General features: G+C 59.3%; 382 protein-coding genes, 9 tRNA genes, 1 other RNA gene, 2 pseudogenes and 2 riboswitches (2 of these 396 running past the window's edge). Of the genes and pseudogenes, 154 read left to right on the forward strand and 240 right to left on the reverse strand.

The features are described from left to right. Together lysA and argS are read right to left on the reverse strand one after the other, a co-directional pair. Positions 1-55, reverse strand: the start of a protein-coding gene (gene lysA, locus ACFSYH_RS04320; RefSeq protein WP_377465344.1) for a diaminopimelate decarboxylase. The gene continues 1,358 nt to the left of window position 1, outside the view; only the first 55 of its 1,413 coding nucleotides appear in the window; its start codon is at positions 53-55; its stop codon lies off the left edge, out of view. After that, positions 55-1,734 carry an arginine--tRNA ligase gene (gene argS, locus ACFSYH_RS04325; RefSeq protein WP_377465345.1) on the reverse strand — a complete coding sequence of 560 codons (1,680 nt, stop codon included), beginning with the start codon at positions 1,732-1,734 and terminating at the stop codon, positions 55-57. The genes lysA and argS overlap by 1 nt, the downstream gene beginning before the upstream one ends. Positions 1,735-1,960: 226 nt before the next feature. Between argS and ACFSYH_RS04330 the strand changes: the two genes are divergently transcribed. The 4 genes from ACFSYH_RS04330 to ACFSYH_RS04345 all read left to right on the forward strand — a co-directional run bounded on the left by ACFSYH_RS04330 (position 1,961) and on the right by ACFSYH_RS04345 (position 5,475). Further along, on the forward strand, positions 1,961-2,656 hold the full coding sequence (locus ACFSYH_RS04330) for a FadR/GntR family transcriptional regulator (RefSeq protein ID WP_377465346.1): 696 nt from the start codon (positions 1,961-1,963) through the stop codon (positions 2,654-2,656). 25 nt (positions 2,657-2,681) lie between these two features. Then, a tRNA-Arg gene (locus ACFSYH_RS04335) sits at positions 2,682-2,757 on the forward strand. A 343-nt stretch (positions 2,758-3,100) separates the two neighbouring features. Continuing rightward, positions 3,101-4,336, forward strand: a complete 1,236-nt coding sequence (locus ACFSYH_RS04340) for a CDP-glycerol glycerophosphotransferase family protein (RefSeq protein ID WP_377465347.1) — start codon at positions 3,101-3,103, stop codon at positions 4,334-4,336. Further along, positions 4,333-5,475 (forward strand): CDP-glycerol glycerophosphotransferase family protein, encoded by a 1,143-nt coding sequence (locus tag ACFSYH_RS04345; protein WP_377465348.1) that lies wholly within the window; start codon positions 4,333-4,335, stop codon positions 5,473-5,475. Before ACFSYH_RS04340 ends, ACFSYH_RS04345 begins: the two co-directional genes overlap by 4 nt. 311 nt (positions 5,476-5,786) lie before the next feature. On the opposite strand, the gene pnuC is transcribed toward ACFSYH_RS04345, so the two are convergent. Further along, positions 5,787-6,455 carry a nicotinamide riboside transporter PnuC gene (pnuC, locus tag ACFSYH_RS04350; RefSeq protein ID WP_377465349.1) on the reverse strand — a complete coding sequence of 223 codons (669 nt, stop codon included), beginning with the start codon at positions 6,453-6,455 and terminating at the stop codon, positions 5,787-5,789. 100 nt (positions 6,456-6,555) lie between these two features. Then, a riboswitch (FMN riboswitch) is annotated at positions 6,556-6,691 on the reverse strand. A 294-nt stretch (positions 6,692-6,985) separates the two neighbouring features. Between pnuC and adhE the strand changes: the two genes are divergently transcribed. Continuing rightward, positions 6,986-9,766 (forward strand): bifunctional acetaldehyde-CoA/alcohol dehydrogenase, encoded by a 2,781-nt coding sequence (adhE, locus tag ACFSYH_RS04355; RefSeq protein ID WP_377465350.1) that lies wholly within the window; start codon positions 6,986-6,988, stop codon positions 9,764-9,766. Between the two features lie 485 nt (positions 9,767-10,251). On the opposite strand, the gene ACFSYH_RS04360 is transcribed toward adhE, so the two are convergent. The 3 genes from ACFSYH_RS04360 to ACFSYH_RS04370 form a co-directional block, all read right to left on the reverse strand. After that, complete coding sequence (locus ACFSYH_RS04360; RefSeq protein WP_377465351.1) at positions 10,252-12,003, reverse strand: D-alanyl-D-alanine carboxypeptidase family protein; 1,752 nt, start codon at positions 12,001-12,003, stop codon at positions 10,252-10,254. A 419-nt stretch (positions 12,004-12,422) separates the two neighbouring features. Further along, on the reverse strand, positions 12,423-13,454 hold the full coding sequence (locus tag ACFSYH_RS04365) for a hemolysin family protein (RefSeq protein WP_377465353.1): 1,032 nt from the start codon (positions 13,452-13,454) through the stop codon (positions 12,423-12,425). Continuing rightward, entirely contained in the window at positions 13,451-14,914 is a 1,464-nt protein-coding gene (locus ACFSYH_RS04370; protein ID WP_377465354.1) for a hemolysin family protein, read from the reverse strand. The genes ACFSYH_RS04365 and ACFSYH_RS04370 overlap by 4 nt, the downstream gene beginning before the upstream one ends. Positions 14,915-15,098: 184 nt before the next feature. Here ACFSYH_RS04370 and ACFSYH_RS04375 point away from each other — a divergent pair, with 184 nt between their 5' ends. The 6 genes from ACFSYH_RS04375 to ACFSYH_RS04400 all read left to right on the forward strand — a co-directional run bounded on the left by ACFSYH_RS04375 (position 15,099) and on the right by ACFSYH_RS04400 (position 24,032). Further along, on the forward strand, positions 15,099-15,824 hold the full coding sequence (locus ACFSYH_RS04375; protein ID WP_377465355.1) for a response regulator transcription factor: 726 nt from the start codon (positions 15,099-15,101) through the stop codon (positions 15,822-15,824). A 2-nt stretch (positions 15,825-15,826) separates the two neighbouring features. Beyond that, complete coding sequence (locus ACFSYH_RS04380) at positions 15,827-16,927, forward strand: sensor histidine kinase (RefSeq protein ID WP_377465357.1); 1,101 nt, start codon at positions 15,827-15,829, stop codon at positions 16,925-16,927. A 41-nt stretch (positions 16,928-16,968) separates the two neighbouring features. After that, positions 16,969-17,973 (forward strand): ABC transporter ATP-binding protein, encoded by a 1,005-nt coding sequence (locus ACFSYH_RS04385; RefSeq protein WP_377465358.1) that lies wholly within the window; start codon positions 16,969-16,971, stop codon positions 17,971-17,973. Further along, complete coding sequence (locus ACFSYH_RS04390) at positions 17,970-18,773, forward strand: ABC transporter permease (protein ID WP_377465360.1); 804 nt, start codon at positions 17,970-17,972, stop codon at positions 18,771-18,773. The genes ACFSYH_RS04385 and ACFSYH_RS04390 overlap by 4 nt, the downstream gene beginning before the upstream one ends. A gap of 778 nt (positions 18,774-19,551) precedes the next feature. After that, positions 19,552-23,355 (forward strand): multifunctional oxoglutarate decarboxylase/oxoglutarate dehydrogenase thiamine pyrophosphate-binding subunit/dihydrolipoyllysine-residue succinyltransferase subunit, encoded by a 3,804-nt coding sequence (locus ACFSYH_RS04395; protein WP_377465361.1) that lies wholly within the window; start codon positions 19,552-19,554, stop codon positions 23,353-23,355. Between the two features lie 74 nt (positions 23,356-23,429). Further along, complete coding sequence (locus ACFSYH_RS04400) at positions 23,430-24,032, forward strand: GDSL-type esterase/lipase family protein (RefSeq protein WP_377465362.1); 603 nt, start codon at positions 23,430-23,432, stop codon at positions 24,030-24,032. Positions 24,033-24,392: 360 nt separating this feature from the next. On the opposite strand, the gene ACFSYH_RS04405 is transcribed toward ACFSYH_RS04400, so the two are convergent. Next, positions 24,393-25,478 carry a type IV pilus twitching motility protein PilT gene (locus ACFSYH_RS04405; protein ID WP_377465364.1) on the reverse strand — a complete coding sequence of 362 codons (1,086 nt, stop codon included), beginning with the start codon at positions 25,476-25,478 and terminating at the stop codon, positions 24,393-24,395. A gap of 314 nt (positions 25,479-25,792) precedes the next feature. On the opposite strand from ACFSYH_RS04405, the gene ACFSYH_RS04410 reads away from it, so the two are divergent. Beyond that, a complete protein-coding gene (locus tag ACFSYH_RS04410; RefSeq protein ID WP_377466089.1) occupies positions 25,793-25,867 on the forward strand; it encodes a 50S ribosomal protein bL37 in 75 nt (24 codons plus the stop codon). A gap of 65 nt (positions 25,868-25,932) precedes the next feature. Here ACFSYH_RS04410 and rsrA read toward each other — a convergent pair whose 3' ends face one another. Both rsrA and ACFSYH_RS04420 read right to left on the reverse strand, forming a co-directional pair. Next, positions 25,933-26,226, reverse strand: coding sequence for a mycothiol system anti-sigma-R factor (gene rsrA / locus ACFSYH_RS04415; RefSeq protein ID WP_377465365.1), 294 nt, complete (start codon positions 26,224-26,226; stop codon positions 25,933-25,935). Continuing rightward, a complete protein-coding gene (locus ACFSYH_RS04420) occupies positions 26,223-27,119 on the reverse strand; it encodes a sigma-70 family RNA polymerase sigma factor (protein ID WP_377465366.1) in 897 nt (298 codons plus the stop codon). Before ACFSYH_RS04420 ends, rsrA begins: the two co-directional genes overlap by 4 nt. Positions 27,120-27,354: 235 nt before the next feature. Here ACFSYH_RS04420 and ACFSYH_RS04425 point away from each other — a divergent pair, with 235 nt between their 5' ends. The 4 genes from ACFSYH_RS04425 (at position 27,355) to hisN (ending at position 31,401) form a co-directional block, all read left to right on the forward strand. Further along, on the forward strand, positions 27,355-27,819 hold the full coding sequence (locus ACFSYH_RS04425) for a DoxX family protein (RefSeq protein WP_377465368.1): 465 nt from the start codon (positions 27,355-27,357) through the stop codon (positions 27,817-27,819). Positions 27,820-28,061: 242 nt separating this feature from the next. Beyond that, positions 28,062-29,384: a 3-phosphoshikimate 1-carboxyvinyltransferase gene (aroA, locus tag ACFSYH_RS04430; protein ID WP_377465369.1), complete on the forward strand. Its 1,323-nt coding sequence runs from the start codon at positions 28,062-28,064 to the stop codon at positions 29,382-29,384. Between the two features lie 73 nt (positions 29,385-29,457). Further along, positions 29,458-30,546: a ribosome small subunit-dependent GTPase A gene (rsgA, locus tag ACFSYH_RS04435; RefSeq protein WP_377465370.1), complete on the forward strand. Its 1,089-nt coding sequence runs from the start codon at positions 29,458-29,460 to the stop codon at positions 30,544-30,546. 60 nt (positions 30,547-30,606) lie between these two features. Continuing rightward, positions 30,607-31,401, forward strand: a complete 795-nt coding sequence (gene hisN / locus ACFSYH_RS04440) for a histidinol-phosphatase (RefSeq protein WP_377465371.1) — start codon at positions 30,607-30,609, stop codon at positions 31,399-31,401. Between the two features lie 93 nt (positions 31,402-31,494). Here the strand turns inward: hisN and ACFSYH_RS04445 are convergent, their stop codons facing one another. The 3 genes from ACFSYH_RS04445 to ACFSYH_RS04455 all read right to left on the reverse strand — a co-directional run bounded on the left by ACFSYH_RS04445 (position 31,495) and on the right by ACFSYH_RS04455 (position 34,554). Continuing rightward, on the reverse strand, positions 31,495-31,971 hold the full coding sequence (locus ACFSYH_RS04445) for a DUF6912 family protein (protein WP_377465372.1): 477 nt from the start codon (positions 31,969-31,971) through the stop codon (positions 31,495-31,497). A gap of 61 nt (positions 31,972-32,032) precedes the next feature. Continuing rightward, complete coding sequence (locus ACFSYH_RS04450; protein ID WP_377465374.1) at positions 32,033-33,931, reverse strand: AAA family ATPase; 1,899 nt, start codon at positions 33,929-33,931, stop codon at positions 32,033-32,035. Further along, positions 33,928-34,554 carry a hypothetical protein gene (locus ACFSYH_RS04455; protein ID WP_377465375.1) on the reverse strand — a complete coding sequence of 209 codons (627 nt, stop codon included), beginning with the start codon at positions 34,552-34,554 and terminating at the stop codon, positions 33,928-33,930. The genes ACFSYH_RS04450 and ACFSYH_RS04455 overlap by 4 nt, the downstream gene beginning before the upstream one ends. 178 nt (positions 34,555-34,732) lie before the next feature. Here ACFSYH_RS04455 and ACFSYH_RS04460 point away from each other — a divergent pair, with 178 nt between their 5' ends. Beyond that, on the forward strand, positions 34,733-34,942 hold the full coding sequence (locus ACFSYH_RS04460) for a helix-turn-helix domain-containing protein (protein WP_377465376.1): 210 nt from the start codon (positions 34,733-34,735) through the stop codon (positions 34,940-34,942). 15 nt (positions 34,943-34,957) lie between these two features. Here ACFSYH_RS04460 and ACFSYH_RS04465 read toward each other — a convergent pair whose 3' ends face one another. After that, a complete protein-coding gene (locus tag ACFSYH_RS04465) occupies positions 34,958-35,557 on the reverse strand; it encodes a hypothetical protein (RefSeq protein WP_377465377.1) in 600 nt (199 codons plus the stop codon). A 142-nt stretch (positions 35,558-35,699) separates the two neighbouring features. Between ACFSYH_RS04465 and ACFSYH_RS04470 the strand changes: the two genes are divergently transcribed. After that, positions 35,700-36,827 carry a LysM peptidoglycan-binding domain-containing protein gene (locus ACFSYH_RS04470; RefSeq protein WP_377465379.1) on the forward strand — a complete coding sequence of 376 codons (1,128 nt, stop codon included), beginning with the start codon at positions 35,700-35,702 and terminating at the stop codon, positions 36,825-36,827. A gap of 33 nt (positions 36,828-36,860) precedes the next feature. Continuing rightward, complete coding sequence (locus tag ACFSYH_RS04475; protein WP_377465380.1) at positions 36,861-37,352, forward strand: Rv3235 family protein; 492 nt, start codon at positions 36,861-36,863, stop codon at positions 37,350-37,352. Positions 37,353-37,450: 98 nt separating this feature from the next. Here ACFSYH_RS04475 and secA read toward each other — a convergent pair whose 3' ends face one another. From secA to mtrA, 6 genes are all read right to left on the reverse strand, one after another. After that, positions 37,451-40,156: a preprotein translocase subunit SecA gene (gene secA / locus ACFSYH_RS04480; RefSeq protein WP_377465381.1), complete on the reverse strand. Its 2,706-nt coding sequence runs from the start codon at positions 40,154-40,156 to the stop codon at positions 37,451-37,453. A 439-nt stretch (positions 40,157-40,595) separates the two neighbouring features. Next, the gene (hpf, locus tag ACFSYH_RS04485) at positions 40,596-41,249 is read right to left on the reverse strand and encodes a ribosome hibernation-promoting factor, HPF/YfiA family (protein ID WP_377465382.1); all 654 of its coding nucleotides are present in this window, start codon (positions 41,247-41,249) and stop codon (positions 40,596-40,598) included. 186 nt (positions 41,250-41,435) lie between these two features. Continuing rightward, on the reverse strand, positions 41,436-42,203 hold the full coding sequence (locus ACFSYH_RS04490) for a ComF family protein (protein ID WP_377465383.1): 768 nt from the start codon (positions 42,201-42,203) through the stop codon (positions 41,436-41,438). Positions 42,204-42,401: 198 nt separating this feature from the next. Further along, positions 42,402-44,357 (reverse strand): LpqB family beta-propeller domain-containing protein, encoded by a 1,956-nt coding sequence (locus ACFSYH_RS04495; RefSeq protein ID WP_377465385.1) that lies wholly within the window; start codon positions 44,355-44,357, stop codon positions 42,402-42,404. After that, positions 44,350-46,080: an MtrAB system histidine kinase MtrB gene (gene mtrB / locus ACFSYH_RS04500; protein WP_377465386.1), complete on the reverse strand. Its 1,731-nt coding sequence runs from the start codon at positions 46,078-46,080 to the stop codon at positions 44,350-44,352. The genes ACFSYH_RS04495 and mtrB overlap by 8 nt, the downstream gene beginning before the upstream one ends. Continuing rightward, a complete protein-coding gene (gene mtrA, locus ACFSYH_RS04505; protein WP_377465388.1) occupies positions 46,077-46,760 on the reverse strand; it encodes an MtrAB system response regulator MtrA in 684 nt (227 codons plus the stop codon). The genes mtrB and mtrA overlap by 4 nt, the downstream gene beginning before the upstream one ends. A 178-nt stretch (positions 46,761-46,938) precedes the next feature. On the opposite strand from mtrA, the gene ACFSYH_RS04510 reads away from it, so the two are divergent. The 7 genes from ACFSYH_RS04510 to ACFSYH_RS04540 are packed head-to-tail and all read left to right on the forward strand — an operon-like array spanning position 46,939 to position 53,993. Continuing rightward, positions 46,939-48,324 carry a glycerophosphoryl diester phosphodiesterase membrane domain-containing protein gene (locus tag ACFSYH_RS04510; RefSeq protein ID WP_377465389.1) on the forward strand — a complete coding sequence of 462 codons (1,386 nt, stop codon included), beginning with the start codon at positions 46,939-46,941 and terminating at the stop codon, positions 48,322-48,324. A gap of 2 nt (positions 48,325-48,326) precedes the next feature. After that, the gene (locus tag ACFSYH_RS04515) at positions 48,327-48,992 is read left to right on the forward strand and encodes a DUF4129 domain-containing protein (RefSeq protein WP_377465390.1); all 666 of its coding nucleotides are present in this window, start codon (positions 48,327-48,329) and stop codon (positions 48,990-48,992) included. Next, on the forward strand, positions 48,989-50,224 hold the full coding sequence (locus tag ACFSYH_RS04520; RefSeq protein WP_377465392.1) for a DUF4350 domain-containing protein: 1,236 nt from the start codon (positions 48,989-48,991) through the stop codon (positions 50,222-50,224). Before ACFSYH_RS04515 ends, ACFSYH_RS04520 begins: the two co-directional genes overlap by 4 nt. Then, complete coding sequence (locus tag ACFSYH_RS04525; RefSeq protein WP_377465393.1) at positions 50,221-51,423, forward strand: AAA family ATPase; 1,203 nt, start codon at positions 50,221-50,223, stop codon at positions 51,421-51,423. The genes ACFSYH_RS04520 and ACFSYH_RS04525 overlap by 4 nt, the downstream gene beginning before the upstream one ends. A gap of 42 nt (positions 51,424-51,465) precedes the next feature. Further along, entirely contained in the window at positions 51,466-52,758 is a 1,293-nt protein-coding gene (locus tag ACFSYH_RS04530) for a DUF58 domain-containing protein (protein WP_377465395.1), read from the forward strand. Beyond that, positions 52,755-52,949 (forward strand): hypothetical protein, encoded by a 195-nt coding sequence (locus ACFSYH_RS04535; protein ID WP_377465396.1) that lies wholly within the window; start codon positions 52,755-52,757, stop codon positions 52,947-52,949. The genes ACFSYH_RS04530 and ACFSYH_RS04535 overlap by 4 nt, the downstream gene beginning before the upstream one ends. A 21-nt stretch (positions 52,950-52,970) precedes the next feature. Further along, positions 52,971-53,993: an acyltransferase family protein gene (locus ACFSYH_RS04540; protein ID WP_377465397.1), complete on the forward strand. Its 1,023-nt coding sequence runs from the start codon at positions 52,971-52,973 to the stop codon at positions 53,991-53,993. A 13-nt stretch (positions 53,994-54,006) separates the two neighbouring features. Here ACFSYH_RS04540 and ACFSYH_RS04545 read toward each other — a convergent pair whose 3' ends face one another. After that, positions 54,007-54,993: a stage II sporulation protein M gene (locus ACFSYH_RS04545; RefSeq protein ID WP_377465399.1), complete on the reverse strand. Its 987-nt coding sequence runs from the start codon at positions 54,991-54,993 to the stop codon at positions 54,007-54,009. A 100-nt stretch (positions 54,994-55,093) separates the two neighbouring features. On the opposite strand from ACFSYH_RS04545, the gene ACFSYH_RS04550 reads away from it, so the two are divergent. From ACFSYH_RS04550 to ACFSYH_RS04570, 5 genes are all read left to right on the forward strand, one after another. After that, positions 55,094-55,909, forward strand: a complete 816-nt coding sequence (locus ACFSYH_RS04550) for an RDD family protein (RefSeq protein WP_377465401.1) — start codon at positions 55,094-55,096, stop codon at positions 55,907-55,909. 87 nt (positions 55,910-55,996) lie between these two features. Continuing rightward, positions 55,997-58,795, forward strand: a complete 2,799-nt coding sequence (locus ACFSYH_RS04555; RefSeq protein WP_377465402.1) for a SpoIID/LytB domain-containing protein — start codon at positions 55,997-55,999, stop codon at positions 58,793-58,795. Between the two features lie 158 nt (positions 58,796-58,953). After that, complete coding sequence (locus ACFSYH_RS04560) at positions 58,954-60,840, forward strand: hypothetical protein (protein ID WP_377465403.1); 1,887 nt, start codon at positions 58,954-58,956, stop codon at positions 60,838-60,840. 105 nt (positions 60,841-60,945) lie between these two features. Next, a complete protein-coding gene (locus ACFSYH_RS04565) occupies positions 60,946-62,391 on the forward strand; it encodes an SDR family NAD(P)-dependent oxidoreductase (protein WP_377465404.1) in 1,446 nt (481 codons plus the stop codon). Between the two features lie 107 nt (positions 62,392-62,498). Beyond that, on the forward strand, positions 62,499-64,151 hold the full coding sequence (locus tag ACFSYH_RS04570) for a CDP-glycerol glycerophosphotransferase family protein (RefSeq protein ID WP_377465406.1): 1,653 nt from the start codon (positions 62,499-62,501) through the stop codon (positions 64,149-64,151). Here ACFSYH_RS04570 and ACFSYH_RS04575 read toward each other — a convergent pair. Genes ACFSYH_RS04575 through ACFSYH_RS04585 form a run of 3 tightly spaced genes read right to left on the reverse strand, consistent with a single transcriptional unit; the run spans position 64,144 to position 67,560 of the window. Continuing rightward, positions 64,144-65,868: a CDP-glycerol glycerophosphotransferase family protein gene (locus ACFSYH_RS04575; protein ID WP_377465407.1), complete on the reverse strand. Its 1,725-nt coding sequence runs from the start codon at positions 65,866-65,868 to the stop codon at positions 64,144-64,146. The two genes, ACFSYH_RS04570 and ACFSYH_RS04575, sit on opposite strands and share 8 nt — an antisense overlap. After that, complete coding sequence (locus ACFSYH_RS04580) at positions 65,865-66,761, reverse strand: ABC transporter ATP-binding protein (protein ID WP_377465408.1); 897 nt, start codon at positions 66,759-66,761, stop codon at positions 65,865-65,867. Before ACFSYH_RS04580 ends, ACFSYH_RS04575 begins: the two co-directional genes overlap by 4 nt. After that, on the reverse strand, positions 66,748-67,560 hold the full coding sequence (locus ACFSYH_RS04585; RefSeq protein ID WP_377465409.1) for an ABC transporter permease: 813 nt from the start codon (positions 67,558-67,560) through the stop codon (positions 66,748-66,750). Before ACFSYH_RS04585 ends, ACFSYH_RS04580 begins: the two co-directional genes overlap by 14 nt. A 338-nt stretch (positions 67,561-67,898) precedes the next feature. Here ACFSYH_RS04585 and ACFSYH_RS04590 point away from each other — a divergent pair, with 338 nt between their 5' ends. Together ACFSYH_RS04590 and ACFSYH_RS04595 are read left to right on the forward strand one after the other, a co-directional pair. Next, complete coding sequence (locus ACFSYH_RS04590) at positions 67,899-71,402, forward strand: bifunctional glycosyltransferase/CDP-glycerol:glycerophosphate glycerophosphotransferase (protein WP_377465410.1); 3,504 nt, start codon at positions 67,899-67,901, stop codon at positions 71,400-71,402. 10 nt (positions 71,403-71,412) lie between these two features. Further along, a complete protein-coding gene (locus ACFSYH_RS04595) occupies positions 71,413-73,323 on the forward strand; it encodes a capsular polysaccharide synthesis protein (protein WP_377465411.1) in 1,911 nt (636 codons plus the stop codon). Positions 73,324-73,693: 370 nt separating this feature from the next. Here ACFSYH_RS04595 and ACFSYH_RS04600 read toward each other — a convergent pair whose 3' ends face one another. The 13 genes and pseudogenes from ACFSYH_RS04600 to ACFSYH_RS04660 all read right to left on the reverse strand — a co-directional run bounded on the left by ACFSYH_RS04600 (position 73,694) and on the right by ACFSYH_RS04660 (position 87,462). Next, positions 73,694-74,104: a hypothetical protein gene (locus ACFSYH_RS04600; protein WP_377465412.1), complete on the reverse strand. Its 411-nt coding sequence runs from the start codon at positions 74,102-74,104 to the stop codon at positions 73,694-73,696. A 189-nt stretch (positions 74,105-74,293) separates the two neighbouring features. Further along, positions 74,294-75,637, reverse strand: coding sequence for a CHAP domain-containing protein (locus ACFSYH_RS04605; RefSeq protein ID WP_377465413.1), 1,344 nt, complete (start codon positions 75,635-75,637; stop codon positions 74,294-74,296). Positions 75,638-75,955: 318 nt separating this feature from the next. Further along, positions 75,956-76,150, reverse strand: coding sequence for a Trm112 family protein (locus ACFSYH_RS04610; protein WP_377465415.1), 195 nt, complete (start codon positions 76,148-76,150; stop codon positions 75,956-75,958). 20 nt (positions 76,151-76,170) lie between these two features. Then, positions 76,171-77,655, reverse strand: coding sequence for a phosphomannomutase/phosphoglucomutase (locus ACFSYH_RS04615; RefSeq protein WP_377465416.1), 1,485 nt, complete (start codon positions 77,653-77,655; stop codon positions 76,171-76,173). A 46-nt stretch (positions 77,656-77,701) separates the two neighbouring features. Then, on the reverse strand, positions 77,702-77,962 hold the full coding sequence (locus ACFSYH_RS04620) for a HepT-like ribonuclease domain-containing protein (protein WP_377465417.1): 261 nt from the start codon (positions 77,960-77,962) through the stop codon (positions 77,702-77,704). 81 nt (positions 77,963-78,043) lie between these two features. Then, entirely contained in the window at positions 78,044-78,346 is a 303-nt protein-coding gene (locus tag ACFSYH_RS04625) for a nucleotidyltransferase family protein (protein WP_377465418.1), read from the reverse strand. A gap of 560 nt (positions 78,347-78,906) precedes the next feature. Continuing rightward, a pseudogene (locus ACFSYH_RS04630) lies at positions 78,907-79,098 on the reverse strand (DUF3499 domain-containing protein); the annotation flags it as partial. Between the two features lie 174 nt (positions 79,099-79,272). Next, positions 79,273-79,689, reverse strand: coding sequence for a metallopeptidase family protein (locus tag ACFSYH_RS04635; protein ID WP_377465419.1), 417 nt, complete (start codon positions 79,687-79,689; stop codon positions 79,273-79,275). A 281-nt stretch (positions 79,690-79,970) separates the two neighbouring features. Further along, positions 79,971-80,543, reverse strand: coding sequence for a PIN domain-containing protein (locus tag ACFSYH_RS04640; protein ID WP_377465420.1), 573 nt, complete (start codon positions 80,541-80,543; stop codon positions 79,971-79,973). 53 nt (positions 80,544-80,596) lie between these two features. Next, positions 80,597-81,034 (reverse strand): helix-turn-helix domain-containing protein, encoded by a 438-nt coding sequence (locus tag ACFSYH_RS04645; RefSeq protein ID WP_377465421.1) that lies wholly within the window; start codon positions 81,032-81,034, stop codon positions 80,597-80,599. Positions 81,035-81,182: 148 nt separating this feature from the next. Further along, positions 81,183-83,165: a DUF5719 family protein gene (locus ACFSYH_RS04650; protein ID WP_377465423.1), complete on the reverse strand. Its 1,983-nt coding sequence runs from the start codon at positions 83,163-83,165 to the stop codon at positions 81,183-81,185. Next, a complete protein-coding gene (locus tag ACFSYH_RS04655) occupies positions 83,162-86,680 on the reverse strand; it encodes a glycosyltransferase (RefSeq protein WP_377465424.1) in 3,519 nt (1,172 codons plus the stop codon). The genes ACFSYH_RS04650 and ACFSYH_RS04655 overlap by 4 nt, the downstream gene beginning before the upstream one ends. Before the next feature lie 446 nt (positions 86,681-87,126). Continuing rightward, positions 87,127-87,462, reverse strand: coding sequence for a WhiB family transcriptional regulator (locus ACFSYH_RS04660; protein ID WP_377465425.1), 336 nt, complete (start codon positions 87,460-87,462; stop codon positions 87,127-87,129). Between the two features lie 316 nt (positions 87,463-87,778). On the opposite strand from ACFSYH_RS04660, the gene ACFSYH_RS04665 reads away from it, so the two are divergent. Next, positions 87,779-88,531 carry a TIGR03089 family protein gene (locus ACFSYH_RS04665; protein ID WP_377465428.1) on the forward strand — a complete coding sequence of 251 codons (753 nt, stop codon included), beginning with the start codon at positions 87,779-87,781 and terminating at the stop codon, positions 88,529-88,531. Between the two features lie 128 nt (positions 88,532-88,659). On the opposite strand, the gene rfbB is transcribed toward ACFSYH_RS04665, so the two are convergent. Beyond that, positions 88,660-89,670, reverse strand: coding sequence for a dTDP-glucose 4,6-dehydratase (rfbB, locus tag ACFSYH_RS04670; RefSeq protein ID WP_377465429.1), 1,011 nt, complete (start codon positions 89,668-89,670; stop codon positions 88,660-88,662). A 203-nt stretch (positions 89,671-89,873) separates the two neighbouring features. Here rfbB and ACFSYH_RS04675 point away from each other — a divergent pair, with 203 nt between their 5' ends. Further along, positions 89,874-91,073 (forward strand): LCP family protein, encoded by a 1,200-nt coding sequence (locus ACFSYH_RS04675; protein ID WP_377465430.1) that lies wholly within the window; start codon positions 89,874-89,876, stop codon positions 91,071-91,073. 28 nt (positions 91,074-91,101) lie between these two features. Beyond that, entirely contained in the window at positions 91,102-92,649 is a 1,548-nt protein-coding gene (locus ACFSYH_RS04680; protein ID WP_377465432.1) for an LCP family protein, read from the forward strand. Positions 92,650-92,797: 148 nt separating this feature from the next. Here ACFSYH_RS04680 and purE read toward each other — a convergent pair whose 3' ends face one another. Both purE and ACFSYH_RS04690 read right to left on the reverse strand, forming a co-directional pair. Beyond that, the gene (gene purE, locus ACFSYH_RS04685; RefSeq protein WP_377465433.1) at positions 92,798-93,322 is read right to left on the reverse strand and encodes a 5-(carboxyamino)imidazole ribonucleotide mutase; all 525 of its coding nucleotides are present in this window, start codon (positions 93,320-93,322) and stop codon (positions 92,798-92,800) included. Between the two features lie 199 nt (positions 93,323-93,521). Continuing rightward, positions 93,522-94,691, reverse strand: a complete 1,170-nt coding sequence (locus ACFSYH_RS04690; protein WP_377465434.1) for a 5-(carboxyamino)imidazole ribonucleotide synthase — start codon at positions 94,689-94,691, stop codon at positions 93,522-93,524. A gap of 65 nt (positions 94,692-94,756) precedes the next feature. Here ACFSYH_RS04690 and ACFSYH_RS04695 point away from each other — a divergent pair, with 65 nt between their 5' ends. After that, entirely contained in the window at positions 94,757-95,272 is a 516-nt protein-coding gene (locus ACFSYH_RS04695) for a GtrA family protein (RefSeq protein ID WP_377465436.1), read from the forward strand. 2 nt (positions 95,273-95,274) lie between these two features. Here the strand turns inward: ACFSYH_RS04695 and ACFSYH_RS04700 are convergent, their stop codons facing one another. Beyond that, positions 95,275-96,588, reverse strand: a complete 1,314-nt coding sequence (locus tag ACFSYH_RS04700) for an ATP-binding protein (RefSeq protein ID WP_377465438.1) — start codon at positions 96,586-96,588, stop codon at positions 95,275-95,277. A 76-nt stretch (positions 96,589-96,664) separates the two neighbouring features. Further along, positions 96,665-97,348 (reverse strand): response regulator transcription factor, encoded by a 684-nt coding sequence (locus tag ACFSYH_RS04705; protein WP_377465439.1) that lies wholly within the window; start codon positions 97,346-97,348, stop codon positions 96,665-96,667. A gap of 137 nt (positions 97,349-97,485) precedes the next feature. Between ACFSYH_RS04705 and ACFSYH_RS04710 the strand changes: the two genes are divergently transcribed. Further along, on the forward strand, positions 97,486-98,733 hold the full coding sequence (locus ACFSYH_RS04710; RefSeq protein WP_377465441.1) for a sensor histidine kinase: 1,248 nt from the start codon (positions 97,486-97,488) through the stop codon (positions 98,731-98,733). 192 nt (positions 98,734-98,925) lie between these two features. Here the strand turns inward: ACFSYH_RS04710 and ACFSYH_RS04715 are convergent, their stop codons facing one another. Beyond that, complete coding sequence (locus tag ACFSYH_RS04715; RefSeq protein WP_377465442.1) at positions 98,926-99,072, reverse strand: hypothetical protein; 147 nt, start codon at positions 99,070-99,072, stop codon at positions 98,926-98,928. A gap of 68 nt (positions 99,073-99,140) precedes the next feature. Between ACFSYH_RS04715 and ACFSYH_RS04720 the strand changes: the two genes are divergently transcribed. From ACFSYH_RS04720 to ACFSYH_RS04735, 4 genes are all read left to right on the forward strand, one after another. Continuing rightward, complete coding sequence (locus tag ACFSYH_RS04720) at positions 99,141-99,848, forward strand: response regulator (protein WP_377465444.1); 708 nt, start codon at positions 99,141-99,143, stop codon at positions 99,846-99,848. Between the two features lie 269 nt (positions 99,849-100,117). Then, the gene (locus ACFSYH_RS04725; RefSeq protein ID WP_377465445.1) at positions 100,118-100,939 is read left to right on the forward strand and encodes an ABC transporter ATP-binding protein; all 822 of its coding nucleotides are present in this window, start codon (positions 100,118-100,120) and stop codon (positions 100,937-100,939) included. 30 nt (positions 100,940-100,969) lie between these two features. Next, a complete protein-coding gene (locus tag ACFSYH_RS04730; RefSeq protein ID WP_377465446.1) occupies positions 100,970-103,567 on the forward strand; it encodes an ABC transporter permease in 2,598 nt (865 codons plus the stop codon). 342 nt (positions 103,568-103,909) lie between these two features. Further along, positions 103,910-107,608 (forward strand): FtsK/SpoIIIE domain-containing protein, encoded by a 3,699-nt coding sequence (locus ACFSYH_RS04735; RefSeq protein WP_377465449.1) that lies wholly within the window; start codon positions 103,910-103,912, stop codon positions 107,606-107,608. On the opposite strand, the gene ACFSYH_RS04740 is transcribed toward ACFSYH_RS04735, so the two are convergent. Further along, the gene (locus tag ACFSYH_RS04740) at positions 107,605-108,093 is read right to left on the reverse strand and encodes a hypothetical protein (RefSeq protein WP_377465452.1); all 489 of its coding nucleotides are present in this window, start codon (positions 108,091-108,093) and stop codon (positions 107,605-107,607) included. The two genes, ACFSYH_RS04735 and ACFSYH_RS04740, sit on opposite strands and share 4 nt — an antisense overlap. Positions 108,094-108,507: 414 nt before the next feature. Between ACFSYH_RS04740 and ACFSYH_RS04745 the strand changes: the two genes are divergently transcribed. Further along, positions 108,508-108,756 (forward strand): WhiB family transcriptional regulator, encoded by a 249-nt coding sequence (locus ACFSYH_RS04745; RefSeq protein ID WP_377465454.1) that lies wholly within the window; start codon positions 108,508-108,510, stop codon positions 108,754-108,756. Between the two features lie 224 nt (positions 108,757-108,980). On the opposite strand, the gene ACFSYH_RS04750 is transcribed toward ACFSYH_RS04745, so the two are convergent. The 8 genes from ACFSYH_RS04750 to ACFSYH_RS04785 form a co-directional block, all read right to left on the reverse strand. Next, entirely contained in the window at positions 108,981-109,352 is a 372-nt protein-coding gene (locus tag ACFSYH_RS04750) for a fluoride efflux transporter FluC (protein WP_377465455.1), read from the reverse strand. Next, on the reverse strand, positions 109,349-109,837 hold the full coding sequence (locus ACFSYH_RS04755) for a fluoride efflux transporter FluC (RefSeq protein ID WP_377466091.1): 489 nt from the start codon (positions 109,835-109,837) through the stop codon (positions 109,349-109,351). Before ACFSYH_RS04755 ends, ACFSYH_RS04750 begins: the two co-directional genes overlap by 4 nt. Before the next feature lie 106 nt (positions 109,838-109,943). Beyond that, on the reverse strand, positions 109,944-111,011 hold the full coding sequence (locus ACFSYH_RS04760; protein WP_377465456.1) for a LacI family DNA-binding transcriptional regulator: 1,068 nt from the start codon (positions 111,009-111,011) through the stop codon (positions 109,944-109,946). A gap of 31 nt (positions 111,012-111,042) precedes the next feature. Further along, positions 111,043-112,503 (reverse strand): GH1 family beta-glucosidase, encoded by a 1,461-nt coding sequence (locus ACFSYH_RS04765; RefSeq protein WP_377465458.1) that lies wholly within the window; start codon positions 112,501-112,503, stop codon positions 111,043-111,045. Then, the gene (locus ACFSYH_RS04770) at positions 112,500-113,420 is read right to left on the reverse strand and encodes a carbohydrate ABC transporter permease (RefSeq protein ID WP_377465459.1); all 921 of its coding nucleotides are present in this window, start codon (positions 113,418-113,420) and stop codon (positions 112,500-112,502) included. Before ACFSYH_RS04770 ends, ACFSYH_RS04765 begins: the two co-directional genes overlap by 4 nt. Beyond that, entirely contained in the window at positions 113,417-114,433 is a 1,017-nt protein-coding gene (locus tag ACFSYH_RS04775) for a carbohydrate ABC transporter permease (RefSeq protein WP_377465461.1), read from the reverse strand. The genes ACFSYH_RS04770 and ACFSYH_RS04775 overlap by 4 nt, the downstream gene beginning before the upstream one ends. A 216-nt stretch (positions 114,434-114,649) precedes the next feature. After that, positions 114,650-115,990: an ABC transporter substrate-binding protein gene (locus tag ACFSYH_RS04780; protein ID WP_377465462.1), complete on the reverse strand. Its 1,341-nt coding sequence runs from the start codon at positions 115,988-115,990 to the stop codon at positions 114,650-114,652. 317 nt (positions 115,991-116,307) lie between these two features. Continuing rightward, the gene (locus ACFSYH_RS04785) at positions 116,308-116,811 is read right to left on the reverse strand and encodes a DUF2505 domain-containing protein (protein WP_377465463.1); all 504 of its coding nucleotides are present in this window, start codon (positions 116,809-116,811) and stop codon (positions 116,308-116,310) included. Positions 116,812-117,310: 499 nt separating this feature from the next. Here ACFSYH_RS04785 and ACFSYH_RS04790 point away from each other — a divergent pair, with 499 nt between their 5' ends. Next, on the forward strand, positions 117,311-118,780 hold the full coding sequence (locus ACFSYH_RS04790; RefSeq protein WP_377465464.1) for a sensor histidine kinase: 1,470 nt from the start codon (positions 117,311-117,313) through the stop codon (positions 118,778-118,780). A 126-nt stretch (positions 118,781-118,906) separates the two neighbouring features. Here ACFSYH_RS04790 and hemQ read toward each other — a convergent pair whose 3' ends face one another. From hemQ to ACFSYH_RS04805, 3 genes are all read right to left on the reverse strand, one after another. Beyond that, positions 118,907-119,635 (reverse strand): hydrogen peroxide-dependent heme synthase, encoded by a 729-nt coding sequence (hemQ, locus tag ACFSYH_RS04795; protein WP_377465465.1) that lies wholly within the window; start codon positions 119,633-119,635, stop codon positions 118,907-118,909. 99 nt (positions 119,636-119,734) lie between these two features. Further along, positions 119,735-120,892 carry a ferrochelatase gene (locus ACFSYH_RS04800; protein ID WP_377465467.1) on the reverse strand — a complete coding sequence of 386 codons (1,158 nt, stop codon included), beginning with the start codon at positions 120,890-120,892 and terminating at the stop codon, positions 119,735-119,737. Positions 120,893-121,001: 109 nt separating this feature from the next. Beyond that, on the reverse strand, positions 121,002-121,763 hold the full coding sequence (locus ACFSYH_RS04805) for an isoprenyl transferase (protein WP_377465468.1): 762 nt from the start codon (positions 121,761-121,763) through the stop codon (positions 121,002-121,004). Between the two features lie 260 nt (positions 121,764-122,023). On the opposite strand from ACFSYH_RS04805, the gene trhA reads away from it, so the two are divergent. After that, positions 122,024-122,782 (forward strand): PAQR family membrane homeostasis protein TrhA, encoded by a 759-nt coding sequence (trhA, locus tag ACFSYH_RS04810; RefSeq protein ID WP_377465469.1) that lies wholly within the window; start codon positions 122,024-122,026, stop codon positions 122,780-122,782. Between the two features lie 376 nt (positions 122,783-123,158). Here the strand turns inward: trhA and ACFSYH_RS04815 are convergent, their stop codons facing one another. Continuing rightward, a complete protein-coding gene (locus tag ACFSYH_RS04815; RefSeq protein WP_377465470.1) occupies positions 123,159-123,488 on the reverse strand; it encodes a hypothetical protein in 330 nt (109 codons plus the stop codon). After that, entirely contained in the window at positions 123,485-124,354 is an 870-nt protein-coding gene (gene mca / locus ACFSYH_RS04820) for a mycothiol conjugate amidase Mca (protein WP_377466092.1), read from the reverse strand. The genes ACFSYH_RS04815 and mca overlap by 4 nt, the downstream gene beginning before the upstream one ends. A 192-nt stretch (positions 124,355-124,546) precedes the next feature. On the opposite strand from mca, the gene ACFSYH_RS04825 reads away from it, so the two are divergent. Continuing rightward, complete coding sequence (locus tag ACFSYH_RS04825; protein WP_377465472.1) at positions 124,547-124,996, forward strand: DUF4307 domain-containing protein; 450 nt, start codon at positions 124,547-124,549, stop codon at positions 124,994-124,996. 363 nt (positions 124,997-125,359) lie between these two features. Next, the gene (gene greA / locus ACFSYH_RS04830) at positions 125,360-125,842 is read left to right on the forward strand and encodes a transcription elongation factor GreA (RefSeq protein WP_377465475.1); all 483 of its coding nucleotides are present in this window, start codon (positions 125,360-125,362) and stop codon (positions 125,840-125,842) included. Positions 125,843-125,908: 66 nt separating this feature from the next. Here the strand turns inward: greA and ACFSYH_RS04835 are convergent, their stop codons facing one another. Both ACFSYH_RS04835 and ACFSYH_RS04840 read right to left on the reverse strand, forming a co-directional pair. Continuing rightward, positions 125,909-126,535: a redox-sensing transcriptional repressor Rex gene (locus tag ACFSYH_RS04835; protein ID WP_377465476.1), complete on the reverse strand. Its 627-nt coding sequence runs from the start codon at positions 126,533-126,535 to the stop codon at positions 125,909-125,911. Positions 126,536-126,561: 26 nt separating this feature from the next. Further along, positions 126,562-126,837 (reverse strand): glutaredoxin family protein, encoded by a 276-nt coding sequence (locus ACFSYH_RS04840; protein ID WP_377465477.1) that lies wholly within the window; start codon positions 126,835-126,837, stop codon positions 126,562-126,564. 36 nt (positions 126,838-126,873) lie between these two features. Here ACFSYH_RS04840 and ACFSYH_RS04845 point away from each other — a divergent pair, with 36 nt between their 5' ends. Then, positions 126,874-127,755, forward strand: coding sequence for an HAD family hydrolase (locus ACFSYH_RS04845; protein ID WP_377465478.1), 882 nt, complete (start codon positions 126,874-126,876; stop codon positions 127,753-127,755). Positions 127,756-127,977: 222 nt separating this feature from the next. On the opposite strand, the gene ACFSYH_RS04850 is transcribed toward ACFSYH_RS04845, so the two are convergent. Then, positions 127,978-128,076: a 30S ribosomal protein bS22 gene (locus ACFSYH_RS04850; RefSeq protein ID WP_003792170.1), complete on the reverse strand. Its 99-nt coding sequence runs from the start codon at positions 128,074-128,076 to the stop codon at positions 127,978-127,980. A gap of 200 nt (positions 128,077-128,276) precedes the next feature. After that, positions 128,277-129,464, reverse strand: a complete 1,188-nt coding sequence (locus tag ACFSYH_RS04855) for an acetoin utilization protein AcuC (protein WP_377465479.1) — start codon at positions 129,462-129,464, stop codon at positions 128,277-128,279. A 358-nt stretch (positions 129,465-129,822) separates the two neighbouring features. Here ACFSYH_RS04855 and ACFSYH_RS04860 point away from each other — a divergent pair, with 358 nt between their 5' ends. Beyond that, positions 129,823-131,199, forward strand: coding sequence for a TrkH family potassium uptake protein (locus tag ACFSYH_RS04860; protein WP_377465480.1), 1,377 nt, complete (start codon positions 129,823-129,825; stop codon positions 131,197-131,199). 79 nt (positions 131,200-131,278) lie between these two features. After that, positions 131,279-131,962, forward strand: coding sequence for a potassium channel family protein (locus ACFSYH_RS04865; protein ID WP_377466093.1), 684 nt, complete (start codon positions 131,279-131,281; stop codon positions 131,960-131,962). Between the two features lie 570 nt (positions 131,963-132,532). On the opposite strand, the gene mmsB is transcribed toward ACFSYH_RS04865, so the two are convergent. From mmsB to ACFSYH_RS04890, 5 genes are all read right to left on the reverse strand, one after another. Continuing rightward, entirely contained in the window at positions 132,533-133,711 is a 1,179-nt protein-coding gene (gene mmsB, locus ACFSYH_RS04870) for a multiple monosaccharide ABC transporter permease (protein ID WP_377465481.1), read from the reverse strand. Between the two features lie 5 nt (positions 133,712-133,716). Next, the gene (gene mmsA / locus ACFSYH_RS04875; RefSeq protein ID WP_377465482.1) at positions 133,717-135,243 is read right to left on the reverse strand and encodes a multiple monosaccharide ABC transporter ATP-binding protein; all 1,527 of its coding nucleotides are present in this window, start codon (positions 135,241-135,243) and stop codon (positions 133,717-133,719) included. A gap of 227 nt (positions 135,244-135,470) precedes the next feature. Next, on the reverse strand, positions 135,471-136,643 hold the full coding sequence (gene chvE, locus ACFSYH_RS04880; RefSeq protein ID WP_377465483.1) for a multiple monosaccharide ABC transporter substrate-binding protein: 1,173 nt from the start codon (positions 136,641-136,643) through the stop codon (positions 135,471-135,473). Positions 136,644-137,097: 454 nt separating this feature from the next. Beyond that, complete coding sequence (chvE, locus tag ACFSYH_RS04885; protein ID WP_377465484.1) at positions 137,098-138,258, reverse strand: multiple monosaccharide ABC transporter substrate-binding protein; 1,161 nt, start codon at positions 138,256-138,258, stop codon at positions 137,098-137,100. Between the two features lie 330 nt (positions 138,259-138,588). Next, positions 138,589-140,148 carry an alpha-N-arabinofuranosidase gene (locus tag ACFSYH_RS04890; protein WP_377465485.1) on the reverse strand — a complete coding sequence of 520 codons (1,560 nt, stop codon included), beginning with the start codon at positions 140,146-140,148 and terminating at the stop codon, positions 138,589-138,591. 257 nt (positions 140,149-140,405) lie between these two features. Between ACFSYH_RS04890 and ACFSYH_RS04895 the strand changes: the two genes are divergently transcribed. The 4 genes from ACFSYH_RS04895 to ACFSYH_RS04910 all read left to right on the forward strand — a co-directional run bounded on the left by ACFSYH_RS04895 (position 140,406) and on the right by ACFSYH_RS04910 (position 147,176). Continuing rightward, on the forward strand, positions 140,406-142,991 hold the full coding sequence (locus ACFSYH_RS04895) for a beta-L-arabinofuranosidase domain-containing protein (protein ID WP_377465486.1): 2,586 nt from the start codon (positions 140,406-140,408) through the stop codon (positions 142,989-142,991). Positions 142,992-143,075: 84 nt separating this feature from the next. After that, positions 143,076-143,402: an EF-Tu/IF-2/RF-3 family GTPase gene (locus ACFSYH_RS04900; protein WP_377465488.1), complete on the forward strand. Its 327-nt coding sequence runs from the start codon at positions 143,076-143,078 to the stop codon at positions 143,400-143,402. 2 nt (positions 143,403-143,404) lie between these two features. Continuing rightward, a complete protein-coding gene (locus ACFSYH_RS04905; protein ID WP_377465489.1) occupies positions 143,405-144,433 on the forward strand; it encodes a LacI family DNA-binding transcriptional regulator in 1,029 nt (342 codons plus the stop codon). A 349-nt stretch (positions 144,434-144,782) separates the two neighbouring features. Further along, complete coding sequence (locus ACFSYH_RS04910; RefSeq protein ID WP_377465490.1) at positions 144,783-147,176, forward strand: LamG-like jellyroll fold domain-containing protein; 2,394 nt, start codon at positions 144,783-144,785, stop codon at positions 147,174-147,176. Positions 147,177-147,369: 193 nt separating this feature from the next. Here the strand turns inward: ACFSYH_RS04910 and ACFSYH_RS04915 are convergent, their stop codons facing one another. From ACFSYH_RS04915 to ACFSYH_RS04925, 3 genes are read right to left on the reverse strand one after another with little or no spacing between them, the layout of a single operon-like run. After that, positions 147,370-148,491, reverse strand: coding sequence for an arabinan endo-1,5-alpha-L-arabinosidase (locus ACFSYH_RS04915; RefSeq protein ID WP_377465492.1), 1,122 nt, complete (start codon positions 148,489-148,491; stop codon positions 147,370-147,372). Next, positions 148,478-149,998: an arabinosylfuranosidase ArfA gene (gene arfA / locus ACFSYH_RS04920; protein WP_377465493.1), complete on the reverse strand. Its 1,521-nt coding sequence runs from the start codon at positions 149,996-149,998 to the stop codon at positions 148,478-148,480. The genes ACFSYH_RS04915 and arfA (ACFSYH_RS04920) overlap by 14 nt, the downstream gene beginning before the upstream one ends. Then, positions 149,995-151,326 (reverse strand): glycoside hydrolase family 27 protein, encoded by a 1,332-nt coding sequence (locus tag ACFSYH_RS04925; protein ID WP_377465495.1) that lies wholly within the window; start codon positions 151,324-151,326, stop codon positions 149,995-149,997. The genes arfA (ACFSYH_RS04920) and ACFSYH_RS04925 overlap by 4 nt, the downstream gene beginning before the upstream one ends. Before the next feature lie 363 nt (positions 151,327-151,689). Between ACFSYH_RS04925 and ACFSYH_RS04930 the strand changes: the two genes are divergently transcribed. The 5 genes from ACFSYH_RS04930 (at position 151,690) to ACFSYH_RS04950 (ending at position 157,428) form a co-directional block, all read left to right on the forward strand. Beyond that, positions 151,690-153,042: an ABC transporter substrate-binding protein gene (locus ACFSYH_RS04930; RefSeq protein WP_377465497.1), complete on the forward strand. Its 1,353-nt coding sequence runs from the start codon at positions 151,690-151,692 to the stop codon at positions 153,040-153,042. Positions 153,043-153,181: 139 nt separating this feature from the next. Then, positions 153,182-154,141 carry a carbohydrate ABC transporter permease gene (locus tag ACFSYH_RS04935; RefSeq protein WP_377465498.1) on the forward strand — a complete coding sequence of 320 codons (960 nt, stop codon included), beginning with the start codon at positions 153,182-153,184 and terminating at the stop codon, positions 154,139-154,141. A 12-nt stretch (positions 154,142-154,153) separates the two neighbouring features. Continuing rightward, positions 154,154-155,065, forward strand: a complete 912-nt coding sequence (locus tag ACFSYH_RS04940) for a carbohydrate ABC transporter permease (RefSeq protein ID WP_377465499.1) — start codon at positions 154,154-154,156, stop codon at positions 155,063-155,065. A gap of 226 nt (positions 155,066-155,291) precedes the next feature. After that, the gene (locus ACFSYH_RS04945) at positions 155,292-156,647 is read left to right on the forward strand and encodes an arabinan endo-1,5-alpha-L-arabinosidase (protein ID WP_377465500.1); all 1,356 of its coding nucleotides are present in this window, start codon (positions 155,292-155,294) and stop codon (positions 156,645-156,647) included. A gap of 58 nt (positions 156,648-156,705) precedes the next feature. Further along, positions 156,706-157,428 (forward strand): YesL family protein, encoded by a 723-nt coding sequence (locus tag ACFSYH_RS04950; protein ID WP_377465501.1) that lies wholly within the window; start codon positions 156,706-156,708, stop codon positions 157,426-157,428. A gap of 108 nt (positions 157,429-157,536) precedes the next feature. Here ACFSYH_RS04950 and ACFSYH_RS04955 read toward each other — a convergent pair whose 3' ends face one another. From ACFSYH_RS04955 to ACFSYH_RS04985, 7 genes are all read right to left on the reverse strand, one after another. Next, complete coding sequence (locus tag ACFSYH_RS04955; protein WP_377465502.1) at positions 157,537-158,550, reverse strand: LacI family DNA-binding transcriptional regulator; 1,014 nt, start codon at positions 158,548-158,550, stop codon at positions 157,537-157,539. 248 nt (positions 158,551-158,798) lie between these two features. After that, positions 158,799-160,061 (reverse strand): glycoside hydrolase family 43 protein, encoded by a 1,263-nt coding sequence (locus ACFSYH_RS04960; protein WP_377465503.1) that lies wholly within the window; start codon positions 160,059-160,061, stop codon positions 158,799-158,801. A gap of 470 nt (positions 160,062-160,531) precedes the next feature. Then, entirely contained in the window at positions 160,532-162,040 is a 1,509-nt protein-coding gene (araA, locus tag ACFSYH_RS04965) for an L-arabinose isomerase (protein ID WP_377465504.1), read from the reverse strand. Positions 162,041-162,198: 158 nt separating this feature from the next. After that, entirely contained in the window at positions 162,199-162,936 is a 738-nt protein-coding gene (locus tag ACFSYH_RS04970) for an L-ribulose-5-phosphate 4-epimerase (RefSeq protein WP_377465506.1), read from the reverse strand. A gap of 94 nt (positions 162,937-163,030) precedes the next feature. Further along, positions 163,031-164,659, reverse strand: coding sequence for a xylulokinase (locus tag ACFSYH_RS04975; RefSeq protein ID WP_377465507.1), 1,629 nt, complete (start codon positions 164,657-164,659; stop codon positions 163,031-163,033). A gap of 344 nt (positions 164,660-165,003) precedes the next feature. Beyond that, on the reverse strand, positions 165,004-166,020 hold the full coding sequence (locus ACFSYH_RS04980; protein ID WP_377465509.1) for a LacI family DNA-binding transcriptional regulator: 1,017 nt from the start codon (positions 166,018-166,020) through the stop codon (positions 165,004-165,006). A gap of 12 nt (positions 166,021-166,032) precedes the next feature. Next, positions 166,033-166,785, reverse strand: coding sequence for a hypothetical protein (locus tag ACFSYH_RS04985; protein WP_377465510.1), 753 nt, complete (start codon positions 166,783-166,785; stop codon positions 166,033-166,035). Positions 166,786-167,151: 366 nt separating this feature from the next. On the opposite strand from ACFSYH_RS04985, the gene radA reads away from it, so the two are divergent. Beyond that, positions 167,152-168,528 (forward strand): DNA repair protein RadA, encoded by a 1,377-nt coding sequence (gene radA / locus ACFSYH_RS04990; RefSeq protein ID WP_377465511.1) that lies wholly within the window; start codon positions 167,152-167,154, stop codon positions 168,526-168,528. A 106-nt stretch (positions 168,529-168,634) separates the two neighbouring features. Beyond that, the gene (gene disA / locus ACFSYH_RS04995) at positions 168,635-169,720 is read left to right on the forward strand and encodes a DNA integrity scanning diadenylate cyclase DisA (RefSeq protein WP_377465513.1); all 1,086 of its coding nucleotides are present in this window, start codon (positions 168,635-168,637) and stop codon (positions 169,718-169,720) included. Positions 169,721-169,747: 27 nt separating this feature from the next. Here the strand turns inward: disA and ACFSYH_RS05000 are convergent, their stop codons facing one another. Next, a complete protein-coding gene (locus tag ACFSYH_RS05000; RefSeq protein ID WP_377465515.1) occupies positions 169,748-170,425 on the reverse strand; it encodes a hypothetical protein in 678 nt (225 codons plus the stop codon). Between the two features lie 471 nt (positions 170,426-170,896). Here ACFSYH_RS05000 and ACFSYH_RS05005 point away from each other — a divergent pair, with 471 nt between their 5' ends. Beyond that, complete coding sequence (locus ACFSYH_RS05005; protein ID WP_377465518.1) at positions 170,897-171,802, forward strand: A/G-specific adenine glycosylase; 906 nt, start codon at positions 170,897-170,899, stop codon at positions 171,800-171,802. An 18-nt stretch (positions 171,803-171,820) separates the two neighbouring features. Here ACFSYH_RS05005 and ACFSYH_RS05010 read toward each other — a convergent pair whose 3' ends face one another. After that, positions 171,821-172,339 (reverse strand): amino-acid N-acetyltransferase, encoded by a 519-nt coding sequence (locus tag ACFSYH_RS05010; RefSeq protein ID WP_377465519.1) that lies wholly within the window; start codon positions 172,337-172,339, stop codon positions 171,821-171,823. A gap of 239 nt (positions 172,340-172,578) precedes the next feature. Further along, on the reverse strand, positions 172,579-173,532 hold the full coding sequence (locus ACFSYH_RS05015) for a sugar-binding transcriptional regulator (protein ID WP_377465522.1): 954 nt from the start codon (positions 173,530-173,532) through the stop codon (positions 172,579-172,581). A 103-nt stretch (positions 173,533-173,635) separates the two neighbouring features. Here ACFSYH_RS05015 and ACFSYH_RS05020 point away from each other — a divergent pair, with 103 nt between their 5' ends. The 3 genes from ACFSYH_RS05020 to glpK all read left to right on the forward strand — a co-directional run bounded on the left by ACFSYH_RS05020 (position 173,636) and on the right by glpK (position 178,082). Then, complete coding sequence (locus ACFSYH_RS05020; RefSeq protein WP_377465523.1) at positions 173,636-175,384, forward strand: glycerol-3-phosphate dehydrogenase/oxidase; 1,749 nt, start codon at positions 173,636-173,638, stop codon at positions 175,382-175,384. A gap of 226 nt (positions 175,385-175,610) precedes the next feature. Beyond that, the gene (locus ACFSYH_RS05025; protein WP_377465526.1) at positions 175,611-176,354 is read left to right on the forward strand and encodes an MIP/aquaporin family protein; all 744 of its coding nucleotides are present in this window, start codon (positions 175,611-175,613) and stop codon (positions 176,352-176,354) included. 210 nt (positions 176,355-176,564) lie between these two features. Beyond that, complete coding sequence (glpK, locus tag ACFSYH_RS05030; protein ID WP_377465528.1) at positions 176,565-178,082, forward strand: glycerol kinase GlpK; 1,518 nt, start codon at positions 176,565-176,567, stop codon at positions 178,080-178,082. Positions 178,083-178,249: 167 nt separating this feature from the next. Here the strand turns inward: glpK and arfA (ACFSYH_RS05035) are convergent, their stop codons facing one another. The 5 genes from arfA (ACFSYH_RS05035) to ACFSYH_RS05055 form a co-directional block, all read right to left on the reverse strand. After that, entirely contained in the window at positions 178,250-179,761 is a 1,512-nt protein-coding gene (gene arfA, locus ACFSYH_RS05035) for an arabinosylfuranosidase ArfA (RefSeq protein WP_377465530.1), read from the reverse strand. Positions 179,762-179,949: 188 nt separating this feature from the next. Beyond that, the gene (locus tag ACFSYH_RS05040) at positions 179,950-181,299 is read right to left on the reverse strand and encodes an ABC transporter substrate-binding protein (RefSeq protein ID WP_377465533.1); all 1,350 of its coding nucleotides are present in this window, start codon (positions 181,297-181,299) and stop codon (positions 179,950-179,952) included. Positions 181,300-181,361: 62 nt separating this feature from the next. Beyond that, positions 181,362-182,228 carry a carbohydrate ABC transporter permease gene (locus tag ACFSYH_RS05045; protein ID WP_377465535.1) on the reverse strand — a complete coding sequence of 289 codons (867 nt, stop codon included), beginning with the start codon at positions 182,226-182,228 and terminating at the stop codon, positions 181,362-181,364. Beyond that, positions 182,225-183,118, reverse strand: coding sequence for a carbohydrate ABC transporter permease (locus ACFSYH_RS05050; RefSeq protein WP_377466094.1), 894 nt, complete (start codon positions 183,116-183,118; stop codon positions 182,225-182,227). The genes ACFSYH_RS05045 and ACFSYH_RS05050 overlap by 4 nt, the downstream gene beginning before the upstream one ends. Positions 183,119-183,262: 144 nt before the next feature. Beyond that, the gene (locus tag ACFSYH_RS05055) at positions 183,263-184,738 is read right to left on the reverse strand and encodes a LacI family DNA-binding transcriptional regulator (RefSeq protein WP_377465537.1); all 1,476 of its coding nucleotides are present in this window, start codon (positions 184,736-184,738) and stop codon (positions 183,263-183,265) included. 332 nt (positions 184,739-185,070) lie between these two features. Between ACFSYH_RS05055 and ACFSYH_RS05060 the strand changes: the two genes are divergently transcribed. From ACFSYH_RS05060 to ACFSYH_RS05075, 4 genes are all read left to right on the forward strand, one after another. Continuing rightward, entirely contained in the window at positions 185,071-185,799 is a 729-nt protein-coding gene (locus ACFSYH_RS05060; RefSeq protein ID WP_377465539.1) for an MIP/aquaporin family protein, read from the forward strand. 83 nt (positions 185,800-185,882) lie between these two features. Continuing rightward, entirely contained in the window at positions 185,883-187,631 is a 1,749-nt protein-coding gene (locus ACFSYH_RS05065) for a bifunctional 3'-5' exonuclease/DNA polymerase (protein WP_377465541.1), read from the forward strand. A 65-nt stretch (positions 187,632-187,696) separates the two neighbouring features. Next, positions 187,697-188,362 (forward strand): NAD(P)H-binding protein, encoded by a 666-nt coding sequence (locus tag ACFSYH_RS05070; RefSeq protein WP_377465543.1) that lies wholly within the window; start codon positions 187,697-187,699, stop codon positions 188,360-188,362. A gap of 52 nt (positions 188,363-188,414) precedes the next feature. Further along, positions 188,415-188,906 carry a tRNA (cytidine(34)-2'-O)-methyltransferase gene (locus ACFSYH_RS05075; RefSeq protein ID WP_377466095.1) on the forward strand — a complete coding sequence of 164 codons (492 nt, stop codon included), beginning with the start codon at positions 188,415-188,417 and terminating at the stop codon, positions 188,904-188,906. Positions 188,907-189,420: 514 nt separating this feature from the next. Here ACFSYH_RS05075 and ACFSYH_RS05080 read toward each other — a convergent pair. Both ACFSYH_RS05080 and xylA read right to left on the reverse strand, forming a co-directional pair. Beyond that, positions 189,421-190,860 carry a xylulokinase gene (locus ACFSYH_RS05080; RefSeq protein ID WP_377465545.1) on the reverse strand — a complete coding sequence of 480 codons (1,440 nt, stop codon included), beginning with the start codon at positions 190,858-190,860 and terminating at the stop codon, positions 189,421-189,423. A gap of 4 nt (positions 190,861-190,864) precedes the next feature. Next, positions 190,865-192,043 carry a xylose isomerase gene (xylA, locus tag ACFSYH_RS05085; RefSeq protein WP_377465546.1) on the reverse strand — a complete coding sequence of 393 codons (1,179 nt, stop codon included), beginning with the start codon at positions 192,041-192,043 and terminating at the stop codon, positions 190,865-190,867. Positions 192,044-192,117: 74 nt separating this feature from the next. On the opposite strand from xylA, the gene ACFSYH_RS05090 reads away from it, so the two are divergent. The 3 genes from ACFSYH_RS05090 (at position 192,118) to mgrA (ending at position 196,755) form a co-directional block, all read left to right on the forward strand. Continuing rightward, the gene (locus tag ACFSYH_RS05090; protein WP_377465547.1) at positions 192,118-193,353 is read left to right on the forward strand and encodes an ROK family protein; all 1,236 of its coding nucleotides are present in this window, start codon (positions 192,118-192,120) and stop codon (positions 193,351-193,353) included. Positions 193,354-193,523: 170 nt separating this feature from the next. Then, entirely contained in the window at positions 193,524-195,290 is a 1,767-nt protein-coding gene (locus ACFSYH_RS05095) for a hypothetical protein (protein WP_377465548.1), read from the forward strand. 418 nt (positions 195,291-195,708) lie between these two features. Then, entirely contained in the window at positions 195,709-196,755 is a 1,047-nt protein-coding gene (gene mgrA, locus ACFSYH_RS05100; protein WP_377465550.1) for an L-glyceraldehyde 3-phosphate reductase, read from the forward strand. A 69-nt stretch (positions 196,756-196,824) separates the two neighbouring features. Here mgrA and ACFSYH_RS05105 read toward each other — a convergent pair whose 3' ends face one another. From ACFSYH_RS05105 to ACFSYH_RS05145, 9 genes are all read right to left on the reverse strand, one after another. After that, entirely contained in the window at positions 196,825-199,191 is a 2,367-nt protein-coding gene (locus tag ACFSYH_RS05105; protein WP_377465551.1) for a transglutaminase family protein, read from the reverse strand. Continuing rightward, positions 199,188-200,378: a DUF58 domain-containing protein gene (locus tag ACFSYH_RS05110; protein WP_377465553.1), complete on the reverse strand. Its 1,191-nt coding sequence runs from the start codon at positions 200,376-200,378 to the stop codon at positions 199,188-199,190. Before ACFSYH_RS05110 ends, ACFSYH_RS05105 begins: the two co-directional genes overlap by 4 nt. 60 nt (positions 200,379-200,438) lie before the next feature. After that, a complete protein-coding gene (locus ACFSYH_RS05115) occupies positions 200,439-201,443 on the reverse strand; it encodes an AAA family ATPase (RefSeq protein WP_377465555.1) in 1,005 nt (334 codons plus the stop codon). 114 nt (positions 201,444-201,557) lie between these two features. Further along, the gene (locus tag ACFSYH_RS05120) at positions 201,558-207,791 is read right to left on the reverse strand and encodes an Ig-like domain-containing protein (RefSeq protein WP_377465556.1); all 6,234 of its coding nucleotides are present in this window, start codon (positions 207,789-207,791) and stop codon (positions 201,558-201,560) included. Beyond that, the gene (locus ACFSYH_RS05125; protein WP_377465557.1) at positions 207,791-209,506 is read right to left on the reverse strand and encodes a serine/threonine-protein kinase; all 1,716 of its coding nucleotides are present in this window, start codon (positions 209,504-209,506) and stop codon (positions 207,791-207,793) included. Before ACFSYH_RS05125 ends, ACFSYH_RS05120 begins: the two co-directional genes overlap by 1 nt. Next, positions 209,507-210,931: an FHA domain-containing protein gene (locus ACFSYH_RS05130; protein ID WP_377465558.1), complete on the reverse strand. Its 1,425-nt coding sequence runs from the start codon at positions 210,929-210,931 to the stop codon at positions 209,507-209,509. 3 nt (positions 210,932-210,934) lie between these two features. Further along, positions 210,935-211,771 carry a PP2C family protein-serine/threonine phosphatase gene (locus ACFSYH_RS05135; RefSeq protein ID WP_377465559.1) on the reverse strand — a complete coding sequence of 279 codons (837 nt, stop codon included), beginning with the start codon at positions 211,769-211,771 and terminating at the stop codon, positions 210,935-210,937. A 28-nt stretch (positions 211,772-211,799) separates the two neighbouring features. Continuing rightward, positions 211,800-212,177, reverse strand: a complete 378-nt coding sequence (locus ACFSYH_RS05140; RefSeq protein WP_377465560.1) for an FHA domain-containing protein — start codon at positions 212,175-212,177, stop codon at positions 211,800-211,802. A gap of 281 nt (positions 212,178-212,458) precedes the next feature. Beyond that, entirely contained in the window at positions 212,459-213,187 is a 729-nt protein-coding gene (locus ACFSYH_RS05145; protein WP_377465561.1) for a FadR/GntR family transcriptional regulator, read from the reverse strand. Between the two features lie 269 nt (positions 213,188-213,456). On the opposite strand from ACFSYH_RS05145, the gene ACFSYH_RS05150 reads away from it, so the two are divergent. The 6 genes from ACFSYH_RS05150 (at position 213,457) to ACFSYH_RS05175 (ending at position 219,458) form a co-directional block, all read left to right on the forward strand. Beyond that, on the forward strand, positions 213,457-214,263 hold the full coding sequence (locus tag ACFSYH_RS05150; protein WP_377465562.1) for a (Fe-S)-binding protein: 807 nt from the start codon (positions 213,457-213,459) through the stop codon (positions 214,261-214,263). Continuing rightward, a complete protein-coding gene (locus ACFSYH_RS05155; protein ID WP_377465565.1) occupies positions 214,260-215,912 on the forward strand; it encodes a LutB/LldF family L-lactate oxidation iron-sulfur protein in 1,653 nt (550 codons plus the stop codon). The genes ACFSYH_RS05150 and ACFSYH_RS05155 overlap by 4 nt, the downstream gene beginning before the upstream one ends. Further along, complete coding sequence (locus ACFSYH_RS05160) at positions 215,905-216,564, forward strand: LutC/YkgG family protein (RefSeq protein WP_377465566.1); 660 nt, start codon at positions 215,905-215,907, stop codon at positions 216,562-216,564. Before ACFSYH_RS05155 ends, ACFSYH_RS05160 begins: the two co-directional genes overlap by 8 nt. Before the next feature lie 171 nt (positions 216,565-216,735). Beyond that, positions 216,736-217,848 carry an SPFH domain-containing protein gene (locus ACFSYH_RS05165; protein WP_377465568.1) on the forward strand — a complete coding sequence of 371 codons (1,113 nt, stop codon included), beginning with the start codon at positions 216,736-216,738 and terminating at the stop codon, positions 217,846-217,848. Positions 217,849-218,112: 264 nt separating this feature from the next. Continuing rightward, entirely contained in the window at positions 218,113-219,069 is a 957-nt protein-coding gene (locus ACFSYH_RS05170; RefSeq protein WP_377465569.1) for a cation diffusion facilitator family transporter, read from the forward strand. After that, positions 219,069-219,458 (forward strand): ArsR/SmtB family transcription factor, encoded by a 390-nt coding sequence (locus ACFSYH_RS05175; protein WP_377465571.1) that lies wholly within the window; start codon positions 219,069-219,071, stop codon positions 219,456-219,458. The genes ACFSYH_RS05170 and ACFSYH_RS05175 overlap by 1 nt, the downstream gene beginning before the upstream one ends. A 179-nt stretch (positions 219,459-219,637) precedes the next feature. Here the strand turns inward: ACFSYH_RS05175 and ACFSYH_RS05180 are convergent, their stop codons facing one another. Continuing rightward, the gene (locus ACFSYH_RS05180; protein ID WP_377465572.1) at positions 219,638-219,769 is read right to left on the reverse strand and encodes a hypothetical protein; all 132 of its coding nucleotides are present in this window, start codon (positions 219,767-219,769) and stop codon (positions 219,638-219,640) included. Continuing rightward, positions 219,766-220,095: a hypothetical protein gene (locus ACFSYH_RS05185; RefSeq protein ID WP_377465573.1), complete on the reverse strand. Its 330-nt coding sequence runs from the start codon at positions 220,093-220,095 to the stop codon at positions 219,766-219,768. Before ACFSYH_RS05185 ends, ACFSYH_RS05180 begins: the two co-directional genes overlap by 4 nt. 465 nt (positions 220,096-220,560) lie before the next feature. On the opposite strand from ACFSYH_RS05185, the gene ACFSYH_RS05190 reads away from it, so the two are divergent. After that, a complete protein-coding gene (locus ACFSYH_RS05190) occupies positions 220,561-221,697 on the forward strand; it encodes a glycerol dehydrogenase (protein WP_377465574.1) in 1,137 nt (378 codons plus the stop codon). 277 nt (positions 221,698-221,974) lie between these two features. Beyond that, positions 221,975-222,583 carry a uridine kinase family protein gene (locus ACFSYH_RS05195; RefSeq protein WP_377465575.1) on the forward strand — a complete coding sequence of 203 codons (609 nt, stop codon included), beginning with the start codon at positions 221,975-221,977 and terminating at the stop codon, positions 222,581-222,583. A 182-nt stretch (positions 222,584-222,765) separates the two neighbouring features. Here the strand turns inward: ACFSYH_RS05195 and ACFSYH_RS05200 are convergent, their stop codons facing one another. After that, positions 222,766-225,285 carry an ATP-dependent Clp protease ATP-binding subunit gene (locus ACFSYH_RS05200; RefSeq protein WP_377465576.1) on the reverse strand — a complete coding sequence of 840 codons (2,520 nt, stop codon included), beginning with the start codon at positions 225,283-225,285 and terminating at the stop codon, positions 222,766-222,768. Between the two features lie 282 nt (positions 225,286-225,567). Between ACFSYH_RS05200 and ACFSYH_RS05205 the strand changes: the two genes are divergently transcribed. The 3 genes from ACFSYH_RS05205 (at position 225,568) to ACFSYH_RS05215 (ending at position 227,243) form a co-directional block, all read left to right on the forward strand. After that, complete coding sequence (locus ACFSYH_RS05205; RefSeq protein ID WP_377465577.1) at positions 225,568-226,188, forward strand: hypothetical protein; 621 nt, start codon at positions 225,568-225,570, stop codon at positions 226,186-226,188. Next, the gene (locus ACFSYH_RS05210) at positions 226,188-226,427 is read left to right on the forward strand and encodes a helix-turn-helix domain-containing protein (protein WP_377465578.1); all 240 of its coding nucleotides are present in this window, start codon (positions 226,188-226,190) and stop codon (positions 226,425-226,427) included. The genes ACFSYH_RS05205 and ACFSYH_RS05210 overlap by 1 nt, the downstream gene beginning before the upstream one ends. A gap of 207 nt (positions 226,428-226,634) precedes the next feature. Continuing rightward, the gene (locus ACFSYH_RS05215) at positions 226,635-227,243 is read left to right on the forward strand and encodes a hypothetical protein (protein ID WP_377465579.1); all 609 of its coding nucleotides are present in this window, start codon (positions 226,635-226,637) and stop codon (positions 227,241-227,243) included. A 194-nt stretch (positions 227,244-227,437) separates the two neighbouring features. Here ACFSYH_RS05215 and ACFSYH_RS05220 read toward each other — a convergent pair whose 3' ends face one another. The 3 genes from ACFSYH_RS05220 to ACFSYH_RS05230 are packed head-to-tail and all read right to left on the reverse strand — an operon-like array spanning position 227,438 to position 229,452. Further along, complete coding sequence (locus ACFSYH_RS05220; RefSeq protein ID WP_377465580.1) at positions 227,438-228,643, reverse strand: glycosyltransferase family 4 protein; 1,206 nt, start codon at positions 228,641-228,643, stop codon at positions 227,438-227,440. Positions 228,644-228,698: 55 nt separating this feature from the next. Further along, entirely contained in the window at positions 228,699-229,124 is a 426-nt protein-coding gene (gene dtd, locus ACFSYH_RS05225; RefSeq protein WP_377465581.1) for a D-aminoacyl-tRNA deacylase, read from the reverse strand. Position 229,125: 1 nt separating this feature from the next. Further along, positions 229,126-229,452 (reverse strand): DUF2516 family protein, encoded by a 327-nt coding sequence (locus tag ACFSYH_RS05230; protein WP_377465582.1) that lies wholly within the window; start codon positions 229,450-229,452, stop codon positions 229,126-229,128. Positions 229,453-229,664: 212 nt separating this feature from the next. Between ACFSYH_RS05230 and ACFSYH_RS05235 the strand changes: the two genes are divergently transcribed. Further along, a complete protein-coding gene (locus ACFSYH_RS05235) occupies positions 229,665-231,836 on the forward strand; it encodes an alpha-galactosidase (protein WP_377465583.1) in 2,172 nt (723 codons plus the stop codon). Positions 231,837-232,000: 164 nt separating this feature from the next. Here the strand turns inward: ACFSYH_RS05235 and ACFSYH_RS05240 are convergent, their stop codons facing one another. From ACFSYH_RS05240 to ACFSYH_RS05250, 3 genes are read right to left on the reverse strand one after another with little or no spacing between them, the layout of a single operon-like run. Then, the gene (locus ACFSYH_RS05240) at positions 232,001-233,113 is read right to left on the reverse strand and encodes an FUSC family protein (protein WP_377465584.1); all 1,113 of its coding nucleotides are present in this window, start codon (positions 233,111-233,113) and stop codon (positions 232,001-232,003) included. Next, on the reverse strand, positions 233,114-234,271 hold the full coding sequence (gene ygfZ / locus ACFSYH_RS05245) for a CAF17-like 4Fe-4S cluster assembly/insertion protein YgfZ (protein WP_377465585.1): 1,158 nt from the start codon (positions 234,269-234,271) through the stop codon (positions 233,114-233,116). It abuts the gene before it with no gap. Between the two features lies 1 nt (position 234,272). Beyond that, positions 234,273-234,914, reverse strand: a complete 642-nt coding sequence (locus tag ACFSYH_RS05250; protein WP_377465586.1) for an FABP family protein — start codon at positions 234,912-234,914, stop codon at positions 234,273-234,275. Between the two features lie 218 nt (positions 234,915-235,132). Between ACFSYH_RS05250 and ACFSYH_RS05255 the strand changes: the two genes are divergently transcribed. Next, positions 235,133-235,495 (forward strand): DsrE family protein, encoded by a 363-nt coding sequence (locus ACFSYH_RS05255; RefSeq protein ID WP_377465587.1) that lies wholly within the window; start codon positions 235,133-235,135, stop codon positions 235,493-235,495. Positions 235,496-235,626: 131 nt separating this feature from the next. On the opposite strand, the gene ACFSYH_RS05260 is transcribed toward ACFSYH_RS05255, so the two are convergent. Further along, the gene (locus ACFSYH_RS05260; RefSeq protein WP_377465588.1) at positions 235,627-236,358 is read right to left on the reverse strand and encodes a hypothetical protein; all 732 of its coding nucleotides are present in this window, start codon (positions 236,356-236,358) and stop codon (positions 235,627-235,629) included. A 178-nt stretch (positions 236,359-236,536) separates the two neighbouring features. Here ACFSYH_RS05260 and ACFSYH_RS05265 point away from each other — a divergent pair, with 178 nt between their 5' ends. Together ACFSYH_RS05265 and ACFSYH_RS05270 are read left to right on the forward strand one after the other, a co-directional pair. Further along, positions 236,537-237,310, forward strand: a complete 774-nt coding sequence (locus ACFSYH_RS05265; RefSeq protein WP_377465589.1) for a winged helix-turn-helix transcriptional regulator — start codon at positions 236,537-236,539, stop codon at positions 237,308-237,310. Positions 237,311-237,436: 126 nt separating this feature from the next. Beyond that, positions 237,437-238,351, forward strand: coding sequence for an alpha/beta fold hydrolase (locus ACFSYH_RS05270; protein ID WP_377465590.1), 915 nt, complete (start codon positions 237,437-237,439; stop codon positions 238,349-238,351). A gap of 101 nt (positions 238,352-238,452) precedes the next feature. Here ACFSYH_RS05270 and nth read toward each other — a convergent pair whose 3' ends face one another. After that, the gene (nth, locus tag ACFSYH_RS05275) at positions 238,453-239,154 is read right to left on the reverse strand and encodes an endonuclease III (RefSeq protein WP_377465591.1); all 702 of its coding nucleotides are present in this window, start codon (positions 239,152-239,154) and stop codon (positions 238,453-238,455) included. 183 nt (positions 239,155-239,337) lie between these two features. Here nth and ACFSYH_RS05280 point away from each other — a divergent pair, with 183 nt between their 5' ends. Further along, a complete protein-coding gene (locus ACFSYH_RS05280) occupies positions 239,338-239,724 on the forward strand; it encodes a hypothetical protein (RefSeq protein WP_377465592.1) in 387 nt (128 codons plus the stop codon). 161 nt (positions 239,725-239,885) lie between these two features. Continuing rightward, positions 239,886-240,521 carry a Crp/Fnr family transcriptional regulator gene (locus tag ACFSYH_RS05285; RefSeq protein WP_377466096.1) on the forward strand — a complete coding sequence of 212 codons (636 nt, stop codon included), beginning with the start codon at positions 239,886-239,888 and terminating at the stop codon, positions 240,519-240,521. Between the two features lie 88 nt (positions 240,522-240,609). On the opposite strand, the gene ACFSYH_RS05290 is transcribed toward ACFSYH_RS05285, so the two are convergent. Continuing rightward, positions 240,610-241,068, reverse strand: a complete 459-nt coding sequence (locus tag ACFSYH_RS05290; protein ID WP_377465594.1) for a RidA family protein — start codon at positions 241,066-241,068, stop codon at positions 240,610-240,612. Between the two features lie 5 nt (positions 241,069-241,073). Further along, positions 241,074-241,235 carry a hypothetical protein gene (locus ACFSYH_RS05295; RefSeq protein WP_377465595.1) on the reverse strand — a complete coding sequence of 54 codons (162 nt, stop codon included), beginning with the start codon at positions 241,233-241,235 and terminating at the stop codon, positions 241,074-241,076. Positions 241,236-241,463: 228 nt separating this feature from the next. Between ACFSYH_RS05295 and ACFSYH_RS05300 the strand changes: the two genes are divergently transcribed. The 5 genes from ACFSYH_RS05300 to ACFSYH_RS05320 all read left to right on the forward strand — a co-directional run bounded on the left by ACFSYH_RS05300 (position 241,464) and on the right by ACFSYH_RS05320 (position 245,526). Then, positions 241,464-243,749, forward strand: coding sequence for a transglycosylase domain-containing protein (locus tag ACFSYH_RS05300; protein WP_377465596.1), 2,286 nt, complete (start codon positions 241,464-241,466; stop codon positions 243,747-243,749). A gap of 12 nt (positions 243,750-243,761) precedes the next feature. Further along, positions 243,762-244,697 carry a metallophosphoesterase gene (locus tag ACFSYH_RS05305; RefSeq protein ID WP_377465597.1) on the forward strand — a complete coding sequence of 312 codons (936 nt, stop codon included), beginning with the start codon at positions 243,762-243,764 and terminating at the stop codon, positions 244,695-244,697. 156 nt (positions 244,698-244,853) lie between these two features. Next, positions 244,854-244,927: transfer RNA gene (locus ACFSYH_RS05310), tRNA-Pro, on the forward strand. Positions 244,928-245,165: 238 nt separating this feature from the next. Beyond that, positions 245,166-245,348, forward strand: coding sequence for a hypothetical protein (locus tag ACFSYH_RS05315; protein WP_377465599.1), 183 nt, complete (start codon positions 245,166-245,168; stop codon positions 245,346-245,348). Between the two features lie 101 nt (positions 245,349-245,449). After that, a tRNA-Pro gene (locus tag ACFSYH_RS05320) sits at positions 245,450-245,526 on the forward strand. 270 nt (positions 245,527-245,796) lie between these two features. Here ACFSYH_RS05320 and ACFSYH_RS05325 read toward each other — a convergent pair. The 4 genes from ACFSYH_RS05325 to ACFSYH_RS05340 all read right to left on the reverse strand — a co-directional run bounded on the left by ACFSYH_RS05325 (position 245,797) and on the right by ACFSYH_RS05340 (position 251,025). Next, positions 245,797-246,336 (reverse strand): hypothetical protein, encoded by a 540-nt coding sequence (locus ACFSYH_RS05325; RefSeq protein ID WP_377465600.1) that lies wholly within the window; start codon positions 246,334-246,336, stop codon positions 245,797-245,799. Positions 246,337-246,946: 610 nt separating this feature from the next. Beyond that, a complete protein-coding gene (locus ACFSYH_RS05330) occupies positions 246,947-248,023 on the reverse strand; it encodes a 3-deoxy-7-phosphoheptulonate synthase (RefSeq protein ID WP_377465601.1) in 1,077 nt (358 codons plus the stop codon). 491 nt (positions 248,024-248,514) lie between these two features. Beyond that, positions 248,515-249,642, reverse strand: coding sequence for an aspartate-semialdehyde dehydrogenase (locus ACFSYH_RS05335; protein WP_377465602.1), 1,128 nt, complete (start codon positions 249,640-249,642; stop codon positions 248,515-248,517). Between the two features lie 72 nt (positions 249,643-249,714). Next, positions 249,715-251,025, reverse strand: a complete 1,311-nt coding sequence (locus tag ACFSYH_RS05340) for an aspartate kinase (protein ID WP_377465604.1) — start codon at positions 251,023-251,025, stop codon at positions 249,715-249,717. 590 nt (positions 251,026-251,615) lie between these two features. Between ACFSYH_RS05340 and ACFSYH_RS05345 the strand changes: the two genes are divergently transcribed. Next, the gene (locus tag ACFSYH_RS05345; RefSeq protein ID WP_377465606.1) at positions 251,616-252,695 is read left to right on the forward strand and encodes an ABC transporter ATP-binding protein; all 1,080 of its coding nucleotides are present in this window, start codon (positions 251,616-251,618) and stop codon (positions 252,693-252,695) included. A gap of 1 nt (position 252,696) precedes the next feature. Next, positions 252,697-253,845 (forward strand): ABC transporter permease, encoded by a 1,149-nt coding sequence (locus tag ACFSYH_RS05350; RefSeq protein WP_377465608.1) that lies wholly within the window; start codon positions 252,697-252,699, stop codon positions 253,843-253,845. Positions 253,846-253,970: 125 nt separating this feature from the next. On the opposite strand, the gene ACFSYH_RS05355 is transcribed toward ACFSYH_RS05350, so the two are convergent. From ACFSYH_RS05355 to ACFSYH_RS05380, 6 genes are all read right to left on the reverse strand, one after another. Then, a complete protein-coding gene (locus ACFSYH_RS05355) occupies positions 253,971-254,597 on the reverse strand; it encodes a DUF5063 domain-containing protein (protein WP_377465609.1) in 627 nt (208 codons plus the stop codon). A gap of 22 nt (positions 254,598-254,619) precedes the next feature. Next, positions 254,620-255,216, reverse strand: a complete 597-nt coding sequence (gene recR, locus ACFSYH_RS05360; RefSeq protein ID WP_377465611.1) for a recombination mediator RecR — start codon at positions 255,214-255,216, stop codon at positions 254,620-254,622. Positions 255,217-255,322: 106 nt separating this feature from the next. Beyond that, complete coding sequence (locus ACFSYH_RS05365; RefSeq protein WP_377465613.1) at positions 255,323-258,643, reverse strand: DNA polymerase III subunit gamma and tau; 3,321 nt, start codon at positions 258,641-258,643, stop codon at positions 255,323-255,325. A 350-nt stretch (positions 258,644-258,993) separates the two neighbouring features. Continuing rightward, positions 258,994-259,686, reverse strand: a complete 693-nt coding sequence (locus tag ACFSYH_RS05370) for a methionine ABC transporter permease (RefSeq protein ID WP_377465614.1) — start codon at positions 259,684-259,686, stop codon at positions 258,994-258,996. Further along, positions 259,683-260,891 (reverse strand): methionine ABC transporter ATP-binding protein, encoded by a 1,209-nt coding sequence (locus ACFSYH_RS05375; protein WP_377465616.1) that lies wholly within the window; start codon positions 260,889-260,891, stop codon positions 259,683-259,685. The genes ACFSYH_RS05370 and ACFSYH_RS05375 overlap by 4 nt, the downstream gene beginning before the upstream one ends. Positions 260,892-261,039: 148 nt before the next feature. After that, a complete protein-coding gene (locus ACFSYH_RS05380) occupies positions 261,040-261,963 on the reverse strand; it encodes a MetQ/NlpA family ABC transporter substrate-binding protein (RefSeq protein ID WP_377465617.1) in 924 nt (307 codons plus the stop codon). Between the two features lie 782 nt (positions 261,964-262,745). On the opposite strand from ACFSYH_RS05380, the gene ACFSYH_RS05385 reads away from it, so the two are divergent. Continuing rightward, complete coding sequence (locus ACFSYH_RS05385) at positions 262,746-264,386, forward strand: methyl-accepting chemotaxis protein (protein ID WP_377465618.1); 1,641 nt, start codon at positions 262,746-262,748, stop codon at positions 264,384-264,386. A gap of 3 nt (positions 264,387-264,389) precedes the next feature. Here ACFSYH_RS05385 and ACFSYH_RS05390 read toward each other — a convergent pair whose 3' ends face one another. Further along, the gene (locus ACFSYH_RS05390; protein WP_377465619.1) at positions 264,390-265,808 is read right to left on the reverse strand and encodes a dihydrolipoyl dehydrogenase family protein; all 1,419 of its coding nucleotides are present in this window, start codon (positions 265,806-265,808) and stop codon (positions 264,390-264,392) included. A gap of 264 nt (positions 265,809-266,072) precedes the next feature. Between ACFSYH_RS05390 and ACFSYH_RS05395 the strand changes: the two genes are divergently transcribed. From ACFSYH_RS05395 to ACFSYH_RS05410, 4 genes are read left to right on the forward strand one after another with little or no spacing between them, the layout of a single operon-like run. After that, entirely contained in the window at positions 266,073-266,894 is an 822-nt protein-coding gene (locus tag ACFSYH_RS05395) for an ABC transporter ATP-binding protein (protein ID WP_377465620.1), read from the forward strand. 1 nt (position 266,895) lies between these two features. After that, positions 266,896-267,576, forward strand: a complete 681-nt coding sequence (locus tag ACFSYH_RS05400; protein WP_377466097.1) for an ABC transporter permease — start codon at positions 266,896-266,898, stop codon at positions 267,574-267,576. Beyond that, positions 267,573-268,307 (forward strand): ABC transporter permease, encoded by a 735-nt coding sequence (locus ACFSYH_RS05405; protein WP_377465623.1) that lies wholly within the window; start codon positions 267,573-267,575, stop codon positions 268,305-268,307. Before ACFSYH_RS05400 ends, ACFSYH_RS05405 begins: the two co-directional genes overlap by 4 nt. Positions 268,308-268,317: 10 nt before the next feature. Next, positions 268,318-269,223 (forward strand): ABC transporter substrate-binding protein, encoded by a 906-nt coding sequence (locus tag ACFSYH_RS05410; RefSeq protein WP_377465624.1) that lies wholly within the window; start codon positions 268,318-268,320, stop codon positions 269,221-269,223. A gap of 7 nt (positions 269,224-269,230) precedes the next feature. On the opposite strand, the gene ACFSYH_RS05415 is transcribed toward ACFSYH_RS05410, so the two are convergent. Both ACFSYH_RS05415 and ACFSYH_RS05420 read right to left on the reverse strand, forming a co-directional pair. Continuing rightward, positions 269,231-270,430, reverse strand: a complete 1,200-nt coding sequence (locus ACFSYH_RS05415) for a hypothetical protein (RefSeq protein WP_377465625.1) — start codon at positions 270,428-270,430, stop codon at positions 269,231-269,233. Further along, complete coding sequence (locus ACFSYH_RS05420) at positions 270,423-271,073, reverse strand: ABC transporter ATP-binding protein (RefSeq protein WP_377465627.1); 651 nt, start codon at positions 271,071-271,073, stop codon at positions 270,423-270,425. Before ACFSYH_RS05420 ends, ACFSYH_RS05415 begins: the two co-directional genes overlap by 8 nt. Positions 271,074-271,312: 239 nt before the next feature. Here ACFSYH_RS05420 and ACFSYH_RS05425 point away from each other — a divergent pair, with 239 nt between their 5' ends. From ACFSYH_RS05425 to ACFSYH_RS05445, 5 genes are read left to right on the forward strand one after another with little or no spacing between them, the layout of a single operon-like run. Beyond that, positions 271,313-272,377: an iron-siderophore ABC transporter substrate-binding protein gene (locus ACFSYH_RS05425; RefSeq protein ID WP_377465628.1), complete on the forward strand. Its 1,065-nt coding sequence runs from the start codon at positions 271,313-271,315 to the stop codon at positions 272,375-272,377. After that, positions 272,374-273,423, forward strand: a complete 1,050-nt coding sequence (locus ACFSYH_RS05430) for a FecCD family ABC transporter permease (protein WP_377465630.1) — start codon at positions 272,374-272,376, stop codon at positions 273,421-273,423. Before ACFSYH_RS05425 ends, ACFSYH_RS05430 begins: the two co-directional genes overlap by 4 nt. Then, entirely contained in the window at positions 273,420-274,496 is a 1,077-nt protein-coding gene (locus ACFSYH_RS05435; RefSeq protein WP_377465631.1) for a FecCD family ABC transporter permease, read from the forward strand. Before ACFSYH_RS05430 ends, ACFSYH_RS05435 begins: the two co-directional genes overlap by 4 nt. After that, positions 274,493-275,371 carry an ABC transporter ATP-binding protein gene (locus ACFSYH_RS05440; RefSeq protein ID WP_377465632.1) on the forward strand — a complete coding sequence of 293 codons (879 nt, stop codon included), beginning with the start codon at positions 274,493-274,495 and terminating at the stop codon, positions 275,369-275,371. The genes ACFSYH_RS05435 and ACFSYH_RS05440 overlap by 4 nt, the downstream gene beginning before the upstream one ends. Continuing rightward, the gene (locus ACFSYH_RS05445) at positions 275,361-276,281 is read left to right on the forward strand and encodes a siderophore-interacting protein (RefSeq protein ID WP_377465633.1); all 921 of its coding nucleotides are present in this window, start codon (positions 275,361-275,363) and stop codon (positions 276,279-276,281) included. Before ACFSYH_RS05440 ends, ACFSYH_RS05445 begins: the two co-directional genes overlap by 11 nt. A gap of 33 nt (positions 276,282-276,314) precedes the next feature. Here the strand turns inward: ACFSYH_RS05445 and ffs are convergent. After that, positions 276,315-276,410: signal recognition particle sRNA small type (ffs, locus tag ACFSYH_RS05450), an RNA gene on the reverse strand. A 205-nt stretch (positions 276,411-276,615) separates the two neighbouring features. On the opposite strand from ffs, the gene ACFSYH_RS05455 reads away from it, so the two are divergent. Continuing rightward, positions 276,616-276,703 (forward strand) — tRNA-Ser (locus ACFSYH_RS05455). Positions 276,704-276,892: 189 nt separating this feature from the next. On the opposite strand, the gene ACFSYH_RS05460 is transcribed toward ACFSYH_RS05455, so the two are convergent. Continuing rightward, positions 276,893-277,615 carry a GNAT family N-acetyltransferase gene (locus tag ACFSYH_RS05460; protein WP_377465635.1) on the reverse strand — a complete coding sequence of 241 codons (723 nt, stop codon included), beginning with the start codon at positions 277,613-277,615 and terminating at the stop codon, positions 276,893-276,895. Between the two features lie 516 nt (positions 277,616-278,131). Here ACFSYH_RS05460 and ACFSYH_RS05465 point away from each other — a divergent pair. Both ACFSYH_RS05465 and ACFSYH_RS05470 read left to right on the forward strand, forming a co-directional pair. Then, positions 278,132-278,431 (forward strand): type II toxin-antitoxin system VapB family antitoxin, encoded by a 300-nt coding sequence (locus ACFSYH_RS05465; protein WP_377465638.1) that lies wholly within the window; start codon positions 278,132-278,134, stop codon positions 278,429-278,431. Positions 278,432-278,716: 285 nt separating this feature from the next. After that, the gene (locus ACFSYH_RS05470; protein ID WP_377465640.1) at positions 278,717-279,403 is read left to right on the forward strand and encodes a LytR C-terminal domain-containing protein; all 687 of its coding nucleotides are present in this window, start codon (positions 278,717-278,719) and stop codon (positions 279,401-279,403) included. A gap of 106 nt (positions 279,404-279,509) precedes the next feature. Here ACFSYH_RS05470 and ACFSYH_RS05475 read toward each other — a convergent pair whose 3' ends face one another. From ACFSYH_RS05475 to rlmN, 9 genes are all read right to left on the reverse strand, one after another. Next, on the reverse strand, positions 279,510-280,895 hold the full coding sequence (locus ACFSYH_RS05475) for a uracil-xanthine permease family protein (RefSeq protein ID WP_377465642.1): 1,386 nt from the start codon (positions 280,893-280,895) through the stop codon (positions 279,510-279,512). 176 nt (positions 280,896-281,071) lie between these two features. Then, on the reverse strand, positions 281,072-283,048 hold the full coding sequence (locus ACFSYH_RS05480; RefSeq protein WP_377465645.1) for a glycosyl hydrolase: 1,977 nt from the start codon (positions 283,046-283,048) through the stop codon (positions 281,072-281,074). A gap of 133 nt (positions 283,049-283,181) precedes the next feature. Then, positions 283,182-284,099: an LLM class F420-dependent oxidoreductase gene (locus ACFSYH_RS05485; protein WP_377465647.1), complete on the reverse strand. Its 918-nt coding sequence runs from the start codon at positions 284,097-284,099 to the stop codon at positions 283,182-283,184. Positions 284,100-284,115: 16 nt separating this feature from the next. Further along, entirely contained in the window at positions 284,116-285,381 is a 1,266-nt protein-coding gene (locus ACFSYH_RS05490) for a hypothetical protein (RefSeq protein ID WP_377465649.1), read from the reverse strand. Between the two features lie 94 nt (positions 285,382-285,475). Next, positions 285,476-286,330, reverse strand: a complete 855-nt coding sequence (locus ACFSYH_RS05495; RefSeq protein WP_377465650.1) for a hypothetical protein — start codon at positions 286,328-286,330, stop codon at positions 285,476-285,478. Positions 286,331-286,670: 340 nt separating this feature from the next. Continuing rightward, positions 286,671-288,161, reverse strand: coding sequence for a M15 family metallopeptidase (locus ACFSYH_RS05500; RefSeq protein ID WP_377465651.1), 1,491 nt, complete (start codon positions 288,159-288,161; stop codon positions 286,671-286,673). Between the two features lie 609 nt (positions 288,162-288,770). Beyond that, positions 288,771-290,426, reverse strand: a complete 1,656-nt coding sequence (locus ACFSYH_RS05505; RefSeq protein ID WP_377465653.1) for an MDR family MFS transporter — start codon at positions 290,424-290,426, stop codon at positions 288,771-288,773. Continuing rightward, positions 290,423-291,043 carry a TetR/AcrR family transcriptional regulator gene (locus ACFSYH_RS05510; RefSeq protein WP_377465655.1) on the reverse strand — a complete coding sequence of 207 codons (621 nt, stop codon included), beginning with the start codon at positions 291,041-291,043 and terminating at the stop codon, positions 290,423-290,425. Before ACFSYH_RS05510 ends, ACFSYH_RS05505 begins: the two co-directional genes overlap by 4 nt. A 142-nt stretch (positions 291,044-291,185) precedes the next feature. Beyond that, positions 291,186-292,724 (reverse strand): 23S rRNA (adenine(2503)-C(2))-methyltransferase RlmN, encoded by a 1,539-nt coding sequence (gene rlmN / locus ACFSYH_RS05515; protein WP_377465656.1) that lies wholly within the window; start codon positions 292,722-292,724, stop codon positions 291,186-291,188. A gap of 357 nt (positions 292,725-293,081) precedes the next feature. On the opposite strand from rlmN, the gene ACFSYH_RS05520 reads away from it, so the two are divergent. Both ACFSYH_RS05520 and ACFSYH_RS05525 read left to right on the forward strand, forming a co-directional pair. Beyond that, entirely contained in the window at positions 293,082-293,765 is a 684-nt protein-coding gene (locus tag ACFSYH_RS05520; RefSeq protein WP_377465657.1) for a TetR/AcrR family transcriptional regulator, read from the forward strand. Positions 293,766-293,905: 140 nt separating this feature from the next. After that, positions 293,906-295,576 (forward strand): MDR family MFS transporter, encoded by a 1,671-nt coding sequence (locus ACFSYH_RS05525; protein WP_377465660.1) that lies wholly within the window; start codon positions 293,906-293,908, stop codon positions 295,574-295,576. A 120-nt stretch (positions 295,577-295,696) separates the two neighbouring features. Here the strand turns inward: ACFSYH_RS05525 and ACFSYH_RS05530 are convergent, their stop codons facing one another. Beyond that, complete coding sequence (locus ACFSYH_RS05530) at positions 295,697-297,397, reverse strand: endonuclease/exonuclease/phosphatase family protein (protein ID WP_377465662.1); 1,701 nt, start codon at positions 297,395-297,397, stop codon at positions 295,697-295,699. 117 nt (positions 297,398-297,514) lie between these two features. Next, positions 297,515-300,784, reverse strand: coding sequence for an ATP-binding cassette domain-containing protein (locus ACFSYH_RS05535; protein WP_377465663.1), 3,270 nt, complete (start codon positions 300,782-300,784; stop codon positions 297,515-297,517). Positions 300,785-301,176: 392 nt separating this feature from the next. Between ACFSYH_RS05535 and ACFSYH_RS05540 the strand changes: the two genes are divergently transcribed. Further along, the gene (locus ACFSYH_RS05540; protein WP_377465664.1) at positions 301,177-302,043 is read left to right on the forward strand and encodes a hypothetical protein; all 867 of its coding nucleotides are present in this window, start codon (positions 301,177-301,179) and stop codon (positions 302,041-302,043) included. 47 nt (positions 302,044-302,090) lie between these two features. Here the strand turns inward: ACFSYH_RS05540 and ACFSYH_RS05545 are convergent, their stop codons facing one another. After that, positions 302,091-302,432, reverse strand: a complete 342-nt coding sequence (locus ACFSYH_RS05545) for a rhomboid family intramembrane serine protease (protein ID WP_377465666.1) — start codon at positions 302,430-302,432, stop codon at positions 302,091-302,093. 13 nt (positions 302,433-302,445) lie between these two features. After that, entirely contained in the window at positions 302,446-302,811 is a 366-nt protein-coding gene (locus ACFSYH_RS05550; RefSeq protein ID WP_377465668.1) for a YidH family protein, read from the reverse strand. 268 nt (positions 302,812-303,079) lie between these two features. On the opposite strand from ACFSYH_RS05550, the gene ACFSYH_RS05555 reads away from it, so the two are divergent. The 3 genes from ACFSYH_RS05555 (at position 303,080) to ACFSYH_RS05565 (ending at position 305,145) form a co-directional block, all read left to right on the forward strand. Beyond that, a complete protein-coding gene (locus ACFSYH_RS05555; protein ID WP_377465669.1) occupies positions 303,080-303,868 on the forward strand; it encodes an ABC transporter ATP-binding protein in 789 nt (262 codons plus the stop codon). A gap of 334 nt (positions 303,869-304,202) precedes the next feature. Beyond that, complete coding sequence (locus ACFSYH_RS05560; RefSeq protein WP_377465671.1) at positions 304,203-304,643, forward strand: hypothetical protein; 441 nt, start codon at positions 304,203-304,205, stop codon at positions 304,641-304,643. A gap of 100 nt (positions 304,644-304,743) precedes the next feature. Then, positions 304,744-305,145, forward strand: coding sequence for a hypothetical protein (locus tag ACFSYH_RS05565; protein WP_377465672.1), 402 nt, complete (start codon positions 304,744-304,746; stop codon positions 305,143-305,145). Positions 305,146-305,218: 73 nt separating this feature from the next. On the opposite strand, the gene ACFSYH_RS05570 is transcribed toward ACFSYH_RS05565, so the two are convergent. The 8 genes from ACFSYH_RS05570 to ACFSYH_RS05605 form a co-directional block, all read right to left on the reverse strand. Next, positions 305,219-306,169 (reverse strand): glycosyl hydrolase family 32, encoded by a 951-nt coding sequence (locus ACFSYH_RS05570; protein ID WP_377465674.1) that lies wholly within the window; start codon positions 306,167-306,169, stop codon positions 305,219-305,221. 2 nt (positions 306,170-306,171) lie between these two features. Beyond that, entirely contained in the window at positions 306,172-307,098 is a 927-nt protein-coding gene (locus ACFSYH_RS05575) for a carbohydrate ABC transporter permease (protein ID WP_377465675.1), read from the reverse strand. Between the two features lies 1 nt (position 307,099). Next, positions 307,100-308,053, reverse strand: coding sequence for a carbohydrate ABC transporter permease (locus tag ACFSYH_RS05580; RefSeq protein WP_377465676.1), 954 nt, complete (start codon positions 308,051-308,053; stop codon positions 307,100-307,102). Positions 308,054-308,105: 52 nt separating this feature from the next. Next, entirely contained in the window at positions 308,106-309,398 is a 1,293-nt protein-coding gene (locus ACFSYH_RS05585) for a sugar ABC transporter substrate-binding protein (RefSeq protein ID WP_377465677.1), read from the reverse strand. 70 nt (positions 309,399-309,468) lie between these two features. Continuing rightward, positions 309,469-310,491, reverse strand: coding sequence for a LacI family DNA-binding transcriptional regulator (locus ACFSYH_RS05590; RefSeq protein ID WP_377465679.1), 1,023 nt, complete (start codon positions 310,489-310,491; stop codon positions 309,469-309,471). Between the two features lie 415 nt (positions 310,492-310,906). Then, positions 310,907-312,562 (reverse strand): glucose-6-phosphate isomerase, encoded by a 1,656-nt coding sequence (gene pgi / locus ACFSYH_RS05595; protein WP_377465680.1) that lies wholly within the window; start codon positions 312,560-312,562, stop codon positions 310,907-310,909. Positions 312,563-312,797: 235 nt separating this feature from the next. Further along, positions 312,798-313,709 carry a DUF1295 domain-containing protein gene (locus ACFSYH_RS05600; RefSeq protein ID WP_377465681.1) on the reverse strand — a complete coding sequence of 304 codons (912 nt, stop codon included), beginning with the start codon at positions 313,707-313,709 and terminating at the stop codon, positions 312,798-312,800. Further along, positions 313,706-315,550, reverse strand: a complete 1,845-nt coding sequence (locus tag ACFSYH_RS05605) for an AMP-dependent synthetase/ligase (RefSeq protein ID WP_377465682.1) — start codon at positions 315,548-315,550, stop codon at positions 313,706-313,708. Before ACFSYH_RS05605 ends, ACFSYH_RS05600 begins: the two co-directional genes overlap by 4 nt. Before the next feature lie 501 nt (positions 315,551-316,051). Between ACFSYH_RS05605 and ACFSYH_RS05610 the strand changes: the two genes are divergently transcribed. Next, positions 316,052-317,674 carry a methyl-accepting chemotaxis protein gene (locus ACFSYH_RS05610; RefSeq protein ID WP_377465683.1) on the forward strand — a complete coding sequence of 541 codons (1,623 nt, stop codon included), beginning with the start codon at positions 316,052-316,054 and terminating at the stop codon, positions 317,672-317,674. Positions 317,675-317,743: 69 nt separating this feature from the next. On the opposite strand, the gene ACFSYH_RS05615 is transcribed toward ACFSYH_RS05610, so the two are convergent. From ACFSYH_RS05615 to ACFSYH_RS05640, 6 genes are all read right to left on the reverse strand, one after another. After that, positions 317,744-318,625, reverse strand: a complete 882-nt coding sequence (locus tag ACFSYH_RS05615; protein WP_377465684.1) for a glycine betaine ABC transporter substrate-binding protein — start codon at positions 318,623-318,625, stop codon at positions 317,744-317,746. Positions 318,626-318,825: 200 nt separating this feature from the next. Beyond that, entirely contained in the window at positions 318,826-319,692 is an 867-nt protein-coding gene (locus ACFSYH_RS05620; RefSeq protein WP_377465685.1) for an ABC transporter permease, read from the reverse strand. Further along, complete coding sequence (locus ACFSYH_RS05625; RefSeq protein ID WP_377465687.1) at positions 319,689-321,032, reverse strand: quaternary amine ABC transporter ATP-binding protein; 1,344 nt, start codon at positions 321,030-321,032, stop codon at positions 319,689-319,691. The genes ACFSYH_RS05620 and ACFSYH_RS05625 overlap by 4 nt, the downstream gene beginning before the upstream one ends. After that, positions 321,013-321,141, reverse strand: coding sequence for a hypothetical protein (locus ACFSYH_RS05630; protein WP_377465689.1), 129 nt, complete (start codon positions 321,139-321,141; stop codon positions 321,013-321,015). Before ACFSYH_RS05630 ends, ACFSYH_RS05625 begins: the two co-directional genes overlap by 20 nt. A gap of 830 nt (positions 321,142-321,971) precedes the next feature. Then, the gene (locus ACFSYH_RS05635) at positions 321,972-323,315 is read right to left on the reverse strand and encodes a glycosyl hydrolase family 18 protein (protein ID WP_377465691.1); all 1,344 of its coding nucleotides are present in this window, start codon (positions 323,313-323,315) and stop codon (positions 321,972-321,974) included. Between the two features lie 434 nt (positions 323,316-323,749). Further along, positions 323,750-324,376 (reverse strand): hypothetical protein, encoded by a 627-nt coding sequence (locus ACFSYH_RS05640; protein ID WP_377465693.1) that lies wholly within the window; start codon positions 324,374-324,376, stop codon positions 323,750-323,752. A gap of 266 nt (positions 324,377-324,642) precedes the next feature. On the opposite strand from ACFSYH_RS05640, the gene ACFSYH_RS05645 reads away from it, so the two are divergent. Both ACFSYH_RS05645 and ACFSYH_RS05650 read left to right on the forward strand, forming a co-directional pair. Further along, positions 324,643-325,317 carry an HAD family hydrolase gene (locus ACFSYH_RS05645; protein WP_377465695.1) on the forward strand — a complete coding sequence of 225 codons (675 nt, stop codon included), beginning with the start codon at positions 324,643-324,645 and terminating at the stop codon, positions 325,315-325,317. Positions 325,318-325,409: 92 nt separating this feature from the next. Then, entirely contained in the window at positions 325,410-325,877 is a 468-nt protein-coding gene (locus tag ACFSYH_RS05650) for a hypothetical protein (RefSeq protein ID WP_377465697.1), read from the forward strand. A 245-nt stretch (positions 325,878-326,122) separates the two neighbouring features. Here ACFSYH_RS05650 and ACFSYH_RS05655 read toward each other — a convergent pair whose 3' ends face one another. The 4 genes from ACFSYH_RS05655 to ACFSYH_RS05670 all read right to left on the reverse strand — a co-directional run bounded on the left by ACFSYH_RS05655 (position 326,123) and on the right by ACFSYH_RS05670 (position 328,208). Further along, entirely contained in the window at positions 326,123-326,314 is a 192-nt protein-coding gene (locus ACFSYH_RS05655) for a helix-turn-helix transcriptional regulator (RefSeq protein WP_377465698.1), read from the reverse strand. Positions 326,315-326,317: 3 nt separating this feature from the next. Next, complete coding sequence (locus ACFSYH_RS05660; RefSeq protein WP_377465700.1) at positions 326,318-326,806, reverse strand: hypothetical protein; 489 nt, start codon at positions 326,804-326,806, stop codon at positions 326,318-326,320. A gap of 657 nt (positions 326,807-327,463) precedes the next feature. After that, positions 327,464-327,553: transfer RNA gene (locus tag ACFSYH_RS05665), tRNA-Ser, on the reverse strand. A 154-nt stretch (positions 327,554-327,707) separates the two neighbouring features. Then, the gene (locus ACFSYH_RS05670) at positions 327,708-328,208 is read right to left on the reverse strand and encodes a nucleoside deaminase (RefSeq protein ID WP_377465701.1); all 501 of its coding nucleotides are present in this window, start codon (positions 328,206-328,208) and stop codon (positions 327,708-327,710) included. Between the two features lie 108 nt (positions 328,209-328,316). Between ACFSYH_RS05670 and upp the strand changes: the two genes are divergently transcribed. Together upp and ACFSYH_RS05680 are read left to right on the forward strand one after the other, a co-directional pair. Then, entirely contained in the window at positions 328,317-328,955 is a 639-nt protein-coding gene (gene upp / locus ACFSYH_RS05675; RefSeq protein ID WP_377465702.1) for a uracil phosphoribosyltransferase, read from the forward strand. A gap of 414 nt (positions 328,956-329,369) precedes the next feature. Then, complete coding sequence (locus ACFSYH_RS05680) at positions 329,370-330,089, forward strand: winged helix-turn-helix domain-containing protein (protein WP_377465703.1); 720 nt, start codon at positions 329,370-329,372, stop codon at positions 330,087-330,089. Positions 330,090-330,196: 107 nt separating this feature from the next. Here ACFSYH_RS05680 and ACFSYH_RS05685 read toward each other — a convergent pair whose 3' ends face one another. The 11 genes and pseudogenes from ACFSYH_RS05685 to ACFSYH_RS05735 form a co-directional block, all read right to left on the reverse strand. Next, the gene (locus tag ACFSYH_RS05685) at positions 330,197-331,477 is read right to left on the reverse strand and encodes a pectate lyase (RefSeq protein ID WP_377465704.1); all 1,281 of its coding nucleotides are present in this window, start codon (positions 331,475-331,477) and stop codon (positions 330,197-330,199) included. A gap of 293 nt (positions 331,478-331,770) precedes the next feature. After that, positions 331,771-332,073: a DUF1540 domain-containing protein gene (locus tag ACFSYH_RS05690; RefSeq protein WP_377465705.1), complete on the reverse strand. Its 303-nt coding sequence runs from the start codon at positions 332,071-332,073 to the stop codon at positions 331,771-331,773. A gap of 549 nt (positions 332,074-332,622) precedes the next feature. Further along, positions 332,623-333,027 (reverse strand): annotated as a pseudogene (locus ACFSYH_RS05695) (heat shock protein transcriptional repressor HspR); the annotation flags it as partial. A gap of 6 nt (positions 333,028-333,033) precedes the next feature. Next, complete coding sequence (locus tag ACFSYH_RS05700) at positions 333,034-334,005, reverse strand: DnaJ C-terminal domain-containing protein (RefSeq protein ID WP_377465706.1); 972 nt, start codon at positions 334,003-334,005, stop codon at positions 333,034-333,036. A 244-nt stretch (positions 334,006-334,249) separates the two neighbouring features. Next, positions 334,250-334,795: a nucleotide exchange factor GrpE gene (gene grpE / locus ACFSYH_RS05705; protein WP_377465708.1), complete on the reverse strand. Its 546-nt coding sequence runs from the start codon at positions 334,793-334,795 to the stop codon at positions 334,250-334,252. After that, positions 334,792-336,642 (reverse strand): molecular chaperone DnaK, encoded by a 1,851-nt coding sequence (dnaK, locus tag ACFSYH_RS05710; protein WP_377465709.1) that lies wholly within the window; start codon positions 336,640-336,642, stop codon positions 334,792-334,794. Before dnaK ends, grpE begins: the two co-directional genes overlap by 4 nt. A 442-nt stretch (positions 336,643-337,084) precedes the next feature. Next, complete coding sequence (locus ACFSYH_RS05715; protein ID WP_377465710.1) at positions 337,085-338,938, reverse strand: Ig-like domain-containing protein; 1,854 nt, start codon at positions 338,936-338,938, stop codon at positions 337,085-337,087. Between the two features lie 164 nt (positions 338,939-339,102). Beyond that, positions 339,103-339,615, reverse strand: a complete 513-nt coding sequence (locus ACFSYH_RS05720; RefSeq protein ID WP_377465711.1) for a MarR family winged helix-turn-helix transcriptional regulator — start codon at positions 339,613-339,615, stop codon at positions 339,103-339,105. Then, a complete protein-coding gene (locus tag ACFSYH_RS05725) occupies positions 339,600-340,085 on the reverse strand; it encodes a pyrimidine dimer DNA glycosylase/endonuclease V (RefSeq protein WP_377465712.1) in 486 nt (161 codons plus the stop codon). The genes ACFSYH_RS05720 and ACFSYH_RS05725 overlap by 16 nt, the downstream gene beginning before the upstream one ends. A gap of 7 nt (positions 340,086-340,092) precedes the next feature. Further along, a complete protein-coding gene (locus ACFSYH_RS05730) occupies positions 340,093-342,285 on the reverse strand; it encodes an MMPL family transporter (RefSeq protein WP_377465713.1) in 2,193 nt (730 codons plus the stop codon). 101 nt (positions 342,286-342,386) lie between these two features. Further along, the gene (locus ACFSYH_RS05735; RefSeq protein ID WP_377465715.1) at positions 342,387-342,815 is read right to left on the reverse strand and encodes an organic hydroperoxide resistance protein; all 429 of its coding nucleotides are present in this window, start codon (positions 342,813-342,815) and stop codon (positions 342,387-342,389) included. A 142-nt stretch (positions 342,816-342,957) separates the two neighbouring features. Here ACFSYH_RS05735 and ACFSYH_RS05740 point away from each other — a divergent pair, with 142 nt between their 5' ends. The 4 genes from ACFSYH_RS05740 to ACFSYH_RS05755 all read left to right on the forward strand — a co-directional run bounded on the left by ACFSYH_RS05740 (position 342,958) and on the right by ACFSYH_RS05755 (position 347,495). Further along, positions 342,958-344,301, forward strand: coding sequence for a heparan-alpha-glucosaminide N-acetyltransferase domain-containing protein (locus ACFSYH_RS05740; RefSeq protein ID WP_377465717.1), 1,344 nt, complete (start codon positions 342,958-342,960; stop codon positions 344,299-344,301). Positions 344,302-344,499: 198 nt separating this feature from the next. After that, on the forward strand, positions 344,500-344,760 hold the full coding sequence (locus tag ACFSYH_RS05745; RefSeq protein WP_377465718.1) for a GlsB/YeaQ/YmgE family stress response membrane protein: 261 nt from the start codon (positions 344,500-344,502) through the stop codon (positions 344,758-344,760). A gap of 300 nt (positions 344,761-345,060) precedes the next feature. Next, a complete protein-coding gene (locus tag ACFSYH_RS05750) occupies positions 345,061-346,068 on the forward strand; it encodes a bile acid:sodium symporter family protein (protein ID WP_377465719.1) in 1,008 nt (335 codons plus the stop codon). Positions 346,069-346,373: 305 nt separating this feature from the next. Further along, positions 346,374-347,495, forward strand: a complete 1,122-nt coding sequence (locus ACFSYH_RS05755; protein WP_377465720.1) for an acyltransferase family protein — start codon at positions 346,374-346,376, stop codon at positions 347,493-347,495. Positions 347,496-347,574: 79 nt separating this feature from the next. On the opposite strand, the gene ACFSYH_RS05760 is transcribed toward ACFSYH_RS05755, so the two are convergent. Then, positions 347,575-348,822 (reverse strand): polysaccharide pyruvyl transferase family protein, encoded by a 1,248-nt coding sequence (locus ACFSYH_RS05760; protein WP_377465721.1) that lies wholly within the window; start codon positions 348,820-348,822, stop codon positions 347,575-347,577. Between the two features lie 252 nt (positions 348,823-349,074). Here ACFSYH_RS05760 and ACFSYH_RS05765 point away from each other — a divergent pair, with 252 nt between their 5' ends. Beyond that, the gene (locus ACFSYH_RS05765; protein WP_377465722.1) at positions 349,075-350,154 is read left to right on the forward strand and encodes a GNAT family N-acetyltransferase; all 1,080 of its coding nucleotides are present in this window, start codon (positions 349,075-349,077) and stop codon (positions 350,152-350,154) included. Between the two features lie 113 nt (positions 350,155-350,267). Here the strand turns inward: ACFSYH_RS05765 and ACFSYH_RS05770 are convergent, their stop codons facing one another. The 3 genes from ACFSYH_RS05770 to ACFSYH_RS05780 are packed head-to-tail and all read right to left on the reverse strand — an operon-like array spanning position 350,268 to position 354,068. Further along, on the reverse strand, positions 350,268-351,299 hold the full coding sequence (locus ACFSYH_RS05770; RefSeq protein ID WP_377465723.1) for an ABC transporter ATP-binding protein: 1,032 nt from the start codon (positions 351,297-351,299) through the stop codon (positions 350,268-350,270). Continuing rightward, positions 351,299-353,032: an ABC transporter permease gene (locus tag ACFSYH_RS05775; protein WP_377465724.1), complete on the reverse strand. Its 1,734-nt coding sequence runs from the start codon at positions 353,030-353,032 to the stop codon at positions 351,299-351,301. The genes ACFSYH_RS05770 and ACFSYH_RS05775 overlap by 1 nt, the downstream gene beginning before the upstream one ends. Further along, positions 353,013-354,068: a thiamine ABC transporter substrate-binding protein gene (locus ACFSYH_RS05780; RefSeq protein ID WP_377465725.1), complete on the reverse strand. Its 1,056-nt coding sequence runs from the start codon at positions 354,066-354,068 to the stop codon at positions 353,013-353,015. The genes ACFSYH_RS05775 and ACFSYH_RS05780 overlap by 20 nt, the downstream gene beginning before the upstream one ends. Before the next feature lie 75 nt (positions 354,069-354,143). Continuing rightward, a riboswitch (TPP riboswitch) is annotated at positions 354,144-354,245 on the reverse strand. Between the two features lie 176 nt (positions 354,246-354,421). Between ACFSYH_RS05780 and ACFSYH_RS05785 the strand changes: the two genes are divergently transcribed. After that, on the forward strand, positions 354,422-354,685 hold the full coding sequence (locus ACFSYH_RS05785; RefSeq protein WP_377465726.1) for a DUF4235 domain-containing protein: 264 nt from the start codon (positions 354,422-354,424) through the stop codon (positions 354,683-354,685). A gap of 110 nt (positions 354,686-354,795) precedes the next feature. Here the strand turns inward: ACFSYH_RS05785 and ACFSYH_RS05790 are convergent, their stop codons facing one another. After that, positions 354,796-356,844: a beta-galactosidase gene (locus tag ACFSYH_RS05790; RefSeq protein WP_377465728.1), complete on the reverse strand. Its 2,049-nt coding sequence runs from the start codon at positions 356,842-356,844 to the stop codon at positions 354,796-354,798. A 480-nt stretch (positions 356,845-357,324) separates the two neighbouring features. Here ACFSYH_RS05790 and ACFSYH_RS05795 point away from each other — a divergent pair, with 480 nt between their 5' ends. The 6 genes from ACFSYH_RS05795 to ACFSYH_RS05820 all read left to right on the forward strand — a co-directional run bounded on the left by ACFSYH_RS05795 (position 357,325) and on the right by ACFSYH_RS05820 (position 363,643). Continuing rightward, positions 357,325-358,332: a LacI family DNA-binding transcriptional regulator gene (locus ACFSYH_RS05795; protein WP_377466098.1), complete on the forward strand. Its 1,008-nt coding sequence runs from the start codon at positions 357,325-357,327 to the stop codon at positions 358,330-358,332. A gap of 50 nt (positions 358,333-358,382) precedes the next feature. Further along, positions 358,383-359,462: a nuclease-related domain-containing protein gene (locus ACFSYH_RS05800; RefSeq protein WP_377465729.1), complete on the forward strand. Its 1,080-nt coding sequence runs from the start codon at positions 358,383-358,385 to the stop codon at positions 359,460-359,462. Positions 359,463-359,802: 340 nt separating this feature from the next. Further along, the gene (locus ACFSYH_RS05805; RefSeq protein WP_377465732.1) at positions 359,803-361,320 is read left to right on the forward strand and encodes a hypothetical protein; all 1,518 of its coding nucleotides are present in this window, start codon (positions 359,803-359,805) and stop codon (positions 361,318-361,320) included. 105 nt (positions 361,321-361,425) lie between these two features. Beyond that, entirely contained in the window at positions 361,426-362,142 is a 717-nt protein-coding gene (locus tag ACFSYH_RS05810) for a DsbA family oxidoreductase (protein ID WP_377466099.1), read from the forward strand. 646 nt (positions 362,143-362,788) lie between these two features. Further along, positions 362,789-362,992, forward strand: a complete 204-nt coding sequence (locus tag ACFSYH_RS05815; RefSeq protein ID WP_377465734.1) for a cold-shock protein — start codon at positions 362,789-362,791, stop codon at positions 362,990-362,992. Positions 362,993-363,262: 270 nt separating this feature from the next. Next, the gene (locus ACFSYH_RS05820; protein WP_377465735.1) at positions 363,263-363,643 is read left to right on the forward strand and encodes a hypothetical protein; all 381 of its coding nucleotides are present in this window, start codon (positions 363,263-363,265) and stop codon (positions 363,641-363,643) included. An 82-nt stretch (positions 363,644-363,725) separates the two neighbouring features. Here ACFSYH_RS05820 and ACFSYH_RS05825 read toward each other — a convergent pair whose 3' ends face one another. From ACFSYH_RS05825 to ACFSYH_RS05835, 3 genes are all read right to left on the reverse strand, one after another. Beyond that, complete coding sequence (locus ACFSYH_RS05825) at positions 363,726-364,841, reverse strand: DUF2510 domain-containing protein (RefSeq protein ID WP_377465738.1); 1,116 nt, start codon at positions 364,839-364,841, stop codon at positions 363,726-363,728. Between the two features lie 167 nt (positions 364,842-365,008). Next, positions 365,009-365,131 carry a hypothetical protein gene (locus tag ACFSYH_RS05830; protein WP_377465739.1) on the reverse strand — a complete coding sequence of 41 codons (123 nt, stop codon included), beginning with the start codon at positions 365,129-365,131 and terminating at the stop codon, positions 365,009-365,011. 48 nt (positions 365,132-365,179) lie between these two features. Next, on the reverse strand, positions 365,180-366,517 hold the full coding sequence (locus ACFSYH_RS05835; protein ID WP_377465740.1) for an MFS transporter: 1,338 nt from the start codon (positions 366,515-366,517) through the stop codon (positions 365,180-365,182). Positions 366,518-366,789: 272 nt separating this feature from the next. Between ACFSYH_RS05835 and ACFSYH_RS05840 the strand changes: the two genes are divergently transcribed. From ACFSYH_RS05840 to ACFSYH_RS05870, 7 genes are all read left to right on the forward strand, one after another. Continuing rightward, entirely contained in the window at positions 366,790-367,419 is a 630-nt protein-coding gene (locus ACFSYH_RS05840) for a GNAT family N-acetyltransferase (protein ID WP_377465742.1), read from the forward strand. Between the two features lie 274 nt (positions 367,420-367,693). Next, a complete protein-coding gene (locus ACFSYH_RS05845; protein WP_377465743.1) occupies positions 367,694-367,897 on the forward strand; it encodes a cold-shock protein in 204 nt (67 codons plus the stop codon). A gap of 388 nt (positions 367,898-368,285) precedes the next feature. Beyond that, positions 368,286-368,504 carry a hypothetical protein gene (locus ACFSYH_RS05850; protein WP_377465744.1) on the forward strand — a complete coding sequence of 73 codons (219 nt, stop codon included), beginning with the start codon at positions 368,286-368,288 and terminating at the stop codon, positions 368,502-368,504. A gap of 244 nt (positions 368,505-368,748) precedes the next feature. Continuing rightward, entirely contained in the window at positions 368,749-369,219 is a 471-nt protein-coding gene (locus tag ACFSYH_RS05855) for a hypothetical protein (RefSeq protein ID WP_377465745.1), read from the forward strand. A gap of 63 nt (positions 369,220-369,282) precedes the next feature. Next, positions 369,283-371,319 carry a sigma-70 family RNA polymerase sigma factor gene (locus ACFSYH_RS05860; RefSeq protein WP_377465746.1) on the forward strand — a complete coding sequence of 679 codons (2,037 nt, stop codon included), beginning with the start codon at positions 369,283-369,285 and terminating at the stop codon, positions 371,317-371,319. Between the two features lie 137 nt (positions 371,320-371,456). Next, positions 371,457-372,398, forward strand: coding sequence for a glycoside hydrolase family 6 protein (locus ACFSYH_RS05865; RefSeq protein ID WP_377465747.1), 942 nt, complete (start codon positions 371,457-371,459; stop codon positions 372,396-372,398). Between the two features lie 361 nt (positions 372,399-372,759). Next, entirely contained in the window at positions 372,760-373,635 is an 876-nt protein-coding gene (locus ACFSYH_RS05870; protein ID WP_377465749.1) for a tyrosine-type recombinase/integrase, read from the forward strand. A 50-nt stretch (positions 373,636-373,685) separates the two neighbouring features. On the opposite strand, the gene ACFSYH_RS05875 is transcribed toward ACFSYH_RS05870, so the two are convergent. The 23 genes from ACFSYH_RS05875 to ACFSYH_RS05985 all read right to left on the reverse strand — a co-directional run bounded on the left by ACFSYH_RS05875 (position 373,686) and on the right by ACFSYH_RS05985 (position 389,388). Beyond that, complete coding sequence (locus ACFSYH_RS05875) at positions 373,686-373,901, reverse strand: hypothetical protein (protein WP_377465752.1); 216 nt, start codon at positions 373,899-373,901, stop codon at positions 373,686-373,688. Then, positions 373,898-374,071 carry a hypothetical protein gene (locus ACFSYH_RS05880; protein ID WP_377465753.1) on the reverse strand — a complete coding sequence of 58 codons (174 nt, stop codon included), beginning with the start codon at positions 374,069-374,071 and terminating at the stop codon, positions 373,898-373,900. The genes ACFSYH_RS05875 and ACFSYH_RS05880 overlap by 4 nt, the downstream gene beginning before the upstream one ends. Positions 374,072-374,079: 8 nt before the next feature. Then, positions 374,080-374,892, reverse strand: coding sequence for a hypothetical protein (locus ACFSYH_RS05885; RefSeq protein ID WP_377465754.1), 813 nt, complete (start codon positions 374,890-374,892; stop codon positions 374,080-374,082). A 17-nt stretch (positions 374,893-374,909) separates the two neighbouring features. Further along, positions 374,910-375,371 (reverse strand): hypothetical protein, encoded by a 462-nt coding sequence (locus ACFSYH_RS05890; RefSeq protein ID WP_377465756.1) that lies wholly within the window; start codon positions 375,369-375,371, stop codon positions 374,910-374,912. Next, positions 375,364-377,376: a hypothetical protein gene (locus ACFSYH_RS05895; protein WP_377465759.1), complete on the reverse strand. Its 2,013-nt coding sequence runs from the start codon at positions 377,374-377,376 to the stop codon at positions 375,364-375,366. The genes ACFSYH_RS05890 and ACFSYH_RS05895 overlap by 8 nt, the downstream gene beginning before the upstream one ends. After that, on the reverse strand, positions 377,373-380,285 hold the full coding sequence (locus ACFSYH_RS05900) for a phage tail protein (RefSeq protein WP_377465760.1): 2,913 nt from the start codon (positions 380,283-380,285) through the stop codon (positions 377,373-377,375). Before ACFSYH_RS05900 ends, ACFSYH_RS05895 begins: the two co-directional genes overlap by 4 nt. Before the next feature lie 58 nt (positions 380,286-380,343). Then, a complete protein-coding gene (locus ACFSYH_RS05905; protein WP_377465761.1) occupies positions 380,344-380,727 on the reverse strand; it encodes a hypothetical protein in 384 nt (127 codons plus the stop codon). Beyond that, a complete protein-coding gene (locus ACFSYH_RS05910) occupies positions 380,724-381,125 on the reverse strand; it encodes a hypothetical protein (protein WP_377465762.1) in 402 nt (133 codons plus the stop codon). The genes ACFSYH_RS05905 and ACFSYH_RS05910 overlap by 4 nt, the downstream gene beginning before the upstream one ends. After that, on the reverse strand, positions 381,125-381,553 hold the full coding sequence (locus ACFSYH_RS05915; RefSeq protein ID WP_377465764.1) for a hypothetical protein: 429 nt from the start codon (positions 381,551-381,553) through the stop codon (positions 381,125-381,127). The genes ACFSYH_RS05910 and ACFSYH_RS05915 overlap by 1 nt, the downstream gene beginning before the upstream one ends. Positions 381,554-381,568: 15 nt before the next feature. After that, complete coding sequence (locus ACFSYH_RS05920; RefSeq protein WP_377465765.1) at positions 381,569-381,946, reverse strand: hypothetical protein; 378 nt, start codon at positions 381,944-381,946, stop codon at positions 381,569-381,571. Then, positions 381,946-382,251 (reverse strand): hypothetical protein, encoded by a 306-nt coding sequence (locus tag ACFSYH_RS05925; protein WP_377465766.1) that lies wholly within the window; start codon positions 382,249-382,251, stop codon positions 381,946-381,948. Before ACFSYH_RS05925 ends, ACFSYH_RS05920 begins: the two co-directional genes overlap by 1 nt. Then, positions 382,251-383,852: a phage major capsid protein gene (locus tag ACFSYH_RS05930; RefSeq protein WP_377465768.1), complete on the reverse strand. Its 1,602-nt coding sequence runs from the start codon at positions 383,850-383,852 to the stop codon at positions 382,251-382,253. The genes ACFSYH_RS05925 and ACFSYH_RS05930 overlap by 1 nt, the downstream gene beginning before the upstream one ends. After that, positions 383,833-384,957: a phage portal protein gene (locus ACFSYH_RS05935; RefSeq protein ID WP_377465770.1), complete on the reverse strand. Its 1,125-nt coding sequence runs from the start codon at positions 384,955-384,957 to the stop codon at positions 383,833-383,835. Before ACFSYH_RS05935 ends, ACFSYH_RS05930 begins: the two co-directional genes overlap by 20 nt. A gap of 48 nt (positions 384,958-385,005) precedes the next feature. Continuing rightward, on the reverse strand, positions 385,006-386,436 hold the full coding sequence (locus ACFSYH_RS05940; protein WP_377465773.1) for a hypothetical protein: 1,431 nt from the start codon (positions 386,434-386,436) through the stop codon (positions 385,006-385,008). Further along, complete coding sequence (locus tag ACFSYH_RS05945) at positions 386,433-386,747, reverse strand: hypothetical protein (RefSeq protein ID WP_377465775.1); 315 nt, start codon at positions 386,745-386,747, stop codon at positions 386,433-386,435. The genes ACFSYH_RS05940 and ACFSYH_RS05945 overlap by 4 nt, the downstream gene beginning before the upstream one ends. Positions 386,748-386,845: 98 nt before the next feature. Further along, a complete protein-coding gene (locus tag ACFSYH_RS05950) occupies positions 386,846-387,154 on the reverse strand; it encodes an HNH endonuclease (RefSeq protein ID WP_377465777.1) in 309 nt (102 codons plus the stop codon). Continuing rightward, complete coding sequence (locus ACFSYH_RS05955) at positions 387,151-387,354, reverse strand: hypothetical protein (protein WP_377465778.1); 204 nt, start codon at positions 387,352-387,354, stop codon at positions 387,151-387,153. Before ACFSYH_RS05955 ends, ACFSYH_RS05950 begins: the two co-directional genes overlap by 4 nt. Before the next feature lie 5 nt (positions 387,355-387,359). Continuing rightward, complete coding sequence (locus ACFSYH_RS05960; RefSeq protein WP_377465779.1) at positions 387,360-387,644, reverse strand: hypothetical protein; 285 nt, start codon at positions 387,642-387,644, stop codon at positions 387,360-387,362. A 450-nt stretch (positions 387,645-388,094) separates the two neighbouring features. Next, positions 388,095-388,343, reverse strand: coding sequence for a hypothetical protein (locus ACFSYH_RS05965; RefSeq protein WP_377465780.1), 249 nt, complete (start codon positions 388,341-388,343; stop codon positions 388,095-388,097). Then, positions 388,340-388,546 carry a hypothetical protein gene (locus tag ACFSYH_RS05970; protein ID WP_377465781.1) on the reverse strand — a complete coding sequence of 69 codons (207 nt, stop codon included), beginning with the start codon at positions 388,544-388,546 and terminating at the stop codon, positions 388,340-388,342. Before ACFSYH_RS05970 ends, ACFSYH_RS05965 begins: the two co-directional genes overlap by 4 nt. Further along, complete coding sequence (locus tag ACFSYH_RS05975; protein WP_377465783.1) at positions 388,543-388,944, reverse strand: hypothetical protein; 402 nt, start codon at positions 388,942-388,944, stop codon at positions 388,543-388,545. The genes ACFSYH_RS05970 and ACFSYH_RS05975 overlap by 4 nt, the downstream gene beginning before the upstream one ends. 20 nt (positions 388,945-388,964) lie before the next feature. Further along, a complete protein-coding gene (locus tag ACFSYH_RS05980; RefSeq protein WP_377465784.1) occupies positions 388,965-389,198 on the reverse strand; it encodes a hypothetical protein in 234 nt (77 codons plus the stop codon). Continuing rightward, a complete protein-coding gene (locus ACFSYH_RS05985; RefSeq protein ID WP_377465786.1) occupies positions 389,191-389,388 on the reverse strand; it encodes a helix-turn-helix domain-containing protein in 198 nt (65 codons plus the stop codon). The genes ACFSYH_RS05980 and ACFSYH_RS05985 overlap by 8 nt, the downstream gene beginning before the upstream one ends. A gap of 133 nt (positions 389,389-389,521) precedes the next feature. Between ACFSYH_RS05985 and ACFSYH_RS05990 the strand changes: the two genes are divergently transcribed. After that, positions 389,522-389,839, forward strand: coding sequence for a helix-turn-helix domain-containing protein (locus ACFSYH_RS05990; protein WP_377465787.1), 318 nt, complete (start codon positions 389,522-389,524; stop codon positions 389,837-389,839). Here the strand turns inward: ACFSYH_RS05990 and ACFSYH_RS05995 are convergent. The 8 genes from ACFSYH_RS05995 to ACFSYH_RS06030 all read right to left on the reverse strand — a co-directional run bounded on the left by ACFSYH_RS05995 (position 389,805) and on the right by ACFSYH_RS06030 (position 397,652). Next, a tRNA-Arg gene (locus ACFSYH_RS05995) sits at positions 389,805-389,877 on the reverse strand. The two genes, ACFSYH_RS05990 and ACFSYH_RS05995, sit on opposite strands and share 35 nt — an antisense overlap. Before the next feature lie 52 nt (positions 389,878-389,929). Further along, on the reverse strand, positions 389,930-390,265 hold the full coding sequence (locus tag ACFSYH_RS06000; protein ID WP_377465788.1) for a hypothetical protein: 336 nt from the start codon (positions 390,263-390,265) through the stop codon (positions 389,930-389,932). A gap of 113 nt (positions 390,266-390,378) precedes the next feature. After that, positions 390,379-391,071, reverse strand: coding sequence for a DedA family protein (locus tag ACFSYH_RS06005; protein ID WP_377465790.1), 693 nt, complete (start codon positions 391,069-391,071; stop codon positions 390,379-390,381). A gap of 337 nt (positions 391,072-391,408) precedes the next feature. After that, a complete protein-coding gene (locus tag ACFSYH_RS06010; RefSeq protein WP_377465792.1) occupies positions 391,409-392,437 on the reverse strand; it encodes an ABC transporter permease in 1,029 nt (342 codons plus the stop codon). A gap of 27 nt (positions 392,438-392,464) precedes the next feature. Next, entirely contained in the window at positions 392,465-393,475 is a 1,011-nt protein-coding gene (locus ACFSYH_RS06015) for an ABC transporter permease (RefSeq protein ID WP_377465794.1), read from the reverse strand. Beyond that, positions 393,472-395,031 (reverse strand): sugar ABC transporter ATP-binding protein, encoded by a 1,560-nt coding sequence (locus ACFSYH_RS06020; protein WP_377465796.1) that lies wholly within the window; start codon positions 395,029-395,031, stop codon positions 393,472-393,474. Before ACFSYH_RS06020 ends, ACFSYH_RS06015 begins: the two co-directional genes overlap by 4 nt. A gap of 74 nt (positions 395,032-395,105) precedes the next feature. Further along, on the reverse strand, positions 395,106-396,107 hold the full coding sequence (locus ACFSYH_RS06025) for an ABC transporter substrate-binding protein (protein WP_377465798.1): 1,002 nt from the start codon (positions 396,105-396,107) through the stop codon (positions 395,106-395,108). Positions 396,108-396,149: 42 nt separating this feature from the next. After that, complete coding sequence (locus ACFSYH_RS06030) at positions 396,150-397,652, reverse strand: alpha-N-arabinofuranosidase (RefSeq protein ID WP_377465800.1); 1,503 nt, start codon at positions 397,650-397,652, stop codon at positions 396,150-396,152. A gap of 391 nt (positions 397,653-398,043) precedes the next feature. On the opposite strand from ACFSYH_RS06030, the gene ACFSYH_RS06035 reads away from it, so the two are divergent. After that, a complete protein-coding gene (locus ACFSYH_RS06035; protein WP_377465802.1) occupies positions 398,044-399,024 on the forward strand; it encodes a LacI family DNA-binding transcriptional regulator in 981 nt (326 codons plus the stop codon). 649 nt (positions 399,025-399,673) lie between these two features. After that, positions 399,674-400,726, forward strand: coding sequence for a hypothetical protein (locus ACFSYH_RS06040; RefSeq protein ID WP_377465804.1), 1,053 nt, complete (start codon positions 399,674-399,676; stop codon positions 400,724-400,726). A 132-nt stretch (positions 400,727-400,858) separates the two neighbouring features. Here ACFSYH_RS06040 and ACFSYH_RS06045 read toward each other — a convergent pair. Then, positions 400,859-400,931: transfer RNA gene (locus ACFSYH_RS06045), tRNA-Arg, on the reverse strand. Positions 400,932-401,180: 249 nt separating this feature from the next. On the opposite strand from ACFSYH_RS06045, the gene ACFSYH_RS06050 reads away from it, so the two are divergent. Both ACFSYH_RS06050 and ACFSYH_RS06055 read left to right on the forward strand, forming a co-directional pair. After that, positions 401,181-401,960, forward strand: coding sequence for an ABC transporter ATP-binding protein (locus ACFSYH_RS06050; protein ID WP_377465806.1), 780 nt, complete (start codon positions 401,181-401,183; stop codon positions 401,958-401,960). Beyond that, on the forward strand, positions 401,957-403,294 hold the full coding sequence (locus ACFSYH_RS06055) for a hypothetical protein (protein ID WP_377465808.1): 1,338 nt from the start codon (positions 401,957-401,959) through the stop codon (positions 403,292-403,294). Before ACFSYH_RS06050 ends, ACFSYH_RS06055 begins: the two co-directional genes overlap by 4 nt. A 263-nt stretch (positions 403,295-403,557) precedes the next feature. On the opposite strand, the gene ACFSYH_RS06060 is transcribed toward ACFSYH_RS06055, so the two are convergent. Together ACFSYH_RS06060 and ACFSYH_RS06065 are read right to left on the reverse strand one after the other, a co-directional pair. Beyond that, positions 403,558-406,338, reverse strand: coding sequence for a tetratricopeptide repeat protein (locus tag ACFSYH_RS06060; protein ID WP_377465810.1), 2,781 nt, complete (start codon positions 406,336-406,338; stop codon positions 403,558-403,560). Positions 406,339-406,340: 2 nt separating this feature from the next. Next, on the reverse strand, positions 406,341-408,215 hold the full coding sequence (locus tag ACFSYH_RS06065; RefSeq protein ID WP_377465812.1) for an HSP90 family protein: 1,875 nt from the start codon (positions 408,213-408,215) through the stop codon (positions 406,341-406,343). 476 nt (positions 408,216-408,691) lie between these two features. Between ACFSYH_RS06065 and ACFSYH_RS06070 the strand changes: the two genes are divergently transcribed. Together ACFSYH_RS06070 and ACFSYH_RS06075 are read left to right on the forward strand one after the other, a co-directional pair. Next, positions 408,692-410,296: a cation:proton antiporter gene (locus tag ACFSYH_RS06070; RefSeq protein WP_377465813.1), complete on the forward strand. Its 1,605-nt coding sequence runs from the start codon at positions 408,692-408,694 to the stop codon at positions 410,294-410,296. A 195-nt stretch (positions 410,297-410,491) separates the two neighbouring features. Then, a complete protein-coding gene (locus ACFSYH_RS06075; protein ID WP_377465815.1) occupies positions 410,492-412,090 on the forward strand; it encodes a methyl-accepting chemotaxis protein in 1,599 nt (532 codons plus the stop codon). 84 nt (positions 412,091-412,174) lie between these two features. Here ACFSYH_RS06075 and ACFSYH_RS06080 read toward each other — a convergent pair whose 3' ends face one another. The 4 genes from ACFSYH_RS06080 to ACFSYH_RS06095 all read right to left on the reverse strand — a co-directional run bounded on the left by ACFSYH_RS06080 (position 412,175) and on the right by ACFSYH_RS06095 (position 418,339). Beyond that, complete coding sequence (locus ACFSYH_RS06080; protein ID WP_377465817.1) at positions 412,175-415,177, reverse strand: glycoside hydrolase family 2 TIM barrel-domain containing protein; 3,003 nt, start codon at positions 415,175-415,177, stop codon at positions 412,175-412,177. Next, positions 415,174-415,983, reverse strand: coding sequence for a carbohydrate ABC transporter permease (locus tag ACFSYH_RS06085; protein ID WP_377465818.1), 810 nt, complete (start codon positions 415,981-415,983; stop codon positions 415,174-415,176). Before ACFSYH_RS06085 ends, ACFSYH_RS06080 begins: the two co-directional genes overlap by 4 nt. After that, positions 415,976-416,920: a carbohydrate ABC transporter permease gene (locus ACFSYH_RS06090; protein ID WP_377465819.1), complete on the reverse strand. Its 945-nt coding sequence runs from the start codon at positions 416,918-416,920 to the stop codon at positions 415,976-415,978. The genes ACFSYH_RS06085 and ACFSYH_RS06090 overlap by 8 nt, the downstream gene beginning before the upstream one ends. A 108-nt stretch (positions 416,921-417,028) precedes the next feature. Next, positions 417,029-418,339: an ABC transporter substrate-binding protein gene (locus ACFSYH_RS06095; RefSeq protein ID WP_377465820.1), complete on the reverse strand. Its 1,311-nt coding sequence runs from the start codon at positions 418,337-418,339 to the stop codon at positions 417,029-417,031. Between the two features lie 321 nt (positions 418,340-418,660). On the opposite strand from ACFSYH_RS06095, the gene ACFSYH_RS06100 reads away from it, so the two are divergent. Further along, the gene (locus ACFSYH_RS06100; RefSeq protein ID WP_377465821.1) at positions 418,661-419,686 is read left to right on the forward strand and encodes a LacI family DNA-binding transcriptional regulator; all 1,026 of its coding nucleotides are present in this window, start codon (positions 418,661-418,663) and stop codon (positions 419,684-419,686) included. 306 nt (positions 419,687-419,992) lie between these two features. Here ACFSYH_RS06100 and kduI read toward each other — a convergent pair whose 3' ends face one another. The 9 genes from kduI to ACFSYH_RS06145 form a co-directional block, all read right to left on the reverse strand. Beyond that, entirely contained in the window at positions 419,993-420,835 is an 843-nt protein-coding gene (gene kduI, locus ACFSYH_RS06105; RefSeq protein ID WP_377465823.1) for a 5-dehydro-4-deoxy-D-glucuronate isomerase, read from the reverse strand. A gap of 31 nt (positions 420,836-420,866) precedes the next feature. After that, positions 420,867-421,631 (reverse strand): 2-dehydro-3-deoxy-D-gluconate 5-dehydrogenase KduD, encoded by a 765-nt coding sequence (gene kduD / locus ACFSYH_RS06110; RefSeq protein ID WP_377465824.1) that lies wholly within the window; start codon positions 421,629-421,631, stop codon positions 420,867-420,869. Further along, complete coding sequence (locus tag ACFSYH_RS06115; RefSeq protein WP_377465826.1) at positions 421,628-422,503, reverse strand: fumarylacetoacetate hydrolase family protein; 876 nt, start codon at positions 422,501-422,503, stop codon at positions 421,628-421,630. Before ACFSYH_RS06115 ends, kduD begins: the two co-directional genes overlap by 4 nt. Next, positions 422,500-423,681: a glycoside hydrolase family 88 protein gene (locus ACFSYH_RS06120; RefSeq protein WP_377465828.1), complete on the reverse strand. Its 1,182-nt coding sequence runs from the start codon at positions 423,679-423,681 to the stop codon at positions 422,500-422,502. The genes ACFSYH_RS06115 and ACFSYH_RS06120 overlap by 4 nt, the downstream gene beginning before the upstream one ends. Positions 423,682-423,711: 30 nt before the next feature. Next, positions 423,712-424,380 (reverse strand): DUF624 domain-containing protein, encoded by a 669-nt coding sequence (locus tag ACFSYH_RS06125; protein WP_377465829.1) that lies wholly within the window; start codon positions 424,378-424,380, stop codon positions 423,712-423,714. A 4-nt stretch (positions 424,381-424,384) separates the two neighbouring features. Next, a complete protein-coding gene (locus ACFSYH_RS06130) occupies positions 424,385-425,308 on the reverse strand; it encodes a carbohydrate ABC transporter permease (protein WP_449301327.1) in 924 nt (307 codons plus the stop codon). Further along, positions 425,308-426,255 (reverse strand): carbohydrate ABC transporter permease, encoded by a 948-nt coding sequence (locus ACFSYH_RS06135; protein ID WP_377465830.1) that lies wholly within the window; start codon positions 426,253-426,255, stop codon positions 425,308-425,310. Before ACFSYH_RS06135 ends, ACFSYH_RS06130 begins: the two co-directional genes overlap by 1 nt. 90 nt (positions 426,256-426,345) lie before the next feature. Further along, entirely contained in the window at positions 426,346-427,653 is a 1,308-nt protein-coding gene (locus ACFSYH_RS06140) for an ABC transporter substrate-binding protein (RefSeq protein ID WP_377465832.1), read from the reverse strand. A gap of 61 nt (positions 427,654-427,714) precedes the next feature. Beyond that, positions 427,715-429,673, reverse strand: a complete 1,959-nt coding sequence (locus ACFSYH_RS06145; RefSeq protein WP_377465833.1) for a DUF2264 domain-containing protein — start codon at positions 429,671-429,673, stop codon at positions 427,715-427,717. A 193-nt stretch (positions 429,674-429,866) separates the two neighbouring features. On the opposite strand from ACFSYH_RS06145, the gene ACFSYH_RS06150 reads away from it, so the two are divergent. After that, positions 429,867-431,768, forward strand: coding sequence for a heparinase II/III domain-containing protein (locus ACFSYH_RS06150; protein WP_377465835.1), 1,902 nt, complete (start codon positions 429,867-429,869; stop codon positions 431,766-431,768). Next, entirely contained in the window at positions 431,765-432,874 is a 1,110-nt protein-coding gene (locus ACFSYH_RS06155) for a substrate-binding domain-containing protein (protein ID WP_377465837.1), read from the forward strand. Before ACFSYH_RS06150 ends, ACFSYH_RS06155 begins: the two co-directional genes overlap by 4 nt. Positions 432,875-433,314: 440 nt before the next feature. On the opposite strand, the gene ACFSYH_RS06160 is transcribed toward ACFSYH_RS06155, so the two are convergent. Then, entirely contained in the window at positions 433,315-433,557 is a 243-nt protein-coding gene (locus tag ACFSYH_RS06160) for a helix-turn-helix domain-containing protein (RefSeq protein ID WP_377465838.1), read from the reverse strand. A 226-nt stretch (positions 433,558-433,783) separates the two neighbouring features. On the opposite strand from ACFSYH_RS06160, the gene ACFSYH_RS06165 reads away from it, so the two are divergent. Then, a complete protein-coding gene (locus ACFSYH_RS06165; protein ID WP_377465839.1) occupies positions 433,784-434,347 on the forward strand; it encodes a hypothetical protein in 564 nt (187 codons plus the stop codon). Between the two features lie 21 nt (positions 434,348-434,368). After that, complete coding sequence (locus ACFSYH_RS06170; protein ID WP_377465840.1) at positions 434,369-434,836, forward strand: PPOX class F420-dependent oxidoreductase; 468 nt, start codon at positions 434,369-434,371, stop codon at positions 434,834-434,836. A gap of 166 nt (positions 434,837-435,002) precedes the next feature. Here the strand turns inward: ACFSYH_RS06170 and ACFSYH_RS06175 are convergent, their stop codons facing one another. From ACFSYH_RS06175 to ACFSYH_RS06210, 8 genes are all read right to left on the reverse strand, one after another. Beyond that, the gene (locus ACFSYH_RS06175) at positions 435,003-435,479 is read right to left on the reverse strand and encodes a hypothetical protein (protein WP_377465841.1); all 477 of its coding nucleotides are present in this window, start codon (positions 435,477-435,479) and stop codon (positions 435,003-435,005) included. A gap of 11 nt (positions 435,480-435,490) precedes the next feature. Further along, positions 435,491-436,840 (reverse strand): serine hydrolase, encoded by a 1,350-nt coding sequence (locus tag ACFSYH_RS06180; RefSeq protein WP_377465842.1) that lies wholly within the window; start codon positions 436,838-436,840, stop codon positions 435,491-435,493. Positions 436,841-437,231: 391 nt separating this feature from the next. Then, a tRNA-Ser gene (locus ACFSYH_RS06185) sits at positions 437,232-437,321 on the reverse strand. Between the two features lie 161 nt (positions 437,322-437,482). Beyond that, positions 437,483-438,787 (reverse strand): threonine/serine exporter family protein, encoded by a 1,305-nt coding sequence (locus ACFSYH_RS06190; RefSeq protein WP_377465843.1) that lies wholly within the window; start codon positions 438,785-438,787, stop codon positions 437,483-437,485. 391 nt (positions 438,788-439,178) lie between these two features. Continuing rightward, positions 439,179-439,589: an MmcQ/YjbR family DNA-binding protein gene (locus tag ACFSYH_RS06195; protein WP_377465844.1), complete on the reverse strand. Its 411-nt coding sequence runs from the start codon at positions 439,587-439,589 to the stop codon at positions 439,179-439,181. 1 nt (position 439,590) lies between these two features. Continuing rightward, positions 439,591-439,746, reverse strand: coding sequence for a hypothetical protein (locus ACFSYH_RS06200; protein ID WP_377465845.1), 156 nt, complete (start codon positions 439,744-439,746; stop codon positions 439,591-439,593). A gap of 1 nt (position 439,747) precedes the next feature. Beyond that, positions 439,748-440,494 carry a class E sortase gene (locus ACFSYH_RS06205; protein ID WP_377465847.1) on the reverse strand — a complete coding sequence of 249 codons (747 nt, stop codon included), beginning with the start codon at positions 440,492-440,494 and terminating at the stop codon, positions 439,748-439,750. A 563-nt stretch (positions 440,495-441,057) separates the two neighbouring features. Further along, positions 441,058-441,624 (reverse strand): hypothetical protein, encoded by a 567-nt coding sequence (locus ACFSYH_RS06210; protein ID WP_377465848.1) that lies wholly within the window; start codon positions 441,622-441,624, stop codon positions 441,058-441,060. Positions 441,625-441,954: 330 nt separating this feature from the next. On the opposite strand from ACFSYH_RS06210, the gene ACFSYH_RS06215 reads away from it, so the two are divergent. Then, a complete protein-coding gene (locus tag ACFSYH_RS06215) occupies positions 441,955-442,548 on the forward strand; it encodes a 50S ribosomal protein L25/general stress protein Ctc (protein ID WP_377465850.1) in 594 nt (197 codons plus the stop codon). Positions 442,549-442,606: 58 nt separating this feature from the next. Here the strand turns inward: ACFSYH_RS06215 and ACFSYH_RS06220 are convergent. The 11 genes from ACFSYH_RS06220 to serS all read right to left on the reverse strand — a co-directional run bounded on the left by ACFSYH_RS06220 (position 442,607) and on the right by serS (position 456,365). Continuing rightward, positions 442,607-442,692: transfer RNA gene (locus ACFSYH_RS06220), tRNA-Ser, on the reverse strand. 137 nt (positions 442,693-442,829) lie between these two features. Then, complete coding sequence (locus tag ACFSYH_RS06225) at positions 442,830-443,432, reverse strand: GTP-binding protein (RefSeq protein WP_377465851.1); 603 nt, start codon at positions 443,430-443,432, stop codon at positions 442,830-442,832. After that, positions 443,413-443,814, reverse strand: a complete 402-nt coding sequence (locus tag ACFSYH_RS06230; RefSeq protein WP_377465853.1) for a DUF742 domain-containing protein — start codon at positions 443,812-443,814, stop codon at positions 443,413-443,415. The genes ACFSYH_RS06225 and ACFSYH_RS06230 overlap by 20 nt, the downstream gene beginning before the upstream one ends. 9 nt (positions 443,815-443,823) lie before the next feature. Beyond that, entirely contained in the window at positions 443,824-444,273 is a 450-nt protein-coding gene (locus ACFSYH_RS06235) for a roadblock/LC7 domain-containing protein (RefSeq protein WP_449301328.1), read from the reverse strand. 35 nt (positions 444,274-444,308) lie between these two features. Beyond that, positions 444,309-448,559, reverse strand: coding sequence for an ATP-binding protein (locus ACFSYH_RS06240; protein ID WP_377465855.1), 4,251 nt, complete (start codon positions 448,557-448,559; stop codon positions 444,309-444,311). Between the two features lie 792 nt (positions 448,560-449,351). After that, complete coding sequence (locus ACFSYH_RS06245; protein WP_377465856.1) at positions 449,352-450,296, reverse strand: carbohydrate ABC transporter permease; 945 nt, start codon at positions 450,294-450,296, stop codon at positions 449,352-449,354. Next, a complete protein-coding gene (locus ACFSYH_RS06250) occupies positions 450,293-451,252 on the reverse strand; it encodes a carbohydrate ABC transporter permease (RefSeq protein WP_377466102.1) in 960 nt (319 codons plus the stop codon). Before ACFSYH_RS06250 ends, ACFSYH_RS06245 begins: the two co-directional genes overlap by 4 nt. Positions 451,253-451,473: 221 nt before the next feature. Further along, positions 451,474-452,862: an ABC transporter substrate-binding protein gene (locus tag ACFSYH_RS06255; protein WP_377465857.1), complete on the reverse strand. Its 1,389-nt coding sequence runs from the start codon at positions 452,860-452,862 to the stop codon at positions 451,474-451,476. Between the two features lie 241 nt (positions 452,863-453,103). Continuing rightward, positions 453,104-454,123 (reverse strand): LacI family DNA-binding transcriptional regulator, encoded by a 1,020-nt coding sequence (locus ACFSYH_RS06260; RefSeq protein ID WP_377465858.1) that lies wholly within the window; start codon positions 454,121-454,123, stop codon positions 453,104-453,106. A gap of 147 nt (positions 454,124-454,270) precedes the next feature. Then, positions 454,271-455,086 (reverse strand): HAD family hydrolase, encoded by an 816-nt coding sequence (locus ACFSYH_RS06265; RefSeq protein WP_377465859.1) that lies wholly within the window; start codon positions 455,084-455,086, stop codon positions 454,271-454,273. Beyond that, positions 455,079-456,365, reverse strand: a complete 1,287-nt coding sequence (gene serS, locus ACFSYH_RS06270) for a serine--tRNA ligase (RefSeq protein WP_377465861.1) — start codon at positions 456,363-456,365, stop codon at positions 455,079-455,081. Before serS ends, ACFSYH_RS06265 begins: the two co-directional genes overlap by 8 nt. A 56-nt stretch (positions 456,366-456,421) precedes the next feature. Here serS and ACFSYH_RS06275 point away from each other — a divergent pair, with 56 nt between their 5' ends. Further along, entirely contained in the window at positions 456,422-457,630 is a 1,209-nt protein-coding gene (locus ACFSYH_RS06275) for a diacylglycerol/lipid kinase family protein (RefSeq protein WP_377465863.1), read from the forward strand. A gap of 246 nt (positions 457,631-457,876) precedes the next feature. After that, positions 457,877-460,312, forward strand: coding sequence for a hypothetical protein (locus ACFSYH_RS06280; protein WP_377465865.1), 2,436 nt, complete (start codon positions 457,877-457,879; stop codon positions 460,310-460,312). Positions 460,313-460,474: 162 nt separating this feature from the next. Here the strand turns inward: ACFSYH_RS06280 and ACFSYH_RS06285 are convergent, their stop codons facing one another. After that, a protein-coding gene (locus ACFSYH_RS06285; RefSeq protein WP_377465867.1) for a S9 family peptidase crosses the window boundary here: on the reverse strand, positions 460,475-461,373 show its 3' portion. Its footprint extends 1,189 nt past the window's final position; only the last 899 of its 2,088 coding nucleotides appear in the window; its start codon lies off the right edge, out of view — the gene reads right to left on this strand; the stop codon is at positions 460,475-460,477.

Raw genomic sequence — 461,373 nt, forward strand, 5'->3', positions numbered from 1 at the left:
ACGGACCGGGCTTCAGGATTTCAGCAGGGTCTACCTGCGGGGAAACGGTTCCCATCACATACGCTCCGGAGCTGAGACGCCAAGTAGGTTCAATGCGTTGGCGAGGACTTGACGGGTGGCGTCGTTGAGCCACAACCGGGTGCGGTGGGTGTCGGTCACTTCACCATCGCCGATTGGGGTCACACGGCATTCGGAGTACCACTTGTGGTAGCTACCCGCGAGCGCCTCCGCATACCGAGCAACGCGGTGTGGCTCGCGCAGTTCTGCAGCCTGAGCCACCACGCGCGGGAACTCGGTCAACTGACCGATCAACGCGGATTCGGTTGCATGAGTCAGGGTCTCTGGGGCGAATGCGTCCTCGCGGCGCACTCCGGCCGCCTGTGCGTTACGAGCAACGTTTGCGGTACGGGCGTGAGCGTACTGCACGTAAAAGACCGGGTTCTCGTTGGTCTGCGCGGCGAGCAGGTCAAGGTCGATGTCGATCGACTGGTCCACGGAGGAACGCACGAGCGCGTACCGTGCCGCGTCAACGCCCACAGCCTCGACGAGGTCCTCAAGCGTGACCACGGTTCCGGCACGCTTCGACATACGCACCGGTTCGCCATCCTTGACCAGGTTCACCATCTGACCGATCAGGATCTCGAGGTTCTTGTGTGGCTCGTCTCCGAACGCGGCGCATACTGCTTGAAGGCGCCCGATGTAGCCGTGGTGGTCGGCGCCGAGCATCATGACGACCTCGTTGAAGCCGCGCTCGCGCTTGTCCAGGTAGTAGGCGATGTCACCGGCAATGTAGGCGGCGTCGCCGTCGGACTTGATGACCACGCGGTCCTTGTCGTCCCCGAACGTGGTGGTGCGCAGCCACTTGGCGCCGTCCTGCTCGAACATGTGTCCGGCGGCCTCAAGGCGAGCGATGGCACGCTCCACGGCGCCCGTGGTGTACAGGTCGTTCTCGTGGAAGTACACGTCGAAGTCCACGCCGAACTCGTGCAGCGACTTGCGGATCTCCGCGAACATCAGGTCCACGCCCTTGGCGCGGAAGTATTCCTGACGGTCAGCCTCATCGAGCGTCAATGGATCCGGGTCGCCCACTTCCTTCGCACCGGCGAGCACAGCGTCCGCGATGTCTTGGATGTACTGTCCGCCGTAGCCGTCTTCCGGTGCGTCTTGTCCCAGTGCACGGGCAACGAGCGAGCGCGCAAAGCGGTCGATCTGGGCACCGTGGTCGTTGAAGTAGTACTCCCGGCACACCTGCGCGCCGGTCGCTTCCATGACGCGGGCCAACGAGTCGCCAACAGCAGCCCACCGGGTACCGCCGATGTGGATCGGTCCGGTCGGATTCGCCGAGACGAACTCCAGGTTGATCTTCTTGCCGGCACCGGTCTCGGAGCGGCCGTAGTCCTGGCCAGCCTCAACGATGGTCTTTGCGAGTTCACCAGCCGCTGCGGCGTCAAGCGTGATGTTCAAGAAGCCTGGTCCGGCGACCTCAACCTTGGCGACTCCAGCGGTCGAGCCCAGACGGTTCGCCAATTCCTGAGCGAGGGCGCGCGGGTTGGTGCCGCCCTTCTTGGCAAGTTGAAGAGCGATGTTGGTTGCCCAGTCACCGTGTTCGCGCTGACGAGGTCGCTCAACGTGCACCTGCTCTGGCAGGTCTGAGACGGACAGGGCCAGGGCACCGTCTTCGATCGATGAGATCAGTGCATTACGGATTGCTTCAATAAGCTCTACAGGAGTCACCCGAGAATAATATCCGGTTCTGGCACCGCGGTTACGATGGTTTTCGTCATATAGTGGTACCTGTTACGGACAAAGTAGTGCAGCGGAGGGCAGGGGCCTCGCGAAGTAAACCCCTACCTCAGCGAAACGGATGCAGTTCGTGGCCAATAGGTATATAGGGAATTTATCCCACCCGTGTACGGCTCAATGGTGCGCTGCACAAACACACAAAGGTAGTGACTCACCCATGTCAGATCGTTCCAATCTGATCGAGCAGGCGACCGCGCAATTGCGTGCCCGCATCCGCTCAGGTCAATGGAAAGTGGGCGAACGCATCCCCACGGAACCCCACCTCGTAGAGCTTCTGGGGGTCGGGCGCAACACAGTGCGCGAGGCCGTTCAGTCTCTTGTCCATGCAGGCCTCCTCACTCGCCGCCAGGGTTCTGGCACCTACGTGCGCTCCACCTCCGAGGTATCGGTGGCGCTTGGCCGCCAGTTCGAGGATGCTCACTACATCCACATCCTCGAGGTGCGTCGTTCCCTTGAGGTCGAGGCCGCTCGGCTTGCTGCCCGTAACCGCACCGAGCAGGATATCGCCCTACTGCGCGAGGTCAACCGGACCCGTCAAGAGGCATTCAACGCCGGTGAGGTCGACCAGATGGTTGCAGCCGACATCACACTGCACAACGCGATCGCTGCCGTATCGAAGAATCCCGTGCTACAGCAACTGTACGAGAGCCTGACCGCCGCCGTTGGCGCCTCGATTCGCCGCAACGTGGAGAAGATCCTACGCAACCACATCAACGACGATCACGACGACCTCATCGAGGCGATCATCATTGGCGATGAGTTCCTTGCGATGGAGGAAATGGGCTCCTACCTCTCGCACTACATTGAGAGTCGCACCACATCGCCTACCTCGCGTGCCACAACCCGCGTGTAATCCTGATAAGATTACGAGCGGTTTCGCCCTCGTAGCTCAGGGGATAGAGCGTCTGCCTCCGGAGCAGAAGGCCGTAGGTTCGAATCCTATCGAGGGCACCACCCATGAAACGCCTCGCAGCCACTCGCTGCGGGGCGTTTTCCGTGCGCCCAGACCCGTCCCACGCGTCGGCGGCTAGCGCTCGAACTCAGCCTTTTACCTACGGGCTCAGCCCCCTGCAGGATGAGTTCGTAGGATTTTGGTTGAGTTCGATGGAGGACGGCTTGCGGCTAGCGGTTGGTCGGCCAGATTGACGACGAGCTATCTTGTTCGCCCCATCCGCCCAGAGCCAGCCGGGCTGGGTCGCACGGCGCGTACGTGACTGCCCGTATCGTCGCCCATCAGAAAGCACCGCCAGATACACAGGCTTAGGAAACACCACTCTGCGCAACGTAAACTGATCGGATGCAACGTAACTGGTCGGTAAAGTCTGTGCTGCAAACCCTGCGGCAGAGCTTCTACATCGTGGGCTACAAGCTCGCTCGACTTTTCATCGCTCCACGTGACGGGCTCGTGCTGTTCCTCTCGGACTCGAATGCGGAACTCGTCAACAATCAAAAGCCACTGGCCGACGAACTCACCGCGCGCGGATACGATGTCCGCACTGTTCTGCGCCCTTCACTACGCACCAAACGCTCGCTGAGGGACCATTTCCGCCTGTGCCAGTTGATGGCGCGGGCCAAGGTCATCGTCGTTGATGACTTCTACCCCATGATCTACCAGATCAAGTTGCGTCCAGGGACACAACTCCTGCAGATCTGGCACGCATCGGGCGCATTCAAAACCATGGGTTTCAGCCGCGCCGGTAAACCTGGCGGCCCCATCACCGGCTCCAAGACCCACAAGAACTACACGGCAGCAATCGTCTCCTCCCCTGCGGTACGCGCAAACTATGCCGAGGCGTTCGGAATCGATGTGTCGAAGGTGCACGCAACGGGCATTCCGCGCACAGACGTGTTCTTCAACCATTCCGAGGTTGCGGGTGCCGCCAAGGATATCCGGAACAAGCTGGCTATCCCGGAAGACAGGAAACTCGCGTTGTTCGCGCCGACCTTCCGCGGCAATGGCCAGGTCACGGCTCATTACCCCACCGAATGGATCGACTGGAAGGAACTCGCCACCCAACTCGGGGACGAGTACGTGATCGGGTACAAGCCCCACCCGTTCGTATCCTCTGTTCCCGCTGAGGTCTCAAGTTCCGACGTCTTCCGCGACCTGAGCGCTCTACGCGACACCAATCGCGTGCTCATGGCGACGGACCTACTCATCACCGATTACTCATCGATCATCTTTGACTATGCGCTACTCGACCGACCGACCGTGTTCTTCTGCCCTGATCTCGAGGAATACATCAGTTCGCGGGACTTCTACTATCCGTACGAGCGCTACGCCTTCGGGCCAATCGCACGCACAACCTCCGAACTCATCGAAGGAGTGCGCGAGGCCCGTGGCGACACCCAGGAACTACACGATTTTGTCGAGTTCTTCTGCGGTTCCTGCGACGGCCAGTCAACAGCCCGAGTCATCGACGAGTTGATTGCGCCGTTCGCTGGAATCCCCGGCCAGCACCGCCGACGCGAGACTGAGCGAGAACACCACACTGGCAGCCACCCGCACGCTGCGCACGGCGGGCATGCATGATCGGCACCATCAAACGGGGTTTCGCTCTGGCGGTCAAAGTGTTTTTGCAGGTGTGCTATTCCCCCATACGCCTACTGCCTGCGCGCAAACAGATCACGTTCATCTCACGCCAACAGGACACCCCCTCGCTTGATTTCGAGTTGTTTGCCCAGGAGTTCACCAGGCGTCACCCAGATTGGACGGTTGAGTTCCTGTGCTACGAGTTCCACTCGTCATTGGCCAAGAAACTCGGATACTTCGGGCACGTGTTCACTCAGATGCGGCACATCTCCCGGTCCCGCCTAGTCGTCCTGGACACGTACTGCATTCCGGTGTCGGTGCTGCGGCATAAGGACTCGCTGCGGGTCATCCAGATGTGGCACGCGCTTGGGTCGCTCAAAAAGTTCGGGTACTCGATCCTCGACGTTGGTGAGGGATCGTCCTCCGACATTGCCCGAATCATGCACATGCACGCCAACTATGACGCCGTTGTGGCGAGTTCACGTGCGAGCACGCCCGCCTTCGCCGAGGCATTCAACGTACCTGAGGCAGTGGTCCACCCAATTCCTCTCCCACGAGTCGATGCACTACGCGATACCGAGCGGCGCGATCACACCCGCACGATGCTGCTTGAGCAGTATCCGGAACTTGCAGGCAAGAAGAACGTGCTGTTTGCTCCCACGTTCAAGAAGGGCCAGGTGTTCGCGGCCGATGCCCTGCACGCATACTTCGCACGCCACGGCTATAACCTGATTGCCAAGCCTCATCCAGTTGCCTTGAGCGACACCGACGTCATCGCTCGACGCTACGCAGACCACTCTTCATTTGATTTCCTCTCAGTGGCCGACTATCTCGTCACCGATTACTCATCGATCATGTTTGAGGCTGGGATTGCCGATATCCCGGTTCTGATCTTTGCCCCTGATCTTGGCGAATACCTTGAGGAACGCGACTTCTATATCGACTTCGCGGCGGAGGTGCCCTTCCCCATCGCAACTGGTTTTGAGGGGCTGGTGGATAACCTCAAGCAGTTGGACCGGGAGCCCGCTGAGTTCCAGGATTTCATTGGCCGCTACGTTGAGTTGCCGCAGGACCGCAGGTGCACGGAAGCGATAGCGGATCTCGCCGATTCCCTGCTCGATCAGCCCGTTGTGGATTAGCGACGAGCCTTCACGTTCCAGCAGTCTCTTATGCCCCACCAGCACCACACGCTCCACTCCTGACGCGAACTCAGGGTTTTACCCACGAACCCAGTCCGCTCCGAGCTGAGTTCGTGGGTAAAACCCTGAGTTCGATTCTGAAGATGGATGCTACACAGAGATGGGTCACGAAAGAAAACCAGCCGGGCTGGGTCGCGCGGTTGCGGGGTCAAGATGAGGGATCGTCGGAAATCTGTACCAGGTACCAAAACAAAACCGCCCGGTTGCATTCCTACCAGAGGATGCAACCGGGCGGATGGTCAGATGGAAGACTACGCAGCCGGCTCTTCCACGAGAGCCGCACGCCGCTGCGCACGCCACCAGACGAAGAACCCAACCAGGGTGAACACGCCGTAGAACACATACATGAAGCCCGTGGCGTAGTATCCGGCGGAGAACAGCAGCGGCACACCAACGATGTCAACCGCAACCCAGATCAGCCAAAACTCGGTCCACCCCTTGGCCATCCCGTAGGTGGCGAGCAGCGAACCCATGAAGATCCACGCATCCGCCCAGACCGGTTCATACGATCCGAGCGCGCGGAACAGTGGTGTCAGAGCGAGCGTGCCGACGGCCATGACAAGGATGAGTCCGAGACGAGTTCCGTTTGAGGCCCAGCGGGGAACGATGGCCGTACCGTCGGCCTCCTCTCGAGACTGCTTCCAGCGGTACCAGCCGTAGATCGACACGCAGATGAACATGATCTGTCGACCTGCCTGCCCGAGCATCGCCGTGTGGTCAGCCCCGTTGAACAGGGTGCCCATGAAAACGGTGAACAGCAGGGCGTTACCCATGATTCCGATTGGCCAGGCCCAGACTTTACGGCGCATGCCACCGAGTGCTGAGGCTAAACCGAATACGTTTCCAATGATTTCGCGCCACATCATCTGCTGATCGCCGATGGTTAAGGTCGCGTGATAGAGCGTGTCAAAGACGTCCAAATTCTCCTCCTTCCGAACTAGAAAATGCACTGTCGGGGAGGACGGGCGTGACTCGTGTGCGGGCATCACTAAACGGACACCACACACGGCACGGCCGCGAAAAGTGCTTCTCCCATCCAGACTTTGACTGTCGGTGCTGGAATTTCACCAGCTCAGCCGCACACAGTCGAAGTGACTGCGAGCAGGTCGCGGACTATAACCGCCGGTTCGGAATTTCACCGACCCCGGAGCACATGCGAGCGTCAAGACGCTGCGCCTCAATGATAACCGTCGTCGACCCGTGTTTGTTCCCGCCTTCAAGGTGCGGACGAATGTAACGCATAGGGCACGAGAATGAGGCTTCTGACGGGATTAAAGTGACTCAAGACCTATGTGGTCAGACCACAATGCAATAGTCCTACGTTTGGGCTGTTCACAGCATTTTGAACAACCTTAAATTCATGGGACGTTTGACACAGGATTTGATGGAAACTCAACTATACGATGGAGGTGTTCACAGGGAAAGAAAACCAAAGGCAAGAGAGGCACCCATGTCTGCCGCAGCTGAAAACCAGCCCACCGAGGTCCAGCACGAGATCGACCAACTCGTAGCCAAAGGCCAGGAAGCACTGCGCGAGTACCTCGCATTCGATCAAGAGACGATCGACTACATCGTCAAGAAGGCATCCGTTGCCGCACTCTCCGTCCACGGCGAACTCGCCGTCCAAGCAGTCGCAGAAACCGGACGCGGAGTCTTCGAAGACAAGGCCGTGAAGAACATCTTCGCGTGCGAACACGTCACCAACTCCATGCTCTCGCTCAAGACCGTCGGCATCATCGGCCGCGACGAGCTCACCGGAATCACCGAGATCGCCGAACCAGTCGGCGTCATCTGTGGTGTCACCCCGGTCACCAACCCAACGTCCACCACGATCTTCAAGGCGCTCATCGCCATCAAGACTCGTAACCCCATCGTCTTCGGGTTCCACCCAAGCGCTCAGCAGTCGTCCGTTGCAGCAGCACGCGCAGTGTATGAAGCAGCAGTCGCAGCAGGCGCCCCGGAGAACTGTGTGCAGTGGGTCGAACACCCATCGCTTCAGGCAACCAGTGCACTCATGAACCACCCAGGCGTTGCTCTCATCCTCGCAACCGGTGGTAACGCCATGGTTCGCGCAGCCTACTCATGCGGAAAACCAGCGCTGGGTGTTGGTGCCGGAAACGTGCCAGCCTTCATCGAGAAGTCCGCAAAGCTCAAGCGTGCAGTCAACGACGTCGTGCTTTCCAAGGCCTTCGACAACGGCATGATCTGTGCGTCCGAACAGGCAGTCATCCTCGAGGCACCCATCTACGATGAGGCACTCGAAGAGTTCAAAAACCTCCACGCCTACGTGGCGACCCCCGCCGAGAAGACGATGCTCGAGGAGTTCATCTTCGGCGTCAAAGCCGAGGGGGCCAACTGCGGTGAGGCGAAGCTCAACGCAGCCGTCGTCGGCCAGAGCGCCGTATGGATCGCAGAGCAGGCAGGGTTCAGCGTCCCAGATGACACCAACATCATCCTCGCCGAGGTCTCCAGCGTCGGTGTCGAGGAGCCCCTGACCCGCGAGAAGCTCTGTCCAGTCCTTGCCGTGCTACGCGCAGAAGATGCCGAGCAGGGCATCAAGCTCTCCGAGCAGATGGTTGAATTCGACGGACTGGGTCACTCCGGTGCGATCCACTCCGAGGACAAGGCGATCATCGAGGAATTCGGTTCCCGTGTGAAGGCCGTCCGCATCATCACCAACGCACCATCCTCGCTCGGTGGTATCGGTGACATCTACAACGCGTTCATCCCATCCCTGACCCTGGGCTGTGGCTCCTACGGACACAACTCGGTCTCCAACAACGTATCGGCCGTCAACCTCGTGAACATCAAGCGCATCGGTCGCCGCAACAACAACCTGCAGTGGTTCAAGGTTCCGGCGAAGACCTACTTCGAGCCCAACGCCATCCGCTACCTCGCTGACATGCGCGGCATCAACCGCGTCACCATTGTCACCGATGCAACGATGACCAAACTCGGGTTCGTGGACAAGATCCTCGATGTCCTCAACCGCCGCCCCGGTAACCGCATCGCGCTGCAGATCATCGATGATGTCATGCCTGAGCCAACCGTTGAGTTCGTGAAAAAGGGCGCACGCCTCATGCAGGAGTTCAGGCCGGACACGATCATCGCGCTAGGTGGTGGTTCCCCAATGGACGCTGCCAAGGTCATGTGGCTGCTATACGAGCACCCAGAGATCGAGTTCTCGGACATGAAGGAAAAGTTCTTCGACGTGCGCAAGCGTGCATTCAAGTTCCCTGACCTCGGCGTTCTCGCATCGCTCGTGTGCATCCCCACCACGTCGGGAACAGGTTCGGAGATGACCCCATTCGCGGTCATCTCGGACCCAGAGGCCAACAAGAAGTACCCACTTGCGGACTACGCACTGACCCCAACGGTTGCGATCGTTGACCCAGCGCTGACCTCCATGATGCCGGACTTCCTCGTTGCAGACTCCGGATTCGACGCACTGACCCACGCTACCGAAGCATTTGTTTCCGTGTACGCGTCCGACTTCACCGATGGTCTGTGCCTCCACGCGATCAAGTTGATCTTCGAGAACATCGTCGCCTCCGTCAAGGGTGGCCCCGGCTCGCAGGACCCCAAGGTTGTCAAGGCGCGCGAGAAGATGCACAACGCTTCCACCCTCGCCGGTATGGCGTTCGGTAACTCGTTCCTCGGTATCGTGCACGCCATGGCGCACGTCACCGGTTCGTCCTTCCACCTGGTTCACGGTCGCACCAACGCCACGTACCTGCCACACGTGATTCGCTACAACGGAACCGTGCCGACCAAGTTGACCTCGTGGCCAAAGTACGAGCACTATGTCGCACCGGAACGCTTCCAGGAGATCGCGAAGCACCTGGGCCTGCCAGCATCCACTCCGCAGGAGGGCGTCGAGTCCTACGCGAAGGCAGTTGAAGAGCTGCGCGCAGCGGTTGGCATCCCGGCTTCGTTCCAGGCGCAGGGCGTCAACGAGGAGGAGTTCATCTCCCGCCTCGACGAGTTGGCCATGGGTGCTTACGAGGACCAGTGTGCTCCAGCCAACCCACGTATGCCGATGATCGATGACATGAAGATGATCATGGAGGCGGCATACTACGGCACCTCGTTCACCGAGGTGAAGGCTCAGCGCAAGGCTGCCGCTCTCGCTTCGATCGAGTCAGCCAAGAAGGCCGCGTCCTCCGAGGACGTCGAGGCTCCTGCTGAGGTCGAGACGGAACCTGCTGGCCGCTCACGCCGCAAGAAGTAGGTTTCAGACAACTGAGAGGAGGGCCTGATCCACGTGGATCAGGCCCTCCTCTTTGCTGTGGCGGATGGCTCTTAGAGCCTTGCGGTACTGGTGGTGGGTAGTTTGATCGCCAGGTCAACTGGTTTCTGATCGTAACGCTCACCTGGTACACAAGCCGGTGGGCTATTTTTGGTCCGGGTGCATAGTTTTTAACTATGCACCCGGACCAAAACAGACCCATCGACTCGTTGGGAGATTCCACTCAAGGACGAATTCCACTTAACGACGAGTGGGCTGGGACCGCAGGATTATCTGCGGTCCCAGCCCACTCGTCGTTAAATAAGCCCTACAGCGCCAAACCGGTGCACGAAACCTCCTCAACTGGTCCGCGTAAGGCGGATCGATGGAGGGCTTAAACGTTTCGATCAGGCGCTTCGCCTGATCTATCACACTGGTCGGTAACTACGGCACGGCACCTGGTTGGCAATCGGCCTACGCCATCCGGCTCAGTAACCGGCGGCCTTCATGCCCTTCTCGTATTCCCAGTGCCACGGCTCATAGGTGCGCGATGCCCAGTCTGGGAGAACCCACCCAAACTTTGGAGCATTCTCGTGCATCCATTCCCATTTAACGGGCGCCTGGTAACTGGAGGGGCACAGGTCCACAGCGAACCCAAAGCCGTGCGGGGAGAGCCCCGGTGAGGCAGCGTAACTCCCGCGGGAACGTTTCACAGAGTACTGGTCAGCGAGACTGCGGTAACCACTCACAAGACACATGTCGTGTCCGAATCGAGCGTTGAACGCGTTGTTCAGTTCCGTCAGCGCAACTGCTGCCTCGGGATTCAGGTTGTATCCCATGACCTTGCACAGTTTGTCCTGCGGGATATTGCCGTTGTCCAAGACGTACCCAACCGAAGGATCACAGTTGTCGAGGGAACTACGTTCCCCGGCACGGCTTGCGGCGAGGACTGCACGTTCCTCCTCGGTGACCGGCAAGGCGATCGAACTTGGCACGGTTTCTCCGCCGCCCACATCGTTGAGGACGGCGAGCGTGCTTGGCCCCTTGAGCGCTGCGAGGTCAACCCCCTCGCCGGCTGTAAAGTTCTCAAACCCGATTCCCGTGCCACCCGTCAGTAGCGGAACGCCCACGGTTGCAAGGCTCAGAGTCGAGAGGACAGCAGCACGTGGAATCCACCGATTGCGAGGGCCGTGCCCCGAACCGTGCGAAACCGGGTGTGTGCCACGGGAAAGCGCACCAACTCGCGTTGCTGGCTTGAGGCCCTGGGTTGATGCGCCATAGATCTCGCGGGCAAACGGGTCCTCGTCTACGGCAGTTGGTTCAAGCCCGAACGCCTCGCCCGCGAAACCATGCGTCTCCTCGAGTGAGTCGGAAGGTGATGGAATAACAATCGAGGTGCCGGGAACCACATCGACTCGAGGAACGTCACCGGTGCGGTGAATATCGCACACGGGGGCTTGGGAGTCAACGGGTTCTTCTGCGCGAGCATGCAGAACGAGTGGTTCGGGGCCGCGTGGGGCATCGGGGCGTCCCGCTGCTTCGACCCTACGCTCAACCTGAGCGACAACAGCGTTGACCTCCGCCAGAATCGACTGTAGGTAGTCGTCTGCGGGCTCCGGGCTTGCTGGGGATACGACCGGAGCCGGGGGAACAGAGGCCACGGGTTGAACAACCGCCACAGGTGCCGCAACCACTGGCGATGGGACTGCTGGCAACTCGGCGAGAACATCGACTGACTGTTGTTCGTGCGTGGTCTCGGCTGCCTCGTGTTGAAGTGCACGCAACTGGGCGCGGGTCAGTCCGCCCGCCTCGCGTGGTTTGACCGATTGTCGACTGAGAGCATCGCGTACAACTGATGCCGGAGCGTTGACCTGTCGGGGAGCCGACTGTGGAGTTTCGCTCTGCACGGGTTCCGCTGCCCCAGTGCGGCGGGCTTCGACCGGGCTGCTCCCGGAATTAAACTGCGCGAGTTCTGCGATTCCGCGCGATAGCCGCATGTCGCGCCTGGTCAGCGGAGCGGATGAAGCCGGTGGTGGAACAGGTGCGACTGCGGCGCGAGTCTGGGTGATGGAGGCCGGAGTATGAGCGGAGACCTCACGCAACGCACGGCGCGTCATCGCGGGCGCAGGAGGCGCGGCGACGGATGTGGCGTGAGCGGAGTCGACGAAGGCGTCAGCCGCCACACGACGCGAACGCCGGGTGGGCAGCGACGAACTTACGTCCGTTCGCTCGTTCTCCACGTGTTCTCCCTTAAGGACTCCGTCAGATGCGACGCAACGAGCATGGTTCATCTCGCAGATGTCGCAGGGTAACTGACACTGACCCGGCTAGGTTTCCTTGGCGGAGGAATAGACCCAACCAGCACGATGCCACCTGAATACCTCAAGAAGCATATCCAAGTTAAAGGCGTAAACCAACCCTTCCAACTCAAAAATACTAATGGGTGAAATGCCCCATCCGATAAGCCCTAATACCTCACCGCACGTCAAGCCATAGACAGCCCGCGGGCAACCACATGATGTCCGCCGAGTGTGTCGTAGGTAACATCTCCATGAACCCTGGCGGCCAGAGCCACAAGGTTTCTGACGTAAGCCTTGCCCATGCCACTCGGGCCCGGTGCAGGATGAGCCACAGGACCTGCGGTCAGCCGGTCAGTCCATCAACGCTGCATTGCGTCACGGACCTCGCCGATGAGTTCCTCAAGAATGTCCTCGAGGAAGATGACGCCCACGAGTGTCCCGCTCTCCATGACCCGCGAGAGGTGGGCTCCCGAATGCTGCATGGCTATGAGCACATCTTCGACCTCGTCACCCACGCGGCTCACCGCGAGGGAGCGATAACGGAATCGCTCAACGGGTGCATCGCGCAGTGCCTCCCCCGCGTACAGCACGTCTTTGAGGTGGATGTAGCCGATCACCTCTTGGCCGCCGGACACAATCGGGAATCTGCTGAATCCAGTTCGCGCCACGAGATGTTCCACCTCGGCGGGCGTGAACCCGGGTTCGAGAACAGTGAGATCGGCGGGCCGGATCATGACATCGCCCGCGCTCTTCTCAGAGAACTCAAGTGCGCCGGACAGCAGACCCTGATCGTCGGAGATGACCCCCTGGGCCTGCGAGTGCTCCACAATGAACTGCACTTCCTCGGCGGTGTACGAGGAAGCCACCTCATCCTTGGGTTCAATTCCAGACCAGCGTACAAAGTGGTTGGCGAACCAGTTGAGCATGTAGATCAGAGGCTTGACCAGCCGCGCGAACCACACGAGTGGTGGCCCAAACAGCAGCACGGAACGGTCGGGGTGCGAGACCGACATGTTCTTGGGAACCATCTCCCCGATCACTACGTGCAGGTACACAACGATAACGAGTGCGATCACAAAGGCGAAGGGGTGCACGAAGGCATGCGGTACACCCATCGAGTCAAGCAGCGGTTCGATAGAACGGGCTATCGCAGGCTCGGCCACTGACCCCAGTCCGACAGAGCAGACTGTCACACCGACCTGGCAGGCAGCAAGCATGAGGGACACATGCTCCATCGCCGAGATCACGGTTTTGGCGCGTACGTTCCCCGCGGCGGCCAGGGGTTCCATCGCGCTGCGGCGTGCGGACAGGATAGCGAATTCCGCACCCACGAAGAACGCGTTCCCTGCAAGGAGCAGCACACCGATGGCGAGGGCCAGCTCAACGCTCATCGCCGCACCTCCCCTCGGATGGAACGAGACGCGGCAACGCCGTTCTCCAATCGCAGGCGTACCCGTTCGACTCGGCGCCCATCCATCGCCTCGACCCGCAGGGCGGCAACCCCCGCGGTCTCATGAGACCCGGTCCGCGAGGCTGGAACTCGCACGACGCTGCCCACAACAGGCACTTGTCCGAGTTCGGCCATGATAAGCCCACCCAGGGTTTCGTAGTCGTCCGACTGCGGCACCATGATGCCGGTGCGCTCGGTCAGTTCATCTGGGCGGAGCAGACCCGGCAAACCCCAGGTTCCGTCGTTGGCGAGCAGCACACCGGAGCGGCGAGCATCGTGCTCGTCGGCCACATCGCCCACAAGCTCCTCGATGACGTCCTCAAGGGTCACGATTCCGGCGGTTCCCCCGTATTCATCGACCACCACGGCCATCTGCTGCCCAAACCCACGCAACTCAACGAGCAGCGCACCCAGGGTGACGGTTTCAGGGACCTGTGGGGCCTCGTCGACAATGGCCATCGCGGGCACCGTCGCACGCTTGTCATACGGCACGGAGACGGCACGGCGCAGGTGAACGAATCCGAGGATGTCGTCGCGCGATTCGCCGATGACCGGGAAGCGGGAGTGGCCGGTATCCCGCGCAAAGTCGATGACGTCCTGCGCAGCACTCTCCTTGGAGAGCACCTGCATGCGCATGCGATCCGTCATGACGTCAGCGGCGGTGAGCTCCTCGAAGTCGACTGCGTTGGTGATGAGTTGCGCAACGGACACGTCAAGGGTGCCCTGTTCCGCGGAACGCTGCACCAGAAAAGCCAGTTCACGCGGAGAGCGCGCGCTCGACAACTCTTCCTTGGGTTCAATGCCCATACGCCGCAGGATTGCGTTCGCGCTGCCGTTCAACACGGAGATGATGGGCTTCGCGGCGATCGTGAACACGCGTTGGATGGGTGCGACCAGACGTGCCGTGCCAAGCGGCGCGCTCAGCGCGAAGTTCTTGGGCACTAGTTCACCGAACAGCATCGAGAACAGGTTGACCACGATAAACGCAATCGCTCCCGCTATCACACCGGAGAACGCAGCCGTTGCGGGCGAGGCGCCAAACGCGTCGGAAAGCAGCCGCGCAAGCGCCGGCTGCGCGGTGTAACCCAGCAGAATCGTCGTCAATGTGATGCCCACCTGGGACGACGACAACTCGGTGGACAGGTGCTTGAGGCTGTTGCGTAGGATGCGGGTACGCCAGTCGGCCTTCTTTCTCATTGCCGACGAGCCGGTGACGTCTCGCGTACTGGTTACGGTCCCAGCGGCGCCAGCTCCCCTTGAGCCGGGACTGTCTTCCTCCGCATCGTCGTCGTCCCCGAGAGTCGCGGAGTCGATTGTGACGAGCGAGAACTCAGTCGCGACAAAAACCGCGGTGCCTGCTGTCAGCAGAACACCAAAGATTACGTTGAACCAATCGCCCACGTTGGGACAGCCCTCCTCAGGGGTCTATGGCGCGCTATGCGGTCCATCCGGCATGGAGCACGCCGGGACGAACACTCAATTTTACGACGATTCACCAACTCCACCCATCTTTATCCGTACTTTCACAGATTGTTTTCAGTGATTGCCGAGCGTAAAGGTAGGAAGATGTGCCAAAGTTTGAGGTATGACTATTGGCAATCAATCAACCGACGCTTCGGGACTTGGTGCAACAATCCTGATTATCGAGGACGAACCTGCGATCGCAACCGCAATCGCCCAGCGCCTCACCTCCGAGGGCTGGCGCACCGAGGTAGCCCGCGACGGCTTGAGCGGTGTCGACGCGGCCGCCCGGGTTCGACCTGATGCAGTCGTGTTGGACGTGATGCTTCCGGGGATCGACGGACTTGAGGTATGCCGCCGCATCCAGGCCGACCATCCCGTCCCCGTGCTGATGCTGACCGCTCGCGATGATGAAACCGACATGCTGATCGGGTTGGGTGTCGGCGCAGACGATTACATGACCAAACCGTTCTCCATGCGTGAGCTCGTAGCCCGACTCAAGGCCCTGCTCCGCCGCGTTGACCGCGCCGCCCAGGCATCACAGGCCCCGGAGTCCGAGGCCCTCATCACCGTTGGTGACGTTGTGATCGACCGTGCTCAGCGCCGCGTACACCGCGCCGGCGAGGAGATCCACCTCACCCCCACCGAGTTTGAACTGCTCATCATGCTGGCCAGTTCGCCCAAGACCGTGCAGACCCGTGAGCATCTCCTTGCCGAGGTCTGGGACTGGGTGGACGCGAGCGGCACCCGCACCGTCGATTCGCACATCAAGGCTCTGCGCCGCAAGCTTGGATCGGATCTGATCCGCACCGTGCACGGCGTCGGCTACGCTTTCGAGCCACCACAGTAATCGTGCCCGCGCCCGACCCGCACCGTTTAGGCTCTCGCATTCCATCGCTTCCGGATGTTCGGCCACTCGACCGCGCACGGTCGATGAAGGTCAAGCTCTCGGCCGTGGTGGTCGTGTCGGTGACCCTGTCCGCGCTGATCACCTGGGTCGGGCTACGCAACGGCCTTGGCCCCACCAAGACGTTTCCCATGGCGATCATCCTGTCGCTCGCGCTGACGCTACCGCTGTCGCGCGGAATGACCTCTCCCCTGCGTGATATGACGGCGGCGGTGCAGGCGATGGCCTCAGGCGACTATACCCAGCGCGTGCGCGCGACCTCCCGCGATGAGGTCGGCCAGTTGGCATCGGCCTTCAATTCAATGACCGAGGAGATCGCACAGGCCGACCAGATCAGGCGAGACGTCATTGCCAACGTGTCGCATGAGTTACGCACCCCGGTTGCGGCCCTGCACGCGCAGCTCGAGAACCTTGTGGACGGGGTGGTCGATCCCTCCCCCGCAACCTTGAACACAGCGCTCATCCAGACCGAGCGCCTATCGCGGTTGATCTCCTATCTGCTGGATCTGTCGCGGCTGGAGGCTGGTGCCGCCTCGCTGCACGTAGCCGAGATAGACCTCATAGAGTTCCTCGACGACGCGGTGGGTGCCCTCACCATGCTCGATGCGGGTAAGAACATCGATTTCGTCGTGGACGTAGAACCCGAAGACCTCACGATCACGTCTGATCCGGAACGGCTGCGCCAGATCGTGACGAACCTAGTCCAGAACTCGATCCGCCACTCCCCCTACGGTGGAAAGGTTGCGGTCGTGGCGCGTGAGGAGGGTGAGGAGATCGTTCTTGAGTTCACGGATGACGGCCCCGGCATCTCCAAGGAAGATCGCGAACGCATCTTTCAACGTTTCACACGTGGTGGCACCAATAATTTCACGGTGAATCACCCGACTTCTGGCGGCACGGGCATCGGCTTGGCCATCGTACGCTGGGCCGTGGATCTGCACGGCGGAACCGTGTGCGCGCTCGACTCCGTACACGGCGCTCGTATCGAGGTGCGTCTTCCCCGAGTCTTCGTGCCACCCGTGCCGGATGACGATCAGATCACATAATAAACTTGTTCTAGTGATTCTATAACTATAGAGTTGATGTCATGACCACTAGCGCACCCATAATCTTTGACTCCCTGTCTAAGAGCTTTGGAACCAAACGCGCCGTTGACAATCTCTCGTTCACCGTCCAACCCGGACGTGTCACCGGCTTCCTTGGTCCCAACGGTTCAGGCAAAACCACAACCCTACGCATGCTCTTGGGGCTGACCCGCCCCACCTCGGGCACCGCACGAATCGGCAGCAAGCACTACACCGAACTAGCCGACCCGCTGACCGTGGTTGGTGCGGCACTCGAGGCCTCGAGTTTCCACCCTGGGCGCACAGCCCGCGACCACCTGCGCGCCTATGCACCTCTCGCGGGCGCCAGCAACAAGCGCGTGGACGAACTCTTGGAACTCGTTGACCTGAAGGAGGCGAAAAACCAACGAGTCGGCGGCTATTCCCTTGGGATGCGTCAACGTCTCGCCCTCGCCACCGCACTGCTCGGCAACCCGCGCTACCTGATCCTCGATGAGCCCGCGAACGGACTCGACCCCATGGGCATTCGCTGGCTGCGCGACTTCCTCCGCCAACTCGCTGCCGACGGGGTGACGGTTCTCGTATCGAGCCACATCCTCTCCGAGGTCCAGCAGAGCGTGGATGACGTGATCATCATCGCCAACGGTCAGTTGCGATACGCCAACCCCATCAGCGAACTCCACACGGCAGCCCGCCCGAAGACCCGCGTTGTCACCCCCAACGGGGATGCCTTTGCACAACTCGCTCGCACCAACCACTGGGTGTTCGAGTACGCCAACGGTGCTTTTGACGTGTCGGATCTACGGACGGCCGCCGTTGGAACGGCAGCCTTCAGTTCTGGCATTGAACTGCACGAACTGTCCGACCGCACCGAATCGCTTGAGGACTTCTTCTTCCGTTTGACCAGCCCACTGCCTGCCGCACCACCGGTAGGCGCTCCAGTGGTTCCCGCAGATCTCGCCCCTCCCTCCGGTGACCCTTCAGCCGAAAACACCCCAGCACAGGACAACGGAGGTACCCAGCGATGATCAACCTGCTGAAGTCCGAATACCGCAAGTTCGTTTCAACCCGCATGTGGTGGGTGCTACTGCTCGTCATGGTCGGCTACATGGCCATGAACGCGAGCGCCTTCGCCTTCATGTTCGCTTTCGGCGATGCGGTCTCCACCGGCGATCCCGACATGGTCATGGACCCAACCCTGGCACCGCAAAGCGTCTACACGGTGGCGGCGTCGATGGGATACATCTTCCCTGCACTCATCGGTGTCATGTCCATCGCTGGAGAGTTCCGGCACAAGACCATCACGCCAACCATCATCGCGACTCCCAATCGCACCAAGCTCCTGACCGCCAAACTGATCTCGGGAGTTCCGCTCGGCATCCTGTACGGCGCGGTGGGAACCTTCGCATGCGTTGGTTTCGGTGCGCTTATCCTGTCGCTCGGCGATGTGTCACCGCAACTCGACACCAGCTATGCCTGGGGAATCATCGGCCGATCCGTGCTGACGTTGACCCTGTGGCTCATCTTCGGTGTCGCCTTGGGCTCGGTACTGACCAATCAGGTTGCGGCTGTGGTGATCCTGATCGCCTTCACACAGCTCATTGAGCCCATCTTGCGCATGCTGCTCCCCAACTGGACCATCACCGAGGGCGCTGCCCGGTTCCTGCCCGGTGCAGTTGGAGACGCGATCGCGGGCGGCAGCATATACGACGCAATGAGCGGTGCCACTCCGCTGCCCATCGCCTCGGCCATCGCCGTGATGCTCGCGTACATCGTGGTGCTTGCGGCGATTGGTCGCGTGTCCACACTCCGCAGCGATATCAGTTAACCTCCTCCCGCACAACCCGCGAGAGCGCCCGCCCCTGCTGAGGGCCGGGCGCTCTTGTGTATTCGCCTGTTCAACAGGGGATGGATCGTGCACTCGCAACGCCCTGTGCCTGTCGAGAGGACCCAAACCAGTACTCACAGACGTGAGGGGACGGATATTCGTACCCTCGCATGGTGCGGGCGCAGCGCGGGCTGGGAGTCGGTAGGATCGTCGGCAATCGGTGGGAAACCAGATTGGCGACGATCTGTCGGCGTCCGCACACCAGTTGCGCTGGGAGATGGGTCGAGCGGGGAAGGCGGCAGATTCGTCGGCACGTGCGCTCTGTTCATTGGGGCAAAAAATGGTCCAGATACACAGCTTTTATACGTGCATTCGGCTTGTTTTGGCCCCACCGACTGCGGGACACAGGAACGCAAATCTTTGGGGAGTGGGATGTTTTCCACTCGCCATCGCACAGGTGGAAGTTTTCCCCTAGCGGCGACCAGCCCAACCCACCCTCAAGTTCGCTGAAAGCGAACAAGCGCCCCTTGGTAAACGAAACCTGAGACCCACGGCACAATCCATACCTCGCCTAGGGCAAAACCGGGGTTAATTTACCCCGTGGCAAACCCACTATTGCCAACGTTTTACCACCCGCCAACCCCCAGAGCGGCAGGTCAAACCAGCCGATGTCCACATGCACTTCCGCAGTCACATCCATGGGTCTTTTGGCCCTAATCTTGTAGGGATAGCCGTCACATACTGGCGGGCAATCTAGGCGAAAGTGGGCGATCCCTCAGTGTCCTCAAAGGCTGATTCAACGACGATCGGCAATCACGGCGGCGAATTTGGCGCAAACGAATGGCTCGTGGAAGAGCTATACAGCCAATACCTCGCCGACAAAAGCTCTGTTGATCCCGCATGGGCGGAGTTCTTCGAAGACTTCACACCCACAACGGAGCAGACCCCCTCGCAACCAAGCGAACCGGAAACTGCCCCCGCACCACCCACGCTGCCAACCATCTCCACCACAACTGCTTCTGAGGCTCCAACCGTGACCAGCACCCCGCAAACACCGGCCACTACCAGCGCAGCGCCGTCCGCTTCCCACCCGATTCCACAATCGGTCAACCCAGCAGACCGCCCCGTCGCAACCGCACAACCAGCAACCGCTCCATACGCGCACGAGGGTCAACGTCGCGCAGAGCAGATCATCGAGAACGAGCCGGACAACGTTGAGACCCTCCGCGGTCCAGCGGCTCGCCTGATCAAGAACATGGACGCCAGCCTTGAGGTGCCTACCGCAACCTCGGTTCGCGCCATTCCAGCCAAGCTCATGGTGGACAACCGCATCGTCATCAACAACCACCTCGTGCGCACCCGCGGCGGCAAGGTGTCGTTCACGCACATCATCGGCTACGCGCTCGTGGAGGCACTGCGCGAGATGCCGTCAATGAACGCGTCCTACTCAATCGTTGACGGCAAGCCCACCCTGACCAGCCCGGCACACGTCAACCTTGGTCTGGCAATCGACATTCAAAAGCCAGACGGCACTCGTCAACTCCTCGTACCGGCAATCAAGAACGCCGACACGATGGACTTCGCAGAGTTCGTCGCAGCCTACGAGGGCGTTGTGCGCAAAGCTCGCAACGGAAAACTCGGGGTCGAGGACTTCCAGGGCGTGACCGTCTCGCTCACCAACCCTGGAACCATCGGAACCGTGCACTCCGTACCGCGCCTCATGAAGGGCCAGGGCGCAATCATCGGTGTCGGAGCGATGGACTACCCCGCGGAGTTCTCCGGGGCGTCCAGCGAACAACTGGCGCGCATGGGTATCTCCAAGGTGTTGACGCTCACCTCAACCTATGACCACCGCATCATCCAGGGTGCGCAGTCCGGCGATTTCCTGCGCCTGATCCACAACAAGCTTCTCGGCCTCGATGACTTCTACGACCGTCTGTTCATCGCGTTGCGAGTACCCTACGAGCCAGTTCGCTGGGTCCAGGACAACACCGTTGACGCGGAGGACGAGGCCGAGAAGCCAGCGCGCATCGCCGAACTCATCCATGCATACCGCTCCCGCGGACACTTCATGGCCGAGACGGACCCGCTGTCCTACCGTCAGCGCAAGCATGCAGACCTCGACGTGCAGACTCACGGCCTGACCCTATGGGACCTCGACCGCACCTTCCCGACCCGCGGGTTCGGCGGCAAATCCAAGATGAAGCTCCGCGACATCCTTGGGCTGCTGCGTGACGCCTACTGCCGCACCATCGGTGTCGAGTACATGCACATCGCAGACCGCACCCAGCGCAAGTGGCTCCAGGCCAAGCTTGAGGCCCCATATGAGCGCACGCCACACGACGAGCAGTTGCGGATCCTGCGCCGCCTCAACGCCGCGGAGGCGTTCGAGACCTTCCTGCAAACCAAGTTCGTGGGCCAAAAGCGCTTCTCGCTTGAAGGTTCCGAATCCATCATCCCGCTGCTTGATGAAATCCTGACCGGCGCCGCAGAGTCCGGGCTCGATGAGGTATCGATCGGCATGGCACACCGCGGCCGCCTCAACGTGCTCGCCAACATCGCTGGCAAGAGCTACAGCCAGATCTTCCAGGAGTTCGAGGGCAACCTCGACCCACGCACCTACCAAGGTTCCGGCGACGTGAAGTACCACCTCGGAACCGAGGGTACGTTCACCGCAGAGTCGGGTGAGACCACCAAGGTGTCCCTCGCGGCCAACCCATCCCACCTTGAGGCCGTGGACCCGGTTCTCGAGGGAATCGTCCGAGCCAAGCAAGACCGCATCGACCTCGGAGGCGACGGATTCTCCGTCCTGCCAATCCTGGTTCACGGCGACGCTGCGTTCGCGGGACAGGGTGTGGTCATGGAGGTTCTCAACCTCTCCCGCCTGCGCGGATACAACACCGGTGGCACGATCCACGTGATCATCAACAACCAGATCGGCTTCACAACGGCCCCAGCGAACTCCCGTTCGACGTTCTACTCGACGGACGTCGCCAAGGGCTACCAGGTGCCGATCTTCCACGTGAACGGCGATGACCCCGAAGCCGTTGTGCGGGTAGCTCGCCTCGCGTTCGAGTACCGCGAGGAATTCAACCAGGACGTCATCATCGACATGATCTCCTACCGTCGCCGCGGCCACAACGAGGGCGACGACCCGTCGATGACCCAGCCACTCATGTACAACCTCATCGAGAACATGCGCTCGGTCCGCAAGCTGTACACCGAGACGCTCGTGGCTCGTGGAGACATCTCGCTTGAGACCGCCGAGGAAGTACTTCAGGACTACCAGGCCCAACTTGAACGCGTGTTCACCGAGACACGTTCGGATGACTTCCAGCCTTCGACCGAGACCGACCAGATTCATGGTCTGGAACGCCCCGAGTCCCAGCGCGAGGATGCCGGAACCATGGTGGGTTGGCAGACCGCCGTGCCGCAGTCCATGCTCGACCGCATCGGTGAGGCCCATCTGCATGCCCCCGCAGGCTTCACCGTGCACCCGAAGTTGCAGCAGCTCATGGAACGCCGCAACAAGATGGTCAAGGAAGGCGGAATCGACTGGGGCTTCGCGGAGATCCTCGCGTTTGGAACCCTGGTCATGGAGGGCACACCCGTCCGCCTCGCGGGCCAGGACTCCCGCCGTGGAACCTTCGTGCAGCGTCACGCCGTGCTCCACGACCGCAACACGGGAGCCGAGTGGACTCCTCTGCTGTACCTGTCTGCGGACCAGGCAAAGTTCTGGGTCTATGACTCCTCCCTGTCCGAGTACGCCTGCCTTGGCTTCGAGTACGGTTACTCCGTTGAGCGCCCAGACGCACTCGTGCTGTGGGAGGCCCAGTTCGGTGACTTCGTCAACGGCGCGCAGACGGTGATCGACGAGTTCATTTCCTCCGCTGAGCAGAAGTGGTCGCAGAACTCCTCCGTGGTCATGCTCCTGCCGCATGGCTACGAGGGTCAGGGGCCGGACCACTCCTCCGCCCGCATTGAGCGCTTCCTGCAGTTGTGCGCGGAAGACAACCTGACGATCGCACATCCAAGCTCCCCGGCGAACTACTTCCACCTACTGCGCCGTCAGGCCTACGACCGTCCGCGCCGCCCACTCGTGGTGATGACGCCGAAGTCGATGCTCCGCCTACGCGCTGCGGCCTCTTCGCCGCAGGAGTTCACCTCGGGAACGTTCCGCGAGGTCATCGGCGACGCCACTGCCCAGTCTCGCGTGGCTCAGGGGGGCACGGTTGACCGCGTGGTCCTGACCGCTGGGAAGGTCTACTACGACCTTCTCGCACAGGCGCAGAAGAACAACGATGAGCGCATCGCGTTTGTCCGCCTTGAGCAGCTTTACCCGCTCAAGACCGATCAGATCCGCGAGGCACTCGCACCGTTCGACGACGCCGAGGTCGTGTGGGTCCAGGACGAACCTGAGAACCAGGGTGCCTGGCCGTTCCTCGCTCTGAACCTCCCCGAACAGCTCGGACGCAAGATCAGTGTCGTAGCACGGCCAGCCTCCGCATCGCCGGCTGTTGGTACGGCTAAGATTCACAAACAGGAGCAAACAAGCCTGATCGAGCGCGCGCTTGCCCGCTAGTAGTTTTCGCTAGAACTTGGGCCGCTACGGACGGATGTTCCGTGGCGGCCCAACGTTTTTTATGAGGAGTTTTCGTGTCTGCATCTGACGTGCGTATCTGTGCGATTGGTGACGAACTCACCGCAGGCATCGGCGATCCCCGCGCTCTCGGGTGGATCGGACGCGTTGTCGCACGCACCCGCTCCCCACGCCCGCCGCAGTTGTTCAACCTGTCTGTCCCCTATGAGACGACCTCTGGCCTGTCGGCCCGCTGGGAAGACGAGTTCAACCGTCGCGTCACCTCGAACGCGGATGTGGATCACCGGCTCATCATCGGTTTGTCGCACAACGACATCACAGCGGAACTATCGCTGGCTCGTTCCCGCCTGAATCTCGCGAACGTCCTCGACGTGGCCTCTGAGCGCCGGATTCCAACGCTCGTGGTGGGGCCACCGCCGACCGTTCCGGCGTTGTCGAACGCGCTGGCCGAGTTGTCCGCAGCCTATGCCGATGTGGCCCAGCGTCGCCGCGTACCGTATGTGGACACGTTCACGCCGCTCGTGAGCCACGAGCAGTGGAACGCCGATCTTGGGGTCTCTCCCGGTGCTTACCCTGGGCAGGCTGGCTATGGCCTCATGGCGTGGCTGGTGCTGCACACTGGTTGGCACACCTGGCTCGGTTTGCCCGAGGACGAGTAGTTCACTTTCCGACGAGTCGGACGCCTTCCGGCCTCGGCTCACCTTGGCTTCTCCCCAATCCCGTTGAGAGTGACGAAAAGTGCACTCTCAGTGTCTGAGAGTGCACTTTTCGTCACTCTCAAACCAGTGGCGCTGTTGCGAGTGCGCAAGCTATTGCTCACACCGCCATTCCCGACTGACATGGTGATTTTCCGGTAACAATACCTAAGAAAAACAACCCTAATCCCGGAAAATCACCATGTGGGTCGCGCCCAGCCTAGGTCCCACGCCCCAGCATCCAGACAACGAAGGCCGGAACCCTGATGGGTCCCGGCCGAATCGTCGTCAATCAGAAAGAAGCCCCTCAACGGGCGAACGCGGCTACTGGATGATGCCCGCCGCACGGAGTTGGACTGTGAGGTCCTGCGGTGCCGTCGATGCCGTGATCGCAGTCTCATAGGTCACGACACCGTCACGTACCAGGTCAAACAGGTGCTGGTCGAAGGTCTGCATGCGGTAGTACTCACCCTCGGAGATCAGATCGGTGATCGGCGGGTTGTCCCCAGGGTTGATGATCGATTCCGCGGTGCGGCCGGTGTTGATCATGACCTCGGCCACGGCGCAACGTCCCTTGCCATTCGAGCGCGTGACCAGACGCTGCGACACGATACCGCGCAGGGACTGTGCCAGAGCCATACGAATCTGGGTCTGTTCGTGGCTTGGGAAGAAGTCGACGATACGGTTGATCGTTTCCTCAGCGTCGATTGTGTGCAAGGTGGAGAGCACCATGTGTCCGGTCTCACCTGCCTGGAGCGCTGCACGCACGGTTTCAGCGTCACGCATCTCACCGACCAAGATGACATCTGGGTCCTGACGCATTGCCGCACGCAATGCGGTGTTGAAGTCTGCGGTGTCGTGACGCACCTCACGCTGCGAGATGATCGCCTTCTTGTCCGAGTGGAGTACCTCGATGGGGTCCTCAATCGTGACGATGTTGACCTCACGCTTCTCGTTGATGAGGTCAACCATCGCGGCCAGGGTCGTGGTCTTACCGGAACCGGTTGGGCCAGTGACCAGTACGAGTCCACGCGGTTCGAGTGCAAGGTCGCCCAGAACGCTGGGCAGCCCCAGTTGTTCGAGGGTCTGCGCGTTCTCCGCAACCCGCCTGAACACCATCGACACGGTGCCGCGGGCCAGATAGGCGTTCGCGCGGAAACGCCCGACGCCGTCGAGTTGGTATGCAAAGTCCGCTTCGTGGGTGGCTTCAAAGCTAGGGCCAAGGTTGGCTGGCAGCACCTCTTCGAGCATGTTGAGGGTGTCATCGGCGGTCAGCGGCGGCACCTGGAGGCGGCGGAGGCGGCCATCAACACGGACTCGCGGGGCAGAACCAACCTTGACGTGCAGGTCAGAGCCGCCGTTCGAAGCCAGGGCATGCAAAAAGGGGATTACAGACTGTAGTTGCGTCACATCGAAGGTATCGGCGCGCAGATCACGAAACTTTATATTTTCGCTTCCCGACGATACCTCTGGTTGGTCCCGCATCTCACATGGCGGGGTGCGTGGCTGTGCACGCGAGAGATGCGAACGGGAGTGTGATCTGATGCGATCGGTTTTTACCGGTGGTGCGATGTGTGGAAAAATAGGGAGCGGGCGTGTGCTCAAGCACGCGCGATTCATGTTTACCTCAAACTGGACGCTTGTTCTTTGCTGCGTAGTGCGCGGTTGAGAGCCTGAGGTTCTTTTGACCTGGGTGGGCATGCCTGACATTGAAGGAGATCACCATGAGCAAGCGCGGACGTAAGCGTCGTAGCCGTGCCGGTAAGGGCGCAAACCACGGCAAGCGTCCAAACGCATGAGTCGTTTGGACTAAGCACAAGGGCCGCAACGAATCTGAAAATGATTCGTTGCGGCCCTTGTCGTTTTAGCCCTCGGTGATGGTCACCTGCGTGAACTGCGCCCGAATTCGCACCCTCAGGTCCTCTGGAGCCCGTTCACTGCAGGACCGTTTGAGAGCGGCCTTGATGAGTTCGTCGATTGAGAGCTCAGCGAGGCACGGCGAACACTCGGCCACGTGTGCACGGACACGGGCCGTGTCCTCCTCGGTCATCTCCGAGTCAAGGTACTCGAAGATGTGCTCCACGACGGACTCGCAGGCTTCTTTGTCGAGCTCGTATCCCATGTCCTTGCTGCAATCTTGTGTAGGTTTCTCGGTCATGATGCTTGCTCCGGTGAGGTCGGGGCATCCACTGCGTCCACGACACTGCGAGCGCTCTTCGCTGAACTCTTGCGTGCTGTGCGTGCGGAGGAGGTTTCCCCTGTTCCAAATCCCATGCCCGCGGCGTAGTCGCGTAGGAGTTCACGCAATTGTGCGCGGCCACGGTGTAGCCGAGACATGACGGTTCCGATGGGGCTGCCCATGATCTCGGCGATCTCCTTGTACGGGAATCCCTCGACATCGGCGAGATAGACGGCGATGCGGCGGTCCTCGGGGAGTTCCTGGAGGGCGCGCTTGATGTCCGAGTCTGGGAGCCGTTCGAGGGCTTCAGCCTCGGCTGATTTCAGTCCGGTCGATGTGTGTGAGGCCGCGCGTGCAATCTGCCAGTCCTCGATTTCCTCGGAGTTGGATTGCTTCGGCTCACGCTGCTTCTTGCGGTAACTGTTGATGTAGGTGTTTGTGAGGATGCGGTACAGCCAGGCCTTGAGATTGGTGTCTGGCCGGTACTGGTGGAACGCCGCGAATGCTTTGGCGAAGGTTTCCTGAAGCAGGTCCTCTGCATCCGAGGGGTTCCTGGTCATGCGTAGTGCGGCAGCGTACATCTGATCGAGGTATCCAAGCGCATCCCGTTCGAAGCGGGCGGCGCGTTGTTCGGCGCTCTCCGATTCGGGGGCACGGTCGGTGTCCTCGCCAATGTCATCGGCAAGTATCTGGTCCGCGATTGCCTCCGCATTCTCAGAGGTGATCACGTCCGATTCTGGGTGTGGGGTCGGGTTCGACTCATGAGTGGTCATCACTGTAGAGCCTATGTCGAGGGTCGCTGGGTTGACCAGTTGAATCGCTCCTGTGCCTCGGTCCATAACGTTTGCTGTCACGCACGGTCCAACACTCATGTGCGCATTTTCATTCCCAGGGAACACTCGTAAACGCTCCCTACGTTTGTAGGTGCCCTTAGCTTCGCTCACGCGCACTGTGAGTGAAGCTAAGGAGCACTTACAACCTGAGATTTTGCGTGCGGGTACGCGCGGATAACCGAGCGGTGAATGCCCTCGCCGGTTATGGTGAGTAGAGGAATGTGACCGTATCGATGTGGGTAGCGCGTGGCACCCACAGTTTGGGGTTTTTTCAATGTTGCGTCGGATTGCTCGCCCGCTGCTCGCGTCGTGGTTTGTATACGACGGCTATGACGCGCTCCGTCATCCAGAGTCGCACGTCGAGATGGCTCGTGAGCCGGTCACGAAGATCGCCGCGGTTGCAGGCCAGGAAGTGCCATCGGACACGCAGATCAAGCGCATCGTACAGGCTCAGGGTGCCGCCACGATTTTCTTGGGGCTGTCGCTCGCTTTCTCGAAGACCCCGCGCACAGCCGGTCTGCTCCTCGCGCTCTCCACCACGCCGCATGCCATTGCAACCGCACCCGTCAGCAAGGCGGAGTTGTCGCGTTCGGAGCGGATGAGGCCATTCATCGCCAAGGTTGGCGCTGTGGGTGCTGCACTTCTGGTTGCCGCTGACACGGCCGGTAAGCCGTCCATGCGATACCGGGTTGCGAAGGCTCGTGCAGATCGGGCTGAGGCGCGTTCGCACGAAAAGTGATCGCCTGACCTGGCTCGCGTACTTTCGTGGCGAGTGGGGAAAAACCCACTCACGGCGTCATGTGGACGCAGATTGCCGACGAGCCTGCTGGTTCTGTCCGCATCCCCTGCCCCGGCGTGGCTGGGACAGGGGCGGTCCTCTTGTGTGGCCAGATCGTCGCCAAGTAGTACACAGATGCACGCCAGGGTGCTGGGAAGTGAGACCCAGCGTCTTGTCTTGCGGAAACCTTCTAGACTTGGGGCATGACTTCGATCTCGCCAACCTCTGTTTCACCGTTGTGGGACGCACCGTCGCGCCCTGCCAATGCCCGCTTGGATGCAACCGTGTCCGTTCCCGGCTCCAAGTCGCTGACCAACCGCTTCCTTGTGCTCGCAGCTCTGGCCGATGGACCGAGTGTGCTCCGCGGGACGCTGCTGTCCCGTGACTCCGAACTCATGATCGCGGCCCTGCGACAGTTGGGGGCCTCGATTGAGCCAGGTGAGCAGGCGGGTGAGTTCCACATCTCCCCGATCGTTCAGGGAACTGATGTCGGCGAGGTGCACATCGACTGCGGGCTGGCAGGGACGGTGATGCGGTTCTTACCCGCCGTTGCAGCGCTCGTGCGCGGACACATCGTGATTGATGGGGATGAGGGTGCACGGGTACGCCCGATGAAGCCGATTCTGGACGGCTTGCGCGATCTCGGTGTGGAGATCGAGGACCTGTCAAATGGCTTCCTTCCCTTTGCGATGAACGCCACAGGAATGGTTCCGGGTGGCAGCATCACGGTCGATGCCTCGGGTTCGAGCCAGTTCGTGTCTGGTCTGCTGCTTGCCGCGAGCCGCTTTGAGAAGGGCGTGGAACTGCACCACGTGGGCGCGAAGTTGCCCTCGCTGCCCCACATCGACATGACCGTCGACGTGCTGGGCGCAGCAGGTGTCTCGGTTGAACAGCCGGACAACGTGACCTGGACAGTCGCCCCGGCAGCAGTCACCGCGCGCGATGTTCACGTCGAGCCGGATCTCTCCAACGCCACCCCGTTCATGGCTGCGGCACTCGTGTGCGGTGGCACGGTGCGGATTCCCGCCTGGCCCTCATCGACGACTCAGCCCGGTGGTCTGGCACCGGAGATCTTCGAACGCATGGGGGCGCAGGTGAACCTCGTGGACGGCGTACTCTCGATCACGGGCACGGGACGGGTTCGTGGCCTTGGACATCTCGACCTCTCCCCCGCAGGTGAACTGGCCCCCACCTTTGCGGCGCTTGCCGCCCTCGGCGATGCCACCACCGAGATCACCGGAATCGCACACCTGCGTGGTCATGAAACCGACCGCCTTGCAGCGCTGTCCGCCGAGATCAACGGCCTGGGTGGCTCCGTCACCGAGACCCCGGACGGCCTGATCATCAGCCCGGCACCACTGCATGGTGGGACGTTCCGCACCTACCACGACCACCGAATGGCCACGGCCGGAGCAATCCTCGGGTTGGCTGTACCCGGCATCGCCGTGGAGAACATCGCCACCACGGCAAAGACCCTTCCAGGGTTCGACCTCATGTGGCAGGACATGCTCGCGCAGTTGGCGTAGTAGTGTGGTGAGGGTACGCGGCGAGGTAGCCCGTGCCCTCACCCCTACAACCAACGGAATGCCTTTCAGTTCTATGACGCCACGCTTTCTTGACGAGTCGGATTTCTCCTCCCGCCCAGGGAAACGCGGTTCACGTCCGCGTACCAAGACCCGCCCCGAGCACAAGAACGCCGTCCAGGGTTTCGTCACTGGCGTGGATCGCGGTCGTTACACAATCCTCGTGGACGAGGACGGTCCCGACGAACGCATCGTGATCGCGATGAAGGCCAAGGAACTGAACCGCGACCGAATCGTGTGCGGGGATCGCGTGGACATGGTGGGCGATGTTTCCGGCGATGAGGGTACGCTCGCGCGAATCGTGCGTATCACCGAACGCGACACCGTCCTGCGGCGCACGGCGGACGACACCGATCCGTACGAGCGCATCATCGTGGCAAACGCCGATCAACTCGTCATCGTGACTGCGCTTGCCAACCCGGAACCACGCACCCGCATGATCGACCGCTGCGTGGTTGCCGCCTACGACGCCGGCATGGATGCGATCCTGTGCCTCACCAAAGCCGACCTCGCCTCCCCCGACTATCTACGCGACCTCTACGAACCGGTGGGTGTACGCGTGGTCGTCACTGAACAGACCGATGATCTAGACCTCGACGGAGTCACCGGGGTGCGCGATGAACTCGTGGGCAAGGTGTCCGTGTTCGTCGGTCACTCAGGTGTCGGAAAGTCCACGCTCGTCAACGCCCTCGTCCCTGACGCCGACCGCGCCACCGGCCGGGTGAACGACGTGACCGGACGCGGCCGCCACACCTCAACGTCAGCCGTGGCGCTCCGCCTTCCCAAACACGCAGACCCTGCAACCGGCGAGGTCCACGCAGGCTGGGTCATCGACACCCCGGGGGTCCGCTCATTCGGGCTCGCCCACATCGATCCTGACCGCGTACTCGCCGCCTTCGAAGACCTCGAGACCCTCATCGAGGATTGCCCACGAGGGTGCACCCACCTCGCGAGCGCACCCGACTGCGCACTCGACGACTGGCTCGAAGCCGCCCACGCCGGAACGGTGGAGGAAGACGAACGCGAGGTCTCGTCGAAAATCAAACGCATCGAGTCGATGCGTCGCCTCCTCGACTCGCGCAGCGACGGGCCAAGCGGCGCATAAACCCGTGCAGGTCATGAGAAACACGCCCGCAAACCAGCCAAAACACGCTATGTTTAAGGCATGACTTCCTCGGTTTACGATGACGACCTGCGATTCGCACTCACCCTTGCGGACCAAGTTGACCGCATCACGATGTCACGGTTCAAGGCAATAGACCTCAAGGTCGAATCCAAGCCGGACACCACCCCCGTATCGGACGCAGACCGCACAGCCGAAGAGGTCATCCGCGGACAGATCTCGCGCATGCGCTCGCGCGACGCAATCGTCGGCGAGGAGTACGGAACCACCGGCCACTCCTCACGCCGCTGGATCATCGACCCCATCGACGGCACCAAGAACTTCGTACGTGGAGTCCCAGTCTGGGCGACGCTGATCGCGCTTGCCGAGGGAGATGAGGTGGTTGTTGGCGTCGTTTCCGCACCCGCGCTCAACCGCCGCTGGTGGGCCGCCAAGGGCACTGGAGCCTGGACTGGACGATCGTTGTCCCAGGCCACGCGCCTGCATGTCTCAGGGGTCTCGTCGCTTGAGGATGCCTCGCTCTCCTATTCTTCTCTGGGAGGATGGGGCAAGTTGGGACTGCGCGAGCAGTTCCTGTCCCTGACCGATGACGTCTGGCGCACCCGCGCCTACGGCGATTTCTGGTCCTACATGCTCGTGGCCGAGGGCGCCGTCGACGCTGCGATGGAACCCGAGCTTGAACTCTACGACATGGCCGCACTCGTCCCCATCGTGACCGAGGCCGGAGGCACGTTCACCTCCGTTGACGGGTCTGCTCAGGGTCCGTGGGGCGGCAACGCCATTGCGAGCAACGGCGTGTTGCATGAGGAGATCTTGGAACGCCTGCGCACCGAATAACGCGAGGCGAGGGCTTGAGCCCTGCTTAGCGACGATAGTGCGGGTTGACACGGTGGCACCGCCACGAGTGGGTCGCGGTTCTGGCTGCGCGGACTAGCGCGAAATCATCCCCAATTCGGACACGTCATACCAGAGCAGGTCACGCTCGCCCAGTGCGATGATCGCTTCCTCCTTGCCTTCGAGCACGCCCTGAATGTCGCCTGCAGCTTCAGGTTCGTCAACATGCACGCACACGATCTTGGTTGGCCCAAGATCCTGAGTGATGTCAACCGCAGAGAGTGCCTCGTCCGGTGTGGCCTCAACGACCGTGACAGCCGAGTCTGGGACGTCAACTGAGATGATCAAGCGTGTCCACTGCTCATCGGGGGCGGCAGCGATAAGCATGAGCGAGTCATCTGCCGCAGCCATGAACGCGCCGTACTCGACCTCTTCGATGTCCGTGATGTCTTCGGCCGCATACTGCCGCACCAAGGCTGCGGTGGCGGTGTGGGCGCGACGTGGGGTCAGGTTGATCTTGTTGCCTTTGACCCCGTCGAGTTCGCTGAGGGTGGCTGGTACATACAGGCGCATGTTCTAAGTGTGCCATCTGAGGCCCGATAATCTTCAACGATGCGCAGCAAGAACGGTCAGCTCAGGCCGTACGGTGCGTCACAAACCCGGCGCTGATCATAGCCGCCAGAGATTCCAATGCTGAGGGCAGGTCGCCCTTGGTACGGTCCTCGGTGACGGCTTTGCCCCATTCGAGAGCGCTGTGCGCGATGTTCTGGTCACTCGCGATGAAGTACGGCGCGTCCTCATCAGCGAACCGTCGCAGTGCTTTGACGATCTGGCTACGCCGATCCTTTCCCGTGACCCTCAGTGGTGCCTGGTTCACCACTACGAGGTAAGGACGGTCAGGGTGGCGCTCTTTGAACTGCGAGATCGCATCGATGAGTCGTTTGATTCCCACGGGGTCGGCTTTCCCCACGATCAGCACGAGATCCGCGTATTCAAGCGTCGTCAGTGTGGCTGCATTGCGCTGTGGCGCATGGGAGTCAAATGCGATGCTCTTGTCTTGGTCGAGTGGCGGCGCACAGTCCACGATTGTCCAGGGAGCATCGTGTTTCACCTGTTCGTAGACTGCTTCGAGCGCATAGTGCGCTATCTCGTCCCAACGATCGGGACGCGGCAACCCGGTCAGGAGCGTCAAGTTCTCGGCAACGTTCATTGCGCTGTCCGCAAGGGTCGCCGTATCGAGGGTGCCCTGATTGGCGTGCCGGCACGCCAGCGCCAGGCCCGACGACTCTTCGAGCAGACCCAACCCCTGTGCGAGCGATGGGGCGTAGGTGTCGGCATCCACGAGGATCGTGTGCTCACCCGTGTATCTCTTGGCGTCGCTGCGTCGGCTGCCGAGCAAGCGGCTCCGCCGCTTTGCAGCACCCTGTGTCTGCCTCATGTTCATTGCCGACGAGCCGGTTGCCTCGGTCCTCTGTGTCACGCCTCGTGAGAGCGCGTAGGCGAGACCTGCGGCTATTGTGCTACGTCCCGGCGCTCCGTGTCCGCTCCACACCGCGATGATCTTGCCATGATGGCCGGGGCGGCCTTCCGGTGCTGACGGCTCCGGTGCGAATGCCGCGGGCTGACTGGGGGGCGGTAGCGGAACGTCGGGGGTTCCGCTTTTCAGGCCAGAGGGTGCGAATGTCTCCTGCGCTGAAGTTAGGCCGTCCTGTACACCGCGATCCGGTGCGAAGCCCTGCGGCAGGGAGTCTGGCAGTCTGGTGGGCAGGATGCCAAGGCTTTCGCGCCTCAGCACGTCTGCTGTCTCCTCAATCAGTTGCTGCGCGGCATAGGACCAGTCTGCGAGCGCCTGGTCATGGTCAGATGGTTGAGGGTCCTCTGGCGAGCTGGTTGCGTTTGCCGGGCTGTCTCCACTGCGTGCGTGCGAAACCTCGTCGCGTCGGACCGTGAGTTCTATGTCATCAGCCTCTTGGTCGTGGACACTCTCATCTGCACCATGAGATGTGTCGCTGCCGTTGGTGGCCTGCCCAGAACTGCTCTCTGGCTGGCTGGCGTCGGCGCGCAGGACATCGCTAGTGGTTGCTCCTGAGATTCCAAGGGCAGCCGCGGTGCCTGCGTTGTTCCGAGCACCGGCCTCTGCCACTATCTGAGCCAGCTTCTCGTCAATGTCGGTGGGACTGACGGACACCGTGATTCCCAATGCCCTCAGCCGTTCGCACGAGAACTGATCGTCTGGGTCGTTCAGAGCAACTATCTCGACCCCCTGTACCCGCAGAAGCGACACGAGTTCCCGGTCAAAGCCAGGGAGATCAGCACCGACAACCGCGACAGTTCCGATTCCCGCCTGTGCCACGCCCAGGAGTTCGGCCGTGTCAGCGCAGCGGCGTACGAGGGCTATGCCCTCGGTGTGGGTCAGGATCTGAGCGATCCGTCCTTCGATGGCACCTTGAACCGCGGTCACCACGGACACGACGGCACGCGGATACTCCGAGAAGCCCGAGGATCGCGCTCTGCGCGCTTGGTCCCAACTCACGATTCATCCTTCGGGTAGCTGAGGAGCGATAACGTCATGTCGCCCATACTCGCGGCGACCACGTCGCTGACCTGTTCAGCGGGCACAACCACGTGTACGGTCTGTCCCGAGGAAGCGCTGAACCCCTGGTCGGTTGCAGGTAGTTGGGCCACCACGAGATCCGTTGCCACGAGCGTTGGTGCGGGAGCATCGCCGCTTGCCGCCACCCTGGGCGCGGCCCATAGTTCCACGGTCGCTCCGACTGTCACGTTGCGTGGCAGGACGGTGCTCGTAGAGATCGCGATCACGCGGGTTGCATAGGCTTGATCGTGCACGAGTGATCCGATGGGCACAAACTGCCCCTCACCGACCGTCGTGGTGGCGATGTAGTTATGGTCTGCGTCGAGTGGGACGCTTACGTACTGAGAGCCTTGCGCCGCAAGGTTCACCTCAACGGGGCGCAGATGCTCTTGGGTGACAGCCTGTCCCGCCACTATTGGCTGTGCGGCGACGTAGGCGACCGATAGGTCCTTGGCATTATCGACGGCCCATACACCGAGCCACACCGAAAGCGCCACGAGTAAGATCCCAACCACAAGCCGTGGGTCTTTGACCGTTGGGCGTCGCAGACGTGTGGCACTCACGTTTTGGCTTGGCCTGTGTTGCAGCATTACTCGTTCTATCTGTGTTTTTGTACGCGCTGATGCGCGGTGAACTGCTCATAACTAACGTGTACTGGTCTCTTGCCGAGGACACAGTAAAATCCAATCGAAGTCTGTGGATAATGACTATGGGCCGGGCTATCCATGAAACAATGCCGGTATGGCACCTCGTTTTCTTACCCTCGCGGACGTGAGCGAAATCCTGAACGTTTCTTCCACCCAGGCCTATGCCCTGGTGCGTTCCGGGGAGTTGCCTGCAATCCAGGTTGGCGGTCGCGGTCAATGGCGCGTTGAGGCCAGTGAACTGGAAGCTTACATCCAGCGCGGATACAAGCTCACGCAGGAGAAGGTTCAGTCCGGGCAGTTGTAGACCCGCCATGCGCTGTTAGAGCAGCACGATTTTCGTGATTCTCGCGGCGGACACCGTCACGACCACTGGAGCTTGAGTGTGGGGAGTTCTCTCGACCTCCGTGTGCACGTCTAGGTGATCGGTTCCGACTGCCACGATCATTCCCAACACCTCGATCGGTCCCGCGGACAGGGCTATCCGCTCGCGGTCGCTCTGAATCGCTCGGAGCACTTGCTCAAGCGACCACTCACGGCTGCGTTTACGCAGCGCGGCGAGCGCACTGTGGCGCTCGTCTTCTTCCATTTCCGACGAGCCCTCACTGTGTTCCTGCACGACCGGTTTACGTGAGAGGTTACGGAACGTCACGACTGCCTGCGCGGGTATCAGCGTCCTCTGGCCAGAGATGGTGAGGAGTAACCATTCGGGTTCGACAGCGACGAGTTGTCCGTCCACAAGTTCCCCGGTCTCCAGGGTGAGCACAAGCCTGGACCCAAGGTGTCCGCGCATCCGGTCCACGAGCGTAATGTTGCGCGTTTCCGCTTGTGAGACCTCATAGGCAGTGGCGCGGCGGTCTACTGATTCCTCGCTGCTCTGTTCTGCTTCCAACTGGGCGAAGAGTCTTTCCCAGCGGTCCATCGGCGCTCCCCTGTTTGACGTGTTGACCCACATTCCATCACATAGTTCTCCACATCCCATAGACAGCGCGAGGAAAATCAGGTTAGATCGAACTTGGTCAAACATCATCAAACCGCATCAAACGATATTAAAAGAGAGAAAAATGCCGTATTCGACCTTGAAGACCTCGGTCCTTGCTGTTGTCTGCTCCGCGCTCGCGCTGCTGCTCGGTTCTCACGTTGCAGCCCGCCTCACCACAGATGCATTCGGCTCGGCCCTCGTGTACGACCAGGTGGGTTCAGTGGTCATCATTGCGGTTCTAACTGCCGGGTGCGCGGCCGCCGCCTGGTGGGCGCTCTCAGCTTGGATACTACTCGCCCTCATGCTGCCCGTGGCATCGCGGGAGCGTCGCGAACACTGGGCACGCTCAGTCAAGGTATTCGTGCCACGGGCCATGCGCCCGATCATCGTGGCCGGGACCGGGGTTGGCATGGTTCTTGGTTCGCTACCGGCCGCCGCTGTCGAGGAGGTGCCCACACCCCCGGTTGCTTCGCAGAGTTTCACCCTCACAATGTCCGCACCGGTTTCTGGGAAAGAGGCATCTACTCCGGCCCTAGAACCGTCAGATGACACAGCGGCCATATCACGTGATGCAACCGCAGGGAAGGAAACTGTCGAGCGAGACGATGACACTGTTGCAGTGGATGATCATTCCACGAGTGCTCCACAACCCGAGCCAGAGCAGCCCGAAGAACCTGTTGACGTTCTGGCCCCTACACCCAAGTTCTCCCTGACCTTCAACGAGCCGTCACAGCAGAAACAACCACATTCAACCGCATCTGAGTCACAGAAAGCGTCCAGTTCCCAAGAAGGATCCAGCTCACCTACCAGCGTGCCCGCAAAAGCAGCGGAAGCCACGGAACCCAGTGCGGAGCCGCAGGAAACATCGGCGACCTCACCGTCCACCCAGAACAGCGAACAGATTCCCTCGCCGCAGGCCGTGCGCGCCACCACTCAGACAGGCGACACCTTCATCAAACCCGCCATCCCCGAAACGAAAGAAGCAGCAGGCAGGAAGGGGCTCGTCGGCAATAAGTCACCAGAGCAGGCCGCCCACTACACAGTGAAGGCAGGTGATTCCCTCTGGAAAATAGCCGCGGACCAACTACCCACACATGCCTCCAACCGTGATGTCGCTCAACGCTGGCAGGAGATCTTCGAGCTCAACCGTGAGGCACTCGGAGATGATCCCAACCTCATCCACCCTGGCACGACTCTGGCCCTCAACTGACCACAGCCCGCACGCAGACCATCGAGGAACACCATGATCACTACACTTGCACCGCACGTCCCAACGCCCACCGAACCCTCCAACATTGATCTCGATCTCGTGCACGACCCCGACGAAATGCGTCTCCGGTTGGGGCGAGCAGTGGAACTTCCCGACCCAACCGCCGTATGCTGCGCGGTTGCCCATGCGGCAGTCGAGGCACTTCACGGGGCACGACCGGTGCAGCAGTTGGCCCGCCTTGTGTCGCCTCATGTGTACGAACAGTTGGCTCAACGAGCGCGGGTTCAGCAGCAGGTCGATCGCGTCAACGGCGTCACGCCTCGGGCTAAAGTCGGGAACGCGGACGCTACGAGGACACGGCCCCGCGCATCGACACGGATCGTCACCGCGCGTGTCCTTCGGGTCTCACCGATCGCCGCCGAGGCCTCAATCGTTCTACAGGATGGGCCGCGGGCTCGTGCCGCCGCGCTGCGGGTTGAGGAGTTTCGGGGACGCTGGCGTGTCAGCGCCCTCCAGATCGGATAATCCACTCCATCTTCCCAACCAACATGGCGAAAGCCCCGCCGGACATCTGTCTGACGGGGCTTTCGCAACGGTCTATCCTGAGTGCTGAGAACCGTGTGTTAACGCTTACGCTTGGCAGCCTTCGCCGCCGCACGGCGCTCCTCACGGTTGGTAGGCGCCGACGACGCAGTTGCCTCATCGCCCTCACTGTCAGAGGATGAGTAGTTGAGACGCTGCGGGGTCTTAGGTGCGTCAAGCCCCTTGGCAACGAGAACTTCCTGTTCCTCGTCTGGGGTTCCATCACCGTCCACGTCGACTTCCTGCTTCTCGACCTTGACCTGCAGGTTGTAGAGGAAGCCAGCGGCCTCTTCCTTAACGTTTGCAAGCATGGCCTGGAACAGGTCGTAGCCTTCGCGCTGGTACTCGATGAGTGGGTCACGCTGTGCCATGGCACGCAGACCGATACCTTCCTTGAGGTAGTCCATCTCGTACAGGTGCTCCCGCCACTTACGGTCGAGCACGCTCATGACCACGCGACGTTCGAGTTCGCGCAGGTTCTCAGCGCCAAGTTCCTCTTCACGGCGCTCGTATGCGAGACGAGCATCGGACAGGATCTCCTCGAGCAGAACCTCGGACTTGAGATTCTGACGCCCACCGACGCTCTCCTCAAGTTCCTCAACCGTGATCGAGACCGGGAAGATCGCCTTCAGCGACGTCCACAGGGCGTCAAGATCCCACTCGGTCTGATCGTTGGCCAGGGTTGCGGAGTTCACGTAGTCGGTGATGACGTCCGTGATGAAGTGTTGGATCTGATCCGCCATGTCTTCGCCTTCAAGCACGCGACGGCGCTCCTCGTAGACGACGGCACGCTGACGGGACAGGACATCATCGTATTTGAGGACGTTCTTGCGGATCTCAAGGTTACGGCCCTCGACCTGGCTCTGCGCGGAGGCGATACCACGGGTGACCATCTTGGATTCGAGCGGCACGTCGTCGGGGAAACCGGCGCGGTGCATCATCGACTCAGCGAGACCTGAGCCGAACAGACGCATCAGTTCGTCTTCCATAGACAGATAGAAGCGGGATTCACCGGGGTCACCCTGACGTCCGGAACGACCACGCAACTGGTTGTCGATACGGCGGGACTCGTGGCGTTCGGTTCCGAGTACGTACAGGCCACCGAGCTCGACGACCTCTTCGTGTTCGTCCTTCACGGACTGGCGGGCAGACTCGACGGCGCCTGGCCATGCGGCCTCGTACTCTTCAGGCGTTTCAACCGGGTCGAGTCCCTGAGCCTTGAGGAGGTCTTGTGCGAGGAACTCGGCGTTACCACCGAGCATGATGTCGGTACCACGACCGGCCATGTTGGTGGCAACGGTGACCGCACCCTTCCGACCAGCCATCGCAACGATGTTTGCTTCGCGGGCGTGCTGCTTGGCGTTCAGGACCTCGTGGGGAACGCCCTGCTTCTTCAGCATCGAGGACAGCAACTCGGACTTCTCAACCGAGGTGGTACCCACGAGAACCGGCTGGCCCTTGGCATGACGCTTGACGATGTCATCGACAACGGCGTTGAACTTGCCCAGTTCGTTCTTGTAGATCAGGTCTGGCTGATCAATACGTGCCACCGAGCGGTGGGTTGGAATGGGCACGACGTTCAACTTGTAGGTGCCGTTGAACTCGGCGGCCTCGGTCTCAGCGGTACCGGTCATACCGGCGAGCTTCTCGTACAGACGGAAGTAGTTCTGGAGCGTGATCGTGGCGAGGGTCTGGTTCTCGGCCTTGATCGCGACGCCTTCCTTGGCCTCGATGGCCTGGTGCATGCCCTCGTTGTAGCGACGGCCGGCGAGGATACGTCCGGTGTGCTCGTCAACGATGAGTACTTCGCCCTTGAGGACAACGTAGTCCTTGTCGCGCTTGAACAGTTCCTTTGCCTTGATGGCGTTGTTCAGGAATCCGATCAGCGGCGTGTTGAGCGACTCGTACAGGTTCTCGATGCCGAGGTAGTCCTCCACCTTAGCGATGCCGGGCTCCAGGACACCGATGGTGCGCTTCTTCTCGTCGACCTCATAGTCGGTGCCAGCGTCGAGGCGGCGCACGATCTTGGCGAATTCGACGTACCACTTGTTGACGTCACCGTCGGCCGGGCCTGAGATAATCAGCGGGGTGCGCGCTTCATCGATCAGGATCGAGTCAACCTCATCGACAATCGCGTAGTTGTGTCCACGTTGCACGAGGTCTTCCATAGCCCACGTCATGTTGTCGCGGAGGTAGTCGAAACCGAACTCGTTGTTGGTTCCATACGTGATGTCCGCAGCGTACTGTTCGCGGCGCTCTTCCGGGGTCTGGTTCGCGAGGATGCAACCGGTGGTCAGGCCGAGGAAGCGGAACACGCGGCCCATGAGTTCACTCTGGTATTCGGCGAGGTAGTCGTTGACGGTCACCACGTGAACGCCCTTGCCGGACAGTGCGTTGAGATACGCGGGAAGGGTGACCACGAGGGTCTTACCCTCACCGGTCTTCATTTCGGCGATGTTGCCGAGGTGGAGTGCTGCACCACCCATGATCTGGACGTCATAGTGACGCTGTCCGAGGGTACGGGTCGATGCCTCACGCACGACCGCGAATGCCTGCGGCAGCAGTTCGTCGAGAGAGGTTCCCGCTGCCACGTCTTCCTTGAAGCGCGCAGTCTCCTCGCGCAGTTCTTCGTCGGTGAATGCCTGGTAGTGCTCTTCAAGTGCATTGACCTGCTGAACGATTCCGTTCAGTTTTTTGAGAATCTTGCCTTCGCCGAATCGAAGAATCTTCTCGAGGATGTTAGCCACGCGGAACTCCCATGTGAGCGCTTTACGCCCCGCTTTCGAATATGAGCGGGTTATTCAACACTCCATCGTATTAGGTTTTTTCAGTGTTCGGTGACAATCCTGTGCGCCCTGAGAGTAATTCCGCACCTTGCTGCAGATGGTACGGCAGATTTCCGACGAGTCGGTGGTCCCAAGAACCTCCCACCCTGGGTGCACTGCACGTAAGCAGTTGTGCCAGCCCTGCCAACTCGTCGCCAAGGGCTCATGGAGCATGCCGCTGAACTCAACCATTTATGCACGAGATCTGCCTGATTACGGCTGAGTTCGGGCATAAATGGTTGAGTTCGATTCGTACGTCGCCCACCACAGACAACACGCAAAAGTGGCTGCCCCTCCCGGTACAAGGGGGCAGCCACTTGAAAGCCTCACTCGGCTAGTTCATTGAACGAATCGGTTACGGTCAGTCACCGCTCTTTGGTTCGCAGTCGCAGGTGGTGTCAAGCGCGATCACACCGTAGGTCCAGCCGTGGCGACGGTACGCGACCGATGGACGCCCGGAGTCAGAGTCGACGAACAGGAAGAAGTCGTGACCGACCATCTCCATTTCATCGATGGCGTTGGCCAAGGTCATCGAGTCTGCCGTGTGCAGTTTCTGTCGGATCGTGACCGGCGAGTCGCCCAGTTGGACCTCGACCGCTTCACCTGGCTTTTCAGGGTGCGGTATGGATTCTTCGACGTTAGGGGCGGATACTTCCAGCGCAAGCGCTTCAACGTCGACGGGCGGAACGTTGTTGCGCTGCGGACTGCGCCTCTTGGCGTGTCTGCGCTCGTGGGCTCGACGGAGTCTTTCCTGAAGTTTGTCGAGCGCTAGGTCAAGAGCCCCATATCGATCGTCTGCTGCGGCTTCTGCGCGGACCACGGGTCCCTTGTCGCGGACGGTGATCTCCACCCGTTCCTTGATGTTCGCTAGCCTCGGGTTGTTCTCGTGGGTGACTTCCACGTCGACGCGACGCACGGTTGGTGAATACTGCTCAATCTTTGCGAGCTTGTCTTCAGCGTGGCGGCGGAAACGGTCTGCTACTTCGGTGTGGCGACCAACAACTACGATCTCCATTTAAGCCTCCTGGCATTCGGGGCGCTCTCGCGCCAAAGCGTGATATTGGGGCGTTCATTCATCTGTGCGAACGCGGTGTCTACCACCTCCCTGCCGTGCTTGGGAATTGAACTTAAGGTTACATCTCAAACGTGCTCTGGGTCACTTTAGTTTGGGTGTTTTGGTGGTCAATTCGCCCAATTCTGCTCACGGCTTAGCCTTCGGCGTGGCGACAAGCGCGAAGCCAGCGACCAAGGTCCCCTGTGCTGGGTGAAGAACTCTAGCGGCTTCTGCGATTGTGGCTCCCGTGGTGACCACATCGTCGGCAAGGATTATGACGTCTGTTGTACGCACTGCGGCACGTAACTGGTCCGTGGCTCGTATTTTGCCGCGAATATTTTTACGACGAGTCTGTCGCCCAAGCCCTGACTGGTCATCTTTGCCTGCCCTCACCTTGAGTCCGCCAGGCATGACCTGCACGGCGTCTGGGGCGTTGACTCCACGTCTCAGCCCTTGGGTGAGGCCATCCGCGATGACCTCTGCCGGCACGAAACCGCGCTCCCTCGTCGCTGTGCGGCTTGATGGCATCGGCACGACGATCACACGTGGTGAACGCTCGGTGAACCGAAGGCGCTGGACAAGGTTCTGGCCAGCTATCTCCGCGAGCGCGCGGATAGGCTCGCTCGCGTCTTCGCGTCCGTGGTCTTTCCACCTGGCGATCACGTTGCGGTTGGACCCCTCGTAGAGGGTTGCATGGTAGATGGGGAAATCAGTGTCGGGGATGGCCGCGATTCGTGGGGCCATACGCATCAGACAGCCATCGCACAGGACGGTGTCCGGTGCATCGCATCCCACACACGTAAGCGGGACGATCAGTCGTAGCCATTCACGCACCACCAACGCAATCAGACGTAGCGTGTGGCGCACGGTCTGCGCTGTCCGGTGTCCGCCCTGAGTGGTGAATGTTTCCTGCACGCCGCAACCTTAGCGGGCTTCGGCTTCCCTCATACTCGCTGGGTCGAAAATGTTCCAGGTGCGCAAGTTTTACATATGCACCTGGACGAAAAACGCCCCATCGAGTTTTCAGAAGAACGATGGCTGGACACTGCGCCAGAGTGAGCCGACGGCCTGACCAGGGTGTCGTCGCTCATCTGAGGCCAAAAGCAGCAACCGCTAACCGGGATATGTGGGGAACCACGCATCGAGCGATTCCTCAGACCACGAAGCACCGGAGGAGCCACGCGTACGGATCACGCCCTGATCGCTGCCCAGGATCACGGCCCGTGGACCGCGCGCGGCGGTGAGGGTGTGGGTGTTCTCGGCCGGGGCTATGACCTCGCTTGGCCCAGAGATCGACACGCCAAACAGTGATTCCGCCTCATTGTTTGCGGTGTGCCCGATGACCCAGAGAGTGGATTCGTCCTGCCAGGCAACGGCGTTCGCCCCGGTGATCTGTCCGCCCACGGTGACTGGGTCCCCGAGCGAGAGCGGTGCGTTCATCGCGTCGCGGACGATACCGGCCACCTCGATGTGCGCGATTCCGTTTGCGGATGACACCACGGCAACCCGGGTGCCGTCAGGGCTGACGCGGAGCGAGTGCACTTCGCGTCCGGCAAGCCAGGGCACCACGACCGTGGTCTGCAGTGTGCCATAACTTGAGCTCAGCATGAGTTCACCCGTCTCGAGGCTCTGCCGCTGTTCTCCACTCCACACCCAGGTGAATCGGTCCACGCTCGGTGCGATGAGAGCGTTTCCGGAGAGGATCACGCTGGTCACGGTGGGCTCCTGCGAGGTCTCGGGGGTCGTGGCTTCTCCTGATTCCCCATCCGTTGGATCGTTGTCGTTGCTGGCAGAGCCAGCGTCCTCCGACTCGTTCTCCGGTGTGTCCGCCGATTCGCCGTCAGCATCTCCGGTTCCCGGAGTTCCAATGGCCGGACTCATGTTCGCGGCGAGCGGGAGCCTGCGAATCTCGCTGAGTCCGTTGCGGAACACCCCGGCGACCACACTCTCGGGGATGGCGAGCGCCGTGACGTCGTAGCCGGTGAACGGAGCGATTTCAGTGACTGGTTCCAGTTCCCTACCGCGCAGTCGCATGAGGATGTCGTCGTGCAGCACATACGGGTCCGAGGCGTTCCCGGTTGCCCGATTCGGGTCTCGCATGATGCTGTCGTTGTACGTGATGTTCATGTCTATGGACTCAGCCTGAATGGTGACTGTGTTCACGCCGGGGATGCGCTTGAGGGTCGTCTGGACTTGAGCGGCCAGGTTGGCTCGTTCCGAAGGATTGGCGTTGAGCACGTTTCTGGACAGGTTCACCGTGACGTTTGCCCCGGTGCGGACTGCTGAGACGAGTCTCGTGCCATCGGGGACCGCTGTTCGCACGGAATCGCGCAGCCACGGGGATGGTCCTTCGATGAGTGCGCGAAGGGCCTGGCTCTCCGCGAGTGCGGAGACGACCCAGCGAGTGTCGGGGACGAGGAACTGCGCGTTGGGCGACAGGAAGTAGAGCGGCACGGCCCGGTAGTTGTTTTGGAACAGGGTGTGGGACATGACGAGTCCGTCGCGCAATCCGGATATCCGCCATTGCCCTTGGGAGTTTCGTAGCAGTTCAAAGCTGGCCTCAAGGCGGGCATCGGCGAGGGACTCGGTATAGGTGCCCTGGACATCGACTGTTCCGAGGGATTTTGCGCTTGCGACGACGTCGATACGGATGGCGCCTTCGAGGTCGATCTCGGGAACGATTGCAGGTTCCTCGGGTGCGCTGCTGTCTATGTACCCGAGGTCGATATCTCCCTGGTAGACGGTGGTGTCGGTGTTCGGGTCCCAGCTACGGGCGGCGGCCACGGTGAGGTATTCGCGGGCGACGGTGAAGTTGTCGGTGAGTCCCGCAGCCTGGGCGGAGATAAATCCGTTGACTATCTCGCGCGGGCTTGCATCCTGGAGCGGGCCGGGTGCCCCGAAGTAGATGTTTCCGGGGTCGGACACGGACAGGTCCTGGCTGTGAATCTCGGAGGTCACCGGGATCTGGGCGCAGTTCGCGCACAGCGCGATCACGAGGATCGCTGTGAGCACAGCGCGCAGTCTTGCTGTGGTGTGACGTGCTTGACGACGATTCGGCTGGTTAGTCATCGAACGCCCCCGTGGTCTGTGGTGCGGTGGGGATGGCTGCCGAGTCTTGATCGAAACTTGGCAGGACTGCTGGCCCGTGATCCTCGTGGTCGTAGTAGACGGGTTCAGTTGTATCGGGAGTCTCACGGGATGGTTCGAGTTCAACGGGCGACTCAACGAGCGTGATTCCCGCACGTACGGGCAGTGTGAGGCGGAAGTTTGAACCGAATCCGGGGCGTGCCCAGACCTCGAGCCAGCCGCCGTGGAGGTGGGCGTCCTCTTTCGCGATGGACAGGCCGAGCCCGGTGCCGCCGGTTGTGCGGGCGCGGGCTGGATCTGCGCGCCAGAATCGGTCGAACACGCGAGTGACCTGTTCGCGGTCCATACCGATGCCATGATCGCGGACGGACACAGCCACGGCGGTCTCGCTTGCGCGAACGGTGACGTGCACCGGGTTTCCCTCGGCGTGTTCAACTGCGTTGACAAGGAGGTTGCGCAGGATGCGCTCGACCCGCACGGAGTCGAAGTCTGCCTTGGTGCGGACCTCGGGAAGATCGGCGGAAACCCAGACTCCCTTCTTCTCGGCGAGCGGCATGACGTTGTCTATTGCCGTGATCACGAGTTCGTTGAGGTCTCGGGCCTCTGCGGACAGGACCGCCGCTCCGGCATCAAACCTGGATATCTCCAGGAGGTCGGCGAGCAGATCTTCGAAGCGGTCGATCTGGGTGTGCAGGAGTTCTGCGGATCGTTTGACGACGGGAGCGAATTCCTCGCGGTTCTCGTAGATCATCTCGGAGGCCATACGCACCGTCGTGAGCGGTGTGCGCAGTTCATGCGACACGTCTGAGACGAACCGACGCTGCACTTTGGAGAGTTCCGCGAGTTGGTCGATCTGGACTCCGAGAGAGGATGCCATCTCGTTGAACGACATGGCGAGTCGGGCCACCTCGTCTTCGCCGAGCACCGCGAGACGTTCGTCGAGATGCCCGTCTGCGATGCGCTCTGCCACCGCGGAGGCCTGCTGAACCGGGATGACGACCTGTCTGGTCACCGTGAAGGTGAGCGCGCCCAGGATCGCGACCAGCGCGATTCCGGCGAGTCCTACGATCCCTTGCAGATAGCGCAGGGTCTGCTCCTGAGCTGCGAGCGAGTAGAGGAAGTAGACCTCGAACTTGCCTCCGACCGGCATCTCCACGGTCGACCCAACCACGATGCCGGGCGATGTGCCGTCTGCCTCACGGATCTCCACAAACCGGTAGTGCTGCTGATTGCTACCGCGCACGTTCGTTTCGCGGAGGGCACGATCGATCAACCCAGCGTGTTCCTGAGCGGTCGAGTGATCGAGTAGGAACATCGAGGTATCTGAGTTCAGGGCCTTCCACAGGTAGACGTCGCGTCCCGAGGTTCCGCCCTGTTGGAGTGCCGGGATGATGTCGGTGAGGGTCTGCTGGACCTGAACCTGGGTGGTTGCCGCCGACGCATTCATGGTGGCCTGCGCCTGAGAGACGGACCGGGCTGTTTCCTCAAGGATCTCGGTGACACGCTGTTCCACGAGTCCATTGCGGATGTAGGAGGACAGGAAGGTGGTGAGCAGCACGAGCGAGATGACGCCGATCGAGATGGCGGCGAACATGACGCGAAATTGCAGCGACGTCCGAAATGGCCGGGTGACGGCCCGCCAAGCTCGCACGAGGGCAAACGCGGCGGGCACCTCGGGCTTGAACGTCGAGCTGGCAGAACTCATCCCTTGCGTACGCCTGCTTTGTATCCCACGCCACGTACAGTCAGTACGATCTCAGGGTTCTCGGGGTCGTGTTCGATCTTGGATCGCAGGCGCTGGACGTGCACGTTCACGAGCCTGGTGTCTGCTGCGTGGCGGTAGCCCCACACCTTCTCCAGCAGCACGTCACGGGTCAGCACCTGCCACGGGGCACGTGCGAGTGCCACAAGCAGATCGAACTCGAGTGGTGTCAGAGAGATGAGCACTCCATCACGGGTCACCTTGTGTCCGGTCACGTCGATTTCGAGGTCCCCGATGTGCAGCACCTCCGGTGCCGGCTCATCGATGCGGCGCAGTCGGGCGCGGATGCGTGCAACGAGTTCCTTGGGTTTGAAGGGCTTGGGAACGTAGTCGTCTGCGCCTGCTTCGAGTCCGGCGACAACGTCCACGGTGTCGCTCTTGGCGGTGAGCATGATGATGGGCACGCCCGACTCGGCACGGATTTCGCGGCATACCTGGGTGCCGTCCTTACCGGGCAGCATCAGGTCAAGCAGCACCAAGTCGGGCTTGGCCTCTTGGAATACGGAGAACGCCTTGTCTCCGTGCGCGCAGAACGATACGTCGTAGCCTTCCGATTCGAGAACGATCCCGATCATCTCAGCCAGGGCGGTGTCGTCGTCTACTACCAGCACTCGTTGGGTCATGTCGATATCTTGCCACTTAATGTGGACAAATAATAAGACGCGCACCGAGAGCACTCATACTTAAAGTGGATTGCTCATGGCTTATAGCCAAGTAAAGTCTGTTATGGACAACTCAGCCCCGTCCGTCTGGTGACGGTCTTTGGGGTGTGGGCGTACGCGATAGGAAGGGTTTTCTGCGATGGCAACTGAGAACAACGGCGACGGAACTGAGATTAACGACGATTCAGCGGTTTCCAGTTCCGGGTCCACTTCCAGCGGCTTTGCAGCGCCTTCCGGCGCTGGCCAGGCAGGCACACAGGGTTCTGGCGCTCAAGGCGCACCTCAGTATGGTCAGCCGGCACCTCAATACGGGCAGTATGCCCCACCAAGCAGCGGCGCTCCTGCACAGGGTGGACCAGCCTATGGCCAGCCCGCTCCCCCGTCAGGCGCCCCGACTCCGCAATACGGTCAACCCGCTCCACAGTATGGGCAGCAGACACCACAGTATGGCCAACCCCAATACGGGCAGACGCCTCAATACGGTGCCCCGCAGGGCGCTCCCGGCCCACAATATGGTGCGCCACCGCAGGGCGGTTCGCCGTATGGCCCACCTCCAACCGGTTTCCAGAACTTCAACGCATCGTTCAAGCCGGGCATCATTCCATTGCGCCCGCTGAGCCTGGGCGAGATCTATGATGGTGCGTTCGGTGCCATCCGCAAGGCCCCGGGTACCCTTCTCGGCCTGACAAGTTTGATCGTGGGATTCTTTGTCGCGCTCGCCGTGATCGTCGGCTACGTGATCGCTCCGTGGCTCACCTCAACCTCGCTCGGCAACGAGTTCAACTATGTCCTGCGGGAGCTCGATACGGTCTACGGCGGAGGGGCGGCCAACACCCTCAGCATTGCGATGCTCATCAGCCTGGTTGTACCTATCGCCACGATCTTTGCAACCGCGGTGGTCGTGGTGGCGGTGGGCAACCTCGTGGTGTCCTCCAAGGTTTCGGCCAGCGAAACCTGGATGAGGGTGTCCAAGCGGTTGGGTGGCATCATCGGCGTGTCCATCATGGTGTCGGTGGTTCCCGGCATCGTGTACTTCGGTGTCTTCGTTCTGCTGATCTTCATGATGTCTGCGTTCGATTTCGCGGGTGGCGCGGTACTGCTTGGCGTGGTCGGCATGATCGCCGCAACCATCTACTTCCTCTACCTGCAGATGCGCTGGATCTTCGCGGCAGCAGTGCTTGTGCTTGAGGAACGCAAGGTCATCGACTCGATGAAGCGTTCGTTCCAGGTCTCCAAGGGGTCATTCTGGCGAATCGTGGGGTACTACCTGCTGACCAACATCATCTTGAGCCTTGCCGTTGGAATGGTGTCCGGCGTCATCGAGGTCATCGCAACGGCGGCGCTGGGACTCGATACCCTGCTGGTCACCTGGTACGGTCTGATCGTGTACGCACTGATCCAGACCCTGACCATGACCGTTACAGTGGGTGCGCTCTCCGCGGTTGTTACGCTGCTGTACGTGGACATCCGTATGCGCCGTGAGGGGTTGGACATCGAGTTGATCGCTGCGGCCCAAAAGCAATGAGTGTGTCAGCCACTGTCGTCTCGACTCTCATGCGCTTGGAACCTCCGTTGGAGCCAAGTGCTGATGAGGCACGGAATCTACTGCAGTCCGAGCTGTCCAACCCGATCTATCAGCCTGCCTCGGAACCCTGGTACCTGCGTATCCTGAACCGCATCATGGAGTTCCTCGACTCGCTTGCTGGCACGCGAATGTCCACGGGCACGCTGTTGTGGATCTTCCTCGCGGTCGTGGTGTTCCTGGTCGTCGTATTCATCGTTGCCGGGCCGATCAGGCGGGCACGTAAGACCCGTAAGGACAACACCCTGTTCAGCGTGGACGTCATCACTGCGTCCGAATATCGTGAACGTGCCCAGCGCGCCGCGGCGCTCGGAAACTTCTCGCAGGCAGCGGTCGAGTTGTATCGTGCCTGTGTGAGACGGGCCGAGGAAACGGTCGTGATCAGCGAGCATCCTGGACGCACCGCACACGAGGCCGCAACAAGCATCAGCGCGGCCATTCCATCGCTCGAGTCCGATGTCCTATGGGCCGCAGTCGTCTTCGACCTGGTCGAATACGGTGATGGTAGCGCCACCGCGCAGGATGTCGCCCGGCTTGAGGACCTGTACACGCAACTCGAACACTCCTCGCGGACCTCCTCCGAGGTTGCCCTCGAGGTGGTCGGTTCATGAGCGTCACCCAGGTCATCCCGCGTTCGACGATCGCCGAACGCCGCAAACAGTTGATGCGTTCTCTGCGCTGGCCGCTCGTCATCCTGGGTGGCATCACCATCGTGGCGGTCCTGGTCGCCCTCGCAGCGCCAAGCCGATCCGACATCCGGTTCGCCCCGAACAACCCCGACCCCGAGGGCGGTATGGCCGTCGCAGAGGTTCTGGGGAACCTCGGTGTCGATGTCACCTTCACGCAGTCGATCACCGAGGCTGAGTCTCTCGCCCACGACGGTGCAACCCTCCTGATCGCCAACGACCCATACCTAGAGGGTCAGGCGTACGGGAACGTGCTCCAACGGTACCGAAACGTCGTGCTCGCATCACCGCAGTGGGACCTTGTCGATCTCGTCGCACTCCAGTCGGAACAGCCCCTGACCATGGCTGGAACTGTGGGCAGCGGTGAGAACACGGCCGAGTGCTCGCTCTCCTCCGCGAGCACTGCGGGAACGATCACCAGTTTCGGTGGCGGGTTCGAGTTGTACGAGGAATACGACTACGACGCCTTTGAAAACGACCCGGACTATGTTCCGGCAGACCCGTACGAGGATCTGCCCGAGGGCGCTGCGTTCTGCTTCCCCGATGGCTGGGGCTACCACCTCGTACAGTTGCCGCTGGGGAATGACCGCCAGATCACGCTGTTTGACGATTCCGCAGCCTGGTCAAATGCCAGGATCACAGCGGAGGGCAACGCGGCACTCGCACTGCATCTGCTTGGCCACAGTGATTCTCTTGTGTGGCTCCTGCCTCTTGAGGACGCGCCGACCTACACGGGAACCGACAGTCCCACGTTGCCTCCTGGTTTCGAACTGGCAGCCTTCGTCGCCCTGGTCGTTGCCGTGTTCCTTGCCCTGTGGCAGGGACGTCGCTTCGGTCCCGTCATCACTGAGAATCTTCCCGTTGTGGTCAAGGCGTCGGAAACGTCGCTCGGACGCGCTCGACTCTACCGATCCGTGGGTGCCCGCGGACGCGCAGCGGCAGCGCTACGTGCCGGAACCGCAACGCGACTCGCGGCGCGGCTGGGAATCTCCAGTTCGTCGCACAGCGAACCACTCATCGCCGCGATCGCACATGCATCGCGTACACCTGAACCTGAAATCCGTGAGCTGCTCTTTGGGGCCGCTCCCATGAACGACCTTGAACTGACCGCCCTGGCTGGGCGTCTCACCGCATTGGAAAGCGAGATCAACGCATGACCGAGCCAACCGTTCCTACCCCAGAGCCGCTGCCCACCCCGCAGGATGCGGCACCGACGACTCCCGCACCTGTGCTGCCCAGCGTGTCGGCGCCGACAACGCCCAGTGCGCCGGTACCCACACAGCCGAGTACGCCAGCCGCACACGCGTCCGCGCCGGTTCCGTCGGAGGCAGCACCGGTACCGCCCACGCAGCCCACGTCTACCACACCGGCTGCCAGCGAGTCTGCGCCAGTGCCGGGCCGTCGCGCCCGCGGCCCACACGACGCATTCGCCGCCGTACGCGATGAGGTTGCCAAGGCTGTTGTGGGGCAGGAATCAGCAGTGACGTCACTGTTGATCGCGCTGTTGTGCCGCGGACACGTACTCCTTGAGGGTGTTCCCGGTGTTGCCAAGACGTTGCTCGTTCGCTCGCTCGCGACCGCACTTGAGGTCGACACCAAGCGCGTGCAGTTCACACCGGACCTGATGCCAGCCGACATCACCGGATCGCTCATGTACTCGGTCAAGTCTGAGGAGTTCTCCTTCAAGGCTGGTCCAGTGTTCACCAACCTGCTGCTCGCTGACGAGATCAACCGCACCCCGCCAAAAACCCAGGCTGCGCTGCTTGAGGCCATGGAAGAGCGCCAGGTTACGGTCGACGGCGTAGGGCACAAGCTGCCGGAACCGTTCATGGTGATCGCCACCCAGAACCCGGTCGAGTACTCGGGCACCTACGAACTCCCTGAGGCGCAGCTCGACCGTTTCCTCCTCAAGGTTGAACTGCCGTTGCCGGAGCGCGACGTAGAACTTGAGGTGCTCGCACGGCATTCGCGTGGCTTCGACCCACGCAACCTTGGTGGAGCCGGACTCAAAGCGGTGGCGACGATCTCCGACCTTGACGCGGCGCGTGAGCAGGTTGCCGCGGTGCAGGTTGCCCCCGAGGTACTCGCATACATCGTGGACATCGTGCGTGCGACCCGTCAGTCGCCTTCGCTTGCGATGGGTGCGTCTCCACGTGGTGCGACCGCCCTGCTGTCAACGGCACGGGCGTGGGCGTGGTTGTCGGGCCGCCAATTCGTGACTCCAGACGACGTCAAGGCTCTTGCCCCTGCAACGCTCGCACACCGTGTGTCGCTGCGGTCGGAGGCCGAGATCGAGGGCATCACCGCACATTCGGTGTTGACGACCGTACTCAACTCGGTTCCAGTACCCCGCTGAGGTTCAGGTGATCCGCTACCCAAGTGAAACGGGGTTTCTAGTATGGCGTTGAGTTGGCGACCAGCCGCTCTCATGGCGTTTGGGCTTGTGCCCGTGCTGATCACGCAGGCGCCGCTCATGGTGCTGCTGTGGGCTGCGCTCGTGGTGGTCGTGTGCGTTGTGGATCTGATGCTCGCCGCGCGTCCGCGCTCCCTGCAGATCAGTCGTAATCTGCCACTTCAGGTGCGTCTCAGCCAGACGGTCGAGTCGGAGTTGATCATCCGTAACACCGATGATCGTCAGGCACGCGGCCGGGTCAGGGACGGCTGGGAGCCATCGGCAGGAGCCGAGGGCGTTGAGGCTCCGGTATCACTTGCACCGGGTGCCGCCATGCGGATGAAGGTCCGTCTGACTCCGACACGTCGCGGTGAACGCCGCTCGCTGTTTGTGACGGTCCGGCTGTTCGGGCCGTTGGGGTTTGCGGCACGTCAGTACACGTTCGATGGTTCCGCTTCCGTACGGGTGCTCCCGGAGTTCAAGGCCCGTAAGCATCTGCCCTCTCGGATCGCCCGCCTGCGCGAACTCGATGGCGAGTCTGCGGTGCAGATTCGCAGTGCGGGAACCGAGTTCGATTCGCTGCGCACATATGTCGAGGGCGATGACGTACGTTCGATCGACTGGCGCGCAACAGCTCGTTCGCAGGAGGTGACGCTGCGGACGTGGCGTCCGGAACGGGATCGACGCGTGTACGTCATCATGGATACGTCGCGCACCTCTGCGCCACGTATTGGCGACGAGCCGCGTTTGGACACCTTCATCGAGTCGGCGTTGTTGCTGGGTGCTTTGTGCTCGAAGGCTGGCGACAAGGTTGAGTTCATTGCATTTGACCGTGTGGTGCGGGCGCGGACCGCTCCGCAGTCCGCTGACACCGCGATCCGCGAGCTTGGCACTGCCATGTCGGGTGTTGAGTCCGTTCTTGTGGAGACTGACTGGGATGCTCTCTCAGCGCTCATCCGTAGCCGTGCAAAACAGCGTTCGCTGGTCGTTTTTCTGTCCAACGCCTCGCTCGCACAGGCTGATATTGGCGCCTTGACCGCGCTGAGCGCGCTCGCTCGGGATCATCTTGTGATCAAAGCCTCGGTGACAGACCCCGAAGTTACGTTAATGTCTACATACCGGGAAAATTCGGTTGCGGTCTACGATGCGGCTGCCGCGGAGAAGACCCTTTTCGACGAGTCGGCTGGTGCCTCGCTCCTGTCACGCTCCGGCGTGGTTGTGTTGAGCGAGCTACCCGAGGACCTCCCACCGAAGCTCTCGGACAAGTACATTGAACTGAAGGCAGCAGGACGGCTATGAGCACCAAGAAGAACCACGACAACCGCACGACGACCCAGGCGACTGGGCAGAAGCGCGCCGCCGCGCCACAGAAGGAAGAACTCAGCGCCGGGGGCCGTCAGCAGCGATTCGCTAAGATCGTCGCCATTGCAGTGGTGGCGGGACTGGTTCTCTCGATGGTTGTCCCAGCGGTTGTGGGAATATTCGCCTAAGCCTTCATCTGTGTTGGCTTCATGACTGACAAGACGTATTACCACCGGCTTGATGCATTCAAGTTCATCGCAGTCCTCATGGTTGTGGCGATCCACGCAACCACGTACATCCATCTGTCCGATCACGCCAACTTCTGGAATTACGGCTGGTACCGGCATTTCTTTGAGATAGCCGTACCGTTTTTCCTGTTTGCATCCGGTTTTCTGCTCGGCAACAAGGGCACCGCAAAACTCCTGTCCTATGCCAAGAAGATCTTCGTGCTGTATCTGGCCGCGAGCGCCGTGTACCTGGTGTTCGCCTTGATCAAGATCCTCACGGACCGAATCTTCCTCGATACCGCTATCTCCGAGTCCCTGGTCGAGGTCTTCTCGCAGTGGACCCCAGCCTCGTTGTTTCGCGGTGACATGCTTCAAGGTCACCTTTGGTATCTGGCGGCCACCTGCTGGGCTGTCCTGCTGCTTGTGCTCATTCGCCGGTTCACCTCCGATCACCGCGTGGTTCTGGGCATCGCTACGGGCCTCTATGCGCTGACGCTCTCTGGCCTGCTTCCACTTGAGGTGTTGGTCATCAATGGTGGCTTCCCCAAGGCGTTGTTCTACATCGCGTTAGGGATAGCCGTGTTCAACAGCAAACCACCACGTAACCTGTGGATTCTCGGGGCCGGGCTTGTGTCCCTCACCGTGTTTGCTGCCATGCGCTATTCGGGCATGGGCCCGCTGATGGAGATACCACTTGCGTTGGCCACGCTGTGTATCGGGATATACGCGACCGATCCGGTTACGCGTGAGACGCGACTGTCTGGACTTGGGAAGTACGCACTCAGCATCTACGTGTTACACATACTCTTCCTGCGCATCATCGACTGCATCCTCCTATACGCTCCAATCGATGCGGAACGCATACGCTGGCACGCGGCTTATCCGATTGCGATCACCGCCATCGCCACACTCGGGTCAATCGCACTGCACAACCTATTCACACAGCGCCTACTGGCCCCTACCCAGCGCTTTGTGGATCGGCTCTTGCCCAGCACGACTCGCTAGCGAGACACCCGGATCAGGCGTATACCTGCTGGTATCCGCGCAACTCCTCATCTTGATCGCCGATGTAGCCATCACGGTAGGCACGTCCACCGAGGATGTACACGTACGCCCAGAAGAGCGCCAACACGAAAGCCCCAATCAGGATCTTGACCCACCACAGCAGATTGGAACCTGTCACCCAGCCCTCGACGACCCCTGATAACAGCAGGGCAAGCACCATCCCGATTCCCACCATGACAAGGGAACGGCCTTCCTCCGCGAGCGCCACGGCGCGCGGTCGTCGCCCGGGTTTGACCAGCACCCAGAAGAGTTTCAGACCCACTCCGCCGGCCATGAACACCGCGGTGAGCTCGAGGAACCCGTGTGGCAGGATCAGCGTGTAGAACTGCTCGGCCTCACCGTAGTAGGTCATCATCCCGGCGATTTGGCCAACTGAAACGGCATTCATCAACAGGACATAGACCGGCCAGATACCCGTGATTCCAAACGCGATGAGTTGTAGCGCTATCCATCCGTTGTTGGTGAAAACGCGGGTGGCAAAGTCGAAACCAGGTGCGTAGTACTCGGCGAACTGATAGTTCACGTAGTCGAGACGCTGTTCCTCGGATCCCATGGAACGCAGGCCCTCAGGCGTGGTTGCGACCCACACCCCGAACGCAATCGCGATCAACACGCATACGAGCGTGACACCGTGAGTCCACCAGCGGCTCCGATACATGGCCGCAGGCAGATCAACCACGAAGAACTTCTTCAGGCTCAAGAAAGTAGAAGATCTCGCGCCAACGATCTTGCTCCGAGCCTGAGCCAAAAGCACTGACAACTCTTGGATGCGGGCGGGGTCCGGCGTGGTTGACCGCAGCATGGACAGATGCGTTGCAGTTGAGTTGTAGAGGGAGATAAGCTCGTCGGCTTCTGCGCCCGTAAGCCGTCTTTGCTTCGTCAACTGGGCGAGACGGGTCCACTGGTGCTGATGTGCTTGCGAAAAGGCGTCGAAATCCACTCCCCTACTCTCCCATATCAAGGTAGGCTTCAACAGTAGATTTCCATACCGTGGCCACGATAAGTAGCCGTTATGGAACTAACCAAGCGAGGGAGTGTGAATGTCAGAGCAGTACGTCATCGGTGAGGGTGTCATCCTCGACGCCCGTCCGGCGTCCTTCATGACACGAATCCTCGGATACCTGCTCGACGCCCTCGTCTACGGGATTGTCCTATTTGGAGGGATACTAGTCATGGAAAACGCTGGCTGGCTTCTCTACGGCTACGAAACCCAGTCAGTTATCCTCCTGCTCGTTTTTGCTTTCGTGCTGCTCCCCACGATCATCGAGACGCTGTCGCGCGGACGCTCTCTGGGCAAGTTGGCAACCGGCGTGCGGGTCGTTCGGGATGACGGTGGCCCCATCTCAGCGCGTCACGCATTTATCCGCGCCATCGTTGGCGTCGGTGAACTCTGGCTGACGCTCGGTACTGTCGCGCTGGTTGTGTCCTTCACGAATGATCGCGCAAAGCGATGTGGCGATCTCCTCGCCGGCACCTACGTAATCCGGATTCGCTCCAAAAAGGCCAGGTTGGACCAACTCATGGTGCCGCCACCGCTCGTGAACTGGATTTCCAACGCCGAAATCTCAAAGTTCCCGGACGGGCTTGGACTCTCCGCACGACAGTTCCTGGAACGCCGCTGGAACATGACACCGCAGTCTCGTGCCACGATGGCGCTCACCTTCTACAATCAACTCTCCGTTCACGTGGCGCCTCAGCCTCCGTTCAACGTGCCACCCGAGGAATACATCACCGCGGTCATCGCTGAACGTTCCAGGCGCGAATCAGTTCTTGAACAGCAACGCCTCTCGCGCGCCCAGTTAATCCAACAGCGGATGAACACGCTGCCATTCGGCATCCGCGGCAGCGAGTACTGAGACTTTAGAGTTTTCAGCGCTCAACGAAATCCAAACTTTTCTCCACGATTTCACCCACAGCGTGATAGACCTTGGCATACTGGATTAATGCGTTACCCCAAAATCCTCTCCGTATTCTTCACGTTCGTGCTCGCGTTGACGGGAATAACCGTCGCGCAAGCGGCCCCTGCGGAGGCGGCATCGGTAACGCAAGTGCCAGGCGCGGGCGCATCTGTGCCCGCCAAGGCCGCGACCGCTTTGGCAACGACGCAGGCTAACGCGGGTGTCGTCGCCAATCAGAAAAACACAGGGTTTGTCATCGCGGCAGGCAAGCAGAGCATCACGAGCGGTGAACGGGTCACCTTCTCGGTTCGCAACTTCACAAACGCGGGTAAAGCCCGCACCGGAAAAGTGCAGTTGCAGTACTACCGGTCCGGAAAATGGCAGACAGCGAAGACGCTGACGCTCAAGGATGGCCGCACCTCTCACACCCGCGCGGTGAAAAACAGCCTCCAGTGGCGTTACCGCTACCCTGCAACCGGAGCAGTCACCAAAACAGTCACGGTAACAGTCAAAGGCTCCGTGCTCCGTAGCACCACATCCGCTACCAAAAAGACGAACATCTCACTCACCGCGTCACGGACATCCCGTCTTGCAACGCAGAGTTCCAAGCTGACAGCAAAGTACTACCGGGCCGGGAAACTGCAGAAGAAGGGCAACCTGTACCTCCAGTACAAGAGTGGCAGCCGCTGGATCACGGTCAGCACCATGAAGATCAACAGCAAGGGTGTAGCCACCACAACGGTCAAACCAGCCGTAAACCGCACCTATCGCGTCGTGAACTCGAACCGCAAGGTGGTCAGCCCTGCACGGAAAGTAACCCTTAAGTCCGGGTTCACGATCACCCCCAACAAAACATCCACGACCAAGGGCAAGGGCGTCCGTTTCACCGCAGAGTATTACGCCAACGGCAAGCCACGCACAGGTAAGGTGCAGTTGCAGTTCCACAAGAACGGAAAGTGGAACACCCGCAAGACCCTCACTCTGAAGAACGGCAAGGTCGCCTACACCACCAAGCCCAGCACGACATTGAAGTGGCGCTTCTACCACCCTGGACTCAAAAAGGGAACCAAGAGCGTCAAGGTCTCGGTCAAGCCGCAGTTGACGCTTGCTACCAGCAAGACAAAACTTACCTCCGGCGCCTCTGCGAAACTCACGGTCAAGATGACTCGCAACGGCACAAACGTCAAGAGCGAGGCCGTTTCACTCCAGACCCAAGAAAACGGTAAGTGGACGACGTTGCAGTCCGTCACCGTGAAAAAGGGAACCGCCTCAGTGACAGTGAAGCCCACCGCGACCACCAAGTATCGCGTGCTTGCCAAGGGCAACGTGAAGAGTGCCGTGCGCACGGTTCAGGTGACCAACGGTGGGAACAATACGCCTGCAAACGGTAAGGCCTTCTGGGTGAACACCAGTGTGGGGCTCAACCTGCGCACAGGAGCAGGAACCAACTTCGCCACAATCGGCTCGCAACTGCAATACGGCGAGAAAGTCACCACCATTTCCAGCGAGGCCATAAAAAACGGTTCTCTCACCTGGGTGAACATCAGGACCTCTGACGGTCGTGTCGGGTGGGTCGCAGACATGTACCTGTCAGCAACCGACCCAACAACCGGTAAGAACAAGAGTTTCACCATCACAGGCTCGGGCTACGGTCACGGTATTGGCATGTCCCAGTACGGCGCCTATGAGATGGCTCGTCAAGGCAACAATGTCACAAAGATTCTCACCTACTACTACACAGGCACAACGGTGAGCAGCCAGACCATTCCCGCCGGCCTGCGGGACGTCAAGATCCAGGTACTCGGACCAGAAACGTTTGGGTTTAACTCCTCCTACGGCGACAAGTTCACAACGCGCACTCTGACCTTCGCAGACACCAGCGGCGGCTTGAACGCCACCTGGCGTCTGCGGGGTTCGGACAACTCGTTTGTGTCTGCCAACGGAAGCCAGCACCTGCCCGCATCGTACAAACTACGGATCACGGTTTCCGGCACCGATGTGAAATCCGAGGTGCTCGCAGCAAACAACCAGGTTCTTGCCACGCTCACCGACTCGATGGTTCGCGTATATCCAAGTGCCACCGGTGTCGTCACCGTCCCCGGGGCCAACGGAAGGTACAACAACGGCAGCCTTGAGATCAGCGTCATCAGCAAGGTACTCAACGTCTCGAACAAGTTGAAACTCAACACCGAGTATCTATATGGAATCGCTGAGATGCCATCGAGTTGGGGCAGCAACGGTGGCGGTGCAGCACTCGAAGCGCAGGCCATCGCAGCACGCACCTACGCACTCAACACCGCACGCACCAGTGCTGCGGCCATCGCCAAGTGCAACTGCAACCTCGTGGATGACATTCGCCACCAGAACTTCACGGGCTGGCGCAAGCAGGGCGAAGGCACCAACCAGCAGTGGGGCAATATCTGGAAGGACGCAGTCGATCGCACTGTAAACAGCGCAACAAGCGGCCAGGTGGTCAAGCACAACGGCGCCTACATCTCTACCTACTACTTCTCATCCTCGGGTGGAAAGACCGCAAACTCCCAGGATGTGTGGGCTGCGACTTTGCCGTACCTCAAGGCAAAAGACGACAAATACTCACTCAACGCCCCCGGGAACAGCAAGAAGAGTTGGACCAAGACGATCACACAGGCAACGGCACGTAAGGCGTTCCCTTCGCTCCCAGATGTCGACAAGCTTGAGGTCACGGCCAAATACTCAAGCGGACAGGTCAAGACCATGCGGGCCACGTCCTCCGACGGCAAGACGCAGACCCTGACCAAGAAGGCCGATCAGTGGCGTTCGACGTTCGGCACTGATGCGGCGTGGTTCACGTCGATTAAGTGACTGCTCGCACAGGTCGTGCTGACGTAGTGTGTGGATAGTGTAGGGCTTCCGCGGCTGGGGACTCCACCTCAAGGAGTTGTCCAGTGCGGGGCCCTATACTGATACGGTCTTACCCTCTTTCCCGGATTCGGGACCATCTTCTGGCTGGGAGCCACTGCATGCTTCGTCGCGCACGGTCGTTTTTGTCGCGCTTTAATCCTCTTGAGTTCCTCTTCAGCGCAATCCTGTTCGGCTCATTGGCTCTCGCTACGGCAGCGCTGCTTATCCCCTCCCCGGTTCTGGCGTTCACTGCCGCGGTGGCGTGGTTTGTCTCGGAGTACATGCTCCGCAAGGTTGGCTCATTCTCGGTCAGTCTCTTCCGCAAGGCTGCCTTCGGTTTCGGGGCGCGTCTGCTCGCGGTGTTGCTCCTTGTTTTGGGCACGGTTGATTCTCGTGTGACCGGCGGCGAGTGGACGTTCTATGTGGTGATAGCCCTGGCGATCTTCGCTCTTCACTCGTTCACCACGCTGGCGTTGACGTCGGTGAACGCAGTGATCCGGGACCGAGTGTTGACTCAGAATATTGGCTTGGCTCCGCGTGAGGCTCTTCCGTCGTACACGGTCTTGGTCCGTAAGAGCGAGGTACTGCGGTCAGGACCGGTTGTCGTGGTGTTCTCCTTGAGTGCGCTGTTGCTCCCTGGAGACTGGGGCATGTCCGTTGCCTCGATGGCCTTTATGTACCAGTTGTTGCTCCTGTTCCTAGCAGTGTGGTCAACCAACGCTGCGGTCATGGGTAAACGCGCTCCGTTGGATGTTGATGCTTTGAACCGTGCGGTCGAACAGTACGCACCAACAGTTGTGTTCTATTTCTCCGGCGATGCGGCCTCGACCTACCAGGTCAACGTGTGGTTGACGAGTTTGGAGCGACTGCAGGAATCCGGTGTGAGAACCTTGATCGTGCTGCGCGAGCGTGTGGTCTTCGATCGAATGTCCACGACATCGCTACCGGTGATTTGCGTGCCGAGCGCTGAGGACCTGCTGGCCTTGCAGTTCTCAACAGTGCGGGTATCGCTGTATGCGGCGAATGTCGGCAAGAATATTCACTTCCTGCGTCTGCCACATATCAAGTCGGTGTTCGTGGGCCATGGCGACAGCGACAAGAACGCCTCATTCAACCCATACTCCAAGGTGTATTCGCAGATCTGGGTAGCTGGGCACGCGGGTGCTGAACGGTATGAGCGCGCCGACATCGGCATCGACCCTGGGTCGATCCGGGAGGTTGGTCGCCCACAGGTCCAGGACCTGTTGGAACACGCTGCTCGCCCATCACGCGAGGTCACCACGATTCTTTATGCTCCAACGTGGGAGGGCTGGAACGAACTTCAGAACTACTGTTCGGTCGAGACCATCGGCTTGGACTTGGTACGCGCTGTGCTGAGTTCCGAGAGGCCTATGCGTTTGATCTACCGACCACACCCGTATATTGGACGGCGCTCTGACACGGCCAAGGCCGCCCACAAGGAGATTCTCCGGCTTATCGACGAGTCGAACAGGTTGGGCGCGCAGGGCACCTCGATCCCGGATTGGGTTCGCGGTGAACCAGCGCACAGCGCTCTTGAGGACTTGCGCACGATCATGCAGGCTGACGTTGACTATCTTGAGGCGCTCCCTACTCAAGCGCACGTCGTCTCTCAGGGCAACAACAGTCTGTCACTGTGGGGAGCCATGAAAGCATGCGACGCGATGGTCTCAGACATCTCAAGCGTCATCACCGATTTCTTGGCAACGGACAAACTGCTTGGCGTAGCCAACCCACGAGCACAGGACGTGGCGGACTTCCGCAGGGAGTTCCCATCCTCGCAGGGCGGTATCGTGCTGGGGAGCAACCCCGCAGACATCGCGGACTTCCTGAACGTGGCGACGGGTGAGTTGGAGGACCCAACGCGGCAGGATCGTCGCCAATCCCAACTGCACCTACTGGGATCGCTTGAATACTCCAGCTTCACCGATGCAGTGCAGCGACTCACCGACACCGCAAACCTGAGGGCTTCACGTCAAGGTCACTAGCGCGTGACCCGCCAGCCCTGAAAAGGCAAGGTATTGTTAACTTGGTCCGTGTGCGTACAAGGGTTCAGCGCATGGAAGCCAATTTCATCGAAAGGTAGCAAGACTGTGCGAACTGTAGGAGTCATCCTTGGCGGAGGCGTCGGTGCACGTCTGGGCCTCGACGTTCCAAAGCAGATGGTCAAGATCGCCGGCAAGACGATCCTCGAACACACTGTCGTGGCGTTTAACTCCAGCCCTGAGATTGACGAACTGATCGTGATGATCACACCAGGCTGGTCCGAGCACGTGGCAACCCTGCTCGGCAACAAGTACGAGAAGTTGACCCTCATCCTTGAGGGAGGCGCAACCCGCAACGAAACAACGAGCCGCGTTCTGGATGCGCTCGGAGACGACGAGTGCAAGGTGGTCCTGCACGACGCTGTGCGACCGCTACTCGATGAGCGCATCATCAAGGACTGCGTTGACGCCCTGGACGAGTTTGGGGCGGTTGACGTGGTCATTCCATCGGCCGACACGATCGTTGAGGTCGACGAGAACGAGGTCATCACCCAGATCCCCAACCGTGAGCGTCTACGCCGCGGTCAGACCCCACAGGCATTCAAGGCATCCGTGCTCAAGCGTGCCTACGAGCTCGCGTGGCAGGATCCCGCGTTCAAGGCAACCGATGACTGCGGCGTCGTGCTGAAGTACCTCCCCGAGGTGTCCATCAAGACCGTCGCAGGCGCCGAACACAACATGAAGGTCACGCACCCTGTGGACCTGTTCATCGCCGACAAGTTGTTCCAGTTGGCCTCTGTGGGAACTCAGGGCCATCCTTCCGCTGAGGAACGTGCGTCCGCGCTCAAAGACAAGACGATCGTGGTGCTTGGCGGCTCCTACGGTATCGGTGCCGAGATCTGCCAGCTCGCTTCCGCGGCCGGCGCAAATGTTGTCGCACATGGTCGCTCCACTACCGGTCTGCATGTCCAGGACCCAGTTGCCATTGACAAGGCGTTCCGCGAGACATTCGAAAAGTACGGATCAATCGATGCGGTTGTGCTTACCGCTGGCGTACTGCGAATGGGCCGCCTGGCCGACACCTCTGAGGAACACATCCTCGAGGCGTTCGGCGTGAACTATCTGGCGCCTGTACATGTGGCAAAGGCCGCCTACAAGTACCTAGTTGAGTCCAAGGGCCACCTTCTGTACTTCACCTCATCCTCCTACACGCGTGGACGTGAAAACTACTCCCTGTATTCCTCAACCAAGGCAGCAGTGGTTAATCTGACCCAGGCGCTCTCAGAGGAATGGGCACCACAGGAGATCAAGGTCAACGTCATCAACCCTGAGCGTACGGCTACGCCAATGCGCACCCAGGCGTTCGGTGAGGAACCCGCGGGCACCCTGTTGTCCGCCACCTCGGTTGCCGAGACCTCGCTCGACGTTCTCACCTCAGACATCACTGGCCTTGTCATTGATGTCCGCAAGGAACAGAAGAACGCACGTTCAGCAGGCGACGCCATCAACGTGGCACTCGCGAACTCAGACGTGGATGTCAGCACCGCGAACTGAGCTGGTTACGCGTTTACGTTTGAGAACAGGAACTGCCGTTGGTCGCAGCAGACGAAGAACAGACAGTATGGGCTGACAGGGCCAGCTTAGGAATAAAGTTCGCAGGTATGGCGGGTATCCGGCCACTGACAATGTCCGCCATATCAGCGGTCATTGCCGCGTGGGCCTATTTTGGGATGCCCCACGCACCCATTGTCGTCGCTCTCGCTGTTCTGGGGATCGTTGCACAGTTTCCACACCATATTTGGCGATTACTCAAGTCCCCGCGCCTGAGTCTGTTTGCTTCCGGGTCACCCGCGGGAACGTTCATCGTCCCGCGGGCGATCCTGGCCTTTGCCGGATATCTGGTAGCCCAGTCGAGCACCCTTGAAGTGCTCTGGCTCATCGGCTTCTACTTTGTACTAGGTGCCGAACTCACCATCCGGGCACTTGCGGACCGTGTGGTTCCTGTTGCCCGTAATCTGCCCGGATACAGGCTGCGGGACTCGCTCGTGTTGGATCCAGCGTGGGCGTATCTGATTTCCAGCCTCGCGCTATTGCTGTGGCCTCTGCGTGACTCGTTCCCTTGGCTACATGCAGGAACGACCGTCATGCTGGCTGTTGCGGGTCTGTTGACTGTTTTTCTGATTGCCGACGCCTCACGCCTGATTCTGCGTCGGCGGGCTACCAGCACCCAACTGCAGGCGGCGCTCAATGCCTACGAGCCACGGTTTCTGCTGCATTGGCAGGCTCCGAAGGGCACGAGTTATCAGGTGTCCATGTGGCTCCCCTATCTTGAGCAAACAGGCCACCCATACTTCATTCTGCTGCGGAGCCCCGAAAACTTCGATGAGATCGCACGACTCACGAATCGTCCTATCCTGCTACGCGAGTCTCTGAGCACCCTGGACGATGTCATGGTGCCTTCGCTGCATGCCGCGCTGTACGTCAACACAGCAACGGTCAACAACCACATGGTGCGCTACCGCGAGGTAACCCATATTCAACTCAACCACGGGGACAGCGACAAAGCACCAAGTTACAACCCTTCGTTCAGGGCATTTGACCGTAATTTTGTGGCTGGCCAGGCGGCAATCGATCGTTTCGCCGCGAACGGTATCTCCACGACGAGCGATTTCTTTGAGATTGTTGGCCGTCCACAGGTCGCATCCGTGCAGTTGCCGGTCTCCCCCATCTCGGCTGTCTCTCAACCCACGGTTCTCTATGCGCCTACCTGGCAGGGTTTCTATCAGGACACTGACTATTCGTCCCTGGAGTTCGCTGAGGCTATCGTCCAGACCCTGTTGTTTGAGGGATATCGCGTGATCTTCCGGCCGCACCCCTACTCGCGGAAAAACCAGAAACATCGTCCGTTGATAGAACGCGTGAACGCTATCCTTGCCGCTGATCCTCGCGATCATGTGTACGGGCGTGCCGCGACTGAGGCTGAGATCTTTGATCTGTTCAACGAAAGCGATCTGCTCATTGCCGATCTCTCATCCGTTGTCTCCGACTACCTCGCCAGCACCAAGCCGATCGTACTCGTACGGCGCGAGACATCGGAGGACGTGTCTCGCACCCTGGGTTCGGCGTGCTACGAGCTTGATGTGGCTTCAGGAACCCTCGACAAGACAGCCTTCGCAGGACTCCTTAGCACCATTCGTGCTGATGATCCGCTTTCAGGCCGTCGTACCGATGTGAGTGCCTACTACCTCTCGGATGTACCGGCGGAAGGCCATGCCCAGCTATTCGTGGACACTCTTGATAAATACCTCAGCTAAGGTATTTCTCGCATATCTCAGTGAAACGACTTGAGTACCCTTCACCAACAAAATCCCCTAGGTAGTGGATCTTGAATTCCTGTCTACGTCCGCTCAGCGGATCGCTGTCGAGCAGGTCGTCGTAGACACTGGGAATGTTCGAGCCGTCCTGTACGATCACGTATCCCGCACGTGCAACGGGGTTCTCCGTGTAAAAGGCTTCGATATCCTCAAACCCCATAGCGACGACGGCAAACGGCTTTCCCGAGTACAGATAATCTGGCACGACAGACGAGACATCCGAGATTAGAGCATCGGATGCATTGAAACAATCGAAGATTGTCATTTCGGTTTCAGCTACTGCGCCGTGAAGGTGCTGACCGCCCTTTAGGTTCTCAGCAACCAGCAACTTCTCAATCTCATCACAGGCCGCACGTAACACAGCATTCTTACGAGCGTGAGGGTGCGGGCGGAACAGTACTCGGTGTCCCCGTTCGACCAATTGCTGCACAATGTGAGGTCCTATAGGAAGCGATGAGACCGCTGAGTCAGCCATGAATCCAGCCCAGGTAGGCGCGTACAGCACTGTCTTTGGAGCACCGTCACTGGTCTCAACGTCCACGATCTCGATGCCTTCGATCTGTGGGCGGCCCACGATCTCAAAGAAGTTGGGGGCCGTCTCAATCCCACGGCTAGAGTAGCGCTCAACCGCTGCTGGTCCAGCAACGAAGTTCCGATCATACATGCGCATGACCGGGTTGTAACTCGGTGGCTTGTCTGAGTCACCGTGGTTCAGTTGGATATGTGTAATGCCAAGGAACCGGGCAAAGTGCGCATTACGGATTGCGTTGTTCGCATAGAACGTGACTTTAAGACTCGGTACAATCACATCATCGAGTTGTGCCATGGCAGATCGCACCAAAATCGGAGTTTTGGTAATAGCCGCTAGCGTCTCTAGGTTTGTAGCGTTACGCAGGATAATACAGAAATTGCGTCCCAGGCGTTCGAGGTATGGGAGCCACATGGCCGCTTGAAAGACTGTGTCTGCGGGTGCGTCCCAGTAGAAATAGAACTCTGGAGCATACTGCTCCAACCTGTCATGCAACTGCGCTTCAAATCGTTGCTTGCTACGCATACGAGCAACTGCCCTCAGCATCATGGCGATCTGCATTCCCAAGCTCAGAAGAGCGAAGGAACCTGCCAGGTAACCGAAGGTCATGTTTACGGAAGTTGCAAGAGCGGCTGCGATAGCCAGTACATTCAAGAGATATACGTGCAAACTCAGATTGAGCCGTTGGGGCAGTTCAGGATGCCACGGGATATTCGCAAAGGTGGGGCCTGCCTTGCGACGGAACGGAGACGTCACTGCCTCAAGGACAACCGCAGTCACCACTAGGACGAGCAGAACGATTTCTCCCGGTCCCAACTGTGCGCCATCCGCGACAGCCACGAGTACCGCGCCAAGGCCGATGATTCGATTCGAATATCCAGAACCAAGAACCGAAACATCGTCTTTAGCTGTAACGACAGTTTTCAGACCCCGGATTCGGATGCGTCGAACGTGTCCGCGAGTCACAAACTCGAAGGTCGCAACAATGAGCCAGCAAAGGGCGACGACACCAGCATTCGTGTCCGAGATCAGCAGCACGACGATAAGAACCAGTGCGGCGAGATTTCCTACGAGTGCGTATCCTCCAACCGTTCCTAGGAACCGGCTGATTTGCTTTGCATATGTCATGCCGAGGATGCTCTCCGTGCTGCCCTGATCTCTTCACGCCGTACGGTGAGTTCCTTGACGTGTTTCCGGTACTCGTTCGTGACTGTCTCTGGATCTCCGTCCATAACAATTTGACCTTGATCTAGCCAGATCACACGCGTACACATTGCTCTGATGGACGCGGTTGAGTGGGCGACGACAAATACTGTGCCTGCTTCACCACGTATCTCATCGATGCGCTGTCGTGAGCGCTCACGGAATCCTGCATCGCCAGTTGCAAGGGCCTCGTCGATCATGAGCACATCAGGAGTCGCTGCTGTTGAGATAGCGAATCGCAGGCGCGCCCCCATACCAGCGGAATACGTTTTCATCGGCAAGTAGACCGCATCACCGAGCCCTGAGAAGTCAACGATTTCATCGAATCTCTCGTCGACCTCCTTTCGCGACAATCCGAGTGCGAGTCCACCGATCATGACGTTACGTTCACCGGTGAGTTCTTTCATCAGCACCGCGCTGACGCCAAGCAGTGAAGGGATACCGGAAACATAGATCTCGCCCTGACTTGGAGCGAGGAGACCCGCGATTGCCTTCAGAAGTGTGGATTTTCCAGAACCGTTGGTTCCGATGAGTCCGATTGATTCGCCGTGGTGCGCTGTGAAACTCACTCCGCGAATTGCCTTTACTTCGGTGTGTCCACCTGTGAGCGAGCGGCCTTTCCGAAGAATCTTCTTCAGAAGGTTGTCATTCGTGGGGGCGGAGGCCCGGGTCCGTGAGCCAACGACGTGGTAGGTAACGTGAAGGTCGTTAACGATTACGGAGGGGTCTCCGATCACCTGCGCCGTGGGCGGGTGATCGGGGAGGTCTTCGAGGTCTGCCTCGTAGTCGAACTCTTCCTCTAGGTCATTCGCGGCCATAACGCGCCTCATCTCGCCAGAAAACTATAAACCCGATGATAAATACCGCGACAGCCCACCCCGCGCCTTCAAGCCAGAGAGACCAATCGAGAGGTATAGCGGATTCGTCAAGAGCCGCTTGCCGAGCAAGATTCAGGTAAACGGCAACGGGCTGATGCTCCATAATCGTACGTAGGAGATCGTGACCGACAAAGTGCCCGATCGCGAAGATAACTCCTGAGGCGTACATGCCCACTCGCAAGATGAACGGCAGAAGTTTTATTAGGTCGGGCACACGGGAAGCGAACTTCGCAAGAATGAATCCCACACCTGCCGAGAATAGGGCAAGCAAGAGTGTTGCTGGAATCAGCAAGAGCCATCGTTCAGGATGTAGTTCGCCGTCCAACTGTTGGGTTGCGATGGATGTCTGCGCGATGATCATCATCACGACGTAGCCCGGGGCTAAGACAATGAGATCTTTGAGCACAACTGACAACGGTAATAGGATCCTAGGGAAGTGCAGCGACTGAACGAGCTTGATGTTCGACTGGATTGAACGTGCCGACTCGGTCACTGTTGAGGAGAAGAAACCGTATACGAAGGTTCCAACCACGATGTATCCAATGACGTTGTCCATACCAGCCCGGGTGCGCAGCAGAATCCCGAAGATCAATACATAGACAAGCGAGTTCAGAAGCGGCGTAAGGATCGTCCAGACTTGCCCAAGGTAGGAGTTCTGGTTCTCTGCCTGAGCTTTTGACGAGGCAAGAACGGTTAGAAACTCCCGCCGTTTGAAGACATCTCGCAGATAAGTCTTCAACGGAGGTCGTATCCCCATGGGCGTCAAACCGTACTCAGCCGCAATTCTCGAAGAGCGGGACTCTAGTGCTGAAATTTGAGTTCCTTCAACAGGATCGTTGGTGAGACCCAAAGAAACCCTGTTGTGTCTCACCCTGACCCACCGATTATACGCCGAGCGGAAGCTGTCATCAGCATCAGGTGTCTGCCGTTTGGTACGATTACGTCGTTCCATGACCCCAGACCTGAAGGTGTATCTACATGGTTTCGCCAAAACCCCGTCCACTCTGGAGAAGAGTCGGCTCCGCAGTCAAAAAGCGCCTACGCTCAGTTAAGTCTCCAGATACGAGTACGCGCCATATGGGCACGGCTAAACAGACCTCAGCTTCGCCCACCACCACAGGGCATCGTGCTTTGCTCTCTATCGTTATTCCAGCCTTCAATATCGAAGAATACATAGGCGAGGCACTTAGTAGCCTCCAACAACAGAGTTATTCTTCGTTCGAGGCTATTGTCGTTGATGACGGTTCGACCGATTCGACACGCATAATTGCCGAAGAATTTGCACAAAAAGATCCACGCTTTAAGATAATTCAAACCCCAAATCTAGGTCCAGGTGCAGCACGGAATTCCGGAATTGCTGCCGCCTCAGGGAAATACCTCACTTTTTTTGATGGCGATGATTTGATTGAGCCGAAAGGCTACGAAAATGTCATTGACACCTTGGAGTTCACAGATTCTGATTTCGCTGTATCTAGTTACCAAATTTTCAAAGAAGGCAAAATCCTGCCACCTGGTCGCTGGATTAGACAGGCACATTCAAAGAATATGCTTCGTCAGAAACTGGAAGATTATCCAAGAATTTTAGTTAACGCCGTTCAATGGAGCAAAGTTTATCGGAAATCGTTTTGGGACAAAGCGCAATTGCGCTACCCCGAAGGAGTTCTTTACGAAGACCAACTTCCCTCAGTGTTATCTTACATCAAGGCAACGAGTTTCGACATTCTAGAAGCGCCTCTCGTTAGGTGGCGCCGCCGCGCTACCGGCACATCGATCATGCAGCAAAGTGCTGACCCTAAAAATCTTGAGGATCGTTTTAACGCCGCCATCAGCGTCCTTGAAGAACTCATTGCTCACGGACACACTAGTGTTGCCATCGAGCGCGCCTTCCAGTATTTAGCAAATAGCACGTTCACTCTGCAGTATATTAACGATGGCGACAAGCGCTACTGGGAGGTCCTAGTCGACCATCTTCCCAAAATTTGGAAGATGGTTCCCCTTAAACGTCTCAAGAATGAACTCAATTCACGCGACAAGGTACTTTATCACCTTATTCTCACTGACCAGTACGATTTGGCATTGCGCTTTTTTGACGAAGACGGTTGGGACATTCATGATTCGCGCCCAGTGCTAATAGATGGCCAGAACTACGTCAAGCTTCCGCTATTCGACGAAGCTCCTCATAAGGTACCACTCTGGGCTTACATTCCGTCTCCTCGAGAAGTTCGCCCATTCGTTCACATTGAGCAAATTTCCTTATCAGCCGATAATAAAATGGAACTAAGGGGGACAGCTTTCTTCTCAAATATCCCTTCAAACGAAATTTATCCAGAAGTTGAAGTACTTTTTGAGTCTCAATCAGCAGTTGGCTTGACACGCTTCCCTGCTAAGCAGGTTGGCTCTGAAGAAGCTACCTACCGTAGTAGCCACCGTCGTGAAACTTACCAAAACACAGGCTTCCACACAATCATCGATCTTATCGATCTTTCGGAGTCATTAAACACCCTTGCCAACAATCGTGGAAAAGCCTTCTTGGATTTTGCAGTCAGGCAAGGAGATTACTACGCTATCTTGCCCAGCGTGTCTGCAACACAGCAGTCGAGTGTAAGTTTTAGCCGCACAGTCGAAATTGATGGCATGTTGTTCACTATTCGATTCAACAGTGAACGACTGACGATAGAGCCACTTCGACCTGCTCAAGTTGTTTCATCGATCGTTGTGGAAAACGACTCGTTGCTTCTGCACTTTGCGGGTAAAATGACATCTAGAGAAAAACTGTATGCAGTACTATCTGATGACACCGAGAGAGAAATTAGCCGAGCATTGGTTCAAACCAACTCGCACGGAACACCTGTTTTGGCAGTTTTTCCCCGCATAGATTGGGGTGCACTCCAGTCGAATTTCATTCAATTTCATGTTGAACGATCAGGTAAACAATTTGCAATGTTTGCCGTACAAAGTGTTCTCACGGATCAGCCGGTTGTTAGAGATTTGGCTTTTTACCGCAATGCAAAAGGTCATTTACGCGCAGGTGCATCCAGCCACCACCGTTTCGTTACCTCGGTTACGACACGGGAAGCCTGTGAGATTGTGATTAGTTTCTCAACGCCGCTTGATCGAACCTTTGAAATCATGTTAGAGGGAAAAACTACGCAGATTAAGGGAGTCGTCACTGCAGATGGTGATGCGTCCTTTACGCTAGAGAACTCACCATTTGATGGCTTCGCTCCAGTTTCATTCGCGCGAGATGCGTACTGGCTTCGACTCAAAGGGCCTGATGGAAAAAATGTCAGGCCTTTGCTACACGAAACTGCTCAAACACTAATTGCACAACCATTCAGGCTTCAGCGCAGCACATTTGATATACGCTATGATTTCGGCACTGATGAGGCACGAATCCGCTTGCATTCAACGCTAGGTTCACAACGCAGTTCAGCTCAGACCCAGAACCTACGTGATCAGTACAAGCAATCGTTCCCAAAAATTGAGCGTAGAGTCTATCTTCAATGTATGAAAGGCGACCAGGTCAGCGACACTCAATTAGAAATGGCTCGCTATTTCCAACAAAACCACCCGGAATACGAAGTCATCTGGGGCCTTGAGGATGACCTCTGGCCAGTACCAGTTCATCAAGGACGCGTAATTATCGACTCACGTGAGTATTACGACGTTATCGCTTCCGCACAAATACTCTGTTTCAATCACGAGTTGGCTCCCTATATTGAGAATAAACCCGGGCAAACGATCATCCAGACTTATCACGGCCATCCATTCAAGATGATGGGTGAGCCACGTTGGGAGATGCTCAACTTCCCAAAGCGAAAACGTCAACACGGCCTGGACTGGCGTCAAACTTGGGATATTCTACTTTCCCCCTCTCCAGATGCTACTCGTATGCTCACGGAAGCTTTCCCAGTACGTGCGAAAATTCTTGAAGTTGGCCATCCACGTAACGATTCACTTGTACAGCACACGGATGCTGTCCGAACTGAAGTTCGCACAGCGCTTGGGCTTAAAGACGACGAATACGCGGTGCTCTACGCACCTACTTGGCGAGATTATTCAGCGGAGTCGCCTTGGTATTCTCCCATGACTAATTTTGTCGAGCCTAACTGGTTAGCTTCCAAGCTCGGACCCAAAGTAAAGGTACTGTTACGCGGTCATCCGTCGCACAGCCGCTACTCTGACGAAAGAACCAGAGCTTCACAAGTCATTGACGTAACTGATTACCCATTCGTCAATGACTTGATCATCGCATCTGATCTTGGCGTATTCGATTACTCGTCTATTCGGTTCGACTACTCAGTTACAAAGAAACCCATGGTATTCTTTACCCCGGACGAAAAGGAGTATTTTGCCTACATGCCTCCCCTCGTCCCCTACAACGAGACAACTCCGGGTCCGGTTGTCGAAAATAAAGATGAACTTGTACTTGCCATCCGCGAGTACATTAACGGTAAATCCCCATTGACTGCCGATTATCTTTCCTTCATAAAAAGATTTAACCCAATGGACGACGGAAAAGCCACACATCGCTTTGTTGAAGGTATTCTTGACCACGTTCGACAGCGGTCAAATGACTAGGAGTTTCGGAATGGGCAGAACAACAATAAATCTCTTTCCAAAATTCTCAGTGGAAACACCAGTTGCTTTTGGGACCCAAGCTGAAAGTCTCACGCACGAAGACGTTCTCGTCATCCAACATTCTGCCCAATCAAGGGTAGAAATTCAGCAACTTGCGACCGGTTCGACTGCGATCCTTCTTTCTGGCACGTCACAAGCACGAGATGTTCACTTTACAATTGGCGGCCGTGACGAGCCAGCCGGACTACGCAACGGAATGAAGCCTGGTCACACATACTCGGTAAGCACCCGAGTGCGCATCGCTGAGCCCCTACCTGAGCCCCTAGACTACGATCACTGCAAGATCATTGTGGGCATTGAGCAGAAAGGTAAGAAAATATGGAACTACAGCCGTTCAAAGTCTGCCTTGAACACACCTGGGTTTCACACAATCACCTTGACCTTTACAATCCCCCAAGATGCAACACGCGCATGGATTAGGTTCGCGGGTGGAAACACCGCGGGCGAGGGAACACTGACATGGGATTTGTTTCAGTTAACTGAAACAAATTCGCCACAACACTATTTCAATGATGATCAGCACGATTTTAATATTTATCAGTTCGGTTGGACTGAAATAAACGGTCGTGTTCACGCCCACCGCACTTGCCAGTTCCCTGATATTGATACGAGACAAAAATCTCTACTAGATGTGTTTTCTTTCGCATCAACTTTGTTGGAAAATAGCGACATAGAAAACTTTGATCTTCTACTCGCAAGAATCGCAGACCTCGGGAATGAGGACGCTTTGCATGCACTGCAGTCCCTGTCTTCACTAAAGGAGGAACGATTCGAAGATTCGCTAAAAATAATTTCCAAAAACAAGTATCTTAACCGCAGTTCCACGCTCTTACGTGCGAAAATTCAAAGTCAATTGAAATTGCGCAAATGGGAAGGAGCAATCAATGATCTTCAAACGCTCATCCAACGTTTCGAAGCGCGGCCGGACGATTTTTATAGATATGCGTATGCTAAGGACCGTAAGAATGAATTCGGCGCTGCAACTTCTCTTATTCGTGCCGGTTTATCACTCGATATAGATGGATTCAATGGAATCGCTATGTCACAAATCGACCCAAAGGTTTTTTTTGCTCGAAGAATTTGCGTTGATTTTGTGAGAGATAACCTTTCAGCAATACAAGAGACTGCACGATATTACATTAGACAGCAGTCAAGCCAAAAAACAGGACCGGGTCCAATCTTCATGTACTGGGGACAAGGCCAAGATCAAGCTCCCCCTGTCGTAAAAGCCTGCTTTAATCGAGTACAACAGTTGAACCCTGCAAGACAGATTGTTTTTCTTGACGAGAACACGCTACCACTTTACGTTCCGTTGAACGATCACGTCCGCGCACTCAAAACCTCGAACCGTACCCATTTCTCTGACTGGCTACGACTAGAACTTCTTGGCCGTTGGGGAGGCACTTGGTACGATGCAACTGCGTTTCCTACATTGCCTCAGGATGAAATTGAAACTCTCGTCAATTTCAGCAGTTTTTTTGCGTTTGAGTTCGGGCGTCAGAGGATATCATCCTGGTACCTGATCGCGGATCGGTCGAGTTATCTTCTTCAAGCTTGGCGGGCTGCCATGAACATATGGTGGGAGTCTGAAGGCTACTTGCCCGAATATTTCCACGTTCATCATCTTTTCGAAACCATAACCGAGATTGATCTCGATGCTCACAAGGAATATACTCATTTCATGAAATTCGATTCCCGAAAGGCTATCTCATTTCAGCGCACTTTCTTCGCAGATGCTAAGAAAAATGATATTCCAACTATGCTTAGTTCTTCACCTGTCCACAAACTTCGCTATCAATATGATCATGCTGCACTACATCCAGATCACGTGCTCAGCACTTTTCTTCGTGAGTACCTTTAGGCTTGCACACTAGACATGCTATCGACACATTAACGTAACTCTTCTTTCATGGGCATCTTGGCGATCTAGCAGTTTTAAGATTTCAACTCGGCTGCTGCCTTATGTTATTGCATGCTCATGGTTTTGAGTTTATTTTCTTGTCACCTTCCCATACCGGCAGCAAATGAGGAAAATTTGGTAGTTACTTGCATCCCTTAGGATTAGGGTGAGCAAATATCTATAGCATTAGCCAGTGCAGATATCCCCTCGGAGAACTTGGTGCGCATCGCTTAATTCACTACGCTTTGAACGCTACTTCAAATGACTCATGCTGCTCTCAGTTCTGATTACACCTACGCATTCTCATCATGACTCTTGAAACTTTACGGTTTTACTTACACACCTGTAGTTTCGAGATCAATAGCACTAGGTCACCAATGCTGTAGCTGCATTTCGCGTCGCTTACTGGAACACCGTAGGTGCCGGTGGCTCCTCCGGCCTTGCGGTACAGGGTGTTGATCTTGCCTCGTACGATCCAAGTGTTGACGCTGCTGCCCTTGGAAACCTCAACGACCGTTGCGCTCTTGTAGTTCTGAAACCTTACCGACTTCGCGCTGCTCGAGGCTGACTTCGTTGCCTTCGCGCTGAGTTTCTTGGTGGCCTTGAGTGGTTTCCCCAACTCGTTCTTGGCGACCTTGACCCGCTGGGCAAGTGTCCGGTTGGTCTTGCTGACCGTCACCTTCATCGTCTTGGAGAGCACGGCAGCCTGGTCAAGTATGACATAGGGGCATTCTGCGAACATGGCACACCATGACGAGGTTGTTACTATAACGGCTACTCTAACATCAACGTTAGAGTAGCCATTACAGTAACGTCCAAGCAGCGCACAGACCGCATGATCTAGCGGAAAGTATCTACATTCCCGCCACTCAAGCCTTGTTAGAGTAGACCAAATTTCAACAGATTTTAGATCTATTCATTTCCTTCGTCTCTAAGCACCCCAGTTAGGCGTTCCGAAGTACATCACGCGACTCACGTGGCGCTTCCCCTTGGAGACACCACGATGCCCGGCAGGGAACGAACTCGCGGTGTTCCCCTCGATGGTGGTCACCCAACCATCCTTCACGGCAATCACATACGCGATATGCGTTGCTCGGCCATAGCCTCGGGAGTCGATGAACGCGAGGTCACCAACCTTCGGTGAGTTTTTGCTTGTCTTCCAGTTCTTCTTAACCCAACTCTCTTGGCTGGGAATCCGGTAGATCGGAGGAATCACGCTTCTGTTGCCGGAGGCGTCGGCGGCCCAGAACACGAACATGGCGCACCAGGCGTGAGTACGCCCGGACCATTTGTTGTACCTGGTGTGTTGCACGCTGGCGTCACCGCTGTACTTCTTGCGATACCCCACCTGAGACTGTGCGGCTGCGGCAATTTCGCCCTTGATGCCGCGGATCTTCACGCCGGTCGCGGCTTTCTTGTAGTTCGAGGAGTAGATTGTGCCCTTCGTGAACTGTTGCACGCAACCGCTCTCTAGCAGTCCGCATTTCGCGTCGCTTACTGGAACGCCGTAGGTGCCGGTGGCTCCTCCGGCCTTGCGGTACAGGGTGTTGATCTTGCCTCGTACGATCCAAGTGTTGACGCTGCTGCCCTTGGAAACCTCAACGACCGTTGCGCTCTTGTAGTTCTGAAACCTTACCGACTTCGCGCTGCTTGAGGCTGACTTCGTTGCCTTCGCGCTGAGTTTCTTGGTGGCCTTGAGAGGTTTCCCCAACTCGTTCTTGGCGACCTTAACCCGCTGGGCAAGTGTCCGGTCGGTCTTGCTGACCGTCACCTTCATCGTCTTGGAGAGCACGGCAGCCTTGCCGCTGGCCGGGGTGATCGCGATCCGGTAGTCTCCACTGGATTTGGCTCGCCAGTACAGCGTGGCCTTGCCTTTGGAATCGGTGGTCTGGTTTCCGAGGGTCTTCCATTTCTTGGAGGAGTTAGCCCGGTATTGAAGGCGTGCGTTCTTTTTTCCCAACGGCGTGCCACTGGCAGCCCGCCCATTGACGACGATCCGTATGGACTCCCCTGCCCTCACCTTGAGAGAGGTGTGCTTTACTGTGACGCGCGCTGTGCGCGCTGTCTGGACCGTTGCGCGTGGACCACCGTTACCCACGACCCGAAGTGTCGTTGTGGAGCCAACAGTGCTGTTCGTCGCCAATAAAGCGCTCGTACCCGATCCTGCTCGCTGGGTTCGTGGCCCGTCAGCCTGGGCGGCTGGTGCCACAACGAGCGTGGATGCTGCAAGTAGGGCTGTCAGCACAGTGCCTTGGATTTTTCGATTCAATGTCACCCCTCCTCTGCGCAATAATATGACGATCTCTCCAGACAATTCTCACTAAACCGGGCAAATATCTCGTTGCGTCATACGGCGACGGTCGTGTGCGAACTTGGCGATGTCATATACATCGGCAGGTGACGGGATGGATTGAGCACCATGGTGTCCGGCACTCCATGGTGCCTACAACCCATCCTTCAGTGGGAGTGTCTCTGTGCCTCATGCAGGAGATTGGCCAACGGGTGGAACCTCTCCACACACGAGTGTGGCCCATGTCGAGATTATCCAGACATGGGCCACATCAGGTGTTGATCCTCGTGGTGGAGGGGTGGCTCAGAGCGGACGAGCCTCGCCCTCAAGGAGCACTGGAATACCCTCGCGGATCGGGTATGCGAGCGGACGTTCCGTGCTTGTGGAGTGAAGTTCAGGTTCCCCGTTTGGGCCGGTGCCTTCCACGAGTTCCGCTCCGGTCACCGGGCAGCGAAGGGCTTCGCGGATCCAGGCGTCGAGGTTATGGGTGTTGGTCATGTCGCGTTCCTTTGTATTAGCTATTCACCACGGACTAGGCCGAGCACATCGTCACGGACCTTTTCCATCATGTCTTCGTCGGCGGCCTCGACGTTCAGGCGCAGCAGCGGCTCTGTGTTGGAGGCGCGAAGGTTGAACCACCACTGTGGGTGGGAGTGCCAGTGCGAGATCGTCAGGCCGTCCAGTTCATCGACCTCAACGTCCCCTGCGCCCTTTTCCTCGACGTACGCCTGGATGACGCGCTGACGGGCCGCGTCAACGTCCTCGATCGTGGAATTGATTTCGCCCGAGGCCACGTATGGCTCGTACATGTCCGCAATGGCTGACAATGGATGTTCTTGTTCCCCCAGCGCTGCAAGGACGTGCATTGCTGCAAGCATCCCCGTGTCTGCGAAGAAGAAGTCCCGGAAGTAGTAGTGCGCCGAGTGTTCGCCGCCGAACACAGCATCATGTTCAGCCATCTGCGCTTTGATGAACGAGTGGCCCACACGCGTCCGCACCGTCTTCGCGCCTGCTCCCTGCATGAAGTCAGGCACAGCTCGCGAGGTGATGAGGTTGTGGATGATCGTGACCTCGCGTCCTTCGGCCTTTTCCTTCGCGATCTCCCGTAGCCCCACGAGACCCGTGATCGCGGATGGGCTTACCGGATTGCCCTGCTCGTCCACCACAAAGCAGCGGTCGGCGTCGCCGTCAAAGGCCAGACCGATGTCAGCACCGTGTTCGACCACGGCCTTTTGCAGGTCCACAAGGTTCTTGGGGTCGAGCGGGTTGGCCTCATGGTTGGGGAAGGTACCGTCGAGCTCGAAGTACAGCGGAACGATCTCCAGTGGAAGTTCAGGCAGGTTTGCCGCTGTTCCAAGCACTGCGGGAGCCGTGTAACCACCCATGCCGTTTCCAGCGTCCACAACCACCTTGAGTGGGCGGATATCCGACAGGTCGACGAGGTTGCGCAGGAACTTCGCATATTCGCTCAGAGTCGATCGCTGCGTCTCGGAACCCAACTGAGTCGCTGGACCTGGCAATCCGTGCCCAAGATACTGCTGAGCGAGTTCCTTGATCCGGGTGAGCCCCGTGTCCTGGCCAACTGGTCGGGCGCCCGCACGACACAGTTTGATGCCGTTGTACTCGGCTGGGTTGTGGCTCGCGGTGAACATGGCGCCCGGAACGTCGTAGGTGCCTGACGCGTGATAGAGCCCATCAGTCGAGCACAAGCCAATGTTGATGACGTCAATACCGGCGTCGGTCAGACCGGACACGAACGCTGCAACGAGCTCGGGCCCGGAATCGCGCATGTCATGGCCGACAACAACCCGTGGGCGCCCTGCGGCCTTGGTGACATCAGAAGGGGTGGCGTCCCCTGCCTCCCCGGCATCCGGAATCACGATCACCGTTGCGAACGCCGCGCCGATTGCGCGAGCAACGGTAGGGCTAAACGGCTCGGGGACGATCCCCCGCACGTCATACGACTTGATAAGAGACGACAGGTCAACAGGCGCAAAAGTCATGGGTCAAGCCTACCCCGCTCACATCCTCGCTTATGGCACTAACTGCCTACTGCCCGCCCTCAAGTTCCCGCTCAAGCGCGATCAGAACGACAATAAGATCCGGCACATGCAACTGGACTGTGTCCCAAACCATTATGGGATTAACAGTCCCGTATTCATGTGCCAGCACGTTTCTCATACCAACAGCTTGATTCAGTCCAGCAATGTTTTCCGCGAGGTCAGGGAAGAATCGTCTCAGTTTCCCTAACGCCTCACCCACGATCTCCAATTTACGTTCAACGCCCGCCTGCAAAAGATCATCTCGCAAAAAAAGTCACGGCTAGCATCAGCAGCAAAACCAGCGGCAGCTTCTGCGGCTGTTCTCGCATCCCAAATATATTTTCTGGCATCACGCTGCATACAGGTCAAGACTCCCAGCCATAACTGTCGCTAGAAAATATGGGTTCCTGATGTGGTCCTCAAAAACTAGGTCAACGGAACGATCCACGATTTCTTCTAGTTCGCTCTTAAGCCCAAAGTAGGCTTCCGCAAGATCCGCGACCTCGTGGAAAGTCACTAAAAAATCCACATCACTGTGCTCAGGATCGAAATCTCCGGCAACGCTCGCACCAAACACTTTTAGTGTCCTCACACCATGACGGACGCACGCGTCAGCGAGACGGTCACGGTCCATTTCGATTGCAACGGGCATGACTAAATTCTACCCGGATTACGCATACGAACACAGAGTCAGACACCTATCCAGCAGACTCAGGAATCGTCGCGCAGCATCCGTAAATGACCGCGGCGCGCCACCTCACCCTTTTGCACCGGCTCAGGATCAGCGGCATGACGCGGACGCGCCAGACTCTCAGGTGGAATGAATCCCTCTGGGACCGCAGTGCCCGCCGAGCGTTTGCCAGCGAGATACCCAACACCAGCCCCCACACCCGCGGCGCCCACGGGAGAGGCTGCCGTAACGCCGACAGTCGCTCCAACCGGGGCAGCAGGGTCGTCGTGGCGAACGACGTCGGCAATCGCCGCCCAGTCGTCGTCTGGCTCAGTCAGAGGCTTCGAGATCTCAAGTTTCCGCTGCTCGAACTCATCGAGTGCGGGAGCGCCCTGATCGAGCATCTCCTGCTCTTTGGCTCGTACTTCCGCAAGTTGGCGACGCGTGAGTGTGTCATTCAACCCGGGCACGGACCCAGTGGAGGTGGAAGCGGAACCCGCCGGATCGTCGTAAATCCCCTGAATCGCATCTCCCGGAACCGCAACCCGCACGACCTCCCAGCCACGCGGCGCAGTCAGGCGGCTTGCGTGCGCCTGGCACAGGTCATAACTGTGCGGCTCGGCGGCCACCGCAAGTGGGCCGAGAACCGCCGTCGAATCCGAGTACACGTAGGTCAAAGTCGCTACGGCCTCGCGCGCGCAGGCGGTGCGGGAACATTGACGGAAGGAACTCACAGCCAAAAATGTACTCCGAATCTTCACAAGGTTCCGCACCACACGCCGTGCGAGCCTGTGAAGCCTGTCCCATAATGCGGTTTATGTGGCCTGACAGCCACATTTTCATTGGCGACGAGCCGTCCCGATTGTCCCCGGCTTACTTTCCAGCACGGCGGGGTGGGAGGGGTTGAGCTATGACTGATAGTCACCATCGATCTCGTGCGGAGCCTTACTCAACATGAACGCGATATTGTCCACGATGACGTCCCTGATGATCGCCGCAAGTTCCTCACGCCCCTCAGCGCGAGCTTCGACTGGACGACGATAGATCACGATTCTGCTCGCTTGTCCGCTAACAGCGGGGAAGTAACGGCCCAGCGTGATCCCGCCACGCTCCCATGGCGAAGGATCCGAGGGTGGCACCTCTTCCACCGCGAACTCGGTTCCACGTAGTTCTCTACCCCACGTCATCTCAAGACGAGCCACGTAGGTGACGACGGCCTCGTCGAAGAGTTCCTTGCGCGTGCGATACGACGGATGAAACGGCGGATACTTCAGGCCACGGATACCGCGGCCACGGCGATCCCGTCTCGTTCGAGTGACAGTCATGCCTGACCGCGCCATGACCTCGGCGAAGTCTGCTGGGCTTACTGAAGTTGCGGATAGGCTGTCCCGGAAACTCCGCGGTGCACGGAAAGCCGGCCGATCAATCCCACGGCCTGTAGTGCCATCATCACGGATCGGTGGAGGGGTGCTTGGCCGGTGTGGACCACTGCCCGGAACGTCGGGAGACGAGGAAAACGCCATACCCCAAGCCTAGAACACGCAGCCGGCTGGCGGGGCTATTGTAGCTACCGAGTCCGCGCACCCGGAGCTAACACTGGCAGTGTCTAGTAATCGCCTCGAAGTGCAGCACGACACAAAGCCTCGTGCACTTTCACTGCGAACCTTGGACAATGTGCATCTCTCAACGCTTGGTCTAGAGGTTTTCCATTGCGGTCTGCCCAATACCTAGCCTGTTCGACTATGACCTGATGAAGCGCTTCAGGGGAACTAGATGCGATGAGCAGGAATAACTCATCGGCGGTGATGATCTCAAGTGCAGCACTGTCATCCGCAAAATCGGAGGGATGATTGTTTGTTAGCAACATATCTGCGCGCGTCTTCACTGCCGCTGCATAGACGTGATAATCCTTCGGATCGCGGCCCGTGAACGAGACATCCTCATCGAAGTCAGTGATGACCTCGTCAAGGACAACCCTCAAGTGGCCAAGAAAACCCTGTAGTTTCTGTCCAGACAGCGTAGGGCGCCTCTCTCGCCATGCTTTTGCGACCTCAATCAACACATCTTCCGAGGTGTGAGTCTGGAACATTCCCGGGCAAGCGTCACGCAGGAGAAAAAGCCAATCACGCAAGGTCTTCGACACTAAAATGTTGGCATCAACAAATATGCGCTGCTTCATCAGTACATCCTATGTGCTGATCTGCAAAAACAGTGCAATCTGCCATCTATTTCTCAGATGTCGAACTCCTCGTCGTCCTGACGCATGGTTTCAAAAGCTACACGCTGTGCTTGACTTCTGGCATGGCAGAAAGCCATCACATCGTCGCGATTGAATCGGGTATGGCTCCCCACCTTGAACGCTGGCACTCGCCCTTCGGACACCCACTTCATGAGAGTAGGGCGGGAGATTCCAATAATCCTTGCCGCAGTTGTGGAGGAAAGTTCGCTAGGAATCGAATTTATCCGGACACTGCCTTCCCGGGCCAAAGTTTGCAGGGTGGAACCCAACAATCTCTGCACAGAGTCGGGTAACTCCACAACATTCGATTGCTCGTCAAGAAACACGAAACGCCCGCGTCCAACCGGCGTAGCTTTAAGGGTCTCTCTCGCGTCAGTTAGCGTGTCACCATCAACACTAATTTGACTACCAACTGTCATGGCCGCTGCCATCTCTTCCTCCGCCTAATTCACCGAAGCAATAGTGCAACTATTGCTTCGCACCAACACCGTGGTGGTTACACTTGTAAGTGCAACTTGCACTTACAAGTGTAACCACCACGGAAAGTTGGTGGCAATAGTTTTATTCGGGATTTAACGTTTATTGGAGTTGCTGAGTCCTTGCCACCCACATGTCGGTCGGTTCTTGCCCCACCGCGACCGGTGCCAGGTGGCTCACCGCTCCCGACAATCCAGGTGAGTTCAGAGCAACAGACCAGTTGACGTGAGAGTCTTCCCCCTCGATGACCGCGACGGCAGCCACGTTCCCAAAGTCGGAAAGATCCACGGTGGTTGACTGTCCAGGTGCAAGGAGCACATCACGGGTACCGACCACCTGGCCATTCGTGCCGTATCCGACAACCGTGGCTGAGATGTTCGGCACCCAGCGTTCAAGCCGTGCCGCTGATTCCTCTGAGAGTTCCTCGTCAGTGGACTCACCTTGGTTCTCCGGCGCATCGAGACCAGAGGCTTCGCTCTCCAACGCTGAGTACACAAGCGGGATGTCCGTCAGCACAGCGCCAAGTGCCTCGACACCTTCAACCTTGGGTACACCGAGGATGGACACCGTTCCCCTCACTCCTGCTGGAATGGCGACCGCACCAGACCCAGAAGATTGCTCCAACTCCCCTGCGAACTGATCTTGGCCGAGTTCAAGCGCAGCGAAGCGTTCCGCGACCGTGTACTCCGGGTTGGACAACGCAGGCGTGGAACTCACCCAGGCAATGTCCTTCGGCGTACCGAGCAGTGGTTGATCGGGGGACTCGGAGCCACGCAACACCGACGCCGCACCGGCAAGCAGTGGAACATCCGCCTCAACGATCACCGAGTACACTCCCGCAGGAACCCCACCGAGTTCGACGTCTTGAACGCTGCCGGCGACCAGTTCGATCTCTTCGGCCCCGAACAGGACGATGTTGCCGTCAGGGCCAAGCAGATAGAGGCGCGCTGAGCCAATGACTTCAGAGTCCACCGATGCGGCGTCTTCCTCGCTCTGTTCCGCAAGGTTCACGGGTTCGCTGAAGTCGGGAACCACAAGCCGGACGAATGAGGCATCGTCGGATTCGACCCCAACGCCCGACGTTTGAATTCCGGTGATGCTCTGAACCCGCGATGGAGCAGCAGATCCCGTCACGTAGTCGATACCACCGGGCGTGATCCCGTCCAACTGCCCCTGCTGAAGATATGCGGTGACGAGTGCGCCTTGGGCCTGGACGTGCACTGCCATGCGTCGTTGTTCGGGTGCCACAGCCTCAAGCAACGCAGACACCTGCGCTCCACCGGGCACGATATAGGTGTCTGACCCTGCGAGTTCCACGCGACCGGAGGGACCCCACAGAGTGATGGTCACTGTGGCGGGCGTCAAGGATGGGTTTTGGATGACCAGCATGCTCGAGTTACCGACCGAGGTCGATCCGCCAACGAGCCAGTGCTCGCTCGCAGCCGCACCACAGGAGGCTGCGGCGATTCCGCGTTGGTCGCCACCGCTTTGGCTTTCAAGGAACGAGGCCGCAGTCAACGTCCCGCCAACGGGGTCCCACACCGCTCTATCGGCAGTTGTGGCGTAAAGCGCACCGGTCGATTCCGAGATCCGGGTGATTGCGGCACGGCTATTGGTGGCTTCGCTGGCCACCAGTGCCCCACCTGGTCCAGGGGTTTGTGGTGCGGGAGGAGTGGTCACACCAGCCCCGACTGACCCTGAGTTCAGTTCATTGTCCGCGTCCGCATCGCTCACCCGCGGAACCGGAAGTTGCCCATAGCCAACGCTTCCCTCCCCACCGATCAGGGCCGCGGCAAAGTTGTGAGCGATGGTGACTGGCTGGTCGTCGATTCCGTCGACTCCGACCCCTGAGTTGCCCTGAACCGATCCATCGGCCGCGAAACCCTGCGGGCACACGAGCGATACCGCTGGTGCTGCAACGGTTATCCCGGTACCGGTGGCACGTGCTCCAGCGTTGTCGACGAATCCGTGTGTGCCGAACACGCCCAGTGTCCCGACACACGCGACGGCGGTCAGTCCGGACAGTGCACGAAGGAAACGTGTCGATCTCTTGTCAGTGTGTGCGATCTGTTCGCTGGTTTTCACGCCCATCTCTGGGTTCCCCTCCGTCGTACGGGAATCGCGAGCGCACCGAACGCCACGAGCACAACGCTTTGCAGCACGAGCCACGCGATACGCGATGACCGTTCGTATGCGATCTTCAGTTGTCCGCCCTCGCCCTCGGGAATGACGAATGCCTGCATGCCGTTGACCTGTGCACTGGTGAGGGTTCGTCCACCAAGGGTTGCGCTCCAACCTGGTGCAGCATTCTCAGCGAGCACGATGGTGCGCTCAGCGCCCGCCTCGATTCGGGTGCGGACGGCGAGCCGTCCGGCAGACAACGTCTCCGGGTCGCGCAACGCCCCGTCCTCGCCCCGCACGTAGGTGGTCGCCCAGGCTGGTTCGCCTGCGATCACCACGGTGGTGGTCTCGAGTTCGATTGGCGACGATCCCTCACCTGACGTTGTTCCCTCGCCTTCGTCGGCGGTTGGGTTGGCCGGTGTAGAGCCGTCTGGACCTGGTTCCGATTCGACTGCCTGGCTCGCGGCGCGTTCCTGCGCGATGGCGTTGCGTGCGCTCACGGAGGAGACCTCGCCGTAGGCACGTTCGGCTTCGAGCACGCGTGGATCAACGCGCCAGACGGTTCCGGTCTCGTTCTCGGTAATGCGTTGCAGTCCTGCAACGGTGTCGAGACGCGCGATCAGTTGCGCGTACTCGTCGCTGTCTCCCGGCGGCACGAGCACCGCACCGATGCCCATGGACGCGAGTTGGTACGCGGAGGCGCTGTGCCCCTCCTGCTCAAGTCCGCGCGCAAGGTGTGCAACCAACCCGGCGATGTCGTCGGGACGCCCGGTCAGGTAGGCGACGTCCACGACGGTGGACGTTTCCATGAGCTGCGTCCCGTCACCGTGCATGAGCTGATAGGAGATCCGGCCAACCCCCGATGGCTGGATGCCGAGCACGCGAGCTTGGCGCCCGGAGGTCTGCATCTGCTGGGCCACGGCGGGCACGAGTGCACGGTCAATTGCCTTGAGGTTCGATGCCGGTGCCGCAGCACCGCTCGTCGACTCGTGGGCGATGTCGCGGTCGTTGCCCCACACCGCGAGCGTCCCGACGGGCAGCACGAAGACAGCGAGCGTTGCAAGGCCAAGCGATACCTGCCTCCAACCAAACGAACGGGTCAGGGCTGCCGCCGCCACCTCGTCGGAAGCCAGGAGACAGGCGGCAAGCAAACCGAACGTCATGAGCGATACCCCGGAGCCGGACCATCCGGTGATGGCTCCACTCTCACCGGAGGCGACCACGATTACGGAGCTTGCAAGCGAGGTCACAAGCCCCAGTAGTGCGATCCACCAGGCCAGACGGATCTGCCCCGCACGCGGGCCACGGCGCGCAAGAGACACCAGCGCTCCGATCAGCAGTGCCCCACCCAGTACATATGGCTGGATCGCTGTCACCGCCTGCGCCAGCCCGCTGTCGAGTGACACGTCCATCACCGCTGATGGCACACCGAGCAGGCGCTGCCACGGCAGGGACGGTTCATAGGCAAAGGCGGCGCCTGGATCGGCAAACAACACTCGCCAGCCACCGACCTCACGGTTCACAAAGCCACGGAACAGCACCGGTCCAAGGACTGCGAGCGCTGGGATGGGCACGAACAGCAGGGCACGGGCTCGACCGAAGAGGCCCGCGAGTCCGAAGACGATGAGTCCTGGCAGCAGCAGTACGGGAACCGCCGCGACAATGACCGCAAAGATGAGAGCTGCCCCACCGATGGCAGCCAGCGAACGGCGCGGCTGCGTGGCGGGGGTTTCGGCGACGACACCGGCGGCGACGAGTTGTTCTTCTTGACGTTGTTCGTGGCGGAACCTCAGCGCCCCACGGGCATCGCGCTTGTTGAGGCCCAGTCCTCGCATGACGGTGAGGGCAAGCCAGGGCAACGCGGAGTGGGCGACGACCGCTCCCATGCGTCCTTGTTCAAGGGCGAAGAGCATGGTTGGGGCCGCAGCCCAGATGAGCGCGGTCCAGGCGCGGGCAGTCACCGAGCGGGAGATCGCTCCTGCGGCGAACCAGGCACCCATCGCGCTGGCAAGCAGTGCCCCGATCATCACGAGATTCGCGGCAAGCTGCATGTTGCCTAACGTGAGCACCATAACCGGTGCGAGGGTTGCAAGCAGTGGGTCGGACGGTGCAGAGGCGCCGAGACCATCGCGAATCCAACCGCTGCTCCAGTGCTGCCACAGCTCCGGCCAACCACCCTGCGCGGGGAGCATCGCACCGCCCACGAGTCGGTCGTCTCCGGTCACAGCCCCCATGAGGTCATGCAGCGCGTACAGGGTCGCGGCAACCATGATGAAGGTGACGATCCCGAGCACTGCAATGCGTTTGCGTGCCAGTGCGCGGAACTCGCGGCGATCGAGATCGCTCGGGCCGTAGAGCCGCTTGCGCAGAGCAGTACGTGCGAGGCGTCGGTTGCGGCGGGCGTTCCTGATCTCAGCGGTTGAGGCCATGAGTGGTACGAGCACCTCGGCCGACACCTTCTTGGTTCGCACGATCTTGGACCGCAACCGGATGACGGCCGGGAGTTTCGCGGCAAGCCAGAACGGTGCAAGCAGTTCCTGCACGGCGAGGCGCGGAGCCTTGGTGAGCAACCGGTACAGCATACGCAGCGGTGCGACAACAATCGCCGCGATGAGGATGAGGGGGAAGAGAACAATCGAGTAGTTGGTTGCGCCAAAGAGCATCGAACTGGTCAGGCGCGCCCAAAACGATCTCGCCGCAGGCTCCTCATCGAGCACCGTTGGCCGTGGGGTTTGGGTCAGTTCCTCGTGCTCCCGGATGTTCATGTAGTCCGCTTGCGCGTGTTCGACAACAGCCTGCGCCTCGATGATGATGCGGTGCCCAGCGAGCCGCGCACGACGGCAGAAGTCGAGGGAGTCGCCGTATTTGCCGAAGGCGGGCTCGGTGCCCTTGAGTTCGAGCCAGGCCGCGGATGACACGAGTGCCCCGTTGAGCGATACCGCATACACGTCGTCGCGGGAGTCGTGTTGCCCTTGGTCGAATTCCTGGCTTTCGATCCCGGTGAACCAGGTGCCGGCTCGGGAGGTGGAGTAGCCGACGTTGATGAGTTCCTTGCCCTCACCGAGCTTGCGCTGTTTGGCCCCGACAATCGAGAGGCTTGAGGTGTGTTCGACGGGCTTGAGCTGGGCGGCGAGGGCACCGGGGTGTGCAACGGCATCATCGTGCAGGAGCCACAGCCACTGCTCGTGCAGATCTATCGAGTTCAGTCCGGTTGAGACCGCAGAACCGAACGTGCGGGCACGCGGGGCGTGCACTATCTGCACGTCTATCCCAGCCTCGTTGAGCACTGCTACGTCCAAGACCTCAATGTCTCCACGCGCGCTGACATCCACGAGGGCGACTCTGTGTGGTGCGACCTCCTGCTCGGCAATCGACCTGAGCACGCCAGGCAGGTAGGGCGTCCGCCCAACGGATACGACAACCCCGAGCACCTGGGGTGCCAGTGTTCGGGTGTTTTCGTGTTCGGTGTGCGTGGCCAACGCTGTACCTTCCTGCGATGTGCTGTGTCTGGTTGGAGAGTACGTACCTGAGGGGTTCGACTAACCTAGGGAAACCGCAAAGACGCTCCAACTTGGGCGGCCAAAGCATGGCCTCATCAATACTGCCCCACCAACCTTGGAATCGGGTGCTTCACCCACGGTGCGCCGCCATCCCTTCCTCCCCGCTCGCAGCGATGGGCTAAAAAGAGACCGGATACCCACACAAAACCCACGCACCCGGACGAAAATGCGCCCATCGACTTAAGCAGTCGTTCCTCCCTAACCCGCGGGAGCGACAAGATCTGCCAAAGACAGTAGGCGGCCTGCCCCTAAGAGCCGACCGCCTACCGTAAGTCGTGTTTAATGCGCACATCCACGCTGCGTGAACTACGCAGGCGTGCAAGTACCTAACATGCACCCCAAACGGGTACTCCCCCAAAAAATCGTTAGACTGCCCGGCGCTTGAGCTTGCGACGCTCACGTTCCGAGAGGCCTCCCCAGATTCCGAACCGCTCATCATTGGCCAGAGCGTATTCGAGGCATTCAGCACGAACTTCGCACGCGACGCAGACCTTCTTGGCTTCACGAGTGGAGCCGCCCTTTTCCGGGAAGAAGGCCTCTGGGTCGGTTTGTGCGCAAAGTGCGCGTTCCTGCCAGCCGAGGATCGATTCGTCTTCGCCGCCACCGATGAGCGACAAGACTGATGGGACCGCGCGCGCTGACTCCGATGCTCGATTGGCATCGCTCGGAAATGGTCCGTCAGCGTTGAGCAGGTTCCACATACTGTCATCCTCCACTGCTGTTGCTATTGGCTGTCTCGAAACAACCATACGCAAAATTACACGCGTGTCATCTTCGCTAGTCAAGCCGGAATGTGGTATTCGCCCCGGAATAGCGGGTGAAATCCTCGATCCTTCGCACATCGGCTCCTCGGCATCCACCTGCACAATCGTCTCGACGCCTTGAGATGTGAGCGTTCATCTCACATAAATTTCACTAATGTGACGCAGACTACTGTGTTGCGTGGGACGTGTACCACATTTCCATCATGGTCATCGACATCAACTGGTGAGACTTTAACCCTTTACACTGAAAAACATGACTTCAGGCGCTAATTTCTTGCAGGCCACGCTCTCCTCGATGCTTCAGGACCCCGGCCATCCGCGACTCACCTGGTACGGAGGCGACTTTGAGCGCATCGAATTATCGGGGGCAGTCCTTGGCAACTGGGTGAACAAGACCACGAATCTGCTGTGCGAGGAGTTCGACTGCGAGCCTGGCCGCACGCTTCTCGTTGATCTGCCACCGCACTGGCGTTTGCTGACCTGGTCGCTGGCCGTGTTGCGCGCAGGTGGCCGCCTGACCCTTGAACCGACCCGCGAACCCGACGTGATCATCACCGACACGCCCGACACGTTCAGCGACGCCCGCGAACTCATCGTGGTGACGCTTGCTGCCCTTGCCCGCCGTTATCCGGGTGAACTTCCACCGGGTGCAGTGGACGCTGCGGGGGCGGTCATGACGTATGGCGATTCGCTCGGATTCGTTCCGCCCACCGATGTATCCCAGTGTGCGGTCACAACCACGGACGGGCACATCACGTACGCGCAGTTGCCTGACTGGGTGCGTTCCGCAACCGAGGACACCGGTGATCGCACTCTGCTGCGGGTTGCCTCGGACTCGGTTGAGTCACGTGTCAGCGTGTTGCAACACGCCGTGGGCGTGTGGAGCCATGGTGGTTCGGTCGTTCTGTTTGGTCCTGAGATGACGGGCGAGATTGCCGACGACTCGGCTCGTCTGCAGCGCATCATCGAGTCCGAGAAGATCACCACGGTCATCGACATCCCCTGATGTTTGGGGCACTCTCAGCACTCATCCCTCGCTGAGAGTTACCGAATGTGCACTCTCAGTGTTTGAGAGTGCACATTCGGTAACTCTCAAAACGCTGAGGAATTTGCGAGTTCGGCGGTTGAGGCTCATCACTGACCGCGGGCCAGATAACGGCCCTCGGTCGCCTGCTTCAGCGGCATCCACCAGCCCTGCTGGGAGTCGTACCAATGCACGAGACGCTCCAACTCGTCGTAAATCAGGCGCGATGTTGCCCGCCACCCAAGTTCGCCCTCAGTGTCAGACGGATCGATCGCGTACCGCAGATCGTGCCCAGCCCGATCCGCGACCTGAAGCAGATCGGTGCGCGGGCGCCCAAAAATATCAAGCAGGGTGTGGACAACCTCGAGGTTGCTGAACTCGCTGCGCGCGCCCAACAGATAGGTCTGCCCCATCGCACCGCCCGTCAGCGCTGCCCACACGCCAGCCGAGTGGTCATCCACGTGAATCCAGTCGCGCACATTGCGGCCCGAGCCATAGATGCGCGGCGGGCGCCCCTCAAGCAGTTCGGTGATCTGGCGGGGAATGAACTTCTCCACATGCTGGAACGGGCCGTAGTTATTGGAGCAGATCGAGATCGTCGCGTTCACGCCGTAAGACCTCACCCAGGCGCGCACCAAGTGATCCGCAGACGCCTTCGACGACGAATAGGGGCTCGACGGACGATACGGGCTGAGCCGAGTGAACGGGGGATCGTTCAGCGTGAGATCGCCAAACACCTCATCGGTCGAGACGTGGTGGAAGCGAACGCTGTGAGCGCGCACCGCCTCAAGCAGAACACCGGTGCCACGCACGTTCACGTCGACGAACTCCAGCGGACGGTCAAGAGACAGATCATTGTGGGATTCGGCCGCGAAGTGCACCACCGCATCGTGCACGCGCACAAGATCGTGCACCAGTTCGGCATCCCGGATATCGCCGCGCACCACGCGCACCGAGCCGCCCTGATCAGTCAACCAGCCGTCAACCTCGAGGTTCCTGCCCTGCGCGGCGTATGTGTACGCATCCAGAACCGTGATGACGACCTCAGGTTGGAACTGCCGGACCCACCGCACAAAGTTAGTGCCAATGAAGCCAGCCCCACCGGTTACCAAGAGCCGCACGATTCCTCCGAAGGGTTCTACACATACGTTTCACACACAGGTCGCTCACGTAGGGTCTGTGCACGACCGATACGACTAAAGGACCTTTTTCTGCGTCAAACCCCACAAAATGGGCGACGCAAGAGCCGTATACACAAGATTTACACGGCTTTCCCCCTACCTATGCGGGCAAATACCGCATGTTCATTCTAGGATTTAATACCGTGACCAAAAAGAAGACCAGCCGCAAAAGCGTCGAATTCGTACGTTCGTCCCCCGCGCACGCGCGCACGCACCATGGGCCGCGCCTCGCACGTATCATCTCCCTCGCTCTCGTGGCGGTTCTGGGATTCGGCGGTTCGGTCGCTTTCGCAATCCAGTGGCGCGTTAACTCCTCGCTGACGCAGATCGACACCAAGAAGTACGTGTCGACCCCTCAGATCCCCAAAGATCCACGCGCTGGCGAATCCCTGAACATCCTGGTCATGGGCACAGACTCCCGTGCTGGGGCCGGAGCCGACCTCGTTGGAGACCACGTCGGCGGTGAACGCTCAGACACCACCATGATCGTGCACGTCTCCTCCGACCGCTCCCGCGTCGAGGTGGTCTCGATCCCCCGTGACTCCATGGTGTACCTCCCCGCCTGCCAGGTCGGCGAGGGCAAGACCGTGCCCGCCCAGCAGCGCGGCATGTTCAACAACGCCTTCGCACGCGGATGGGACTACGGCGGCGACTACGTGTTCGCCGCCGCCTGCACCGTGGAAACCGTGCAATGGAACACCGGGCTCATCATCGATCACACGGTCATCGTGAACTTTGAGGGCTTCGTGGGCATGGTCAATGCCCTGGGCGGCGTCGACATCGACATCCCCGAGGACGTCACCTCCAAGAAGGCTGGCAACCTCAAGCTCTCCGCTGGCGAGCAGACCCTTGACGGCGAGACCGCCCTGCAACTCGTCCGCGCCCGCACCGGGTCCGGGTGGGGCCTGAACATCGGCTCCGACCTCAAGCGAATCGAACGCCAGCAGGCAGTCCTCGAGGCAACGTTGCAGACAGCCCTGTCCAAGAACCTGCTCACAGACATCAACAAACTCACGAGTTTCGTGACCGCATCGCTCGAATCCCTGACCGTGGACAGCGAACTTGGCGCGGATGACATCATCGCCCTGGCCTGGTCGCTCAAGAGCATCAGCCAGGACAACGTCAAGTTCTATTCAACCCCGGTCGGTGAGGACCCCACTGACAAGAACCGAGTGGTCTGGCTTGACGCGGCGAATGACTACTGGGAACGTCTCAAGGTGGACGATCCCATCGAGGATGAGCCAGACGAGACAACCGAGTGCGAACCGACAGATGATGCCGAAGACGGCACCGAACCCGACGAGTGCGTGAGCACCGAACCGTCCGAGTCCACCACACCATAAGCATCATCCCTACCGATTGGTTTGACTCATGGCTAGCCACAACGACCCGCAGAGCAGGCAAGGTGGAGGATCGCTTCCTCCACCGAGTTTCACGCCCTCTTCCGGGCGTCCAGGCCGACCGCAGCGCACCCGTGCAATCGAGGTTGGTTCACCTGAGACAGGACCTCAACAGGCTCGTGCACCCAGGCCCAGCGATGAGCCACCCACGATAACCGACTCACAGAAGATCGTGAAGATCCGCCGGGGAAACACCGGCGAGACGCCTGCAGCGGTTTCTCCCCCACCCTCTGTTTCCCGTGTCTCCGCCTCCTCGCACCCGCCTTCGGCACCAGGTGCAGAACCGTCAGGGCCACAGGGCACATCGGTCCTGCCGCAGTCCTTCGCCCCGAAGAACAGCCGCGAGATGCCTTCCCGGTCAGTGACCGGGACTCCACGCCGCGTCAGTGGCACCCCACTCCAGGCCTCAGGCAGCCCTGAAGCCGCCCCTGCCTATACGCCCCGAGGCAACGGTTCCAGTCAGTCAGCGACGCTTGGGGTTGCCCCCGTCCACGCGCCGAGTGGCCCACGTTCTTCGAGTGGTTCCAGATCTGGTGGACCAGGACGGCCCCACGGCACCACACCCTCGGTACCAACCAGGAAGAAGCGCAAGAAGCGCATCTTCACGACCGTGGCACTCCTACTTCTGGCGGCGATGATTGCCTGGCCGATCGGGCTCCTCATGTGGGCCAACTCCAAACTCAACCATGTCGACGCACTGTCTGGCGCGTCCAACACGGGTGGCACCACCTACCTGATCGCAGGCTCCGACTCGCGCGGCGAGGACAGCGACTCCCACATCCAGGGAGCACGCGCCGACACGATCATGCTGCTGCACGTGCCCGAGTCCGGGCCAAACGCCCTGATTTCATTGCCGCGCGACATTTACGTGCCCATCCCCGGACACAACTCAAACAAGATCAACGCGGCCTTCTCCTTCGGCGGTGCTCCACTGCTCGTTGAAACCGTTGAGAACCTCACCAACCTGACCGTCGACCACTACGTTGAGATTGGCTTCAGTGGGGTTGAGGGGATTGTCGATGCCGTTGGCGGCGTTGAGCTCTGCCTCGACTACTCCGTGAAGGACAAGGAGAGCAAACTTGACTGGGAGGAAGGCTGCCACGAGGCAGACGGAGAGACTGCCCTGGCTTTCGCTCGTATGCGTAAAAAGGATCCACTCGGTGACATTGGGCGTGCCGAACGTCAGCGCCAGGTCGTCTCAGCAGTGGCCAAGAAGCTTCAGTCCCCCGGCGACCTGATCAACCCGAACACGCAGCGCAAGCTCGTGGACGCGGGAACCGGTGCGCTCGTGGTCAGCGAGGGAACCGGATTCGTCGACCTCGGCAAGATGGCCCTCGCCTTCCGCAAGGCCAACTCCGATGGTGGCGTCACAGGAACCCCGCCGATCGTTTCGCTCAACTATCGCCCGGGCGGTGTCGGTTCGGCCGTGCAACTCGACGAGGCTGGTACGGAACAGTTCTTCAAGGATGTCGCTGCGGGCACGCTCGAACCAGGCGAATACAACAGTCTGCGCGACTAGGCCCGCGCCATATTCACGCTCGGAACCCCTGAACTCCCACATCTTGGGTCTTGGGCCCAACACGTTGCCCACCCGTTTTACGACGAAACCACCCGTTATGTGCGGGTGGTTTCGTCGAATTCTGGGTGGATAGCGGTCTGAAAAGCGTTCAGTCCCCTTGCTCGTAGGCCGCGCGCAGGCGCTCGCCCTTGGCGTGCGCGACCTCGGCCAACTGCTGCTGGAAGGCGAGCATCTTCTCGCGGAGCGCAGCAGACTCGTCGTCAAGGCCGGACGCCAGAATCCGCGCGGCAAGCAATCCGGCGTTACGTGCCCCACCGATCGACACCGTCGCGACCGGGACGCCTGCTGGCATCTGCACGATGGAGAGCAGCGAATCCATGCCGTCGAGGTACTTGAGCGGAACCGGCACACCGATCACAGGAAGCGGCGTCACAGCTGCGAGCATGCCCGGTAGGTGGGCGGCCCCACCGGCACCGGCGATGATCACGCGGATGCCGCGTTCGTGGGCGGTGCGGCCGTACTCGATCATCTCGACCGGCATCCGGTGCGCCGACACAACGTCCACCTCAACGGCGACTCCGAATTCCGTGAGTGCCTTCGCGGCCTCCTCCATGACGTTCCAGTCGGAATCCGAGCCCATCACAATGCCGACAACCGGCGCTTTTCCTGACATGTCTCTCCTGTTGGTTGCTGATGTCCGACTTCTGGTTTCTGATGTCCGACGATACGATCAGTCAATCTCTCGGCGGCGGCCCGTAAATGGCCGGGTTTCCGCGCAGGCAGTCCGCGCCCCGTCCGCCACGAGTGGAAGAACCCCACTCGCGAGCGCGCAGGTGGGATTTTCCCACTCGCGGTGAAGGCGTGTGGCAGGTCTAGTCTTGGTCGCGTACGAGCGCGGCCGCGCCACGGGCGGCCGCGAGAACCTGCTCGAGGTCACTGCCGCTGACGTTGACGTGTCCAAGCTTGCGTCCGGGACGCGGTTCCTTGCCGTACAGGTTCACCTTAGCGTTCGGGTACTGAGCCAGCACCTGCGGCAGCGCATCGGTGAGGGTTTCACGATTGGATCCGAGAATGTTAGCCATGACGGTCCACGGTGCGAGCGGCGCGGTGTCGCCGAGTGGCAGGTCGAGAACCGCCCGAAGATGCTGCTCGAACTGACTGGTCACGGAGCCGGTGATGGTCCAGTGGCCGGAGTTGTGCGGCCGCATCGCGAGTTCGTTGATGAAGATGTTGGTTTCACCGGAGTCCGATCTGGTCTCGAACATCTCGACGGCAAGGACGCCGGTCACGTCCAGTCCATGAGCGACTTTAAGCGCCACCTCGCGGGCACGATCCGCTTCGTCCTGCGTAAGATTCGGCGCGGGAGCGATAACCTGCGCGCACACGCCGTTCTCCTGGATCGACTCGACCACGGGCCACGTCACCGCATCGCCTGCGGGACGACGCGCGACGAGAACAGCCAATTCACGCGAGAACGGAACCTTCTCCTCCACGAGCAACGCTGGGCCGCCGGCCTCCACGCCGTCAAACCAGTCGTTGACTTCCTCCGGAGACGACACGACGCGAACACCCTTGCCGTCGTAACCTCCCCGGGAGGTCTTCACCACGACATCCGGGCCGTGCTGGGCAATGAACTCGTGGAGCTGGGTCGTGGCTGTTGCAGTGTCGCGGTCAAGGGCGCGCCACGCCGGGCAGGGCAACCCCATGTCGGTGAGACGCTCGCGCATGATGATCTTGTCCTGCGCTTGGAGCAGTGCATCAGGGTGGGGCTGAACTGACACGCCCTGGGAGATCAGTTCGCGCAGGAAATCTCCGGGCACGTGCTCGTGCTCAAACGTCAACACGTTTGCACCGGTCACGAGCGACTTAATCGTTTCAGTATCGCTCGCTTTCCCAACCGGTGAGTCCACAACGACCTGAGCCGCACTTGAACCGTCACTCTCAACCAAGACCCGAAGAGTCACGCCCAACTCTGCCGCGGGAGGAGCCATCATCCGCGCAAGTTGTCCGCCGCCAATTACCGAAACAATAGGAGTAGCCACGGTGTCTAAGGGTAGTCGAATAGCTCCGCTGCCTAAACTCGTGTCCATCGCGATACCCTTTGATGGTGACTACATCGCAGAGCTCAAGCACTCAGGAGCTCGCCCCACAGCGCCTCTCCATCAGCGCGCGGCTCGCTGCACGGTTCGTGGAGCTACTCAAGTTTGGGATCGTAGGTGGCACCGGGTTCATCGTTGACATTGGCCTGTTCAATCTGTTGCAGCACGGCCCATTCGCCGTGCTCGCAGGCAAGCCTGTCACCGCCAAGATCCTTTCGGTTGCCGTCGCGATGATCGTCACGTGGATCGGAAACCGACTGTGGACCTTCGCCGATCAGCGCACGCGCACCAAGGTCCGCGAGTTTGTGGGATTCGTGGTGGTCAACATCGGCGGAATGGCTATCGCGGTGCTGTGCCTGTGGATCTCCCGCTACGTCTTGGGGTTCGATTCCCCACTCGCGGACAATATCTCAGCCAACGTGATTGGGCTGGTGTTGGGCATGATCTTCCGCTACCTGGCGTACAAGTACCTCGTGTTCACGGGCGACAAGCCGCCACTAGACCCGCGCTCAACCCACCTCTAACGCTACCGCTTGTGTACCTTGACCACGTTTCCGTGCGGCAACACCGCATTTGCGTCCAGGGTGCGTGGAACGCCCGTCAGGTACAGCGTGAACTGAGCTGGACGCGGACGGGACAGTTCAAGGCGCGCGCCATCCGCCGCTGCGAGGTCTCGCGCCAACGGCAGTCCAAGGCCAGTCCCCTTACCCGAGGTCACGCCACGCTCAAAGATACGCGGAACGAGTTCCTCGGGGACCCCAGCTCCCTCATCAGACACCTGGACCACGACACCGCCGCGTGGACCGTGCAACTTCGCGGACACCACGGTCTCCCCGTCACCATGCTTGAGGGAGTTCTCAATCAGTGTGGCAAGTACCTGAGCAAGAGAACCCGGCGTTGCGAGCACTGCGAGAGATTCGCTCGCATCAACCCGCAACTTGCGCCCAGCCTTGGCAAAGACAGTTTCCCATTCCTCTTCCTGCTGCTGCAGGACCTCGTCGAGGTTGACGGCCTCAGTCGTTCCACCCTCGGCGCGGCGAGAACGAGCAAGCAGATCGTCCACGGTGGACACCAGGCGCTCGATCTGCTCAAGCGAGATTCGAGCCTCCTCCTGCACCTCCGGCTTGTCATCCGACAGCATCGAGATCTCCTCGATGCGCATCATCAAGGCGGTCAACGGCGTGCGTAACTGGTGCGAGGCGTCCGAGGCGAACTGGCGTTCGGCGGCAATACGCAACGCAAGTCGATCAGCGGAACGAGCCAACTCGTCGGCAACCAGGTCAATCTCCTCGACCCCCGATTCCTCGACATGCGGGCGCACCTGCCCCGAACCCAACTGCTCCGCTGACGCGGCAAGATACACGAGCGGCGCCGACAACCTGTTTGCCTGCCACACAGCCACGGAGATTCCTGCGCCGAACGCAACGAACGCTGCAGCGACTACCAGCATGACCACCTGATAGGACCGGGCCGCAACCTCCCAGTAGGACACCTCCACGGTCACCATCGCGTTCGAGGCTGACCATCTGACTGCAGACAATGTACGACCGTCGATGGGTTCGCCGGCGCTGCCCATCTGACCATCGGGCATGACAACCCGGACATGCGCGGCGGGACGATCCCCACCTGCCGCAACCCGGTCAAGGATCGACTGTTCCAGTCCCGTGCCGCTGGCAATGCGGTTGTCGACAGATCGTTCCAGAGACGCCGCCCTGTCCACGATGGCCCGCTGCTCGTTGTTGAACACGTAGTAGCCGCCGAAGAAGGCGAGTGGAAAGCCGAGCAGAATAACCGCTACGGCCACAGCCGACACGGTAGCGATGATCAATTTGCGGCGCACAAGAACCGTCCTCTAGGCCGTACAGATATGACAAAGCGGGGACCGGTTCGCATGGAACCGGTCCCCGCCGCGAAGATCAGTTGCTTCCGGCTTCGAACCGGAAACCCAGACCGCGAACCGTGGTGATGTACCGCGGGTTGTTCGCGTCATCGTCGAGCTTGCGACGTAGCCACGACACGTGCATGTCCAAGGTCTTGGTCGAACCGATCGGCTCGGAACCCCACACTTCGCGCATCAGCGAATCGCGGTTTACCACCGAACCCGCAGAAGCAATCAGCACGCGCAGCAACTCGAATTCCTTGGTGGTCAGATGCAGTTCACGGCCAGCTTGGAACGCGCGGTGTGCTGCAACGTCCACACGAACATCCTGCGCGGTGATTTCCTCGGCCTCGGTTGGGTCGCCGTGCGTGCGCCGAAGCAACGCGCGGACACGGGCAAGCAACTCCGCCAGCCGAAATGGCTTGGTCACATAGTCATCTGCTCCGGCATCGAGACCCACCACAAGGTCCACCTCGTCGGCGCGTGCGGTCAGCACCAACACCGGGGTGGTCAGGCCCTTTTGCCGGATTGCTCGCGCAACCTCCAAACCGTCCATGTCAGGAAGTCCAAGGTCGAGCACAACAAGGTCAGCAGCGGATGCGTTATCAATGGCACCCTGTCCTGTTCCCTGGACATTGACGTTGTAGCCCTCGCGCGTCAATGCGCGAGCGAGCGGCTCAGCAATCGCCGGGTCGTCTTCAGCCAAAAGTACTTGGGTCATAGTGGCTATATTAGGTCATGAATCGGAATTTAGACTCCCTTTAATACCTAAAACCATCCGTGAGTTTGATGACCTTGAGTTGAAACCATCCTCACGTGTGACGCTCTATCACCTGCGATCACCGTAATCTTGTGTCTATGAACGTCTTCGAGCGATTCGGGCTGTGGTCCGAGGAGAATGCCGCACGCCTTGATCAGGTACTCGCGAGCCTGGTGGCGCTGGTCGTATGTCCATTTGTGCTCGTGACACATCAGAACATGGAATGGTTCTTCGGCCTGGATATCTCCGGGCTGTGGTCCGCCGTGTTCGCGGCATTGCTGATCTTTCCTCTGGTTTGGCGGCGCACGCAGCCGGTTCGTTCCGCGGTCCTCGTGTACTCGGCTGCTCTCGTACACATGCTGATCGGCCCTTCCGCGATCATGCCCGCTGACCTGATGGTTCTCGTGGCGCTCTACTCGGTCACGATTTATGGACCGCGCTGGGCAAGCAGGGTTGCCCTCATCTCGTCATTCGCCGGGACGGCTCTGTTTGGGTACCTGGTCGCTCGGGAGGCTGGCGGCAAGCTCGCACCTGCGCTTTTCATAACCTTTACCCTTGGATTGCTGTTCCTTACCGTGTGGGCGTTTGCGAACATGCGCCGCGCTCGAATCTGGTCGATGCAAACGCTGCGCGACAAGAATCGCATGCTTGAGATCGAACGGGAACAGCAGGTTCAGCTTGGGGCGGCTGCGGAACGTGCCCGTATCGCTCGGGAGATGCATGACATTGTGGCCCATTCCCTGTCCGTGATGATCGCTCAGGCCGATGGTGGTCGGTATGCGGCGAAGGCCTCGCCCGAGTTCGCGGAGAAGGCTCTGAGCACGATCGCGGACACTGGTCGCGCGGCCCTTGCGGATATGCGCAGATTGCTCGGGGTGTTGCGGAACGACGTGTCCGAGGAGGACATTGACACGCTCGCTCCCCAGCCGGCTTCCGGGGACATTGAATCTCTGGTTGATCAGGTACGTAGTTCCGGTGTCCGAGTGTCGCTCGTGCGCATGGGCACCCCTCGCGCGCTTCCGCCCGGGGCTGGGCTGACGTTGTATCGCATCTGCCAGGAGTCGCTGACCAATATCTTGAAGCATGCCGGCCCCGATCCGACGGTCACGATCGTCTTGGCGTGGGGCAAGTCTAGCCTGCGTCTTGAGGTGGAGGACGACGGCCGTGGTGCTGCGTCCGCTGCCGCGAGCGACGGTCAGGGTATGGGTTTGCTTGGCATGAAGGAGCGTGCGGCCCTGTTTGGCGGCAATGTCAAGGCTGGCCCGAAGCCCGGTGGCGGGTATCGCGTCGAATTGGAACTGCCTCTGCCCGAGGTCCCGGATGAGGAACCGCCCGCTCCCGTATGAGTCAGTCCCCCACTCGCACCATTCTGGTCTCTTGAAAAGCACGCAAACGAGTACTCTCAACGGTCGAGAGCCTGCTGGACTGATGACCCGTATGGTGTTTTCCGGAATTAAGGTTGTTTTTCTTGCGTATTGTTACCGGAAAATCACCATGTTGCCTGCGTACGGCACCGTATCTGGGTAAATTGGCGACGATCAGATGAGCTCCAGCACCAGCCCACCACCCAGCCTCGCCACGCGCAGTGTGCTGCGCGGCAGCGAGAGTGCGCTGGAAGGTGGGCAGATCGCCGTGAGCGCGGCAGGCTCGTCGCCAATCAGCAACAATGTGCGGCGGGAGAACACCCGCCGCTCCTCGGCGTGGATAATGGAACCAGACCTGCACGCTGTGACACCTAACCCCTAGGAAAACAATGACCGCCGAAATCTCGTCCCCCATCCGCGTTGCAATCATTGATGACCAGCAACTTCTTCGCGCGGGTTTCAAGATGGTGATTGACTCGCAGCCGGACCTCGAGGTTGTCGTGGAGGCAGGCGACGGCGACACGGCGTGGGATGAGTTGCACGACTCAGACGTAGACATTGTGCTCATGGACATCCGCATGCCAGGCACGGACGGACTGGCCGTGACCGCCAAACTCACCGAGCACTGGGAGAAGAACCGCTCAGAGTCCTCGCCGAAGATCATCATCCTCACCACATTCGACATCGACGAATACGCTCTCGAGGCCATCCGTGCCGGGGCCTCCGGCTTCCTACTCAAGGACGCGCCACCCGAAGAGATGCTCAACGCGATCCGTGTGGTGCACTCCGGGGATGCGGTCATTGCGCCATCCACGACCAAACGTCTCCTCGAACACCTGATCACCCCGCAGCAGGCGGACGACAGGACTCCGAGCCCGCAGGCCGAGAAACTCGCGCAGCTCACCGACCGCGAGAGGGACGTGATCCTGCTGATCGCCAGGGGCATGAGCAACACGGAGATCGCTCAGGAACTGTTCGTCGCCGAGGCAACCGTCAAAACCCACGTGGGCAGGATCCTGCACAAACTCGATGCCCGCGACCGCGTCCAGATCGTCGTCACGGCCTATGAGAACGGCCTGGTGACCCCAGGCGAGTAGCGCGGTTCCGGTATGGACTGCCAGGCCCATCGCCCCGTCCTACCCAGCAGCACCAGGGGCCTTGTGCGAGGCTCCCCTAGGTGACTCGTTGCACAAGTCATCCCTCAGGATGACGCGAGCACCCGCCCACGTAGTCAACAGGACGGACAAAAGGGCAATCACTTTCCATCCCTGCGCACGACGCGCCCCTGAAGCGGATGTTCATAGAGTGGAGTTATCGTTGCTCGCTGTTTGAGCAACCCAACGTTCCATACGCTTCAGGAGACCTCATGACTATCCCCGCAACCGGGTACAACCAGGCCCCCAACGTGTCTGCCGCGCCAATCGCGGTGTCAGCACGTAGCCTGTCCAAGCACTACGGCCACGGCGCCTCGACTGTCCGGGCACTCGACAGTGTAGACATCGACTTCGCCCAGGGACACTTCACCGCAATCATGGGCCCCTCCGGTTCGGGTAAGTCCACGCTGATGCACCTGCTTGCAGGGCTCGACACCGCGACCTCGGGCACGGCGTTCATCGGTCGCCAGGACGTCACGGCAATGACCGATGACCAGTTGACCCAGTTGCGTCGCAACAACGTGGGATTCGTGTTTCAGTCCTTCAACCTGCTGCCGATGTTCACGGCCGAGCAGAACATCCTGCTCCCACTGACCTTGGCGGGCAAGAAGATCAACAAGGACGACCGTGACTGGCTGACACGCCTGGCCACCACGCTGGGCATCTCGGAACGGTTGAACCACCGTCCCTCCGAGATGTCGGGCGGTCAGCAGCAGCGCGTGGCAATCGCTCGTGCCCTGATCACCAAACCGGACGTGGTGTTCGCAGACGAGCCCACCGGTAACCTCGACTCACGTTCGGGTGCTGAGGTTCTGTCCTTCCTGCGCCAGTCCGTGCGTGAACTTGGACGCACCATCATCATGGTCACCCACGATCCAACGGCTGCATCGTACGCGGACCGCGTGGTACTGCTCGCTGACGGCAAGATCGCCGGTCACATCGACAGTCCAACCCCTGAAGCTGTGCTCGCAGGCCTTGACGCCCTGCGCAACTTCGATGCCACCATTGACCCACGATCCACCGAGACGGCCTGACATTTCATGCTTCGCATAACACTGCACCAGATGCGGCAGAATATTGGCCGCCTCATTGCGGCGGGTGTCGCAATCTTCATCGGTACAACGTTCATCACGGCCACTCTTCTCGCCGGAGAAGTGCTCGTTAAATCGACTGAAAAGTCCATGACGGCCTCATTCGCAGATGCCGACCTCGTGGTGAGCGCCAGTTCCGATCAAAACGGTAGTTACGTCTACAACCCCATTGGCGTGGATCTCGTCCGAGATGTCGCAGCCGTGAATGGGGTTTCAGATGTAGCCGTCGGAGAAGGCCCCTACGTAGAGGCCACCTCCGATGGAAAGTCTGAGTACCTCCCGCTACTCACCTATGCCAAGGACAAAAACCTTCAATCGTATGAAATATCTGATGGGAAAGCTCCCAACAGCGACTCAGAGGTAGTTCTTCCACTCAAGGTTGCCGAACGCCTCAAGTTAAGCATCGGAGACAGCATCTCCCTCGACATGCTTAGCCAGTACGGCGAGGAAGGGACAGCAGTTGCCTTCACAATCACGGGATTCTCAAAGGACGTCAGCGGCGGTTTCGCAAGTTCCGGCGGCGCGGTTGTTGTATCCCTCGACGGTGCGGAAAAACTATCCGATCATCCGGTTAACACCGACGGGTTCCAGGCCCAGTCCATTCTGCTCAATGTAGAAGACAACATTCAGAAGGACCCGGCAGCGTTCGATAAACTACGTGCGGAAATCTCAAAGATCATCGGAGAGCGCACCGTCCAAACAACCTCAGAGGCGGCACAGGACCGGATCGAGTCGATCTCGGGAGAAGCGCAGATACTAACCTACATGGTGCTGTCGTTCGCGGCACTGGCGTTGCTGGTTGCCTCGCTGGTCATCTCCAACACCTTCCAGGTGCTGGTTGCCCAGCGCACCAAGACGCTCGCTTTGCTGCGATGTGTGGGCGCTTCGAAGAAGCAGATCAAGAACTCAGTCATCGTCGAGGCACTCATCCTCGGCTTCGCCTCCTCGATCGCGGGCATCCTCGGCGGGATTCTCCTAGTCCAGGGCGTGCTGTGGGTAGTCGCCGCCATGGATCTCTCTCCTGCGGTTCCGACCTCGGTCACTATTCCTGTGGCTGCCATCTGGCTGCCGGTAGTCGCCGGAGTGCTCACCACTCTGCTTGCATCATTTGTCCCAGCACGGATCGCGACACAGGTCGCGCCGCTGGCTGCACTCCGTCCGATCGAGGGTACCTCCGAGGTCCGTCGCACGGGCATCGTGCGGCTGATCTTCGCCGGAATCTTCGTGGCGATTGGCACAGCACTATTCGTCTACGCGTTCTCTATCTATAAGAGCGACATGGAACTGGCGCTGGGTGTTGGTGTCCTCGGTGGTGCGCTCTCCTTCCTGGGTCTCGTCATGTCTGCGGTTCTGTGGGTGCCAGGTGTCGTGGCGGCGGTGGGTTCTGTCTTCGCGAAGTTCGGCGCACCCGCACGGCTTGCCACGGCCAACATCGGCCGTAACCCGCGCCGTACCGCCTCGACCTCGACCGCACTGTTTATCGGGGTCACCCTCGTTGCAATGCTTTCAGTCGGAGCGTCTACGGCTCGCACCACGATGAATCAGGAACTCGACAAGCAGTTCCCACTTGACGTTGCCATCACGTTGCGCGGCGAGACAGATCTCTCCGACAGCACTCTGACAGCAATCCGTCAGGTCAAGGGCGTGGACGTTGCCCAGAGCGTTGAACAGATTGCGGTACCAATTGTCGTAGGGGACCAGGAATGGGTGAGCGGTGGCACCACCTACCGGTTCGATGAGTCAGTGAACTCCGCATTGCGTGACACAAGCGCAGTCGAGAAACTCACTGATGACACGGTTCTTGTCTCCACCTGGTATGCGTCAGAACCCGGCACGGAGATTAACTTTGTCGATCCATCTGCGTTGGAGAGCTTTGACTCCAACGACGTACCCCAGGAGTCCCCGCTGTGGAACACTCGGGTGACCCTCAAGAGCGCAGGTACGACAGGGCTTGAGGGTTCAGCGGTCACTCAGAAGACATTTGACGAACTGAAGAGCAAGTTCCAACTCACCGATGCCGATGTGGAATCCCGTTTGGTTCTGGTGAAGGTATCCGATCCGTCCAACGCAATGGACACGGTTGATGCCTTGCGGGACCTCCTCGGCGAGGACAATGTCGAGATCTCCGGTGCCGTCATGGAACGTGACATGTTCCAGAAGGTCATCGACGTGATGCTGCTGGTCCTGGTTGGCCTGCTCGGTGTCGCCGTGCTGATCGCGCTGGTCGGTGTCGCGAACACACTTTCGTTGTCCGTGATCGAACGACGCCGTGAGAGCGCAACCCTCCGTGCAGTCGGTATGAGCAGGCGTCAGCTGCGGGCTTCGCTGGCAATCGAAGGCATGCTGATCGCTGGTATCGGCGCTCTGGTGGGCGTGCTGCTGGGCACGCTGTACGCCTGGCTTGGCAGTAAGTTGCTGCTCGGTGCGTTCACCACAGTGGTGTTCACGGTTCGTTGGGCGGACATTGCCGCCATCTTCGCGGTGGCACTTGCAGCAGGTTTGATCGCCTCGATCGTTCCGGGCCGCAGCGCCGCGAGGACCTCACCGGTTGCCGCATTGGCTGTCGAATAGGGTCTTGATCCCTCATTGAGATTGGCGACGAGTCGGCTGGTTCGCAGGAAAACCTGCGAACCGGCTGGCTCATTTTTGTTGTATTGAACCCCTGCCCCACACCGTACCCCTTTAAGTCGGTGGGGCCTTTTTGTTCCGGGTGCGCAACTATTGTGGGTGCAGGCGGATCAAAAAAGCCCCATCGACATGCACGAGGTGTGGCGGAGGCCGCCACAGTCATGTGGTGTTGTGGTTGGGGTACGTGTTTCCACAGGTACGGATCACCACTGTGTACGTGCACGTGGACGAGCCGCTGTGGACGTTTTCCAAGCTGCCCCGTAGACATCGGGCAGTGTTGTGCGCGTGAGTGACGATGTGACGTTTGAAGTGGTGCCCTTCGGCACGTACTGTGCGCGGCGAGGTGCTAGTGCGCCTGAACTGGTGCGGTCTCTTACCGAGCACCTTCAGATTCCACACCTTGGCCTCGGCGCCTTCCGGGTGGGCGAGCAGGCGCTGCGGGACTCCGACTCTGTCGGCTCATGGCCGCTGGTGCACGGCGCCACCCTAACATTCTCCTCATCCGCACAGCCGGATGCCGCGGCATTGGCCCTGACCAAACATGCGTTGCGCGTTGACACCTCTGAACTCGTGCCGGTCCTAGACATTCCGGGGATTCGGTCAGGTTCCGGGGCGATGAACAACACCTCACGAGTTCGAGCGAGCATTCGGGTTGCCTATCTGGTTACGAGGACCCCCACCCCTGCACGATTCGCCTGGCTCCGGTGGTTCTTGGCCGTAGCGCACGCCATTGAATCTGTATGGCTCACGATCAGGCTCTACGCGGGTGGCATCAGGTTTCGTGATGGGATCACCCTTCACCGCGTCGGCCACGGGGTACGGGCACGGTCGGTGACACATGTCGGAGCTGCGAACAAGAAGGTCACACAGGCAACTGAGCGTTACGAACTGCGAGCACCCCTCAACCCCACCGCAGTTGACCGAGCGTTGGCGGCGCTTGCCACGTCCCTGCCCGAGGAATCTTCTTCCTCGAAGATCGGGCTGCTCCTGTCTGCGCTCGTTCCCTTCACCATGAGTGTTGTTCTTGCGGTTGTGATGCGCCAACCGTATTTCCTGTTGTTTGCGCTCACCGGGCCAGTCCTGGCCCTGGTTCATCTGGTTTCTCGCAGACGGGTTGTTCCGGGGCAGGTCGAGATACGGGCTCTTCCTGCATGGGTCCAACGAGGGTTGCATGGGCAGTGCGTTGAAGCGCTCACGACTCTGCTGCAACTCGCGGTGCAGGGCACGGTGACACTGACACAGTGGCCATTGCTTGGCCTCTCCCCTGCCAGTAGTCGTCGCCTGGCAACACCGCATTTAGGGGACCACGCCTTTGCTGTGGACCTGTCCATTCGGTTGTTGTCGTTGGCGAGCGGCGGATCATCGGCAGGCAACGCGTCAACACGTGGAAGCACTCGAATAGGGCTTGTCCAGGCTGCGGACACGACACCGGACATGCGGGACGGAGTCGTGCCTACCGTGCACGTGGTGACCTCCCGCCCACAGGTGATTTACGGTTCATGGTTGCGTTGGCTTGCCCCACTCCTGAGGATTCACGAGTCGTCTCAAACGGTGCCCGACGATCCGCACCACGTCATGCTCCACGTGGACTCCATACCCGATCTGAGAGGGCTTTCAGGAATCAGCGACAGTGGGATACTCGACCGGTGGGCACGGGCGTTGACTGCTTACCTCACTGTGGGGTCGGCAACAGCCGGACTTCCCCGCGTTGCCCCATTTACTCAGGTGTGGAATCCACGCACCGGAGCACCACCCTGGCGTGCCGAGGTTGAAGACTCGCTCGTGATTCCCGTGGGTGTCAGGGCACAGGGACCGTTCACGATCGATCTCGTGGCTGATGGTCCGCACATGCTCGTGGCGGGAACCACAGGGGCGGGCAAGTCGGAGTTCCTGCAGTCTCTTATCGTCGCGACGGCGACAACCTACAGCGCACACGATGTTAACTTCATGCTGATCGACTACAAGGGCGGTGCCGGGCTGGGACGCTGCCATCGACTGCCCCACTCCTGCGGCATGGTCACAGACCTCGATCCAGGCGAGACGTCCCGTGCCCTCGCGGGCCTGCGCGCCGAGCTCAAACGTAGGGAACTAAGATTCCGCGAGCTGGGGGTCGGCGACATCACCGAATTCAACCGCACCGTTTCACGCGTGGATCGTATTGCTCGGATAGTTGTGGTCGTGGACGAGTTTCGTGCACTTTCAGAGGAACATCCTGAGTTCCTCACCAAACTCATTCGACTTGCGGCGCAGGGCAGGTCATTGGGCATTCACCTCATTCTTGCCACGCAACGTCCAGCAGGAGCAGTGGGACCTGAACTTCGCGCGAACATCAACCTGCGCATCAGCCTCCGGGTGGCAGACGAACAGGACTCCCTCGATGTTCTCGGGGTCAAGGACGGTGCGTACCTTCCGGTTGAGGTGCCTGGACGGTTTCTCGCTCGGACCGGTGGTGCGCGGCCCACGCAGGCTCAGGCGTTCTACCTCGACGCGGCACCGCCGCTGCCGCAGCATCTGGTCACGTTACCCGGCGCACGAGGCCCTGATACTCCGACCGCCGATGTGCCAGACGTCATCGGTGCCCTCATCTCAGCACATGATGCGCGCTTCGGCATCCGGGCAACACGGTTCTGGAGCCCTGGACTTCCCAGCGTCTTCACGGGACAGCAGGACACCGAGGTCCTCCATGAGGCACAGGTCGTCGCCTTGGGAGCACCAGAAGACTCAACCGGCCATCAGGCCCTGACCTGGGAGCCCACGCTCGGGCATCTCGCTGTTGTCGGCCCCTCACTGCGAGGCCGTACCTCCTCCCTGCTATCGCTTGCTCAGTGCAGTCCTGCAGGCACCCGCATTCACTGGGTCGGGCCGGTCACCGATCACAACCAGGTGAAACGGGCATTGACCAGCGCATCGGCGTATCTCGTGAACCTGGTCGATTCCTCGAACCCGTATATGGTTCACGCCCTGATTCAGATCATCTCTTCAACCCGTGCAACCCCAGGTCCTGCGCAAAGCAGAACTCTGCTCGTCATTGACGACCTCAATGCCCTACGCACCACCCTCGAGACGTATGACAGAGGATCAGGGATGGAACTCGTCGAAAATCTGCTAAAAATTGGGCCTGCTCAGGGTATCGCCTGCGCGGTGAGCACGGCACGCCCGATCACGGGCGGTTTGCAGTCCTTGTTTGGACAGCGGCTGATCCTCGCAAGTGGGAACGTGGACACCGACGCGACAAACGCCGTGCCTCGCGAGTTGCTCCCACTGCCATCACATCGTGGGCGCGCCGTATGGTCTACCCCGAACGGTACGGTGGTGTGTCAGATTCGCGCCCCTCATCTGGCAACGCAGGCCGCGCAGTGCGACAGCGAGAACCATGACGAACAGCGGATCTGGTCGCTCGCCGATGTACCAGCATCACCGACTCCCGGCATTCTCACCGGGCCGCGGCCAAGTGCCTTCGATCCGACCACGGTGAATGCGATGATCGTTGCTGGTGCGCGCCGCAGTGGACGAAGCACCGCCCTTGATGCGCTCGCCACGAACTGGGCTGGAACACCGTACGGTTCTCGCCATATTGCAGGCAGAGGCCACCACGTGGGCAGTGACCTTGAGGATCTGATCGGTGTGTTGGAGACAGGCACCCCGAAGATCGCATTGATACAGATCGATGACCTTGATGTCGTCGAGGCTACACACGGGCACCTTGTTCAGCGACTGCTCGATCTGGCGCTCGGCGCGGAAATCACGGTACATGGATCGTGCACCACAGCCGCGCTGCACCAAAGTTATCGAGGCGCGCTGGCGACACTGCGCGAATACGAGAACGTGCTCCTGCTGTGCCCAGACCCCGCCAAAGACCGTGAACTTCTAGGGACATCCATCGTGCTTGCCGTCGACCCGCGCCCTCATCCCGGCAAAGCCGTCCTCATGCTCGCAGGCCACATATCGGCGGCACGAGTTGACTATGGGAAAGGTGAGTCTTAATCCTCGCCTGAGGCAGGTTCACGGAAGCTGATGTGCTCCACAACCGGTGGGAGCACAAACAAGACGATCGTTGCAATACCCACCGCAATCAGGGAAACGCCCAGCGGGTACATTGCCGCCTGGACACAACTGATGCCAATGAGCGCAACAAAGATCTGCAGGGTGATGGCGGGGCCGCGTACCCACGGCTGCTGCTGCCCAACCCCGCGCGTCAGGGCGAAGATGAACCAGGCAAGAAGCAGAGAACACACGATCAACGCGACCGTCACGCCCACATACTCGATCTGCCCCGTGATCAGGTCGATGACGCCGATAACCGCGTACGCGAGCGCCGCAAGCGATTGCATGGCAAGTGCCACGAGCAACACCCATACCGCGCCCGGACGCCGACGCCACAACCATGCGCCCCGCGTACTCGGACCGCTGGAGGGTACCGGGTCGGAGGAAGACGAGGGATCTTCGGAGATCGGCGGGGTGTTGGTCATGAAAACAGTCCTTAGCGCGCGGGTTTATCGCTCTCCATTGTAGGGAGTGAATCTGAGGGTTCGGGCCTTTCAGCGGGGAGGGAAGCATCCCCTAAATGCCCCTCTTGCCACGACGGCAAAGAGCCCGCAAGGGTGCGTCCACATTCTGACACGAGGGGTGCGGATACACCCGTTGAACGGTTGCGTCAAGAGTTAACGGGAGCCGTTTTGGCTGAAAACCCGCCGTTTTACTGCGACTTATACCACCTTTTGTTCTTGTGACAAAAACCTCACGCGTAAACGAAAAGAAATACTCCCCTAACCCTTGTGAAGCACTGCCGTAAAAGACGAAACTAGTGATTACGTGTTTCCCGTGTATCTGGATCATTCCCCTGAGAAGAACACTCGAATGATCCCAACAAACTAGGAGTTGCAATGGATTGGCGTCACCGCGCCGCGTGCCTCGAAGAAGACCCAGAGCTGTTTTTCCCAATCGGGAACACTGGGCCAGCGCTCCTTCAAATCGAAGAGGCAAAAGCCGTTTGCCGTCGTTGCGAAGTTGTCGACACCTGCCTGAAGTGGGCAATCGAATCCGGTCAGGATGCTGGAGTCTGGGGCGGCTTGTCTGAGGATGAGCGTCGCGCTCTCAAGCGCCGCACCGCACGCGCCCGTCGCGCACACTGAACCGCGACCACATAACGTAAGGCTGAGGCGAGACCCATCAGGTCTCGCCTCAGCCTTTTGTTCGTTTTCAGGCCCTGGAAGCTGAAGCCTCTCCGAGGGGCTCGCCCTTACAAGCCAGGCTCGCTCCTACAACCCGTATGGTGATTTTCCGGGAATGAGGTGGTTCTTCTTGGTTGGTGATTCCGGAAAACTACCATGGTGGGTGCTCAGTGGCTTGCGTACACTCAGGCGATCAGTGCGTAACCCGCCCACAACAGAAGCGTGCCACACACAATGTTGAGCGCCGAGATCCCCACAACCCGCGCCCACCGTCGTTCCCCGATCATGTCCCACAGCTCAAGGGCAAACGACGAGTAGGTGGAGAGACCGCCACAGAACCCCACGATCATCAGCGCCCGCCATGCCTCTGCATCCGGTGCTGCTAGACCTCCAATCGCAAGCCCCACCACGAAACAGGCCACAAGGTTGGAGATCAGGGTTCCCCGAGCATCGTTCGGGCGTTCTCGACCTGCAAAGACCCTCGCTTCAACCCCCGAGAGCACGAAGCGCAGCAGTGCGCCCACACCACCGCCGAGCGCGGCCAACAGCCACGTCATTGCCTCTCCCGCTTTTCATCGAGGGCTCCAGAGTTCACGGTATCCACGTTGTGTGAGCGGGTTACGACAGCTCCGTTTGTGATATGTGCGTGGCGACGAGTCTGATCGCGTCTGCCCACGGCTTGTCCCAGGCCCGCCCCAAGTACGCACGCGACCAAGGTGAGTGCCAGATAGCCGAGGCCAGTCAACAGATGGCTTTCACCTGCAAGTCGATCAACCAGAACGATATAGGTGGAAAACGAGGTGAAACCGCCGAGCACACCTGTTGCGAGTAACGCGTGGCGATGCGGGTGCATCCTCTTGTTCACATGGTGCACAGTGATCGCACCGATGATGAAGCAGCCCGACAGATTGATCGCAAACAGTGACAGCGGCTCGGAAAGGTTACGATTCGGCCAGATCAGGGCCGCAAGTTCTTGAATTCCATACCGAGAGACCGCCCCCAGAGCACCGCCGATAAACACGCTCATGGAGCGCATCAACATATCGTTCACGAACACCCACTCTACTCCTAGCGCGTCACACGTTTGTGATTCCTTACGCAGACGGATAGGGAAGGCGCACAGACCTCACCAGGCCCTGAAGTGCGGTTCAGGAGGAGCGTCGCTCCACGAGCTTGGCGGGAAGCACAGTGGTGTTTCCTGTCCGTACGACTCCATCAAGATCAAGCCCACCGTAACGGTCCTCTTCGCTGATGTACCCGAGTTGATAGAGCAACTCGAAGGTAGCCCACCTGGTCATGTCCGAAACAGGGTTGATCACGGTGGTCAGCGGTGGCTCAGTGGTCTCGGCAACACCAAGATTGTCATAGCCAACAATCGCGATGTCCTCGGGAACCCTGCGCCCATGATGTTCCAGCACCCGCAACGCCCCGCTGGCCATGAGGTCAGAGCCTGCGAAAACGGCATCGATTGTTGGGTCCTCAGCAAGAATCCGCTCCATCGCGTAGGCGCCAATCGCGCTCGTGAACTCGCCGCCGTGCATGGGCCCAGGCGCGAGCCCAGCCGCCTCAAGAGCCTGCCGCCAGCCCGTCGCGCGGTCTTCCCCAGCAGTCATATCTGTTGGTCCGGCAATGTGTGCGATATTCCTACGTCCCTGTGCGATGAGGTGTTCGGTTGCAAGACGCCCGCCACCCAGGTTGTTGGTGTCCACGACATTCAACTCTTTGAGTGGCAAGAACGGTCGACCCACAAAGACCGCTGGCGTGCGAGACTGCACAATCAGGTTCTCGAGTTGATCCTCGTGGTGGTGCGAGACCACAACCGCGCCATCAATATGGGCGTTGCCCAGATACTTACCGATCCTCGACAACGATTCACCCGGCTGAGCCATCAACAGGACAAGTTGGACGTCGGTCTCTTTGAGAGCGAGATTCATTCCACGGATGACATACGAAAAGAACGGGTCGGACAAAACCCGAATGTCTGGTTCGGGAACAATCAATCCGATCGACTCCGAACGCCGGGTCACCAGCGAGCGCGCCGCGCGGTTGGGGGTGTATCCCAACCGCGCGATCGCGTCATCGACTGCTGCCTGTGCCTCCGGTGAGACCCGCGATCCCCCATTGATCGCGCGAGAAGCAGTAGACCGAGAGACGCCAGCGGCGGCGGCTACCTCTTCCAGCGTGGGGGTGTGCTTGATCATCGGGGACTCTTTCATCTGTGGCTCCTCGTGAAAGGAGCCGGTTGCGTTAGTTCGCGTTTCGCGCAGGAATCGTGTTGGTGCCTGCGATCTGTCCGTACCACTTGCCCGACGATTTCACGACGCGCGCCTGGGTCTCGTAGTTGACTCGGATAATACCGAATCGCTTGTGGTATCCCCAAGCCCACTCGTAGTTGTCGAGCAATGACCACGCGAAGTAGCCGTGCACTGGAACGCCCTGCTGAACAGCGTCATACGTGGCCCGCAGGTGTAGGTCGTAGAAGTCCAGACGGTTCTGGTCGTCCACGTTGTCGAACTCATCGGCAACATCGTCAAATGCACAACCGTTCTCGGTGATGTACAGCTTGACACCTGGCTCGGATGTGTATTTGTCGTGCAGGCGTACAAGCAGACGAGTAAGACCTTCCGGCTGGATCTCCCAGTCCTGGTCCGTCACAGGAAGGCCGCGTGGGTGCACGTAGACACCGTCCGCAGCAGGGTATGGCGAACGTGTCTCACGAGTGACCACCGCATCGGTGGTGAGCGTCGTTGCCGGTGGGGTCTTCGAGACGGCCTCACCATGGTAATAGTTGACACCCAGCGCATCAATCGGCGTGGAGATGGTCTCAAGGTCGCCGTCGTGGATAAGTGCCTCGAAGCCCTCACGCAAACCCACCTCGCCAAGGTCCTCAAGCAGGTCAACCGGGTAGGCACCCTTGAAGATCGGATCGGCGAAAACTCGGTTGAACTGGGCGTCGATGCGTCGAGCTGCGTCCACATCCTCTGGGTTGTTCGGGTCAACCGGGTCTGGAACGGTGAAGTTCAGCGTGATGCCGAGTTCCGCATCCGGGGCGGCCTTGCGCAGTTCCTGAACCGCAAGACCATGGCCAAGCAGCAGGTGGTGCGCTGCGGCAAGCCCATCCTCGGGTGACGTGCGGCCTGGTGCATGTACGCCTGCCGTGTAGCTCAAGAACGATGAGCACCATGGTTCGTTCAGGGTGGTCCATACTTTCACACGGTCGCCCAGGGCATCGTGCATCGTCATCGCGTACTCAGTGAACAGGTGCGCGGTGTCGCGGTTGGTCCAGCCGCCCTTCTCCTCCAGGGCCTGCGGCAGATCCCAGTGGTAGAGGGTCAACCACGGCAGGATGTCAGCTTCAAGCAGTGAGTCCACGAGCCGCGAATAATAGTCCAGCCCCTTCTGGTTGATTCCGGCCTTGCCGCTCACACCGTCCGGGCGCACACGAGCCCACGAGGTCGAGAACCGGTAGGCACCGATGTTCAGCGACCTCATCAGGTCCACGTCTTGGCTGTAGCGGTGGTACTGGTCGCACGCGACATCACCGTTGTGTGCATCGGTGACCGCCCCAGGAATTCGAGCGAAGTGGTCCCAGATCGAGTCCCGACGACCATCCTCGTGCGCGGCTCCCTCAACCTGGTAGGCAGCGGTCGCAGCCCCCCACAGGAACCCGTCCGGGAGCTTGATGGTTTCATTTTGTGGTGTGGTCATCCCTTAACAGCTCCTGCCATGATTCCCGCGACGAGTTGACGTCCGGCAACGAAGAATAGAACGAGCAGCGGCGCGGTCGAGATCGCCACGCCCGCCATGATTAGAGAGTAATCGTTCTGGTAACCAGACTGCAGAAGTTTGGTTACCATCGGCAGCGTCGGGTTCTGCTGGTTCAGGATGATGAATGGCCAGAAATAGTTAACCCATGAGCCAATGAACGTGAACAAGGCAAGCATCGCAGCCGCAGGGCGAGCCGCCGGGACCGCGACATGCCAAAATGTCCTGATCATTGAGGCACCATCAACACGCGCAGCCTCAACCAGTTCGTAGGGAAGCGCATTCTCCAAATACTGGGTCATCCAGAACACGCCGAAGGCTGTGACCAAACCGGGAACGATTACTGCGGTGATACTGCCGGCCCAGCCGATCTTCGTCATGACGATGAACAGAGGCACGACACCCAACTGGACGGGCACTGCCATCGTGGCGATGACGAAAACGAGAAGCGGCCCACGACCACGGAAGTTCAACTTCGCAAACGAGTAACCGGCCAGCGTCGAGAACACCACAACCGATACGGATTGGATGACCGCGATGATGAGTGAGTTGGTGAGACCTTTGATCACAGGAATCGAACCGTCGAAGACTCGGGCCATGTTATCCCAAAGGTTTCCCTGCGGAAGAATGCTCGGAATCACTGACTTTGAGATCGTCACCTGGTCCGAGGATGCAAGCAGCACCACGTAGTACAGGGGGAAGATCGAGATCGCGATCACGAGGCCCAAGATGAGGTACGTTACCCATCCGGGGCGCCGGTTAGCTCCGCCCACTCCTGCTGAGCCACGTCTCCGGCCAGCCCACTTCGCTGCGCTCTTTCCTGAAGTCTGCGCGATAACGGGAAGTGACGCGTTCTTCATTTTCCGGCCTTCCTGCTCTTCTTTTTGGACTTCTTGACTTTCGGTGCACCTGATGTGGAGATTTTTGAAGTAATGACGAAGTTCAGAATTCCGAACGCGACGATAACAAGGAACAGGAGCCACGCCACAGCCGCGGCCCGACCAAAGTTGAGTTGGTTACCCCAACCAAGCTCATGGATGTACATCGTGAGCGTCAGCCATTGTTTATCGCCACCACCGGTTCCTTGCGCGTCGAAGGCCCGTGCTTCATCAAATATTTGCAGACCACCGATTGTGGAGGTGATGACTACGAAAATGATGGTTGCGCGCAGTTGCGGGATAGTAACCGAGAAGAACTGCCTCAAACGCCCAGCACCATCGATGATTGCTGCCTCGTAGAGCTCGCCCGGAATCGCCTGCATTGCCGCGAGGAAGATGAGTGTGTTGTAGCCAGTCCACCTGAAGTTGACCATCGTCGCGATTGCCATATGCGATGGCAGTACCTCTGAGTGCCAGCGAATGGGTTCGAATCCTAGGAGATCAATCAGGCCGTTAGCCAGCCCATACTGGTCTGCAAATATCCGTCCGAAAATCATTCCAACAGCAATTGGAGCAACGATATACGGCAGCAGTACGCCCATGCGCCAGAAAGTCTTAGCCCGGATGTTTGCATTGAGGACAGCAGCGATAATGATCGCGGCGATCACCTGTGGAACTGATGACAGGAGGAAGATCGAGAAGGTGTTCCTGAAGGCCTTCCAGAACGAGGTCTGTCCGAGAACATCGCTGAAGTTCTGTAGTCCCACGAAGTCGCCCTGGCCGCCAAGGGTGTGCCACTGGTGTAGCGAGATATATCCCGTGTAAAGAAGTGGAAAGAGGCCGGTGATGGCGAACAGAATGAAGAACGGGGAGATATATAGGTACGGCGAGACCTTGACGTCCCAGCGGCTCAACTTCTGGCTGAACGCGATTCGGGTTGGCCTCCGATCAAGTTTTGTTCCTTGATCATTGCGTGGTGGTGACTGCACAGTCATGGGCTTCCTCTGCGGGTGCTGTAAAGCAGGGATTAAGGGGCAGAAATTAGGTGCGCTCATAGGAGCGCCGGGCAACCGGAGTTGTCTCGGTTGCCCGGCGCATTGTCTAGTTACTCCTTATGCCAACGCATCCGTCAACGGCGATTAAGGAGCTCGTCAATCGAGATCGAAGGTCGATGGAGAATCTAGCCGCATTCGATGATGCGGACCGCGGCTTTAGAGACCCAAGTCCTTGTAACCGCTGATGGCCTTGTCCCACGATGAACCTGCGTCGTCGGTCTTCTCAACGTCGACTCGCTTGAATGCCTCAGTGATGAGCTGGTTGATCTTGAAGTAGTTGGCGCCCTTGTAGGCGAGCTTGCTGCCATCGATGTTCTGGGCACGTGCCGAGAAGATCTGTCCAACAGGTGCGCCGCTCATGAAGTCGTTTGTCGTGTCCAATACCTCTTGTGCTGACAGAACCTCAACCTGGCTTGGGAAGGCACCGGAGTTGGTGAAGGCCTTTACCTGGATCTCAGGGGAGGTCAGCCACGCTGCGAGCTTCTTGGCTTCCTCGACGTTTGCGCCTTCCGAAGGCACGGTCAGGAACGATCCGCCCCAGTTTGCACCGCCGTTGGGGAATACATCTGCGACGTCCCATCCTTCAACGCCACCGGAACGCTCCTGGATTGCACCAGTCATCCAGGCTGGGCACAGCATCGTGGCGAAACCGTCGTTCTGGAAGGCTGCGTCCCAGTCTGGGCTCCACTGGTCAAGGCCTGCGGAGAGGTTGGTCGAGGCGGCAAGTACCGTGTTGTAGGCGTCCTTGATTGCGGTGTTGGACTCGAGGTCCTTTGGCGTTCCGTCTGCCTTATTCTCGTAAGGTTCAGCGATCTGCGCAACGACACCCTGCCAGATTGCTCCGGCTGAGTCGAACCATGGAACGTCTGACTTAGCGGCGAACTCTTCTCCCGCTGCGAAGTAGGTCTCCCAGGTCGCGTTTTCGCCACCGATCATTTCGGCGACGGCCTCACGTGAGCCGTCCAAGCCCGCTGCGTCGAACAGGTCGGAACGGTAGCAGATCGCCTGTGGGCCGATGTCGGTGCCGTAGCCGATGAGCGTTCCGTCAGCGGTACGGCCCTGGGCTTCCTTCCAGTCCAACCAGCGTCCTTCGATTCCCTCGACACCGCTCAGGTCAGCGAACTTGTCCTTGACCATCTCAAGCTCTGGCATCCAGTCGATCTCGATAGCTTCGATGTCAGCAAGTCCGGTGCCGCCTGCAGCCATCTTAGTGGTGAGGTTGAGACGCGCGTCGTCCGACTTTGCAGCGATCGTGTGCTCGATCTTGACGTTCGGGTTCACCTTTGCATACTCGGCGAGCAGTTCGTCCGTGTATCCAAAGTTGTTGAAGGTTGCGACGGTCAGGGTGACCTGCTCGCCGCCACCGGACGATGTCGTTCCAGTAGAAGTTGGGTCGGTCTCTGTAGTGTCACCGGAACATGCGGTCAGGCCCAGTGCGAAAACTGATGCACCGGCGATAACCGCAGCAGCGCGGCGCGAACGGGTAGTACGGATCATGAGGGGACTCCTTTGTCAACGTCACGGGATGTCCGTGCGCTTAGCGGATGAAGTTCAAATCGTTCGGGGAAGCGATCTGTCTCCCACGTGATGCGCGCTCCCATCAATCCCATCTTCGGGACTTTCTTGGCAGCGCTCCCACGCGATAAATGAATCATGGGTGGGAGCGTTCCCACATGTCAAGCGTCGGGATTAGTTGCGCGATAAAAATAACGGTTGCTATCAATGAAACTGCAGGCAGGAGTGTGTGGGAGCGTTCCCACCGTGATGCAATTGTAATCTTTTCGTTACATTGCATAGGATGAATCTGGGACCGATCAGCCTTGAGCAAGCCACTCGTTGACAAGCTTTGAGTGAGACGCCAAAACCTGCTCGACGACCTGGCCCACGGCCTTCTCGATCGTGGCACCGAACAGCGGGATCGAGGCGTTGACCTCGCCCTCGTAACGCAGCACCGATTGACCGGACTCCTCAGCGATGGTTGAGCGTCCCGCGATCCGCACAGGGGCACCCACAATCTCAATGTCAAAAGTTCCGTGACGGGTGGTGGCACCTTCTGGGATCGACTCAGCCCACGCCTCCGTCTGACGAAGCTCAATTTCCGACCCCACGAACGATCGGAAATTGGCCGGAATCAGATCACTTGTGGCCGCTCGACGCACGACAAGCGTGATGGCACCTGAGTCAAGCTGCTCAACATCGGTGCTCACAAGACGCATGCCGGCTCGCTCAGTGGCAAAGGCGATGAACTCCGGGTCCGCAAGGGCACCAAGCACCTGCTGCGGGGTACCGTTGGCGTGAATCTGGGCTGTCAGTTCCATGGAATGCTCCTTGAGATCGTCCAAGGCTGGACGGGTAACACGTCATCGCTGCTCCAAGAGCCGCACGGTCGGCTCCAACCGTGCGCTGGGCGTTCTACCCTAAGCCTAGTCGACGCCATGCCCGTCCACTACCTCAAGCGTCCCTCCCCCAACCGCGAGTGGGACATTTCCCACTCTTGTGCACAGGTGACACCCACATGCTCACAGGTCGTTCGGAGACTCTCAAATGAGTGGGGACGTTACAAGCACCAGTCCCGATTTCCGACGAGTCGGCCAGTTCCAGCACCGTTCCACTCCCCCTGACCACCAGCCCAGACCCAGCGCTGCCTCATTCCAGCCATCTCGTCGGCAATCTGTGTGGGTAACCAGAGGGTGCGCTCACGCATCCACCGCCAATGGGGCGCAAACTGTCCGAATGCACATACTCGGGCAGCGCATGTGGACGCGATCAGCCCCATCGGACCACGGCCCAAGCCGATGTGTCGCGTAGGCTTGATATGTGTCAACTCTCAGCGACCTCGTCGAACGCTACGGATACCTTGAACCCGCCCAGGTCGAATGGCTGCACCTGCTGGTGGGTGACTGGCAGTTCATCTCGGACCTCGCCTTTGCGGATCTCGTGCTGTGGCTCCCCACGGAAGACGGCAACTTCGTATGCCTCGCGCAGTGCCGTCCCTCAACCGGGGCGACGGTCCACTACGAGGACATCGTGGGCTCCCTCGCTCCCGACAACGTACGCCCGCAACTCGAAAAAGCACTGGTTGACGAGCAGATTCAGGCTTCCCGCGAACCACGCTGGTTCGGCGCCTTCGCGGTGCGCGAGGAGGCGGTTCCGGTCAACTGCAACGGTCATACGATCGCAGTTGTGGCACGTCAAACCAACCTCGGGTCGGGTCGCACGCCATCACGCCTCGAGATCAACTACGTCGAGGCCGCCGACGATCTGATGAGCATGATCGCCGTAGGCGAGTTCCCCTCCCCCGACTCGGCAACCGGTTCCCGCCGTGGCGCGCCCCGCGTTGGTGACGGTCTCCTACGCCTGAACGCTGCGGGAGAGGTGTTGTACGCATCTCCGAACGCGCTCTCGTGCTTCCACCGCCTTGGGGTCCTCGGGCCGCTGGTTGGACAATCGCTTGTCGAGGTCACCGCCGACCTGGTGGAGCACAAGGTTCCCGTGGACGAGTCCATGCCACTCGTGTTGATGGGGCGTGCACCGTGGCGCACCGACATCGAGTCCAGCGGCGTGTGCCTGTCCGTGCGGGCCGTACCGCTGTACGAGAACCACGAACGCATCGGCGCCGTCCTGATGTGCCGCGACGCCTCCGAGCTACGCCGCCGCGAGCGCGAGCTCATCACCAAGGACGCAACGATCCGTGAGATCCACCACCGGGTCAAGAACAACCTTCAAACAGTCTCGGCCCTACTGCGGCTTCAGGCAAGGCGGATGACGGTCCCCGAGGCCCGGGAGGCTCTTGAGGAGGCCCAGCGCCGGGTCGCCACGATCGCACTCGTACACGACTCGCTCTCGCAGAACCTCGACGAGGAGGTCGAGTTCGATGAGATGGTGGGCCGGGCGCTGCGTCTGGCCGCGGACGTTGCCTCGGCAGACACGTCGGTGCGCACGATTCAACGTGGTTCGTTCGGCCTCATCCCAGCGAAGGAGGCAACCCCCCTCGCCCTCGTGCTCACCGAACTGGTGACCAATGCCGTGGAACACGGGTTGGCCCCATCCGGCGGGGGTACCGTTGAGATCCGTGCTGAACGTTCAGGGCGCCGGGTCAAGGTGTGGGTCGAGGATGATGGCACCGGTATCCCCGAGGGTAGCCCGCCATCGACCGGCCTGGGCACGAGCATCGTACGCACCCTTGTGACCAACGAACTCCTCGGGTCCATCGAGTGGAGCAACCGTCCCGAGGGCGGCACCTCGGTCCAGATCGTGTTGGACCTCCACTCAGCGACAGATTACTGATCTCGCGCACGCGCATAGACCGCAAAAACAGCAAAACCCTGGATTCCCCACTCATGGGAATCCAGGGTTTTCTGTCACCTACACGGTTCTATCCGCTCTCTGCCTACTCGCCGCCGTCCGTTCAGGTCACGCGTTGTAGTCAGAGAGCGGCTGCTTAGCGGCCCACTCGTACAGGTCAGTGCGTGGTCCGGTGTAGAACGGCACCTCTTCGCGCACGTGACGGCGAGCCTCGGTGGCACGCAGGTCGCGCATCAGGTCGACAATCCGGTGTAGTTCTCCAGCCTCAAATGCGAGCAGCCACTCATAGTCACCGAGGGCGAATGCGGCAACGGTGTTGGCCCGCACATCGCCATAGTCACGCGCGGCAAGCCCATGCTCGCGCAGCATTGCGCTACGCTCCTCAGCGGGCAGCACGTACCAGTCATACGAGCGCACGAACGGGTACACGCACAAGTACCTGCCCGGTTCCTCATCGGCCATGAATGCGGGAATGTGTCCGCGGTTGAACTCGGCGGGACGGTGCATGCCCACGTTCGACCACATCGGATCGAGGCAACTGCCAAGTTCACTCTGACGGAACCGCTGGTAGGCACCCTGCACTGCCTCCACGGAGGAGCCGTGCCACCACACCATGAGGTCGGCGTCGGCGCGCAGACCAGACAGGTCGTACCAGCCGCGCACGGTCAACTCCGTGTCCACCCCCCGGTCCACTCCCCCGACTGCCTTGAGCGCTTGACGCACCATGTCATTGCGCTCAGCGTCATCGAGCGGCAGGGTGTTGGCGGTCTGGAACACCGACCACATTGTGTAACGGATGGTTTGGTTGACCTGTTCGGCGATCTCGGAGTGATCCATTTTTCCCCTCAAGCGTGTGTTTTCGTGCCTTCAACCTACCCGGTCGGCGGCGGTGTTGGGTTGCTGTCTTGTGTGGTCGAGAACTTGCCTGGTTAAGACCTATTGGCCCGCGACGGTTGGGATGCCCGTTGACTGGCCTGCACGTTGCAGGCAGCAGTTGGCCGGGCACGTGTGGTGTAGCGCTGGCACCTGCGTGGTCGCCGCGGGTTCGACGTGCTCACCCCGTGCGATCACAGCACGTTCAAGCAACAGGTCCACGAGCCCTGCCACGAACTGCGGGCGGGTGCCCACGGTGTCCGCGCGCACGGCATTGAGTTCGAGCTTCTCGCAGGTTGCGAGCGCCTCGGTGTCGAGGTCGTAGGCGACTTCCATATGATCCGAGATGAAGCCGATGGGTGCGATGACCACGTCGGTCACGCCCTGATCGGCGAGTTCCTCAAGGTGGTCGTTGATATCTGGTTCGAGCCACGGTTGGTGCGGCGGTCCGGAACGCGAGCAGTAGGACAGCGACCAGTCGAGTTCTCGTCCGGTCTGCGCCGCGATTCGCGAAATCAATTCCTCCGCGAGCGCAAGGTGTTGTTCGGAGTAGCTGGCTGGGTGGTGCAGGGCTGAGCCCTGCTCCATTGCGTCCGGGACCGAGTGGGTCACGAACGCGAGGTGGGTGCGGGGTTGTTCGCTTGTCGACGAGCCCTCAAGTTCAAGGATTGCCTCCGTCACAGCGTGGTACGTCGCATCCACAAACCCAGGGTGGTTGAAGTACGGGCGCACCTTGTCGAACTCGATGCCCTGCGGAGTGAGGTTTCCATCGGCGTCGATGTCAACTCGTTCGCGTTGCACGAGCGCCATATCCTCGCGGTATTGGCGGCATCCGGAGTACGAACCGTAGGCGGAGGTCACGAGCATGACTGCGCGCTTGGCTCCGAGTTCTGCGAGTTGGTCGAGGGCGTCGGTTGTGTATGGTTCCCAGTTGCGGTTTCCCCACACGATCGGGGTGGTGATTCCGCGGCGGTCCAGTTCCGTTTCGAGCGCGGCCTTCAGTGCGAGATTCTGCTCGTTGATCGGGCTTTTCCCGCCGAATCCGTAGTAGTGCTCGCCGACCTCTTCGAGCCGGGAGTCCGGGATTCCCTTTCCGACCGTCACATTGCGGAGAAATGGGACGACGTCTTCAGGTTTGTTCGGGCCGCCAAACGAGTACAGCAGGATGGCGTCGTAGGGGGACAGCGTTGGTTCAAGGGGCGCTGGTTGATCAGTAGACACCCCTGTATCGTGTCACCGGAACCTGAAAAAACACGCCCAATAGTCAGCAAAATGGAGGGTGTTTTGTGTGAGGTTTAAACGACGCTTCGTCATAAACCTCACACCGAGACTACTTGCCGAGGCGGCGCTCCCGAAGCGAGAAGGCGCGTAGAGCACGTAGGTAATCGACTCGTCGAAAATCAGGCCAATAGGCCTCGCAGAAGTAGTACTCGGACTGAGCCGACTGCCACAGCAAGAACCCGCCGAGCCGCTGCTCGCCGGACGTGCGAATCATCAGTTCGGGATCTGGCTGGCCCTTGGTGTACAGGTGATCGGAAATACTCTCAACCGTGACCTGGTCAATCGCGCCATCAAAACTCAAACCCTGCGATTTGAAGTCCACGAGCATCGAGCGAACCGCATCAGCAATCTCGTGGCGACCGCCATACCCAACCGCAACGTTGACCTGGAGGCCCTCAACGTTCTCCGTGGCGGCCTGCTGCTCAAGCAGCGACTGCGCCAGCCACTCGGGCAGTAGATCCAACGTACCCACAGCGCGCAGGCGCCACCGTCCAGCCGCGGCAAGCTGCTTGACGGCAGAATCGATGATCTTCAACAGCGGCTCAAGTTCGTGCGGCTCGCGGCGCAGATTATCGGTGGACAGCATCCACAGTGTCACGACCTCGATGCCGAGTTCCTCGCTCCAGCCCAGAAAGTCGCTGATTTTGTCTGCTCCGCGCTGGTGTCCTGCCGCAGCGGGTTCACCAAACGACTTGGCCCAGCGCCGGTTGCCGTCCAGGATCACACCCACGTGACGAGGCATCGACTCCGTGGGCAGCATACGCGCAATGCGGCGCTCATAAATCCCATAGAGGAAATGAGGAAGCATCAATGTGGGGCCTTTCCGGCTAGTGGAACTTCTTAAAGGTAGCGGACGTTAGGCCCCGAGACATCGTTTTCGCCATTCATAGGCGAAAAAGTTCGACGAATCTTTACAGAAATCACAACTTACGGTTCCGTAAGTTACGGTAGCGTAGGTTATGATTTCCCAGTAGAAAAGTTCCATATCCAGCGTACGACGCACCCCACTCACGCGTCCTACACTAGACAGACCGGCGCACAGCGCCCACCCGACGACCCCTCGGAGACACCGTGGCAACCAAAGGCCAGCAGACAGACAACGAATCCCCCAACCGCAACGTGGTTGCAGCCGTATCCGATTCCGTTGAAAAGGCTGCGGCCAAGGCATCAGCGCAAGTCGCTGGGGCATTCAACGCGGTCAAACCCAAACTACGCGGCTGGATTCACGCTGGTACATTCCCACTCGCCCTGGCAGCGGGAATCGTGTTGATCGTTCTCGCCCCACCAACAGCACCAAAGGTCGCCTCGGTGGTGTTCGCGATCTCCTCCTGGCTTTTGTTCGGCACCTCGGCGGTGTACCACCGCGGGAACTGGTCCCCTCGAGTCAACGCAGGACTACGACGCTGGGACCACTCCAACATCTTCCTCATCATCGCGGGAACCTACACCCCACTCGCAGTCACACTGCTCGACAAACCCACGGCCACGATGCTGCTGTGGATTGTCTGGGGCGGCGCGCTCGCCGGTCTTGCTGCCCGCATCTTCTGGCTTGGAGCACCCCGCTGGCTGTACGTCCCCATCTACATTGCACTCGGATGGGTTGCCGTGTGGTTCCTGCCAGAGTTCTGGCGTAACGGCGGACCAGCAATCGTATGGCTAGTCGCCGCGGGTGGTATCGCCTACACCGTAGGAGCCGCAGTCTATGGGTTCAAGCGCCCCAACCCCAGCCCTAAATGGTTCGGGTTCCACGAAATCTTCCACACCTTCACCGTGATCGGGTTCATCTGCCACTTCGTGGCGGTCATGATCGCCGTACTCACGCACGGCTAAGCATCGGCTCACACAAAGCACTCACCGATGCACTTCCTCTAGGAAGTTGCAAACCAATAGCGGCTTCACAAACCTATTCACGCTTCACCCTACACACGCCGAAACAGGGATAGTTGATTAATCAATCGCTGGAACCGTTGTGCCCCACGCGGTTAGCCCACGTCATCCCGGCCAAAACAATAGCCGCCGCGCTTAAACTACCTATCCACCACTGGTTAGTGACGACATGAACGAGGGCACCAAGCAGCATTCCAACGATCACAGCGAACGATCTTATTCGTGAAGCAGGCATCGCGCACAGCCCTTCCCAATAGTCTTGTCAACTGGAACTAGCATTAGACGTAGTCTTCTTCAGAAGGTGGTTACGCGTCACCAACTACTGAGTCTTTTGTGGAGGCTCCTCCACGCCGTGGCTACGGAGCCTTGGTCCCTCACCGTCGAACGTGGCGGTCACCCTCTGCTGTGCGCCGCCCCTGTATTTCACGCTTCGCAGACGACGGCTCATGAACACGAGCAGCAACACGAGAGTGACGGCCACTCCGAAAGTCACCAAAAAGCCCTGGAGTCCCGGGGAGACATCGTATTCGGTCAGGTCCGAACGCAACTGGTCCTCCGGTCGGGGCACTCCGGCAGTTTCGGTCGCGGTCGGCTCAGGTGAGGTCTCAGTCTCAAACACGAGGACCCCATTAACAAGTGCGGCGTTCATGATCCTTCACTTACGTTGTTGGTCGCGATACCCGCGAACAGATCGGTTTCTGGCAGTTGCGTCTCCACGCGAGACACGCCAAGTTCGTACTCCTCAAACGGCCACACCTGTGCTTCGAGTTCCCGAGGGACGGCAAAGAAGAATCCGTTCGGGTCAATCTGCGTGGCGTGAGCCCGCAAGGCATCGTCGCGCTGTGAGAAGTATTGCGCACAGTGAATCTGTGTGGTCACGGGCCGTTCCGGCAGTTCGCGTGCTTCGCGCGCCTCAACCCACGAGCCATAGGGCGACTCGAGTCCGGCGGCGACCATCGCCTGGTGCAGAGTCGAGATACGCGCAAGCGAGAAATCGTGGTTGTAATAGAGCTTGGCCACTTCCCACGGCTCGCCCGCACCCTCGTACGCAGACGCGTCACCAGCCTTATCGAAAGCCTCCTTCGCCACCACATGGGTCATGATGTGGTCTGGATGCGGGTATCCCCCACTCGGGTCATAGGCAGTCATGACGTGAGGTTTGAACTCGCGGACAACCTCAACGAGCGCACGCGCCGTCACCTCCAACGGCTGCAACGCGAAACAACCATCCGGCAGCGGCGGAAGCGGGTCGCCCTCGGGCAACCCCGAGTCCACGAAGCCCAACCAGTGGTGCCGCACGCCAAGCGCGGCAGCGGCTGCACGCATCTCGCCCTCGCGGACCTCGCGCATGGGTTCAAGCTCGGGAATGTCCCTGCCATAGTGCGGGTTAAGGACGCTTCCCCGCTCGCCACCCGTGCAACTCACCACGAGCACCTCGTAGCCAAGCGCCGCATACTTCGCAGTCGTCGCAGCACCCTTGCTCGACTCGTCGTCGGGGTGTGCGTGCACGGCCATGAGCCGCAGCGGCTCGGGTGCGGGCGATGTTGGCGAACTGCTCAACTCGTAAACCTCCTATGATTGTGTGGTGTGTGCACATACTTTCGCGGTTAACGCGTGCAAACGACCCACTCACACGAGGGTAGTCGATAAAATGCGTTAGCGGCCCATAGTTCGCAAACAAATAGATCACCCTTACGAAAGGCTCCCGTGAGCAACGAGTACTACACCGACGAGTACGAGGAAGAAGAGGAAATCATCCTCGCCTCGGCTCCTCCAGCCGGACGTTCGGGCACCCTGACCCCCGGTGGCCGCAAGTTTGCCATCACGCTTGGAGCGCTCGCAATCCTGCTCGCGGTTGTCTACATCGCGTGGAGCGTGTGGACCGTACCCACGATCCGCGGCAAAGACGTCGGCTTCAAGATCATCGATGCCGAGGTCACGGAATTCACGTTCGATGTGGCAAAGCCACAGAACATGACCGTCATCTGTTCGATCGACGCACTCAACCAAAGCCACGCACAGGTTGGCACCCGAGACGTCGTGATCGGTCCCGCAGATCGGTTCGAGCAGCGTTTCACAGTAGAGATCCGCACCACCGAACTCCCCGTCTCAGCGACAGTCCAGACGTGTTTCGCGGCTGAGCAACCAGACCAGTAGCGCCAACCTGTCACAGGTCTGCGGAGCATCGTCGACGGACCGCAAAACGAACACGATAAGCCTAGAGACTCGGCAATACACACTAGTTTTGCTACACTTGATCCTTTAGCAACCACCTAGTGCTGCTCGAAAACAAAAGACGCCCGCGTGCGATGTCATTCACCCCACCGGCTCTATACGAGAACTGTCACCGAACTTCTGTCCGGTGACACTTTCACGAAGAGGACCCTACACGTTCGCTTCGAAGAGTTGGAAGTTGGATACCCGTACGAGGGCTCATTGCTTTTATTCGAGGAGTTTCCAGTAACACGTGCCCACCCGGGCGCGACCGGACTAACGTCCTATTCAAGGAAGGAGCGACCTGTGACCACGTCAACCGTCACTTGGCTCACTCAGGAGGCCCACGACCGTCTCCAGGCTGAACTCGAACACCTCAGCGGGCCCGCTCGCCAAGAGATTACGGACCGTATCGCTGCCGCACGCGACGAGGGAGACCTCAAGGAGAACGGCGGCTATCACGCTGCCCGCGAAGAGCAGGCCAAGAACGAGGCTCGCATCCGCGAACTCACCGAGAAACTCCGCAATGTCCGCATCGGTACCCCAGCTGACGACGGTGTTGTTGAGGCTGGAATGATCGTGACCGCCGAGATGTTCGGCGATGAGATGGTGTTTCTCCTGGGCTCGCGCGAGATTGGGGAGACCACTGACCTCGATGTTTACTCCGAGCAGTCGCCTCTCGGCGCCGCCATCTCGGGCAAGAAGGTCGGCGACTCCGCCTCTTACACTGCGCCGAACGGCAAGGAGATCACCGTCAAGATCAAGGATGCCAAGCCATATCAGGGCTGAGTTCTTGTTGTGATTGACGACGAAACGGGTCGGCCCCAGCGATGGGTCCGACCCGTTCTTGTTGCGTTACGCACCGTTGCGCGCGTGAAGCGCAAGCATCTGCAACTCAACGCCCAGATCAATCGATCGCACCTCAACGGTTGAGGGCACCTGCAAGACCACGGGCGAGAAGTTCAGTATCTCCTTTGCGCCGCCGCGCACCACAGTATCCGCGACCTGCTGCGCCGAGCTTCCCGGCGTCGCAATCACCGCGATGCTCACCTCGTTGGCCGAGATGAACTCCTCAAGTTGGTCATCGTGTAGCACCGAGATACCGGCGATCTCCTGCCCGACCCGGCCCTCCGCCACATCGAAGATGCCAGCGAGATCGAGACCGCCTCGTCGGAAAGCAGAAGACGCGGCCAATGCCTGACCCAGGTTTCCCGCACCAACGATCACAAACCTGACCAACTCGGCGCTGCCCAGCGCCTGCCGGAACTCAACGCGCAGAGCAGCCAGATCGTACCCGGCCCCACGCACCCCGCTGCTCGCGCCAAGCAGCGACATATCCTTGCGGAACTGGGCGGAACTCACCCCGGCACGCGAAGCCAACTGGGCCGACGACGCGAAGTCGACCCCATGCGACACGAGCGAGTCGATGACCCGCAGATACGCTGGCAGGCGCTCCATCGTGGACAACGGAACCTTCTTCACACCGCCCCCTTATCGTGCAGCAAGCATCATGAGGCGAGGGCACGGCGTAAGCGCGCCTCGTCGATCCGCCAAAAACCCTGCTGCACCCCGTCAACCTCGACCACGGGAACGTAGTCCGAGAAACGGGCGATGAGGTCTGCATCCTGATCAATGTCCACAACCTCGTAGGCGACGTTCAACTCGGCACCTATCCGGGCGACGATCTCCAGGGCATCTACGCACAGATGGCATCCCTGGCGTGAATACACGACAACGCGGGAGCGACCGTCCGACGTCGAAAAAGAGTGATCTGGATGGCTCATGACGAATATCTTACGCGGTGACACTAGAATGGAAGGGTGACTGAGGAAATGACAGGCAGCAGCGAAAGCACTGACGCCTCGCTGACCGGAACAACCTTAGCGCCTGCCGTAAGCAAACCGAGTTTGTTGAGCCCTTCAGCCGCGCCTCAAGGGGCGAGTGTCGCCGCGTTCTTCGACGTGGACAACACAATCATCCGCGGTGCATCGTCATTCCACCTGGCCAAAGCGCTGTATCGACGTGGGTTCTTCGGCACCCGGGATATCCTCGCCTTTGCTGTCAAACAGGGTCGTTACCTACTCTTCGGGGAAAATGACGGCGACATCGCCGACGTTCGTTCGCGTGCGCTTGGACTCATGAAGGGCCACTCCGTCGCCGAGGTGATCGCAGTCGGTGAAGAGGTGTACGACCAGGTTCTCGCCAACCGTATCTATGAGGGCACCAAGCGCCTACTCGATCAGCACCTCAGCGCCGGACACCAGGTCTGGCTCATCACCGCGACTCCCGCCGAGGCAGGAGAACTCATCGCCCGGCGTTTGGGCGCCACGGGAGCGTTGTGCACCCGCGTCGAGTCCGTGGATGGGTTCTACACCGGGCGGCTCGAAGGCGAGATGATGCACGGGAAGTCCAAAGCCACCTCGGCCGGCGCCCTGGCCGAGTCGCACGGGATCGATCTGACCGAGTCCTTCGCCTACGGGGACTCCACCAATGACATCCCACTGCTCAACCTCGTGGGCAATCCCTGCGCGATCAACCCCGACTCGCGCATGCGCAAGCACGCGCAGACGGTTGGCTGGCCCATTCGCGATTTCAGGGGCAAGCGCCGGGTCGCCCGGCGTAGCCTCACCACCGCGAGCATGACCGGCGGGCTATGGGTTGCTGTCCTCGTGATCAAACGGCTGCTCTCCCGTTCGAAATAGCCGCGCCCCTTAACGGCTCAACGAGAACGCAGTTTCGTGCACTCTGCCTCAACAAAACCGCGCCCCTGCTCTCACAGACCAAACGAGAGCACACCCGCTGGACGTGACCCGGCTCGTCGGCAATAGAAAATGGCATCTCAAGCCAGCTGCGGCAGACGCCACCTGAAAACAACTCAGGCCCGATCCTTAAAAGGATCGAGCCTGATGAAAAAGACTTGAGTGTCACTTCTTGTTGCGACGCTGGTGACGCGTCTTACGAAGCAGCTTGCGGTGCTTCTTCTTCGCCATACGCTTGCGGCGCTTCTTAATGACGGAGCCCATGGTGGTTCCTCACTTTTTGTTGATCTTAACTACGCGTGGAAAAGTCCATTCCCTAGCGTACCTGCTTTTGGGCAATGACTCGAACTCACACGAGCCTGCCGCATCGGACAGCAGAGCCATAAACGGCTTGATCTCGCGCTTTTGCTTTTCAGACCAGTGAACAAACGCACGGTTTTTAGTGACCGACAGGCGAATGTGCGCTAAATCTCGTAAGTCATGTCGAGTCCGAGACGCGGATAGATCGCCGACCGCGTGGCCCGAATCGCGCGATCCACCTCGTTTTCGGGGTTGTACCCGGAATGCCACGGCTTGAAAGTTGCGGATCCGTGGCAGTCGCCGAGCGTCTCGGGCGGAGTGTGGTCTAGGTATTCGTGGATGTACTCGCGCCAGGTCTCGGGAGCTGTGATCTCGCAGCCCAGTTCGTTGTGCGTGACCACACCGATGACGTGCGTCCACGCAACGGGAACGACATCCACAACTGAATATCCACCGCCCCCAAGAGCAAGCCAGCGCCCACCCGCGTACTGGTGGGCGAGTTCGTGCACGAGTTGGGCGGCCTGACGCTGCGCGTCGATCGATACGCGTAGATCCGACATGGTGTCGGAGAAGTGAGCGTCACAGCCGTGTTGAGACACGATGAAGTCAGGTCGAAAGGCATCCACAATGTCCGGGAGCACGGCGTGGAGTGCACGAAGCCACCCCGAGGAATCGGTGCGGGCGGGCAGTGGCAGGTTCACCGCAGTGCCCTCAGCTCCAGGGCCACCGATCTCCGTGACAAAACCGGTTCCCGGGAACAGCGATGTCCCCGACTGGTGGATCGAGAACGTCAACACGTTCGGGTCGTCCCAGAACGCGCGTTCGACTCCGTCACCGTGGTGCGCGTCGAGGTCGATGTACATGACCCGATGGGCGCCCTCGCGTTGGAGTACCCGGATCGCAACAGCCGCGTCGTTGTACACGCAAAACCCCGCAGCACCGTCGGGCATGGCATGGTGCATCCCGCCCGCCAGGTTGAGCCCGTGTTCGGCCTCACCGCGCCATACCGCCAGCGCCGTGTCTATGGAGCACTGCACCATGCGTGCGGCGGCATCATGCATTCCTGGGAAACTGGGGTTGTCCTCGGTGCCGAGGCCGCGGTTCTCGTTGGGTTCATCGTGGTCGGCTGCGCGGCGCACGGCCGCAATGTACTCGGGGCTATGCACGAGGGCGAGTATGTCATCATTGGCCACGCTCGAGGTGAGGATCTGCAGGTCATCCCGCTCCAGCAGCCCCAGGTCCTGCGCCAGACGCATCGTCAGGTCTAGGCGCACGGGCGACATGGGGTGTCCGAAACCGAAGTTATAGTTCAGCAGGTCCTTCGACCACGAGAGGCTCGCTTGGAACGGCATACCTCACCATATCCCGCTCTACGTCACATTTAAAAAACGTGGCCGGGTACTGGGATTGGCTCAGTCTGGTGAGGTGCCTCCCTGTTCGATGGGCTGAAATTGGTCCGGGTGCGCACACATTGTATGCGCACCCGGACCAATTTCAGCCCATCGACTTTAGGGACGTGAAAAGGCCAGACCATACTCAGGCCGAAACGCTGGGCGGTGCGGTGACACGGGGAACCAGCCGACTCGTCGCCAATCACTCATCTGTGAACAGACGGGCGCGCCTATCTTTGCAAACGGCGCATGGGACCGGTGCGCGGGAGTAGCATTTAGGTGGTTCAACACGCTGTCGAGTCAGAAAGAGGAGGGGCCGATGGCTTCGCTGATGATGACTCGCCTGTGGGCTGGGCGTGAGTTTGTGGACAGGATCGCGCGTCAATCCCCGGCCAGGCTCGCACTGACTGTTTTCGCAGGCGTGATCCTCGTCTTCACGGCCCTGCTGAGCCTTCCAGCGGCCACGGCGAGCGGGGAACGGGCACCGTTCATCGATGCCCTGTTCACTGCCACCTCAGCGGTGTGCGTGACGGGTCTGACCACCGTTCCCACGGGCGTGTACTGGTCCTCCTTTGGCCAAGCCATCATCCTCGTGGGCATCAAGGTGGGTGGCCTCGGCGTGATGACGCTCGCCTCGATCCTCGGTCTCGCTGTGACACGACGGCTCGGGCTGACGGCGCGCCTGCTCACCGCCTCGGAGACCAAGACAACGCGACTCGGTGAGGTGGGTTCCCTCATCCGCGTGGTCATCATCACCTCGACCTCCCTGGAACTCGCGATTGCCACGCTCCTGCTCCCCCGCTTCCTGTATCTCAACGAGACAATCGGCGAGGCTGCCTGGCATTCGGCGTTCTACGCGGTTTCCGCATTCAACAACGCAGGCTTCGTACCGACCGCCCACGGACTCGTGCCACATGGTTCAGACTGGATGCTTCTCGTCCCGATCATGCTCGGCATGTTTGTCGGCGCACTCGGCTTCCCGGTGATCTTGAATGTTGCCCGCCGACGCTCAAAGTTCTCCCGATGGTCTTTGCACGCGAAACTCACCGTGGTCACATCGAGCATTCTGGTCCTCGTGGCCTGGACCTGGTACCTGATCGCCGAGTGGACGAACCCGCTCACCCTCGGGCCGCTGGGGTGGGGGCAGAAGCTGCTGTCGAGCGCGTTCCTTGCGTTCATGCCCCGTTCCGGCGGCTTTTCCACGATGGACCCATCAGGCCTGCATGAGGCATCGTGGCTGATAACCGATGCGCTGATGTTTGTCGGTGGCGGTTCCGCGTCGACGGCTGGCGGCATCAAGGTATCCACCTTGGCGGTGCTCATGCTCGCCATCGTCGCTGAGGCGCGCGGCGATCAGGATGTCGACACGTTTGGTCGACGTATCCCCCGCGATTCCCTGAGACAGGCCGTTGCCGTCACCTTTGTGGGAGCCACCATCGTGCTGGTGTCGTGTCTGATTCTCCTTGAGATCACGGGCCTGACACTGGACGTGGTGTTGTTTGAGGTCATCTCGGCGTTCGGCACGGTGGGACTCTCCACCGGCATCACGAGTGAGATCCCGACCTCTGGCCAATATGTGCTGGTTGCACTGATGTTTGTGGGTCGTGTGGGTACGATGACGTTGGGTGCTGCGTTGGCTCTGCGAAGCCGCCGCCGCGTAATCCGACTCCCCGAGGAGAGGCCGATCATTGGCTAGTAACGACATACAGGATTTCTCTCGCCGCGAGCGTCTGTTGGACGCCCGGTCCGCTTTCGCGAACCGTGCTGCGGCTGGCATAGCCGCTTCACGACGAGGCGGTGAGAAGGCTACATCCGATGCGGGTGTTTTGGTGATTGGGTTGGGCCGCTTTGGGGCTGCCATTGCCTTGACGCTCGACCGGCTGGGGCAGGATGTCTTGGCTGTTGAGAAGAATCCAACGCTTGTGGCCCACTTCTCGGATCGGCTGCCTATCGTTGAGGCTGACGCGACGAATCCTGATGCACTGGAGCAACTTGGGGTCCGGGACTTCTCCGTTGCCGTTGTGGGTGTTGGCACAGCCCTTGAGTCCTCCGTACTCGTGACCGGCAACCTGGTCGATGTGGGCACCCCTCAGATCTGGGCGAAGGCCATCTCCGCCGAGCACGGGCGTATCCTTCAGCGTATCGGCGCGCACCACGTGGTGTTCCCCGAGTTTGACGCCGGCTCCCGCGTTGCGCACCTGGTGTCGGGCAAGTTGATGGACTACATCGAGGTTGAGGACGGTTTCACGATCGTGAAGATGCGTCCGCCCCGAGAGACTCAGGGTTTCACGATTGCCCAGTCTCGCGTACGCGAGAAATATGGCGTGACGATCATCGGTGTGAAGTCCCCGGGCATGGACTTTGTCTATGCAGATCCCGAGACTCGTATCTCGGCGAACGATCTGATTATCGTGTCGGGCCACTCGGAGTTGCTCGAGCGTTTCGCGGCACGCCCGTAGGGTCGGTCAGGCCCCGACGAAGTCGTGGAACTGGACGATCCGCAGGAGAAGAAGCGGCACGCAACACAGCCGCACGTCCGTAGTGGGGTCCGCTCCAGTCCTCCTTCCCGATCGATGGGTTGAAATTGGTCCGGGTGCGCAATTTTTGTATGCGCACCCGGACCAATTTCAGCCCATCGACTGTAGGGACACGAAGATGACAGACCACACCCTGGCCAAAACGCTGGGTGGTGCAGCGACACGAGAACCAGCCGAGTCATCGCGGATCTAGTGAGTGCAGGGACCGTGAGTTGAAAGAAATACTGCCAACTCGTCGCCAATCTGTGTTCCCACGTCCAAACCAACATGGTGATTTTCCGGAGTCAACGCCTAAGAAAAAAGACCCTAATCCCGGGAAAACACCATACGGAATAACCTCGAACACCCGCGCCAGTGGAACCTGCCCGCTCACCCACTTGCACGTGAAGAGAAAACAATTGCGTGGGAGGCAGGCCTCCGCGCACAGACGGCAACGGGTGGTCCGCCTTTTGGCGGACCACCCGTTTACTCCCACAGGGCGCTAACTACTGATCAGCGGGTACCTGCGCGACGCTTGTTGTAGACGTCGAAGGCCACTGCGAGAAGCAGGATCAGACCCTTGACGATCTGCTGGTAAGACTGGTCAACACCGAGGATCGACATACCGTTCGACATGACGGCCATGATCAGGCCACCGACCATGGCGCCAGCGACAGTACCGATACCACCGGTCACTGCCGCACCACCGATGAAGCAGGCAGCGATCGCATCGAGCTCGAACATGTTACCTGCGGCTGGCTGAGCCGAACCGGAACGGGACGAGAACACGACGCCGGCGATACCGGCCAGGAACGACATGTTCACGAAGATCATGAAGTTGACCTTCTTGACCTTCACACCGGACAACTGAGCCGCAGCGAGGTTTCCACCGATTGCGTACACGTGGCGACCGAACACGGTGCGCTTCGTGATGACCGCGTACAGCACGATCAGGGTTCCAAGGATGATCAGAACAATTGGCAGACCACGGTCGTTGGCGATCTTCCACGCGAACGCCATGATCACGATACCGACGACAAGAATCTTCGCAATGAACAGCGGCATCGACTCGACGGTCTGGTGGTAGGCGAGGCGTCCCTGGCGTGCACGCCACTGCATCACCGCAAACGCCACAACTAGGGCAGCGAAAACGAACAGTGTAAATGCATCGTAGCCATCGCCACCGAACAGACCGTTCAAGAAGCCACCGGCGATCTTCTTATACGTCGGGTCGTTGACTGAGGTCGAGGTGTTTGACAATACAACGAGGGTCGCACCACGGAAGATGAGCATTCCGGCGAGAGTCGTGATAAATGCCGGGATACCGACGAAAGCAACCCAGAATCCGTGCCAAGCACCAATCAATGCACCAACAAGTAGAGCAACAAGAGCCGCTAGGTACCACGGAGCGTTGTAGTCAAACATCAGGGTCACGGACACAGCGCCCGTCAATGCGACCACTGATCCCACAGACAGGTCAATGTGCCCCGCGATAATCACGATGACCATACCAATCGCAAGGATCAGAATGTACGAGTACTGCATTACAAGGTTGGTGAGGTTCTGCGGGTCGAGCAGAACACCGTTTGTGATGATTGAGAACAAAACGACAATGGCGACGAACGCGATGTAAATGCCGCTCTGTCTCAGGTTTCGCGTAACTAGGCTTACGAGCCCACTAGTTTCAGACATCGTTGTCAGTCCTTCACCTTTGTCATGAGTTCCATCAGGTTTTCTTGGGTTGCATCCTTGCGGTCCACGCAGCCCGTGATATTCCCTGCAGACAGCGTGTAAATGCGATCGCAGATACCGAGGAGTTCGGGAAGTTCGGAAGAAATCACCAGAACACCCTTACCCTGGTCTGCAAGCTGGTTGATGATCGTGTAGATCTCGTACTTTGCACCAACGTCGATACCACGGGTTGGTTCATCCAAAATCAGGACGTCTGGGTCCGTGTACATCCACTTCGCCAAGACAACCTTCTGTTGGTTACCACCGGAAAGCTTCCCTACCAGCGCGTGTACGTCTGGGGTCTTGGTACGAAGCTGCTTACGGTAGTCCTCCGCGACCTTCAATTCCTCGTTCTCGTTCACCATTCCAGCCTTGGAAAGCTTACCGAGTGCAGCAGAGGTCGTGTTGGTCTTGATGTCCTGGATCAGGTTGAGGCCGTAGTGCTTGCGGTCCTCGGACACGTACGCCAAACCGGCGTTAATGGCATCGGTCACGTTCTTGAGCGTGACTTCCTTGCCCTTGACGCGGACCTCACCGCTGATCTTCGAACCGTAGGAACGGCCAAACACGGACATCGCGAGTTCTGTGCGTCCAGCGCCCATCAGGCCAGCGATACCAACAATCTCACCGGATCGAACATGCAATTCAGCGTTGTTCACAACGGTGCGGTCCTGTTGGGTTGGGTGGTGCACGTTCCAGTCCTTGACCGCGAAGATCTCTTCACCGATCTTCGGTTCGTGGTCTGGATAGCGGTTGTCGAGCGAGCGACCCACCATTCCGCGAATAATGCGATCCTGAGTCAGATCGGGCCCGATCTCAAGGGTCTCGATGGTCTTACCGTCACGAATAATCGTGGTGGAGTCCGCGATCTCCTCAATCTCGTTGAGCTTGTGGGAGATCATGATGGAGGTGATGCCCTGGCCTTTGAGGTGACGCAACAGGTCAAGCAGGTGCGCAGAGTCCTGGTCATTCAGGGCCGCCGTAGGCTCGTCAAGGATCAGGAGCTTGACCTTCTTTGACAGTGCCTTGGCGATTTCGATGAGTTGCTGCTTACCAACACCGAGTTGGTTGACTGGCGTGACGGGGTTTTCATCCAGGCCTACGCGAGCCAGCAGTTTTGCGGCTTCAGCGTTGGTCTTGTTCCAGTCGATGACGCCCTTGGACCGCTGCTCGTTGCCAAGGAAGATGTTCTCTGCAACAGAGAGGTAAGGGATGAGCGCCAACTCCTGGTGGATGATGACGATGCCTCGGTCTTCCGAATCGTTGATCGATCCGAACTTTTCAACCTGGCCATCAAAATAGATGTCGCCCGTGTAGCTTCCGTGTGGGTAAACGCCGGACAGCACCTTCATCAAGGTGGACTTTCCTGCACCGTTCTCACCACAGATCGCGTGAATCTCTCCACGCTTCACGTTAAGCGTCACGTCCTCCAGCGCTTTCACGCCGGGAAAGGTCTTGGTGATGGAGCGCATCTCGAGGATGTTGTCGCTCATGCTGCCTGTCCCTCCTTCATCTGGTAGGTCAGCTGGTTATCCAAGTGTGTGACTTGAGTTTGCTGTGTTCACCTGCGTATGACATCCCGACTTCTTGCCGGATCCATGCCCTTGGCTTTCGCATTGTGGCAGGCTGGTACGCGAGTGAATGCGGTGGGGCGAAGCGCTGGTAACGCCTCGCCCCACCGAGATGAACAACGTTAGGGCTGCTCACCGCTGTTTAGCGGTCAGTTACCGCCCTTGTCGATCTGTTCCTGGGTGTAGTAGCCGGAGTCAACGAGGAGTTCCTTGATGTTGTCCGCGTAGACGATGTCCGACTCGAGGAGGAAGGACGGAACTACCTTGACCTCGTTGTCGTAGGTCGTGGTGTCGTTGGGGGTTGGGGTGCCGCCCTCCAAGAAGGTGACAGCTGCATCGACAGACTGGGCTGCGAGCTTACGGGTGTCCTTGAAGATGGTTGCGAACTGCACGCCGTCCTGGATCAACTTGACCGATGCTGCCTCTGCGTCCTGTCCGGAAACGATTGGCATTGCGTCGTCAGCGTAGCCCTTGTTCGACAGAGCCGTGATGATACCGCGGGAGATTCCGTCGAATGGAGAGAGAACGCCGTCAACCGTGGTGCCGTCGTTGTAGTTTGCGGTGAGCAGGTTGTCCATACGCTTCTGAGCCTCTTCCTGGCTCCAACGCTGGGTTGCAACCTGTCCGAAGTCGGTCTGGCCGGACTTCACAACGAGGGTTCCGTTGTCGATGTATGGCTTGAGGGTGTCCCATGCACCATCGAAGAAGAAGGTCGCGTTGTTGTCGTCTGGTGAACCAGCGAACAGTTCGATGTTGAATGGACCGGTTGCATCGCCGTCGGAGCCGTCAACGTTCTTCAGGCCGAGACCCACGAGAAGCGAGGTAGCCTGCTGGATACCAACGTTGTAGTTGTCGAAGGTGACGTAGAAGTCAACGTGCTCGGAACCGTTGATGAGACGGTCATAGGCGATGACTGGGATGTTCTGCGCTGCAGCGTTCTCCAGTTGGGTTGCGAGAGCCTTACCGTCGATCGAGGCGATGATGAGTGCGTCAACCCCCTTGGTGATCATCTGGTCGATCTGTTCCTGCTGACGTGGGATGTCGTCACCGGCGAACTGGATGTCAACGCTGAAACCAGCGTCCTTGAGGCCCTGCTCGACTGCAGCGCCGTCAGCGATCCAGCGCTCCGAGGTCTGCGTTGGCATTGCGACACCAACGGTCTTGCCCTCGCCGGCTGCACCGGTGTTGTCGCCTGAGCTAGTGGTGTTGTTGTCAGTTGGGCTGGTGGTGTTGTCGCCGCCAGCGCCTTCGCCGCCACATGCTGCGAGCGAGAAAGTCAGAGCTACAGTTGCAGCGATTGCTGCAAACTTCTTGCTGATCATGCTCTCCTCCTTGAGAACCAAAGTGTTTTGTTCGGTTAGTTGGGGAAGAACTCATCCACCACTGGACCGTTCTCCTCCCTGAGACTCCTCTACTGTGCACCCCCGTCGGGCATTGCGTCAACTTCTTGAACTCAATAAGCGGTTACAGTTCGATAACACCGTGTTTTCACCTCGTATGATCGGTCTTGCATTCAGCCCGACCCTCCGCATGGCGCAGCACATTCGCCATGTAAGACCCTAACAAACCGCAGAAAATGGCGGCCATGTAGCAAGAAACCTGCGAGGTGCCATTGAATTCAACAATTCCTCCCATGAGTACATGTCGTAAATTCAACTTGTGAGCCGCATCACCGAAAATGCGGGTGGGGCTGACGGAAAACCATCAGCCCCACCACTTTGAAAGCAACCTCGGGTGACCCTCACACAAGTGCTGCCGCCTGTTCGATCCTGCGCTCTAGCCTGCCGATCCGCTCTCGATCTGTTCCTGGGTGTAGTACCCGGAGTCAACCAACAGGCTTGTCAGCGATTCCTTGGTCACGATGTCCGACTCAAGCAGGTAGGACGGAACCACGACTTCACCGTTGTCGTAGGTCTCCGTGTCGTTTGCCTCGGGCTCACGGCCTTCAAGCAGGTCTTGCGCCACTACGATCGATTGCGCGGCAAGCTTTCGAGTGTCCTTGAAGATGGTCGAGTACTGCCATCCTTCGTGAATGAACTTCGCCGAGGCGGCCTCCGCGTCCTGTCCAGTCACCACTGGGATGTCATCGAGGGTGTAACCAGAGTTCTGCAGTGACGTGATCGCACCGCGCCCGAGAGCGTCGTTGGACGCGAGGATGCCGTGCACCTTGTCACTGCCCCGGTAGTTGGCCGTCACGAGGTCATCCATACGAGCCTGCGCCCGAGCCTGATCCCAGCCCTGAGTCGCCACCTGGTTAAAGGAGGTTTGGCCCGACTTCACCACAATCGTGCCGCTGTCGAGATACGGCTGAAGCACGCTGATCGCGCCATTGAAGAAGAATTGAGCATTGTTGTCGTCCGGTGAGCCTGCGAAGAACTCGACGTTGAATGGCCCTGTCTCACCGGTTTCGTTGCCGTCTGCGTCAAGGATTCCAAGCCCTTGGAGTAGCGAGGTTCCCTGCTGCACGCCAACGTTTCCATTGTCGAACGTGACATAGAAGTCAACGTTTGGGTTTCCCGTGAGCAGCCGGTCGTATGCAACCACGGGGATGCCAGCGGATTCGGCGGCATCGAGCTGGGTGCTCAGCGATGCACCGTCAATCGACGCGATGATCAGGACGTCCACGCCCTTGGTGATCATCTGGTCGATCTGCTCTTGCTGGGTTGGGATGTCGTTGCCACCGTATTGCAGTTCGACCTCGTATCCCAGTTCGGTAAGGCCCTCTTTGACGGCGTTGCCGTCGTTGATCCAGCGTTGGAGGGTTTGTTCTGGCATGGCGACTCCGACGACCTTGCCTTCACCGCTGGTGTTTTCCGACGAGTTGGTCGTGTTGCCCGATTGGGTTTCGTTGGTTGCTCCCCCGGCCCCTTCACCACCGCAGGCGGCGAGCGATAGGGCCATGATTGAGGCGAGCGCGAGTGCACGTGTTTTCTTCATGTCGACTCCTCGTTGAGTTTTGATGATCGTGCGCACCGCTGCGCTGCGGTGCGAGTGTGTTCACTAGGTAACCATCAGCATTGAGTTAAGTCAATTGATTAAACAAATAAATGTTTAATCATCGAACATAAATTCACGGGTTGTGTCTCCTAGTCACTCGACGTTTTCCACGGCGACCTGCACGCACGCCTGGGTGCTCATCGGAAGCCGCGGAATTCCAACGATTTGGTAACGGTCCATCACTCACACGCTCCTTTTAGACGCGAGAGTCCCCGGCTCCGCACTCGCAACAATCACGTGCACAGGACCGGGGACTCGTACGGGAACTAATCAGTTGAGGGCGAGCGATACGGTCGCAAACGAGTGCGCCGGCAACTCCACGCGCAGCACCACGCCTGATCCAGCGGTCCCCTCCACAACAGAGACACCAGCCGCGAAGTCCCGCGGAGCAACTGCGTCTGGCACAACCGGGCTGTTGTGGTCGTTCGCCGAGTCGGAGGTCAAGATCCTCGCCTCGCCCACCTCCCAGGACCGGCCACGCAGGTCGAGTTCAACCACTCGAGACTCATCAAGCGACACGTTGGACAGCGAGATCAGCGCGCTATCCCCTTCGGTTGACACCGTTGCCGACGCGGTGACCACATTGAACCGCTTGTCCGCAGCCTCTAGCCGCTCCCGGGCACCCTTGAACTCAACATCGACGGCCTGCTGATCATGGTGGCCCTTGTTCATCTCGAACACGTGATAGGTCGGCGTGAGCACCAGGGCGCCGCTTTCCTCATCGGTCAGGATCATGGCCTGCAGCACGTTGACTGTCTGTGCGATATTGGCCATGACCAGGCGCTTCGAGTGCTTGTTGAAGATGTCAAAGTGGGTTGAGGCGACAAGCGCATCGCGCATCGTGTTCTGCTGATACAGGAACCCAGGGTTGGTGCCCTCCTCGACCTGCCACCAGGTGCCCCACTCGTCGAGCACGAGGCCGATGGTGCCGCATGGGTCGTAGTGATCCATGATCGTGGAGTGCCTGGTCAACAGGGTGTCGATGTGTTGGGAGTTCGCCATGGTGCGGTAGTACTCGTCATCGCTGAACCCGAGCGCCTTACCCTTGTTCTCCCATTCGCGGGTCATCGTGTAGTAGTGCAGTGAGATCGCCTGATATGGGCTTTGCACACCCATCGAATTACACGACACGCAGCCCACGGACTTCATGAGGGTTTCAGTCCAGTGGAAGTCATCCACGTTTGGTCCACCCGCGATTCGGTAGAGTTTGTTGTCGCCCTGATCACGCAGGTAGGTCGAGTATTGGCGGGCGAGGTCCGCGTAGGCCTCGGCGCGCATGTTTCCGCCACAGCCCCAGTTCTCGTTGCCCACGCCCCAGAACTTAACCTTCCACGGTTCTTCGCGTCCGTTGGCTCGGCGTAGTTCGACCATTGGCGAGTCACCGTCACGGGTCAGGTATTCCGCCCATTCGCTCATTTCCCGCACGGTTCCGGACCCGACGTTTCCTGCGATGTACGGTTCGGCCTCGAGTAGGTCGCACAGGTCCATGAACTCGTGGGTACCGAAGTGATTGTTCTCAACAACGTTGCCCCAGTGGGTGTTGACCATCTTGGGACGTTGTTCGCGTGGTCCGATTCCGTCGCGCCAGTGGTACTCGTCCGCGAAGCACCCGCCTGGCCAGCGCAGGTTTGGGATGTTCAGGTTCTTCAGGGCGTCCACGACGTCTTGGCGGATGCCGCGCGTGTTGGGGATCTCGGAATCCTCGCCGACCCAGAACCCTCCGTAGATACAGCGTCCGAGGTGCTCGGCGAAGTGCCCATACAGGTGACGTGAGACGGTTCGTTGTGGCAGGTCAAGGTTGATGACCGCGCTTGTTGGCTGCGTTGACATGGCGCTTCCTTCTTGGGTTCGGGCGGATGAGGCTTTCCGACGATTCGGCAAATTTGCCTGCCGGGCCACTTCCGGTTGATACGATGTGTAAATCGATTTACAACGATAGAGTAAATCGATTTACAATGTCTAGTACCCTCTGGTTGGGAACTACATCCGCTCACGCTCCGGTAGCAGCCCACTGCGTGAAGCCGCTACCCTCCACGCCGCTGCTTTGTCCCCAACCCGTCCATTCCGCCGTATGCCGAGGAACCCACATGCGCCCGCTCTCTCCAGGTTCAATCCGCCTGACCACAGGACCGTTCGCCCAGGCCCAAGAACTGGGCGCGCACTACATCCTCAGCTTGGATCCTGACCGACTACTCGCCCCCTACCGGCGCGAGGCAGGCCTGCCCTCCCCCACTAACTCATACGGCAACTGGGAAAACTCCGGACTCGACGGACACACGCTTGGTCATGTCCTCTCCACAGCCGCCCACCTACACGCCGCAACGGGATCGCAGGACGGGAGCAGACTCGTCGCCAATCTGGTGCAGGGCATCAAAGAGGCCCAAGACCACCTCGGAACCGGATATGTGGGCGGCATTCCACAGGGGTCGCAACTGTGGGAGCGCGTTGCGAGCGGCGCGGTCGAGCCGGACTCATTCGGGCTGAACGGTGCCTGGGTTCCCTGGTACAACCTGCACAAACTATTTGCGGGCCTGATCGACGCGCACCAACTCACCGCGAGCACCGAGGCGCTTGAAGTGGTCACAAAGTTAGCCGATTGGTGGCTGACGATTGCGCGGCAGATGTCGGACGACACGCACGAGGCCATGTTGCGCACGGAGTTCGGTGCGATGAATGCCGCGTTCGCGGACCTGTTTGAGTTGACCGGCACCGAAGGATATCTGTGGTTGGCGTACCGGTTCACGGACCAGTCGCTGTTCGGCCCGCTGAGTTCGGGCGAGCACGTGCTGCCCGGCAAGCACGCGAACACGCAGATCGCGAAGGCATACGGTTATGCACGGGTAGCAGCAGTGGCCGAGGATTCAGGGTACTGGACGGCTGCAGCCAATCTGTGGAAACAGGTCACCACCCGCCACACCTATATCTTTGGCGGCAACTCGGTGCGCGAACATTTCACCGAGAGCCTCAGCGCGGGATTCGACTCCGAGCAGGGCCCAGAAACCTGCAACACGTACAACCTGCTTCGCCTCACGCACGAACTGTTGGCGGCACCCGAGTCGATCCTGAGCAGTTGCGAGGTCACGCGCGATGACTTGCTCGACTTCTACGAGCGGGCCCTGTTCAACCACGTCCTGTCATCGCAGCACCCTGAAACAGGTGGGCTGGTGTACTTCACGCCTGTTCGCCCGGACCAGTATCGCGTGTATTCGCAGGCCCAGCAGTGTTTCTGGTGTTGCGTGGGCACGGGCATGGAAAACCACACTCGTTACCCCGAGCTCATCGGCGCGAATGACAACGACACCCTGTTCGTGAACTTCGGGATCGCCGCCACCATCGATTGGGCAGAGCGCGGTCTATCCGTCGAAGTGCTCGACACGGTCACGAGCGCCTCCGAACTCGCGGTTCGGCTAGTCGCGGCCCCGTCCGAGCCGGTGTCGATCGCGGTGCGCCTGCCATGGTGGTCGCGCCGCAACAATCGAACCTCGTGGAGCGTGCACACCCGCGTATTCGAGCCGGGTGAGGTCCTGCGCTTCCCGCTTGCCAAGCGCGTCACCGCGCATATCATTGCCGACGATCCGGCCAGTGGCGTTCAGTGGGTTGCCTTCCAGCGTGGCCCGCTCGCACTGGCTGCGGCGACCAGTGCTAGCGAGTTGACTGGGCTCGTGGCGGATGACTCTCGGATGGGACATGTAGCGCAAGGGCCGATACGTCCGTTGGCGGGTGTGCCCGTGGTTGTGGCCGATGGACCACTACTCCCGGATGTGTCCGCAGGTGGCCTACTGGCGAACCTGTTGCCCATGGGTGCGCAGCCATTGGGCGTGCTGGACGAGGCCAAGGTGGTGTTTGAGGATGACGTTGACGAGGCCCGTGCCGATCCCACCCTGCACGCAGCACTCGATGCCTTGGCACCGCGTCCAGGCGAACCAACGGTCGCGCTCAAGATCGTATCGGCCTCGAACGAGCACACTTCCGTGGCCCTTGCACCCCTTTATCAGGTACACGACACGCGATACACAATGTACTTCCCGGTCACCTCAGTCCCTGAACCGTCTCCGGTAAAAACTGACGAATCCGAGGAGGGACACCAGCCTGATCCACGCAAGTTTGAGGCTGCCGCCGAGGTGCGCACCGCGCTCGCCCGACTCGATGCCCGCAATGAACAGTTGGACACCGGACTGCTGGACTTCGTTGCCGCTGGCGAACAGCAGCCCGAATCCGACCACCACTTCAGCGGGTTGGATTCTCTCGCCCAGGTCGAGGATGGACATCGTTGGCGCGACGCAACCGGCTGGTTCTCCTACCGGCTACGTGCCACCGCGCATGATGAAGGTGCCGAACTCACAGATGACACCGAACACGCTACCGGCGCGCACGTTCTCGATGACGGCGATGGCGATCAACCCGCAGCACTCACCCTGACAATCGTGGCCTCGCAGCAACTGAGCCCCAGCCGCGCCGCGATCCTCATTGACGGCGTTCCTGTCGGAGACATCGAGCTATCCGCACGCACGCTGGCCAGTGAGCCACCGCAAGATTTCCGGTTCCCCATCAAACAGGCTTCCACCACCAAGCCGGGCACCCACCTTGTGGTGACGATCCGGGCGGAAGTCGCAGAATCGTCGGAAATCGGCGCACTCACGCCACGCATCCACCACGTGCGACTACGCGCATAACGGACCGATATTCTTGAGTTCACCCCACCACAACACCATTCGGAGGACACAATGGGATGGTTTCACCGCCGCAAGGACGTCCCCATGCTGCAACCGATGCAGCCATTCACCTTTCAGGTTGAGGACATCTTCACGATCACGGGGCGTGGAACGGTCTTTACCGGTCGAGTCGAGACTGGCACAGCGCAGGTGGGGCAAAGGATCAACCTCAACATATCCGGTGAGACCTTCCCAGCCGTCATCACGGGAATTGAGCGGTTCAGAAAACGAAGTTCCACTGCAGGCGCCGGTGATTCCGTGGGGATCCTGGTCAAACAACTCGACAGGATCGCGCTCAGCCGTATACACGGTGATGACGCGCGTCACGGGACGCCCTCCGATTCTCGTGACGTCACGATCACATCCGCGTAGCAATGAGCCAAACACCACGTAACCCCGTAACCATCAGCGATGTCGCCCGTGCTGCCGGGGTCTCCACCGCGTCCGTGTCCTCCGTGATCAACGGACGTTCGCGGGTTTCGGCTGCGACCACCGCGCGCATCAACGCCGCAATCGAGGAACTCGGCTACCAGATCAACCCCACCGCCCGGATGTTGCGCTCGGGACGCACGGGAGCAATCGGACTCGTGGTTCCCGAGTTGAACCGCCCCTATTTTGGGCAACTCGCAACGCATCTCGCGGACGAACTCGCCGCAACCGGTCGACATCTGGTCGTCCAACGATCCGGTGGCAGTCGAGAGCAGGAACTCGCAGCCGCATCATTCGCGCGCCTACGCATGTACGACGGTGTCATCTTCTCCGTGGTTGATCTTGACGCGCAGGAGTTGGAACGACTCGGGTTCTCCACGCCCGTGGTGCTGATCGGCGAGCGCTCCGCCGAACACCGATTCGACCACGTGGCGATGGACAACGTCGGCGGTTCCGCGCAGGCCACCCGGCATCTGCTTGAACGTGGCGCCCGGCGGATCGTGCTGCTCGGTGGAGACGTACACTCGGGGATCGACATGACTCAACTGCGCACCCGCGGATACACCTCGGCTCTGGCTGAGCGAGGGCTGGCGGTCGATGTGGATCTGGTTGTCCCACTGGGCGTGTTTGATCTGGAAGCAGGACGGTCAACGGTGCACTCGCTGGTTGAGCGTGGCGTGGAGTTCGATGCGGTGTTTGCGGTAACGGATGTGGTGGCTCTCGGCGCGCTGCGAGGTCTTGCCGAGCGGGGTCTACGGGCACCACAGGATGTGCAGGTCATCGGGTTCGACAACATCACCGAGGCCGCATATTCAACGCCTGCCCTGACAACGGTTGATCCGAACAAGCGTGACATCGCGCGAACCGCTTTGGCACTACTCGATGAACGGCTCAACCCTGGCACAGCAGAGATCGCGCCGCGGGAAATCACCGTTGACGCTTCACTCGTGGTGCGGGAGTCGACCCTGCCCTAGTGTCCCCCGCCGCAGCGAAGCGGACACCGTCAGTGCCTCCCCACTCAACGATGCTGGACGGAGAGGCGCTGCGCTAACTGGAGTTATCGTCGGTAATCTTCCCACTGCTCCAATCCCGCTCCAGTGCTCCCCTACTCCGCCACACCCTGCTCGATGGGTCCAAATTGGTCCGGGCGCACACACTTTTTGTATGCACCCGGACCAAAACCAGCCCACTGAGAAACGGTGGACCCTCCTGACAATGGGTAGTTCTACATCGTTGCAGAAATGATCTACATCGTTGTAGATTCGACTTGGGTCACTCATCGTTGAGTTCCCACATCTGTCCAACGACGAACAGGAATGGCACATGCCCAACCACACCACCAAGCGTGCGGTCGCAGCCCTCACCGCGGGAATGCTGGGAATCAGCGCATTGCTCGTAGGGTCAGCCGCACAGGCAAAACCGAAAGATCCAACGCCCAGGAAACCAACGTTCACGAACGTCACGGTCCACGACCCATCAGTGGTCACGTCCGGGAAAGATGTCTGGGTCTTCGGATCGCACGGCGCCTCCGCGCACACCCGCGACCTCATGAACTGGACCCAACACACGGTCGACCTCAGCCAAGACCGAGACAACACACTGTTTGACGACATCTACACCGAACTCAAGGAAACCTTCGACTGGGCTCAAACCGACACACTCTGGGCCTCCGACGTCATCCAACTCAAGGATGGCCGCTACGCAATGTACTACAACGCATGCAAGGGAGACTCCCCACGATCCGCGCTAGGACTCGCCATCGCAGACAGCGTTGACGGCCCCTACAAGGATCAGGGCATCCTGCTCAAGTCGGGTATGTGGGACGAGGAATCCGAGAACCCAGGCGAGATCTACGACGCCAACATCCACCCCAACGCCGTGGACCCAGACGCGTTCTTTGACGCCAAGGGCAACCTGTGGATGGTGTACGGCTCCTACTCGGGCGGAATCTTCATCCTCCAGATGGACAAGAACACCGGGCTGCCGCTACCTGACCAAGGCTACGGCAAACACCTGATCGGTGGAAACCACTCCCGCATCGAAGCGCCGGCGATCCAGTACAACAAGCAGACCGGCTACTACTACATGTACGTCTCGTTCGGCGGCTTGGACGCGAACGGCGGATACAACATGCGCGTGGCCCGTTCCAAGAAGCCGGATGGCCCGTACGTGGACGCCCAGGGCAACGACATGGCCAACGTGAAGTCCAACCGCAGCCTGCCACTGTTCGATGACGCCTCCATCGAACCCTACGGCGTCAAGATGATGGGTTCGCACCTGTTCACGCGCGAACTCGGCGACCCTGCCTCGGGAACCGAAAGCACCTCCGGCATCGGCTACCAGTCACCGGGACACAACACGTGGTACCAGGACCCAAAGACCGGCAAGACGTTCCTGATCTTCCACGCCCGCTTCCCCGACACCGGAGAGATGCACCAGGTTCGGGTCCAGCAGATCTGGTTCAACAAGGATGGCTGGCCAGTCCTTTCGCCGATGCAGTATGCGGGAGAGACCAACCGCACATTCAAACGCAAAGAGGTCGAGGGCACCTGGCAGGTCATCAACATGGGCAAGGACATCAACTCCACCGCCAAACTCTCCGAAGAGATCACACTGACCAAGAACGGCAAGATCACCGGAGCGTACTCGGGCAAGTGGAAACTCACGAGCCACAACTACGCCGAACTCCAGATCGGAAAGAACACCTACAAAGGTGTGTTCATGCCGATCTGGGACCCGCAGTACCAGAAGTGGTCGGTTGGGTTCAGTGCCGTGAGCAAGCAGGGCGAGACCATCATGGGTCGCTCCTACCAGACCATGAGCCAGAAGGAAGCGGTCAAGGCCGTCACGAAAGCCATCGATCTGGGCAACATTCAGGCCGTGACCGGAAACCTCACTCTCCCCACCTCGGGCACTCACGGAACCACGATCACCTGGAAGACCTCCGACTCCGCAGTCGTCACGGACACCGGTGTCACCACCCGTCCCGGCGTGGGCGAAAGCCCTCGTCGTGCGACGTTGACTGCCACGATTCGCAACGGCAAGCACACCGAGAAGCGCACCTTCAAGATCACGGTGCTGCCACGTGAGGCGGCTCAGCTCGGCGCGCAGTGGACCTTCGACGGCGACCTGGTGGAGGCCACTGGAACCTACGCTGATGCCACCCCAAGTGGCGCCAAGATTGACCTGGCCGGTAACCCGGCACAGTACGTGAGCGATGGAGTCAGCGGGCAGGCGCTCTACCTTGACGGTAATTCCGGTGTACGTCTACCGGACGGACTGATCCACAGTGACACCTATTCAGTCAGCCTGTGGCTGCGCCCGGAGGCGCTCACCTCTTACACGACCGCTTTCTTTGGCGCGGCAACGTCTGAGAGTTGGGTGAGCCTCGTGCCGCGTGGTCATGACGGGGTGAACGGCAATGCGATGGTGTGGTCCGGGACGGCCTGGTATGACGCCGGAACCGGGGTCAACCTGCCGGTTGGCGAGTGGAGCCATGTCGCGTTTGTGAATGATCGCGGCACGCTTTCGGTCTACGTGGATGGTGTGCTCGCCTTCGAGGGCACCGGTTTCCCCAACGTGTTCACCACAGAAAACGGGATGTTCACGCTGGGTGTGAACTGGTGGGACACCGCATTCAAGGGTTCGATTGATGAGCTCACGGTGTGGACCTCGGCGCTGACCGCGCAGGATGTGGCGCAGTTGGGGGCACGGTAGCGCAGCGCCTCGGCTCTGCAGGACTTTGGCCCTCCCGACAGAGCCAACGCCCCACCCAATGGGTCAAAAAAGGTCCGGGTGCACACACAAAGTGTGTGCACCCGGACAAAAAACAGCCCACCGAGGAAAACCCTCAGGGAGATGGCAACCTAAGCAGGTCGCTCAGCCCTATTCAGGCAAGGCAGCAGCATCTCTACTCGGGCAGTTCCTCTTCGGTCCACGCGACGGGCCAGCCGTCCTCGGTCCACGCGAGTTCACGCAGGCCGAGCTGGAACAGCCCCTGCTTGTCCTTGTCGTAGAAGTGGTAGGCGACAACGGCCGTCCCCGTGTCATCAGAGCCGGAACCAGACCCACCCGACACAGCCGCACTCTGCCCACCTGGGCCAACGCGCGCATCCACGGTCTTGAGCAACTGGGTGCCGCCATCTTCGAGGAGAGAGACTCCGTCGGCGTCGATGTACGGCCCGGTGACGTTCTCAGAACGTCCAACGGCCATGTTGTACGTGGACACCGAACCCTGGCAGCACGAGTCGCGCGAGAAGAACAGGTAATAGTACTCGCCGTGGCGCAGGATATATCCGGCCTCTATCGAGTTGGGCGGGTATCCGCGGTCGGCCACAAGAACGGGTTCGATTCCGGAGGCGGTCAGCGGATCGTCTGTCACGTCTGCCATGCCGGGGAGTTTGCCGGAGGGCCATTCGAGCGGAACCAGGTGCAGCCCACCCCAGAACGATCCGAACACCATCCACGGGTCGCCGTTCTCGTCCTCTACGATACCGGGGTCGATTGCGTTGAAGTTCCGTCCGCCGTTTGAGCGCAGCACTTCGCCGTGATCCACCCAGCGGTAGTCGGGCGAGTCCACGTCGAGGGTGGTGTTGGTGTATAGCCCGATGAGCGAGGTGTTGGACCCGAACGTCGAGGCCGAGTAGTACATGTAGTACGTGCCGTCGTGTTCGTAGACCTCGGGTGCCCAGAAGTTGTCTACGCCCTCGATGATGGACCTGGCCCAGTAGGGTTCGTCGGTGTTCTTCCAGGCTGCGCCGATGTACTCCCAGGTTTTCCCGTGGTCGGTTGAGCGACGCACCTGCGGAGAACCGAGGCCGATTGAGCCGTTTCCGGTGGAGTACACGTACCAGGTGTCGTCGTCGGTTTCGGGTGTTCCGGCGTCATCGATGATGAGCGCGGGGTCATGCACGTCCACCGAGCCGGTCGCGGGAATGTCCGTTGCGGCGGTTGGGCCGCTCGCGCATCCCGCGAGCAGGCTCGCGCACAGGCTGGTGGCGGCGAGTAGCGCGAGTGGTTTAGCCGAGCGCAATGTGACTCCAGGAGATTGCAGGAAGATTGACGACGATCTGGTCGCCTTCGATCCGGGCCGTCGCGTTGGGTTGTGGGGCAACTGAGGTGTCGTCGTCTGCAGTGGCCTGCCAGGTGTGGTCGTCGTGGTGGAGGGTGACGGCGCTGAGCAGCGTCGGCAGTGTTCCGTCTGTGCCGCCTGCCAGGTCACGCACTGGAACCCGCAGTTCGTGGGCATTTTCTGGGTCGCGGTTGACCACGAAGATGTTGGTCTTCGAGGTCTCGGCATCATAGGTCGCGACTGCGTCGATTGCGCTGACCTCGCCGAACTTCTCGGTGGTCACGGTTGGTGCGGTGATCCCGACGCGTAGGACCTCGCCGCTCGCGTGGGCTGCGGTGAGTGCGAAAGGGTGGAAGGTGGTCTGCTTGTAGGCGCGGCCACCCTTTTCGGTCATGATCGGCGCGATCACGTTGACGAGTTGCGCAAGCGATGCCGAGGCCACTCGGTCGGTGTGCCGTAGCAGCGAGATGAGGCAGTTGCCCACGACCACGGCGTCGGCGACGTTGTAGTGGTCTTCGAGCAGTACGGGCGCAACCGGCCAGTCGTCTCCGGTGGGCGGGACGGATTCGGCGCGGTCCATGTACCAGACGTTCCACTCGTCGAACGAGATGTTGATGCGTTTGGTGTGCTTTCCGGCGGCGCGCACGTAGTCGGCGGTCGCCGCGACCGAGTCGATGAAGTGGTCCATGTTCACGGCGCTGGCTAGGAACGATGCGAGGTCGCCGTCCTTTTCCCAGTAGTACACGTGGGCGGAGACGAGGTCCACGAACTCGTAGGCCTCCTTGAGCACGGTTGCCTCCCAACTGCCGAAGGTGGGCATTTCGGAGGACGACGATCCGCACACGACCAGTTCGATGTTCGGGTCGATCATGCGCATTGCGCGGGCGGTCTCGGTGGCGAGGCGCGCGTACTCCTCGGCGGTTTTGTGCCCGATCTGCCAGGGTCCATCCATCTCGTTGCCGAGACACCACATCTTGATGCGGTAGGGCTCTTCTCGCCCGTTGGCGCGGCGCAGGTCGGAGAAGTGGGTTCCACTTGGCACGTTGCAGTATTCGAGCAGGTCGAGGGCTTCTTGTACGCCGCGGGTGCCGAGGTTGACGGCCATCATCGGTTCGACGCCGGTCTTTTCGCACCACTTCATGTATTCGTCGATGCCCACATGGTTGGGGTCGGACGAGTGCCAGGCGAGGTCGAGGCGGGTGGGCCGGTTTTCCTTGGGCCCGATTCCGTCTTCCCAGCGGTACCCGGACACGAAGTTGCCGCCTGGATAGCGGATCGAGGTTGCACCGAGTTCTTTGGTCAGTTCGATGACGTCGGTGCGAAATCCGTCCTCGTCGGCGCGTGGGTGGTCGGGTTCGTAGATGCCCTCGTACACGCAGCGTCCGAGGTGTTCCACGAATGCGCCGAAGGTGCGGCGCCGCACCGGTCCGATGGTAAAGGCCGGGTTGATGGTGAGTGTCGCGGTCATGGCGTGTCCGTTTCTTGTGGTTCTAGTTCGAGGTGCACGACTCCGTGCGCTGGGATGGTGATGTTCAGGTGCGGATATGGGTGGTGTTCATTGCCGACGATTCGGCTGGTTTGGCCCGTCCACACATTGGTTGCGTGGGTGGCTGGCCCGAGCTCGGGTGCGAGGTCGGCGAGGTCGATGGTCCAGTTGCGTTCGGTGTCGCTGAGGTTAAAGGCGGCAACGTAGTGAGTCTGGCCCGTGGTGAGCGGCGGCGCGTGCCAGACTCGGATGTCGGGTTCGCCGTGGATTTGGCGAGCGGGTGCGGCGTTGCGGTACATAGTGAGCAGGCGCGGGTTGGTGAGTAGTTCGATGGTTTCGGGCTCGCTCGATGGCAGGTCGCCGCCCATCATGAGTGGGGACTTGGCGAGCGTCCACAGGGACATGAGCGTGCGCTGTTCGGTGAGCGTCAGCCGGGTTTCGCGGGGCTCACCGCGTTCGGCCCGCAACCCGATCTTGCCGAGCGGGAGCATGTCCGCATCGGCCCAAGCCCCTTCCCTTTGGTGGGGTGCCCATTGCACAAGGCGGTCGAACTGGTCGCGCACGTCTTCCCAGCGGTCCCACAGGTCATCGGAGATCCGCCACATGGTGGCGTGTTCGGCCAGGAAATCGCGTCGGTTCAGTGAGACGTTGGTTCCCGGGGAAAGGCTGAGCGTGATGTTTCGTCCGCTGCGCTCGATTGCCCGCGCGTAGCCTTCAATCGCCTGTTCGTGGAATGGGAACAGCATGTCGTCGATTTTGATGAAGTCGATCCCCCACTGCGCGAACAGCGCGATCTGGGAATCGTAGTAGGCCTGAGCACCGGGATGCTCGTGGTTGAGCCCGTAGTTGTCAGAGTTCCACGGACACACCGATGAGGTATCCGCTATGTCGCGGGCCCGGTAGTCGGTTCCGAAGACGGTGGTGTTGGCCTCTACCGCGCGCCGTGGGATGCCGCGCATCAGGTGAATACCGAACTTCAGGCCGAGTTCGTGCACGCGTGCCGCGAGCGCCGTAAAGCCCGTGTTGTTTCCGCCCGGCTCAACCGCGGAAGGGAACCTGGCTGGAACGGGTAACTGTCGGCCAAACTCGTCGAAGACAACCTGCGCGTTGTCGTTGTACCCACCGGCGCGTGCGCCGGGTTCGTACCACTGGATGTCGACCACGATCGTGTCCCAGCCGTGTGGCAGGAGGTGGGTGGCCATGAAGGTGGCGTTGTCGAGAACCTCGTCCTCGGTCACAGTGGTGCCGTAACAGTCCCAGGAATTCCAGCCCATGGGCGGTGTGAGTGTTTGGGGGGTGTCGCGTGCCATGTGGTGCCTCGAGCTCCTTTGCTTGGATGGCCATTTCAGCGGGTGACTGACGCACGGTGGTACGCGCGTTTCCTCACTCACGTATCTACAACGATGTAAATGTGATTATTGCGCCGTTTGGTGGAGTTCGTCAACCCCGATTCAACCCATGATTGATGCCTGGAGGTTTCATTTCTCTATCGATGTAAAAAATATCCGCGAAACCTCTTGACCGACCCGGCACAGTCGTGCAAAAGTTTTCTTCATCGATGTAGAAATCGAATCGATGAGGATTCTGCGTTGAGCCGCATAGAGTTAATCAGAACTCGCTCACCACGAGCACCCAGCGGAGCAGCGTACCCCACTTACATGAGAGGATCCGTGATGAAGAAGTCACGTTTCATTACAGCAGCGTCAGGCGTGCTCGCAGCGACGCTACTACTCACCGCTTGTGGCGGAGGCGGTGACACTGAAGCCGACAACGGTGAGAAGTCTCTGACCTTTATGTTCCGTGGCGGCGAGGACGAAAAGGCTGCGTATCAAGCAGCCATTGACAAGTACACCGAAGCCACCGGCGTCAAGGTTGAGGTCATCCCCACCACTGCCGATGAGTATGCAACTAAACTCAAAGCAGCAATCGCTGGACGTCAAGTCCCAGATGTGTTCTATGTGGAGCCTGGGGCAGTTCAGGACTTCGTCAACTCTGGTGTTGTCATGGACCTCACCGAGTACATCGAAAAGTCAGAGGTCATCAACCTCGACGACATCTGGGCCTACGGCGTCGACTCGTATCGGTACGATGGAAGCGTCCAAGGCCAAGGCTCGATCTATGCACTGCCAAAGGACATCGGCCCCTTCTCCTTCGGATACAACAAAACGATGTTCGAGGAAGCTGGCATTCCACTCCCAGACAAGGACACCCCTTACACTTGGGATGAATTCCTCGAGGTCTCCAAGCAACTGACTAAGGACAACAACGGCGACGGCAAACTCGACCAGTGGGGCACCGGCCTCAACGTGAACTGGAACCTCCAGCCATTCGTATGGTCCAACGGAGGCGACTGGATCTCCGAAGACGGCAAAACCGTGACCGTGGACACACCAGAATTCGCGGAGGCGCTCCAGTTCTTTGCTGACCTCGACATCAAGCACGGTGTGACTCCATCCATCGCCGAAGCGCAGACTCTCGACACCTACCAGCGCTGGATGAAGGGCGAAATCGGATTCTTCCCAATCGCTCCTTGGGACCTGTCCACCTACCGTCAGCTCGACTTCGAGTGGGACCTGATCCCTTACCCAGCGGGCAAGACCGGTGAGACCGCAACGTGGACCGGAACACTCGGTATCGCGGCATCCGCAACCACCAAGCACCCGCAAGAAGCAGTAGACCTAGTCGCCTACCTCACGGCTGACGCTGACACTCAAAAAACCCTCGTGGACGCCGGCATCCAGATTCCAAACCTGATCTCCGTGGCAGACACCTGGGTAGCAGAAAACGACCAAGCGCCAGCAAACCTCCAAGAATTCTTGGACATTGCTAAGGACTACGGTCGTGCCCTGCCTGCCAACAAGACCTACTCCGCTGAATGGTACGACGAGCTCTACACCAACATTCAGCCTGTGCTCGACGGCAAGGTCACGGCTGCCGATTACCTCAAAGAAGCGCAGCCCAAGATGCAGGCTTTCCTTGATCAAGCAAACGAACGCGCTGCGCAGGCTGCCGCCGCAAACCAGTGATCAATAATCACTCGTCCGCGTCTAAGCGTTCGGTTGTATAACGCCTCCAGACACGGAACAGCTTTACGGTGGACCCGCATACTTTACGGTTCGTGGGTCCACCGCTCATTACATTACTTCCCTTGATATGGAGACAGGAATGGCCGCTGTAGACGTCGCCCCCACTCCTCAGAAATCCAAGCCCGCGAAACGTAAACGCAGCGCGTCGGACGGTGCTTCCCGTGCTCTGCATGCACACGAACGCCGAGTAGGTCTCGCGTTTATCGCGGTGCCCGTCCTCGGCTTCCTGTTGTTCACGGTGTATCCGTTCGCATACTCGATGTATGCCTCACTAACGCGCTGGAACGGTATCTCGGAAATGCGGTTCATTGGCTTGGACAACTACGTCCGGATGATCCAAGACCCGTACTTCCATAAAGCAATGTTCAACACCGCCTATCTGATGATCGGCATCCCCATCGGCCTAGTGCTGTCCTTACTCTTAGCTCTGGCTATGAATAGGAAGATGCGAGGTTTGACCATCTTTCGAACGCTGTACTACATACCGGTGGTTTCTTCGCTCGCTGCTATTGCCATTATGTGGCAGTGGGCCTATAACGGTGACTTCGGTTTGGTCAACCAGGTTCTTGATCTGTTCGGAATCGACGGGCCAAACTGGTTGCAAAACACTGCAACCGTCAAAATCGCCATCATGATCATGACGATTTGGAAGGGCCTCGGCTACTCGATGTTGCTGTACTTAGCAGCCATCCAATCTGTGCCTGCGTCCCTGTACGAGGCCGCAGCGCTCGATGGAGCAAACGCTTTCCAGAAGTTCCGCGCCATCACCATCCCGATGGTCAAGCCTGTAACATTCTTCCTCGTTGTTACCTCAATCATTGGCGGAGCTCAGGTCTTCATCGAGGTCAACATTATGACTCCCGAGGGTGGACCCGAGTTCAGCTCGGCCACGATCGTGTGGTACATCTGGCGCCAAGCCTTCAATTACTCCGATATGGGCTACGCCTCAGCAATGGCAATCACCCTCGGATTGCTCGTATTCATTGTCACGGCGATTCAGTTCCGTATGAATGCCCGCAACAATTTCTCGGTAGAGTAAGGGACCACCACCATGACTGCACCTACCGCACCTATTCCAGCAGCAGCCCTTCCGTCGAAGCGCAGCCGCATCCCCTCCACAGCGAGTGCCTCAAGCCGGTACAAAATCGGCAATGTCATCGTAACGATCGTTCTCAGCCTCGGCGCGATCATCATGGTCGGACCTTTACTGTGGATGATCTCAACATCGTTGAAAACTAAAGACGCGGTCTTCGCCCTACCACCCGAGTGGATTCCCGATGTTTTCGTCTGGGAGAACTACATCCGCGTGTGGACCGCCGGGCCGTTGCTTTCCGGTATCAAGAACTCCCTGATCGTTGCGGGCACCGTCACGATCGTTGGGACGTTTTTCTCCGCTCTCGCCGCCTACGCTTTCGCGAAGTTGCGAGTTCCAGGACGTAACAAGTTCTTCCTCCTGCTGCTCTCTGGCCTGATGATCCCGTACCCAGCCATTATGATTCCGCAGTTTGTCATGTTCTCCCAAATCGGCTGGGTGAACACATTGTGGCCGCTCATCGTGCCCGGTCTTTTCGGAAACATCATGATGATCTTCTTCCTGCGCCAATATCTGACTTCAGTCCCAGATTCGATGTTAGAGGCCGCAAAGATTGATGGCACCGGGTACTTCCGTACCTTCTTGACCATGATCTTCCCGCTCATCAAACCCGCTGTCGCGGCGCAGTTCATCCTGTGGTTCATGGCGATCTGGAATGACTTCCTCGCTCCGATCATTTACCTGAATTCACCGGAAAAACAAACACTCCAAATTGTTATCGCGAGCATGAAAACCACTTATGCGATCCAGACGGACTATCCGCTCATCATGACGGCCTCGGTGATCGCATTGATTCCGGTTCTGACCATCTTCGCGGTGTTCCAGAAGCAGATCATCGAGTCAATCGCGCTGACCGGTTCCAAGGGCTGACCAACCCGTCCGTTGAGAGTTACCAATCGTGCACCCACAGTGCGTGCGAGTGCACTTTTGGTAACTCTCAACGAGATATCCACCGTGCGAGTGCTCACGCAGCAGCCATTCACGCCAGTGGGTCCGGTGCTCCATCAGCACACCGCCGGCGAACCAACCTACTTTGTCAGTCCGACTCCGGTGTGCCCCCGATCCGTCCTTACCCCGTTCCCTCTGAGGAATCACCATGCACTCCTACGCGCCCGTAGACCTCACCCCCACCACGGCAGACCCCACAACCTGGGGACTGCGCAACGCCCACGACCCCACCGTCGTCCAAGCCCCGGACGGCACGTACGTCATGTATTGCACCGATGCCTACGCCTCCGGTCCAGCGCCCGCAGGGGTGCACATGCGCACCTCTGCGGATCTGATCACCTGGGAATGGGCGGGAACCGCCTTCGAGGGAGTTCCCACCGAGGCGAAGGAATGGACCGGTGCGCCCGGACTCTGGGCCACCGAGGTCGTCAGATGGTCCACCGCTGGCGCCACTGACAGATGGCTCATGTACTATTCGGCCTCAACGTTTGGGTCACGCACCTCCGCCATCGGACTGGCCAGTGCACCCCACCCGCTCGGACCTTGGGAACCCGGCCCACTCGTCGTCAAGTCCCTGCACTCTGCCACCGCTGACCACCCGGAGACCACGCAGAACGCAATCGACGCGGCAATCTCCTGGGACGGGGCAGGTATCCCGTGGCTCACCTACGGCTCGTTCTTCTCGGGGCTGTACACGATTGAACTCGACCCGGTTACAGGGGAACCGGCCACGCCCGGAGACTTGGGAACACGTATAGCCAGCCGACCACGCTCGGTCGAGGGTGCGCTGGAAGGCGCATATATCGTCGCCAAGCCGGATGGCAACCACGAACGGCATGTCGGGTTCTTCTCCTATGACTCGCTCGTGAACACGTACGACGTGCGCGTCGCCCATGCCCCACGGGTCACTGGCCCATACACGGACCGCGAGGGTGCCCCGATGATAGCGTCCGAGCTCGACGGCGCTGCGCTGACCGAGTACCCCGACTGGCATGGCACACTCGTGCTCGCGGGCCACCATTTTGACGGCCAGGAACCGCTCATCGCGCCCGGCCACAACTCGGTGTTGTCCACCCTGGACGGCGACTTCATGGTCCATCACGTGCGGTTTGGCAACGCGATCGGCGAGCACAGCGCACAGATCCGCCGCATGTTCTGGCTCGATTCGGGCTGGCCGGTCGTCTCCCCGATGACCTACCGCGGCGAACCCGGCGACTTCGACCAGGACCTCGCCTGCTCCGCGGCATCGGGTACGTGGCAGGTCGTGGACTTCCGCGACGTGCCCGATCTGCTCCCTGCGGCACACGACCGCGAGGCACCCTGCACTCGCTCTCGCATATTGGAGTGCGCTGAGTCCCTGACCGAGTTCGGCCTGGTCGAGGGTGCCGTGTTCGACGTGGTACTGCCGTTTACCGACGGCGACGCGACCGTGTCCGCATTCTCGGGGTACGCTCAAGATGGCGTGAGCGGCAAGCTCACGGCCGTGTTCGGCCTCAAGGTATAAAGAGCGCAGGGCACGGCGCTCGAAACGCGGGCACAGCACCGCTACGAAAGGCAGCAGCATGAACTCGGGATGGACCGGCAAGGTGATGGAGTTCCTCACCTATGCCACCCAGATTGTGGTCCTGAACTTCCTGTGGATCATGGGTACGCTCGCGGGCGGGGTGATCCTCGGAATCGCGCCCGCAACGCGAGCGCTCGGCCGCCTCACGACCGCGCTGTTCCTGGGCGAACCCAGCACGTCGCTCTGGCGGGATTTCTGGTCGACCTGGCGCACCCATTTTTGGGTGACCAACAAATATGCCTGGCCGTTCACGGTCCTGTTCCTGCTCGCAGGCGCGGACCTGTACGCATTCCGCGTTGCGGCGCTCAACGGCTGGTCCGGCACCGGGCTGCTGCTCGCGCCGTTCCTGATCGTCACGGCGGCCTGCGTGGTCGCGTACGCATACCTGCACGCGTCGTTCTTGCGTTTTGATGATTCGGTAGTGGCGACGATACGGTTCGCTTTCGCCTCTCCCCTCGCCTTCCTGCCTACAACCGCTGCGATACTACTGGTGAACCTGGCCTTCGTGATGCTCACGTGGCAGGTGCCGCTCGTTGTCGTGCTGATTGGGTTCTCTGTTCCGATCGGGTTCTCGGTCGTCCTTGCGGGGCACGCCCATGATCGAGCCTACGGTGGCGGGTTCCTTGAGGGTGATGCGCTCCTGGCGCAGGCTCACGAGAGTTGGACCAAGCGTTCCGCCGAGCGGGCAGCGTACGCTGACCGGATGCGCAATCTGAAGTAGCGCACCTGACTCCCGCGCAGGCCCCGCCCACACAACGAAGGCCGGGACCCTGATGGGTCCCGGCCTTATCGTCGGCAATCAGTATCTTCACCGCACCCATCTAGGCTGCTAAGACGCGCGCGTGGACTCACGCAGCGAGAGCTTGTAGTCCGCGACCACACGGCGCGGCTCAATCTCCTGCTTGGGGTTGTCGATGTGCTCCTTGAGCAGGTTGACAGCGGTCTGCGCGATCTGAAGCCTCCCTGGCTCAACCGAGGACAGCGCAGGGAAGGAGAAACGGGCCTCCTCGACATCGTCGAACCCGATCACCTTGACGTCCTGTGGGATCGATTTACCAGATACCTGCAGAGCGTAGAGCACACCGAGTGCCATGGCGTCGTTCAGGGCGAACACCGCATCGAACTCAACGCCGTCCGCAATCATGTCAAAGATCGCCTGAGCACCCGTGGAACGGTGCCACAGACCGGCCTCGCGGATGAGTTGCGGGTCTACCGGCAGGTCGTGCTCGCGCAGCGCCTCAAGGTAGCCCTCGGTACGCAACTGAGCGGAACCGATGACTTCGCCCTCGTGTGCACCCACCACCGCGATGCGACGGCAACCTACCTCGATCAGGTGGGAGGTTGCGGCCTTCGCAGCCTCGACATTGCGCATCGTGACGTGGTCGGTCGAGGCATTGAATACACGCTCGCCGAGCAGAACCAGCGGATAGTTGACGTCGAACTCCGCGACGTCGTCCGGACCAAGTTCAAGCGGCGAGAAGATCAAGCCGTCAGTGAGGTTGCGTCGAAATCCGTGCAACGCGGCCTTCTCTCGCTCACGGTTCGAGCCGGTCTGCTCGATCAGCACCGTGAGCCCCACGGTCTCTGCGTATTCAATGACTGAGTCGGCAAGCTCCGCAAAGTACGGCAGGCTCAGCTCAGGAACCGCCAATCCGATCATTCCGGTCTTACCCGAACGCAGCGATCGGGCTGAGACGTTCATCTGGTAGTCCAACTCGGCGATGGCCGCGAGGACCTTCTCCTTGGTGGATTCGCGGATATACGGATACCCATTGACAACATTGCTGACGGTTTTCACCGACACTCCGGCACGGCGAGCGACGTCCTGCATTGTTGCGCTCATCGGAGCTCCTTCATCATTGCACCACCGAGGTGGTGGGGCGTCCGTTCGTGGGTTCGGGTATCCGTCCTGCGACACCTGGTAAACCCACACGTCACGGCCACCGTGTTGTATTCGCTGGGCACCCACGCAAGGGCTGAGGCAAAACGGTTACCCCAATTGTGCCTGCCCAGGTTGAAGGTGGCAAACATACGCGACCTCCCCTGGACACTGTTCACCCAGTCGAAACGCAGCGCCGCGCACCACTTCCCCTATGCGATTGACCATTCCCGTACGGGAACTCGCACGACCGCCCCGCGCCGCAGCACCGGCTCGAGTTCAATGTCCTGGCCACTGAGGCTCAGCACACGGAACAGCGAGCGGCTCACGGACAGGTTGTCGGCGTTTGCTTCCGCCTCAGTGACGACCTGAGTTGCCAGCGAGGTATCGGGGGCACGCCAGGTTTCTCCGATCACATCTGCTCCGGTTGCCGCCTGTGGCACTGAAACAGCCGTGATGGCCAACAGTTGTCCGTGTTCGTTGGATAGCCGGACGGGAACGTCGCCATCGCCAACCGGATATCCGAACACGGGAGTCCCGTCACCGCGGAAGAAGAACGGCTGAACCCGTCCGTGCCGATTGTGGTCGAACAGTGGGTTGCCCACGATGTCGCGGTAACTGCGAGCGTGGTACACGATCACATCTCGGCCCTGTTCATCCGTGGTGAATGAGTTGTGGCCCGGACCGTAAGCCTGGGTCAGATCGCTCGAGACGAAGACAGGCTCAGGACTCTTAGCCCAACTGTCCGTGGAGAGCAGGTCTGCATCCTCGCTCGCGGTGAGCAGGCCCATGCAGTAGTGGTGGTCGGTTGCACTGGCGGAGTAGGTGATGAAGATTCGTCCGTTGCGCTTGAGCACAGCAGCGCCCTCATTCACGCGGTAGCCGACGTTTTCCCAATCGCGCTCTGGGCTTGTGAGCAGTACTGGGTCGCCTTCGAGCGTGAACGGATCAGCCATCTTCGAGATGTAGAGGTCCGAGTTGATGACCACGCCGTCCGGCAGACCAGGCTCCTGGATAGGACGCTGCGCCCAGACGTAGTAGAGGTCACCGCGGTGTTCGAACGCGGTTGCATCGAGTGAGAACTCGTCCCACTGCGTACGGATCCGCACGGGATCGCCCCAGGTTGCGGTGCGTGGGTCCTCGCCAACGCCCTCAAGGACGTACATGCGGATGCGGAACGGCTTGTCGGCATGTCCCGCGGTGAAGTAGAAGTACCACCTGCCGTTGATCTTGTGCAGTTCCGGCGCCCAGATGTTCCCGCCCATCTCGCCCACGTCCGGGCGAGTCCAGATGATTGTCTCCTCGGCGCAGTGCAATCCTTCGAGGGTGTCGGCACCGCGCAACACGATCCGATCGTATTCGGGGTACGAGCCGGTGAAGTAATAGGTGTCGCCGTCCTTGAGCACCCATGGATCAGCCCGCTTTTCGACGAGCGGGTTACGCGCAGTGGTCGCCGTTACGTATGTGGTTTCCATGGTTGTGTATCTCCTCGCACACCAATCTCTACATCGATGTAGTATCAGTGTCGTTAAAAGGCGCTCACCGCAGCGAGCGCCCATTGACAAGTCCTGTTACATTTTTACATCGTTGTAGATACTTTTGACAAGGGCCTTGGAACACCAAATCTCACACCGCCCTCTCCTGGGCGGAAAATCTCTCCTCTCGCCAGTTTCACTACCCTGCTTCGTGCCCCGGTTCCTCGCCCTCACCCTCGATGGGCCAAAGACAGTCCGGGTACGCATATTTTGTCCACACCCCGGACCAAAAACAGCCCACCGAGACACGTGAGGCGCGCTGGAAGGCACCGACTCGTCGCCAATCAGGACACAAAAAACGGCCCGGGTCACTCACGTGAGTAAACCCGGGCCGTGATCGTCTCCCCCGGAGACGTCCCTAGAAGGTCCCCCGACCACTAGGAAGACTGTCGGCTAACGCCGAGGTCACGTTAGAACCCCTGAGCCAGACGGTAGTACGACTGGTTCCAACGAATCTCATCAGCATACTGGCGGATGTTGGTGTTTTCATCGATGACAAGCAGTTCGGTTTGCGCCATCCGCGCGAAATCGGTCCACGCCTCAAGCCCTACCTGCGAGGACATGCAGGTGTGGTGTGCAGCACCAGACATGAGCCACGCCTCAGCAGACACCGCAAACGATGGCTCCGGCTTCCACACGGCACGCGCAACCGGGAGGTTTGGCAACGCCGCGGTTGGCTCCACGTTGTTGACCTTGTTCACCACAAGGCGGAAACGCTCACGCATGTCCGACATCGCGACAACAACCGCAGGCCCAACGTCGGCGGTGAACACCAGACGGACAGGGTCTTCCTTTCCGCCGATGCCCAGCGGGTGGATCTCCAACGTCGGCTTCGTCGTGGTCAGCGAAGGACACACCTCAAGCATGTGCGCGCCAAGGATGAGTTCATTACCTGGAGTCAGATCGTAGGTGTAGTCCTCCATGAGCGATGCGCCGCCTGGCAGACCATAACCCATGACCTTGGCCACGCGGATCAACACGGCGGTCTTCCAGTCGCCCTCAGCGCCAAAGCCGTAGCCATCGGCCATGAGTCGCTGGACAGCCAAACCTGGAAGTTGACGCAGGTCGCCGAGGTCCTCAAAGTTGGTGGTAAACGCCGTAAAGTCACCAGCTTCAAGGAAGGACCGCAACCCAAGCTCGATCGCAGCACCGTAGCGCAGCGACTCGTGGCGCTCCCCACCCCTACGAAGTTCCGGAACAACCTCGTAAAGGTCCTCGTACTCAGCCACGAGCGCATCGACTGCCTCGTCGCTGACCGCATTGACAGCGTCGTTTAGCTCATTGACGGACCAGGTGTTGACCGAGACGCCGAGTGAGATCTCGGCTTCGGTCTTGTCGCCCTCGGTGACAGCGACGTAGCGCATGTTGTCGCCGAACCGGGCAAGCTTCATATTCTGCGCGGCATTCCAGCCGGCGGCCGCACGAGCCCACGTACCGATCTGAGCGGTCACGTCAGGGTTCGATGCGTGGCCGACCACGGTCTTACGTGGCACGTTCAGGCGGGTTTGGATGTAGGCGTATTCGCGGTCACCGTGAGCAGCCTGGTTCAGGTTCATGAAATCCATGTCGATCGAGTCCCATGGAAGTTCAACATTCGCCTGAGTGTGCAGGTGCAGCAGAGGGGTACGCAGGGCGTCAAGCCCACGAATCCACATCTTCGCCGGTGAGAACGTGTGCATCCAGGTGATCAGACCGATGCAGTTCACGTTGGCGTTGGCCTCGAGGATGAGTTCCTTGATCGAGTCCGAGTCCTTCAAGACCGGCTTCCACACAACTTTGACCGGAACATCGCTCGCACCATCGATGAGTGCCGCGATCTCCTTGGACTGGTCCGCAACCTGGATCAGGGTTTCCTCGCCGTAGAGGCCCTGCGATCCGGTCAGAAACCAAATCTCTTTTCCTTCAAATGGGTTCTTCATGTTCTTCCTTGGGGTGTTTTGTTGCGTACCGCCGGAAGCGGTGCGAGTGAGTGGACGAAGTGATTACTGGCTCTACTCTCGGGCCAGAATCTACGTTTGCTTCACCTCCGCCGAGTTCGTGCTCTGCAACAAACTCAACTTCGGCTCAGCTGCCTTGACTACTGGCCGTACACGTTCTGGTAGCGCGCGTAGAGCGAGTCGATGTCCTTCTGCGCGATTCGGGTTGGCTCACCGAGCTGGCGCGAGATGTGCACGGTGCGTGCCACCTCCTCAACCATGACCGCTGCCTTGACCGCGTCCTTCGCATCCTTGCCGATTGTGAACGGGCCGTGATTACGCATCAGCACCGCGCGCGAACGCGACTCGCGCAGGGTGTCCACGATGCCCTGACCGATCGAATCGTCGCCAATGAGCGCGAACGGGCCGACTGGGATGTCGCCGCCAAACTCGTCGGCCATCATCGTCAGCACGCACGGGATCGGCTCAGCGCGGGCCGCCCAGGCGGTCGCGTAGGTCGAGTGGGTGTGCACCACGCCGTAAACATGAGGCATGTTGCGGTACACGTAGGCGTGAGCCGCGGTATCCGAGCTGGGCAGGCGGTCGCCGTCCACGAGGTTCCCGTCGAGGTCGCACACAACCATTTTCTCTGGCGAGAGTTCATCGTAGGTCACTCCCGAGGGCTTGATCACGAGCAGGTCCGCGCTTGTGAGCCGCTGCGACACGTTGCCCGCAGTCCACACCACGAGTTCCCATTTGGGCAGTTCCGCGTGGAGGTCGGAAACGATCTTGCGTACGGCCGCGACCTCGTCGCGAACCTCTTGGCTGTAGCCGTCGAGGCCGATGGCCTCGCCGATTCCGCGAGCCTTCTTTGCGTCAGTTCCTTCATTGCTGAACATGTGTGTCCTTCTGGTTTTGCTTTCCGACGAGCCTGCCAGCAGGTGATTCGATCCACTGTGGCAGGTTGAGGGGCTGGGTGGGGGAATCGAACGTTCAGAGCACCTCGGTTGCGGCGCGCTCGACGGCGAGACCGGCGTGATACTGGTCGAGATACTGCGCGAATCCGGCGACGTCCTGTTCATCGGGAGCGACTGTGGAGACGTTCGCGTCCGCGAATACGCGCTCATTGAGATACTCAGGAAGCGATGCCTTCGAGCCATTGGCGCGGGCACGAGCGTAGTCGGCGAGAACGGCAATGCCCCATGCTCCTCCTTCGCTCGCGGTGTCTCCAACGGAGACCGGTGCGTTGATCGCGGCAGCCAGCAGGCGCTGAGCCACCCCTGCGGTGCGGAACACGCCACCGTGGGCGAACATGTCGTCGATGGCCACGCCTTCACCTGCAAGCACGCGCATGCCGAGCGCGAGGGTGCCGAAAGCGCCGTAGATCTGGGTACGGGCGAAGTTCGCGAGGTTCAGGGTCGAGTCCGGGGTGCGCACGAACAGTGGGCGCCCCTGATCCAGACCGGTGATCGGCTCACCGGCGAGGTAGTTGTAGGCAAGGAGCCCACCACCGTTTGCCTCGCCGTCGAGCGCCGCGCGGAAGAACGCACCAAACACCTCATCCGATGTTGCACTCACGCCGAGCGCGGTTGCGAACTGGCCGAACACTGTGGCCCATGCATTGAGTTCGCTCGCTCCGTTGTTGCAGTGCACCATTGCGACCAGGTCGCCCGAAGGCGTGGTCACGAGGTCGAGTTCGTGATGGCGGGTCTTGAGCGCGTGTTCCAGAACGACCATCGCGAAGATCGAGGTTCCCGCGGAGACGTTTCCGGTGCGTGGCGCGACCGCATTGGTTGCGACCATTCCCGTACCGGCATCCCCTTCTGGTGGACACAGGAGGATACCTGATTGAAGCGCTCCCGTGGGGTCCAGCCAGGCGGCTCCGCTCTCAGTGAGAGAGCCTGCATCCTCACCTGCCACAAGCACCTTCGGAAGCAGGTCAACAAGTTTTGGGCTCTCGTGGCGAGTGGCCACGCGCTCGTCCACACGGGAGAGCAGCCGGGCATCGTAATCGCGGGCCTCTGGGTCCACCGGGAACATACCCGATGCATCGCCGACACCGAGGACCTTCTCGCCCGTGAGCTTCCAGTGCACGTATCCGGCAAGCGTGGTCAGGAACGCGATCTGGGAGACGTGCGGTTCGTTGTCGAGGATCGCCTGATACCAGTGCGCAACGGACCAGCGCAGCGGGATGTTGTAGTCCAGGAGTTCGCTCAGTTCCTCGGCAGCGGCACCGGTGTTGGTGTTGCGCCAGGTGCGGAACGGGGTCAGGAGGTTGCCGGATGCGTCGAAGGCCAGGTATCCGTGCATCATGGCGGAGATGCCAATTCCGCCGTAGGTTGTTGGGCGCACGCCATAGGTCGCCTCGACATCGGCGACCAACTTGGCATAGCTGTCCTGCATGCCAGCCTCGACAGCCTCAAGCGAGTAGGTCCACAGCTTGTCCTGGTAGACGTTCTCCCAATCGTGGGAACCGCTCGCAAGCGGGCTCCCATCCGGACCGATGAGGCAGGCTTTGATTCGAGTCGAGCCGAGTTCGATTCCAAGGGTGGTGTTCCCGGACTCGATGTCCTTACGGATTGCCTCGATCGTGGCAGACTCGTTGGTGACGGCCTGGGTCATGAGTTCTCCATCTGTCGCTGCCACTGCATTGTGGCTGAGGGGCCATTTTGTTAGCGTTCACATGATTTGTCTGAACGTCAGCGAATATGCGCTTTTAATGAATGTTAACGTTCACAACCCGCGAACGCAAGAGGACTACGACCAGATCAATGAGATAGTGCCGTTACCACTCGATACCGATCCACATCGCACGTCAACCTTCTCCGTGCCGATGGGGCGAGAATCGTCCGAAGACACACATCGAATAGGCGCACCCGGGCCAAATAAGACCCATCGTTGGAGATATCTCCATTGAACTCGGCCCACCCATGTGCGGGTTTGGGGAAAGATCGAATCGACCCTCGCTAAGTATTCACACGCGGCGGTGCGGTACTCTCACGCACGACCAGTTGCGGGGCGATGACCCGATCAGCCACGCTCCGACCCTCGATCACGCTCAACAGCGTCTCCATGATGGCCGCGCCGAGAGTCGCAAACCGGTGGTGCACCGTGGTAAGTGGTGGAATGAAGTTCGAGGCCCCGGGAACGTCGTCGACACCGACCACGCTCACGTCCTGCGGAACTCGCAGTCCCCTCTCCGCGAGCGCCCTGATCAATCCGAGCGCGATCATGTCGTTGGCAGCGAATACAGCGGTGGGCGCGCCAGCCCTGATCAGTTCGGCCCCTACGGCATATCCGCGTTCCGAACTCCAGTCACCCTGAATGAGCGGGACGGGGTTGATCCCAAGAACCGAGCATTCGTTCTTCCAGCCATCAAGTCGTGCCCGTGCATCCGACCAATCCAATGGACCGGAGATGTGTGCGATCTCGGTATGCCCGAGTTCAGCCAGGTGACGTACGGCGAGCCGCGCGCCCGCCTCCTGGTCAAGGTTCACCGAGAGCATTCCCGTTGGAACGGTGTCCGGCTGAGCCACAGCAACGACCGGCACGGGAGCATCGAACACATGCAGGGCCTCAACGACCTCCTGCTGCTGGGCGATGACGACGATGCCTTCAACGCCCTGTGCCAGCAGGTGATCAAGGAGTTCGCTCATGCGATGCGCATTGGCACGTTTGATGGTTGCGAGCGAGAGGAAGAAGCCAGCCTCACGGGCGGCCTCCTCTATGGCCACCATGGCGCGCTGCGGCCCGAACAGGGCGTTCCCACTCGTGATCAGGCCGATTGTTCCAGATCGCTGCGTGACCAGTGCCCGGGCGGCGAGGTTGCGGCGATATCCGAGTTCCTCGATCGCATGCAGCACGCGGTCGCGGGTTTCGGGGCGCACGTTCCCGTGGTCGTTGAGAACCCGAGAGACGGTCTGGTGTGAGACTCCGGCAAGACGAGCCACATCGTTCATGCCAGGTCGGCGTTGAGTGACCATGGAATCGTTGCGCTACAGACCGTAAGCGTTGTAGAAGTTCTCGATCTCGTCTGCGGGCGCATATGCCTCGAACAGCGCGGTGCCGTTGGTCCACAGGGCGCGTGCAGTGCCCGCCGGAAGCGTCTGGTCGCCGTGAGCCGGAGGCAGGACCCCACCCGTCTCGTCGACAGTGATGACAAAGTCGCCGACACTCGTACCATCTGACTCGACGACACCGGCTGAGATCGTCGTTGTGTCAGGGGCAAGGCGCGAGTCATATGCCGTCGCGGCGTTCTCCACCGACTTGAACTGGGCTGCGAGCACCTCCACTTCCACGCTTGCGTCCCCCGCCGGACCCGAGTAGTTGAGCACATAGGACTCAAGTGCTCCCTCGACAGGCCAGTCGGTGACCTCGGTCAAACTCGTCAGTGCAAACTGGTTGGCCGTTCCTGGGAGGGCTGCGGCGAACTCGGTGACCTCGCCGCGGTCAACCGGGTCTTGCGTTGGCGTAGGCGCATCCGCTGTGACCGTCACGGTTGGGTTGTGAGTGGGAGCCTCACTCGTGTCGGCATCTCCGCGGACAACCCCGATGATGCCGTCGATGATGAAGTAGAGGGCTACCAGAATCGCTCCCGCCCAGATGAGTTTGCGAGCGTTACTGGGGATTCCCACCGGCTTGTCGGTGGTTTCCGCATCGGTTGCGTCAACTTCGCCGGTGGGCTCAGGCTGCTGCGGGGTTACCTCGTTGTCGGGGGTGCTGTTGGCTCCAGTGTCGTCCTGGCTCACGTGGTATCTCCTTGTGCGGCTGGGTGTCGCGGACGGTTTTATCTGTCTATCGTAGTCGGCACCGCCCTTGAGAGTTACCAAAAGTGCACTCGCAGTGTGTGAGAGTGCGGTTTGGCGCACTCTCAAAGTGAGAAGCAGTTTGAGAGTGCAGTCCCAGACGCCCCCTCTTCCGCACGAGTGAGATTGGCGACGACCCTGCCGCGCTGGCAGGCGCGGTCGCGCTGGGAAGATGAGGGCTCGTCGGCACCCTACCCCTCTGGTAACCGAACTCAGCGATGCGCTGAGAGTGTGGGCTCGTCGGCCGCTCCCCCTTCACCGCGTGGCCCAAGTTTAAGAGTGTCAGAGGGACCGCGTAAGTTTGTGGACATGGCAACAGCAACGAAATCCTCGAAGGCCCGCCCCGCATTCAGATGCACCGAATGCGGCTGGACCACCGCCAAATGGGTGGGTCGGTGTGGCGAATGCCAGGAATGGGGCACCGTCACAGAGGGTGGGGCCGCGACCACCGGCCCAAAGACCACTGCGGCCAACCCATCCAAGAATCCCGCACGCCCAATCGCGGAGATCAGCGTTGACACCGCACGGGCCGTGCCCACAGGCATCAGCGAGTTCGACCGGGTGCTAGGCGGAGGGCTCGTCCCGGGAGCCGTCGTCCTGCTGGCCGGTGAGCCAGGCGTGGGAAAGTCGACGCTACTGCTCGACGTCGCCGCCACAACCGCTCGTTCGGGCCGCAAGGTGCTCTACATAACCGGGGAGGAGTCCGCCGGTCAGGTGCGGTTACGTGCGGAACGAATTGGAGCACTCGATGAGAACCTGCTGCTCGCCGCGGAGACAGACCTGGGCCTTACCCTTGGGCACGTTGAAGCAGCACAACCCGACCTGTTGATCGTGGACTCGGTGCAGACCATCGCCTCCACGGAGGTGGAGGGCAGCCCAGGCGGGGTCGGTCAGGTCCGCGAGGTTGCCGCGGCACTCATTGCGGTGGCCAAGGAGAACAACCTACCGGTCATCTTGGTCGGCCACGTCACCAAGGACGGCAGTGTCGCTGGTCCGCGCACACTTGAACACCTGGTCGATGTGGTGTGTCAGTTTGAGGGAGACCGTCACTCGCGCCTGCGTATGGTTCGCGCCGCAAAGAATCGGTTCGGACCGACCGATGAGGTGGGCTGCTTTGAACTGGGCGAGCAGGGAATCGTGGGACTTGCCGACCCGTCTGGCCTGTTCCTCTCCCACATCAACATGCTCGTCCCCGGAACCTGCGTGACAGTCACCGTTGAGGGTCGCCGTCCGCTTGCTCTGGAGGTTCAGGCGCTCGTCGTGCCCAGCCCGCTTGCCAACCCGCGCCGGACGACAAGCGGCGTGGACTCGTCGCGACTCGCAATGATCCTGGCTGTTGCGCACCGACACCTCGGAGCGCGCCTGATGGAGACCGACGTGTACGTGTCCACGATCGGTGGCGCCAAGATCACCGAGCCAGCAGCCGACATCGCGTTGCTGCTTGCCATCGTGAGTGCCCTCGAGGACACTGCACTCCCCGTGGGTACCATCGCGCTGGGCGAAGTCGGCCTGGCCGGTGAGCTACGACCCGTCACAGGCCTGACGCAACGTCTCAACGAGGCCGCACGGCTCGGTTTCAGGCGCGCAATCATTCCGGCCACGGCCGTGGTCGATGCTCCGCAGGGAATGCAACTCCTCAAAGCACAGTCCGTGGCGGATGCGGTGAACCTCGTCCGTGGCAGTTGACCTAACCTCCAGGCATCGCGCAAACAGCGTCCACTCGCGCATCACACAGTGAGACACGGGCTTAAGGGAGGGAGTTTTCTTGGCGTTACGCCGTAACATTCTAGATGTGGCGCACACCTCAGCAACCCCAGAAGAACTTTTGCACGAAACCCTGGCGGCCGTAGCCCCGGGCACCGAACTTCGCGATGGACTCGAACGAATCCTCCGTGGCCGTACAGGTGCGCTCATCGTACTGGGCTACGACTCGGTTGTGGAGGCCATCTCCACGGGTGGGTTCGAACTCGATGTCGAGTTCTCAGCGACCCGCCTGCGCGAACTGTGCAAGATGGATGGCGCAGTGGTGATGGACAGTTACACGGGCCGAATTCGTAGGGCCGCCGTGCAACTCCTCCCCGACCCGACCATCGAGACCTCCGAGTCTGGCACGCGCCACCGCACCGCCGAACGCGTCGCAAAACAAACCGGCCTGCCGGTCATCTCGGTGTCCCAGTCCATGCACATCATCGCGCTCTACATCGACTCGAAGCGCCACGTGCTTGAGGACCCAGACACGATCATCGGTCGCGCCAACCAGGCAATCGCGACGCTGGAACGCTACCGCTCCCGCCTCGACGAGGTATCCGGCACGTTGTCTGCACTTGAGATCGAGGACTTGGTGACAGTGCGCGATGTGTGCACGGTGGTGCAGCGTCTCGAGATGGTCGCCCGAATTTCCGACGAGGTGGCCTCGTATGTGGTCGAACTCGGCACCGAGGGGCGCCTGCTTGCGCTGCAACACGATGAGTTGATTGGCGCGATCGGCTCCGACCGCGAACTGGTGTTGCGTGACTACGTCGACACGATGCGCAAGGGCCACTCCGTGCCTGAGACCTTGGCGGCGCTATCGAGCCTGAGTTCGACGGATCTGCTGGACTTGAGCCAGATCGGACGCATCCTTGGACTTCCTGGCGGAGGCGATGCCCTCGACGCGGCTGTCGCCCCGCACGGTTATCGCATGATGGCTCGCATCCCTCGTCTACCGGGGGCCATCGTCGACCGTCTCGTCCTGCACTTCGGTGGGCTACAGAGACTGCTTGCCGCGACGATCGAGGACCTCATGGCCGTTGACGGTGTGGGCGAGCAGCGCGCCCGTGCGGTTCGCGAGGGTCTCTCCCGCTTGGCCGAGTCAAGCATCCTCGAACGCTACGTCTGATCCTCGCGCCGTACCGGCTGCCACCTACTACTTGAGTTGGAACACGAGTTCCTTCGATTCGGCTTCCTTGTACTTGGCGACCGCACGATAGGTTCCCGGCCTCACACTCGGCAGATCGGAATCACATGATTCGTTGGATCGGATGCCGTTCCATGAGAGCGCCGCGCTGGTTTTGGCTTTGGGGTCCATGTAGAGCGGTTTGGTGCCGGAGTCATCGCAGTCGTCAGAAGACCAGATCCGATCGCTCCCCGAATAGATCGTGACCACGGTGGTTGCCGGTGACACGTCGACTACGCAGGGAGTGTCGGATTCGTTGGTGACATCGAGGCTGAGCGGCATGGCGGCACCGGCATCGACAGAGTTCCGCTCCGAGGTGAGTGCGATGCTGATCGCGGTTCCATCGCAGGCTTTGGGGCTGGCTCCGTCGTCCCCCTTGGGTTCTTCGCTGTCTACCTGGCTGGAGTTGGTCTGGCCGTCGTCGGCGGTTTCGGTGTCATCCGTGCGGAACAGGCCGACGACGAATTTCACGGCGAATACGATGACTGCTATAAGCGCCACGACGATAAGGAGCGCGACGGCTCGGCGGATCCAGTACACGTACTGCGGTGTGGGGGCAGGCGCTCGGCGTGAGGCACGGGGCTGTCCTGGGTCGCGGTCGTGCGAGGGGGTGCGCGGTTCGCGGTCGGATTCGTGTGGCCCGTTCATGCTTCAAGGGTAGGCGGTTCTTGCCGGTTAGGTGTGTTTTCCACGCCGATAAGCCTGCGTTCTGGTAGTGTGTTCGCCTTTTCCTCGCTGCCCTTCAGTTGGGCGTCCAGTCATTCACTTCTGACATTTCGCAGGAACTGCGCCGCACCTCCACCGGTGAACCTTGCAGGGTCACCGTGTCGTCCCGATACGGCGAGGAGGAGATCCAGTGTTTGCGCAGAGACTTCAGACCCCTCACCCCATGTACTTCCGCCGTCGCTCCGTCCGCACGATGTCCCACACATCTGCTGTTGCAGAGTTTCACGGTCGCTACCTTGTGGTTGTCGTTTGCCTGTCGTCTGATACGGAAACTGTAGTTCACGGCACGCGCTGAATGACCCTCTTTCCTCATTCAGTTGCGAGCTCGTTCCCTCATCCGGGGTGTGGTGGTCGAGCGTGGTCGTTAGTTTTGTACAATGCGGTGTGCCCGCCGTGAAGTTTGTTCCCCCACGTGTTCCTCCTGCCACTGTCAGTGAGGTTCAGGTCTTGGTGGCTGACTGGTTCCGGCGCGAGCAGCGTCCCCTCCCCTGGCGGGAACCTGCGACGAGCGCCTGGGCGGTCTTGCTGAGCGAGGTCATGTCCCAGCAGACTCCGGTCGCACGAGTCGCGCCGATTTGGGCGCGCTGGCTTGAGTTGTGGCCGACACCTGCGGATCTGGCGCAGGCACCAACCGCGCAGGTCTTGCGCGAGTGGTCGTCGCTTGGCTATCCCCGCCGCGCATTGCGACTGCAGGAGTGCGCGGCCGCGATTGTAGAGCGGCACGACGGCGTTGTTCCCCAGATTTACGACGATCTGGTTGAGTTACCTGGGATAGGCGACTACACGGCGGCTGCAGTTGTGGCGTTTGCCCACGGCAGGCGTTCCACGGTCGTGGACACGAACGTGCGCCGGGTGTTGGCGCGAGTGTTCAGCGGTACGGCGCTTCCACCTCCAACATATTCAGCTGCTGAACGGGCTTTCGCCCGTGCGATCACTCCCGAACTGGATGAACAGGCCGCTGCATGGGCTGCCGGTTCGATGGAACTCGGTGCCGTGGTGTGCACGGCACGCACGGCCTACTGCGAGGCATGTCCGATATCTGCGTTGTGCGCATGGAGGTTGGCGGGCTTCCCCGAGGATGAGCACGCGCAGGTACGCACGACCCAGAAGTTCACGGGCACTGATCGTCAGGTGCGCGGCAAGGTCATGAAGGTACTGCGTGACGCGCATGGGCCAGTGTTGCGTTCGCAAATTGATCTGGTGTGGCCCGATCAGGCACAGTTGGACCGGTGCGTGGCGTCCCTGATTGAGGATGGACTGGCAGAGCAGGACGGCGAGGCCTACTCGCTGCCGCAGTAGCCTCCCAAACCGGCGATCCTATAGTTCGAGGAGCATCCGCGAGTTGCCGAGCGTGTTGGGTTTGACCCTGGCAAGGTCGAGGAACTCTGCCACGCCGTCGTCGTGTGAACGCAGAAGTTCCGCGTAGACATCCACTCCCACGGGGGTGCCCTCAATCTGCCTGAAGCCGTGTTTCTCGAAGAACTCGGTTTCAAAGGTCAGGCAGAACACGTGCCGAAGTTCAAGCGTTCGGGCTCGATTGAGCAGTTCAGCCACGATGGCGTGCCCGATCCCCTTACCGAGGTGCTCTCGAGAGACCGCAAGGGTGCGGATCTCGGCCAGTTCCTCCCACATCACGTGGAGTGCGCCGCAGCCGTAGAGTTCGCGAGGGTTGTCTGGGTTACAGGCAACCACGAACTCCTGGACCGATTCGTAGTAGGTCACCGCCTCTTTGGCGATGAGTATCCGTCGAGCCGCATACGGTTCCACGAGGTCGCGGATTCCTGGCACGTCTTTGGGGAGTGCCGGACGGATCAGATATGACTGCGCTGTTTCCACACCTCGAATGTACGCCTGTGGATGGCAACTTGAGGTCGGTGACCACAATATGTCCGACTACATCACCTCCCATCGTGAACTACAGGGCATGAACTACAAGGACACTCACGCCGGTCTGTGGGTTTTGTCGCCGAACTGTGGCTCCGCATCCCACAGTTCGGCGACAAAACCCACAGACCGGCGAAAGACTCTAAGCACGGAATAGAGCGCTGGCTGAAGGAAAGTAACAAACCCAGCCATCAGTCAGCCTCAACCATGAAGGTTGTGGCCGTGACCTCGTCGATGATCAGGTCGGTGATGACTCCCGCCCGAAGTGCCGCGCGCAGCGGCACGATCTTGTTGTCACCGGACACGACGCACACTCGGCGCGGTATCTGGCGCAACTGCAACGGGGATGGACCGGTTGCGCGCTTGTTCAGGGGTATGTCCGCGTATGTTCCGTCCTCGCGGAGGAAAACGGTGCACACGTCACCGACGACCTCCTCCGTGTCGAGCACCTGGATGTCCTCAGGCTCAAGGTATCCGGCAGAGTACACGTGTGAGGGCAGGCCTCCGGTGAGGGATCCGACCGAGAACAGAGCGATGTTGGCTGACCTCTGGACTTCGAGGACGCGTTTGATGGAGCGTTCCTGCCACATTGCGTTTCGGGTCTCCTCGTAGTCGAAGAATGCCGGAACCGGAAAGTAGACCGCGTGCGCATCGAATGCGTCAGCGAACGATGCGATGAGATCCCCCGCGTAGGAGACACCCGAGGTTCGGGTGTTTGCAGCACCATTGAGCTGGACCACCACCCCGCCCTGCGTCGGTTTCCGCGGTAGATGCTTGGCCACCGCGGAGAGGGTCGTACCCCATGCAATTGCCAAGATCATCTCCGACTGGAACCAGGTTGTCACCAATTTCGCGCACATGATTGCAACCTGTTCGGCCCGAGCCTCGTCCGAGCGGGCCTCGACGATGGGCACGACGAACGCCTCAACCCCCCACCGCTCGCGGAAGTGCTGCCTGATTCCCGGTGCACGAGATTGCGTTGGCCGCAGGGTGATCTCGACCAGTCCAGAATCGCGAGCCTCTTTAATCATGCGGGAAATCGTTGACCTCGACGTGCCCATGTGACGTGCGATGGTCTCCATCTTTACGTCCTGTAGGTAGTACATTGAGGCAACTCGGAGAATATCTTGGTCGCGGTATGCCATGAGACCAGTTTTGCACATATGTGCAGTGGAGTTGCGCAATCGTTCGTTTAGGTGGAAGTTTTGTGTAAACGATTCAGATCACCGTTCCACCGGAAGGACAACGATGTCTGCGAGTAGCACCAACGCCACTCTGTCACCACAGTCTCGTGAGCGTTCACTCGAGGCCATGCGCGCCACCAGCAAGGAGAACCCACTCGACGTCTTGGTGATCGGTGGCGGTGTCACCGGAGCCGGAATCGTACTTGACGCAGTGACCCGCGGACTCGACACCGCAATCGTCGAGGCTCAGGACTGGGCCTCAGGCACCTCAAGCCGCTCATCGAAACTGATCCACGGTGGATTGCGCTACCTGCAGATGCTCGACTTCTCGCTGGTTCACGAGGCATTGACCGAGCGTGACCTCCTGCTCAACAAACTCGCACCGCACCTCGCAAAGCCGGTACCGTTCCTGTTCCCGCTCATCAAACAGTACGAGCGTCCATACATCGGCGCGGGCATCATGCTGTATGACATCCTTGCATCGCTCGCACCGGGTAAGCGCGCCATGCCGTTCCACAAGCACTATTCGCGTAAGGGCATGAAGAAGAAGTTCCCCTCGTTCCGCGACGACGCGGCTGTGGGCGCGATCGAGTACTGGGACGGAACCATCGATGACGCTCGCCTCGTTTTGACCCTTGTTCGCACTGCAGCGAGCTACGGAGCGCATGCGGCAAGCCGCACCCAGGTCATCGAACTCACCAAGTCTGGAGCCGGTCGAGTCAACGGCGCCGTCCTCAAAGATCTCGAAACGGGAGAGACCTTCACCGTCCATGCAAAGCACGTCATCAACTCGACGGGTGTATGGACTGAAGAGACCGAAGACCTTGCGGGTGGCAAGGGCGGCCTCAAGGTACTCGCATCAAAGGGTATCCACATCGTCGTACCTCGCGATCGCATCAAAGGCACCTCAGGACTGATTCTGCAAACAGAGAAGTCCGTACTGTTCGTCATCCCGTGGTCCCGTTACTGGATCATCGGAACCACCGACACTCCATGGAAGCAGGATTTCCAGCACCCGGTGGCCACGAAGGCGGACATCGACTACGTGCTCGAACACGCCAACGCGGTACTCGCCGATCCGCTGACCCCCGATGACATCATCGGAACCTATGCGGGTCTGCGACCTCTCCTACAGCCAGAGATGAAGGAGGGAACCTCCTCCGCAAAGGTCTCACGCGAACACACCGTCGCAGCACCTGCCCCAGGCTTCACCGTGATCGCCGGTGGAAAACTGACAACCTACCGGGTCATGGCCGAGGACGCAGTGGACTTCGCTCTCGGTGCGGAAGCCCAGGGCAGGCCTTCCGTCACCAACAACATTCCACTCCTTGGAGCGGTCGGGCTGGCTGCGATGGCGAACCAGACCCGCTCCTACCAAAAGAAGTTTGGCTGGTCCAAGCAGATGATCGATCACCTGCTGCACCGCTACGGCTCGATGATCAACGAGATTGTGGCGATCTGCAACGACGATCCATCAATGGCCCAGCCAGTCGCAGGCGCGGAAGCGTACCTGCGCGCCGAGATCCACTATGCGGTGACCCGTGAGGGTGTCCTTCACCTTGAGGACATCCTGCTCCACCGCACGAGGATCAACTATGAGTTTGCTGACCGTGGCCTCGGGGCACTGGAGGATATCGCATCCATCGCAGCCGCCGCTTTGGGCTGGGACAAGAAAACCACGGACAGTGAAATCGCTTCCTACAAGGCCCGCGCAGCGGCCGAGGAAGCAGCGGAGAACGAACCGGATGACACATCCGCAGAGAAGGTTCGTCTCGAAGCAGCTGACCTCTCCCCCATGGAGAAGCTCAGTTAGGAACGAGGACGTGGAACGGAACGTGGGGATCTCGCGTAGCAGACCCCTACCGAAGTGAAACGACCGCAGGTTCTTAACCAGGAAAAACAGTTAACGGAGCAATTCAGCAAGACTTCCCGCTGAATGATCTCGCAACCGCGAGAGTGTAACTCCCAGGGCCGCATCCGCGCAGTAGCGTGGGCGCACCCGCAGGCCCCAATGACAACGAAGTCAGAGAGTAGGAAAAATGGACGCAGTAACCCTAGGAGACATCTTTCTCCTGGAAACGCTCGGCACCATGGTGCTCATCATCCTTGGTGGCGGTGTCGTGGCAAACCAAGTTCTCGCCAAGACCAAGGGAAACAGCACTGGCTGGGTTCTCATCACGTTTGGTTGGGGATTTGCAGTGTTCTCGGGTGTGTACGTGGCATTCGCCTCGGGTGCGCACCTGAACCCAGCGGTCACCATCGGTTTGGCAATGACCAGGGATGAATTCCTTCCTGGTGTTGCTGTGAACGCAGCAAGCATCGGAACCTACTTCGCCGCAGAACTCCTTGGCGCCTTCCTCGGTGCAGTCATCGTTTACCTGACGTACAAGCAGCACTTCGATAAGACCGACGATGCAGGCCTCAAGCTTGCAGTGTTCGCGACCGGACCAGAGATCCGTAACCCACTGTGGAACACCGTGACTGAGGTCGTCGGTACCTTCGTGCTCGTTCTCTGGGTCCTCGTATCGGGTCACACCGAGTCGGGCCTTGGCCCACTGGGTGTTGCACTTGTTGTGGTCGCGATCGGTATGTCCCTCGGTGGTCCAACCGGTTACGCCATCAACCCAGCACGTGACCTCGGTCCACGTATTGCTCACGCTCTCCTCCCGATCAAGGGCAAGGGTTCGAGTGACTGGGGCTACTCGTGGGTCCCAATCGTTGGCCCAATCCTCGGTGGTATTCTCGCCGCGGTTGTCGCTTCAGGTTTCGACATCGTCGCCTAATCTGAACTCACTTTTCAGATTTTCGACGAGTCCCACGGTTTCTTTGAAAAACCTCAGTAACGCTCGACTCAACCACTGAGCATGGTGGTGCGGCACCAGCCGCACCACCCACCACCTTGGCGTAGGGAAAGGCTGGAAGAGGTCATCTCGTCGCCAATCAACTCTCACCACAGCAACACACCCCTCACGACCCCTTAGGAAGTCAAAGACATGTCAAAGAAGTATGTCCTCGCGATCGACCAGGGAACCACCTCATCGCGTGCAATTCTGTTCACTCATGAAGGCACCATCCACTCGGTGGGCCAACTCGAACACGACCAGATCTTCCCTCAGGCAGGCTGGGTTGAGCACAACCCAGACCAGATCTGGAACAACGTACGCGAGGTCGTCGGCCTGGCGCTGACCCGTGGAAACGCAACCTACGAAGACGTTGCGGCAGTCGGTATCACCAACCAGCGCGAAACCGCGGTGGTGTGGGACAAGACCACCGGTAAGCCCGTCTACAACGCAATCGTCTGGCAGGACACCCGCACCCAGAAGATCGTGGACACGATCGCCGGCGATGAGGGTGCCGACCGCTACAAGAAGGTCACCGGTCTGCCGCTCGCCACCTATTTCTCGGGTCCAAAGGTTCGCTGGATCCTTGAGAACGTTGAGGGTGCCCGTGAGGCAGCAGAACGCGGCGACCTGCTCTTCGGAACCACCGACACCTGGGTTCTGTGGAACATGACCGGTGGCACCGAGGGCGGCGTCCACGTCACTGACGTCACCAACGCTTCGCGTACGCTCCTCATGAACATCGAGACCCTTGAGTGGGACGACGCAATGTGCGAGGCCATCGGCGTGCCCCGATCGATGCTCCCAGAGATCAAGTCGTCCTCCGAGGTCTACGGTCACGGACGCAAGGGCGGCCTCGTTCCCGGTGTGCCCATCTCCGGTATCCTTGGCGACCAGCAGGCTGCGACCTTCGGTCAAGCGTGCTTCGAGAAGGGAACCGCGAAGAACACCTACGGAACCGGTAACTTCATGCTCATGAACACCGGAACCGAGCCAATCCACTCCGAGAACGGCCTGCTCACCACCGTGTGCTACAAGATCGGTGACGCTCCAGCAGTGTACGCACTTGAGGGTTCGATCGCTGTGACCGGTTCGCTGATCCAGTGGCTGCGCGACAACCTTGGCCTGTTCGAGGACGCCAAGGACGTTGAATACCTTGCACACAAGGTAGACGACAACGGTGGCGCGTACATCGTTCCTGCGTTCTCCGGCCTGTTCGCTCCACACTGGCGTCCAGACGCACGCGGTGCGCTTGTTGGTTTGACCCGTTACGTCAACAAGAACCACATCGCTCGTGCTGCTCTTGAGGCTGTTGCGTTCCAGACCCGCGAGGTCGTTGACGCGATGAACGCCGACTCCGGCGTGGAGTTGACCGAACTCAAGGTTGACGGCGGCATGGTCGCCAACGAACTGCTCATGCAGTTCCAGGCTGACCAGCTTGGCGTTGAGGTCATCCGTCCGCAGGTCGCCGAGACCACGGCTCTCGGTGCGGCATACGCTGCTGGTATCGCTGTCGGTTTCTGGAACGGCGAGGACGATGTCCGCAACAACTGGGCAGAGGACAAGCGCTGGTCGCCTGCGGACAGTGAGGACGAGCGTGCTCGCCAGTACCGCAACTGGAAGAAGGCCGTCTCGAAGACTCTCGACTGGGTTGACGGCGACGTGAAGTAGTTTTCGTTTCGCACCGTGCTGCGGTGGCGTGAGTCTTGGCTTTCACTGTTCGCCAACTGGTAAGAGACTGTGCGCCGGGTTACCCGCTGGTCGGTTGAAACGTAATGCAGGGGCGGCTCCCATCTCATCCGAGATGGGAGCCGCCCCTGGTTTTACCCGATCCTTTGTTATATCTTCGCTAGGCGAATCACCGACCATGACACCGCAGGCAAGTGCGCATCGAGTTGTCCGTTGCTCAGAGCGACACTTTCGTTCACGGCCGGCACTACAGAGGTGTCGTCTTCCGGCGAAGCTTTCCAGTACGGATCATCGTTGAAGTAGGTCAAGGCCTCAACGATTTCGAGGTCACCAAACCCACTAAGGTTCAGTTCCAGGGAGGCTGAATCGTCGATGGAACGATTGACAGCGAACACCACGACTTCGCCAGTCGATTCATTGTGGGTGGCCACTGCGGTCAGTGCATCGACCTCGCCGTGGCGTTCAGTGTGAATCTTTGGCGACTTCAGCGCTACTTGAAGAACTTCACCCTGAGCATGCTTAGCTGTCAAAGCAAAGGGATGGAATGTGGTCTGTTTCCACGTCTTTCCGCCAGGTACTGTCATGATCGGCGCAATCACGTTAACCAACTGCGCTAGGGATGCTGAATGTACTCGGTCGGTGTGCCGTAGTAACGTGATCAGCAAGTCTCCTACTACAACGGCGTCGGCAACGTTGTAGTGGTCTTCCAGTAACGCTGGGGCGATCGGCCAGTCATCACCCGTTGGAGGCTGTGATGGGGTTGCTTTCTGATACCACACGTTCCATTCGTCGAATGAAATGTTGATCCGCTTTTTGTGTTTGCCGGCTGCACGTGCTGCATCGGCAGTGGCAACCACTGATTCAATGAAGTTGCTCATCTTGTGCCCAGAAGCTAGGAAGGACGCTAGATCATCGTTGTCTTCGTAGTAGTACTCGTGCGCTGAGATGTAGTCGACCTGCTCATAGGCTTCGCTGAGGACCGTGTACTCCCAAGAACCAAACGTTGTCATATCGGAGGTTGACGACCCGCATGCAACGAGTTCCAAGTCAGGGTTGACTTGACGCATCGCACGCGCTGTCTCTGTTGCGATACGAGCGTACTCTTCAGCTGTTTTGTGCCCGGTCTGCCATGGGCCGTCCATTTCATTTCCGAGACACCACATCTTGATCCGATAGGGGTCTTCGGCACCATTCTTGCGGCGCTCATCGGACCAGCTGGTTCCCCCTGGAATGTTGCAGTAATCCAGAATGTCAATTGCCTCAGCAACACCACGCGTACCCAAGTTGATCGCCATCATGGGTTCAACGTCAGCTTTTTTACACCAACGCATAAACTCATCAAGCCCAAATTCGTTTGGTTCGGTGGAGTGCCACGCAAGGTCGAGGCGCCGTGGCCGGTCCTCTTTTGGTCCAATGCTGTCTTCCCAACGGAAACCTGACACGAAGTTTCCGCCCGGATAACGGACCGTGGAGACACCCAATTCTTTAACGAGTTCCATAACGTCTGCCCGAAAACCGTCTTGGTCGGCTGAGGGGTGCGTCGGGTCATAAATACCTGTGTAGACGCATCGGCCCAGATGTTCGATGAAGGAACCGAATGTGCGGCGCCGTACTGGTCCGACAATGAACGCTGGATCGACGGTCGCGCGAGCGGTAGTCATTTCTGATACTCCCAATTCAAGATCTATGCTCAACACCGAACATGATGAGCAATGGATGATCGACAACAAAACTAGTGAGTTGTCGTTGTGTGCATATGGCCTGCCTGCAGGCGGCATTCCACGCGCGCCTGCAGGCGGTCCTGTGAGCTACATAGCAACCACAAGGCGTTGCAACTTCAGGACAGTCTTTACTGTCCAAGCTCGTTTCTAAGGTCGGTCGCTGCCTGCTTAAGGGCTTCTTCGACTGGAGTTCCCGACTCAAAAATGTTGTTCAAAGTCTCTGTCGTCAAAGTGTTGTTCACTGACGGGAAGTTCGGGCTGGTTCCCGACACGAGAAGACCAATCGAGTCACTCACTGCGTTGAACGCGTCGAAAGGGTTGGTCTTGAAGTACTTAATAGTTTCGTTTTCTGGGTCCCGGATGATCGACTCATCTGTCCACATAGATGTGTTCAGTGGATCGAAGCCCAGAGTCTTCCAAATCTCGATGTTTCCTTCTTTAGACAACTTTGCGAAAGCAATGAACTCAGAGGCTAGTTCCGTGTTGCTTCCTGCTGATGGCACTGCAGTTCCTGTTCCGCCACCGCCAACTGTTTTAGAGACCGCCCCTTCAACTACCGGGGCAGGAGCTACTGCAACCTTTCCTGCAAGTTCAGGCATGTAGGCAGTGAAACGCGACATGAACCATGAAGGCATAACCATCGCGGCGAAGTCACCATTGTTGATTGAACCATAGGCTTCTTCGGTGTCTGGCTGTCCGCCAGGAGGGACGTCAGCAGCACCGGAATCCTGCAGGTCTTTGAGGATGTCGAATGCTTTGATGACCTCGGGCGAATCCACGGTGACGTTGCCGTCAGAATCTAGGTAGTCTCCCCCCAACTGCGCGAGCAGCAGGTTGGATTGCCAAGCTGCTGAAGTGTCAACGGTTGCGAAGGTCTTGCCCGTCTCTTCCTTGTACTTGACACCTGCCGCCTTGTAGTCGTCCCACGTCTCAATGGTGGAATAATCGATTCCAGCGGCTTCGAGCAGTTCGGTGTTGTAGTAGGCAACTGTTGTTCCCACGTGGAAATCCAAACCATACAGTGCCCCGTTTTTGGAGTAGAGATCCAAACGGGACTTCACTAAGTCCTGAACATACGGTGCTGCTGCAGCTGTGAGATCTTCGAGTGCAGGCTCACCCTTTGTGAAGTTTGGGAATTTGGAAACCTCGATGTCCACGAGGTCTGGAAGTCCCGTGCCCGAGTTGAGCGCGAGTTGCAACTTGTTGTGCATGTCGTCGTAAGGCATGACATTGATTTCCACCTTGACCTGACGGTCTGGGTTGGCCTCGTTCCAGTAGCCCGCCATGGTCTCGTAGTACTGACCGTGCAGTTCCACGAAGGTCCACAGGCTCAGTGTGGTGGCGGTGTCACTTGCTTTTTGGTCAACCGTGGAGGTGTACTCCTTGGTCGGTTCAGTCTGGCTTGGCTGAGTGCAGGCTGCGGTCAGTGCAACTGCTGCCGCTGCTGAGACAGCAGCCAGCTTTCGGGTCCACGTCATGGTGTTTCTCCTTTGATACTCACTGTGTGAACTGATGGGACAGGGTTTTGAACAGCAGGAAATTATCCCTTAACTGCTCCAGCGGTCATTCCTTCGATAAAGAATCTTTGGAACGCCAAGAACAAAAGCAGAATTGGTATGAGCGAAAAGAACGCGCCAACGATTAGGAGTGAATAATTGTTCCCGTAAGGGGTCATTAAAGTATTCAAACCTATTGGCAGAGTATACTTTTCTGGCGAACGTAGAACCAAGAGCGGCCATAGAAAGTTGTTCCAACTCGCCATACCATTCAAAATGGCCATTGCAGCCATTGCGGGCTTTAAAAGCGGCATAATCAGACGGAAGAATATACCGAATTCAGTGACACCATCCACACGACCGGCTTCAAGAATTTCCTGAGGAAGCCCAATCATAAACTGTCGGAAGAAAAAGATGGTACTGGCTTGCGCCAAGAACGGGAGCAAAATCGCCGCATAGTTGTCAGCCATACCCATAGCATTTACTTGGACATACAGAGGAAGCATGAGCATTTCGAACGGGATGGTCATGAGGACCAACACCAAAATGAACATGACAGACTTGAACTTAAAGTTGTACATCGCAAACCCGTAGGCAACGAATGAACTAATCAGAAGGGTTCCAGCAACTTGAATTGCAGTCAAAATCAGTGAGTTAGCGAACCACCGGAAATAGGGCCCCGAATCGGTAAACAACATGACGTAGTTGTTCAGATGCGCTGCATTGGGATCCAGTCCGAGGTTGAGTCCGTGACGGATGAGCATGTCGCCATCTTGGAAAGTACCTACCAGCATGGCCCAGAAAGGGACGAGAGCAAGAGCGGAGACAATCGCAAATGATACAAATAGTCCGATTCGTGCTGCGCGCGATCCGTTACGCACTTTGTTTTCTTCTGTTCCTATGCTTTTCATCGGGCTTCCTTTCGGAACAATCCGCTCAGCGCGAGTTGAGTCAGGTTAATCGTGAGAATCACCACAAGTAGGACTACACCGACAGCGGACGCGTATCCGAGGTCATTATCTTCCACACCTTTTCGATACAGGTAGCCGACAATGGTCAAACCAATGTTCTGGGGAGACTTGTTTCCTCCGTAGAGCATAAAACTTTCAAGGAACATAGCCATACCGCCGTAGACAGATATGGTTACGACATAGATAATCGTTGGCTTAAGTTGCGGTAGTGTCACGTAGATGAATTGCTGCCAGCGCGTTGCGCCGTCAATCCGCGCTGCCTCGTAGTACTCGATAGCGATTGATTGCAACCCGGCTAGGAAGTACATCATATTCACACCAGTCCACCGCCACAGAGCAACTATTAGCAATGCGGCAAGACCAGTCAGGTCGTTCTTTAGCCATTTAACCGGATCTACACCAAATACGCCGATAATTTGGTTCATTAGCGCGGTGCTGGACTCTGAGAACATCAGTCGGAACACGATACCCGCAACGACAACACTTGTGAGCGCGGGGATAAACATTGCCGACTTGAAAATGGCCTTGATTTTTGGTGAGCCGATTTTGGAGTTAACAAGTACGGCAAGCACCAAGGGGATCGGAATGAGCAGAAGTAGTGTGAGTGCGGTGTAGCGAAGAGAGTTCCCCATCGCGAGCCAAAAGAGCCTGTCACCGAAGAGCCTCGTGTAGTTGTCGAGACCTATGTTCTCAACTTGATTGGGCAAGATATTTTGCCCACTCATGATGATTGATCGCCCCAAGGGGAACGCCCAGAAAACCCCAAAAGTGATAATAAACGGCAAGATAAATAGGTACGGGGCTGCTTTTTGCGAATACAGCAGTCTCATCACATCAACTCCTCGTTGAGCATGCGTTGATACATCGTTGTAACGAGAAATTACAACGATAGACACAGTAAGCACAAGGGCAGAGGTAAACGTTTACCAAAATGTGATCTATCGCATAGGCGACCTTGGCCTTGAGCTTTCAGCTCAGATGCGCTTTGAAGATTCGCGTTCCACCACGGAAAACTGGGCCACTATATGCTCGGGTTCACGCGCTCTACCTGCGATTTTGCTGACTAGGAGATCAACTGCGCGCGCTGCGATCTCATCTCGCCCTGGATCAACGCTGCTCAACGGCGGATCTGAGTAGCGAGCGTCGTCAATGTCATCAAACCCGATAACTGCGACATCTTCTGGCACCCTCAGACCTCGCTTGCGTAGCGCAGGAAGTGCACCCAAAGCCAAAGCATCATTCATGGCGAATACACCGTCGACCGGAACGCCGGAGTCAAGAACCTGATTCATTGCGGTAAGCCCTGTGGAGCGAACCCACCGTCCAGCTGTACCCAGGAGTCTGGGATCAAAAGGCAGGCCAGCCGCTTTCAGTCCTTGGCAATAGCCTTCGAACCTTAATCTCGCAGAGCTCATGATGTCGTTCTCGTGGTAGCCAAGCAGCGCAATATGTTGGCACCCCTTTGCCGCCAACAGTTCCGTTGCCTTTTTCGATGCCTCCACATTTGCCATGGTCACATGGTCATATCGTGGATCGAAGATACGTTCCCCTAGTAAAACCAGTGGATAGTCGACATCCAGTTCCGGGTGAAATCTTGGGTCTAGGGCAACAGGAGAAAACAAGACGCCGTCTGTGAATCGGCGACGCGGGCTGGAGAGCACCTCGACCTCATGCTCACCAAGAGAACCAGTTTGTTCAATCAAGAGGGTGAGATTTTGTGCTTCAGCGGCTTTGAGCACGGAGTCAGCGAGCTCAGCGAAATAGGGAACTCTGAGTTCCGGCAAGATCAATCCGATCATTCCTGTGCGGCCCCGGCGCAGGCTGCGTGCCGTCATATTTAGTTGATAGCCGAGCTCGCTGATCGCTTTTTGCACTCTCGCCCGCGTATGCGAACTCACCTTGTTACTGCCGTTGACAACATTCGAGACGGTCTTGATTGAAACACCTGAGCGTTCTGCAACATCTCGCATGGTTGCAGGGGCGCCGCCGCTATCAATCGCATTGGAAAACAGTGAGGTGGGATAAAATCCAGTTTCATCAGACACATCTATGCGAACAACACTCGCTTCAGCAGGCTGCTCTGCATTGTCCGCATCGGGTTCCTGTGTCAGTTGCGCTGCTGCTTGGGACACTTCTTTGTGTCGCCCATCCCGGATTGCAACTATCGGCGAGTCTTCGCCGAGCGTAGCGCAAGAGCTCACAAACCAAGCGCGAAGCACTTGCTGATCGCAGTGTGTTATCAAACTTGTATACACGCGATGCGCGAACCGCAAATTCCGTTCGGGTTCAGGACGCATGGTTGCCCCGGGTTTCGCCCAGCGGAACGGAGCCTTTGGATCTTTCATCCCCGACATCTGTACAACCAGCGCAGGCCCGAACGCTTCGTTCAAGGTGGCAACAACTTGATGAATCGGCGCTAGCGTATCGCTCGTTTTGGTGATGTTCTTCACAACTGGCTCCATGTCACTATGATGCTACTCCTGTCAAGAAAAAACAAACCGAAAACAAACCGAAAACAAACAGGCTTGAGCTATAACTGGTGTTCACCGGAGCGCCCATACTCGGCTGCGTAGGAACCTGTTTACCTTGTTGGACGAACTTAGGCACGAGCACTTGACTCTTGGGCACTGCACTGGGCCGTTTGGCGCAAAAAGCTGCACTGGATCCGAGTACCTTTGATGAATAGTCATCAACTTCCCCACTACGCCCACAGTGGACCGTAGCCCACTGTGAACCCAACTCTCGTTTTCAGTTCTTGACCTAACCCGATATGGATAACCCTATGCACGACCTGACGCCCTGGCAGGTGTTCTTCTCCGAGTTCCTCGGCACAACTGTTCTTCTAGCCATAGGGACCTCCGTGGGAGCAAATGGCACGTTGCGACACACGAAAGGTTTTAACGCGGGATGGGTTGGAACGGTATTTGGATGGGGATTTGCAGTATTCACCGCTGCTCACGTTGCGTACAAGACCGGCGCTCATCTCAATCCAGCGGTCACTCTCGGTTTAGCCCTGCACGGGTCTGAATTTGCACCGGGAATCCCAGTAAACGTCAGTAACGCAACGCTCTACCTTTCGGGCCAACTCTTGGGCGCTTTTGTTGGCTGTTGGGTAACTTATCTGGCGTATCAGCCACATTTTGCCTTGGTTTCTCGTGAAAAGTCGCTCGGTATTTTCGCAACCACCCCGCAAATCCGTCGTCCGTGGTGGAACCTTGTGACCGAAATCATCGCAACTACTGTATTGGTGTTGTGGCTCCTAGTCGCCAATTACACGACATCTGGGCTAGGACCTCTAGCCGTTGCCGTAGTAATTATCGCCATCGGTTTAGGTTTTGGTGGACCCACCGGGTTCGCCATCAACCCGGCCCGTGATCTAGGGGCACGTCTCGCTCACGCAGTTCTTCCGTTGAAAAACAAAGGATCTAGCGAATGGGATTATGCGTGGATTCCCATCGTAGGACCATTTTGTGGCGCAGCCTTCGGTGCCCTGCTGGCTTCTATGCTGTGATCTGGCAACGGTATCCCCTCACACAGAATTACGATGCACCGGTACCCTAGTTCGATGTCAGAGGTGCACTGCACAATGTAGATATGCAGTATGTGGTGGTGGAGTTACCGGACGGCTCAGTGAGGTCGATCCGGGTGTCCGTGCTTGCCACCGGCGAGCTAGAGATTGGCGACGAAACCCACGTTCCAGCCGATTCTTTCGCGCAGTGGGTGTCCGAGTTGGAACGTGAGTGCACGCCACGGTGGATCTGGGCGGACACCTCTATCATCTATACCCGGCTGCTACGCGAAGGTGTGCGCATCGAACGCGCTCACGACCTGCGTCTTGCCCGAGCGATCCTGCGCAATAACCGATGGACTAACCGTTCTCCCTTCTCTCCCCTGGAGGATTCCGAGCGCCAGGAGGCAGACTCGTGGAATTGCCCTCCGCCCGAGATTTCTGATGCGCTATTTGACACCTCCCCGGCGATTCTCGGCGATCCGATCGCGGAGTATCGCCGACAGATGCGTGTACTGGGTTCTGCCAGCCCTGAACGTCGAGGGCGCCTCACCTATCTCTTGGCTGCCGAGTCCGCAGGTGGTCTGATTGCTGCGGAGATGACTCACGCGGGGGTTCCCTGGGATGTGGGGATACACGACTCGTTGCTGTCTCAGGCGCTCGGACCACGTCCGGCCTTCGGGATACGCCCGGTCAAGTTGGAGCGCCTCGCTGAGCAGATCCGCGAGTCGCTGGATTCCCCGCATCTCAACCCCGACTCCCCCAAGGATCTGCTCAGGGCGCTCAACAGCGCGGGGCTGGATGTGAAGTCGACGGCGAAGTGGGAGATCAGAGACCTCAGACATCCCGTGGTGCCCGTGCTGCTTGAGTACAAGAAACTGCATCGCATGATGACCGCGAACGGTTGGACGTGGATGGATGAGTGGATCAGGGAGGGGCGGTTCAGACCGGTCTATGTTCCCGGTGGTGTGGTGACGGGTCGTTGGGGTGCTGACGGTGGTGGCGCTCTGCAACTCCCGCACTTCGTACGCCCGGCTGCCGTTGCCGATCCTGGGTGGACGTTCGTGATCGCGGACGCCGCTCAGTTGGAGCCACGGATTCTGGCTGCGATGTCCGGTGATCTCGCAATGGCCTCGGCCGGACGTGGGCATGACATGTATCAGGGAATCGCCGATGCGGGCGTGGTGGAGTCGCGGGAGCACGCGAAGTACGGAATGCTCGGCGCGATGTACGGCGGAACCACGGGGGTGAGCGCTCAGGTGCTTCCCAAGTTCAAGATCGCGTTCCCTCGGGCCATGGATCTTGTGGAGGGTGCCGCACGTGCGGGTGAACAGGGTGGAACTGTTCACACTTGGCTCGGGCGCACGTCGTTGCCCGGACATTTTGGCAACACGGTCGAGGGGGATGACGCCGAGTTCTCACAGGACCGTCGAACGCGGGCTCGCTCGTACGGACGTTTCACCCGGAACTTCATCTGTCAAGGGACAGCGGCTGAATGGGCGCTGTTGTGGATGGCGGGCGTACGCCAGCGTCTCCGCAAGATGACGCTGGAAACCAGCCCCCGCGTCGCCAATCCTGACGCCCTCGGCTCCATCGCAGAGGGCGATACCACTGCGGGACCGTTCCGCCCTGACCCTGTGACAGTGGGACCGCACCTCGCGTTCTTCCTGCATGATGAGATCCTCATCCACACTCCTGAGGGTATTGCCGAGCAGGTTGCTCAGGCCGTGCATGATGCGGCACGAGAGGCGGGGCATACGCTCTTTGGCCAGACCGATGTCGAGTTTCCGGTGTCAGCCACGATCAGCCGCACCTATGCCAATCCGAAATCGTGATTTGGGGGTGAGGGTGAGGTCCTGTCGGACAAGAAAGGTGCAACGGCAACTGATACGGTCGAGAGATGAGTTCAATCGCGGTGGTGGGCGGACACGGAAAAATCGCCCTGAAACTCCATCCTCTGCTTGTCGAGGCTGGACACACACCCATTGCCCTGGTTAGGTCCGAGGACTACCGCGAGGAGCTTGAGCGACTGGGCGCAACCATGCGCGTCCTCGACATCGAGAACGCAACGCTCCAAGACTTTGAGTATGCCCTCAAGGGCGTGGATGTCGTGGTGTTCAGTGCTGGCGGCGGACCAGATGGAAGTATCGAACGCAAGCGGACCGTTGATCTGGAAGGATCGCTGTCCTCGCAGATGGCGGCCTCAAATCTTGGCATTCAACGTTTCATCCAGGTCTCGGCAATACGTGTCGATGAACCAACGCCTGAGGACTCAAGCGCCGTGTGGGAAGCCTACGTCGATGCGAAGGCGCAGGCGGACAAGGCCTTGCGCGCATCCGGCCTCAAGTGGACCATCCTTCGTCCCGGGCAGCTCACGGACAAGGAACCGACCGGATCCATCGAACTCGGCGGACAGGTGGATACAGGCCCCATCACCCGCGGCGATGTCGCGGCGGTGATCGCCGCAGCCATCGATAACGACGCCACCATCGGCAGGCAGTGGGAACTTGTCAATGGCTCGGTGCCGATTGTGCAGGCCATCGCGGAGGCGACCGCCCCGCGCTAGGAAGGGTGGATAATGGTGGATTGTGAGTACGCAACCACCGTTTGAACCCCCCATCGCCCGCAAGCCCGGAGCATCCGGTGTTCCCCACATCGTGTTCCACGAGCCACGCATCGCAGGCAACACAGGAAATGCCATCCGGCTCGCGGCCATCACGGGAGCCCGGCTGCACTTGGTGGAACCTCTTGGATTCGATCTCTCCGAGCCCAAGCTCAAACGTGCGGGGTTGGACTACCACGATCTTGCGGTCATGGATGTGCACAGGAACTTCGATGTTCTCGTTGACCTGTACCCTACCTCTCGGGTCTTTGCGTTCACGACCCGGTCCACAACCAGTTTCACAGACGTGGCCTATGAGCCAACAGATCTGCTCGTGTTCGGTCCTGAACCAACCGGCCTCGATGAAGCGGTGCTAAACCACCCTCGTATTACCGCTGAGTTGCGCATCCCGATGCTGCCGTCCCTCAGATCACTCAACCTCACGAATGCGGCATCCATTGCCGTCTATGAGGCCTGGCGTCAAAACGGTTTCGCTGAGGCAGTCTAGTCGCAGGTAAATATGACTTAATCCTGCGATTTGGTGGGCGAGAACAGCGAGTGAGAAGATGAGACGCAACAACAATGTTGTGTCCGGCATCACTTTTTGCGATTCCCGCTACTGCGGACAGTTGCATGAGTTGACTGCACCCTTCGGATGAAGGAGTTCTTAGATGGTTCTCTCAGTCCTGGTGCGCCTCGTGGCTGCACCTTTCCGATTAGAGCGGCTTATTCGTGGAACAGACACCGAGCACGCGCACGCAGCCGCTCCGCCACTGACTCTTTCCACCGTGCCGCGTGCCTGTTGCATCAAGCATGAAACCGGCTCCAACTAACACGTAGGGTCCGAAGCAGTTGATCTGCTTCGGACCCTTTTACGTTTTCTGGATTGACGCAAAGACGCGTGGGATAGCTCAGTGCCGTCGGTGGGGCGATTTTGGCCCGGGCACACGGTTTTTACATGTGCCTGTGGACCAATCTGGCCCCACCGATTGTGGCCCATCACCTGTCAGTGCGTCAGAACTCTACAGCTTGTCCCTGGCCGCAGCGTATTGCTCCCGCACAACCGGAGTAGGTTCAGCCTCAAACACCTGCGCTCCAGCCAATGGCCACGCAGGCGGTTCGGAGCCTCCCAGCAGGGTCCATGCGGCTTGGCGTGCCGCACCATCCGCCACATACTCCCCGGCAGCCGGTACCGTGACGGGAAGCCCGAACACTGCGGGCGCGAGTGCACGGGTCGCGGGTGACTGCGCCCCTCCCCCGATGAGGAGCAGTCGTTTCACCTCCACACCGAGTTCACGCAGAGCATCGATGCCGTCGGCGAGCGAGCACAACAGCGCTTCAACTGCTGCGCGGGCAATGTTCGCCGGGGTTGTGTTCTCGAGCCTCATCCCGTGCAGCGCTCCGGTCGCATCTGGCCGGTTGGGCGTACGCTCCCCCTCAAAGTAGGGAATAAGCACGAGCCCGCCAGCGCCCGGCTGTGCGGACAGTGCCAACTGAGCCAGTTCGTCGTAACTCACACCCAAGATGCGGCGTGCCACATCCAAGATGCGTGAGGCGTTGATCGTGCACACGAGTGGCAGGAAATCACCGGTTGCCGCAGCAAACCCGGCCACGTTTCCCGTCACATCACACACCTGGCGCGCGGAAACGGCCGACACCACACCGGACGTTCCCACCGACAGGACGATATCGCCTGCGGCTGCGCCCAACCCGAAGGCAGCGGCTGCGTTATCTCCGGCCCCCGGTCCCACAACGATCCCATCCGGGGTTGTTCCAGCGCTTTCGCGCGGGCCCAGGATGCGGGGGAGCACGATCCGCTCAAACGTGCCCGGTCCCGCAGCCAACTCAAACAGCTCTCGCTCATAGAAGCCGGTCACAGAGTTGAAGTAGGCCGTCCCCGATGCGTCGGAGCGATCCGTTGCAAGGGCAGACAGATCGCGGGCTGCACCCGGTTCTCCCCCGGCCCCGATGATCTGCCACATGAGCCAGTCGTGTGGCAGTGCGATGGCAGCGACGCGGGCCATGTTCTCGGGTTCGTTGTCGCGCAGCCACCGCACCTTGGACGCGGTGAAGGATGCCACCGGCACCACGCCGATCTCCGAGGCGTAGGCCTGCGCTCCATCACCATCGCGGGCATCTCCGAGGTCCGCAATCAGGTCAAGCGCCGCACCGGCGGAACGGGTGTCGTTCCACAGCAGTGCATCGCGGATGACCTCGCCGTTCTCATCGAGTGCGACGAGTCCGTGCTGTTGCCCGCCAACCGCGATTGCTTCGACTCCGTCGAGTCCACCAGCCGCTGCGACGGCTTCCTGGTAGGCCTGCCACCAGAACCGGGGATGGACCGAGGTTCCGTCGGGGTGCTTCGCGGAACCGGAGCGAACGAGCGCTCCGGTCTCCGCATCGCGGATGACCACCTTGCACGACTGCGTGGACGAGTCGACGCCAGCGACAAGACGTGCCATGGACTCAGCCGATCAGGTGCTTGAGAGCAAGCTGGTTGAGGCGCACAAAACCGAAGGAACGCTGTGCGGCCGCGTCGGCGTCGTAGTCTTCGAACGATGCGGTGTCAGCGAGCAGGTCAGCGACGGTTTCACCGGCAGCCAGGGTTGGTGTTGCCAACTCGAACAGGCCAGCCTGTTCCATTGCGGCCTTGACCTCTGGGTCTTCGCGGTAGGCCTTTGCCTTGGCGGCAAGCAGGGAGTAGGTTTCCATGTTTGCACGAGCCGAGTCCCAGACCCCTTCGACGGTTTCGGTGCGCGATGGCTTGTAGTCGAAGTGCCTTGGACCGGTGTAGCGTGGCGCGTTCGGGGATGCCGGGAAGCCGTTCTCCACAAGATCAACGGTGAAGAAGGCGGAGAGCAGGTCGCCGTGACCGAACACGAGGTCCTGGTCGAACTTGATGGAACGCTGACCGTTGAGGTCGATGTGGAAGAGCTTGTCTGCCCACAGGGCCTGTGCGAGGCCGTGGGTGTAGTTCAGGCCCGCCATCTGCTCGTGGCCGGTCTCTGGGTTCAGGCCGACGATGTCGCCGTGCTCGAGTTCCGCGATGAAACCGAGCGCGTGACCGACGGTTGGCAGGAAGATGTCACCGCGAGGTTCGTTTGGCTTTGGCTCAAGGGCGATCTTGATGTCGTAGCCCTTCTCCTTGATGTAGCCTGCGATGAGGTCAACGCCCTCCCTGTAGCGCTCAAGCGCTGCGTGCAGGTCCTTGGCGCCGTCGTATTCGGAGCCCTCGCGTCCACCCCACATCACGAAGGTCTTGGCTCCGAGTTCTGCGGTGAGGTCAACGTTGCGCAGGACCTTGCGCAGTGCGAAGCGGCGTACGGAGCGGTCGTTTGAGGTTACGCCACCGTCCTTGAATACGGGGTGGGAGAAGAGGTTGGTGGTCACCATCTCGATGGTGAGTCCGGTTTCCTCGGCTGCATCCTTGACCTGACCGAGGAGTTTCGCGCGAGTTGCGTCGTCGGAGCCGAATGGCACGACGTCGTCGTCGTGGAAGGTGAACCCCCAAGCGCCGAGTTCGGCTAGTTTGCGGACGTCGTCTGCGGGATTGCGGTGTGCACGGCTCGCTGAACCGAACTGGTCCTGGCCAGTCCAGCCAGTCGTCCACAGGCCAAAGGAAAAGTTGATGTCTTGCTGAGCCATGTCGGAGTCTCCTCGTCGAGAGTCAATTTGTTGTACGGTTAAACTTATACATGGTTTTCGGTAAGGTCAACACCATGACTGTCAGCAATGCATCAGGGCAACACACCCTACGTGAACGCAACCTCGCACTTGTAGCCCAAGAGATCTTCACGTCCGATGCACCCATCTCCCGCGCGACCGTCTCGGCACGCACCGGCCTTACCCGCGCAACCGTATCGTCGCTAGTCGACCTGCTTGTCGATTCCCAACTGGTCGCAGAACTGCCACCAGTGGTTTCAAAGAAAGCCGGACGCCCAGCAGTCCCCCTCGTCCCCGCCACCGGAACGTTCTTCGGAATCGGACTGGAGGTCAATGTGCACTACCTAGGCGGCACGATCGTCGATCTGAGCGGCACAGAGCACGGCCAGATAATCGTGGAGGGTGATTTTCAGGGATCCAATCCCGACGAGGTAATGAATCAACTGGCGGAGATAGCCGTCTCACTTGTCAGAACGGCCACGAAATCCGTCCTCACCCCCGGACGCAGTCGCCCAGTCATCGCGGGCGTCAATATCGCGCTGCCAGGCCTTATCGACCCAAACAGGTCCATCCTTCGCGTCGCGCCGAATCTCGGCTGGCATGACCTCAACCCCGTCAACACCGGGCCCATCAGTGAAGCCCTGTACCTTCGCACAGGCCACAACGTCACAATTGGGATCGGCAACGAGGCGAACTTCGGTGGCCTTGCCCAGGTCGCACTCGCAAACCTGACCACCTTCCTCTACGTCTCCGCCGAAGTCGGTATCGGTTCCGCGATCGTGCAGGACAGCGCCGTCTTCCTCGGGAGACGCGGTTGGAGCGGCGAACTCGGCCACCTGACAATCGACCCCTCCGGCCCCGAGTGCAGTTGCGGTTCACGAGGCTGCCTTGAGCAGTACGCTGGCCTCCTGGCGATCCTGCGCAACGCGGGCCTTGACGACGACACCCCGGCCACCACCCTTGTCACGCGCGTGCAGGATGGTGACGCAGCGGCAATCGCCGCCGTTGAAACGGCGGGCGAGGCCCTCGGGCGAGCGCTGGCCGATTACGTGAACCTGATCGACATCCACATGATCGTTCTCGGCGGCTTCTTCCACCCCCTGGCTGATCTGTTGATCCCGATCGTCACCAAGAGCCTGGTGACACACGTCGTTGCCGCCCCCTGGGCCCAGTTCAATGTCCTGCCCGCCCCCGTCGGTGTTTCTTCCGCGATGATCGGCGCGGCCACCAGCGTCATGCGGGCGGTGTACCTCAACCCCGCTCCCTGGCTTGAGGAGGCTCGGGGATACTGACCCGCCTCGCTCAACACGTACGAGTCACCAGTAGAATGTAAGCCATTTGAAGGTTACAAACCCTGTGATTGCGTGAGCCCTTGATTCCCCATGTTTCCCGCCGCCTGGCGGTCTGCCGTGCACTGAGCACCATCCTTCTCGCCATCTTTGCAGTTGGGATCATACCACCCGTGTGGGCTACCGCGAGCCTCGACGATGAGCCGGAACCACGGCTCAGGATCTCGGCACAGGCACGCGCCGATGGACGCACAAGTGTCACCGAGGAGTTCGTGTGGGACACCCAAGCCAGCGCGGGCACCTTCACCCGCGCCCTGCCGCTGTTTGTGCCCCGCGCTGAGGCCAGTTGGCGAAAGTTCGAATACACCAACTTCGTGGCCACGAGCCCTGATGCCCAGTTGACCCTCACGGTCGCAGACGATGCCCATCAGCTTCTCGCGACCATCGGTGTTCCCCCGGCAGACGAATCCACCGGTGAGGCGACCTCACTGCCGCAATACGTCACAGTGGAGTTCTCCTACGTCGTGACCGGTGCGACCAGCGCCGGTTCGCCTTACGGATCAGACCCGAACGAGTTCTACTGGGCACCTCTCGCCTCAGGTGGTGGAGAGTTCAACGCCCTCACTTTCGCCCTCACTGCAGGCAACCCCGCGACCGTGCTGCGCTGCGCCGTGCATCGTGATGACGGGTCGCTTCTCGGCTGGTCCTCCGATCCCGGCCCAGATGACACTCCAGAACCTGACGTTGGCCAGCCGGAGGCAACCTGCCGGGCGAACCCGCGGAGCGGTGTGGTTCGCGGTTCAGACCTTTCTGTGCATTCAACCGTGATCGTGCGCGGCGAGTTCCCCCAGGGCACAATCCACACCGATTCCTCAATATCCGTTGTTGAACCTGACATCGATCAAGATGCAGAGAACAGCGGAACCTCCACGGATGAGTTCGACCCCACCTGGTCCGAGAACATCGACTTCGGCCTCGATAGCGGGATGGGTCTCGCGCTGCCGGCCTTTGCACTGGTCGCCGTCGGCGTGATTGCCACGCTGTTTGCATACTTCACTCGTGAGCGCCCAGACCTCTCGTTCCCCAACCTCGGTTCCACGGATGCCGAGGCCGCATCCGCACAAGCCCCCGAGCTATTACGGACAGATTCGTCCACCACATCAGGGTCACGCGGCACAACCGCCAGCAAGAAGGCCTGGCTCACCGCTGGCGCCACCCCGGTGTCCAAAACACTCAACGTTCCCGCCACCACGGCGATACCCGCTGGACTTCCCATTGCCTTCGTTGGTCCGATCCTGAGCCTTGAGGTCAATTGGCTCGATCTTTCCGCAGTGCTCAGCAGCCTTGCCCAGCGCGATCACGTGCGCGTCACCCTCCACTCGTCGAACGAGAAGGAACCACCACAGCGTGGCACGGACTCGTGGACCTTCGAACGTTTCAACAGCGATTCGGAATCCGACCTGACATCCGTGGAAACCGCACTGCTCGATGACATCTTCGGTAAGGCGACCACACTCGAGGCACATTCACTGCACTCGGCATGCGCACCAAAACTCCTTGAGGTGCTCTCGCTCATAGGGCAGGAGATCCACGCCCAGGGGCTCACGCTTTCGCCGGTAGATCACGCAACGGCCCGCAAGGCGCGCCGAGTTCAGCGCACGCCGGTTGGCCGAGCCTACGCTGAACAGGTGGCAGGGCTCAAGCGCAGCTTTGAACAGCTTGAGGAAGACGGCCTCTCCGCATTTGCAGGCGAACCGACACCGGATGTGTTCCTCCGCTACCTGCCGTATGCCATTGCCGTCGGACAGGCGCACGAATGGGGCCGTGCATTTGATCGCGCGGGCATTCCATTTGCGTCTCCCGCATGGTTCTCGCAGCGGACAGCCCGGGTGGATACATTCGAGCAGTTTGCACTACGCTGGCAGGCTGCTGTCGTCTGACACGGTTCGTGGAACGCTGCGGAGTTGGCCCAACCAGGTCATCACGTTCCTGTGTGGGCCAATTCCACCGCTTAAGAAGGCGCCGAGGCTCGCCATTGAACCTCAGGCATCTCTACCATAGTCACCGCTGACGCCGAGAGCCCCCAATTGTTGATCACAGTTCAACAACGTTTCCCAGTGCTCCGACGAGAGTGCACTCGGATGCCCTCTTTCCCCTTGAGAGTGTGCAGATATTCACTCGCAAGCACTGCGAGTGAATATCTGCACACTCTCAAGTGATTGGGCGTATTGCGAGTGAGGTCTGAGCCGCTTAGCGACGAGTCGGCTGGGTCGGTAGGAGTTCTCCCGGCCCAGCCGACTCGTCGACAATGGACCTGCGTAACCGCACACAGGCGGGACCATGCGCCACAATGGAGGAATGAACACCTACCACGCACATGCGGACCGCTACACCTCCATGCCCTACCGGCGCACGGGCCGCAGCGGCCTCGACCTCCCGGCACTGTCGCTGGGGCTCTGGCACAACTTCGGACACACAACACCATTCGACACCCAGCGCGCAGTGCTACGCCGTGCGTTCGACCTCGGTGTCACCCACTTCGACCTCGCCAACAACTACGGTCCGCCCTACGGCAGCGCTGAGGAGAACTTCGGCCGCCATCTCGCAGCCGATTTCCGGACGTACCGCGATGAGATGGTCATCTCGTCGAAGGCCGGATACGACATGTGGCCCGGTCCGTACGGTGACGGCGGCTCGCGCAAGTATCTCCTGTCCTCACTCGACCAGTCGCTCACCCGCTTGGGCCTCGACTACGTCGATATCTTCTACTCGCATCGCTTCGATCCCATGACCCCGCTCGAGGAGACGATGGGGGCTCTGCACACGGCCGTGGCCTCCGGTAAGGCACTGTATGTGGGCGTTTCAAACTACACCCCGGCGCAAACCCGCCGTGCCGCCGAGATCCTCGCGGAACTGGGTACACCGCTACTGATCCACCAGCCCAGTTACTCGATGTTCAATCGTCATGTCGAGCTCCCCGACGCTGGCCAGTCCTCCGGTGAACAGACAGGGCAGTCGCTGCTGGAAACCGTCAACGAACTCGGTATCGGCATGATCTGTTTCTCACCGCTGTCTCAGGGACTGCTCACCAATCGCTACCTTGACGGTTCGGTTCCATCCGGCTCACGCGCCTCGGTGGGGCACTTCCTCACACCTGAGAAGATTTCAGACACCTACCTGTCACGTGCGCGTGGACTCAACGAGATCGCGGCAGCGCGGGGTCAGAGCCTTGCGCAACTCGCACTGAGTTGGATTCTTCGCGACGAGCGGGTCACCTCAGTGCTCGTCGGCGCGTCCTCGGTCGCACAGCTTGAGGACACCGCGGGTGCTCTGCGAGCACCCGCGTTGAGCCAGACGGAACTTGAGGCAATCGAGGAATTCGCCATCGACGGCACTGTCCGCTGAGCGAACGTCTACAGGTCGAGGGAGGACAACCCCTGCAGGGGTTGTCCTCCCTCTCTTCATCGAGTCAGCCTAGGGAGCGTGACTCCATTGGCGTTGCTCGACAGACTTCTGCTGCCCTGGCGTGGTGCTCTGCTCAAATAGTTCCGCCGTTAACTTCGCCGCCTCGGCGTCGGCCTTCCGCTGTGCTTTACGCGCTCTCAGGGATGCTGGCGACACCTTGGCGAACACGCGTCTACGCCACGACACGGAACGTGCGAGCGCCCGACGGCTTTCCTCGACCTGAAGCCAGTACTGCTCACTGTCGACCGCACTCCACTCTCCGTGCGAGAAGTGAGCCCGATCAGCCGTGTCCGCGAGTCGACGCATCGGCACCTGCGGCTGGCTTGTCTCGATGAAGCGTGCTGCCTCTCGACGAGTCAGATCCTTCTCGGGACGGATACCCAGATCAAAGGCGTCGTCAAGAGTTTCCTGCCAGCCGCCGATGACGCTTAACTGTCCGGGAGCATGCTTGCGCCGTCCTCTGCGCCGGGCTTTCAACGCGATCACGATGAGCGGTCCAGCGAGCAACAGGATGAGCGGGATACCAACCACCGCAGTGATCCGGACTATCGCGAACCAGTCGTATGACTCGTCTATCGGGTCCTCTTGAGCATCGATTTCGGTATCCTCGGTGTTCACGGCCGGTGGCGTAGCCGGTGGCCGGGGATCTGGCGGCAACTGAACAGCCTCGGGCTCTGGTTCAGGGTCCTTTTCCTGTTGAGATGCGTTTGGGGTCTGCGAAGATGGGGGGGTCGGGAAGTACTGGACCCATCCATACTCGTTGTAATAGATCTCAACCCATGCGCTCAGGTCAGCACCCGTGAATGTGACGTCTGAAGCTCCCTCTTCAGGAATGAACCCAACCACAACGCGTGCGGGCACACCCTGCGACCGGGCAAGCAGAGCCATCGCCGACGCATACTGCTCGGCGTCGCCCACCATGAGTTCAGCGGAGAACAGATCGTCCATGCGGTCGGCTCCGTGGCCAGACAGGGACGGATACCCACCGGTTGCCTCCCCATGACTGAAATACCCGCGAGTCTGGAAATACTCCTCGTATTTGCGAATGACGAGCGGCACGTTGGCGCCCTCCCGTCCAATCGCGATTGCCTCCTGAGCGATGATGTCTGGGATGTTGGCAACGTCTGCGAGCGCGATCTTTCCCACCCCGGTCTCGCCCAGTTCCTCATCGGTCGGTGTCGCCGGGAGCACCCCCTGAAGCCGGTACGAGGTACCAGGACGGAGACCGCCGATCGTCACGGCAGCACCGGTTGCGTCGTTGAAGCGGAAGTCGGTGACGCTTCCCGAGTCAAAATCGACTGCGGAGAGGTAACCGATCGTCGGTGTCCACACGCCGTCCAGTTCCTCAATCTTGACCCGCACATCGTAGGGGTCTCCCTGAGCCGTCTGCTCGATGCGTTCACCGATCCGGCGGAACGCACCTGATCCAGCGCGGCTTTGATCTCCCGACACAGACCAGACCACGCCATCGTAGGCGTCGAGCGTGGCCAACCGGACGAGACCATTTTCGGGGAGACCTGAAACGCTCACAAGGGGCGTTTCCGCACGATCCTTGACGTAATGCCGGTAGAGCGAGAGCGGGCTGATCTGATCGCGTGGGTCAAACGGTGGGATGACAATGGAGCGCAGCACGAATCGCGGTGCCTGCGGTGCGAACTGCCCGGAGAGTACAGTGCTCGCGGCAATCACAGCAGCGAGGAAGAAGCTCATCGAGGCCCATCGACGTGGTCGCCAGACCTTCATCCGCCAGGTTGCCCATACGGTCAACACCATGAAGAGCCCGACGCCGAGGTGGGATCCCAGCACGGTTTCCTGGGTTCCCCACAGGATCGAGGTGATCAACACCAACGTGACGACGCCTGTTGCGATGATTGTGGTCAGCCAGGAGTTACGCCACCCGACGACCCACGAGACAAGAAAGGCACCGAGGAATGCGAGCAGGAATGGCAACACCAGAACGCCGTCGGATTGTCCGAGCGGTGGCTCGAGCGTCAAGGCCTCCTTCCAACTCGTGACAGTTCCCGTGAGCATACTCGTCATGGACTGCCCAGACGGCACGACTCCCCAGACGAGATCGCGTCCGAAGGCCACCGTGCCGCCGACCACAACGTAGGAGGCGATTCCCACAAGCATCGTCAACGGAAACGGCCACCGCAAGAATGCCCCCAACAGGACCGGCACCATGGCAGCGATAAGTCCCGCCATGACCGCGGTTAACGCTGCAGGAGTTCCGTAGGCGGGCAGGATGGGCATCATCGCGAAACCCACGCACAGCACGGCTATGAATACGTCGATCACTGCCCGAAGAGGTGCCCAGTCGCGTAAGGCGGAGGTCTCATCCTGTAATTGGCGGCTGAGTTTGTCGGTCACACTCACGCGGACACCGCCTGTCGCAGCACGCGCGGTAGTTCCTCGAGGGAACCGATACGTGCGTAGGTGACGAGCCTATGCGTGCGGATCTGCGCTTCGATACCGGCCTCGCACCGGAACACGACGGCCCGGACACCAGGAGGGAGATTACGCATCTCCTGCCTCAGTTGCGCGCTGTCCACGCTACCGCCCGTGACGATGAACGCAAGAGAACAGTCCTGCGCATACCGCGCCAGATGTTCCGCCCCACAAGAAGAGGCTTCCCCCACAGCAGGCTCAATGGCGGATGTGGAATCGAGGAAGGATTTGGGAGTGGCGCTCAACAGCACCCGATCAGACACAAGCAAGGTCCGGTCCCCATCGCCACGAATCGTGTTGACCCCAAGCGATGCGAATACCGACACCCCAAGCTCAAACGACGCATCGTCGTTCCAACGCGACTGCGTCTCCTCGAACACTATCGCCGTATGGGTACGCCGGGTGTCCTCAAACTGCCGCACCATGAGGGACTGATTCCTGGCGCTCGACTTCCAGTGGATGGCCCGCCGATCATCGCCTGGGACATACTCCCGGAGTGCGTGAAAGTTCATGTCGTTGTCGGTGACTGTCCTGAGCGTTTGGCCCTCGAGATCACGCAGCACCCCCGCGGCGGCTCCACGCAAGAGCACGGTCTGAGGGTGAACGTACAGATGTTTCGCCTCAGTCCAGACGACCTCGCGGCGGGCAAGCCCCAATGGGTCGGTACGTACGGATTTGACAGGCCCAACGATGATGATCGCGCGCTTCCTGGTGGGTACCGCAAACAGTTCCTCATGTGTCTGCCCCGAGCCAAGCGACGGCAGTGAGAACTCAGCACGACCACTACCAACGGGTAGTTCGAGCGTTGAGGCCCACAGACGACGTTTCGAGGCATTCTCAACATCGATTCGGCCAAAGGCTCGCTCGCCGACCGTGACGTTCTCCTCACCCAACGCCAACTCGATCCGATAGCGCGCCCGACCCAACGTAAGAGCCGCGGCAAAGGCGACCACAACGAGCGCAAGCACCCCGGCAGCCTGAACTTCAGCCCAGCCATAGCGATATCCGAGAAACAGAGAAAGCCCAGCGCCGCCCAGCGCCGCCCAGGCGAGCGGTACGAACGACCAGTGACCCACACCGATCTCAGGCGTGGGACGAGACCTGGGCCGCAGCATCCTCCGTGGACGCTGGCTGTTCCCGGCTCTCCTCGGACGTGTCCGTAAGGTAGCCACAGGTCACTTCTTCGAAGACGGTGGGGCCACTTCCGTCAGGATCCGAGACATGACCTCCTCGTTGGTGACACCGTTGAACTCAGCATCCACGTCAAGGACGAGCCTGTGCGCCAAGACCGGCACAGCCAGTTGCTTCACGTCATCTGGGATCACATAGTTGCGTCCTTGAGCGGCAGCCCACACCTTCGCACACCGCACCAGTGCAAGCGCGCCACGAACCGACACGCCGACCTGAGTTTGCGAGTCCTTTCGGGTCTCGTCCGTAATGCGGGCAACGTACTGTGCAATCGCGGTGTCAATGTAAATGCTTGCGGCGATATCGGCCATGTCGACGACGTCGTTGGAATCGATGACGGGGGTCAGCATTCGGGTACGATCACGCTGCGCGGCTCCCTCAAGGATCTCAACAATCGAGTCCTCATCCGGATACCCCAGCGATGTCTTGATCAGGAATCGGTCAAGTTGCGCCTCCGGCAAACGGTAGGTTCCCACCTGCTCGATAGGGTTCTGGGTTGCGATCACGATGAAAGGACGTCCGGCATCAAACGTCGTGCCATCGACCGTGACCCGAGATTCCTCCATCACCTCAAGCAGGGCAGACTGCGTTTTGGGCGAAGCGCGGTTGATCTCATCGGCGAGTACGACTGAAGCAAACACCGGTCCACGGTGGAACTCGAACTGTCCGGTCTTTTGATCGTAGATGGTCACACCGGTTACGTCTGATGGCAGGAGGTCTGGAGTGAACTGGATGCGGTTGTGGGTTCCCGAGATCGAAGCCGCGATCGACTTGGCCAGGATGGTTTTACCCGTTCCCGGTGCATCCTCAAGCAGGAGGTGCCCCTCAGCAAACAGTGCAGTGAGCGCAAGCCGCACCACAGTCTTCTTGCCAAGCACCGCACGCGACACATTCGCCACGATCGAATCGAAGGTCTGCGCGAACGCCGTCGCATCCTCAACGGATGCGAGGTTCGCTGCTCCCCCAACCTGGGGAACTGACTGCTGAGTCATGTCTCTTCCTTCTATCGTGGTTCATGCGTGTGCCCCGCACGTCTTAACCTTTATACCTGCTGATGAGGTGCTGTGGTAGCAGCGGTTCAGCTAATAGTCCAGAACCCACGGACGCTACGGGTCGGTTGTCGTTTCCGGAACCACAACGGTTGCCTTGGCAATCGGGCCATCAACTGACTGTCCATTGCTGTCAGTCACTATCGCCCAGACCCTGAGCTCATAGGTCTGTCCAACTTCGCCCCCGTGGTTTCGGGTCTTCAGCGGTTCTCCTTCAACCACCTCACCCCCGGTCCAACTAGACGAATCGCACGGCTGGTTTGATCCAACCTGCACTATGCAGTACCTGTACTTCTCGATCGGAAGCCCACGCTCGGTAGCTTTCTGCCACGTACCTGTGAGTTGGCCCTCCCACGACTCATTCGCCTGAAGTACAGGGTTTTGTGGTGCCCCTGGTGGACGGCGCTTGAGTACGGTCATTGTTTCGCTGCTGATCGTGCTGTTGCCCTGGCTATTGGAGGCGCGGACATCAATCAAGACGTCACGAGAGTCCGCAGTGCCAAAGTCGGTGATCGTTCCGGAGACCTTCGTGCCGTTCAGCGGTTGCCATGCACCGGAGTCAAGCCGATACTCAAGGCTCACGTTTGAGGTTCCACCCGTATTGCGGGCTGCGATCGTGAACTCATAGGAGTCGTAGCGCTGGGCGCTGACTCGCGTGACCGTTGGGGACTGCGGCTTCGTCAGTGCCGTCTGGCCGGCGAGTTTCGTCCACCCGGAGCACACACCGCGAGTGTTACACGCACGAACAGAGACCTCACCCGAGTCTTGCCCCGGCGTGATTCCCTCACGCGTGTGACTCGTACCCGAAGTGGCCGTATCGCTGTCTCGAACCTCGTAGTGGGAGATCCGGATTCCGCGCCCGCCAGTCTCAAGCGGCGTGTCCCACAGATACTTCACTGCCCCACCCTGGGCGTAGTTCCGGTCTGCGACAACCTCGCTCGTGAGCGCCCGCGGTGCGCTTGGCACGGCAAATGAGGAGATTGCGTCGGAGACTCCAGGGGCAGAAACCCCTGCCTTGTTTCGCGCCGTCACCTGGAACCGGTAGTCCACGCCGTTCTCGGCCTCTGTGAACGTCCATTTGGTTTGCGCTGCTTCAAGGCGTCGCACCGCAACCTCGGTGTTCCCGGACATCACTCGCACCGTATAGCGATTGATCGAGTCACCGTTTTCGGAGCCTGGTGACCATGAGACGTTGATCTGACGTCCGAGCGGGGTGTCTGATGGCAGCGCAACATCGACTTTCGGAGCCTCTGGCACGCCAGCCGGGATGACTCGTTCAGACTCTGGGCTCCATGGGCCCTGGCCGCTTTCCGCGAGAGCCGAGTTCACTGCCCTCACCCGTACCGTGTAGGCCGTTCCATTCTTGAGACCGGTGATGGTTGTGCTCGTGCCCGTCACAGTCCGCGAACTGACGCCTTCGCTACCGATCCCAGGTGAGATCTCAAGCAGGTATCGCACGATGGCCGAGCCTTCGTTACGTGGTGCTTGCCATTGAACGCTGATCTGGCGGTCACCGAACTCGACGGTTGGTGCGGAGGGAGCATCTGGGAGGATATCTGGAGTGATGTCACTGCTCGGGGCGGATTCCGCGGAGAATCCAACCTCATTGCGTGCGGCCACCGTGAATCGGTATGCAGTGCCATTGCTGAGACCGGAGATCTCGCAGGTGGTGTTCTGGCACACCGTTGTCTGTCCACCAGGGCTCGCAGTCACGCGATAGTCAAGTACCGGTGCGCCGTTGGAGTTGGGGGCATCCCAACTGACGGTGACGGTCTTGTTCCCAGGATTGGAGACGCGAGGCGCAGTCGGTGCGTCTGGTTCCTTGCGGACGGTGACGACAACCTGGCCCTCAACGTTACGGTTGGGGTCATTGAGCGCGTCGGTCACGGTGTAGGCGACTCGCATGGTTCCAGCGAAACTGGATTCTGGAGTGATGGTCACGTTGGGGCCGTTGAAGGTGGCCTCTCCCGTACCCGAGGTGAGCACCTGCACATCGACTACGCGAAGGCCCTCGCCAACGGGGTCGATTGCCCCTTGGAGCACGTTGACCTGGCTGGCCTGACCGGCATTGGCGGTGATGGTGTGTTCGCGCACGGTGGGGCGCTGCTTGGTTGAGGCGACAATCTCGTAGGGCACGGTCACGTTGAGTTTGTTCGCAAGTCCATACGTGAGCGTGATCGCGATCTCGCTTCTGGTTCCCCTCGTTGCGCCTGCGGGAGCGGATGCAGACAGCACTGTGCCGTCAATCGCTGCGGTGACACCGTATGCCGGTGTTGCCGCCACGGCGTAGGAATATGTGTCCTCAGGCATTCCGGCAGCGGCGCGCGTGAACCGCGTCAGGTCAACGTTGACCACCTCATTGCCCTGTGGAAGCTGTAGCACTGCGGGGGCGAATGTGGGTGGTAGCTCCTCAATCGGCCTAACGGTGATCGGCAGCGTCAGGATTGAGGAGTTGGCGGTTTCGCCCGTTCCATCCCAGACCTCGAAGGTTATCGATGCGATTCCGCTGAATGATCGTTCGGACACGAATCTGAGGGTGCCACTGTCAACGACAAGGCCGCTATCATCGCTCTGCCCCGAGCGCACGGAGCTGGCATCCCTGATGATTGGGGTCTTACCAGAGCCGACCTGTACGAACTCCGCCAATGGGATCTGAATTTCCTGAGCGGTGGAGGTGACCAGCTCGCGAGTCTTCGGGCGTAGAACGGGTGGGAAGTCACCGAGCGCTGGGACGGAGATGAACGCGTAGGCGAATGCTTGATCCGGTGCCTCTGGGTTGGTCAGCCGGAACGGAACCGTTTGGGCGGTTTCCGTGAGTTGGACGGTGACTTTTCCAGAGCCTGTCACCTGCGCGATGTCCGCGTGCGAGTTCGGTACCGTGAGTTCGAGTTCCGCAGGAGTTCCTGACGGGTTCTCAGCGACGGCGTATACGTCGACTTCGACGGAGGTCTTGTCCATTGCCTCGACTGGGGACACTATGATGTCTCGAACCGTTGGAGGCAGGATGAGCGCCTCCGTGCTGACGTTGACGCGCAGGGTGGCCTGCCCGATACCGCCAGCCAGGTTTCGGACGGTGTAGGGGATGTAGTAGGTCGGCTCGGCGTCCTGCGGGACTTCAACTTCGATCGTGTTGTCCACGACCCTGGCCACGACCCCCGCCACCTCCTCCAACTCATCCACGGTGAGCGCGAGCCCCGATGGGTCGACATCGTTTCTGGTGACGCGTACCGCGACCGTGGTACCCGGTTTGACAGTCACCTCGTCGTCTGTGGCCACGATGGGCAGGGCCGCCTGTGGCTTCTCCACGACACCCACGCGGATCGTGCCGATCGCACGCTGTCCGGTCCAGTCCTCGACTGCATAGGTGAAGATGTCCGTTCCGCGGGCCGTGTCGTAGGCCGTGTACTCGATCCAGTCGGCGCCAACGTTGGAGACATAGCCCTGGGTCGGCAGTTGGTCTCCCTGCCCAAGCAGGATGACTCCGTCACCGTCTTGGTCGATTCCCGTCAGGCTGATGGGGATACGTACGGCCTCGCCCGCGTAGACACGGGTGGTGACGCGTTTGGGCTGCGGCGGCGTCTTGGTCTCTGGGTTGGAGGCATGCACGTTGACGGTCAGTTCCCCGATGGCGGTCTGTCCAGCGGAGTCCTCGATCATGAAAGTCGTGGTTGTCGTGCGCGGTGTGTTGGGGGCCTGGTATCGCAGCACGTTGCCGCTGACAAACAACAGGCCTTGGCTTTCCGGTAGCGGGGAAGGCAGATCGCGTACGAGCGAGAGGGTGTCTCCGTCAGGGTCACTCGCGTAGTCGAGAACCGGGATCGTGACAACGCCGCCGCTGCGCACCGAGACCGTGATTGGTTTGACTGACGGCGGACGTTGTTCCGTGGACGGTTCGACGGGCTGGACGAGGATGCTGCCCTTTGCCGTCGCGTATCCGTTGTCAACCGTGTAGTGGATGGTTTCAGGCTGCGTGAGCGAGACCCGTGAAGAGATGTTGATGAAGCGGTGCTCGATCACGCCGACGCTGAGGGCAGAGTCAGGGGCCAGTTCAACACCGGTGAGGACCATTACCCCACCATTGGGGTCGAAGTCGTTGTCAAGCGGAGCCACGGTCACCTCGCCGCCTCCGGGTAGGAGCGCAACGTCGGATACCGCCACTGGTGGAAGTCGATCTGAGGGCACCTCGCGCACGTCAATGCGGGCAAGGCCACTGACTGTGTGGGGTGGGGACACCAGAGTGAAGTTCACATAGTAGGAGCCGGGTGTCGGCGCCATGAAGGTGAACGTGCCTGCCTCGAGGTCGACGCTGATCTCGGTTCCGGCAACTTCGTCGACTGCGGCGAGGCGCACGGGTTCTGACGAGCGATTCTTGACTGCCGATACGACGTCAACCTCGATTTCACTGGACACGTAGGCGTTACGGAAGATCGGGGTGATCGTGGGGGCAAGAGTTCCAGATGAACGAACATCGATGATGAGTTCGGATTCCAGTGTTCTCTCGCCGTCTGTGACGGTGATCGTGGCGCGTTCCATACCGACACGCTGGGTGTCGGCGACATAGGAGACCATGCCGTCCTTGCGGAATCTCAGCGACCCGTTTCCGTCTTCGAGTTTTGCGTCGGCGAGGACCAGTTGGTCGCCGTCCGGGTCCACAAAGTTCGCGAGCACGTTGTAGGAGGTGGTTGCACCTTGCTCGACCTCCATGCGCGATTGACGCAACTCAACCGGGGCGTCGTTGACGTGCTCTGGTGTAACCGTCAGAGTCACCTTTGCGGTTGACGGTGGATTTTGACCACGGCCGTCGGTGATCGTGTACTCGAAGGACACACTGCCTGACGCACTTGGCAGGATCTCAGCCTGTAGCGCCCGCCCGTTGTCGACTCGGCGTACGGTGCCGAATTCTGCCGGGATGTCCTCGACCTCGGTGATTGCGATGATTCCGCACTGCCCCACCGAGTCGTTCGACAGGACGTAGAGCAGAGTGGCGCGATCTACACGGACACCGAATTCGTCATCGCGTGCGCGAGGTGCCCGGTCGCTCGTGGAGCACTGGGTTGTGTCCGATTGCTCTGGGTCTGTCTCGTCGTCGTCCTCGGGCGTCTCCTTGTTGTCATCTGGGGTTTCGACGTCGTTCCAGTTGGGGTCCTCGCTCTGCGGCACGTTCTCTGGGAGCCAGATTCGTCCGGCGAGGGTGTCGTTCAAGACGATCTGGTCACGATTGACGCGGAACACCAGGTTGGACATGGCCGAGACGTTCTCGAGGGACGTGACGTCCTCGATGGAACCTGTCGATGCGGCAGCCTCGCCGCACAGCACGGTGTAGTTGGGGCCGGAGGCGGTCCAGGCAGCATGCACGCAGTTACCGAGGAACACTGGCTGCGCGGGGCGTCCCGATACGCCGTCGATCAGGGTCGTGACAGCTCCGGTGTTGATGTTGACCGAGATGAGTCCTCTGTCAGTCGCCACGAACACGGCTCCTCGCGGGGCCCCGTTGGTCTGCACGATGGGTTGTCCGCCGTATTGGCTAAGGCTCACGCTGGTGCTGGGTGTGTGCAGAGTCCGGTTTGCGGTGACCACAGGGGTGGTTCCCACAACGGACAGCACCGGCTGATCTGCGGGATCCTGTGCGAGGGCCATTCCTCCGGAGTCTTTGAGGGCGATCGTCTCCTGCTCGACGAAACCACCATTGATCAGCGTGTATGTGTGCACCTGACCGGCTCCGGGGTCGAACGCGTAGATGGTTCCCTCTGAGTCAATGGTGAGAGCGGTGCCGTCTGACAGGTCAGCGACGACCGGGGTGGATTCGTTGATCGTCTCCAGGGCTTCCACCGGGGCCGCCCAGATCCGCCCCGTGGGGTCGGCTATAGCCACGATTCCAGCGTTGAGGGCCACCTTGCTCTGCCCTGGAATCTGCGCAACAGCGGAGTAGGACATAGTCGCAGGGTCGATGCGGGAGATGGTTGCCGGCTCGTGCGCGACCACGTCAGATTCGTCTTGGAGCACGTCGAAGGAGGCTCCGCTAGTCACTACGCCGCCGTTGAGTTCCTTGACTTTGGCGTTGTATCGGCCGATCTTGAGGTCGGTCGTGTTGGTGATCCAGACGGTTCCGTCGTTGAGTTCGACTTCCGCGATGGTAACGCCGGGATTCGCCACTGCAAGGGTTGCCAAGACGGCAGGAACCGTCACGCCGGCCACGATGGACGGCATGCGACGGCGCCAGGTCTTTGCCCGGTTCGGGTTCGCACGCCGTTGCGCACGGTCCTTCCACCAGCCCTTGCGGACGAATTGCACTAGCTGCACTCCCTTGCAGGCGTACTCGACATCTTTCCGTTTGCGCGAGCGATTGAGACTTCGATGCAGATCTGCTGCTCGGCGGTGTCACGCTGCACCTCCACGAACGTCTCAGTGGTTCGTGTGTTCTGGGTGTGGCTATTTACATCGATAATGCGCCACACGTATGCATCGTCAGGTTGTGGATCTGGGTTGTTCCACTCGAATCGCACCATTGTGTCATACGCGCCTGACACCTTTAATCCAGTTACCGCAGGAACCGAGCCGGTGTCAAGGGATTGCGTGGTGGTTGGTTCAGGTTCTGGGGTTTGCGGCGCTTCATGGCGACCAAGCGCCCGGTTTCCGATGAACAGCAAGATCAACACGAGGAGCAGAATCGACGCAAGGGTGATGAGCGCGGTCATACGCCTACGCATTCCCTGATCGCTTTGATCTGCCTGCTGTCGTTTCGCGTAGAAATAGCCGAGAGACCCGGTGGTCTGCTCGAATTCCTGCGGCTCGAAGTCACGGACCAGTGCCTCTTTGGCAGCGGCCGGCGACCACGCGTGCGGCGCGAGTGAGCTATCAGTCTCGGGTTCATCGGCGCGAACAGTCGTCACGGGTCGAAGCCGGGTTTCCACGTCGGAGGTAAGCACCACAGGTTCTTCCTGTGCTTCCACGGTTGTCAGGCCGCGGATACGCGTCGCCTCTTCTGGATCCGTTTCCTCAGGTGGTTTCGGGACGGGATTGCGTGGCGACGAGTCGGTGACGTGGGTGTTTTCCGGCACCAGAGCGCTGGGCTGGTTTGAGCCTGCTCCCGAGTCAGCCTCACGGGACTCCGCCACCGGCGCTACACTCGAGGCCTGAATATCCGTGACATCGATTCCCGTGACGGGAAGTTGCATCTCGCGTTCGACGTTCTGCAGAGCGTGCGCGAAGGCAAGCGCACTTGAGAAGCGGTGGCTTGGATCCTTTGCCATTGCGCGGGCGAGGACGAGATTGAGCGATTGCGGAACGTCCACGCGGTCCACCGATTTGAGCGGCTCGCGTTCGATCCGGGTGATCAGGTCAATCGGTGCGTTGCTCTTGCCTGGCACCTCGAACGGGGATCGACCCGCAAGCAGGGAGTAGAGGGTCGCCGCAAGAGAGTACACATCGGAGCGCGCGTCGCCGAAGGGCTCGTCCGCCAGAAGCTCCGGTGGAGCCCAGGGGATCGACATGCCCGAGGCAACGAGTTGTTCGCCGACCGCACCTGCGATTCCGAAGTCGGTCAGCGCGGGCCAGCCAAAGTCCGTGGCAAGGATGTTGGCGGGCTTGATGTCACGGTGCAGCACACCGAGTCGATGCGCGGTCTCAACAGCGGATGCGACGCGGACGCCGGTGCGCAGCGTCTCCGCCACCGAGATACGTTCGGTGCGAAACCGTGCACCGAGACTGGGCCGGGCACAGTATTCCATGATGAAGTACGGACGACCATCCGAGGCTATCGCTGCCTGGTGGATCGTGACGATGGAGGGGTGCTGAGAGAGCCCTGCCATGATGTTCGCCTCGGCGAAGAAGGCATCGCGGCTACCCGCATCGAGCGAACTGTCGAGTAGCACCTTGACCGCAACGGGTCGGCGTGGAAAGTCCTGCCGGTACTCGAACACGTCCGCGAATCCGCCCATGCCAAGGAGACCGACATATTCAAAGCCGGTGATCTTCGGTGGCAGGGATGGTTGGCGGCGGGAGTTCACTTATATTTCCTCGATCTCGAAGGTTGCTCCGTCTCCAAGGTCAACGATGACTCCGGGTTCGAGGTGTGTCGGTTCGTCCGGGTGTAGGCGTCGGGGCGCTAGTCCAGGTTCATTCAAGAATACCCCGTTGGTTGAGTTCAAATCTGTGACCAGCACAAATTCTCCCTCAACCCGAATCTGGGCGTGAGTGCGGGACACATCATTGTTAGGGCTGGCCACATTCACAAGTCGTGGGATCTCGCGCAGCGAAACCCTTGAGGCTTCCGGTGCCCGACCGATCAGCACGGTCCGATCGAGAGGTATGCGTACCCCGTTCGACAGTTTGAGCGTGGGTACGGGAATGTTCATCACAGCGGTGATGGGTTCCTCGGGGACAGGAAGGTTGGTGTTGGTTTCCATCGATTGGCGAATCTCCACCAGATTGTTGGTCAGGACGGTGTTCGATTCGTCGCCCGGTGCGGGAACCTCGGTCTGGGACCCTGTGAGAGGCTGCAGGATCTGCGCCGTCGGGGCAGGAACCGCGGGGACTGGAGCAGTGGGCGCAGCGGGAGGAAAGGCAGCGGCATCCTGCGGCTGATCTGCCCGATGCTGGGCAGAGGGAGACTCGTTGACCGCATCGCCAGCCACCTGAGTAACGTGAGGCGGCAGCGATACCTGAGGGCTCGTCGGCAAGGGCACCGGCGTAGTCGCAGGAGCCGGAACCGCGCCCGATACGGGTGCTGGCTCATATGGAGCAGCCGGAACGGAACCCGACGGAAGGTGCTGGGGTTGCGGTGCCACTACCGGAACGCCGCCCGGGGTTGGGGCGGCGACCGCTGGCATTCCACGGGGAACCGACACAGCGGGAGGCTCGGCGGCGACCACGGCAGGGTCAACGGCGAGTTCACCAGACGTCGAGGAATACTCGATCGCGGCAATAGCACCTGTCTCAACCGCCTCTGCAGCGCTCATGGGACTATCCGGATCGTCCCAGCCAAGCGACGCCATGATCGACACCCGAGACACGCCCGAAGCCAGGTAGAACTCCTCGGTCCCCTCGAGGGTCAAACCGGGAACCCCCCGGATGCACCACTCGGAGGCTGGCAGATCCGTGTACTCACGCCACGTCGCAACCCCCTGGGAGTCAACCGATGAGTACCGGCCATCATGATTGAGCAGCAACACGGAGAACTTACCGCGGACAATCACATGGAGCGTGTTGTTGCGCGGATGCACCAACGCGAACTCCGGCATGTTCTCAAGCCCAGCCTGGGCGAGGAGAGACACTGCCTTTTGGATGCCGCGCTCAGAGTTGAGCGCATGCCACAGATGTACGCCCATCTCCTTGTCCACCTCTGCGCCACCAGGCAGCGCGCGCGTCACAATAAAGACGTCACCGCGCGCAACCGCGGTCAGATTTCCCTGTCCGATCCGTGTCAGCATCATGCCCTAGTCCCTCACGTGCCGGGGTGTGGTGTGTGCAAGTGAATCCTGTAGTTCTGCGTTCATCGGTTCCTCATCCACGGTCGTGACCGTACCGGTCTTATCCTGAATGTGGCTCGCGGCAACACCGACAACCTGCGCCGACACCACGACCACCGTGACATTGTCTCGGCCCCCCGCCTCAACGGCCGCTGCCACGAGCGCATCCGCCGCAGCCTGCGGCGTGGATGCCGCACTCCAGATCTCCTTGATCTCCGAGTCCTCAAGTTCATCGCACAATCCATCCGAGCACAGCAGGATCTGATCACCGCCCTCAATGGGGATCATCCAGTAATCCGGTTCCGGGTCGGTGACCGTTTCGAGTGCGCGCGTGATCACGTGCCGGTCCTTGTGGTGGCTCACCTCTCCAGGGTCCACCACCCCTGCATCGACGAGTTCCTGAACCACCGAGTGGTCGACGGACACCTGAGTCATTGTCCCGCGAACCGTGTTGAGCCGGTAGGCCCGAGAGTCACCGATGTTGAATACCAGCCAGTATGGCGCCCCGTCCTGCAATGCAAGTGCCACACCGCACACCGTTGTGCCGCCCACCCCATTGGTCAGAACATTCTTGATTGCCCCAGAGGCCCGGGTGAAACACCCATCAATGAGTTCCGGGGAAATCACCGAATACTGGCAGAGTTTGGAGAACTCATTGACCGCTATCGCGCTTGCCAGGTCACCGCGCTCATGCCCACCCATGCCGTCTGCCACCACGAACACCGGTGACGAAGCCAGGTAGGAGTCCTCGTTGATCTTCCGCTTTCGTCCGCTGTGCGTTGCGGCGCCCCACGCTTGATCCATGCTGTTCCTCACGTTAAGTGGACCGAAGTTACTGCAGTTCAATCCGAACCGCGAACTGGCCGCACATGACAGTTGCACCCGCTGTGATGCGAACTTTCTGTCCCGCTCCGCAAATCACCTGCTGACCGTCAGGCAGGGTGACGACCGTGCCGTTGGTGGAGTCGCGGTCGACAACGTACAGGCCACCTCCATCCGTCGCGATCATCAGGTGGGTCTTGGAGACTGTCCGTAGCGGGTCCGAGATGAGCACCAGGTTGCACGCACCGTCCTGTGGGGTGGGGTGAGGATTTCGGCCTATGAGGGTCGGCGCGGTGAGGGCGTAGCGATTCCCGTCACTGACGGAAAGCACGTAACGCAGCGGCTGGGTTGTGTCTGATGCGACCGCCCACATTCCGTTGTGTGACATGCATATTCCGTTTCGTGTCCGTGTTTCCAGCGCCCGGGCTGGGGTTCATCGTTGGTCTTTGCTGGTTTTGTACGCCATTATCTTTATCGGCGCGTGTTGGGTGATTCTCTCATAATCACCTATTCGTTACGAACTACATCCGTTACGCTCCGGCAGGTGCCAGCCTCGCGTCGCTCCTACACTCCGCTGCACTACTTTGTCCGTAACCGGCACTGTCCAGTCAGTGATGTGGCCCACCGCATAGATGGTGAGCCAAGACTCCGACTCGCACCACAACGGGCTTAGGACAGTGCGTCTCGATAGAAGCCCTCGATGTGCTGCTGCACGTGATGTTCCGCGAGCACGGCATCGCCCGATGCCAGGGCCTGAATGATCTCAGTGTGCTCGTTTTGGAGTTTGCGCAGGTAATTGACTGGATCGTTGAGATGACTCATACCTTGGTCGATGTATGCCTCGATTGACTTCCTGATCGCGAGCATCGTGGCCTCAATGAGCGGGTTCCCCGCGAGCGCAACGAGTTCGGTGTGGAACTGGGCATCGAGTTGTTGAAACTCGGTGAGTTCTATGCCCGGAGCGTTCATCTGTTCCAGTAGTTCGCGCGCGTCTTCGAGGCAGTCAGGGTCTGGATTTTGGTTGGTGCTGGTCGACTGAAGGTTGTGGGTTGCGCAGCGCATCGCGACCGCTCGGGCCGCCCAGGTTTCGACGAGTAATCGCAGTTCCACGACGTCACGTACGGAGGTTGCGCCGGATGCGAGGTGTAGTCGCATCGCGGAGCCGAGTCCTGCCGCGGGTTTGTCGATCAGGATCGCTCCGGCATCGGGGCCTGATCCTGTGGAGCGTTTCACTATTCCCATTGCTTCGAGCACGCGGAGAGCCTCACGCACTGAGGCTCTGGACACTCCGAACTCCTCGCTGAGGGCGCGTTCGGAGGGCAGCCGGTCGCCGAGGTACCACCGTCCGGATGTGAGCCCCTGTTCGATGCGCGTGAGCACTGACTCGTAGGTCTGCATAGAGTCCAGTTTAGTGCTGTTGCTGGCTGCCGACCGCGAGTCGGGAGAACTTGACCGCGGTGGTGTCGGATGGGATTCGTGCGACTCGCCGCGCCTGGAAAGTTGTGCTGTTGCGGACGGCCCAGATCGGCGAGAGTGTGGGGAGAACCGCCGGGACATGGGTCCCTATATGTTTTTCACCTGAGCCTTTGGTGTGGTCTGACCACAGGTGTATTGTGGATTTCTGTCAGCAAACACCCCCGATTTCGGGAAAGAAGTCCTACGAGAACATGCGAATCGCACTCGCCGCAACCTGCGTTGCAGACGCGCTCTTCCCCCAGGCGCCCATCGCAACGGTGAAACTACTCGAACGCCTCGGCCACGAGGTCCACTTCCCCGCATCACAAACCTGCTGCGGGCAGATGCACATCAACACCGGCTACCTGGACAAGGCCGTTCCCGTGGTAAAGAACCACGTTGAAACGTTTAAGCCAGTGCTTGACGACGAGTGGGATGCGATTGTCATCCCGTCCGGCTCGTGTGCGGGGTCGATTAAGCACCAGCAGGCCATGGTGTGCGATCGCGCTGGACTCCCCCAACTCTCGGCAACGGCCACGGCCGTCGCCGCACGCACCTACGAGTTGAGTGAACTCCTCGTGGACGTACTCGGCATTACGGATGTGGGCGCCTACTTCCCACACCGGGTTACGTATCACCCAACCTGCCACTCGATGCGCATGCTCGGCGTGGGCGATAAGCCCTACCAGCTTCTGCGTGCGGTCGAGGGAATCGACTTGGTCGAACTTCCTGATGAGAAACAGTGCTGCGGGTTCGGCGGCACCTTCGCGGTCAAGAACTCCGACACCTCCAGTGCGATGCTCGCTGACAAGGTCGCAAACGTCGAGTCAACCTCCGCTGAGGTTGTCAGCGCCGGAGACTACTCCTGCCTCATGCACATCGGCGGTGGGCTCAACCGTAAGGGGTCGCGCACCACCGCGATGCACCTCGCGGAGATCCTCGCGTCAACCAGGGAGGAGCCGGCCACCCCACCGCCCGCCCTGCGCGCGGGTTCAGCCGTGGAGGTGACTACCCGATGAAAACCTTCCTCGGAATCCCTCGTCCTGCCGCGTCACGAGCAGATGTTGCTGAGCCACAGCAGTATGCCGCCCGGCCCGGAAGCGCCACAACTCTCGGTCAAGATCACCGCACCCCAGGCGAACCGCTGCGCTGGGGTCCGCAGTTCCCGGACGCAGCCCGCGAATCGCTCCGCAACGAGCAGATGCGCCGCAACCTCAACTTCGCCACCACCTCGATCCGCGAAAAACGAGCAGCGGTCGTCGCGGAGGCACCCGACTGGGAACTCCTACGTGACGCGGGGTCACAAACCAAGATCAACGTCATGGCGCATCTACCCGCGCTGTTGGAGGAGTTCGAGCGGAACTTCACCGCACGCGGCGGAACCGTCCACTGGGCGCGAGACGCGCACGAGGCCAACCGGATCGTCGCCAATCTCATCAAGGACACAGGCTCAACCGAAGTGGTTAAGGTCAAATCGATGGCCACGCAGGAAATCGGCCTCAACGAATACCTCGAATCCGAAGGAATCGACGCATTCGAGACCGACCTCGCCGAACTGATCGTGCAACTCGGCGACGATCTGCCCTCGCACATTCTCGTGCCCGCGATCCACCGCAACCGCGCCGAGATCAAGGAGATCTTTAAGCGCCGCATGGAATCCGTACCCGACGGCATGACCGATGCACCGCACGAGCTCGCCATGGCCGCACGCGAGCACCTGCGCAAGAAGTTCCTGCGGGCCAAAGTGGCAGTGTCCGGCGCGAACTTCGCGGTCGCGGACACCGGCACGCTCGCCGTGGTCGAGTCCGAAGGTAACGGGCGCATGTGCCTGACCCTGCCGGATACCCTCATCACGGTCATGGGGATAGAGAAGATCATCCCGACCTTCACCGACCTCGAGGTGTTCATGCAGTTGCTCCCCCGCTCCTCGACCGGTGAACGCATGAACCCCTACACCTCGATGTGGACCGGCGTCACCCCCAACGACGGCCCGCAGAACGTGCACGTCGTACTGCTCGACAACGGTCGCACCCGGGCGCTCGCCGATGACGTGGGGCGTGCAGCGCTCAAATGCATCCGGTGCTCCGCCTGCCTGAACGTGTGCCCCGTCTACGAACGCGTTGGCGGTCACGCCTACGGCTCGGTCTACCCCGGCCCGATCGGTGCGATCCTGACGCCGCAACTCACGGGAACCTCCGGCCATCTAGACCCCAACAACTCGCTGCCCTACGCGTCGTCGCTGTGCGGCGCGTGCTACGAGGTGTGCCCCGTCAAGATCGACATTCCAACGCTGCTCGTACACCTGCGAGCGCGGTCAGTCGACCAGGACAAGGCCGCCCATCGCCCAACTGCCTGGGGTGCGGCGATGTCCGCAGCGTCCGTGGTCATGGCGGATTACCGCAAGTTCGCACTGGCCGAGAAGGGCCTGGGGGTACTGAAGCTGGCCGCCGGGAAGAAGGGGTACATCGAGAACGTTCCACTGCCCATCATCAACGGTTGGACTACCTCACGCGATCTGCCCACGGCACCAGACCAGACCTTCAGACAGTGGTGGAAGGAGAACCGCGGTTCGAGGGGTAGTTCCACACCGCCCATCCATGATCGCCCGCTGGGCGACACACCCCAGAGCTCTCAGGAGAAAGTGCAGGAGGGACGCGAAAATGACTGACGCCCGCACGGACATTCTCGATTCAATCGCCCGAGCGCTCGACGGCGTTATATCAAGCTTGAGCGACGCCGGATACGACGAGGTGCCGCGGAACTACCGCCACTCGTCACCTGTTGCCGCAGGTTCAGCCGAGGCTGTGGACATCCTCATTGACCGGCTCGAAGACTATCGCGCAGTGGTGCACAGGGTTCCCGCCGATGGTGTCGCGGCGGCTGTCTCCGAGATTCTTAAGCCATCGGGCAGCGTGGTCTGTCCGCCCGGACTACCCGTTGATTGGCTTGGCCAGGTTGCCGATCGAGTCTCGGTCGTGACCGACGGCACACCGGAATTCCTGACGCCCTATGAACTCGATGAGATTGATGCAGTCATCACAGCGGCCCGGGTAGCGTGCGCCGACACCGGAACTATCGTGCTGGACGGCGAGGCTGATCAGGGGCGTAGGGCGATAACCCTCGTCCCAGACACCCACTTATGCGTGGTTGAGGTTAACCAGGTGGTACATCTCCTCCCCGAGGCCGTCACCGTATTGGCGCAGCACCCCGAACGCCCACTGACCTGGATTTCCGGCCCTTCCGCGACCTCGGACATCGAACTCAATCGAGTCGAGGGCGTGCACGGTCCACGGAATCTGCACGTCATCATTGCCGGCTGATCCGCGCGGGAGAGAAATAACCTCGAAATTCATGGGCTCTATGAGGGACAATCAGAGCAACCACCCGCTGAACAGTTGGAAATCGCGTCTGTTGCACTGTGACAGTCACCGTACCCCGCAACAGATCGCCCCTTCGCTCAGCGTATAACCGAATAACCTTAGGAAGGTCCCATGCTCTGGTTTGTCGTTTCGATCGTGTTCACGCTCATCACAGTTGGATTGGTGGTGAACACCGCCAAGACACGAAAGAACTTCACCGCAACCGGACTGAGCCTCCCCGCCGAGCCAGCCGACTCGTCGGGAATCTTCAACCTTCCTCGGCTTGATGGCGAGGGCGACGACAAGGGCAAGTCTCGTAAAGCCAAGAAGCCAGCCGCTAAGAAGCCAGCCCGTAAACCAAGCTACCTTCCAGCAGTTGTGACCGCTGCGATCGCGTTCGGTTCCCTCGCCGCGTCGACTGTCTACACCCAGTCCGTTGGGCAGGCGTCCGTGCTCATCAACGCCGGTGGAACGATTGCCGGACAGAACACCGAACCAGGCTTCGCACTCAAGGCTCCCTGGCAATCGCTGTCGCGCTGGGACCTGTTCTCACAGTCCGTGACGTACGCTGGCTCCGGTAGCGGCATCCCTGACTACACCGGCGGTCAAGTTTCCGGCCAGTCCGTGACCACCTCGGTTCTCGGTGGCGCTCAGGCGGAATTCGACCTGTCCGTTGTGTACTCGCTCGACGGCAACCATGTCGAGTCCCTGTTCCGCGACTACCGTTCGCAGGAACGATTCACCAAGCAGGTCATCGAACCGGGCATCCTCGCGGTTGTCCGCGACGTTCCATCCCCGTACACTCCGGTGCAGTTCCGTGGTGAGAAGCGAGGCGAGGCCCAGGACCTCATGCTGGAGCGTCTCAATAGCCGCCTGAACAAGTATGGCGTTGAAGTTACCGTGGTCAACCTGCAGAACATTTCGTTTACCGCAGAGGTCGAAGAGTCCATCAAGGCCGTCGAGGTCGCGCAGCAGGAACAGGCAAAGGCCGAGGCTAACCTCCGGGCAACCGAGATTTCCGCTCAGGCCCAAATCGTTGAGGCGGAAGCCAAGGCGAAGGCAGCCGTCGCAGAGGCCGAAGGTCAGGCAAAGGCGAACGACATCCTCACCAAGTCCCTCACGGACAAGGTCTTGCAGCAGAAGTGGATCGACGCGATCCGCGACTCCAACGGAACGATCGTTGTACCTGACGGCGCGGCTCCACTCCTCAACCTGGACACCAAGAGCTCGGCGAAGTCCGAGTAGTCTCCACCGCTACGGGTCCGCATCCTACCAAGGGTGCGGACCCGCTTTTGTGCCCGTTGACCAACTGTGTTTGTTGAGCAGCGGTGTCTACTGGACACTCGATGGGGCATTTTTGGCCCAGATACGCTGAATTTTTCCATGCACCAGGATCAAAAAGCGCCCATCGGTTGCGCTCCTGCAACTACAGGACCCTCTGGACCATTGATCAGAAATATGAAAAGATCTTCATATATTCATAAGTTGATTGATGACAAGGAGTCTTCGGTGGCGCACGACCACAGCCAGCACAGCAATGATCACGGACACGCACACGTCACCGCCCTAACCGCAGGTGCCGCACACAAGAAACCGTTGATCATCGCTCTTGGACTTACCGCGACCTTCATGGTCGTCGAGTTGATTGTCGGATTCTCCATCAACTCGCTCGCACTCATCTCCGATGGCGCGCACATGGGCACGGACGTCATCGGGTTGACCATGGCGCTTGTGGCAATCGCACTCGCAAACCGGAAGACAACCTCAGATCGCACGTTTGGGTTCTATCGGATCGAGGTACTGGCCGCACTCGCCAACGGCCTTCTCCTGTTCGGCGTCGCGGGCTATGTGGTGTTCGAAGCAGTCGAACGCTTCCGCGAACCAACCGCAATCCCAAGCACTCCCCTGCTCGTTACCGCAGTACTCGGTCTGATCGTGAACATCATCAGCTTCAGACTGCTCGCAGCAGGGTCGAAGGAGTCGATCAACCTCAAGGGAGCGTCACTTGAGGTACTTGGTGACCTCATCGGCTCGGTGGGCGTGATTCTGGCAGCCATCTTGCTCTATTTCACTGGCTGGAACTGGATCGACCCGGTCATCGGTGTGGCTGTCGGACTGTTCATCCTGCCCCGTACCTGGGTTCTCATGCGTCAAGCGCTACGCATCCTGATCGAAGCTGCCCCGAAGGGCTTGGACGTTGACACGATGCGCGCACGCATAACCCAGCTTGACGGCGTAAACCAAGTTCACGACCTACACGTATGGACCATCACCTCCGGACTCGTGTCAGCATCCGCGCATGTGGTCATGGATACGGATGCACGCACCGCAGATGTGTTGCCGCGAGTCTTGAAACTACTCGAAGGCGAGTACGGTATTGATCATGCAACCGTGCAATGCGAACCGGGCAGCGCCAGCGGGTCGGATGGTTCCCTGTGCGGACATGACGAGAAGGGACTGATCTGATGACTGAGAAAACGGTGCAGGCCGCGCCAACCATCAACGAGGATACGAACGCACCCGCACTCGACGCCCTCACAGCGATCCACGAGTCAATCCCCTCAGCAAGCACAGTCTCACATATGGCCGACGTGTTCTCTCTCCTCGGGGACCCTGGCCGCATCCGTATCCTCACAGCGCTCTTGAACGGACCGCTCAAGGTACGCGATATCGCCGCGGTAACCCATCAGAGCCAGTCCTCTGCGTCCCATTCGCTGCGCCTACTACGCGCCCATCACGTCGTGTCAGCCACCAAGAAGGGCCGTGAGTCCTTCTACGAGCTTGAGGATCAGCATGTCCGATCACTGCTTGAGCTGACGCTGGCACACGTCAACCACGAGGGCCACACCCACTGACTCCCGGCATATAAGTCCGCGCACGCCACCCCAGTCGCGCTCATTGTTGCGGCCCTGTCGGCGGTGTCACCAGTTTTTCTAGCAACAGTGCCGACACAACCGCAACATCGAATCGAGCCCACCCACCTAGGTACAGTTGTTCTGCCTGGAAGATAGCCTGCTCAACAGTTTTGGATTATTTAGTCCGGGATTCTGGTCGTAGCAACCCACAACCCACCGGCAGGCATCTCGGAGGCATCCCACAGGGCAGCCGTCTCATCGCCTGCCGTACCGCCACCAGCCTCGATGTAATCGCCGACATGGGCGATCACTCTGTCTTTGTCACCGTTTGTCCATTTGAGTGTCTTACCATCGAGGGTGGCGTAAAATGGCCCACGGCAAGCACCAAACCCACGACTTCGCCATCTTCTGCGTGTGTGATCGTGAAGTACGCTTTGCCGTTCTCTACGAACGACCCGAGTTCACCAACAAATTCAGCATCAGGGTAGTAATCCCACTCCTCCAAAAGAGTTGGCGTGGGAATGCCCAACTCTGACGTATCCACACTTTGGGCAGAGGTGATAGGGGTAGAAGACCCCTGCGGTTCGCCTGAACAAGCCGCCACGGAACCAACCACAAGCGCAGTTACAACAACCACCCCAAACATCTTTCGCATTTCTCAACCCCCATAGACTCTTCATCATCTAGGGTGTCGCCAACACCGAGCATCTTTCATCTGCGGGACCGACCCAGAAACTGCTATCCACCCCAAGACGGATACCAATGCGACCATGGGCGACCGAATGCGACCACCCCATCAGGTCGCTTTGGGCTGCCGATGGTCACATTCATGAACCACGCCCACCCAGTACACACTCAATCGCGAAGAACTCGTTTGCCCCAGGGAATCAAGCACGTGCCCACCTAGAGCGAGCCGTTCGACCCAGCCGCCGACACGTCGCAAATCAGCAACATGCCACTTCACCCCCAATTAGTTTACGCGCAAGATATACCTTTTGAACTGCACAAATATTCAGCTTCTAGGACTTTATACCCTGCGAGATGACCTAGAACAGCATAGGTTGGAAAGGGTACCAACCATATGCCAAACATCGGAGGGAAAATGGCTATCTCGGTTCTGCTCAGCCCATCGCGTTACGTGCAAGGGAAGAACGCTCTCGCGGAGTTGGGTACCTACATTACGAAGATCGGCAAAAACCCGGTGATCGTCGCAGACGATGTCGTGTGGGGTCTCGTTGAGGAGACTGTCAGCACCTCGTTCGCAGGCGAGGACCTACCTGTCAAGCGCGTCGGGTTCGGCAAATTCGCCACCGCAAAGGCAGTCGATGAACTCGTAGAACTCATCGAGTCCGGCAGCCACGACGTCATCATCGCGATCGGTGGCGGTTCAGCCATCGACGCTGTAAAGGCATCCGGGTTCCTCGCGGACATCCGCTGGGTTTCAGTACCATCCGCAGCATCATCGGATGCGCCAACCTCGGCGCTGTCCGTCATCTACACGGAAGAGGGCGAGTTCGTTGAGTATCGTTTCTTCCCACGCAACCCGGACCTCGTGCTGATTGACACCCAACTCGTTGCAAACGCCCCAGTGAAGTTCCTGGTTGGCGGCATCGGTGACGCTCTCGCAACCTATCTTGAGGCACGTGCCACCTGGCGCGGGCAGGGCTCAACCATGGCTGGTGGACGTCCAACTCACTCAGCCTTTGCACTCGCAAAACTCTCGTGGGAACTGCTGTGGGAAAACGCCCTTCCAGCCCTCGATGCCGTTCGCGCCAAGACTGTCACCCCTGCGCTTGAGGCTGTCACGGAGGCCAACACGCTGCTGTCCGGGTTGGGCTTCGAGTCCGGTGGTCTGGCGGCAGCACACGCAATCCACAACGGCTTGACCGCTGCACCTCAGACTCACGGCCTGACTCACGGACAGAAGGTCAACATAGGTTCGCTCACCCAACTCGTGCTTGAGGGTGCGCCAACCCAGGAAATCGAGGATTTCATCGAGTTCACGACCCGCGTTGGACTGCCCAACACGCTGACCGAGATCGGTCTGAGCAACGAGAACACCAAGGAACTTCGCGCAATCGCTGAGGCCGCAACGGTCGAAGGTGAGACCATCCACGCAATGCCATTCCCTGTGAACGCAGACATGGTATATGACGCTCTGCTCGCGGTTGAGGGTATCTCTCGTCGCGTGCGCGCCGAGCGTGGTTTGCCTGAGCCGGAGCTTTATGTCGCCCACTGAGTGGTGATGTCGCTCTAACAACCAGTGGATGATGCCGCCCCTGTTCGGTGGGCGGTGGCCGTGATTGCGCGGCGTGGGAGGGTCTTAGGGCCCTCCCTTTTTGCGGTGTTTGAGGTGCCGACAGTTTGATGCAGTGTTTCGGCTGCGTTGGAGGTGTAACCGGTTTTTCTAGCAAGAGTCCCGACGCGGCCGAAACATCAGACCGCAGGGATCCGATGTGGGGACCGTCTCGCCTTAAACGCATCTGGGGCGGAAAGTTGTTTGGGAGAATGGACGGATGGAGTCCCCAGCCCCCTCACAATCCGCCAAGATCATTTTGTTGACCGGCCCTTCGGGGTCAGGGAAATCGCGTTTGGCGCGAATCTTGGGATTGCCGTCCGTGAATCTGGACAATTACTATCACGATCACGATTTTCCGGGCATGCCGCAGCGGTTTGGCATCACGGACTGGGACTCTCCGCTGTCGTGGCGCAAGGATGAGGCACTTGAGGCTCTAAAAATTCTTGCAGCCGGAAAACGTGCGGATGTTCCGATCTATGACATTTCGACCTCGCAGCGCACAGGCATGGGTCACGCCGATGTGTCTGGCTCTCCTGTGTTCATCGCCGAGGGCATCTTCGCTGCGGAACTCATTGATGATCTGCGTGCGGAAGGTCTGCTGGCCGATGCCCTGTGCATCACTCGGCCTCGCATCCAGACATTCTGGTTCCGGCTCATGCGCGATCTGTCCGAAGCCCGGAAGCCCCCGCTCACTCTCGTACGTCGTGGGTGGGGTCTGATGCGCGACGAGCCCCGTCAGATCAGTGCTTGGGTTGCGCAGGGGTGTCGCCCGGTTGGGGTGCAGGAGGCAGCCGACTGCGTGCGGTCGCACCTCTCACCTGCCTGACCCTTCACACATTTGAGGCAAGCACCTCGTCATGGTGGTTTTCCGTTGACACCCACCACAAAAACAACCATAAACACGGAAAATCACCACACGGCCGCCGGCCCCACAGGAACCAGCGCACACATACGTAAGGGCACCCAGACGCGAAACCATCTAGGTGCCCTTTCGTTCTTACGTGGGTGTCAGCTCACTGCGTCTTCGACGGTTACCGGTGTCTCGTCTGCTGGCACGGTGACCGCTGGGAGTGCGGCGCGTTCGCGCGAACTGAACGTGAACTCTCCGAGGAGTCCTTCGCCCTGCGCATCCACCACGATGACCTCGCCTGCGGAGAACTCACCGAACAGGAGCTTCTCGGACAGGACGTCTTCGATCTCACGCTGGATGGCGCGGCGCAGTGGTCGTGCACCGAGGACCGGATCGTAGCCCTTGTCCGCGAGCAGCGCCTTGGCCGCGTCGGTCAGTTCGATGCTGAGAGCCTGGTCCGCGAGGCGCTCGTCGAGGCGAGCGATCATGAGGTCCACGATCTGCAGGATCTCGTCGCGCGAGAGTTGTGGGAAGACGATGACATCGTCAACACGGTTGAGGAACTCGGGGCGGAAGTGCTGCTTGAGCTCTTCGTTGACCTTGTTCTTCATGCGCTCGTACGAGGTGCGTGGGTCGTTCGATGCGTTGAATCCGATCTGAACGCCCTTCGCCACATCCTTCGAACCGAGGTTCGTGGTCATGATGATGACGGTGTTCTTGAAGTCCACCACGCGGCCCTGTGAGTCGGTGAGGCGTCCCTCTTCGAGGATCTGCAACAGCGAGTTGAAGATGTCGGAGTGTGCCTTTTCAACCTCGTCAAAGAGAACAACGGAGAACGGCTTGCGGCGCACCTTCTCGGTGAGCTGTCCACCCTCGTCGTATCCGACGTATCCCGGAGGGGCACCGAACAGACGGGATGCGGTGTGCTTTTCACCGAACTCGGACATGTCGAGCGAGATCAGTGCGTCCTCGTCATCGAACAGGTACTCGGCCAGAGCCTTTGCAAGCTCGGTCTTACCAACACCGGTTGGTCCGGCGAAGATGAACGAACCGCCTGGACGCTTCGGGTCCTTCAGACCGGCACGGGTACGACGAATCGCCTGGGATAGGGCCTTGATTGCGCGGTCCTGTCCAACGACTCGCTTGTGCAGTTCGCCCTCCATCTTGAGGATGCGCGAGGACTCTTCTGCGTTGAGGCGGGTCACTGGGATACCGGTCGACATTGCGAGGACCTCAGCGATCAGGTCTTCGTCTACCTCGGATACGGTGTCGAGGTCACCGGACTTCCAGGCCTTTTCACGCTCGGCACGCTGCGCGATGAGGTTCTTTTCCTTGTCGCGCAGGGATGCTGCCTTCTCGAAGTCCTGCTCGTCAATGGCAGATTCCTTCTCGCGGCGTGCTTCAGCGATCTGTTCGTCGAGTTCGCGCAGTTCTGGTGGCGCGGTCATGCGACGGATGCGGAGGCGTGCTCCGGCCTCGTCGACGAGGTCGATTGCCTTGTCTGGCAGGTAGCGGTCGTTGATGTAGCGGTCAGCGAGGGTTGCTGCTGCAACGAGTGCATCGTCCGTGATCGATACGCGGTGGTGTGCCTCGTAGCGGTCGCGCAGACCCTTCAAGATTTCAATCGCGTGTGGCAGCGTTGGCTCGGCTACCTGGATGGGCTGGAAGCGGCGCTCAAGCGCTGGGTCCTTCTCGATGTGCTTGCGGTACTCGTCCAGTGTGGTTGCACCGACGGTCTGAAGTTCGCCGCGGGCAAGCATGGGCTTGAGGATCGACGCTGCGTCGATTGCGCCTTCGGCGGCACCGGCACCGACAAGGGTGTGGATCTCGTCGATGAACAGGATGATGTCGCCGCGAGTACGGATCTCCTTGAGGACCTTCTTGAGGCGCTCTTCGAAGTCACCGCGGTAGCGGGAACCCGCAACGAGTGCACCGAGGTCGAGGGTGTATAGCTGCTTGTCCTTGAGGGTCTCTGGAACATCGCCGATGACGATGTCCTGTGCGAGGCCTTCCACGACAGCGGTTTTACCAACGCCTGGCTCACCGATCAGGATCGGGTTGTTCTTGGTACGGCGGGAAAGAACCTGCATGACGCGTTCGATTTCCTTGCCGCGACCGATGACTGGGTCGAGCTTGCCTTCGCGTGCGGCCTGCGTGAGGTTGCGGCCGAACTGGTCGAGCACTGCAGAACCTGCAGGGGTTGGCTCGTTTGCGGTTCCGGCGGCAACCGGTTCCTTGCCCTGGTAGCCGGACAGGAGCTGGATGACCTGCTGGCGAACACGGGTCAGGTCGGCACCGAGCTTGGTTAGTACCTGGGCTGCGACGCCTTCGCCCTCACGGATGAGGCCGAGCAGGATGTGCTCGGTTCCGATGTAGTTGTGTCCGAGCTGCAGCGCTTCGCGGAGCGAGAGTTCGAGGACCTTCTTGGCACGGGGGGTGAATGGGATGTGACCGCTTGGGGCCTGCTGTCCCTCACCGATGATCTCGGTGACCTGCGAGCGCACTGCTTCGAGCGAAATGCCGAGCGATTCGAGTGCCTTCGCGGCGACGCCTTCACCCTCGTGGATGAGGCCGAGCAGGATGTGCTCGGTTCCGATGTAGTTGTGGTTGAGCATCCGTGCCTCTTCTTGGGCAAGGACTACCACCCGACGGGCTCGGTCGGTAAATCTTTCAAACATGTGCGCTCCTCACGACTGCGTTGCCTTCCTGCCTTCCCGGACGCCGGTGGGCACGGTTGGCTATACAAGACTTTAGTGGTTTAGAACGGGCCGAGTTACCGGAATATGCCCTTGTTCGCCAGCGGCGTGAATATTGTGGCGGCTTTTCGCAGTTCATCAGATCACCACACGATCTGTCCTTGGCGGGAATTTTGACTGTTGCACGGTCGAAACATATCGATTAACGTTATTATCGTTAATCGATATGCGGCCGTGCGGTCCGCAACGCCCAAGGATGGAACCATGACCACTGACCAACTCCCACAAAGGCTTCGCAAGGACTACACCATGCTCCTATGGCTGCTGTGGGGCGCGATCTCCATCGGAGCAGTCACTGTAGTAGGCGCGTCACTCACCACAATAAGAGACGCGATACGCAACACAAATGTGCCTGTGCACGTTAGTTTCGACTCTCTGCAAGGAACCGCACCCGTTGGAGAGAACGGGCAAGAAGTCGCTGTGAACATCGCAAACGGCACCTTGACGGTACCCAGCATGCCTGTTGCGGGGACTGCCGCAATGCTTATAGAACACGCGCTCGTACTGGGAGCAACGCTTACGTTCGTTGGCGCGCTGTACCTACTGTTTCGTCAAGTAACCAACGGCGTAGTCTTTTCTCCACGCAACACCAAAATCGTGGACACGCTCGCGGTATGCGCGATTCTGGTTACAGGTTTGGCCCCATTCTTCGGCAACATGGCCTCCAACGCGGCATTCGCTCAAGTCTCCAACTACACAGTAGACAACCCCGGAGGTTCGAATGCCATCATCGGACTCACCGCAGCGGCCGGAATTGGCTTTCTTACAAGTCTGTTCTTCCGTGTAGGCCATTCCCTGGCTGAAACCTCCGAAGGACTCGTGTAATGACACCAGCATCAATCGAGCACGAAGGCCCCGGAATTTATTGTCGGCTGGACGAATTGCTCGAGGCTAGGAACATGACCCTCACCGAACTCTCCGCACGGGTCGGCGTCAGCATTGTGAACTTGTCGGTACTCAAGAACGACCGCGCCAAAGCGATTCGTTTCTCAACCCTGCTGGCAATCTGCACCGAACTTGGCTGCGATGTGGGAGATCTCTTGTCCGTTACGCCATCGCGCTAGTGCACTGTTTCCAGTGGATACCCCAGGAGCCTTCGGTATCTCACAGATAGGGCAGGCCGAGGAATATCGTTCAACCTCGCGTTATTATCGCTCGTCAGCATGCAATTCCTTGGAACTTTGCACCCAGCGGGATGAGAGCCAGCAATGAGAGATGATGTACCGCCACTCGGCAGGCATGCAACCCCTGATGATACCGGTAGGTCAGATATGTCATTGCGGTACAAGATCGTTGCCTATGCACAGTTCCTTGTATGTTCAGCTTCGCTCACATTCATTGCCTACGACTCTGCCGCCGCACTCATCGCACTGTTTCAGGGCCGTGGGTTGCCCATTGCCGTACGCATGCCTGACGTCACCGGAACAGTGCTCGTTGAAAACGAGCCTGATGTAACGGGAAGAATCGCAAGCCTCATTCTCGATGTTTCTGGGTTCACGATGTGGCAGACCATCCAATATGTCGCTGCACACGGTTGCAGGGTAATCGGAATTCTCGCTCTCATCGCGTTTGCCTTCATTCTGATGCGCCGGTTCATGCGCTGGGAAATCTTCTCCCAAGCAAACACCGCAACCGTAACGTACGCATCAGCAGCATTAAGTGCTCTCGGCGTATCTATCCTGCTGCTCAATAGCCTGCGCGATAAGGCAGCAAAAGCCATTTTCGGAGATGAATCGAGTCTCTACGACTCCGGGCTAGATGTGTCCTACGGCTGGATTCTGGTCCTAGCACCAACCGTGCTCATCCTGATCTTCCGTCACGGCCAGGAACTACACGAGGCCTCCCATTCACCCCGAACCCCTGACACTGACACTGACTAGCATTCAGCCGCTATGCGAGAGCAGGCCCAACCCGATGGGCCATAAATTGCCCGCAGGCGCACACTCAAACAGTGCATGTGGATGAAAAAGTGCCCATCGAGAAGCGTGCGGCGTGCTGGGATGCAACCGACTCGTCGGTAATCGTGCTTTGTACGGCTAACAAATCGGGCACTATCTCGTACAGAGGAACACAGTCAGGCGGTGTAGACGTCCACGACGCGTTGGCCGATGTAGTCAACGTCGAACGTACGGGCCTGCTCGATCTGGGCGCGACTCTCGGCGGCGCGGGCTTCGGGGTCCTCAACATACTTCTTGAGTAACCGCGCAAAGGCCTCGGTGTTCTTCGCATCAACGATATTGTGTTCGAGGCCTTCCATCACCGTGCGGTATCCGGGGTTGTCACCGGCAATCACGACGCCTCGGCACGCCGCGAGTGCTTCCACCACGGAAATGCCAAAGCTCTCGCCACCGGTTGACGGCAGTGCAACGATATCGGACTGCGCAAGAAGTTCGGCCTTGTCATCCTCCGCAACGTAACCGATGAAACGCACAATCCGGTCAAGGCCGGTGGTGGCGGCATAACTGAGCAGTTGGTCAAGCAGCGGACCTTTGCCGCCAATAACGATCTCGAAGGGCTCATCAGTAATGTCAACGAGCCTGCGGCAGGCAACCAGAAGTTCGGCCACTCCCTTGCGTTCGACCAAGCGCCCCAAGAAGAAAATCCGTACGGGAGCATCCGACTCCTGCGGGGTCTTGGCGAGTCTGGCCTTCTCTGTCTCGTAGGCTTCCTCATATCCTGCGACGCGAACCGGGTTACCGATCACGATTGGATCTACTGCGAGTGCCTCGCGTGCAAACGCAGCTGCGGGAGTAGATACCGCGATGATCTGCTTAAACCGGCGTAGTTGCTTGCGTTGAAGCCAACCGAGCGCTCGCGTACCGATCCGGGTGAGACTCGACCACGGGAGAATGTGGAACGTGCCTACAAGCCGAGTCTTTAGATCTGCAGCCGCGATCACACGGCCAGCCATGAGTGGACTGTACGGCATGTGGATGTGCAGCACGTCGAAGTGTGTGGACTTGAGCAGCTCCTTGATGTCCTGCTTCGGCGCAGGCAACGGTATGCCCACCCGATTTCCATTGAACTTGAGGCGCCAGTTCTTGGCCAGGGAGTGCAAGTTACTCAGGTCAGTACGCGTGGTTGTGGACGTCAGGTAGTGCACCGTATGCCCCTGGAGCCTTAGCCAGCGTCCAAGAGTCAGGACGTGCTGTTGCACTCCATCGGTGGAGTCAAGCGAGTCATCGATGACCAAGCCAATAGTCAGTGGTTCGGTGCTGTTGGGAGTCTGATGCTCGCCGCCGGTGGAGGTGCTGTCAGGCTGAGGTGCGCTGCTGGACATCGGTTACCTTTGCGTGTGTCGCGTGCTGGGGGTGCGGGTGTGCTGGTTGGACGTCTTATGAGTCCACGATGATCGTGACGGGACCGTCATTGATGAGTTCGACATCCATATGAGCGCCGAAGACTCCCGTACCCACGGTCAGTCCACGCTCGCGTAGTCCTGCAACCACGGCTTCAACGAGCGGTTCGGCAATTGGTTGTTTTGCGGCGGCGTTCCAGGATGGGCGACGTCCTTTGCGGACGTCTGCGTAGAGCGTGAACTGTGAGACGACGATGATTGGTGCATCGCCGTCTTGCGCAGAGGTTTCGTCGTTGAGGATGCGTAGTTCAGCGATTTTGCGGACGATCGTGTCCACATCGTTCTGGTCATCACCGTGTGTGACCCCCACGAGAGCTACGATGCCTTGGCGGTCGAACTGGGAGACTGTCTCGTTGTTGACGGTGACACTCGCTCGCGCGGCGCGTTGCAGTACCGCGCGCACGTCACCAGCCTCCGCGATTGTTGTTGTTTTGCCCGAAACCGTAGGGCCGGATGGCCGGACGCACGTCGGCGAAGTAGATGAACGAGGGGATCGCGATAAGGAGCGCAGTGAGGCCAAGGTAGCCTGCACCGAGTGGTGGCTCAAGACCGAGGAATCCTACAAGTGCGAACACTGCAAGCAGGATGAGCCAGAACTTCTTGGTCCGCTTACCCTCACGTGCGAAGGCGTACTGGGGTCGGCGCGCGCAGTCGATCAGCGCTATGAGTTCGAGCACGAATGCACCGAACGTAAGCAAGAAGATGATGAGCCACTGGAGGTCAGCAAACATGGCACAAGGTTACCGGCTGGGGACACGGTAGAGAAATATAGGGTTCGCTACCGGTACACCGCCATTCCCCCACAGTTCCGAAGTACACACTGAAATTTCATGTGATTCTCCTGCTTCCGGTGGTTGCATTTTGATAAGTTTCTTGTAAATCCCTACAAAGACGTGGCGTTTACGGTTTGATTGCATCACCGACGACACACAAAGGAGTGTTGGTGAGCACGACACAGCACACGCTTGAGGCAACCCAAATCAACCACCTTCGCAACGGTCGGGTATCTGTGATCATCGCTTTCGCAGAGAGACGGCTACCATCAATCATTTACTGGGGCGAGGATCTAGGTGAACTCACCCCCACCGAGTTATCCAGCATCGTTGATGTCAGTACGCCGCCATTGGCTTCGAACCTCATTGACGAACAACCTTGGCTGGGCATTCTCCCAGAGCCCTCAATCGGCTGGATGGGAACTCCGGGTTTGTCTGGATCACGCGACGGACGCGCGTGGACGACAAGATTCGTCGTCGTCTCGGGGCTGCAGAGCTCTCATGATGAGGTTGATAGACTCGTCATCATCGCTGAGGACACTGACGCAGAGTTGACCTTGAACCTCACCCTCGAATTGCGGGCAACCGGCCTACTTCGAGCACGGGCAACCGTTGCCAACCACGGGGCGGACTCGTATCAACTCGATGACCTTCATCTAGCCTTCCCAGTACCGCATCGCGCGAGTGAGCTCCTCGATCTGGCTGGCCGCTGGGCCAAAGAACGCGTCCCACAGCGCACAGGTTTCCTCGTCGGTCAGCACGTACGTGAGCAACGCCAGGGCCGGACAGGCTGCGATGGTTCGCTCGTCACGATCGCCGGTACCCCACAGTTCGGTTTCAACCAAGGTGAGGTGTGGGGAATTCACTTGGGTTGGAGTGGCAATCACAGGATCATCGCCGAGCGTACGTTGACAAGCGAGAAGACGCTGGCCGCCGGTGAGCTCCTGTGGCCTGGCGAAGTTCAACTCTCCACTGGAGAAAACTACACAACGCCTTGGCTCTATGGCTCCTACAGCCCTGATGGCCTTGACTCCCTGTCAGCACGGTTCCATGGACACCTGCGTGAACGCCCCGACTACCCCACCTCGCCACGGCCCGTGACCATCAACGTCTGGGAGGCGGTCTATTTCGATCATGACTTTGACCGTCTCGTGCAGTTGGCAGACCAGGCGGCTGCGCTCGGCGTTGAACGCTACGTCCTTGACGATGGCTGGTTTGGCGATCGACGAAACGATCATGCGGGCCTCGGCGACTGGCAGGTATCCGAGGAGGTCTGGCCTGGCGGTTCCCTGAACAGACTATCCAAGCATGTTCGAGATCTGGGTATGCAGTTCGGTATCTGGTTCGAGCCTGAAATGATCAACATGGACTCCAACACCGCACGAAACCATCCCGATTGGGTATTGAAGCCAGAGGGTCGCTTCCCTATCGAAGGTAGATTCCAGCAGGTTCTGGATCTGTCCCACCCCGAGGCCTTCGCCTATCTGCTTGAAGCGATGACGAATGTCATCGAAGAGCTCTCAGTCGAGTACATCAAATGGGACCACAATCGAATGCTCCTTGAAACCGGTTCGCAGGTTACGAAACAAGCCTCTGTACGCCAGCAGACCTTGGCTCTCTACCGACTGATTGACGAACTACGGGAACGGTTCCCACGTCTGGAGGTTGAGACTTGTTCCTCCGGCGGAGGGCGAATCGATCTGGAGATACTTGACCGAACCGACCGCGTCTGGGCATCAGACTGTATCGACGCACGCGAACGCCAAGAGATTCAACGCTGGACCAGTCTGCTCATCCCGCTTGAACTTCTGGGAAGCCATGTGGGGGACGGAAAGGCCCATACAACTGGCCGAATGCACGAACTCGACTTCCGGGCTGGGACAGCGCTGTTTGGCCATTTCGGTATCGAATGGGACCTGGCGAAGGCAGAAGAGCAGGAACTCCAGTCTCTGGGTGAGTGGATTGAGATCTATAAGGCCAAGCGTTCTCTGCTTCACTCTGGGCGGATCGTCAGATCAGATGAGTCAGAACAGGGGATTTACCTGCACGGGGTCGTATCGCATGATCAAGCTGAGGGAATCTTTGCCTTCGTGGTCATGGAGCGACCAGTCTCGTGGCCTGTGGGAACTGTTCGCATCCCTGGACTCTCCCCCAGTAAAAACTACCGGGTTGAGGTGATCAAGCCGCTGGTACCTCACGACTCCGCACGACAGGCTCCACTGTGGTGGACCCAGGGAGTTGTGACGAGTGGAAAGGTACTTGGAACAGTCGGTCTGCAAGCTCCCGCCCTCTTCCCTGAGACGCTTGTTGTGTTCCAGATAATCGAGGTGACTCATACCTAACCTCCGTGACCATCGGATAGCGATCATCACGCTGCGGGAGGCCGTGCTTCTACGCGCGGTCTCCCGGTTTCACGTTCATCGTTTGGCAGCCAGGCAACAGTCGGCGGGGAGTTTCCTTGTGGACGGTGTGGTGTGCGCAAACGCCCGCACCCCTAGGTAGTGGACTAAAGCGGTGCGAGCAGATCTCTAGCTTCGGCTTCGCTGGCTCCGCAGGCTTCGGCAAGGTCAACGATTGCGGACCTGAGCACGAGGATGAGGGCCTGGGCGTGGAAGTCTTGTTCCCCGATTGCGCCGGGGACAGCGTCGGCTCCGATCTCACGAATCATCGCGAGGGTGCTCTCGGGGCTCCGACCGGTCGAGAGGTCGGTGCCCATGGACTCGACGGCGATTGCGAGGCGTCCTAGCAGGTCGGCCACGAGATCAGTGCCTTCGGAACTTGGGGTGTACGGTGCTCGCCGTGCGATGACACGAATGGAGCGCATGGCGCGGTCGATGAGCACGCGCACGGCTTCGCTGCGGGCCAGTTCGCCGCGGTGTTTGCGGGCCGTTGCCGTGATGGTTGCGGTGTTGAGGGACTCAGTTGCGGTTTGCCGCCACTCATCGAATATTGCCTCGGATGAGCGTCCACGGTTCATGGCGATTTGCTGGTCGTTTGGTTGTCCTGTGCGTAGGCCCACGGCTGTGAGGCGCAGGGTCTCGGCGAGCACGCGGCACCCGGCGCGGGCGCTGTTGCGGATGGCTCGACGCGGGTCTGAGGGAATGACGAATGCGACAGCTATGGATACGAGCGTGCCGATGACCGCGTCGGTCCATCGTCCGAACCCTCCACCCAGTAGTGGACTCATGAGTCCTGCTGGCATGCCCACGAGTACGGCGGTTTGGGTCCCACTGTGGTTGGCCAGCGCACCGCCCGATCCAAGGAACCTTGCAATCATGACTGCGAGGAAGACGGCGATTGTGATTTGGAGGGCGCCGTGTCCGAAGAGCAGGCCGAAGTACTCTCCTGCCCAGATGCCGAAGGTGAGTCCGAGTCCGGTTTCGGCGACGCGGCGTACGGAGCGTTCAGAGGTGAATCCGAGACAGGCCCACGCTGCGACGGGCGCGAAGAATGGGTAGGGATGCCCGAACACGTAGTGGGCGACAAGGTGTGAGAGTCCACATGCCACTGCTGCGATGAGCACTGGCACGAAGGCTCGTCGTACGCGTCCACTCCCCTGGCGAACCCAGGTTCGAGCACGCGCCCCAACGACCTTGGCCGCACGTGATTGGCTGGGCACTTAGAGGAACCTACCCATGGTTCCATTCAGGTTGGCACTGCCCCGGGCTTCGCGCGAGGTTGCGCCACGGGTACCCGGACGATCCGCCGATACTCCTTCACCGGGCACGATGACCTCTTGACCGGATGAGATCGCACCGCCGTCACAGTCCACGGTGAACTCGACATCCTCGGGCACGGACCGCTTGACAACGCCGAGAGCGATGGGGCCGAGCTCGTGGTGTCGAGCAACCGAGGTTACGGCTCCGACTGCTTTGTCCCCTACGAGGATCTGCGCGCCACGTTCGGGGAGGAGGTGTCCAGAACCGTCGAGGTGCAAGAATACGAGCCTGCGTGGTGGGCGTCCAAGGTTGTGTACTCGGGCGATGGTTTCTTGTCCGCGGTAGCAGCCCTTGTGCAGGTGTACGGCGGTGCGTAACCAGTCGAGTTCGTGGGGTATGGCCTTGTGGTCGATCTCGGTTGCAGCGCGGGGCTTGAAGGCCTCGATGCGCAGGGCTTCGTTTGCCCAGGTGCCGGCAAGCCTCCAACCGCCCTCTTCGCGCTCGCGTACGGCTGCCGCTAGGGATTCTCGGGGCACGAGCACAAGCCGCCAGGGTCGAAGGCCACCGGGGTGTTCGGATGGGTCCGCACCATAACGGGTGCCGCCTTCAACCACGTCCGGCCAATGGTCTACCCAGGTCACGGGTTCACCGGGCAACCCCTCCGCACGCACTGCCTCACCGATTGCAGCCCACGAGGAGGTCACATCGGCGATCTCGACTCTGAGCATGAACTTCATGCGGTCGAGCCACGCAGCGAGCGGGGCCGCTGAGGTCCGCTCGGTGATCAGCCAGGTGGTCTCGCCATCGTCAACGACGCCTGCGGCGTGTTCGATGTGCCCCTGGGGTGAGAGCACAAAGAGTTCGCGCGAGGTACGTGGAGCGAGTCCGTCCAGTGCGGCGCTGGTAATGGAGTGCAGCCAGGACAACCGGTCTGGCCCGGCCACGGTGACAACGCCAAGGTGCGATTGGTCGACGACGGCAGCACCGCGTGCGAGGGCACGCTGTTCGCCAGTCGGGTCGCCATAATGCCAGGCGACTCCCGTATCGGGCCCAGCCGCTTCGACTGCCCCGTGCCGTGTCAGGAGCGGGCTTGCGTATTCCACGGTGGATTCGGTCATGTCAGTCTTCGATGCGCTTGAGGGTTGCCGAGACGTAGTCCTGCATCGGCTGGCCAAAGGCTGCGAGCGACTGGACCCACATGAGGTCGCCGTTCACGTTGCCGTACATGCGCTTGGACGCGGACACCTCGACTGCGGTTGCGGTGCGGGCGATGAGGTCTGAGACCAGTTGCACCTTTCCGTTCCCGGCGATGCCAAGGTAGACCGATACCCGTCCCGCGGGATCGGACAGGAGCACCTCAAGCGACGCGTGGTCGGCCGGGACGCCCTCATGTGGCTCGGGTGCGATCCGCCAGTATCCGGTCTCGGTGGACCAGAACACGGGTTCACCCTTCGCATCCGTCTCAATGGCTCCAGCGCCGAGTTCCGCTCCTGCCTCGACAGAGCCAGAACCTTGAGCCTTGTCAAGGGCCTCGAACTGAGCCATTGGGTTCGGCACCTCGGGTTGCTCACCTGGGGTCAGGTAGATCGTGGACTCATAGCGCAGGTACGGTCCGCCGTCATGGTCGAATGTCACGTTCTGCACGAACCCGGACGATGGAATACCGGGATATTCCAGCATCCCTTCGCCTTGCCAGCTACCAACCAGCCAGGCTAGTGGGTACAGTTCCGGCGCGAGTCCCTGCGGAAACGTGAATGCCATGTGTTATCGCTGTCCTTTGAAAAGCTTGTAGACCACGTAGCCTGCGAACCACGCGATCGTTACTCCGACTACCCCGAGAAGCCCGAGGAAAAAGATCTCCAGTGCATGTACGTCAACATCCATGCGTCAATCGTACATAGTGTTGCGCTGCTTCGTGAAAGATGCGGCGCTAGGCTGAAGGCGCAACCATAATCGCGTTTCAACCAAAGGAAGACCCGGTGGATCGTTCTCTCGTCATTAAGTCGACGACTGGCTTTGATATTCCCGAGAAGACCAACCAGGCGATGACCGTCGCCGTTGCGGCAATCACCGCGGGTGTGGAGACATCGGTATGGCTCACCGGTGATTCGGTCTTTTTGGCGGTTCCAGGTCACGCGGGTCAGATCGCGCTCGAGCACGCGATGGACATGGCTGATCTGGTGGAGATCGTTTTGGAGGGCGGCACGCTCACCGCATGCACGCAGTGCGTGGCCCGCCGCGGTCTGACGCAGGCGGATCTCTTCGAAGGAGTGCGCATTGCGGGCGCGCCGGTTTTCGTGGAGGAGACGCTGCGCGCTGGCGCGCAGGCGCTCGTCTACTAGCGCAACCGCGCTGAGAACGGTGATTGACGACGAGCCCATCCGTATCGTCGGCAATCCCACTTCCCAGCGCTGCGGGGAACTGGACGCAACCACTTTGGCGTTGCACACCGTTGGCTGCCCGCCCCAATCGACTAGGTAAGGACGCGCCCAACCACGTACATCAGGATTCCAACCACCATGATCGGGAGCGTGAAGACGGAAAGCCAGGCGTACTTCGAGGTCACTGATGGAAGACTGCCGAAGAGCAGGTTAACGGTCATGAGGACGAGTGCGGAGAGGACACCCATCACCGCACCCGATACTAGGTTGAGGTCCGGCAGCAGATAGGCGACTATCGCACCTGCGATAGCGGCTGCGAGCACTTTCAAGAGGCGCACGAATCCACGTGCGAACGGAAGCGCCGACATGGCGGCCGCAACCGCGAGTGCAGCCGCACCTGCGACCGCGAGTTGGTCGCCTCCGGGAAGCCGAATCGTGGCGAGCCAGCCAACCGCACACACCGACACGATGACACCTGAGATGGTGCCTATCAAAGATTCCACGAGTTCTGTGCGTGGAACCGGACGCAGCATCTCATTGATGAACGCGAGGAAGACTGCCATCGCCAGAACAATGGGGAGGAAGCGTAACCACGGCTCGTCGGGGGTGACTGCCACGCACGCGACAGCTCCCAGGCCGGACAGAATGACCACGAGGGTGGAACCGCCGACTGCGGGCAGACGCAACAGGTGAGACCAACCCAGCGCAAACGCTGCCGTCAACAAGGCGACAACCGCGAGCATCGGGATGGTGCCGAGGAACACCGCAACCGCCAAAAGGGCAGCAAGAACAGCGGTGAGGACGGCACGATTCGAGAACTTCACGGATATAGTCTCCCAGATAACCCGGCTGCCACGAAAAGCCATCCTCACCGGCCTCCCAGGCCTGTGAGCCCACAAACGTCAGGTTACGGACAGGAAAATCCCATAAAACACGCCACGTTACAGCGGCGTAACACAAAATCGTTATAGATTAGGGCACACAAAACTTTTGGAGGCGACCGTGGCTGAACTCTTGCTGCTCACGTCAGCGCCAGGCGGTTCGGTTCAAGTACTCCCCGCTCTGGGCCTGCTGTCACACCGCGTTCGCACACTCCCCCTTGAACCATCGGCGATCGTTGAAGCGCCTGAGGTGGACATCATTTTGTTGGATGCCCGCAAGGATCTCGTGGGCGCTCGTTCGACCTGCCGGATGCTACGTGCGACCGGTATTGATGTTCCGCTCATTCTGATTCTGACCGAGGGCGGCCTTATGGTCGTCACCTCGGACTGGGGTGCGGACGACTTCCTCTTGGAGACTGCCTCGCCGGCCGAGACCGAGGCTCGTCTGCGTCTGTCCCGGGAGAAGACCACCCACTTTGAGCAGGAAAACCATCCTGAGGAAATCAGTTCGGGCGAACTGTTCATTGACGCGTCAGGGTACACGGCTCGTCTGCGTGGTGTGCCACTCGATCTGACCTACAAGGAGTTCGAGCTCCTCAAGTATCTGGTCCAGCACCCCGGTCGGGTCTTTACCCGTTCGCAACTGCTGCAAGAGGTGTGGGGCTACGACTACTACGGAGGAACCCGTACAGTGGACGTCCACGTCCGCCGCCTGCGCGCAAAGCTTGGCGTTGAGTATGAGCAGATGATCGGAACCGTCCGTAACGTCGGATATCGGTTTGACCCGCCGAAGGACCGTCGGGCAAAGGAAGAGGAGCGGGCCGAGGCTGAGCGTGCACGCGAGCGTGAGCGGGCCGAGGCAGAGGCACAGAACGTGGAGCAGGAGCACGCCTGACCCGGTTCATCGCACCGGTTGTGCGTCTTGTTCTGTCCCTCGGAAAAGCCGCAGTGTGACGAGAACCCCGCGTGAACCGCGAAAAGCGCTGTCCCTCACCTGCGCACGTTTACTAGACTCACCAGTGTGAACCATGACTACAGTGATGTCCTGATCGAAGGCCCGTGGAAGCACGAGTTCGTTTCCGCCAACGGAAGCCGCTTCCACGTTGCCACGGCGGGCGTAGAAGATCGCGCGGCGCCTCTGGTCGTCTTGCTGCACGGCTTCCCCACGTTCTGGTGGTCGTGGCGATACCAGATCCCAGCACTCGCGAAGGCCGGATACCGCGTTGCCGCAGTGGACATGCGTGGCTGCGGGGCCTCGGACAAGCCCCCGAGCGGTTACGACATGCCCACCCGCACCCGTGACATCGCCGGAATCATCCGGTCTTTGGGTGCATCGAACGCGATCATCGTTGGTCACGGTATCGGTGGCACCACAGCCTGGGCGATGCCAACTCTACAACCAGCGGTCACCCGCGCGGTTGCCGCGCTGTCTGCTCCGCATCCCGCGCACCTGCACACCTCGCTGCGTTCGACCACGACGAGGTTCGCCTTCGCTCAGATGCAGTTCTTCAAGTTCGGCCCACTCGCGTCCAAGGCTCTGCTGAAGCCTGAGAAGTTCGCTCAAGCGGTGAACTCATGGGCCGCAGAACCGTTGGACCCCGAAGCCGTTGCAAATTACCTCAACGCACTCGGCATTCCATTTGCCGCACACAATTCACTCGAGGCAGTGCGCTGGTACACCTCTGCCAACCGGAGCATTCTCGGGCGCAAGTTCTTAAGCGCGGTGCGTGCACCGGTCCAGGTTCCCGCCCTGCAACTCCAAGGTGCACTCGACGGTTGTCTTCGCAGGGAAAGTGCGGCCGTAGATGCTTCTGCACTCTGCCTCAACCTGCGCTACGAGGTTCTGTCCAATGCCGGATTCTTCCTTCCCGAGGAAGACCCTGTCACCGTGAATGACATACTTCTCGACTGGCTGTCTGACTCCGTCATGAAGTGACCCACAGAACCAGCCCATCCCGCATTTCCGCTCTTGTCCCATTACACGGACAAACCGCGGTACGTGTGGCCTGGGGGACAGAGGTACGGCCCCTATGGCGCTCAGGAATCGTCAGGGAACCTGGTGATTTTCCGTGCTTCGACAGGATCCTGCTCGCCTATGCCCCGTGAGGGGCATAGCGAGGCCAGAGCGCAGGCACCGCACGCTGGACGTCGTGCATGGCAGACGCGTCGGCCATGGAAAATCACGCGATGTGACAGCAGTGTCCAGTCCTTACGTGGAAACAAGGCACAGATCTGCCGCTCCACCACCACGGGATCCTCCTGATCCGTCCACTCCCACCGACGTACGAGACGCCCAAAGTGGGTGTCGACGGTAATCCCCGGAACGTTGAATGCATCGCCGAGAACCACGTTCGCTGTTTTACGCCCGACCCCCGGAAGCTTCACCAGTTCGTCCTGATCGTCAGGAACCTCGCCGTCGAACCGTTCTGTCAGCGCCTGCCCGATGCCAATCAGGGACTTAGCCTTTTGCCGCTGAAAGCCTGTGGGGCGAATGATCTCCTCGACGTCAGAGATGTCCGCCTCCGCATATGCGCGAGCATCGGGGTAGCGCGCAAACAGCATCGGAGTCACCGAGTTCACTCGCTTGTCCGTGGACTGGGCCGAAAGCACCGTCGCCATCAAAAGTTCCAGAGGTGTCGTGAAATCCAACTCGCAGTGGGCATCGGGATGAATTTCACCCAGTTCCCGAAACATCCGGCGCGCCCGCCGCACAAGCGCCAATCCAGGAGCCGCTTCCATTCCACATCCAATCGGGTACGCAGACCGCTTTCAGCCAAAAACGATACTTCACTGTACTCAAGTTCGTGGCCAGAACTACCGAAAACCTAAACGTGAGCAACTCATGAACCACTACAAGCAGGCTTTCACACAGCCCGTTCATTCGTTACCTGCCCTCATCGGTTCTTCGGAGCGATAACCTCAATGGCGAACGTTTCACCGGAGAACGTAGCTGCTTTTCAGAGCACTGAAGACCTCCTCAGCGCACATAAGCTCTTACGTCTTGAACTATCCAGCATTGCGCACTGGCGCAGGCTGCTACGGGCCCGAATCGACCTGTGCACGGCCAACGTCGTGGCCCCGCTTGCGCTCGGTGGGCAACTGAGCGAATACTTCGATGCTTCCGACTTCGAACGTACCGAGGACATCGCAGATCTTCCCGCGACGATACTGAATGGTCTCGATTTCTTTCGTGCCGGCACGCTCCCCGAGTTGCAGCAGTGCGATGTCGCGCTCCGACGGTACGAACGCAGCGTTCGTGCGAAGTTCATGGAGCTGTCAGACGAACTCGCACAGAGGCACTCGCGCTAGCCGAAAAATATGGAAAGATAGAAATAACTATTAGTGAATGGGTTTCGCAGTACCGCGTGAGGCGCGGATCATGCAAACTATTCGAGGAATCTTTTCTCGTGTGAAGGAAGTGTCACGTGGACAACGAAAACGTCATTCTCTCCGCACCACTCTTTGCCACAATGGAACACGAAGAGCGCCAGTCGCTCATCGACTCCATGGTGAAGGTGGAACTCAACCGCGGTGAGGTTCTCTTTGATGAAGGTGAGAACGGCGACCGTCTCTACATCATCGAAGAGGGCAAGATCAAGCTTGGCTCCAGTTCCGGCGATGGCCGTGAGAACCTACTCGCCATCCTGGGCCCAGGCGAAATGTTCGGTGAACTTTCGCTGTTCGACCCAGGACCACGCTCGCTCTCAGCAAGCGCTGTGTCTGACTCGGTCCTTTACGAGCTCGAGCACTCCGCACTCGTTCGCGTCATCGAAGAGCGTCCAGTTGTTGCAAAGCACCTGTTGACCGCGCTCGCACGCCGCCTACGTCGTACCAACGAGGCACTCGCAGACCTCGTCTTCTCCGACGTTCCAGGCCGTGTTGCCAAGGCTCTCCTCGACCTCTCGACCCGCTTTGGTGAGCGCGTTGACGAGGGAATCCGCGTCGCGCACGACCTCACCCAGGAAGAACTCGCGCAACTGGTTGGCGCTTCCCGCGAAACCGTCAACAAGGCACTGGCAGACTTTGCTGGCCGTGGCTGGGTCCGCCGCGAGGGTCGCGCAGTCGTCCTGCTCGACATTGACCGACTGGAACGTCGCGCACGCTAGGCATTTTCCATCACAGCATACAGGTGGCGGGGCCCCACACGATGTGGGGACCCCGCCATTGTCGTTTCTCAGCCGTTGTTGTTCTGGGTCAGGCAAGCTCCACCACGAGTTCGACTTCGACTGGTGCGTCCAGCGGGAGCACCGAGACGCCCACGGCAGAGCGCGCATGCACACCCGCCTCGCCAAATATCTCGCCCAACACGTTGCTGGCACCGTTGATCACACCGGGTTGTCCAGTGAAGGAGGGATCGCTTGCCACGAACCCGACCACCTTCACCACTCGTTTGATGCGATCCAATGAACCGATCTCAGCCTTGATCGCTGCGAGTGCGTTGAGCGCGGCAATCCGCGCATACTCCGTAGCATTTTCCGCTGAGACCTGCGCTCCTACCTTGCCCGTGGCGGGCAAGATGCCCTCAATGAATGGGAGCTGACCAGAGGTCCACACGTGCGAACCGGACGTCACCGCTGGAACGTACGCGGCAACCGGCGCGGCCACGCTTGGAAGTTCAATCCCCAACGCTGCAAGTTTCTCGTCGACAGTCATCCGGGTCAGCCCTCGAGCGGACGCTTAAGGTAAGCGACCAGGCCGTTGCCGTCCGGACCCGTGACAACCTGCACGAGTTCCCATCCTTCAGAACCCCAGTTGTCCAAAATAGCCTTCGTTGCATGAATGATCAGAGGCACTGTTACGTATTCCCACTTTTGAGCCATACCGCCATACTAGGCGTACAGCAGGCTCATAGTCACCAAAACTACACACAACTACACAAGATTTTTGAGGCCCACGCGCGCGATTTCGCGTAGTGTAGGAAGCACTGGTTTCATGTCCGCCCGCTGTTTTGGCAACGCATCAGCGCTAACCTGGCATCGCTTGGGTGCCCTCGCGCTATCGCGACACGAGGCTGTCAACACACGCTGCATCAAGGAGAATCTTCCACCGTGAGCAACGGCAACGCACCGCACCTGACACAGGGCTCAAAGAAACGATCCGTCAATCCATTCCAGGTACTTGGGTTGCTTATCGCGTTCTTCGTACTGGCGGTCATCGGCGGGGTTCTCGCTGCGGCACTGGTCGTGCCCCTGGCAGCGGGCGCAAGCACTGCAACCGAAGTGGCTTCGGACACCTTCTACGAGATTCCAAGTGAACTTGAGATCGACGAGCCCTCTCAAGTGACCAAGATCTACGCCTCCAACGGCAAGACCCTTCTTGCCAGCTACTACGCGGAAAACCGCAAGGTCGTGTCGCTTGATGACATCTCCCTTCACATGCAAAACGCCGTGGTCGCGACAGAGGACAAGCGGTTCTGGACCCACGGTGGCGTGGACCTGCAAGGTATCTCTCGCGCGGCGATGCAGCAGTTACAAGGAGATGGTGGTGGTGGTTCCACCCTCACCCAGCAGTACGTGAAGAACGTCCTCATCCACAAAGCATCCCGGGCCGGGGACGCGGCCGGGGTCCAGGCCGCTCGCGCTGGGAGCCTTGAGCGCAAGATGAAGGAGGCCAAACTCGCGCTCCACCTTGAAAAGACCCTGAGCAAAGAGCAGATCCTCGAGAACTATCTGAACATCGCCCAGTTCGGGACCAAGGTATACGGCGTGGAAACCGCCGCAAACTACTACTTCGGCAAAAGCGCCAAGGACCTCGACATCGTGGAAGCCGCAACCATCGCGGGTATCACGCAACTCCCAGGCAAGTACGACCCAACCAAGAACCCCACCGAGAACGAACGCCGCCGCAACATCGTACTCATGCTCATGTTCCAGCAGGGCTACATCGACCGCGAACAATACGATGAGGCAATCGCCACCAAGGTCGAGGACACTTTGAACGTCAAGGAGATCCCCAACGGCTGCGAGAGCGCCGGACGCAACGGGTTCTTCTGCGACTACGTCACCAAGACCATCATGCAGGATCCAGCATTCGGTGAGACAGAGAAAGAACGTAGCGAACTGCTGTACCGCGGTGGACTCACAATCATCACCACACTCGACGTGAAGCTGCAGAAGGAGGCGTACATCACCCTTCGGGACCGTATCCCAGCCAAGAACGAGGAGATGATCGCAACCGCTCTGACCGCGGTAGAGCCGGGAACAGGCAAGATCCTCGTGATGACTCAGAACCGCACCTACAACCCTTCAAGCACCAAGAAGAAGGGTACAACCTCCATCAACTACTCAGCGGGTCCTGATTTCGGCGGTTCCCAAGGCTTCCAGGTCGGTTCGACCTTCAAGACGTTCGTGCTCGCCGAGTGGCTCCGCACGGGACACACTCTAAACAACCTAGTCAGTGCGAATCACAAAGTGTGGCAGATAAACGAATTCAAAGCCTCCTGCACGACACTGGGCGGCGGAACATGGCCCCCATACAACTCTGATGGACGCGGCAGTGGCCAACGCACCGCCCTGCAAGCAACCGCAACCTCGATCAACACCGCATACGCCTCAATGATCAGCGAACTCGACCTGTGTGATGTAGCAAAGATGGCCAAGAAGGCTGGGTTCACACCAACCGCTCGCTCGGCAAATGGTGAGATCACGATAGTTCCATCCATGGTCTTGGGCATCCAAGAGTCCTCGCCTCTGTCGATGGCTAACTCTTACGCTACTTTTGCGTCTGGCGGAACCTACTGCGAGCCCATCGCGATCACCAAGATCACCGATGCCAATGGCAAGGAACTCCCTGTTCCCGACGCACAGTGCCGTCAGACCATCGACAGCGCGACCGTCAACGGCGTGAACTATGCCCTCTCCCGCGTCATTGCCCCGGGCGGCGGTGCACCCCAGGCCGCACTCGCTGGAGGCCGTCCGGCAGCAGGAAAAACGGGAACGACCAACAACAACACCGACGCCTGGTTCGTCGGCTACACCCCGCACGTATCCACCGCGATCTGGATGGGTCAGCCAGACGATCGCAGCGTGTATCTACAGAACATCCGTATCAACGGCCAGTGGTACTCGCGAGTCTACGGTTCGACTCTTGCAGCCCCCATGTGGAAGCAGTTCATGGACTTCGCACACGAGGACAAGCCCAAGACTTCCTTCGCTTCCATTGCTCAGGCTCAACTCGGTGAACGCGAAAAGACCGATGCTGAGATCAAGAAGGAAGAAGAAGCAAAGAAGAAAAAGGAAGAGGAAGAGGCCAAGAAGAAGGAGCAAGAGGCAAGGGCCGAGAACGACAACGATCGTTCCAGCGACTCACGACGCGACCGCAGGCGCGGTAACTAGGTCTTTACCTCCATGTCACGCCTCAACCCTGCGGCGGTCGGTATCCCGGTCGCCGCAGCCTTTCTGACACTGGGCTACGCCTACCTTGAAGCCCAGGCCTTCACGGTACGCGAGCAAACCCTTCCCATCCTTCCAGAAGGTGCCGCCCCGATTCGGGTGCTGCACCTTACCGACCTTCATCTGACACCACGTCAAGAGCACAAGATCGCATGGGTCCAGGGGCTGGCGTCCCTCGAACCGGATTTTGTGATCGACACGGGCGATAATCTTGCGCACCTTCAAGCAGTGCCAGCGCTCACTCGTGCTTTGGGGCCGTTGCTGGAGATTCCCGGTGCCTTCGTCATGGGGTCAAACGACTACTACGCACCCAGGTTGAAGAACCCTGCACGCTATCTTCTGGCAGATGCTCGTCACCGTAGTCGTCCTGCTCCGCCACCGCTCCCTCACGAGGAGCTTACCCGTCACTTTGTCCGCAAGGGCTGGATCGATCTGACCAATGACAGGCGATCCATCGACGTGAAGGGAACGCGCCTCGACTTTGTGGGCGTAGACGATCCGCATCTGGACCGCGATGTATTTCCACCTGCCACGCCTGTATCCACTGTGGGTGCCGTACGGGTAGGCGTCACTCATGCTCCCTACGTCCGCGTGCTTGACCAGATGCATTCTGATGGTTGTGACGCGATCATCGCTGGCCACACACACGGTGGACAGTTATGCGTACCCGGATTCGGCGCGCTCGTCACCAACTGCGACCTCGACCGATCACGCGCCTCCGGCTTGCATGGATGGCCTGGGCCACGGCCTGATGTCGTGGGTGGCTCCAATTCCACCTGGCTACAGGTTGGTGCAGGGCTGGGAACCTCCCCGTACACGCCGTTCCGGATCGCGTGCCGTCCCGAAGCCACCCTTATCACCTTGGTCCCCCGACCCGTCCAGAAAGGGTAATTTACCCGTGCGGTATGGGGTGTCATATTGCCTGACTCGCAAAATTCCATCACGATTTACGGTTTGTGCGCCCTTGATCACATTCCCCTGAAAATGGCATTTTGAGGTGCTGAACATCCGCTACACTTAATGAGTCGCAACAACGACAAGCACCTTCGGGGTGTGGCGCAGGTTGGTAGCGCGTCCGCTTTGGGAGCGGAAGGTCGCAGGTTCAAATCCTGTCACCCCGACAGTGAGAGGCTCAGCATTTTACGATGCTGAGCCTCTGTTGTTTTCCACAGGAACTCTCTAGCGAGGTCTCCTCGTCTGCGTGATGCGCGCACGGTTTCCCGGCCTTATCGAATGGATATCGGGAACCACATCTCGGCCAACCAAGTCACTCCAATAGATCAACCTGCGAAAACCCATTGCTCATAGTCGGGATTCACGAAACAATGACCCTAGGCAGACGTCCAGGAGGGCAGATATATGGGTTACTTTATACCGGTTGGAATCGTCGCTGTGGGACTTTTCGTGTGGTCGCGCATCCGCAAGGAAAACAAGGCCATCAGTCATACCCAGCAGGACGGAATGGAAGCACGTACGAAGTTCGGTCGTCATGATGGCGGCAGTGAGGCCAGCGCCATCCGAATCATCTCCTCGCAGATGTGAGTTGAACTATCTACTACACCACATCCATGCTCTTCTAGGACCAATTGCGTTTGCTTGAGGGTACTTGAGGAGTATGCTGAATAGCGGTCGGAACCGGTCATCGGGGTGTGGCGCAGTTTGGTAGCGCACGTCGTTCGGGACGACGGGGTCGCAGGTTCAAATCCTGTCACCCCGACCAGAAAAGGCTCGAGACAAGTCTATATAGACTGTCCCGAGCCTTTGTTGTGCTCATTAACGCGCTGCAGGATACCTCGTCCGTAGCCGTCCAGCGTGCAGACGCAGATTAGGCGACGCTCCTGTATGTGTTGGTTCAACAAGCAGGTATTAATGATGCGAAGTGGGGTGGCCCAAAGGATTTACCCTTGGACCACCCCACTTTTAGTGCGCACTATGCGTCAGGCCTCTGTTTGAATTCTTCGCATCGTTCAACGCAACTTGGACTTTTTCCTCAGTTGCTCGAGGTGAAGGTTTTGTCCCAAATAAGGGAACTGTCCGCATTCAGATAGATGTAGCGGATTCCCAGATCGCCCTCGAGTCCAGAACTACGCATGATTGGGAACACCTGGGAGTCAGTCTGCTCCTGCATGGTGTCGATCTGTGACTCGAAGTAATCGACCATTTCGTCGGTGGTCTCAACCTGCTCCGCATAGGTGTAGGTGTACTTGATGGTTCCCGGCAACTCGTACTCGATAGCGATATCCGAGTAAACGCCTGGGAACTGGTCCTTGATCGCGTCGATCTGGCCGGATTCCGCGGTGACGAGCTGGTCGAGGATCTCTTCCTGCTTGGCAGCATCGACGCCTGAATCTGCAGTGTCCGTGTTCTCTGCTTCGCTTGGCTCATCCGAGGCGCTGTCGTCAGCCGCAGGGGTGGTCTCGCTCGTTGAAGGTGCCGGGGTCTCTTCGTCCGCATTCGAGCATCCTGCTGCGCCCAGAAGCATGACGGAAAGTGCAGCCGCAGCGATGGTTTTACTCAACCGCTTGTTCATGAAAGTTCCCTCATTTGTTTCGTTGCATATTCACTGGGCGAGCCGCTATACGTTCTAAGCGCCTTTCGAAAACCCAATAGCGCCGATTTTATCAGGGACTTTGTTTTCCAACGGTGTGATTTCGGTTGACACAAGAGCGACAAGAACAGACATTTTTGTATTTACATGCAGGTCACAGCAGTATCGCAGAGAAGAAGGGGATTTCTACCCATGTGAGGAAAATTTACCTGTCTCACGGATGTTATCTGCGTATTTTCACCCAGAAACCCGAGAACCCGTCACGAGAAATATGGCGGATTATTTCTCTGAGCCCCGAAAGATCAGTCGGGAAATCTTCACCCGTTGCGGTGAACACGAGAGGCAGAGGCACATTCTGCTGGAGATTCTGCCGTCGCCTCATGGTTGTTCAAGTCGTGCCATGAGACCAGCCACTTCGAGCGTTCCCTCGCCATGCGCCGTGTAGTTCTCGGTGCACGAGATAACGCCACGAAGGTGTCCGTCGAAGCCGCCAGCAGACCGTGATCAGGGCATCCTTGAGGTAATCACTGGTCTGCTGGCGCCTGTTGAAAATCCACGCTGTGGCGCAGCGCCAACGGATCATCCAGTTAAGTTACCCGTCCCGGCGTGCACGGGAGGCTGCTGCGAGTTCACGCAGCAAGTCAGCCGTGGTATTCCAGTCAATGCATCGGTCAGTGACGGATTGCCCGTAGGTCAAACCTGAGGGCGCTGGGCTTTGGTTTCCGGCCACGAGGAAGCTCTCCATCATGACGCCGCTTACCGATACGTTTCCGGCAGCGACGAAACCAGCGATTTCACGGACCACTTCGGCTTGGCGCACCTCCGATTTTCCGGAGTTGCCGTGGGAAGCATCGATGACCAGGTTGTTGGGCATTCCAGCCTTATCGATAACCTTGACCGCGTCCGCGACCGATGCCTCGTCGTAGTTGGGACCCAAGCGTCCGCCTCGCAGAATGACGTGGCAGTCAGGGTTACCGGATGTCGCAACAACCGAAGCGAGGCCGTCAGCGTTGACCCCAAAGAAAGTGTGCTCGGCAGCCGCCGTCACACAACCGTCCACGGCCGCTTGGACATCACCATCGGTGGCGTTTTTGAAACCAATCGGCATGGATAGCCCCGATGCCATCTGGCGGTGGACTTGGCTTTCGGGGTTGCGTGCGCCGATTGCACCCCAGGACACGGCATCGGCGATGAACTGGGGGGAGGTTGGTTCAAGGAACTCCGTTGCGGCGGGCACACCCTGTTCAAGAACGCTCAACAGTACTTCACGTGCGGTGCGAAGCCCGCGTTGGACATCAAAGGTCTCGTCCATGCCGGGGTCGTTGATGAGCCCTTTCCATCCAACCGTGGTGCGTGGTTTTTCAAAGTAGACACGCATGACCACGAGGAGGTCATCCTCAAGCTCTGGAATAAGTGCGGCTAGACGTTGAGCGTAGTCGAGGGCTGCTTCAGGATCGTGGATTGAGCATGGTCCCACGATTGCGAGCAGTCGATCATCCGAGCCTTGGAGTACATTGCGGATTTCCTCGCGGCTACGGGCAACGAGTTCCGCGCTACGGCCTGGCAGGGGCAGTTCTTCAAGCATTTGCCGAGGGCTGGGTAGTGGATCGAGCGCACGAATGCGCAGGTCTGAGGTGTTTGGTGCATCGAGTGCGAGTTCAACCGACATTGAGGGCTCCGTTAGATTCTTAAGTGTTTAGCACGGAACCGAGCACCGCATCACATCCGGAGCGGCTCCGTCTCACGACGAAGGGCCAAGACATTCCGCTTGTGCGGCGTCTTAGCCCTGTGCTGGCTCCGGGTGGAAAATTGGTCAGGCGTTTGCCCGCACGGCCCCACCGGGAGCCTGCGTAAACTGCCAATACCAACGTCCGGTCATGCACACTAACGTAGCACGGCCACCATCCATGCTCAAGGTATGGTGACTAACGTCCTACACTCCGGACTACTGTCGCTCCACGAACACTCGTATCCGCTCGGCCAACTTGCCGCCAACCGCAACCGATGGGGCGAAATTAGCCCAGATACCCACGTAAAAACTATGCACCCGGAACAAAAAACACCCCACCGACAAACCCGCGAACACGTACTTCTGCTATACCCCACAGCAAAGCGGGGAGCACAACCACATAGGTCGTGCTCCCTGCTCAGACGTGGACGTCAGGCTTGCTTGCCGCAACCGCAGTTGCCACATCCGCAGCCGCCACCACCCTGGCCGCCGGATGCTTCCATCTCGGCACCCCAGCGGATGGCGTTGGCGAGGATTTCGGCGATCTGCACGGCGTTCAGTGCAGCGCCCTTGCGCAGGTTGTCGTTCGAGATGAACAGGACGAGTCCCCTGTTGCCGTCTACCGACTGGTCTTGGCGGATACGTCCGACGAGGCTTGGATCAGCTCCAGCCGCAGCGAGCGGGCTCGGCACCTCAACGAGTTCCACTCCGGGAGCATCAGCCAAGATCTCGGCCGCTTGCTCAGGGGTGATGTCGTTTTCGAACTCGGCGTTCACGGACAGCGAGTGGCCGGAGAACACCGGAACCCGCACGCAGGTACCCGATACCTTGAGGTCCGGAATACCGAGGATCTTGCGGGATTCGTTGCGTAGCTTCTGCTCCTCATCGGTTTCGTTCGAACCGTCCTCGACCACCGAACCGGCGAGCGCAACCACGTTGAACGCTACGTTGTGCACGTACTTCTTCGGCTCCGGCAACTGCACGGCCGAACCGTCGCGGACCAGACCAAGCAGGTCCTGCGAAGCACCGGCCAGAATCTGCTCCTCAAGTTCCTGCGCGCCGGCAAGACCGGAACCGGAAACCGCCTGGAACGTGGTGACTACCAGGCGCTTGAGGCCAGCGGCCTCGTGTAGTGGCTTGAGAACCGGCATAGCGGCCATGGTGGTGCAGTTCGGGTTCGCGATGATGCCCTTCTCTGCATCAGCAATCGCCTCGGGGTTCACTTCGGACACGATCAGCGGCACCTGCGGGTCCAAGCGCCAAGCGGAGGAGTTGTCCACCACGAATGCGCCCGCCTCAGCGAACTTTGGCGCGAATTCCTTGGACGTGCCTCCACCAGCGGAGAAGATCGCGATGTCGATACCCGCAAGGTCCGCGGTAGCGACATCCTCAACAACAATGTCCACGCCGTTCACGGCAATGGTCTTGCCAGCGCTACGCGCGGATGCGAAAAGACGAAGCGAGGAATACTCGAATCCACGCTGCTCGACGAGGTCACGCATGACCTGACCAACCTGACCGGTCGCACCTACGATGGCGAGGTTCAGTGGGGTGCTCATAAAAAATCCTTCGCCGCACTCAAGCGGACTTGTCTGCGAGACGTAGCCGTCTCGTCGAAAATCAAAAAGAACCTAGCGGCCAGTACCCGCGTACACGACGGCTTCTACGTCGCCGTCCAACCCAAACGCGGTGTGCACTGCACGCACTGCATCGTTCAGGGAGTCCTGGCGAGTCACCACAGAGATGCGAATCTCCGAGGTGGAGATCATCTCGATGTTGATACCCGCATCGCGCAGCGCGGCAAACAGTTTCGCCGAAACACCGGGACTGGACTTCATACCTGCACCGATCAGGGAGACTTTGCCGATCTGGTCGTCGAACTGCAGCGAGTCGAACTTGATCTCGTCCTTCACGGCACGCAACGCGGCGAGAGCCTGCGGACCATCAGCCTCAGGCAACGTAAAGGAGATATCGGTCAGACCGGTTGCCGCAGCGGACACGTTCTGCACGATCATGTCGATATTCGCACCCGAGGTCGCAACCACCTCGAAGATCCTGGCAGCGGTACCGGGAACGTCCGGCACGCCAACAATCGTGATCTTCGCTTCCGAACGGTCGTGCGCAACACCGGTGATGATTGGATCTTCCACGGTCGATTCCTCGGTTTCTTCGCTCGCGGCGTTGGCCGCACCAGCGCCAACCACAGCAGGGACATTGGTGACTAGGGTTCCGGTCTTACCGGAGAAGGAAGAGCGCACGTGGATTGGGACACCGTAGCGTCGACCGAACTCCACGCAGCGCAGCATGAGCACCTTGGCGCCACAGGCGGCCATCTCAAGCATCTCTTCGTACGTAATACGGTCCACCTTCTTGGCGGACGGAACAATGCGCGGATCGGCGGTGAACACGCCGTCAACATCGGTGTAGATCTCGCACACATCGGCACTCAACCCAGCCGCGAGCGCAACGGCGGTCGTGTCCGAACCACCACGACCAAGGGTGGTGACATCATTCGAGGACTTGTTGACACCCTGGAATCCGGCCACGATAGCGACCGTGCCCTTTTCGATGGTCTCGCGGATCCGTACGGGAACCACGTCGACGATGTGCGCCTTACCGTACACGGCATCGGTGATAACACCGGCCTGCTGGCCCGTAAACGATTTGGCTTTCACGCCGAGGTTGTTGATCGCCATCGCGAGAAGCGACATGGAAATGCGCTCGCCAGCGGTGAGGAGAATATCCATTTCGCGCTGGGGTGGCATTGGGGTGACTTGGTTGGCCAGGTCAATGAGTTCGTCGGTTGTGTCTCCCATTGCGGAAACGACAACTACAACGTCATTGCCTGCCTTCTTAGCTTCGGCGACGCGCTTTGCCACGCGCTTGATGCTCTCTGCGTCAGATACAGAAGAGCCGCCGTATTTTTGCACAATTAAGGCCACGGTTTGCTCCGTCCTAGGCTGGTCCCGTCGATCTAAACGTCCACCAGGTAGTGTTTGAACCCCTCAATCATAGGTGGTTTGGGCGGGCGGCTGGTAGGACTGTCCGCCTACCGGTTGTGTGACATTGACTTGACTTGCGGACAAAGTAGTGAAGTGGAGTGTAGGGGTCTCACGAAGCAGACCCTACCGGAACGGGAACGAATGCAGTTCGCAACAAACAAGCACCTTCCTTGGCGACGATCTGGCGGTTGCTCCCGCTCCGTGCGACCCAGCCGGGCTGGGGCGGAAATGGATGCGCGCAACAGCGCTGTTCGTCGGCAATCTGGAAAATACCACCATGCCCTCGCTTTCACTCTCTGTGAACCCACTTCCTCAGAGTCGGTGGGGTGTTCTTGGTCCGGGTACACCCATCGACTGGGTGTACCCGGACCAAAAACACCCCACCGACTTTTCGCCACAGGCCCCGGTCTTTTACGCCGCAGGACGCACCCACGGGTGCGCCCTGGGGACTACCCAGATGCCATGAGCCATCTGCCAATTCATACCGGAGGTTGATTACCACAGCCGGTTGCTGGACCTACGCTTGTCGTATGCCAAATCCATTCGACGCCGCAGGCTCGGACAACGAGCAGCCCACCACGGACACAACGTTCGCGGTGCCGCTTGCACACGCTGCCCCCAGCGCCCCGGACAGTGTCTCGTCCGAAGGCACCAGCACCGCAGCCGCGGGCGCACTCGTCAACTCCGCCACAACCTGTAACTCGATCATCGAAACGACCAACGTTGTCCGTCTCTTTGGTGATTTCGTTGCCGTCAGCGGTGCCACCCTCTCCGTCAAGGAAGGCAGCGTTACCGCGCTGATCGGCCCCAACGGTTCCGGTAAAACCACGCTCATGCTGATGCTCGTGGGTTTGCTTGCCCCACACAGTGGGTCGATCAAGGTGTGTGGGTTCGATCCCGTCACGCAGAACCACGAGGTCCGCTCGCAAGTGGGGTGGATGCCCGACCAGTTTGGCATGTGGGACACGCTGACCTGCTACGAAGCCCTCGTCATGACCGGCGCAACCTACCGGATGTCTCCCGAGGAAAGCGCGCAGCGCGCAGACGAACTGCTCAACCTCGTGCATCTCATGGAGTTCCGCGGCAAGCAGGCACACGTCCTTTCCCGTGGCCAGAAGCAACGTCTTGGGCTTGCTCGCGCGCTCATGCACCGGCCTCGACTGCTAATTCTCGACGAACCGGCAAACGGCCTCGATCCGCGCTCCCGCATTGAGCTACGCGGCATCATCCGCGAGCTCGCCGAACAGGGAACCACGATCCTGATCTCAAGTCACGTGCTCGCGGAACTCGATGAGATGGTGGATTCGGCGATCTTCATCTCGGGTGGCCGCACGGTCGCTCAAGAGACCGTGGACGAGGCGCGCCAGGCACGTAGCAACTGGCAGGTTCGCGCGACGGATCGCGCCGCACTCGTGTCATGGCTTGATTCCATTCACATCGCATTCGCACAGAACACGGATGGCTCCGTACTCGTCAACATCGCCGGTGAGGAAAACGCTGCACGCTTCCTGAAGGATGCGATCACCACTGGTGTTCCGGTTGTTGAGTTCCGCCCACAGGGTGGAGCACTTGAGAGCACCTACCTGGCCCTGAACGAGGAGCGCCGCTGATATGACTGTCACCGAAAACACCACTGGACCGATTCCAGAAGCCACTCCCTCAGCGTCGCCCACGCCAAAGCGCCCGGTGCTGACGTGGCATGGCCTCAAAACCGTCGCACAGTTGGAACTCATGCAGCGGGTGCGGTCCTCACGCTGGAAGACCACGCTGCTGCTCTGGTTCATCGGCGTTGGCGCGATCTGCGTTCTCATCGCAACCGCCATTCAGGCGAACTCTTACGGGACTCGCCCGGTGGGAGCCGCTATCTTCGCGGCCAACGTGTATTTCATCCTGTTCATGGGTCTACTCATCACCCCAACGCTCAGTTCCACGGCGATCAACGGCGACAGAGACAAGGGGACCCTGGCGATCCTGCAGGCTTCGCTTCTGACGCCGCTGGAAATCACGCTCGGTAAGCTTGCTGCAAGCTGGTTCGCGTCGCTCGCGTTCCTGTTCGTATCCGTGCCATTCATCTTCTGGGCCTTCGCCGCAGGTGGGGTATCCGCACGCGCCGTGTTTTCCTCGCTGATCATGATGGCGTTCTTGCTGCTCGTGGTCTGCGCGGTGTCGCTGTACTTCTCCGCACGCACCCCAAAGCTCGCTGGATCGACCGTTTCCTCCTACGGCTTCGTCGCGTTCACCTGCCTGATCTCACTGATCATCTGGGGCCTGTTGCTCGCCACGGTCACCTCCACCGTGACCGTGCGCCAATATTCGGGCGTTGACTACGACAGCGTGACCGGTGACCCCACCCGCTGCGAGATGAGCACGTACACAGAGCAGCGCACCCACCAGGACAAGTTCTGGCCTCTACTTGCGCTCAACCCATTCGTGCTGGTGGCTGACGTGTCCGCCCCACAGGTCTCCGAATTCGACTCACGCGTATACCAGGACGAGTACCTACGTGAACTCGCCTCCGGAGTGCGCCAGACCCGTCTGAGCGACGCGTTCACCTACACCGATAGCTGGTGCACTGAAGACGGTCAGATCCGTACCCGCCAGGAATACAACGACTACCAGGCAATCAGCAAGGTTGGCGACCCAGTCTGGCCGGTCGGTGTGGCCATCCATCTTGTGATCGGCGGGCTTGCCGTATGGCGCACCACCAAGCGCCTATCCACTCCGTATGCAGAGCTCCCGAAGGGCGTACGCATCGCATAGCGCGACGTCACCGCTCGCATTCTGCTGTTGACACCAGAGCAACTGGGCGAGATCGCATACTAGATGTCAACTGAAACGGCTGTGGGTCTCCCGGTTTGAACCGGGAGACCCACAGCCGTTTCAGTTCAGTCCGCGTCCGCGAACAACGCCTGATAGCGGGCTTCCTCAGCCACGTCGTCGGGCACATCGAGTCGCAAGTGCATGAGCATGAACTGCAAGACCCGCAACACACCGCTGGCGCGCTCGCCCCACGTGGAGATGTAAGAGTACTGCCACCACCACAGAGCCTCGATCTGGTTCCCTGAATCGTAGTGGTGCAGCCCGTGAGTCAGACACTCAATGATCGTGGCGATATCCGCTGAGATTTCCGAATCCTCGACCTCCTCATCAGCGATCGGGTCGACGATTTCCGGGTATTCGTCGAGTTCACCGAACCGCTTGCGCAGTGCCTCTCGGAGCGGGTCAAGGTCCACCTGTCCCTCAAGGTCGGGCTCGAATCGTTTGGGAGGCACGATATCGGTGACCGCACCCAGATGCGCTCCCGCACTCAGCAGGTCGGACAGTGCCAGAACCATCAGCGAGATATCTGCGTCCGGGTTTGAACCCGATGCCACATCAACGGAGGTTTTAATGAAGCCACGAATCCGCGGCACCACATAGGACGCGAGTTCTCGCAGTGCCTCGAGTGGCAGCACCACGTGTATCTCGTCGGTGGTGTCCTGCACTGTCGCTGGAGTACTCGGGTCCGTCATTGCTCGTCCTTAAGCTTCTATGTCACGCCATCTGGCGTCGGCCCTCGAAGGCTCGTCCCAGCGTGACCTCGTCTGCGTACTCTAAGTCTCCCCCGACAGGTAGGCCAGACGCGAGTCGGGTCACGCTGATCCCCATCGGGGTGAGGAGTCGTGCCAGGTAGATCGCTGTGGCCTCGCCCTCAACGTTCGGGTCCATTGCAAGGATGATCTCCTGCACCTGGCCGTCGGCGAGACGCCCCAGAAGTTCCTTGATGCTCAGGTCATCCGGGCCGATGTTGTCCATCGGGTTAATCGCGCCGCCGAGCACATGGTAACGACCACGGAACTCACGGGTACGTTCGATCGCCACGACGTCCTTGGCCTCTTCGACCACGCAGATCACTGCGGCAGAACGGCGCGGGTCCTGGCAGATCCGGCACAGTTCCTCCTCGGCAACGTTTCCGCAGATCGTACAGAAGCGAACACGCGCCTTGACCTCGGTGAGCGCGTCCACGAGCCGCTGCACGTCATCGCGGTCCGCTGCGAGGATGTGGAACGCAATGCGCTGGGCGCTCTTGGGCCCCACGCCCGGGAGTCGGCCGAGTTCATCGATTAGGTCTTGTACCGCGCCTTCATACACGGCTACAAGCCTACTGCGTTAATGGCATTACCACGCCCGTTTTCGGGTGTGTTCCCTCACGCTCACGCGGGCGATATCTCAGGGTTGAGTCGTGGCCCACCCTGAATCATGCCTCGTCCGTCAACTCGTCGATGATGGTTGCCCCGAACATGCTCATCACAAGCGGTACGCCGACGAGGTTTGATGCCTCCAGGTCCTCGTCATCTGGCTGTGGATCGTCAACGACCTGTTGACGTTCAGCCTCCCGTGCAGCGAGCTCCGCTGCTCTGCGAGCGGCTGCCTGCCGCGGGGTTTCCTCCCACGGTGGAATACTCTGCCCTGGCGTTGCCGCTGCTGGGCTGCTCGCACTTGTGCCGCTCTGCGTCAGCATCTGATCGGCTGGACTGTTCACGGAGGGACCACTGGCAGGAGTGATCTCGGGAGATACTGGGCTCCCCCCACCAGATGCCGCGCCGTATCCGTCTGCCTCCTGGGCGGGCGCCCCCCAATCATCGGTAGGTGGTTCCTGCGGGAAGTCATCGTACGCGGGTATGTCGGAGTATCCGTCCCCGCGTGTGCTGGAGGACGCTACCGGTGGGATCGCCGACTGCGCGGTCTGCCGCTGCGCCGCCAGATTATCGACGATCTGGCCGGTTGTCTCCCCAATCCGCGGCACGGCTGGGGTCGGGTTGGGTTGAGTGCTTGCAAAGGCGCCAACCGCTGCACCAAAAATGGAGACTGCCGCCAGTGGATCGAACGGTGCCGGCTCACTCGGTTGCCGTGATGCTGCCTGTCCACTCTGTTCTGATGCAGGCTGCTGAGCCCGCTGTTCCGAGTTTTGGAGAGGCCGTTGCCCTGCCTGCGACGGCACACTGCTCAGCGACACGTCGCTGTGCGGCACATCCTCCGTACCAGCCTTTGGTTCGCGACTCTGGGGGTGCTGGTCAGGTTCCTGCGCCCCCGGTTCATGGGACGGCGCTGGGCTGTTTGGGGAGCCGCCCGCACCATGCGGGGTCATCGAACTGTTGGATGTGGTCCAGTGGTCCTGCGGAGCAGATTCATGGGCCTGCCACGTTTGGGACGCAAGCGGTGGGAGCGGTTCGTGGGTGCGTGCGGGTTCATCCGGCGAGTGTGCCCCGTTCGGCGTCGTGGCCGCGGCGCTCTGATGTGGTGTTACCTGGTCGGTATCTGTTCGGGGGCTGTCGGTTGGTGCAGCAGCCGCGGTGTCGGTGCTGCTACCGGCTTTTGGGAATTTCGGCGACCCCTGCACGTCCGCTATGACCTGGACCTCGAACCCCAATACGTTCTTGACGGCTGCGGCGACAAGGTTGTCACCCTGTCGGGCCGAGAATGGTCGCAGCAGGTTCTCGTTCGGGAACCCCAGGTAGAGCGTTTGTGCGTCGAGGTGTTCCACTGTTGCGTGCTGACCGATCAGCGCTCCGGTCGCACGGCTCATTGCGTTGAGCGCGTCAACGACCTCGGGCCACCGTTGTTTGAACACCTCGGTTTCGTCGGCCTGCGCAGTTGGCTGCGGGTTGGGTTGCAGCGGCTGGGCTTCTTCAGCGGGAAGGTGCTGCTGTTGAGGCTGTTGCTCCGGCTGTGCCGGGGTCGGTGGCTGCTGTGGTGCAGATTCTTGGCGTTCTGGCTCTGTGCCCAATACTTGGGTCGCGGCGTGTGGCTGCCGTGAATCGACGGTGTGCCACCCGGTATTCGCAGCCAGTGGGCGACCCTGCTCGTCGCGCGGACCATCGTATACACCGACTTGAGCGGGAAGTTCAGGCTCGAGTGGACGCGGCTGCTGTGTTTCAGATGCACGTGGTTGCGTGGCAGGCTGTTCCTGTGAGGCAGGTGGCTGTTTGTGCGGCGCATCTGTTTGCGCTGGAGGTTGGGGAGTCTGTGGTTGGGTCGCAACCCAGGTAGAGGTTTCGGAGTGAACTGGTTCAGGCTGTGGTTGGGTAGGTTGAACCGTGTCCGGGGGCGAAGCTGGTGGAGCGCCAAAGATGCCGGTGGGCGCCGAAGTCGCGAACATTGATCCGGGTGCGACTCCGCTGCTCTGTGCTCCAGAGTTCGTTGAGCCATCAGATGCACTGGTCGCAGTCTCTGGACCGACAGGCTTACGGCGCGTGGACTCCGGGCGAAGTGACTTGCGTTCTCCTGCTCCTTGACCGGTACCGGGACCGCTCGGAATAGCATCAGCACTATTAGTACTATTGGTGCTCATAGAACCATTAATACTAATAGTGGCATTAGTACTGGCGCCGCCGCGAGGCGCTCCCCCGGCGATCGCACGTTCAATACCGTCGATCCGGGCCCCGAGTCCGCTTGCCGATGCATCAGCGGCCGGAAGCAGTAGGCGTGCGCAGAGGAGTTCCAGGTGAAGCCGTGGCGAGGTGGCTCCGCTCATCTCAGTCAGCGCGGCATTGACCACGTCCGCGGAACGTGAGAGTTCTGCGGCGCCCAGCATTCCGGATTGACCCTGCATACGGGCCAACTGGTCTGCGGGGACCGCCGGAAGAACTGCGGCGGCGGAGTCACCGGATAGAGAGATGACAACAAGATCGCGCAGGCGTTCGAGCAGATCCTCAACGAATCGGCGAGGTTCATGACCGGTCTGAACAACCTGTTCAACAACCCGGAACAACGATCCGCCGTCACGCGAACCCAGCGCCTCAACCACCTCGTCGAGAAGCGTGGCTGGGGTGAATCCGAGCAACGCGACCGCGTGATCGTACTCGAGCACGCCGCCAGCCGCGCCAGCGATGAGCTGGTCGAGCACGGACAGGGTGTCGCGGACCGAGCCGCCACCGGCACGCACCACGAGCGGCAAGACGCCGTCGCGTGCGATGATCCCCTCGGCGGCACACAACTGTTCGAGGTAGTTGTTCATGATCTCGGGCGCAACCAACTTGAACGGATAGTGGTGCGTACGCGAGCGAATCGTGCCAATGACCTTGTCCGGCTCCGTGGTCGCGAAGATGAACTTCAGGTACGGAGGTGGCTCCTCCACGATTTTGAGCAGGGCGTTGAAGCCCTGCGCGGTGACCATGTGGGCCTCGTCGAGAATGAAGATCTTGAACCGGTCGCGCGTGGGGCTGAAGGTAGCCCGTTCGCGCAGGTCGCGAGCATCGTCAACACCACCGTGTGAGGCCGCGTCAATCTCCACCACGTCGAGCGATCCCGAACCGCCACGCGCCAGTTCGAGGCACGATGGACACTGACCGCACGGCGTGTCCGTGGGATTTGCCTCGGTATTCTGTGCGCAGTTCAAGATCCGCGCGAGGATCCGCGCCGACGTCGTCTTACCGCAGCCGCGTGGGCCTGAGAACAGGTACGCGTGGTTGACCCGGTTGGATCGCAGCGCTTGCATCAGCGGAGCGGTCACGTGCTCTTGGCCGATCATTTCAGCGAACGAATCTGGGCGGTAACGACGATACAGTGCAGTACTCACACAGCAACCTTAGTAGATACCCCTGACAGCGGGAAACAAGGGAGCGCAGTGGAGGGTAGCGGTCTCGCGCAGCAGAACGCTACCGCAACGCAGCAGACGCAGTTACGCGCTATAGGCACCAGCGAAACAAGGGAGCGCAGCGAAGAGCAACGCCATCTTTGAATGTGTGGGTTTCACTTCACCGCACGAGTTTTTCTGTACACGGTGAAGTGAAAACCTACAGGTTGACCGCACCTCATGCTCTAGATGCGCCCGAACCATCCACGTGGTTGTGAGCGATTGCCTATTGACGACGAGACCTCCACACCCAGCGTGGATGCGGAGGTCTCGAGTTGGGTATGTTCGTGCGCCTAGCGGCGCATGACCCTGCGTGCCAGCCAGTTTCCAAAGAATTGCGCGAACTGGACGACGATGATGATCGCGATCAGCGAGGCGAACGTGATCTCCCAGTTCATTCGCTGGTATCCATGCCTCAGTGCGAAGTCACCGATACCACCGGCTGCGATGACGCCGACCATCGCGGACATGTCCATGATGCCGATGAACAGGAAGGTGTAGGCCAAGATGAGCGGCCCGAGAGCCTCAGGGATGACCACCGTGAAGATGACACGGAACTTTGAGGCACCCATGGCTCGTGCGGCCTCGATAACGCCGGGGTCGAGTGACACCAGATTCTGTTCGACCAAGCGGGAGCACGCGAACAGTGCCATCAATGACATCGCGAAGGCTGCCGCGTTGGGTCCCAGAGTCGTGCCGACGACCACACGTGTGAGCGGTCCGATTGCGACGAGGAAGATGATGAATGGGATAGGGCGAACCAGGTTCACCAAGAAGTTCAGGATAGTGAACACGACTGGGTTTGAGAACAGGTTCCCAGGTCGGGTCAGATACAGGCTCAAACCCAAGATCAAGCCGACGAATCCACCCGCGAAGAGGGCCACGGCAACCATGAACATGGTGTCGCCGAGCGCGCTCAGGAGTTCTGGGAACATTCGATCCCAGTCGGTCTTGCCCGAGCCGAAGAAAGTGAAGACGGGGGTCATTTGTCGCCTCCGAGGAATCGAGCGGCTGGATTGGCGGTGTTGTCCAGTGACTTGGCTGCGGCATCAAGCGCCACGTCGATGCGTGGTGTGTGATCTGGGTTATCTACGCTTTCCCCGCCACCACTGTTGGCGGTTAAATCAGCGTATCCGAAGCCATCAATCGGGTTGGCGGCCGTGCCCAGGTCAACAACATGGGTGTAGGTGCTCAGCGTTCTGATGAATGCTGCGATCGCTTCCTCCGTGCCCTCGAGTCCCCAGGTAAGCGAGCCGAACGGCTGCTTTTTGATCTCGGAGATTCCGCCGTAGACGATTCCACCGCGCACGTTGTTTTCGTGCAGTACATCCGTGATGCGGCGTCCGTATCCACCGTCTTGATGCACGAACACAGTGACCAGGTGTTCTGGGTGACGTTCTCGCAGACGTTCGAGCGTTTTGGGATCGGGTTTGTCCTTGATCGCTGTGGACACAAACTTTTTGGTTGCATTGTGTTCCGGGTGGGAGAACACCTGATAGACGGTGCCCTCTTCCACGACCTTGCCGTTCTCCATGACTGCCACGCGATCGCAGATTTGCTTGACCACCTCCATCTCGTGGGTGATCACAACCACGGTGATCCCGAGTTCACGATTCACCTTGGCCAGTAGTTCAAGAACGTCGTTTGTGGTTTCCGGGTCGAGCGCCGAGGTGGACTCGTCTGCCAACAGGATCTTGGGGCTCGTCGCAAGCGCCCTGGCGATGCCGACGCGCTGCTTTTGACCGCCGGAGAGTTGCGACGGATACGCCTTGGCCTTATCGGTCAGCCCTACGAACTCGAGGAGTTCGGCCACCCGTCGCTTTCGCTCAGCGCGGGGGACTCCCGCCACTTCGAGTGGATAGGCGACGTTACGGCTCACGGTTCGTGACTGCAGCAGGTTGAACTGCTGGAAGATCATGCCGATTTCGAGGCGCAGTTTGCGAAGGGCTGATTCGCCCAGGGTGGAGAGGTCATGCCCATCGACGATGACGTTTCCGCCTGTAGCTGGCTCCAGCGCGTTGATCATGCGAACAAGGGTCGATTTTCCCGCACCCGAGTAGCCGATCACGCCGTAGATCTCGCCCTGTTGGATCTGCAGGCTCACACCGTCAACCGCTTTGACGGTGCTCCCCTTGGACGAGAAGTATTTCTCAGCATTCTTGAATTCCACAATGGTCGTGGACTGACTCATAAAGGCTCCGGTTTCCGTGACGGCATTCAACCTATCAACTGGGACAAATCTGCCACAGCTTAGGGAGGTCAGCAATCCCTTGTTACGCCGCAAAAGGCGGCACCCGCGCGGAACCGTCCGTGCGAGCGCCGCCTCATAAGCGAACTACTTAGTTGTTTGCAGCTTTGAAGTCTGCCTCGATCTCGTCGAGGAAGCCTTCGAGCTCTGCGCCGCTCTGGTTTGCGACTGCCGCGGTGCCGCCGGAAGCCTCCAGAACACCTTCCTGGATGACATCACGCTTGTAGATCTCGACGAGCTTTGCGTACAGTTCGCTGTCCTTCTCTGCATCACGTGCAACCCATACGTTGATGTATGGGCGAGCGCCCTCGGCCTCAGCTGAGTCGCGGTAGAGAGCGTCGCTTGCCTCAAGGCCTGCGTCCTTGAGGAAGTCGTTGTTCACGATCGACGCCTCAACGTCCGGCAGCGAGACAACCGTCTGGGCAGCGTCAACCGGGCGAACCGTTACCTTCGACTCAGGCAGGACATCGAGTTCGGTGGAGAACGCGGAACCGCCGTCGCGCAGTTCGATCAAGCCTGCATCCTGGAGCACAAGCAGAGCACGCGACAGGTTGGTTGGGTCGTTTGGAACCGCAATCTCACCACCGGTGATGGTGTCAACCGAGGTGTGTTTCTGTGAGTAGAGACCCAGTGGGTAAACAGCCGTCGCAGCGATTGGAGCAAGATCTTGACCAGCATCAACGTTGTATCCTGCAAGGAACAGCAGGTGCTGGAACTGGTTGAGGTCGATTTCGCCCTCGGTCAGTGCGACATTTGGAATCGAGTATTCGCTGAAGTCGACAATCTCTACGTAGATGCCTTCCTTCTCTGCTTCCTCGACGAATACCGGCCAGTAGTCCTCTGCGCCGACGACACCGAGCTTTACTGGGTCTGCTTCGGTTCCCTTGGTGGAAGCCTGGGTGTCGTCGCCTGTGTTCTGTTCGCCTGAGTCTTGCGAGCACGCAGCGAGAGAGAACGCAAGGGTAGCGGCGGTCGCAAGCGCGACAACGGACTTGAGTGGGGACTTACGGGTCATGGTTTTCTCCAATGAATGTGCAGGGATCGCCTGCAAAGGCCCTGTGGGGCCGGCGGAACGTTGAATGGCTTACCAGCCATGCGAAACCCATTCTTCAGCGATCTTCACGTGGTTCTTCGCTCGCCGAATGGCATTCACGCTGAATGATGTGGATTCCTAGAACAGTGATGCCCTCAGAACGGGCAGCCACAGCGCAACCTGTGCCTGACTGTAAACGCAACAGCCAGTGCTCTTATCGAGTGTTTCCCCGATTCGGGTGGTCGTTAGTTACGACAACACCCGCTGAGCATTGAACGCATAGCACAGCACATCTCGCGTGGCATGGTTGCCTGACGCGCTGAGACTGGGTGCTGTGTGCTGAACATGTCTCAATCATGAGGGGCAGGCCCTTCAAATATCCAGCAGACGAGCGATCGTCTCATTATTCGAGCAATTATTAATCCATAATACCGGCATAAAGCGCTTAAATTAGGACATATCACCCCAATTCAATTCCGCATTTCGAGACAAAGATAACTTGTGTTTGTCCCGCTCCGCGGACATGGGCTTGCGTGCCGCTCAGTGCTCGCTGCCGCTCTTCGCGAGGACGTTCCAGTTTGCACATCTTCGCGGCCATAGTTCAGACACGTTTATGGATGCTCGATCACGCAACAGGGCTGCCTTGCCGAACGTCGCGCATTTTCACCCGCTCTCCGATTGCAAATCCCTAGCAACTCTGGATAACGAGCCGATCTGAGTAGGCAGGAAGTCCTAGATGGACGAGATGACAAAGGGATATCGACATGCCAGTACAAGACAGAGACGTCAGCAGAAACGCAGGACAACCAGCACGAAACGGGTTGTCCTGGTTCAAGGATCTTGGCATTCGTACAAAGATCCTTGCCCTTGCGGTCACGGCAGTCGTTATCTCAACAGGCGTTGGTGCCTTCACGTTGGTCCAACTAACGCAGGTGGCCGGCGAGACCCGCACCCTCTCAGACATCGTGCACAATATGGAGGCACCGCTGCAGACCGTTCACCAAGGCCAGCTCAAGGGTCGAATGATCGCCGCGCAACTTGTCGCTGTAGAGTCGGAAGCCGACCGCCAGGCGTGGTTGGCCGATCAAGTCGACAATGACGCAGAGGTCGACGAGGGCATCGCCGCGTTTGAGGCGGGCGGTGGCACGAACACGACTGCCTGGGCTGATTTCCTACCCGCATATCGTCAATGGCGTCAGGAGCGGGATGCCCAGTTGGTTCCCGCCGCCATGTCTGGAAACAGAGCCGAGTACCAGCGAGTGCTACAGCAGGTCACCGAGCCATTGAAAGACACCTATGTGGATGCGCTCGATGCAGTCGCTCTGGAACTCGATGCGTACGTTAAATCCGTCAGCGAAGCGTCCAGCGCCAAAGCCACGTCTGCGATTGTCATCGTGGTGATTGTGCTGATCGCAGCGGCGGGCATCCTGATCTTGATCGCGTGGCTGGTCGGAAACACAGTGCGCAGCGCGACAACCTCGGTTCAAAATGCACTCACCGCGATGGCTAGTGGCGACCTCACGGTTGAAGCGCCGGTCAGTTCTTCAGATGAACTGGGACAAATGGCACGTTCTCTTGGAGCCGCCCAAACCTCGCTGCGAACGACGCTCTCCATTGTCTCCCAGACTGCAGGCTCTGTCGCTGCAGCCTCCGAACAACTGTCCGCCGCCTCGTCGCAAATCTCTGCTGGAGCTGACGAGACGACCGCCCAGGCGGGCGTGGTCGCCTCGGCGGCAGAACAGGTTTCCCGCAATGTGCAGACCGCAGCCGCTGGCGCCGAGGAGATGGGTGCCTCAATCCGCGAGATCGCGCAGAACGCATCTGAGGCGGCACGCGTCGCCGGGCAGGCTACAGAGGTCGCAAAGGTGACAAACAGCCAGGTTACGAGACTCGGGGACTCCTCGGCGGAAATCGGCAACGTCATCAAGGTCATCACAAGCATCGCGGAACAGACGAACCTGCTGGCGCTCAACGCGACCATTGAGGCGGCACGCGCCGGCGAGGCAGGCAAGGGCTTCGCTGTCGTCGCAGGTGAGGTCAAGGAACTGGCCCAGGAGACCGCCAAGGCCACCGAGGACATCGCCCGTCGCGTTGAGGCGATTCAACAGGACACGACGGGCGCTGTCAGCGCAATCGGGCAGATCTCCGAGATCATCGCGAACATCAACGAGTACCAGTTGACGATTGCGTCGGCCGTTGAGGAACAGACCGCCACGACGAGCGAGATGGCCAGTTCGGTCACCGAGGCGGCAACTGGTTCCGGTGAGATCGCTGCGAACATCACCGGTGTCGCCGAATCCGCGTCTGCGAGTTCGCAGACGCTCGGCGAGATGGGAAGTTCGATACAAGAACTCGCGCAGATGGCGACTGAACTGCGCAACCGTGTCAGCGCCTTCAAGTTCTGACGGCTAGGAGGGACGTCCGTAGGCCTCGAGAAGCCTCAACCACACCTCACTGATTGTGGGGTAGGCCGGGACCGCATGCCACAACCTGTCGATCGGCACCTCGCCGATAATGGCGATTGTGGCCGAGTGGAGGAGTTCGGCGACGTCCTGGCCCAGGAACGTCGCGCCAACGAGAACACCGCGATCCTCATCAACCACGATTTTCGCGTGACCCGCGTACCCGTCTGCGTGAAGTGAGGCACCTGCGACCGAGCCGAGGTCATACTCGACAGCACGTACGTTTGCGCCAGCCTTACGTGCCTGCCGCTCGGTCAGGCCAACGCTTGCGATCTCAGGATCCGTGAACACCACTCTGGGCACTGCGGGCCCATCGGCCGTCGCAACGTGTTGGCCCCAGGGAGCATCCCGAACCGGTGCACCCCTCAAGCGCGCCGCGATGACCTCACCTGCTGCACGTGCCTGGTATTTGCCCTGGTGCGTCAACAGCGCGCGTCCATTTACATCGCCAACCGCATACAGCCAGTCAGTGCCAGACACAAGCATCGTGTCATCGACCGTGAGATTCGGGTCCACCCCGACAGTCTCCAATCCGAGATCACGTACGTTCGGCTGACGCCCGGTGGCAACCAACACCTCATCAGAATGGAGTTGGAACCCTCCCTCCAGCTCAACCGTGACGGTTCCATCTTCACCGCGATTCACGCGTGCAACAGTTACCCCGAGGCGCACATCTATGCCCTCGTCACGTAGAGAGTCCGCGAGGTAGTCGCCCACGAACGGTTCCTCGCGCGCAAGGAGGACAGTACTCCGAGACAAGAGGCTCACCTGAGCCCCGAGAGACGAGAACGCCAAGGCAAGTTCGGTGCCTGCAACGCCGCCACCGATCACGATGAGACGCTCGGGAACCCGGTCAGTTGCCGTTGCCTCTCTGGTTCCCCACGGCTTGGCCCGATCCAGACCCGGTATCTGCGGCAGGACGGGAGAAGACCCCGTGGCCAAGGCAACGGCACGCGCCGAGTAGACGCGCTCCCCCACCTGCACCCGGCCAGGACCGACCAAACGTCCGTATCCGCGAATCAGGTCGATTCCGGCCGAATCAACCCATTCGGCCTGGCCATCGTCCTGCCAATTGCTGGTGAAAGAGGTGCGCCGGGCCAGAACCGCTTCGACGTCCACACTCTCGCCGACGGCCTCGCGCGCACCCGCCAGACGCCGCGCCGCGCGGAGTGCCTGCCCGCTTCGCAGGAGCGCCTTTGACGGCATACATGCCCAGTAGGAGCATTCGCCACCGACAAGGTCCGACTCCACGATGGCGACACGCAGGCTACGTTTGGTCGCATAGTCGGCGACATTCTCACCGACGGCTCCACCGCCGATGACGATCAGATCGTAGTCGTCTGTCGCACTGTCAGTCTGCTTCATGATGCCCTCCCCCGTAGAACCGCACCCAACCGAACGGCCGAGACCAAGAAGAATACTCCGCCGAGGATTGCATAGCCACCGATGCTCGCGTTACCTCCCGAAACAATCAATACTTCGTTCCCCGTCACAAACTCGGCACAGACGAACCGATACAGCAAGATACTCTCTGCTGACTTTTCGAAGAGAGTGGCGGTGCTTGCTGCGATAAACTGCGTTGGATGCTGAGCAACAAAGCGAAAACCAAAACAACACGTCGAGGCACGCATGATTGAGTTCAAGCAGATCACCAAGCAGTTTCCAGATGGCACGGTCGCAGTCGATGAGTTCGATCTCATTGTTCCGTCTCGTCAGATCACCGTCCTTGCGGGTTCCTCCGGATGCGGGAAGACCACACTGTTGCGTATGGTGAACCGGATGGTTGAACCAACAACGGGAAGCATTCTCATCGACGGCGAGGACGTGAAAGACGAGCCTCCCGTCCAGTTGCGCCGACGGATCGGATACGTCATGCAAAATGCGGGTCTCCTCCCCCACTTCACGATCGCAGACAACATCGCGACCGTTCCGCGGCTTCAAGGGCAGTCACGTGCCGCAGCACGCAGCCGCGCGCTTGAACTGCTGGAAACAGTGGGATTGGAACCACATATGGCAGACCGTTACCCACATCAGTTGTCGGGCGGACAGCAGCAACGAGTAGGCGTGGCCCGTGCGCTTGCCTCGGATCCGAACATACTGCTGATGGATGAGCCCTTCGGTGCCGTAGACCCCATCGTGCGCACCGAACTGCAGCAGGAACTACTGCAACTACAGCGGGAACTGGGCAAGACCGTCATCTTTGTCACCCACGATGTCGATGAGGCCTTCCTGCTCGGAGATCAGGTTGTCATCCTCGCGGCAGGAGCTCAGAAACTTCAGGTGGGGACTCCAAACGAGATTTTGGAGAATCCTGCAAGTGACTTCGTTGCTTCATTCATCGGCGCTGGACGCGGCAAACGAGTCCTGCGCATCAAGCAGACCGAAACGGGGCCGGTGGTGGTCGACGCAGACGGCAGAACTCAAGGCATCCTCTCCGGCGGTGAGCAATGATATGGGTTGGGCATTAGACAACCTCAGCCTCATCGGTGCGCTGACGCTCGATCATCTGCGCCAGAGCCTCATGGCAATCGCATCGGGGTTTGCTCTGTCCCTCCCGCTCGGGTGGGCCGCATGGCGGTATAAGCGCATCCGCGCAGTTGTCCTCACCGGCACTGGCTTGCTCTACACGATTCCATCGCTCGCGATGCTGCTCATCCTGCCGCTCATCATAGGATTCCCGGCGACGAGCGAGATCAATCTGGTGGTCGCCCTGACAATTTATGCGATTGCGATTATGGTGCAGTCGGTTGCAGATGGACTCAGTTCGGTTGATCCAAATACACGACGAGCGGCCATGGCGCTCGGGTATGGTCCCGTACGCAGGTTCTGGGCGGTCGATCTGCCTCTGGCAGGTCCCGTCATCGTTTCGGGCTTACGAGTAGCCGCGGTCAGCACGATCGCCCTCGCGACTGTTGGGATTCTGGTGGGGGTCACCAACCTCGGCTATCTGTTCACGAACGGTTTGCAACGCCGGATCATCGCCGAGGTGTTCACGGGGCTTGTGGTTGTCACCCTCCTCGCCTTGGTCATCGACCAACTCATCGTTGCCGCGGGACGTCTCCTCATGCCATGGACTCGCGGCAGTCGGGCTGTGGCGCGCTCTAGGTCTCGCTCGAAGGACCTGTCCGCATGAATCTCTTGACCGATGCCTTTCGTTGGATCCTAGACTCCGAACAGTGGCAGGGATCCAATGCGCTACACGTGCTGTTGCTACAGCATTTAACCTTCACCGTCCTTGCCGTCGCCGGAGCCGCGCTCATTGCGGTGCCAGCCGGTTGGGCCATAGGTCATACTGGCCGCGGACGCGAGATCTCCGTTGGCCTTTCCGGAGCAGCCCGCGCCGTTCCCTCCTTCGGCCTGCTCATCCTGCTGGTACTCGTCTTTGGGGTAACGCAGAAGACCGAGGCGGCCCTCGTGACGTTCGTTGTCCTCGCCATCCCCTCCCTACTCGCTGGAGCCTACTCCGGCATTGAGGCAATCGACCGGTCAGTTATTGATTCTGCCCGTGCAGTCGGAATGTCTGAGCGACAGATCTTGTTCCGAGTAGAGATTCCACTGGGACTCCCACTGCTCATGGGTGGGATTCGCTCCGCCATGTTGCAGGTCATCGCGACCGTGACGATAGCCGCTTACGTCAATCTGGGTGGCCTTGGACTACCCATCATCACAGGACTTGCCCTACGACGTTACGACATGGTCCTCGGCGGCGCACTACTTGTTGCCCTCCTGGCGCTGGTCATTGACGGCCTGCTCACATTGATGCAACGCATGTCGGTGCCCCGAGGACTGCGATCCACCGTTCACGGAGTCTCGAACGCACAACGGGCTCCCGCTCTCCGTTCCACTCGTGCAAACAACTCCTAAGGAGAAACCGATGTCCACGACACAAAAGATGCGGAACGCCTTCGCACTGACAACCGCTTTCGCGGCAGCCATTGCGCTATCCGCCTGCTCCTCAAACGATCCACTCGCATCACCCGATCAAGACAACGGGGCAACCATCGTGGTGGGCTCGCAGGCCTATTACTCAAACGAGATCATCGCAGAGATCTACGCGCAAGCCCTTGAGAACGATGGGTTCACGGTTGATCGCAAGTTCAACATCGGGCAACGCGATGCCTACATGCCAGAGCTTGAGAGCGGAGCAATCTCCCTCTTCCCCGAGTACACCGGCAACCTGCTGCAGTACTTTGACAGCGAGACCCTGGCACGTTCCTCCGCTGACGTCTATGGCGCGTTGAAAGAGGCCCTCCCTGAGGGTCTCACGGTCCTCGATCAGGCAACCGCAAGCGATCAGGACTCCTACACGGTGACTGGGGAATTCGCTCAAGAGCACTCGCTGGCTTCAATCTCCGACCTCGCAGACATCTCCATTCCGCTCACCCTGGGTGGGCCACCCGAGCTCGCCGAGCGCCCGTACGGACCAACCGGTCTCAAGACCACCTACGGCATCGACGTCGATTTCTCGGCCACCGGGGACACGACCGTTGAGGATCTGGTTGCCGGAACCGTCAACGTGGCGAACGTGTACACGGCAGATCCTCGAATTGAGACCGAGAACCTGGTGGTTCTTGAAGACCCAGAGTCGCTCTTCCTCGCGTCCAACGTAGTACCTCTGGTCAACGCGGATATCGCAGCGGAGGTCGCGGAGACCATCAATGCGGTGAGCGCACAACTCACCCCTGAGGGTTTGGTGTCACTGAATGTTCAGAGCACGGTGGAGGAGAAGTCGCCAGCAGTTATTGCGACGGATTGGCTCAGTGCCAACGGTCTGAGTTAAGCCCTCACTAAGAGAGCCGTTGACGTACTGCGGAGATGCCAAGCAGTGTGGCAAGTACCAGGGCAGGAATGACGCTGGTGTGGACGATCGCGATGTAGCAGCAGGCCCCGGCTGAGCACCACCCCGAGAGCACCTTGGAGAACAGGCCGACTGGGACTGGCCCAAGGTCCGGCAGTTGAATCATGGTGCCGAGCGGCCCGCTGCGTTCCAGTACCGCCAAAGCGCGGGTCCGTTCAACGATTACATACACGACTGCAAGGGGAACCGTTGCGAGTCCTGGCAACGCGCTGGCCCAACCAGCAGCGAGGGTTGCAGTGACTCCGACCAGCAGGGGCATGGTGCAGGTTCCGGCCAGCATCGCTGCCTCTGCTGGTCCGTACACGGTAGAGAGGGACCTGCGGATAAGAGCGGAGGCACGCCATGCAGCCCAGACGCGCGATTGACGCAGTGCAAGAGCCAATACCCCGCCTGCCGCAATGAGGTGACCAAGCACTGGGCCGAGGACAATCCCGCCGAGCGTAGAACAGGCAAGAATCGATACCGCGAGTCTCCATTGGTCTGTCGCAGTACGAGCGACAATGGTCCGGGCCAAGGCGAAGGCGGTGGGCTGGATTGTGGGAATGATCGGTGTTCGTGTAGCACGAGTGCGCTGGTCTCGTAGGAGCGTGAGTGCGGCACCATCAATCGAAATACAGGCGGAGTGCACCGAACGTACATTCGCGTCTGCACGCAGGAGACGCCACCGTGGAACACCCGTGTGTCCTTCGTGCTGCATAGCCTCCGCCGCACGGAATGCCCAGGCGGAAGCTCCAACCGCGAGCGCAACCCACGCGATGATCTCCACGCTGTTCATCCCCAGGTTGTGGGTGATCGATGCGAGCAGGCCGATAAGGACAGCGACGGTTCCAGCGACTATCGAGGCCGACGCCCATAGGGCGGTGCGTATTTCGGCACGTTCGGGAGTCCACACCAGTTCTGCCGTTGAGACGCGCCATGGGCCGACAAACACTGCGGTACGCCAGGACGCGACAACTATTGCGAGCACTGCCACGACGGTAAGCGTGCGTGGCTGCACGCCGAGTCTCATCAGTGAAACGAGTTGCCCGCCAAGTGTGACGACTCCACTGGTGACGAGAACACAGCCGATAATGATTGCTGCAGTTCCATAGAGGACCTCGGAGAGTTCAGAACCCCATCGTTTAAGCACCGAGTTTCAACTCCACGGCCGGGAGTTCCGCGAACAGGTCTGGGCGATGGGTTGCGATCGCCATGCAGCGTCCGGGGAGGAGTTCCTTCAGCATCTCTCCAAGCAGCATTTGATGTTCCAGGTCTAGGCCACGTTCAGGTTCATCAAGGAACAAGACTTTCCAGGGGCGTACTGCGATCGAGGCAAGAGCGGCACGTCGTTCTTGGCCGGTGCTGAGCGAGAACGGTAGTCGATCCAGCAGATCTGTGATGCCGAGGTACTCAAATGCCCGGCTAGCGGCGGGGTCCCCCTGCCCAATACCGCCGTACAGTGCAAGGTGGTCCCCCACTGTCAGGCCGGGCAGCCAGGGCCATTCTTCGGATATTGAGTGGGTTATGGCCCTGTGTTTCGCACCGTGCGGGGAGCAGGGCTTCTCGTCTATCAGGTATTCAGTGCAGTCCATATATTGCAGACCGGCCAACGCTCGCAGGAGCGTGGACTTTCCAACCCCGTTCGGCCCGGTCACGATCAGTACCTGACCGTTGGCGATGTCAAGGTCGAGTCGGTCGATCACTACGGAGTCGCCATAGCCCACGGTTATTCCGGAAACTTTCAGTCCGCTGTCCATGTGTTCCTCTGCGTGTGGGGTTCTGAGTGTCGGCACTGCAAGCAAATCTACTCGACTTAAGAAAAGGTGGGGTCAATTCCCCACCGTGCCCCAGCCAAACGCAAGCCGGATCAGATGAAGCGGCAGGATCGTCGCCAATCAGAGGCTTGAAACCAGGCGCCCACCGACTCTCTGCCCACAGCGCCCTAGATGTGATGTACACGATAGGCCTTTGTCACATCGCACACTTAAGATAGGCTAACCTTACCCGAACCAAACTCATCTAGGAGACGCTCTTGTCCCGGACCCGGATTGTCGCTGCCCTCGTCACGGCCGCAGCACTCACCCTTGCAGGTTGCTCAACCGACGCGCCAGAGACCAACGAGACCTCAAGCGCGCCAAGCACACAGACAACCGACGACACCACTGAAACGCCGGCAGAAGACGCATTCCCCGTCACGATCGACCACGTCTTTGGAACCACCACCATTCCGGCGAAACCAGAACGAGTCGCAACCATCGCCTGGGCCAACCACGAAGTGCCACTGGCCCTCGGAATCGTACCGGTCGGAATCTCCAAGGCCACCTGGGGCGACGACGATGACAACGGTATTCTGCCGTGGGTTGAAACCAAACTCGAAGAACTTGGCGCGGAAGCACCTGTCCTATTCGATGAGACCGACGGAATCAACTTTGAAGCAGTTGCCAACACCAACCCCGACGTCATTCTCGCAGCATACTCCGGCCTGACCCAGGAAGAATATGACACGCTCTCCAAGATCGCACCGGTCGTAGCCTACCCAAAGGTTGCGTGGGGCACCTCGTATGAGGAAATGATCCAGTTGAGTTCCAAGGCGCTCGGCCTGAGTGCACAGGGAGACGCACTCATCGAGCAGCTCGAAGCAGAGACCAACGCCTCACTCGACAAGCACGCCGCGCTAAAAGACGCGACCGTCCTGTTCACCTTCCTCGACCCATCTGACTTCTCCCAGATCGGCTTCTACACCAGCCATGACACCCGTCCAGGATTCCTGGAGGGTCTGGGACTCCCCGCTCCAGAAATCGTCAAGGAAGAATCCGCGAAGACAGACAGCTTCTACGTGAGCGTCTCAGCAGAGGAAGCAGACCGCTTCGAGGACATCGATGTCCTCGTCACCTACGGTGACCCAGGAGGCGACCTCGTCGAGCAGATCCAGGCAGACCCACTGCTGTCGAAGATCCCTGCGGTCAAGGAAGGCCGCATCGCCATCCTTGAGAACGGCACGCCGCTCGCAGCTTCCGCCAACCCATCCCCACTCTCAATCGGCTGGGGAATCGACGAGTACTTCTCCGTACTGTCTGGGCCACTCGACCAAGAGTGAACACCATCGCACCACCCCTGAGCGACCCCGAATCGCTGAGTTCACTGCGTCGATCCACGGCGCTCAAACTCACCTGGTTCGGGGTCGCTCTCGGAATCCTTGCACTACTCTGTTTCGCCTCCGTCACCTTTGGCGCACGATCAGTCACCCTCACAGACGTGTTCGCGGCACTGGGCGGGTCCGCCGAGAGCGTCTCAGAGGCCGCCGTCGTGGCCCGACTACCACGAACTGTGCTCGCCATCCTGATCGGTGCGGCCCTGGCACTCGCCGGGTCAACCATGCAGGCAGTCACCCGCAACCCGCTCGCCGACCCCGGAATCCTTGGAGTATCCGCCGGCTCAGCGCTTGCGGTGGTTGTGGGACTCGTGTTCTTCTCCATCACCAACCCTTGGACGCAGATCAGTATCGCCATAGCCGGCGCTGCTGGCGCTGCCGTCTTCGTCTACGCGGTCGGCTCACTCGGACGAGGCGGAGCGACCCCGCTCAAACTGGCCCTCGCGGGGGCCGCGATCTCCGCGGCGTTCCAAGCACTCACCAACGCGGTGCTGCTACCGCGTGTTGATGTCATGGAGTCATTCCGTTTCTGGCAGATCGGTGGAGTCGGTGGAGCAACCTGGGATCGTCTCGCCGTACTCGCCCCGGTACTCGCGGTGGGTGCGCTCATCACGTTCATGTGCGCACGGGGAATGAATTCCCTCGCGCTTGGCGACGATATGGCGGCTGGCCTGGGAGAGAACGTCGCGCGGACCCGAATGGTGTCGTCCTTCGGTGCCGTGATTCTGTGCGGCGCGGCAACCGCAGTGGCAGGCCCGATCGGTTTTGTCGGCCTGGTCGTCCCGCACCTGTGCCGTCTTCTCGTCGGAACCGATCACCGCTGGCTTCTGCCGTTCTCTGCGATCACCGGCGCCAGTCTACTGATTGCCGCAGACGTGGTGGGACGCATTATCACTCGTCCACAAGAGATCCAGGTCGGCATTGTCACCGCAATCATTGGGGCACCTGTGTTCATCTGGATCATCCGACGACAAAAGGTTCGGGAACTGTGACCCTCTCAAAGCTGGCTTCGCGCAATGAAGCCTCAGGGCAACTCTCCGCCGTCGATGCAGCACAACTCCAGTACTGGCGGCGGCGGAACAACAGACGTACCATCATGGGCTACGTAGTTCTGGGGTCGCTTGTCGCCGCGCTGTTCTTGGGATCGCTAATGATCGGTGAACGGTTCTATCCGCTGACCGATGTCGTACGCGTTGTCCTTGGCGAGCAGGTACCGGGCGCTTCGTTCACCGTAGGCGAGTTACGACTACCTCGCGCAGTCGCGGGTATTCTCGCTGGTTTCGCCTTTGGCGTGGCTGGTGCCACCACTCAGACGCTCCTGCGTAACCCCCTCGCCTCTCCCGACATCATCGGTATCAGCCAGGGAGCAAGCGCGGGTGCCGTCATCGCTATCGTGTTCTTCTCACTGAGCGACGCCGCCGTGTCCCTCGCGGCCTTCGGCGGCGCACTGACAACCGCACTGGCGATCTACTTCCTGTCTTACAAGGGAGCGTTCCAGGGAACCCGTCTCATCCTCATTGGAATCGGTGTTGCCGCAATGCTCAGCAGCGTTATCTCCTATGCCCTGTCGAAGGCCGCTGCCTGGGACATACAGGCAGCGATGCGCTGGATGACCGGTAGTCTGAATGGTGTCTCGTGGTCTCAGATCGCACCGCTTGCCCTCGTGTCGCTCCTCCTCCCGGTTGTCCTACTCCAACACCGCAACCTCGAGGCTCTACGTCTTGGGGCATCCAGCGCGACCGCCCTTGGCGTGCAGGTCGAGCGCTCACGGGTCGTGCTGCTCTTCGGGGCAGTGATCCTACTCGCCTTCGCAACCTCAGTCGCCGGTCCGGTTGCTTTTGTCGCATTCATGTCCGGCCCAATCGCTGCCAGGCTCATTAGACCCGGCGCCAATCTACTCGTCCCCGCAGGTTGTGTGGGAGCGATTCTCGTGCTCGCTGCAGATCTCATCGGCCAGTTCGCCTTCCCGACCCGCTATCCGGTTGGTGTCATCACGGGTCTGCTCGGCGCCCCATATCTCGTATTCCTGCTCATCCGCACCAACCAAGGTGGTCGTTCGCTATGACCAAAGAACATTCGCTCATCGGACGCGATCTGTCACTCGGCTACGGGAACACCGTGATCGTGAACAACCTCGATCTGGACATCCCCAGCGGAGCCATCACCTCGATCATCGGCCCCAACGGATGCGGCAAATCGACCCTTCTGCGTGGATTCGCCCGACTGCTCAAACCATTCACGGGTGAAGTACATCTGGACGGCAAGGACATCCGATCGATCCCGACCAAACAGGTCGCTCAGGTTGTTGGACTGCTCCCTCAGCAACCGATCGCCCCCGAGGGCATAGCCGTGGCTGACCTCGTCGGCCGTGGGCGCCAACCACACCAAAAGCTCCTGGCGCGCTGGACCGCACACGACTATGAGATTGTCGCCCAGGCATTACAGGACACCGGCATCTCCGAACTCGCCGACCGCAGCGTTGATGAACTGTCGGGCGGTCAACGCCAGCGAGTATGGATCGCGATGGCACTCGCACAGGAAACCGACATCCTGCTTCTTGACGAACCGACCACGTTTCTTGATCTCACACACCAGATCGAGATCCTTGATCTCCTGACTGACCTGAACAGGGCGCGCGGCACCACCATCGTGATGGTTATGCACGACATGAACCTCGCGGCCCGTTACTCCCACCACATCATCGCACTGCGTGGGGGAACCCTGGTGGCCCAGGGAACACCCGAACAGGTCATCACGGAAGAACTCGTACACGATGTGTTCGCCCTACCTGCACAGGTAACCCAAGACCCCGTCTCCCAGACCCCACTCGTCTCGCCACGAGGACGACACCACGTCCGCGGCTCTCAGTTAGGCGATCCCGTACAGCCAACTGGGGATTCCATTCCACTCACATCCGAAAGTAGTTCCAATGCCCGCTGAGCAGTCGCGGTTCTTCCGCGCTTCGGTTCGCTCCATCCAAGACATCACGCCGAGTTTCCGGCGCTTCACGTTCACTTCACAGGACCTCGCCGACTACGGCGACCCCGGATACGATCAACGCATCAAGGTCGTGTTCGGCCCCATGACCGCTGACCCGGGGATCCTGCCCGTCCACGACCTTGAAGCCATGCCCACCGGCCCAGACTGGTATCAGGACTGGCGATCCATGCCCGAGCACGAGCGTCCGCCATTCCGCACCTACACCACTCGAGCCGTACGACGCGAGGTGTGCGAGGTAGACATAGACATGGTCGTCCACGAGGTGTCCGGCCCCGCCTCCCAGTGGATCCAAGGCGCTCGCCCGGGTGACGAGGTGCTTATCTTCGGGCCGACGACAGCGGCAACCGGAGTGAGTTTCGGAATCGATTTCGTTCCACCCGAGAACGTCGGCCACGTACTGCTTGTCGGCGATGAGACCGCGGCTCCCGCCATCGCCTGCATCTTGGAACAATACCCGGATGTCCCTGCGACAGTGGTTCTCGAACTACCGCACGAGCACGACATCAACTATCTTCCACGCCGCCCTGACGTACGCTATGTCACCGGATCCCGCGCAGGCCGCGAGCGCAACGAGTTCCTGGTGTCCGCGACCAAGGAGGTCATTGAGGAGTTGAATCCTCCGGGACACGTGTCCGTGGTTGAGGAGATTCCACTCGACGAGATCCTGTGGGAAGTCCCCCGCTCCGCTCGCGGCGGTGCCGCGCTCAAGTCCGCTGAACTCTACACGTGGCTCGCTGGCGAGGCTTCCGCGGTGCGCGAACTACGCAGACACCTTGTTGGGGTACACGGCGTGGACCGCCGAGCCGTTGCCTTCATGGGCTACTGGCGTTTGGGCCGCGCCGAAGTGTGACCCTGGGTTTACGGCAACAAGGGTTTACGGCAACAAAAAGACCCCTCGCGCACCTGCCAGAGCCCACCTGCCCTTGCTGCATTCCTGCCCTGGGGGATTCAGTGAGATGACACCACACGAGGAGTCGACCTCCACTCTATACCAACTGACTCCAGTTTGGAAAAACGGCTACCAGTTTGGACGCAACCGGAAGTGTGCAGGCAGCAGGTTGATACCTCGTTCCGGGAACGTAGGTGGTTTCGATCACTTTCGCCCGCTAGATTCGGGTTTTCGAGAAAAGTTCGGTAGAGTTTTCTCGTTGGTTGTTCGGGAAACACGTTGACCGAGCACACTTGGAGGATTCGCCTAGTGGCCTATGGCGCCGTCTTGGAAAGGCGGTTGGGTGCAAGCCCTCGGGGGTTCGAATCCCCCATCCTCCGCCACAACAGACAAGGCCCCTGACCGCTAAGCGGTCAGGGGCCTTGTCGTTCTTGGAACCTTAGTCAGTCATGAGACCCAAAGCACGAGTGGCGCTACGCGTCACTCATCCGATGGGACGAAAAGCGCCCGGGTGAACATTCAAAAACTATGCACCTGGAACAAAAACAACCCATCGAGATTCTGGGAGGAGTCTACTGCTCGACACTCTCACCGTCACCGAATCGGAACTGCTGCCACACGCCGATCCGGGTCATTCCTGCCGCGAGGGCCACTCCGGCTGACGCATCGTTGCTTACCCCGGCGCGGTACATCGGTTCGTATCCGCGCTTGACAATCTCGCGTGAGATGGCATGCACCATCTGGACTGCAAGGCCGCGTCGACGGTGGCTCGCACGCGTGATGACTCCGATGTCAGCGAGTTTGCTCTCCCGCCACGGGTAGGCACTCGTCGCAGCGACGAGTTCATCTCCGTCGAAGACGCCCATGACACACCAGTGGTCGAGTTCCACGTAGGCTTCGTCTAGTTCGTCTGGGTCCGCTGCGGCCTCGAACCGTGCGAATGCCTCCGCGTCGTCTTGTGTCAGGACCCGCACCGCGTCCTGGTCCCGCAACCCCACGAGTGCCGCTGGCAGGTACACGTGGATACGGTCTGCCTCATCGGTCTCGGCCCCAGCCGTCTTGAGCGCGTCCTGCACATCCTGGACTGTGGCGCCTTGTGGGATCGGCGCAATCCGCTCTGCGGCTTGCTCGCCCACAAGGATCTGAACCCGCTGTTCAGGCGGAGCCATGAAGTGGGTTGTATGTGAGTGTTGTGCATCTGGATTGACGACGATTCGGCAGGTTTCGTTGTCGACCAACGTTTGCCCCTGTCCATATGGGGTGAACCATGCGTCAGCGACTGCTTGCGAGAACATAGCGTTTCCTAGCGGTGTGTTGTGAAAATGCCCAGTAATGAGCAGAACCATCCAAGTATCCGCCGCACATGGCTTCCCGGTCACGCTATTTATTCTCATCGCAGCAGGGCTTTCCTGTGTGGACTGGGCGTGACACGCCGCTTCGCGTGGAGAGGCCCTCTATCGATTGTGCGTGGCTGGAAGGCGAAGCGGATGCGCGAGGTGAGGGATCGTCGTCGATGAAACCGGCAAAGCCGGTGAGAATCCGCCGGTGATAGAGGGATATACGAGGCGGGACGCCCTGGAGAACTGTGGACGTCCCGCAACCATACTCCGAAACTCGCATCTGTTGCGGAGCCGGCGGGCTTAAAGCCTGAGCAATTTTAACCATGCGATAAGTAAATACCGAAATGCGCTACACGTCAGTGGCAGCGTGACTACTGGAGCCGTACCCTGACGCCGACTCGTGCGGGGACAAGCGAAGACGCTGGGCGCGGGTCCACACATTCGGCAATCCGACTCGGTAGACTTTTAGTCATGATTTTCAAAAAGGTTGGCAACGGACGTCCGTACCCCGAGCACGATCTGACCAGCAATCGCGACTGGGCCGCCGTGGCACCGCGGCAGGTACGTCTCGCCGATCTGATCACAACCAAGAGCGAACTCGACCTGACCACGCTGCTCACCGAGGACTCGACTTTCTACGGTGACCTCTTCGCGCACGTCGTGCAATATCAAGGGCAGCTTTACCTTGAGGACGGACTCCACCGAGCCGTGCGAGCAGCACTTCAGCAGCGTCTCGTACTGCACGCACGCGTGTACGTCATCGAGGAGTAGGCTCGCATTCCCAAGGAGCGGTCTGGGCACGTCGAGGGCATCCACACTCCACCTCACTACTTTGTCCGTAACCAGCACTTGTTTGTTACGCACCGCATTCATTTTCGTTCCGGTAGGGGTCTGCTCCGCGAGACCCCTACGCTCCACTTCACTACTTTGTCCGTAACAGGCGCAGTCTTGTGCCGAATATCCGTATGAACTTCACAAACAGTGATGGCTTCGACCGCTCGAAGTGAAGTACCCTCGTACATAGGTTCCATGCGAGTTAGGGTAACGAGAAAAATCGTGTCACAAGAACAGATCAAAAAGGCGCGCACACTACGGCGTCGCAGGGTGCGCGAACGTCAGGCTGTTGTTTTCGGACTGCTTGCCGCCCTTCTTGGCGCCGCAGGTCTGTGGGCCGTTGGGGTATACAACGGAGCGATTGCCCTACCTTTCGACAACGGTTTCACCTATGAGGAACCACTCGTCGACGAAGTGTTCGACACCGCCTGCCTGCCTGCCGACACCAAGCCCGTGGGCGCCAAGAAGATCACCGTGAATGTGTTCAACGCATCCTTGAAGCCTGGTATCGCTGCCGGGGTCTCTGGAGAACTGCGCAATCGGAATATAACGGTCGAGAACACGGCGAACGCCGACATTGAACGCGCGACGACGGCTATCGTGTTTGGCCCTGAGGGGATCGAGGAGGCGTACACTCTTGCCGCACACTTTGGTGCACCCGCGTTAATCCTCGACGACACCAAGGAGGACAACATCATTGATGTGCTCCTCGGCCAGAACTTCAGCTCGCTGCTCGACCCGGCCGATGTCCTGCTTGAAGCCGACGAGGCGATGAACTCCTACCCTGGTTGCAAGGAACTGTGGGAGATGACCGACAAGGTCGAGGCTCCCGTTGACGAGGACGACGATTCCGAGGATGTTCAGGACGATCTCGAAGACGAGGAAGAGGTCGAGGAAGAAGCCGCCTAGCGTTTTTCTGGGCAATCCTGACAAATTCTCGGTGGTCGCACCGCAGACAAGGCGCACGAAGGGGGTGGTCAGTTCCGCTGGAACTGACCACCCCCTTCGTTACGTGTTACTTGTCCAGTTCAGAACCTGCGGGAGCCGAAGCAGGAGATGCTGGCTCGATGGAGGTGCCACGAAGCTTGGACACGTATGACATCAGGTGGTAGATGACGAGTGCGGCGGCGCAACCAATCGCGATTCCCTCGAAGGTGATGTCACCGTTTGAGTAGGTGAAGTTCGCCATTCCGATAATCATCGGAACCGCTGCCGATGTCAGGTTGATCGGGTTGGAGAAGTCCACGCGGTTTTGCATCCAGATGCGCACACCGAGCATACCGATCATTCCGTACAGCAGGGTTGCCGCTCCACCGAGCACTCCCGCTGGAACTGTCGAGATTGCCGCACCAAACTTTGGCGACAGGCTCAGTAGCAGTGCTGTGATTGCCGCGACCCAATAGGCTGCGGTCGAGTACACGCGGGTTGCCGCCATGACGCCGATGTTCTCGGCATAGGTGGTCGTACCGGAACCACCCGCGGAACCTGCCAGGGTTGTTGCCAGACCGTCCGCGATCAGTGCGCGACCAGTGACCTTGTCGAGGTTCTCGCCGGTCATCGCGGCAACTGACTTCACGTGTCCGATGTTCTCTGCCACAAGCACGAACACGACCGGAAGGAAGAGGCCGAGCACGGCCGGTGAGAATGTCGGAGCGGTGAACTCAGGGAACCCGATCCATGCCGCCTCCCTGATCGCCTCGAAGTCCACCTCACCGCGGAAGATCGCGAATACGTAGCCGACAAGCACACCGAACAGAATCGAAAGACGCCCGATGATCCCCTTGAAAAGCACCGTGATCAGAATGATTGCCGCGAGGGTCACGGTCGCTGTCAGCGGCGCTTTGGCGAAACCACCGGTGATGTTGACGATCACGTGACCGGCCTCATCAAGGATGTGGTTCCCCTGCGAGTCTTCAGCGTACGCGGTGGTGCGCCACGCTGCTGGGGCGAGGTTGAAGCCGATCAGCGCAACGATCGTTCCGGTCACGACCGGCGGCATGAGGAGTTCGATCCACCGCACGCCAGCGAAGTGCACGATGAAACCGATGATTGCGAGTAGGATACCCGCGCTGAGGATGCCGAAGATCGCACCTGCATGGCCGTTGCTCGAGGTAGCGGCCAGGATCGGAGCGATGAAGGCAAAGGAGGACCCAAGGTAACTGGGGAGGCGGTTGCCGGTGATCAGCAAGAACAGCATGGTTCCGATTGCTGAGAAGAACAGGGTGGTGGATGGCGGGAAGTCCGTCAGCAGTGGCACGAGGAAGGTTGCACCGAACATTGCGACCACGTGCTGCATACCGATACCGATTGTGAGGCCCCAATTGAGGCGCTCGCCCGGCCCAACTACATCCCCTGGGCCAAGAGTGCGCCCGTCACCGAAAACTTTCCAACCGAACTTCACGTTCTCTCCTTCGACATCTTGTCGGATGCCCCTGCTGCGTCTGGGCAGCACAGTGGGCAGGGTCGCAGAGGCCCTAGGAGAATCTACTCGCTTTGTTAATAATCCTTCACCGGCCCCTCACAAGAAATCTCGCATACCGAGATGATCGGAGGGGTTAGGCGTTTGATCGTGTGCAGTTACACTAAATGTTCAGCGATCCACGCGAGCACGTATGTCAGTGAGTTTCCGTCATCGATCCTCTCGGCAGGAATGTCCTGCGCGAGGTGCCATGCCTGCTCGGCAGCGTCCGTTCCCGCGAGCGCACGATACATCAGCAGGTAGTCCCCGAATACTTGATCGTAGTCTCCAAAGAATCCGACGATCTCCTCGAGGTTCTGCATGATTCGATCCGAGTCGCCGCCAAGGTAGTCGGCAACCGGGGCCATCGGCAGTACCGCCATCCCAAGCATCGCTGACTGCTCCCCGCTGAACCAGGTGGCGTAATCGTGTTTGGCACCCCACACGAGCGGAATCACCGAGTGGCGATATGACGTGCGCACAGGATCAGACTGATCAAAGTTGGTCCAGTAGGTACGGGCGGAGCATGCCTCAAGGGATAGCAACCACACGGACAGTTCGTACAGCCATGTCCTGCCCGTCAACTTGCCCCATGCGCCAAGGGCATTCCAGGCATTGACTGCCTCAGAGCTGGACTCCTGGTTGTTTCCCTCATCGAAGGGTGCCGTCCCTGACGCCCACGAATGCCCCTTATACACGTCGAACACCCTGAGCATCGGAAACTCGGTATCCGGAACCGGTGTCGCGATGTCGAACGCCAGGGCGTCGACGGATTCACGCACCTGCTCAAGCAACTGCGGGTTACGCTCACCGAGCACCGCAGCCACATGCAGGAAGTATCCCCAGTGGAAGTGGTGGTCGTTGAAGAGATCAGTACCGAATGAGGCCTCGCGCCCCACGACGCCCGACCACACGTCATCGTAGAAGAAGGTACGCGGGGCATGTGAGTCGGCAGCGGCCTTGAACCATTCAAGGAACCGTTCTTCCAGGCCTTGTCCAAATGCGTCAGCACCAGGAACAGACAACTGAGTGGCAAGGTCAAGTAGGTTGGCGTCCCGGAACAACGCCTTGCCGCCAAAGTAGGTGTCCTCGGGAGCGCGTGGCACCTCACCGATGTCCTGCACCGCAGCCGCGGCGAGCGTGGCCCGTCTATCCTCAGCCACGCGTGTGAGGTCGAGGTGCACCCGCGGCTCCACCCGAGGTGTGCGCCAGGTGAGCACCTTCGCCGACACGAGCGGTGCCGTACCCGACACGGTCGCATAGGTTCCCAGGTTGTCCAACGGCTCCCGAACCTCATGGTGCGGTAGCCGCACCACAGCGACCGGGCCGTTCTCCCGCGCAACATAGCGAATGGAGGTGACCACCTCGTCGGAAAGCACCTGAGCGGTGACCTCGGTGCGCAGCACCGGGAACGTGGCGTGACGCGCGATCCGCAGCACCTCCCGCTCAATCTGCGCCGGACTCTCACCCGTGAACTGGGGGAACGCAATCAATGAAACGTACTGTCCGGCCTGCAACCGGATCGAGCGGGCCGAGAACGCACCCGTCGTCACGAGACCATAGTGGCTGCCCTCGACGTGAGCGGTCGCGCACGACTCATACTCCATCGAGAAGGCCTCCGAAAGCGTCACATCGTGCGCTATCTCAGCGGTATACGAAACGTAAGGAACGCCTTCCGCGAGCACCGCTCGCCCCAACACACGACCGATCTCATTCTGAAACTCGATGGTCACGCTCGCCAGATCGTGCGCAGCAATCCGATACCCGTACGCGCCGACATTGACGTCAATGTCCGCCGAGGCAGGCCCAGAGATCGTGTGCCGTGAGCTCGTGACATGCGGCAACCCGAAGACAAAGCCCTGATCAGTCTGGATATACGAATACGGAGTTGGGAACACCGGGGACGGCGAGCCAAAGGCCAGCCCCGAGAACCACCGGTTGGTCGGCGGCTGAATCATCGATGAGGCGTGCAGCCACGGCATCTCCTGAATCGTGTCCACGGGCAACGCGGCGATTGCCTGCTCGATCATTTCGGATACCCCCAGTGCCGCGAGGTCGTGACCGACCAGAGCGAACTGGGCTGCGTGAGCGTCCATAGTGATGACTACATCCACCGTTTACTAGAGCAAATACCCCCACCTCGGGGTTCGATACCACCTTACCCGATCGAATTATCGGACCCTCATGGGATTTAACCTGACACCGCAGCATGAAGCGCGATCGGACACGTCAGAACTGGGAGGTCACCTCACGTGCGATCAGGTCAAGGTGGTCCAGATCGGACAGGTCAAGAATCTGCAGGTAGATCCGTTCCGCACCCGCGTCACGCGCCCGACCGATCGCATGAACGGCCTCCGAAACCGTGCCAGCGATACCGTGCTCCCGCAGTTCCTCCGGGTTACGCCCAATCGCGGCTGCCCGACGAGTGAACTCAGCCTCGTCCCTACCCACACAGGCCACAAACGCGCTCGAGTACACGAGTTCGTTCGGGTCGCGTTCAATCGCCTCGCAGGCTGCGCGGACACGTGCGAACGTTGGAGCAAGCCGGTCGAACTCGACAAACGGTGTGTTGAACTCGGTTGCAAAGCGTGCCGCAAGGGATGGGGTCCGCGATGGTCCGGTTCCGCCGATGATGACCGGAACCTTGGGGCTCACTGGCTTTGGCAGTGCCGGAGAATCCGTGAGTTGATAGTGCTTGCCCGCATAGTTGAACTTCTCACCAACGGGGGTCTCCCACAACCCGGTGATGACATCGAGTTGTTCCTCAAGTCGTGAGAACTTGTCCTTCGGGAATGGGATGCCATAGGCGCTGTGCTCCGCCTCAAACCAGCCAGCACCGAGCCCCAGTTCCACGCGTCCGCCACTCATCTGATCGACCTGAGCCACTTGAATCGCAAGTACTCCGGGCAACCGGAAGGTCGCGGAGGTCACGAGTGTCCCGAGCTTGATCCGTTCGGTCTCGCGGGCGAGTCCAGCAAGCGTCAGCCACGCGTCGGTTGGCCCTGGCAACCCGCCGCCACCCATTGACAGGTAGTGATCGGAGCGGAAGAACGCGTCGAATCCCAACTGTTCAGTCGCGTGCGCGACTGCGAGCAGATCCGTATAGGTTGCGCCCTGCTGTGGTTCGGTGAAGATCCGGAAGTCCATTGTGAGCTGATCCAATCTATTGGCCCCGCCATTTGGCAGGGGTGAAGAAATCTGCGATGGTTACGGCGGTCAAGGCGCCAAGCACGACCGCGGTCCTTTTGCGCCCGGTTTTATGCGCATAGCGCGTCAGCCCGGCAAGAACTGTAGCTTCCAGCGTGTTGAGCGCATAGTAGGCCGGCGGCCGCCTGAGCCACAGGCGCATGATTCTCGACGATATGTCAGGTTCATCCGGCAGGGTCGTCGCGGCGGCCCACACCGCTTTGGAGAAGGGCTGCGCAACAACATACTGCGCGCCCTCGAGATGATGTGGTTCGCGCCAGCCCTCCGCGAGCTCAGCCGCGGCCTCGGGCAACCCAAGTATCCGCGTGACCGCCGTGAGCGGGTCGTCCATGTTGTCGGCGCTGAGCACGAGGTGTAGGCGATCCCGTTCTAACGTGCCAAGCTCAAACAATCCGGCGAGGGCATCCGCATCGATCCGAGGCCTCGCAAAGAAGTCAAAGACGAACTGGGCAGGGTCAACCTCACCAAGTTGCAGATAGCGCATCAGGTCCTGCGCGACACGAGTGCGCGGGTCGACGTCAGTCCACTGCGGCCCCCACTCATGCACTCCGATCTCGTCACGGTGCGCAACGGTGAGACGCCGCCACGCCCCATTGCGTTCAAGATGGATACACGGTTGATCTGAGTTCCATCCGATCAGGTTTTCCAGCGCACCACCTGGCTGGTCTACGCCGACCACGCCCCACTGTGCCCCGGAACGGAACCAGAGGTCGTGTCGTGCCGCATGGGCAAGGAGCGGACCATCCGTTGAGCGGAAGCGACCGACAACCGCTTCAGCGCGCGTGTTGATGTCGACGGTGATTCCATCGAGATGCGAGTGGGTCGACGGCACGCTGGGGTGGTCTGCGACGTGGCATGCCGCATTGAGTTCCTGTGCCAGACCGGAGGCAAGATCCTCGAAACTGATGGTCGGTATCTCGCCACGAGTCGTGTTCTCCTCCGGTGCCCAGCGTGGCGCGAACCCCTCATAGAGGCCCACCGTGCGAGCGATCATCCACCCGGGTGCGCCGATGTGTGCTCCGTCAATCACCTGGGCGGGAACCGCACGATCCAGGAGAGCCTGGCTCAACTGTTCGAGTGTCACTGGATCGAGGTAGGCAACGTGGTCCGCATCTGAGCCAGATGATTTGATGTCTTGGGGGTCACGTGGGTCACGTGGCGCAATGGCAATGTACATTGCGTAGGCTGCGTACGTCTGCGTTGCCTGCTCAAGTTCGTGCATACCTGAAGTCTCTCATCTGGCGAGAGCGATGGCATCGGTTTTTCGCTAACCGGCAAACAACTGTGAGAACTCAGGTGTGCTGAGCGTGCCGGTCCTACTGGTCGCAGGCGGGAGCAGAGGACACCTGGAGGACCACCTCTGGCTCGTGTGCGTGAGATATCTGCTGGGCTGCCTGCTTCTGCTCGTCCGTGTGCAAGCGGCTCGGGTAGATCACGAACCGGTCGGGCATGGATACCATCTGGGCTGTGATGATGTCCTTCATGGCCTCAATTGGGGCATCGAAACTGGAAACCTGCACAACCGGAACACCGGCCGCCTCAAGCATCTGCTGCTCATCGAGTACCTGGCAGGCAGGAACGATCATGCCCAGTTCCTGTGCTGCCTCCGCTCGGTCCGGCCAGATCCGCTGAATCGCCAGTTCTGCATGTGCTTGCGCCAGAGCGTAGGCCAGGTCTTCCGGGCTGGCGTCGCGGGCCCAGTCGGGATCCACGAGGATCTCGTTGGCCTTACTTGAGCTGGGGTTAAGGCAGGTGGCTGCGCCTTCGCACTCATTTGCCGAGGCGTAGTGCAGCGAGAGTCCTTCGAAGCCCTGTTCGAAACGCAGGTACGTGTCGCGTACTTCCTGCAGCCTTATCTCCGCCAGGCGCTGTGCAGCGCGAGCTGATTCCTTGGCGAAACTCGCGGCCCCGCTCTTCTCCTCCTGCGCGACGTCCTCTTCCTCAAGTTCACGAGTCGTGATCGCAAGTTCCGAGACGTCGTCTGCTTCAGCTAGACCTTCGGTCGATTCTGCTGCGGCTTCGAGCACCTGCTCAGCGACTGTCGCTGGCTCTGGGGACGCGGAAAAAACACCGAGGCCAACGGCGGCAAACAGCCCGACCGTGGTAACGGCAACGATCGCGAACAGGCGAACCCTGTTCGACGCTTCTTCCCTAGACGACATACTGCTCATGTCGCCTGCCCCTTCCTCGTCGCCCGGTACCTGAACACCGGTATCACGACGGTTGATGCTCTCGTTAAATCGTGTGCATCCTATTCGGTTGAAATGAATTCCGGATGAACCCGTACCTTACCTATCGGCAGGAAACCGCCGAAGATGAAGTACGCCACACGTTTAACCCCTTTCGCACAAAACTTTACCTTCTTTTTGCCAGGCTGTCTCCCCTGTTTTCTGCGGTTTTACCGCACTGACACACAGCCTCCACTAAAGAAGGTAAAAAGGTACCCCGTTGGAAAGTTTTCCACGGGGTACCTGTTATAGAAATCTATTTAACCGGGCATTTGAAGCGGGATCAGTAACCCATCGCACGCGCTACTGGTGACACCTCTGCGCCGCCAAACTCCCAGTGCCACGGTTCCGGCTTGGTCTTCTGTGCCCACTCTGGCGAGAACCAGCCATAGGTGGTCGAGTTCGCGACAAGCCAGTTCCGCTCCGGGGTGTTCCAGCGAGCCTCTGGACCATTTAGATCAAGCGCGAGGCCCCACCCGTGGTTGGACATTCCGGGAGGTGCTGCAAGCCAACCCTTGGCTGCCTTGGTAGTGACCTGCGAACTGTAAGAACGGTAGGAATCGGTGATCTGGATGTCACGACCGAACTCTTCCTTGAACGCAGCGTTCAGTTCAGCGAACATCAAGGCTGCATCAGGGCGCGCTTTTTGCCCAGTGGCCGTAGCGATCTCAACGAGTGCGCTGTCCGGCAGGCGCCCGTTGGAGAAGGTCCCGTACGAGTTGGCCAGTTCAACAGCCTCGGCCCATGCAGCCTCAAGCGCGAGGACAGCGAGTTCCTCGGCAGTGGTTACACCCGGAGTCGAGGTGCCATCGACGAGGGCTTGGAGGCGAGCGGTTGCCGCGACCACCGAGTCGATTGTCGTATCGGTGACGGCAACAGAAACCGTGTCGGCGCCTGTTGGGACATCCACAACGTTTGCGGTGGAATCCGTGGCAGGATCCCCGAATGTGTCATCGCCGGGCATGTAGACCACCATGCTCTGCGACGAGCCGTCGGCTTTGCTCTGTTCAGTTGCGGCATGCTTGCCAATGTATGGAGCGACGCTTGCGGTCTGAACGACCTCTGGAGCGGCATTGATGGCCTGCTCGACCTCAGGATTCGCCGCGGCTTTCTCTGCCTGGGCCACAGGGACATCGGTATATGCGCCCACCGCACGGATAGTGATTTCGAGCGATTCCTCGGAATCGTAGAGACCTTCGGCCGATGCGGTTCCGGATGCCTGTTCAACATCTGTCGCGAGCGTGTTGCGCGAGAAACTACGCGAGGCAGTGCCAGATCCCTCACGGGTTGGGATCTCCTCGGCCTCAAGAGCGATCTGTTCCAGGAGTTGCTCGAGTTCCGCAGCCGCCTTCTGCACCGCGGCATCTGACTCGATCAGAGCAGACGCATTGTTGAGGAGCTCAGCGGCTTTCATCACCGCTTCGTCTGCCTCGCTCGACGCGATGGTGATGGCGGTGTCCGGTTCCACCAGATCCGTGAGGTTGCGCTCTTCTCCAGTGACCTGGGAGGTGTTTGGTCGGCTGTCGTGAGCGTTCACAACGACCGTGGTGCCAACGAGCCCGGCGATTGCCACACTGGCTGCGATGACGGGCTTGCCGAGAACTGGCTTGGCGATGGAGGGCACGGAGAAGAGCGCTAACCGGATGCCGTTACGCTTCTGTGCGGCGCGGCGTCCTTGGTAGCGTCCGCGGCGCGTGGCGTCCGTGTCAGGTGCATGAGCAGCCTCGATCGAGGTTGCTATGCGCTTACCGTGTGCGGCCATCGAAATAATCACCTGGTTCCTTGCGGCGGGTACGCCTTGGGGCGGTTTACACGACCCGCCGGATGGTGGCAGCGGTTCATGCGTCTTACTGATGTATCGCGCTATGCGTGTTACATCTTGCGGCACTCACCTGTGTGACTGCTGCGAGCAGAACGATCTCCTGACCATTTATCTCGGCAGAACCAAGACAAACTTAATAGGACAATGGGCAGCAGTACCCGTATCGTTCGCCCCATCTAGGTTACAAGAGTGTCACAGATCCACAAGGGCCTCGTTCCTGTCTTCATCACACCTGTGCACAACTCACACAGCGACGAGGCGCCCACCAGTGTGGAAACAGGAAAGCGCATGCTCCTCTGTGTCATACAGCACAGGAGAGCATGCGCGAATCGCACCCGGGAAACCAAATGCGCCCCAAGATCGAAATCCGAAATTCACCCACTTGGAAAGTTCGTTTGGCGACGACCTGGACATCCAGTTATGCGCCCGATACTTATTCCTAGTTGTTCAGGGTGTTGCAACGACCACCAGAACCCGCCATGGGCTGTTTTTGGTCCGGTGGCGTGTATTTTTTACACACCACCGGACCAATTTCAGCCCACCGGCTTGACGACGAGCCGACTAAGATCGCTCACCACGCCCTGACCCAGCCGCGCTGGGTTGGGAGAGGGATACGGCGTGGTCCATCTCGTCGCCAATCTGCCGCACTTCAAAGTCGTGGATTGCCTGTTCAACCCCTTCAACAGCGGTCATCGCAGAGCCAGAGATCGATTCCTCGATCGTGGTTGCAAGCGGCTTTTGCCTCACAAAGAACAGCAGCACAGCCGCAACGATGGCCAGCGGGATGAGCCACATATAGATCGGGATGAGTGCTTGATTGTACGAAAGCACGACCGCATCTCGCAGCGGACCCGGCAGTTCATGCACGAGGGCTGGGGTAAAGGAGTTCGCATCGAGTTGGCCTGCCGCCGACGAGTCAACGAGACCTGCGAGATTCTCCTCGACTCGACCAGTCAGACGCGACGCGAACACCGATCCGACGACAGCGGACCCGAGCGTTGAACCCACCTGGCGGAAGTAGTTGGTGCTCGCAGTGGCGGTGCCCACGACCTTGAGCGGGAAAGAGTTCTGCACGATCAAGGTGAGGATCTGCATCGACATGCCCAAGCCCATACCAAGAACCGACATGGCCGCACAGATAACCCATACCTGCGTGTCCACCGTAATTCTCGCCATGAGCAGCAAGCCCAGGGCAACAACAAACGATCCGATGATGGGGAGATTCTTGTAGTTCCCCGTCCGGCTCACCACGATCCCGGAGATCGTCGCGGTTATCAGGAGCGCAAGCATCATCGGGGCCATGAGCAGCCCCGCCGTGGATGCCGAATAGCCGCCAGCCATCTGCAGGTAGGTTGGCATGTATCCGATCGCGCCGAACATCGCGATTGCAGTGACAAGCGCAGCCAGTGTGGTCAGATTGAAGTTACGATCCCTGAACAGGAACAACGGCATGATCGGCTCAGCGGCCTTCGACTCAACCCAGACAAACAAAGCGCCCGTCACAGCGGTCGTTACGTAGAGTCCGACAACAAGCGGAGATGTCCAGCCGTATAACGAGCCACCCCAGGTAAGGGCGAGAACAAGTGCGGTCGTTGCAACGGACAACAGCGCCATGCCGAGAATGTCGAGTTTTGGGCGTTCCTGCAGCGCACGCACAGGCTTGCGCAGAAACAACATGGTTGCGACGATCGATAGCACGCCCAATGGCAGGTTGATCCAGAATGCCCAGCGCCAACCCGGACCTTCCGTGAACCAGCCACCCAAGAGCGGCCCAGCCACCGAGGAGACGGCAAAGGTAGCGCCCATGATTCCCATGTACTTGCCGCGTTCCCGGGCAGGTATCACATCTGCGATGGCAGCCTGCGAGAGAATCATCAGGCCACCGCCGCCGATCCCCTGAACTGCACGGGCTGCGATGAGCAGTTCCATCGAGTCAGCGATTCCACCCAGCACGGAACCGATCAAGAAGAGCACAATCGCACTGAGCAACAGCGGCTTGCGTCCCATGAGGTCCGACAGTTTGCCGTAGATCGGCATCACGATCGTGGAGGCCAGGATGAACGCTGTGATGACCCACGCCATGTGCTCAACGCCGTTGAGTTCACCAACGATTGTGGGAAGCGCGCTCGACAGCACGGTTTGGCCGAGGGACGACATGAACTGTGTCATCATCAGGCCAGCGAACAGCAGATTCACTGAGTTCTGGTGTTTGGTCATTGTGTTTCTTTCATAAGGCGCCGGAACACGTCGAGGGCTTCACGGAAGCGCAACTCGCCGTCATCAGACAACGCATCGGGGTGTGTCGAGAAGGTGTAGCGCACGACAGAACCGGCAAACGTTGCGATCCCACGGGCTGAGGCCTCGGGCGAGCCGAGGCCGGCAACATCTAGGTTCAGGTCCGCCAACACCTCAGCAACCGCATCATTGACCGCTGACTCACAGGCGGCCATGTGGCGGTGCAGAAAGATTTTGTGTTCGGGGCGCTCGCGAAAGACGGCGACCCGACTGCGAAAGCTGTCCGGGTCTATGACCGTGTCACGCACCACGTGGAAGTAGAGCGAGACCACTCGATCAAACAGGTTATGCCCACCGTTTTCTCGGAGTTCGTCATGTTGAGCCCGCGTGATCTGCGGCGCACGAAGCCCGACCACTGCTTCCTCTTTGGATTTGAAATAGTTGAAGAATGTGCGCTGCGAGACTCCCGCCTCAGCCGCGATTTCCTCAACCGGGGCGTTGCACTCGTTCTCCACGACAAGGCGGTAGGCAGCCCGGTGAATAGCCAGGTAGGCATCGGCCTTGTTCTGCTCGCGACGGGATAGGGACTGATTATGCACATCTAAACTTTATGCAGTTGTGCAAGTTTGCACAACTGCAAATTTATGCGATATCTCCCACACAACGAAAGGGACCCACCATAGGTGAGTCCCTCGTCGTCAATCGGACCATGCGCAAGCGTCCGCAGCGCTCTGCATCCGCCTACTCGTCCGCAGCAGCCAACTGGCCGCAGGCACCGTCGATTTCCTTTCCGCGCGTATCGCGCAGCGTGGTCGGGATGCCGTGTGCCTCAAGGCGGGCGATCCACTCGCGGGTCACTGCGGGCTCCGAAGAGGTCCAGATCGAGCCCGGCGTCGGGTTCAACGGAATCGGGTTGACGTGCACCCAGCCTTTACCGCGAGCGTTCAGCTTCTCGGCCAGCAGGTCGGCGCGCCACCCATGATCGTTCATGTCCTTGATCAGCGCATACTCAATCGACACACGGCGGCCGGTCTTCTCGTAGTACTCATACGCTGCGTCAATGGCCTCGTCAGCCTTCCAGCGCGAGTTCACCGGAATGAGTTCATCGCGCAGTTCATCGTCCGGAGCGTGCAGGGACAGCGCGAACGTGAACGGCAGCTTCTCGTCAGCAAGTTTGCGGATCGCAGGCACCAGGCCAACGGTCGACACCGTGATGCCGCGAGCGCTCATACCCAAGCCCTCAGGCGCTTCAGCGCACATGCGGTGCACTGCGTTCATGACGCGCTTGTAGTTTGCGAGCGGCTCGCCCATGCCCATGAACACGATGTTGGTGACGCGCTCAGGAACGTGATCACCGGGACGAATACCGCCCAAGCCACCCTCGGCGATGACGCGGTTGGCCTGAATGATCTGGTCCAGTATCTCCGCGGTGGACATGTTTCGGGTCAGACCCGCTTGGCCGGTCGCGCAGAACGGGCAGTTCATGCCGCAGCCGCACTGCGAGGACACGCACAGGGTGACGCGACCCGGGTAGCGCATGAGCACGGATTCGACGAGCGAGCCGTCGAACAGTCGCCACAGGAACTTGATGGTCGCACCGTCGTCGGTTGTCAGACGCTTGACCTCGGTCAGCAGGGTCGGGAACGCTGCGTCGACCATCTCCTGGCGCTTGTCCTTGGGTAGATCGGACATGCGCTCGGGATCGGTTGTGTAGTGCTGGAAGTAATGCACCGAAAGCTGCTTGGCGCGGAAGGCAGGCAGGCCCAGTTCCTTGAACTTTGCTTGGCGTTCCTCAAGGGTGAGGTCCGCGAAGTGAGTTGGCGGCTGAGTAACCCGTTTTTTGGTGGCGAACTGCAGTTCTGGACGCCCATCCGCGCCCATCGCCTGCTTCCACCCCTCCGGGGTTGGGCGCACTTGCTCGCGCCCTTCGCGGCGCGCACGCAGTTCGGACACGCGGCCGTCGATCTCGGCGCGGCGTTCGTCCTTTTTCTGCTGGGCGTCTTTGGCTTGAATGTACGCGATCGTCCGGTCGTTGCGGTCCGCGCGCGTGACGCGGTCCTCGTGCCGGGTGCGTCCCGTCTGCTTGGTTCGTGCCGGTTGTCCGCCACGGGTCAGGCTTTGCGACGAGCGGGCAGCAGAGCGCGCACCGCCCACTTTCAGCGCGGACAGTTGAGGTTCGGAGGTTGAGCCCGTTGATCGCGGGGTCGCCGAGGTGCGGCCACGCGAGTCTTGAGGCGTCGCCGACTGGCCGGAACGGGGGGATTTGTTTGAAGCAGACATCGTTCCCGATTCTCCCACGCGCGCTTGCACGCTGCACGAAACGTGAGCGAGGACAAACGTGACGTTGCCCGCTTAAGCTGCCGGCTCGTCGCCAAGCCTGCTCCTTGCCTGCTCCCGCGAACTCCACCCAAGCTCTCGCCGCATCCCCCCCCATCGCAGCCCATCGCCGAACTCAGGCATTTTCCCTCGAACTCAGGCCGGAGCGGGCTGAGTTCGAGGGAAAATGCCTGAGTTCGCGGGATGCTTCATGCCCAGTAGGCATATGGAGTTGAGATCGTTAGCAATCTGCAGCACGCGTGACGCTCTACACACCCGACGAGGTTGCACTTTTGATGTCAAAGTGCAAAGATGCACTATGTGAGCAATAGTGCAGGAAAGACTAGTGATTCGGAGACTGGATCGTCCGCCGAGCACCCCATCAACCGACGCGAGGCACGTAAAACGGCAACCCGCACGGCCCTGATCACCCATGCACGTGCACTCACGAAGGAACACGGCCTCGCAGGGTTCACAATTGAGGACCTGTGTTCGGAAGTCGACATCTCGCGGCGCACGTTCTTCAACCACTTCGCCTCCAAGGACGATGCCGTGCTCGGGATGTCCAAGGAGTCACCTCTCGCTCCGCATCGAGAGGAGTTCCTGACCTCTCAGGCCCACACCTCGCTACGCGAGGCCCTCTTGAACCTCGTGGCGAGTTCCGTCAATGGCACCGCCACGCACAGCTTCACCCCATTCGAGGTCATGGAACTGGTCCAGGGCGAACCGTCACTCATGAACCGCCTCCGACAAAACGCCTTCGACACCGTCATCGAGGTGGAACAACTCATCTGCGCGCGCGAAGGCCTCCCCTATCCAGATACCTACGCACACACCGTTGCCCTCACGCTTCACCATCTGATGATGACCGCCCTGCTCCCACCACCCAACGGTGACTGCACGGCGGGACAACTAGCCCGATCATTCGACGATCCCGAGAACATTCGAGAGAGATTCGCCGAGAGACTCAACCACCTCGCCCGATTCTTCTCGTCCGGCCCATAGCGCCACCCCGCAGTGCGGTCGTTCACGCCGAACTACCGACAACAGCCAGTACTCATCCTCCAACCCACCACCCCGCGCGTGGTGGAGACCCGACGCAACCGTGTCGTCGGCAATCAACCAACTCATATGAAGGGACACCCATGTCTCACGCCCCCACAGAAACGGTCACGGACGAGCCCAAGCTCGTACTGACCCAACGAACGATCTGGATCATCTTCGCCGCCCTCATGGCGTCGATGTTCCTGTCCAGCCTGGACCAGACCATCGTGTCCACCGCCATGCCCACCATCGTGGGCGACCTCGGCGGCGTACAGCACCAGGCGTGGATCACCACGGCGTATCTCCTGGCCACAACCATCGTGATGCCGATCTATGGAAAATTCGGTGACGTTCTCGGGCGCCGCAACCTCTTCCTCGCAGCCATCGCGATCTTCACCGGAGCCTCACTGGCACTCGCCCTCGTGGACACGTTCTGGGGATTCGTGGTGTTCCGCGCAATCCAGGGACTCGGTGGTGGTGGTCTGATGATCCTGTCCCAGGCGATCATCGCGGACATCACCCCGGCCTCCGAGCGCGGTAAGTACATGGGACCGCTTGGGGCCGTGTTCGGAATCGCCGCTGTCGCCGGTCCACTGCTCGGCGGTTTCTTCGTGGACCACCTGACCTGGCACTGGGCGTTCTGGATCAACATCCCCATCGGAATCATCGCGTTCGTGGTCGCGTGGTTCACGCTGAAACTACCAAGCCACAAGGCTGAGAAGAAGATCGACTTCCTCGGCGTCCTGTTCCTCTCCATTGCGACCACCGCGCTCATCTTCTTCACGGACTTCGGCGGATCGGCCGACCACGGCTGGAGCGCATCGGAGACCTGGATATGGGGAGCCACCCTGGTCATCGCCGCGGGACTTTTCGTGTTCGTGGAGTCACGTGCACAGGACCCCATCATTCCACTGTCGTTCTTCAAGAACCGCACGTTCGTGAATGCAACCGCAATCGGCTTCGTGCTGGGACTCGGCATGTTCGCGGCGCTCGCATTCCTGCCAACCTTCATGCAGATGTCGTCCGGCACCTCCGCCGCAACATCTGGCCTGCTGATGCTCCCGATGATGGTCGGAATGATGGGTACCTCAATCTGGTCTGGTCTGCGCATCACCAAGACGGGTAACTACCGCCTATTCCCCATCGTTGGAACGGCTGTGACCGGTGTCGTCTTGGTCGTCATGTCCACGCTCCAGGGCTCAACCCCGCTGTGGCTGCTGTGCACCTACCTGTTCTTCTTCGGTGCCGGTCTCGGTCTGGTCATGCAGGTCGTTGTCCTAGTTGTCCAGAACTCGGTTGACCCACACGACGTCGGCGCCGCAACATCGACCAACAACTACTTCCGCGAGGTGGGTGCCGCCCTGGGTGTGGCCGTGTTTGGAACCCTGTTCACGAACCGTTTGTCCGAGCGCCTCTTCGAGGTGTTCGCGGGAGCTGGACTGTCTCCTGACGATGCGGCTCAGTCGACATCACAGATCACGCCAGCCATCATGAACGAGATGCCGGAGGCTATGCGTAACGGCGTCATCGACGCCTACGCTGACTCGCTTGCTCCGGTATTCCTCTACATGGTTCCGTTTGTCGTCATCGCCTTTGTACTGGCGCTACTCACCAAGCAGATCAAGTTGTCCGACGAGGCCGGAATGGTTGCCCGTGGCGAGGCCGTCACCGATTCTGCCGACCTGTCGCAGATTGCCGACGAGCCTGGTTCCGTTCCAGTTCCTGCTGGCGTTGGGGAATCACACGGCGAGTCCGATTCCGTGGTGCGTTAGCAAGACGGGCTGGCCTATGCCAGGCCGACAACATGACGGAGGGGACATCAGCGATGCTGATGTCCCCTCCGTCATGTTGTGCCCCCTAGCCGATCATTCTTGACCGGTTTGAGGTCTGCGTCAGTCCGTGAACTTTACCGTTGCCTTGATCAGGTTGTGGTCCGAGGCCTTGTAACCGTTCTTCACAGTGGTGTACTGCGAGAAGTGAACGTTCTTGCCCTTGCCGAGGATGAAGTCGATCCGGCTACCGAACTTCGCTGGCGAGGCCTTCTGCTTCTGCCAGTTGTTGTACGTGTGGTAGGCGATGTTCTTGGTCTTCTTAGCGCTCGCGGAGTCAATGTATCCGTTCTTCAGAAGCCTGTCGATGGTCTTCAGGTTCTCAGCACGCTTGTTGGACGAGTTCAGGTCGCCGAGGAAGAACACGGGCTTGTTGGCTTTGTTGACCTTCTTGACGTGGTTCAGGATCGTAGCGACCTGCTTGTCACGGTTCTTGTCGTACTTTGCGCCCTTGCGGTGCTCGAGGTGGGTGTTCACAACCCAGAACCGCTGTTTGGTCTTCTTGTCCTCAAACTGCACCACCTGTGCGAAACGCTGGAATTTGGCTGCGCCGACACGCGGTAGTTTCACGGTGCAACTTGACGAGTAGTCGTTGTTCTTGCCCTTACCCGTGGTGTTCTTGCATTTGGACACCATCTTGTATTTCGCGGAATCGTACAGAATACGCTGACCATCGTTACCACCTGGCTTACCGCGCTTGATGTAACGGGTGTCGCGCGTCAGCTTCCACTTGACCTTCTTGTCCTTCTTCTTCTGGGCGGCCTTGACCTCCGAGAGAAGCTGTTTGATCTGAGTGGAGTTGCCCTGCTTCAGGGTGATCGCCTCTTGGACGCCAACGATTCCGGCTTTGGAGTTGACGATCTGCTGTGCGACTGTCTTCTTACGGTTTGCCCACTTCTTGTTCGAGGGATTCGCAGAGGCAGAGGTCACGTTGTACGACGCGATGGTGAGTGTGGTGGCACTCTTTGGTGCCTTGTTCAGTGGCTGTCCGACGATTGCAGCCGCTGATCCTGACGAGTACTTCACACGGGTCTCAGTAGCACCCGTGTTACGGGCCTCAACTCGGAATCGGAGCACACGCCCAGAGCCAACCGGAGCTCCCAACGCCTTGAGATCAGCGCTTGTGAGGGTGTAGGAACGTGCATTAGCGGGCAGGTTGAAGACCTGATGGTTCTGTCCCCGCTTGCCCTGAGCAAATGAGGAGGACGCAACGTGCAAGCGGATGCTCTTCGTGTAGGCGCCGTTGTGCTTCCAACTGATCTGCACGTTGCCTGCGGCGGTGTGCTTCCAGGACGTCGTGATCGGTTTGGGTGCACGAGCCTTGGTGGCTTCGTTGACCGAGCTGGACCACTTGCTGGCGTTGCCGTTCGGTTGCACTGACCGTACCCGGAAGTAGTATCGCGTGTTGTCCTTCAGGCTGGAGATCGTCTGTTCTGGGTTGTTGGTGCCAGAACGTCCTCTCTGAACCGTGGTGACGTTCTTGGCGAACGTCGAGTTAGTTGAATACTGAATCTCGTAGCACAGTGCACTGGCCTGTCGGCCAACAGAAACTCGGATACCCTGCGTACTCGTGTTCTTCTTCAACACGGAGATTTTGGGAGCCGTGCTCGACGTCTGCTTTGACGCAGGCACACAATCCTTTGAGTTCGCACCCTTTACATAGTTGATGTCGGAACTCGACGAGGCGGCTGCGGGAACTGCAGTGGCCACAGCCGAGCCGAGGGTGAGCACAGCAGCAAGTGCTGCGGCTACTGTTCGTTTCATGGATCGCTCCAGGGAATAAGTTGCGGGCAGTCTTCACCCTACAGATCGGCCCGGAATCAGGGAATGTGAGCCTCCTAACGTTAGGATACGCGGGATCTCGCTCCTTGTCCCTGCCAGTCATTCACTACGAAGCGCCTCAACTGGGTCTTTACGAGACGCCGCTGAGGACGGGATCAGCCCAGCCAACACGGTCAAGCCCACACTGATTGCGACGAGGATCGCACCAGCCTGCCACGGTAACTGCGCGACCTGAGCGACACCGAAGTTCGCGTTGACGATCGCGTTGGTCGGCAGAGTCAGGAGCACGGTGATGACGATGCCGATGACTCCGGCCACGAAGCCCACGATGAGTGTCTCGGCGTTGAACACGCGCCGGATATCTCGCTTTGAGGCACCGATTGATCGCAGGATACCGATCTCCTTCTTGCGTTCGAGTACGGAGATATAGGTGATGACTCCGATCATGATGCTGGAGACCACGAGAGAGATGGACACGAACGCGATGAGCACGTAGCTGACCACGTTGACGATTGTGGTCACGGACGACATGAGGGTTCCGACAAGGTCGGTGTAGGTGATGACCCTGTCATCGTCTCCGGAGCGTTCCATGCGTTCGTTGTAATTGTCGAGGATCGAGATGATCTGTTCCTTGGACTCAAAGTCCTTGGGGTAGATATCGATCGTAGAGGGACGGTCAAGCGAGGCATAGCCAAGCTTGGAGAGATTGCCGTCGTAGGTGCTCTGCTCCGTGACCATCATCGACATCATGAGTTCGGCGAGTTCTTCCTCGGACATGTTGAGGGAGAACGCCTCGAGGAACTGATCCTCGTTGATGTCCATGGCACTGGACATGTTGGTGGCCAACTGCCCCATCGCCGTCTGCAGTCCACTGGTGATTTGCCGTTCGAGCGCTGGTCCGACCTGCTGCGCCATCTGCCGCCCGACCGTTTCCATGGCTTCGTCCATATACTCGGTCATGCTCTTCTGCACGGTTGTGGCGATGGCTGCGGCCTGGGTTTCAACCTGTTCGGTCACCGCAGCGGTTACCTCCTCGGTCACCTGTGCGATGATCTCTTCCTGGGCTGCGGCGATCTCCTCTTGCGCCCCGTCCTGTAGTCCATCGATCTCCGCGAGGATCGCGAGTCCCTCCTCGGAGCCGAGGAATCCCTCGAATCCGGCCTGCGGGTCCACACACCGGGTTGCGTCGACGGCGCAGTAGGTGGCGTATCCCGTGGCAAGTTTCTCAGCGAGCGCGGTCAGGTCCTCTTCCGTGACGCCGAAGTCGATGTCGCTCAGGTCCAGCTCGGTGAGCACGGACTCAAGGTCGAGGTCGATATCGCCCAACTCCATGTCTTCAAGTAGCCCAGCAAGATCCAGTTCGGGCAGGACGGATGGGTCGATGTCCAGCGACGGCATCGAGATGTCGAACGCCGAGGTGTCGATGCTGAGGGTGGATTCGTCGATTGTGAAGGCGTTTGTGAGCGCTTCTTCGTCCACGCTCATGACCTTGGACAGGTCAAAGTCATCGCGCTGTGGGTTGGCTTCCTCATCCGCGAAGGTGCGTCCGGAGAACACGTTCACTGCGGGTTTGGCCAGTTGGTCTTTGACGATGTCGCGTTCAGCGGCGTCAGCCATGAGGTCCTTGGTCAGTGTGGAGGTGTAGTACAGGCCGGGTTGCAGAGCCGTTGCGGTGGCTCCCTCAACCGGCTGGAGAACGCCGACCACTCGTAGCGGGGTTCCCTTATCGACGAGCCCCTTCAGATACTCTGTGTCACCAGACTTGTCGGTCCATATCTCGTAGGTTTCGTCGTACTGGTAGTAGTCAGCGGCGTTGACGAGTCTGAACTTCGCAGCCATGAGATCGGCATATTCGAAGGTCAGCGCTTCATCCGGGGTGGTGATGTCTTCCTCGTTGAGGAGTTGCCTGATCATTGCGTCGAGTTCGGCAGGATCGCGCAGCCCCATCGTGAAGGCCATCAAGTCGCTGATTGCGCCGTCTGAGGTGAGCACCACGATAACCTCGTCCTCGCCCTGCGGCCACCGCCCGGCAACTACGTCGTACTGCTGTTCGATCAACGAGGTGTCGTCGACGAGTTGGTGGAACACATTGGTGCTCATGGAAGCGGACACGAGACTAGAGGTGCTTGTTCCGCTGCCAAAGCCAAGCGCGGCAAATGAACTGTCAGGATTGACCTGGCGCACGCCATCGGAGGTTTGCGTGAAAATCTGTGGGGTGACGTTGTATGAGTATTGGATCGACTGCGTGTACTCCTCAATCCCATCACCGCCACCGTCAAAGTACTCCTTCAACGAGGCAAGGTCGTTCGACCCGATGGACTCGAACATGCGGGTCATCATCTGAACCTCGCTCACGGAGCCACCCGAACCAGTGGCAGCGCTTGAGCCTCCATCACCGAGCCCTGCAGATGCAGCCATCATCGCGGTGAAGTCCATGCCTTGACTCTGGATCGTCAGCGGATACACAGAGAGCGTGTCCTCCTCGATGCTCTTGATGTAGTCGTTGACGCCGTTTGCCAAGGCCAGGATCGCAGCGATTCCGATGATGCCGATGCTTCCCGCGAACGCCGTCATCAGGGTACGGCCCTTTTTGGTCATCAGGTTCTTGAACGACAGGGCTATTGCCGTGAAGAATGACATGGAGGTCCGACGGACCTCCTTATCCCGCCCCGCAACTGACGCAAGGGAGGGATCAAACGGGTCCGAATCGTCGGAAATCTGGCCGTCGCGCAGGGTCACGATGCGGGTTGCATATTCCTCGGCGAGTTCCGGGTTGTGCGTGACCATGATGACGAGGCGGTCTCGCGCAATCTCCGTGAGCAGCGCCATGATCTGCACGGACGTTTTGGAATCGAGGGCGCCCGTCGGTTCGTCGGCAAGGAGGATCTCCGGGTCGTTGATGAGCGCACGCGCGATGGCGACGCGCTGCATCTGTCCACCAGACATCTGGCTGGGAAGTTTGCGAATGTGGTCGCCCAGTCCAACCCGTTCCAGCGCTACCACGGCGCGCTCGCGGCGTTCCGCTCGCGAGACGCCCGACAGCGTCAGTGCCAGTTCGACGTTCGCGAGGACACTCTGGTGCGGAATCAGGTTGTAGCTCTGGAAGACGAAACCTATGCGGTTGTTGCGGTAGGCGTCCCAGTCGCGGTCGCGGTAGTCCTCGGTCGGCACACCGTCGATGACGAGATTGCCTGCATCGTAGTGGTCCAGCCCTCCCACGATGTTCAGCAGCGTTGTCTTACCCGAACCCGATGGCCCGAGAATCGCGACGAACTCGTTATCACGGAACGAAATCGATACGTCGTCGAGTGCGGTTTGGGTGAAGTCCTCAGTCGTATACGACTTGCGGATATTAAACAGCTGCAGCATGTTGCGCCTTCCAGATTCTCACTGAAGAGAGTACTTCGAAGAGCGTGCGGCGCCGACGATTAGTTCCCGTTTTACCCTTGCGGCGTAAAGCTGTGGAAACCGCGAGTTCCGGGGCCTTTGGCCTACCCTTGGATGTTCTTGAAGCGCGACAATATGCAGTCGCCTTTCCTGGTGCTTCCGTTCTATTGCCGACGAGCCCTCACCTTACCGGGCATCGCACGTCCCAGCGTGGTTGCCTGTCGACGTGAAATCATCGCGGTGCCGCAGACTCAGGAGTCTCCACCATCCCCAGTAAGTAAATTTCAGGGCTCGCGGTGTGAATTCACTGTTAACGCCCACCATTCCCTCGGAACCTCGTGTCACCATCGGGAGTATCGAGCGAGGAGGGATTCATGCCACCGAACAACGCCCCGACACTGTCGATTAACGACGTGATCGACCCCAGATCATATGGATTCGACTCAACGCCGCCATTCGACCCCAACAGACACACGACGGTTCTCCTCGATGGCACGTGGTATCGCCGAGACATCATCAGTGAACTGATTGCCGCACATGAAACCGCTGGCGAAGTGAATGCCGGAGCGCGCCGCGAGGGTACAGCCCTTCTCGCCCTCGAACGCACCCAAGCAGGGAAAACCGCCGTGACGTGCATTTTTGAGGGACGCATCATTGGTCAGTTGGCCGAGCAGGATGCAGCACGACTCGAACCATCGCTCCGAGAACTCGTTGAGCATCGCCGCCACCTCGCCGTTCCCGCCTCGCTCCGCATGAACCATACGGGCTCCGGGGCGGTGGAGGTGTACCTGCAGTTACCAACCCCAGATGCGGTCATGCCCGCCAACGGCTATCCAAGAGACACATGGCTATTGCTTCCCGGTGGGGCACCGCTCGCTTTGCCGCTCGCTCCTGGCGCCACTGTCAAGGTTGCGAATGTGCCTGATAGCGAACCCCTGCGATTGGCTGTGGCAGTCGTGCCTAGCGTAGAGATCCGTGCGCGATCAGCGGTCGAGTCCTTGGCAGTTCAACTGGACGGTGAAACGATTTCGGTCATCCCAGCCAATAAGTCCTCGGTGATGTTGCCTGTGGTGAAACTACTCGAGGACCGTGGCGTTTCCACTCTGGTACGATGCAGCGTTTTCGGTACCGCGCAAAAACTCACGATTGAGATCGATGCACCATCCTATGAGTCCCTGAACGGCGAACTCATCGAGTCGATTATCTATCTCGCACCCCACACGGAAGCCACCGATCAGTAGGTGTCAGGTCTCGCGGCCTCACCAGCACCACTTGACGAGACTCGCGGCTATCGGCCAAAGACATAGAGCGCCGCCAGTACGCCCACACAGATGAGTGATACCGCGACGAGCACGAGGGGCACGCCGTCAGCGATATGGATGTCTCCGTTCTTGATGAGTGCGCGGTTGAGCCGACGATAGCGCCGGCGCACCCAGTACAACGCGAAGAGGCCAGACACGACTCCAGACAGGCCGAGTACGAGCGGCAGCAGGCCGGACACCTGATGCGAGACATATCGTGCGGCAACCGCGCTGGCCACGACGAGCGCAAGGATTGTGCGCTGCCAGGACAGAGCGGTGCGTTCCACGGCAAGCCCGAGATCGTAGACCTCTCCCTCGCTTGATCTCATAAGGGATGCCACGCTACACCCCGACAATGAGACCGACCGCGAGCGCCACCACGCCCACGGCGGTGAGCACGGAGATGACAATCGCCAGACGGGGGCCGGGCATGGGTCTGTTCTGTCGTAGGGATCGTTCGTTGTGTTTCCAGGTCAGCCATGCGTAGATTGGCACGATGAGTCCGATGAGCAGGAATGCGGCGGTGACCACGTAGCGCGCCGTGGGCCAGACTGGAACGTCGAGCGCCTCAAGCGCGAGTCCCGCCGCGATGAATGCGATAGCGGTTCGAATCCAGGAGAGAAAAGTGCGTTCGTTGGCTAGCGAGAACCGCGGGTCAGGGTCAGCACCAACCTGGTATACGGACTTGGGGAATCTAGGCTTGGCCATGTCTTAAGGTTACCGTCGGTTAAATCTTTGGTCCTGTGCCGCCTGTCCGCGCGAGGCGCACAGGTCGCGGAATCCGTCATGCTCACAGCATAGAAACCCAGCGAACCATACTCGTGTCAGGAGACACCGGCATAAACTTGAATCTGTTGGGAGCGATTCCGGCTACGTAATCGTTACTCCGATAGACATGCCTCAGGTGTGTGCCCGATCCGCCCGGCCAGTCCCGCAGGGTTCCCGCGCGATGTGCCTTAAGTCAAAGTGAGAAGTTGTGAGTTCGAAGCAAAGCGTTTTGTCGGCGTCCGGCATCGTGGCTGGTTACACCAGCCGCCCGTCCATCAATGGTGTGTCTGTGGAGTTGTCCAAGGGGGCACCGGCGCTCGGTATCACGGGTGCCTCTGGGGTTGGCAAGACCACACTCGCAAACGTCTTGTACGGCCAGTTGAAGCCCGCTGCAGGTCGGGTCACGTTTGACGGTGCGGCGGTCTCGAAGTTGCGTTTGGGTGCCAAGAAGCGGTTTCAGACGACTGTTCGCAAGGTCGGGCAGAATGGGTTCTTTGGACTGGACGGGGAGTCCACGGTCCGCCGTGTCGTAGAGGACGATCTGAAGGCGGCCCGCAAGGCTGGTCGGGCGTCGGGTGAATCGGTCGAGCAGATCCTCGACACGATGTTCCTTGAGCCTAGGTTCCTGGATCGTCGCCTGCGCACGCTCTCGGGCGGTGAGCGCCAGCGCCTGACGCTTGCCCTGGCATTGTCCACCCGTCCGGAGATTCTGATTCTGGATGAACCGACCACCGCACTTGACCCCACTCTCAAGGACAAGGTCTCAGCGCGTTTGCGCGATCTGATTGCGGAGCGCGAGATCGGTCTGCTTGTGTTCTCGCACGACTTGGATCTGCTTGCTCGCCTGTGCGCCCAGGTGCACGTGCTCGCGGAGGGAACCTTTGTCGAGACTGGTACGCCACGTGATCTGCTCGTGAGTCCGCAGCACCCTGCAACCCGCGACATCGCTGAGGCTTACCCGGAGGCGGTACGCGCATTGCGCGCCGTCCAGGAGTGACGTCTGATCTGGTTGTAGTTCTCTGATTGTCGACGAGCCGTCACCTTCCCCGTTAAGGTGACGGTTTTGTTGTGCTCGCTTCCTGGGTAGGAGTGGTTCGGTCTCTTCACCTTGTCTGCCCCCAGTTGCTTCGTCGAACTCCGCCTTTTACCCACGAACTCCGCGCGCTCTGGGCTGAGTTCGTGGGGTTTTGGCTGAGTTCGGTCCAAAGTAGAGGCACGCTGAGTAACTTTCGGGCAATGCGTGACATAGATCGAGGGAGAACGGACCTGATGGGAGCAAAGTTATGTCTGCGTACTCAACACGAACGCTGCTGAGCATCAGTGGAGCGTGCGTGGTATCAGCACTGCTTGCCGGGTGCTATTTCTCCACGGAAACCGCACGTGAACAGAAGAGTCCCTCGCCCGAGTCCTCTTCTCCTCAGACTGATCTGCCTGCCATCCTGACGTTTCCGTGGAGTCCAGCCGAGGGAGGCATGGCCGCGCAAGTCTACGGAACGATTGGGCTGGAGGGTGGTTGCTGGACGGTGACCAACGATGAGTTGGATCTCACCTGGCCATTGGCGGTTCCCGAATCCACCGTTGTCCAGTTGGATGAGCAGGGCATGCCCTCGCTGAATTTCGCCCACGGCCCTCAGATATCGGTGGGACAGTTCTTGGATTCCGGTGGAGGTTACGTCAGCGAGGACCTGTTCTCCGAATTCTCTGACGTGCTCACATCGTGCCAGGATGCTGGCATCGACCTGACAGAGATCGCGATGACGTATGGCGACTAACTGCCTTGTGCACCAGAATCTCGATGGGGTGTTTTTGCTCCGGGTGCATAGCTTTTCAGCACGCACTCGGACACTTTTCGCCCCATCGAAGGAGACGAACATGAATCTCAGGATGGCCACTACATTTGGAGCGGTCCTTACGCTCACCTCATGTTCTCTGCTGCCCGGTCAAGATCCGCACGTCGTTGAAGCATCCGACGGCACGCTGCTCCTCGTGTCCTCGCTCAGTGGGGAGGGAATGGAGGCGCTTATCTCGGGAACGCTGGAGAAAGGTGAGGGGGACTGTCTCTACATCGGGGGCGAAGACTACGACAGTCTTGTCATCTGGTCTGCCAGGACAACCTTCAACGACGACGAGACCGCGGTGCTGATGCCCGGCTACGATCCACTGTCCATTGGTTCGTGGGTGGAGATCGGTGGCGGACACACCTCTGTTGACGGCCCCAGCTATCCCACGATTCCATCTGAGTGCGATTCAGAGTATGTGGTTTCAGTGAACTAGATCGGGCACAGGAGAGGGAGCGCGTCCCAGCAGGTTGCGCTCCCTCTTCACCGTCCAACAGGATGCCTTTTACTCACGCCGTGAAGGTGTGCGGTTTCCCCGATTCGAGGATGTGTGACAACGGAATCGGATCACTCAGTTCACCCCGGAACTGACCGTCGACCCAACTCTTGAATGCCAGGAACTGCCACTGTCCTTCAAAGTCCTGCACGATCCGACCCGCATAGCCGGTGGAATCAGTAAGTTGCACCGCATTGTCGATATCAAAGGGACCCGTCATCGACTCGCCGAATGCGAGCCAGGTACCACCACCGGACGCTGTCTCCCGTTTCCGTGGCGCCATCTCGGAGGCAAGACAGCAGAAGATATCCACCCACCGACCGTCTACGAGTTCAACCTGATTCACCTCAAGTTGCCCGAACCCACCACCTGGGGCGGTAATCGGTGGCTGGATAGTCCAGTCTTCGAGGTCAGGGCTGGTGACCATGCCGATGACACCGCGCTCGTGGGATTCACCCTGCTGCGCACGGGCGGTCACAAGCATGTGCCACAACCCTGTGTCCTCGTTGAAGAACACCCATGGGTCACGCCACGCCTCGTCGAACCATTCCCCTTCACCGGCCTTCTCGTACCAGCGTGGATCGGCCTCCAAGACGAACTCCTCGTCCTTGTCCCAGTGCAGCATATCCTGGGACGTGGCCCGCAAAACTCGTTGTGTATTCGGTGCAGGGCGATCCGAACAGCCGGTGTAGTACATGTGATAACTACCATCGGGAGCAGCGATCGTCGAACCCGTCCAGGTTGCAACATCATCCGGAGCAGGCGCATCCGATCTCACGACGGCGTCTGGAAGCCGGGTCCAGTTCCGCAGGTCAGTCGACGTCGCACGTCCGATCTGTGCTCGACGGTGCCTACGTTCCTCCTGGTGCAGCGCTTTTGACGCATAGAGGAAGAACAACTCGTAGGTGTTCTCAGTTTTGAAGATCCAAAAATCCCACGACCAAGAATCGGGAAGCTGGAGCATAACTATCCTTTCACGCCGCTCGCGGCAATTGAGTTAACGAAGGCTCGCTGGAACGTCACGAACAATGCGATAACCGGAACGGTGATGATCGACGCATAGGCCATGATCTGACCCCATGACGTGCTGAGTTGGAAGAAGTACTGGACCCCGACCATCACTGGTCGCAGTTCCTCCGACTGGACCGCCATCAGCGGCCACAGGTACTGGTTCCACGCGGGTAGCAGCGTCAGGATCGCCACCGTGGCAATAGCGGGCCCGGAAAGCGGAAGGATGATGGATCGATAGATCTTGAACCATCCGGCGCCATCGATCGAGGCCGCCTCATCGAGTTCCTTGGGGATGGAATCGAAATACTGGTGGAACAGGTAGATCGAGAATGCATTCGCAAGGAATGGCAGTATCTGCACCTGATAGGTGTCCATGAGTCCCTGGGTGATCGCGAAGCCGTCCGAATACAACCCCAGGTGAGGTAGTTTGTTGATCCACCACAGCAGGGGAAGCGCGAGGGTTTCAAACGGAACGATGAGAGTCGCGATGATGAGTGAGAGGACGATCTTCCCGCCTTTAACCTTCATGCGGGAAATCGCGAAGGCGGCCATCGAGTTGACGATCAGGCCGATGATGACGGTCGCAGCCGACACGATGATCGAGTTCTTCAGGAATGTTCCTGCTGGTACCCGTTCAAACACCGCATAGAAGTTGTCCAGAGAGATATCCCCCACTGGCAAGAATGCGCGGATAGATTCGAGGTCCTGGAAGATCTGCTGGTCCGGTTTGAAGGCAGAGACGACCATGAACAGGAGTGGGAAGGCGAAGATGATCGCAAAGATGATCCTGATCGCGTACGACCAGACAAGTCGCCCCGTGATCTTGCCGCGGTTGTCCACGACTCGGGACTCCGCGATGTCGTTGTGAAGAGTTGCGGCCATTTCACTTCTCCCTCGTGGCGAAACGTTGAATCGAAGAAATGATGAGCACGATCAGGAAGAACACGGCCGAGATCGCCGAAGCGTACCCTGTTTCCTGCTGGGTGAATCCGGTGCGCACAGCCTGGAACACGACCGTGCTCGTGGCGTTGAGCGGACCGCCCTTGGTCATCACGTCAATCTGCGTGAACAGGCTGAGCGCCTGAATCGTGATGGTGACGAGGATCAGATTGCGGGTCGCGGTCAGTCCGGGCCAGGTCACGTAGCGGAAGAGTTGTCCGCGCGATGCTCCGTCAAGACGGGCGGCTTCATAGAGTTCCTCGCTAATCGTCTGCAACCCCGACAGCCAGATGATCATGTGGAATCCGACAGCCTGCCAAATGGACAGGACAATGATTGATGGCATGGCGGTCGTCGGATCGTTGATCCAATCAGGGCCCTGGATGATGCCGAAGGTGATCTTGTCGATGATGACGTTGAAGAGGCCGTCACGGCGGTAGAGGAACATCCACAGCAGCGAGACGACAACCATCGATGTCACAACCGGGAAGAAGTAGATCGTGCGGAAGAATGTCGTTCCGCGGATCTTGGTGTTCACCAGTAGGGCAAGGATCAGAGCCAAACCGGATTGCACTGGCACCACTATCACGGCAAAGAACGCCACGTTGGTGAGCGAACGCAGGAAGACAGGGTCTGCGAAAAGTCGGGTGAAGTTGGTGAAACCGACCAGTTCTGGTGGGTTGGGAGAAATCAGACGAGCATTGGTGAAGCCGAGCACGAACGCGAGGATCGCGGGGATGACGACGAACAGAACCAGTAGCAGGATCGCAGGTGTGAGCAACGCGTAACCCATCAGATTCTTCTGACGGTCGCGTCTACTGCGTGACTTCTGGCTGCCCGATGCCCTGGCCGGGACGTGAGACTTCACAGCGCTCGCCATGCTTGTGTTCGAAGACATGACGAAACTCTCTGGTAGGTGGGGCGGCGCACGTGCGCCGCCCCACGGTTACTTACTTGTTGGTGTAGCCACCGTTGGAGGAGATGTTCTGATCGATGTCCTTGGCAAGTGAATCCAAGGTCGCCTGTGCATCAGCACCGTTCAGGATGTCCTGGGTTGCGACTGTGAACTTCGATGCGATGTAGGGGTAGGCAGGAGTCTCTGGGCGCAATACCGCGTAGTCGGCCGCGAACTGGCGGAAGATCTCGTTCTTGCCACCCGGAGCGAAGTCTGGCAGTTCGGCTGCAGCGGCATCCGTTGCAGGGATCGTTCCGGTGGCCTTCGAGATAGATGCCACGTACTTGTCTTGGAGCGAGAACTTCAGATACTCCAGTGCTCCCTCTTTGTTTGCGCAGTTCTCGGAGATTGCCCACTGCCACGAGCCGCCGCCGATCTTCGGACCATTGCCAAAGTCGACAGCAGGCATGATCACAAGGTCATCTCCCAGCACGTCCTTGGACTGGTCAGCAGCCCACGAACCCGAGTAGAGGATCGCGGACTTGCCGTTTTGGAAGTCGATTGCCGCATCTGTGCCCGACTTCGCCGCGGTGTACCCATTTTCCACCAGCGAACGCAGCCACGTTGCCCACTCAACGGCTTGAGGTGAGTTGATCGCTCCCTCAGCAGACTGGAAGTCGCTGCGGTTGATCAGGTCACCACCGAATGACTGGAGCATTGGGGAGTATGCGTAGGGATACCATTCACCGACGTCACCGGTGACGATGTCGAGCGGATAGTCCCAATCCCCCGCGTCCTTGAGCTTGGCCAGAGCGTCGTCGAACTCTTCCCTGGTCCATGGCTGCTCGAAGGTTGCGATGCGGATGCCGTTCTCCTCCAGCACGGACTTCTTGGCGTACAGCGCCAATGCGACATCGTAGTGACCGATCGAGTAGATCTTGTCGTCCCAGCGTCCGACCACGGTTGGCAGGAAGTCCTTGACCTCTTCCTCGATGTCCAGCGGCGTGATGTAGTTTGCCCATGCCCAGTTGGGAGCGTTCGGACCATCCACGTCTATGATGCAGGCCAGTTTGCCGGATGAGGCGGCGGCAACGACCGAGTCGTTGTAGGAAGCCTGTGGGAATGCCTCAACCGTCACCGTGACGTCTGACTGGCTGGAGTTGAAGTCCTCAACAACCTGCTTCACGGCAGCGAGTTCGGCCTCGTTACCGCCGTTGTGAGTCCACAGAGTGAGGTTGGATCCATCTGAATCCCTCTGCCCGGCGGTCTGGCTACATGCAGCCATGGAACCCACTAGGGTTGATGCGAGCAGCACGCTAACTGCGATACGCTTCTTTGCGTTGACCATTTTCGTTCCTTTTGATGGTGGTGAACAATACGTGAGCGAAATGCTGCAACAGATCGCTCATCCGGTTGCGTCACTTGACGAGTGGCGCAACCGAATCTCGAACGACCATGGGACACCCGATGAGGTATTCGCATGGTTCTTCTTCGTCTTCCTCGGAGTTCTCTATGAGAGCAAGCAACCGCTCCACCGCCCACACGCCCATCTGGAAGTGTGGAAGTTCCATTGACGTGAGAGCCGGATAGAGCGAGTCCGCGATGATCTCAAAATTGTCGACCGAGATCACTGACAGGTCCTCGGGGATGGCGAGTCCCGCGAGATGCGCCGCTTGATATGCCCCCATCGCGATCCTGTCGTTGAAGCAGAACAGTGCGGTGGGTCGGTCTTCCCGTTCCAGAAGCGGCCGAACCGCGGTTCTCCCGGCTTCTGCAGAGGATGAGGCCAGAATCAGGTCATTGTCCGAACGTGCGATGCCGTGTTCCTGCAGGGCGCGTTCAAACCCTATGAGCCGACCCCTGCTTGCGGGAATCTTGTCTGCGTTCTGCACGAAGGTGATCTTGGTGTGACCGTGTTCGATGAGATGGCTGACAGCATCGTAGGCCAGTTGTTCCTCGTTCGGGATCACGAATGGGACCGCCCGGTTGGTGGGCTTCCCATCGAGCACCACAGTGGGTGTGGAGTCCAACAGTTCAGGTAGTTCGACCCGCTGGTTGTACATACGGGCGTAGATGATTCCGTCCACCTGGTGTTGGTGCAGTGCGGTGATCTGACGCTTCTCAGTTTCGGCATTGCGTTCAGAGTTCACCGTCATCACAATGACACCAGCCTTTTCTGCCGCATGCTGAACACCAAGCAGGACGTTGGTGGCAAACGGAGTCGTGGCGATTTCATCGGATACAAGGCCAATGACGTTGGTGCGGCGGCTTCGCAGACCGGCGGCAAGCCTGTTTGGCGTGTAGCCCAGTGCCCGTGCAGTCTCATGAACCTTCTTACGGGTGTCTGGAGATACCTTGCCGCTTCCGGAGAGCGCATGCGACACGGTTGTCGGCGAGACTCCCGCAGCATGGGCCACGTCCTTGATACCCACTTTTCGCATGCGTACACCCCCTCATCGCGGTTCACGGTCTCACAGCGGCCAAATCGTTTTGGCCGCTGAATTGACTTTAGCCAAAACGATTTGGCCAGACAAGCGCTTATCCGGTTTTGCTAGGTAACGATTTGGATACGCACACGCGCCAGGCGGCTGAACAGCGCAGTTGGCATCACAGAAACCACAACTCCGAAAGGCGAGCCAAATCGGAAAGCCGCCGGATCGTCGCCAAGCAGAAGGCCGGTGGCCTGCCACAGGCAGACCACCGGCCAACACAACTAACTATCTTGAGCGCCAAAACTCGAGGCACCAACGCCCGAAAATCGATGGGACATTTTTGCTCCGGGTGCATAACTTTTCACTACGCATCCGGACACTTTCACCCCATCGGTTCCACGGCAAACTTGACGTCAACCAGTGACTAAGCGCGACCGCGCAGTTCGCGGTACTTCGCGATCAATGCGTTCGTCGACCCATCCGCGGTGTAGTCCGGGGTCTCCTGCGAGGTCAGCATACCCTCGAACTGGAGAGCCATCTGCTTGCCAAGTTCCACGCCCCACTGGTCGAAGGCGTTGATGCCCCACAGAATCGACTGCGTGAACGTGATGTGCTCATATAGGGCAACCAACTGACCAAGCACTGATGGAGTGAGCCTCTCAGCCAGAATCGAGTTGGTTGGGCGGTTTCCCGGCATGACGCGATGCGCGACGATCGCTTCGGCAGTGCCCTCGGCACGTACCTCATCCGCGGTCTTGCCAAACGCAAGCGCTGCGGTCTGCGCAAAGAAGTTGGACATGAACAGGTCATGCATCGTGCCCAGATCATGGTTCGGCTGAGCAAACGCGATGAAGTCCGCCGGAGTCATCTTGGTGCCCTGGTGCAGCAACTGGTAGAAGGCGTGCTGGCCGTTGGTACCCGGCTCACCCCAGAAGATCTCACCGGTCTGAACCTCGAAACCGCCGGCAGACTGGCTGACAGGCGAACCATCCACGCGAACAGACTTACCGTTCGACTCCATGGTGAGTTGCTGCAGATATGCCGGGAAACGCAACAGGTACTGCGAGTAAGGCAAGACCGCGTGTGATCCGGTGCCATAGAAGTTGTTGTACCAGACGTTCAGCAGACCCATGATGACCGGGACGTTCTGCGCGAAGTCAGCGGTGCGGAAATGCTCGTCCATGGTGTGGAAACCATCGAGCATGGCCCGGAAGTTGTCAGCGCCAACGGAGAGCATGAGCGCAAGGCCAACCGCAGAGTCATAGGAGTAGCGTCCACCAACCCAGTCCCAGAAACCGAACATGTTCGCGGTGTCGATGCCGAAGTCTGCAACCCGCTGAGCATTCGTGGACACGGCGACGAAGTGCTTGGCCACAGCTTCATCCGAGCCGAGCGCCTCGATCAACCACGAACGCGCCTGGCGCGCGTTGGTCAATGTTTCGGCCGTTCCGAAGGTCTTGGACGCAACGATGAACAGGGTGCGCTCGTAGTCGAGGTCGCGGCACTTCTCGTACACATCGGTTGGGTCGATGTTGGAGACGAAACGGCATTCGATGCTGCGGTCAGCGTAGTCGCGCAGGGCCTCGTAGGCCATCACTGGTCCGAGGTCAGAGCCACCAATACCGATGTTGACGATGGTGTTGATGGTCTTGCCCGTGTACCCAAGCCATTCGCCGCCACGGACCTTGTTCGAGAACTCCTCCATGCGGTCGAGCACCTCGTGGACGTCCTTGACGATGTCCTGGCCATCAACCACGAGTTGTGCGTCCCGTGGCAGACGCAGCGCAGTGTGGAGTACCGCACGATCCTCCGTGATGTTGATGTGCTCGCCCGCGAACATCGCATCGATCTTGCCGCGCAAATCTGCAGCGTTTGCAAGGTCAACAAGCTTTGCAACGGTGTCGCTGGTGATGAGGTTCTTGGAGTAGTCGAGGTGCAGGTCGCCTGCCACTGCGGTGAAACGCTCGGCGCGCTGTGCGTCTGCGTCAAACTTCTCACGCAGGTTGGTTGCGTCTACAACTGCCTTCTCGGCTACAAGTGCCGACCACGCTGGGGTTGCGGTTACGTCGTAAGAGGACACGAAGTCTCCCTTTCATCGTCGTTATTGTCTGTGGCTGCTTCGGCCACGCTTTCCGACGAGCACTCTTTCGAGTCCTTCGCCTCACGCCTGTGAGTGGGCGCGCTTGTGGCGCGAAAACGTCATTGGCCCACCATTGAGATTACTAGGTTTTGTTAACGAGACGTTAGTCGAAGGACCCACCCCTACGAGATGGGTCCTTCGCTTTTGTGTTTACTACGGAAATCACAGAACCGATTCAAGGGATACGCGGGAAAAGCACCGGAGTACTAGCCTTGTATGCCTCGTACTCTGCTTGTCCACCCCACTTTTCGTCTGCGTGCTTTTCTAGCAAAGGAACTCCTGAGACGAAGTTCAGCAGGATAAACACAAAGATTGGTGAGAACAAGGCTACATAGCCCCAACCGCTCAGCGCGGGGAAAGCGATGACTGCGATTCCTAACCACAGCATGATCTCGCCCAGGTAGTTAGGGTGTCGGGAGATGCTCCACAGACCGGTTGTAATGAATGCGTCTTTGTTCTCAGGCTTGGCCCGGAACGCGCTCTTTTGACCGTCCGCGATGATTTCAATAGCAAAACCTGCTATCCACAGAATTGCTCCAACAATGAGGAAAACGTCCACGCCTGATCCGGCGACATTCTTCTGGGAGGTAATTCCCGCCCAGGCGGCTGCAGCAGTGAAGGTCACCCAAAGACCTTGGATGTTCCAGACGTTGAAGAACCGCACTGGAGTTTTTTTGATCTCGTCGAAGCGACCGTCCTTACCGGACTTGCGTACTCGACGGAAGAGAAAGGTGGCCAATCGTGCAGACCACAGCATCACGAACACAGCGATAACGGTGGCACGCGCATTCTTCTCCGGTACCAGAATGAGCAAGAGCAGCGTGAGCGAGGAGTAGGTCGACCCTCCAACAAGATCAAAGAACTTCTCGGTTTTCCAGATGTTTGCCGGAATGAACACGATCCACTGAATGAGAAAGGCAGCGGCTACGGCAAGCATAAAGAGTTTGAACCCGCCAAGCTCTTGGCTGATCGAGCCAACGGCCCACGCCACAAACGCGCCGATCAGCACGACAGCGAGGATTAGTATCAGTGACTTGGGTAGATTCGAACGTGCTGGTGACTGCTCAGGTGCGGGTACTTGAGTCATCGCGTGCCTCCCGTGTATGGCTCGGTGTAGAGACGCTCAACAATGGCGCTCACCTTTCCGAGTAGTACTTGACGTTTGAGTTTCATGGTTGCGGTGATGTTGCCGCCGCTTACGCTGAGGTCGGCAATGACAATGATGAACTTACGAATCTGTTCGCTGCGACTGAATTGGGTGTTTGCACGGTTGATGGTTCGCGAGATGGCATCGCGCAGGCGCTGATTGTCCAGCTCGATGATCTTGTTTGATTGGGCACGCACGATGTCCACGATTTCTTGCTCGCCTTGTTCAGCGGCCCAGTTTGCAAGGACCTCAGGTTCCACCACGATCAACGAAGATAGGAACGGCTTTCCCTCCCCAACAGCGATCGCGTGCGCAACCAGTGGGTCGTTCTCAACGATGTTTTCCCACTGGGCAGGCGTGACGGTTTTCCCTCCAGACGTGACAATCACGTCTTTGAGTCGACCTTTGAGCGTAAGGCGACCAGAATCGTCGAGAGTCCCTAGATCACCGGTGCGGAAGAAGCCGTCAACAAAAGCTTCTGCGTTGTGTTCGGGCCTCTTGTAGCCGGAAAACACGCCGATTCCCTTGGCCAAGACTTCTCCTTGTTCCGAGATTCGAATCGTGGAACCTGGAGTTGGAATACCAACGCTTCCGGCTTTTTCGCTCCCTGGGAGGTTGCCAGTCACAGGAGCTGTAGTTTCGGTCAGGCCATAGCCTTCGACCACTGGCACTCCGATTCCGCGGTAGAACAGTGCAAGGTCGGCTTCCAATGCGGCTGCTCCCGAAAGTAGGTAGCCAATTTCGCCGCCCATGAGCGCGCGCAGGCGCGCGAAGAAAATTCGGTCAAAGATCGCGTGTGAAGCGCGAAGCGCAAACCTAGGCGTGGTTCCCTCTTCGAGGTGGCGGGCCCGTGTGATTGCAGTGTTCACTGCGCGATCCCAGATCGGACCGATACGCTTCTTGCGGGCAGCAAGCCCTGCGGCTGCCTGAATCTTCTGGAGCACGCGGGGCACAACCACCAAGAAGGTCGGCTTGAGCACGCCTAGTGCGGGCACAACCTGCTTTGGGTCAGCTAAGTGCGCGATCTTCATTCCGTTTGCCAAGCACACAAGCTGCAGGCCACGTGCGAGGACGTGGGCCAAAGGCAGAAAGATAATCGTGCGTCCGCCCTCCCAGATCACGTCCGTGTAGGTGGCTCCAATATTGAGCACCTGCCCGAGCAGGTTCTGGTGGGTAATGAGCGCGCCTTTCGGCTCACCCGTGGTTCCAGAGGTGTAGACAATGGTTGCCACATCAGCTTGATTAGCGACGAGTCTGCGAGTTTCGATTTCGGCATCGGGCAGGAAATCCCCTGCATCGATCAGTTCTACGAACTCATTTTCAAGACTGTATACGCTCAGTTCCTTGCCAATTGTGTGCGATGCCTCGCGCAAAATGTCAGCCTGCCGAGCGTTTCCAGCGAATGCGACGCGCGCGTTCGCGTCCTGAAGAATCGCAGCCGACTGAGCAACGGACGAAGTGTCGTAGATAGGCACCACAACGCCACCCGCGTACCAGATCGCCATTTCCGCGACAGCCCACTCGTACTGGGTCTGCGCCATAATCACAACGTTTCCGCCGATACCTACGCCATTGGCAACAAGACCTTTTGCGACAGCCATGACTTGCTGTTCAAACTGCGCAACCGTGATTTCATGCCAAGTAGTTGTATCCGCGGTGATGCGGGGTCTTTCAAATGCCGCCAATTGCGGGCTGTTCTCAAGACGCTTCTTGAGCAGGTCCGTGACGTTTACGTATCCGGTGGTCTCCACCAGTAACGGTGTAGCTGATTCGAGCATCATGTCTCCCTCGCAGTGGTGCTCTGGACCCAAGGCATGCGGGTTCCGACCACCGTTACAAATTGGTGGCGGTGACTTGGGCTCCTACAAATATAGGCACTTCTCGACCATATCGCTAGCCTGGCTAGGTAAATTTCCGTACACGTTATCTCTGAAACCCTTCTCAAGGATTAAAGCGGGATCGCGTACGGGAATTGCTTCAACCGTACCGACAGGGGCCACAACCTACAGCGCGAGGAGCCTCTCGAGCAAACAGGAGCATGAGCCAGAACCTTCTCGTACACATCGGTTGGGTCGATGTTGGAGACGAAACGGCGTTCGATGCCGCAGTCAATGGCTTAGTACCTATGTCTGCATGCTGCACATGAGTTTCCTTTACCCGCAAAAATTCGCCGATTACTGTCAGAAAACATTCACTTTGGAAAGTATTACGTCGAACTGTCTTCAGCCGATAAAGCGGGCAGAGGCTCTTCCCCGTCATGAGCCGCTAACTTTGGAGTTCGCATGAAAGCACTATCTCTACGCAACATGAGCCTTCGGGCAAAGGTCCTTGCCGTCGGCATCGTCGGCATTATCGTCGCTATCGCCATGACGGTCGGAGGATGGGTGGCAACCGCTCTCGCGCTCAACCTTCAGACCACAACCCGCAGTATCTCCGAGGCTCAACTGGAGATCGCGAGCATTGACAGATACAACTCCGATGTGACCGGCTGGCAGACTGCATACGCCTGGGACGCAAGCACACTTGGCCCCCAGACCGCAGTCAACTCGACCAACCCCAATCGAGCCGGCTATCTCGAATCAGCACAGGGCCTCAAAGATCTTCTCACCTCGATAGACACCAGCAGGCTCACAGCCGATGAACAGGGAATCCTCGACGAGATCATCGGGCTATGGGACGAGTTCTTTGTTGCGGATGACGCTGTCGTGGCTCTCTACCAGCAGGGAACCGAGGAAGCGAAGGTACAAGCCGACGCGCAGATTGTCGGACCGGTCTACGATATCTACTTCCAGATCGTGGAACTCACCGCACAACTCAACGAATCTCTCGACAGCCGAGCCGACGCCGCTGTGGACCGCGCCGAACTCTCCCAATTGCGTTCCCGCACTCTCTCGGTCGCGCTACTCGTGGCAGGAGCCGCGATTCTCCTCGTACTGTGCGTTCGCATTGGACGTGAGATCCGCGCCAATGCCGCAACGCTCAAGGACTCGCTGGCTCGCTTCGCGGAAGGCGATCTGACATTCGACGTCGAGGTGAAAACTACGGATGAGTTCGGCGAGATGGCATCATCGCTCAGCACAGCTCGCGATTCCGTGTCCGCGGCACTCAATCTGGTCACCGATACTGCATCCAACGTGACCAGTTCCTCCACCGAACTCAGCGATGGTGCGCTAAAGGCTGCAGACATCATGCGGGCAAACGCCCAACAGGCGGATAACGTGGCCGGGGCAGCCCAGAACATCAGCTACTCCATCCAAGTGGTCGCCGCAAGCACCGAGGAGATGGAATCCTCGATCCGGGAGATTTCCCAAAATGCCACCGAAGCTGCATCTGTGGCGCAGCAGGCCAACCAACTCGTCGACAATACAAACAGCTCTGTGCAGCGACTCGGCCACTCCTCCGAGCAGATCGGCTCGGTCATCAAGACCATCAACTCGATCGCAGAGCAGACCAACCTGCTTGCACTCAACGCAACCATCGAGGCCGCACGCGCAGGCGAGGCGGGCCGCGGATTCGCGGTCGTCGCAAACGAGGTAAAGGATCTCGCGCAGGAGACCGCACGGGCAACGCAGGAGATCTCCGAGCAGATCGAGACCATCCAGGCCGATACGACCGATGCCGTTCAAGCAATGGCGCAGGTGTCCACGATCATCTCGGAAATCGGCTCCTACCAGATCACGATCGCGTCCGCTGTCGAAGAACAGACCGCGACCACAAACGAGATGGCCCGAGGTGTTTCCGAGGCGGCAACCGGCATTTCAGAGATCGCAACCGATATCGAGACGGTGGCCCACGAGTCACTTGAGTCCAGCAAGACCCTCGAGACGATGACCCAGAGCTCCTCAACCCTGCTCGCGCAGGCTGGTGAACTACGGGAACAGTTGGCCACGTTCAGACTCGAATAAAGTCTGCGGAAGTTACGAAGAGGTCCGGTCACCCCGCGGGGTGACCGGACCTCTTTCGAATACAGTCCGTCAGTTGGTCAGACTGTCTACGTATTCCTGGTTGTCCGCGATCCACTGCTCAACAATGGACTCGTACTGGCCAGCGTCATCGTTCTGGTTGAACATGCGGTCTTCGAGGTCGTACAGGAGCTCAGGGCTCATCTCGAAGTTCTTCAGCCAGGTGGCAACCTCGGCGTGGTCTTCGCTGAAGCCCTCACGTCCATACAGGTGAATGCTCTCGGCTGCTCCGAGTGCGCCCTCTGGGTCCTCGAGGTTCTTCACTGGGAACGCGGAGTAGGCCCAGTGTGGTTCCCACAGTGTGACCACGATGTTTTCGCCAGCGTCAGTCGCTGCCTTGAGTTCGGTGAGCATCGAGGCGGTCGATGAGGTCTGCAGGTTCCACGACTCGAGGCCGTAGGTTGGCTGCACCTGCTCCTGGGTGGCCTTGGTCAGGCCAGCACCGGATTCGATACCCACGATGCGACTGCCGAACAGGTCAGCGTTGTCAGCCAGTTCGGCGAGCGAGTTGATGGGGGCGTCCTCGTTCACGGCGATGGTGAGCGCAGCCTGGTCGAACCAAGAGCCGAGGTCTTCCATCTTGTCGCCGTATTGCTCGATGTACGCCTCGTGCGTCACTGGGAGCCACACGTCTGTGGTGAAGTCCAAGTCGCCTTCGGAGATACCGGTGAACAGTGGAGCGGCGTCAACGTTCTGCAGTTCAACGGTGTAGCCCTCGTTCTCAAGGACAGCCTTCCACAGATAGGACGTGGCGATGCCTTCGTCCCAGCCGTTGAATACGCCGACCTTGAGGGTCTTGTTGTCACCGTCGCTCGTGTCGCTGGAGCATCCGGTAAGCACCAAAGCGGTAGCTGCAGCGGTGGCAGCAATACTCAGGAACGTTTTGTTCTTCATAACGGTCTTTCCTTCCCGACCAGTTGGCCGTGGTTGATTGACGTATCGGATTTTCTCGTCCTGTTGAGAGTTGTGTTCGAGTGCGGCCAGGCGGTGAGGCTCAGCAACACTCGAACGGATGCCGCAAACCTTTTTGCGGCACCAAGGTGTGAGGCGAACGTGTGTCCGCCTGGACCACGACAAGCCAGAACTGCGTGTGCTCAGGCGCGTGGCTTTGGAGTGCGCAGTTTCGCGAACAGACCCTTACGCAGTCCGAACGATCCGGTGAAGCGATCCAGAAGCATCGCGAGGATCACCACGGAGAGGCCTGCCTCGGCGCCAAGTTTGACGTCGAGTCGGGTCATCGCCTGGATGACCTGGTCACCCAGTCCGCCGGCTCCAACGAGTCCAGCGATCACGACCATGGACAGCGACAGCATGATGACCTGGTTGATACCGGCCATGATGGAGGGCAGTGCGAGTGGCAACTGGATCTGGCGCAGGATACGGCCTGGGGTGGCACCGAACGAGGCCCCTGCCTCGACGGTTTCGCGGTCCACTCCCCTGATACCGAGTTCAGTCAGGCGAACGCCTGGGGCAATTGCAAAGATGATCGTCGCTACAATGCCAGGTGCCGCTCCGAGACGGAACAGGAGCAGCGCTGGGATCAGATACACGAACGCTGGCATGGTCTGCAGGAAGTCGAGCACCGGGCGCACTATTGAGGACACGACGTTCGACTTGGCTGCAGCGATTCCCAGTGGAATCGCAATCACGATTGCGATTGCCGCGGCAACGATCACGAGCGAGAGGGTGTCCATGGCATGGTTCCACTGGTTCACGCCGAGGATCACGAAGAGTCCCACGAGGGCACCCAGTGCGAAGCGCCAGCCGCGCGCCAGTAGCGCCAGAATCACGATGGCCGCGATAACCGCCAGCGGTGGTGGCGTTGTGAACACCCAGTCCACTGCGTTGTACATGTCCGCGAGCAGTTCGCGGAGAAACCTGAAGAATCCGGCCCAGTTGGTGACAATCCAGTCCACGCCATTGGCGACCCATTCCCCGATGGGGAGTCTGAAGTCGTTCATTTTTCCTCTCCCATCTGGTTGATTGCCGACGAGTCTGACTGCGTTCCAGCCTTGCCTTGCGTGAGGTTGCGGGTTCCGCCGAGCACGTTGTCAAACGCGGCCGCTTGCGCTCCGAAGGGAAGCGGTTCGGCGTTGTTGACGGCTTCTGGCTCACCACCGAGCGCTCCGAGGATCACGACTCGCGGCACGGTGCCCAGGAGCTTGCCGGTCTCATCGGTGACTGCAAGCGGCAGCGCCGATTCGGCTGCGGGGATCAGCATGTCCGCGAGCAGGGTGTCTGGGTTGGTTGTCGCGGTCTCGCTGAGATTCGTGGAAATGTCCTTCGCGTTCTCACGGAGCAGCCGCAGGGCATCACGGTCAGTGATCGCACCGAGTAGTTTGCGGGAGCGGTCCACCACGAATGCGGCCGATGTCTGCGCGGAGCGCATGGCCTCAAGGGACTTACGGGGACCAGCAGGTAACTGCACGAGTGCCTGGGCCGGTTGCATCACACCACGGGCGGTGATGACGCGCGCACGATCAACGTCCTGCACGAATTTGGACACGTACTCGTTGGCGGGGTCGGTCAGAATTTCCTCTGGTGTGCCAACCTGAACGATTCGTCCGTCGCGCATCACGGCAATGCGATCCCCGAGGAACATCGCCTCGTTGAGATCGTGTGTGATGAACACGATTGTCTTACCCAACTTGGACTGCAGTTCAACAAGCTGTTCCTGCATTTCACGACGAATGAGCGGGTCAAGCGCGGAAAACGCCTCATCCATCAGGAGCACATCGGTGTCCGCAGTAAGCGCACGGGCAAGGCCTACACGCTGCTGCATACCTCCGGAAAGCTCTGATGGAAACTTGTCCTCCCATCCTTTGAGGCCAACGATGTCGATGACTTCCTGCGCTTTGGCAAGCCGTGCCACGCGTGGAACGCGCTGGATCTCAAGCCCGTAGGCAACGTTATCGATGACAGTGCGGTGCGGTAGGAGCGCAAAGTGCTGGAACACCATGGAGATGTTCTTCTGACGAATGGCGCGCAACTCTTTGGGGCGAGCCTTGGCGATGGACTTGCCGATCACCTCGACGTCTCCCGCCGTTGGCTTCCACAGGCCATTCAGCATACGGATCAGGGTGGACTTTCCAGAGCCGGAGAGCCCCATGACCACAAAGATCTCGCCTTGGTGCACATCGAAACTTGCGTCGATGACGGCGGCAGTTGTGGACTCTCCCAACTCATCGCGTCCCACTCCGTTGCGGAGTTTGGTGACCGCTGCTTCCTGCTTGGCCCCAAATACCTTAAAGAGGCCCTGAACCCTCAGGACTTTCTGCGAACTAATTGATGTACTGCTCATGGTCTTTAGCAAAGAAGCGTCCTGCTCCTTCTTCAGCCGGATCAACGATCTCGCCGGGCATCGTGCCGTGACGGTCCAACGTCAAGTACTCATATCGAGACGTTACCAATCATTGACCTTGCAGCAGCCGAGGGGATCTCCTCCGACCACTGTGGCAATTTCCTTCGAGTTAAATCACTGTGAGCGACTTCAAGAACCTAACATGTCACTCACTAGACCCGCAAAGACCAAATTGGATGCTTTATCAAAATGCAATCAAGCACGCATGCTGAAGATCTGGTGTGAACTCACCACTCAGATCGAGAGGTGCCGCACCCAACGACGGACACACCCGCAGCATCCCAAGAATGGCTCAAAAACGCCACTCTTGACCTAACAAACTGGGCTAATAAATTCCAATAATTAAATTACTAAATCACACCTCAAAAACCTCAATATGGTTGATCGCAAAAATCAATGCACATTGGACGTTCTGTGCTCGGGAACCCACACGAATTCATGTAAGAAATTCTCGAATCGATCACAGCGAATTCTTCGGCCTAAATTCACCGCAACCCCCAGAATCATGCGGCTCAGAGCCAACCGACTCACCTCACTGAAGCAGGTCAAGAAAAAGCAAAGATTTGGCTCAGAGCTCCTCACGCCCAGGGGCGCCAAGCAGACAACGAGACTCGCCCGGTCCCGCCATCCATAAACAGAAACAAAGCCCTTTTGCCACCGCACCGCGCAGACACCTAGGCGCACGCATGCAATGCATTGTGTTAAACGCGAGACTTAAGCCCCAGAGTCAACTTATCGCCCACGGAGGATGACCGCACGGCACTTCAAACCCCGCACAGACACGACGAAAGCCACACGCCAAAACTGCAGTATCGTCGCCAATTGTGACATCAGCCCAATAAAAAAACGAGACAGAATGTCTCAAATTAGGAGACGGTGTTAGCAGTTTCCACCCGGTTGCCACGGACCATCAGGAGCACCGCTGGGTGTATCCGAGTTGGTCCACCACTTAGCCGTGTAAGTCTCGCCGTCGTGCGTAACCACGTCCCCAGCCGTATACACCGTGCCATTTACCCAAGCAGCACATGCTACAGCTGGCCGTTGCTCACCCGGAGATTCCGAGTCGTCCGACAAGGTCGGTTCAGATTCTGTCACAGTGGGGAACGGGTCCTCGGTATGTGTCGGCCCTGGGTCGGTTCCGTTGAGGAAACTCGACGCGCCTCGCGCAAAACGATAGTCGTTGGTCGCATCCCAGTTGATCGACCAGGTCATCACGCCGCCCAGCTTGCCATACGCACGCGTTGGGCGGAACGTGCCACACGCAGTGCCCTCCTGCAGGCAGTCCACAGTCCTCACCACATCGGTCACCGACATGTAGCCAGAACCTGCCGCCGATGGAACCGCTGGAACACCAATCCCAATTTGGTCGGCCCGCAAACCCATCTCCAACTGGATACATGCCTGCGCCGCCAGAAACTCGACTGTGCCCTGGTCGTACACCGCACCATCGCAACCCTGCATCGACCCGGAGTTGTAGTACTGCATGTTAACGAGCGTGAGAATATCCTTGATCTCCAGCGCAAGTTTGTAGTACTGCTGATCAGGCCCCTGGAAATCGACGGTTTGCGGCGCCATGGTAATGATCAGATCATCGCCAAAGTCACTGTGAATCTCCCGCAGGGCCGTTGAAAGCGGCATCGCGTGAATGCCATGCTCAAGATCGATATCGATCCCGTCGAAACCATAGTCCCTGAGAATGGCGAGCGCTGAGGTGGCAAAACTCTTGGCTGCTGCATCATCGTTGACCGTCACGGTAGCCTTCTCGCCACCCACTGAGAGGATGACCTTGCGCCCGTCATCCTGGATCGCTTTGATGTCCTCGCGGAACTGCGCATCGCTGTAGCCATTCAGTTCGGCGGACTCAACCCGAAACGTGATCCCGCCGACTGTGCTGGGGTCAGCCTCTGCGAATGCGACCGCAATCAGGTTGTATTCGTTTGGTAGCTCGGACAACTTGAGCTGTGTGGAGCCGTTATTGAAGTTGTGCCAGTAGCCCGTCACCCACTGTGCACCAAGTACTGGCTCATCTGTTGTTACAGGTTCGGGTTCCTCGCTTGGTGTTTCCGTGGGCTCAACGCTCACCTGCGGTGTCGGCGCTGCTGTGGGCTCGGAGGCTTCCCGTGTGTTCGCACCCAGTGCACTGCCGATTCCGATCCCCACCAACAGAATGACAACCGCCGCAATCACGATCACGATCCACTGCCGATTTGCACTGCGCTGCACCGAGTAGATTCTCGCTCCAGGCGTGCGTGTATTACGCCGCGAGGATGGCGGGGTGTATTGAGATGTCACTGTGCGCCTTTCAAACCGTCATATTCCATGGGCGAGTATAGGTCTTTGCACGTTAGGCACACGATAGTGCGTTCTATCCCCGGCTATTCGCCGCTTGTATCCTCATTGACGACGATTCCCCAGTCCCAGCCATCGCGCGGCTTCGGCTACGTGGTTGCGTCGGGCAACTGTGAGTACACCGCGTCTAGGGAAATCTGAGCGTGAACCGCGACGAGATCTGGGCTGGCACCCGCGCCAAGCGCATGCTACATCAACTCTAAGAGAGCCCTCGTACTGTGCTGCGTTTGGCTCGTAGTTGCCCACCCCTCGAAGGAACTGATCGATATCCTCGAATGCCCGCACGTGGCTGTCGGACATTTAGCTACTTACGCCCCACTCTTTACCGGTGTGAACCTGACAGTGATTTTGTTCTGGTATTCGGGGTCAGCAGCGGCTTCGATGTGATACTGGCCCGGTTCCAAGATATCCAAATAGGTTTCGTTGAATGCTGTTCCTAGGAATGCGCCCTCCACCGTGACAATGGGCTCTGTATCACTGTCCGGGGTACCTGTTCGGTCGTCGATGAAGATGAGGAGGAGTCTAGCTGTATCGTCCGGGTACCCGAGCGCGAATGCCGTTGCACCGTTGGACCATACCCTAAGCGGGCTCGAACCAACCTGCTGCGGGTCACTCTCCGGCAGATCGTCTTCGCCGCTGGACATGTAGAACTTGTCCGATAAGTTATCGACCCACGCTTCTAGGCTCAGTGCAACGCTAGTTTCGGTTTCGATCCGCTCTCCCACCGGATACCTGGGGTCTGCTGGGGGATTGTTCTCCTGTTCCAACAGGTACGCTTCTTGTTCGGCCTGTTGTCGGGCTAACTCCTCCTCATCGGTTTCGAACTGCCACGGCGTCTCGCCCTCAATGCTCAGTTCGGTGCTGTTCTCGATGCTGTGGAATTCCATCGTGAACCGCACTTGGTTTTGAGGTTCCTCTCCGGAAGATCCGCTCATTTCCTTGCTCCTTGCCAGTTGGGGCGTGTTGTCTGGCTAGAGTATCTGCTGGTGAGGCGATGTGTCTTTATTAAACTAAATTCCTAGTCACCGCTTGACGTTGATGACGTGGTTGCTCTCCTTACCCGAATACGAGGGATACTTTGCATTCACCTTGGAGACACCGAGGCGTTGTAACCTCGAGGGCACGTAACGGTTGCCACCGCTTGGCCGCGACCATGCCCCTCATGTTCCCTGCTAAATATGCCTGATCCTGAAAGCCTCCGATGAACGCAAGTACCCTGCCCGAAGCACTCCTGTTCGACATGGATGGAACCCTCAGCGACACCGAGGTGTTTTGGCAACGTGCCGAAGAACGCCTCGTCCGCGAATACGGCACACTGCCGTTGGTCAAGAGGGACGAGCAACTACTTGGTGTAGCGATGAACGACAGTGCTACCTTCCTACAGCGACATCATGGTGTCCAATTGGAGGTTGCGGCGATCCAGCAACTCATCATCGAGTACGTGATGGAACAGATCGAGGCTGGTTTCGAGTGGCGGCCTGGCGCGTTGGAACTTCTCGCGGAAGCAAGGCAGTATGGCATCCCCCGCGCGTTGGTGACTGCATCGCCTCGAATTGCTGCTGAGGCTATCGTAAGCATGCTGCCGAGTGGCACCTTCGACCTCATCATCGCCGACGAAGATGCCGCGCGATCCAAGCCAGCACCTGACCCTTACGTAACCGCAGCCGGGGCTTTGGGGGTGGACTCTGCACGCTGTGTCGCGTTCGAGGATTCGCCCACAGGTGTCTCTTCGGCTCTCTCGGCTGGATGCTTCGTGGTTGCGATACCCGCCGATGCGGAGATCAGAGATGACGAACGTCTTGTCGTTCTCCCCTCGCTGAGCGGCGTCACCCTGCACGACATCAGCCGCCTCAATGGTAGTCACCAAGAGAAGTAGGCGCTGAGATATACCTAACTTCAACAGTATTGATACACCCAACAAGCCACTATCTAGTGGTATTGGCTGGGCCACAAAAGGGACACAGTACTTTGCACACGGCATCTAAGACCACAAGGAAACTTTTCTATGCGGCTCTCAGCCTCCTGACCACCGCAACTCTCGTTGGGTGCTCGCCAGGTTCACTTGGCTTGCTTGGCTCGTCTTGCACTGTCGGGACTCCGGACCCGGTTGAATCTGTCCGTGGGTTCCTCTCCGCAGCACAGAACGACAGTCAAGAAGCTGCCCAACAACTCCTCATACCTCACTTTGAAATACCCGCCGAGGCGTGGGCCGAATTAGCGGCAAAACTTGACGGTGTATCACTCGACGAACTGAAGTTCATCAGTGATGAGCTGAGCGAGGAGGCTGTGTCGTTTAAGGTGATTCTCGCCGATGGCTCCATGCTGGGCACTTTCTCAACATATACCCTAGAAGACGCCCCTAAATGTGCGGCAGTCGCTTGGGGAACCTATTGTGAAGACCCTGAAGCTAGCCCAACTCCAACGACTAGCACCTAGGTTCTAGAACCTGCGGTAGATGCTGCCAACTACTTGAGTGATCTCGCGGACAACGGATTACACCCCTAACTAGGAACTTGCGGCACCTGTCGTGGAGGGTTAGCGCGCCGCTATTGCAAGTTTATGCATCAAACTGCACGTGGGCCCTCTGGTCAGTCTCTATAGCAAACCTGAGGGTGCATTCAGATGCAATACAACGCCTACCGTGGCAGCGTTTTGGTGACTAACCGGTAACTGGTTCAGATCTAGTCATCATCGAATATCTCCTCAATAGGAAGTTCGAGGACACGCGCAAGACGGAACGCGAGGGGTAAGGAGGGGTCAAAACGTCCTCGCTCGATTGAGATGACCGTCTGACGCGAAACCCCGATCTCCTCGGCAAGGCGCTGCTGCGACCATCCACGTTCCCCGCGTAGTTCAGGAAGTTTGTTCCGCATCGTTCATCTTTGTCTACTCAAGGCGAAATAGCGGACACCGAAGGAAACCATCGAAAGTAGCACCACTGCAGCGACAGCAAAGACAGCCGAGGGTTCTACACCACTCAACGTAATAGCCACTGTTCCCAGCCCACCGATGAGAAGAGTGTCAGCGAACGCGCCGCTTGCAGCGCGATCATGCCAAAACGACTCGACGGACTGTTCCGGGTTCTTTACCGCGCCCACTAGGGTAGATCGATCAACAATAAGGGCCCATACGATTCCGGTGAAGGGCCACAGTGCCACTAAGGCGATAGCGACACCACCCAAAGCTGGTCGTGCGCCCGCACTTCCAGTCGCCACTGCAATCGTGGCTAACACAGCCGCTCCGAGAGCACCGATTGGTGCTGCAATCCACAACGCATGTGGCCTGTGCCTACCGAAGCGAACGCGGCCCCAGCGACTCCGATCGTTCGTAGCAACAGGCTTCCCGCCACTCTTGTCTGCGCTCATATCGCCTCCTGTCAAGCGTGCTTTACATCTAGATCGTTGCATGTAAAGCGTGCTTTACGCAACTCCTGTCGCTCATTCCGCACAACAGGGCGGCACAGGCTGTAGCTGAGATTGGCTAGCCTCGTTAAGGCGTAAGGACTGCTGAATTATTGATATGCCCTTGAACTCTCCGATGTGATTGATACTTCATATTCGACCCGTAAATGCACAGTTGAGGGTGTCAGCCGGATGACCGCTGAATAGGGCCTCTCCAAGTGAAGCAGGTTCCTCGGCTAGGTCATTTGAATGCGGAGATCAGAGACGACGAACGTCTTGTCGTCCTCCCCTCGCTGAGCGGCGTCACCCTGCACGACATCGCCCAACAGTTGACGCCTGCAACACCTGCCTCATGAGATACCCGGCGCATCGCGGCTGATCTCCAGCAAAATGCGAACCTCACCGACTGTCAGTCGACGGGACTGTCAGCCAACTCGTCGCCAATCTAAACCGATGGGGCGAAATTAGCCCAGGTGCCCACACAAAAACCATGCACACGGAACAAAAACGCCCCATCGACATGCGCCCGAGACATCTTGTCCGATAACTCCATAGTGGGGCAACCTTCTTGAACGGAAACGAAAACAGCCTCCCAGTCAGAAGACTGGGAGGCTGTTCCCTTGGCGGTAGTGGAGGGATTTGAACCCCCGGAGGCTTTGACACCTCACAACATTTCGAGTGTTGCACCTTCGGCCGCTCGGACACACTACCTTGCGCCCCCTACTCTACCGAACATGCAGGGCAGCACCAAAACTTTTCGGCCAAACCTGGCGTATTTTGGATCACATTCCAAGACAAACCGGGCACGGAGACAACTCGCTTCGCACGCCAGCATGCGCGATGAAACACCAGGTCAGGGTGGACGCTACGGCCTGCGAGACTCGAAGAAATCACGCAGCAGTCGGGCACATTCAGCCTCGCGCACCCCTGAGATCACCTCGGTGAAGTGGTTCATCCGGGCATCACGCACGATGTCCCACACAGATCCGGTGGCCCCGGCTTTGAGATCCCACGCACCGATCACGAGTCGCGGAATGCGAGACAGCAGGATGGTCCCGGCACACATCGCGCACGGTTCAAGCGTCACTACGAGCGTGCAGTCATCAAGCCGCCAACTCCCCAGATGCTGTGCCGCCTCCCGGATCGCGTTCACCTCGGCATGACCGGTCGGGTCGTTGTCTCGTTCACGCGTGTTGTAGCCACGTCCAATGATCCTTGACGACGAGTCCAATACAACCGCCCCAATCGGCACGTCAGGTGCGGGGCTGGCTGGGGTATCGTCGCCAAGCGCGCGTCGGGCCTCCTGCAACGCCCGGCCCATGGGCTCATGCCAATGGGCACGCGGAACTGAAATCGGGAGCGTCATAGGCCCATTCTCCCAAACACTTGGGAGCGGGCGTGCCTGCCCGCGATATTCCTCACGAACTTATCCGAAAACTGCCGTGCTGCGGCGCATTGCCGGTAAGTTTGAGGTATGCGCATTCACGTAGCCGATCACCCTCTTGTGTCCCACAAACTCGCAGTCCTTCGTAACAAGGACACTGCGTCTCCGACCTTCCGTCAACTGGTCGACGAACTCGTCACCCTGCTCGCGTACGAGGCGACCCGCGAGGTTCGCACCGTAGAGCACCCCATCTCCACTCCTGTCACCAACACTGTTGGCGTAAAGATAGCTGACCCGCAGCCGCTCGTTGTACCGATTCTCCGCGCTGGTCTGGGAATGCTTGACGGCATGACCCGGCTCGTTCCCACCGCTGAAGTTGGATTCCTGGGTATGCAACGCAATGAGGAGACTCTCGAGATCCACACCTACGCGAACCGTCTTCCTGATGACCTGACCGGCCGTCAGGTGTTTCTCCTCGACCCCATGCTTGCAACCGGTGGCACCCTCGTTGACGCGATCAACTTCATGATCGAACGCGGCGCCTCCGATGTCACTGCGGTCTGTCTGATAGCAGCACCTGAGGGCTTGAAGGTCGTCGAGGAGAAGATCGGCGACCGAGCGGACGTAAAACTCGTGCTGGCAGCGGTCGATGAGCGCCTCAACGAGAACGCCTACATCGTTCCGGGTCTCGGTGACGCCGGTGACCGCCTCTACGGAATCGTGGACTGAACCGGGTGTAGAGGAGGGGCCAGTACCCTGCGATGGCCGATACACGTGTATGCGCGTGATGGTCTGTCACGAACCTTAACTGACATATGAGACAGTTGGGCGGCGGAGAACAGCGAGATTACGATGTTTCTGCCGCCTGACTTCCTTTCTGCACGATTTACAAACGCTCAAAGAGTGAGAAAAAATGTGTTCCCCCTTTCGCTCAAGGGGGTCAAGGCTTCATTGTTATAACCATGCAAACCACGACCATGTCCCGCCGCGCCACGCTGATGGCGCCTGCCGGCATGCTCGTTTGTTCATGCGCGTGTTGTCGCGACTGAATTTCTGCACCAAACCAGCAATTTCAGTTCCATTCACTTTTCGACAACCACAGGCCCCTAGGCAATGAGGGGCCACTTCCTACTTGGAGAGCGCATGTCCGCCCCTACGCACGAACTTCCGCAGGCAGTAAACAACCAGCACGGTTTCTATCTGTGGGTTGGTCTCAACCCACATGAATCTGACACCACTGCCGCAGCACACACAACACCAGCACAAATCATTGAGATCGCCGAGGCTCTGGGAGAACTCGCACGCGAACTTCTTCCAAGCGCGGAAACTCACACGACGCTGGCATTGGGCGACCCTGAACAGACGAAGCATGAACGCCGCGTCCCGAGCCCAGACGCTCACGGTGCGCACCGTTATCGAGCACCCATCACAGAGCGTCGCAGCAGTTCAAACACCCACCGCGACCTCTACCCTTCGTCTCACGTTGAGGTCCTTGAAGCGCCGGTGTCTAACTCGATCCCCAACTTCGACTTCGTTTTCAGCCCCCGCGTCATCATCGACCTGCACAACCGACGGGTTATCGCAGACGATGAGATTCAACGCCTGACCTACAAGGAGTTCGAACTTCTCGCGCACCTTGTGAACTCGCCTGGACGTATCATCTCCCGTGATGAACTGTTCAGTTCCGTGTGGCGCACTGCCGTTCACACCGATTCCCGCACTATCGACGTACATATTCGACGTTTGCGCGAGAAACTCGGACTTGAGAACCACATCATCACGGTCCGAGGCGCAGGCTACAAGTTCGAGTTGACGGAGCAGATCGACGTGATCCCTCCGGCTCCTCGTTCATATCACCGCTGAATGGCGTAAACACAGTGGGTGGTCGCCTGTCGGTGACCACCCACTGTGTTTTTCCACTCCAACCTGACGGCTAGAGCGCCAAATCAGTTGTTCTGGCAGTCATGTCGTCACTTTGAAACGTACGTGATGTCGGAGGAACTGTAATTGCAGGCGGCAGATGGACCCGAGGTGATCTTCTTTGGCTCGCCCTTGGTAACGCCCTGATACTCCTCGCAGATAGCGATCTTGCGCGACGTATCGCCGACGATAGTAACGTTTCGGATCTTAGCGGTATCGCCTAGGTTCGAGTTGATTCCCGCGATGGACAGGGCAGGTCCAGTTGCAACCACATTGTCGATCTCAACCGAACGTGCATACTGCGTCGAACAGTTTCCACAGGAACGATAGAGCTTTCCAAAGTCCTCAACCTGGAAGTTCTTGATGATGAACTTACCCGGGCCGTTGTGTTGGAACACCTTGTCCTCTGCGCTGCGTGCTCCGCCGCCATTGACCGTCATGACCTGCGAAGAGATCTTGCCCTTCTGCGTCGCAGCATCTTCGCCGACGTTTTCCCACCACACATTCTCGATGAGGCAGGTTCCCTTGCAGTGGATACCATCGCCCGCGCCGTCTCCAATGATCACATTCCTGATCACGGCACCGTCTTCGAGTTCAAACATCGGCGGCTGGTTCTCATCCTGGTCGCCTGCGGCGATACCGTAGTAACGTCCTAGCTTTCCGTCAAAGGAGGACTCCACCTTGATGGTTGAGTTCACTTTGGTCGTGCTCGTAGCATTTGGCCATGGGGCAGTAGGGCTGATCGGAGCCGGTGTGGTCCCTCCAGTTCCTGAACCCACGTTGATCAGTTGCCATTGCTGATTGTATTGGTTGAGATCCGTGTAACTGGTGATGGGCGCAAAATCATCCTTTGAACGTTCGAGAACTGTGAGCGCCTTTCCAGAGTGAGCGTTCACAAAGCGGATGAAACCGGTGTTCTTGTCGATGACGGTGAACTGTTGATTCGCTCCCCCATGTGCGGTGAACTGCTTGAATGGAGCGTTTTCTACGAGACTCCACTCCCATAGATCTATGACCTTGCCGGAGTGTCGGTTCTCAAGCAGGTACGCACCATTGGCAGCGGTTCGGAAACGCCACTGCTGCCACGCACCATCGTTTCGACTGTACTGCTGCAGTGAACCACCGTCAGTTGTGGACCAGCCTCCCACTTCGAGGACTTTTCCACTCTGTCGGTTTTGCAGAACGTACCAACTGTTTGTGTCGATCGAGGAGGCCTGTGCGGGGATTGAGCCTCCCACAACCGCCGTCATCGTGATGAGTGCGGCTGCGGTTACCGCCGCACCCCATCTCTTGAGTGATCGCGCAATGCGACCAGCGTCATGACGTCCCATGAAAACGTCATCCTTCCTATGTTCGGTTCCTTCACACTGAAACGGCATGAAGGCAGTTCAACCGCCCAAGAACAGTTACCGGTACCAAAACTGGGAACGGTCTCAGGAGTCAGTGACGAACTTATCCCGCATTGGGCACTTGGCCCATAGGAAGAAAAGACGGGAGATAACTCCCCTTGCCAGATGCTCCGCTCTCTGACGAAGAAAAAGCGCTACGGGCCCTTCCTGAGAGAGGAAGGGCCCGCAACGCCTACTGTTCAACCAGGCGGGACCGGGCTACGTCGACCTACGTGTCAGCGGTGCTCGAAGGTCAGGCAACCCGCAGTTGCGGAGGCTGCAGCCGCGCCAACACGAATACTGTCGGCTGCGCATTCAAGAGACTCGTTGTGGACGCAGTCACCGCGTTGGCAAGCACCAACGGTCGTGACGACCCGATCCAAACCACCCTTCGCATTGAGTGGGATAAAGGTTGCACAGGATGCTTGGTCACCAACACCACCGATGGTGATTGCAGATGCGTGACATCCATCGTGGTTGTATCCGCAACCGGTGACGTTGCACTCGGTAACGTGCGCGAGATCGTGGTTCAAAGTCATGGCCCCTCCAAGGTGTGAAGTACAGTTCAATTAACTCCACAATATAAAGAGGAAAACTGCACCCGCTAGACAGTTAGTACTTACTAACTGTCTCGGAATGCACATAAGAAACTCGAAAGTGACTTTATTGAGGAAATATGTTCACACAGATGAGAACATATAAAAGAAGCAATGTATCACCCATTGATCCACTTCATCTCATGATGTGGGTAATAATCTTCACAAAATTTCTTATCGAACAAGACCTAGACCTGCATACGTGAATGCCCTCAGCGTCATATAGATAATGCGAATGTCACGTAAAACAAATTACGTGACATTCGCATTTTCTAATTCTAGGGTTCTCGCGTCTCATTCGTCGGGAGTCCACACGATCAGCGCGCGGCCAGATGAGAGCCGACCGTCTGACTGCTTCACCTCGATCAACTCCGCGCCGACAACTCGACCACCGCCGACCTCACCAGAGGATCGGCCAGCCGCGGGATCAATCTCCTCGACTCTGGCAGTCAACTGTAGCGGCGCAAACGGGTTACGCATTCCAGTTCCACGTTGTTTCCGTGCCCGGCGTGCAAAGAGAGCCTTACGGCGCTCAGAGACCACATCGCCCTCCGTCCCAGCCGTGAAAACGCGGGAACCGGGATTGGCCTGGGCGGCAAGCAACTCCACACGGGCTTCAAGCGCTCGAACCTGATTCTCCAAGTCTAGGATCCTCTTGATTCCCGCAAGGTTGATGCCCTCATCATGTGAGAGGCGCTGAATCTCAACCAACTGCGCAACATCCCGTTTGGAGTAGCGTCGCCCCCGTCCTGACGTGCGGCGTGGGGAAACCAGACCCAAACGGTCGTACTGTCGCAGGGTCTGGGGGTGCATGCCTGCGAGTTCGGCGGCCTTCGAGATCACGTAAATGGGCTCGTCGTCCCGCACGTTCTCATCAAATACAATCCGAACTCGCATCGGTCATCACTCCTTCGCCGAGGTTTTCAGGTCAGCGCGCACGTCCGTTCCGCCAGTGGCCTCACGGAATGCCTCAACAGCCTGCTTCGCGGCCTTGTTGAGGTTCTGCGGCACAACCACGTTCACTGTGACCAGTAGATCACCCGTTGCCTTAGCGGTCTTCACACCGCGCCCTTTGATACGTAGGACCTTACCGCTTGGGGTGCCAGGTGCAACCTTGACCTTGACGGCCTCCCCCGTGAATGTGGGCACCTCAACCTGCGCGCCCAGAGCGGCCTCGTCAAAGGTGACGGGTAGGGTCATTCGCAGGTTGTTCCCATCGATCGAGAACACCGGGTGCGGTGCGACAGAGACGGTCAGCACCAGATTCCCCGCTGGACCGCCGTTTGTTCCCGGACGCCCCTTACCTGGGATACGAATCTTCTGGCCATCCTTCACCCCGGCTGGGACACGCGCCTTCACGGTGCGCCCTTCCAAGTTCAAGGTGATCTCCGTACCACTCACTGCATTACGGAACGGCAGGGTGGTCGATGCGGCGATGTCTGCTCCCGCGGAGGGTGGGTTCGGTCGGAAACCGGTGCCACCGAAGCCCTGCTGACCACCGAAGCCTGCGGAACCTCCACCGCCAAACATCTGGTTCAGAATGTCTTCGAAACCACCGCCGCTCGCCCGACCGCCGCTGAAACCGCCACCGAACAGATCCTCAAATCCGCCACCCGTACCACTGGTGAAGCGGGGCCCCGATCCCATGGATCGGATCGCGTCGTACTGATCGCGTTGCTGTTTGTCTGAGAGAACCGCGTAGGCCTCTCCGATTTCCTTGAACTTCGCCTCCGCCTTCTCGTCACCCTGGTTCTGGTCCGGGTGGTACTTGCGTGCGAGTTTGCGGTACGCCTTCTTGATCTCGGCATCGTCTGCTGTTTTCGAGACACCGAGGGTGGCGTAGAAGTCCTTTTCCAGCCAGTCTTGACCTGTCAAGGTGCCTCCTAGAAATAGATGTTGTCACTGTACGTGTTTGTTTGCTTGCCGACGAGCCCCAAGTCCCAGCGCCACTTACGGTCTGTGCTCCCAGCCTCAAGGCTGGACACCAGTCCAACTGACCTACGCACCACCCATGGTGAGGGGTACCGGGAGGCCAGGGGCTCGTCGGAAATCTGTGCCTTTAAGACAGGCGCGCACCGCCCCTAAAAAGGGGCAGCGCGCGCCAATCAGAATGAGTCGATCAGTCTTGTGGACCGGTCACGGCGACGCGTGCGGCGCGAACCACGCGGTCGCCGATCTTGTAGCCGATCTCGATGAGAGCGGTCACGGTCGTTGAGGTGGCGTCCGCCGAGGTCTGGTGGAAGAGGGCCTCGTGGATGGTCGGATCGAATTCCTCGCCGACTTCACCAAACGTCTCAACACCATACTTCGACAGAACCTGGTTCAACTTCTCGGAGATTGCCTCGAACGGGCCGGTCAGCTCACCGGCCTGCTTCGCGCGTGAGATGTCATCGAGCACGGGGAGCAGCGCGGACAGAACATCCTCGACACCACGCCCACGAGCGGCCTCCTGCTCACGCTTGGCACGCTTGGAGAAGTTGACGTACTCAGCGTTCAGGCGCTGAAGATCCTCGAGGTGGGAGGCTGCCTCCGCCTGAGCCTGTTCCAGTTCGGACAGTTCCTGCGGCGCCTCCTCCTGTACGGCCTCTGGCTCGAAGTCGAGGTGATCGATCGAGTCCGGCTGCTCTGGACCTGCGCCCTCGGCGTGCTGGTTCTCGTTACTCACTTGTTGTCTTCCTCGTCTACGATCTCTGCGTCGACAACGTCCTCATCATTCGCCTCAGCGTCCTGTGCAGGCTGTTCGCCTGCCGCCGCTGCCTGCTCCTGAGCGTAGAGTGCCTCGCCGATCTTCTGGGAGACGGTCGACAGGGTCTCGTTCTTGGCCTTGATCTCCTCGATGTCGTCGCCCTCGAGAGCCTTCTTGGAGGCGTCGAGTGCTTCTTGGACCTCGTTCTTGACCTCAGCCGAGATCTTGTCCTCGTTGTCCTTGAGGAGCTTCTCGATCGAGTACGCGAACGACTCAGCCTGGTTGCGAGTGTCAGCGTCCTCACGGCGCTTCTTGTCCTCGGCAGCGTGCTCTTCAGCCTCGCGGACCATGCGGTCGATGTCTTCCTTTGGCAGGGAGGAACCACCGGTGATGGTCATCGACTGTTCCTTGCCGGTGCCCTTGTCCTTGGCGGACACGTGGACGATACCGTTGGCATCGATGTCGAAGGTGACCTCAACCTGTGGCATGCCGCGTGGTGCTGGGGCGATACCGGTCAACTCGAAGGTACCCAGTGGCTTGTTGTCGCGAGCGAACTCACGCTCACCCTGGAACACCTGGATGAGAACGCTTGGCTGGTTGTCCTCAGCGGTCGAGAAGATCTCGGAACGCTTCGTTGGGATAGCCGTGTTGCGCTCGATGAGCTTGGTCATCACACCACCCTTGGTTTCAATACCGAGGGACAGTGGGGTGACGTCGATCAGGAGAACGTCCTTACGCTCACCCTTGAGGACGCCGGCCTGGAATGCTGCACCAACTGCAACGACCTCGTCAGGGTTTACGCCCTTGTTGGGCTCCTTGCCGCCGGTCAGTTCCTTAACCTTCTCGGTGACTGCTGGCATACGGGTCGAACCACCAACGAGAACGATGTGGTCGATGTCGTTTACCGAGATACCTGCGTCACGGATGACAGCGTGGAATGGAGCTTCCGTGCGCTTGAGGAGGTCAGCGGTCATCTGCTCGAACTGTGCGCGGGTGAGGCGGGTGTCCAAGTGGATTGGGCCGTTCTCGGTCATCGACAGGTACTGCATGTTGATGTTGGTCGAGGTAGCCGAGGACAGCTCCTTCTTGGCCTGCTCCGCAGCCTCACGCAGACGCTGGAGGGCGATCTTGTCCTTGGACAGGTCAACGCCGTCCGACTTCTTGACCTCACCGATCAGCCATTCGACGATTGCGTTGTCCCAGTCGTCACCACCGAGGCGGTTGTCACCGGAGGTTGCGCGAACCTGGATGGTGGAGAAGTCATCCTCGTCCTTGCCAACCTCAAGGAGCGAAACGTCGAACGTTCCACCACCGAGGTCGAACACGAGGATGAGTTCGTCTTCCTTGCCCTTTTCCAGACCGTACGCGAGTGCTGCTGCGGTTGGCTCGTTGACGATACGCAGAACGTTCAGGCCAGCGATCTGACCTGCGTCCTTGGTCGCCTGGCGCTCAGCGTCGTTGAAGTACGCAGGAACGGTGATCACTGCGTCGGTCACTGCCTCACCCAGGTACTCTTCAGCATCGCGCTTTAGCTTGCCCAAGATACGAGCGGAGATTTCCTGTGGGGTGTACTGCTTGTCGTCGATTTCCTGCGACCAGTCGGTTCCGATGTGACGCTTCACCGATGCAATGGTGCGGTCAACGTTGGTCACTGCCTGACGCTTTGCGATTTCACCGACGAGGACCTCGCCGGTCTTGGAGAATGCGACCACCGATGGGGTCGTGCGCATACCTTCCGCGTTGGCGATAACCGTTGGCTCGCCACCTTCGAGTACTGCAACACAGGAGTTGGTGGTACCGAGGTCAATACCTACTGCACGTGACATAGTGTGCCTTCCTTTCCGTGAGCGACGGTTTGATTTGCTAGCCCTCGCGCCAACCTTCCGCGATCCTCTGCTTGTCGCGGGGATCGGTCGGCTGCGTAAGTTCTAGGCCGTCACTCATTAAACATTGAGTCTTCCACACTCAAGTTTGCTCCTCCGGCTCACGCTTTGCAAGTCGATTTCTCAAACTTGAGTCTATGTCGCTCAACTTTGTAGGTGGTGGCTTTATTCCCGAGGCTGCCAGATTTCTTCTAGATGCTTGAAGAGCAGACCCTGGCCTGCTGCTTTGCTGCACACCTGCGGCGACTACACCGCCTTGACGGCGGTTGCCAGCCGGATCTTCCAGATTGACGACGAGGCGGCAGATTCACGCTGGAACCTGCCGCCTCGTCGTCAGTCAGTTGGGTGAGAACAGTGGCTCGCCGGACAAAAACGAGCCTCACACTTACCTAGCAACCGTCTTGGAAATCTTCTTCACCGTAATCTTGGCAACCGTCGTGTTCTTCGAACTCTTGACAGCCTTCGCAGTCTTACCAGTCGGTGTGAACTTCACCTTCACCGCTTGGCCCTTACCGGCCTTCAGCCCTTTGAGTGCCAGACTCACTTTGCCCTTGTGCGAAGCCTTCAGCGTTGCCTTGTAAGTCTTCTTGCCAACCTTGACAGTGACTTTGCCCGTTGGTTTGGGCACGCCCGGGGTTTTCACTGTGACAGTAAGCCTGCTAGACCCGTCCGCCTTGATGCTCTTCTTCGAGAGCTTCGCTTTCACACTCGCCGTGGACTTCCCAATCGTTACCGATTTAGACTCTACCGTTGAATATCTATGGCCTGCTGCGATTGCATAGCCTTTGATCGTCAATCGCTTACCCACCATATCTGCGGTTAGTAACAAAGGCCCTCGAGGGTTAAGGGGATGTTCATTGACAAACCATTGATAGGTCACGTCAGGCTTGACGTTCTCTTGCAATAGCCATTCAGCAGGTAAATGTTTTGCATATTCGCCAACAACAGGCTTCCCAGAAATCTTTGGCCTCTTTTTAATATTCATATCGGCGTAATCCACATAAACGTAGTCAAACCACACCCAGGTGCTCGCGTAATCGTCGTGATGGATTATTGCTCTCACAGAGATGTATTGGCCGCCAAATTCAGGAGATAGCTTTAAATTTGCGCTCTTCGCACCGTCTATACGAACTTCTCCGGATGACGATGCAGCTTCCGTATACCATTGATATTCAACAACTACACCGGGAATTCTAGGGGAGAATCCGTCCGCCTTGATTGTCGATCCAACTTGTGACTTCCCCGATATCTTTGGGGTTCCCGTGTAGCCAATCCCTAATTTCGGAACAATGAAGGACGGGCTTAATAGAATGATGTTTTGGCTTCCCTTTACAGATACTATAACTCTTAATTGAATTTCCTTTCCACGCCACTCATCTTGGATTGGAAGTTCCTCCAGATCATCATCTACCGAAATCCTCTTACCCTCAAACAGCCATTCGAACTTACAAGAATATTGCCAACACGCATCAATATCACCAAAAGCGGGGCGCACATACATGTATATGCGATCGAATGCTTCCCGCAGTACTGGATTCGTAGTTACTCCCAGATTTATTCCAAGAACCATTCCAAGACTCTTACGGTAAGTTACGAGGTCGTAGTTGTCTGAGTAGACCTCGATATCCAAGAACTGCTCAACCCCGATTTCATCCTCTGAAGGGGTGTGCGTGAACCTCCCTGTCGCGTAGTGTCCAACCCACTCGTCATTGCTCTCAATAACTACCGAGTATTCCTGGTTCACTAATGCAGGCTTTCCACCCGTTACAGATGCCTTAATCTCATACGAACCTAATTCATCAACGCGGAGCTGTTGAGGAACGCGGATATCCAGTTTGATCGAGTCAGCAGGCAACCTCACCTCTTGAAACATCTCCCCGTAGACAAGCACATCCTCATACTGAGGATTGGTGAGCAGTCCATCAACAAAGACGATGCCACCGACCATGGTCTTGTCGAGGACCAGGGGTTCGAGACACGAGTGCAGTTCAATGAAATCCTCATCACGTGCAAGGAACCATGAACACTCAAGTTCATCATCAGGTTCAAACTCGACATCAAGGTCAAAAGTCAATGTGCTACCTGTAAGCACATATTGAGGATCATTAGGCGCTTTACCGGCAACTACGATCTCACCGATCAGTTCTTCAGGATAAGAACCTTCATCCGCTTGGGCAGGGGCGGTGAAGGACAGCAAGGAGAGCGCAGCGACAAGGAAGGCTGCAAGGAGTTTACGCATGGGGTCTCACTCAGGTGCCGTAGAGTATGCGTCACCACTGTGAGCGCAGTAAATAGTAACTCGAAGTTCCCTGTGAAACCTAGGATTTTAGGCCTTTGTCTGCGGTTTCAGCTCGTGGTGTTCAATCTCAGTGGAACTCACGGGCTCACCGAGATAAGGCTCCCTTAGTCTGCGTAAGGTTTCAGCGCGGCAAACGACTCAGACGTGTCAAAGACATCGGAGAGATCGTCAAGGAAACCAATCACTGCGGTAAGTTCCTCCGTGGAGTACTTGGCCACAACCTCGCGCATACGGGCATGCATCGCGGCCATGCGCTCACGAACCTCCACATGGGCATGCTCGGTGGCCTCAATCAAGGTGGACCGGCCATCAGCGGCATTGGGTACGCGGCGTAAATGGCCGGAAGCGGTGAGCCGGTTGAGAAGTTTCGCGGTGGAGGCGGTCGTTATGTTGAGTTCACGCGCGATGTGCTGCGGGGTGCAGGGCTCTACCCTACGCCAACACGCGATGACAATCTGCAGAGCGCGCATGTCGTTCTTACCCATGGCCATGTCGCCAGCGGCTCGATCGCGCATCGCATTGTCTGAGCGCCGGAATCGACGAACAGCCTCAAGAACACGGCGTTCAGCCGACTGTTGGTCATACCAATATGGCGGGGGTGTTACGTTCTCTCCCACGATTCAACGCCTCCTGGTACGACCACGAACAAGGGGTGCACCACCGTTTCCAGTGGGAAGCCCGGGTCCAATCTTAGCGAGTCGTAGCGTTCCTTGACCTCATCCACCAGTTCCGGATTACGAACAGCCAGTTTGCGGAGCAGGTGCTGAAACTCAAATTCGATCTGTCCACGGGTTACCGAGATCTTTGGCTCTGATTCCAGGACCTTGCGGGCTTCGCTTTCCTCGGATGTCACCCGCGACCTGTCGAACCTGTAGGATCGACTGTCCGCCTCGTCGGCAAGCACATGCAGGTAGGCGCTCACGAAACCAACGGGATCTGAGGCGCGCTTGAAGCGCACCAACTGCGGATGATTTGTGTACCCTTTTGTCTTTCCGGCCAGAACAGCCTGCGCCAATAGGGATTCCCTCCAAGCCGCGATGAGCCCCTGTCGATCCAGGAGGCATGGCTCCAAGGTCCACATTCTCATTGCCCACTCACTCCTTGCCCTGAGCGAGTGCGGACGGCCACCAGATCTTACGTCCGATGTCGTACCCAAGGGCCGGGACCAGGATCGTGCGCACCACGAACGTATCGAGCAGGACTCCAAAGGCAACGATGAATGCGAGTTGGACCAGGAAGAGAATAGGAATCACGGCGAGCGCGGCAAAGGTGGCGGCAAGCACCAGCCCGGCGGACGTGATCACGCCACCGGTAATCGCAAGGCCACGACTGATTCCCTGATGGGTACCGTGATGCAAGGACTCCTCGCGCACTCGAGTCATGAGGAAGATGTTGTAGTCGATGCCCAAGGCGACGAGGAACACGAACGCAAACAAGGGGACCGCAGGATCTGCGCCGGGGAATCCCAGAATCTCGTTGAACACGAGGGCAGAGACGCCGAGCGCGCTGCCGAACGAGAGCACGGTGGTCGCGATCAGTAAGAGCGGCGCGACAATCGAGCGTAGAAGCAACCCAAGGATCACGATGATCACCGAGAGAATGATCGGGATGATCAAGGCCCGGTCCTTGAGAGAAGCATCGTTGGAGTCGATGTTGGTCGCGGTGGTGCCACCCACGAGCACATCCGACCCGAAGCTGTTGCGCAACTCCATTACGGTGGACTGTGCCGCCTCGGAATCGAACGCATCAGCCAGAGTCACCTGGAACAGGACGTTTCCTTGAGCAACTGTGGGTTCGGCTTCCTCTTGGCCAAATGAGGTCAACCCATCAGCCGTGTATCCGACGCTCCCCGCAGCCGCATCGCGGGCTGTGAGCGCAACGGAAGCAACTCCTTCATGCGTGAGGAGTTCCTGGCCGACCTCATCGAGCTTGCTCTCCGGTGCAATGACATAGGCAGGGCTACCGGAGCCTCCTGGGAAGTGCTTGGCCAGTTCAACCTGTCCATCACGTGCTTGGGAGGTACCGAGCACGAGTTCGCTCTGGGCCACGCCATCCGCCTTCAGCCCGATCAGGCCAAGGCAGGCGAGCGCAAGGATGACAGTTGTGCTGAGCCACATGGTGCGTGGCCTACGGGAGATGAGAGACGGCAGCTTGGCCCACATTCCCTTGCTTGGCACCTCTTCATCTGCGCCAAGCTCAGAATTGAAGTGTGGCCTGCGCGGCCAATAGGCCGCACGTCCACAGAGAAGAAGCAATGCGGGAAGCAGAGTGAATGCCGCCAGCATCGCGAACACAATTCCGATAGCCGCAATCGGGCCCAAGTCACGGTTGGACTGGAGTTGGGACAGAAGCAAGCACAACAACCCAGCGATCACAGTTCCGCCGGAGGCAAGGATCGGCTCGAACGAACCCTTGATCGCGGCTTTCGTGGCATCCCACTTACCTGGATGACGCCTGAGTTCCTCGCGGTAGCGTGAGACGTACAACAGGCCATAGTCCGTTGCGGCGCCAATGACCAGAATGAACAGGATGCCCTGGGTTTGCCCATTGAGCATGATCACACCGTTTTGAGCAAGCGTGAAGACCGCTGCGAGGGCTCCACACAATGCGAAAAGACTTGTGAACAGCACGGCAAACGGCAGGATCGGCGAGCGGTACACCACCAGCAAAATGACCAGGACGGCAGCGAGCGCAACACCTAACAGCAGTCCGTCGATCCCCGCGAACGCTGTTGAGAGGTCGGCGGTGAATCCGGCAGGCCCAGTGATGTAATACGCGAGGCCTGGCGGCAGGTGCTCAGCGGCGAATCCCTCCAGTTCTACCACCGACTCCTTGATGTCGGAGGTTGCGTCAAGAGAGACAAAGACCTGAAGCGCCTGCGCATCTTCGGACGGTATCGCGGGACTGGATCCAACCACGCCGGAGATCTCACTGCTCAGCATCTGGGTGAGTCCCTGGACCTGCCCCAACTCGTCTTCCGTGATCTCGCGATCGGATGACACGAGCAAGATCGCCGGAATCGCATCGTCTCCCAGGAAATCGCTGAGTTGCTTTTGCACCTGGGTCGCTTCAGCGCTCGATGGTAGATAAGCGGTCGGGTCGTTGTCGGAGACCTCTTCGATCCTGCCGAACAATGGGCCGCCATAGGCTGCGAGCGCGAACCAGATCGCGATGAGCAATGCCGGTAAGCCGATTCGAAGCCAGGTTGGCACGCTTGCTCCGACTTCTGTGGCGGTTTCGCTTCGGTGCCGTGCTGCATCCTGATCGCGTTTGTTTGCCTTAGTCAATGCGCTACCCCTCAGTGCGTTTTTACCTAGCCAGGCTAGGTAAATAGTAGATCAGCAAAAAAGGGCGGTCAAATGATGACCGCCCTTTCCCGTTACAGGCCTCACGCAGAGGTAATGGTCTCCAGCATGACGTCAACATTGCCTCGGGTGGCTCGCGAGTACGGGCACTTCTCGTGGGCTTTGTTGATGAGGTCCTGCGCGGTTCCCTCATCGACACCCTCAAGTTCCGCCTGGATCTTCGCGGTGAAGTTCAATCCAGAGTTGAACTCGCCGCCGATAGACAGCGTGACCGTCACTGCGGAATCTCCCAGTTCCACCTTGTCCTGGCGGGCTACAGCCTTGAGCGCTCCATGAAAGCAGGCTGCCCAAGCAGATGCGAACAATTGCTCCGGGTTGGTGCCGGGCCCGTCGTCTCCACCAAGACCCGATGGAACAGACAGCGCCAGATCGAGTTTGCTGTCATCCGTTGCGACTCGCCCATCACGTCCACCCCACGAGGTGGCAGTGGTTGTGTATAGCGGCTGCGACATGATGTCTCTCCTCCATGTGTGCGGTGCCGGATGAGATTCCGGCACGTCCCTTCCATCCTTGCACCAAACGAGCACAATGTCTTGAGCAAAGTCATCCCTACGGTGGACGTGAGAACCCAAGCCCTGGAATTATGATCATCGAGTGAATGACACTTCCAGCCAGCGAATTCGCGGCATTGATCTAGCCCGGGCTCTCGCTTTGATCGGTATGATGGCCGCACATTTCGGCGCTTCTCACGAGTTTGGCTCTTCCTTCTGGGGATCAGTTGGTGCCATCACTCATGGCCGCTCCTCAATCCTCTTCGCGGTTCTGGCCGGAGTGTCCATAGCGCTCGTGACGGGAAGAACCCAGCCTCTCACCGGTGAGCCAGTCGTTCAGGCTCGCGTGAGACTCGTCTTACGTGCACTCATCATCCTGACAATCGGTTCCGCACTTACCGCTTACGGATCGGGAATCGACGTCATCCTGCCGACATACGCGCTGCTTTTCGTGATTGCGACACTCTTCCTACGCTCTCGGCGTCGCACCCTTGCCTGGTGGGCCTTGGGTTTTGCCACCGTCGGGTCACTCGTTACGTTCCTAGCGGCCCCGCTCGTCTACAGCAACTCGTGGCCAATTCCATTCTTCTCAATGATCGTGAGCGACAACTACAAACTTCTACCATGGATATCTCTCGTACTCGTGGGAATGATTCTCGGACGGACGAGTCTCACCAGCCTTTCCAACGCACTGAAAATCGGTGGCTTCGGTGCGGTGATCGCTCTCGTCGCATATGGATCGACGATAAGCATCTCTTCGAGCAACACCGACCTGCCATCCAACTCGCAGGGCTCAAAAGGGGATGTTGAAGTTGCTCCGTACGAGTATCAAGACCCTATCGAGCTATACGCGACACCTGCCGAAACGGCCAGCTCGGACACCTTCACAGTCAACGGCCAACTAGTCAGCGCATACGATCTGGCTGGCATGTCATGTGACGCTGAGGCTTGGAATGAAGGCTCCACCTCTGGCGGATACATCAGTTGCGGACGCTCATCCTTTGACGGATCTGGAGAAGGTCTCGAAGATCCATATGCCGAACCTTCCTACTGGGACCAACTCCAATACGAGCGCGATAGGTTCCTCAATGCAGACCCTCACTCCGGCACTCCAGCGGAAATCCTGGGAGGCATCGGCGTCGCGATGATTGTCATCTCCCTGTGTTTGCTTGCGACGAAACGTTTCGGGTTCGTGTTCTATCCGCTGACCGCTCTGGGTTCGATGCCCCTCACGATCTATACGGCGCACGTGCTGACGTTCAAGCCCCTCAGCGCAATGACTGGCCAGTTCGAGTTGCTCAACTGGTCAGTCTCAGTGGCCGTTGCCGCCGTTTTCGCAATGCTCTGGAAGGTGAAGTTCAAGCGCGGCCCGATCGAGTCCCTCATGCGGATTGCCGTCATCAAATTCCTCACGCCCCCACACGACAACCGTCCGGTCACTCGATGATGAAGCATCGCGCTTGGGGTGAACTGCCCCGTCTTGCGCAGGCGGACTAAGCCAGATTGTGTTTTGCTCGAATTACGGGACCTTCCGATGTGCCAAGTCAATGGGGTGATCTAACTCTTTGATCCGGCTCAATAGGAAGACCAGCAACAGGGCAATCATCCCGTCACAGGATGCCTTCACTCGAGAGGAAAATTAAGCATGAGCTTCATTTCGTGGATTCTCATCGGTCTGATTATGGGTGCAATTGCGCGTTCCGTTCTCCCAGGACGCACAGAGGGCGGCTGGGTCACGTCGCTCATTGTCGGAGTCATCGGTGCTGTCGTCGGTGGTTGGATCGCGAACATGGTTGGTAGTTCCTCCAACAATGGATTCTTCGATCTGACAACCTGGTTCTTCGCGTTCATCGGTTCGCTTGTGGTCCTCCTGATCTGGGGAGCAGTCACAGGCCGAAAGAAGTAACGCTGCTGACACACATCTGTTCTGGGCCGACCCATGCGGGTCGGCCCATTGTGTTCCCATGATCTTTCTGATTGGCGACGACATGGTCGCCCTCCAGCATCACCTCACGGTGGCCCCCTTCCGAGATCGGTGTAAACCCCTGTGTACACCGCGGCAAAACACACACAGGCGCACTGTGGAGCCCATGTGCGCTGGAAGGCGGCAGGATCGTCGCCCATCCCGCTTCTCCTATGGTTTATCCCAGCAACCCACTAAGGTGAGTGAGTACACCTCAGCCACCACGTAGGAGAAGCGCAGCACGTGTCCAGCGCCCCTGACACCCCACCCACTCGGCTCCAACGCCTGTTCCGGCGTATCGACTGGTTCATCATCGCGCTACTCGGCGCAATCATCGTTGCCTCGTTCCTGCCCGCACGCGGTCGGGGAGCCGAGATCCTCGATATCTTGGTGATCGCCGCCGTTGCTTGGCTGTTCTTCCTGTACGGTGTGCGGCTACAAACCACAGAAGCTCTCGCCGCGCTGCGCAACTGGCGGCTGCATTCCGTTGTGCTTGCCTGCACCTACGTATTGTTTCCTTTGCTCGGCCTGCTCACATTCTTAATCCCCGAATCCGTATTGCCACACGACCTCGTGCTCGGATTGGTCTTCCTATCCCTGTTGCCGTCGACCGTGCAGTCATCGATCGCCTTCGTCTCGATAGCACGGGGAAACATCGCTGGCGCAGTCGTTGCAGCATCGTTCTCCAACCTCGCCGGAGTTATCCTCACGCCACTACTCGTGGCGCTGATCTTGGGATCCACGGTCGGGTTCTCCGGGGCAGCGGTCGGGAAAATCGCACTACAGTTACTTCTGCCCTTCATCCTCGGGCAGATCGCACGGCGCTGGCTCGCTGCCTGGGTAATCCGGCACAAGCGACTGACCTCATTCACCGACCGCGCTTCAGTCGTACTTGTGGTCTACTCGGCCTTCTCCCAGGGTGTCGTCGGCGGGATCTGGAGTAAGGTTTCAGTTCCCAACGTCCTCGTACTCGCCGGTATCTCCTGCGTAATGCTGGCGGCGATGCTCTGGCTCAGTTCAGCCCTCGGAAAGGTTGCACGGTTTTCACGCGAGGATCAGATTGTCGTGCTCATGTGCGGATCCAAGAAATCGCTGGCAACAGGCGTGCCCATGGCGACAGTCTTGTTCGGCCCTGCCCTCGTGGGCATCATCGTGCTTCCGGTAATGATCTTCCACCAAATCCAACTAGTCGTATGCGCGGTCATCGCACGACGTCTCGGTGACCAAGCCGAACCGGCACTCGTCGCCTAGTCGGACAGGACGGCGCCTCGTACTCTAGCGACCGATCGTCTGGCCTCGATACAACTGGCCATTCACAATAGAACGCCAGCAAACACGACACAACGTCGCGTTGAATCACCGGTGAACATCTACTGCCCAGAAACAGACGACCCAGAACGCACATGTTCGAGCGCGCATGATCCTGCTATTCTCGTGCAGAACCAACAAACCGAACACAATTTCAACACGCGATGCCCACAACGCGGCAGCCCACGTGTTGGGAGCGATCATAAGCGAGCGAAATTTTGCCTGGTGAACCGCAGCAGCAAAAGACTGTGACTTCGACCAACTCCACGGGGGATACCGCAGCAGCCCTGAAGGACCCCGACACATCAGTCCAGGCCGAACCGACGCTCCCTCAGCCGCTCAATACAACCGATGGGCAGGCAAAGACAGAGAAGGTTCGCGACCCATGGCCTGACAACGCCCGTTTCATCGCGGCCGTACTGATCGTGGTGATGCACTTTGCGGTCGAGGTGATTGAACGCTCGGACCTGGTGAAGAATCTGTTCTTCGCCACCTGGCCCATGCGGGTTCCTCTCTACGCGCTGTTGGCCGGCTATTTCTCCAGTGCTGCCCCAATCACCTCAAAACGTGGGATTGTGCTGCTGAGAAACGTTCTCTTCGTGTACTTGCTCTTCGAGTTCCTTCAGACCGTGCAGAAATGGGCACTCAACGGGAAATTCGATTTCAACCCAGGAACCCCCTCCTTTGCGCTGTGGTTCCTGCTTTCCCTGTTCTTCTGGCGGCTATCGCTACCGCTTCTTTCGCGCATCCGTTGGATCATCCCCCTCTCAATCGTGGCAGCTCTCCTAGTGGGTTATGCCTCCCAGATGGGGCCTGAACTATCCGCGAGCCGTACGGTCGCCTTTCTCCCGATCTTCCTTGTTGGCTGGAAGCTTCGCGAGATTGGCTTGCACAAGACGCTGGATCGGGTGTGGGTACGAGTGGCCGCAGTGGCTTTCTATGCGTTCTGGTTTACCTACGTTGTCTACAACGTCGACGACCTCAAACGGCGCTGGTTCTCGATGACACGGCCGTACCGTGGAGATGACCTCGACCACGAGATGCTCATGCGCGCCATGGTTTTGACGGTAGGTATCCTCGGTGCGCTGGCCTTGCTCGCCCTGGTTCCCCGCACGAAACTGATGTGGATAACATATCTGGGTTCCGGTTCCATGTACATCTATCTGCTGCACCCGCTGATCGTCCGTCAGTTTGGCTACCACGGCTACTTTGACACCCTCGACTCGCGAGCAGAGGTGCTTTCGATGCTTGCTGGCTCGGCGCTCATCGGAACGCTTCTGGCGACACCGCCCGTGCGAAAGATACTCAAGCCGCTGGTTCAGCCGACCTACACGTGGCTGTTCCACACCGACGAGCGAAAAACCAGGTAGCGCCTCGTAACAGATACGACAAAGGGCTTGCCTCCAACTCATCAATCGTGAGGTCGGAGGCAAGCCCTTTGTTGTTCAATCAGTTGTTTGGGGCACCCGAGTTTATCTTCGCCTTACGCTCAATCCACCGCACGTAACGTGACTGCGATGCAGGTCGTTCAGCGCCGATCTTCTTCCCAGCGGCGATTCCGGCATCAAATGCCGGAGCCTCACCCCTGTCCGTGTCATAGATGGTTGTCAGGTTGTTTGCGTGCAGGAACTCGATGAAGTTATCGAATCCGTCCTGCATGAGGGTGTTGAACTGAGTGTAATCAGTTTTCTCGACCAGATCCCCGGCGAGAACCGGTGCAGCGTCCTTGTCGTAACGCGTGTAGGGGATGCCGTGGAAATCCGCAAGTTCGGTGGTGCGTGAGTCGTGCGCGAGCAGGTGTGCTGGCGTGCCACCGAGAATCGAGGCGATGTTGCCGTGCAGTCGGGCACCAAACGTGAAGTCGATGTTCTTGAACGACTCGATCCATCCCCATGGGTTGGAGTAATACAGCACCGAACGCTTCGCATACATGGGGTGTCCAGTGTGGACGGGAGTACCGAGGTTGACCTTCTCCAGGTCGTATTGATCCTTACCCGTGAGGATCATGCGAGCCGATGCGGCGTCTTGTGACGGTGACGTGAGCCGCGGGTACGCCTCCATGTTGGCAGCAATCACACGGTCAATGTTCGCAACACGGTAATCGATGTTCATTGACACCCGGGAGAATCGATTGAGTTTCCTTGTGCGATTCTGGATCTGCAGGCCGGGGCCCCAGGTGTACACGGACGGACATCCAATGACGCGGACGCTCTCTGCGGGAATGCCAACGGATTCCAGATATGCTTTCGTGAACGCACCACGTACACCGATCTCGCTGGAACGTTCCAGGATGGCTTCGCAGAAGGCACGAACGGTGGCGTTGTGTTTGTCGGCTTTGGACTGATCCGGCGTCCACAGCCGACCGGTACGCGACATGCGGAAATCTTCGTTGTCCATCGAGTCCGCTGTTGCCTGCGCACCGACTCCAACCAGGGTGACCGGGATGTCTAGCATCTTGATCAACTCAGTGAACTGCGTCAGTTGCTTCCCGTATGAGGCACGGAAGGAGTTGGCCATGGGGATGACGAAGTGATCGTAGTTCTCGTTGATACGAGCGGCCTCAGCGACGAGATCCGGTTCCCGATAGACCGTATATGCACCGAACCTCAGGTCATTCGCACTTGAGGCAAGGGTTCGGGCCACACCGTTTCCATACAGCAGGTTTCCCGCGTTTCCGCCCATCCTTCGGGTAGACAAGGTTCGTTTGTATACCTTCAGTGGGTCCTGTGCAGTCCTAATCAAGATACGGTTCATCGGCTACCTTTGCTGTGTACGAACGGGAGAACGTGGCTGTGTCCCCTATAGTTTCGCACGATATGCCGTTGGTTCCCCGTTTCGATACCAGCAGTTCACAGGGTTTCCCCACCTGGAGGTGCGAGACGCTGCCGTACAACGTATCCGGGAAATAAACTTGACCGACTGCCCGTGAACAGGCACAGGATAGAGGTCATGAGCATTCTTATAGCGCGTACCATCGCAGACCCATCCGTCAATGGCCCAGAACACGACGTGATGCTTGCGGTGCACCAGTTGATGACAGATGACTCCCTACAAACCCTCGGGCACACCGACTTTGTGGATTCACCGCAGGCCCGTGCCACCGCGCTGGAAAAGCAGGACTACTCGGCCCGTGTCCCTCTGGTCATTGAGCGCGATGAGAAGGTGGTCGGTTACGCACTGATCAGTATGCCGCTCAAGGACAACAAACACCTCGCCTATGTTGACGTTGTTGCGCTGAACAACGAATACGAGATTCACGAGTTCGGTCTCGAAGCCGCAGAGAAGGTGGCTCGGGAGCATGGGCGAACGGTTCTGAACGCCTACTACGCGCACGGCCGCGAGCCTGAGGTGGGCGACCCACACCGGCTGGAGTCGCCTACCGGGATCGGTGCCGTGGATAGGACCGACCCTGAGGTTCGCGCACTTCTTGAGGCTGGCTGGAGCATCGAGCAGACTGAACGCTATTCGGTTCTGGATTTGCCGGTGGATCCGGAGAAACTAGCCGAGTTGGAGCACGAGGCCGTGTCGAGGGCTGACTCCACTTACCGCCTCGTATCGTGGCAGGATCACAGCCCCGAGGAGTTCATCGATGGCCATGCGGCGCTACAGCAGGCCATGAGTACGGATGTCCCCTCTGCGGAACTCGAGATCGAAGAGACCGTGTTCGATGCGGAGCGTATTCGGAAGTTTGAGGACCGTATTGCAAGGATGGGCCGGGGGTATCTTGCGGTTGCGGCCCAACACAGGCAGACGGGCGAGTTGGCGGGTTTCACTCGCGTGGAGTACATGTCTGACCGCCCCGAAGTAGTGATCCAGGAGGAGACCCTGGTCCGCGCAGGACATCGTGGTCACCGGATCGGCATGTGGGTCAAGGCGGCGATGCTCCGCCAGCTCCCGGAGGTCCGTCCTCAGGCAGCGCGCCTCCACACGTGGAACGCTGGTGAAAACTCGTACATGCTGAACATCAACGTTGCCCTCGGTTTCACCAAGCGCGGTATCGAAAGCGCCTGGCAGAAGAAACTCGATTAGCCCTGCTCTCTGCGCCAAGACCGTTCACCCCGGGTACCGGGTGGGCGGTCTTTGTGTATCTGCTGTGACGCCTTGGTGGCGGGCGAGGTCGAGCAGATGGCCAACGCGGAACGCTAGCGATTGACGCGGATGATCCGCACGCCCTGACCTGGTTCCAACCGTACCGCGTCCGCGAGTACGGTGAGTGTCCCGACTCCGGGCACATTGACCCGAGCGACGGCACGCCCAGACTGGAAGAATCTGTCGGCAACGATTCCCGCGTATTCTGTGGGGCCGGTTGGCGCGTGGCTTGAGATGTCGGCATGCTGCTCGCTGGCACTTGGGCCGCTCCGTTGCCCGAGCCTGTCGGCGAGAGCCATCGCCTCGTCGGCGGGATAGGTTTCCACAACCTCGAAGTCACAGGGTGCATAACCCTCAAAGGGCTCCTCCCGCACAACGACCTCGTAACCGAGGAACTCTGCGATCTCACGGCTCGATGGATGCCGCCACAGGCGTTCCGGCGCGTCGATCTGAACGATCTTGCCTGAGCGCATCACGGCTACACGATCACACACGGTGAATGCCTCATCCTGATCGTGGGTCACGAAGATCGCGGTGGTACCCGTGGCGTGCAGGATGGAGCGGACATCCACAGCCAGCCGTTCGCGCAACTCGCGATCCAGGGCTGAGAGGGGCTCATCGAGAAGCAGGAGCCGCGGATGCGGTGCAAGCGCCCGCGCCAACGCAACCCGTTGTTTCTCGCCACCGGAGAGAGTCGTGACGTTGCGCGTCCCGTAGCCAGCGAGTCCAACCAGTTCGAGCAGTTCCTCCACCCGCCTTTCCCGTTCCACGCGTGAAATGCTGCGTGCGAGCCCGTAGGCCACATTCCGGGCGACCGACAGGTGTCCAAAGAGCTGCCCGTCTTGGAACACGAACCCGAACTCACGTCGGTGGACGGGAACCGTCCGCATGTCTTGGCCGGACCAGGTGACGGACCCACTCGACAGTGGCGCAAGACCAGCGACAGCGCGCAATAGCGTAGATTTTCCGCACCCACTGGGACCAAGCAACCCCAAGATCGCCCCCTGCGAGACCCCAAAGCTCACGTGGTCCACGGCCACGAAATCGCCAAAGCGAACCGAGAGATCAGTAACGTCGAGGACCATCAGAACTCTCCTGCACTGGTTGTTCGAAGCCGTTCCGCTAGCATCATCACGGCGGCTGAGAAGACGGCGAGGATCACGGATGCAGCCAGGGCCATGCCGTAATTCTCTGCGCCTGGTTTGGAGATCAGTCTAAAGATCACAATAGGAAGCGTTGCGGTGTCGGGCCGCGAGAGGAATGAGGTTGCACCGAACTCACCAAGCGAGACGGCAAACGACATACCTGCGGCCAGCCCGAGTGCGCGGGCCGCGAGCGCCCAGTCGATGGTCAATGCAACTCGCCAGGGCGGCGCGCCGAGCAGTGCGGCGACTTCGCGTTGGCGCGGATCGATTGCCCGCAGCACGGGGAGCACGGTCCGAACCACAAGTGGAACCGCCACAACGGCTTGGGCAATGGGTACGAGCCACGGGTTCGAACGCAGGTCGATGTCCAGTCCAAGGGGTTGGTTCATCGTGATCAGGAAACCGAACCCAACCGTGACTGCGGAGACTCCGAGCGGCAACATGAACACGTTTTCAAGCCCGGTCAAGGCTGCGCGGCCACTGCGTGAGGCCGCACGACGGGACACCACGTAAGCGACCAGACCGCCAATGCTCAGGGCGATGACTGAGGCGTAGAACGCGATGACCACGGAGTTGTAGAGAGCCTCCCACACCGTGACACCAAGGGTTCCCGACGAGCCGGAGGCACTCGATCCGGTGGTGCTCAGTGCCCGAAAGTTGTCGAGGGTCCAGGTATCCCCCCTGCGGAACGCGGACATCATCAAGTTCACGAGCGGCCAGGCGATGAGCCCCGCCCCCACTAGGAGGGTGACGAGTACGGCGAGCCAGTCTCGTCGGAGACTACTCAGGTTCAACCGCTCCGTACGGGCCTGCGCCGGGGCGAGGTCAAGCGCCTGTTCTCGTCCTGCACGGGCTCGCGAGGTCATCCACAGCGACACCGCGATGACTGCGAGTTGCAGAATTGACAGCACCGCTGCGGCGCGGAGGTCGAGAAACTGGACCGTCTGCATCCAGATCTCGGTTTCGATCGTGCCGTATCCCTGTCCACCCAGGACCATGACGGTTCCAAATGCTGTGGCGCAGAACAGGAACACGATGGCAGCGGCCGAGGTGATGGCCGGAGCGAGTTGCGGGAGCGTGACCGTCAGAAAGGCACGCGTCCGCGACGCACCAAGGGTCCGGGCCGCCTGCGCTGCGCGAGGATCGATCTTTTCCCATAGACCGCCAACGGTACGCACGACCACAGAGTAGTTGAAGAACACGAGAGCAGCGAGGACAGCCCAGAAGGTACCGTCGAGTCCAAGCCCGCCAAGCGGACCTGATGTGGCGAACAGCGCTCGGAAGGCGACACCCACCACCACGGTGGGCAGCACGAACGGCATGGTCACGAATCCACGGGCAAGCGTGCGCCCTGGGAACGAGCAGCGGTAGAGCACATAGGCTCCCGGGATCCCAAGCAGCAGGGAAACCACCGTACCGGCAATGCCCTGCCCCAGAGTGATTCCAACCAGGCGCCAGGTGCGCGGCCTCGACAACACCTCGAAGAAGCCCGACAGATCGAGCGTTCCGTCCTCGAAGAACCCGCGCCCCACCAGCGCGACGACCGGCCACGCAAAGAAGAACGCCAAGAAAAGGAGCGGGACCGCAGCGGCCCCACCCCACACGAGGAAGCGGTGCAGGCGGGTCCGCAAACGCGGACCCACCTCAAGGGAGTTAGCCAAGAATCTCGGCACTCCACTCCTTGATCCAGTCGTCACGCTTCTGGTCGATCAGCGCTGGGTCAAGTGTCGCGGGGGCGTCCGGTACCGGGGCGAAGGATGCCCATTCCTCGGGTATCTCGGCGGTCTCGGAGACGGGGTACATGTACATGGTCTCGGCGATAGTGGATTGGAACTCGTCGCTGATCAGGAAGTCGATGAACGCCTGTGCTCCCTCGGGGTTTGCGCCGCCGGTCAGGACACCGGCGTATTCAACCTGGCGGTAGCAGGTACTCATGAGCGTCTCGGTGCTTGTGCGCGAGCCGTCCTCGGTAGCGGTGAAGGCTGGCGACGATGCGTAGGACAGTACGACTGGTCGGTCGCCGCCCGAGAATGAGAAGTCAACGTAGTAGGCGTCTTCCCAGCCGTCCACGATCTTCAGCCCGTTGTCCTTGAGCTGTTTCCAGTAGTCGAGGTAGCCGTCCTCGCCGTACTTCGCGATGGTTGCGAACAGGAATGCCAGGCCAGGCGACGAGGTGGCCGGGTTGGTCACGACCGCGCTACCCGCGTGGGCCTGGTTGAAGAACCCGTCCTGCTCGAGTGGTTCGGCGAGGTCCACGGTTGCGTAGTAGTCCGAGTCGATGTTCAGGCACACGTCACCGAAGTCGATTGGGGTGAGTTCGCTGCCGCCTGACAGTCGCAACTCAGCGCCGAGGGCACCCTCCGTGGCGGGAACGTATTCCTCGAACACGCCCTCGGATAGCGCACGCGATGCGAACGTGTTGTCCACGCCATAGGCGACGTCTCCCAGCGGTGCGTCCTTGGTGAGCACGAGTTTGTTAACAAGCGCTCCGCCGTCGCCATTGGTGACGACCTCCAGCGTGTAACCGCTCTGCTGTTCAAACTGCGCTTTAAGTTCATCGGACAGTTGGAACGAGTCGTGCACGACCACGCGCACAAGCGAGTTCTCCGGAGCGTCGTCTTGGGGTTCTGCCATGCAGGCGGTCAGCGACAGCACGAGTACGGATGCGGTGGCGGTCCGCACAAAAGTGGTGAATGATGGCGTTGCCATTCTTCCTCCTTAGAGAAACCGCAGTGCATCGGCGGCTTCGAAATATAAAGGAGGGGTTCCATACGCGTACACGTATGGCGAGATAGCCCGACTCCCTACGCCGGTGTTACCCGGATCAGGTTCGAGGGTCTGCGTGAAGCACTCTCAGCGCACGGGTGCGCTCCCCTGTCGTACCGGGCCAGTCTAGTGAAGCCTGGTTCGGGGATGCAAAGTTGGCTCTCGCTTCGAGACAACCACACACGCCTAACGAGCCTGAGTATTTATTTGCTTTTCGGGCCTGTTGCAGGTCGCATCAGCTACACCCAGCAGATACCGTTGATGACAGCACAGTAAGCGACTATCAGGGAGTGTCCATGGACAACAAGCAATCCACCACAGAGAAGATTTTGGCTATCGGCATTTCGTTTGCCGCTGGCTGGATCGCACAGAAGGTCGTGGAGAAGGTATGGGACAAGTCCACCGGTGGCCTTTCCCATTCGCTTGACGACGATGATGCGCGGATCGCTTCAATCGTCACCTTCTCTGCGGTGTCGGCTATCGCCGCGACGCTCACGCAGGTTCTGGCGAAGCGCAGTTCCGCCAAGGTTGTTCGCCGCATCGCGGCACCCAAGTCTTAAACACGACGGTCTGTGGGCTTTTTCGTCGTTCTGTGGGCAACAAGCCCACAGAACGACGAAAAAGCCCACAGGCCGTCACTTGTACCAGCGCTCGGAGTCCTGTGTTCCAGCTACTCTTGCACGACCACGACCTCAGCTGCCGGAACGGTGATGCTGCTGGAAGGTGCGGACTCGTCGCCAATCAGGCTTGGACTGCGCCGCGGCGTGTAGTCAACCTGTTCGACCGTGTGGTTTATGAGGAACGTGAAGCGCTGCCCTGACTCGCTCACGCGCTCAACCACCTCGAAGTCAGCGGGCAGATCGCGGCGGGCCGTGACGCCTGCGTCCTCGTACAGCGCGCCAACGAAGTTACGCAGGTCCCCACCCATCACACGAGACGAGATATACCAGGCACTTCCCTGCCCAAACTCGTTGCGGGTGATCGCGGCACCATCAGGCTTTGGTCCGTCCACGTAGGTCGCCACAGGTTCGGCGCCGTTGAGCACGATGTCATCGGCCCACACGGTCCCGGTGTACTGGCCCTCGCCCAACGCACCGGTCGTGGAGATCGAGACGGTTTCGTGCTCACGTAGCGGCAGGAACTCCTCGATGCGCAGGCCAAGTACCTCGTCCACCGCTACCGACAATCCGCCATGCCGCACAGTGTCGTTCTCGTTCACGATGCCTGAGAAGTACGACACCGCAAGCACTCCACCTGCAGCGACATACGATTTCAGATTCTCCGACGCCGCATCGGTCAGCAGATAGGAGGCTGGGGCAAGCACCAACTTGTAACGTGACAGGTCCTGTTCCGGGTGAGCGAAGTCGATCGTGACCTTGTCCTCCCACAGTTGCGTGTAGAACTCAAGGATCCTTTCGCGAGCGTTGGCATCGATGCTTGGCCGCCATTCCAACCCTTGCGCCCACAGCGACTCCCAGTCCCAGAGAATAGCCACGTCAGCGGGAACCGTCGTGCCTGTGACACCCTGCTCCGACAGCTCAGCGAGGCGCGCACCCAGGTCGCAGACCTCGCGGAAGATGCGGGAGTCCGTGCCTGCGTGTGGCAGCATCGCCGAGTGGAACTTCTCGGCTCCGAATCGGGCCGCCCGCCACTGGAAGAACATGATGCCGTCCGCGCCCCGTGCCAGGGTTGCCAGGGAGTTGCGGGCCATCTCAAGCGGCTTCTTGGCAACATTTCGATCCTGCCAGTTCACACCGGAGGTTGAGTGTTCCAGGAGGATCCATGGCTTGCCTCGCGCAATCGACCTGGTCAGATCCGCATCGAGCGAGAGCTTGATCTGGTTCCGTGGATCGGCGGCTTCGAGATAGTAGTCGTTCGAGACGACATCGACTTCCTGCGCCCACGCCCACAGGTCCATGGAGGGGCAGTTGAGCGCCATGAAGTTCGTGGTCACAGGAGCAGTCGAGTACTCCTTGATGATGTCTCGCTCCTGGATGAAGCAGCGCAACACCGCGTCGGATGAGAACCGCGTGTAGTCGAGACGCATCGCCGGATTCGTGACGGTTGCGGAGACTGCGGGGGTTGGTATCTCGTCCCACTCGTAGTAGGTCTGACCCCAGAAGCTGGTGCCCCAGGCCTCGTTGAGGCCGTCGAGGGTGTCATAACGTTCACGCAACCAGATGCGCCAGGCATCCCGCGACGCCTCGTCGTACGAATCGGAGACCGGGGCACCGTACTCGTTGTGGACGTGCCACATCGCGAGCGCGGGGTGGTTCGAGTAGCGTTCCGCGAGAGCGCGGGTGATGTTCGCGCAGGCTCGCAGGTAGTCGGGCGAGGACGGAGCGGCCATTCCGCGCGATCCGTTGGTCATGACGGTACCGTCTCGGTGGACGACACGGGCCTGCGGATACTTTTTGTAGAACCAGGCTGGAGGCGCTGCGGTGGGAGTCGCGAGGTCGACTCGGATGCCACCCTCATGGAGCAGATCGAGCAGTTGGTCGAGCCATTCGAAGTCGAACTCGCCCTCGCATGGTTCGAGCTTCGCCCACGACCAGATGCCCACGGACACCAGGTTCACGCCCGCCTGATGCATGAGCGTGATGTCTTCTTCCCAGATCTCGCGTGGCCACTGCTCCGGGTTGTAATCGCCGCCGTAGGCGATCGTGTCGAGTGAGACGAGGCCCAGGTCATTTGGCTGGAACCGCGGGTCAAAACGCATGTTTCTTCTCTTTCTGCGCACTCGACAGCCATGTCTTGTGCAGTTCGCGTCCGGCTCACACGGGCTCGTGCTGTGCTCGGTCACAGATTGGTTCTGGTTCGTTTAACAACTAGGTAACTACAATTCTGAAGAATTAACAATATGGCTCGCTGTTGAATCTGTGACCGGTCACAGATAGGCTTATTGCAGGATTGGCCCAACCGGTATGTGGTCATTGCCGACGAGCCGGTCGCCTGCCAGCACATCGTTGCGCTGGATCTCGCGGCACGATAGGCAGATGCTGCGGTGGGATCGGCCCACCCGCGATGTTGATGTCAAGGATTGACACGCAGCGGGGCGACGTTGCCCGGCTCAAATCAACCCCGCACCCGGCGATAGCGGCACCACAAAGGTGCGTGATCGTCGGCAATGAGAAGACTCAGCCCGTCGCACCACCGCCAGCCACCCGACATCGAATACAGTTGCACCGTGGAGAAGAAGATGCCAGCACCTGCCAAGAAACGCCCGACCGTGCGCGATGTCGCCGCAGCCGCCGGCGTCTCACGTGGAACCGTCTCCCGCGTCATCAACGGCGGGCACTGGGTATCCGACGAGGCACGCGCAGCCGTCGAGGCTGCCATCAAGGCAACCGGCTACTCCCTCAACCAACACGCGCGCTCGCTTGCAACCGGACGGTCCAACTCGATCGCGTTTCTGTTGACCGAGCCGCAGCACCTGCTCTTCGAGGACCCGACCTTCTCAACCCTGCTACGCTCCTGCGCCGAGGTACTCGGTGGACGCGAGATGCCCATGCTGCTCATGGTCGCCGGAACCGAGAAGGAACGTAAGCGGATCACCGAATACATTTCATCGGGACACGTGGACGGCGTGATCGTGGTGTCGTCCCACCGCAACAACCCTGTCATCGCGGATCTGGTGGCCAAGGGAATTCCAACCGTCGCCTGCGGTGCGCCGCTTGGCCACGAGGACCAGGTCGGGTACGTGGCTGTCGACGAGGTGGGCAGCGCCCGTCGCATCGTCGACTACCTGCGTAGCAAGTACCAGCGCGTCGCAATGATCACCGGACCACTCGACACCCCCGGAGGGCTGTTCCGGCTCGACGGCTACCGCCTCGCAATGGGTTCCGACTACGACGACTCCCTTGTCGCGCATGGCGACTACTCGCGTGCTTCTGGGGCGCAGGCAATGCGCGACCTCATGCAAGGCCGCCCCGACATCGATGCCGTGTTCGCCGCATCCGACCTCATGGCCGTGGGCGCGATGGCCGCGCTACACGCTGCTGGAAAATCGGTCCCCGGCGACGTGGCGGTTGCCGGATTCGACGATCACTCAATAGCCTCAACCTCCAATCCCCCGCTGACCACCATGAAACAGCCGTTCGAACGCATCGCAAGCGAGGTCGTGCGCGTACTGCTTGGCGTCATCGAGGGCGACGAACACGCGGCCGTCATCCTTCCAGCGAACCTGGTTGAGCGCGAGTCGGCGTAATTAACGCATTTCACCTCTTGAATATGTGGCTATAAGCCGATAACACCTGCATGGACCCGAGAGACACTGCTGCGAACGGAACCGATAAGCACGCGCAGAAGGTCAACACGCTTGACTTGACTGCAACTTCGAGCCGCCGGGACCTCAACGCAGAACTCCATCAACGGGCCGCCGAAACACAGCCAGCGGTAACACGAGGCGTAGCTGGCAAAGGAGCCGCAACCCTCTCCGCGCGATTAACCGCTGCAACTGAACACGACCCCCGCGATTCGCGAGCCGCAGTTGCCGCCAAGTACGCGAAAGGCACAGAGGGCGAGCACATCATCGCAGAAAAATTGAGCTGGCTCACCGACAACTACTGGGTCCTGCACGACCAGCCCTGGCCAGGACGACCACAAGCAAACATCGACCACATTGTCGTTGGTCCAACAGGAATAACTATCGTCGATGCAAAACACTGGAGCGGGACACTCACCCTAGACGGGCGCGGGCTACGCCAGAACGGGCGCCCACGAGGCTCAGCCATCACATCGGTACGCGCCCAAGTCGAAGCACTGAAATCGCTGACTCAGTCACTCCCCTTAGCAGATGCCGCAGAGATCCCAGTGCAAGGTGTCCTCGCTTTCACCTCAGATTCGGGGCCGCACGGAGAGAATCTAGGCGTATCTGTCACTAACGCTGATCTACTCTGCGAGACGATTTGCGCGTTCCCGCAGCGCATAGCACCCGCCGCCGTAGCACAGGTTGCCTACGTGCTTGAAGAAGCACTCGATGAGGACCGACTCATCAGCAAAGCAACAGCACGCAAACGCCGCGCTGCCGCCCGCGACGGACACGCAGATACGCTAGCAGTACCCGAAGTTGAGCCCCTATACGGTGAAACCAATCAACTGACATGCCTCTCCCCTGCGCGGCCCGCGAGGACAAAACGTGCATCAAAGCGCGCCCAAACAGCAGGAACCAAGATCTCAATACGGAAGATTCTTAGTAAAACACTCAAATACGGCGCTTTAGTTTCTGCCTTATACGTGGTTTTCTACCGTCCCGACATCCTAAGCGCACTCTCCGACTACACCGGAGAACTATTGGGGTCGCTTGTTACCGCACTCCTATCCCACGACGGATCGTAAACACACAAGGAAGCGCTCTCGTTAGGAGAAACCCGCTTAATCGGGAAGTTCCTCGACACCGCTTTGATCCCACATTCTGAGCGCAAGTCGCCACATTCACCCACTTTTCGATGGGGATCACTCCCCTAGTCCAATTTGGGTTTCTGCAGGTCCGCACACTTTCAGTGCTTATTTACAGTCTTTCGAGACCACGAGCAGTGACTTTAGGTGCTTCTAAACCTGATTTCTTTCTTTAATCTTCCAAGGTATGGAGGGCAGTTTTGCCCACCGTATCTCCGCTGCCAGACGGGACCAACCAGCACTGAGGCGGAGAGCCACACCCCCATCGAAATGGACACACATGAAAACGAGAAAGACGCTCCGTACCGGAGTCGTAGCGCTGATCACCGCAGCACTCGTGGGTGCCTCAGTTGTACCAGCCGCAGCAGCACCACGCGATAACAAAGATCACTTGCTTTCAGCAACCGCGACCCTCAGCAGCCAGGCAAAGGCGCCGCTGACGGTCTCCGGCGGCTCATACGACAGTTGCAAGCACTGGAACGCCGACGCCAACTACAAGAACGCTTACCTCAACTCCATCAACTTCGCTCGTGGTCTCGCGGGACTTGCGAATGTTACCGCGAACAGCACACTTCAAACCTACGTCAGCCAGCGAGCACAATCATTCCTGTGCAGTAATCCAACAAACCCGAACTATGCCTACCGTTCCATCGGTTACACACTGGTTCCCGGTGATCCAGGCTCAGTTCGTACCGCTCTGAACGACTCTAAGTCATTACGAGCAGCTATACTCTCGCCGAATGCCGCCCACGCAGCCCTTGGCGTACACAAGCGCAATGGCTACTCGTCGGCTTCCGAGGAATCAGCACTAGCACCCGCCTCAACTTCCCAGAAGTTAACGGACTTCAACCAAGACGTCGCGTGGCCAGCCAAGAACACCTTCTTCCCAGTGGAGTACAACAACGGCATCTGGTCCTACTACGGCAAAACCACAGGTGCCTACAGCGAACGTCTGAACTTCCAAAACGCAACGGTAACCGTCAAGCAGGGCACCAAGACCATCCCGGCAACCAAAGTAACTGACGATTACAACTGGAACACCTTGTACGAGCAACTCCACTTCAAAGTGCCCGGTGCAACAGCTCCCACCGCTAAGGGCCAGTTCAATGAGTACTCCGTGACCATTTCCGGCGTCAAGAAGGGTTCTGCTGCCGCCCCAAACATCTCTTACACGGTCAAACTAGTTCGTACCGGTGCAACGTTCGCTTGGAAGAACCAGGCACCGAAGATCACGAGCCAACCTGCTAAGAACAAGTCTGTGAAAGTTGACGAATGGATCAACCTCTCAGCAGGCGTCTACGTACCTAACCAGCAGGACGTGAAGTACCAGTGGCAATACCAGAAGCCAAAGACAAAGAACTGGATCAACGTCGGCTACGTCACCGAACCGAAGATCAAAGTCTCGCCAAGCGGCCTTTCGCTCAATGGTTCACTCATACGCTTGCGTGTGGAATCCGGCGGTAAAACCGTGTACACCAACAACATCAAAGTGAAGGTTACCAAGTACGCATCAAAGGTTTCCATCACGAAGACCTCGCTCAAGCGCAACAAGAAGCCCGTGGTCACGGTGAAGGCCAACCGGGCAGGCAAGGCCACGGTGACGGTCTCCAAGGGAAAGACCAAGATCACCAAGACCGTAACGGTCAAGAAGAACAAGGCCACAAAGGTCACTTTGTCCAAGAAGATCGCCAAATCCTCGAAGAGCAAGGGAAAGTGGAAGGTAACCGTGAAGTTCACGCCTTCCAACAAGAACCTCTACGCGGGCAAGAGCGCATCGAAGACCATCAAGGTCAAGTGATGTGACCCCCACTTACCGCTAGTTCCAGAGCTTGCGGTAGAGCAACGCGAAAGGGTGGGGACGTATTCCATGGAATACGTCCCCACCCTTTCGCGTTTTGCCAGTATGAGCAATGAGATCACCGTAGACATCTGGTCCGATATCGCCTGCCCGTGGTGCTACATCGGGAAACGCAAGTTCGAGGCTGCCCTCTCCGCGTTCCCAGGCAGCGACAAGGTCAACATCACGTATCACTCCTTCGAACTCGCACCGGACACACCAATCGACTTCGATGGGTCCGAGATCGATTTCCTCGCCCAGCACAAGGGTCTTCCCAAAGATCAGGTCGAGCAGATGCTCTCCCATGTCACCACCATCGCCTCCGAGGTCGGACTTGACTATCGATTCGACCAGCTCAAGCACACCAACACCCTGCTCGCTCACGAGTTACTACACTTCGCCAAATCGCATGGCAAGCAGATCGAGATGAAGGAGCGTCTACTCAAGGCTTACTTCACCGAAGGCGTCCACCTCGGCACCGTGGACAACCTGGTCACATTGGCCGGGGAAATTGGTCTAGACCATGCCGAGGCACGAGCCGCACTTGAATCCCGCTCGTTTGGCGACGACGTCCAGGCCGACATCGCCCAGGCTCGCGCCTACGGGATCAACGGTGTTCCGTTCTTCGTGGTCGCAGGCAAATACGGTATCTCCGGTGCACAGTCACCCGAGACCTTCATGCAGGTTCTCCAGCAGGTCGAAGCAGAACAGGCAGCCACATTCCTACAGACGTTCCCAGCCGCATCCGCGGACGCTGCATGCGGACCAGACGGCTGTGCCTAAGCCCGTCCACCGATCGTCTGGCGTTCGCTGAAGCAGGACGGGCACGGCGGCTGTCCGCCGAGAGATACCAGAATGACAACGCAGCCCCCGTTACTTTGATGTGACATCGGGCAGAGAATGAGCGAGGTTTTCAATTTGCTATCTTTTGTTGTGTATTCCCTGTAGGGTTGCGATGTAAGCGCGTGAAGTTGTGTTTCTGCTGGAGGTTTTCCTCTGGGTCGACTTCTCGGCTCGAATGTAGTTTCGAGCGGGTATTCAATTCCGCGTCTCTCACACCTTCACCCCACTGGGTGTTCGTGTTTCTCTTCTTGATTGGTTTTGTATCTCTTTTCTTGCTGCTCTCGTAGCATCTTCGATCGTTGCATCCGATAGACGATCCAACGATGCCCCCATAACCGCTGGTAATCGCAGACTCACTGGCTTTACTGCTGAAGACAGTGACCGCTTACCCGTGCGGGACACTCACCAGATCCCTGAACTATCCGCTGCACGTGAAAGTGCCAGCACATCATCGGGAGATCATCATGCTCTAGAAACCGCCTCAGGTATATCCTGCGTGGTTTCTGGCATCCATCAGACTCCGCGGCGAAGTCGTCGCGGCTTTACGGATCGTGCTTACGATCCCAGAAAACTAAGGAATGACGTTATGGCCACTGGCACCGTCAAATGGTTCAACTCTGACAAGGGCTTTGGATTCATCGCTCCCGACGACGGATCTGCCGACGTATTTGCGCACTTCAGTGCGATCACAGGTGACGGTTTCCGTAACCTAGAAGAAAACCAGAAGGTTTCCTTCGACCCTGAGCGCGGTCCAAAGGGTATGCAGGCCGCCAACATCCGCGTGGCCTGATTTCCTTCAGCAGCGGGTGCACCTAACTAGGCGTATCGCCTGTGAGTGCACCCGCTGCTTCATGTCTCCATACATGAGCACCTACGCAAGACACCCTACTCAACTGACTTTGTGGCAACACGCATCTCACGTAGCCGGCGGTACAGTTCGCGATAGTCAGGACGATTTCCGACGCTCAGGTCGCCTTCCAGCAACCGCCGGCCGGACGTTTGGCGGGAGTGGCAAGTGGCTGCTTGGCGTTGGGACACGTCAGATGAGAGTCTAGGAGACGTGAAGTACTATCACCAGGTCACTCAGCAGATGCGACGCAAGGGCATCGAGGACGCACGTATCGTGTCAACCCTCAATGACGTCAAGGGATGGGTTGTCCAACATCCCGACACTCGCCCAGAGGAACACTTCGGCCCAGCGGCTGCACTCGTGCGAGACCTACCGCGCGGTAACGCAGTTCACGGTCCCCAAAAAGCCATAGCTTCTGGGATTGGCACAGCCTTCCTGCTGATCGTCGCTCAGATGTTCGCTGGTTTCTTCAACGTTAACCTCAACTTTCTCGGTATTCCCACACCGCTGTGGAGCGTGGTCGCGGTCATCGTTGGCTTCGTGGTTTCACGATTCGTTGGAGCGAGGCTCCCCGAGGATTTCCGTCCATAGCGAGCAGCACGTTGACTCAATGCAAGGCAATAAGACGGCCCGTCTCCTCAATGATGAGAAGGCGGGCCGTGAGTCTGCTGGTTTACTTTTCTCGTTGCGGGTACGAGGTCCAGAACCGAGAGTTCTTGTCTGCGGAGATGTCGTAGGTCAGTGTTTCCGTTGAACCGTCGGCATAGCGAGCGGTGCCCTGACATTCGAAAGCGACCTCGTATGAGCCGGTGACAGTGGGTAGCGTGAACTTTGCACGGTTGTCTTTAACCATCTCCACGTCATCAATCGCGGTAACCTCGAGTTCGGCATCGGAGCTCTGCGACAGTTCAATGACTTCGCGTGCCAACTCTTTACATCCGAACTCGTCCTTCAATCCAAGGCTCCGATAGTCGTCAGACGGGCCTGAAGTGCCGGAGGAATTGTCACGTATGAACATGAGATATACGCCAGCGAGTAGGGCGGCCACAACTACGAGCGCGGCGGCAATGAGCGCAATCCTCTTTCGGGATGTCACGCCGACCTTCGCGGCGGGCTTCTCAGTTTGAACCTCAGTAGCGGAGAAATCTTTGTTCACCGCGCCACCGTTGTTGCTGCGGTTCTTGGTCCAGTTCGGCGCACTGGCATCTTTCACCACAGCGTTCACCCCCGCGGCAGATCCGGAGTTTGACGCGGAATCACTTGAGGTACCTGTTTGCGTGCTTGGGGCGTCACCGGAAGAGGCGGTAGTTGGCGCAACAGCCTCAGGCTCCGCGATGTTCGCCTTCACGCCGGCGGCCCGTCGCACTGCGGCCACGGTCGCGCTTGGTGTTCCTGGTGTTCGCTGGGCAGGAGCAGCCGTGGGACTCTCTGCTGCCTTCTCCACAGCGCCTGTGACGGGAGCCTTGTCCCGCGCGTGAGCGGCGCTTGCCGCGCTGGCTGCTGAGGGCGAAGAGGAACCGGACCTGCTCGTCGCCAATCCGGAAGCGCCCACATGGGCGCGTCGACCGGAGGCAGGTGCTTCAGAGGCCATTGGGGTGAACGACGCGTGCTGGAGCTTTGAGGAGGTTTTCTCCTGCATGATCTTGCGGCCTGTCGCGATCATCTCCTTGGTCAGCTGGCCATCAGCCGGGACCGGAACGACCGAGCGCGTCCAGCCGTCACCGTCATAAAACCGCAGGTTACCTGGAGAATTTGGATCGGGATACCACCCTGGGGATGGAGAAGACATAGCAAACCTCGTGGCGCGAAACGAACAACACCGCCAGAATGTGCGATGGCTGGGCAATTACGTGTCAGTTTACACGCGTGCGTCAGGCACCCCGTGTGATCGGCTCTGCCTCGCGGGAGTGCGGCTACGCCTGTGGTCGCTGCGAGGACTTCCGCTGGGCTGCGATTTTACAGTGTGCGCAGCACAATATAGGCGGAGATCGTGGCGATCAACACCCCGAGCAGCACCAAGCTGAGAGCGCCGGGCGAAACATCCTTGCTGCCCTGGGACTTGCGCTCCTTTTTACGCATTCCTTGCATGCCTGTTATTTCGACTGTTCGTGCATGCTTCTTGAGGCGCTATTTCTTACGGTATGTCCGCCAGGCATCTCGGGCGGGTGGCACCACTATCCCACGCCGGGCATACTCCCTGCGTGTGCCACGTTTACTCCAAGCGACCCCGATCAGCCCGACAACCAATGGGACGAGCATGACCGAGAATGCCATTCGGAAGTCATTCAGCGTGTAGGCACCAGTTGGACGCACGATGTCCAGCACGACGCCGATGGCCATGATGCACACGAAACCACCCACGAAGCCGCCCATGTTCGCGATACCGCTGCCCACTCCTAGTCGGGATGTTGGATTGGATGTGCGGGCAAAATCGAGGCCGACAAGAGATGCGGGGCCGCCCGTGGCGATGACAAACGTTGCGATGACAATAACGATGAATGGGCGTGGCGTACTGGGAAGCAACAGCACAGACCAGGCAGCGGCAACCGCAATCGCAACGGTGAACACGAGCCAGGTACGGCGTAGCGGATGGCGTGCGCAAAACAGGCCAAAGAGTGGGCCGGCAAAGATTCCTGCCGAGGTCATGATCGTGAACACGAGCGAGACCTGCTGTTCACTCAGCCCTTGACCAAGAATCAAGAACGGTTTGCCCCACAGGAACACGAACACGTTGAAGGAGAATGCCGTCACCATGTGCGTCCAGAAACCGAGCCAGGAACCCGCAGTGCGCAGCGCGCCCGCCAAGGGCTTGGACGTTGGATCATGCGGCACCCTGTCAATCGGTCGAATCCGGACCTTGGCAGCGCCGCCCGGTGCGGACTGGGGCTGATCGACAATCGCATAGAACGCCCACACGGATGCGATCACACCGAGAATGCCAAGGGCCGCAAAGGCCGTGGTCCAGGTGGTCTTGTGCAGAAAGTACACGAATGGGACGGCGGAAATAATCTGACCGGCCTGCGCTATCTGGCCGGTGATCTGCCCCAACACTGGAGCACGCATCGGAGGGAACCAAGCGGCGATCAACCGCAGCACGGACACGAAGGTGGTCGCGTCGCCAGCGCCGATGAGCACCCGTGCACCCAACGCGACCGGAATCGACTCGGCGAACGCCATCCCCAACTGCCCAACCGCCATCATCAACGCGCCCGTGGCGATGAGTCTGCGTGCCCCATACCTGTCGAGCAACACGCCAACCGGGATCTGGGCTGCAGAATAGACAACGAGTTGAGTCACTGTGAACAACGCGAGTTGCGATGCGGTGGTACCGAAATGGCTTGCCGCTTCCAGTCCCGTGACTCCTAGCGAGGTCCGGTGAACCACCGCAACGATATAGGCGATCAGGCCAGCTATCCAGATGGTGTATGCGCGCTGGGGACTATAGGGCGCGGTGCGAGATTGCATGTGCACTTCCTTCCCAACTCATCCTATGCGGACGCTACGGTTCGCTGCGGGAGGACTCAACGAGAGTGGGTCACAAGAACTTCGGGACTTTTGGCCCGTTTTTTGCGTGTTGGCCGGGTACACAATTGAAGAGTCGAATTGCTCAGACATGGGGATGAGGCCGATACCGATTTGACCCCTCTGTTCGGTATCTGGACGTCCCCACGGGCGGGAGGAAGCGCGGGCTCCTCCCGCCCATTTTATTGCCTCACATAGGTTCTACACTGGTGTTCATGTCTGCTCTACGTATTCGACGCTTCGATCCAACCAATCCGGCTGAAACTGATCGGCTCTACGAGATTTGCCTGAAGACTGGCGACAATGGCCAAGACGCAACGGGTATTTACCGTGACCCCCATCTGATCGGAACCCTCTACGTTGGGCAATACGCGCGGTTTGCGCCCGAGTTTTGTTTTGTGCTTGTGGATGAGAACGACGAAGTGGTCGGCTACGCGGTGGGAACCCCTGACTCCGTGGCGTTCGACCGCACTTTGGAGAAGCACTGGTGGCCGCAGGCGCGCGCAACCTATCCTCGCGAGAAGTATCCACTATCCGATATGAGGGACGGGTACCGGGACCCACAACTGGTTGAGTCTTTGCACACATGGTCTGGTAGCCGCCCCGAGGTATGTGAGGACTTTCCGGCTCACTTCCACATTGACTTGCTTCCCACCGCCCAGGGCGGCGGGAATGGGAAGCGGCTTCTCTTGAGGCTTCTCGACGAGTTCCGCACTACCGGCGTTCCTGGCGTTCATTTGGGCGTAAGTGGGAAGAATAAGCGGGCCGTGGGCTTTTATGGCCGCATCGGATTTGAGGAAGTGATATCGGAACCGTGGGGCTACATCTTGGGTATGAGGTTCTAGTTCCATCTCGTTACGCTGCTGCGGAAACTGTTTCGTCGGCGTTTTCCGGATGGCGGTGTGGGTTCCGCCGATGATAACGGTTTGGAGTTCTTTTGCGGAACTTCTAGCGCACAAGGTCTAGACCAAGTACAGTTAGCGACGTAGTTGCAGTGCCTTGCGTGTCCTGCCCGCATCCGATATGCGGTCAGTCTTGATCCTCAAGAGTTTGACGTTGGGAACCGTGACGTCACATCCGCAGTCGCGGGTGTTCTCACACCTCTTGAAGGAGAAAATTATGGCTATCGGAACCGTGAAGTGGTTCAACAACGAAAAGGGCTACGGATTCATTGCCCCATCCGACGGTGCAGCTGACGTGTTCGCACACTACAGCGCAATCACCTCGAACGGATACCGTACCCTCGAAGAGAACCAGCAGGTTGAGTTCGACGTAACGCAGGGTCCAAAGGGTCCTCAGGCAGAGAACATCCGTCCACTCTGATCGACTCGACTGCATCGAGTAGATTTTTTGGTGGGGCTGCTTCGGCAGCCCCACTTTTTTGTGACATATAACCATTTAAAGCGAGAACTCTCTTCATTCGGCCTCAAGGCACCGCCCATTAGGATTTCTCCGCCACCTGCTTTAGATAGTTGCCCGTTTCCCTTAGCGGACATCACGTACGGGTGATTACGTAGTTTTCGATGGCTGACCAGTGCTTGGGTGAAGTCCTTTGCCCGCAAAACATTGAGTGACCTATCTGGCTTAGCACGCCAGAGCCGGTTATCTCATCAGTGGATATTGTTTCCGGCAACTTAATTCTGCTATTAAAATAAGTCTTTCACCCAAGATAGGCTTGTTTGGTCGAAAAATACGCAATACGGTGAACTGGATGAAACAGAAAAACCCCACCGGACTCGTCCCCGAAAACGGTACTTGGTTCAAGGTCCACGGCCCACATTCCGTGTCACTGAGTGTGGTTGACCTTTTGCACCTCTCGTATGAGAAGCGCCTCTCCGCCGGCACGCTGGTTGCACCAGCACCGGCACTGCAAGACGCCCAGACCGCCACCGTGCCCAACCAGCAACAAACCGTCGAGACCGCATCCTGACCCTTGCGGCACAGCCCAACCCGCCGAAAACACTGGAAACTCGACCAATCTTGTTCGCCGCTGGCACCCACTCATGCTGTGCCGCGCCCTGCGCGATCTCAACCTCACTGTTTCATTCATTCGCTGGAGCTCTCACATGCCCGCTGTCTTCACCCGAGGAATCGCGTAACACCGGGTATCCTCTGCGCTCTTTGTATGTGTAGACCACACCCCAAAGTGGCAGAACCCTGAGGACCACCAGCCCATGACCATAGCCAGTTATTACGCACCAGAGGCAGAACCAAGTTCTGTCACTGCGCGCGCCTATGAGTCACTTTCAGGTCTCAGCCGTTCTCTCCTGTGGTACATGGACATCGAGCGTCTAGAGCTTCCCGAGGTCTGCTCACTCATTGGCTTCCCCCAAACTGACGTGATCTCCATGACAGCACGTGCCCGATTTGAACTGCGTTACGCCTGGCTTGAACAGCAGGACAAGAGTCCACGCATACCCAAGATGTGCAAGGAGACAACCCGCGAGTTGGCACGGGTACGCTCACGCCGGCTACGCCTCCCACACTCCGATGACGTGCAAAGACACCTCACGGTCTGTATGCGCTGCGCAATCCTTGAGGAGGAGATTGACAACCTCCAGGAGCACCTCAAAGTTGCTCTGCTTCCCATGTCCTACGGTCCACACGGATCGAGGACCCTCCCCCAGTCAGAAAGGTGGATTTAGTCGAGGTCTACGCCTAGGATCGAAAGATCGACTGGTTATGGAATCCGCACGTCCAACGAAACGATGACTGAAACTCCCACACACCTAGACCTGACATCGCTATCTGATGCACACCTCGTGGAACTTCTACGCGGTGGAGAGGAGCGCGCCTACGCGGCGCTGTGGTCACGCCACTATCCTGCGGCACGCAAAGCAGCACGGGCAGTCACGTCATCGCATGATCCAGAGGACCTCGCTCAAGAGGCATTCACTCGCATCTTTGCCGCGATCAAGAACGGGAAAGGTCCCACCGACAACTTCCGCGCCTACCTCTACGCCACACTGCGTTCCGTCTCGATGGCGTGGTCAGCGAAACTTGAACCAACCGTTGACCTCAGCACTCAGGAGAACCTCCTCATCACGGATTCGGATATCGCATCCCTCACCGAGGATAAACGTCTCACTCTGAGCGCTTTCAGAAACCTGCCAGAGGATTGGCGCACGGTTCTGTGGTACTCGGAAATCGAGGGAATGACTCCAGCCGAGATCGCCCCGATTATGGGTTTGAACCCGCGCGCGGTTTCCGCGCTTGCATTCCGTGCACGCGAAGGCCTACGCGATTCATGGCTTCAGGCACACATCCCCACCACGTCCCAGGCTAATTCGGAAGAGTGCCAGTGGACTGAGCAACACATCGCCTCCTATGCTCGCGGCTCGATCACTACACGCCGCAAGACCCGCATCGAAAACCATCTCAAGCGTTGCAATGACTGCTCTCTTCTCCTCGCCGAGTTGCAAGGTGTCAGCCAGTCCCTGCGTGGGATCTTGCTGCCACTCGTGTTGGGTGTCAGCCCTGTCGTGCTCAGTCAGGTCCTACCGCTTACAGCAGCGGGCACGGTGGGTACTGCAACCACTTCCGGACCGCTTGGCCGGACCCGCGACTGGGCTTCCTCAAACCAGGGAGCGGTACTCGCCGTGATCGGCATACTCGTGGTTGCGGGCGCTGTCGGGGCCGCCTTTGCTCTCAGCAACCCGAATCGCGGTCCCGTACCAACACCAACAGCGCAGGGTAACGAGGCCATTACAGGTGGGCCTACAGCGCCCCCAACCACTACTCCGCCCACGACGGAGCCTATTGACGACGAGTTGGATCCTCCCGAGGAACAGCCCCCTTCCAGCGAGGTCGCCTCAGAATCGTCCGTTGAGCGGCCAACGGGTGACCCGCGTCCACGGCCAACCGCTGAGGATCCATCTGACAACGAGACACAACGTCCACGCGACAAGGACAAGGACGAAGACAAGGATCCCGTTACAGACCCTGACGATAAGCCAACCCAAGAGCCTGAACAGGAACCAAGCGAGGAACCGACCCCCGATCCCAGCGAGGAACCCACCGAGGAGCCTCAAGAACCGCAAGAACCTGAAACGGGACACCTGGAGTTGACTGCGGAATCAGATCCCGTTGACGTCTCCCTTATGCCTAGGTTCTCCGGTATCGCCCCTGTTGGATCAGATATTCAGGTTTTCGACGCGGCAAACCCAACGATTGCAGTGAGCGAGCGGGTCACCGTTGCCGCTTCGGGATCGCTGGCAACCTCCGTGTCAGAAGAGGATGAGCCTGAGTTGGCTGCCTGGACTGTCGATGTTTCCTCCACCGCTCCCACTGGTGGTGGGCTCAGGTACGTTATCAGGAACTTCATAGACGGCGAGGTCGTTGCCGAGAAGCCAGTCTCAACAACCTATACCGTCTCGCCGATGCCTGAAGATCTGTTCAAGATTACTAATCTTGAGCCATACGGAACCGGACCAGCAGTTCAGAACGGAGGTTCCGTTGAGGTTTCCGCACCACTAGAAGATTTCACTGCTAACTTCAAATTCGGAAATGATCATGGTGGGTACTATTCGTTCTATCTCAATGGAGTCCCTCGTCCTGTTCGTTCAGACGTTCCCGGGACAGTTGAGGAACCCGGTCAAATGAGTTGGGTTACGAACAGCGTTCCGTTCCAAGTTGGCGTGAACACTATCGGAGTTCGGGTAGCCGAGCCGATACCCGGAACTAATGATGTCCGGTTCGGCCCAGCCCGCGAACTCTTCCGCTTCACAATCACCATTACACCGTAGTTGGGACCAGCATGGGTACGAGAAGAAGACCAGCAGGACTACGGATCTATACGTCGCTTTTGGCGGTCTCGTCGTTGTTCTCTCCCAGCGTCGTTGCAGCCCAGCCCGCTCTACAGGAGGTTGTCACACAGTCGAGCGTGACATCATCTAGTTTCACTTCACTTCCCACGGCACTGCAGGCAAAGACGTCAGAGGTGCAGGGCAAGAGATACAAGAAACTCCATGTTGATGCTCAAGGTTCAGCGGTCATCGCGGTCAGACAGGCCAAAGCCCAGGGGCGAACATCTGTGGCCAAGCAACTCAGTCACATCTCCAAGACTCCGCAGGCCCGATGGTTCGGCGACTGGAATTCCGTCGCCACGGTCAAGAGCGACGTTGCCGCCTATATTCGCGCCGCAAACAAAGCAAAAGCTCGTCCCACCATGGTGCTGTACGCGATTCCTGGGCGGGACTGCGGCCAATATTCGGCAGGCGGTTTCGATGCGAAGACCTATAAGAAATGGATCAACAAGGTCGCTGCTGGAATCAAGGGGGCAAAGCCTCTGATCGTGTTGGAACCTGACTCTCTCGCACTGGACTGCGGTGGAAAAACTAGGAACAGCCTGCTGAAGTACGCCACGAAGAAACTCACCAAGGCTGGCGCCTGGGTCTATCTTGACGGTGGACATTCCAACTGGCGCACGCCAAAGGCAATGGCCACGCGGCTCAAGGCAGCAGGTATCTCCCACGCACGCGGGTTTGCGACGAACGTCTCAAACTTTAACTCCACCTCAGCCGAGAAAAGATACGCTAAGAAGGTCTCTGCCGCGCTCAGACAACAAAAGGTCACTACTGCCCACAGGCACTACATCGTGGATACCTCACGCAATGGCAAAGGACCCAAGAGTGGCGAATGGTGTAACCCCTCTGGCCGAGGGCTTGGCAAGAAGCCGAAACTCTACACCGGCTCTGGTGCGCTTGATGGCCTTCTCTGGATCAAACGGCCTGGCGAATCTGATGGCACGTGCAATGGCGGTCCTTCCGCGGGCCAATGGTGGGAGTCCTACGCTCTGACACTGGTCAAGAACCGCGCGAAGTAGCATCAATGTGGGCCCGCACAAGACCTTTACGAGTTGACCTAAAATCCGATGGGCCATAAAACGTCCAGATATGCACATAAAGTTCACGCAGCCGGGCCAAAAACAGCCCACCGATTAACGTGCTATGCGCTGGCACACCACCAAACTCGTCGACAAGCCAAATAGGGCAGGTGTAGACAAAACAAAAGACCCACTCAGATTACCTGAGTGGGTCTAACTGTGCGCTCGAAGGGATTCGAACCCCCAACCTTCTGGTTGGTGGACAGTTTGACAAACGCTATCGCCGCGTGATCGGACGATGCTCCATTTAGTCCCCGATGTAGAACCGCATGAATCTTTGCAGGTAGCCGATGTTGTCTACATGCAAACGATCAAAGGTGATTGGGAAAACGAGATCAAGAAATGGCTCGATTATCTTGCAGCGGCTGGACGCGCAGATTCCACGATGCGGTCACGGCGGGAACACGTCTCATGGCTTGCACGAGACTTCTGCACATCGAAGCGACCGTTCGAGGTCACGCTCGATGATCTGATGCAATGGGCCGCTGGCTTTACCTGGGTGATGGAGACCCGGCGCGGGGTCCGCACGAGCGTGCGCCAGTTCTACGCGTGGGCCGTCGATACCGGCCGGGTTGAGGAATCCCCGGCCGAGAAATGGCCCAAAGTGCCCAGCGTGATCCCCCAGCCGCGCCCCGCCTCGGAACGTGACTATGAGCACGCGTTATCCAAGGCCCGCAAACACCGGGATCGGGTGATGGTGCGCCTCGCGTGTGAGGCCGGGCTGCGCCGCGCTGAGGTCGCCAGCGTTCACGCTAACGATCTGTTCGAGGACCTCGACGGCTGGATGTTGTGGGTCCACGGTAAGGGCGGCACGTTGCAGACGGTGCCACTCACGGACTCGGTGGCGCGTGATCTGATCAATCAGATCAAGCGTGAGAATGACGGGCAACTGGCTGGGTGGGCGTTCCCCGGCGAGTGGGCCGATACCGGGCACATGTCACCCCAGTGGGTCGGTAAGATCGTCGCTCGGCTTCTGCCTGGTGCGGCGACCATGCACCAGTTGAGGCACAAGTTCGGCACGGACGTCCACGCCGAGACAGGCGACCTACTCACCACCCAGCAGTTGCTACGCCACGCCACGGTTGCTACCACGCAACGCTATGTGCGAGTGCCGGCGGAGCGTGCGCGGGCTGCGGTCAAGAACGTCTACGAGGACCGGCTACGCCGTACTGCGTAACCACGGATAGCCCCACACCATCGAGGGTGTGGGGCTATCGTGTGCGAGGGCTACTGGACGACGATCACCACGCCGACAAGGGCCGTGATCACCGCACCGATCACAATACGCATGGCCCAGGTCTGCCACGATTCGAGTTCAGCCACACGGCGGTCAAGGTCGTTGACAGTGGGCATCTTCTCCACCACGTCATCGAGCTTTGTCTCGATGCGTTCAAGGCGCTTGCCCAGGCTGAGATAACCCTCTCCCACCGGTGGTGTGGTCACGAGGTGGCCTCAACTTCTTTGGGTGTAAGGTTGAGCAGCGCCAGCACGAGCGGGAGCACGACTGGCAGGGCGGCTGGGTCCATCCATCCCAGATACACCGCCAGGGCCGCGAACGCCAGGGCGACGCTGTACACGTACTTGCGGGTTTCACGCGTGAATAGTTTCTTCATGCTTCTCCTTAGTTGAACAGGTCTGTACGCACAGACACGTTGGTAATGGACGCCGCAGGCGCGTCGGTCCACACTTGCCAGCGCAGGCGGCGCCCCTGGGCCAGGGTGCCCTTCTGCGACTGTGAGATGAACGTTTGGCCGGAGGTGCCCCGGTGTTCGGTGATCGGGTAGCGGGTCACGATGGCCCATGACCCGTCTTTGACCTTCTCCACCAGGACGGCGCGGGCCTGCAACGTGAACTCTTGTGGAAGATCCACGGCGGTGATCTGTAGGTCGCTGTCGAACAGGCCCGGATCGCGCAGTACGGACACATCGCCCTTGTCGTTCAGGCGTAGGTATTTCCACTCGCGCTGCGGGAGTTTCTGGGTGGGGGTCTTGTCTAGCCGGTTGATGCGTTTCACGTGCTCTGGTTCCTTTACTTGAGATGGTGCTGGCGTGGTGGTGAGCGCCCAGTCGCGCTCGGACGCTGCGGCGCTCGGGGTGTGCTTGATCGAGATGTGAATGTGGGACAGGTGGGCGTTCAGGCCGGTGTAGGTGCGCCACCCGCCGCCTGGTGTCCAGATACGCCGCTCGAAGATGAGGTAGGCGGTGCGGTCATCAGACATGACAGCGGCCAGGAGCCGGTCAACCTCGATGCCGTCTTTGTCTACGTCGATGGCGCGGACTACTCCCCCGGCGCTGTAGTCCGGGTTGTGATCCGATTTGACGGCTTGGTGGCGGGTGTCGCCTATCCACCCGTCTGAGGTTGTGTCGCGCTGCGGCCATTCCTGGTTGATCTGGGTGCGTAGGCGCTCAAGGGATGGGGCGAGGTAGTAAGACATGAGGTTCTTTCCTTTCGTTATCCGGCCAAATGGTTGAGCGGGACGTACCAAGCAGCCGCGTTATCGACCGTGACGCCGGGGATTCCGTGCGTCAGAACTGCATTGCCGCTGTTGGGGTTCATTCGACCGAACGCGCTCTTCACCCCGCTTTGAAACGCCATAATCGGTGGGGTGAGTATGTTGGCGTTGCGCCAGCCCAGTGGCAGAGTGAACATGAGTGAATCGGTGAAGTTTCCAGCCGCGTTGGGGGTGATGGTCGCACCCGTGCGGTTGAGGATGACTTGACCAGTTACAGACATACTCGTACGGCGTAGCGCGTAGGCTACGATTTCCCAGCCCTCGGCGGCGACGATGTCGAGGCCGTTAGTCACCCAGCCGGTATCGACCGGGTCACCTGTGTTTGGCACTTCTGGGGTGGTGGTGTTGAGGTCGGCGGCGGTCAGGATTTGACCGTCCACGAACGTGATGGTTTTAGCCATGGATGCTCCATAGGGTCAGGGTCAGCAGATCGCGTGGCGTGCGGCCACGGCGCGGGGTGGACCGGCGTTGCATGCCGGTGATGATGCACGGGTAGGTCACCCCGGCGCGGGTGATGTTCACCTGGTCGTTGAGGTCGAGTCGGCCTGATGCCTCAAAGAACTCGGTGGCGTCGAACGTGAGGGAGCGTGGTGTCATGCGCGGGTACGCCTGGGCCGTGAGGATCGTGGAGGCGAGGGAACGCAACTGGCCTTCATAGCCCGGCCCGGTGTATAGGCAGGTGTCCACGCTGGTGGCGTAGTCGCCGTAGGTGGCCTGTGAGGTCTGCTCGGTAAACGAGCGTGTGTAGTCATCGGCGTACCAGCCGCCTTGGTCTGCGTCGTACTTGCGGCCATGCTGGGAGATGGTGAGCGCGTTGACCAGGGCCGTGTCATCGAACGCCATATCCAGATCGCTGTAGCACACGTGGTATCGGTCGGTGGTGTGTACGTCTGAGAACTCATAGGGCATCACCCGTGGGGATTCTTGGAAGCGTAGAGCGTAGTCTTTCGTCGCGTGCCAGAGCATCTGCCCGCTATCGCACGCTAGGGCGAAATGGTTGGCTAGGTTCGACTCGTAGACCACATCGGTGAGGATGTCGCCGCCCTCACCGCCAGCCACGAGCAGGCGGGCCACATACAGGTCTGCGACAGGCTGGGTGGGCGCGGTGGGGAACGTGTAACTGGCGCGGTTGGCGAGTGTGAGCGTGTGGCTGGTCGCGGTGGCTGTGAACGTCGCGGTCAGGGTTTGGAACCCGCCGCCATCGAGCGCAGGTGCGAGCACGATGGAGGCGATTTCTGTGGTGTCTCGGCGTAGCGAGTACTCGGTGACAAGGCCGGATTGTAGGCGCATGGTGATAGCGACCTGGTAGGGCTGATCCGGTACGAGGCCGGTCAAGGTGTGGCGGACCCCGAACGCCTGGGCAGGCAAGGTGGCGGGTGGGGTGTTCAGCGAGTGCGCAGTGATCCGCACCTGACCCGATTCCAGCACGCGGTCTACCCGATATCCGCTCACACCAGTCGGGCTGGCGGGGATGACCTTGCCCAGCAGGTCCGGCACAGGATCAGCCAGCGTCACCCCGCACGCGGCTGGATCGAGGCCGATGGATTCGAGCAGCGTGACCAGGCGGGCCTTGAGCGACTGCGTACCAGACGCGTTACCGGAGACCACGCCGTAGCGCATTTGGGCGGCCAGGGCGCTCATACGGTCATGCGCGGTCACGGTGGTGGTGTATTTGCCGTCTTCCACCGATGGGGTGATCTGCGGTAGTTTCAGTACGCCGGTGAAGATCGTTTCACGCGTGGGCGTGCCTGCGGGCACCCAGCGCAACCCCCACACTGACACGGTGCCTGCGCGGTTACGGGCGGTGGTGAAGACCAGCGCGAACCAAGTATCGCGGGGCACCTGGTACCAGGTCCATTCACCGGTCAGGGTGACAAATCCATCCACGGTGTGAACCTGGATCGGGTCACCCGTGGCGCGTAGGCGTACCTCGAGAATTTGGCCGGTGGGTGGCCATGACTGGGTGCCATAGTGCAGCAGGACAGGTACAGCGTTCCCAGTAGAGTCGGTGTACCAGTCAGTGACGAGCCCGTCTGGTGTGGTGGAGGCGGTTGGATGGAAGAAATGGCCTGGTGCTACATCCCACCAGGGCTGGCTGGGGTCACCGTAAAACGGGTGTTCGGTCCAGTCAACTATCGCGGGCTGGGTGACGCGGACCATGCGCCCCGGCATCAACGCGGGGTCGGTCACAGGCTCGGGTGCACGCGTGGTGAGGGTGAGCACGCCTGGACCCAGGCGGGTCGAGGCCGGGTCACGGTCCCCGCCGCGTGTGATCGTGATCGCCGTGCCGTCACACGTGTAGTCCGTCCACGCCTGCGCGCCGTCCAGGGCGGTCAGCACGTGCGCTAGGCGGGTGCGGCCCAGGACGAACGCGTCAGAGGTGGGTGCAAGGATTTCGAGCTTCATACCCGGCCCCCAGCACGCTCGAACTTCTTGATGGACTCGACCACCTTGCGGCCTACTTCCTCGGTCGCTGTCAGGGCGTTCACGGTGATCTGATAGGTCACCGATCCGGCGGCTTGAGGTTGTGCCCCGTTGGGCAGGGTTGGAGATAGCGACGGGTTGTAGCCGTCTGTGACCAGGCCGGTGACCTTTTTCATCGACTTAGCCACCCGTGAGGCTTCGTCGGTCAAGCCGAGCGCCAGGCCCTCGGTGGTGAACTGGCCAAACGTGCGAAATAGTTTGGATGGGGACGCGATGCCCAGTTCCTTCTTGACCCATTTCGCGAGGGTTTTAGCGAGTTTCTTCGCGGCGTTCTCGGTTTTCTTTGCAGAGGCGGTGAGTCCATCCACTAGGCCTTGGGCCGCGTCGATTCCCACGTTGAACATGTCACGAGAGACTGTCTTACCCACCGAGAGTGAGGACTTCTCGATAGATGCCCAGTCGGCCTTGATCGCCGCGTTCGCTGCGGTTGATCCCTTGCCCTTGGCCAGCAGAGCGTTGGCGACTTCTACGCCGTCATCCCAGCCCAGCCCGGCCACGTGCTGCACCAGGGATGAAGGCCAGCCCTTGGCCACGAGGTCTTTCATGCGGGCGGCAAAGGTCTTGGCTTTCTTCGCCAGACCGGAGACGTAGGAGGCCACATCCTTCTTGGTGGTCTTGCCCTTGGCTATGTTGCCGTCTTCGTCTTTGGCCACCACCGATCCCAGGTTGACCGCACCGCTCAAACTTGAGGCGATTTGATCGCGCATGGAGCGGCGGGCATCGAGTAGGGCCTTGAGTTGATCCTTGGCTTTGGTCAGTTTCTTGACCGTCGCGTCATGGGTTTTCCACAGTGCATCGAGGTCGCGACCCTGGGCGCGCACGTACTCCACCAGAGCGTTCTTGCCTTGGAGGTGCTTAGCGTCTTTGATCTTGTTGGCTATCTTGGTGATCGCCGCGCCAGCGCGTTCGCGGTTCTTGTCCAGACCCGATACGAGACCTTGAACGATGTTTGCGCCGTAGCCTTCGAACACCTTGGATGGGGAGTTGATGCCCAGGATCGACTTGAACTTGTTCTTGATACCAGAGCCGATAGCGGATAGCGCTTCACCAGGCGCAGACGCGAGGGACTTGAGTCCACCCACCAGGCCGCGAATGATGTTCTTACCGATCTCGCCCATACCGCTGGCGAGGTTTTTGAACGTGTTACGGATACCGTCTGTCATGGACTTGACGATCTGTTTGATTCCAGACCACGCGCCAGACCAGTCGCCCTTCATGATCGAGGTGACGGTTTTGATAATCCCCTGGATCACACCCAGCGCGGTCTTGATGACGTTCTTGATCTGGTTCCAGATGGTCTTAATGACCACGCCCATGTTTTTGAACACGGTCCCCACGCTCGATCCCATAATCGAGAACAGGCGTTTGATGTAGTTGATCAGTGGAGGGCCTACCGCGTCCCAGGCCGCTTTCATGCGTGGCCACATCACGTCCCAGTAGGCTTTCAACTCTTTGAGGACGGGCTGGATAGCGCGCATAGCGCCCTGGAACGTGGACTTGATGCCAGACCAGATACGGTCCCAGGTGCGTTTGCCGGTCTCGGTCTTGGTGAAAAACCACACCAGGCCAGCGGTCAGTGCGGCCACCGCTGCAATCACGAGGCCGATAGGGTTGAGGGCCATCGCGGCGTTGAGGGCCACTTGGGCGGCTTTGGCTGCGACGACAGCGGCTTTCCAGATCGCCATGACTTTGATGTAGGCGTTGTACCCGGCCACAGCGGACGCAATCACGGTGACCAGGGGCAGCAGCCAGTCATGGTTGTTTTTGATCCACTGCGCTGTGGTCTGTAGGGCCGCGTAGGCGGCTTGCAGGGTGGCAATGAACGCGGCCAGGACCGTTTGGCCTATCTCGGTGAGTTTCGCGCCCAACTCTTCGAGGGTGGCCCGGTTCGAGGTGATCCATGCGCCGAGTTCTTTGAGGGCGGGCACCACTGTTGTGGTGATCCACGTGCCCAGGTTTTGCAGGGCGGGGATCACGGTCCCTTCGACCCAGCGGCCAAAGGTTTGACCGAGTTTTTCGGCCAGTGGTGCAATCTTGTCTAGGAGACCGGTGATCCCGGTGAAGCCCTTTTTGAAGTAGGGGAATACGCCCTTGAGGAACGCTTCACCACCGCGTGAGAGTGCGGCCAGCATGTTGTTCCATGCTCCACGAGTGGTGTTACCCATCGCTTCGGCGGCGTTGCCCACGGTGCCTTCGAGAACGCTGGCGAAGTCCTCGGCACTGACCTTGCCGCCTGAGACCATCTTGCGTAGCTCGGTGCCGTTGACCTTGTAGTGCTCGGCTAGTTTCGTCCAGATCGGGATACCACGATCCGCTATCTGGTTCAGTTCAGTGGTCGAGACCTTCCCAGCGGTCCAGACCTTGTTGAGGATCGACCCCATCTCATTCAGGCCAACCTTTGCCAGGGCTGCGGTGTTCGCGGTCAGTTTCAGGGTGCGGGTCAGTTTCTCCCCCGGCTTGATCCCCGCCGCCACCGCCGTTGACGCGATAGTGGCCGCGTCACCCAGACCGAACGCGGTGCCCTTCACCGATTCCAGGGCTGAGCCCATGATCTTGTCGATGGATTTCGTGGAGTGGCCCAGACCTTCGAGGGACGCACGTGCGTCCTCGATCTTCATAGCACGGTCAAAGCCACCCTTGATCGCCACGGCAGCGATAGCCACGGCAAGACCGGCAGCAGCGCCGGTGGCTTTCTTGAGAAAGCCACCGACCTTTTTCACGCCGTTGCCGACCTTGGACAGGCCGGTTTCGGTGGACAGGTTTTTCATGGACTTGGCGAAGTTCTTGGTGTCTGCCAGCACCGCGATAGTGATCGCGTGTTTGTTCGCCATGGTTAGTCCTGTTCGAGGGTGTCTAGGAGTTCGTCAAAAACCTGGTAGTCGGCAATCGTTAGTCGATTGAAGTCGCGCCAGGAGATAGGTCCACCGGATCGGTTGACTCTGATCCAGCGGGCAACGGCGGCTGTGGATATGTGGGAATCTGATCCAGTGCTTTTGGGTCTTCCTCATCGGATTCCTCGGCCTCTTCCTCGTCGTTGTCGAGGTGGGTTTCCATGAGGGTTTGCGCGTCTTCCAGCGTCAAGCCCAGCGCTTCGTTCCAGGTGAACCGGGAGTTCACGAACCGCTTGGTCAAGATGTAGGCCAGTGCGGCCATTTGCGCGGAGGTGAACGAATCCCCGATGTTGCCCAGGTCAAAGCCGCCCTGCTTTTCCAGGACGGACAACTCTCCTAGGGTCAGTTGTGAGAACTTGATCTTCTGAGGCTGTGTGGTCATGTGAGTTTTTCCTTGTCAAGAATGTCGATCAGGGCCGCTTCGAACTCGCGCAGGATGCGGGGCATCTGCTCTGCGCGGGCTTGGTCGAGGAACGGGTTTGCAGGGATGTTGCGGGCAGGCCACCCGTAATGGATCACGCCTGCGTAGGGGACGGACGCGTATCCGGCCCGTACCACGGCTTTGGTTTTGGTCTTCGATGCACGGATCGTGCCCGCCAGAGCGCCGGAGCGTGTGGGTGGGCGTGCCGCGTGGACCACGATCATGCCGAGCGAGTGCATGACTTCCTTCATGTCCTCGGCAGCAGCCCCGGCACGCGACATGGCGCGTAGGGTGTCGCGCAGGCCGGTGACGCGGACTTGTACCCCGTCACCGGCTGCGAGAGTGAACGCGTCAGACATTACGGTTCGGTGGTAGCGCCGACCTTGGTCGGTTCGCCTTCGACTTCCCACTCCAACTCGAACGTGTGAGTGGTCTGCGAGCCTGCTTCACCACCGATAGAGGGCTTGCGACCGATCTTGACCATGCCGATAAAGTGCGGCTGGTCATCGGTAGGTTCAGCGTTACCCCACGGCGCGGCAGTGAACGGCACAGTTTCGCCGGACTGTTCCCACGCGTAGGTCCAAAACGATTCGGTGTCAGTGGACTGGATCGCGGTCATAGACAGCGTCCACGGGGTTTCACCGTCTGGGTTGCAATAGGTGACGGTGTCGGTGTCTGGGTCACCTGGTGCAAGCGTCCAACTGGTCACGTCGCACTTGTAGTCCGTGCCCGGTGTGCCCAGTTTCATCAGGAGGTATTTACCCTTGATGCGGGTTGATTCAGCCATGATGTACGGCCCTTTCTATCTGTCGATTTCGACCGTCACACCGATGGAGACGGCTGGAAAACTGGTGGCTCCCCCGATGACCAGGGAATAGGGTTCAGAGATGCCACCGAGTGCGAGGCGGTAGTCATCGCCCAGGTTCTCGAACACGGTTTCCGCCATCTGTTCGAGCTGATCGAGGGCGGTTTCTGGTTGCTGCGTGGCTGGTGCCACGAGGCGCAGTTCGTAGGTGATCAAGGCTTTGGTGAACACCATGCCGTCGCTGACGTAGGGGTCACCGGGTACGAGGATCGCGCACGGTGGGCGTAGTGCGGGTGGGAGCATCGCGTGGGTGTGGATCGTGGTTTCGTCCTCGATCACCTGGGCGGTGGTACGGCGTGTGGAGGTTAGTTTCATCAGAACGCCGGTACCCATCGCCGTAGCAGCGGATAGGTGGTGATCATCGGATCGAGTGGGGCAGGGATACCCGCCCCGTTCTCGGTGATCCCGCCATAGGCGGCGGGTGTCGCGATACGGCGGGCCGAGAGTTTCGAGGCCGTTTCCAGGTAGGCCTGATCCATGACCGGATCAGGCACCTGGTTTTGTCCTACGAACTTGTCCACCAGGTCCCGCGCTGCGTCCAGGTGCCCTTGGAGCACTGCGCTATCGGTGACCTGGTCCCCGATGTAGGCGCGAAACTGAGGGACAGATGGGATCGGCATCAGTCACCTGAGCCTGGGGTGATGACCACCGGGACGATAGCCTTGGGGATTTCGTGGGCGATTGCCTCGTAGAAATACAGGCTAAAGTCCTTGGACAGGTTGATGATGTTCTCATCTTGCAGGCGCGCCACCGGTGAGGTGTACGAGCGGATCGCGAGCGGGTTGGTGAACGCGGCACCTTCTGCGGCCTGCTTGAGGTTCAGGCGCACTTCCACGCCAGCCAGGTTGCCGGTCAACGCCTTGGGGCTGATCCGTCCGATAGAGTTCGTGCCGTCATCCACGACAGTCATCAACGGACGGCCCGCCGAATCGGTGAGCGTGGCCAGGGTCTTAAAGATGCCCTTGGAGGTCACCAACTTATCCAGCGGCAATCCCAGGTCGATGAACTTTTCCGCTGCGTCGATGATCGCCTCAACCCACGCGGTGTACGTGGTGCCTGCGCCAGCCGACACGGTGTTACCTGCGGCAGTCTCGCGGGTCACCGCTGCGGCGAACGCGGCACGCTGGCCGATGATCCGGCGACGCGCTGCGGCTAGAGCGAGGGCGCGTAGTGCGGTGTCGATGTAGTTCACACTGGACCGCTCGATGAGTTGGCGGGTCAGTGAGGTGTATCCACCGTAGGTCTTGACTTCTGCGGACTTGGTTTCCAGGTCAACCTTGCCGTAGGCCAGATCGTCACCTTCGTTTTCCTGCTCGGTGACCGTGGTGGTGTCGGACTTGAGTTGACCGTATTCCAGGGTTAGACCAGTGGCAGGCAACTGTCCGGTGGAGAACACGTCCGAGAGCGGATTTGGGGTTTCGATCAGACGGGTGAGGTCGCCTACCCAGGTGTCCTTCATGATGGTGTCAGTGGTGGTCGCCCCCGTGTAGGCGCGTTCCAGCATCTCGGTGTACTCGGCGCGGGCTTCGTCACCGTCTGGTGCGATAGCAGCCTTGAGGAACTCACCAGCGCTGCGGAACTGGGATAGTGGCGCAACATCGGTCGCGCTGGCGGTGTCGATTTGCTGGGTCAGCAAGGTTTGACCACGCTTGAGGTCTTCGATTGCTTCATGCAGCGGGGCGAGGGTTTCGGGGTCCATGCGTGTGTTCTCCATTTCGATGGTGGGTGGTGGTGTGGTCTGGTGGCGCACCTCGGAAACAGCAGCGCCCTCGTATGCGGGGAAGTTCACGAGGGACACTTCCCGCACACGAATCTTTGTGCGAATGATCTGAGCCACCTGGTCTTTGGTGGCCTTGACCTCACGGTGCTCGATAGGCTCAAACCCGATGGACAGCCGGTCGATTACGCCGTCACGCAGGAGGATGTAGGCTTCATCGCCACGAGCCGTGCGCGACAGGTAGCCGGTAATCTCCCAGCCCTCGTCGGTGTCTCGGGCGGAGATGACTTTCCCGATTGCTTCGCGGTGTTGCCAGAAAATCTTGGCGTCATCGGAATCGACCACCGCGCCGCGCTCGACGGATTCGTCGTACTCGGTGCCATACCACCAGTCGCGCACGCGGGTGGGCGTGTCGTAGGGCACCGCAATTCCGGTGAATTCACGGGTTTCCTCGTTGAACTCACGTATCAGGAGGTGGGCGCGTTCAAGCAGTTTCGTTGACATGGGTTTCCTTCGGGGCAGGTAGGTCGGTGCGCGGTGGCATGTGCTCAATGTCGCGTGGCTCGTCTGGGTGCATCCACCCGCCATCCAGCGCGAGTTTGTACGTCTCGTAGCGGGTCTTGGTGTCAGAGCGCAGGAGGGCTTCGACGTTGAAGCGCACTTCCTGGGTGCCAGGCACCAGGTCCGTCAGCAGGTCCTCAATCGGTTTGAGGTAGGCCATGAGCGTGAACCTGGTGAACCCGATCCATTCCTGCTCGACGTTCTGATACGTCATGCCAGAACCTTCGACCGCTGCAAGCATCAGCGAGGCGGGCACACCGAGCAGGCGGGCCACATCGAGTACCGTGAGTTGGCGGGTCTCGACGTACTGGGCGACCTTCGGGGTCATGATGATCGGCGTGTAGTTCAACCCGTGGCCGAGCACGCGGACTTTCGCGTCAGCGGTTTCCACCCAGTGGTTTTTGTAGGCCAGAGCGTCCTCGTTGTTGAGTTCCTGGTCCGTTGAGAGCACACCAGAGGGCACGTCATCGTCGCGGAAAATGTTTGAGGTGTAGTCCCGCAGGTCCATTGCGCCGCGCAGTTCGGGTGTGCCCGCTTCGATAGGTCCCAGGCCCCGCTTGCGGCCCGGCACGGGCACGAACTTTGCGTGCACGATCTGGGTTGGGGTGTATTCGTCGCCCTTGTACCCATACCGGGTGCGGCCTCGGTCATCCTTGTAGACCTGGACCTCATGGGCGGGCAGTACCTCGGCGGTCAAGATCGAACCATCTGGGCCGGTGTTCTTGCGCACGAACAGGTTGCCGTTAAGGGCCAGGTTCATGATCGCGGTTTGAATCCACTCACTACGCGAGATGCTGGTGTCCGGCTTACGCACGATGGACGGCTGGACCGGGACCACTTGCCCGGTCGTGCGCTGGTACGAATCCAGAGACAACTGGCCACCAGCAGTGGTCAAGACCTGCACCGCACGGAACACCGCGCCGAGTCCGAGTGGGCTGGAACCGGCTGGGGTGCGTGGTGGCGGCTTGATCCCCGCCTGCGGGTCTTTTTCACTCTCGGAGCGCGTGAAACCCAGCCACGCGGCAGTACGTTCAACCCAGTTGTGCATGTGCACAACTTTGTGCTTATGCATATCCCTTTGTCAAGGGTCGGCGTGTCACCACATCTGCAAACCGATATTTTTGCCCGCGCCATAGACCGCGACGTGTGCGGCTATCAGCGAGGGGATCGCCGAGCGCGAGCGGCGACGCGAGAGGGTGGCCACGTCCCCCGCATAGGTTTCGACGGCGTATTTGATTTCCTCAACGATCTGCGTCGAGTCACAATGCGCGAGTGCGTCCAGCTCGACGTGTTCCTTGAACGATGCCCACGACAGTGCGGACGTGCGTCCGTCGAGCACGGTCACGCGGTGGCCTTTGGTGGCCAGGCGGGCGGTCACCAGGCGGGCCGGTCCCCCGTCATCGGCATACATGGCTTTGGGGCGAGTTTTCTTGAGCAGTTCGAGCAGCCACGGCGCGAGCCAACTCGATCCTTCCCGCTGTTCGAGCAATACCAGGTCGATCCGCGCACCAGACCGTTTCGCGAGATAGACACTCGCGTAGGATTCGTCAATGGCCACGTCATAGGCCAACGTCCATTCACGAATATTAATGTCCTCGGTGAATTCGACTGTGCCCTTTTCCCACTTCTCTAAATTGATGACGGTTTTCTCACTGTATTTCGTGGGGATATTCATAAAGCCGCGTAGAAAATCCGCATGGGAATTGTTTTCGGGTTTTGCTTCCTCGGCAAGATCATCGAGCGTAATCAAACCTTCCAGGCCGGGGTGGAACCCCCACGAGGCTGGATCGTAGGGGTCATCGTCTTCATTCATCGACCATTCGAAGTACGCGATTCTTGAATTAGGGTCAAGCGTCGCGGCCCGGCCCTTCTCGCGCTGTTCTTCCCACCAGGTTGAGTCCACGTCACCAGCAGCCGAGAACTTCCACCACTGGCGCGCACCCCTGGTTTGCTGGGCTGGACGCACTGCGTTCCCCAGTTCCACCCCGGCTTCTGGCGTGAACTTCCAACATTCATCGGTGTGGACGATCTCGGGTGTTTCACCGTGGATCGCGTCGCGGCCTGGTGCAAATGGGCAAATCTTAGACCTGTTCGGCCAGGCCAGAGATTCATCGCCTTTCGAGCGTTTGATGTTGGCGAACTGGAACAGCGCGGGCGAGGCTTCCAGATCGCTCACCAGGTCATTCCAGCGGGCTGTGGAGTACTTACCGAGCTGCGCACACATGAACGCGCTAATGTCAGGAGTCGCTAACGTGCGCTCAACCAAGGTGGGACGCTGGAGCACGGTCTTACCCGTCTGGCGCGGCATCGAGATAATGATTTCTTGATACCGGTATTTCAAGTGCGAGCCGGGCGGGTTGAGTTCGTTGGCCACGTCCGAGATATACCGTTGGTAGGAAAACATCGGCTTGCCCATCGAGGTAGCGATTGCCGCGACTTTGTGACCACGCGTGACCAGGTCGGGATTACGGCGCGTCGCGTACTTTGGCGGGTGGGGCAGATCCTCGGGCAGGATGATCCCACTCACCGGTCGGCATCTTCCAGCGAACTGACCAGACGGTTAAACGAGTCATCGACTGCGGCCTGGACCGTGGGCAACCCGTCAGCAGTATCGAGAACCTTCGTATACAACTGCATTGCCGCAATGGAGAGTTTATCTTTACGAAACTCATAATCCAAGGCACGCGCACCCTGCATAATTAATTCAACTTTCAGCGCGTGCGTCCCATCAAGCGCGCCATGCGCGTGAAGGGCTTGAATTGTCTTGTATGCGGCCTCGGCAATAGAACCCCCCAACATCTTGTCATCGGGCATTTCGAAAAGTGCCGGGTTATCCATGCTTCACCTCATATTCTTGTCTATTTCGATTTCTAAACTTTTTTTCAGAGCATTTCAGGGGGAACAGGACACGCGGGGGGTGTCCTGGGGGGTGGCGGTCAGAAAAACCCGGCCCGCAACCCGGACGCTCTGGCCGGGCGGGACCGGAACCGGGCCAACAGGGCCGGTGTCAACGGGCGGTTGCCACGCCGGGAGTTGCAGCGCTGATGCGCTGGCCTGAGGTTGCCCATGTCGTTGGTGCCGCCCTTGGAACGCGGGATCAGGTGATCCACTGATGGTCCATCTGGGTGGCGCTGACCGAGCAGGCGCACGTCGATAGGATGCTGGCACAAGTGGCACTGACTGCCATAGGTGGCCAGCACCCTGCGCAGTAGCACTTGAGCGGCGCGGCCAGACCACCGGGTCATTCGCGCACCTGCTTGAGCCGTGCCGAGAGCGCTTGAGCCTGCTCGGACAGATCAGCCAGGTCCACAGCAGCATCAGCCAGCGCTTGAGAACCACCATCGAACGTGGCATTGAACAGGTGGCAGTGCGCGTCCGTGAGGCGCTGGACAGCATCACGTAGATGGGTCTTGGCAATAGCGAGTTGATCAGTAGCAGTCAGCATGGCGGTTAGTCCTCTACGAGTCGAAGGGTGTGATAGTCGAGCGTGTCCTGAGCACCCACCACAGGACGCGAGGCGGGCGGTGGTGGCGTGGCCAGCGAGTGACGGCACAGGGCACAGGCCGGTAGCCCCTGCGAGGTAGTACGGGACAGGTCTTCCCCGTGCTGGCAGATCGGCCTACCCTGCTCGATAGCCACCGTCAGGGCGCGAGGATCGAATGCAGGGTGACCATCTGGCTTTGTAGGTTGCCCACAAGTAGGGCAGGTACCGTGGCGGCTGGTCTTACTTCCCATCTGTTCATCTCCTTACGTCAGGTCGTGGCTTAGTCGTGCATACCTATGCAGACCGCTACGCGGGCAGTCTCACCAAGCGGAAGGGCAAAGCCCTAAATCTCTCGGAGCGAAGCCCACATGCCCTTTTCCCGAGACCCATAGCGCCATATCCCCTCTGGCCATACACAAATAGACCCCCATGTGTTCGTGGGTGTCTTGATATTGGGTATGCCCGATTGCACGCTTCGCGACGCTATGTAACCGGTGCCCGTGCCGTTCACGGGACAATGCTTATGCCGGACCCCACTGAGTTACGGCTAGGGGGCAGGAACGCCGGGAACGCTGGGTTATCTCTCCCAGATCGTTGAATCCAAAACCCCACACACGCGAGCGATTTCGTGTGTGAGGCATTGCAGCCAACGAGGACTGTTCCCGCGCCGGTGGAAGGCGGCACGACGCGGGAACAGGGTCTTAGGTGGGTACCTTTTCGAGGTCTTCCGTGGACACGCAGAGCGAGTCGTCTGGGTCCCATTCAGGCGCGACGGTTATCCAGCCAGGGCCGTGGACTTTCAGCACGCAATAGACGAATCCGGTGATGCACGAGACCACAACATCCCCCACAGCAAACGGCAGCTTAGAGAAGGGGCACAACATGACGTGTTGTGCGTTCTCTGGGTCTTCGCACCCAGGGCACTCGCGCACATCATCGAGCGCGGTCATTTCTTCGCCGCCTTTCGAGCAGCGGCACGCTCTGCTTTCAGGCGCTCGTTGCAGGACGGGCATATGTCCTTGCCACCCTCGGCACGCACCCAGCCGGGTTCGTCCGTCTTCATCCAGCGACGTATCCCCGTGCCGTTTGACTGGGGAAAATGCGGGCTGTTGGTGTAGCAGGTATCGCACCTGATGTAGGTGACGGCGGTCATGACTGACCGCCTACGGTGAACTCCAACATCCCGTCTGGCATACCGCGCATGATCGCACGCGGCAGGGGGGACAAAGCCATGAAGACTTCATCTTTTTCATAATCGGTTTCGGCTTCGGCATATACCGCGTTCACCGCACCGCGGTCATTGTTGAGGTGGGCGAGTACAAGGCGGGCGGCGCGGGCCTGTGGGATAAAGATGCCCTGGGCCGAGTGGTGCAGGAGTTCGAGCCGATGTGCTTGATCTACGGGTGGTAGAGCATCCAAAATGCCTGCGGTGATGAACAGCGTGTACATAAAAACGTTGGTGATTTCCACGCCACCGTCTATAAAATGCCTGACTTTGTAGGCGATGAGAGCCTGCGGCCCCTCCATCAAGGTTTGCGCGAGGTCGTTCAACTGGTCACGGTCGAGAGTCTTCATCGCTCGTACACCGCGCCTTCAGGCGTGATCATCAGATTCACACGCGACAGGGCCGAGGACTGCCCGTGCGCGGCTTGCCAGTCCGCGTCACACGCGGCCTCGATGGTGAACATACGGTCACGGTCTGCGGTGCGGAGGGTCGCACGGCGGCGAGCCGTGTGGGTGGTCAGGTCGTTGGCGTACTTCAGATCGTGCTCAACGCACGCTGGAAGAATGACTACGTTACTCATGGTTCGCTCCTTGGGTGTCTTTCAGTGCTTCGATCTGGCTGCGGTCAAACAGGTACGAGCCAGTAAGTCCGGGCAACTGAGTAACAGGCGCGATTACGCCGCGCTTTACCATGCGTAGGATCGTCGAACGATCTACCGAGAGGACCTCGGATACTTCACGCGCTGTTAGCAGATTCCCAAACTTGTGCATGGCACAACTAAACATCATCGTTTTGCGTTGTGCAAGTCCCAACTTTGTGCGCGTCGAGGTTGTGGGCAAGGTTTGGCATATGCCCAAATGCCTAAACTTGTGCAATCTTGCGAGATGGAGCAAAATTGCTCACATGAGTATTGATGCTTTCGCGGGCAAGATTCCGCAATTCACAATGGGCGACCGACTACGCAAGGCACGCGAGCAGGCAGGGCTTGAGAGTAGCGAGTTTGCAGACGAAATTGGCGTGTCACGGAATACGATCACGAACTACGAGCGTGACAAGGTGGCACCGCGCAAGATCGTCTTGAAGGCGTGGGCGCTGCGCACGGGTGTACCGATTCAGTGGCTAGAAACAGGAATAGCCCCGTCCCCAAATCCCGATGGACTTGAAAACGCGGCTATTTCCGACAGTGTGCGCTCGAAGGGATTCGAACCCCCAACCTTCTGATCCGTAGTCAGATGCTCTATCCGTTGAGCTACGAACGCCCATTCAACTCGAAGGTTTCCCCGTGTTGAACCTCAACCAGTCTACTGCCTTTCACAGGTGAATAGGAACCAAATTCCCTAAACGCGAGGAAGGCCACACTTGTGTGGTGACAGCAGCGCTTTCATGCGTACTGACCGCAGCGGACGGAGCGGTTCGGGAATCGACCGAACGCATCACAAAGATCGCTGCCACGAGCATCACCGCAATCAGGAAGATCGCTCGTGCCACCTCTTGCACGCTCTGAAGACGCCGTGACGTACCAGCGTAGTAGGTGCGGCTGACAGACTCGTCGAAAAACTCAGGGTAGGCCTCATCGCCGCTCGACAGCGCACCAAACGAGTTCGATTGGAACGCGCTCCAACTCTCGAACTGGTCTGGAACACTCATACATCCATCTTTGCGTAGGCTCCCAGACTTTTCATCCACCTGGGGAGGGGTAAAGTCCCCTGTCCGTACGTCTGAGGTCGCACGCCGAATGCTATGCGTCAGGTGATCGCGAATCAGGGGGTCTGCGTGCTGTCTGATTCGCGGCGTTGACGCATCAGCTTGCGAAGGCGAACCACCACAAACCATAGTACGAGCACTGCGATAACCACGAGAACCAGGTTGGACAGCACGCCGCTCCATTGCTCAAGCACCGGCTTGATGGCTGGGCCGAAGGCGAATCCAAGACCGACCCAGATTGCGTTCCACACGCCCGAACCGATCGTGGTGTAAAGCGTGAACTTCCAGAAGTTCATCTTCTCGATACCAGCGGGGATCGAGATGAATGAGCGTACAAGCGGTACGCACCGTCCAAGGAGCACGGCCAGTCCGCCCCATTTGATGAAGAAGGCCTCGGCCTTGTCGAAGTCCTCAAACTCCATGAGCGGGATGCGTCCGACAAGGGCACGGGTACGGTTGCGACCCAAGGCGGCACCGATCGCGTACCAGACCCACGCACCGATCAAGGCACCAAGGGTTGCGGCCAGCCAAGCCAGCCAGACATTCATGCGCCCGTCATACGCTAAGAACCCAGCTCCCGGGAGTACCGCCTCGGACGGAATCGGCGGGATGAAAGTCTCGATGAACACTGCGAGACCAACCCCAACCTCCCCGATCGTCTCCATCAGGTTCAGCACCCAGCCGATGAATCCGTCGTATCCGGTGTCGGGGTGATACTGCTCGGAGGCGATCCGAAGGGTATTCAGCACAGTGAGGCTCCTGTAATGTCTGCGCGTTTTGGTCAATTGATAGCGGATGATCTGTTGTCACGGCTCAAAGCCCTCATCCCGCGCATGAAGCGCCTCCCCCATGGTACGCAGCAAGAAGCCAGCAAACCTACACATCCACAAGACCTTTACTTACACCACTACGAAAGCTCCCATCATCCAATGGATACATTGGAGTGCTTCCCCAACAGCAGAAACGGTAGTGGCGCAGGCTTGGCTACTCGCCAAACCTGCGCCTGAATGTACCGGACGAGTTACACATACCAATCTGTTCTGAGATTACGTTGGATGCTCACCCTTGCCCTACCAAAGCCCGTAACTATGTTCGGCGTTTCTTGCTTCCCAAGACCGCTCGAGCCTGCACAACGACAACAGCGAGGACAAAAAGACCGCGGATAACATTCTGGAGGTACGTGTTGATCTCAATCCCCATTCCGTTGACGTAGTTCAGCACTTGGAATACAAGTGCGAGCAAGGCAACACCTGACAGAGTTCCGGTTATAGTTCCTTTGCCTCCGGTCAACAAAGTTCCACCCAAGATTACGGCTGCAATCGCTGTCAGCTCCCATCCCTGAGCTTCAAGAGGGTTTCCCGTTGTGGTTTTGGCTAAAAGAAACACGCCAGCCAACCCTGAGAGACCGCCTGAGATCGAGAAAACAAAAAAATGTACAAGCGGAACCCGTAGGCCCATCATCAACGAGGCCTGTTCGTCGCCTCCTACTGCAAGAACATGGAGACCGAAACGTGTTCGAGTGTAAACAAACCACGACACAATGCCAATAGCTGCGAAGACAATGAAAACCAGTGGAACGATCCCCAGTTTCGTGTTTTGAAAGACAACCAAACCAAAATCGCGATCAACTGGAACACGTCCACGATCTGCCATGATCAGTGAAAGTCCACGCAGAGCCATCAGCATGGCCAATGTGACAATAAATGATGGCAGCCGACCCCAAGCGACAAGCGCACCGTTGATCGCGCCGATAAGAATCCCAAATCCGATTGCACCAAACAGTGATAGCCACGCGCCGTATGGCGCCAGAAGTGCTGCAACGATACTCGATGCAACACACACGCCCGCCAACGAGAGATCTATCCCCCCGGTGGAGATCACAAACGTCGCACCGATCGCCATGAGACCAATGCAAATCAGATCTTGTGAGCCCAGCATTGTTGACACGTTGTAGGGATTGAAAAACCGAGGCATGAAAACAGCCAAAAGCACAAGGACTGAACTAAGCATGAAAACTGTGCTATTGCCCTGAATCAAAGTTCGAAAATCTCGAAATCTTTCGCGCGTTTTCAATTTGGCGTAGCGCGATTGGGTTTCCCGTTCGCTACGTTCCATTTCATTTACCATGATTTTGTATCCTGCCTAACTCTTCCGGCGTAGTTGGCTGGCAACAGCCAGGAGAATTACTCCGGCTTGCACTAATGACGAGATCTCGGTCGCGATGTTGTGGCTTGCCAGTGTGTATGAAAGCAGCTGCAATAGTGCGACTCCGCCTATCGTCCCCAAAACACGAGGTTTACCTCCTGTGAGCGAGGTTCCGCCGACCACCACGGCACTAATAACCGTGAATTCATAGCCGAGGCCTAGGTTCGCGGTATCAACAGTTCCATTCACACCAACACTCAAAACAGCGGCAAGTCCAGCCAAGGCAGCGCTTGCCATGTACACCGTGTAGGTGACACGGCGAACGGGTACTCCTGCGAGTCCTGCAGCTATGCGGTTACCGCCCACAGCGAATACCTGACGGCCAAAGACAGTCTTTCGATTCATCCACGTTGCGAGTACAACGACGATCACCATCACCCACGCCATAGTGGGTAGACCCAGAATGGTTCCACGCCCCAGGTTCAGGACTTGAGAGTTGGTGATTTCATAGAGACGTCCACTTGTCATAAGCTGCGCCAGCCCACGTCCCGTAATCATGACGACGAGTGTCGCGACGATTGGTTGGACGCGCAAGTTTGCTACGAGGAAGCCATTCGCAGTTCCTAGCACAGCTGCCGAGAGCATCGCTGCCGTAAGTACTACGATCAGGCCCACCACTGGCACGGAAGTAAGTCCGGACCACGAGGTGATGATGGCCCCAGAGACCGCACCCGCAACAGCCATTTGAGACCCAACGGAGAGGTCTATCCCGCCTTTGGCGATGATGAATGTCATTCCCACGGCACAGATCGCGACCGTAGACATTTGTCCCAAGTTAGTCTGGAGCGTCTGCCACGACAGAAAGCCATTGCTTGCTACGACGTTGAACGCGATAAGCGCCGCAAGAGCGATCCAGATTCCGTTGCGGGAGATGAATTCCAAACGACGAATACTACGTTGTCTACTGACGCCCTGAGCGTTAGGCGCCGTCACAGTCGATTGAGTCATCGGATATCCCCTGTCTTGCTAACATCTGCCCCCGTGTCACCTGATGCCATGTAGAGCATAAGTTGACCGTTGGTCACTGTTGAAGCGTCAAGGAACGCTACAGTTTCACCGTCTCTCATAATCATGATTCGGTTACTTCCCTCAATGATTTCCTCCATCTCAGAAGAGATCATGATGACGCCTCGATCACGATTGTTAGCGACCATGGAGGAAATCATTCGTTGAATCTCAGCTTTCGCCCCGACATCGACTCCACGCGTTGGTTCATCGAGAATCAGTATCTTTGGCTCAAGCACCAGTGAGCGTGCCAGAAGAACCTTCTGCTGATTTCCACCAGACAATTCATTCACTGGTTGTTGAGGACCACTGGACTTCACACCGAGCGAGTCGATCATTTCGGCAACAATCTTCTCTTCTCGGTTTTTTCTGATTACTCCGAAGGTGCTGATTCGGTCCAAAATGGATAACGTAATGTTCTCTGAGATCGACATCGGACCTACGAGTCCACTGACCTTACGATCTTCAGGCGTAAGAGAAATTCTCTTCTTCAGTGCGTCTCTCGCAGAACGCGGCTTGTACGGAGTTCCTGACAACTCCATGTCACCGGAGTCGATAGCCGACATTCCGTATACAGCCGCAGCTAGTTCGGATCGGCCAGAGCCAAGGAGTCCAGCGACACCCACTACTTCTCCGGCGTGCAAGCTAAGCGCAGCGTCGCGGCACAGACCTCCGGATGAGACACGTCGTACATCTAGGAGTGGTTCGACTCCCGGCTTCGGCGCTTTCGGCCGTTCAAATGCGGTTTGTCCAGACGCCTCAATTTGGCGCGGGTCTTTGCCTAACATTGTCGCGACGAGTTCGATACGGCTGATATCGGCCATAGGACTAGTGCGTACAGTACGTCCATCCCGCAAAATAGTGACCTTGTCACATATGCGGTAGAGCTCATCCAACTTGTGACTGGTGAATATGACAGATACACCATCCTGTCGCAGGTTATCGATAACCTCGAAGAGGGTGTCGACCTCACGATCATGAAGCGACGAAGTTGGCTCGTCCATGATGACGAGTTTCGAGCGAAACGATAATGCGCGCGCTATGGCGACCATCTGCTGTGCAGCGGTACTCAAGCGTGCAAGAGGCAGACGTGGATCAACATCGATGCCGACCCGCGCTAGCAAAGTCTTAGCCTCTTTATCCATGCGGCTTCGATTGAGGGCAGAGAAACGCGTAGGCTCTTGCCCCAAGAACACATTTTCTGCCACGGATCGTAGTCCAACGAGATTTATCTCTTGATAAATCGTACTGATTCCCCCACGCTGTGCTTCGTAAGGGGAACGAAAATTGATCGGCTGGCCGCAGAACTCTATCTTTCCGCCATCTCCAGTGTATATACCGGTCAGAGTCTTAATTAACGTGGATTTCCCAGCCCCGTTCTGACCCATCAGTGCATGGACTTCACCGGGGTAGACGGTGAGGCACGCGTCGCTGAGTGCAGTGGTGCCTGAGAAGGATTTTTGTAGCCCCTCAATGTGAAGGAGTGGTTCTTGATCCATTTGTTTCTCAGTTCTCTTGGAAGTGCGCGGGCTTTATGACTCAGCCCGCGCACTTACCGCGTCAGTTGCGGAGGTTAGAACGCGTTGGCGAGTTCCGCTGGCGCGTTCGTTGCATCGAAGAAGTTGTCATTGTTGACTTGTTCAGGATCGACTGCTTGACCACTTCCGTACGCTTCAATCGCATCCATCAGTTTCGGGCCGAAACGTGGGTTGCACTCTGCAGTCGCGCCGAGCGTTCCGTCGATGATGGCCTGGACCGCTTCTTTCTGGCCATCCACTGAGACCGTCACAATCTCCTGCCCAGGTTTCTTTCCTGCTGCTTGCATCGCGGTGATGGCCCCGAGCATCATCTCGTCGTTGTGTGCGAACACGCCGTCCACGTCTGGGTACTGCTGGATGAGCGTTTCCATGAGCTTTCGACCGTTGTCTCGGATCATGTCACCGTCCTGCGCGGCAACGATCTCGATGTTGGTTCCTTCGATAGCCTCAAGGAACCCTTTGTGACGGTCATCAGCGGCGGACGAACCCGTCGTTCCATAGAGCTCAATGATCTTCCCTGAACCGTCAAGTTGCTCGGCCATCCACTGTCCTGCTGCTCGTCCTTGTGCTACGAAATCGGATCCGATGAACGCGACATAGTCCTCGCCCGGAACCGCAACTGATTCGTCGAGTTTCCTGTCAACGATGAATACTGGGATTCCGGCTGCTTTTGCCTCAAGAGTCACCTCAGCCAAAGGCTTCTCTTCGCGTGGACTGATCACGATGACGTCAACGCCTTGTCCGATGAGCGACTGCACATCACTGACTTGTTTTGCAGTTGATCCTTGGGCATCGGTCATGACGAACTTGTGTCCGCGTGCTTCGGCTTCTTGTTTCAAGGAGTCGTTGAGGGCGATTGTCCACGGGTGATCCGACTGCTGCGCTGCGAAGCCGATGGTGTAGGTGTCCTTTTGTTCCAAAACAGGAAGTGAACCTGCACCTGTTGGGGATGCGCTGTTTGGGCCGTCAGTGCTGGTGCATCCTGTCAGAGCCAGAGCTCCGGCGAGAATGACAGCGATCATTTTTCTTTTGTTCACGATGTGAACCTCTCTGTTCTTCGTGTTAGTTGGGTTGCAAACTCAGGAAAGAGGAATCCGCATGAGTGTGATGGAGTGTGGCGGGAACTCATAGTTGTCCAGTTCCGAGGCTTGAACCTCGGTCTCTTGCGTTGCCACGTCGGTCCGCTCGAAGTCATTTTGTGCGTCAGGGTTTGGACCCGTGATTGTGGATACCTTGACCGGACCCGTGCCCTGCGACTCAAGAATCTCGACTCGCGCCTTTTGCGAGTTCTGATCGTCGTGGTTGACGACCGCCAAGGTCAGTTCACGGCCAGATTTATCGATGGAAGCTACCGTGTCTAGGATTTGGAATGGACCCATGTCTGCGACAGGGTGCTTCCACAGCCAGTGATCCCACTCGGGGCGTTCTTCCAGTTCGTGTTGCGGCCCATCGTGTACCCATGTGTCAACGACAATGTCGCGGGTATGGGTTGCATAGGCTTGGAACGGATAGTAGATGGTCTGCTTGAAGAGACCGTCCTTGTTGGTAAAGATTGGCGCGATTACATTCACCATCTGCGCGAGGTTTGCCATTCCGATGATGTCTGCATTTCGCAACATGATGTTCATGTAGGTCGCGACCGCCAGTGCATCGGAGAGATCGTATCGTTCCTCCAACGGCGGTTGATCAGAGGGAGCAAAGATGCCCTCTGTGTATCGGTACCACACATTCCATTCGTCGTAGGAGATAGTGATCTCCTTATCGAGACCTTTACGGTAGGTCACGTCTCGAATCAACTCGCGCATACGTCGCAGCGCGCGTTCAGCCTGATAGGGCGCATACTGGTTCACCCAGTAGTTGGGCGAGCCGGTGTAGGTGTGAATCGAATGCATGTCGACGACATCAGCGAGGCCTTCTAGGACGATTCGGTCCCATTCCGAAAGACCATCTTTACCGCATCCGATCAAAGTGATACTTGGGTCAGTCCGGCGCATTACTGCGGCAAACTGGCGAGCTTTCGTGACGTACTCCTCCGGCGGGAGGCTACCAATTTGGTACTCGCCGTACATCTCATTACCCAACGCCCAGAGCTTGACACCGTATGGTTCGGGATGGCCGTTCGCAGCCCGCTTGTCAGCCCAGTAGGTGCCGACTGGTGCGTTGCAGTACTCGACCCAACCCTGAGCTTCGTCGAGTGATCCCGACCCCATGTTGATGCAGAGGAATGGCTCGTAGCCTTCTCGCTCACACCACTGCAGGAAGTCATCAGTTCCAACCTGGTTGGTTTCTGTGAGATGCCAAGCCAACTCAATCCGGACTGGACGTTCCTCTTTGGGGCCGATTCCATCTTCCCAGTGATAGTTGCTGACAAAGTTTCCGCCCGGCCATCTCAGCACGGGAGTGTTGAGTTCTTTGAGAGCAGCAGCGACATCTGTCCTAAAGCCAAACGAGTCGGACTGGCTGGAGTCAGGATCGTACAGGCCGCCGTAGATACTGCGCCCTAGGTGTTCGACGAATCCCCCGAAGAGGCGGGGATTAACTCTACCGATTTCACGTTTGGCGTCAACGCGAATGGTGGTCATGACATCTCCTTCGATGCTTTACGTAATTTGGGCGTGGAGGCCAACTTTGGCAACCCACATGTAGTACGTTAACACTGAAATTGTCGTACGCATACCAACGTTACACATTTGTGACGTGTGCTGTTATTGCGCGGATTCTCGCGGCTGGTATACGTACGCCAAACAAATTTGCACAAGTCGGACGAGCCAAGGCCATAGAATGAATAGCGACTCGTTCAAACACTGCGGGGACACCGCACCCATCCCCAGGTGCTGTTATGCCTCTAGGCTCAACGCGCTGAGCAACTACGACCACGATGAAGGAACATAGGCACGCGTCAGCGTTGCCACAACAACTGCTGAGGAGTAAGAGTTGGCCAAGAATGATGGGGCCGCGAGGCGACAACCATCCATGCGTGACGTAGCTCAGGCTGCCGAAGTCTCGGTGCAAACGGTGTCGCGGGTGTTGAACGGCAAGGACAACGTAAGTTCTCAGACTAGAGACAAAGTCAACGCAGCCATCGAGACTCTGAACTATCACCGCAACATCGCTGCGCTTTCCTTGGTCACCAACAACTCACTCGTCATCGGTGTAATCGACTTCAGCCAAGCACCGACAGGAAGTTCCGAGATAATCCGATCAGTCCAACGCGCGGCCTATGCTCGGGACTACTTCGTGAGCTTGGCCCATGTCGAGAATCTGAGCGCGAAGGGCGTCAGGTCCGTCATCAGTTCAATGCTGAGGCAATCAGTGGCGGGAATCGTGTTCGTGGCTCCGTACTATGAGGCACTGAGCACTATTGACGATCTCGACTTGGACACTCCCTTTGTTGTGGTTGCCCCTGATCGAAAGTTCGACTACCCCTCGGTCAGCCTGGACGGTACTGCGGCTGCGAGAATTGCCATCGACCACTTGACCGCGCTCGGACACAAGCGCATGGTGCACCTCTGCGGGCCACTCGATTGGGTGGATGCCACGGTGACGATGGAGAGTTGGTACAAACACATTCAAGCCCATTCGCACCCGCTTTTCCCCACGTATGTTGGCGATTGGACGGCACGCTCGGGCTATGAAACAACCTTGAAAATACTGGCGGAAACCAACGCAACGGCCATTTTCACCGCCAACGATCAAATGGCCCTTGGCGCGATCTGCGCGGTCAACGCCAGTGGGCTCCGCGTTCCTGAGGACATCTCAATCATCGGATTCGGCGATCTACACGATGCCGAGTACTTCTCGCCCCCATTGACCACGATAAAGGGTAACTACGACAGCGTCGGGGAAGCAAGTATCGAGGTGCTCATCGACGTGATCAACGGTGTCTCCCGGAACTCCATTTCCTTCGGCCTCGAACTCATCGAACGCAGTAGCACGGCTCCCCCCAAATCATGACCTACCATCCTGTCAGTGGAGGCTCGAACATAGTTTCGTGCGCTGCCTGCGGTGTAGCGTTCTCCAGTGAGTGTGGGAAGACAGCACGCTGAAGACCTAGGTAGGTCAGGACCAAGAACCCTCACGGCGAGGCGATGGTGCGCAAACTACGGTGCACTTGCTTCAGATGACGCAACCCGATCCAACGGAAGTGCCAGCGCGATCAAGACGAACGCCAAGCTATCGGTGAGGCTTGATGCAGCATCGCTCCCCAGAACACACTGAAGGAATGTCCTAGGGACGCTCACTCAGCACTAACCGTCACACCAGCAATGACTCATGGGAGTGAGCTGGGTGCAGAGGGCGAATGAAGTCGGCGTCTTGGTCAATTGATAGCGGATGATCTGTTGTCACGGCTCAAAGCCCTCATCCCGCGCATGAAGCGCTTCCCCCATGGTACGCAACAAAATCGCACCCATGTGGGCCCGCACAAGACCTTTACGTTTATCGCGCAATAGCCTCATTCACACAATGGTTAAAAAAGCAATAGACAAACCGTCATTTCGCCTCCATCTGAAGTATGATTCTCGGCGAACTAACGGAAAAAGCCTGTTTCACCTGCGGTAATTAACAGATATGCTTAAGCGTCTGATACGTACTAGGAGTACACATGAAAAATCCCCCACGACGCTTTACCGCCGTCGCTGTGGCAGTTTCTCTTGCGATTGCTGGGGCACTCGTCACCGCCCCAATCGCTCAGGCTGCAACCAGTACAGGCACAGTCGCAAAGCCCGCAGCAAAAACCAAGATCACGGCCCAGCCGAAGTCAGCATCTGCTGTTCCAGGGAAGACCGCCAAGTTCACTGTCAAGGCTTCTGGCCAGTCCTTGAAGTACCAGTGGTACTCGAAGAAATCCGGTTCAAAGAAGTGGCAGAAAGTCTCCGGCAGCGCGGCCAAGAAGGCAACCTACTCGGTCAAAGCCACCACTAAACTCAACAAGACCCAGTACCGCGTAGTTGTTACGGGCAAACAGGGCAAAGCCACTTCCAAGGCCGCAACCCTTTCTCTGATCGCAAAGCCAAAGATCACCACCCAACCGAAGTTAGCATCTGCGTACAGCGGAGAGTCTGTGTCTTTCAGTGTGAAGGCTTCGGGTATAGGACTCTCCTATCAGTGGCAGGTAGATAATGGCACTGGTTGGAAGAACATTTCAGGTGCGACCAAAGCCAGCTACGGTTTCACGGCAAAGTCCGCACTCGAACTGAACACGTACCGCGTGGTGGTAAAGAATCCCGCCGGTTCAGTGACATCGGATGCGGCACTGCTTTCCGTTCTCTCCACCGTAAGCGACCCAATGGAAACTGAGCAGTTTTTTTGGCTGTGGAGCTGGGTGGGTGTTCTATTCGATACCTGGCAGGAAGACGATGAGTACGATTCAACGTATCAAGATCTTTGGGGAGAGTTGAGCATCACGAACATCAGTGATTACACCCTTGATGCCTACGACTATCTTGGAATCTACTACCTGGGAAATGACGGAGAGTTCTACGGTGACGGCGGGTACGAGGTTACAGGCGACATTTGGAACACCGTGCCATTGGCACCGGGTCAGTCCGATGCATTCAAGGTCTACGCCAACGTCCCTGACCATGCAGTTGGAGGCGGCGTATGGGTGTTCTACGACGATACTGGCGAGATTATCCAGTACGTTGAAGGATTCTAAGTGTCCTAGCAACTAGGTAGGGTCGAGGGCAGTCCTCGACCCTACCTGTAGCTCACCATCGAAGTACGGTTTTCTACGTGCTCAACGCAAATAACAAAAGACCCACTCAGATTCGCTGAGTGGGTCTAACTGTGCGCTCGAAGGGATTCGAACCCCCAACCTTCTGATCCGTAGTCAGATGCTCTATCCGTTGAGCTACGAACGCCCGGCCGATTGGCCAGATAAAACATTACCGGCTTTTGTCTGGTCCCCCAAATTCCCGGCGCGTGACACGCAACACTCTCGGCCACTGAGCCTGTGAACTCCTTGGCAGTAGACCCATGAACTGCACCTTTACCCCTCGTCTGCTACTTGAGTCGTACCGTTGAGTCCACTCCAAGGAGCAGACGCGACGAACCCATTTCCGTCCCGTGCACGATGTGCACACCCGCCTTACACCGAAAGAATCAGGAACATGAATTACTCCTCCGCTCCCCTGGCCGCAACAAACCTGGTTAAACAGTATGGCCCCCACACCACCGCTCTTGCGGGCGTGAACCTTACCGTTGAGGCCGGTGAGTCCCTCGCAATCATGGGGCCGTCTGGATCCGGTAAGACGACCTTGCTGCACTGCCTTGCGGGCATCATCACTCCAACCTCGGGTGACGTGCGTTGGCGCAACCGCGAGCTGTCCTCGATGCGTGATGGCGAACGCACGACCCTGCGGCGCACCGACTTCGGTTTTGTGTTCCAGTCGGGCCACCTACTACCGGAACTGCCATGCGTCGAGAACGTTGCCCTGCCGCTCATGTTGAACGGCATGGCCCGCAAGGATGCCGTCCAGCAGGCGATGCCAATCCTGCACCAGTTTGGGCTTGGCGGCATGGAACACCGACGTCCTGGGGAACTCTCGGGCGGACAGGCGCAGCGTGTCGCGATTGCTCGTGCGCTCATTGCATCGCCGGGCGTCGTGTTTGCCGACGAGCCGACCGGTGCTCTCGATCAGGGCACGAGTGCCGAGGTCATGCAGATCCTCACAAGTGCCACGCAGGCCTTTGGTGCGTCACTTGTTGTGGTCACGCATGACCCAAACGTTGCCCGCTGGTGTTCGCGCACCATCCAGATGCAGGACGGTCTCATTGTGGCTGAGCATCACGCGCCCACCGGTGCAGCGACCTCTACGGCAGGTCCGGAGCAACCCGCACCGGCGGCACCGCCAGCGCAGTCAACACAGCAGTCTGGCGGCGCGGCATGAACGCGATCCAACTGTGGTGGTTCATGAACCGACGCACGCGCGAGGCGGCCAGACATTCGAAGGACCCTGCCAGCATCACCTCGCTGCTCACGGTGGTTGCGTTCGCATCGGTCACTGCTCTGCTCCTGATCGTCGTGGGTGGTATCGCGGCGTTCGAATTCCGCGCCCACCAGCCCGGTGCCACCTCGAACTCTCAGTCGTACGTGGCGTTCGCATACATCGCAGGAGCGCTGCTCCTTGTTCCGCTCCTGACGATGGGTGGTGCCGCGGCCCGTCTCGTGGTGGCTCGTAGAGATGAGCGTCTGGCCCGGTTGCGTCTGGTTGGCGCTACGACGGCGCAGATCACGGTTCTTTCCGCGCTTGATGCTGCAACCTCGGCATTCATTGGCATGTTGTGCGGCGTCGGTGGCTACTTCGCTCTGATTCCTGCGATTGGTTTGATCCCGTTCGAGGGCCGCGGCTTCACGTTCTCAGAGTTGTGGGTTGGCCCGGCTCTCCTGGCGGCGGTTGGTCTTGGTGTGATCGTGCTGGGCACTGTGTCGGCTCTCGTAGGGTTGCAGCGTGTGGTGGTGAGCCCGCTTGGTGTGGCTCAACGCCAGTCAACCCCGGCGCTCAAGGCGATCCGCATTCTTGCGGTGGTCCTTGCGTTCGTCGGCATGGTCCTGGCGACAAAGACCTCGCTCGCGTCGTTCCTGTTCATCGGCATCATGTTCGCGGTCGGTTTGGGCACGCTCAATCTCGTGGGCCCGTTCGTAATGGGGATCGTGGGTCAGTTTGCCGCGTCACGGGCGAAGACCTTGGACGTGTTGCTCGCGAGTCGCCGCATCATCGACGATCCGAAGACGGCGTGGCGTTCCGTTGGCGGTGTCGCGTTGGCGACCTTCATCGCAGGATTGGCGTCGGTCATGACCCTGTTCTCGGGCTACGAGGGCCGCACGCCGGAGGACGTCATGTTTGCCACCGACATCTCAACGGGTGGTTATCTGACCCTCGCGATTGCCGGTGTTCTGGCCGCGATCTCCACGGGTGTCACGCAGGCTGGTCGGGTCATCTCTCAGCGTGAGCAGTATCGGTTCCTCCATCTTGCGGGTACGGGCGTACCCACGCTTGAGAGGGCGCGGATCAAGGAGACCACCATTCCCATGATCGCTGCCGTCGGCACGGCTCTCGCTCTGTCCGCGTTGTTCCTGGTGCCGATGTTCGGTGCTGGGTTGTTCCAGAATCCGCTGGTTCTGGTCCGATTTGCCGTTTCAGTGGCCTTTGCGGTTGGCCTTGTACTCGTGGGGACCTTGGCGTCACGCCGTCTCGTGACGGCGGTGGCACGCCTTGACTAGCGCTTCGTAGGTGAGTGGAGGAAGCGCCCAGTCGAGGCGCAACGGGTGCGGTGGCCTTGAAAGCCACCGCACCCATTTTCGCGTCATTTAGCGCGCCGCTATACGGCATTGGATTACCGACGAGCAGGCCGCTGCCAGCATCACCTCACGCTTGCCGCAGGCAGAGGACCGTACGCAACCAACTCGTCGCCAATCGAAGACCCCACGAACTCCGCCCAGAGCAGGCGGAGTTCGTGGGGTCTTGGCGAATCTCGATGCACTGCCTAGAGGTCAGCGAGCTGTTGAGCCGCGAACTCGTATGGGGACTCTCCTGGTTCGGAGAACCGTTGGGCTTCCTCGAGTGCCTGACGGGCACGGTCCGTGGCCCCTGCACTCTTGAACGCCACGCCAGCAAGCACAAGGGCGTCGAACTGTGCCTCGCCCAGATCTATGTCCGCAGCGATCTGCACGGCCTCAAGCGCAGCCTCCCCGGCTTCGATTCCCTTTTCAAGGCGCCATAGCAGGCGTGCCTTGTGCAGGGTGGCCTCGATACGGGTGACCTCAACTTCGGGGCTGTCCTTCTCGCCCGTGGCTATGAGTTGGTCAAGCGCCTTGTCGAGCATGCTGAAGTCATCTGTCTCCGAGATGACGACCTGGGCGGTTGCGACTCGCTTGGCCGCGTTGACCACCTGAACGGGATCGTCCTGTTCCTGGGCAAGGTTGTAGGCCCGCTCCGCGAAATCTGGAGCCTCAGGATGCTCCGAGTCGAGCAGGAAGTCCGCTAGGCGCAGAGCGAAACCGTACTCGGCTTCCTTGAGGTCGTTCTCCTCGGAGTAGTCCAGGCCGTAGTACCAGGCGGAGAATGCCTGCTGGTACTCTTCGGCACGCAGAGACGCCTCACCGAGGGCGATGAGCGCGGCAGCCACGTTCTCTGGATCGCCCCCATTCTCCATGTTCCAGTCCACAACTGCGGTCAACGGAGCCAACGCATCGTGCGGGTGCCCGGCGTTGACCAGTTGCGTGCCCAACGCATAGTTGATCGCCTGAAGTTGCGGCGCGGTAGCCGTGGTCCGCTGCGCGTAACGTTGCGCACGCTTCAGCGCCCGCACCGCATCGTCTGCTGAGCCGTTACCCGCGTAGGCGCGAGAAAGGTTCATCAGGAGCGGCCAGGCCCTCGCGTAGTCCTGCGCGCCAAGCGCGATATCTATCGCGTGGTTGTAGCGTTCAACGGCCTGGTCGTACTGCTCTGTCCATAGGCCGACGCGTGCCTGAATGCTCGCAACATCGATGTCCTCACCGATGGCCCCGTAGCTGAGCGCGGCTGCCTGTTCAAGGGCCTGCCTACCATCCTCAATCTGGTTGGCGCCCAGAGCCAGGTCCGCGGTGATGATTGCGGCGCGCTGCATCACCGGCTGGGTTGGGCGGTTCTCCAGTGCGAGGCTCAGCAGTTCGTTGGCGCGTTCCGGCGCTGAGAAGGACATGCGCTGCGCCAGATGAAGAGCCAAGAACGCGGTGCTCGCCGGGTCATCGACTTCTTGCGCCCGCTCGATCAGGTTCTCGAAGGCCTTCAGGTCTTCCTCATCAACCGGACCCGCGAGTTTCTCGCCGATCGTCAACACGGCCTTCGCCGCGGTCACCAGACCGGAACGTTCGAACGCATCGGCCAGCGTTTCGCGGGCGACGCCGCTCTCGCTCAGGTCAACATCGAGCAGGTGCAAGAACGCATCAGTGATGCCCTCCTCGAAGTCGCCGTCTATGTGACGGTTACGTCCCTGACGCACAAGGTCAAGCGCAGCAGAAACGTTCGGGAGCGTGTTCGCGACGGCGGCCACATACTCAAGCCCACTGTTCAGTTCCGGCTCCACAACCTCAGTTGTGTACGACTCGACCGGCTCAAACACGTCGATTCCGATAGGCAGATCGTATCGAGTGTCCAGAAGCTCCTTACGCGCCGCCAAACGCTGCGCGTAGTGGTCATTGCCGTTACGCGCATCGAACTGAGCTACGATCTCAGCCGCACGATCCCACACAAACACGGCCAACTCGTCGGCAGTGAAATCCCCGCCACCAGCGGCGGGAGCGATCCCCCTGAGCACCACATCGTAGTTGTGGGTCCCTGTACCGCGCACTGGAATTGCGCCGCGGCCAGCCTTCTGGAGGGCATCTGTAAGGACGCCCAGCAGCGTCAGCGCATCGAACTGGCGCGCCACGTTCAACTCGGACGCGTCAAAGAGCTTGGCGTTCTTCTCCACCAGGTCCAGGGCACGCTCCGTGTTCCCGGTGACCAGGCAGAACAGCGCATGCCGCAGCACAATTCCGCTCGGCTCGGGGTGCTGGGCAAGAGCCGCGAGGGATTTGAGGTGCAGACGCTTTGCCTCATCAAAGTTCTCGGTTTTGAGGTAGAGGTGAGCCGCCTGGGATTCCGAGTACTCTGGCTCGTCCCCGCACACGAACTGACCCGAGAAGATCTCCTCGAACAGTTCAAGCGCACGGTCGGTCTCGCCACGATCTGCATAGTACATCGCGGCCGTTGAGCGATAGCAGGCCTCACAGTGCGACAGATCATCGCGTGGTGCGGCCTGAAGCTCATTGAAGTACCGGGCCGCGGCATCCCAGTCGCCGCGCTCGCACGCACCACCAAACTGAGTTTGTAGGTAGCCGGACATGGACTTGCCCGATTCCCGGAAGCGGCGTTCCATGTCGGCGAAGATGCCGTTGATCTGCGCGAGCGAATAGGAGGGGGAATCGTGCAACATCTCGGCAACCCACTTGTACTGGAACAGCAGGTGCGTGTCCTCGTCGATTTCGAGCGGGAAGCGTTGCGGGTCCGAGTCGTGGATCGCGAGGGTCTTGGTGAAGCTCGTCAGCAGGGCATCAGTCTGCCCCATGCGGAAGGTGGACCGGTTGAACCACATCCGCAACTGGTAGGCCCATTCAGACAGGTCGTTCTCCTCCGCGAACGCGAGAGCGCGCCGCACGAGTTCGAGTTCCTCGTTCCCCATCGGGGTGGACTCGATGCGATCGATGAGTTCTTGAAGTTCGGCGGGAGGGGTTTCAAGTTGCATATTCAGTTCTCCGGGAAGTTGAAGTCGCTCACGCCGATGGACAGCGTGATCAGGTCGTCGAGTGCTTCGGTCAGCATGGTGCGGTCAGCGGCGGTCAGTGGGTGGTGTCCCGATAGCTTTGACTGGGCGTAGAGCAGTCTCAGTGAGCGAGTGAAGACGACGGAGTCATCAACGGCTGCGAGTGAACGCACGGCACGGTTGGACCAGTTCAAGCACAGTTGGGCCTTGGAGCCCCTACCGAGATTGTCGAACACGTCCTGCGTTTGCGCGAGGATGTCAGCCCATGGACCGGCCGCCGTTTCGCGGGCCTTGTCCCGCTCGATCCACGCGATCACGTCCGGGTCGGCGACGTAGAGTCCCGGCAGGTTATCCGGCTCGAAGCTACGCACGATGACCTGCAGGTATTTGTTGTCGAGTGCCGTGGTCGCACGCTTCTCAAGGAAGCCGACCCTCTGCGAGTCATCAAACGGAACCGGGCCCAGGTTGCGCAGTTCATCATTGATCGCGATACGTTCCGCGGTCACGCCCTCGCGGAGCGCTGGCATGCGCAACAGCAGTTCCTCAACGAACGTGTATCCAGCGTTGACGACCGGGCGGTCTGGGGAGACGATCGATGCGACCTGACGGTACTCATCGAGGGTCTGCGCGTATCTGATGTGTGGGGTGATGGCCAGGTATTCCTCGATGCTCAGATAGCCCGCACTTGTCTCGACGGGGAGCATGGGAATGAGCACTGCGCCGAGTTCATCGTAGTGACTGGCCATTTGGCGCAGGGACAGGTGATGCACGGCTACGAGTTCGCTGATGGCGTGCGGATCATTTTCAGCCTGGTCTTTGACCCACGCGGTGATCGCTCGGCCAATCCCCTCCTGGGTGTCTTGTAGACCCTCGTTGGCGATCAGTTGCTCGCGCGACGCCGTGGGAGTCAGATAGTCAGTGGAGACGACCGCGTGCGCGAACGATGCCCAGGCGGGCAAGAGATCCGGTATCTTCTCGGACAGCAGCATCCGCGAGAGATAGACGCGGGCTGTTGCCGCGGCACCGGGTGGCGGTGCATAGGGCAGCACGTATGCGACACCAGAGGTGCCGGTGCCCGGAACGTTCAACGGGATTGCCGCCAGCGGCTCCTGGCCGATGAGCTCGGCACCGTATTCCAGGACCTCGGAGCGGTCCTCGCGCAATGGTGTCAGGAACGGAGCATCCCGCCCCAGCACGACCACGGATTCACCGCGGACTTCGAGCGGGATGGGCAGGAACTCCGCGAAGGTCCGGGCCAGTTCCGCCACGATGTCCTCGCCAAGCAGAGAGTCCTCGCCATGGTTTGCGGTCAACCGAACGGTCGTTCCGTACGGCAGCGCGTCGCTCTGGTCGGCAGGTAACTCGGTGACGGTGAATGTTCCGTCGATCCGTCCCACCCACTCGATCGCCGCGGGTCGGCTACCGTCTTCAAGCGTGCGCCGCGAGCGCGAGGTGATCACGATGTCCGGGGCGACCATGAAGCAGGACAGCAACCCGATTCCGAACTGGCCGAGGTAGTCGTCGCGTTTGAACCCGAGTTCTGGATCGCGTTTTGAGGATCGTCCGACGGTTGCGAGGAGTTCTGCCGCCTCGTCGGCGGTCAGGCCTACGCCGTTGTCGCTGAAGGTGAATGGCTTGCCCGGTGTTGCCGGGGTGACGGTGAGGCGCGGGGTGTCGAGTCTTTCCGCGAGCGCTGGGGTCGTTCCGGCCTCTGCGTCCAGTTGTGCCTTGTGTGCGGCCCTGATCGCGTCCACTCCGTTTTGGATGAGTTCACGCAGGTAAACGCGCGGGCTGGAGTAGATATGGCGGGATAGCAGTTCGATGACACCTGTCAGGTCCACCTGAAACGGGCGGGACATTCACGCTCCTAGCGTTCTCGTTCGGTTGAGTGCGCCTCGACCATGACTTACACCGGCCAAGTAGGTGCACCAGTCGATCTTATGCGTACTGACTGGCTGCAAGATAGTGCGGAACGGACAGGATTCTCGCGCAGCGGAATCTGGTTGGAACGAAACGAACGCAGTCCCCCGCCGAGTGACACTCGATGGGGCATTTTTGTCCCATCTACCCAAATATTTCTGGTGCAGGCGGACATAAGAGGCCCCATCGAATTCAGGAGCACCCATTGGCCTCATACCCAACAGTGGACACGTTTCCCCTGCCCTGAGTACGCTCGAACTCATGGCCCCGCTACCCCGCCAAGCCAGAAGGCATATTTTGTTCTGTTCAGCGGGGTCTGCCCGTGCTGCCGATTGCCGGTGTAATCATGCTTCTGTGCTCTCACGTTCTCACCGACTCAAGATCGTCACGGCACTGAAACCACTTCAGGAGAGTCATGGAAGTTCTCGCATACATTGCCGCCGCGCTTGTCATCATCGCGCTCACGAACGCGGTCGCGCCGAAGATTGGGGTGGCGGCGCCGCTTCTCCTTGTGCTGATCGGTATCGGAGCCAGTTTCATACCTGCGCTCACGGGATTCGAACTCGATCCTGAGTGGATTCTGGCGGGCCTTCTCCCGCCGCTGCTGTACGCGGCTGCCGTCGCAATGCCGAGCACTGATTTTCGACGCGAACTGTCCACCATCTCCGCCCTGTCGATCGTGCTGGTTGTGGTGTCGGCGGTTGTCCTCGGTTTCTTTTTCACCCTGGTTATTCCGGGCCTCAATCTCTGGTGGGGTATTGCCCTTGGTGCCGTCGTCAGCCCCACGGATGCCGCGGCAACGGCAATAGCGAAGAAGGCAAGACTCTCTGGTCGTCTGATCTCCATCCTTGAGGGTGAATCCCTGTTCAATGACGCGACCGCGCTCGTGTTGCTGCGCACCGCGATAGCTGCTGCTGCGATAACGTTCTCGTTCTGGGAAACGCTCGGACAGTTCCTCTTCTCCATCACCGCCGCCTCGCTCATCGGCGTCGTCTCGGGCTGGCTTGTGCTGCGATTGCGTGCCAAGGCGACCGAGGCTCCCGTCTCAACGGTGCTGTCGTTCGTGACCCCATTCCTGGCATCGGTCCCTGCAGAGCACATCGGGGCTTCTGGTCTGGTCGCTGCCGTGGCTGCGGGGCTGGTAACCGGGCATGGTTCCATCCGCTGGCTCAACGCCGAACAGCGTATGTCCGACCGGCAGACCTGGAAACCCATCGAGATCGTGCTTGAGGGAGCAATCTTCCTCCTGATGGGATTGCAGGTCACCTCGCTGGTCGATCAGGTCATCTCCGATCATGAGGGCGTATCGATCGCCTTCGTCGGTGCATTCGGAGCCCTCGCGCTGACCCTCGTGATACGTGCCGGTTTTCTCGCGCCACTGCTGCTGTGGCTACGGAGCAGGAATCGTCGGTCCGCTCATATGCGGGACCAGTTCACAGCGGCTCGCGACAGTTTCCGCGTAGAGCACCCGGACACAAAGTTGACTGATCTCATACCGGATGAGGTGCGGCGCGGCCGCATGGCCAAGCGGTTCCATCGTTTCTTCGCTGACACCAACTATTACCTGAACCAGCCGCTTGGCAAGGGCGCCGGTGTCGTGCTCGTATGGGCGGGGATGCGCGGCGCCATTACCGTTGCCGCAGCCCAGACCCTCCCAGAGCACACTCCACATCGATCCCTGCTGATCCTCATCGCATTCATTACGGCAACGGCGTCGCTGCTGGTTCAAGGATTGTCACTACGTCCGGTGATCTCACGGTTCGCTCCGGTGAGAAATCAACAGGTTCTCGATAGTCAAACACGCGCTTTGTCCAAACGTGTCCGTAAAGCGGGCGACTCAATCACCGAGGAACGTAAAGCACACATGTCTGCCGAGGAACTGGCCACCGAGCGCAGCAATCTTCAGTACCGTGAACTTCGCCTCGCACGGTCTGAAGGAACGTATGACTCTGATGTTTTACGTCAATCGCTAGCTCGTATTGATGCAGCGCAGTTGTATCGTCAAGTGCGTGAAAGCTGACGTCTGTCTCGGCCGCCGTCCGCGCGATGAACTACCGCGCTAGACTCGGCTCCTACCCGTTGACCGCTCACACATAGCAATGCGTATCGTTCCATGCTCAACCGTAGTGATGAGACACGCACCACCATGACTATTTCGTCATGCCCGGCGGTTCTCGTCCGATGGTATTGCTAACGCCATCGAAGGAGTGAACGCATGAGCCAGAAACGACACGGCAGCAAAAAATGGGTAGACCAACCTGTGTTCGTCAAAATCGCTACGAGCGTAGCAACTATGTTTGGTGCAGCGCTGATCGCACTGATCATTGCAATAGTCTCTCTAACCCAAGGAGACGCAAGGATAAACGAACTGTACGACCAGAGTGTTCGTCCTTTATCTGTGTTATCTGACATACAACGTTCCTACCAGGGTGACCGGGCGCGCGTCATCCAATACGCCATCTCAGATTCCAACCAGCGTGCAACGCTCAGACAGGAGTTGACAGAACGGCGCGGTGAACTCAACTCTCTGCTTGATGCGTACCAAGAGTTAAAAGGTGATGACGAGGGGCTGACCCTTATTCGTGAAACTCTTGAGAAGTACTACAAGATTGCAGAAGAAGATTTCTTTCCGTTAGTAGACGCAGACAACATGGGTGCGGCTAACACCATGTTCGAGAACTTCGTTCGACCTGCAACGACAGAGGTTATGGACGCAATCAAAGCCGAGAGCGACCAACAAGTCAGCAACGCTGAAACTCTCATGGAGCAGAACTCCCGCGAGGTCCTATTTGCTGACATATTCCTCGTAGTTGCCACCCTCCTTGGCTCGGTGCTTGCTATCATCATTTCGCTGCGCATCGCCCGCACTATTGGGCGTCGTATAGAGGATGTCGGGCAGGTCATGGCGCAGGTTGGAGCCGGTGACTACACTGTTCGGACAAGTACTACGGGCAACGACGAAATTGGTCAACTCGCAGCAAACATGACTACCATGCAGCAGCAACTCACTGAATTGGCAGCCGACGTTGTCGAAACTTCGAATACGGTTGCAGCTGCCGCTGAGGAAATGGCGGCGGGCGCCACGCAGGTAGCTACCGGATCAGAAGAAACCTCAGTTCAGGCAGCAGTTGTCGCTACCGCTTCGGAGGAAGTATCCCGGTCAATCGAAACGGTGGCTGCCGGAGCAGAACAGATGGGAAGTTCCATCCGGGAAATCGCCCAGAACTCTTCCGAAGCCGCCAATGTCGCTGGAAACGCACAGCAGGTTGCGCTGCTAACTAATGAGCGAGTTGCCCGCCTCGGAAAATCATCAGCCGAGATCGGTGATGTTGTTAAACTCATTACCTCTATCGCAGAGCAGACTAACCTTCTTGCGCTAAACGCTACTATCGAAGCTGCACGTGCAGGCGAAGCAGGTAAGGGCTTCGCTGTTGTTGCGGCAGAAGTCAAGGAACTCGCAACCGAGTCAGCACGTGCTGCTGAGGACATCGCACGCCGGATCGACTCAATTCAAAGCGATACATCAGAGACAGTCACGTCCATTGATGAAATCTCACAGATCATCACCTCTATCAATGACTATCAAATGACTATTGCTTCTGCGGTTGAAGAGCAGACTTCGACAACAAACGAAATGTCGCGGTCTGTTACCGAAGCGGCGAGTGGATCACGTGATATCGCCGGTAACATCCAGAGCGTTGCAACCGCTGCCGGAGAAAACGCCGACACCGTCACTCAGATGAATCACTCCATCGCAGAACTGGCACAGGTCGCGGCACGTCTTCAAGAACGTGTAGCGTACTTGAAATTCTGATCATGAACGCATAAGCGCCCCATCAGACGCTAAAGGGCTGGGGTCACGACATTCGAGTGTTGTGACCCCAGCCCTTTAGTGTTTTTACGCGTTGATTCCGATGAAAGAGAACTCGAAGATCAGCTGCCTGTCTGCAGGCAGCCGGAACTCCGGATGCGTTTGCGAACCCCACGTGTCATCTCCCGCCACTCCCCTACGCATGAGGGCGGGTCGAGCGATGGTGCGATGTACCGGGGGAAGCTCCGTGTGGTGCAGCGCATTCTCGACCTCGAAGGGGGTCCAAGGAAGTGCCGAGAATTCCATGCCCGAACCCTCAAAGCGTAAGCCCCGCCCGCGAGCGTCGCTGACAGTTGCCCACCGCACCCCGGTGTGGTTGCCCGCCTCCTGCGGCCGCAGGTACTGCGTCAACTGCGTCGCCACCGGAGCCGAGTACACGCCAAGGCGTGCGCCAAGACGTCGGTCCGAATAACTCTCCTCCGGCCCTTCGCCGTACCAGGTCAACTGGTCGAGTTCAGGGTCGAGGGCAAGCAGCACACCACATTCCGGAGCATCTGCGAGACCATCCCCTGGGTCAACCGTCAGTTGAACGGCAACTCGTCCATCGCCGAATACCCGATAGCTGAGCGCGGCCTGGCTTGCGGGAACAGTTGGCAGATCATAGGTGTAGGTGACTCGCGCACTGTCCTCAAGCGTCTCAAGGAATGGCTGGTCCGGTCTCCGCTCACTCACCGCGTATCTGCTGGCAAGGAGCCACTGCCCATCGAGTGATGGAGCATTCCAGCCTCGCTCGTTCGAGGTGGGTGCATGCCAGAAGTTGGGTGTCGGCATACCCCGCAGGATTTCATGCTCGGGTCCGCCTCCACCAAATCGGTAGGATTGCATGCCGCCGTACAGTCGCGAGAACAGCACAGTGAAGTTCTTTCCGTGCACCCCGATGTTATGGATGCCATCCACGATCTCGGGAGCGGCCGGGACGGAGGGGGAAGGAACAAACGAGCCAAACACGGCCTGGTCCCATGCCACCTCGTGGCCGACCTCAGCCCAGCGCTGGGGTGCACGAAGCCGGTAGGACACGTCCACCGCATATTCGCCGGGACCAGATGGAATCGTCACGGGTAACGGGTACTGCCTGACCTGTCCGGGGGAAACATCCGTGTCGAGGATTTCAGACGCGATTTCCTCACCCTCGTGCGACAAGGTCACCACACATTCGAATGCGGAGGTGTTGGTGAACAGGTACCGGTTCTCGATCGTCAGGGCGTCACGCTCGATCCGGGTGACGATGTCCCGATACACGTGGGTGACCTCTTGCGTGAACGGCTTGGGTGAGTGGTCCGCGAACAGGATGCCATTGCCGCAGAAGTCACCATCGTGCGGTGCCTCGCCGTTGTCTCCGCCATAGCCGAAGAACCGCTGACCGAAACGATCGGTCATCGCAATCGCCTGATCGGCGAAGTCCCAGATGAAGCCACCTTGGAAGAGCGGTTCTCGATAGGCAAGATCAATGTACCGGTCCACGGCCCCGAACGAGTTGCCCATCGCATGCGCGAACTCGCACAGAATCATCGGTTTCTCGCGGTTTTCCCTCAGATACTCCTCGACCTTTGCCGCAGGCGTGTACATCTCACTGTGCACATCCGTAGTCTCGGGATGGCGTGGATCCCACGCGACGCCCTCGTAGTGCACCGGCCGGTCGTCGACCTCGTGGAAGTACTCCGTGACCTTCGCAAGGTTGGAACCGCCGTAGGACTCATTGCCGCACGACCACATCACGATGCACGGATGGTTCTTGTCGCGTTCCACCATCGACCGGGCACGATCCAGCAGGGCTGGGAGCCATTCGGGACGGTCGCCGGGAACGGCCTCGGAGTCAGGTGCGTCGTGATAGCGGATGCGGTCCCACAGCCCGTGGCTCTCCAGGTTCATCTCGTCGATAACGTACAGGCCATACTCATCGCACAACTCATAGAAATACGAGTTGTTCGGGTAATGGCTGGTTCGCACGGAGTTGAGCCCGAGCGCCTTGATCGTGCGGACATCAGCCTCCGTCTCCTCGCGCGTGACCACCCGCCCGTTGAGGCCGAAGTCGTGCCGGTTGACACCCTTGAACACGATCCGTTGACCGTTGATCTTAAACACGCCGTCCTCAAGTGCGAACCGGCGTACGCCCACCCGCTGTGGAACGACCTCCACGATCTCGCCGTCCGGGTCGCGAACCTCGATGAGAACCTCGTACAGGTGCGGATGCTCGGCGCTCCACAGTCGAGGCTGATCAAGCCAGGTCACGAACGTGCCATCGCCCAGGTCCTTCAACTGTGTGCCATCAGCCAGCCGAACCACCGCACTGCCGCCGGTCAGATCCACCCTCACCGCCAACTCCGCGCCCGACAGGTCCTCGGACAACGTAGCCCGGACCCGCACGTCGCGTACATGCGCCACTGGCTGCCGGTACAACACCACGTCACGGAACAGACCAGAGAACCGGTAGAAGTCCTGATCCTCAATCCACGAGTGAGCACTCCACTTGAATACCTGAACGGCAAGCACATTCTCGCCATCGGCCAGGTGATCGGTCAGATCAAACTCACTCGGGGTGAACGAATCCGTGCCATAGCCGATGTAATGCCCGTTCAGCCACACCGCGAGCGCGCTCTCCGCGCCGTGGAACACAACCGTCACCCGTTCGCCGACACCCACCGGGGTATCCAGCGTGAACCTCTTGACGTAACTCGCCACCGGGTTGAAGCGCTCGGGGATCTGACCCGGCATGATCTGGTCGTGACCATCCCACGGGTACTGCGTGTTCGCGTAGTGTGGTCGGTCAAAGCCGTGCATCTGGATGTGCGCCGGAACCGGAATCTCATGCCAGAGCGACACATCGAATTCTGGGCTCTCGAACCCGGCCGGGGACTCGTCGGCAGTCGAGGCATAGTGGAAGCACCACTGTCCATTCAGGGACTGCTCAAACGAGCTCACCCCTCTGCGGGCCTCCGCAGCGGACGCAAACCAGCGATGATCCGAATGCGCCCCGACCCTGTTCTCTGAGACATAGAGCGGATCGGCAATCCGCGAATACTGAAACGTCACTTGATAGCTCCTGTCATGCCCTCGGCGAAGCTGCGCTGCAGAACCAAGAAGATGATCATCGCGGGAAGCGAGGCGATCAGCACGGCCAGCATGAGGACCCCATAATCGGTGACGTAGCCAGCGCTCAGGTTGGAGATGAGCATTGGCATCGTCTGATATTCGTTCTTGACCAAGATGACCTTGGGCCACAGGAAGTTGTTCCACGCCGTCATGAACGTGATAACCGCTGCGGCCGAATAGGTCGCGCGCATGGTTGGCGCATAGATGCGCGCGAAGATCGCGATCTCGCTCAACCCATCAAGACGCGCCGCCTCAAGGATCTCGTGCGGGAAGTTACGTGAGGCCTGCCTGAACAGCAGGATCAGGAACGGTGTCGAGACCGCGGGCAGGATGACAGCCCACGCCGAGTTCACCATCCCGAAGTCCGCGAACATCCGAAACAGCGGGATCATGATTGCCGCAAAGGGAATCATCATCGCGAGCAACAGGATCCCCATGACAATGTCCTTGCCCTTGGAGTGATAGACCTCGAAGCCATATCCCGCGATCGAGCAGATCACCAGAGCCAGCACTGTCGTGCCGACCGCGTACAGCGAGGAGTACCACAGCGCGGCCCCAAGATTGGTCTGATCCATGAGCACCTGCAGGTTGCTCAGCAGATGTGTGCCCGGAATCAGTTTGGAGTTGAGCACATCGCGGCTCGTGTTCGTTGCGGACACAAGCATGAAGTACAGGGGAAACAGCGAGAACAGCGCGAACACCGTCAGGAATGCATAGCCGGGAACCCGGTGCCATTTCTTAGTCACGCTTATCACCAACTCTCATTTGAACGAGCGCCAGCACAGCGACAAGGATCAGGATCACGTAGGAGATCGCCGAGGCGTACCCGAAGTTCGGGTTCTTCTGGAAGGACACCTCGTACAGGTAGTGGGACATGGTCATCGACTGGTATGCCGGCCCACCTCGGGTAAGGTTCCAGGACTCGTCGAACAGTTGCAGCGTTCCGTTGGTGGACATGATCGCGGTGAGCAGGATCATTGGCTTGAGTTGCGGCAGCGTGACGTAGAAGAACGTCTTGATCGAGTTGGCACCGTCAATCTTTGCCGCCTCAAGGCTTGAATAGTCGATGTTTTGAAGGGCTGCCAGGTAGAACACCATGTTGTAGCCGGTCCAGCGCCAGATCAAACCGAGGATGATCACAAACCTCGCCGTATCCGGCTGACCAAGCCAGTTCACTGGGTTGTCCAGGATTCCCAGACCCGTCAACGCATCGTTGACAAACCCATCGTTTGCGAACAGGGTGCGGAACACGAGTGAATACGACACGAGTGAGACCGCACACGGCAGGAAGATCGCGGTGCGCCACAGGCCCTTGAACCGCAGGTTCCGGTCGTTGAGCAGGTTGGCCAGAATCAATGCCAGGACCAGCATGATAGGGACTTGGATGATCAGATAGATGAATGTGTTCTTCAGGGTCATCTTGAAGATTTCATCCTCAAGGAGACGCGCGTAGTTGAAGTACAGCGGGTCTGCGAAGTCCATCTTGGTGCCGCGTCCGGTCTGTAGCGACAGGATGAAGGCTTGAATCATCGGATAGAAGCTCATGACCGCGATCATGAGCGCGGCTGGGAGCAGGAACGTCCAACCGGTGAGGTTCCGGCGGCGCTCATTGTGCGTCAACGTCGGTGAGAGATTATGGGAGCTGGGCTTTTTCTTTGCTGATCGTGTCAGTGCAAGCGCCATTGCCGACACCTACCTTTCGGTGTTGTCCGTCCGAAATTTCTGGAGCATCAAATTGGTGGGCCGAGGAGAGGTTCGCTCATCCCTCTCCTCGGCCTCATCTCACGATGCTCAGTTCATCGCGAACTCAACATTCTTCTGAGCATCAGCCAGCGCGGTCTCTGGGTCTGCTCCACCGATGATCTGGGTGATGGCTGCTGATACCGCATCACGGCCCTCGTAGTAGTAGGCACCCGTGTTGTTCTGTGGCACGGAGGAGCCGAACTCGACGACCTTCTGGAAAATTGGCTCGCCGCTGAAGAACTCCTGTGGTTCGGCGTAGACGCTCGAATCCCCTGCCGGGGTCCAGTTGGCCACAGCACCTGCCTGCGGCAGGATCGTGTCATACAGTTCGGTTGAGCCTGCGAAGGTTGCTTTCAGGAAGTCCTGGGCTAGTTCAGCATTCGCAGTAGAACTGATCGCCCACGATGAGCCACCGTTTGCGGAGTAGTTGGTGGCACCCGCGGTGCCAAGCTTTGGCAAGTTGGTGATGTCCCAGTTTCCGCTCTGGTCCTCTGCGGTTTGAATAGAACCAACGATCCATACACCATTGATGGTGCCTGCAACCTCACCGTTGACCAGGGTTGCAATGTACTCATCCCACGAGTTGACCTGGGTCAAGATACCCTTGTCCACGAGTTCCTTGTAGGTCTCGATCGCTGCAAGCAGTGCCTCGTTGTCGGTGATGGTTGGGTTACCTTCCGCATCAAACAGGCTCGCTCCGGCGGACTGCAGCATCATCATGATGGTGTCAGCCTCACCTGCTACTCCGGACAGGAGCGCCTTTCCAGTCTCGTTCTTGACCTGCTCGCCCAGTTCGATGAACCGCTCGTAGGTTGTGTCAGTGAAATCGGAGATTGTGAGGCCTGCCTCTTCGAGAATATCGGTGCGATATGCGCCGATTGCAGTTCCCGCATCGAACGGAACGCCGTAGTTGACCCCGTCGAGGACCGAGTAGGCGAGAACGCCATCCGGGAACTCTGAGAAGTCGATGCCCGAGTCGGAGAAGTCAGTGAACAGGTCCGGGTAGTTGATGACGTTCTTCTGGAATGCGTTGTTCTGCATCAAAAAGATGTCTGGTAGTTCATCAAACGCTTGTGACTGAGCCAACGTGGTGAGTTTGGTCTGCAAGTCATCCCATGGGGTTTCCACGATGTTGAGCTTGAAGTCCGGGTGGTCTTTTTGGTAGACCTTCTCAGCTTCCTGCATCGCGTAGATGTTGAAGGATGGGTCCCAGGTCCACACGGTGAGAGTGTTGTCACCGTTGCTTCCGGTGGGCCCGCCCGTAGTGCCTTCGTTGTCGTTGCCACAGGCAGTTAGAGCGAGTGTTGCTGGCAGTGCGATAGCCAGAGCCATTGCGCACAACTTCTTGGTGCTCTTCATGGTGAGCGTTTCCTTCCGTGCATTTCGTCTTTGAATACGGAACTGTTGCGCGTCGATCGAGCGGACAATTGCTTGACGTCCTTGCCTCGCGCTTGCTGCAGTGGCTTTCACACGCCGCAGCAATCCGCCAGATCTGGCCACTGTGTGACCCGCACTTCAGATGTTTACGTAAACATATTACGCCTCGAAGATCGCAGCGCAAGAGCGCAATAATTGCAAAAAGATAACGATTATGACGGTGAGGGAGACACAAAACAGGAGAATGTTTACGTAACATTTTCTTGTGACGATAGTGTTGCTATGATCGCCAACATGCACAGGATGCAACGAAGCACCACACGAACCCGAGGCCCCTCAATCCAAGACGTGGCCCGACTCGCAGGCGTGTCCGCGCAGACCGTGTCGCGTGTTTCCACAGGCTCCCAGCCAGTCAAGGAGGACACCCGCGAGCGCGTGATCAACGCGATGGAGAAGCTCGGGTACACCCCGAATAGAGCTGCCCGCGCCCTACGCAACGGCAAGTTCCACTCCATTGGTGTCATCAGCCAGCGGTTCGAACGCACCGGTGAAACCCTGACCATAGCGAGCATCACCGACGCACTCGAAGAACGCGGCTACTCCATCAGCCTGTTCCAGGCACATCAGCCACAGTCGAGCGAACGCCTCAACGATCCCAAAAAACTGCTGAACCAGACGGTTGACGGCCTCATCATCGTGCACGCCGGGGACTCAGTCCACAGGGGCCTTTCCGTTCCACGGGCACTCCCGGTGGCCGTGAGCGACTCCCGGCTTCGCGGCGAGTATCCATCCGTGCTGAGCACCCAGGTACAGGGTTCGATTGACGCGGTGGAACATCTGCTCAGCCTCGGACATCGCACCGTACACCACATTGCTGGACACCCAAAGTCCCACCCGGCAGCGGACCGCAAGGACACCTGGTACAACCACCTGCTCAGCCTCGGCATTCGACCCCCCACGCCCTGGCAGGGCGACTGGACCGCACAGTCGGGCTACCAAGCAGGCCAAGAGATTGCGCGGGATCCTGATATCACAGCCGTCTACTGCGCCAACGACGAGATGGCATTTGGCCTGATCCGGGCCCTACACGAACATGGGCGCCGCGTTCCCGAGGACGTCTCGATCGTCGGATTCGATGCGATCTCGCTGTCCGAGTTCTCCGCGCCGCCGCTCACCACGATCAAGCAGGACTTCCCCAAAATGGGCCGCGAGTTGGTACGCATTGTTCTCGAACAGATCGAGTCAGGGAAGCCCGCCCCACCCACCAATCTGCCGATTCCCACGGAATTGATCGTACGAGGCTCGACCGCACCGCCTCGGCAACGCTAACGTTCCGCATTGATGCACTGTGGGCAAGCAATCCGTGTATACACGGTCACGTCGCATCGGGCTTTTCGTGGGTGCAGCGCTTGTCATTATGATTAGCGACGATTCGACTAGAAAGCCTCAACCTCACGACCCAGCCCTGCTAGAATGCGGTGCTCCACCTCGTGCTATTTCCGGTTACCCCAGCGCAACAGCCTCTTCTCCCGTAGCCAACTCGTCGCCAATCCGCAGTTTGAAAGGCACGTAGAAACGGGCTGAGGCCAGAACCCTTCAGGGTTCTGGCCTCAGCCCTATCAGTTGACAGACAAACTACCTGAGCTCGGTGATAGGGGCAGCGTCCATGTCGTCAAACGCCTGGTTTTCACCGGCCATTGCCCAAATGAACGAGTAGGCTGCGGTACCAACCCCCGAGTGCAGCGACCACGACGGCGAGATGACTGCCTGGCGGTCCCCGACGATGATGTGGCGGGTCTCCTCGCGCTCACCCATCAGGTGAATCACGCGAGCATCCTGCGGCACGTCAAAGTACAGGTAGCACTCCGTGCGACGGTCGTGGGTGTGAGCGGGCATCGTGTTCCACATCGAACCCTCGTGCAGCGTGGTGACGCCCATGACGATCTGACAGCTCTTGATGCCGTTCTCATGGATGTACTGGTTCAGGGAACGACGGTTTGACGTGACCTGGTCACCAAGTTCCCGCACCGTTCCCTCGCCTGGTCGAACCAAGGCAGCAGGATATGAGGTGTGTGCTGGCGCGGAGAACAGGTAGAACTGTGCGCCCTGCGAACCCTCAGCATCGCGGAAGGCAACGTCCTTGATTCCGCGGCCCAGGTACAGGCAGGCACCCTTGATGAGTTCGTAGGCCTCGCCATCAGCGGTGACCGTGCCCGTGTCACCCACGTTGATGATGCCGACCTCACGGTGTTCGAGGAAGTAGTCGCTACGGATCTCTGGGTATCCGGTCAACGCGAGTTCCGCGCCTGCGGGAACCGCGCCGCCGAGCACGATGCGATCGTGATGGGTGTAGGTCAGTACGATCTCGCCGGGTACGAAAACGTCCTCGATGAGGTAGGTCTCACGCAGTTCCTCCTGGGTCATCAGTGGAATCTGGTCGGGATTGGTCGCGTAGCGCTGTGGAATGTGGTGGGACATGGTGTGCTCCTTCTTAAGTGAATGTGTGGGGTTAGCGGACCAGCCAGCCGCCGTCGACTGGGATGACCGCGCCGGTGACATATGAGGCCGCTTGGGAGGCGAGGAACACGAATGCTCCCTGCAGGTCTTGCGGGGTACCCCAACGTCCGGCGGGGATGCGGGAGATGATCGACTTCTCACGTTCGACATCAGCGCGGATGGGAGCGGTGTTGTCGGTGGCCATGTATCCCGGGGCAATAGCGTTCACGGTGACGCCGGATGCAGCCCATTCGTTTGCGAACGCCTTGGTCAGGCCCGCCACGGCATGCTTGGAGGCGGTGTAGCCGGGCACGAGGATTCCGCCCTGGAACGACAGCATCGAGGCGACGTTGATGATGCGTCCATGGCCCTGCGCGATCATGTGGCGGCCAGCGGCCTGAGACAGGTGGAACACGGCGTCGAGGTTGACTGCCAACACCTCGTCCCAGTCCTGTGCCGAGTGTTCCACAGCCGGTGCACGGCGGATCGTGCCTGCGTTGTTGATCAGGATGTCGAGGCGACCGAGCTCAGCGACCACAGCATCAACGTGCGCGCTCAACTCATCGGGGGTTGCTGCACCAAGGTCGCTCTGCAGACGCACGACACGACCGCCACGCGCTTCAATCAACGCCGCAGTCTCTTCTGCCGAGCTCCGGTCGAGCAGAGCGATATCCGCGCCAGCCTCAGCGAGCGCAACCGCCGCACCCTGGCCGAGGCCACGCGCGGAGCCGGTGATGAGCGCTACGCGCCCCTCCAGGCTGAAGGAATCCAAAATCATGTGTGAACCTCCTGGTCACTGACAAAACGGGTGGTGAGTTCACCCAGGTGCGAGATGCGCACGGTGACCTGGTCACCGTGCGCGAGCGGACGGTGGCTCTCCCCAACCTCGGGAAGTTTCTGGGGAGTTCCCGTCGAGATGATGTCTCCGGGCTCAAGCGTGAGCACCGAACTGATGTGGTGGATGACGAAGGCCACCGAGAAGATCGTGGTCGAGGTGTTCTGCGAGACGGTCACCGCACCATCGCGGATCACCTCAACGAGCAGGTCCTGTGGATCGGGCACCTCATCCGGGGTCACCACCCACGGACCCATCGGCGCGAAGCCATCCGAACATTTGCCGAGCGCCCACTGGCTCTGCCTGCGCTGCCACGCGCGGTCAGACACGTCATTGAGGATCGTGTATCCGGCAACGTAGTCGAGCGCCGTATCGAGCGGAACCTGGTGGGCGCGACGTCCGATCACGACGGCAACCTCACCCTCGTAGTCCACGTCCTGCGCACCATGCGGAATACGGACAGGGTCGTGTGGCCCGGCATAGGTGTTGGGGGTCTTGACAAAGACATCCGGGAACTCCGGGTCATTAGCCGTGGGGTCTTGCCCATCGGGAACGTGTCCACGGTAGTTGTATCCGAGGCAGATGAGTTTCCCTGGCCGAACAGGTACGTCTAACGCGGTCCCAGTAAGGGCCGGGGCCTCTGCAGTGATTGAGGCTGCGAACTGCGCGGCTATTGCGCGAGCTTCGAGTTCCACAAGCACGCTCAAGGTGGAAGGGATCACAGAGGGTAACTCGGCTACCCGATCTACACCTGCAATCTCTACAACAACGGCCGGACGCACGCCCCGGTCGGTACGAATACTAACGAGCCTCACCAGTACGGTTTCCATTCTGGTCGTGCCACCCGCATAAGGGCTTCCATATAGAAGTAGTCGCCCCACAGGGAACCCTCGTTGACCCCGACGCTCTTGGGAAAGTCATACACGCTCTCAAGGATCAGCGCATCGCTATCCTCAGGGCTCTTTGGCGTGTAGTTCTTAATCAGTGAATCGAGTATCCGGTAAGCAGCAGACCGCCAGCGTGCGGCGCGTTCCGCGTCGTCCTCCTGATCCGCGAGTTCAAGCAGGCCACACACCGCGATTGCGCCCGAGGAACTGTCGCGAGGCATCTCGGACGGGTCGGTGTAGATCATGTCCCAGTACGGCACCTGGTCCTGCGGCAGAAGCGCAAGGAAGTGTTCAGCGCAGCGGCGCGATGCCTCAAGCAGGCGCGAATCGCCCAGAACCCGGTTGTTCAGCGCAAAGCCGTAAATGCCCCACGCCTGGCCACGAGCCCAACATGAGTCATCTGCGGCGCCCTGTTCAGTCGCACCACGCAGCGGGTCCCCCGTGACCGGATCCCAGTAGAACGTGTGGAACGTCGTGTTGTCCTCGCGGATGATGTGTACCCGCAGTTGCTCAATATGCCTGCGTGCGGCTTGGATGAACCGCTCCTCGCCGCTCTGTTCGTGAGCCCAGGTCAGCAGCGGCAGGTTCATGAGCGAGTCGATGATGGTACGGCCGCGCTGCACCGGATCATTCAGGTCGCCCCATGCCTGGATGATCCCGGCGGGCTCCAGGAACCGGCGCATCAGGTGATCAGCCGCGCTGAGCGCGGCTCGATGCGAGTCCTCATCCCTCAGCAGACGCCACGGTGCAACTGCGGCGAGCGTGTACAGAAACCCCAGGTCATGCGTCTCCAGGTCTTCTTCCTGATCCACACGACGAGCGAAGTCGCGTGCGTGAGCCACAGCCGCCGTCTGGAACGACTCGTCGCCAGTCAGTTCAAAGGCTATCCAATAGGAGCCCGGCCAAAAACTCGTGGTCCACCCACGGTTGGCCCCCACCGTGAACGGCCCCGCTGCCGGACGCAGCAGATATTTGCCGTTCGTGGTGGTGTCATCCGGGTAGGACAGGCCAAAGTTCGCGATGTTGCGTCGTAAGGTGGCAAGGGCATCGTCCAGGGCGCGAGGAACGGTCGCGACAGCAGGGCTGGTGGTGGACGGGGTCGTCATAAAAATCAAATCCTTATACAGAGGAGTCGCTTACGCGACCGCTTCCTCTAGGTCGAGTACGGGCCGGAGCGTGAATCGCGAGTTGGCCCATACGAGGTAGAGCGCAGCGGATGCCGTGACCCCCATTCCGATGACCGGCATCGAGGTGAACACCCACGCCTGGCCGAGGAGCACGAGGGCGGACACCGCCGAGAGGTACCAGCGGCGAACGCCGAGAACCAGAGCGGCGCGGGCGATATCGCGCAGCCGTGCCGCAGGCTCCTCCGCGAGCGCGATAAGGCTGATCAGCGCGGTCATCGCCACGAGCACAGCAAGGACGAGAAGCACCGGAACGAACATCGCACCGATCTCGCTCGCCCCTGCCAGGCGGACATCCACGAGCAGGACCGCGAGCCCAGAGACAGCGACGAGGCCGATGATGAGCGCCTTGCGCCAGGTTCTGCGGTACGAAGCGATGAACGCACGAGCCACCTCGCCGTTGCCCTGCGTGTACTGGCGAAATACCCCGCAGGCGGCCGCCAGGCCCGGGGCGGCGAACACGGCAGCGACCGCGATCGCCGGCCAGGATGTGGCGGGGTCGGTCATGAGTAGCAGCAGGACCAGAGGGGACGCCGCCAACAGCAGAAGCAGGTTGGTCATGAGTCCCAGATAGACAACCTGGAAGGCAAAGGTGAAGGTATCGAACGAGATGCGCCTCATGGTCCTAACCCTTCATTCCACTTGTTGCGACGCCCTCAACGAAGTACCTCTGGCCGAGGAGGAAGATGATCGCGATAGGCACCACGGACAACGTGAGGCCGGTGAACAGAAGCGCATAGTTCGCGTCGTACAGGTTGGTGACGAAACTGCGCAGACCGAGTTGCAGCGTCCACAGTTCTGGACTGCGCAGGTAGATCAGCGGTCCGATGTAGTCGTTCCACGTGTTCACGAAGGTCAGCAGGGACAGGCTCGCGATTGCGGGAATGGTCAGTGGGAGCACGATGCGACGCCAGATGCCGTATTCCGTGAGGCCATCGATTCGGGCGGCCTCGGACAGTTCCTCGGGGATCGTCTCGTAATACTGCTTCATGAGGAACACGCCGAAGGCACCGAACGCCTGCAGGAGGATGATTGCCCACAGGGTGTTGGTCAGACCCACCTTGCTGAGGATCACGAACTGCGGGATCATGTAGGACTGCCATGGCACGGCAATGGTTCCGATGTAGGTCAAGAAGAGGATGTCACGGCCGGGGAAACGGATTTTGGCGAAACCATACGCGGCAAACGAACCGGTCAAGACCTGCAAGAACGTCACCGCAACGGAGAGGACCAGGGTATTGCGGGTCCACACGAAGATATCGGACTTGGTCCAGATATCGACGTAGTTGCTCCACATGAAGGTCTCGGGAATCCAGACGATCGGAGCGGTGAACACCTCGTTGGAGGATTTGAGCGAACTCATGATCATCCAGAAGAACGGCAACAGGATTCCAGCTGCGGCAATGATCATGATGACGTAGACGATCGCCCGCCCCACACGCTGAACTGGCGTGTATTTGGGCTGGTCCGAGGACGCACCGGCGCTCGCTGACTCGCTGAGTTTACGCAGACCCTTCTTGGTCTGGTCGGCAGCAGTGATCTGGGACATCAGTCACTCCTCTTCTTGTTCCAGAGGAACTGAACAATGGTTACGCTGATGCAGAGCAGGAACAGCACGACTGCGGCGGATGAGGAGTATCCGAACTGGTTCTCCTGGAATCCCTTGCGGTAGATGAACTGTGCGAGGACCATCGTGGACTGGCCCGGACCACCCTGTGTCATGACGAGGATCAGGTCGAAGATCTTGAGCGAGTTGATGGTAAGCATGACCGTCACAAAGAACATGGTTGGTCGCAGGCACGGCAGGGTCACGTTGGTGAAGCGCTGCCATGCACTCGCTCCGTCGACTCGCGCTGCCTCGTATAGTTCGCGCGGGACTGTTTGCAGACCTGCAAGGAAAAGCACCATGTAGTAGCCCATGTCGCGCCAGGTCCCCACGATGACGACCGCAGGCATAGCCCATTCGTTGGAGGTCAACCAACCTGGAGGATTGGAAAGCCCAAAGAATCGCAGGATCTCGTTGATGGGGCCGTAGTCGGGACTGAACAGCAGGTTCCATACCACCGCGATAGCCACGATGGAGGTGATGTAGGGGAAGAACGCGACGGTGCGGAAGAATGCGACGCCCTTGAGTTTCTGGTTCAGCAGGATTGCCAGGCCGAGCGAGATGACGATTGTCAGCGGCACGTGCAGCGCAGCATAGTAGATGGTGTTGAACAGGGAGATGCGGAAACTGCTGTCGCCTAGAAGCCGTTGGAAGTTGGCCAGACCGACCCAGTCTGGGTTTCCAAAGATGTTCCAGTTGGTAAATGACATGTAGAACAGGACAATCACCGGGGTGAGTGTCAACGCCGCAAAGCCGATGAAGTTCGGAAGGATGAAGCTCCACCCGATCAGGGTGTTCCTCAATGCGAGTTTGGAGCGCCGTTTCGACTGCGAAACGCTGTTGTGCCGTCCCTCTTTCGGCGCAGCGAGAGCCTGTGTCTCGAGTGGCATGGTAAGACCTCTTTGATCAGCGAAAGGGAGGGTGACCGACTCCGGTTTGTCGAGCCGGCCACCCCATGGAGGGCATTAGCCCCGATTCACTCAGGGAGCCTCGTTGGCTACGCGTCCCTCAGCCTCTGTGATTGCTGCGGCAACCTCAGTGTTCCCGGAGAGGACCGCCGAGTGCAGGTCGTTCAGGATTCCTTGGATTGTTGCTGTTCGCGATGAGGTTGGGTTCTCAGCGAATGCTTCATACGTGGACCAGGCGGACTGGGAAAGTTCGTCGGTTGGCGCACCGTCTGCGGAGAAGTAGGCGTCGACAACGGTCGCGTCCTTCAGCGCTGGGGTGATGCCAATGCCTGCGAGCGCCGAAGCAGCATCGGTACCTGCTGCGTACTCGAGGAAGGCCTTCGCGGCTTCGAGCTTTGCATCATCGATGTTTGCGTTGATTGCGAATCCTGTCGGGTCGCCGAAGGTCACCGGGGTGTTGCTTGCGGTGCGCTGTGGCACTGGTGCCATGCCCCATTCAAAGTCCTGGGCCTCACCCGATGCCTGCTGCGAGATAAGGGTTGCGGTGTACCAGGTTCCCATGAGCAGGTTGGCTGCCTTCTGGGTGCCGAATTCGCCCTGGTAGGTCAGTTGGTTGGAGTTGCGGGTGTTGAAGTCAACCTGCAGACCAGCGTCCTGGTAGGCGAGTTGACGGTCGTAATCCTCGGCGAGGTGTCCGTACGTGCCTGCAAGGATGTCCGCACCGGCCTGGGCGTTGGACAGTCCCTGTACGGTGGACTGCCAGCCGTGGACGTACTGCGGGTAGACGTCGGCGGGAAGCTTCGCCTTGAGGTCTTCGAGGGTCTTGGTGTAGTCGTCCCAGGTCCAGTTGCCGGTTGGGATGTCCACGCCGGCTGCCTCGTACAGATCCTTGTTGTAGAAGACAACCCATACGTCTTGGCGGTATGGTGCCGCGTAGAGTTTGCCGTCGATGGTGTACGAGTCAACACCGCCGATTCCCTCGGGGAGCGTCAGGTCGGAGACGTCTAGGAGTTGACCGCCCTCTTGGAAGGTCGAGACGAACTTGACCTCCTTCTGGGTGATGATGTCTGGCCCCTTGCCTGCGGCGAGGTCGGTGGTCAGGAGGGTGTTGTAGTCGGTTGCGTCATATTGGATGACTTCGATCTCGACGTTCTGGTTGCGTGCGGTGAATCCGTCGGCGAGTAGTTGGAACTCCGGGGTGGTGTCGAGCGACCAGCCAGAAAGTGTGAGTTTCACTTTCTCATCTGAACCTGGAGCGTCCGTGGAGGCGTTCGGGGCGGACGACTCGTTTTCGTTTGGCTCGGTGCTTGAGCTGCAGGATGCCAGCGACAGGGACGCCGCGAGGGCGATGCCGACGGCAGCAGTGAACTTGCGGTTCATTGGGTGTTGCTCCTTTGCAATCTTTCTTACGGGTCGGGGACTGCTCAGTCCCCTCCAAGGGTTACCTTTTCGCCTGTCCAGCGATCCGGGATTCTGTGAGTGGGGTTGTGGTGTGTACCCCATCTGGCCAGAGAACATCCGCCACGCGCTGACCACCGCCATGGGTGAGCGTGAATGTGGGGTTGTGTGTTGCTGCCGGAGTTCCGGCGCCCGTCAGGCTGATGAGGGCGGCCACGGTGGCGCCCTGCGCTGCGGGGGTTTCAAGGAGTGGCACCGCGCTTGCGACGCCGAGTGGGCTTGCGCTGTGCCGGGTCTCGATCCGGCCGCTTTGATTGGCGACGAGCCCTCGGGTTTCGCTGGTCAGCTCCGCTAGGGTGGTGCGGGCGATGTCGCCGACAGCTTCACCGGTTGGGTTGGTTCCAGACAGTGCCCAGCCGCCGATCCGCAGGGTCAGTGGTTCGGTTGTCTCGAGGGCGTTCACCTCAACGACGCGAACCTCCCAGGGGCCGCGCACGAGGGAGTTGACCGTGAGGCGTCCTGCCACCGTGATCTCACCACCGAGGCCGGAGCCGTGGCGTTGTGGGACCCATTGCGGGTCGAGCCAGTGTGCCTGCCAGGTCGCGGCGCTTACACCCACCATCCCATCCACGCGGGTGTCGAGAAGTTCCATTGCAGCGCGGTGCGTGGCGTTGCCGTGTGCGTCCACGAGGCTCACTGACTGTTCGAGTGGCTGCTCGTAGGCTTGGTCATCGAGCAGCGGCGCGGTTGCCGTGGAATATCCGATGCGCGCGTACAGTGGCGAATCGCCGACGAGTACACCCGCGGCTGCGTGGTCGGTCCCGTGGTTGACGATACGCACGATGCCATCGGCGCTGGTTCCCGAAATGATCCAGCCTGCTGAGCGAACAGTGCGCAGTTCGTCGCTGGTCTCAATCGGTAGTGGTTGCGCGGGAGCCTGCCAGACTGGGTGATCGGCAGGGAGTGCCACACCGAGTAGTCCCTTGACCGCCCAGTAGGGCGAGCCTGGCCCGGAGTAGGACTGTGCGAGCGGGCACCATTCGTCGTGCCACCCCAGCGAGAGCACGTCTTGCTCGTTGGGAACATCGTGATCCTCGAAGTGACGGATGATTCGCTCCGCCGCCGTACGCAGCATCCCAGCGGAGACGGAGGGAACCTCCGCGATGATGCCAGCCCAGAACGGCGCGGCGGCGGCGAAACGGTAAATGAGGCTGCGCCCCTGGATGAGTGGCGAACCATCGGCGCCAATCAGTGTGACCGCGTCCTGCAGGAATCGATCGAGGGCTTTCTTGTCGCGGTCGATACGGTCACCGGCGAGTTCCCTCGCGCCGCGCATCGCAGTCCACAGCACTGGGTAGAGGTGGAGCGCCCAGCCCACGTAGTGGTCGTAGGAGCGCTCTGGGCCATCGCTGATCCAGCCGTCCTCGCGTTGTAGCGAGTCGTGGAGGGCGAGGTCATCCTCGATGTCCTGAGCGGACCATGGGCCGCCGACAGAACGCAGGAAGGTCTGAACGACCACCCGAAACCACAGCCAGTTGGTTGGCGGATAGGTTGCGTCTCCCACGACTGGTGCGAGATAGTCAATCACGCGCTGTTGCGTGAGTTCGTCCAGCTTTTCCCAGATCCATGGGCGTGTCATGTCAAGGATTAACGCGAGCGATGCAGCCTCGACCTTCGCCTGGGCGTGTTCGTCAAGACGGACCCAGCGTTCAGGGTTCTCCGGATCTACACCGGCGATGATTCCACGGGTGTAGAAGTCAATGAGATGGTCGACTCCGACGCCACGAGCACCCGTGATACGGAAACCAGCGAGTAGGAAAGTGCGTGCAAACCCTTCAAGACCATCTACGTCGTGACCGTATCCGCCCTCTGCCCCTGGAGGGGTGATCCGCGCACCGGTTGGTGATGCCCATTTCATCGCTCCTGCGAGTACGCGATCTGCGTAGGCAAGCCAGTCTTCACGTGTCCACGCGCTGTGGGTGTGGGGCTGCGCCTTGATCACCGGTTCTCCTTTGAATGGCCTTCATCAAGTGGTTCAGTCGGTCACTACATCGTTTCCGATCGTTTTAGAGACTAGCAATCCAAATCGATCATGGCAATAGATTTTCATTCTTATTCGATCATTGCAACCATCTCGTGATCCTGATACGATCATTTTCGATCATTGATCGTTCTCAAAGAGACAGAGGAACACCATGTCCACCACCTTCCGGGGAGTCCTCGCTTCCCGGCTCAACGCACTCTCAGAACCGGGGCTGACCAGTGCACTCGCCTCCCCCGAGAGTTCCCTTCCTGCTCCCACCGCGCAGGAACGCAGCGTATGGGAGTCCATCGTGGTGACCGAACTCCTGGAACGCGCATCCACCGATTTGACCTCCCCATGGCCCACTCCCCTCGCCAGTGCTGCCGCACGGGTTCACCGAGATGGAAACCGCGACGAGTGGGAGGCTGCCGCTTTCGCCCGCCAGGAACGCCTCAGCCGGGCCGCGATCCTCGCCGCTCGCACGCTCGACACCCAGTGGATCGATCAGGTCGTTGACGGCATCCAACTCCTGTGTGAGCAGAGTTCCTGGTGCTGGCCAGCCCACGATGACACCTACGAACGCCACGGTTCGGTTCTCGCCACCGTCACAGCTCCCTACCTGGACCTCGGAGCAGGTGAGGCCGTCGGGCAACTCGCGTGGATCGATCACATACTCGGCTCGGCACTCGACGAGCGTGCTCCCGGAATCCGCGAGCGCATCCGACACGAGGCACGTACACGGGTGTTCACACCGTTCCTTGAGCGGCGTGACTGGCATTGGATTGGACTCGATGGGGATGTCCACAACTGGAATCCGTGGATTCATGGGAACGTGCTCGTGGCTGCCCTGCGTCTCTTGGACGGACCGCACGAGGCGAGCCTGCGTCCACATGTCGTGGCCCTCGTCATGGAGGGAATCGACCGCTACGTCTCCGCCCTGCCCGAGGACGGCGCGATTGATGAGGGATACGGGTACTGGTGGAACGGTGCCTGCCGGGCGCTCGAGGCGCTCGATGTCTTCGGCCACGCCACCGGACGGAACGTGATCGCTCAGATTCCAGCTCTGCGTGAGACCGTTGCCTTTCCCCACCGCTGCCACCTTGGTGACGACTGGTACGTCAACTTCGCCGACAGCCAGGCCCGCCCAACCAGCGACCAGCCCTGGCATGCGCTCCACAGGGCTGCCCGACTCGTCGGCAATGAAGAGGCAGCAGCACACGCTGCCGCGCACCGATTCATTCCCGCGCACGAATCCATGGGATTCGGGCGACTCGTGCGAGCGCTCACGGACCCTGAATGGAACAATGCACCCGAAGCGGCCGTGCCTCTTGTCCGAGACACCTGGCTCCCGTCCACCCAGGTGCTGCTCTCCCGCGAGCAGGCAGGGGTGAGTGAGGGCTTGAGCATCGCCATCAAGGGTGGCCACAACAACGAGCATCACAACCACAACGACGTCGGATCGCTGATCGTGGCGTGCGACGGCGTTCCCGTGATCGTGGACGCGGGCAGACCCACCTACACCAAACAGACATTCGGGCCTGGGCGTTACGACATCTGGACCATGCAGAGCTCCTGGCATTCCGTTCCCGAGATACGCGGATGCCCGCAGGCGCCCGGAGCGCAGCATGCGGCCCGTGATGTGACCGCCACCCTCACCGAGGTGAGTGCGGGACTCACACTCGATCTGGCAGACGCCTACCCGAACGCAGATCTGCAGACCTGGCGCCGGACAGTGCGGCTAGACCGCAAAAACCGCCAGGTCACACTGGACGAGGTTTGGGAGTTCAGCTCATCCTCCGTGGTTGAACACGAGACGACCACGCGACTGTTGATCGCAGGCACAGTCGAGTTGGAACCGGGTCAGGCCCTCGTACAACCACTCCAAAACGCCACGCCGATCATCATCCGATGGCCAAATGACACCAAAGCACGTCGAGTGGAACAACAATTGAAGGACCCGCTGCTGGGCGATGTGTGGGGCCCCCACCTCACACGGATAGACCTGATCGTGACGCATCGACGCGACATTCGCATCACCATAGAACAACACAACGCACCTAGGGTGGCATCATGACTGAAGCACAACACTCGCGCCTCGCCCCCGCCCGGCACGCCCACATCCTCTCCGCGCTCGCCCGCGATGGAGTCGTACGGGTGTCCGAGCTCAGCGAAACGCTCGGGGTTGCCCCCGTGACATTGCGCCGTGACCTCGCCCAACTCGAAGAGCAGGGACTCCTCGAACGCGTCCACGGCGGGGCAGTCACCAATACCAGCGGTGCAGATGCCAGCGACTCCCCCGCCCCCGGCATGCTCGAACCGCCCTCGAAGGGCACCATCGCCGTACTCGTGCCATCGCTCGCCTACTATTGGCCCGGCGTTGTCCGCGGCATGGAAGAGGAGGCCAAGCGCCTCGGGCTAAAACTCCTGCTGCGTGGGGCTTCCTATGAACTACAAGACGAACGCCCCGTCCTTGAACGCCTCATCGCCACCGACGACGTATGCGGTTTCATCGTTGCCCCCAACACCGACACCCCACACGCCCAAGATGTCGTGCAGTGGCTTGAGGACTGCGGGCGCCCAGCCGTATACGTGGAACGCGACGCCTTCTCCCTGCCCAGCCACGAACCAGTCGAGAGCGTGACCACCGATCACGGTCTCGGCGCTGTCCTGGCCGCCCGCCACCTCGCCGAGTTGGGACACCACAAGGTCGGTCTGGTGCTGTCGCGGGATTCGCCAACCGGACGCAAGATCTTCGCGGGATGGGACCGCGCCTGCCAGGAGTTCGACCTCGACCCCTCCGAGCACTTCGAGGAGTTCTTTGTGGACCGACACCACCCGGACTTCTCATCCTCCGTGGAGACGGCAATCGACACCGCGCTGTCCGTTGGCATCACCGGGCTGCTCATCCATTCCGACCCCGAGGCGATGGCGTTCATCGACATTGCCCTCAACCGTGGCCTGTCCATCCCCGAGGATCTGTCCATCGTCGCATACGACGATGAGGTTGCCCGGCTGTTCACCCCGGCGCTCACCGCCGTTGCCCCGCCGCGCGCAGCGGTTGGCGCTGCCGCGGTTGGTTTGGTGGCTCGACGGTTGGAGGACCCCAAGCGCCCCGTGCATCGCGTGGTGCTCAGCCCGCAGTTGAACGTACGCCAATCTACCGCCAGAGCGCCGCGGTAACACTGAGATAACCTCCTGCCCGGTTCTCCTCCCTAACGTCTCCCAGCGATATTTACCGACTACGGGGATGGAGATACCAGTGTCTGAGGCCAATGCTCCTCTCATCCGATGGGCTGAAAAGGGTCCGGGTGCACCAATTTTTTGTGTACACTCGGACCAAAAATAGCCCATCGGGTACGGATTATTTGAGTTCGATGATGGGTGCTGCATCCATGTCATCGAACGTTTGATTCTCACCGATCATCGCCCAGATGAGAGCTTTCGGATACGCGGTACCGGTACTTGTACTCACAACCTACAAACCGGACGCTGAAACTCGCTAAGCCCAGTCGCCGTGCGATCCGCGAACCGTACTCTTCGTCAAAAATCACGCTCGAGAGCGAGCCCTTCAACTGCTGTTTGAGAATATGGGTGGTCGGACCCCGGCTGTGCCATAGAGTTCAACGGCTAGGCGCATCATCACTCCAGGTCGCATGGAACTCAAGGCCACTCAACCGCGCAAGTTCCAGCAGCCTGCGCAAATAGATTGTTCCGCTACCGTTTCCCATTTCGCTTACCGCGCTCTGACTCACGCCGATCTGCCGGGCGAGTTCGGCCTGTGACAGCCCACGAGACATGCGCGCTTGCTGCAAGGCAAGCCCGAAGTCTCCAGGCACACGCAATCGCGCTTCACGCTGCGCCATGATCACCCCAAACACTTCGAATATCGGAAATTCTAGATACGCTCATCGTGTCGTGTTTTTCCGATACCGGGTAGGTATCGGAATATACCGATACCTAAAAGGTAGGATGCTGCTGTGAGGTGCGGGCTCGTTGGCAATAAATAGCCGCATTACCTGCACAAAAACCTCTTGGCAGGCACCAACAAATCTGCTGGAATGAAACCCCAACCACAGACGCGAGGCCACGATGCACACAAAACTACGTTCACTCACCGCCCTCACAAGCGTGATCCTCGCACTCAGTATGCTGGCCGCATGCTCGCCCGCCATCTTGGCCGTACACCACCCGTGGGAAGGCACGAGTGAAGACGAACCCACAATCATGCGCAACAAACCCTTCAAAATCACTGTTTGGCCAGCAACCATTGCAGACGACCAAGACCGGATTGAGCACAAAGTGGAGATCACCAACACCTCCGACAGTGAGCTGAAAGACCTCGAAATACTCGTGACTGGAAAGTCCGACCTCTCGCAGTTCACCAGCACCGGCACCACCCTCAACCCACCGTTTGAAGTCACCCTGGCTCCACAAGACACTGCCGTCGAAGGCGAAGCCCACACCGTGCAATCGGGGTTTGAGGCGGTAGCGCTTGATGGCTTTGCGCAACTGCGTCAAGAAGGAACCCTCGATACGTTTGTCGCCGCCGCACAAGAAATCACGGTCCACCTCCGCTGGAAAGACCGCCGCGAGGAATACACGATCACCGTGCCGATCCTCGACCCAGACGGACGGCTCGTTGACAACCCCTAGCCGCTCTGAGAGGCTTCACGCATGGCACGACAGATTGCAACAAACACCACAGTCAGCCGCGCAGAACTCGAAGAGTCCGTACGCCCACGCCACAACGGAATCCTCATGACCACCCGAGCCAACGGAACCCCGCAAATGTCACCGGTGACAATGGGGCTTTCCAACGAGGGCCAGGTCGTTATTTCCACCTACCCCGATCGTGCGAAGGCCGTGAACCTCCGCCGCAACCGTGCGGCCTCCGTTTGCATACTGTCCGACGAGTTCGGTGGAGCCTGGGTTCAGGTCAATGGCACTGCGGAAGTTATCGACCTACCGGATTCCGTGGAACCACTGGTTGAATACTTCCGGTGCATCGCGGGAGAACACCCCGATTGGGACGAGTACCGTGAAGCGATGCGCGCTCAAGGAAAGTCACTGATTCGCATCACGATCCAGAGTTGGGGCCCCATTGCAACGGGCGGATTCCCCGCACGGTTAGCTGAATCCTGAGCGCTGAGTCCTGCCGTTACCTAGAAGAACCGCGGCCCGGCTGGGCGGCGGTTCTTTACTTTCCTCTTCGCTGTCAGGGTACGGTTTTGCCTAAGACGTTCTTAGGCAAAACAGACAAAACCGTACCCTGACGCGTTGGCAGTGTCCGATGTCGTGACGCTTGGCATTAAAAGTGCCGCCCACGCCCTGCAAGCCTTTGATGCAACATTTCGCAAGCCTCGTCAGCCTGATCAAACACCATCCGAAACGACCTGCCATCGTCCAACACAACCAACACCGCAGGCCCCGGCCGCCACATGAACGTTGACGGGCCACCAACGCCCGAACGATAACCGACTCCACCCACTTCATGCGGGCGCACCAACTCCTGATACGTACACGAGGCCACCTCACCCAGCAGCAGTTTCTTATGCACAAAAGGCCAGTACCGCATACTCACATGCTCGGAGTCGATGCTCAGGCTCATGCGGCTTCTCGCGGCGAGTACCCCCAACGGGACGGCTAACAGGTTGATGATCAACCACACCTCGACCTGATGACCAACCGACACCAAGATAACCACGGCAAGGTTGACACACGCGATACCCCAGCCCAAAGCTTGCACCCACCACGGCGTAGGCAACGTATAGATCACGGGTTCCACCTCAAGTTTCCTCACCGGACCAACCCAATCGCGGCTTGGGCCAGCCCAAAGAATTCTTGCAATTGACCAGAAACTGCCTCCGTATCGTCGCCACGGTAGAGCAGAACAACCGTCGCGCTGCTATCGCTATCTTTGAGTAGCCAACTACCGGTCAAAACACCCAACGATGATCCACCCTTGAAACCGCCGTACGACCACTGACCCAGTTCAATGCCGGGGTTCGCTGCAAGGATCTGCTGAATCTCCGCAGAATCTAGGGCTTGGAGCGTCTGGTGAACCGCAGCAACATCCTTGGCGGAAGCAAACCAATCGATACCGTCTCCCCACACAGGGTCACCCGTGATCGCCGAGGCTTCAACCGCTATGGGCTCACCCGCAATCAGATCAAGAACCGCTCGACGTTCCGCTTCGTCGCCGCTGTTCCACCGCTCCCGGTACTCTGGGTCGCCCCACCCGAGCGTGAAGAGTTCACCGGTTGAGGGGAATGGGCGTAGCGCCGCCGGATCGTGATGACCGGAATCCGCTACCGCCTGCTCCACGCTCTCCCGGCCAAGTCGATCAATCAACAGGTCGGTTGCCGTGTTGTCGCTAATCGAGATCATCTTGCGCGTAGCATCCCGAATCGTGACTCGTGTTCCGGCCGGTTCATCTTGGAGTTCACCCGACGGCAGGCTACGCAGTTCATCAGTGAGTGCGAGTTCCTCATCCCAGGTCAGCGCACCGCTCTCCACCGACTGCCCGACCGCTAACAGCACGTAAAGCTTGAAAATCGATGCGAGGGGTGCGGGCGTTGAAGCATCAATGTCCAGCACGGTTTCACCGTCTTTGAGGATTAGCGCGCTGACTTCGCCCGGAAGGTTTTGGAGACGCTCGCTAAGTTCATCTATGGATGTGGGCTCTTGAAACTCGATGTTCGTGGGAGGCCCGAACCACAGCCCGGTGATCTTTTGGTCTGGCCCTAACGAAACAGACACCGCAAATGGCTCACCTAAAGTTCCCTGCAACGTAGCGGTCGCTTCGTTGTCTGTGCCCTGATAGTTCGTTACCGTAAAGGGTCGCGCCGGACGCAGGTTGGTGTTCACCAGATCCGTGACGTCTTGAGCAGAAACTTCCGCGAGGAATGTTGGATCGAGCTCGGCTTCCCACTGATCGGCTGTCGCGTCAGCCTCGGATTCCAGCATGTCGATGATCCACTGAACTTTCTGGCCAGCGTGAGTATCGGGGATCGACACGGGGCTTGGCGCTTCAGTTGTCTCCTGCGATGTTGGGCTCTCCGAACTTGGCTGAGCCGCCGGACCTCCACATCCAACGAGTAACAGTGACAGCAAAACAGTCAGGGCAGTGAGGGAACGCGCTGGCATAAGGCCTCTCTCGCGGGTGTGGGTAGTAAACCCTACGACCCTATCAACCGCACTACATCGCATTCATGGGAAGTTAACCCCTACCTGCAACTTGACGGGCCGCACACTGGACCCAGTCCTGTGCTAGGAACCTTGCCCGCTTCCACTACCCCGGATGCACGTTACTTTCTGCTTGGCGACGATACGGCACCCCACGCGCACCTCCTCCCGGCCCAGCCCGGCTGGGATCGGGAGGAGAGGAACTAACTGGAGGGCTCGTCGCTAATCAGAATAAAACTGAAAGGTGGACGGGTACCGCCATGGATCGCACCCCAGTTGAAAGTACGGAGTAAATAAGGAAAGCCCCACCAGCGTTATCGTTCTTACTGGTCGGGGCTTCGACAATCCTTAATGGCGGAGACGGAGGGATTCGAACCCTCGAGGGGCTTGCGCCCCTAACACCTTAGCAGGGTGCCCGATTCGGCCACTCTCGCACGTCTCCTTGCCCACGGGTTATTTTGTGAGCGTGTTAAGGCTACCTGTTTTTGGGTGGTAAAAGCAAAATGACATGGCCCGCACCGTCTGGGGGCATCAGGGCAGGCCCCGGCACGTGCAGCGGGCCTGATCACCTGGTAACGACACCGACCATACGGCGCCGCCACGCTACTTTCCGGTCACAAGCCAGTTCCGGTCGGTGAGTGTGCGCGCGAAGGTGAGTCCAACGGCCACGGCGATCACGACAAACACGGCTTCCACCCCGTAGGCGAGGGCTTGAAGGGTGTCCCCTGCGTTGAGATAGTAGATCGCACGATAGCCTGCGGCTCCGGGGATCATGATGACCACCGCGGGTACCGACAGGGTGATCCGTGGGATGTCCAGGCGCGGAGCGATGAGGTTGCACAGAACCCCCACGATGAGTCCAGCGAAGAATGCGGCACCCTGGGTGAACAGTCCTGCGTCCATCAGGACTAGGCGTGCGGTGTTCGCGATCATTCCGACTCCGGCTGCAACCACCGCGACGATGAACGGGGAGTTGAAGATCATCGCGAATCCCCATACGCCGAGTGCAGAGGCAAGTAGCCGGAAGGCGAACAGGGCCCACGGCACGAGTTCGTGTTTCTCCTGCGGGATCGGGGTGAGCCCCCACAACGTCGAGACGGCCCACACGGAGAGGGCCGCGGAGATCATGATCATGAGGGCGTATGCGAGCCTGGACATTCCTGCGGAGAAGTCCAGGTGCGATAGGTCGAGTGCCGCTGTGATGAGTGGGAAGCCGGGGACGAGGAAGAGTACAGCGGAGATGTATCCGGACTCGTGGATGGATTCCACGAGTCCTGCGAGGTACATCCCGTGCGCCAGCCCCAGATATACGATGGAGGCCACCGCACCGGCGATCATTGCGACTGCGAGTTGGTTGAGGTGGCGGTGCAGCATGAGCCGGCGCGAGTACTGACCGAGGAAGGCTCCTATGAGCACCGCACCGATCTCGACGGGTCCGCCGTTGTTGAGGAACGCGAATGCCCCACACGCGATGGCGGCGCATAGCGAGTTCAACCAGTCCGGGTAGAGATGGGGTTTGGCCTCGGCCGCGTCAAGGAAGGCTTCTGCGTCGTCGAGCCTGCGGGCGATTTCCTCAGGACTGGTGGTTTCGTCCGCGGGTTCGAGGGCCTCGCAGTATGTTTGGATGAGTTTGATGCGGTCGGAGTTCACGCCGATGGTGGCGGTCTGTGCGACCTCGGTGCGGTACATGGGTCCGCGGTGGCAGGTTGCGGTGATCTCGTTAATCGTTACCTGGGCGTGCACGTCCGACATTCCGAGTGCTCGCCCGAGCGCCTTCATAGAGGACTTTACGCGGTAGCTGCCGCTTCCAGCGGCGAGCAGCATCGTTCCAGTGCGCACGACTGTGCGCGAGGCTCGGATGAGCCCGATCGGTTCGAGTTTAGATTCCTGAGAATAGACCGCATCCACCGTTCAATCATGCCCTGTACTGTGTGGCAGCCGCGAGGTTGTCCGCGGTGCGCTGGTATGGTCGCGGGCGTCAGGCGCCCGCTGAGGTGGGTGGTCGTAGTGATTGCCGACGATTCCCCATGTTTCAGCCGCACCGCACTGTTGTGTGGCTGGCTGGGAAACTGTGCGTGGGGCCATCGGATGTTCCGGTGGCCCCACGGTTTCTTAGACACCGTTCCTTCTCACCAAGGAAGCGGTGGCCATTCGCTGCCCCTCACAGCAGCTTGGAAGCCGAGCGGATACTCGACTCACGTTTCTAGCAACTACAGTTACACACTATCTGCGTTGGTGCAGGTTGGCGTGAGACTTAGTACCCGATTGGGTGTTTGTGGCCCGCGCGCGACTGGGTGATTTAGGTAGTGGGATGCCAATCGAGCAGGTGCCTGTCCCGCCGCGGCAGTTGGGAGACCACGAGGTCATATGAGTCCTCGAGGAGGTCCTGCACCAGCGCCGCGTTGAGGCCTGCGTCGAGTTCCTCCCAGGTGCCGGGCAGCGTGACGGAGTTCCAGTGCTTCTTGTTCATGTGATACCCGGGCGTGATCTGCGGGTATGTTTCGCGCAATCGCTCAGCGAGTGCGGGTTCGCACTTGAGGTTGAGCCGACAGCCAGCTTCGGTATGCCACAGCAATGCGAACACTTTGGGCTTTGAGTGCTCACTTGCCTGCACTTTGAACACAGCCGTCTCTGGACCGAACGGGAAGTCCTCGAACGTTCCGGTGAAGGAGAGGGCCCACGCTCGGACCTGCTCGTAGACGGCGGTCACGTTAGCCCAGATTCGGGTCTGCGTCGATGAAGGTCTCCTCGATCCACGGGTAGCCCCACGTGAAGAGCGCCCATACGACAACGCCGAGCAGGGCCAGGGCCTCGATGGCTTTGAGCCAGGGAGGGCCAGGGAGGATGCGCCATAGAGCTGCGTACACGTCAGAGAACCCCCGGTTCCATCAAGACTTGTTCGGGCATGCCGTCGGCGCGGTCCATCCAACCGACGAACTTGGCGTGGGTGATCCAGCGGTGATCGTTGCCCCACTCCCCGACGGTCACTGAGTGGCAGGTGGTGAGCGTCAGATAACGTTCTGTCGGATCTTCACCGGGCCGTCCTGGTACCGGTGCGATCACCTCAATCGCGCTCGGGTCCACGATTTCATGGGATTCTACCTCGTAGATGTACCAGGTGTTTCGGGTCTCCACGATGATCTGGTCGCCTTCCTCAAGCACGTTCACGTACCGGAAGGAGTTACCGTGGCTACGGCGATGTCCGGCGAGCGAGAAGTTCCCGATGTCTCCGGGCATCGCGGTCTCAACGTAGTGACCTGCGGCCGCCTGGTCGAGCACGTCCGGTGTTGTGCCTTCACGGATGGGCATGGTGTTGTTTGTCAGGTTGTACCACTTTGGCACGATAAGCACACCAAAGGTCTCTCCATGGGCCACGCCAACCTCGATGGGCGGGGCATCGGTGCGTAGTTCCGCAACCTTCTCCGGGGCTACCGTCAGGGTCTCCTGGAACTCACGCACCTGCTCTTGCGCGATTGCGGCGGACTGGTTCGAGTCCCACCAGATGTTCCACACAATGTATCCGGCGATCAATAGCCCGGCGGTGATCATGAGTTCGCCGAGCACACCGATCGCTCCGGCGACACCTGATGATTTCCGAGTATTCGCGTGCCGCACGCACTACCCCTTGTGTATGAGACTGGGACGACCGCCCTGGTTTTCGGTCGTGCAGAGGTGGATGCACCGACTGCCCCTTCAACATAGCAACTTTTCCTGGGGTTTCGGACGTGAGTTGTGCCCCTATCGGGTTATTTTGTTGGCTACTGGCCGATCGGCCCTACCTCGCCAGAAACACGGGCACTCCCGATGGGGCGAAAAGTACCCGAAGGTGCTCAGAAAAACCACGCACTCGGACGTAAAACAGCCCACCGAGTTTAGGGCGGAAGCTAGGCGAAGCGCAGAAGCAGGAGGAGAACGTGGAGCACACTCGTCCGCCTCGGCCAAACCAACCCACGTATGCCCAACAGGTGACTAGAAGGGATGAGGATGCCACACGCCTCATCCAACGGGAGCCGAGAAGGCAACGGAGGGGATCGTCGTCAATCGGGGATACCGCCGATACGACTGTGGGATGTGGCGGCTCTTTGAGCCGACGCACATCCCACCTGTCTCCTGCCCGTGGGTGGAGACCAATCCTCGCAGCGAGCGTCACTGGACGCTGCCGCAGAGAAAGCGTTACATCACTGGTTGCTCTGCTGACCCAGGACGATCCATGCCTCGGTGCCACCGATAGCAGTCGGGATGTAGTGCTCAGCCAGTTCAGCAGCCTCCGCCTTCGCATCCGTTGAACCACATTCTGGGAACTGAGGCGCGTTACGGTCCTGAGCGGCAAAAGCCCAGGTGACAGCAGACTCGTCACCACAGGTCTGAACGGCGCGAATGATCGCACCAACGTACTTGCCGGTGTCCTGACCGATCTTATTTGCCTCGGCCTTGAAAGCGAGGAAGTTGTCGGTGTCTGGGCCGGCACCCGCCTCAGTTGCCGCGGCTGCGAGGTAAGCCTCTACATCTGGCTCGAAGAGTACCGAGTCAAGACGAGCCTGCAGATCTGCTTCCATCTGGGCTGGAAGTGGAGCAAGGCGGTTGTACTCGATGGTCGTGCCGTCTGCGAGCTTGTACTCGCGGTTCTGGGTCTGGTTTGGCCCGGCCTCGGTGGTTGAGATGGCGCCCGGTTCCTCCTGGGCGGAACAAGCGCCGAGAAGTGGAAGAGCCAGGGCAAGAGCTGCGATAGCGGCAGTGCGCTTCATGAAGTTTCACCTACGTTGTAAGAGAGTGAATGGAATTAGTCGGACTGGTGTGCCCGTACGGCCCGCCCGGATCTGATGGTGGACGGCACCTGACTTGCGGGAAGAATCAATACATCCCACCTCTCATTATAGATTTTGGCGCGACGCGACCCAACACGAAAGGTCTTGGTATACCTAACGTGTGGCTAATCTCTCCTTTGTGACCCAGCAGTCAATGGGCGTTGGCCCTCATCGCTATGTCCTGCGCAAAGGTCGGGTCCGCGCTAGTGTAGATAGAGCCGGTGAGCGCCGCCTGCTCACCATCCGTCCCGTTATGGAAGAGAGCGAAGAATGGCAGACATCAAACTCGAGGCATCGATCCGTGACAACTTCGGCAAAGGCGCCGCCCGCCAAGCACGCCGCGCAGGAAAGATCCCGGCCGTTGTCTACGCTCACGGAAGCGAGGCCAAGCACATCCTGCTTGACGGACACGAGGCGTTCCTTGCCGTTAAGAACAACCGTTCCGCACTGGTTGAGCTCGATATCGCAGGCAAGCGCCAGAACGTCATCATCAAGGACATCCAGCGCGACCCCATCGGACGCGTCATCGAACACATCGACTTCCTCGCCGTGAAGGCAAACGAGAAGCAGGTTGTCGAGGTCCCAGTCGTCACCGTCGATGACCCTGCAGCCGGTGTCATGGTTCAGTTGGAGCTTCACAAGATCCAGGTTGAGGCTGTTGTGAGCGACCTTCCAGAGCATGTGGAGGTCAGCGTTGATGGCCTTGAAGCCGGAACGATCCTCCACGTCAAGGACCTCAAGTTGCCAAAGGGTCAGACGGCTGTGAACGACGAGGAACAGGTTGTTCTGGTTGCAAACGAGATCCGCGCAACCGAACCTGAAGAGAACGAAAGCACAGCAGGCGAAGAGGCCAGCGCCGAGTAAAAACCCAAGGAACAACAGGAGGGCCCGTATTCCATGATGGAATACGGGCCCTCCTCTGCGGAAGCGGCGGGATTTGAACCCGCGAGACTGTTGAGGTCTACCGGTTTTCAAGACCGGCGCATTCGGCCGCTCTGCCACACTTCCTTTGCACTGTGTCATCTGGCCGAAGCCAGCAACAAGCGCCTAACCATTGTGCCATGCCACGGCGCTACCTGGAAATCCAACGACGGTGGCGCGCGACACTATGCGCAGCCACCCAGAGCATCAGGTGGCCGCGAAGGCTATGCGCGACTCGCTACCTGCAAGCGCTCCATCGCATGCTGCACAAGTTGGATGAGCGTCTGCTTGGTAGCTGCACGGGAGCGGGCATCCGTGTAGAGCATCGGCACGTGTGCTGGCACCTGAAGCGCTTCGCGAACATCCTCAAGGCGGTGCTTGGCGACACCGTCGAAGCAGTTGACGCCGACGACGAATGGGATACCGCGGGACTCGAAGTAGTCGATCGCCGGGAAACACTGCTCAAGACGTTCAGTGTCCACCAGAACCACAGCACCGATAGCGCCACGAGCCAGGTCATCCCACATGAACAGGAAGCGATCCTGACCTGGGGTACCAAACAGGTAGAGCCACAGTGGACCGGGCAACTCGATACGTCCGAAGTCCATTGCCACTGTCGTGGTCGTCTTGCGATCAGTCACACCGCCAGCGTCGTCAACACCAACCGAGTGTTCGGTCATCGCGGCCTCGGTGTTCAGCGGTTCCACATCGGAGATAGAACCAATGAACGTGGTCTTACCGACCGCGAAGCCACCGGCGATGACGATCTTGACAACTGTTGGCGCAGCCGTTGCCTGCGTGCCGTTTTCAGAGGGCTGAAATACCATTAAGAACACTCTCCAAAACACTTAGGGACATGGCAGGGTTTTGGCCGTGACCTGTGTGTACGTTAACTGGCGTGGATGTGTGGACCTTCAAATAGCCCTCATCCGCCAGGTCGGAAATCAAGATGCGGACAACACCCAGCGGCATCCGCAGCAAAGCGGATACTTCAGCAATCGAAACGTAGTTGCTCGCTGCGTGCTGAATGATTGCTCGCTTCTCGGGGGTCAGTCCCGTGGAGGATACCGCGCCGGGCAATACCTCGATGAGCGTTTCGAGAGGCAGATTAGAAGTCGCGGACCGCACGCGGCCGCCGGTCACCGCATAAGGGCGAACGGTCGAGACCTCGTACTGTCCACCCTCCGGGTGGCCTGCTGATTGAGTCATCTTTATCCTTTAGCCAAGCGACGCTCGGGTCGCTCCGTCTACGGGAAGGGAGCCGCGCATCTCGGAGATGAGCTGTGGCGTCAGAGTTGCTTCGGTACGCGATACCAGCATAGCCATTTCGTAGCCGATCAGGCCCACATCGCAGTTCGAGTCGGCAACTGCGGCCAAAACGGAACCATTCGAGACGTTCATCAGGAATAGGAATCCGTTGTCCATCTCAACGATTGACTGACGTACCGCACCGCCGTTGAGTTGGCGGGATGCACCGCGGGTGAGGCTGGACATACCCGAGACGATTGCCGCAAGTTGGTCGCCTGAAGTGCGGTCCAAGTTGTCTGACATCGCCATCAGAAGTCCATCCGCGGATACCACGAGCGTATGCCTGGTAGCTGGAACGGTACGCACAAAGTTATCGAGCAACCATCCAAAGTTAGTTGCCTCGGTGCTCAGCGTGCTCATACTTTCTCCTTAAGTGTGTCTTCGACGAGTGGTGGTTACGGGATTACCGAGTCAGGCACACGTGCTGCTTGTACTTCACTAGCTTGGGCCCCCTGCTCAGGTGAATGGTTACCGTCTTGACGTCCGCGCTGTGTTGCGGATTGGAAGGCGGACAATCGAGAACGCAGTTCTGCTGCGTCGCGGCTGATCTTTTGTGCGCTCGGGTCGTCTTGCGGTCCTTCGACGTTTCCGCGGACACGGCGCGTGAGGTTCGTTCCACCCGCTGAGACGGCATTCGGCCGGTATGCCGACAACTCACTCAGCTCAGCGAACGCCTGCTCCTGGATCGTGGACTGCAATGCGAGCGCATTTGGCTGTCCGAAGGCCGCGGGCGGCTCCCAGTGTGAGGTCCCTGCTGGCGCTGGCGATGCGACTGCCGGTGAGAACGATGTCGTGGAACCCGATGGGCCAGCGGTCGTCTCCGCTGCCCCGTTTCCACTGGCACCGAATGGCTGTTGGCCGCCAAATACCTGTACTGGCTCTGGCGCCGCACCGGTACGCTGCGGAAGATCGTGCGTCAGCGCTGGCCTAAACGACCTCTGTGCTGGTGCTTCCATGGCACCTGCACCCGGGGTGTTAAAGCTCGGGGCCTGAGTAGCCACGCCGTAGGGTTGAGGTTCAGCCTGCGCAACCCCGTATGCGGATGCCGGCGCTCCTTGGCCACCTACCTGTGGACTTGGCGTTGGCTGGAAAGAACCGAACGGTGCGTCCATTGGCCGCTGCCCTGGTTCCGTCACTGACGTGGAAGGAGTTCCGAAAACTGGCGGGAAGGCCTGCCCCGTCGGCTGCTGGACAGGTGCCTGCGCCGCAGGAACCGTCTTGTCCTTCTTACCGAACAGCTTCGCGAAGAATCCCTTCTTTGCAGGTGCTGCCTTCGGCTCGGGAACATCGGCCACCACATCGGCGAACGATGCGACTGGTGCGTTGTTGTAGAGCGTTGGATCCAACGGCGAGGCGACGGATGGGGCGCTAATCGGCGTGAATGGATGCGATGGCGGCAACTGCTGTCCACCTGGGTTCGCGTCAGCACCTGGAAACTGTGGTGCGAATACTGGCTCTTGGGCAACGGTAGGCTGCTCAAGGTATTGGTGCTCAACTATTGCAGGTTCCTGGGCATGCCATTCGGTGTTGACAGGCTCATCGTGGTAGCCGACTGGCTGCTCCACGTAGCCCTGGAATTCGGGCTGCTGTGGAACATACTCGCCATCGTGGGCATAATGGCTGTGTTCGTCTGCAGTAACACCGTGGGCGTTCTGGTCAAACACAGGTGCAAATTCATGCTGCTCCTGCGGTGCAGCACCATCCGCGAATGTGGGAACCCAGACGTCGTCTGCGTTCTGCTGCGCCGGGGCCTGAGCGCTGTACTCGATTTCCTCAGCACTTGCTGGGCTTGGCGAACTCAACGCAGCCATCCGTGCTTCGCGTGCACGCGAGGCGCGGGTCGGCAGGTTGGCAAACCGCTCTGCCCACTCCGCTCCCGACGAGGCGCTCAGAGCTGATGGCGCGTATGGTCCATCCTCGACCGCATCCGGGGTGAAGCTCGGAGGAGTGTCATAGGCGACCTGTACTGCCGGTTCGAAACTTGGTGGAAGTTCCTCAGACGGCACTGCCTCGGCAGTGTGGTGGCTGGCGGTCTCACGTCCGCCAAGGGGCTCATAACCACCAGGGGCGACTGTCGGCTCGTATGCTGAGCCGAAGCCAGTCTCGTAGGTCACCGTGTCAGGTTCGACGTATGAGGCATCGACCTGTTGTGGTTCCTCCCCAGCTATCGCAGCAGAATCGCCTGCTGCGGCCAGATCGTTGGGGTTGAACGAACGGAAACTTGAGAACATCGCCGAGCGTCGTTCTGGGGCCTGCGGTTTGACCTCTTCTTCCTGTGCGAAGTCAATGACTGGCTGTGCCGAGGCACGACGAGTCGGCAGGCTGGCAGCGGGAGCGGCCGCCGTCGCAGGCGCCCAAGACACGTCGCTATCTTCCGAGACGACGGGTGCGAGCGGTGTCTGCAACGGTGGTAGAACGATATCTTCCTCGTGCAAGTCTGGGCCGGTCATGTGGCCAGCGCCACGGCTCGGCAGATCTGTTGGCGTTACCGGCTGCTCTGTCGGGATCTCTGGCGTAAACGCCTCCGCCTGAGGCAGCGCGGAAACGCGTCGTTTCGGCATGCCGGTGTGGGTGGTGCCGTCGGTCAGTGCCTCGAGGTTGACCTCTTGGACAACCTCAGGCTCCGGTTCAGCCTGCAGCCAGTTTTGCGCAGCCTGCTGGTTCTCGCGGCTCAGCGGGTCGGTTGGCTGCGGTAGTGGCTGCTCGGAGAGGTCCGCGAAGAGCGCGAACGGGAAGGACAGCACGATGACCGTTCCCTCGGAACCATCTGCTGGTCGCGAGAAGGAGACGTGTACGCCGAGACGGTCAGCGAGTCGACCGACCACGAACAGACCCACGCGCTGCACGCCGACGACGTCGGTTGCGGAACGCGAAGCAACCTTGCGGTTTGCCTCTTCGATGTCCTGGTCGTTCATTCCCAGACCGTAGTCACGGATGGTCACCGTCATGAAGTGCTTGGAGAGCGCCGTCGTGACCTCGACCGGGGTGTGTGGCTCGGAGAAGTTGGTGGCGTTTTCCAGCAATTCTGCGATGAGGTGGGCCGAGTTCAGCGCATTGTGACCGAGCATCAGTGGGTCAGCCTGCAGATCCAATTGAATTCGGTCGTACTGCTCGATCTCCGAGGATGCGGTACGGACTACGTCCGAGATAGCCATTGGTTCACGGACACGTCGACCGGAGTCGATGCCCGCGAGCACGAGAAGCGACTCTGAGTTTCGACGCATTCGAGTTGCAAGGTGGTCGAGACGGAACAGGTTTGCGAGGGTGTTTGGGTCTTCTTCAGCACGCTCGAGTTCATCAAGGAAGCCGAGCTGACGGTTGAGGAGCACATGGTCACGACGTGCCACGTTCACGAACATTTCAGCGATGGAACCACGCAGTGCAGCCTGTTCACGGGCAACGTCAATCGTGGTGGTGTTGACCGAGTTGAACGACGCCGCGAGTTGTCCAACCTCGTCTCGAGATGCGACTTCAATCGGCTTGAGTTCAAAGTCGGGGGTCTGACCTGGGACGGCCATCTGGTCCACGAGGCGCGGCAACTCGTTTTTAACCTGGTCTGCCGCACGTGCGAGGTGGCGCAGCGGGTTGGTGATCGAACGAGAAGTGATGTAAGCAATCGCAAGCGACGCAGCAACAGCAAGAAGCACACCGAGGATCGTCAAGATTGCTTGGGTTCGCGCGTTATTAGCGCTATTTAAAGCAGCCTTTTCCATCTCTTCGCGCACTGTCTCGCGGATCGGGGTAATCATTTCAATTGCGTCTCCGGAGATCTGCGACCAGTTCTCGATGTGGAAGCTGGAGACGCTTCGTGCCTGTCCGTTGGCAACAAGCTGTCGCACAGCGGAGTAGGACGAGGGGAAGGATGGCAGCAGGTCGAGTCCCTCGATACGGGCACCGGTCACGTCCTGAATAGTCTCAACACGCAGGTCGTTCACCTGTCGAGTACGCAGTGCAACGTCGCGTTCACGGGCGGTTGCGAGGTCGTCGCCCATCTCACGGCTGGAGCTTAGGAGTTGTCCGATGAGCGTCGCTTCGGACCGCATACGGTCCTGATAGCGGTAGAGCGACTCGTAGGTCGAGGTCGTGGTTCCCACGTAGCGGTCGGAGGCGGTGTCACCGAGGGTTGCGACGAAGCGGAACATCAAACCGACTGTGTCGTCGTATTCCTTAGCGAGCGCAAGCGGCGTCACGAAGCCTCGACGAGCGAACTCCTCCGCTCGCACAAGCCCGACACGCAACTGCGAGCGGGCGTCTTCGAGGGCCTGCTGGGCTTGGTCCGGAATACGGTCAAAGCTTCCTGCCGGATAATTCGAGTCGAGTGCATCAAGAGCCTGGTTGCGCAGTGCAACCATCTCATCAAAGCGCGCTCCGGCCTCGCTGGTCGCCTCGGGCATTTCCTCGCCTTCACTCACCATTGGAGTGTGAGAGCCAAGGCCCGCAACTGCCGCATCTCGTTCCGCCTGAATGACGGTAACAAGTTCCTCCGCGTCACCCACGAAGCGGGTCACATCACGCACCTGGTTCGCGTCTCGCCAGTTATCGATCGACACCCAGGTAAACACTGCGGCTGCCGCGAGAATGACAAGGAATGGAACGGCCAGGGTTGCAAGGATCTTGTTCTGAACGCTCAAGCGGTTGAGAAGCATCCTTGATCCCTCCAAATCCTTTTCTAAACGAACGGGCACAGGTGAGTGTCCGCTCTTGAATTATCGGCAGGCGTGCGCCAAACCTTAACTTTGAACGTGCTAGTCAGTGACTAAGCGTAGGCTTTCAAGTGGCTAGATTTCAATATTCTGGGCAGGGATACCTTTACTGACCTGAGTAAAACGTTACGCGTTTCACTTATTCCGCCCGTATCAACACCACCAGATCATTGCCATGTGGAAAGCCTGATGTTTGCTGAGCCCGCGTTGGCTGTTGGGGTGACAGCGCGGAGAGAAGCAGGGTTGCGGCGCTACGACCGCCCAGAGAATATCCGCTGTCACCCGGTGGTTCGGGCGTATTGCGGCTCGAGTGACCCGACTCCAGTCACGACCACGGGCACGCTGGCGGGTGCACGAAGACATTGTGAGTACTGCCACCACTCGACTCTGGCGGTTATCCCAAAAATATCGGGGGAGCGGAAGCGCTAGTTCTCCCCATACCCACTGAATGAACGCCACACGATGCCATTCACGCGGTGGCGTCTCCATCGCGACCTCGTAGCGGACAGTAACTCGGGATATGCGTGGTGCCCATACGGTCAGTGGGATTCCCCCACTTGCCTGCAACAGATGGTGACGCACACACAGGTGCGCGGCTCGTCGTGAATCCGATTGACGACGAGCCGCGCACCTACCAGCACAGCGTTACGGACAAGGCAGTGCAGCGGAGAATAGGGGTTTCGCGAAGCAAACACCTACCGCAGCACAACGAACACAGTTCGCAACCACCAAGCACTAACCCTTCACAGAGCCAGCCAGCAGCCCGCGTACGAAGTAGCGTTGCAGGGCGAGGAACACGATGACCGGAACGACCATCGAAACGAACGCACCCGCGGACAACAGGTACCAGGCCTGGCCACGCGTACCGGACAGTTCCGCGACGCGCACCGTCAGCGGTGCGACATCTTGGCTGCCACCGGCAAACACCAGAGCCACGAGCAGGTCGTTCCAGACCCACAGGAACTGGAAGATCGCGAACGACGCGATCGCCGGAACCAGAAGCGGCAGGAGCACCTGGAAGAACACCTTCACGTGTCCAGCACCATCCACACGAGCTGCCTCCACAAGTTCACGTGGGATTTCCCGCATGAAATTGTGCAGCAGGAAGATCGCGAGCGGCAACGCAAACATGGAGTGACTCAACCACACCGTCAGGAAGGTGCCGTTGATGCCCCAGTTCACATAGGTGGTGAGCAGTGGAATCAACGTGACCTGGATCGGCACGACCTGCAGTGCGAACACCGCGATGAACAGTACGCTGCGCCCCTTGAAGTCGATCCACGCGAAAGCGTACGCGGCCAAGAGTGCGAGCGTGATCGGGATGACCACAGACGGAAGGGTGATCACGAACGAGTTCACAAAGAACGTTGAGAGTTGGAAGCGGCTACCGGTCAGGACCTCTGTGTAGTTGTCCAGCGTGAACGTCGGGTTGGTGAACCAGGTCCACCATCCGGTCTTCACGATGTCCGCCTCTGGCCTGAACGAGGTGACGAGCAATCCGAGGGTCGGGATCGTCCAGAAGACAGCGATAAGGATCGCTATCAAGGATGCCACCCGTGACGACAGCGTCTTACTTACCTTGTCCGCGCGCACCTCAAGGTTCTCGATCTTCTTGCCGCGAGTGGGGATGACCGGTCCTCCGGCCGCCTCTGGCACAACTGCATCTGATGCTGCGGTCATCGCACTTCCTCCGTCTTCCTCATCTGGCGGACGTTATACACAACCAGTGGAATCACAAACAGGAACAGGATCACCGCAAGCGCGGCGCCAAGGCCCTGGTTGTTCTGGCGGAACGACTGGGTATAGAACTCGTTTGCGATCACACCCGTGCCGAAGTTTCCACCGGTCATCGTGCGGACGATGTCGAACACCTTGAGGGTTCCCATTGCGATCGTGGTGAGCACGACAACGGTTGCCGGGCGCACGCTGGGGATGGTGATGTGCCAGAACAGTTGAAGGCCATTGACGCCGTCGAGACGTGCCGCCTCAACGGTCGAGTCCGGGATCGCCTTGATGGCGGCGGACAGGATAGTCATTGCGAAACCTGACTGGATCCAGATCATCACGATCATGAGGAACAGGTTGTTCCACGGCCCGTGGAGCAAGAACTGCTGCGGTTCGAGTCCGAGCCACAGCAACACCTGGTTGAGCAGACCGATCTGCGGTGGCTGCTTGTCAAGTGGAACCCCGACGAGCACGTCCCTGTACTCGTACATGAACTTCCAGATGATGGAGGCCCCGACCATGGAGATTGCCATTGGCATGAACATGAGGGTTTTGGCGAACTTCTCAAATCGCGTGCGGTCAACGAGGACCGCATAGGTCAGACCCACCAGAGTGGACACAACCGGCACGACCAGCGTCCACATGAGGGTGTTGAGAAGGATCTGCTGGAACGACGAATCGGAGAATGCCCTGACATAGTTATCGAACCCAACGAGTTCTTGACCTGTTCGGTCATAGAAGGACGAACGGATCGTCAGAAGGGCTGGGTACACCAGACCAAATCCGATTGCCAGCATCGCTGGACCAAGGAACGCAAGAACGAGAACCCAGCGGGGAGCTCGTGGAATACGTTCGACTACTAAGAGAATGACCGCCATGATGATGACAAACAGGGCGATCGCGCACAACATCAGTATGAGTTTGTCCGCGGTTGTATCTGCGCGCAGAAAATCAGTCACGCTTCCTCCCGGCTACGAGTGACACTTCAAGCGTTTATCCAAGACTGAAACAGGTGGGTGCGTATCCCACGTGCTCAGCGATGCGGTGCACGACAGCTTTCTGGTTGGACGAGCCGCGGCGGACCAGCCTTTCAGCCCGGTCCGCCGCGCGTGCACTCATCTTTTCGTAAGTGTTACTTCCAGGAGTCCTGAATAGCCTTCAGCACTGCCTCGTCAGACTTGTCCTGTGCAATCCAGGCGGTCATCTCGGTCCAGAATGAACCTGCACCGACTTCACCTGGCATCAGGTCAGAGCCGTCGAAACCGAAGTCCTGGGTGGTGTCACCCAGCAGGTCGAACGACAGTTTGTCGATGTCTGACTTGAGCTTTTCACGGTCGAGTCCGGAGTTGGGGGATACCCAACCGCCGCCCTCTGGTGTGGCGTCTGCTCGGGCGTTGCTCCACTCTGGGGACGACAGGTAGGCCTGGAATGCGGCGACCTCCTCGCGCTCGGAGAAGGCAGCAACGAATTCACCGCCGCCAAGTACTGGTCGTGAGTCTGCGGTCAGGCCCGGGAAGTAGAACGCGAAGACGTCACCGTCTGGGGACACGTTGGTTCCTTCTGGCCAGTTCGCGGCGTAGAACGATGCCTGGCGGTGCATGAAGCACAGGCCGCTCGTCACGATTGGCAGACCACCGTCCTGGAACTCGGTTGTTGCGATGGAGGCAACGTCGTTTCCGATTCCGCCGTTGACGTAGTCGGGGTTCTTGAGGATCGCACCCACCTTTGCGAGTGCGTCGGCAACCACTGGGTCGTCGAACTTGAGGTCGTTGCTGATCCAGTCGTTGTACTTCTCGATGCCTGCGGTACGCAGCATCATGTCCTCGAGCCAGTCGGTTGCAGGCCATCCGGTTGCGTCACCGGAGCCGATTCCAGCGCACCATGGCTTTGCACCGGTCCCGTTGGCTTGAGCGTCTTCCACGATCTTGTCTGAGAGCGCGATCAGGTCGTCGTAGGTCTCTGGAACCTCGTAGCCGTGTTCCGCGAAGGCCTGCGGCGAGTACCAGACGAATGACTTCACGTTTGCGCCGAGTGGTGCGGCGTAGAACGTTCCGTCAACCGAACCGTAGCCCTTCCAGGACTCTGCGAAGTACTGGTCGATGTTCTCGACCGTGCCTGCGGAGGCTGGAACGATCTGGTCGCCGTACTGCTGGACGATGGTCTGAAGCAGGCCTGGCTGTGGGATGAACGCGATGTCTGGCGGGTCGCCTGCTGCGAGCTTCACTGGCAGTTGGGCTTCGAACTCCTTCGAGCCCTCGTAGTTGATCTTGGCACCGGTGCACTCTTCGAATGGCTTGTACGACTCGATGTGCGGTGTGTCTTCTGGGGCGATGATCGAGGTGTAGACGCTGACGGTCTTGCCAGAGAGGTCGCCGTACTTCTCGAACGCGGAGCAGTCGGCGGCTGTGCCTTCGCCGTTGTTGTCGCCCTCGTTGGTGGTGTCCGAACTACATGCCGCGAGCGTGGCCGCCAGGGTGATGGCCGACGCCAGTGCGAATGTCTTGCGGGTGGTGGTCTTCATTGAACCTTCCTCACATCTTTGTAGAGGCTTCAGGGAACAGTAAGTGCTGCACCCCACGTCACAAATGCAAGCGCTTACATGACGATATTGCAAGTCCGAGAGGCTCTCTTCATCCTCTCGATCAGCCTACATTTGGGTTCTCCAGGCTTCCTGTTGAAAAAGGAACCGTAACGTAATCGCAAGATTAAGCGGTTTTAGCGGCTTCGACGAGACAAGAATGTAACGCGGTCACAATTTGGTTTCAGTTCACCAGTCGGACAGTATTCCGCCCACTGGACGCTCGTTCCACGAGTGAGATCTCACCAAACGTGACGAGTGGAGCGGGTTGCCCGCCCATCGCCGCAAGAAGCATCTCGGCAGCCTGCTGTCCTTGTTCGCGAGGGTTTTGATGGACAGTTGTCAGGCCCAGATAGGCGGCCAGGTCTTCGTCGTCCACACCAGCGATCACGATGTCCGTTCCGACATGCAGCCCTCGTGCCTGAGCCGCCTGGATCGCTCCGATGGCAAGGTCATCCGTTGCGGCGAAGATCGCCGTGATGTCCGGGTGCGTGTCAAGCAGCAGCATCGCACTCTCGAAGCCCCCGGTGCGATCGAAGGACGAGTAGTGGTACCAGGTATCGTCGCAGGGCCGTCCACGCTCCTCCTGCCAGGCTTTCCATCCCGCATGTCTACCGGCCGAGGGTGAGTTATCAAACTGTTCCAGATCGGGGCCTGCAATGTGGGCTACGCGAGTGTGTCCGCATTCCTCAAGGTGCGCCATGATCATCTGGGCAACAGCGAAGTCGTCGATTCCGACCGTGGGATGCCGCAGGTGCCCTGGCCCGACAAAGACCATCGGCAACTCCAACGACTCCAGGCTCAGCACCTCATCCTCATCGAGTTGCATGCCCAGTATGAGCAGACCGTCTACGCGTTTGCGCAGCACCTGCGGATCAACGCGATTTCGCGGCTGTCCGGGAGCCTCATGGAAGGTGTAGAGCAACGCATCGAAGTTGACCTGTCGTAGCCCTTTCTCGGCGCCCTCGATCACGTTCGAGAAGAACCAGCGATTGACCCATGGGGTGAGTAGGCCAATCGTGCGGGTGCGACCAGACGCGAGCGTCGAAGCGGAGGGAGAGATGACGTAGCCCATGTCACGCGCCACCCGTTGCACGCGTTCTTTTGTTTCCCCACGTACGCTGGGGAGATCACGCAGGGCGCGAGATGCCGTCGCGGTCGAGACGCCTGCCCTGCGCGCGACCTCATCGAGTGTCTGATTCATTGCGTGTCACCTCCGCCAAGCGTCATTGCCGAGTGCGGCGATCCATCGCCGTCCACACTAACCCCACCACGGTATCAAGCGGGCTTAAGCCCTCTTGAGCAGCAAGGCCGCACATCGGTCCTGTGCCCGAGCCTACCGGCTACGAACCTACTCGGCCTGGGACTTCCCCAGCAGCCCTTCGAGCACGGGCGCGAGGCCATCGTCGATAATCGGGTAGGTGACCTCGTCAGATGCCGCCACGACGGAGGCCTCGGCATGCCCCATCGCCACGCCGCGATTCGCCCACAACAGCATCTCGATGTCGTTCTCGGAATCGCCCACCGCAACCGTGTCAGAGGCGGCCACACCGAGTTCGAGACGTAGGCGCTCCATGCCATACGCCTTGGTGATTCCCTCGGGCGCGAGGTCCATCCAGTATTCGCCTGCGATGGAGTAGTAGGTGTCGCGCAGGCCCAACTCCCCCACGTGCCGGGAGAACTCACGCGCAGCGTGAGTGGCCCGGGCGACCACGACGCGGGCGGTCGACACCTCCCCAAGGGCGGGCTCGTCGACGATCTCGTATTCGCCGTGCAGTTTGGTCGACCCGAACTCGGCGCTCAGATAGTAGCCAACGCCGATCTTCTCGAGTGCGATCACGGCATCGGGCATGTAGGAACGCAGCGCGGCCACGGCTGGGGCCGCATCAAACATGACGGCGTGATGCACCGCGTAGCCGCCATCAAGTGACTTGTCGAGACGTGCGGTCACAGACCCGTTCGAGCACACCGCCCAGCCAGAGTCGATGCCCAACTCCTTGAGCACCGGCAGGGTCGCCACGAGCGGGCGCCCAGTCGAGAGCACCACGTGATGCCCGCGCAGCCTCAACTCTGTGATGGCTGCGCGGACCTCAGCGGAGATGAACTCATCGTGCGACATGATGGTGCCATCAATGTCGAGTCCGATGAGTAACGGAGTGTCAGACACCTGCAACTGGCTCCAGCACTTCGAGGCCACCCAGGTATGGGCGCAAGCCCTCTGGGACGCGCACCGAGCCGTCTGGCTGCTGGTGGTTCTCAAGGATCGCGACGATCCAGCGGGTGGTCGCGAGGGTGCCGTTGAGGGTTGCAACGGTGCGGGTCTCCTGCTTGCCGTCCACCGTGGCACGTTCGCGGACATTCAGGCGGCGGGCCTGGAAGGTCGTGCAGTTCGAGGTCGAGGTGAGTTCGAGGTACCGTTCCTGGGTCGGCAGCCACGCCTCGCAGTCGAACTTACGCGCCGCAGACGAGCCCAGGTCGCCCGCAGCCGTGTCGATCACGCGGTACGGAAGCTCGCACTTCTTGAGCATCTCCTCTTCCCACGCGAGCAGACGCTGGTGTTCAGCCGCGGCATCCTCGACCTTGCAGTACGAGAACATCTCGACCTTGTGGAACTGGTGCACGCGGATGATGCCGCGCACGTCCTTGCCGTGCGAACCGGCCTCACGGCGGTAACAGGCGCTCCACCCGGCGTAACGCTTCGGACCATTCTCAAGGTCGATGAACTCGTCCATGTGGTAGCCCGCGAGCGCCACCTCGGAGGTCCCCACGAGGTATTGGTCGTCTGCGTTCAGGTAGTAGATCTCGTCCGCGTGTGCGCCGAGGAATCCGGTTCCGCGCATGACGTTCGGGTTCACGATGGTCGGGGTGATCATCGGGGTGAATCCGGCCTGTAGCGCCTGGTCAACAGCTGCGTTCAGCAGGGCTAGTTCGAGTCGCGCACCGATTCCGGTGAGGTAGTAGAAGCGCGATCCGGACACCTTCGCGCCACGTTCGGTGTCGATGGCTTTGAGACCTTCGCCCAGCGCTAGATGGTCGCGTGGTTCGAAGCCCTCTGCCGCGAAATCGCGTGGGGTACCCTCGTGGCGCAGCACGATGTAGTCCTCTTCGCCGCCTGCTGGCGCTCCGTCAATGAGGTTGCCGATGGTCAGCAGCATCGAGTTCAGTTTCTCGTCCGCCTCGTTGGCGGCTGCCTGCAGCCGTTTCACCTCGGCGGAGAGGGTCTTGGTGCGCTCAAGCAGCGCTGCCTTCTCGTCGCCCTGTGCCTTGGCGACATCCTTACCGATGGTCTTTTGCTCGGCGCGCAGGTTCTCGAACTCAACGAGAGACGATCGCCGCACCACATCCGCCTCAAGGATCGCGTCAACGATCGTTGGGTCATCGCCGCGCGCAATCTGGCTCTGGCGTACTAGGTCTGGGTTTTCGCGGAGGATACGTAGATCAATCACCCCACTAGATTACCGCTGACGCGCAAATCGGGTGGCCGGGGCAGTACCTTAGAGGTATGACGTTGGAATCTTGGCTGCTCATTGTCGCAATCATCCTGTTGCTCGCAACGCTGGGTGTTGGCGTGATTGTGTTACGCGAGTTACGGGTTCTGCGCGCGTTGCGCTCCGAACCGATCTCGGTTGTGCTTGACGACGATCCGTCAACTTCCACGTCCGGCCCACTCTTGGCGTTTGTTGCGAACCCCTCGAAGGGCTCCGTTGCGAGTTTGAAGGGTGCGCTGCTGGCCCGATGCGAGGCCGAGGGCTTGCCGGAGCCGCTCTGGCTGGAGACGACAGTGGATGACCCCGGTGTTGGCCAGGCCCGTGAGGCTGTGGAGTCCGGTGCTGACATCGTGGTCGCAATGGGTGGCGATGGCACTGTCCGTGCCGTGGCGACTCACCTCACCACGACCGATGTTCCAATGGGCATCATTCCGGTGGGCACCGGGAATCTTTTGGCCCGCAATCTCGATATTCCCGTGACCTCGATGGACGATGCGTTCGAGGTCATCATGAACGGTGCTGACCGGCGCATTGACGTTGGTTGGCTGCAGGTGACTCAGCCCGATTCCTCGGAGCATGAGCGGCTCAAGAAGATCGTGGCCACGACCCGCAGCGAGTCGCGTAGGGAGCGGGCTCAGTTGCGTCTGGAGTCCGGTGAGTCAAATCCTGCCAGTTCTGAGGAACACCTGTTTCTGGTCATCTCCGGTGTTGGCTTCGATGCCGCGATGATTGCGGATGCCGACGCAAACCTCAAGGCCAAACTCGGGTGGATCGCCTACTTCGTCGCCGGTGTTCGGCACCTGCATGGCGCGCGTATGACCACCCGTATCTCACTCGACAACAAGGTGTTCACGACCAAGCTGCGCAGCCTCATGGTGGGCAACTGTGGGAAGTTGCCTGGTGGCATCACGCTGATCCCCGACGCCGTGATTGACGATGGCATCCACGACATCGCCGCAATCGACACCCGTGGTGGCATCGCCGGATGGGTGCAACTGTTTGGCGAGGTCATGCTGCAGGGTGTGGGCGTGCAGTACTCCCAGAACATCAAGGTCGGGCGGATCGACCACATTCAGGCCAAACGGGTTCAGGTGAGCGTTGAGGGCGGTGCCGCAGTTCAGGTTGACGGCGACATCGTGGGCCGCGGTAAGACCGTGCGTACCTGGGTCGACCCGAAGGCGCTGACCGTTCGCGCTCCCCTGCCGCGGCTCGATCAGCGCTAGGCCCACTTCCCTCCCACCGTCGCCCAGCCCGAGTGGGCGGCCCACAGCACACGCTAAGTCACCCTTGCACACACCCTCCTCACGTTTACTGTGTGGGTTTTTACTGCATTGTGGGCATGATTGACGCCCACAATGCAGTAAAAACCCACACGCTGAGTGCCAACGGGACCCCAATCACACCGGTTCCTCACAGTTTCATTCCGTCTTACCGGGCAATAACGCACACCGGTCTACTACGCTGGATAGGTGCTTCCAAACAGTTCCCGCCGTGAAATCACTGCGCCCGCAACACGCTCCGACGGCAGCGAGCGTATTCTCGCCGCACCCGCATCTCGCATCGGAAGCCACGTGGGAATTGTGCTCGGCGCACTGTGTGCGGCGGCCATCATGCTGGTCTCGATTGCTCTGGCCCCAGTCGCTCACGGGTCTTCCTCAACGGTATCGGCTGAGACGGACCCCAGTGACGCACCGCAGCGTCAAGTCGTCATGATCGGGGCGTCAGGGCTTCGGTGGACTGACATAACGCCTGAGGCGACACCCGCAATCGCGCGGTTCAGTCAGGCGTCTGCCGTGGGTAGTTTGATCGTCCGCAACGTCTACACCTCGACGTGCCCAACCGATGGCTGGCTCGCGCTATCCGCCGGTAATCGTGCGGGAGACTCAATCAACGGGGCCGGCGGCGCATGCCGGTACCTCGAGGAACCATCCCCATCGGACAGCACCCACACAGCGACTGAGGTCACCCCCGGACAGAGCGGAGTGGCAGTGCCGCACTGGGACGACTACCTCACGGCGGTGGCGAACCAGAAGTACAACGCCAAACTTGGGTCATTCGGCGAGGTCATCGCTGACTCGTCTGTGTCCGCTGCGGCTCTTGGCCCTGGGGCGGCAATTGCTCTGGCAACCCCCGAGGGTAGCGTCGCCGGCGCATTTTTTGCACGTCCAAGCGAGGCCGCCGATTTCACCGCCCAGACCGCGCGCGCTCTCGACAGCCTCGAAGGCGATAGCCGCCTTCTCGTCGTCGATGCCGGACAGGTGCGACTCTCCCGTACCGCTCAAGCCAATGAGGCTGTCGTGACGGCGCAGATCACCGAACTCGATGCTCGGGTCGAGGCGACTCTCCGTGCGATCTACGCAAACGACCCCGGCCTTACCCACACCACGGTGATGCTCGCCTCGTTGGCGGATCCACTCGGTGCTCCGCGCATCTCCATTCTGGCCATGGCTGGTGCCGGGGTCGAAGGAAACTATCTCTCCTCTCCATCGACCCGCCAGTCGGGATACAACCAGGCGACAGATCTTCCCACCACTCTGTTTGGGTTACTTGATGTTGACTACTCACAGGTGCGATCAAGTTTTGTCGGTTCTCGAATCGGCTATGAGAGCCTACCGGCAACCGGAACCGAACGCATCGCGCAGTTGGTCGATGATGAAGACCACGTCCTTGCCGCTCGCCCACTTGTCGGGTCATTCTTCGCGTTCTACTGCATCGCAAACATCGCGTTGTTCGCGCTCGTGTCCTACATCTTCTCCGGTCATTTCCTGCGCCGTGCCGCACAGGGTGACTCCTGGTTTGCCCGTCACTCACGCCAGATCATCCGGGCCTGCGAGATCGGTGGAATCGCCATCGCCTCGCTGCCGATCGGGGCGGTGATCGCGAACATCTTCCCATGGTGGCGCTCCCCCAACCCGACTCTCACGCTCTACGCGCTCATCGCGCTGATTATCGTCATCATCATCGCGGTGGCACTCATACCTGCGTGGCGGGCTTGGCGGTTTGGCCCCATCGCCATCTTCTCCATCGTGACGAGCGTGGTGCTCGCCGCGGACATCGCGACTGGGGCAACCTTGCAGATGGCTTCCCTGATGGGCGTTCAGCCAATGGTCGGTGGCCGCTTCTATGGTTTCAACAACCAGGCGTTCACACTGTTCGGTGTGGCCACCGCGCTTCTCGCTGGAGCGATAGCGAACTCACTGGTTGTCGCCGGCCGCCGAAAACTCGCCTGCCTTGTGGTGTCCGCGATCGGTGTGTTTGCGATCGTTATGGATGGCTTCCCATCGCTTGGTGCCGACTTCGGCGGACCACCCGCACTGTTCCCTGCCTTCGCGTTGCTCGCGCTCATGGCGTTGGGCACCACACTGAACTTCAAGAAGGTATTTGGAGTGCTGATTGGCGCAGGCGTGCTCGTATCGAGTTTCGCCGTCGTGGACTGGCTGCGCCCTGCCGACGAGCGCACTCACCTTGGCCGGTTCGTCGACACCGTCATCGACGGCGGATTCTTCGAGGTCGTCGGCCGCAAACTGGGCGCAGGTCTGTCCACCTTCACCAACCCGCTGTCGCTTGTAGCCATCGCGGCCGTCTTGGTTCTGATCATCGTACTGGGCCGCCCGGTACGCCTGGCGGCTCAAGACACCGATGCCCTTGCGCCGTATCACTGGATCACCAACGGTGTTCCGCTGCGTCAGCTATCCGCGGATACTCCGATGTTCATGCCCACGATCTATTCGGTGTACGTCATCATCGCAATCGGCACGCTCGTCAACGACTCATCGGTCGTGATTCTGGGTATCGGCCTTGGCACGCTGGTGCCGCTGCTCATCGCGACCTATGCGCGCTGGATCCTTGAGATCACCAACCCAACCCGTGCACCACAGCACGCAACGCTGGCGGTGTCTGCGTGACCGACTCGTCGCCAATCCCTGAGTACGCTCGCACCACCACCCAGCGTTTGAGAGTTACCAAAAGTGCACCCGCACATATTGCGAGTGCACTTTTGGTAACTCTCGAGGGGAGGTGTCATCCCATTGGCGACGAGTCGGGCCGGTTGGGCCGCTAGCCCACCCCTAGGCGACGGGCAGGTGACGCGACCACCATTCGAGGATCGCGTCAAAGCGCTGCATCCGGTGCCACGGCGTACCGGTGCGTGAGAGTTCGTGGCTCTCACCGGGGAACACGAGGAATTCCGTGTCAACGCCTGCCCGCTTAAGCGCGGCGTAGTATTGCTGCGCCTGTTCGAGCGGGCAACGCAGATCCTCCTCGGAGTGCAAGACCAGGGTGGGGGTCGTGACGTTCTGAGCCACTGCCATCGGTGACTGTGTGAGCACGTGATCGGGGTCTGTCCCCGTATACTCGCCCGCGAAGAACGAGCCAATGTCAGAGGTACCCACGAAAGAGAATGGTTCAAGGAAGCCGCGCTCCACGATTGCGCCCTTGAAGCGGTGGTCGTGTCCAATGATCCAGGAGGTCAGGTATCCGCCATACGATCCGCCAAGCACTCCCGCTCGTTCACCGTCGAGCTCAGGATTCGCGGCAACCGCCTGCTCAAAGAACGACAGCACGTCATCCATGTCGAGCGTGCCCATGGCCTGCCTAATCGCCACGCCATGTTCACGACCGTATCCCGCGGAACCGCGTGGATTGCACTGCACAACCGCATATCCCGCCGCGGTGTACGCTTGGGCCTCGTCGAAGTAGGCCCACTGATAGTCGGCAAAAGGTCCGCCGTGAATGTTGAGCAAGACCGGATGTGGCCCTTCGCCCTGCGGTTTGAAGATCCACCCGTGGACGGGATATCCGTCCTTGGAAGTCGCCTCGAACTCGACCTGCTTGGTGATGGTTGTACGCTCGCGCAGACCCGCTGCGAGATTCGTCAAGGTACGCAGGTCCTCTCCGGCGATCACCGCGATCTCCCCCGGTGTGGTCGGGTCCGTGTACGAGACGACGATCTTGCCATCCGCCACAG

Origin of the sequence: Populibacterium corticicola (genome assembly GCF_042683685.1) — a bacterium.
GTDB lineage: Bacteria > Actinomycetota > Actinomycetes > Actinomycetales > Cellulomonadaceae > Timonella > Timonella corticicola.

What these genes read in the sequence shown, in the direction of transcription:
- ACFSYH_RS04330 (WP_377465346.1), top strand. Translation starts at nt 1,961, where the DNA reads ATGTCAGATCGTTCCAATCTGATCGAGCAGGCGACCGCGCAATTGCGT.
- ACFSYH_RS04340 (WP_377465347.1), top strand. Translation starts at nt 3,101, where the DNA reads ATGCAACGTAACTGGTCGGTAAAGTCTGTGCTGCAAACCCTGCGGCAG.
- ACFSYH_RS04345 (WP_377465348.1), top strand. Translation starts at nt 4,333, where the DNA reads ATGATCGGCACCATCAAACGGGGTTTCGCTCTGGCGGTCAAAGTGTTT.
- adhE (WP_377465350.1), top strand. Translation starts at nt 6,986, where the DNA reads ATGTCTGCCGCAGCTGAAAACCAGCCCACCGAGGTCCAGCACGAGATC.
- ACFSYH_RS04365 (WP_377465353.1), bottom strand. Translation starts at nt 13,454, where the DNA reads ATGAGCGTTGAGCTGGCCCTCGCCATCGGTGTGCTGCTCCTTGCAGGG.
- ACFSYH_RS04375 (WP_377465355.1), top strand. Translation starts at nt 15,099, where the DNA reads ATGACTATTGGCAATCAATCAACCGACGCTTCGGGACTTGGTGCAACA.
- ACFSYH_RS04385 (WP_377465358.1), top strand. Translation starts at nt 16,969, where the DNA reads ATGACCACTAGCGCACCCATAATCTTTGACTCCCTGTCTAAGAGCTTT.
- ACFSYH_RS04390 (WP_377465360.1), top strand. Translation starts at nt 17,970, where the DNA reads ATGATCAACCTGCTGAAGTCCGAATACCGCAAGTTCGTTTCAACCCGC.
- rsrA (WP_377465365.1), bottom strand. Translation starts at nt 26,226, where the DNA reads ATGACCGAGAAACCTACACAAGATTGCAGCAAGGACATGGGATACGAG.
- ACFSYH_RS04420 (WP_377465366.1), bottom strand. Translation starts at nt 27,119, where the DNA reads ATGAGTGTTGGACCGTGCGTGACAGCAAACGTTATGGACCGAGGCACA.
- ACFSYH_RS04425 (WP_377465368.1), top strand. Translation starts at nt 27,355, where the DNA reads ATGTTGCGTCGGATTGCTCGCCCGCTGCTCGCGTCGTGGTTTGTATAC.
- aroA (WP_377465369.1), top strand. Translation starts at nt 28,062, where the DNA reads ATGACTTCGATCTCGCCAACCTCTGTTTCACCGTTGTGGGACGCACCG.
- rsgA (WP_377465370.1), top strand. Translation starts at nt 29,458, where the DNA reads ATGACGCCACGCTTTCTTGACGAGTCGGATTTCTCCTCCCGCCCAGGG.
- hisN (WP_377465371.1), top strand. Translation starts at nt 30,607, where the DNA reads ATGACTTCCTCGGTTTACGATGACGACCTGCGATTCGCACTCACCCTT.
- ACFSYH_RS04445 (WP_377465372.1), bottom strand. Translation starts at nt 31,971, where the DNA reads ATGCGCCTGTATGTACCAGCCACCCTCAGCGAACTCGACGGGGTCAAA.
- ACFSYH_RS04460 (WP_377465376.1), top strand. Translation starts at nt 34,733, where the DNA reads ATGGCACCTCGTTTTCTTACCCTCGCGGACGTGAGCGAAATCCTGAAC.
- ACFSYH_RS04465 (WP_377465377.1), bottom strand. Translation starts at nt 35,557, where the DNA reads ATGGACCGCTGGGAAAGACTCTTCGCCCAGTTGGAAGCAGAACAGAGC.
- ACFSYH_RS04470 (WP_377465379.1), top strand. Translation starts at nt 35,700, where the DNA reads ATGCCGTATTCGACCTTGAAGACCTCGGTCCTTGCTGTTGTCTGCTCC.
- ACFSYH_RS04475 (WP_377465380.1), top strand. Translation starts at nt 36,861, where the DNA reads ATGATCACTACACTTGCACCGCACGTCCCAACGCCCACCGAACCCTCC.
- hpf (WP_377465382.1), bottom strand. Translation starts at nt 41,249, where the DNA reads ATGGAGATCGTAGTTGTTGGTCGCCACACCGAAGTAGCAGACCGTTTC.
- ACFSYH_RS04495 (WP_377465385.1), bottom strand. Translation starts at nt 44,357, where the DNA reads ATGACTAACCAGCCGAATCGTCGTCAAGCACGTCACACCACAGCAAGA.
- mtrB (WP_377465386.1), bottom strand. Translation starts at nt 46,080, where the DNA reads ATGAGTTCTGCCAGCTCGACGTTCAAGCCCGAGGTGCCCGCCGCGTTT.
- mtrA (WP_377465388.1), bottom strand. Translation starts at nt 46,760, where the DNA reads ATGACCCAACGAGTGCTGGTAGTAGACGACGACACCGCCCTGGCTGAG.
- ACFSYH_RS04510 (WP_377465389.1), top strand. Translation starts at nt 46,939, where the DNA reads ATGGCAACTGAGAACAACGGCGACGGAACTGAGATTAACGACGATTCA.
- ACFSYH_RS04520 (WP_377465392.1), top strand. Translation starts at nt 48,989, where the DNA reads ATGAGCGTCACCCAGGTCATCCCGCGTTCGACGATCGCCGAACGCCGC.
- ACFSYH_RS04525 (WP_377465393.1), top strand. Translation starts at nt 50,221, where the DNA reads ATGACCGAGCCAACCGTTCCTACCCCAGAGCCGCTGCCCACCCCGCAG.
- ACFSYH_RS04530 (WP_377465395.1), top strand. Translation starts at nt 51,466, where the DNA reads ATGGCGTTGAGTTGGCGACCAGCCGCTCTCATGGCGTTTGGGCTTGTG.
- ACFSYH_RS04535 (WP_377465396.1), top strand. Translation starts at nt 52,755, where the DNA reads ATGAGCACCAAGAAGAACCACGACAACCGCACGACGACCCAGGCGACT.
- ACFSYH_RS04540 (WP_377465397.1), top strand. Translation starts at nt 52,971, where the DNA reads ATGACTGACAAGACGTATTACCACCGGCTTGATGCATTCAAGTTCATC.
- ACFSYH_RS04550 (WP_377465401.1), top strand. Translation starts at nt 55,094, where the DNA reads ATGTCAGAGCAGTACGTCATCGGTGAGGGTGTCATCCTCGACGCCCGT.
- ACFSYH_RS04555 (WP_377465402.1), top strand. Translation starts at nt 55,997, where the DNA reads ATGCGTTACCCCAAAATCCTCTCCGTATTCTTCACGTTCGTGCTCGCG.
- ACFSYH_RS04560 (WP_377465403.1), top strand. Translation starts at nt 58,954, where the DNA reads ATGCTTCGTCGCGCACGGTCGTTTTTGTCGCGCTTTAATCCTCTTGAG.
- ACFSYH_RS04570 (WP_377465406.1), top strand. Translation starts at nt 62,499, where the DNA reads ATGGCGGGTATCCGGCCACTGACAATGTCCGCCATATCAGCGGTCATT.
- ACFSYH_RS04575 (WP_377465407.1), bottom strand. Translation starts at nt 65,868, where the DNA reads ATGACATATGCAAAGCAAATCAGCCGGTTCCTAGGAACGGTTGGAGGA.
- ACFSYH_RS04580 (WP_377465408.1), bottom strand. Translation starts at nt 66,761, where the DNA reads ATGGCCGCGAATGACCTAGAGGAAGAGTTCGACTACGAGGCAGACCTC.
- ACFSYH_RS04590 (WP_377465410.1), top strand. Translation starts at nt 67,899, where the DNA reads ATGGGCACGGCTAAACAGACCTCAGCTTCGCCCACCACCACAGGGCAT.
- ACFSYH_RS04595 (WP_377465411.1), top strand. Translation starts at nt 71,413, where the DNA reads ATGGGCAGAACAACAATAAATCTCTTTCCAAAATTCTCAGTGGAAACA.
- ACFSYH_RS04600 (WP_377465412.1), bottom strand. Translation starts at nt 74,104, where the DNA reads ATGTTCGCAGAATGCCCCTATGTCATACTTGACCAGGCTGCCGTGCTC.
- ACFSYH_RS04610 (WP_377465415.1), bottom strand. Translation starts at nt 76,150, where the DNA reads ATGACCAACACCCATAACCTCGACGCCTGGATCCGCGAAGCCCTTCGC.
- ACFSYH_RS04615 (WP_377465416.1), bottom strand. Translation starts at nt 77,655, where the DNA reads ATGACTTTTGCGCCTGTTGACCTGTCGTCTCTTATCAAGTCGTATGAC.
- ACFSYH_RS04625 (WP_377465418.1), bottom strand. Translation starts at nt 78,346, where the DNA reads ATGCCCGTTGCAATCGAAATGGACCGTGACCGTCTCGCTGACGCGTGC.
- ACFSYH_RS04635 (WP_377465419.1), bottom strand. Translation starts at nt 79,689, where the DNA reads ATGACTGTCACTCGAACGAGACGGGATCGCCGTGGCCGCGGTATCCGT.
- ACFSYH_RS04640 (WP_377465420.1), bottom strand. Translation starts at nt 80,543, where the DNA reads ATGAAGCAGCGCATATTTGTTGATGCCAACATTTTAGTGTCGAAGACC.
- ACFSYH_RS04645 (WP_377465421.1), bottom strand. Translation starts at nt 81,034, where the DNA reads ATGGCAGCGGCCATGACAGTTGGTAGTCAAATTAGTGTTGATGGTGAC.
- ACFSYH_RS04660 (WP_377465425.1), bottom strand. Translation starts at nt 87,462, where the DNA reads ATGTGGAACCTGCTCAACGCTGACGGACCATTTCCGAGCGATGCCAAT.
- ACFSYH_RS04665 (WP_377465428.1), top strand. Translation starts at nt 87,779, where the DNA reads ATGACTTCAGGCGCTAATTTCTTGCAGGCCACGCTCTCCTCGATGCTT.
- ACFSYH_RS04680 (WP_377465432.1), top strand. Translation starts at nt 91,102, where the DNA reads ATGGCTAGCCACAACGACCCGCAGAGCAGGCAAGGTGGAGGATCGCTT.
- purE (WP_377465433.1), bottom strand. Translation starts at nt 93,322, where the DNA reads ATGTCAGGAAAAGCGCCGGTTGTCGGCATTGTGATGGGCTCGGATTCC.
- ACFSYH_RS04705 (WP_377465439.1), bottom strand. Translation starts at nt 97,348, where the DNA reads ATGACCCAAGTACTTTTGGCTGAAGACGACCCGGCGATTGCTGAGCCG.
- ACFSYH_RS04710 (WP_377465441.1), top strand. Translation starts at nt 97,486, where the DNA reads ATGAACGTCTTCGAGCGATTCGGGCTGTGGTCCGAGGAGAATGCCGCA.
- ACFSYH_RS04720 (WP_377465444.1), top strand. Translation starts at nt 99,141, where the DNA reads ATGACCGCCGAAATCTCGTCCCCCATCCGCGTTGCAATCATTGATGAC.
- ACFSYH_RS04725 (WP_377465445.1), top strand. Translation starts at nt 100,118, where the DNA reads ATGACTATCCCCGCAACCGGGTACAACCAGGCCCCCAACGTGTCTGCC.
- ACFSYH_RS04730 (WP_377465446.1), top strand. Translation starts at nt 100,970, where the DNA reads ATGCGGCAGAATATTGGCCGCCTCATTGCGGCGGGTGTCGCAATCTTC.
- ACFSYH_RS04740 (WP_377465452.1), bottom strand. Translation starts at nt 108,093, where the DNA reads ATGACCAACACCCCGCCGATCTCCGAAGATCCCTCGTCTTCCTCCGAC.
- ACFSYH_RS04745 (WP_377465454.1), top strand. Translation starts at nt 108,508, where the DNA reads ATGGATTGGCGTCACCGCGCCGCGTGCCTCGAAGAAGACCCAGAGCTG.
- ACFSYH_RS04750 (WP_377465455.1), bottom strand. Translation starts at nt 109,352, where the DNA reads ATGACGTGGCTGTTGGCCGCGCTCGGCGGTGGTGTGGGCGCACTGCTG.
- ACFSYH_RS04755 (WP_377466091.1), bottom strand. Translation starts at nt 109,837, where the DNA reads ATGTTGATGCGCTCCATGAGCGTGTTTATCGGCGGTGCTCTGGGGGCG.
- ACFSYH_RS04760 (WP_377465456.1), bottom strand. Translation starts at nt 111,011, where the DNA reads ATGAAAGAGTCCCCGATGATCAAGCACACCCCCACGCTGGAAGAGGTA.
- ACFSYH_RS04765 (WP_377465458.1), bottom strand. Translation starts at nt 112,503, where the DNA reads ATGACCACACCACAAAATGAAACCATCAAGCTCCCGGACGGGTTCCTG.
- ACFSYH_RS04770 (WP_377465459.1), bottom strand. Translation starts at nt 113,420, where the DNA reads ATGAAGAACGCGTCACTTCCCGTTATCGCGCAGACTTCAGGAAAGAGC.
- ACFSYH_RS04775 (WP_377465461.1), bottom strand. Translation starts at nt 114,433, where the DNA reads ATGACTGTGCAGTCACCACCACGCAATGATCAAGGAACAAAACTTGAT.
- ACFSYH_RS04780 (WP_377465462.1), bottom strand. Translation starts at nt 115,990, where the DNA reads ATGATCCGTACTACCCGTTCGCGCCGCGCTGCTGCGGTTATCGCCGGT.
- ACFSYH_RS04785 (WP_377465463.1), bottom strand. Translation starts at nt 116,811, where the DNA reads ATGGAACTGACAGCCCAGATTCACGCCAACGGTACCCCGCAGCAGGTG.
- hemQ (WP_377465465.1), bottom strand. Translation starts at nt 119,635, where the DNA reads ATGGATCACTCCGAGATCGCCGAACAGGTCAACCAAACCATCCGTTAC.
- ACFSYH_RS04815 (WP_377465470.1), bottom strand. Translation starts at nt 123,488, where the DNA reads ATGAACGCCGCACTTGTTAATGGGGTCCTCGTGTTTGAGACTGAGACC.
- mca (WP_377466092.1), bottom strand. Translation starts at nt 124,354, where the DNA reads ATGGCCGTGCACGCACACCCCGACGACGAGTCGAGCAAGGGTGCTGCG.
- ACFSYH_RS04840 (WP_377465477.1), bottom strand. Translation starts at nt 126,837, where the DNA reads ATGAGCCATCCAGATCACTCTTTTTCGACGTCGGACGGTCGCTCCCGC.
- ACFSYH_RS04850 (WP_003792170.1), bottom strand. Translation starts at nt 128,076, where the DNA reads ATGGGCTCCGTCATTAAGAAGCGCCGCAAGCGTATGGCGAAGAAGAAG.
- ACFSYH_RS04855 (WP_377465479.1), bottom strand. Translation starts at nt 129,464, where the DNA reads ATGCCGTTCCAAGCGAGCCTCTCGTGGTCGAAGGACCTGCTGAACTAT.
- ACFSYH_RS04860 (WP_377465480.1), top strand. Translation starts at nt 129,823, where the DNA reads ATGGCTTCGCTGATGATGACTCGCCTGTGGGCTGGGCGTGAGTTTGTG.
- mmsB (WP_377465481.1), bottom strand. Translation starts at nt 133,711, where the DNA reads ATGTCTGAAACTAGTGGGCTCGTAAGCCTAGTTACGCGAAACCTGAGA.
- mmsA (WP_377465482.1), bottom strand. Translation starts at nt 135,243, where the DNA reads ATGAGCGACAACATCCTCGAGATGCGCTCCATCACCAAGACCTTTCCC.
- chvE (WP_377465483.1), bottom strand. Translation starts at nt 136,643, where the DNA reads ATGATCAGCAAGAAGTTTGCAGCAATCGCTGCAACTGTAGCTCTGACT.
- chvE (WP_377465484.1), bottom strand. Translation starts at nt 138,258, where the DNA reads ATGAAGAAAACACGTGCACTCGCGCTCGCCTCAATCATGGCCCTATCG.
- ACFSYH_RS04890 (WP_377465485.1), bottom strand. Translation starts at nt 140,148, where the DNA reads ATGTCAACGCAGCCAACAAGCGCGGTCATCAACCTTGACCTGCCACAA.
- ACFSYH_RS04895 (WP_377465486.1), top strand. Translation starts at nt 140,406, where the DNA reads ATGCGCCCGCTCTCTCCAGGTTCAATCCGCCTGACCACAGGACCGTTC.
- ACFSYH_RS04900 (WP_377465488.1), top strand. Translation starts at nt 143,076, where the DNA reads ATGCTGCAACCGATGCAGCCATTCACCTTTCAGGTTGAGGACATCTTC.
- ACFSYH_RS04905 (WP_377465489.1), top strand. Translation starts at nt 143,405, where the DNA reads ATGAGCCAAACACCACGTAACCCCGTAACCATCAGCGATGTCGCCCGT.
- ACFSYH_RS04910 (WP_377465490.1), top strand. Translation starts at nt 144,783, where the DNA reads ATGCCCAACCACACCACCAAGCGTGCGGTCGCAGCCCTCACCGCGGGA.
- arfA (WP_377465493.1), bottom strand. Translation starts at nt 149,998, where the DNA reads ATGACCGCGACACTCACCATCAACCCGGCCTTTACCATCGGACCGGTG.
- ACFSYH_RS04925 (WP_377465495.1), bottom strand. Translation starts at nt 151,326, where the DNA reads ATGGCACGCGACACCCCCCAAACACTCACACCGCCCATGGGCTGGAAT.
- ACFSYH_RS04930 (WP_377465497.1), top strand. Translation starts at nt 151,690, where the DNA reads ATGAAGAAGTCACGTTTCATTACAGCAGCGTCAGGCGTGCTCGCAGCG.
- ACFSYH_RS04935 (WP_377465498.1), top strand. Translation starts at nt 153,182, where the DNA reads ATGGCCGCTGTAGACGTCGCCCCCACTCCTCAGAAATCCAAGCCCGCG.
- ACFSYH_RS04940 (WP_377465499.1), top strand. Translation starts at nt 154,154, where the DNA reads ATGACTGCACCTACCGCACCTATTCCAGCAGCAGCCCTTCCGTCGAAG.
- ACFSYH_RS04945 (WP_377465500.1), top strand. Translation starts at nt 155,292, where the DNA reads ATGCACTCCTACGCGCCCGTAGACCTCACCCCCACCACGGCAGACCCC.
- ACFSYH_RS04950 (WP_377465501.1), top strand. Translation starts at nt 156,706, where the DNA reads ATGAACTCGGGATGGACCGGCAAGGTGATGGAGTTCCTCACCTATGCC.
- ACFSYH_RS04955 (WP_377465502.1), bottom strand. Translation starts at nt 158,550, where the DNA reads ATGAGCGCAACAATGCAGGACGTCGCTCGCCGTGCCGGAGTGTCGGTG.
- ACFSYH_RS04960 (WP_377465503.1), bottom strand. Translation starts at nt 160,061, where the DNA reads ATGGAAACCACATACGTAACGGCGACCACTGCGCGTAACCCGCTCGTC.
- araA (WP_377465504.1), bottom strand. Translation starts at nt 162,040, where the DNA reads ATGAAGAACCCATTTGAAGGAAAAGAGATTTGGTTTCTGACCGGATCG.
- ACFSYH_RS04970 (WP_377465506.1), bottom strand. Translation starts at nt 162,936, where the DNA reads ATGTTCAGCAATGAAGGAACTGACGCAAAGAAGGCTCGCGGAATCGGC.
- ACFSYH_RS04975 (WP_377465507.1), bottom strand. Translation starts at nt 164,659, where the DNA reads ATGACCCAGGCCGTCACCAACGAGTCTGCCACGATCGAGGCAATCCGT.
- ACFSYH_RS04980 (WP_377465509.1), bottom strand. Translation starts at nt 166,020, where the DNA reads ATGGTCACTCAACGCCGACCTGGCATGAACGATGTGGCTCGTCTTGCC.
- radA (WP_377465511.1), top strand. Translation starts at nt 167,152, where the DNA reads ATGGCAACAGCAACGAAATCCTCGAAGGCCCGCCCCGCATTCAGATGC.
- ACFSYH_RS05000 (WP_377465515.1), bottom strand. Translation starts at nt 170,425, where the DNA reads ATGAACGGGCCACACGAATCCGACCGCGAACCGCGCACCCCCTCGCAC.
- ACFSYH_RS05015 (WP_377465522.1), bottom strand. Translation starts at nt 173,532, where the DNA reads ATGGCATACCGCGACCAAGATATTCTCCGAGTTGCCTCAATGTACTAC.
- ACFSYH_RS05020 (WP_377465523.1), top strand. Translation starts at nt 173,636, where the DNA reads ATGTCTGCGAGTAGCACCAACGCCACTCTGTCACCACAGTCTCGTGAG.
- ACFSYH_RS05025 (WP_377465526.1), top strand. Translation starts at nt 175,611, where the DNA reads ATGGACGCAGTAACCCTAGGAGACATCTTTCTCCTGGAAACGCTCGGC.
- glpK (WP_377465528.1), top strand. Translation starts at nt 176,565, where the DNA reads ATGTCAAAGAAGTATGTCCTCGCGATCGACCAGGGAACCACCTCATCG.
- arfA (WP_377465530.1), bottom strand. Translation starts at nt 179,761, where the DNA reads ATGACTACCGCTCGCGCGACCGTCGATCCAGCGTTCATTGTCGGACCA.
- ACFSYH_RS05040 (WP_377465533.1), bottom strand. Translation starts at nt 181,299, where the DNA reads ATGACGTGGACCCGAAAGCTGGCTGCTGTCTCAGCAGCGGCAGCAGTT.
- ACFSYH_RS05045 (WP_377465535.1), bottom strand. Translation starts at nt 182,228, where the DNA reads ATGAAAAGCATAGGAACAGAAGAAAACAAAGTGCGTAACGGATCGCGC.
- ACFSYH_RS05050 (WP_377466094.1), bottom strand. Translation starts at nt 183,118, where the DNA reads ATGAGACTGCTGTATTCGCAAAAAGCAGCCCCGTACCTATTTATCTTG.
- ACFSYH_RS05060 (WP_377465539.1), top strand. Translation starts at nt 185,071, where the DNA reads ATGCACGACCTGACGCCCTGGCAGGTGTTCTTCTCCGAGTTCCTCGGC.
- ACFSYH_RS05065 (WP_377465541.1), top strand. Translation starts at nt 185,883, where the DNA reads ATGCAGTATGTGGTGGTGGAGTTACCGGACGGCTCAGTGAGGTCGATC.
- ACFSYH_RS05070 (WP_377465543.1), top strand. Translation starts at nt 187,697, where the DNA reads ATGAGTTCAATCGCGGTGGTGGGCGGACACGGAAAAATCGCCCTGAAA.
- ACFSYH_RS05080 (WP_377465545.1), bottom strand. Translation starts at nt 190,860, where the DNA reads ATGGCACGTCTTGTCGCTGGCGTCGACTCGTCCACGCAGTCGTGCAAG.
- xylA (WP_377465546.1), bottom strand. Translation starts at nt 192,043, where the DNA reads ATGGCTCAGCAAGACATCAACTTTTCCTTTGGCCTGTGGACGACTGGC.
- ACFSYH_RS05090 (WP_377465547.1), top strand. Translation starts at nt 192,118, where the DNA reads ATGACTGTCAGCAATGCATCAGGGCAACACACCCTACGTGAACGCAAC.
- mgrA (WP_377465550.1), top strand. Translation starts at nt 195,709, where the DNA reads ATGAACACCTACCACGCACATGCGGACCGCTACACCTCCATGCCCTAC.
- ACFSYH_RS05110 (WP_377465553.1), bottom strand. Translation starts at nt 200,378, where the DNA reads ATGCTGCGGCCCAGGTCTCGTCCCACGCCTGAGATCGGTGTGGGTCAC.
- ACFSYH_RS05115 (WP_377465555.1), bottom strand. Translation starts at nt 201,443, where the DNA reads ATGACTCAGCAGTCAGTTCCCCAGGTTGGGGGAGCAGCGAACCTCGCA.
- ACFSYH_RS05130 (WP_377465558.1), bottom strand. Translation starts at nt 210,931, where the DNA reads ATGATGCTGACACGGATCGGACAGGGAAATCTGACCGCGGTTGCGCGC.
- ACFSYH_RS05135 (WP_377465559.1), bottom strand. Translation starts at nt 211,771, where the DNA reads ATGGATCAAGCGTGGGGCGCCGCAACGCACAGCGGACGAAAGCGGAAG.
- ACFSYH_RS05140 (WP_377465560.1), bottom strand. Translation starts at nt 212,177, where the DNA reads ATGTCACACAACGGAATGTGGGCGGTCGCATCAGACACAACCCAGCCG.
- ACFSYH_RS05145 (WP_377465561.1), bottom strand. Translation starts at nt 213,187, where the DNA reads ATGCAGACCTACGAGTCAGTGCTCACGCGCATCGAACAGGGGCTCACA.
- ACFSYH_RS05150 (WP_377465562.1), top strand. Translation starts at nt 213,457, where the DNA reads ATGCGAATCGCACTCGCCGCAACCTGCGTTGCAGACGCGCTCTTCCCC.
- ACFSYH_RS05155 (WP_377465565.1), top strand. Translation starts at nt 214,260, where the DNA reads ATGAAAACCTTCCTCGGAATCCCTCGTCCTGCCGCGTCACGAGCAGAT.
- ACFSYH_RS05160 (WP_377465566.1), top strand. Translation starts at nt 215,905, where the DNA reads ATGACTGACGCCCGCACGGACATTCTCGATTCAATCGCCCGAGCGCTC.
- ACFSYH_RS05165 (WP_377465568.1), top strand. Translation starts at nt 216,736, where the DNA reads ATGCTCTGGTTTGTCGTTTCGATCGTGTTCACGCTCATCACAGTTGGA.
- ACFSYH_RS05175 (WP_377465571.1), top strand. Translation starts at nt 219,069, where the DNA reads ATGACTGAGAAAACGGTGCAGGCCGCGCCAACCATCAACGAGGATACG.
- ACFSYH_RS05190 (WP_377465574.1), top strand. Translation starts at nt 220,561, where the DNA reads ATGGCTATCTCGGTTCTGCTCAGCCCATCGCGTTACGTGCAAGGGAAG.
- ACFSYH_RS05195 (WP_377465575.1), top strand. Translation starts at nt 221,975, where the DNA reads ATGGAGTCCCCAGCCCCCTCACAATCCGCCAAGATCATTTTGTTGACC.
- ACFSYH_RS05200 (WP_377465576.1), bottom strand. Translation starts at nt 225,285, where the DNA reads ATGTTTGAAAGATTTACCGACCGAGCCCGTCGGGTGGTAGTCCTTGCC.
- ACFSYH_RS05205 (WP_377465577.1), top strand. Translation starts at nt 225,568, where the DNA reads ATGACCACTGACCAACTCCCACAAAGGCTTCGCAAGGACTACACCATG.
- ACFSYH_RS05210 (WP_377465578.1), top strand. Translation starts at nt 226,188, where the DNA reads ATGACACCAGCATCAATCGAGCACGAAGGCCCCGGAATTTATTGTCGG.
- ACFSYH_RS05215 (WP_377465579.1), top strand. Translation starts at nt 226,635, where the DNA reads ATGTCATTGCGGTACAAGATCGTTGCCTATGCACAGTTCCTTGTATGT.
- ACFSYH_RS05220 (WP_377465580.1), bottom strand. Translation starts at nt 228,643, where the DNA reads ATGTCCAGCAGCGCACCTCAGCCTGACAGCACCTCCACCGGCGGCGAG.
- ACFSYH_RS05230 (WP_377465582.1), bottom strand. Translation starts at nt 229,452, where the DNA reads ATGTTTGCTGACCTCCAGTGGCTCATCATCTTCTTGCTTACGTTCGGT.
- ygfZ (WP_377465585.1), bottom strand. Translation starts at nt 234,271, where the DNA reads ATGACCGAATCCACCGTGGAATACGCAAGCCCGCTCCTGACACGGCAC.
- ACFSYH_RS05250 (WP_377465586.1), bottom strand. Translation starts at nt 234,914, where the DNA reads ATGGCATTCACGTTTCCGCAGGGACTCGCGCCGGAACTGTACCCACTA.
- nth (WP_377465591.1), bottom strand. Translation starts at nt 239,154, where the DNA reads ATGGAAGCGGCTCCTGGATTGGCGCTTGTGCGGCGGGCGCGCCGGATG.
- ACFSYH_RS05280 (WP_377465592.1), top strand. Translation starts at nt 239,338, where the DNA reads ATGGCGAACGTTTCACCGGAGAACGTAGCTGCTTTTCAGAGCACTGAA.
- ACFSYH_RS05285 (WP_377466096.1), top strand. Translation starts at nt 239,886, where the DNA reads ATGGAACACGAAGAGCGCCAGTCGCTCATCGACTCCATGGTGAAGGTG.
- ACFSYH_RS05290 (WP_377465594.1), bottom strand. Translation starts at nt 241,068, where the DNA reads ATGACTGTCGACGAGAAACTTGCAGCGTTGGGGATTGAACTTCCAAGC.
- ACFSYH_RS05295 (WP_377465595.1), bottom strand. Translation starts at nt 241,235, where the DNA reads ATGGCTCAAAAGTGGGAATACGTAACAGTGCCTCTGATCATTCATGCA.
- ACFSYH_RS05305 (WP_377465597.1), top strand. Translation starts at nt 243,762, where the DNA reads ATGTCACGCCTCAACCCTGCGGCGGTCGGTATCCCGGTCGCCGCAGCC.
- ACFSYH_RS05315 (WP_377465599.1), top strand. Translation starts at nt 245,166, where the DNA reads ATGGGTTACTTTATACCGGTTGGAATCGTCGCTGTGGGACTTTTCGTG.
- ACFSYH_RS05325 (WP_377465600.1), bottom strand. Translation starts at nt 246,336, where the DNA reads ATGAACAAGCGGTTGAGTAAAACCATCGCTGCGGCTGCACTTTCCGTC.
- ACFSYH_RS05330 (WP_377465601.1), bottom strand. Translation starts at nt 248,023, where the DNA reads ATGTCGGTTGAACTCGCACTCGATGCACCAAACACCTCAGACCTGCGC.
- ACFSYH_RS05335 (WP_377465602.1), bottom strand. Translation starts at nt 249,642, where the DNA reads ATGAGCACCCCACTGAACCTCGCCATCGTAGGTGCGACCGGTCAGGTT.
- ACFSYH_RS05345 (WP_377465606.1), top strand. Translation starts at nt 251,616, where the DNA reads ATGCCAAATCCATTCGACGCCGCAGGCTCGGACAACGAGCAGCCCACC.
- ACFSYH_RS05350 (WP_377465608.1), top strand. Translation starts at nt 252,697, where the DNA reads ATGACTGTCACCGAAAACACCACTGGACCGATTCCAGAAGCCACTCCC.
- ACFSYH_RS05355 (WP_377465609.1), bottom strand. Translation starts at nt 254,597, where the DNA reads ATGACGGACCCGAGTACTCCAGCGACAGTGCAGGACACCACCGACGAG.
- ACFSYH_RS05370 (WP_377465614.1), bottom strand. Translation starts at nt 259,686, where the DNA reads ATGACCCCCGTCTTCACTTTCTTCGGCTCGGGCAAGACCGACTGGGAT.
- ACFSYH_RS05375 (WP_377465616.1), bottom strand. Translation starts at nt 260,891, where the DNA reads ATGAGTCAGTCCACGACCATTGTGGAATTCAAGAATGCTGAGAAATAC.
- ACFSYH_RS05380 (WP_377465617.1), bottom strand. Translation starts at nt 261,963, where the DNA reads ATGACCCGTAAGTCCCCACTCAAGTCCGTTGTCGCGCTTGCGACCGCC.
- ACFSYH_RS05385 (WP_377465618.1), top strand. Translation starts at nt 262,746, where the DNA reads ATGCCAGTACAAGACAGAGACGTCAGCAGAAACGCAGGACAACCAGCA.
- ACFSYH_RS05390 (WP_377465619.1), bottom strand. Translation starts at nt 265,808, where the DNA reads ATGAAGCAGACTGACAGTGCGACAGACGACTACGATCTGATCGTCATC.
- ACFSYH_RS05395 (WP_377465620.1), top strand. Translation starts at nt 266,073, where the DNA reads ATGATTGAGTTCAAGCAGATCACCAAGCAGTTTCCAGATGGCACGGTC.
- ACFSYH_RS05400 (WP_377466097.1), top strand. Translation starts at nt 266,896, where the DNA reads ATGGGTTGGGCATTAGACAACCTCAGCCTCATCGGTGCGCTGACGCTC.
- ACFSYH_RS05405 (WP_377465623.1), top strand. Translation starts at nt 267,573, where the DNA reads ATGAATCTCTTGACCGATGCCTTTCGTTGGATCCTAGACTCCGAACAG.
- ACFSYH_RS05410 (WP_377465624.1), top strand. Translation starts at nt 268,318, where the DNA reads ATGTCCACGACACAAAAGATGCGGAACGCCTTCGCACTGACAACCGCT.
- ACFSYH_RS05440 (WP_377465632.1), top strand. Translation starts at nt 274,493, where the DNA reads ATGACCAAAGAACATTCGCTCATCGGACGCGATCTGTCACTCGGCTAC.
- ACFSYH_RS05445 (WP_377465633.1), top strand. Translation starts at nt 275,361, where the DNA reads ATGCCCGCTGAGCAGTCGCGGTTCTTCCGCGCTTCGGTTCGCTCCATC.
- ACFSYH_RS05460 (WP_377465635.1), bottom strand. Translation starts at nt 277,615, where the DNA reads ATGTTCTCGCAAGCAGTCGCTGACGCATGGTTCACCCCATATGGACAG.
- ACFSYH_RS05465 (WP_377465638.1), top strand. Translation starts at nt 278,132, where the DNA reads ATGATTTTCAAAAAGGTTGGCAACGGACGTCCGTACCCCGAGCACGAT.
- ACFSYH_RS05480 (WP_377465645.1), bottom strand. Translation starts at nt 283,048, where the DNA reads ATGGACGCTCACGCAGCCCAGTTCGCTCTGGTCGGTCACGACCTCGCG.
- ACFSYH_RS05485 (WP_377465647.1), bottom strand. Translation starts at nt 284,099, where the DNA reads ATGGACTTCCGGATCTTCACCGAACCACAGCAGGGCGCAACCTATACG.
- ACFSYH_RS05490 (WP_377465649.1), bottom strand. Translation starts at nt 285,381, where the DNA reads ATGCACGAACTTGAGCAGGCAACGCAGACGTACGCAGCCTACGCAATG.
- ACFSYH_RS05495 (WP_377465650.1), bottom strand. Translation starts at nt 286,330, where the DNA reads ATGAGCAGTATGTCGTCTAGGGAAGAAGCGTCGAACAGGGTTCGCCTG.
- ACFSYH_RS05505 (WP_377465653.1), bottom strand. Translation starts at nt 290,426, where the DNA reads ATGACCAAACACCAGAACTCAGTGAATCTGCTGTTCGCTGGCCTGATG.
- rlmN (WP_377465656.1), bottom strand. Translation starts at nt 292,724, where the DNA reads ATGTCTGCTTCAAACAAATCCCCCCGTTCCGGCCAGTCGGCGACGCCT.
- ACFSYH_RS05525 (WP_377465660.1), top strand. Translation starts at nt 293,906, where the DNA reads ATGTCTCACGCCCCCACAGAAACGGTCACGGACGAGCCCAAGCTCGTA.
- ACFSYH_RS05530 (WP_377465662.1), bottom strand. Translation starts at nt 297,397, where the DNA reads ATGAAACGAACAGTAGCCGCAGCACTTGCTGCTGTGCTCACCCTCGGC.
- ACFSYH_RS05535 (WP_377465663.1), bottom strand. Translation starts at nt 300,784, where the DNA reads ATGCTGCAGCTGTTTAATATCCGCAAGTCGTATACGACTGAGGACTTC.
- ACFSYH_RS05540 (WP_377465664.1), top strand. Translation starts at nt 301,177, where the DNA reads ATGCCACCGAACAACGCCCCGACACTGTCGATTAACGACGTGATCGAC.
- ACFSYH_RS05545 (WP_377465666.1), bottom strand. Translation starts at nt 302,432, where the DNA reads ATGAGATCAAGCGAGGGAGAGGTCTACGATCTCGGGCTTGCCGTGGAA.
- ACFSYH_RS05550 (WP_377465668.1), bottom strand. Translation starts at nt 302,811, where the DNA reads ATGGCCAAGCCTAGATTCCCCAAGTCCGTATACCAGGTTGGTGCTGAC.
- ACFSYH_RS05565 (WP_377465672.1), top strand. Translation starts at nt 304,744, where the DNA reads ATGAATCTCAGGATGGCCACTACATTTGGAGCGGTCCTTACGCTCACC.
- ACFSYH_RS05570 (WP_377465674.1), bottom strand. Translation starts at nt 306,169, where the DNA reads ATGCTCCAGCTTCCCGATTCTTGGTCGTGGGATTTTTGGATCTTCAAA.
- ACFSYH_RS05575 (WP_377465675.1), bottom strand. Translation starts at nt 307,098, where the DNA reads ATGGCCGCAACTCTTCACAACGACATCGCGGAGTCCCGAGTCGTGGAC.
- ACFSYH_RS05580 (WP_377465676.1), bottom strand. Translation starts at nt 308,053, where the DNA reads ATGTCTTCGAACACAAGCATGGCGAGCGCTGTGAAGTCTCACGTCCCG.
- ACFSYH_RS05585 (WP_377465677.1), bottom strand. Translation starts at nt 309,398, where the DNA reads ATGGTCAACGCAAAGAAGCGTATCGCAGTTAGCGTGCTGCTCGCATCA.
- ACFSYH_RS05590 (WP_377465679.1), bottom strand. Translation starts at nt 310,491, where the DNA reads ATGCGAAAAGTGGGTATCAAGGACGTGGCCCATGCTGCGGGAGTCTCG.
- ACFSYH_RS05600 (WP_377465681.1), bottom strand. Translation starts at nt 313,709, where the DNA reads ATGACTCAAGTACCCGCACCTGAGCAGTCACCAGCACGTTCGAATCTA.
- ACFSYH_RS05605 (WP_377465682.1), bottom strand. Translation starts at nt 315,550, where the DNA reads ATGATGCTCGAATCAGCTACACCGTTACTGGTGGAGACCACCGGATAC.
- ACFSYH_RS05610 (WP_377465683.1), top strand. Translation starts at nt 316,052, where the DNA reads ATGAAAGCACTATCTCTACGCAACATGAGCCTTCGGGCAAAGGTCCTT.
- ACFSYH_RS05615 (WP_377465684.1), bottom strand. Translation starts at nt 318,625, where the DNA reads ATGAAGAACAAAACGTTCCTGAGTATTGCTGCCACCGCTGCAGCTACC.
- ACFSYH_RS05620 (WP_377465685.1), bottom strand. Translation starts at nt 319,692, where the DNA reads ATGAACGACTTCAGACTCCCCATCGGGGAATGGGTCGCCAATGGCGTG.
- ACFSYH_RS05625 (WP_377465687.1), bottom strand. Translation starts at nt 321,032, where the DNA reads ATGAGCAGTACATCAATTAGTTCGCAGAAAGTCCTGAGGGTTCAGGGC.
- ACFSYH_RS05640 (WP_377465693.1), bottom strand. Translation starts at nt 324,376, where the DNA reads ATGAGCGGATCTTCCGGAGAGGAACCTCAAAACCAAGTGCGGTTCACG.
- ACFSYH_RS05645 (WP_377465695.1), top strand. Translation starts at nt 324,643, where the DNA reads ATGAACGCAAGTACCCTGCCCGAAGCACTCCTGTTCGACATGGATGGA.
- ACFSYH_RS05655 (WP_377465698.1), bottom strand. Translation starts at nt 326,314, where the DNA reads ATGCGGAACAAACTTCCTGAACTACGCGGGGAACGTGGATGGTCGCAG.
- ACFSYH_RS05660 (WP_377465700.1), bottom strand. Translation starts at nt 326,806, where the DNA reads ATGAGCGCAGACAAGAGTGGCGGGAAGCCTGTTGCTACGAACGATCGG.
- ACFSYH_RS05670 (WP_377465701.1), bottom strand. Translation starts at nt 328,208, where the DNA reads ATGACGCTCCCGATTTCAGTTCCGCGTGCCCATTGGCATGAGCCCATG.
- upp (WP_377465702.1), top strand. Translation starts at nt 328,317, where the DNA reads ATGCGCATTCACGTAGCCGATCACCCTCTTGTGTCCCACAAACTCGCA.
- ACFSYH_RS05680 (WP_377465703.1), top strand. Translation starts at nt 329,370, where the DNA reads ATGTCCGCCCCTACGCACGAACTTCCGCAGGCAGTAAACAACCAGCAC.
- ACFSYH_RS05685 (WP_377465704.1), bottom strand. Translation starts at nt 331,477, where the DNA reads ATGGGACGTCATGACGCTGGTCGCATTGCGCGATCACTCAAGAGATGG.
- ACFSYH_RS05690 (WP_377465705.1), bottom strand. Translation starts at nt 332,073, where the DNA reads ATGACTTTGAACCACGATCTCGCGCACGTTACCGAGTGCAACGTCACC.
- dnaK (WP_377465709.1), bottom strand. Translation starts at nt 336,642, where the DNA reads ATGTCACGTGCAGTAGGTATTGACCTCGGTACCACCAACTCCTGTGTT.
- ACFSYH_RS05715 (WP_377465710.1), bottom strand. Translation starts at nt 338,938, where the DNA reads ATGCGTAAACTCCTTGCAGCCTTCCTTGTCGCTGCGCTCTCCTTGCTG.
- ACFSYH_RS05725 (WP_377465712.1), bottom strand. Translation starts at nt 340,085, where the DNA reads ATGAGAATGTGGACCTTGGAGCCATGCCTCCTGGATCGACAGGGGCTC.
- ACFSYH_RS05735 (WP_377465715.1), bottom strand. Translation starts at nt 342,815, where the DNA reads ATGTCGCAGCCGCTATACACAACCACTGCCACCTCGTGGGGTGGACGT.
- ACFSYH_RS05745 (WP_377465718.1), top strand. Translation starts at nt 344,500, where the DNA reads ATGAGCTTCATTTCGTGGATTCTCATCGGTCTGATTATGGGTGCAATT.
- ACFSYH_RS05765 (WP_377465722.1), top strand. Translation starts at nt 349,075, where the DNA reads ATGAGCATTCTTATAGCGCGTACCATCGCAGACCCATCCGTCAATGGC.
- ACFSYH_RS05770 (WP_377465723.1), bottom strand. Translation starts at nt 351,299, where the DNA reads ATGGTCCTCGACGTTACTGATCTCTCGGTTCGCTTTGGCGATTTCGTG.
- ACFSYH_RS05780 (WP_377465725.1), bottom strand. Translation starts at nt 354,068, where the DNA reads ATGGCAACGCCATCATTCACCACTTTTGTGCGGACCGCCACCGCATCC.
- ACFSYH_RS05785 (WP_377465726.1), top strand. Translation starts at nt 354,422, where the DNA reads ATGGACAACAAGCAATCCACCACAGAGAAGATTTTGGCTATCGGCATT.
- ACFSYH_RS05790 (WP_377465728.1), bottom strand. Translation starts at nt 356,844, where the DNA reads ATGCGTTTTGACCCGCGGTTCCAGCCAAATGACCTGGGCCTCGTCTCA.
- ACFSYH_RS05795 (WP_377466098.1), top strand. Translation starts at nt 357,325, where the DNA reads ATGCCAGCACCTGCCAAGAAACGCCCGACCGTGCGCGATGTCGCCGCA.
- ACFSYH_RS05800 (WP_377465729.1), top strand. Translation starts at nt 358,383, where the DNA reads ATGGACCCGAGAGACACTGCTGCGAACGGAACCGATAAGCACGCGCAG.
- ACFSYH_RS05805 (WP_377465732.1), top strand. Translation starts at nt 359,803, where the DNA reads ATGAAAACGAGAAAGACGCTCCGTACCGGAGTCGTAGCGCTGATCACC.
- ACFSYH_RS05810 (WP_377466099.1), top strand. Translation starts at nt 361,426, where the DNA reads ATGAGCAATGAGATCACCGTAGACATCTGGTCCGATATCGCCTGCCCG.
- ACFSYH_RS05815 (WP_377465734.1), top strand. Translation starts at nt 362,789, where the DNA reads ATGGCCACTGGCACCGTCAAATGGTTCAACTCTGACAAGGGCTTTGGA.
- ACFSYH_RS05825 (WP_377465738.1), bottom strand. Translation starts at nt 364,841, where the DNA reads ATGTCTTCTCCATCCCCAGGGTGGTATCCCGATCCAAATTCTCCAGGT.
- ACFSYH_RS05830 (WP_377465739.1), bottom strand. Translation starts at nt 365,131, where the DNA reads ATGCGTAAAAAGGAGCGCAAGTCCCAGGGCAGCAAGGATGTTTCGCCC.
- ACFSYH_RS05835 (WP_377465740.1), bottom strand. Translation starts at nt 366,517, where the DNA reads ATGCAATCTCGCACCGCGCCCTATAGTCCCCAGCGCGCATACACCATC.
- ACFSYH_RS05840 (WP_377465742.1), top strand. Translation starts at nt 366,790, where the DNA reads ATGTCTGCTCTACGTATTCGACGCTTCGATCCAACCAATCCGGCTGAA.
- ACFSYH_RS05845 (WP_377465743.1), top strand. Translation starts at nt 367,694, where the DNA reads ATGGCTATCGGAACCGTGAAGTGGTTCAACAACGAAAAGGGCTACGGA.
- ACFSYH_RS05850 (WP_377465744.1), top strand. Translation starts at nt 368,286, where the DNA reads ATGAAACAGAAAAACCCCACCGGACTCGTCCCCGAAAACGGTACTTGG.
- ACFSYH_RS05855 (WP_377465745.1), top strand. Translation starts at nt 368,749, where the DNA reads ATGACCATAGCCAGTTATTACGCACCAGAGGCAGAACCAAGTTCTGTC.
- ACFSYH_RS05860 (WP_377465746.1), top strand. Translation starts at nt 369,283, where the DNA reads ATGACTGAAACTCCCACACACCTAGACCTGACATCGCTATCTGATGCA.
- ACFSYH_RS05870 (WP_377465749.1), top strand. Translation starts at nt 372,760, where the DNA reads ATGCAAACGATCAAAGGTGATTGGGAAAACGAGATCAAGAAATGGCTC.
- ACFSYH_RS05880 (WP_377465753.1), bottom strand. Translation starts at nt 374,071, where the DNA reads ATGAAGAAACTATTCACGCGTGAAACCCGCAAGTACGTGTACAGCGTC.
- ACFSYH_RS05885 (WP_377465754.1), bottom strand. Translation starts at nt 374,892, where the DNA reads ATGTCTTACTACCTCGCCCCATCCCTTGAGCGCCTACGCACCCAGATC.
- ACFSYH_RS05890 (WP_377465756.1), bottom strand. Translation starts at nt 375,371, where the DNA reads ATGGCTAAAACCATCACGTTCGTGGACGGTCAAATCCTGACCGCCGCC.
- ACFSYH_RS05895 (WP_377465759.1), bottom strand. Translation starts at nt 377,376, where the DNA reads ATGAAGCTCGAAATCCTTGCACCCACCTCTGACGCGTTCGTCCTGGGC.
- ACFSYH_RS05900 (WP_377465760.1), bottom strand. Translation starts at nt 380,285, where the DNA reads ATGGCGAACAAACACGCGATCACTATCGCGGTGCTGGCAGACACCAAG.
- ACFSYH_RS05905 (WP_377465761.1), bottom strand. Translation starts at nt 380,727, where the DNA reads ATGACCACACAGCCTCAGAAGATCAAGTTCTCACAACTGACCCTAGGA.
- ACFSYH_RS05910 (WP_377465762.1), bottom strand. Translation starts at nt 381,125, where the DNA reads ATGTCTGACGCGTTCACTCTCGCAGCCGGTGACGGGGTACAAGTCCGC.
- ACFSYH_RS05915 (WP_377465764.1), bottom strand. Translation starts at nt 381,553, where the DNA reads ATGGCTGAATCAACCCGCATCAAGGGTAAATACCTCCTGATGAAACTG.
- ACFSYH_RS05920 (WP_377465765.1), bottom strand. Translation starts at nt 381,946, where the DNA reads ATGAAACTAACCTCCACACGCCGTACCACCGCCCAGGTGATCGAGGAC.
- ACFSYH_RS05925 (WP_377465766.1), bottom strand. Translation starts at nt 382,251, where the DNA reads ATGCCGATCCCATCTGTCCCTCAGTTTCGCGCCTACATCGGGGACCAG.
- ACFSYH_RS05930 (WP_377465768.1), bottom strand. Translation starts at nt 383,852, where the DNA reads ATGTCAACGAAACTGCTTGAACGCGCCCACCTCCTGATACGTGAGTTC.
- ACFSYH_RS05935 (WP_377465770.1), bottom strand. Translation starts at nt 384,957, where the DNA reads ATGCACAACTGGGTTGAACGTACTGCCGCGTGGCTGGGTTTCACGCGC.
- ACFSYH_RS05945 (WP_377465775.1), bottom strand. Translation starts at nt 386,747, where the DNA reads ATGGATAACCCGGCACTTTTCGAAATGCCCGATGACAAGATGTTGGGG.
- ACFSYH_RS05950 (WP_377465777.1), bottom strand. Translation starts at nt 387,154, where the DNA reads ATGACCCGGTGGTCTGGCCGCGCCGCTCAAGTGCTACTGCGCAGGGTG.
- ACFSYH_RS05955 (WP_377465778.1), bottom strand. Translation starts at nt 387,354, where the DNA reads ATGCTGACTGCTACTGATCAACTCGCTATTGCCAAGACCCATCTACGT.
- ACFSYH_RS05960 (WP_377465779.1), bottom strand. Translation starts at nt 387,644, where the DNA reads ATGGGAAGTAAGACCAGCCGCCACGGTACCTGCCCTACTTGTGGGCAA.
- ACFSYH_RS05965 (WP_377465780.1), bottom strand. Translation starts at nt 388,343, where the DNA reads ATGACCGCGCTCGATGATGTGCGCGAGTGCCCTGGGTGCGAAGACCCA.
- ACFSYH_RS05970 (WP_377465781.1), bottom strand. Translation starts at nt 388,546, where the DNA reads ATGACCGCCGTCACCTACATCAGGTGCGATACCTGCTACACCAACAGC.
- ACFSYH_RS05980 (WP_377465784.1), bottom strand. Translation starts at nt 389,198, where the DNA reads ATGAGTAACGTAGTCATTCTTCCAGCGTGCGTTGAGCACGATCTGAAG.
- ACFSYH_RS05985 (WP_377465786.1), bottom strand. Translation starts at nt 389,388, where the DNA reads ATGCACAAGTTTGGGAATCTGCTAACAGCGCGTGAAGTATCCGAGGTC.
- ACFSYH_RS05990 (WP_377465787.1), top strand. Translation starts at nt 389,522, where the DNA reads ATGAGTATTGATGCTTTCGCGGGCAAGATTCCGCAATTCACAATGGGC.
- ACFSYH_RS06000 (WP_377465788.1), bottom strand. Translation starts at nt 390,265, where the DNA reads ATGAGTGTTCCAGACCAGTTCGAGAGTTGGAGCGCGTTCCAATCGAAC.
- ACFSYH_RS06010 (WP_377465792.1), bottom strand. Translation starts at nt 392,437, where the DNA reads ATGGAACGTAGCGAACGGGAAACCCAATCGCGCTACGCCAAATTGAAA.
- ACFSYH_RS06015 (WP_377465794.1), bottom strand. Translation starts at nt 393,475, where the DNA reads ATGACTCAATCGACTGTGACGGCGCCTAACGCTCAGGGCGTCAGTAGA.
- ACFSYH_RS06020 (WP_377465796.1), bottom strand. Translation starts at nt 395,031, where the DNA reads ATGGATCAAGAACCACTCCTTCACATTGAGGGGCTACAAAAATCCTTC.
- ACFSYH_RS06030 (WP_377465800.1), bottom strand. Translation starts at nt 397,652, where the DNA reads ATGACCACCATTCGCGTTGACGCCAAACGTGAAATCGGTAGAGTTAAT.
- ACFSYH_RS06035 (WP_377465802.1), top strand. Translation starts at nt 398,044, where the DNA reads ATGCGTGACGTAGCTCAGGCTGCCGAAGTCTCGGTGCAAACGGTGTCG.
- ACFSYH_RS06040 (WP_377465804.1), top strand. Translation starts at nt 399,674, where the DNA reads ATGAAAAATCCCCCACGACGCTTTACCGCCGTCGCTGTGGCAGTTTCT.
- ACFSYH_RS06050 (WP_377465806.1), top strand. Translation starts at nt 401,181, where the DNA reads ATGAATTACTCCTCCGCTCCCCTGGCCGCAACAAACCTGGTTAAACAG.
- ACFSYH_RS06055 (WP_377465808.1), top strand. Translation starts at nt 401,957, where the DNA reads ATGAACGCGATCCAACTGTGGTGGTTCATGAACCGACGCACGCGCGAG.
- ACFSYH_RS06060 (WP_377465810.1), bottom strand. Translation starts at nt 406,338, where the DNA reads ATGCAACTTGAAACCCCTCCCGCCGAACTTCAAGAACTCATCGATCGC.
- ACFSYH_RS06065 (WP_377465812.1), bottom strand. Translation starts at nt 408,215, where the DNA reads ATGTCCCGCCCGTTTCAGGTGGACCTGACAGGTGTCATCGAACTGCTA.
- ACFSYH_RS06070 (WP_377465813.1), top strand. Translation starts at nt 408,692, where the DNA reads ATGGAAGTTCTCGCATACATTGCCGCCGCGCTTGTCATCATCGCGCTC.
- ACFSYH_RS06075 (WP_377465815.1), top strand. Translation starts at nt 410,492, where the DNA reads ATGAGCCAGAAACGACACGGCAGCAAAAAATGGGTAGACCAACCTGTG.
- ACFSYH_RS06090 (WP_377465819.1), bottom strand. Translation starts at nt 416,920, where the DNA reads ATGGCGCTTGCACTGACACGATCAGCAAAGAAAAAGCCCAGCTCCCAT.
- ACFSYH_RS06095 (WP_377465820.1), bottom strand. Translation starts at nt 418,339, where the DNA reads ATGAAGAGCACCAAGAAGTTGTGCGCAATGGCTCTGGCTATCGCACTG.
- ACFSYH_RS06100 (WP_377465821.1), top strand. Translation starts at nt 418,661, where the DNA reads ATGCAACGAAGCACCACACGAACCCGAGGCCCCTCAATCCAAGACGTG.
- kduI (WP_377465823.1), bottom strand. Translation starts at nt 420,835, where the DNA reads ATGTCCCACCACATTCCACAGCGCTACGCGACCAATCCCGACCAGATT.
- kduD (WP_377465824.1), bottom strand. Translation starts at nt 421,631, where the DNA reads ATGATTTTGGATTCCTTCAGCCTGGAGGGGCGCGTAGCGCTCATCACC.
- ACFSYH_RS06120 (WP_377465828.1), bottom strand. Translation starts at nt 423,681, where the DNA reads ATGACGACCCCGTCCACCACCAGCCCTGCTGTCGCGACCGTTCCTCGC.
- ACFSYH_RS06125 (WP_377465829.1), bottom strand. Translation starts at nt 424,380, where the DNA reads ATGAGGCGCATCTCGTTCGATACCTTCACCTTTGCCTTCCAGGTTGTC.
- ACFSYH_RS06130 (WP_449301327.1), bottom strand. Translation starts at nt 425,308, where the DNA reads ATGTCCCAGATCACTGCTGCCGACCAGACCAAGAAGGGTCTGCGTAAA.
- ACFSYH_RS06135 (WP_377465830.1), bottom strand. Translation starts at nt 426,255, where the DNA reads ATGCCACTCGAGACACAGGCTCTCGCTGCGCCGAAAGAGGGACGGCAC.
- ACFSYH_RS06140 (WP_377465832.1), bottom strand. Translation starts at nt 427,653, where the DNA reads ATGAACCGCAAGTTCACTGCTGCCGTCGGCATCGCCCTCGCGGCGTCC.
- ACFSYH_RS06150 (WP_377465835.1), top strand. Translation starts at nt 429,867, where the DNA reads ATGTCCACCACCTTCCGGGGAGTCCTCGCTTCCCGGCTCAACGCACTC.
- ACFSYH_RS06155 (WP_377465837.1), top strand. Translation starts at nt 431,765, where the DNA reads ATGACTGAAGCACAACACTCGCGCCTCGCCCCCGCCCGGCACGCCCAC.
- ACFSYH_RS06160 (WP_377465838.1), bottom strand. Translation starts at nt 433,557, where the DNA reads ATGGCGCAGCGTGAAGCGCGATTGCGTGTGCCTGGAGACTTCGGGCTT.
- ACFSYH_RS06165 (WP_377465839.1), top strand. Translation starts at nt 433,784, where the DNA reads ATGCACACAAAACTACGTTCACTCACCGCCCTCACAAGCGTGATCCTC.
- ACFSYH_RS06170 (WP_377465840.1), top strand. Translation starts at nt 434,369, where the DNA reads ATGGCACGACAGATTGCAACAAACACCACAGTCAGCCGCGCAGAACTC.
- ACFSYH_RS06180 (WP_377465842.1), bottom strand. Translation starts at nt 436,840, where the DNA reads ATGCCAGCGCGTTCCCTCACTGCCCTGACTGTTTTGCTGTCACTGTTA.
- ACFSYH_RS06210 (WP_377465848.1), bottom strand. Translation starts at nt 441,624, where the DNA reads ATGAAGCGCACTGCCGCTATCGCAGCTCTTGCCCTGGCTCTTCCACTT.
- ACFSYH_RS06215 (WP_377465850.1), top strand. Translation starts at nt 441,955, where the DNA reads ATGGCAGACATCAAACTCGAGGCATCGATCCGTGACAACTTCGGCAAA.
- ACFSYH_RS06225 (WP_377465851.1), bottom strand. Translation starts at nt 443,432, where the DNA reads ATGGTATTTCAGCCCTCTGAAAACGGCACGCAGGCAACGGCTGCGCCA.
- ACFSYH_RS06230 (WP_377465853.1), bottom strand. Translation starts at nt 443,814, where the DNA reads ATGACTCAATCAGCAGGCCACCCGGAGGGTGGACAGTACGAGGTCTCG.
- ACFSYH_RS06235 (WP_449301328.1), bottom strand. Translation starts at nt 444,273, where the DNA reads ATGAGCACGCTGAGCACCGAGGCAACTAACTTTGGATGGTTGCTCGAT.
- ACFSYH_RS06240 (WP_377465855.1), bottom strand. Translation starts at nt 448,559, where the DNA reads ATGCTTCTCAACCGCTTGAGCGTTCAGAACAAGATCCTTGCAACCCTG.
- ACFSYH_RS06245 (WP_377465856.1), bottom strand. Translation starts at nt 450,296, where the DNA reads ATGACCGCAGCATCAGATGCAGTTGTGCCAGAGGCGGCCGGAGGACCG.
- ACFSYH_RS06250 (WP_377466102.1), bottom strand. Translation starts at nt 451,252, where the DNA reads ATGTTGTGCGCGATCGCCCTGTTTGTCATCATCATGGCGGTCATTCTC.
- ACFSYH_RS06255 (WP_377465857.1), bottom strand. Translation starts at nt 452,862, where the DNA reads ATGAAGACCACCACCCGCAAGACATTCGCACTGGCGTCGGCCATCACC.
- ACFSYH_RS06260 (WP_377465858.1), bottom strand. Translation starts at nt 454,123, where the DNA reads ATGAATCAGACACTCGATGAGGTCGCGCGCAGGGCAGGCGTCTCGACC.
- ACFSYH_RS06275 (WP_377465863.1), top strand. Translation starts at nt 456,422, where the DNA reads ATGACGTTGGAATCTTGGCTGCTCATTGTCGCAATCATCCTGTTGCTC.